The 457546-nt window shown below is 70.6% G+C and carries 417 protein-coding genes and 5 pseudogenes (2 of these 422 running past the window's edge); 177 read left to right on the top strand and 245 right to left on the bottom strand.

Going from position 1 to position 457546, the window contains the following annotated elements:
* Positions 1 to 631: the 5' portion of an alpha/beta fold hydrolase gene (locus OG194_RS43710; protein ID WP_327406272.1), read on the bottom strand. 248 nt of this gene lie to the left of the window's left edge; 631 of the gene's 879 nt are visible here — the first part of the coding sequence; its start codon is at positions 629 to 631; its stop codon lies beyond the left edge, outside the window.
* A gap of 46 nt (positions 632 to 677) precedes the next feature.
* On the bottom strand, positions 678 to 884 hold the full coding sequence (locus OG194_RS43705; protein WP_327406271.1) for a hypothetical protein: 207 nt from the start codon (positions 882 to 884) through the stop codon (positions 678 to 680).
* A gap of 237 nt (positions 885 to 1121) precedes the next feature.
* Between OG194_RS43705 and paaK (OG194_RS43700) the strand changes: the two genes are divergently transcribed.
* Positions 1122 to 2420, top strand: coding sequence for a phenylacetate--CoA ligase PaaK (paaK, locus tag OG194_RS43700; RefSeq protein WP_327406270.1), 1299 nt, complete (start codon positions 1122 to 1124; stop codon positions 2418 to 2420).
* A 10-nt stretch (positions 2421 to 2430) separates the two neighbouring features.
* On the opposite strand, the gene OG194_RS43695 is transcribed toward paaK (OG194_RS43700), so the two are convergent.
* Positions 2431 to 3246 (bottom strand): amidohydrolase family protein, encoded by an 816-nt coding sequence (locus OG194_RS43695; RefSeq protein WP_327406269.1) that lies wholly within the window; start codon positions 3244 to 3246, stop codon positions 2431 to 2433.
* A 102-nt stretch (positions 3247 to 3348) separates the two neighbouring features.
* Here OG194_RS43695 and OG194_RS47785 point away from each other — a divergent pair, with 102 nt between their 5' ends.
* The gene (locus OG194_RS47785; protein ID WP_442811759.1) at positions 3349 to 3753 is read left to right on the top strand and encodes a MerR family transcriptional regulator; all 405 of its coding nucleotides are present in this window, start codon (positions 3349 to 3351) and stop codon (positions 3751 to 3753) included.
* Positions 3645 to 3872, top strand: coding sequence for a hypothetical protein (locus OG194_RS43685; protein ID WP_327407436.1), 228 nt, complete (start codon positions 3645 to 3647; stop codon positions 3870 to 3872). Before OG194_RS47785 ends, OG194_RS43685 begins: the two co-directional genes overlap by 109 nt.
* A gap of 28 nt (positions 3873 to 3900) precedes the next feature.
* Here the strand turns inward: OG194_RS43685 and OG194_RS43680 are convergent, their stop codons facing one another.
* From OG194_RS43680 to OG194_RS43655, 6 genes are all read right to left on the bottom strand, one after another.
* Positions 3901 to 5397, bottom strand: a complete 1497-nt coding sequence (locus OG194_RS43680; RefSeq protein WP_327406268.1) for an acyl-CoA synthetase — start codon at positions 5395 to 5397, stop codon at positions 3901 to 3903.
* 145 nt (positions 5398 to 5542) lie between these two features.
* A complete protein-coding gene (locus tag OG194_RS43675) occupies positions 5543 to 7138 on the bottom strand; it encodes an acyl-CoA synthetase (protein ID WP_327406267.1) in 1596 nt (531 codons plus the stop codon).
* Complete coding sequence (locus OG194_RS43670; RefSeq protein WP_327406266.1) at positions 7135 to 8244, bottom strand: NAD(P)H-dependent flavin oxidoreductase; 1110 nt, start codon at positions 8242 to 8244, stop codon at positions 7135 to 7137. The genes OG194_RS43675 and OG194_RS43670 overlap by 4 nt, the downstream gene beginning before the upstream one ends.
* A 70-nt stretch (positions 8245 to 8314) precedes the next feature.
* Entirely contained in the window at positions 8315 to 9079 is a 765-nt protein-coding gene (locus OG194_RS43665; protein WP_327406265.1) for a class I SAM-dependent methyltransferase, read from the bottom strand.
* Positions 9079 to 10650, bottom strand: coding sequence for a phytoene desaturase family protein (locus OG194_RS43660; protein ID WP_327406264.1), 1572 nt, complete (start codon positions 10648 to 10650; stop codon positions 9079 to 9081). Before OG194_RS43660 ends, OG194_RS43665 begins: the two co-directional genes overlap by 1 nt.
* Positions 10651 to 11495: 845 nt before the next feature.
* A complete protein-coding gene (locus OG194_RS43655) occupies positions 11496 to 13757 on the bottom strand; it encodes a serine/threonine-protein kinase (protein ID WP_327406263.1) in 2262 nt (753 codons plus the stop codon).
* Positions 13758 to 14100: 343 nt separating this feature from the next.
* Between OG194_RS43655 and OG194_RS43650 the strand changes: the two genes are divergently transcribed.
* Entirely contained in the window at positions 14101 to 15123 is a 1023-nt protein-coding gene (locus OG194_RS43650) for a bacteriocin fulvocin C-related protein (RefSeq protein WP_327406262.1), read from the top strand.
* A gap of 72 nt (positions 15124 to 15195) precedes the next feature.
* On the opposite strand, the gene OG194_RS43645 is transcribed toward OG194_RS43650, so the two are convergent.
* On the bottom strand, positions 15196 to 16374 hold the full coding sequence (locus OG194_RS43645) for an acyl-CoA dehydrogenase family protein (protein ID WP_327406261.1): 1179 nt from the start codon (positions 16372 to 16374) through the stop codon (positions 15196 to 15198).
* A gap of 177 nt (positions 16375 to 16551) precedes the next feature.
* Entirely contained in the window at positions 16552 to 16917 is a 366-nt protein-coding gene (locus OG194_RS43640) for a ferredoxin (RefSeq protein WP_327406260.1), read from the bottom strand.
* Positions 16918 to 17086: 169 nt separating this feature from the next.
* On the opposite strand from OG194_RS43640, the gene ppk2 reads away from it, so the two are divergent.
* The 3 genes from ppk2 (at position 17087) to OG194_RS43625 (ending at position 20813) form a co-directional block, all read left to right on the top strand.
* Complete coding sequence (gene ppk2 / locus OG194_RS43635; RefSeq protein WP_327406259.1) at positions 17087 to 17890, top strand: polyphosphate kinase 2; 804 nt, start codon at positions 17087 to 17089, stop codon at positions 17888 to 17890.
* 22 nt (positions 17891 to 17912) lie between these two features.
* Positions 17913 to 19655, top strand: coding sequence for a SulP family inorganic anion transporter (locus tag OG194_RS43630; protein WP_327406258.1), 1743 nt, complete (start codon positions 17913 to 17915; stop codon positions 19653 to 19655).
* A gap of 306 nt (positions 19656 to 19961) precedes the next feature.
* Positions 19962 to 20813 (top strand): alpha/beta hydrolase, encoded by an 852-nt coding sequence (locus OG194_RS43625; protein WP_327406257.1) that lies wholly within the window; start codon positions 19962 to 19964, stop codon positions 20811 to 20813.
* A 141-nt stretch (positions 20814 to 20954) separates the two neighbouring features.
* Here OG194_RS43625 and OG194_RS43620 read toward each other — a convergent pair whose 3' ends face one another.
* Positions 20955 to 21266: a hypothetical protein gene (locus OG194_RS43620; protein ID WP_327406256.1), complete on the bottom strand. Its 312-nt coding sequence runs from the start codon at positions 21264 to 21266 to the stop codon at positions 20955 to 20957.
* Positions 21267 to 21757: 491 nt separating this feature from the next.
* On the bottom strand, positions 21758 to 22897 hold the full coding sequence (locus OG194_RS43615) for a hypothetical protein (RefSeq protein WP_327406255.1): 1140 nt from the start codon (positions 22895 to 22897) through the stop codon (positions 21758 to 21760).
* Between the two features lie 786 nt (positions 22898 to 23683).
* On the opposite strand from OG194_RS43615, the gene OG194_RS43610 reads away from it, so the two are divergent.
* Together OG194_RS43610 and OG194_RS43605 are read left to right on the top strand one after the other, a co-directional pair.
* Positions 23684 to 23812, top strand: a complete 129-nt coding sequence (locus OG194_RS43610) for a hypothetical protein (protein WP_327406254.1) — start codon at positions 23684 to 23686, stop codon at positions 23810 to 23812.
* 10 nt (positions 23813 to 23822) lie between these two features.
* A complete protein-coding gene (locus OG194_RS43605) occupies positions 23823 to 24482 on the top strand; it encodes an MSMEG_1061 family FMN-dependent PPOX-type flavoprotein (RefSeq protein WP_327406253.1) in 660 nt (219 codons plus the stop codon).
* Positions 24483 to 24576: 94 nt separating this feature from the next.
* Here OG194_RS43605 and OG194_RS43600 read toward each other — a convergent pair whose 3' ends face one another.
* The 3 genes from OG194_RS43600 to OG194_RS43590 all read right to left on the bottom strand — a co-directional run bounded on the left by OG194_RS43600 (position 24577) and on the right by OG194_RS43590 (position 28151).
* Complete coding sequence (locus OG194_RS43600; RefSeq protein ID WP_327406252.1) at positions 24577 to 26142, bottom strand: oxidoreductase; 1566 nt, start codon at positions 26140 to 26142, stop codon at positions 24577 to 24579.
* Between the two features lie 294 nt (positions 26143 to 26436).
* On the bottom strand, positions 26437 to 27159 hold the full coding sequence (locus tag OG194_RS43595; RefSeq protein WP_327406251.1) for an alpha/beta hydrolase: 723 nt from the start codon (positions 27157 to 27159) through the stop codon (positions 26437 to 26439).
* 260 nt (positions 27160 to 27419) lie between these two features.
* A complete protein-coding gene (locus tag OG194_RS43590; protein ID WP_327406250.1) occupies positions 27420 to 28151 on the bottom strand; it encodes an MgtC/SapB family protein in 732 nt (243 codons plus the stop codon).
* Positions 28152 to 28363: 212 nt separating this feature from the next.
* Here OG194_RS43590 and OG194_RS43585 point away from each other — a divergent pair, with 212 nt between their 5' ends.
* The 6 genes from OG194_RS43585 to OG194_RS43560 all read left to right on the top strand — a co-directional run bounded on the left by OG194_RS43585 (position 28364) and on the right by OG194_RS43560 (position 34226).
* Entirely contained in the window at positions 28364 to 28936 is a 573-nt protein-coding gene (locus OG194_RS43585; RefSeq protein WP_327406249.1) for a dihydrofolate reductase family protein, read from the top strand.
* Between the two features lie 206 nt (positions 28937 to 29142).
* The gene (locus tag OG194_RS43580; RefSeq protein ID WP_327406248.1) at positions 29143 to 31878 is read left to right on the top strand and encodes a ricin-type beta-trefoil lectin domain protein; all 2736 of its coding nucleotides are present in this window, start codon (positions 29143 to 29145) and stop codon (positions 31876 to 31878) included.
* Between the two features lie 133 nt (positions 31879 to 32011).
* Positions 32012 to 32458: an RpiB/LacA/LacB family sugar-phosphate isomerase gene (locus OG194_RS43575; RefSeq protein WP_327406247.1), complete on the top strand. Its 447-nt coding sequence runs from the start codon at positions 32012 to 32014 to the stop codon at positions 32456 to 32458.
* 92 nt (positions 32459 to 32550) lie between these two features.
* On the top strand, positions 32551 to 32721 hold the full coding sequence (locus tag OG194_RS43570) for a hydrophobic protein (protein WP_078652406.1): 171 nt from the start codon (positions 32551 to 32553) through the stop codon (positions 32719 to 32721).
* A gap of 49 nt (positions 32722 to 32770) precedes the next feature.
* The gene (locus OG194_RS43565; protein WP_327406246.1) at positions 32771 to 33121 is read left to right on the top strand and encodes a PRC-barrel domain containing protein; all 351 of its coding nucleotides are present in this window, start codon (positions 32771 to 32773) and stop codon (positions 33119 to 33121) included.
* 169 nt (positions 33122 to 33290) lie between these two features.
* A complete protein-coding gene (locus OG194_RS43560; protein ID WP_327407395.1) occupies positions 33291 to 34226 on the top strand; it encodes an anti-sigma factor RsbA family regulatory protein in 936 nt (311 codons plus the stop codon).
* Positions 34227 to 34230: 4 nt separating this feature from the next.
* On the opposite strand, the gene OG194_RS43555 is transcribed toward OG194_RS43560, so the two are convergent.
* The 6 genes from OG194_RS43555 to OG194_RS43530 form a co-directional block, all read right to left on the bottom strand.
* The gene (locus OG194_RS43555; protein WP_327406245.1) at positions 34231 to 34593 is read right to left on the bottom strand and encodes an STAS domain-containing protein; all 363 of its coding nucleotides are present in this window, start codon (positions 34591 to 34593) and stop codon (positions 34231 to 34233) included.
* On the bottom strand, positions 34590 to 35873 hold the full coding sequence (locus OG194_RS43550) for a PP2C family protein-serine/threonine phosphatase (RefSeq protein ID WP_327406244.1): 1284 nt from the start codon (positions 35871 to 35873) through the stop codon (positions 34590 to 34592). Before OG194_RS43550 ends, OG194_RS43555 begins: the two co-directional genes overlap by 4 nt.
* A complete protein-coding gene (locus OG194_RS43545) occupies positions 35873 to 36682 on the bottom strand; it encodes an alpha/beta fold hydrolase (protein WP_327406243.1) in 810 nt (269 codons plus the stop codon). Before OG194_RS43545 ends, OG194_RS43550 begins: the two co-directional genes overlap by 1 nt.
* A gap of 70 nt (positions 36683 to 36752) precedes the next feature.
* Positions 36753 to 37199: a hypothetical protein gene (locus OG194_RS43540; RefSeq protein WP_327406242.1), complete on the bottom strand. Its 447-nt coding sequence runs from the start codon at positions 37197 to 37199 to the stop codon at positions 36753 to 36755.
* A 52-nt stretch (positions 37200 to 37251) separates the two neighbouring features.
* On the bottom strand, positions 37252 to 38061 hold the full coding sequence (locus tag OG194_RS43535) for an RNA polymerase sigma factor SigF (RefSeq protein ID WP_442811758.1): 810 nt from the start codon (positions 38059 to 38061) through the stop codon (positions 37252 to 37254).
* Positions 38062 to 38364: 303 nt separating this feature from the next.
* The gene (locus OG194_RS43530; RefSeq protein ID WP_327406241.1) at positions 38365 to 39219 is read right to left on the bottom strand and encodes a DUF1206 domain-containing protein; all 855 of its coding nucleotides are present in this window, start codon (positions 39217 to 39219) and stop codon (positions 38365 to 38367) included.
* A gap of 237 nt (positions 39220 to 39456) precedes the next feature.
* Here OG194_RS43530 and dacB point away from each other — a divergent pair, with 237 nt between their 5' ends.
* From dacB to OG194_RS43515, 3 genes are all read left to right on the top strand, one after another.
* Entirely contained in the window at positions 39457 to 40788 is a 1332-nt protein-coding gene (dacB, locus tag OG194_RS43525) for a D-alanyl-D-alanine carboxypeptidase/D-alanyl-D-alanine endopeptidase (protein WP_327406240.1), read from the top strand.
* 133 nt (positions 40789 to 40921) lie between these two features.
* Positions 40922 to 41866, top strand: coding sequence for a hypothetical protein (locus tag OG194_RS43520; protein ID WP_327406239.1), 945 nt, complete (start codon positions 40922 to 40924; stop codon positions 41864 to 41866).
* A gap of 230 nt (positions 41867 to 42096) precedes the next feature.
* Complete coding sequence (locus OG194_RS43515; protein ID WP_327406238.1) at positions 42097 to 42384, top strand: DUF6355 family natural product biosynthesis protein; 288 nt, start codon at positions 42097 to 42099, stop codon at positions 42382 to 42384.
* Positions 42385 to 42424: 40 nt separating this feature from the next.
* On the opposite strand, the gene OG194_RS43510 is transcribed toward OG194_RS43515, so the two are convergent.
* The gene (locus OG194_RS43510; RefSeq protein WP_327406237.1) at positions 42425 to 43423 is read right to left on the bottom strand and encodes a L,D-transpeptidase; all 999 of its coding nucleotides are present in this window, start codon (positions 43421 to 43423) and stop codon (positions 42425 to 42427) included.
* 684 nt (positions 43424 to 44107) lie between these two features.
* Positions 44108 to 45232 carry an NAD(P)/FAD-dependent oxidoreductase gene (locus OG194_RS43505; RefSeq protein ID WP_327406236.1) on the bottom strand — a complete coding sequence of 375 codons (1125 nt, stop codon included), beginning with the start codon at positions 45230 to 45232 and terminating at the stop codon, positions 44108 to 44110.
* 207 nt (positions 45233 to 45439) lie between these two features.
* On the opposite strand from OG194_RS43505, the gene OG194_RS43500 reads away from it, so the two are divergent.
* Positions 45440 to 46546 carry a hypothetical protein gene (locus OG194_RS43500; RefSeq protein WP_327406235.1) on the top strand — a complete coding sequence of 369 codons (1107 nt, stop codon included), beginning with the start codon at positions 45440 to 45442 and terminating at the stop codon, positions 46544 to 46546.
* A gap of 462 nt (positions 46547 to 47008) precedes the next feature.
* On the top strand, positions 47009 to 47287 hold the full coding sequence (locus OG194_RS43495) for a hypothetical protein (protein WP_327406234.1): 279 nt from the start codon (positions 47009 to 47011) through the stop codon (positions 47285 to 47287).
* A 142-nt stretch (positions 47288 to 47429) separates the two neighbouring features.
* On the opposite strand, the gene OG194_RS43490 is transcribed toward OG194_RS43495, so the two are convergent.
* The 13 genes and pseudogenes from OG194_RS43490 to OG194_RS43430 form a co-directional block, all read right to left on the bottom strand.
* Positions 47430 to 48692 carry a tetratricopeptide repeat protein gene (locus tag OG194_RS43490; protein ID WP_327406233.1) on the bottom strand — a complete coding sequence of 421 codons (1263 nt, stop codon included), beginning with the start codon at positions 48690 to 48692 and terminating at the stop codon, positions 47430 to 47432.
* A gap of 242 nt (positions 48693 to 48934) precedes the next feature.
* Positions 48935 to 50170 (bottom strand): beta-ketoacyl-[acyl-carrier-protein] synthase family protein, encoded by a 1236-nt coding sequence (locus tag OG194_RS43485; RefSeq protein ID WP_327406232.1) that lies wholly within the window; start codon positions 50168 to 50170, stop codon positions 48935 to 48937.
* Positions 50167 to 50409, bottom strand: a complete 243-nt coding sequence (locus OG194_RS43480; protein ID WP_327406231.1) for an acyl carrier protein — start codon at positions 50407 to 50409, stop codon at positions 50167 to 50169. The genes OG194_RS43485 and OG194_RS43480 overlap by 4 nt, the downstream gene beginning before the upstream one ends.
* Positions 50382 to 51452: a beta-ketoacyl-ACP synthase III gene (locus OG194_RS43475; protein ID WP_327406230.1), complete on the bottom strand. Its 1071-nt coding sequence runs from the start codon at positions 51450 to 51452 to the stop codon at positions 50382 to 50384. Before OG194_RS43475 ends, OG194_RS43480 begins: the two co-directional genes overlap by 28 nt.
* Positions 51449 to 53320, bottom strand: coding sequence for an acyl-CoA dehydrogenase (locus OG194_RS43470; protein WP_327406229.1), 1872 nt, complete (start codon positions 53318 to 53320; stop codon positions 51449 to 51451). The genes OG194_RS43475 and OG194_RS43470 overlap by 4 nt, the downstream gene beginning before the upstream one ends.
* On the bottom strand, positions 53317 to 54114 hold the full coding sequence (locus OG194_RS43465) for an AfsA-related hotdog domain-containing protein (protein WP_327406228.1): 798 nt from the start codon (positions 54112 to 54114) through the stop codon (positions 53317 to 53319). Before OG194_RS43465 ends, OG194_RS43470 begins: the two co-directional genes overlap by 4 nt.
* Positions 54115 to 54165: 51 nt before the next feature.
* The gene (locus OG194_RS43460) at positions 54166 to 55077 is read right to left on the bottom strand and encodes an SDR family NAD(P)-dependent oxidoreductase (RefSeq protein ID WP_442811757.1); all 912 of its coding nucleotides are present in this window, start codon (positions 55075 to 55077) and stop codon (positions 54166 to 54168) included.
* A 234-nt stretch (positions 55078 to 55311) separates the two neighbouring features.
* Positions 55312 to 56421 carry a 3-oxoacyl-ACP synthase III family protein gene (locus tag OG194_RS43455; RefSeq protein WP_327406227.1) on the bottom strand — a complete coding sequence of 370 codons (1110 nt, stop codon included), beginning with the start codon at positions 56419 to 56421 and terminating at the stop codon, positions 55312 to 55314.
* Between the two features lie 433 nt (positions 56422 to 56854).
* A complete protein-coding gene (locus tag OG194_RS43450) occupies positions 56855 to 58879 on the bottom strand; it encodes an APC family permease (protein ID WP_327406226.1) in 2025 nt (674 codons plus the stop codon).
* Between the two features lie 256 nt (positions 58880 to 59135).
* Positions 59136 to 59717: a DUF6368 family protein gene (locus tag OG194_RS43445; RefSeq protein WP_327406225.1), complete on the bottom strand. Its 582-nt coding sequence runs from the start codon at positions 59715 to 59717 to the stop codon at positions 59136 to 59138.
* A 777-nt stretch (positions 59718 to 60494) separates the two neighbouring features.
* Positions 60495 to 60719 (bottom strand): aldo/keto reductase, encoded by a 225-nt coding sequence (locus OG194_RS43440; protein ID WP_327407392.1) that lies wholly within the window; start codon positions 60717 to 60719, stop codon positions 60495 to 60497.
* A 73-nt stretch (positions 60720 to 60792) separates the two neighbouring features.
* A pseudogene (locus OG194_RS43435) lies at positions 60793 to 61129 on the bottom strand (LLM class flavin-dependent oxidoreductase); the annotation flags it as partial.
* A gap of 326 nt (positions 61130 to 61455) precedes the next feature.
* Positions 61456 to 62109, bottom strand: a complete 654-nt coding sequence (locus OG194_RS43430) for a nuclear transport factor 2 family protein (protein ID WP_327406224.1) — start codon at positions 62107 to 62109, stop codon at positions 61456 to 61458.
* Positions 62110 to 62341: 232 nt separating this feature from the next.
* Here OG194_RS43430 and OG194_RS43425 point away from each other — a divergent pair, with 232 nt between their 5' ends.
* Positions 62342 to 62974 carry a TetR/AcrR family transcriptional regulator gene (locus tag OG194_RS43425; protein ID WP_327406223.1) on the top strand — a complete coding sequence of 211 codons (633 nt, stop codon included), beginning with the start codon at positions 62342 to 62344 and terminating at the stop codon, positions 62972 to 62974.
* Between the two features lie 441 nt (positions 62975 to 63415).
* Here OG194_RS43425 and OG194_RS43420 read toward each other — a convergent pair whose 3' ends face one another.
* From OG194_RS43420 to OG194_RS43405, 4 genes are all read right to left on the bottom strand, one after another.
* The gene (locus OG194_RS43420) at positions 63416 to 64372 is read right to left on the bottom strand and encodes a DUF4232 domain-containing protein (protein WP_327406222.1); all 957 of its coding nucleotides are present in this window, start codon (positions 64370 to 64372) and stop codon (positions 63416 to 63418) included.
* Between the two features lie 188 nt (positions 64373 to 64560).
* Positions 64561 to 64974 carry a VOC family protein gene (locus OG194_RS43415; protein ID WP_327406221.1) on the bottom strand — a complete coding sequence of 138 codons (414 nt, stop codon included), beginning with the start codon at positions 64972 to 64974 and terminating at the stop codon, positions 64561 to 64563.
* Positions 64971 to 65555: a dihydrofolate reductase family protein gene (locus OG194_RS43410; RefSeq protein ID WP_327406220.1), complete on the bottom strand. Its 585-nt coding sequence runs from the start codon at positions 65553 to 65555 to the stop codon at positions 64971 to 64973. Before OG194_RS43410 ends, OG194_RS43415 begins: the two co-directional genes overlap by 4 nt.
* A gap of 210 nt (positions 65556 to 65765) precedes the next feature.
* Positions 65766 to 66530, bottom strand: coding sequence for a DeoR/GlpR family DNA-binding transcription regulator (locus tag OG194_RS43405; protein WP_327406219.1), 765 nt, complete (start codon positions 66528 to 66530; stop codon positions 65766 to 65768).
* Between the two features lie 89 nt (positions 66531 to 66619).
* On the opposite strand from OG194_RS43405, the gene OG194_RS43400 reads away from it, so the two are divergent.
* Genes OG194_RS43400 through OG194_RS43390 form a run of 3 tightly spaced genes read left to right on the top strand, consistent with a single transcriptional unit; the run spans position 66620 to position 69313 of the window.
* Positions 66620 to 67822: an MFS transporter gene (locus tag OG194_RS43400; protein ID WP_327406218.1), complete on the top strand. Its 1203-nt coding sequence runs from the start codon at positions 66620 to 66622 to the stop codon at positions 67820 to 67822.
* Positions 67823 to 67854: 32 nt separating this feature from the next.
* On the top strand, positions 67855 to 68511 hold the full coding sequence (locus tag OG194_RS43395; protein ID WP_327406217.1) for an HAD-IA family hydrolase: 657 nt from the start codon (positions 67855 to 67857) through the stop codon (positions 68509 to 68511).
* Positions 68512 to 68566: 55 nt separating this feature from the next.
* Entirely contained in the window at positions 68567 to 69313 is a 747-nt protein-coding gene (locus tag OG194_RS43390; protein WP_327406216.1) for a DUF6461 domain-containing protein, read from the top strand.
* Between the two features lie 72 nt (positions 69314 to 69385).
* On the opposite strand, the gene OG194_RS43385 is transcribed toward OG194_RS43390, so the two are convergent.
* The 6 genes from OG194_RS43385 to OG194_RS43360 form a co-directional block, all read right to left on the bottom strand.
* Positions 69386 to 69928 (bottom strand): RNA polymerase sigma factor, encoded by a 543-nt coding sequence (locus tag OG194_RS43385; RefSeq protein WP_327406215.1) that lies wholly within the window; start codon positions 69926 to 69928, stop codon positions 69386 to 69388.
* Positions 69929 to 70052: 124 nt separating this feature from the next.
* Positions 70053 to 71384, bottom strand: coding sequence for a cytochrome P450 (locus OG194_RS43380; protein ID WP_327406214.1), 1332 nt, complete (start codon positions 71382 to 71384; stop codon positions 70053 to 70055).
* Positions 71385 to 71472: 88 nt separating this feature from the next.
* Positions 71473 to 72780: an MFS transporter gene (locus OG194_RS43375; protein ID WP_327406213.1), complete on the bottom strand. Its 1308-nt coding sequence runs from the start codon at positions 72778 to 72780 to the stop codon at positions 71473 to 71475.
* Between the two features lie 11 nt (positions 72781 to 72791).
* On the bottom strand, positions 72792 to 73685 hold the full coding sequence (locus tag OG194_RS43370; protein ID WP_327406212.1) for a dihydrodipicolinate synthase family protein: 894 nt from the start codon (positions 73683 to 73685) through the stop codon (positions 72792 to 72794).
* Between the two features lie 64 nt (positions 73686 to 73749).
* Positions 73750 to 75075: an aminotransferase class I/II-fold pyridoxal phosphate-dependent enzyme gene (locus OG194_RS43365; protein WP_327406211.1), complete on the bottom strand. Its 1326-nt coding sequence runs from the start codon at positions 75073 to 75075 to the stop codon at positions 73750 to 73752.
* A 241-nt stretch (positions 75076 to 75316) separates the two neighbouring features.
* A complete protein-coding gene (locus tag OG194_RS43360) occupies positions 75317 to 75916 on the bottom strand; it encodes a YdcF family protein (RefSeq protein ID WP_327406210.1) in 600 nt (199 codons plus the stop codon).
* Positions 75917 to 75947: 31 nt separating this feature from the next.
* On the opposite strand from OG194_RS43360, the gene OG194_RS43355 reads away from it, so the two are divergent.
* Positions 75948 to 76346, top strand: coding sequence for a YybH family protein (locus OG194_RS43355; RefSeq protein WP_327406209.1), 399 nt, complete (start codon positions 75948 to 75950; stop codon positions 76344 to 76346).
* A 49-nt stretch (positions 76347 to 76395) separates the two neighbouring features.
* Here the strand turns inward: OG194_RS43355 and OG194_RS43350 are convergent, their stop codons facing one another.
* Complete coding sequence (locus OG194_RS43350) at positions 76396 to 77418, bottom strand: LLM class flavin-dependent oxidoreductase (protein ID WP_327406208.1); 1023 nt, start codon at positions 77416 to 77418, stop codon at positions 76396 to 76398.
* A gap of 213 nt (positions 77419 to 77631) precedes the next feature.
* Here OG194_RS43350 and OG194_RS43345 point away from each other — a divergent pair, with 213 nt between their 5' ends.
* Positions 77632 to 77790 carry a twin-arginine translocase TatA/TatE family subunit gene (locus tag OG194_RS43345; RefSeq protein WP_327406207.1) on the top strand — a complete coding sequence of 53 codons (159 nt, stop codon included), beginning with the start codon at positions 77632 to 77634 and terminating at the stop codon, positions 77788 to 77790.
* An 11-nt stretch (positions 77791 to 77801) separates the two neighbouring features.
* On the opposite strand, the gene OG194_RS43340 is transcribed toward OG194_RS43345, so the two are convergent.
* Positions 77802 to 77993, bottom strand: coding sequence for a hypothetical protein (locus OG194_RS43340; RefSeq protein WP_442811829.1), 192 nt, complete (start codon positions 77991 to 77993; stop codon positions 77802 to 77804).
* Between the two features lie 280 nt (positions 77994 to 78273).
* Positions 78274 to 78849 (bottom strand): TerD family protein, encoded by a 576-nt coding sequence (locus OG194_RS43335; RefSeq protein ID WP_327406205.1) that lies wholly within the window; start codon positions 78847 to 78849, stop codon positions 78274 to 78276.
* 201 nt (positions 78850 to 79050) lie between these two features.
* On the opposite strand from OG194_RS43335, the gene OG194_RS43330 reads away from it, so the two are divergent.
* Positions 79051 to 79443, top strand: a complete 393-nt coding sequence (locus tag OG194_RS43330; protein WP_327406204.1) for a BlaI/MecI/CopY family transcriptional regulator — start codon at positions 79051 to 79053, stop codon at positions 79441 to 79443.
* 6 nt (positions 79444 to 79449) lie between these two features.
* Positions 79450 to 80382 (top strand): M56 family metallopeptidase, encoded by a 933-nt coding sequence (locus OG194_RS43325; RefSeq protein WP_327406203.1) that lies wholly within the window; start codon positions 79450 to 79452, stop codon positions 80380 to 80382.
* Between the two features lie 138 nt (positions 80383 to 80520).
* On the opposite strand, the gene OG194_RS43320 is transcribed toward OG194_RS43325, so the two are convergent.
* The 8 genes from OG194_RS43320 to OG194_RS43285 form a co-directional block, all read right to left on the bottom strand.
* Complete coding sequence (locus OG194_RS43320) at positions 80521 to 81756, bottom strand: cation:proton antiporter (RefSeq protein ID WP_327406202.1); 1236 nt, start codon at positions 81754 to 81756, stop codon at positions 80521 to 80523.
* Between the two features lie 4 nt (positions 81757 to 81760).
* Positions 81761 to 82246 (bottom strand): cation:proton antiporter regulatory subunit, encoded by a 486-nt coding sequence (locus OG194_RS43315; protein ID WP_327406201.1) that lies wholly within the window; start codon positions 82244 to 82246, stop codon positions 81761 to 81763.
* Between the two features lie 134 nt (positions 82247 to 82380).
* The gene (locus tag OG194_RS43310; RefSeq protein ID WP_327406200.1) at positions 82381 to 82620 is read right to left on the bottom strand and encodes an acyl-CoA carboxylase subunit epsilon; all 240 of its coding nucleotides are present in this window, start codon (positions 82618 to 82620) and stop codon (positions 82381 to 82383) included.
* A gap of 182 nt (positions 82621 to 82802) precedes the next feature.
* On the bottom strand, positions 82803 to 83042 hold the full coding sequence (locus OG194_RS43305; protein ID WP_327407391.1) for a hypothetical protein: 240 nt from the start codon (positions 83040 to 83042) through the stop codon (positions 82803 to 82805).
* Between the two features lie 181 nt (positions 83043 to 83223).
* Positions 83224 to 83511, bottom strand: coding sequence for a hypothetical protein (locus tag OG194_RS43300; RefSeq protein ID WP_327406199.1), 288 nt, complete (start codon positions 83509 to 83511; stop codon positions 83224 to 83226).
* A complete protein-coding gene (locus OG194_RS43295) occupies positions 83508 to 83657 on the bottom strand; it encodes a hypothetical protein (RefSeq protein ID WP_327406198.1) in 150 nt (49 codons plus the stop codon). The genes OG194_RS43300 and OG194_RS43295 overlap by 4 nt, the downstream gene beginning before the upstream one ends.
* Positions 83658 to 83886: 229 nt before the next feature.
* Positions 83887 to 85353, bottom strand: a complete 1467-nt coding sequence (locus OG194_RS43290) for a WGR domain-containing protein (protein WP_327406197.1) — start codon at positions 85351 to 85353, stop codon at positions 83887 to 83889.
* 123 nt (positions 85354 to 85476) lie between these two features.
* A complete protein-coding gene (locus tag OG194_RS43285) occupies positions 85477 to 85881 on the bottom strand; it encodes a MerR family transcriptional regulator (RefSeq protein WP_327406196.1) in 405 nt (134 codons plus the stop codon).
* Between the two features lie 281 nt (positions 85882 to 86162).
* On the opposite strand from OG194_RS43285, the gene OG194_RS43280 reads away from it, so the two are divergent.
* From OG194_RS43280 to OG194_RS47780, 4 genes and pseudogenes are all read left to right on the top strand, one after another.
* Complete coding sequence (locus tag OG194_RS43280; RefSeq protein WP_327407390.1) at positions 86163 to 87635, top strand: SulP family inorganic anion transporter; 1473 nt, start codon at positions 86163 to 86165, stop codon at positions 87633 to 87635.
* 227 nt (positions 87636 to 87862) lie between these two features.
* On the top strand, positions 87863 to 88018 hold the full coding sequence (locus tag OG194_RS43275; protein WP_327406195.1) for a hypothetical protein: 156 nt from the start codon (positions 87863 to 87865) through the stop codon (positions 88016 to 88018).
* Positions 88019 to 88335: 317 nt separating this feature from the next.
* Positions 88336 to 90330, top strand: coding sequence for an SMI1/KNR4 family protein (locus OG194_RS43270; protein ID WP_327406194.1), 1995 nt, complete (start codon positions 88336 to 88338; stop codon positions 90328 to 90330).
* Positions 90331 to 90457: 127 nt separating this feature from the next.
* Positions 90458 to 90679 (top strand): annotated as a pseudogene (locus OG194_RS47780) (LysR substrate-binding domain-containing protein); the annotation flags it as partial.
* A gap of 189 nt (positions 90680 to 90868) precedes the next feature.
* On the opposite strand, the gene OG194_RS43260 reads toward OG194_RS47780, so the two are convergent.
* Positions 90869 to 91906, bottom strand: a complete 1038-nt coding sequence (locus OG194_RS43260; RefSeq protein WP_327406192.1) for a LacI family DNA-binding transcriptional regulator — start codon at positions 91904 to 91906, stop codon at positions 90869 to 90871.
* A gap of 241 nt (positions 91907 to 92147) precedes the next feature.
* Between OG194_RS43260 and OG194_RS43255 the strand changes: the two genes are divergently transcribed.
* From OG194_RS43255 to hydA, 9 genes are read left to right on the top strand one after another with little or no spacing between them, the layout of a single operon-like run.
* Entirely contained in the window at positions 92148 to 93134 is a 987-nt protein-coding gene (locus OG194_RS43255; protein ID WP_327406191.1) for a dihydrodipicolinate synthase family protein, read from the top strand.
* Positions 93135 to 93141: 7 nt separating this feature from the next.
* Positions 93142 to 94014: an ABC transporter substrate-binding protein gene (locus OG194_RS43250; RefSeq protein ID WP_327406190.1), complete on the top strand. Its 873-nt coding sequence runs from the start codon at positions 93142 to 93144 to the stop codon at positions 94012 to 94014.
* 38 nt (positions 94015 to 94052) lie between these two features.
* Positions 94053 to 94781, top strand: coding sequence for an amino acid ABC transporter permease (locus OG194_RS43245; protein WP_327406189.1), 729 nt, complete (start codon positions 94053 to 94055; stop codon positions 94779 to 94781).
* Positions 94778 to 95533 (top strand): amino acid ABC transporter ATP-binding protein, encoded by a 756-nt coding sequence (locus OG194_RS43240; protein WP_327406188.1) that lies wholly within the window; start codon positions 94778 to 94780, stop codon positions 95531 to 95533. The genes OG194_RS43245 and OG194_RS43240 overlap by 4 nt, the downstream gene beginning before the upstream one ends.
* A gap of 35 nt (positions 95534 to 95568) precedes the next feature.
* A complete protein-coding gene (locus OG194_RS43235) occupies positions 95569 to 95862 on the top strand; it encodes a (2Fe-2S)-binding protein (RefSeq protein WP_327406187.1) in 294 nt (97 codons plus the stop codon).
* A 4-nt stretch (positions 95863 to 95866) separates the two neighbouring features.
* Entirely contained in the window at positions 95867 to 97228 is a 1362-nt protein-coding gene (locus OG194_RS43230) for an FAD-dependent oxidoreductase (protein WP_327406186.1), read from the top strand.
* Positions 97225 to 98388: an NAD(P)/FAD-dependent oxidoreductase gene (locus OG194_RS43225; RefSeq protein WP_327406185.1), complete on the top strand. Its 1164-nt coding sequence runs from the start codon at positions 97225 to 97227 to the stop codon at positions 98386 to 98388. Before OG194_RS43230 ends, OG194_RS43225 begins: the two co-directional genes overlap by 4 nt.
* A gap of 12 nt (positions 98389 to 98400) precedes the next feature.
* Positions 98401 to 98781 carry an allophanate hydrolase-related protein gene (locus OG194_RS43220; RefSeq protein ID WP_327406184.1) on the top strand — a complete coding sequence of 127 codons (381 nt, stop codon included), beginning with the start codon at positions 98401 to 98403 and terminating at the stop codon, positions 98779 to 98781.
* 23 nt (positions 98782 to 98804) lie between these two features.
* The gene (hydA, locus tag OG194_RS43215; protein WP_327406183.1) at positions 98805 to 100226 is read left to right on the top strand and encodes a dihydropyrimidinase; all 1422 of its coding nucleotides are present in this window, start codon (positions 98805 to 98807) and stop codon (positions 100224 to 100226) included.
* 92 nt (positions 100227 to 100318) lie between these two features.
* Here hydA and OG194_RS43210 read toward each other — a convergent pair whose 3' ends face one another.
* From OG194_RS43210 to OG194_RS43170, 9 genes are read right to left on the bottom strand one after another with little or no spacing between them, the layout of a single operon-like run.
* Complete coding sequence (locus tag OG194_RS43210; protein WP_327406182.1) at positions 100319 to 101098, bottom strand: hypothetical protein; 780 nt, start codon at positions 101096 to 101098, stop codon at positions 100319 to 100321.
* 48 nt (positions 101099 to 101146) lie between these two features.
* Positions 101147 to 101809: an L-ribulose-5-phosphate 4-epimerase gene (locus tag OG194_RS43205; RefSeq protein ID WP_327406181.1), complete on the bottom strand. Its 663-nt coding sequence runs from the start codon at positions 101807 to 101809 to the stop codon at positions 101147 to 101149.
* A complete protein-coding gene (gene araB / locus OG194_RS43200; protein WP_327406180.1) occupies positions 101809 to 103446 on the bottom strand; it encodes a ribulokinase in 1638 nt (545 codons plus the stop codon). The genes OG194_RS43205 and araB overlap by 1 nt, the downstream gene beginning before the upstream one ends.
* Entirely contained in the window at positions 103443 to 104306 is an 864-nt protein-coding gene (locus OG194_RS43195; protein ID WP_327406179.1) for a sugar phosphate isomerase/epimerase family protein, read from the bottom strand. The genes araB and OG194_RS43195 overlap by 4 nt, the downstream gene beginning before the upstream one ends.
* Before the next feature lie 25 nt (positions 104307 to 104331).
* Positions 104332 to 105144 carry a sugar phosphate isomerase/epimerase family protein gene (locus OG194_RS43190; protein WP_327406178.1) on the bottom strand — a complete coding sequence of 271 codons (813 nt, stop codon included), beginning with the start codon at positions 105142 to 105144 and terminating at the stop codon, positions 104332 to 104334.
* The gene (locus OG194_RS43185) at positions 105141 to 105890 is read right to left on the bottom strand and encodes an alpha/beta fold hydrolase (protein ID WP_327406177.1); all 750 of its coding nucleotides are present in this window, start codon (positions 105888 to 105890) and stop codon (positions 105141 to 105143) included. Before OG194_RS43185 ends, OG194_RS43190 begins: the two co-directional genes overlap by 4 nt.
* A gap of 37 nt (positions 105891 to 105927) precedes the next feature.
* The gene (locus OG194_RS43180; protein WP_327406176.1) at positions 105928 to 106632 is read right to left on the bottom strand and encodes a ThuA domain-containing protein; all 705 of its coding nucleotides are present in this window, start codon (positions 106630 to 106632) and stop codon (positions 105928 to 105930) included.
* Positions 106629 to 107633, bottom strand: a complete 1005-nt coding sequence (locus tag OG194_RS43175; RefSeq protein WP_327406175.1) for a zinc-dependent alcohol dehydrogenase — start codon at positions 107631 to 107633, stop codon at positions 106629 to 106631. Before OG194_RS43175 ends, OG194_RS43180 begins: the two co-directional genes overlap by 4 nt.
* Positions 107630 to 108541 (bottom strand): sugar phosphate isomerase/epimerase family protein, encoded by a 912-nt coding sequence (locus tag OG194_RS43170; protein WP_327406174.1) that lies wholly within the window; start codon positions 108539 to 108541, stop codon positions 107630 to 107632. The genes OG194_RS43175 and OG194_RS43170 overlap by 4 nt, the downstream gene beginning before the upstream one ends.
* Before the next feature lie 155 nt (positions 108542 to 108696).
* Between OG194_RS43170 and OG194_RS43165 the strand changes: the two genes are divergently transcribed.
* On the top strand, positions 108697 to 109476 hold the full coding sequence (locus OG194_RS43165; RefSeq protein ID WP_327406173.1) for a helix-turn-helix domain-containing protein: 780 nt from the start codon (positions 108697 to 108699) through the stop codon (positions 109474 to 109476).
* Positions 109477 to 109493: 17 nt separating this feature from the next.
* Here OG194_RS43165 and OG194_RS43160 read toward each other — a convergent pair whose 3' ends face one another.
* The 12 genes from OG194_RS43160 to OG194_RS43105 all read right to left on the bottom strand — a co-directional run bounded on the left by OG194_RS43160 (position 109494) and on the right by OG194_RS43105 (position 124323).
* Positions 109494 to 111806 (bottom strand): glycoside hydrolase family 3 N-terminal domain-containing protein, encoded by a 2313-nt coding sequence (locus OG194_RS43160; protein WP_327406172.1) that lies wholly within the window; start codon positions 111804 to 111806, stop codon positions 109494 to 109496.
* Complete coding sequence (locus OG194_RS43155) at positions 111803 to 113014, bottom strand: cellulase-like family protein (protein WP_327406171.1); 1212 nt, start codon at positions 113012 to 113014, stop codon at positions 111803 to 111805. Before OG194_RS43155 ends, OG194_RS43160 begins: the two co-directional genes overlap by 4 nt.
* Positions 113015 to 113016: 2 nt before the next feature.
* Entirely contained in the window at positions 113017 to 113829 is an 813-nt protein-coding gene (locus tag OG194_RS43150; protein WP_327406170.1) for a creatininase family protein, read from the bottom strand.
* A gap of 3 nt (positions 113830 to 113832) precedes the next feature.
* On the bottom strand, positions 113833 to 114822 hold the full coding sequence (locus OG194_RS43145) for an aldo/keto reductase (RefSeq protein WP_327406169.1): 990 nt from the start codon (positions 114820 to 114822) through the stop codon (positions 113833 to 113835).
* 14 nt (positions 114823 to 114836) lie between these two features.
* Positions 114837 to 116069 (bottom strand): NAD(P)/FAD-dependent oxidoreductase, encoded by a 1233-nt coding sequence (locus tag OG194_RS43140; protein WP_327406168.1) that lies wholly within the window; start codon positions 116067 to 116069, stop codon positions 114837 to 114839.
* A gap of 21 nt (positions 116070 to 116090) precedes the next feature.
* The gene (locus tag OG194_RS43135; RefSeq protein WP_327406167.1) at positions 116091 to 116405 is read right to left on the bottom strand and encodes a MocE family 2Fe-2S type ferredoxin; all 315 of its coding nucleotides are present in this window, start codon (positions 116403 to 116405) and stop codon (positions 116091 to 116093) included.
* A 13-nt stretch (positions 116406 to 116418) separates the two neighbouring features.
* Positions 116419 to 117519, bottom strand: coding sequence for a fatty acid desaturase family protein (locus OG194_RS43130; RefSeq protein ID WP_327406166.1), 1101 nt, complete (start codon positions 117517 to 117519; stop codon positions 116419 to 116421).
* Between the two features lie 36 nt (positions 117520 to 117555).
* Positions 117556 to 119883, bottom strand: coding sequence for an alpha-glucuronidase family glycosyl hydrolase (locus tag OG194_RS43125; protein ID WP_327406165.1), 2328 nt, complete (start codon positions 119881 to 119883; stop codon positions 117556 to 117558).
* A 132-nt stretch (positions 119884 to 120015) separates the two neighbouring features.
* Positions 120016 to 120945, bottom strand: coding sequence for a carbohydrate ABC transporter permease (locus OG194_RS43120; RefSeq protein WP_327406164.1), 930 nt, complete (start codon positions 120943 to 120945; stop codon positions 120016 to 120018).
* Positions 120945 to 121826, bottom strand: a complete 882-nt coding sequence (locus OG194_RS43115) for a carbohydrate ABC transporter permease (RefSeq protein ID WP_327406163.1) — start codon at positions 121824 to 121826, stop codon at positions 120945 to 120947. Before OG194_RS43115 ends, OG194_RS43120 begins: the two co-directional genes overlap by 1 nt.
* Before the next feature lie 69 nt (positions 121827 to 121895).
* Positions 121896 to 123140, bottom strand: a complete 1245-nt coding sequence (locus OG194_RS43110; RefSeq protein WP_327406162.1) for an ABC transporter substrate-binding protein — start codon at positions 123138 to 123140, stop codon at positions 121896 to 121898.
* Positions 123141 to 123306: 166 nt separating this feature from the next.
* Complete coding sequence (locus tag OG194_RS43105) at positions 123307 to 124323, bottom strand: LacI family DNA-binding transcriptional regulator (RefSeq protein ID WP_327406161.1); 1017 nt, start codon at positions 124321 to 124323, stop codon at positions 123307 to 123309.
* Positions 124324 to 124869: 546 nt separating this feature from the next.
* Here OG194_RS43105 and OG194_RS43100 point away from each other — a divergent pair.
* Positions 124870 to 125055 carry a hypothetical protein gene (locus tag OG194_RS43100; RefSeq protein ID WP_327406160.1) on the top strand — a complete coding sequence of 62 codons (186 nt, stop codon included), beginning with the start codon at positions 124870 to 124872 and terminating at the stop codon, positions 125053 to 125055.
* 500 nt (positions 125056 to 125555) lie between these two features.
* On the opposite strand, the gene OG194_RS43095 is transcribed toward OG194_RS43100, so the two are convergent.
* Positions 125556 to 127082: a hypothetical protein gene (locus OG194_RS43095; RefSeq protein WP_327406159.1), complete on the bottom strand. Its 1527-nt coding sequence runs from the start codon at positions 127080 to 127082 to the stop codon at positions 125556 to 125558.
* Positions 127083 to 127326: 244 nt separating this feature from the next.
* Here OG194_RS43095 and OG194_RS43090 point away from each other — a divergent pair.
* A pseudogene (locus OG194_RS43090) lies at positions 127327 to 127535 on the top strand (IS5/IS1182 family transposase); the annotation flags it as partial.
* On the opposite strand, the gene OG194_RS43085 reads toward OG194_RS43090, so the two are convergent.
* Positions 127522 to 129330, bottom strand: a complete 1809-nt coding sequence (locus tag OG194_RS43085; RefSeq protein ID WP_327406158.1) for a flavin-containing monooxygenase — start codon at positions 129328 to 129330, stop codon at positions 127522 to 127524. The pseudogene OG194_RS43090 and the gene OG194_RS43085 overlap by 14 nt on opposite strands.
* A gap of 125 nt (positions 129331 to 129455) precedes the next feature.
* Here OG194_RS43085 and OG194_RS43080 point away from each other — a divergent pair, with 125 nt between their 5' ends.
* Positions 129456 to 130478: an SMP-30/gluconolactonase/LRE family protein gene (locus OG194_RS43080; protein WP_327406157.1), complete on the top strand. Its 1023-nt coding sequence runs from the start codon at positions 129456 to 129458 to the stop codon at positions 130476 to 130478.
* Positions 130479 to 130494: 16 nt separating this feature from the next.
* Here OG194_RS43080 and OG194_RS43075 read toward each other — a convergent pair whose 3' ends face one another.
* The 5 genes from OG194_RS43075 to OG194_RS43055 form a co-directional block, all read right to left on the bottom strand.
* On the bottom strand, positions 130495 to 131085 hold the full coding sequence (locus OG194_RS43075; protein WP_327406156.1) for a TetR/AcrR family transcriptional regulator: 591 nt from the start codon (positions 131083 to 131085) through the stop codon (positions 130495 to 130497).
* 66 nt (positions 131086 to 131151) lie between these two features.
* Positions 131152 to 132687 (bottom strand): class I adenylate-forming enzyme family protein, encoded by a 1536-nt coding sequence (locus OG194_RS43070; protein WP_327406155.1) that lies wholly within the window; start codon positions 132685 to 132687, stop codon positions 131152 to 131154.
* A gap of 1 nt (position 132688) precedes the next feature.
* Complete coding sequence (locus OG194_RS43065; protein WP_327406154.1) at positions 132689 to 133231, bottom strand: hypothetical protein; 543 nt, start codon at positions 133229 to 133231, stop codon at positions 132689 to 132691.
* Between the two features lie 113 nt (positions 133232 to 133344).
* On the bottom strand, positions 133345 to 135390 hold the full coding sequence (locus OG194_RS43060; protein ID WP_327406153.1) for an MDR family MFS transporter: 2046 nt from the start codon (positions 135388 to 135390) through the stop codon (positions 133345 to 133347).
* Positions 135391 to 135409: 19 nt separating this feature from the next.
* On the bottom strand, positions 135410 to 136231 hold the full coding sequence (locus OG194_RS43055; RefSeq protein ID WP_327406152.1) for an SDR family oxidoreductase: 822 nt from the start codon (positions 136229 to 136231) through the stop codon (positions 135410 to 135412).
* 78 nt (positions 136232 to 136309) lie between these two features.
* Here OG194_RS43055 and OG194_RS43050 point away from each other — a divergent pair, with 78 nt between their 5' ends.
* Positions 136310 to 136900, top strand: a complete 591-nt coding sequence (locus tag OG194_RS43050; protein ID WP_327406151.1) for a TetR/AcrR family transcriptional regulator — start codon at positions 136310 to 136312, stop codon at positions 136898 to 136900.
* Here the strand turns inward: OG194_RS43050 and OG194_RS43045 are convergent.
* Genes OG194_RS43045 through OG194_RS43025 form a run of 5 tightly spaced genes read right to left on the bottom strand, consistent with a single transcriptional unit; the run spans position 136891 to position 142952 of the window.
* Positions 136891 to 137907: a sugar phosphate isomerase/epimerase family protein gene (locus tag OG194_RS43045; protein ID WP_327406150.1), complete on the bottom strand. Its 1017-nt coding sequence runs from the start codon at positions 137905 to 137907 to the stop codon at positions 136891 to 136893. The two genes, OG194_RS43050 and OG194_RS43045, sit on opposite strands and share 10 nt — an antisense overlap.
* Positions 137904 to 139049: a Gfo/Idh/MocA family protein gene (locus OG194_RS43040; protein ID WP_327406149.1), complete on the bottom strand. Its 1146-nt coding sequence runs from the start codon at positions 139047 to 139049 to the stop codon at positions 137904 to 137906. The genes OG194_RS43045 and OG194_RS43040 overlap by 4 nt, the downstream gene beginning before the upstream one ends.
* A complete protein-coding gene (locus OG194_RS43035) occupies positions 139033 to 140583 on the bottom strand; it encodes a GMC oxidoreductase (protein ID WP_327406148.1) in 1551 nt (516 codons plus the stop codon). The genes OG194_RS43040 and OG194_RS43035 overlap by 17 nt, the downstream gene beginning before the upstream one ends.
* 33 nt (positions 140584 to 140616) lie before the next feature.
* Entirely contained in the window at positions 140617 to 141579 is a 963-nt protein-coding gene (locus OG194_RS43030; RefSeq protein ID WP_327406147.1) for a sugar phosphate isomerase/epimerase family protein, read from the bottom strand.
* Positions 141576 to 142952: an MFS transporter gene (locus OG194_RS43025; protein ID WP_327406146.1), complete on the bottom strand. Its 1377-nt coding sequence runs from the start codon at positions 142950 to 142952 to the stop codon at positions 141576 to 141578. The genes OG194_RS43030 and OG194_RS43025 overlap by 4 nt, the downstream gene beginning before the upstream one ends.
* A gap of 111 nt (positions 142953 to 143063) precedes the next feature.
* Between OG194_RS43025 and OG194_RS43020 the strand changes: the two genes are divergently transcribed.
* The 3 genes from OG194_RS43020 to OG194_RS43010 all read left to right on the top strand — a co-directional run bounded on the left by OG194_RS43020 (position 143064) and on the right by OG194_RS43010 (position 145271).
* The gene (locus OG194_RS43020; RefSeq protein ID WP_327406145.1) at positions 143064 to 143708 is read left to right on the top strand and encodes a TetR/AcrR family transcriptional regulator; all 645 of its coding nucleotides are present in this window, start codon (positions 143064 to 143066) and stop codon (positions 143706 to 143708) included.
* Between the two features lie 228 nt (positions 143709 to 143936).
* Positions 143937 to 144806, top strand: coding sequence for an SGNH/GDSL hydrolase family protein (locus OG194_RS43015; protein ID WP_327406144.1), 870 nt, complete (start codon positions 143937 to 143939; stop codon positions 144804 to 144806).
* A gap of 213 nt (positions 144807 to 145019) precedes the next feature.
* Positions 145020 to 145271: a hypothetical protein gene (locus tag OG194_RS43010; protein ID WP_327406143.1), complete on the top strand. Its 252-nt coding sequence runs from the start codon at positions 145020 to 145022 to the stop codon at positions 145269 to 145271.
* Between the two features lie 72 nt (positions 145272 to 145343).
* On the opposite strand, the gene OG194_RS43005 is transcribed toward OG194_RS43010, so the two are convergent.
* Complete coding sequence (locus tag OG194_RS43005) at positions 145344 to 146336, bottom strand: aldo/keto reductase (protein ID WP_327406142.1); 993 nt, start codon at positions 146334 to 146336, stop codon at positions 145344 to 145346.
* A 266-nt stretch (positions 146337 to 146602) separates the two neighbouring features.
* Entirely contained in the window at positions 146603 to 147541 is a 939-nt protein-coding gene (locus OG194_RS43000; protein ID WP_327406141.1) for an ISAs1 family transposase, read from the bottom strand.
* Between the two features lie 113 nt (positions 147542 to 147654).
* Between OG194_RS43000 and dhaK the strand changes: the two genes are divergently transcribed.
* Genes dhaK through OG194_RS42985 form a run of 3 tightly spaced genes read left to right on the top strand, consistent with a single transcriptional unit; the run spans position 147655 to position 149711 of the window.
* A complete protein-coding gene (dhaK, locus tag OG194_RS42995; protein ID WP_327406140.1) occupies positions 147655 to 148647 on the top strand; it encodes a dihydroxyacetone kinase subunit DhaK in 993 nt (330 codons plus the stop codon).
* A gap of 46 nt (positions 148648 to 148693) precedes the next feature.
* The gene (gene dhaL, locus OG194_RS42990) at positions 148694 to 149308 is read left to right on the top strand and encodes a dihydroxyacetone kinase subunit DhaL (RefSeq protein WP_327406139.1); all 615 of its coding nucleotides are present in this window, start codon (positions 148694 to 148696) and stop codon (positions 149306 to 149308) included.
* Complete coding sequence (locus tag OG194_RS42985; protein WP_327406138.1) at positions 149301 to 149711, top strand: PTS-dependent dihydroxyacetone kinase phosphotransferase subunit DhaM; 411 nt, start codon at positions 149301 to 149303, stop codon at positions 149709 to 149711. The genes dhaL and OG194_RS42985 overlap by 8 nt, the downstream gene beginning before the upstream one ends.
* A 401-nt stretch (positions 149712 to 150112) precedes the next feature.
* Here OG194_RS42985 and OG194_RS42980 read toward each other — a convergent pair whose 3' ends face one another.
* The gene (locus OG194_RS42980; protein WP_327406137.1) at positions 150113 to 150745 is read right to left on the bottom strand and encodes a TetR/AcrR family transcriptional regulator; all 633 of its coding nucleotides are present in this window, start codon (positions 150743 to 150745) and stop codon (positions 150113 to 150115) included.
* Between the two features lie 145 nt (positions 150746 to 150890).
* On the opposite strand from OG194_RS42980, the gene OG194_RS42975 reads away from it, so the two are divergent.
* Positions 150891 to 151652 carry an SDR family NAD(P)-dependent oxidoreductase gene (locus tag OG194_RS42975; RefSeq protein ID WP_327406136.1) on the top strand — a complete coding sequence of 254 codons (762 nt, stop codon included), beginning with the start codon at positions 150891 to 150893 and terminating at the stop codon, positions 151650 to 151652.
* Between the two features lie 33 nt (positions 151653 to 151685).
* Here OG194_RS42975 and OG194_RS42970 read toward each other — a convergent pair whose 3' ends face one another.
* The gene (locus OG194_RS42970) at positions 151686 to 152417 is read right to left on the bottom strand and encodes a glycoside hydrolase family 75 protein (RefSeq protein ID WP_327406135.1); all 732 of its coding nucleotides are present in this window, start codon (positions 152415 to 152417) and stop codon (positions 151686 to 151688) included.
* A 760-nt stretch (positions 152418 to 153177) separates the two neighbouring features.
* Between OG194_RS42970 and OG194_RS42965 the strand changes: the two genes are divergently transcribed.
* The 3 genes from OG194_RS42965 (at position 153178) to OG194_RS42955 (ending at position 155376) form a co-directional block, all read left to right on the top strand.
* Positions 153178 to 154092: a fibronectin type III domain-containing protein gene (locus tag OG194_RS42965; protein ID WP_327407389.1), complete on the top strand. Its 915-nt coding sequence runs from the start codon at positions 153178 to 153180 to the stop codon at positions 154090 to 154092.
* A gap of 218 nt (positions 154093 to 154310) precedes the next feature.
* Positions 154311 to 154634, top strand: coding sequence for a hypothetical protein (locus OG194_RS42960; protein WP_327406134.1), 324 nt, complete (start codon positions 154311 to 154313; stop codon positions 154632 to 154634).
* 196 nt (positions 154635 to 154830) lie between these two features.
* Positions 154831 to 155376, top strand: coding sequence for a hypothetical protein (locus OG194_RS42955; protein ID WP_327406133.1), 546 nt, complete (start codon positions 154831 to 154833; stop codon positions 155374 to 155376).
* Between the two features lie 77 nt (positions 155377 to 155453).
* On the opposite strand, the gene OG194_RS42950 is transcribed toward OG194_RS42955, so the two are convergent.
* A complete protein-coding gene (locus OG194_RS42950; protein WP_327406132.1) occupies positions 155454 to 155990 on the bottom strand; it encodes a PadR family transcriptional regulator in 537 nt (178 codons plus the stop codon).
* Positions 155991 to 156031: 41 nt separating this feature from the next.
* Positions 156032 to 158047: an NADPH-dependent 2,4-dienoyl-CoA reductase gene (locus OG194_RS42945; RefSeq protein WP_327406131.1), complete on the bottom strand. Its 2016-nt coding sequence runs from the start codon at positions 158045 to 158047 to the stop codon at positions 156032 to 156034.
* Between the two features lie 206 nt (positions 158048 to 158253).
* Here OG194_RS42945 and OG194_RS42940 point away from each other — a divergent pair, with 206 nt between their 5' ends.
* Positions 158254 to 158976 carry a hypothetical protein gene (locus tag OG194_RS42940; protein WP_327406130.1) on the top strand — a complete coding sequence of 241 codons (723 nt, stop codon included), beginning with the start codon at positions 158254 to 158256 and terminating at the stop codon, positions 158974 to 158976.
* Between the two features lie 799 nt (positions 158977 to 159775).
* Here OG194_RS42940 and OG194_RS42935 read toward each other — a convergent pair.
* Positions 159776 to 160570: a putative protein N(5)-glutamine methyltransferase gene (locus OG194_RS42935; RefSeq protein WP_327406129.1), complete on the bottom strand. Its 795-nt coding sequence runs from the start codon at positions 160568 to 160570 to the stop codon at positions 159776 to 159778.
* A 288-nt stretch (positions 160571 to 160858) separates the two neighbouring features.
* Between OG194_RS42935 and OG194_RS42930 the strand changes: the two genes are divergently transcribed.
* Positions 160859 to 161260, top strand: coding sequence for a MarR family winged helix-turn-helix transcriptional regulator (locus OG194_RS42930; protein ID WP_442811828.1), 402 nt, complete (start codon positions 160859 to 160861; stop codon positions 161258 to 161260).
* 22 nt (positions 161261 to 161282) lie between these two features.
* Here the strand turns inward: OG194_RS42930 and OG194_RS42925 are convergent, their stop codons facing one another.
* A complete protein-coding gene (locus OG194_RS42925) occupies positions 161283 to 162005 on the bottom strand; it encodes a GNAT family N-acetyltransferase (RefSeq protein ID WP_327406127.1) in 723 nt (240 codons plus the stop codon).
* A complete protein-coding gene (locus OG194_RS42920) occupies positions 162002 to 162928 on the bottom strand; it encodes an NADP-dependent oxidoreductase (RefSeq protein WP_327406126.1) in 927 nt (308 codons plus the stop codon). The genes OG194_RS42925 and OG194_RS42920 overlap by 4 nt, the downstream gene beginning before the upstream one ends.
* Before the next feature lie 291 nt (positions 162929 to 163219).
* Here OG194_RS42920 and OG194_RS42915 point away from each other — a divergent pair, with 291 nt between their 5' ends.
* From OG194_RS42915 to OG194_RS42905, 3 genes are all read left to right on the top strand, one after another.
* Positions 163220 to 163825 carry a sulfite oxidase-like oxidoreductase gene (locus OG194_RS42915; protein ID WP_327406125.1) on the top strand — a complete coding sequence of 202 codons (606 nt, stop codon included), beginning with the start codon at positions 163220 to 163222 and terminating at the stop codon, positions 163823 to 163825.
* On the top strand, positions 163818 to 164573 hold the full coding sequence (locus OG194_RS42910; RefSeq protein ID WP_327406124.1) for a ferredoxin reductase: 756 nt from the start codon (positions 163818 to 163820) through the stop codon (positions 164571 to 164573). The genes OG194_RS42915 and OG194_RS42910 overlap by 8 nt, the downstream gene beginning before the upstream one ends.
* A gap of 191 nt (positions 164574 to 164764) precedes the next feature.
* Entirely contained in the window at positions 164765 to 165349 is a 585-nt protein-coding gene (locus OG194_RS42905; protein ID WP_442811827.1) for an Rv1733c family protein, read from the top strand.
* A 169-nt stretch (positions 165350 to 165518) separates the two neighbouring features.
* On the opposite strand, the gene OG194_RS42900 is transcribed toward OG194_RS42905, so the two are convergent.
* The 3 genes from OG194_RS42900 to OG194_RS42890 all read right to left on the bottom strand — a co-directional run bounded on the left by OG194_RS42900 (position 165519) and on the right by OG194_RS42890 (position 166531).
* On the bottom strand, positions 165519 to 165896 hold the full coding sequence (locus OG194_RS42900; RefSeq protein WP_327406122.1) for an amidohydrolase family protein: 378 nt from the start codon (positions 165894 to 165896) through the stop codon (positions 165519 to 165521).
* Between the two features lie 5 nt (positions 165897 to 165901).
* Complete coding sequence (locus OG194_RS42895) at positions 165902 to 166258, bottom strand: amidohydrolase family protein (protein WP_327406121.1); 357 nt, start codon at positions 166256 to 166258, stop codon at positions 165902 to 165904.
* 69 nt (positions 166259 to 166327) lie between these two features.
* Positions 166328 to 166531 (bottom strand): hypothetical protein, encoded by a 204-nt coding sequence (locus OG194_RS42890; protein WP_327406120.1) that lies wholly within the window; start codon positions 166529 to 166531, stop codon positions 166328 to 166330.
* A 103-nt stretch (positions 166532 to 166634) separates the two neighbouring features.
* Here OG194_RS42890 and OG194_RS42885 point away from each other — a divergent pair, with 103 nt between their 5' ends.
* From OG194_RS42885 to OG194_RS42870, 4 genes are all read left to right on the top strand, one after another.
* Positions 166635 to 167603: an acetylxylan esterase gene (locus tag OG194_RS42885; RefSeq protein ID WP_327406119.1), complete on the top strand. Its 969-nt coding sequence runs from the start codon at positions 166635 to 166637 to the stop codon at positions 167601 to 167603.
* Positions 167604 to 167613: 10 nt separating this feature from the next.
* Positions 167614 to 168018 carry a nuclear transport factor 2 family protein gene (locus tag OG194_RS42880; protein ID WP_327406118.1) on the top strand — a complete coding sequence of 135 codons (405 nt, stop codon included), beginning with the start codon at positions 167614 to 167616 and terminating at the stop codon, positions 168016 to 168018.
* A gap of 98 nt (positions 168019 to 168116) precedes the next feature.
* Complete coding sequence (locus tag OG194_RS42875) at positions 168117 to 169283, top strand: serine hydrolase domain-containing protein (protein ID WP_327406117.1); 1167 nt, start codon at positions 168117 to 168119, stop codon at positions 169281 to 169283.
* Positions 169284 to 169437: 154 nt separating this feature from the next.
* Positions 169438 to 170181 (top strand): GntR family transcriptional regulator, encoded by a 744-nt coding sequence (locus OG194_RS42870; protein WP_327406116.1) that lies wholly within the window; start codon positions 169438 to 169440, stop codon positions 170179 to 170181.
* A gap of 53 nt (positions 170182 to 170234) precedes the next feature.
* Here OG194_RS42870 and helR read toward each other — a convergent pair whose 3' ends face one another.
* Positions 170235 to 172436: an RNA polymerase recycling motor ATPase HelR gene (gene helR, locus OG194_RS42865; RefSeq protein WP_327406115.1), complete on the bottom strand. Its 2202-nt coding sequence runs from the start codon at positions 172434 to 172436 to the stop codon at positions 170235 to 170237.
* Positions 172437 to 172531: 95 nt separating this feature from the next.
* Positions 172532 to 173767 carry a glycosyltransferase gene (locus tag OG194_RS42860; protein ID WP_327406114.1) on the bottom strand — a complete coding sequence of 412 codons (1236 nt, stop codon included), beginning with the start codon at positions 173765 to 173767 and terminating at the stop codon, positions 172532 to 172534.
* Between the two features lie 260 nt (positions 173768 to 174027).
* On the opposite strand from OG194_RS42860, the gene OG194_RS42855 reads away from it, so the two are divergent.
* Together OG194_RS42855 and OG194_RS42850 are read left to right on the top strand one after the other, a co-directional pair.
* Positions 174028 to 174453 (top strand): YciI family protein, encoded by a 426-nt coding sequence (locus OG194_RS42855; RefSeq protein WP_327406113.1) that lies wholly within the window; start codon positions 174028 to 174030, stop codon positions 174451 to 174453.
* Entirely contained in the window at positions 174450 to 175595 is a 1146-nt protein-coding gene (locus OG194_RS42850; RefSeq protein WP_327406112.1) for an RNA polymerase sigma factor, read from the top strand. Before OG194_RS42855 ends, OG194_RS42850 begins: the two co-directional genes overlap by 4 nt.
* 13 nt (positions 175596 to 175608) lie before the next feature.
* Here the strand turns inward: OG194_RS42850 and cynS are convergent, their stop codons facing one another.
* Positions 175609 to 176055, bottom strand: a complete 447-nt coding sequence (gene cynS / locus OG194_RS42845; protein WP_019057970.1) for a cyanase — start codon at positions 176053 to 176055, stop codon at positions 175609 to 175611.
* 141 nt (positions 176056 to 176196) lie between these two features.
* Between cynS and OG194_RS42840 the strand changes: the two genes are divergently transcribed.
* Complete coding sequence (locus OG194_RS42840; protein ID WP_327406111.1) at positions 176197 to 177030, top strand: alpha/beta hydrolase; 834 nt, start codon at positions 176197 to 176199, stop codon at positions 177028 to 177030.
* Positions 177031 to 177108: 78 nt separating this feature from the next.
* Positions 177109 to 177921: an alpha/beta fold hydrolase gene (locus tag OG194_RS42835; protein ID WP_327406110.1), complete on the top strand. Its 813-nt coding sequence runs from the start codon at positions 177109 to 177111 to the stop codon at positions 177919 to 177921.
* Positions 177922 to 177933: 12 nt separating this feature from the next.
* Here the strand turns inward: OG194_RS42835 and OG194_RS42830 are convergent, their stop codons facing one another.
* A complete protein-coding gene (locus tag OG194_RS42830) occupies positions 177934 to 178659 on the bottom strand; it encodes a class I SAM-dependent methyltransferase (protein ID WP_327406109.1) in 726 nt (241 codons plus the stop codon).
* Between the two features lie 5 nt (positions 178660 to 178664).
* Entirely contained in the window at positions 178665 to 179228 is a 564-nt protein-coding gene (locus OG194_RS42825; protein WP_327406108.1) for a PadR family transcriptional regulator, read from the bottom strand.
* Positions 179229 to 179298: 70 nt separating this feature from the next.
* Between OG194_RS42825 and OG194_RS42820 the strand changes: the two genes are divergently transcribed.
* Positions 179299 to 179697: a nuclear transport factor 2 family protein gene (locus OG194_RS42820; RefSeq protein ID WP_327406107.1), complete on the top strand. Its 399-nt coding sequence runs from the start codon at positions 179299 to 179301 to the stop codon at positions 179695 to 179697.
* Between the two features lie 39 nt (positions 179698 to 179736).
* On the opposite strand, the gene OG194_RS42815 is transcribed toward OG194_RS42820, so the two are convergent.
* The 5 genes from OG194_RS42815 to OG194_RS42795 all read right to left on the bottom strand — a co-directional run bounded on the left by OG194_RS42815 (position 179737) and on the right by OG194_RS42795 (position 185970).
* A complete protein-coding gene (locus OG194_RS42815) occupies positions 179737 to 181656 on the bottom strand; it encodes a hypothetical protein (RefSeq protein WP_327406106.1) in 1920 nt (639 codons plus the stop codon).
* Positions 181657 to 181952: 296 nt separating this feature from the next.
* On the bottom strand, positions 181953 to 182723 hold the full coding sequence (locus OG194_RS42810) for an SDR family NAD(P)-dependent oxidoreductase (protein ID WP_327406105.1): 771 nt from the start codon (positions 182721 to 182723) through the stop codon (positions 181953 to 181955).
* Entirely contained in the window at positions 182720 to 184021 is a 1302-nt protein-coding gene (gene hisD / locus OG194_RS42805) for a histidinol dehydrogenase (RefSeq protein WP_327406104.1), read from the bottom strand. Before hisD ends, OG194_RS42810 begins: the two co-directional genes overlap by 4 nt.
* Before the next feature lie 42 nt (positions 184022 to 184063).
* Complete coding sequence (locus OG194_RS42800; protein ID WP_327406103.1) at positions 184064 to 184999, bottom strand: VOC family protein; 936 nt, start codon at positions 184997 to 184999, stop codon at positions 184064 to 184066.
* Positions 184996 to 185970 carry a fumarylacetoacetate hydrolase family protein gene (locus OG194_RS42795; protein ID WP_327406102.1) on the bottom strand — a complete coding sequence of 325 codons (975 nt, stop codon included), beginning with the start codon at positions 185968 to 185970 and terminating at the stop codon, positions 184996 to 184998. The genes OG194_RS42800 and OG194_RS42795 overlap by 4 nt, the downstream gene beginning before the upstream one ends.
* Before the next feature lie 433 nt (positions 185971 to 186403).
* Here OG194_RS42795 and OG194_RS42790 point away from each other — a divergent pair, with 433 nt between their 5' ends.
* From OG194_RS42790 to OG194_RS42755, 8 genes are all read left to right on the top strand, one after another.
* A complete protein-coding gene (locus OG194_RS42790; RefSeq protein ID WP_327406101.1) occupies positions 186404 to 186709 on the top strand; it encodes an antibiotic biosynthesis monooxygenase family protein in 306 nt (101 codons plus the stop codon).
* 37 nt (positions 186710 to 186746) lie between these two features.
* Entirely contained in the window at positions 186747 to 187871 is a 1125-nt protein-coding gene (locus OG194_RS42785) for an FAD-dependent monooxygenase (RefSeq protein WP_327406100.1), read from the top strand.
* Positions 187868 to 188875 (top strand): amidohydrolase family protein, encoded by a 1008-nt coding sequence (locus OG194_RS42780; RefSeq protein ID WP_327406099.1) that lies wholly within the window; start codon positions 187868 to 187870, stop codon positions 188873 to 188875. Before OG194_RS42785 ends, OG194_RS42780 begins: the two co-directional genes overlap by 4 nt.
* Positions 188872 to 189849, top strand: a complete 978-nt coding sequence (locus OG194_RS42775; RefSeq protein WP_327406098.1) for a cyclase family protein — start codon at positions 188872 to 188874, stop codon at positions 189847 to 189849. The genes OG194_RS42780 and OG194_RS42775 overlap by 4 nt, the downstream gene beginning before the upstream one ends.
* An 8-nt stretch (positions 189850 to 189857) precedes the next feature.
* Positions 189858 to 191228, top strand: a complete 1371-nt coding sequence (locus OG194_RS42770; protein WP_327406097.1) for an FAD-binding oxidoreductase — start codon at positions 189858 to 189860, stop codon at positions 191226 to 191228.
* A gap of 3 nt (positions 191229 to 191231) precedes the next feature.
* Positions 191232 to 192188 (top strand): fumarylacetoacetate hydrolase family protein, encoded by a 957-nt coding sequence (locus OG194_RS42765; RefSeq protein WP_327406096.1) that lies wholly within the window; start codon positions 191232 to 191234, stop codon positions 192186 to 192188.
* A 168-nt stretch (positions 192189 to 192356) separates the two neighbouring features.
* The gene (locus OG194_RS42760) at positions 192357 to 193361 is read left to right on the top strand and encodes a LysR family transcriptional regulator (RefSeq protein WP_327406095.1); all 1005 of its coding nucleotides are present in this window, start codon (positions 192357 to 192359) and stop codon (positions 193359 to 193361) included.
* A 37-nt stretch (positions 193362 to 193398) separates the two neighbouring features.
* On the top strand, positions 193399 to 194169 hold the full coding sequence (locus tag OG194_RS42755) for an SDR family NAD(P)-dependent oxidoreductase (protein ID WP_327406094.1): 771 nt from the start codon (positions 193399 to 193401) through the stop codon (positions 194167 to 194169).
* A 14-nt stretch (positions 194170 to 194183) separates the two neighbouring features.
* On the opposite strand, the gene OG194_RS42750 is transcribed toward OG194_RS42755, so the two are convergent.
* Together OG194_RS42750 and OG194_RS42745 are read right to left on the bottom strand one after the other, a co-directional pair.
* Complete coding sequence (locus OG194_RS42750) at positions 194184 to 195956, bottom strand: FAD-dependent oxidoreductase (protein WP_327406093.1); 1773 nt, start codon at positions 195954 to 195956, stop codon at positions 194184 to 194186.
* 54 nt (positions 195957 to 196010) lie between these two features.
* Positions 196011 to 196976, bottom strand: coding sequence for a zinc-binding alcohol dehydrogenase family protein (locus OG194_RS42745; RefSeq protein ID WP_327406092.1), 966 nt, complete (start codon positions 196974 to 196976; stop codon positions 196011 to 196013).
* A 145-nt stretch (positions 196977 to 197121) separates the two neighbouring features.
* Between OG194_RS42745 and OG194_RS42740 the strand changes: the two genes are divergently transcribed.
* Positions 197122 to 197604: a MarR family winged helix-turn-helix transcriptional regulator gene (locus OG194_RS42740; protein WP_327406091.1), complete on the top strand. Its 483-nt coding sequence runs from the start codon at positions 197122 to 197124 to the stop codon at positions 197602 to 197604.
* Between the two features lie 10 nt (positions 197605 to 197614).
* Here OG194_RS42740 and OG194_RS42735 read toward each other — a convergent pair whose 3' ends face one another.
* Entirely contained in the window at positions 197615 to 198574 is a 960-nt protein-coding gene (locus OG194_RS42735; protein ID WP_327406090.1) for an NADP-dependent oxidoreductase, read from the bottom strand.
* Positions 198575 to 198727: 153 nt separating this feature from the next.
* On the opposite strand from OG194_RS42735, the gene OG194_RS42730 reads away from it, so the two are divergent.
* Entirely contained in the window at positions 198728 to 199570 is an 843-nt protein-coding gene (locus tag OG194_RS42730) for a helix-turn-helix transcriptional regulator (protein WP_327407388.1), read from the top strand.
* Positions 199571 to 199641: 71 nt separating this feature from the next.
* Here the strand turns inward: OG194_RS42730 and OG194_RS42725 are convergent, their stop codons facing one another.
* From OG194_RS42725 to OG194_RS42700, 6 genes are all read right to left on the bottom strand, one after another.
* Positions 199642 to 200898: an RNA polymerase sigma factor gene (locus OG194_RS42725; RefSeq protein WP_327406089.1), complete on the bottom strand. Its 1257-nt coding sequence runs from the start codon at positions 200896 to 200898 to the stop codon at positions 199642 to 199644.
* The gene (locus OG194_RS42720) at positions 200895 to 201236 is read right to left on the bottom strand and encodes a YciI family protein (protein WP_327406088.1); all 342 of its coding nucleotides are present in this window, start codon (positions 201234 to 201236) and stop codon (positions 200895 to 200897) included. The genes OG194_RS42725 and OG194_RS42720 overlap by 4 nt, the downstream gene beginning before the upstream one ends.
* Positions 201233 to 201979 (bottom strand): nuclear transport factor 2 family protein, encoded by a 747-nt coding sequence (locus OG194_RS42715; RefSeq protein WP_327406087.1) that lies wholly within the window; start codon positions 201977 to 201979, stop codon positions 201233 to 201235. Before OG194_RS42715 ends, OG194_RS42720 begins: the two co-directional genes overlap by 4 nt.
* A 155-nt stretch (positions 201980 to 202134) precedes the next feature.
* Positions 202135 to 203667 carry an MFS transporter gene (locus OG194_RS42710; protein ID WP_327406086.1) on the bottom strand — a complete coding sequence of 511 codons (1533 nt, stop codon included), beginning with the start codon at positions 203665 to 203667 and terminating at the stop codon, positions 202135 to 202137.
* Positions 203668 to 203678: 11 nt separating this feature from the next.
* Positions 203679 to 204092: a VOC family protein gene (locus tag OG194_RS42705; RefSeq protein WP_327406085.1), complete on the bottom strand. Its 414-nt coding sequence runs from the start codon at positions 204090 to 204092 to the stop codon at positions 203679 to 203681.
* A 6-nt stretch (positions 204093 to 204098) separates the two neighbouring features.
* The gene (locus OG194_RS42700) at positions 204099 to 204869 is read right to left on the bottom strand and encodes an SDR family NAD(P)-dependent oxidoreductase (protein ID WP_327406084.1); all 771 of its coding nucleotides are present in this window, start codon (positions 204867 to 204869) and stop codon (positions 204099 to 204101) included.
* Between the two features lie 167 nt (positions 204870 to 205036).
* Here OG194_RS42700 and OG194_RS42695 point away from each other — a divergent pair, with 167 nt between their 5' ends.
* The 3 genes and pseudogenes from OG194_RS42695 to OG194_RS42685 form a co-directional block, all read left to right on the top strand.
* Complete coding sequence (locus OG194_RS42695) at positions 205037 to 205864, top strand: class I SAM-dependent methyltransferase (RefSeq protein ID WP_327406083.1); 828 nt, start codon at positions 205037 to 205039, stop codon at positions 205862 to 205864.
* 291 nt (positions 205865 to 206155) lie between these two features.
* On the top strand, positions 206156 to 207295 hold the full coding sequence (gene rho, locus OG194_RS42690) for a transcription termination factor Rho (protein WP_327406082.1): 1140 nt from the start codon (positions 206156 to 206158) through the stop codon (positions 207293 to 207295).
* 146 nt (positions 207296 to 207441) lie between these two features.
* Positions 207442 to 208257, top strand: a pseudogene (locus OG194_RS42685) (D-alanyl-D-alanine carboxypeptidase family protein); the annotation flags it as partial.
* Between the two features lie 59 nt (positions 208258 to 208316).
* Here OG194_RS42685 and OG194_RS42680 read toward each other — a convergent pair.
* Both OG194_RS42680 and mptB read right to left on the bottom strand, forming a co-directional pair.
* Entirely contained in the window at positions 208317 to 209693 is a 1377-nt protein-coding gene (locus OG194_RS42680; protein ID WP_327406081.1) for a glycosyltransferase 87 family protein, read from the bottom strand.
* Entirely contained in the window at positions 209690 to 211084 is a 1395-nt protein-coding gene (mptB, locus tag OG194_RS42675; RefSeq protein WP_327406080.1) for a polyprenol phosphomannose-dependent alpha 1,6 mannosyltransferase MptB, read from the bottom strand. The genes OG194_RS42680 and mptB overlap by 4 nt, the downstream gene beginning before the upstream one ends.
* A gap of 137 nt (positions 211085 to 211221) precedes the next feature.
* Between mptB and OG194_RS42670 the strand changes: the two genes are divergently transcribed.
* Positions 211222 to 212016, top strand: a complete 795-nt coding sequence (locus tag OG194_RS42670; RefSeq protein WP_327406079.1) for an alpha/beta fold hydrolase — start codon at positions 211222 to 211224, stop codon at positions 212014 to 212016.
* Positions 212017 to 212022: 6 nt separating this feature from the next.
* On the opposite strand, the gene OG194_RS42665 is transcribed toward OG194_RS42670, so the two are convergent.
* The 10 genes from OG194_RS42665 to OG194_RS42620 form a co-directional block, all read right to left on the bottom strand.
* Positions 212023 to 212955, bottom strand: coding sequence for a glutaminase (locus OG194_RS42665; RefSeq protein WP_327406078.1), 933 nt, complete (start codon positions 212953 to 212955; stop codon positions 212023 to 212025).
* A 36-nt stretch (positions 212956 to 212991) separates the two neighbouring features.
* Positions 212992 to 214401, bottom strand: coding sequence for an aspartate ammonia-lyase (gene aspA / locus OG194_RS42660; protein ID WP_327406077.1), 1410 nt, complete (start codon positions 214399 to 214401; stop codon positions 212992 to 212994).
* A 92-nt stretch (positions 214402 to 214493) separates the two neighbouring features.
* A complete protein-coding gene (locus tag OG194_RS42655; protein WP_327406076.1) occupies positions 214494 to 215513 on the bottom strand; it encodes an asparaginase in 1020 nt (339 codons plus the stop codon).
* Between the two features lie 32 nt (positions 215514 to 215545).
* Positions 215546 to 216988 carry an amino acid permease gene (locus OG194_RS42650; protein ID WP_327406075.1) on the bottom strand — a complete coding sequence of 481 codons (1443 nt, stop codon included), beginning with the start codon at positions 216986 to 216988 and terminating at the stop codon, positions 215546 to 215548.
* On the bottom strand, positions 216985 to 217662 hold the full coding sequence (locus OG194_RS42645) for a FadR/GntR family transcriptional regulator (RefSeq protein ID WP_033278612.1): 678 nt from the start codon (positions 217660 to 217662) through the stop codon (positions 216985 to 216987). The genes OG194_RS42650 and OG194_RS42645 overlap by 4 nt, the downstream gene beginning before the upstream one ends.
* A gap of 182 nt (positions 217663 to 217844) precedes the next feature.
* A complete protein-coding gene (locus OG194_RS42640; RefSeq protein ID WP_327406074.1) occupies positions 217845 to 218681 on the bottom strand; it encodes an undecaprenyl-diphosphate phosphatase in 837 nt (278 codons plus the stop codon).
* 88 nt (positions 218682 to 218769) lie between these two features.
* A complete protein-coding gene (gene crcB / locus OG194_RS42635; RefSeq protein WP_327406073.1) occupies positions 218770 to 219144 on the bottom strand; it encodes a fluoride efflux transporter CrcB in 375 nt (124 codons plus the stop codon).
* Positions 219141 to 219521 carry a DUF190 domain-containing protein gene (locus OG194_RS42630; RefSeq protein WP_327406072.1) on the bottom strand — a complete coding sequence of 127 codons (381 nt, stop codon included), beginning with the start codon at positions 219519 to 219521 and terminating at the stop codon, positions 219141 to 219143. Before OG194_RS42630 ends, crcB (OG194_RS42635) begins: the two co-directional genes overlap by 4 nt.
* The gene (gene crcB, locus OG194_RS42625; RefSeq protein ID WP_327406071.1) at positions 219518 to 219979 is read right to left on the bottom strand and encodes a fluoride efflux transporter CrcB; all 462 of its coding nucleotides are present in this window, start codon (positions 219977 to 219979) and stop codon (positions 219518 to 219520) included. Before crcB (OG194_RS42625) ends, OG194_RS42630 begins: the two co-directional genes overlap by 4 nt.
* 163 nt (positions 219980 to 220142) lie before the next feature.
* On the bottom strand, positions 220143 to 221117 hold the full coding sequence (locus tag OG194_RS42620; RefSeq protein ID WP_327406070.1) for an SMP-30/gluconolactonase/LRE family protein: 975 nt from the start codon (positions 221115 to 221117) through the stop codon (positions 220143 to 220145).
* Between the two features lie 191 nt (positions 221118 to 221308).
* On the opposite strand from OG194_RS42620, the gene OG194_RS42615 reads away from it, so the two are divergent.
* The gene (locus OG194_RS42615) at positions 221309 to 222169 is read left to right on the top strand and encodes a ribonuclease BN (protein ID WP_327406069.1); all 861 of its coding nucleotides are present in this window, start codon (positions 221309 to 221311) and stop codon (positions 222167 to 222169) included.
* A gap of 13 nt (positions 222170 to 222182) precedes the next feature.
* On the opposite strand, the gene OG194_RS42610 is transcribed toward OG194_RS42615, so the two are convergent.
* Both OG194_RS42610 and OG194_RS42605 read right to left on the bottom strand, forming a co-directional pair.
* Positions 222183 to 222464, bottom strand: a complete 282-nt coding sequence (locus tag OG194_RS42610; RefSeq protein ID WP_327406068.1) for an ArsR family transcriptional regulator — start codon at positions 222462 to 222464, stop codon at positions 222183 to 222185.
* Positions 222465 to 222768: 304 nt separating this feature from the next.
* Positions 222769 to 224790 carry a beta-galactosidase gene (locus OG194_RS42605; protein ID WP_327406067.1) on the bottom strand — a complete coding sequence of 674 codons (2022 nt, stop codon included), beginning with the start codon at positions 224788 to 224790 and terminating at the stop codon, positions 222769 to 222771.
* 168 nt (positions 224791 to 224958) lie between these two features.
* Here OG194_RS42605 and OG194_RS42600 point away from each other — a divergent pair, with 168 nt between their 5' ends.
* Positions 224959 to 225990 carry a LacI family DNA-binding transcriptional regulator gene (locus OG194_RS42600; protein ID WP_327406066.1) on the top strand — a complete coding sequence of 344 codons (1032 nt, stop codon included), beginning with the start codon at positions 224959 to 224961 and terminating at the stop codon, positions 225988 to 225990.
* Positions 225991 to 226052: 62 nt separating this feature from the next.
* Here OG194_RS42600 and OG194_RS42595 read toward each other — a convergent pair whose 3' ends face one another.
* Positions 226053 to 227393 carry a hypothetical protein gene (locus tag OG194_RS42595; protein WP_327406065.1) on the bottom strand — a complete coding sequence of 447 codons (1341 nt, stop codon included), beginning with the start codon at positions 227391 to 227393 and terminating at the stop codon, positions 226053 to 226055.
* A gap of 127 nt (positions 227394 to 227520) precedes the next feature.
* The gene (locus tag OG194_RS42590; protein WP_327406064.1) at positions 227521 to 229071 is read right to left on the bottom strand and encodes a nitrilase-related carbon-nitrogen hydrolase; all 1551 of its coding nucleotides are present in this window, start codon (positions 229069 to 229071) and stop codon (positions 227521 to 227523) included.
* Between the two features lie 158 nt (positions 229072 to 229229).
* Between OG194_RS42590 and OG194_RS42585 the strand changes: the two genes are divergently transcribed.
* From OG194_RS42585 to OG194_RS42570, 4 genes are all read left to right on the top strand, one after another.
* A complete protein-coding gene (locus OG194_RS42585) occupies positions 229230 to 230426 on the top strand; it encodes a sensor histidine kinase (protein ID WP_327406063.1) in 1197 nt (398 codons plus the stop codon).
* Positions 230423 to 231139 (top strand): response regulator transcription factor, encoded by a 717-nt coding sequence (locus OG194_RS42580; protein ID WP_327406062.1) that lies wholly within the window; start codon positions 230423 to 230425, stop codon positions 231137 to 231139. The genes OG194_RS42585 and OG194_RS42580 overlap by 4 nt, the downstream gene beginning before the upstream one ends.
* A gap of 454 nt (positions 231140 to 231593) precedes the next feature.
* Positions 231594 to 231944 carry a VOC family protein gene (locus tag OG194_RS42575; protein ID WP_327406061.1) on the top strand — a complete coding sequence of 117 codons (351 nt, stop codon included), beginning with the start codon at positions 231594 to 231596 and terminating at the stop codon, positions 231942 to 231944.
* A gap of 108 nt (positions 231945 to 232052) precedes the next feature.
* Positions 232053 to 232454, top strand: a complete 402-nt coding sequence (locus OG194_RS42570; protein ID WP_327406060.1) for a MarR family winged helix-turn-helix transcriptional regulator — start codon at positions 232053 to 232055, stop codon at positions 232452 to 232454.
* Positions 232455 to 232472: 18 nt separating this feature from the next.
* On the opposite strand, the gene OG194_RS42565 is transcribed toward OG194_RS42570, so the two are convergent.
* Positions 232473 to 233321, bottom strand: a complete 849-nt coding sequence (locus OG194_RS42565; RefSeq protein WP_327406059.1) for a LysR family transcriptional regulator — start codon at positions 233319 to 233321, stop codon at positions 232473 to 232475.
* A 346-nt stretch (positions 233322 to 233667) separates the two neighbouring features.
* On the opposite strand from OG194_RS42565, the gene OG194_RS42560 reads away from it, so the two are divergent.
* From OG194_RS42560 to OG194_RS42515, 10 genes are all read left to right on the top strand, one after another.
* Positions 233668 to 234405 carry an alpha/beta hydrolase gene (locus tag OG194_RS42560; RefSeq protein WP_327406058.1) on the top strand — a complete coding sequence of 246 codons (738 nt, stop codon included), beginning with the start codon at positions 233668 to 233670 and terminating at the stop codon, positions 234403 to 234405.
* Positions 234402 to 235247 (top strand): sulfurtransferase, encoded by an 846-nt coding sequence (locus tag OG194_RS42555; protein ID WP_327406057.1) that lies wholly within the window; start codon positions 234402 to 234404, stop codon positions 235245 to 235247. The genes OG194_RS42560 and OG194_RS42555 overlap by 4 nt, the downstream gene beginning before the upstream one ends.
* Positions 235244 to 236119, top strand: coding sequence for an ABC transporter permease (locus OG194_RS42550; RefSeq protein ID WP_327406056.1), 876 nt, complete (start codon positions 235244 to 235246; stop codon positions 236117 to 236119). Before OG194_RS42555 ends, OG194_RS42550 begins: the two co-directional genes overlap by 4 nt.
* Positions 236120 to 236121: 2 nt before the next feature.
* Entirely contained in the window at positions 236122 to 236838 is a 717-nt protein-coding gene (locus OG194_RS42545) for an ABC transporter ATP-binding protein (RefSeq protein WP_019058026.1), read from the top strand.
* On the top strand, positions 236835 to 237803 hold the full coding sequence (locus OG194_RS42540) for an ABC transporter substrate-binding protein (protein WP_327406055.1): 969 nt from the start codon (positions 236835 to 236837) through the stop codon (positions 237801 to 237803). The genes OG194_RS42545 and OG194_RS42540 overlap by 4 nt, the downstream gene beginning before the upstream one ends.
* A 51-nt stretch (positions 237804 to 237854) precedes the next feature.
* Positions 237855 to 238955 carry an LLM class flavin-dependent oxidoreductase gene (locus tag OG194_RS42535; RefSeq protein ID WP_327406054.1) on the top strand — a complete coding sequence of 367 codons (1101 nt, stop codon included), beginning with the start codon at positions 237855 to 237857 and terminating at the stop codon, positions 238953 to 238955.
* 42 nt (positions 238956 to 238997) lie between these two features.
* Complete coding sequence (locus tag OG194_RS42530; protein ID WP_327406053.1) at positions 238998 to 240005, top strand: ABC transporter substrate-binding protein; 1008 nt, start codon at positions 238998 to 239000, stop codon at positions 240003 to 240005.
* Positions 240002 to 241108 carry an acyl-CoA dehydrogenase family protein gene (locus tag OG194_RS42525; protein ID WP_327406052.1) on the top strand — a complete coding sequence of 369 codons (1107 nt, stop codon included), beginning with the start codon at positions 240002 to 240004 and terminating at the stop codon, positions 241106 to 241108. Before OG194_RS42530 ends, OG194_RS42525 begins: the two co-directional genes overlap by 4 nt.
* On the top strand, positions 241105 to 242487 hold the full coding sequence (locus OG194_RS42520; RefSeq protein ID WP_327406051.1) for an FAD-binding oxidoreductase: 1383 nt from the start codon (positions 241105 to 241107) through the stop codon (positions 242485 to 242487). The genes OG194_RS42525 and OG194_RS42520 overlap by 4 nt, the downstream gene beginning before the upstream one ends.
* A gap of 194 nt (positions 242488 to 242681) precedes the next feature.
* Entirely contained in the window at positions 242682 to 244103 is a 1422-nt protein-coding gene (locus OG194_RS42515; RefSeq protein ID WP_327406050.1) for a family 2B encapsulin nanocompartment shell protein, read from the top strand.
* A gap of 13 nt (positions 244104 to 244116) precedes the next feature.
* On the opposite strand, the gene OG194_RS42510 is transcribed toward OG194_RS42515, so the two are convergent.
* The 6 genes from OG194_RS42510 to OG194_RS42485 all read right to left on the bottom strand — a co-directional run bounded on the left by OG194_RS42510 (position 244117) and on the right by OG194_RS42485 (position 249663).
* Positions 244117 to 245031 (bottom strand): PfkB family carbohydrate kinase, encoded by a 915-nt coding sequence (locus tag OG194_RS42510; protein ID WP_327406049.1) that lies wholly within the window; start codon positions 245029 to 245031, stop codon positions 244117 to 244119.
* Positions 245028 to 246032, bottom strand: a complete 1005-nt coding sequence (locus tag OG194_RS42505) for an ADP-ribosylglycohydrolase family protein (protein WP_327406048.1) — start codon at positions 246030 to 246032, stop codon at positions 245028 to 245030. Before OG194_RS42505 ends, OG194_RS42510 begins: the two co-directional genes overlap by 4 nt.
* Before the next feature lie 30 nt (positions 246033 to 246062).
* Positions 246063 to 246770 (bottom strand): GntR family transcriptional regulator, encoded by a 708-nt coding sequence (locus OG194_RS42500; RefSeq protein WP_327406047.1) that lies wholly within the window; start codon positions 246768 to 246770, stop codon positions 246063 to 246065.
* Positions 246767 to 247321, bottom strand: a complete 555-nt coding sequence (locus tag OG194_RS42495) for a cysteine hydrolase family protein (RefSeq protein WP_327406046.1) — start codon at positions 247319 to 247321, stop codon at positions 246767 to 246769. The genes OG194_RS42500 and OG194_RS42495 overlap by 4 nt, the downstream gene beginning before the upstream one ends.
* Positions 247318 to 248802 (bottom strand): purine-cytosine permease family protein, encoded by a 1485-nt coding sequence (locus OG194_RS42490; RefSeq protein ID WP_327406045.1) that lies wholly within the window; start codon positions 248800 to 248802, stop codon positions 247318 to 247320. Before OG194_RS42490 ends, OG194_RS42495 begins: the two co-directional genes overlap by 4 nt.
* A gap of 78 nt (positions 248803 to 248880) precedes the next feature.
* Complete coding sequence (locus OG194_RS42485; RefSeq protein WP_327406044.1) at positions 248881 to 249663, bottom strand: DUF899 family protein; 783 nt, start codon at positions 249661 to 249663, stop codon at positions 248881 to 248883.
* 249 nt (positions 249664 to 249912) lie between these two features.
* On the opposite strand from OG194_RS42485, the gene OG194_RS42480 reads away from it, so the two are divergent.
* The 4 genes from OG194_RS42480 (at position 249913) to OG194_RS42465 (ending at position 254263) form a co-directional block, all read left to right on the top strand.
* Positions 249913 to 251109, top strand: coding sequence for a cytochrome P450 (locus tag OG194_RS42480; protein WP_327406043.1), 1197 nt, complete (start codon positions 249913 to 249915; stop codon positions 251107 to 251109).
* Positions 251110 to 251265: 156 nt separating this feature from the next.
* A complete protein-coding gene (locus OG194_RS42475; protein ID WP_327406042.1) occupies positions 251266 to 252489 on the top strand; it encodes a cytochrome P450 in 1224 nt (407 codons plus the stop codon).
* Between the two features lie 149 nt (positions 252490 to 252638).
* The gene (locus tag OG194_RS42470; RefSeq protein ID WP_327406041.1) at positions 252639 to 253418 is read left to right on the top strand and encodes a polysaccharide deacetylase family protein; all 780 of its coding nucleotides are present in this window, start codon (positions 252639 to 252641) and stop codon (positions 253416 to 253418) included.
* A gap of 185 nt (positions 253419 to 253603) precedes the next feature.
* Positions 253604 to 254263, top strand: coding sequence for a YceI family protein (locus OG194_RS42465; protein ID WP_327406040.1), 660 nt, complete (start codon positions 253604 to 253606; stop codon positions 254261 to 254263).
* 133 nt (positions 254264 to 254396) lie between these two features.
* On the opposite strand, the gene OG194_RS42460 is transcribed toward OG194_RS42465, so the two are convergent.
* Together OG194_RS42460 and OG194_RS42455 are read right to left on the bottom strand one after the other, a co-directional pair.
* Positions 254397 to 256004, bottom strand: coding sequence for an amidohydrolase (locus OG194_RS42460; RefSeq protein ID WP_327406039.1), 1608 nt, complete (start codon positions 256002 to 256004; stop codon positions 254397 to 254399).
* On the bottom strand, positions 255997 to 256209 hold the full coding sequence (locus tag OG194_RS42455) for a hypothetical protein (protein WP_327406038.1): 213 nt from the start codon (positions 256207 to 256209) through the stop codon (positions 255997 to 255999). Before OG194_RS42455 ends, OG194_RS42460 begins: the two co-directional genes overlap by 8 nt.
* A gap of 82 nt (positions 256210 to 256291) precedes the next feature.
* Here OG194_RS42455 and OG194_RS42450 point away from each other — a divergent pair, with 82 nt between their 5' ends.
* Entirely contained in the window at positions 256292 to 259183 is a 2892-nt protein-coding gene (locus OG194_RS42450; RefSeq protein ID WP_327406037.1) for a helix-turn-helix transcriptional regulator, read from the top strand.
* 141 nt (positions 259184 to 259324) lie between these two features.
* Complete coding sequence (locus OG194_RS42445) at positions 259325 to 260947, top strand: S53 family peptidase (RefSeq protein ID WP_327406036.1); 1623 nt, start codon at positions 259325 to 259327, stop codon at positions 260945 to 260947.
* A gap of 114 nt (positions 260948 to 261061) precedes the next feature.
* Here OG194_RS42445 and OG194_RS42440 read toward each other — a convergent pair whose 3' ends face one another.
* From OG194_RS42440 to paaN, 11 genes are all read right to left on the bottom strand, one after another.
* Entirely contained in the window at positions 261062 to 261829 is a 768-nt protein-coding gene (locus OG194_RS42440) for an enoyl-CoA hydratase/isomerase family protein (protein ID WP_327406035.1), read from the bottom strand.
* Positions 261830 to 261837: 8 nt separating this feature from the next.
* Positions 261838 to 262941: a 1,2-phenylacetyl-CoA epoxidase subunit PaaE gene (gene paaE / locus OG194_RS42435; protein ID WP_327406034.1), complete on the bottom strand. Its 1104-nt coding sequence runs from the start codon at positions 262939 to 262941 to the stop codon at positions 261838 to 261840.
* A gap of 43 nt (positions 262942 to 262984) precedes the next feature.
* A complete protein-coding gene (gene paaD, locus OG194_RS42430; protein ID WP_327406033.1) occupies positions 262985 to 263491 on the bottom strand; it encodes a 1,2-phenylacetyl-CoA epoxidase subunit PaaD in 507 nt (168 codons plus the stop codon).
* Complete coding sequence (gene paaC / locus OG194_RS42425) at positions 263485 to 264321, bottom strand: 1,2-phenylacetyl-CoA epoxidase subunit PaaC (RefSeq protein WP_327406032.1); 837 nt, start codon at positions 264319 to 264321, stop codon at positions 263485 to 263487. Before paaC ends, paaD begins: the two co-directional genes overlap by 7 nt.
* Before the next feature lie 9 nt (positions 264322 to 264330).
* Entirely contained in the window at positions 264331 to 264615 is a 285-nt protein-coding gene (gene paaB, locus OG194_RS42420) for a 1,2-phenylacetyl-CoA epoxidase subunit PaaB (RefSeq protein WP_033278572.1), read from the bottom strand.
* Positions 264612 to 265622: a 1,2-phenylacetyl-CoA epoxidase subunit PaaA gene (paaA, locus tag OG194_RS42415; protein ID WP_327406031.1), complete on the bottom strand. Its 1011-nt coding sequence runs from the start codon at positions 265620 to 265622 to the stop codon at positions 264612 to 264614. The genes paaB and paaA overlap by 4 nt, the downstream gene beginning before the upstream one ends.
* A 103-nt stretch (positions 265623 to 265725) precedes the next feature.
* Positions 265726 to 266514, bottom strand: coding sequence for an enoyl-CoA hydratase/isomerase family protein (locus OG194_RS42410; protein ID WP_327406030.1), 789 nt, complete (start codon positions 266512 to 266514; stop codon positions 265726 to 265728).
* Positions 266511 to 267377, bottom strand: a complete 867-nt coding sequence (locus tag OG194_RS42405; protein ID WP_327406029.1) for a 3-hydroxyacyl-CoA dehydrogenase family protein — start codon at positions 267375 to 267377, stop codon at positions 266511 to 266513. The genes OG194_RS42410 and OG194_RS42405 overlap by 4 nt, the downstream gene beginning before the upstream one ends.
* The gene (locus OG194_RS42400) at positions 267374 to 268141 is read right to left on the bottom strand and encodes an enoyl-CoA hydratase/isomerase family protein (RefSeq protein ID WP_327406028.1); all 768 of its coding nucleotides are present in this window, start codon (positions 268139 to 268141) and stop codon (positions 267374 to 267376) included. Before OG194_RS42400 ends, OG194_RS42405 begins: the two co-directional genes overlap by 4 nt.
* Positions 268138 to 269331, bottom strand: a complete 1194-nt coding sequence (locus OG194_RS42395; protein ID WP_327406027.1) for a thiolase family protein — start codon at positions 269329 to 269331, stop codon at positions 268138 to 268140. Before OG194_RS42395 ends, OG194_RS42400 begins: the two co-directional genes overlap by 4 nt.
* On the bottom strand, positions 269324 to 271036 hold the full coding sequence (gene paaN / locus OG194_RS42390; RefSeq protein ID WP_327406026.1) for a phenylacetic acid degradation protein PaaN: 1713 nt from the start codon (positions 271034 to 271036) through the stop codon (positions 269324 to 269326). The genes OG194_RS42395 and paaN overlap by 8 nt, the downstream gene beginning before the upstream one ends.
* 94 nt (positions 271037 to 271130) lie before the next feature.
* Between paaN and paaI the strand changes: the two genes are divergently transcribed.
* The 4 genes from paaI (at position 271131) to OG194_RS42370 (ending at position 274535) form a co-directional block, all read left to right on the top strand.
* Positions 271131 to 271562, top strand: coding sequence for a hydroxyphenylacetyl-CoA thioesterase PaaI (gene paaI / locus OG194_RS42385; protein WP_327406025.1), 432 nt, complete (start codon positions 271131 to 271133; stop codon positions 271560 to 271562).
* Positions 271559 to 272923 (top strand): phenylacetate--CoA ligase PaaK, encoded by a 1365-nt coding sequence (gene paaK, locus OG194_RS42380; RefSeq protein ID WP_327406024.1) that lies wholly within the window; start codon positions 271559 to 271561, stop codon positions 272921 to 272923. The genes paaI and paaK (OG194_RS42380) overlap by 4 nt, the downstream gene beginning before the upstream one ends.
* A 52-nt stretch (positions 272924 to 272975) precedes the next feature.
* Positions 272976 to 273626 (top strand): TetR/AcrR family transcriptional regulator, encoded by a 651-nt coding sequence (locus tag OG194_RS42375; RefSeq protein ID WP_327406023.1) that lies wholly within the window; start codon positions 272976 to 272978, stop codon positions 273624 to 273626.
* A 120-nt stretch (positions 273627 to 273746) separates the two neighbouring features.
* Complete coding sequence (locus tag OG194_RS42370) at positions 273747 to 274535, top strand: SAM-dependent methyltransferase (protein WP_327406022.1); 789 nt, start codon at positions 273747 to 273749, stop codon at positions 274533 to 274535.
* A gap of 5 nt (positions 274536 to 274540) precedes the next feature.
* Here OG194_RS42370 and OG194_RS42365 read toward each other — a convergent pair whose 3' ends face one another.
* The 10 genes from OG194_RS42365 to OG194_RS42320 form a co-directional block, all read right to left on the bottom strand.
* The gene (locus OG194_RS42365; RefSeq protein WP_327406021.1) at positions 274541 to 275830 is read right to left on the bottom strand and encodes a lanthionine synthetase LanC family protein; all 1290 of its coding nucleotides are present in this window, start codon (positions 275828 to 275830) and stop codon (positions 274541 to 274543) included.
* A 97-nt stretch (positions 275831 to 275927) separates the two neighbouring features.
* Complete coding sequence (locus tag OG194_RS42360) at positions 275928 to 277619, bottom strand: protein kinase domain-containing protein (protein ID WP_327406020.1); 1692 nt, start codon at positions 277617 to 277619, stop codon at positions 275928 to 275930.
* Between the two features lie 204 nt (positions 277620 to 277823).
* The gene (locus OG194_RS42355) at positions 277824 to 278330 is read right to left on the bottom strand and encodes a DUF4440 domain-containing protein (protein WP_327406019.1); all 507 of its coding nucleotides are present in this window, start codon (positions 278328 to 278330) and stop codon (positions 277824 to 277826) included.
* A 46-nt stretch (positions 278331 to 278376) separates the two neighbouring features.
* On the bottom strand, positions 278377 to 278724 hold the full coding sequence (locus OG194_RS42350; RefSeq protein ID WP_327406018.1) for a GNAT family N-acetyltransferase: 348 nt from the start codon (positions 278722 to 278724) through the stop codon (positions 278377 to 278379).
* Complete coding sequence (locus OG194_RS42345) at positions 278721 to 279884, bottom strand: M24 family metallopeptidase (RefSeq protein WP_327406017.1); 1164 nt, start codon at positions 279882 to 279884, stop codon at positions 278721 to 278723. The genes OG194_RS42350 and OG194_RS42345 overlap by 4 nt, the downstream gene beginning before the upstream one ends.
* Positions 279885 to 280105: 221 nt before the next feature.
* Positions 280106 to 281083: an ABC transporter ATP-binding protein gene (locus OG194_RS42340; protein ID WP_327406016.1), complete on the bottom strand. Its 978-nt coding sequence runs from the start codon at positions 281081 to 281083 to the stop codon at positions 280106 to 280108.
* Complete coding sequence (locus OG194_RS42335; protein ID WP_327406015.1) at positions 281080 to 281874, bottom strand: ABC transporter ATP-binding protein; 795 nt, start codon at positions 281872 to 281874, stop codon at positions 281080 to 281082. Before OG194_RS42335 ends, OG194_RS42340 begins: the two co-directional genes overlap by 4 nt.
* Positions 281871 to 282761, bottom strand: coding sequence for an ABC transporter permease (locus OG194_RS42330; RefSeq protein ID WP_327406014.1), 891 nt, complete (start codon positions 282759 to 282761; stop codon positions 281871 to 281873). The genes OG194_RS42335 and OG194_RS42330 overlap by 4 nt, the downstream gene beginning before the upstream one ends.
* Entirely contained in the window at positions 282758 to 283951 is a 1194-nt protein-coding gene (locus OG194_RS42325; RefSeq protein WP_327406013.1) for an ABC transporter permease, read from the bottom strand. The genes OG194_RS42330 and OG194_RS42325 overlap by 4 nt, the downstream gene beginning before the upstream one ends.
* The gene (locus tag OG194_RS42320; protein WP_327406012.1) at positions 283926 to 285512 is read right to left on the bottom strand and encodes an ABC transporter substrate-binding protein; all 1587 of its coding nucleotides are present in this window, start codon (positions 285510 to 285512) and stop codon (positions 283926 to 283928) included. Before OG194_RS42320 ends, OG194_RS42325 begins: the two co-directional genes overlap by 26 nt.
* 171 nt (positions 285513 to 285683) lie before the next feature.
* Between OG194_RS42320 and OG194_RS42315 the strand changes: the two genes are divergently transcribed.
* The 6 genes from OG194_RS42315 to OG194_RS42290 all read left to right on the top strand — a co-directional run bounded on the left by OG194_RS42315 (position 285684) and on the right by OG194_RS42290 (position 294155).
* Entirely contained in the window at positions 285684 to 286331 is a 648-nt protein-coding gene (locus OG194_RS42315; protein ID WP_327406011.1) for an Lrp/AsnC family transcriptional regulator, read from the top strand.
* A 640-nt stretch (positions 286332 to 286971) separates the two neighbouring features.
* Entirely contained in the window at positions 286972 to 289074 is a 2103-nt protein-coding gene (gene ligA, locus OG194_RS42310) for an NAD-dependent DNA ligase LigA (RefSeq protein ID WP_327406010.1), read from the top strand.
* A 327-nt stretch (positions 289075 to 289401) separates the two neighbouring features.
* Positions 289402 to 289950 carry a hypothetical protein gene (locus OG194_RS42305; RefSeq protein WP_327406009.1) on the top strand — a complete coding sequence of 183 codons (549 nt, stop codon included), beginning with the start codon at positions 289402 to 289404 and terminating at the stop codon, positions 289948 to 289950.
* A gap of 107 nt (positions 289951 to 290057) precedes the next feature.
* Positions 290058 to 290918 (top strand): PaaX family transcriptional regulator, encoded by an 861-nt coding sequence (locus tag OG194_RS42300; protein ID WP_442811737.1) that lies wholly within the window; start codon positions 290058 to 290060, stop codon positions 290916 to 290918.
* Between the two features lie 187 nt (positions 290919 to 291105).
* Positions 291106 to 292458, top strand: a complete 1353-nt coding sequence (locus OG194_RS42295) for an alpha/beta hydrolase (protein WP_327406007.1) — start codon at positions 291106 to 291108, stop codon at positions 292456 to 292458.
* 89 nt (positions 292459 to 292547) lie between these two features.
* Positions 292548 to 294155 (top strand): MFS transporter, encoded by a 1608-nt coding sequence (locus tag OG194_RS42290; RefSeq protein WP_327406006.1) that lies wholly within the window; start codon positions 292548 to 292550, stop codon positions 294153 to 294155.
* Positions 294156 to 294181: 26 nt separating this feature from the next.
* On the opposite strand, the gene OG194_RS42285 is transcribed toward OG194_RS42290, so the two are convergent.
* On the bottom strand, positions 294182 to 295504 hold the full coding sequence (locus tag OG194_RS42285) for a DEAD/DEAH box helicase (RefSeq protein ID WP_327406005.1): 1323 nt from the start codon (positions 295502 to 295504) through the stop codon (positions 294182 to 294184).
* A 254-nt stretch (positions 295505 to 295758) separates the two neighbouring features.
* Between OG194_RS42285 and OG194_RS42280 the strand changes: the two genes are divergently transcribed.
* Positions 295759 to 296955 (top strand): serine/threonine-protein kinase, encoded by a 1197-nt coding sequence (locus tag OG194_RS42280; protein WP_327406004.1) that lies wholly within the window; start codon positions 295759 to 295761, stop codon positions 296953 to 296955.
* A gap of 2 nt (positions 296956 to 296957) precedes the next feature.
* On the opposite strand, the gene OG194_RS42275 is transcribed toward OG194_RS42280, so the two are convergent.
* The 6 genes from OG194_RS42275 to OG194_RS42250 form a co-directional block, all read right to left on the bottom strand.
* Positions 296958 to 297617, bottom strand: coding sequence for a hemerythrin domain-containing protein (locus tag OG194_RS42275; protein WP_327406003.1), 660 nt, complete (start codon positions 297615 to 297617; stop codon positions 296958 to 296960).
* A gap of 8 nt (positions 297618 to 297625) precedes the next feature.
* Positions 297626 to 298543, bottom strand: a complete 918-nt coding sequence (locus OG194_RS42270) for a TIGR03619 family F420-dependent LLM class oxidoreductase (protein WP_327406002.1) — start codon at positions 298541 to 298543, stop codon at positions 297626 to 297628.
* 114 nt (positions 298544 to 298657) lie between these two features.
* The gene (locus OG194_RS42265) at positions 298658 to 301306 is read right to left on the bottom strand and encodes an AfsR/SARP family transcriptional regulator (RefSeq protein ID WP_327407387.1); all 2649 of its coding nucleotides are present in this window, start codon (positions 301304 to 301306) and stop codon (positions 298658 to 298660) included.
* A gap of 368 nt (positions 301307 to 301674) precedes the next feature.
* Positions 301675 to 302598, bottom strand: coding sequence for an SGNH/GDSL hydrolase family protein (locus OG194_RS42260; protein WP_442811734.1), 924 nt, complete (start codon positions 302596 to 302598; stop codon positions 301675 to 301677).
* 127 nt (positions 302599 to 302725) lie between these two features.
* Positions 302726 to 303658 (bottom strand): catalase family peroxidase, encoded by a 933-nt coding sequence (locus tag OG194_RS42255; RefSeq protein ID WP_327406001.1) that lies wholly within the window; start codon positions 303656 to 303658, stop codon positions 302726 to 302728.
* Between the two features lie 127 nt (positions 303659 to 303785).
* Positions 303786 to 307049, bottom strand: a complete 3264-nt coding sequence (locus OG194_RS42250) for an AfsR/SARP family transcriptional regulator (RefSeq protein WP_327406000.1) — start codon at positions 307047 to 307049, stop codon at positions 303786 to 303788.
* 135 nt (positions 307050 to 307184) lie between these two features.
* Here OG194_RS42250 and OG194_RS42245 point away from each other — a divergent pair, with 135 nt between their 5' ends.
* Together OG194_RS42245 and OG194_RS42240 are read left to right on the top strand one after the other, a co-directional pair.
* Complete coding sequence (locus OG194_RS42245; protein ID WP_327405999.1) at positions 307185 to 307547, top strand: winged helix-turn-helix transcriptional regulator; 363 nt, start codon at positions 307185 to 307187, stop codon at positions 307545 to 307547.
* A gap of 169 nt (positions 307548 to 307716) precedes the next feature.
* On the top strand, positions 307717 to 308754 hold the full coding sequence (locus tag OG194_RS42240) for a zinc-binding alcohol dehydrogenase family protein (RefSeq protein WP_327405998.1): 1038 nt from the start codon (positions 307717 to 307719) through the stop codon (positions 308752 to 308754).
* A gap of 493 nt (positions 308755 to 309247) precedes the next feature.
* Here OG194_RS42240 and OG194_RS42235 read toward each other — a convergent pair whose 3' ends face one another.
* From OG194_RS42235 to OG194_RS42215, 5 genes are all read right to left on the bottom strand, one after another.
* A complete protein-coding gene (locus OG194_RS42235; protein WP_327405997.1) occupies positions 309248 to 309817 on the bottom strand; it encodes a sigma-70 family RNA polymerase sigma factor in 570 nt (189 codons plus the stop codon).
* A gap of 232 nt (positions 309818 to 310049) precedes the next feature.
* Positions 310050 to 310313: a zf-HC2 domain-containing protein gene (locus tag OG194_RS42230; RefSeq protein WP_327405996.1), complete on the bottom strand. Its 264-nt coding sequence runs from the start codon at positions 310311 to 310313 to the stop codon at positions 310050 to 310052.
* 6 nt (positions 310314 to 310319) lie between these two features.
* Positions 310320 to 311720: an FAD-binding oxidoreductase gene (locus OG194_RS42225; protein WP_327405995.1), complete on the bottom strand. Its 1401-nt coding sequence runs from the start codon at positions 311718 to 311720 to the stop codon at positions 310320 to 310322.
* A 212-nt stretch (positions 311721 to 311932) separates the two neighbouring features.
* Positions 311933 to 315109, bottom strand: a complete 3177-nt coding sequence (locus tag OG194_RS42220) for an AfsR/SARP family transcriptional regulator (RefSeq protein WP_327405994.1) — start codon at positions 315107 to 315109, stop codon at positions 311933 to 311935.
* A gap of 230 nt (positions 315110 to 315339) precedes the next feature.
* Entirely contained in the window at positions 315340 to 316449 is a 1110-nt protein-coding gene (locus OG194_RS42215) for an FAD-dependent oxidoreductase (RefSeq protein ID WP_327405993.1), read from the bottom strand.
* A 129-nt stretch (positions 316450 to 316578) separates the two neighbouring features.
* Between OG194_RS42215 and OG194_RS42210 the strand changes: the two genes are divergently transcribed.
* Complete coding sequence (locus OG194_RS42210) at positions 316579 to 317247, top strand: TetR/AcrR family transcriptional regulator (protein WP_327405992.1); 669 nt, start codon at positions 316579 to 316581, stop codon at positions 317245 to 317247.
* Positions 317248 to 317331: 84 nt separating this feature from the next.
* On the opposite strand, the gene OG194_RS42205 is transcribed toward OG194_RS42210, so the two are convergent.
* The gene (locus OG194_RS42205) at positions 317332 to 318231 is read right to left on the bottom strand and encodes a hypothetical protein (protein ID WP_327405991.1); all 900 of its coding nucleotides are present in this window, start codon (positions 318229 to 318231) and stop codon (positions 317332 to 317334) included.
* A 276-nt stretch (positions 318232 to 318507) separates the two neighbouring features.
* On the opposite strand from OG194_RS42205, the gene OG194_RS42200 reads away from it, so the two are divergent.
* A complete protein-coding gene (locus OG194_RS42200) occupies positions 318508 to 319302 on the top strand; it encodes an SDR family NAD(P)-dependent oxidoreductase (RefSeq protein WP_327405990.1) in 795 nt (264 codons plus the stop codon).
* A gap of 136 nt (positions 319303 to 319438) precedes the next feature.
* Positions 319439 to 320884, top strand: coding sequence for an MFS transporter (locus OG194_RS42195; protein WP_327405989.1), 1446 nt, complete (start codon positions 319439 to 319441; stop codon positions 320882 to 320884).
* Between the two features lie 46 nt (positions 320885 to 320930).
* Here OG194_RS42195 and OG194_RS42190 read toward each other — a convergent pair whose 3' ends face one another.
* From OG194_RS42190 to lnt, 4 genes are all read right to left on the bottom strand, one after another.
* Positions 320931 to 322883 (bottom strand): helix-turn-helix domain-containing protein, encoded by a 1953-nt coding sequence (locus OG194_RS42190; protein ID WP_327405988.1) that lies wholly within the window; start codon positions 322881 to 322883, stop codon positions 320931 to 320933.
* Between the two features lie 77 nt (positions 322884 to 322960).
* Positions 322961 to 323761, bottom strand: coding sequence for a 3-hydroxybutyrate dehydrogenase (locus OG194_RS42185; protein ID WP_327405987.1), 801 nt, complete (start codon positions 323759 to 323761; stop codon positions 322961 to 322963).
* A gap of 54 nt (positions 323762 to 323815) precedes the next feature.
* Positions 323816 to 324295: an NUDIX hydrolase gene (locus OG194_RS42180; protein ID WP_327405986.1), complete on the bottom strand. Its 480-nt coding sequence runs from the start codon at positions 324293 to 324295 to the stop codon at positions 323816 to 323818.
* A 77-nt stretch (positions 324296 to 324372) separates the two neighbouring features.
* Positions 324373 to 325983: an apolipoprotein N-acyltransferase gene (gene lnt / locus OG194_RS42175; RefSeq protein ID WP_327405985.1), complete on the bottom strand. Its 1611-nt coding sequence runs from the start codon at positions 325981 to 325983 to the stop codon at positions 324373 to 324375.
* 219 nt (positions 325984 to 326202) lie between these two features.
* On the opposite strand from lnt, the gene OG194_RS42170 reads away from it, so the two are divergent.
* Positions 326203 to 327285, top strand: a complete 1083-nt coding sequence (locus OG194_RS42170; RefSeq protein ID WP_327405984.1) for an O-antigen ligase family protein — start codon at positions 326203 to 326205, stop codon at positions 327283 to 327285.
* Positions 327286 to 327300: 15 nt separating this feature from the next.
* Here the strand turns inward: OG194_RS42170 and OG194_RS42165 are convergent, their stop codons facing one another.
* Positions 327301 to 327846 (bottom strand): hypothetical protein, encoded by a 546-nt coding sequence (locus OG194_RS42165; RefSeq protein WP_327405983.1) that lies wholly within the window; start codon positions 327844 to 327846, stop codon positions 327301 to 327303.
* A 106-nt stretch (positions 327847 to 327952) separates the two neighbouring features.
* On the bottom strand, positions 327953 to 328738 hold the full coding sequence (locus OG194_RS42160) for a glutamate racemase (protein ID WP_327405982.1): 786 nt from the start codon (positions 328736 to 328738) through the stop codon (positions 327953 to 327955).
* A gap of 69 nt (positions 328739 to 328807) precedes the next feature.
* Between OG194_RS42160 and OG194_RS42155 the strand changes: the two genes are divergently transcribed.
* Positions 328808 to 329974 carry a glycosyltransferase gene (locus OG194_RS42155; protein WP_442811826.1) on the top strand — a complete coding sequence of 389 codons (1167 nt, stop codon included), beginning with the start codon at positions 328808 to 328810 and terminating at the stop codon, positions 329972 to 329974.
* A 4-nt stretch (positions 329975 to 329978) separates the two neighbouring features.
* Here OG194_RS42155 and OG194_RS42150 read toward each other — a convergent pair whose 3' ends face one another.
* Positions 329979 to 331304 (bottom strand): TerD family protein, encoded by a 1326-nt coding sequence (locus tag OG194_RS42150; protein ID WP_327407384.1) that lies wholly within the window; start codon positions 331302 to 331304, stop codon positions 329979 to 329981.
* Positions 331305 to 331603: 299 nt separating this feature from the next.
* Between OG194_RS42150 and OG194_RS42145 the strand changes: the two genes are divergently transcribed.
* From OG194_RS42145 to OG194_RS42130, 4 genes are all read left to right on the top strand, one after another.
* A complete protein-coding gene (locus OG194_RS42145) occupies positions 331604 to 332038 on the top strand; it encodes a DUF6643 family protein (RefSeq protein ID WP_019058096.1) in 435 nt (144 codons plus the stop codon).
* A 42-nt stretch (positions 332039 to 332080) separates the two neighbouring features.
* Positions 332081 to 332905 carry an MOSC domain-containing protein gene (locus OG194_RS42140; protein ID WP_327405980.1) on the top strand — a complete coding sequence of 275 codons (825 nt, stop codon included), beginning with the start codon at positions 332081 to 332083 and terminating at the stop codon, positions 332903 to 332905.
* A 222-nt stretch (positions 332906 to 333127) separates the two neighbouring features.
* Positions 333128 to 333733, top strand: a complete 606-nt coding sequence (locus OG194_RS42135; protein WP_327405979.1) for an Rv1733c family protein — start codon at positions 333128 to 333130, stop codon at positions 333731 to 333733.
* A gap of 106 nt (positions 333734 to 333839) precedes the next feature.
* Positions 333840 to 336275, top strand: a complete 2436-nt coding sequence (locus tag OG194_RS42130) for a right-handed parallel beta-helix repeat-containing protein (RefSeq protein ID WP_327405978.1) — start codon at positions 333840 to 333842, stop codon at positions 336273 to 336275.
* On the opposite strand, the gene OG194_RS42125 is transcribed toward OG194_RS42130, so the two are convergent.
* Complete coding sequence (locus OG194_RS42125; protein WP_327405977.1) at positions 336245 to 338587, bottom strand: hypothetical protein; 2343 nt, start codon at positions 338585 to 338587, stop codon at positions 336245 to 336247. The genes OG194_RS42130 and OG194_RS42125 overlap by 31 nt on opposite strands.
* A gap of 289 nt (positions 338588 to 338876) precedes the next feature.
* Between OG194_RS42125 and OG194_RS42120 the strand changes: the two genes are divergently transcribed.
* Together OG194_RS42120 and OG194_RS42115 are read left to right on the top strand one after the other, a co-directional pair.
* Positions 338877 to 339704 carry a DeoR/GlpR family DNA-binding transcription regulator gene (locus OG194_RS42120; RefSeq protein WP_327405976.1) on the top strand — a complete coding sequence of 276 codons (828 nt, stop codon included), beginning with the start codon at positions 338877 to 338879 and terminating at the stop codon, positions 339702 to 339704.
* A 71-nt stretch (positions 339705 to 339775) separates the two neighbouring features.
* Complete coding sequence (locus OG194_RS42115) at positions 339776 to 340246, top strand: SRPBCC family protein (protein WP_327405975.1); 471 nt, start codon at positions 339776 to 339778, stop codon at positions 340244 to 340246.
* 125 nt (positions 340247 to 340371) lie between these two features.
* On the opposite strand, the gene OG194_RS42110 is transcribed toward OG194_RS42115, so the two are convergent.
* A complete protein-coding gene (locus OG194_RS42110) occupies positions 340372 to 341496 on the bottom strand; it encodes a PLP-dependent cysteine synthase family protein (protein WP_327405974.1) in 1125 nt (374 codons plus the stop codon).
* Between the two features lie 363 nt (positions 341497 to 341859).
* Here OG194_RS42110 and OG194_RS42105 point away from each other — a divergent pair, with 363 nt between their 5' ends.
* Positions 341860 to 342183: a hypothetical protein gene (locus OG194_RS42105; protein ID WP_019058105.1), complete on the top strand. Its 324-nt coding sequence runs from the start codon at positions 341860 to 341862 to the stop codon at positions 342181 to 342183.
* A 318-nt stretch (positions 342184 to 342501) separates the two neighbouring features.
* Positions 342502 to 343047 carry an ATP-binding protein gene (locus OG194_RS42100; protein WP_327405973.1) on the top strand — a complete coding sequence of 182 codons (546 nt, stop codon included), beginning with the start codon at positions 342502 to 342504 and terminating at the stop codon, positions 343045 to 343047.
* Positions 343048 to 343203: 156 nt separating this feature from the next.
* On the opposite strand, the gene OG194_RS42095 is transcribed toward OG194_RS42100, so the two are convergent.
* Genes OG194_RS42095 through OG194_RS42085 form a run of 3 tightly spaced genes read right to left on the bottom strand, consistent with a single transcriptional unit; the run spans position 343204 to position 346819 of the window.
* On the bottom strand, positions 343204 to 345765 hold the full coding sequence (locus OG194_RS42095; protein ID WP_327405972.1) for an ABC transporter permease: 2562 nt from the start codon (positions 345763 to 345765) through the stop codon (positions 343204 to 343206).
* Positions 345762 to 346514, bottom strand: a complete 753-nt coding sequence (locus OG194_RS42090) for an ABC transporter ATP-binding protein (RefSeq protein ID WP_327405971.1) — start codon at positions 346512 to 346514, stop codon at positions 345762 to 345764. Before OG194_RS42090 ends, OG194_RS42095 begins: the two co-directional genes overlap by 4 nt.
* Positions 346511 to 346819, bottom strand: a complete 309-nt coding sequence (locus tag OG194_RS42085) for an SHOCT domain-containing protein (RefSeq protein ID WP_327405970.1) — start codon at positions 346817 to 346819, stop codon at positions 346511 to 346513. Before OG194_RS42085 ends, OG194_RS42090 begins: the two co-directional genes overlap by 4 nt.
* A gap of 223 nt (positions 346820 to 347042) precedes the next feature.
* Here OG194_RS42085 and OG194_RS42080 point away from each other — a divergent pair, with 223 nt between their 5' ends.
* The 7 genes from OG194_RS42080 to OG194_RS42050 are packed head-to-tail and all read left to right on the top strand — an operon-like array spanning position 347043 to position 351736.
* Complete coding sequence (locus OG194_RS42080; protein ID WP_327405969.1) at positions 347043 to 347609, top strand: TetR/AcrR family transcriptional regulator; 567 nt, start codon at positions 347043 to 347045, stop codon at positions 347607 to 347609.
* Between the two features lie 12 nt (positions 347610 to 347621).
* Positions 347622 to 348017, top strand: coding sequence for a (R)-mandelonitrile lyase (locus tag OG194_RS42075; RefSeq protein WP_327405968.1), 396 nt, complete (start codon positions 347622 to 347624; stop codon positions 348015 to 348017).
* Between the two features lie 11 nt (positions 348018 to 348028).
* Positions 348029 to 348613, top strand: a complete 585-nt coding sequence (locus OG194_RS42070) for a DUF4865 family protein (RefSeq protein ID WP_327405967.1) — start codon at positions 348029 to 348031, stop codon at positions 348611 to 348613.
* Entirely contained in the window at positions 348607 to 349521 is a 915-nt protein-coding gene (locus OG194_RS42065) for a phosphotriesterase family protein (protein ID WP_327405966.1), read from the top strand. Before OG194_RS42070 ends, OG194_RS42065 begins: the two co-directional genes overlap by 7 nt.
* A gap of 21 nt (positions 349522 to 349542) precedes the next feature.
* Entirely contained in the window at positions 349543 to 349950 is a 408-nt protein-coding gene (locus OG194_RS42060; RefSeq protein WP_327405965.1) for a tautomerase family protein, read from the top strand.
* Between the two features lie 47 nt (positions 349951 to 349997).
* A complete protein-coding gene (locus OG194_RS42055; RefSeq protein ID WP_327405964.1) occupies positions 349998 to 351011 on the top strand; it encodes a permease in 1014 nt (337 codons plus the stop codon).
* Positions 351008 to 351736 carry a TIGR03943 family putative permease subunit gene (locus OG194_RS42050; RefSeq protein WP_327405963.1) on the top strand — a complete coding sequence of 243 codons (729 nt, stop codon included), beginning with the start codon at positions 351008 to 351010 and terminating at the stop codon, positions 351734 to 351736. The genes OG194_RS42055 and OG194_RS42050 overlap by 4 nt, the downstream gene beginning before the upstream one ends.
* 14 nt (positions 351737 to 351750) lie before the next feature.
* Here the strand turns inward: OG194_RS42050 and OG194_RS42045 are convergent, their stop codons facing one another.
* On the bottom strand, positions 351751 to 353220 hold the full coding sequence (locus tag OG194_RS42045) for a ketol-acid reductoisomerase (protein ID WP_327405962.1): 1470 nt from the start codon (positions 353218 to 353220) through the stop codon (positions 351751 to 351753).
* Between the two features lie 88 nt (positions 353221 to 353308).
* Here OG194_RS42045 and ilvY point away from each other — a divergent pair, with 88 nt between their 5' ends.
* On the top strand, positions 353309 to 354160 hold the full coding sequence (ilvY, locus tag OG194_RS42040; protein ID WP_327405961.1) for an HTH-type transcriptional activator IlvY: 852 nt from the start codon (positions 353309 to 353311) through the stop codon (positions 354158 to 354160).
* A 96-nt stretch (positions 354161 to 354256) separates the two neighbouring features.
* Here ilvY and OG194_RS42035 read toward each other — a convergent pair whose 3' ends face one another.
* The 7 genes from OG194_RS42035 to OG194_RS42005 all read right to left on the bottom strand — a co-directional run bounded on the left by OG194_RS42035 (position 354257) and on the right by OG194_RS42005 (position 360803).
* A complete protein-coding gene (locus OG194_RS42035) occupies positions 354257 to 355438 on the bottom strand; it encodes an SPFH domain-containing protein (protein WP_019058116.1) in 1182 nt (393 codons plus the stop codon).
* Positions 355439 to 355448: 10 nt separating this feature from the next.
* Positions 355449 to 355700 (bottom strand): hypothetical protein, encoded by a 252-nt coding sequence (locus tag OG194_RS42030; RefSeq protein ID WP_033278775.1) that lies wholly within the window; start codon positions 355698 to 355700, stop codon positions 355449 to 355451.
* Positions 355701 to 355830: 130 nt separating this feature from the next.
* On the bottom strand, positions 355831 to 357069 hold the full coding sequence (locus OG194_RS42025) for an ROK family protein (protein WP_327405960.1): 1239 nt from the start codon (positions 357067 to 357069) through the stop codon (positions 355831 to 355833).
* Between the two features lie 114 nt (positions 357070 to 357183).
* On the bottom strand, positions 357184 to 357825 hold the full coding sequence (locus tag OG194_RS42020) for an alpha-ketoglutarate-dependent dioxygenase AlkB family protein (protein WP_327405959.1): 642 nt from the start codon (positions 357823 to 357825) through the stop codon (positions 357184 to 357186).
* Positions 357826 to 357850: 25 nt separating this feature from the next.
* Positions 357851 to 358462, bottom strand: coding sequence for a DUF6879 family protein (locus tag OG194_RS42015; protein ID WP_327405958.1), 612 nt, complete (start codon positions 358460 to 358462; stop codon positions 357851 to 357853).
* A 17-nt stretch (positions 358463 to 358479) separates the two neighbouring features.
* Entirely contained in the window at positions 358480 to 359697 is a 1218-nt protein-coding gene (locus OG194_RS42010) for a hypothetical protein (RefSeq protein ID WP_327405957.1), read from the bottom strand.
* Positions 359694 to 360803, bottom strand: a complete 1110-nt coding sequence (locus OG194_RS42005; RefSeq protein ID WP_442811825.1) for a HesA/MoeB/ThiF family protein — start codon at positions 360801 to 360803, stop codon at positions 359694 to 359696. The genes OG194_RS42010 and OG194_RS42005 overlap by 4 nt, the downstream gene beginning before the upstream one ends.
* Positions 360804 to 361192: 389 nt before the next feature.
* On the opposite strand from OG194_RS42005, the gene OG194_RS42000 reads away from it, so the two are divergent.
* Positions 361193 to 362326 (top strand): methyltransferase, encoded by a 1134-nt coding sequence (locus tag OG194_RS42000; RefSeq protein WP_327407383.1) that lies wholly within the window; start codon positions 361193 to 361195, stop codon positions 362324 to 362326.
* Here the strand turns inward: OG194_RS42000 and OG194_RS41995 are convergent.
* On the bottom strand, positions 362316 to 363185 hold the full coding sequence (locus OG194_RS41995; RefSeq protein ID WP_327407382.1) for a class II fructose-bisphosphate aldolase: 870 nt from the start codon (positions 363183 to 363185) through the stop codon (positions 362316 to 362318). The genes OG194_RS42000 and OG194_RS41995 overlap by 11 nt on opposite strands.
* A gap of 33 nt (positions 363186 to 363218) precedes the next feature.
* A complete protein-coding gene (locus OG194_RS41990) occupies positions 363219 to 364100 on the bottom strand; it encodes an SIS domain-containing protein (protein WP_327405955.1) in 882 nt (293 codons plus the stop codon).
* A gap of 127 nt (positions 364101 to 364227) precedes the next feature.
* On the opposite strand from OG194_RS41990, the gene OG194_RS41985 reads away from it, so the two are divergent.
* A complete protein-coding gene (locus OG194_RS41985; RefSeq protein WP_327405954.1) occupies positions 364228 to 365007 on the top strand; it encodes a DeoR/GlpR family DNA-binding transcription regulator in 780 nt (259 codons plus the stop codon).
* Between the two features lie 35 nt (positions 365008 to 365042).
* Here the strand turns inward: OG194_RS41985 and OG194_RS41980 are convergent, their stop codons facing one another.
* The 4 genes from OG194_RS41980 to OG194_RS41965 all read right to left on the bottom strand — a co-directional run bounded on the left by OG194_RS41980 (position 365043) and on the right by OG194_RS41965 (position 368116).
* The gene (locus tag OG194_RS41980) at positions 365043 to 365633 is read right to left on the bottom strand and encodes a dihydrofolate reductase family protein (RefSeq protein WP_327405953.1); all 591 of its coding nucleotides are present in this window, start codon (positions 365631 to 365633) and stop codon (positions 365043 to 365045) included.
* A 55-nt stretch (positions 365634 to 365688) separates the two neighbouring features.
* Positions 365689 to 366141, bottom strand: a complete 453-nt coding sequence (locus tag OG194_RS41975) for a phospholipase (protein WP_327405952.1) — start codon at positions 366139 to 366141, stop codon at positions 365689 to 365691.
* 215 nt (positions 366142 to 366356) lie between these two features.
* A complete protein-coding gene (locus OG194_RS41970; RefSeq protein ID WP_327405951.1) occupies positions 366357 to 367103 on the bottom strand; it encodes a TIGR03943 family putative permease subunit in 747 nt (248 codons plus the stop codon).
* A complete protein-coding gene (locus OG194_RS41965; protein WP_327405950.1) occupies positions 367100 to 368116 on the bottom strand; it encodes a permease in 1017 nt (338 codons plus the stop codon). The genes OG194_RS41970 and OG194_RS41965 overlap by 4 nt, the downstream gene beginning before the upstream one ends.
* Positions 368117 to 368192: 76 nt before the next feature.
* On the opposite strand from OG194_RS41965, the gene OG194_RS41960 reads away from it, so the two are divergent.
* Positions 368193 to 369035 (top strand): PhzF family phenazine biosynthesis protein, encoded by an 843-nt coding sequence (locus OG194_RS41960; protein ID WP_327405949.1) that lies wholly within the window; start codon positions 368193 to 368195, stop codon positions 369033 to 369035.
* Here OG194_RS41960 and OG194_RS41955 read toward each other — a convergent pair.
* A complete protein-coding gene (locus OG194_RS41955; RefSeq protein ID WP_327405948.1) occupies positions 369032 to 369739 on the bottom strand; it encodes a FadR/GntR family transcriptional regulator in 708 nt (235 codons plus the stop codon). The genes OG194_RS41960 and OG194_RS41955 overlap by 4 nt on opposite strands.
* Before the next feature lie 293 nt (positions 369740 to 370032).
* Between OG194_RS41955 and OG194_RS41950 the strand changes: the two genes are divergently transcribed.
* From OG194_RS41950 to OG194_RS41920, 7 genes are read left to right on the top strand one after another with little or no spacing between them, the layout of a single operon-like run.
* Complete coding sequence (locus OG194_RS41950) at positions 370033 to 370929, top strand: proline iminopeptidase-family hydrolase (protein WP_327405947.1); 897 nt, start codon at positions 370033 to 370035, stop codon at positions 370927 to 370929.
* A 46-nt stretch (positions 370930 to 370975) separates the two neighbouring features.
* Positions 370976 to 372703 (top strand): ABC transporter substrate-binding protein, encoded by a 1728-nt coding sequence (locus OG194_RS41945; RefSeq protein WP_327405946.1) that lies wholly within the window; start codon positions 370976 to 370978, stop codon positions 372701 to 372703.
* Entirely contained in the window at positions 372700 to 373728 is a 1029-nt protein-coding gene (locus OG194_RS41940) for an ABC transporter permease (protein ID WP_327405945.1), read from the top strand. Before OG194_RS41945 ends, OG194_RS41940 begins: the two co-directional genes overlap by 4 nt.
* A gap of 5 nt (positions 373729 to 373733) precedes the next feature.
* Positions 373734 to 374702, top strand: coding sequence for an ABC transporter permease (locus OG194_RS41935; RefSeq protein ID WP_327405943.1), 969 nt, complete (start codon positions 373734 to 373736; stop codon positions 374700 to 374702).
* Positions 374695 to 375768, top strand: a complete 1074-nt coding sequence (locus tag OG194_RS41930; RefSeq protein ID WP_327405942.1) for an ABC transporter ATP-binding protein — start codon at positions 374695 to 374697, stop codon at positions 375766 to 375768. The genes OG194_RS41935 and OG194_RS41930 overlap by 8 nt, the downstream gene beginning before the upstream one ends.
* Complete coding sequence (locus OG194_RS41925; protein ID WP_442811724.1) at positions 375765 to 376772, top strand: ABC transporter ATP-binding protein; 1008 nt, start codon at positions 375765 to 375767, stop codon at positions 376770 to 376772. The genes OG194_RS41930 and OG194_RS41925 overlap by 4 nt, the downstream gene beginning before the upstream one ends.
* A 34-nt stretch (positions 376773 to 376806) precedes the next feature.
* Positions 376807 to 377274, top strand: coding sequence for a DUF5990 family protein (locus OG194_RS41920; protein ID WP_327405941.1), 468 nt, complete (start codon positions 376807 to 376809; stop codon positions 377272 to 377274).
* Between the two features lie 6 nt (positions 377275 to 377280).
* On the opposite strand, the gene OG194_RS41915 is transcribed toward OG194_RS41920, so the two are convergent.
* Positions 377281 to 379014: an LCP family protein gene (locus tag OG194_RS41915; RefSeq protein ID WP_327405940.1), complete on the bottom strand. Its 1734-nt coding sequence runs from the start codon at positions 379012 to 379014 to the stop codon at positions 377281 to 377283.
* Between the two features lie 187 nt (positions 379015 to 379201).
* Positions 379202 to 381154 carry a hypothetical protein gene (locus tag OG194_RS41910; protein ID WP_327405939.1) on the bottom strand — a complete coding sequence of 651 codons (1953 nt, stop codon included), beginning with the start codon at positions 381152 to 381154 and terminating at the stop codon, positions 379202 to 379204.
* A gap of 750 nt (positions 381155 to 381904) precedes the next feature.
* Here OG194_RS41910 and OG194_RS41905 point away from each other — a divergent pair.
* From OG194_RS41905 to OG194_RS41885, 5 genes are read left to right on the top strand one after another with little or no spacing between them, the layout of a single operon-like run.
* A complete protein-coding gene (locus tag OG194_RS41905) occupies positions 381905 to 383569 on the top strand; it encodes a sensor histidine kinase (protein WP_327405938.1) in 1665 nt (554 codons plus the stop codon).
* Between the two features lie 50 nt (positions 383570 to 383619).
* Positions 383620 to 384045, top strand: coding sequence for a roadblock/LC7 domain-containing protein (locus OG194_RS41900; RefSeq protein ID WP_327407380.1), 426 nt, complete (start codon positions 383620 to 383622; stop codon positions 384043 to 384045).
* Positions 384046 to 384047: 2 nt separating this feature from the next.
* Positions 384048 to 384425, top strand: coding sequence for a DUF742 domain-containing protein (locus OG194_RS41895; RefSeq protein ID WP_327405937.1), 378 nt, complete (start codon positions 384048 to 384050; stop codon positions 384423 to 384425).
* Positions 384403 to 385005, top strand: coding sequence for a GTP-binding protein (locus OG194_RS41890; RefSeq protein ID WP_043677399.1), 603 nt, complete (start codon positions 384403 to 384405; stop codon positions 385003 to 385005). The genes OG194_RS41895 and OG194_RS41890 overlap by 23 nt, the downstream gene beginning before the upstream one ends.
* Before the next feature lie 32 nt (positions 385006 to 385037).
* Positions 385038 to 385634: a GAF domain-containing protein gene (locus OG194_RS41885; RefSeq protein WP_327405936.1), complete on the top strand. Its 597-nt coding sequence runs from the start codon at positions 385038 to 385040 to the stop codon at positions 385632 to 385634.
* Between the two features lie 85 nt (positions 385635 to 385719).
* Here the strand turns inward: OG194_RS41885 and OG194_RS41880 are convergent, their stop codons facing one another.
* The 6 genes from OG194_RS41880 to OG194_RS41855 form a co-directional block, all read right to left on the bottom strand.
* Positions 385720 to 386955 (bottom strand): acyl-CoA dehydrogenase family protein, encoded by a 1236-nt coding sequence (locus tag OG194_RS41880; protein WP_327405935.1) that lies wholly within the window; start codon positions 386953 to 386955, stop codon positions 385720 to 385722.
* Positions 386956 to 387591: 636 nt separating this feature from the next.
* Positions 387592 to 388209, bottom strand: a complete 618-nt coding sequence (locus tag OG194_RS41875) for a helix-turn-helix domain-containing protein (RefSeq protein WP_327405934.1) — start codon at positions 388207 to 388209, stop codon at positions 387592 to 387594.
* 57 nt (positions 388210 to 388266) lie between these two features.
* Positions 388267 to 389094: a DUF1963 domain-containing protein gene (locus OG194_RS41870; protein WP_327405933.1), complete on the bottom strand. Its 828-nt coding sequence runs from the start codon at positions 389092 to 389094 to the stop codon at positions 388267 to 388269.
* A 75-nt stretch (positions 389095 to 389169) separates the two neighbouring features.
* On the bottom strand, positions 389170 to 390045 hold the full coding sequence (locus tag OG194_RS41865) for a PhzF family phenazine biosynthesis protein (RefSeq protein ID WP_327405932.1): 876 nt from the start codon (positions 390043 to 390045) through the stop codon (positions 389170 to 389172).
* A 110-nt stretch (positions 390046 to 390155) separates the two neighbouring features.
* Positions 390156 to 391904, bottom strand: coding sequence for an esterase (locus OG194_RS41860; RefSeq protein WP_327405931.1), 1749 nt, complete (start codon positions 391902 to 391904; stop codon positions 390156 to 390158).
* A gap of 182 nt (positions 391905 to 392086) precedes the next feature.
* A complete protein-coding gene (locus OG194_RS41855) occupies positions 392087 to 393775 on the bottom strand; it encodes a serine/threonine-protein kinase (RefSeq protein WP_327405930.1) in 1689 nt (562 codons plus the stop codon).
* A gap of 511 nt (positions 393776 to 394286) precedes the next feature.
* Between OG194_RS41855 and OG194_RS41850 the strand changes: the two genes are divergently transcribed.
* The gene (locus OG194_RS41850; protein ID WP_327405929.1) at positions 394287 to 395393 is read left to right on the top strand and encodes a sugar ABC transporter substrate-binding protein; all 1107 of its coding nucleotides are present in this window, start codon (positions 394287 to 394289) and stop codon (positions 395391 to 395393) included.
* A 427-nt stretch (positions 395394 to 395820) separates the two neighbouring features.
* Here the strand turns inward: OG194_RS41850 and OG194_RS41845 are convergent, their stop codons facing one another.
* Positions 395821 to 396291, bottom strand: a complete 471-nt coding sequence (locus OG194_RS41845; RefSeq protein ID WP_327405928.1) for a hypothetical protein — start codon at positions 396289 to 396291, stop codon at positions 395821 to 395823.
* Between the two features lie 363 nt (positions 396292 to 396654).
* Between OG194_RS41845 and OG194_RS41840 the strand changes: the two genes are divergently transcribed.
* From OG194_RS41840 to OG194_RS41830, 3 genes are all read left to right on the top strand, one after another.
* Positions 396655 to 397011: a DoxX family protein gene (locus OG194_RS41840; RefSeq protein WP_327405927.1), complete on the top strand. Its 357-nt coding sequence runs from the start codon at positions 396655 to 396657 to the stop codon at positions 397009 to 397011.
* A 1030-nt stretch (positions 397012 to 398041) separates the two neighbouring features.
* Positions 398042 to 399223, top strand: a complete 1182-nt coding sequence (locus OG194_RS41835) for an MFS transporter (protein WP_327405926.1) — start codon at positions 398042 to 398044, stop codon at positions 399221 to 399223.
* Positions 399224 to 399384: 161 nt separating this feature from the next.
* Positions 399385 to 400200 (top strand): SAM-dependent methyltransferase, encoded by an 816-nt coding sequence (locus tag OG194_RS41830; RefSeq protein ID WP_327405925.1) that lies wholly within the window; start codon positions 399385 to 399387, stop codon positions 400198 to 400200.
* A 49-nt stretch (positions 400201 to 400249) separates the two neighbouring features.
* On the opposite strand, the gene OG194_RS41825 is transcribed toward OG194_RS41830, so the two are convergent.
* Positions 400250 to 401140, bottom strand: coding sequence for a helix-turn-helix domain-containing protein (locus OG194_RS41825; protein ID WP_327405924.1), 891 nt, complete (start codon positions 401138 to 401140; stop codon positions 400250 to 400252).
* 350 nt (positions 401141 to 401490) lie between these two features.
* On the opposite strand from OG194_RS41825, the gene OG194_RS41820 reads away from it, so the two are divergent.
* The 6 genes from OG194_RS41820 to OG194_RS41795 all read left to right on the top strand — a co-directional run bounded on the left by OG194_RS41820 (position 401491) and on the right by OG194_RS41795 (position 407686).
* The gene (locus tag OG194_RS41820) at positions 401491 to 402582 is read left to right on the top strand and encodes a sugar ABC transporter substrate-binding protein (RefSeq protein WP_327405923.1); all 1092 of its coding nucleotides are present in this window, start codon (positions 401491 to 401493) and stop codon (positions 402580 to 402582) included.
* A gap of 68 nt (positions 402583 to 402650) precedes the next feature.
* Entirely contained in the window at positions 402651 to 403742 is a 1092-nt protein-coding gene (locus OG194_RS41815) for a mandelate racemase/muconate lactonizing enzyme family protein (protein ID WP_327405922.1), read from the top strand.
* The gene (locus OG194_RS41810; protein WP_327405921.1) at positions 403739 to 404803 is read left to right on the top strand and encodes an ABC transporter permease; all 1065 of its coding nucleotides are present in this window, start codon (positions 403739 to 403741) and stop codon (positions 404801 to 404803) included. The genes OG194_RS41815 and OG194_RS41810 overlap by 4 nt, the downstream gene beginning before the upstream one ends.
* Complete coding sequence (locus OG194_RS41805) at positions 404800 to 405843, top strand: ABC transporter permease (RefSeq protein ID WP_327405920.1); 1044 nt, start codon at positions 404800 to 404802, stop codon at positions 405841 to 405843. Before OG194_RS41810 ends, OG194_RS41805 begins: the two co-directional genes overlap by 4 nt.
* Complete coding sequence (locus OG194_RS41800; RefSeq protein ID WP_327405919.1) at positions 405840 to 407366, top strand: sugar ABC transporter ATP-binding protein; 1527 nt, start codon at positions 405840 to 405842, stop codon at positions 407364 to 407366. Before OG194_RS41805 ends, OG194_RS41800 begins: the two co-directional genes overlap by 4 nt.
* Complete coding sequence (locus OG194_RS41795) at positions 407363 to 407686, top strand: L-rhamnose mutarotase (protein WP_327405918.1); 324 nt, start codon at positions 407363 to 407365, stop codon at positions 407684 to 407686. Before OG194_RS41800 ends, OG194_RS41795 begins: the two co-directional genes overlap by 4 nt.
* 40 nt (positions 407687 to 407726) lie before the next feature.
* Here the strand turns inward: OG194_RS41795 and OG194_RS41790 are convergent, their stop codons facing one another.
* Complete coding sequence (locus OG194_RS41790) at positions 407727 to 408455, bottom strand: GntR family transcriptional regulator (protein ID WP_327405917.1); 729 nt, start codon at positions 408453 to 408455, stop codon at positions 407727 to 407729.
* Between the two features lie 418 nt (positions 408456 to 408873).
* Here OG194_RS41790 and OG194_RS41785 point away from each other — a divergent pair, with 418 nt between their 5' ends.
* Entirely contained in the window at positions 408874 to 410124 is a 1251-nt protein-coding gene (locus OG194_RS41785) for an MFS transporter (RefSeq protein ID WP_327405916.1), read from the top strand.
* Between the two features lie 297 nt (positions 410125 to 410421).
* On the opposite strand, the gene OG194_RS41780 is transcribed toward OG194_RS41785, so the two are convergent.
* The 5 genes from OG194_RS41780 to OG194_RS41760 form a co-directional block, all read right to left on the bottom strand.
* Complete coding sequence (locus tag OG194_RS41780; RefSeq protein WP_327405915.1) at positions 410422 to 412812, bottom strand: phosphoketolase family protein; 2391 nt, start codon at positions 412810 to 412812, stop codon at positions 410422 to 410424.
* Between the two features lie 89 nt (positions 412813 to 412901).
* A complete protein-coding gene (locus OG194_RS41775; RefSeq protein WP_327407379.1) occupies positions 412902 to 413810 on the bottom strand; it encodes a universal stress protein in 909 nt (302 codons plus the stop codon).
* A 54-nt stretch (positions 413811 to 413864) separates the two neighbouring features.
* Positions 413865 to 414758, bottom strand: coding sequence for a universal stress protein (locus OG194_RS41770; protein WP_327405914.1), 894 nt, complete (start codon positions 414756 to 414758; stop codon positions 413865 to 413867).
* A gap of 155 nt (positions 414759 to 414913) precedes the next feature.
* On the bottom strand, positions 414914 to 415540 hold the full coding sequence (locus OG194_RS41765) for a hypothetical protein (RefSeq protein ID WP_327405913.1): 627 nt from the start codon (positions 415538 to 415540) through the stop codon (positions 414914 to 414916).
* Between the two features lie 218 nt (positions 415541 to 415758).
* Complete coding sequence (locus OG194_RS41760) at positions 415759 to 416262, bottom strand: hypothetical protein (protein ID WP_327405912.1); 504 nt, start codon at positions 416260 to 416262, stop codon at positions 415759 to 415761.
* A gap of 216 nt (positions 416263 to 416478) precedes the next feature.
* Here OG194_RS41760 and OG194_RS41755 point away from each other — a divergent pair, with 216 nt between their 5' ends.
* A complete protein-coding gene (locus OG194_RS41755; protein ID WP_327405911.1) occupies positions 416479 to 417180 on the top strand; it encodes a response regulator transcription factor in 702 nt (233 codons plus the stop codon).
* A 279-nt stretch (positions 417181 to 417459) separates the two neighbouring features.
* Here OG194_RS41755 and OG194_RS41750 read toward each other — a convergent pair whose 3' ends face one another.
* Positions 417460 to 418311: a universal stress protein gene (locus OG194_RS41750; RefSeq protein WP_327405910.1), complete on the bottom strand. Its 852-nt coding sequence runs from the start codon at positions 418309 to 418311 to the stop codon at positions 417460 to 417462.
* A gap of 226 nt (positions 418312 to 418537) precedes the next feature.
* On the opposite strand from OG194_RS41750, the gene OG194_RS41745 reads away from it, so the two are divergent.
* Positions 418538 to 419104, top strand: a complete 567-nt coding sequence (locus tag OG194_RS41745) for a universal stress protein (protein ID WP_327405909.1) — start codon at positions 418538 to 418540, stop codon at positions 419102 to 419104.
* Here OG194_RS41745 and OG194_RS41740 read toward each other — a convergent pair.
* Positions 419091 to 420818 carry a sensor histidine kinase gene (locus OG194_RS41740; protein WP_327405908.1) on the bottom strand — a complete coding sequence of 576 codons (1728 nt, stop codon included), beginning with the start codon at positions 420816 to 420818 and terminating at the stop codon, positions 419091 to 419093. The two genes, OG194_RS41745 and OG194_RS41740, sit on opposite strands and share 14 nt — an antisense overlap.
* A gap of 218 nt (positions 420819 to 421036) precedes the next feature.
* Here OG194_RS41740 and OG194_RS41735 point away from each other — a divergent pair, with 218 nt between their 5' ends.
* The gene (locus OG194_RS41735; RefSeq protein WP_327405907.1) at positions 421037 to 421645 is read left to right on the top strand and encodes a flavin reductase family protein; all 609 of its coding nucleotides are present in this window, start codon (positions 421037 to 421039) and stop codon (positions 421643 to 421645) included.
* Between the two features lie 9 nt (positions 421646 to 421654).
* Here OG194_RS41735 and OG194_RS41730 read toward each other — a convergent pair whose 3' ends face one another.
* The 10 genes from OG194_RS41730 to OG194_RS41685 form a co-directional block, all read right to left on the bottom strand.
* Positions 421655 to 422881, bottom strand: a complete 1227-nt coding sequence (locus tag OG194_RS41730) for a beta-ketoacyl-[acyl-carrier-protein] synthase family protein (RefSeq protein WP_327405906.1) — start codon at positions 422879 to 422881, stop codon at positions 421655 to 421657.
* Positions 422878 to 423120 carry an acyl carrier protein gene (locus OG194_RS41725; protein WP_327405905.1) on the bottom strand — a complete coding sequence of 81 codons (243 nt, stop codon included), beginning with the start codon at positions 423118 to 423120 and terminating at the stop codon, positions 422878 to 422880. The genes OG194_RS41730 and OG194_RS41725 overlap by 4 nt, the downstream gene beginning before the upstream one ends.
* A 68-nt stretch (positions 423121 to 423188) precedes the next feature.
* Positions 423189 to 424196, bottom strand: a complete 1008-nt coding sequence (locus OG194_RS41720; RefSeq protein ID WP_327405904.1) for a beta-ketoacyl-ACP synthase III — start codon at positions 424194 to 424196, stop codon at positions 423189 to 423191.
* Positions 424193 to 426652 carry a cytochrome P450 gene (locus tag OG194_RS41715; RefSeq protein ID WP_327405903.1) on the bottom strand — a complete coding sequence of 820 codons (2460 nt, stop codon included), beginning with the start codon at positions 426650 to 426652 and terminating at the stop codon, positions 424193 to 424195. Before OG194_RS41715 ends, OG194_RS41720 begins: the two co-directional genes overlap by 4 nt.
* Positions 426649 to 428199 (bottom strand): condensation domain-containing protein, encoded by a 1551-nt coding sequence (locus tag OG194_RS41710; protein ID WP_327405902.1) that lies wholly within the window; start codon positions 428197 to 428199, stop codon positions 426649 to 426651. Before OG194_RS41710 ends, OG194_RS41715 begins: the two co-directional genes overlap by 4 nt.
* The gene (locus OG194_RS41705) at positions 428196 to 434075 is read right to left on the bottom strand and encodes a MupA/Atu3671 family FMN-dependent luciferase-like monooxygenase (protein WP_327405901.1); all 5880 of its coding nucleotides are present in this window, start codon (positions 434073 to 434075) and stop codon (positions 428196 to 428198) included. The genes OG194_RS41710 and OG194_RS41705 overlap by 4 nt, the downstream gene beginning before the upstream one ends.
* Complete coding sequence (locus OG194_RS41700; RefSeq protein ID WP_327405900.1) at positions 434072 to 437326, bottom strand: type I polyketide synthase; 3255 nt, start codon at positions 437324 to 437326, stop codon at positions 434072 to 434074. The genes OG194_RS41705 and OG194_RS41700 overlap by 4 nt, the downstream gene beginning before the upstream one ends.
* Positions 437327 to 437333: 7 nt before the next feature.
* Positions 437334 to 438593: an MFS transporter gene (locus OG194_RS41695; protein ID WP_327405899.1), complete on the bottom strand. Its 1260-nt coding sequence runs from the start codon at positions 438591 to 438593 to the stop codon at positions 437334 to 437336.
* A 141-nt stretch (positions 438594 to 438734) separates the two neighbouring features.
* Positions 438735 to 441056, bottom strand: coding sequence for an ATP-binding protein (locus tag OG194_RS41690; protein WP_327405898.1), 2322 nt, complete (start codon positions 441054 to 441056; stop codon positions 438735 to 438737).
* A 510-nt stretch (positions 441057 to 441566) separates the two neighbouring features.
* On the bottom strand, positions 441567 to 443204 hold the full coding sequence (locus OG194_RS41685; protein WP_327405897.1) for an MFS transporter: 1638 nt from the start codon (positions 443202 to 443204) through the stop codon (positions 441567 to 441569).
* 281 nt (positions 443205 to 443485) lie between these two features.
* Here OG194_RS41685 and OG194_RS41680 point away from each other — a divergent pair.
* A pseudogene (locus OG194_RS41680) lies at positions 443486 to 443917 on the top strand (alpha/beta hydrolase fold domain-containing protein); the annotation flags it as partial.
* Between the two features lie 63 nt (positions 443918 to 443980).
* Positions 443981 to 444721, top strand: a complete 741-nt coding sequence (locus OG194_RS41675) for a maleylpyruvate isomerase family mycothiol-dependent enzyme (RefSeq protein ID WP_327405896.1) — start codon at positions 443981 to 443983, stop codon at positions 444719 to 444721.
* 37 nt (positions 444722 to 444758) lie between these two features.
* On the opposite strand, the gene OG194_RS41670 is transcribed toward OG194_RS41675, so the two are convergent.
* On the bottom strand, positions 444759 to 445136 hold the full coding sequence (locus tag OG194_RS41670) for a MarR family winged helix-turn-helix transcriptional regulator (protein ID WP_327405895.1): 378 nt from the start codon (positions 445134 to 445136) through the stop codon (positions 444759 to 444761).
* Between the two features lie 87 nt (positions 445137 to 445223).
* Here OG194_RS41670 and OG194_RS41665 point away from each other — a divergent pair, with 87 nt between their 5' ends.
* Together OG194_RS41665 and OG194_RS41660 are read left to right on the top strand one after the other, a co-directional pair.
* The gene (locus OG194_RS41665) at positions 445224 to 446708 is read left to right on the top strand and encodes an MFS transporter (protein ID WP_327405894.1); all 1485 of its coding nucleotides are present in this window, start codon (positions 445224 to 445226) and stop codon (positions 446706 to 446708) included.
* Between the two features lie 152 nt (positions 446709 to 446860).
* Entirely contained in the window at positions 446861 to 447148 is a 288-nt protein-coding gene (locus tag OG194_RS41660; protein WP_327405892.1) for a DUF6332 family protein, read from the top strand.
* On the opposite strand, the gene OG194_RS41655 is transcribed toward OG194_RS41660, so the two are convergent.
* The 3 genes from OG194_RS41655 to OG194_RS41645 all read right to left on the bottom strand — a co-directional run bounded on the left by OG194_RS41655 (position 447109) and on the right by OG194_RS41645 (position 449831).
* Positions 447109 to 447774 (bottom strand): response regulator transcription factor, encoded by a 666-nt coding sequence (locus tag OG194_RS41655; RefSeq protein ID WP_327405891.1) that lies wholly within the window; start codon positions 447772 to 447774, stop codon positions 447109 to 447111. The genes OG194_RS41660 and OG194_RS41655 overlap by 40 nt on opposite strands.
* Positions 447771 to 448979, bottom strand: coding sequence for a sensor histidine kinase (locus OG194_RS41650; RefSeq protein WP_327405890.1), 1209 nt, complete (start codon positions 448977 to 448979; stop codon positions 447771 to 447773). Before OG194_RS41650 ends, OG194_RS41655 begins: the two co-directional genes overlap by 4 nt.
* 159 nt (positions 448980 to 449138) lie before the next feature.
* The gene (locus OG194_RS41645) at positions 449139 to 449831 is read right to left on the bottom strand and encodes a TetR/AcrR family transcriptional regulator (RefSeq protein ID WP_327405889.1); all 693 of its coding nucleotides are present in this window, start codon (positions 449829 to 449831) and stop codon (positions 449139 to 449141) included.
* 167 nt (positions 449832 to 449998) lie between these two features.
* Between OG194_RS41645 and OG194_RS41640 the strand changes: the two genes are divergently transcribed.
* Positions 449999 to 450448: a nitroreductase family deazaflavin-dependent oxidoreductase gene (locus OG194_RS41640; RefSeq protein WP_019065153.1), complete on the top strand. Its 450-nt coding sequence runs from the start codon at positions 449999 to 450001 to the stop codon at positions 450446 to 450448.
* Here OG194_RS41640 and OG194_RS41635 read toward each other — a convergent pair.
* A complete protein-coding gene (locus OG194_RS41635; protein ID WP_327405888.1) occupies positions 450438 to 451706 on the bottom strand; it encodes a geranylgeranyl reductase family protein in 1269 nt (422 codons plus the stop codon). The two genes, OG194_RS41640 and OG194_RS41635, sit on opposite strands and share 11 nt — an antisense overlap.
* A 132-nt stretch (positions 451707 to 451838) precedes the next feature.
* On the opposite strand from OG194_RS41635, the gene OG194_RS41630 reads away from it, so the two are divergent.
* The 3 genes from OG194_RS41630 to OG194_RS41620 are packed head-to-tail and all read left to right on the top strand — an operon-like array spanning position 451839 to position 454552.
* Entirely contained in the window at positions 451839 to 453194 is a 1356-nt protein-coding gene (locus OG194_RS41630) for a dipeptidase (protein WP_327405887.1), read from the top strand.
* A gap of 8 nt (positions 453195 to 453202) precedes the next feature.
* Positions 453203 to 453505 (top strand): DUF1905 domain-containing protein, encoded by a 303-nt coding sequence (locus tag OG194_RS41625; RefSeq protein ID WP_327405886.1) that lies wholly within the window; start codon positions 453203 to 453205, stop codon positions 453503 to 453505.
* Positions 453506 to 453520: 15 nt separating this feature from the next.
* Entirely contained in the window at positions 453521 to 454552 is a 1032-nt protein-coding gene (locus OG194_RS41620; RefSeq protein ID WP_327405885.1) for a protein kinase family protein, read from the top strand.
* On the opposite strand, the gene OG194_RS41615 is transcribed toward OG194_RS41620, so the two are convergent.
* The 3 genes in view from OG194_RS41615 to OG194_RS41605 are tightly spaced (at most 32 nt apart) and all read right to left on the bottom strand, a layout consistent with a single transcriptional unit that may run on beyond the window.
* On the bottom strand, positions 454549 to 455619 hold the full coding sequence (locus tag OG194_RS41615; protein ID WP_327405884.1) for an ABC transporter ATP-binding protein: 1071 nt from the start codon (positions 455617 to 455619) through the stop codon (positions 454549 to 454551). The two genes, OG194_RS41620 and OG194_RS41615, sit on opposite strands and share 4 nt — an antisense overlap.
* Positions 455616 to 456698, bottom strand: coding sequence for an ABC transporter ATP-binding protein (locus OG194_RS41610; protein ID WP_327405883.1), 1083 nt, complete (start codon positions 456696 to 456698; stop codon positions 455616 to 455618). Before OG194_RS41610 ends, OG194_RS41615 begins: the two co-directional genes overlap by 4 nt.
* 32 nt (positions 456699 to 456730) lie before the next feature.
* Positions 456731 to 457546, bottom strand: partial view of an ABC transporter permease gene (locus OG194_RS41605; protein ID WP_327405882.1) — the 3' portion only. The gene runs 105 nt beyond the window's last position; the window shows 816 of its 921 coding nt (coding positions 106–921); the start codon falls outside the window, past its right edge; its stop codon occupies positions 456731 to 456733.

The raw sequence follows: 457546 nt of genomic DNA, 5'->3' as shown, positions 1-457546 counted from the left end.
TGGCGGGCGGGTCGAAGGCGCCCTCGGAGAAGTACAGGTCGGCGGCCTCGTCGTTGCACTCCTCGTCGGCGAGCGCGGAGTGCTTCTCGGCTACCGCATCCCAACTGCCGTAGAAGAAGGGCTCGAAGACCGGGTCGAAGTCCCCCGTGCCCGCGAGCCATGCCTCGAACGCCGGGTAGGCCGCCTCGAACCACGGCTCGCCCTTCCGCAACCGTGCGGCGGTTCGCCGGTCCTCCGGCGTGGCCGGCATGTCCAGTGCCCACGGAGTGGCGGTGATGAGCATCAGCCGTGCGACTCGCTCGGGATACCGGGCCGCGTAGACCATCGCGAGGCTGCCGCCCGCCGAGTGGGCGAGCAGATCCATATGGTCCAGCCCCATGTGGGCGCGCAACACTTCCACATCGTCGACGAGTCGGTCGCAGCGGTACGACGTCCGGTCGGCCGGCACCGCGGAGTCGCCGGTGCCCCGGAGATCGAGCAGGATCAGCCGACGGTGTGCGGCCAGTCCGCCCAGGTCGCCGAGGTACGTGGAGGCGCGCATGGGCCCTCCGGGCAGAACGACCAGCGGCTCGCCCTCGCCCCGGACGTGGTAGGCGAGTTCGGTGCCGTCGGTTGCGGTGAAGGTCGGCATGCGGCTGATCCTCACCGCCAACCGGGCCTCGCCGCAAGGCAGTTCCTCAGGTCCGGGCTTCCTCAGGCGTCCGCGAGATCGGACGGCGGATGGAGATCAGGTCCGAGGCCGCCGGACGCGCCACGTTCGTCGTGAAGAGCTGGAGGTAGTACTCGGTGCCCGTAGCCCCGGCCAGGACCCGGCGGACGGCTTCGACGAGTTCGTCGCGGGTGATGTCGGGCACGCGCGGATACGCCGGGCGTGCGGCCTTCAAGGCAGAGGGTCTCGATCCGCTCTGTCGCGCGGCCGAGGTCCTCAACTCGCGCCCTGGACAAGGACGGTGGCTGGAGTTCCGGACGAAGATCCACGTGGCCATTGGGCCGGGCGACGCGTCGAGAAAGTGGGGGCAGACCTCTTGCCTCGGCGGGCGGCGGACTGGATTACTGATCCCACACACATCGACCGAATGATCGGTCGTCCGAAATGGCACGATTGACGGAGAGGTGCGCCGATGGCGGACGCGGCGGAGCTGCTCGACTCGGGGGAACGGCTCGACCAACACGCACTCAGGACACTGCAGTTGGAGCGGCTACGGGCCTCTCTCCGGCACGCCTACGCGAACGTGCCCTTCTACCGTCGGTCCTTCGACTCGGCCGGGATCCACCCGGACGACTGCCGCGCGCTCTCCGACCTCGCTCTCTTCCCGTTCACCACCAAGCTGGACCTGCGCGACAACTACCCGTACGGCATGTTCGCCGTCCCCGAGGACCGCATCCGCCGTATCCACGCGTCGAGCGGCACCACCGGACGCCCCACAGTGGTCGGCTACACAGAGAACGATATTTCCATGTGGGCAGACGTGGTGGCCCGTTCCATCCGCGCCGCGGGCGGACGGCCCGGCGACAAGGTCCATGTGGCATACGGCTATGGGTTGTTCACCGGTGGTCTGGGCGCTCACTATGGTGCCGAACGACTGGGTTGTACGGTCATCCCCGCGTCCGGCGGTATGACGGCGCGCCAGGTGCAGATCATCCAGGACTTCAAGCCCGAGATCATCATGGTGACCCCGTCCTACCTGCTCACGCTCCTCGACGAGTTCGAGCGGCAAGGGGTCGATCCACGCGGGACCTCTCTGCGGGTCGGCATCTTCGGGGCGGAGCCCTGGACCGAGCAGATGCGGCTGGAGATCGAGGAGCGGTTCGCGATCGACGCGGTCGACATCTACGGGCTGTCGGAGGTGATCGGTCCGGGTGTCGCGCAGGAGTGTGTGGAGACGAAGGACGGACTGCACATCTGGGAGGACCACTTCTTCCCGGAGGTCGTCGATCCGATCACGGGTGAAGTCCTACCCGAAGGCCATAAGGGCGAGTTGGTGTTCACCTCGCTCACCAAGGAGGCCATGCCGGTGATCCGTTACCGCACCCGGGACCTCACCCGCCTGCTCCCCGGCACCGCCCGGCCTGCCTTCCGGCGCATGGAGAAGGTCACCGGCCGCAGTGACGACATGGTGATCCTGCGCGGGGTGAACCTGTTCCCCACCCAGATCGAGGAGATCGTCCTGCGTACCCCGGGCGTCGCACCCCACTTCCAGCTCCGACTCACGCGCGAGGGGCGCCTCGACGCCCTCACGGTACGGGCCGAGGCCCGCCCCGGCGCCGACCCCGAGACCCGGGACGCGGCGGCCCGCGCGATCACCACGGCCGTGAAGGACGGCATCGGCGTCTCCGTCGCGGTCGAGATCGTGGAGCCCGAGTCGCTGGAGCGCAGCGTGGGCAAGATCCGGCGGATCGTGGACCTGCGGACGCCCTGAGCCGACTCCGTCAGCCGAACGCCCCTCCCGATACGGGCAGTTGCCCCAGCCCCAGCAGTTCCGCCAGATTCCCGCCCAGCACCCGGTCGCGCACCTCGCCAGGAGACGTGACCCGTTCCACCGTCGTGCGCGCGACGACCGGGTCTCCGTAGGGCGCGTCCGAGCCGAAGAAGGTGCGGGTGGGGAGTTCGTGGATGGCGAGGCGGACGGCGAAGACGATGTTCGCGGTGGAGAGTTCGAGGTGCAGGTTGGGGGTGGCACGGGCCAGCTCGATGGCCAACATCCAGTGGGCTCCGGCCAGTTGGCTGATCACCAGCGGTACCTTCGGGTAGCGGGCGGCCAGGTCGGCGAGTGTGCGCACGTCCGCCGCGGTCGTGGGCGCGGCGCCGTGGACGACCACGGGAAGTCCGGGGTGGTCGTGGGCCGCGCGGAGCACCGGTTCGACGAGGGCCGCCCGGTCCGGGGGCGGGGTGAGTTCTCCGATGCCGTACAGCCCGCGGCCGGTCACGTCGCGCTCCACCCGGGCCGCGATCTCGGCGTCGGGGCGACCGAGGGGGACGGAGCCGAAACCGAGGAAGCGGTCGGGGTGTGCGGCGAGAGCCTCGTCCAACTCCCGCAACGCCAGGGCGAATCCGTCATCCCCGGAACCGCCGGCCAACGCCCGTTCCAGCGCGCCCATTTCGTCGTGGAGGGAGTCGAGATCGGCGGCCCGTTCCGGGTGTGCGCGGGTGGGGAACAGCACCGTACGGTGCACTCCCGCGGCGTCGAGCGCCGACAGATGGGCGTCGAGCGGGTCGTGGACATGGCTGTGGGCGTCGAGAATCATGTGTCTCCCTGAGCGGGCCGGCCACTCGGCGGAATGCCGGTGGCGGACACCAGTGTTGATCCCTGACACCGTTGGAAGGTCAAGCCGGAGAGGGGTGGGCGCGTGCTGATCGGGGAGCTAGCCGAGCAGACGGGAACCAGCGAGCGACTGCTGCGCTACTACGAACGGGCGGGGCTGCTACGACCCGAGCGGCTGCCCAACGGCTATAGGGAGTACGCCGATTCGGACACCGACGCCGTGCTCCGCATCCGCGCGCTCCTTGCCGCCGGGCTGCCCACCCGGGTCATCCGGCACGTACTGCCCTGCACCATGGGCGGGCAAGCGGCTGGACCCGGAGACCGACCTCGCGCTGATGAACCCGGGCGGGGTGCGGGCGGGGCTGACCTACAAGGCCACCGGTGCCGAGGGCGACGTCCGAGACCGCCGCGATCCTGCTGTTCGCGGACCTCACCGAGGCCGCCGTGCAGCCCTGCCCGGGTGTACTCGACGCCCTGCGGGCCCAGTTGAGCGACCTGGACCACCGTGCCGCCGAACTCGCCGCGGCGCGTGCGGTGTTGCGGGACACGATCGCGGGAGCGGAGACCCGCACGGCATCGGCACCCGCCCCGGCCTCGGCTCCCGAATGAGGACGCCCAGGCTCCCGGATGAGGACGCTCAGTCGGCCAACCGCTCCCGCAACTCCCGCTTGAGGATCTTCCCGCTGGCGTTGCGTGGCAACTCTTCCACGAACACGACCCGCTTCGGCGCCTTGAAGTGAGGGAGCTCCTCCCGGGCGTGGTCGATGAGTTGGGCCTCGGTGACCTCGCCGCGCGGGACGACGACCGCGGTGACGGCCTCGATCCAGTGGTCGTCCGGGAGGCCGATCACGGCGACCTCGGCGACGCTCTCGTGGGTGTAGAGCACGTCCTCGACCTGGCGTGAAGCGACCAGTACACCACCGGAGTTGATGACGTCCTTCACCCGGTCGACGATGGTGAAGAAGCCGTGCGCGTCCCGTACCGCGAGGTCTCCGGAGTGGAACCAGCCGTCGCGGAAGGCCGCGGCGGTCTCCTCGGGCTTGTCCCAGTAGCCCTCGCACAACTGCGGTGAGCGGTAGACGACTTCGCCGGACGTTCCGTCGGACACCTCCTTGCCGTCCTCGTCGACCACCCGCGCGTCCACGAACAGGACGGGACGCCCGCAGGAGTCCAGTCGGCCCTTGTGCTCATCGGGGCCCAGGACCATGGACAGCGGGCCGATCTCGCTCTGCCCGAAGCAGTTGTAGAAGGCCAGCTTGGGGAGCCGCTCGCGCAGCCGCTCCAGGACGGGCACCGGCATGATCGACGCGCCGTAGTACGCCTTGCGCAACCCGCTCAGGTCACGGGTCGCGAAGTCGGGCCGGTTCGCCAGGCCGATCCACACCGTCGGCGGGGCGAACAGGCTGTCCACGCGCCCGGCCTCGATCAGGTCGAAGAGCCGGTCGCCGTCGGGCGCGTCGAGGATGGTGTTCGTCGCCCCGACCGCGAGGTACGGCAGGAGGAACACATGCAGCTGCGCCGAGTGGTACAGCGGCAGCGAGTGCACCGGCCGGTCCCCCGCGCTCAGGTCCAGGGCGGTGATCGCGCTCAAGTACTCGTGCACCAGGGCTCGGTGAGTCATCATCGCGCCCTTGGGCAGCGCGGTCGTTCCCGAGGTGTAGAGCAGCTGCACCAGGTCGTCGGTGCGCGGCTCGGGCCCGTCGTACGGCGACGCGGACGCCAGCCGGTCCAGCAGCGAGCCGTCGGCGTTCCGCAGCGGCAACGTCCTTACCCCGTCGGGGAGTTGACCGGCGAGGTCAGGGTCGGTGAGCACCAGCGCGCTTCCGGACTGACCGACGATGTACGCGAGGTCGTCGCCGGTGAGGTTCTGGTTGACCGGCACGTGCACGAGGCCCACGCGGGCACAGGCGAGGAAGCCGATCAGATAGGCGTCGGAGTTGTGGCCGTAGGAGCCGACCCGGTCGCCCGGCGCGAGGCCCTGGTCGAGCAGCACGCTCGCCGCGCGGGAGACGGCGTCGTCGAGTTCCTCGTACGTCCAGGAGCGCTCGCCGTAGTCCACCGCCACGCGTGCGGGAGTGCGCCGGGCACTGCGTCGCAGTACCCCGTCAACCGTGCTGCCCTGTCCGGTCGTCATGACACATGATCCTCGGGCCGCCACCCGGGCAGGTCAAGCGGGCTGGTCGGGGTGGTCGGGTGGGTCCGCCCCACATGGGCCGAGACCACATGAGGCGGGACCACATGGGTCCGGGCCACGCCCTTCCCCCCAAGTGCCTAGGCACTCACACAGGCCGCGTCCGTCCCTCCCAGTACGGGTCCCGCAGCCGCCGCTTGTACAGCTTGCCGTTGGGGTCGCGGGGCATCTCGGTGATGAAGTCGATGCTCTTGGGCCGTTTGTAGCCGGCGAGTTGCTCGGCGCAGTGGTCGAGGAGGGCGGTGGCGAGGGCCGGTCCTGGCTCGTGGCCGGAGGACGGTTCGACGACGGCCTTGACCTCCTCGCCCCACTCGTCGTGCGGGATGCCGAAGGCGGCGGCGTCGGCGACGGCGGGGTGGGCGAGAAGCGCGGACTCGATCTCGGCCGGGTAGATGTTGACGCCGCCCGAGATGATCATGTCGATCTTGCGGTCGCGGAGGAAGAGATAGCCGTCCTCGTCGAGAATGCCGAGGTCGCCGACGGTGAAGAAGTCGCCGATGCGGTTCTTCTTCGTCTTGTCCTCGTCCTTGTGGTAGGCGAAGCCGCCGGTGCTCATCTTCATGTACACGGTGCCGAGTTCACCGGGCGGGAGCCGCTTGCCGTCGTCGTCGAAGACCGCGAGTTCGCTGATGGGCCAGGCCTTGCCGACCGTGCCGGGCTTCTTCAGCCAGTCCTCGGCGGTCGCGAAGGCACCGCCGCCCTCGCTGGCCGCGTAGTACTCCTCCACACACTGGCCCCACCAGTCGATCATCGCCCGCTTCACATGGTCGGGGCACGGCGCGGCGCCATGGATGGCGTGCCGCATGGACGAGACGTCGTAGCGCGCCCGTATGTCCTGCGGGAGGGCGAGGAGGCGGTGGAACTGGGTCGGGACCATATGGGTGTGGGTGCATTTCTCGCGGTCGATCAGGCGGAGCATCTCCTCCGGGGTCCACTTGTCCATCAGGACCAGACGGTGCCCTATGTGCAGGCTCGCGCCCGCGAACTGGAGGACGGCCGTGTGGTAGAGCGGTGAGCAGACCAGGTGGACGTTGTCGTCGAACGGCTTGATGCCGAAGATGCCGAGGAACCCGCCGAGGTACGCCGACTCGGGCGGCCTGCCCGGCAGGGGGCGGCGGATGCCGCGGGGGCGGCCGGTGGTGCCCGAGGTGTAGTTCATGACCCAGCCGAGCGTGCGGTCCGCGGGCGCCGACTCCGGTTGTCCGTCGAGGAGTTCGGCGTACGGCCGGAAGCTCTCGACCGTGCCGACCGCGTACCGGTGGGTGGCGGGCAGGCCTGCCTCGTCGGCGGCCTGGCGGGCTGCCTCGGCGAACCGCTCGTGCGCGATGAGCACCTTGGCGCCGGAGTCCGCGACGATCCAGGCGATCTCCGGTGCGACGAAGTGGTGGTTGACGGGGACGAGGTAGAACCCGGCCTGGGTGGCGGCCAGATGGGCCGTGAAGAACTCGACGCCGTTGGGCAGGACGACCGCGAAGGCGTCGCCGCGTTCGAGTCCGGCGGCGCGCAGACCGTGGACGAGTTGGTTCGCGGCGGCGTGCAGTCGGCCGGCGGTCCACACCTCGCCGTCCGGAGCGACGAGGACCTCACGGTCGGGTTCCTGAGCCGCTTGGGCCCAGAAGCCGGCGGGGGGTGTGCTCGCACCCTGTGTGGTCCCGCCCTGTGTGGTCTCACCCTGGGTGCTCACTGGCCGCTCCTTCCGGCGATGCGGTTGATGCGGTCGACCGCGTGCTCGAAGCCGCGGGTGAGGTCGTCGAAGACGGCCTGGACACTGCGTTCGCTGTTCATGCGGCCGACGATCTGGCCGACGGGGGTACCGAGCAGCGGGTCGATCTCGTACTTCTGGATGCGCGAGACGGCCTCCGCGACCAGCAGCCCCTGGAGGGGCATGGGAAGGGTGCCCGGACCGTCCGTGTCGTCCCAGGCGTCGGTCCACTCGGTGCGCAGTTGGCGGGCCGGTTTCCCGGTCAGGGCGCGGGAGCGGACGGTGTCGCCGGAACCGGCCGCGAGGAGCTTGCGGGTCAGGGCGGGCGAGTGCATATCGGCCTCTGTGGTGGTCAGCCATATGGAGCCCAGCCACACACCCTGCGCACCGAGACTGAGCGCGGCGGCCACCTGCTGTCCGCTGCCGATGCCGCCCGCGGCGAGAACCGGCAACGGGTCGACGGCCTCGACGACCTCGGGCGTGAGCACCATGGAGGCGATCTCGCCGGTGTGGCCGCCCGCCTCGTAGCCCTGGGCCACGACGATGTCGATACCGCCCTCCGCGTGCTTGCGGGCATGCCGGGCGCTGCCCGCGAGCGCGGCGACGAGCACGTTGTGGTCGTGGGCGCGGGCGACGACGTCGGCGGGCGGCGAGCCGAGGGCGTTGGCGAGCAGCTTGATCGGGTAGTCGAAGGCGACGTCGAGCTGGTTGCGGGCGACCTGTTCCATCCACCCGGTGATGCGCCAGCCGGACACCTCGCCCTCGGCGAGTTCGGGCACGCCGTACTTGGCCAGGGTCTCGGTGACGAACTGCCGGTGCCCTTCCGGGATCATCGCCTCGACCTCGGCCTCGGTGACGCCCTCGACCTTCTTCGCCGGCATCACGACGTCGAGGCCGTAGGGCATCCCGTCGACGTGCGCCTCCAGCCAGTCGAGGTCGTGCTTGAGGTCGTCGGGGGCGGTGTAGCGGACCGCGCCGAGCACTCCGAGACCGCCGGCCCGGCTGATGGCCGCGGCGACGGCGGGGAACGGCGTGAAGCCGAAAATGGCGTGCTCGACTCCCAGTTTCTTGCTCAACTCCGTCTGCATGGGCGCAGAATGCCGCAGTCCTCCGGACGACGGAAGGCCTTTTCTGATGCTCCGTCAGATTTCTCGACAGCTAGGTCTGTCGCGCCGTGAGCACGGGCTGGTAGAAGCCACTGCCCTCCGGTTCGTGCCAACTGACGTCCGTGAAGCCCGCGTCGGCCACCGCATCGCTCAACTGGCCGCGGGTCAGGACCCAGGAGGTGACACGGCGCACCCGCACCTCCCAACCGTCGCCCGCGGGCAGGAGCTGGAAGAACTCCTGGTCGTACCGCTCACCGTCCTCGTGCCAGCGCCACAACTGGAAGGTGATCACCCGGCCTTCGGCGGTCGTCGACAGCTGGGGAGGCGTCGACGTGGGCCGGGTGGCCCGGAGTTCGTCGTAGTCCCGGATGCTGATCATCAGGAGCCCGTCGTCGCGCAGGACCCGCCGCATGCCGGCCAGAGCCGTACCGACGTCGTCGGCGGTGAGCAGATGCGCGAGGGAGTTGTCGGCACAGACCACGACGTCGAAGGCGGCTGCCCGGAACGGCAGCGACCGCATGTCCGCCACGGTCACCGGAAGGCGGACACCCCGGGCCGCGGCCTCGACGGCGGCCCGCGCGACCGCGGCCGGGCTCAGATCACTCCCGATCACCCGGTGTCCGACGCCCGCCAGCCCGATCGCCTGTGTGCCGATCCCACATGAACAGTCCAGCACCTGGTGTGGCCCGGAACCCAACCGATCCCGGACGACGCCGTCCAGTGCCGCCGCCTGGCGGGCCATGCTCGCGTCCCAGTCCGGGAAGATCCGGTGGTAGTCGGCGGCGAGCGCGTCGTAGAAATCCCGGACGGAGGACATCACTCCCCCGCCTCCAGCACCGCCATCGCCGCGTTGTGCCCCGGCACCCCGCTCACGCCGCCGCCCCGCACCGCGCCCGCCCCGCACAGCAGGACGTTCGCGTGCCGGGTCTCGACACCCCAACGGCCAGTGTCCTCCTGGGCGTAGGGCCAGGTCAGTTCGCGGTGGAAGATGTTGCCGCCGGGGAGTCGGAGGTCGCGTTCCAGGTCCAGCGGAGTCTTCGCCTCGATGCAGGGGCGGCCGTCCGCGTCGGTGGCCAGGCAGTCCGTGAGGGGTTCGGCGAGGTGGTGGTCCAACTGGGCCAGCGTCGCCTTCAACAGCTCGTCGCGTACGGCGTCGTTGTCCCGCTCGAACAGCCGCGCCGGGGTGTGCAGACCGAAGAGCGTGAGGGTCTGGTAGCCGTCCTCGACGAGGTCGCGCCCGAGGATGCTCGGGTCGGTGAGCGAGTGGCAGTAGATCTCGGAGGGCGGCGCGGCGGGCAGCGAGCCGGACGCGGCCTGGGCGTGTGCGGCGGCCAGTTGGTCGTAGCCCTCGGCGATGTGGAAGGTGCCGGCGAAGGCCTCGCGCGGGTCGACCGAGGTGTCGCGCAGCCGGGGCAGTCGCTTGAGCAGCATGTTGACCTTGAGCTGGGCGCCCTCGGCGGGGGCGGGCGGCTCGTCGCCGGTGAGGGCGGCCAGTTGCTGCGGCGAGGCGCCGACGAGGACGTGCCGGGCGGCTACGGTCCCCTCCCCCTCGGCGGTGCGGTAGGTGATCTCGGCGGCGCGTCCGTCGGTGTCGATCCGTACGGCCTCGTGGCCGGTGGCGAGGACGGCGCCGGCCACGCGCGCGGTGGTGGCGAGGGCGTCGGTCAGTGCGCCCATGCCGCCGACGGGGACGTCCCAGGCGCCGGTTCCGCCGCCGATGACGTGGTAGAGGAAGCAACGGTTCTGCGCGAGGGAGACGTCGTGGGCGTCGGCGAAGGTGCCGATGAGGGCGTCGGTGAGGACGACGCCCCGGACCAGGTCGTCGGTGAAGTTCTCCTCGATGGCGACGCCGATCGGTTCCTCGAAGAGCATCCGCCAGGCGTCCTCGTCGTCCACGCGGCGGCGCAGTTCGTCGCGAGTGGGGAGCGGTTCGGTGAGCGTGGGGAAGACCCGCTGCGCGAGGCGGCCGGTCATGCCGTAGAGCCGCTGCCAGGCCGCGTACTCGCGGTCGCCGCCGGTCAGCCGGGCGAAGGCGTCCCGGGTACGGCGCTCGCCGCCGCCGACGAGGAGGCCGGTGGGGCGTCCGTCGCGTTCCACGGGGGTGTACGACGAGATGGTGCGGCCGCGGATACGGAAGTCGAGGCCGAGGTCCCGCACGATCTTCTTGGGCAACAGGCTGACCAGGTACGAGTACCGCGACAGCCGCGCGTCGACCCCGGCGAACGGGCGCGTCGACACAGCGGCGCCGCCGGTGCCGCCGAGGCGTTCCAGGACCAGCACGGAGCGCCCGGCCCGGGCCAGGTAGGCGGCGGCGACCAGGCCGTTGTGGCCACCGCCGACGATGACGGCGTCGTACGTCCGGTGTCCGGGTCCCTCGTGTGCAGGCATGGTTCTTGGTAACACGAGGTGATCTAGGTCGGCCAGGGGTGGGCGGGTTGTGCTCGGTGACCGCGGGCGTACGTGGACCGGGTCGGGGGCAGGCGTGGGCGGGCTTAGGGGTTGCGGGTGTCCGCGCCCACGGCCGGAGGGGCGGGCGGGTAGTGGGCGCTGACGGGCGGATGCGCACCGGGCCGGGGGCAGGCGCAGCGGTTCCGTCTGTGGCGGGGTGAGGGGCGCGTTGGTTGTGCCTCCTTGGGTTGTTTCGCGGGTGGCGCGCCGTGGGGGCTGGTCGCGGAGTTCCCCGCGCCCCTTTGGGGGCGTTGGTCCACTGGGGCCTCCGGCTGTTGAATTGCGGGCTTGTTGGCTCCGGCCGGTTGGCCCACGGGCGTTGGTCTACGGCTGTGGGCTGCTGCGGTGACGCGGCCGTCCGCGAACACGGACGGAGGAAAGCGGGCAGTACCGGGCGCCTGCCGGCGGACGCAGACAGAGCCGAAGGCAGACGCAGGCGTCCCATGCCCAGGCGGACGCTGGCGCAGCCCTCCGCGAACACGGCCGGAGAGAGGCGGGCGGCACCCGGCGCCCGCGGGCGGACACAGACACGGCCGAAGCCAGACGCGGCCGTCGCCTCTGCGGGCGGACGAGGGGCCCAGCCGTCCGCCGACAGGACCGAAAACAGACGCAAGCGTCCCATCCGCAGGCGGACGCTGGCGCGGCCGTCCGCGAACACGGCCGGAGAGAAGCGGGCGGCACCCGGCGCCCGCGGGCCGACGCAGACACGGCCGAAGGCAGACCCGGCCGTTCCCGTCGGCAGCCCGGGTTGTCCGCGTCCACGGCCGGAGTTGGCAGCGCGGCCCTCAGTGCCCGCCGGCCGCCCGCCCCTGCCTGAGTACCGCCACGCGGCGATACAGCTCGACCGCCTCGGCGTTGCGGCCGAGTTGTTCCAGGCAGTGGGCCTCGTCGTTGCGGCTGGCGAGGGTGTCGGGGTGGTCCGGGCCCAGGACGCGCTCGCGGGCGGCGGCCACCCGGCGGTACTCGGTGAGGGCGTCGGCCCAGCGGCCCAGCCAGCCGAGGCCCACGGCGACCTCGCGGCGGCTGACCAGGGTGTCGGTGTGGTCGGCGCCGAGGACGCGCTCGCGGATGGCGCACACGTCGCGGGACTCGGCGAGGGCCTCCTCCCAGCGGCCGAGGCGCCCGAGGTTGACGCCGAGGCCGTGGCGGGCGCGGAGGGTCTCGGGGTGGGCGGGGCCGTGGACACGGGTGCGGTCGTCGATCAGGTCGCGGTACAGCTTCAGGGCGTCGGCGCTGCGGCCGAGCCGGCCGAGACTGATGCCGATCTCGTAGCGGGCGGCGAGGGTGTCCGCGTGGTCGGGGCCGAGAACTTGCGCGCGGGCTTCGGCGACCTCGCCGTAGGTCTGGAGTGCCTCGGGCCAGCGGCCCAACTGGCCTAGTGCGTAGGCGACTTCGTAGCGGGTGACCAGTGTGTCGGGATGACCAGGGCCCAGCACGCGGGCGCGGGCGGCGGCGACCTCGCAGGCCATGCGGTACGAGTCCTCCAGACGGCCCAACCGGCTGAGGTTGAAGGCGAGGTTGTGGCGGCAGCGCAGGGTGTCCGGGTGGTCGGGGCCCATGGTGCGTTCCCGGGCGGCGAGTACGGACGTGTACACCTGGTGTGCGTCGAAGTGCCGGCCCAACTGCCCCAGGACGTACGCCATTTCCTGCCGGGCGGCGAGCGTGTCGGCATGGTCGGCGCCCAACGCACGTTCCCTGGCGCGGGCGACGTGGGTGTACTCGTGCAGAGCGTCGGCGGCACGGCCGGTACGGCTGAGGGTGAAGCCGAGTTCGTACCGGCTGGCGAGGGTGTCGGGGTGGTCCGGGCCCAGCAGGTGCTGCCGTTCCGCTGCGACCGCGCGGTGCACCTCGCCGGCCTCCGCCCAGCGGCCCAACCTCCCCAGGCTCAGGCCCGCGTTGTGGCGTCCGGTCAGGGCGTTGAGGGTCTCCGTGGGCGGTGCGGACGGTGACTCCGGCGCGGGTTCCTCGGCGTGGCCGGTGGTCGGGCGGGCGATCCACTCGCCGGTGAGTCCGGCTCCGGCGTCCGGCGGGGTGGTGCGCAGTCCGGCGCCGGTCGCCTTGTGCCCGGTGGTCATCCCGCGCGTCCAGGACGGCAGGCGGGCTTCGCGGGAGGCCGGCTCCGACACGGGCTCGGACACGGCTTCGGACGGGCGCAGTTGGGGCTGCGGGGTCACAACGGTCGGCACATACAGGGGTGTCGTACGACCCAAGGTGATCCGGCGGCCCAACTCACGCGCGTCATGCGGACGTTGTTCCGGCAGCTTGGCGAGCAGGTCGAGGATGACCTTCTCCAGGTACTCGGGCACCTCGGCCCGCTCGTCGCGCGGCGGGCGGGGCACGGTGTCGCGGTGCCCGATGAGGATCGCCCAGGCGTCGCCGAGGTCGAACGGCGGTGCCCCGGTGGTGAGTTCGTACAGCACGCAGCCGAAGGAGTAGAGGTCGCTGCGCTGGTCGACCTCGGTGCCGCTGATCTGTTCCGGCGACATGTAGTGCGGGGTGCCCATCGCGATGCCGGTGCCGGTCAGCCGGGAGGTGAACCCGATGTCGGCGCCGAGGCGGGCAATGCCGAAGTCGCAGATCTTCACCGTGCCGTCCGTCAGCCGCATGATGTTCGCGGGCTTCAAGTCCCGGTGCACGATGCCCTGTTGGTGGGTGTAGGCGAGGGCGGAGGCGACCTGCTCGGCGATGTCGACGACGTCCCCGACGGGCAGCGGCCGCTGTTCGTTGTCCTCCAGGAGCTGAGAGAGATTGCGGCCGTCGAGCAGTTCCATCACCAGATAGAGGACCCCGTCCGCCTCACCGAAGTCATGGACGACGGTCACCCCGCGGTGCTGCAACGCGGCGGCCACCCGGGCCTCCCGCCGGAACCGTTCGCGCAGGACCCGGGTGAACGACTGGTCGTGGTGCGGGTTCAGCGGCTTGAGGCACTTCACGGCGACCTGCCGCCCCAGCGACTCGTCCCGCGCACGCCACACCTCGCCCATGCCACCGCGCCCGATCAGATCGAGCAGGCGGTAGCGACCCTGGATCAGTCTGCTGTCCCCCATCTCCCGCGTTCGCCCCCGTCGGTGTTCGTCCCGCCCTCCCCTGGCTCGTCCAGTATGGCGAGCGATCGTCCGACTTTGTACGGGGGCGTGCCCGAGCCGACCTGAGCCGTGACACGGCACACAGGATGCGCCTGGGCGGGTGGTGCCGGAGCACATGTGCGGGTACGCAGTGCAACAGGGTGCCTGTGGCGGGCAGTTGCCGGGGGACGGTGGCGGGCCCGGGGGCGGTCCGCCGTAGAGCTGATGGGCGTACGACGGCGGGGAGGCTTACGGCAAGTGCGTCACGCGCCGTCGGAGCACCTCGCACGCCGGGAAAATGTAAAGCATTTCGATCCCCCTCGAAGTGATTGACGCTTCCGGACGTCTCGGCAAATGGTTTCTCTTCAGGTGGACCCGAAATCGTGGGGAGAATCTTGTGACCGAGTGGATATTGGCATTCGACGCCGACTGTCGATTCTGCGAGGAAGTGGTGGATCGGGTTCGCGTGTCCGTCGACGGCACGTTGACCACCGCGGGCCTCACCGAACCCCGTATTCGCGACCTGCGCGTGCGTGCCCTGGGAGAAGGCGCCGAGTGGGCTCCGACCCTGTTGGCGGTCGACGGCGATCAGGTGCGGGCATGGACGGGAGCCGCGCTGTCCCTCCGCCTGGCACGGCTGTTGGGGCCCTCGGACTCGCTGCGGGTCGTGCGTGCGCTCCGCGACCTCGATGTGCTGCGGCCTCCGAGCCGTCGGGGAATCCTCAAGGCCGTCCCGGGGCTTGCTCTGGGAACGTTTCTGGTCACCGGCGGCCTGGCGGCCTCTCCCGCGCAGGCGGTGACCCGCGCCAAGGGCAGTAAGGCGTCGCGATGGGTGAAGGCAAACCTCGACCAGCTGCCGTCCGGCTACTCCGAGTTCGCCGCTTACCCCGCGGACTATCGCCGCGCCATCTACGGCGCGCTGTCCGCCTCGGCTCGGAGTGATCTGTGGGTGGCGCACTTCGCGAACTACCGGAAGACACACCCCGGTCTGTCGGCCGAGCAGTCCGCCGTGCTGGACGACGCGACGCGGTCGGCACCGCAGATCATCGCGGGGCGCCGGCAAGAAGCAGCCGCCGAAGGGCTGAAGGCGGCGGCTGTGGCGGCGTTCGGCGAGAGCGAGGCGCGGGCGATTCTCATGACGCTGGGCCCTGCCGACACTCAAGGTGCCGACACGCAAGGTGTGGCGCCTCGGAGCGATCAGGGCACCCAGGTCCTCGACTGCAATTCCCAGTGCGCGGGGAGCGGAAGCTGCGACACCGTGTGCTACGCCTCACCGTTCTACTGCAACTGGACCAATCACGGCTGCGGTCCACTGTGGCTGGGACCGTGCAGCGGGTACTGCATTTAAAGCCACCCCTGCTCGGCTAAAGCCACCCCCTGCTCGGCGCTCGTGCCTTCCTACGGCGGTGCACGACCGGGGCTACCGCCGCACCCTGGGCATCCCCAGCCCGATCCACGAGATGATCTCCCGCTGGATCTCGTTGTTGCCGCCGCCGAAGGTGAAGATGACGGCGGAGCGGTAGCCGCGCTCCAACTCGCCGTGCAGGACGACCCCTGCCGAGCCCTCCTTCAGGGCGCCGGCCGCGGCGACGATCTCCATGAGCCAGGCGTACGCGTCGCGGCGCGCCTCCGAGCCGTAGACCTTGACGGCGGAGGCGTCCTGCGGGGTGAGGGTGCCTTCCTGGACGGCGTTCACCATCTGCCAGTTGAGGAGTTTCATCGCGTCGAGCCTGGCGTAGGTGCGGGCGAGGAGGCGGCGGACCCAGGGGAGGTCGACGACGCGGCGGCCGTCGGTGAGTTTGGTCTCCATGGCCCAGTGCTGGACGTCGTGCAGGGCGCGGATCGCCATGGTGCCGTGGGCGGCGAGGGTGACGCGCTCGTGGTTGAGCTGGTTGGTGATCAGGCGCCAGCCCTGGTTCTCCTTGCCGACGCGGCGGGTGACGGGGACACGGATGTTCTCGTAGTAACTCGCGGTGGTGTCGTGCGAGGCGAGGGTGTTGATCACCGTGCAGGAGTAGCCGGGGTCGGCGGTCGGGACCAGGAGCATGGTGATGCCCTTGTGCGGCGGGGCGTCCGGGTCGGTGCGGACAGCGAGCCAGACCCAGTCGGCGGTGTCGCCATTGGTCGTCCAGATCTTCTGGCCGTCGACGACGTACTCGTCGCCGTCCCGTACGGCGCGCGTCTTGAGCGCCGCGAGGTCGGTACCGGCATCGGGCTCGCTGTAGCCGATCGCGAAGTCGATCTCGCCGGCGAGGATCTTCGGGAGGAAGTACGCCTTCTGTTCGTCGGTGCCGAACTGCATGATCGTCGGGCCGACCGTGTTGAGCGCCATCAGCGGCAGCGGTACGCCCGCCTGCGCGGCCTCGTCGAAGAAGATGAACTGCTCCATCGGCGACAGCCCGCGCCCGCCGTACTCCTCGGGCCAACCGACGCCGAGCCAGCCGTCCGTGCCGAGCCGGCGGATCGTCTCGCGGTAGAAGCGCTTCTGGGCGGCCGGGTCGTCGTAGCGCGAGTAGGCGTGGTCGGGCACCAACTCGGCGAAGTAGGCGCGCAGTTCGGTGCGCAGTCGCTGCTGCTCGGGCGTGTATTCGAGATGCACGGCGCCTCCAGGCTCCCCAAGGCCGGTCCTGACGGCGCACACCGTAGAACGTGTTCCAGAAATAGGGAATGGCGAGGCGGCAATGCCCCTGAAGGAAGCGGTGCTGCCCCTGAAGAGGCCGTAGGCGCACGTCAGTTCAGCGTGGCCGTGGGCTTCAGGTCGGCGTCACCGTGTGCTTCAGGTCAGTGTGGCCATGAACTCCGTGCACGCCCGCGCGCACTCCCGGCACTTCTCCGCGTCCGCCTCGGCGCCCGGCTGCGCGTCCAGGACCTGCGCGCACTCCAGGCAGACGAGCAGGCACCACTTGGCCTGGAGGCGCAGGGCGGACTCGTCCTGGCGGTTCTGTTCGGCCAGCATCCGGCAGGTCGCGTCGCACACCTCCGCGCACAGCAGCGCCTTGCGTCGTACGAGTGCCTCGTGGTCGCCGGCGTCCGGGTCGGAGCGGCTGACGCGCAGCACGCAGGCCCGCGCACACTCGGTGCAGGCCTGTGCGCAGGCGAAGCGGTCCTCCAGAAACCGGACGAGCTCCTGTTGCGTGGTCATGGCTGTCACACAGTCCGGGTTGCCGCTGCCGTCCCGCGCAAACCAGGCAGAGCAGGCATCCGGAGCAGCCATCCGGGGTGCGCGCTCCCCCGCCGGTCAGTACGGTGCTGTCCAGGTGTTCGACCTTGGACACGAGGAACCGCGCACGTCATCGAGGGGTTGAGGCGGCATGGCCGGCAAGAAGGCGGCAAAGCTGCCGCGCGCGAAGTACGAGACCGAACTGCTGCGTCTACAGACGGAGTTGGTGAAGCTCCAGGAGTGGGTGCGGGCCGAGGGCACCCGGCTGGTCGTGATCTTCGAGGGGCGGGACGCGGCAGGCAAGGGCGGCACCATCAAGCGCGTCTCCGAGCATCTCAACCCGCGTGTCGCCCGGATCGCCGCCCTGCCCAAGCCGACCGACCGCCAGCGCACCCAGTGGTATTTCCAGCGGTACGTCGAGCATCTGCCGGCCGCCGGTGAGATCGTCCTGTTCGACCGCAGCTGGTACAACCGGGCCGGCGTCGAGCACGTGATGGGCTTCTGCACCAAGGAGGAGTACCAGCTGTTCCTGCGCCAGTGCCCCATCTTCGAGCGGATGCTGGTCGAGGACGGGATCGTGCTGCGCAAGTACTGGTTCTCGGTGAGCGACGACGTCCAGGAGGAACGCTTCCGCCGCCGCCTGGACGATCCGCTGCGCCGCTGGAAACTGTCGCCGATGGACCTGGAGTCCCTCACCCACTGGGAGGCCTACTCCCGGGCGAAGGACGAGATGCTGGTGCACACCGATGTCTCCGAGGCCCCGTGGTACGTCGTCGAGAGCGACGACAAGCGCCGGGCCCGCCTGAACATGATCGCCCACCTGCTCGGCTCCCTCCCCTACCACGAGGTGTCGCCCCCGGTCCTCGAACTCCCGCCCCGCCCGCCGTCCACCGGCTACGAACGCCCCCCGCGCGACCTCCAGACCTTCGTCCCGGACCACGCGGCGAGCCTCTGAGCGGGTCGGGTCGAGGAGCACCATGTCCCCCAGCCCGGGCGGGCGCGTCCTGAACTGGCGACGCCTGGCACCCGGAATCGCCGCGCTGGCCGGATACCGGCGCGCCTGGCTGCGCGGCGATCTCCTCGCCGGAGTCACGGTCGCCGCGTACCTCGTCCCGCAGGTGATGGCGTACGCCGGGGTGGCCGGCCTCCCGCCGGTCGCGGGCCTGTGGGCGATCCTGCCCGCACTCGCGCTCTACGCCGTACTCGGCTCGTCCCGACTCCTCTCGGTCGGCCCCGAGTCGACGACCGCGCTGATGACGGCGACGGTGGTGGGCCCGCTCGCGGCAGGGAACCCCGACCGCTACGCGACGCTGGCCGCCGCCCTCGCGGTGACGGTCGGCCTGCTCTGCCTCGTCGCATGGGCGGTACGGCTCGGCTTCGTCGCCGATCTCCTCTCCCGCCCGGTCCTGATCGGCTACTTGGCGGGCGTGGCCCTGATCATGATCGTGGACCAACTCCCCAAGCTCACCGGGGTGTCGACGACAGGTTCGGCGTTCTTCCCCCAACTCTGGTCGTTCCTACGGCACTTGCGTCAACTCCACGCGCCTACGGTGCTGTTCGCCGCCGTCACGCTCGCGTTCCTGTTCACGGTGGCGCGGCTGTCCCGGATGGTGCCCGGCCCGCTGCTGGCCATGGTGCTGGGCACGGCGGCCGTGGCCGTCCTCGACCTCGACGACCGCTACGGCATCAAGGTGATCGGCCACGTCCCGGCGGGACTTCCCACGCTCGGCCTGCCCGACCTCACCCAACTCCCCCACCTGGTACTGCCCGCACTCGGCGTCCTGCTCGTCGCCTACACCGACTTCATCCTCACCGCACGCGCCTTCACCGGCGGCGACGAGGACGACGGCCCTGGTCTGGACGCCGACCAGGAGTTCCTGGCACTGGGCGCGGCCAACCTCGGCGCCGGCGTACTCCACGGCTTCCCGGTGAGCAGCAGCGCCAGCCGCACGGCGCTGGCCTCCTCGTCCGGCGCCCGCAGCCAGGCGTACTCACTGATCGCCGGAGCGCTCGTCCTCGCGGTCCTCCTCTTCCTGAGCCCCCTGCTCTCCCGCACCCCCTCGGCGGTCCTCGGCGCCCTCGTCGTCTACGCCGCCGTCCGCATGATCGACCTCACCGGCTTCCACCGCCTCGCCACCTTCCGCCGCCGCGAACTCCTGCTCGCCCTGGGCTGTTTGACCGGAGTGCTGGCCCTGGACATCCTCTACGGCGTGATCGTCGCCGTGGGTCTGTCGGTGGCCGAACTCCTCACCCGGGTGGCCCGTCCGCACGACGCCGTCGAGGGCCTGGTCCCCGGTATGGCGGGCATGCACGACGTGGACGACTATCCGCAGGCCCGCACGATCCCCGGCCTGCTCGTCTACCGCTACGACTCACCGCTCTTCTTCGCCAACGCGGAGAACTTCCGCCGCCGCGCCCTGGCCGCCGTAGCCCAACAGGCCGTCCCCGTGCGGTGGTTCGTCCTCAACGCCGAGGCCAACGTGGAGGTCGACATCACCGCCCTGGACGCGGTCGACGAACTCCGCCGCGAACTCGCCCACCGGGACGTCGTGTTCGCCCTCGCCCGGGTCAAACAGGACCTCCTGGCCGACCTGGAGGCGTACGGCCTGGTGGACTCGGTCGGCACGGACCACATCTTCCCGACCCTGCCCACGGCTGTGGCCGCGTACCGGGAGTGGAACGGTGTGCCTGGCGAGGGGGCGGCAGGGACGGTGGCGTAGCGCCCGTTCCCGTCGTGGGCCCGGATTGCCGACCGCACATAGGGAGCAGCCCGGCAGTTGCTGAAGGCGACGACCGGGACGCCGACCCCGGCATCTAGGTCACATTGCCGATGCCACCGCGAAAGCGCTCCCCATAGGGTCCATGACATGCCACACCGATGAAGCCGCCCGTGCGCGGCTGAGCCCGCCGACCGAGCCGAACTCCTATGGCGACCTGTTCAGTTGGTGCCCGCCGCCCTCGCACAGCAGCTAAGCGGCGAGCGCTTCGTCAGCCCCCCTTCCCCATCCCCATGCCTGAGGAGTCCCATGAGTTCCGATGTTTCCCGCCGGCGGGTACTGGCCGCCGGAGCGGCGCTGGCCGGGTCGGCGGCACTGATCGCCGGCGCGGAAGGAACGGCCGGCGCGGCTACGGCCACAACTGGTAACCGTGAGGAGAAGTCCAAGGTGAAGCCCACGATCGTCCTGGTGCATGGCGGGTACGCCGATTCGTCCTGCTGGAACGCCACCATCGGGGAGTTGCAGGACAAGGGCTACACCACGGTCTGCGCGGCGAACCCGCTGCGGGGCATTCCGACCGACGCCCCGTACGTCGCGAGCCTGCTGGACTCCATCAGCGGACCGGTCGTGCTGGTCGCGCACTCCATGGGTGGCACGGTCATCACGAATGCCGCCGCCGGGAAGTCCAACGTCAAGGCGTTGGTCTACATCGCGGCGTTCGTGCCCGACGTGGGCGAGACGCAGGGCGAACTCATCACGAAGTTCCCCGGCAGCGAGGTCGGACCGGTGAGCGTGCCGGTCCCGTACACGAAGGCCGACGGCACGACCGGAACCGACCTGTACCTGAGCAAGGACGGCCAGGCGGCCTTCGCCGCCGACATCTCCACCGCCGACTTCCGGGTCCTCCAGGCCACGCAGCGGCCGTTCGACGCCGATTCCTTCGTCTTCCCGACCACGGCCGCGGCCTGGAAGACGATCCCGTCGTGGGGCCTGGTCGCCGGCCAGGACAAGGCGATCCCGCCGGCGTGCGAGCGCTGGATGTACAGCCGCGCGAACGCGCGCAAGGTCGTCGAAATACCGCGCTCGTCCCACGTCGCGATGATCAGCCACCCGAAGGTCGTCGCCGGCCTCATCACGGACGCGGCCAGGGCGGTCAGCTGACACTCGCGGACAGTGCCCCGGTCCACCACTGCGGACCGGGGCGCTCTTCCGCCCTCCTGCTCCCTTGACCTGTGGGCACGCTCCGAATCGACCCGGACGGGAAACGGCCGTTGGAGTGCCCAGATCTTGCGAGATCGTCTCCTACGGAGCGGAAATTACGCGGTCAGCTCCAATCCGCCCGTCGCGGTATGTCACCGTCCACGTGCGACCCAGCTCTTGAGCCAGCAGAACAGCCAGCTCCTCACCCACCCGGTAAAAGGCCAGCTCGGTTTCCGGTGACGAGAATCCAGACGATGCGGGGTCGTCCACGCAGAGAGTTCCGTCGTACTCGTCGGCCCACTCGCTCAAGCGCTCCACCAATTTCGACGACAGCCCAAGGAGCGGATCGTCGGGCGCAATGTCACCTGTCTGCGGACCGCCCAGCCAGAGGGGATGACACCCGTAGTCCGCCATGAGCCGAATGGTGCGCGACTCGGGCCAGTCATTCATGAAAAACCTCGCATGTTCGCCCCGACGACATAAGCGCGGGAGGGCGGCACACCCCCGTTTGGATCCTGGGATTTATGCGGCTTCGTTTCTCATCCGTTCCGGCTCGGGGAGAATGGTTGGCATTTCGTCGCCATACCATGCATATTCCAGAGCAGACAGAAACCCTCCTTCCGTCCAGACGAGAATCTCCCCCTCAAGCTCACCGGACGCATTCGATACGGACGTTCGCGTCGGGATGGGGCCGGATGCGACAGCCGATTTCGGGGAACCCACGGGAACTCGAAGCTCAACGCTCACGGATTCTGGTGACCACCGCGCAGTCACCTCGCAGAGATCGATCTGCTCCCGAAGCTCTTGCACTCCGTTGAATTCGATGGCGAGAGCCTTGCGCAGGACTGCCTTCTCCGGAGGATTCGCCGGTCGCGGCGTTATCGCTAGCATATGGGTACTCCTCGTTACGGCTTGACGTATTTGTCGGGATTGAATGCAGTGCCGAGCCTTGGAATCCCCTTGACCATGGCACCCCGGATAGTTACCTTCTCTCCTTCAATGATGCGCGTCACTTCGTACAGGCCGCCCTTCGGCATATCGTCAGCATCCTTCAGGCTATCGAGGATCGCACGCAGTGCGTTCTCCCGACCGCCTGTCTTTGTGACAAGATCAGCGAGCCCATGCTTGGCCGGGTCGATGACGTGCCCGAGATTGGCCGACGTGTTCCATCCCATCCATGCCGCGTCGATCGCCTCGTCCGAGAGTCGTCCGGTCGTGTCCGCTGCCTTCGCGATTTTGCCGACGTCTTTGAGCTCCGAGACAGCTTTCAGCTTGCCGACAGGGAGAACCATCATCGCGGCCACAGCGCATTTGCTGAGCTTGGGGTCGTTGTAGCAGTCCTTGATGTCGTTGAGGCCGAAGAGCTCCCAGACGACAGCTGACATCAGTGGGTCGATGGGAGTCGGAGCAACTGTCCCCCCTGCCATCACGCAGGGCAGGAGTCCTGCGGTCTCCTGATTCATGCGAGGGATGCAGCGTGGCTTCGCATCCTGCTTTTGCTTCTGCTCGCGTACGTCAGCGGCCGCCTTACGTGCGGCTGCTTCCTCCTGTGCACGCAGGTTGTACGTGGTCTTCCAGGCTGCGGACGCGTCGGCCTTGGCCTGATCGGCGTTCTTTCCTGCGGCGATCGCGGAGGCGTGGGCGTCATCAGCGGCGCGGTTGGCCACCGTGGCCGAGGTGTAGGCGTATCGCGCCGAGAATTCGGCCTGGGCAGCGGATTCGTTCGCGGCTGCTGCGTCACGGTCGGCAGCATTGGCCGCGTTGCGGGCAGTGGTGGCAGAGGTCGCGGCCTGATTGGCGCTGGTCTGCGCCTTGTTGGCGGATTCCTTGGCGTCGTTGGCGTAACCAGTCGCCTGATCGGCGGACTTCTTGGCCTCGGTCGCGGCCGTCTGGGCTTCGGCGGAGGCCTGGTTGGCTTCGGCTGCGGCCTTGGCGGCCAGCCAGCGATTCTGCTGGGCCTTGGCCGCGGTGGCGTCGGTCTGGCTGATCAGCCCCTGGACCTGAGCGATGTGGGTCGCGGCGAGCTGGTCCTTGCGGTCGGCCATGTACTGGCCCACCCGGATGTCCGCAGGCGAAGCAGTTGCGCATGCCGCAGCACCTCCGACCCGTGAAGGCCGCTGCTGCACACTCCCCATCCCCGCTGTGTGCTGAGATCCGGCTGATGCCTTGTCCGCTGGGCAGGGTGGAACTTCTGGGCGGGAAGCGGCTGGGGTTGCCGGAGTTGCCTTTGGGAGAAATCCGAGCGTCCCCCGTGGCTGTCTGCACCACAACCTGCTGACTCCCCATCAGCCGAACCCTCAGGCCGACCTGCCTGGCCCCAATTGCCCCCAAGTACCTCAGGTGTTGGCGTACTTGACGTAGATCCAGCCGGGGAACCCCGTTGGCTCGGCCGCCTTGTCCGTCGTCGACCCCGGCCTTCACGTCGGGGTGTCGAGGAGACTTCATCCCGTCGACTGTGACTTCATCGCGTCGATCCGCAAGATGCCGACATCGGGCGCGGCATGGCCGAACACCTTCTCCAGGGTCCGCCGCTGGATGCCGGACCGGTCGGGGATGGCGCCTCGACCGGTCCGCCGGCAGCGGGCGGGGCATCCCGGATCACCCGGCGCTTCGTGAAGGACCCCCTCGTAGAACACACCCCAACACCTCACGGCTCAGGCCGGTCCGCAGGTCGACCAGGGTCGCCCCGAGCTGACCGGTTGAGAACGGTTTGCGTTTCGGCCCGGCCTCCGCCTCTGCCTCTGCCTCCCGCCGATGGTTGCCCTCACGTCGCTCATAGCGCCCGGACTCGACAGTGCGTCTCCCAGCGCGGGGCGAGCACCGCGACCGACTTGCCCGACTCGCCCCAGCTCACCCAGCTCACCCAGCTCACCCAGCTGCTGATGCGACAGCTCGCGTGGGCGTCCGTCCACATGTCTCCGCACTCACCGACCAAGGTCAATCGCAGGTCGGCTCGTTAGGCTCGGAGGCATGACGTCATCCCTTGCCGGCAGTGCGTTCGACTCGCTCCGTCTCGACTCCGTGCGCGATCAGGAGGCGCTGCGCCAGGTCTACGGACTCCCGCGTGACACGGCCACACGGAAGCAGATGACCGAACTCACCGAGCAGACCCGGCAGTTGATCGGCTGCTCATCGCTGGTCCTGGTCGCCAGCACGGACGCCGAGGGCCACTGTGACGTCTCCCCGCGCGGCGGCCCCGCCGGGTTCGTGGCCGTCCTGGACGCCCGGACGGTGGCGATTCCGGACGCGACCGGCAACAAGCGTCTGGACACCCTTCAGAACGTCGTCGCCACCGGACGGGCCGGGCTGCTGTTCGTCATCCCGGGACGCACCACGACGCTCAGAGTGAACGGCCGCGCCTGCGTCTCCACCCACCCTGAGCTGCTGTCCCAACTGACCGCCGTGGGCAAACCGCCGGCCAGTGCGCTGGTCCTGGGGATCGAGGAGGTCTACCCGCACTGCCCAAAGGCCCTCCTGCGCAGCGCGGCCTGGAAGCCGGAGCAGTGGTTGCCGGCGGACGCCCAGCCGACCTCCGCCGAGGTGACACTGGCCCAACTGCGGATGCCGGAACTGACGATCGCCGACATCGAGCAGTCGGAGGCGGACTCACTGAGGTACCGGTACGAGTAGCGGGCCGACCCGCGCTCGCCGAACCACCGGCCACCAGCTCGACGCGGCCCTCGGGTCCGAAGCAATCCGCACTGGTCACAACTCCACGCAGCCCCTAGTTTTTCTGCAGAGCGCGGGTGACACCCGCGATGACGGCGGTCGTCAGCACCCAGCCGACGGCGATGAGCAGGTAGGCCAGCCACTGGAGGCTGCCGTTCGACCAGTACCAGGCCGTGCGTTGGCCCAGGCCGCCGATGGGGATCAAGAGGTCGAGCGTGTAGACGAGGGCCTGGAACGGGGCGCCTTCCCCTCGTTGGACCGGAGTGGGGGCCTGTGAGCTGAAGGACAGCGTGCCCAGCAAGGTCAGCGCGAGGAGCCAGACGCCGGCCAGCCAGGGACGGTAGCCGTAGCCGACCGTCACGTCGAGCAGATGCCCCCACACGCGCGCGGCCCGGGGCAGGGTCTGACGCCGGTGGCGTTGCTTGGCCAGCAGTACGCGGCGGGCCTCGTCGTCGTGACCGGCCTGCCGGTACCAGCTCGCCAACTGTTCGTAGGGTTGCGGGTTGTAGCCGGGGCAGCGTCGTATCCACGCCACGCGGGAGGCCACGGAGTTCCGCCGGCCCACTGCCTCCCGGCGCTCGCCCGCCCCGTCCGCCTCGTCCGCCTTGATGGAGCCGTAGACGAAGCCTTCCAACTCCACCACGTCCGGCCAGCTCCGCTCACTGTCGTGGAGGTAGGTCACCTGCGCGCCCCGTAGATCCACCGTGCCGGACGGCGGCCGGGCCAGCGTGAGGTTGACGTCGACGGCCTGCATGAGTCGGCAGGTCAGGGCGGGGCCGTCACCGCCGGGTGGGCCGTTCAGGACGGCTCCTGCGAAGCTCAGGCTGTCCGAGATCTGAGTGCGCCTCAGGTGCACGGTCCCGTTCGCGGTGAATCCGTCGGAGAAGTCGAGCCTTGAGGCCACGACGTTGTTCATCGCGAGCGCCACTCCGCCTGGTCCGGGTTCGTCCAGCCGCGCCCCCTGCATGAACAGCCCGCGCGGCAACTGCGCCCCCATCAGGCGGACTTGTCCTCGCGCGACGAAACCGCCGCCGCAGAACACACCCCCTTCCATGAGCAGTCCACCGGCGGCCACGGCCCATGCTCCGGGCGCGCTGATGTGGGCCCCGTTCAGGAGCATGCCGCCGGTCACGCGGGCGTCGCTCAGCGACAGGGCGGTGCTCACGTGGTTGAAGGGCGAGGAAGCGAGGCTTTCCACGACGGAGCGCCGCAGGTCGAGGTTCCCCTCGATGCGAGCCGAATCGGCTTCGATGCCGGGCACCCGACTGTCCGTGATCGCAAGCGTCTGGGTTGTCGCTCCGAGAAGGTCCACCGACTCCTCGAACGAGCAGTACTCGATCCAGAGGGCGTGAGCGATCTGCGCGCCGGCCAGCTTGAGCTGCCCGGATATCCGAGCCCCGGCGAGCCTCAGACACGCCACGGCGCCCGATTGCACCGTGTTCGCACCCAACAGAAGCGCCACGATCACGCCGGCCCGAACCGTCCGGCCGGGACCCCATTGCCCGCCCTCGGTGACACGGTCGTCCTCGGGCACACCCGTGCGCAGATCCACGCGACGCCCCTCGGGGAACGCGTCCCACAGCTCACGCTCCGGTGGGGTCAACTCGCCGTATGAGAGCACCAGTTCAGAATAGTGATCTTCCTCCGCGCTCGTCTCGCCACATGGAGCACGGTCCGACAGCCAAGGACGACGTCTCCCCCACCCCGTACTGGCCACCGAGCCGGCCCGACCGGCCGCCGACCCGACGATCCGCAAGGTACGGGCCGAATGCCTCACGGCATGGGCCCAGTTGATGGCGTCGCCGGCGACCGAGCGCCGCCCCGACCGCCCGGTACCGCGATGACCGGCACCGCCGCGACCGGGGCGATCGTGCGTCTACGGCTGCTCTGGGCCCGCCGCCCCGTCAGTCCACCCTCACTTCAAGTGCCGCCCGAAGAACCGATCCCCGTCCTCCCGCTCGAACCACGGGGTACCGGTGTGCCCACCCAAATTGGCGTGCAGTGTCTTCGCCTTGCTACCGAAGGCGTCGAACAGGTCCAGCGCCCGCTGCCGAGGATTCCCCTCGTCGTCCCACTGCAACAGGAACAGCAACGGAATGGCGACCTGCCGAGCCTCCTCACGCTGGGCGCGCGGCACATAACCCCCGGCGAAGAACCCGGCGGCCGCGATGCGTGGCTCGACCACCGCCATTCGAATGCCGAGGGCGGTCCACCCCGCGTACCCGACCGGGCCGCCGATCTCGGGCAACGCGAGGAGGGCGTCCAGAGCCAACCGCCATTCCGGGACCGCGTTTTCGACCAGCGGGCCGACGAGGGACTCGAAGATCTCGTCGACCGGCTCGCCCGCCCGCATCGCCCGGCGCAGCTCGGCGCGGGCCTGCTCGGCGGCGGCGGAACGGGGCCGGTCACCGCACCCGGCGGCGTCGATGGTGGCCACCGCGTGGCCGTACGCCGCGGACAGCCGGGCCCGGGCCACCAGTCGGGGTTCCGCCTTGGGCAGGCCGTTGTTGTGGGCCATCAGGATCAGCGGTGCCGGTGCGACGGATTCGGGCGTCCACAGGGTGCCGGGGATCTCGCCGAGGGTGAATTCGCGTTCGAGGACGCCGTCGTCGAGGCGTCGCTCGGAAGTGAAATGCATGGTCGTGCCTTTCGGGAGGGCAGCTTTACGGCGCTCCCGGACGACCTATCGCCCGACCGTGACCCCGGAGGGAAGCACCCATGTCGATACTGCGTTCACGGGTACCACCTCCTCGTTCTCTCGCACGGCCTCCGGGAAAGTAGCAGGGACCTCCGCGGTCCGCCAACGGGTTTTCGCGGAGCCTCCCTCGCCGGACACCGCCTCACCGCACCAGATGCCGCCCCACCACCGGATACCGCCCCACCCCGTACGACCCGGTCCTACTCCTCATCACCGGCGGCCGTCACCTCGACCTCCGTCACACCGTCGTTCTGGAACAGCTCGGACGTCAACTGACCGGCGTCGGCCGTACCTTCCAGCCGCAACAGCACCCGCGCGGCCGGATCAGCCCGCTCCGGCAACCGGTCGACCTTGACCTCCTGGATGCGGAAGCCCCTCCGCGTGCACGTCTCCATCAACTGCGGCAGCAGCGCCGTGCCGGTCCGGTAGGTCAGCCGTACCTCGAACGACCCCGCCTCGGCGCCGGGCATCATGCGCGCGAAGAGCATCGGGTACCCGCGTACGACGAGGAAGTGCACGGCGGTCGTGGCCAGCGCGAGGATCGGCAGGCCGCCACCGCAGGCCATGCCGACCGCGCAGGTGAGCCAGATCGTGGCGGCGGTCGTCAGCCCCCGTACCGCGTCCCGGCGTACGAAGATCAGGCCGCCGCCGATGAAACCGATCCCGGAGACGATCTGGGCCGCCACGCGGGACGGGTCGAAGGAGACGTTGTCCAGGCCGAGGACATTCGTGAAGCCGTGCTGGGAGACCTCCATCATCAGCGCGCTGGCGATGCCGACCAGGGTGTGCGTGCGCAGCCCGGCGCTCTTCTGCTGCGACGCCCGTTCCCAGCCGATCAGGGTCGACAGCAGCAACGCCAGCCCCAGTTCGGCGAGTTGGCGCAGCCCTTGCCCGTTGCTCACGTCCCACAACGGGACCGCCAGTCCGGCCACCCCGCGCCTCCCTTCCCTTCCGGCTCCCTGCTCCCTGCTCCCTGCCCCGACAGAGTCCCTACCCGGATGGGCGGGACCATGCCCACCCGACAGCTTCCGTCTCCGACAACTCCACCCTCCTTGACAAATTTTTTTGTCGGCTGGATCCTGGAGTGGCCCGCACAGGCCCAGACACAGGCCCGCACATACATCGACCATCCGAGGACCCCGCCATGCGCACTCTGATCAGCACCGCGTTCATCTCCCTCGACGGCGTCATGGAGGCCCCGGGCGGCGAACCCGGCTACCGCAACACCGGGTGGACCTTCAAGGAGGTCGAGTTCCTGCCCGAGTCGTTCGACATCAAGGGGCGGGAGCAGCTGGAGTCCGCCGCGATGCTGATGGGCCGGGCCAGCTACGAGGCGTTCAGTCCGGTGTGGCCGGACATGGACGAGTTCGCGCACTACAAGACGCTGCCGAAGTACGTCGTCTCCACCACCCTCACCGACGACAAGCTCGTGTCGAACTGGGGCGAGACCACGATCCTGCGCTCCCTCGACGAGGTCGCCGCCCTGAAAGAGACCGAGGGCGGCCCGATCATCGTGCACGGCAGTGCCGCCCTCAACCACGGCCTCTCGGACGCCGGCCTGGTCGACCGCTACCACCTGCTCGTCTTCCCGCTGCTGCTCGGCGCCGGAAAGCGCCTGTTCCCCGCTTCCGACAAGGACACCCAGAAGCTGAAGCTGGTCGAGCACGCCGTGTACGGCAACGGCCTTCAGCTGAACGTCCTCGACGTCGTGCGCTGACCACGCCTCGGCCGGAGCGCATCCCAACAGGTGTAGACCCTTGACTCCGATTCAACACAACTCCACACTGTCGCCCAAACCTCCACGGACAGTCAGGACGGCGCCCTCCCGCTCCTGAGAGCGCTCTCTGCGGCTGTCCTCACCCCCCTCTGGAGAAGGACGACACCGTGCGAAGAACTCTCAGATGCCTTCTGCCCTTATGGGTCATGGCCCTGGTCGCCGCCCTCTGCTCGGCCGGCGCGCAGCCGGCCCGGGCGGCAGCTGCGGCCACCTCGATCACCGTGGACGGTGGTCAGAGCGGCCGGACGTTCGACGGGATCGGCGCGATCAGCGGCGGTGGGGGCAACTCCCGGCTGCTGCGCGACTATCCGGCCGCCCAGCAGGCGCAGATCCTGGACTACCTGTTCAAGCCGGGCTACGGCGCGAACCTCCAGTTGCTGAAACTGGAGATCGGCGGAGACGCCAACTCCACCGACGGCTCGGAACCGTCCATCGAGCACACCAAGGGACAGATCAACTGCGACGCCGGCTACGAGTTCTGGCTCGCCGAGCAGGCCAAGGCCCGTAACCCGGACATCAAGTTGTACGGTCTGGCGTGGGCCGCCCCCGGCTGGATCAGCGGCGGGTTCTGGTCCACCGACACCATCAACTACCTGATCTCCTGGCTGGGTTGTGCCAAACAGCACGGCCTGCCGATCAGTTACCTCGGCGGCTGGAACGAGCGGGGGCACGACGTCAACTGGTACATCCAGTTGCGGTCGGCCCTCGACAGTGCCGGATACGGCGCCGTGCAGATCGTCGGCGACGACTCGGGCTGGAGCGTCGCGGACGACATGGCGAGCAACTCGGCGTTCAACAACGCCGTGTCGGTCATCGGCGCCCACTACCCCTGCGCGGGCGGTGACGGCGGCAGCGCGGACACCTGCTCCAGCACCACTGCGGCGAAGAACAACGGCAAACCGCTGTGGGCGTCGGAGAACGGCTCACTGGACATGGACGCCGGAGCACCCGCGCTGATCCGCTCCATCGTGCGCGGCTACGTCGACGCCCGCATGACCGCGTACCTCAACTGGCCGCTGGTCGCGGCGATTTACCCCAACCTGCCCTACGGCACGGTCGGCCTGGCCACCGCGAACTCGCCGTGGTCCGGGAACTACTCCATCGGCGAGAACACCTGGGCGACCGCGCAGGTCACCCAATTCGCCCAGCCGGGCTGGAAGTTCATCGACTCCGCGTCGGGCTACCTCGGCGGTGCCGAGTCCAACGGCACGTACGCGACGCTGAAGTCGCCGAACGGCTCCGACTACTCCACGGTCCTGGAGACCACCACCGCGACGGCGGCGCAGACGGTCAACGTCCAAGTACAGGGCGGCCTTTCGACCGGTGCGGTGCACGTGTGGGCGACCCGGGTCAACAGCCCCAGCCCGTCGACCGACTTCACGCACGCGCAGGACATCAGCCCGGCCGCCGGCTCGTACTCACTGACGCTTCAGCCGGGTTGGATCTACACGGTCACCACGACCACCGGCCAAGGCAAGGGCACCGCCACCGCGTCGGCCGCCCACGCCCTCGCACTGCCGTACGGCGACACGTTCGACAACGATGTCTCCGGCACCGAGGCGACGTATCTGTCCGACATGCAGGGCTCGTTCGAGGCGCGCCCGTGCGCGGACGGCCGTAGCGGACAGTGTGTGCAGCAGGTGACTCCGGTCAAGCCGATCGAGTGGCAGGACGACTCCGACGCCTTCTCGCTGCTCGGCGATCCGACGTGGGCGGACTACACCGTCAAGGCCGACGCGAACCTCCAACAGGCCGGTACGGTCGAGCTGTTCGGCCGGGCCAACACCCAGAACCGTCCGCAGAGTCACCAGGCCGCGTACCTGCTGCGGGTGAGCGACACGGGTAGCTGGTCCATCGTCAAGAGTTCGGCGGCGGGCACCCTGACCACGCTGGCCTCCGGAACCCGGGCGGCGCTCGGCACACACGCGTGGCACACGCTCGCCCTCGGCTTCTCCGGTGACCGGATCACCGCCACCGCGGACGGCGTCAACCTCGGCACCACCAACGACAGTTCGTACTCGGCGGGCCAGGTCGGCATCGGTGTGGTGGGTTACCAGACCGACCAGTTCGACAACCTGTCCGTCACCGCCGACCCGCCGGGCAACCACGGAGGCATCCTCAAGGGCCGCCAGTCCGGCCTGTGCGCGGACGTCCCCGGAGCGAGCCGGACCAACGGCGTCCAACTCGCCCTCTGGGACTGCAACGGCGCCGCCAACCAGTCCTGGACCCTGACACCCACCGGCCAACTCACCGTCTACAGCGGCGCGAAGTGCCTGGACGCCAAGGGCAGCGGCACGACGGACGGCACCCCGGTGCAGATCTACGACTGCAACAACTCGGCGGCCCAGAAGTGGACCGTGAACAGCGACGGCACGGTGGTCAACCCCAACTCCGGCAAGTGCCTGGACGCCACGGCCGGAGCCACCACCCCGGGCACCCTGCTGGAGCTATGGACCTGCACCGGCGGCACCAACCAGAGCTGGCTGCGCGGCGCGGTCGCGGCACCCCTCAAGGGCCAGGAGTCGGGCCGTTGCGTCGACGTCCCCGGCGCCAACCAGACCAACGGCACCCAGCCCGCCCTCTGGGACTGCAACGGCGGCACGAACCAGACCTGGACGTCCACGATCACCAACCAGCTGACCGTCTACGACTCCAAGTGCCTTGAGGTCATGGGCGGTGCCACCGCCGACGGCAGCCCGGTGGAGATCTGGGACTGCGGCGGTTCCGCGGCCCAGCAGTGGCGGGTGCGTTCCGACGGCAGCGTCGTCAACGTGGGCTCCGGCAAGTGCCTGGACGCGGTCGGGCACGGCACGGCCAACAGCACGGCACTGGAGATCTGGACCTGCGCGGGCGGCGCCAACCAGATCTGGCGGCAGTCCTAGCGTCGCCGGCTCCCGCCGGGTCGTGGACGGCACGGGCTCAACTGCCCACACCCCGGCGGGAGCCGCTCAACAGGCCCGCTACAGGCCCACTCCGAGCTGGCACCGTGCTGATCCGCTGAGTAGCCTCCGATCCATGCGGATCTCTGTTTCCTCGGACATGGACGAACCCGTCGCGCGTTCCCTCGTCGCGGAGTTGCGCGACCGGGGCCACGAGGTGGTGACGCACGGGGCGTTGCGTCCCGGGGACGACCCGCAGTGGGCGGTCTGCTCGGAGGCGGCGGCCCGCGAGGTCTCCACCGGGAGGTCGGACCAGGCGGTCGTGTGCTGCTGGACCGGCACGGGCGCGTCGATCGCCGCGAACAAGGTGCCGGGCGTACGGGCGGCCCTGTGCACGGACGCGTACACGGCGGAGGGCGCCCGCCGCTGGAACGACGCCAACGTACTCGCCCTCAGCCTGCGACTGACCTCAGAGCCCCTGCTCAAGGAGATCCTCGACGCCTGGTTCACCACGGCGGCCAGCGAGGACGCCGACGACCGGGAGAACGTGTCACGCGTCGGGCAGCTCGACGTGCCCAGGTGACGGTCCGAACGGCGCACCGCGCATTTTTTTGTTTCCTCCGGGCGCATGAATCATTTCCGCAAGGGCACTCGGTTGCCTGGAGGTCGATACATATGTTTCCCCTGATCCTTGTTCTTCTCCTGGCACTGCTGCTTTTCGGTGCGGGATTCGCCATCAAAATTCTTTGGTGGGTCGCAATCGTCGTTCTCGTCCTGTGGCTGCTGGGATTTGTCGCCCGTTCGACGGGTTCCGGCGGTACGCGAGGGCGTTGGTACCGCTGGTAGGAGATAAATCACCGATCTCGAAATTCACTCACCATAAAGCGAGGTTTACATGGCGGACGACATGTGGGACTACCAGGCCGAATCGGGCCACCAGACCGGTACGGATCTGACCGGATTCAAGGTCGAGGCGAGTGACGGCTCGATCGGCAAGGTGGACAAGCACTCCGAGGACGTCGGGGCCATGTACATCGTCGTCGACACCGGCGTGTGGATCTTCGGCAAGCACGTGCTGCTGCCCGTCGGGACCATCGCGTCCATCGACGTCGCGGAGCGGACGATCCACGTCGGCCGTACGAAGGAAGAGATCAAGAACTCCCCGGAGTTCGACAAGGACAAGCACCCCGGTGACGCCGGGTACCACGAGCAGGTCGGCGGCTACTACGGGCACCCCCGCGCCTGATCGGCACTCGCGGCTCGACAGGGTGGTGGGCACCGGCACTTCTGCCGGTGCCCACCACCCTGTCGTGCTACCCCCGTAGACTGCCGGGGCGGTGACCGCCGTCCTCCTTGTCGCCGCGCTCCGTGGACATGTCCTGGCCCGGCCCGACAAGGATCGAGGTGGCGGCGCGATGAGTACGGCCACCGACGGTGCACCCTTCGTACATCCCGCGCTGTTCTACCGGGGCGAGGAGCAGTACACGGTCGGTACGGTGCCGTTCGTGAAGGCGGGGCTGGCCGCCGGAGAGGCCGTCGCGGTCGCCGTTCCCGGCCCGCGTCTCGAACTGATCAAGGCCGGACTTGGATCGAGCGGCGCCGATGTGCGGTTCCTCGACATGACCGAGGTCGGACGCAATCCGGGGCGGATCATCCCCGGCGTGCTGCGGGCCTTCGCCGACGCCCATGCCGGCAGTGGCGGCCGGGTGCGGATCATCGGGGAGCCGATCTGGCCCGGCCGTACCGCCGTCGAGTACCCGGCGTGCGTCCAGCACGAGGCGCTGATCAACTCCGCGTTCCGGGACCGTGAGGTGACGATCCTCTGCCCGTACGACGCGGACCGGCTGGAGCCCGACGTGCTCGCCGACGCCCGCGCCACCCATCCGCTCGTCATCGACGAAGGCGCCCAACTCCCCAGCCCCGCCTACGATCCGCAGCGCGCGATCGCCCGCTACAACGAGCCGCTCCCCCACCCGCCGGGCGCCGCGTCCATCGCGTTCGACGCGGGAGAACTCCCCAAGTCCCGTTATTTCGCGGTCCAGGAGGCAGAGCGGCTGGGGCTTGCGGGTCTACGGCTACAGGATCTGACGCTGGCCGTCGCGGAGTTGACCACCAACAGCGTGCTGCACGGCGGCGGATCGGGGACGCTGCGGATCTGGGCCGAGGACGAGCGGATCGTCTGCGAGGTGCACGACCACGGCCGGCTGACGGACCCGCTGGCCGGCCGGCGCCCGCCGTCACGTGACCAACCCGGCGGACGAGGGCTGCTGTTGGTGCACTACGTCGCCGATCTCGTCCGCGGCCATACGGCCGAGAACGGCACAACCATCCGTTTCTACCTGGCCCGTTGACGCCTCAGGGGCGCGCGGCCGGAGGTGTCCAGGCCGCTTCCGCGTCCTGAGCGGTGGGGTGGGTCGGGAAGACCTGGTCGAGGCCGACCATGTGGAAGATGCGGCTGATGTGACCCGGGACCGCCGCCAGCGCGATGCCCGCCCGGGCGGCGAGGGCGTGGTTGCGGGCCGCGAGCAGGGCGGTGATGCCGCTGGAGTCGCAGAACGTGACGCCGGCCAGGTCGACGACGAGCTGCTGGCCGTCCGACAGCGCCAGCCGGGGCAGGAGTTCACGCACCTGGGGGAAGCTGTCGTAGTCGAGTTCTCCGGTGAGTTCGACGACGGGCCCCGCGGGCGTGGTCCGGGTGCGGATGGCTAGTTGGGTCACGGCTGCTCTTCGCTGGTGGGTCGGGGCACGTTGATGGCGAGGACGGCGGTGTCGTCGTCGACGCCGGTGCCGAAGGTGTCGAGCAGGTCGCGGATCGCGGCGACGGCGTCGGACGCGGTGGTGGGTGCCAGGGCGCGGGCGAAGTCGAGGAGGGCCTCGTCGCCGTAGCGGTCGGCGTCCCTGGTGTGGGCCGGGCGGGCTTCGGTGAGACCGTCCGTGTGGAGCAGCAGGGTGTCGCCCGCCGCCAAGTGGACGGTGGCGGTGGCGATATGGGCGTCGGGCAGCACGCCGATGAGCTGTCCGCCGGGGGTGTGCACATGGTCGGCGCTGCCGTCCGCGCGCAGGAGCAGCGCGGGCGGGTGGCCGCCGCTGGCCAGGGTGATGCGGAAGCCGCCGCGGTCGCCCTCGGGGGTGAGCAGCCCGAACACGACGGTGCAGAACCGCGGGTCGTGGCCGTTGTACTCGTGGTTGAGGACGGTGTTGAGGTTGCTCAGCACGGCGGCCGGGTCGGGGTCGTAGACGGCGGCGGCACGCAGCGTGTAGCGGGCCAGCGAGGTGACGGCGGCCGCTGCGGCGCCTTTGCCGCACACGTCCCCGAGGAACAGCCCCCAGGTGCCGGCGGAGAGCGGGAAGAGGTCGTAGAAGTCGCCGCCGACCATGTCGGTGGAGGCGACGTGGTAGTGCGCGGCGACGTCAAGTCCCGGCACGTTCACGAGAGTTGGGGGCAGCAGGGTCTGCTGGAGGGTGGCGTTGAGGCGCTTGAGCTCGTCCTGTTCGTGTTCCGCCTGCTGTCGGGCGCGCAGCAGTTCCGTCTCGTAGGCGCGGCGGTCGCGGGCGTCGAAGACGGTGGTGCGGATGAGCAGCGGCTGGCCGTCGCCGCCGGTCTTGACGGTGGAGGTCACCAGCACGGGCAGCCGGCTGCCGTCGGTCGCCTTGAGTTCGAGGGCGATCCCGCTGACCTCGCCCTGCATGCGCAGCAGCGGGCCGAAGTGGGTCTCGTGGTAGAGCCGGCCGCCCACGGTCAGCAGGTCGGAGAAGGTCCTGCGGCCCACCAGGTCGCCGTGGTCGTAGCCGAGCCAGTCGAGCAGTGTCGTGTTGATCTTCGCGATGGTGCCGTCGAGCAGTGTGGAGAGGTAGCCGCACGGGGCGTGTTCGTACAGGTCCTCGGCGCTGTCCTCAAGGAGCGCGGAGAACGCCGCGTGGTCGTCACCGGGCTGTTTGCCGGGCGGTTTCCCGGGTTGCCGGTGATCGCCGCCCTCGCTGTCGTCGCTCGCGCCCATCAGCGCGCGGATTCGACGAAGTCGGTGATCGCGGCGGCTGTTTCCTCCGGTGCGGCGAGCTGCGGGCAGTGCCCGGTCGCGTTCAGGGTGACCAGTCGGCTGCCCGGGATCCGGTCCCGTACGAAGGCTCCGACCTCCGGGGGCGCGATCGCGTCGACGGAACACTGGGCGACCAGCGTGGGCACGGCCACCTCGGCGAGGTCGTCGCGATTGTCGGAGAGGAACGTGACGCGGGCGAAGACACGGGCGATGTCGGGGTCGGCGCGGCAGAAGCTGTTGGCCAACTCCTCGCCCAGTTCCGGGCGTTCGGGGTTGCCCATGATCACCGGTGCCATGGCGCCAGACCAGCCGAGGTAGTTGGCGTCCAGCGATTCCAGCAGTTCGTCGATGTCCTCGGCGCTGAACCCGCCGCGATAGCCGGTGGCCGGGTCGTCGATGAAACAGGGCGAGGGGGCCAGGAGCACCAGACCGGCGAACGCCTCCGGCTCGCGTGCGGCGGCCAGGACGCCCATCATCGCGCTCACGGAATGCCCCACGAACGTCACCGGGCCGAGCGCCAGTTCACGGCAGATCTCCAGCACGTCGTCGGTGTAGCCGTCCAGCGTGGAGTAGCGCTCCGGGCTCCAGGCCGACAGATCGGAGCGGCCGGCGCCCACATGGTCGAAGAGCACCACGGTGACGTCGCGTTCCAGGAGCGGTACCACCAGCCGCCACATGTGCTGGTCGCACCCGAAGCCGTGCGCCAGCATCACGACCGGCCCACCGGCCCGGCCCGACACAGTCACATGGTTCCTGCTCCGCATACGCATGCGGCACATCCTCACAGACCGCTTCCTTCTCCACCCACCGCGCTCACCCCGTACCGACGCCTCCGGCGCCTCAGGGCTGCTTCGGCTTGCCCAGGGACCAGCCGGACACGTCCGTGAGCCGGCCGCGCCACAGAGGCATGACGGCGGTCCCGCCCCCGCCGGTGACTCCGGTGGCGTCGCGCAGATGGATCCACTGCGGCAGCCGTTGCGGGCCGGGTCCCCCCTGCCTGTCCTCGACCACCTCGTCCACCTGCTGCGGGAACCGCTCCAGCAACTGCGCGCCGGAGCCGTCCATCCCGTGCAGGCTGCGTGCCCAGTCGGTGGTCCATGCCTCGTGGGAGATCAGGTCGCCGTAGAGGAAGGCGCCTCCGACGGTGAGGGTGATGGGCAGGGCGGCCTCCGCGTCCTGGCCGATCAGCCGTACCAGCAACTGGAGTTGGAGGTCGGGCACGGGCTCGGTCACGATCGGTGCGGCGGGCTGGTGCAGGGGATCGTGGTCGGTGCTCGTGGTGCTCATGCGGGGTGATCCTTTCGGTGCCGCGCGGGGCGAGAACTGTCGGGCGGGCGGATCACGTGGGCAGGAGGCCGGTCCGTAGCTTGGCGAGGGTGCGGTTGAGGAGGCGGGAGATGTGCATCTGCGAGAGGTTCAGGACGCGGCCGATCTCCGCCTGGGTCAGCTCCTGGCCGAAGCGCATCTCGATGATGGTCCGCTCCCGCTCGTCGAGCTGTTGCAGCAGCGGCGCGAGCGTGTGCAGGTCCTCGAACAGCTCCAGCGCCGGATCGTCGTCACCCATCGTGTCCGCGTACTTCGGCGCGCTGTCGGACTCGTCGTCACCGCTCGGGGTGTCGATGGAGCCGGCGACATAGCCGTTCGCGGCGACCAGGCCCTCGATGATCTCGTCCTCGGTCAGCTCCAGGTGAGCGGCGAGTTCCTTCACCGTGGGGGTACGGCCCAGCTCGGTGCCGAGGGTCTCCTTGCTCTTCGCGAGGTCGACCCGGAGTTCCTGGAGGCGGCGCGGGACGTGCACGGCCCAGGTGGTGTCGCGGAAGAACCGCTTGATCTCGCCGAGTATGTAGGGGATCGCGAAGGAGGTGAACTCGACCTCGCGCGACAGGTCGAACCGGTCGATGGCCTTGATCAGACCGATCGTGCCGACCTGGATGACGTCCTCCATGTCACCGCTGCCCCGGTTGCGGAAACGGCGCGCGGCGAAGGACACCAGCGACAGGTTCATCTCGATCAGCGTGTTCCGCGCGTACTGGTACTCCTGGGTGCCCTCCTCCAGCTCCTGGAGCCGGTCGAGGAAGATCCGGGACATCACCCGGGCGTCCTTGGGAGCGACCTTGGCCCCGTCCTCGATCCACGGGAGGTCGTCCACGACATCCGAAACTCCCGCGCGGACAGGAGCAGTTGCTTCGAGAGCCTTCACGGAGGAAGCCACGGTGCCGCCTTAACTGGAGAACAGGACGAACGTCGCGTGCCCCCTTCGGGCACAACCATGTCTCCCCGGACCTCACAATTCCGCAGCCGGCCCAAAAGCATGCCCCGTCGGGCTCGACCGACTCGGGGAACGCACGTGGTTTCACACACTTCGCGGGTTCTTCACACCGCTTCGGAGGTTCTACGACGCCGCTGTGCGCGGGGGCGCGGACGGACGGGCGTACTGCCGTACTGCCAGGGTTCACAGGCGACGCCAGCGTGCCGAGGCGAACGAGAAGCCGCCGAAGAGGACCAGCCCGACGGCGACGGCGACCAACAGCCACGGCCCCGCAGGAGTGTGCGCGAAGGTGCGCAGGGTGGCGTCCATGCCCTTGGCCTGGTGCGGGTCGAAGCGGATGGCGGCCACCAGCGCGAACACACCCACCCCGGCGAACACGACACCGCGTGCGGCACCGCCGCCCACACCCAGGCCGGTGACGACCTGCCGTACCCGGCGGCTCATCTTCCCGGTCTCCAGCCGCCGCAGGAAACGCCGCATCACCGCGCGCACGGCGAGGGTCGCACCGACCCCGATCAGGACGCAGCCGACGAGACCCACCAGCACCTGACCGCCCGGCAGCTTCAACGCCGAGGCCGTCCAGTCCTGCGACTTGGCGTCACTGCCGGACGAGCCGCCACTCCCGGCCGCGAAGGACGCCGTACCCCAACAGACGAAGCCGTAGAACACGGCCCGGCCCCCGTCCAGCAGGCGCGAACCGGCCTTGTTCTTCGGCCCGTTCGCGAGCAGTGCCTGGGAGGCCCGCCAGATCGCCATGCAGCCGAAGCCGACGACGAGCATCCACAGCATCACCTTCCCGAAGGGCTGCGCCGCGACCTGTTGCAACGCGCCCTGCCGGTCCGCCTCCCGGCCCCCGTCGCCGAACGCGATCTGGAGGGCGAGCGCGCCGACGAGGACGTACACGACACCGCGTGCGACGAACCCGGCGCGCCCTGTGACGGACAGCGCCTGCTTGCCCTCGGCCTCTCCCGGTGCGTGGCTCCGGGCGGTCGAACTCGCCCTCCGGAGGCCCCACTTGTGCGTCTGCGACGAGGTCATGATGCCTTTCCTGGAAACACTGGACGAGCCGAAACGCGGACGCACGGTACGCGTCCCGTACTCTCGCGTGCCCCCGGCGGAGCCTTCGATGTGCGTCGCGGGGACGCTTCGCTGTGCGTCACGGGGACGGCATCGGCCGATCGCGCCACAAAGGCCCCTCACAGCTGTTACTTTCCTTTTCAAGATCCCTGGATCTTCTGTCCCCTCCCCCACCCACACACCCGCGGCGAGGCCCCCATGCCCAACTCCCCCTCCGTAGACGGCGCGAGCGGACGTCACCGCAAGAGCAGAGCGATGAGTCCGGCGCTCCGCCGCGCCGCCGTCATAGCGGTGACCGCTCCCGTCGCCGGGACGATCCTGTTCGGCAGCTCCGCCTTCGCCGCCGAGAAGACCGTCTCCACCACCGCCGCCACGCTCGACACCGCCGAGCAGAAGATCGCGGACAACCTCAACACCCGTGTCCAGGACACCCGTCTGGGCAGCACGCTCAGCGGCGTCGTGATCGACGCGGAGACCAAGAAGGCCGTATGGGGCCACGACGCGACCACCGCGCTGATGCCCGCGTCGAACACCAAACTCGCCACGTCGACCGCCGCGTTGACGATCCTCGGCCCCGATCACCGCTTCACCACGAAGGTCGTCTACGGCAACGGCACCCTCACCCTGGTCGGCGGCGGGGACCGCACCCTGACCACGGCCGACCTCACCGCGATGGCCACAACTGCCGTGGCGGGCCTGAAGAACGCGGGCCTGACCACGGTGAAGCTGACGGTGGACGACAGCCTCTTCCCCGCGCCCACCCTCGCGACCGGCTGGAACGACGGCTACTACCCCGACTCCATAGCCCCCGTACGGGCGTTGGTGGTCGACGGCCGCCACGTCACGGACACGTCCCTGGACGCCGGCCAGATCTTCGCGAAGCTCCTCGCCCGGCAGGGCGTCACGGTCACCGGAAGCGTCACCCACGCCACCGCCGGCACCACGGCCGTCCCCGTGGCCCAGCACCAGTCCGGCACGCTGTCGTCCATCGTGGAGCACATGCTCAAGGTGAGTGACAACGATATCGCCGAGACCCTGCTCCGGAGCACCGCGCTGGCCGCCGGCCGCCCGGCCACCTTCGAGGACGGCACGGCTGTGGTCCGCCAAGTCCTCACCCAGTACGGCGTATCGCTGGCCAACTTCGAGATCCACGACGGCAGCGGCCTCTCCCGCTCCAACCGCATCCCGGCCCAGACGATCGCCGACATCCTCGACCTGGCCGACGACCCGGCCAACGCCCCGACCCTGAAGTACATCGTCGACGGCCTCCCCGTCGCGGGCGAGGCGGGCTCGACGCTGGGCCCGGAGTGGGGCCGCTTCGACACGGCGAACTCGCAGTGCGCCGTCGGAAAGGTCAGCGCCAAGACAGGCACGCTCACGGGCGCGATCGCCCTGAGCGGCCTCACTAAGGCCGCGGACGGCCGCTGGAAGATCTTCTCCTTCATCGAGAACAACTCCACGGCCGCCCCGGACGCGACCAAGGATGCGCTCGACGGGCTCGCGGCCACGGTCAACGGGTGCTGGGCGTAGGCACCCGCTCTGAGACCCCGTCCTGTGTGGTGAGGCGGCCGTAGAGCCGTAAACGGGGCGGGGTACGTGGAGTTGGACAGGGCGACCGGTCGGCCCCACGCCGAAGATCCGTTGGGGCGCTAAACTCCGACGCGTGGCTCGATCCCCTCATCCCCTGCGGATCACCACGCGGCTCGTCGACGGACGTGTCTGCGCCTACGACCTGACGGCTGATGCCAGGGGCGTGCTGTCGCCGGTCATGGCCTGCCGGCCGTCTCCCGATGACGACGTCGTCGACCACGCCGCTGCCGCCGACCTTCAGCACGCCTACTACACGACTCTCAACGCGGTCGTGTGCGTGACGGCGGACGGGGCCGAGGTGTGGCGGTCGCAGTTCGAGCCACGGTCGGTTCGGCAATACGGACACCGGCCCGGCTGTGTGCTGTCGTCGGACGAACGTGCGGTGTGGGTCTACCGGCCTGACGCCATGGCCGGCCGTGACCGTCCCGACCAGTGGGTCGCCGTGGACGCCGAGACCGGGGCAGTCATCGCACACGCGGATTTGCGGACCGTCGGCCACGGTGGACAGCAACTGCCGCACCCGTCGGACGGTCAGGTCCTCCTCGATGTCGGCGAGGGACAGGACGGCTCGGTCATCTACCGCGCCTCACTGACCGGAGCCCGGATGAATCTCGTCGGCTATCCGTGGGACGACCGGTGTCTCATCGACCTATCGCCCGACGGCCACCGGTTCATGACCGTTCACCACGAGCAGACCGACATCGCCGTCCACACCTACCCCGACGGCGAGGTGCGGTTCGCTCTCTCCGTCGACGCCTTCGGACACGACCCCGACGAGATCTACGTGGAGTGGAGCGGCGGCTACCTGACCCCGGACACCGTCATCGTCACCCTCGCCGGCGAGACCGAGGACGATCAGGAGTGGTTCCGGCACTACCGCGTGGACGCGCGTTCCGGCCAGGTCCGGACCGAGTTCGACGCGCGCACGGACAACCCCTACGACATCCAGCCCCTCGGAGACGGAACCTGGCTCACCACGGATCCCTCCGGCCACCCGATCCGCTGGACCGACGCATGAAGTCCCCACAAGCGAACCGGGCGAACCCGACCCATGCGTCCCCTCGGCCAGAACCATCCGATTGACGTAGCGACAAATCGATTCGCCGGGTGAACGCCGTGGCATCCGGCCAACCGCGCAGGTCAGTGCGGCAGTCTCGGTACGGCATCCCTGGAGCGGCCGGCCGACCCGATCGACGGGGACGAACAGCCGGTTCCAGGACCGTTCCCTTCACTGCCCAAGGAGTTCCTTTGCGTTTTCGTCGTACGGTGATCAGCGCCCTCGGGTCCGCCGCCCTCGTGCTCGGCTCGCTCGGCGGGGTGGCCGCCGCGAGTCCCGCGGCGGCCGGTCCCTGCGGTTTCTACGAGACCGGGTCCGACGCCTTCTACCGCCACTGCACGACCGACGGTTCGCGGGTCGTCATCAAGGTCGAGGTCGCCCGGGCGCGCGACTACGAGCGGTGCGTCGCGCACGGTACGACCTGGCTGGGCTCCGCCCGCAAGATCCAGGGCGCCCACTACGCCGGGCGCACCTGCTGACACCGATCGTCGTGCTGCCCGGTGACCCCACCGCGGCGCGTCACAGCGCCGCGGTCGTCCCCTCGCCGGAGCCGCTGCCCGCGAGCCACTGGTCCCAGCCGAGGTTGAAGTCGGCGTAGCCGTTGTCGGCGGGGGCCTTGCCGCGGGGCGATCCGGTGATGGTGATGGGGTCGCCCTGCTTGACCTGGCCGTAGAACCACTCGGCGTCGGACAGGGACAGGTGGACGCAGCCGTGCGAGCCGCGGGCGCTGCCGCTGCCCGGGTTCGGGTCGCCGGTCGAGTAGTGCACGTAGGTGCCGGACTGGGTGAGGTGGATGTCCCAGGGCAGCGTCAGGTCGTAGTAGTTGGCGCTGCCCTTGTCGCAGCTGATGCCGACGCTGCAGGAGGTCATGTGGACCTTCTTCTGCTTGTCGATGACGGCCATCGTGCCGTCCCACGTCGGGTACTCGGCGCTGCCCGCGTTGATCGACAGGGTGCGCACCGTCGCGCCGTTCTTGGTCACCTTCATGGTGTGGTTGGTGACGGAGACGTCCGCGCGGACGTCGTCGCCGACCTTGAAGGTGTGCGTGTAACTGTGCACGCCGTACCGGCCGTTGCCGTTGGTGACGCCCTTCATGTCGGCGTCGATCTTCACCGTCGTACCGGAGGGCCAGTACGTCTTCGGGCGCCAGTCGACGCGCTTGTCGCCCATCCAGTGCCAGGCACCGACGACCGACTGCGAGGCGCTGACCTTCATGTGCTTCTCGACCGTGGCCCGCGCCTTGGACGCCACCGGGTTCGTGAAGATCACCGAGATCGGCATGGCCACGCCGACCGTGGTTCCCGTCTGCGGGGTGATCGTGTCCAGCAGCATCGGCGGGCCCAAGGGCTTCGTCGGCGACGGAGAGGCGGTCGCACTCGCCTTGCCCGACGCCTTCGCGTCGTCCCCGCTCGCCTTGTCGCTGCCGCCCCCACCACAGGCAGTCGCACCCACCAGCACCGCACCCGTGACGAGTGCGATCCCTATGCTGCCCTTGCGCCGTCCCACGACTTGCCCCACTCTCTAGCTCCTCGACCTCGACCCTGACGGGCCCGACTCACTGTCAGACAGCGACAGAGGGGGCCTCAGTTGCGTGCGTCGCGTAAAACGTGTCTCAAGACTCGGTACGCACCGAGTGATCTGTGACGACGAGTGCCCGGCGCCTCCGGCTGCCGCACCCCGCCCGATCCCGATCCCGATCGCGACCTCTGCCGCCGCACTGGCGTCTACCACGAAAGGGCCGAGGTATGCCGAACCTGAGCACCGGTTCGAGTTCGCCGGGGTCGTTCCGGTGACGACGGAGGCCGCGGCGGTCCTGGCCTGGCCGCATGACGGAGCCCGCCCGTGATCTGCGCCGGCATCAGCGGGGGCAAGGTCAACGTCGGCGTCCAGTCATGCCCTACGCGTCACATGCGTCCTGGACGACCCGCCGGACCTCCCCAACCTCACATCCCGAGGACCCGGCACCTATCGGGTCCGGGTCCACGCGCGGGGCCGCGACATCGCCCCCGCCGGCGTCGGCTCCGAACCCGTCGGGGACTACCTGCTCATCGTCTGGCCGGCCGAGCCCCGACCGGACACGGTCCACAAACAGACGGATGCCTACGGCGCCGAGCTACGAGGCCAGCCGAGCAGGCCTGCGACCGCGATGCCCGTGGAAGACACCGACGACGACCACCGCACCGGCGGCGCCTGCCCGGACCGTCACTGAGGGAACCGCTCCGGCAGGAAGCCCGCGAGCAACTCGTCCCTCTCCCCGTCGAGGATCTCGGCCGCGAGCAACCGGCCGATCACCGGCCCGAGGGTGATGCCGCTGTGGGAGACGGCCTCGTAGTAGCCCGGCACGGACGGCACCGCTCCCACCGAGGGGAATCCGTCGGCCGGGATCGGCCGGAACGCCACCCGCGCTTGTGCGATGCGGGAGTCGGCGAGGTCCGGAACGACGTGCCGCGCCAACTCGTGGAGCAGCCGCGCGAGTTCCGCCGGTTCCTCGCCCGTGTCGATGAGTGCGTCGATCTCGCGGCTGTGGAGGACCATCGAGGCGTCTCCGTCAGGACGCATCTCGATGTGCGGCGCGTGCATGGCCCGGTGGATCGGCACCGGAGCGCAGTCGATCCGGGTGACGACGCCGGGTTCCCGGCGCATCGGCAACCGCCGTCCGACGAGTCCGGCGACGTGGGAAGCGGCTGGACCCGCCGCGTTCACCACGATGTCCACGTCGAGACGGCTGCCGTCGGACAGGGAGACGGTCCGGACGCTCCCGTCGGCACCGGTCCCGATGTCATGGACCTCGGTGCGGGACCGTAACTCCCCGCCCGCCGCTACGACTTGGCCGACCAGGCGGTCGACGAGATGGCGTCCGTGCACCCAGGCCTCGTCGGGGTAGAGCACGACGGGAACCTCGTCGGGCAGCGCGAGAGCGGGTTCGAGGCGGCGGCGCACCTCGGCCCCCGTGGACACCTCGACCCGGTAGCCCCAACCGCCCAGCAACTCAGCGGTCTTCAGGAACTTCGCCTCCGCCGCGGGATCGTCCGTCCAGCGCAGATGGCCGCTGGGATACCACCACGAGTCCGGCCCGATGATCCCGGCGAGCTCATGATGCGCCGCTATGCCCGCCACGTTCAGGTCGAAGTAGGCCCTGGTCACGGTCTTGTTGCCGGCGTTGACCCATGAGAAGGACCAGTCGGTGACGCCCTCGCCCGGCCGGCCGGCGTCGATGAGGACCACCTCGGCACCGCGCCGGGCCAGATTCCAGCCCACGCAGGCTCCGAGGATGCCCACGCCGACGACAGCGACACGTCGAGACCGCTTCCCGGACTCGCCCCTCACGAACGCCCCCTTCCCGGATCACGGGTGCACTCAACTCCCGCTCCCAGCATGCAAGATGGGGAACGGCGAGCACTACGGACGAGCCGGAGAAAGCCGCGTAGTCGACGGCCGAAACGGCGGAAGATGTCCAAGCCATGCCGCCTACGTACCGATATCGATACCTTCCGTACCTACTGGCGATCACCCGGGCCCGGCACAATCCCCCGTGTGACGATCACCCAGGGCGCGCCGCCGCCCACGCGCAACACTCCCGTCGCCCTCGCCCGAGGGATTCTGACGGGCGGTGTGATCGGCGCGTCGCTGGCCGCCTTCGTGGTCGGCTGCGTCATCGAGAGCGTGCCGCTGTGCGTGACGGGCGTGGGCCTGCCCGCGGTCTACGGCCTGCTCTTCCTCCTCGCCGGTATGCCGAGGCGCGCCCGGGAGGCGGCGATCCCGCCGCGCACGGCTCTCGCGCAGATCGAGAGCCTGGAGGCCGTCGGGGGCGAGGCGACGAGCGACGTGGCGGTCCGCTTCGACGTCACGGTCGCCCCGGACGAGGACATACCAGCGTACCGCGTCCAGTTCACCCAGCACCTCAACCTCGCCGACCTGCCCGACTACCGCCCCGGCGGCGTCGTGGTGGTCCAGTACCCGCCGGACCGGCTGTGGAAGGTCCGGATCGTGAAGCGGCCGACACCGGAGTGGGAGGAGCGGGTGGCCGGCGCCCACCTGGACTCGGCACCGGGCCCGGCCGTGGTGAGCGAGCCCTCCGCGGGCTGTGCCGTCGGCTTCGTCACGCTGCTCGCGCTGCTGCTCGCCGCGGCCGGTGTGATCCTGCTGTTCCGCGCCGACCTGTTCGACAAGGACACCTCCGGGCAGCCGCCCTCCTCCCCCGAGCCCTCCGTCTCCGCCACGTCGTCGACCACGGTCGTGACGTCGGCGTCCGGCACGGTCGCCCTCGGCCCCGGCCAGTCGTTCCTCGACAAGGGTGAACTGCGCCGCGCCGTCGACTCGTTGACCAAGGGCAAGGGCAAGAACACCGGCCAGGCGCTCACCGTCGTCGTACAAGAACGCCTGCTGTCGGTCGTGTTCACCCCCACCGGCTCGCAGGCCCCGCACTTCGACCCGGGTTCCGTCCCCTACGAACGCTTCCCCGACCTGGTCGAGGAGGCCAGGTCCACCCTCGGCATCCGTCCCCCGCAGACCTGGCAGATCACCACCGACCGCCTCACCGGTTCCCTCACCGTCCGGGTCGGCGTGACCGGCTCCGACGGCACGGCCTCGCTTGAGGCGAACGGCAAGGGCGAGGTGGTGCGGCGCACCCTGGCCGGCTGACAGCGCCGAGGCTCGACTCGGCGGCGCGATGGACAGCCAGGAACGGGAGAAAGGCGAGCGAGATGGGCCGGCACGGATATCTGGTGCTGTGGTGCGCGGTGTTCGGCACGTGGGCGCTGCTCGGATACGGTCTGTCGCTGGCCGGGTTGACCCGGGCCCAGCGCACGGTCCGGGTCATGGGCCGGATCGACCGGGTACGGGGACCCCGGCACGGAAGCTCCCAGAAGGACGGGATACCGGTGGTCGTTCTCCTTCCAGGACCCGTCCACCGGACGGGAGTTCACCGTCACGAACGACGCCGAACACGGCGACCGGATCACCGCCGCCTGGACGGGCCGCGAGATCGGCATCCGCTACCGGCGCGGCAGCCCGCACACCTACCGCTTCACCACCGATCTCCGGGCCAACCAACACGGCCGCGCCTGGCCCGACTTCGCGGTCTTCCTCCTCTACGTCGGTCTCGTGGCCCTCGCCGCGAACGTCTGGGGTTGGCCCTGGGCCCTGCTCGGCTTCGGCGCGCCCTGGACCGTCTCCGTCGCCTGCCCCGACGGACTGCCCGACCCGACGAACTCGTACGGCCGCGACGTCACGATCCACTGCACGTCCGAGAACCCGGCCGTCTTCACCTTGGACCTCGCGCCCGAAGACCGTTCCCGCGCGTCCGAGATCGCCTTCAGCATCCTGGCACTTGTCGTGGCGACGACAGCGGTGGCCGTGGGGGCGGTCGCCGTCGCGCTATGAAGCCCGGCAAGCGCAGTGCGCCAGATACGGCAACACGCAGGCGGTCCGCGTCCCGCGCGGCGATGAGCCGTTGCTCCGCGCGTACTTCACCGAAATGGCCAAGCTCCCGCCCCGGTAAGCTGCCTCCTCCAACCAACGCCCGCTATCCAGCCCTCCTGCCCCCACTCAACCGCAGCAACGACCGCCGCAATTCCTGCTTCCGCCGCGTGACCGCCGCCGACCGCAGACCGTCGGCTTCCTCTCTCAACTCCCGCTCCAGAGCACGCGTTTCGTCCACGCGTCCTAGCCGCAGGAGTACGTCTGCCAGGCGTAGTCGCGTCAGCGCCGCACCCCGGCGATCATCCAAAGCGCGGGCCGCCAGCGCGTACTCGAAGGCGGGCACTGCCTCCGCCGGCTCGCGTAACGCCAACAGGGCCTCGCCCCGCTGGAATTCGAGGTCGGCGCGCGCGTAGGACTCGAACGGGTGCCGCCCCGCCTCCTCCGGACCTACGCCGCTCTCGGCCTCGGAGAGTGCGCGCAACGCGTCCGTGCGCTCGCCGCAGCTTGCCGCCGTCACCGCCAACTGGGCCTGGGCGAAGGCCCGTACGGCACGAGGGGCGGCGTGCGCGATTCTGACGGCGGCGCGGGCGACCTCGTCGGCGATCCGCGGATGGCCCAGGCCGTACGCCTGCACGCTCAGGGTCCGCAGGGCGATCACGGTCAACTCCCGGTTCCCGGCCGTGATCGCCAAGTCCCGTGCCGCCAGGTAGCAGTGCTGAGCCTCGCCGTTGCGCAGGTCGTCCGCGTACATCCGGCCCAGGACGAGGGTGAGTTGTGATGCCTCGGCGTATCGCTCCCGCCGCAACTCGCCTCGCACGCTTCGCAGTTGACCGGCCACCGCCTCGGTCAGGTACGTGCGCAGGGTGCCGCGCGCGAATCCGCCCCCCTGTGCTTGGAGGGTCCGGGTGAAGAACAAGGATGCCGAGTTCCTCGCGCACGGCGCCCGCACCACCCCGACCACTGCGGCCGTACCTCTACCCGTACCCGAGGCCCGGCTCACCGGACGGGTCCGTGCGGGCCGGTAAGGAATCGGGCCGGACAGTGCGTGGAGCAGGCCGACGAGACCGTTGGCGTCCGCAGGCGCCAACTGCACGGGGCCAACGGCGACTTGGCCCGCGAAGCCCGCCTCCTCCGCCGTGATGACACGACCGCAGCGCCGGCCGAGCGCCTCGCAGGCGAACGGCTGCACGCGTGGCATGGGACGGCTGCCCGTCAGCCAGTGGGACACCGTGGTGCGGTCGTACCGCAGGACCAGCCCCGCCTCGGCCGCCACCGCGTTCACCGCACGTGCGAGACCGCCCTGGGTCCAGTCCGTCTCCTCGATCAGCGCGCGCAGCCGGGTATTGGGAATGCGCGTTCGCGCCATCCGCGTCTCCTGTCGCGAGCCGGGTCGGGGTCGTACGGACGCATCGGCCGGAGAACGGGACAGCCCGTTCAGCGGCTCCACGTCGCGCCTCGGTCCGGCCACAAGATATTGATCATTATCCTTCGCTCAATTCCCGGCCAACCGTTTCCAGATCATCGACCAGCTCATTGAGGGGCGCGATCACCGTGATTGATCCGTTCGACCTGCACTACGCCGAACCCGCCCACCACTCCGCCCACCACTCAAGCGGGCCGGAAGGCCAGCACCGCGTTCTGCCCGCCGAAGCCGAACGAGTTGCTGAGCGCCAGGGAGACCTTGCCGGTTCTGGCCGTGCCGCTCACCAGGTCCAACTCGGCCTCACCGAGCGGGTTTTGGAGGTTGGCCGTGGGCGGGGTGGTCGCGTGGAAGACCGTCAGGGCGGTGAGCGCGGCCTCTATCGCCCCGGCGGCGCCCATCGCGTGGCCGGTGACGCCCTTCGTGCCGGTCACGGACGGGCGGCCGCTCAACAGCCGTTCGATCAGCGCCCCTTCGACCCGGTCGTTCAACTGGGTGCTGGTCCCATGGGCGTTGACATGGTCGACGTCTGCGGGTGAGGCGTCGGAGTCCAACAGCGCTCGGCGCAGGGCGAGTTCGGCTCCCGCTCCTTGTGGGTGGGGCGCCGTCTGGTGGTGGGCGTCGGCGGACGCGCCGTGGCCCGCGAGCGTTGCGTAGCGGCGGACGCGGCGGGCGGTGGCGTCGGGGGCGCGTTCGAGGACGAGGACGCCCGCGCCTTCGGCCAGGACGAATCCGTCGCGGTCCGTGTCGAAGGGGCGGGAGGCCGTCGCCGGGTCCTCGGCGCGTCGGGAGAGGGCTCCCATCCGGGCGAAGGCCGCCGAACAGAGCCGGGTCACCATGGCGTCGGCGCCGCCCGCCAGCGCGATGTCGCAGGCGTCCGAGCGGAGCAGGTCCATGGCGATGCCGATCGCCGTGGCGCCCGAGGCGCAGGCCGTGCTCGTGTGCATGTTCGGCCCGCGGGTGTGCAGGTCGACGGCTATGTGGCCGGCCGCCATGTTGGGCAGGAACATGGGCAGCGTGAGCGGCGAGACCAGGCCCGGGCCTCGTTCTCGTAGCCGGTCCTGCTGGGTTTCGAGGGTGGCGACACCGCCGGCGGCCGAGCCCATGACCACGGCGACCCGGTCGCCGTCCCAGGTCTCCGGCGCCAGCCCGGCGTCGACGACCGCCTCCCGCGCCGCCGCGAGGGCGAGGAGCGTGTAGCGGTCGACGCGCCAGTGCGGCACTCCCGGCACCAGGGTGGCCGGATCGAAGTCGGGAACCCGGCAGGAGAAACCAACCGGCATGCCTTCCAGTTCCGGGTCGTCCGTGGCCGTGGGGCGGCCCGAGCAGACGCGCTCCCAGGTCCGTTCACGCCCGATGCCCGCCGGGGTAACCAGGCCGATCCCGGTCACCACAACTTCCGGCCGGCCGCCGGTAGTTGTCACGACGCCTCCGCCTTCAGCTTTTCGACGAGGTCGACGGTCTCCTGCACGGTGAGGGTGCCCACGGCGTCGGAGTCCTCCAGCGGTATCACCCACTCCTCCTGGAGGGTCAGGAACAGTTCCATCACGGCGAGGGAGTCGAGGCCGAGGTCGTCGTAGGAGATGTCCGGTCGGACGGTGTCGGCGGGTACCTCGAACTTGCCGCTCAGGGTGGTCACGAGGTGGTCGTAGACGGCAGACATGAGTCGAACTCCTTGTGTGTGGGGCGGGGTTGGGGTGTGTGCCGTACGGGTTTCGCCTCGGGCCACGTCATGGCGATGGAGCCCCAGGTCAGTCCGCCGCCGAAGGCGGTGAGCAGGGTGCGGGCGCCCGGCCGTACGGTGCCTCGGGCGGCGGTGTCGGCCAGGGCGAGGGGAAGGGAGGCCGCCGCCGTGTTGCCGACCTCGCGCAGGTTGCCGTGACGGCGGTCCGGCGGGATGCCCAGCCGGTCGGCGACGGAGTCGAGGATGCGCTGGTTGGCCTGGTGCGCGACGAAGGCGGCGACGGAGTCGGTGGACCAGCCGGCCCGGTCGAGGACCGTGCGCGAGGAGGCCGCCATCTGCCGTACGGCCCGGGCGTACACCTCCCGGCCGCGCATACGGAAGTAGCGCTCCTGGCGCGGCAGTTCGTCGGTGTACGGCGTACTGGAGCCGCCCGCGGGGATCGTGATGAGGTCGCTGCCCGTGCCGTCGCTGCCCAGGTCGAAGTGGACCAGGGCTCCGGGGTCACGCCGTTGTCCTCGCGTGAGGTACGCGGCGCCCGCGCCGTCGCCGAAGATGACGGCGGTCTCCCGGTCGCGCGGGTCCACGATCGTCGAGTACGTCTCGGCCGCGACGAGCAGCACGCTGTCGTACGTACCCGCCACGAGCATCGCCGAGGCGACGGCGGCCGCGTAGACGAAGCCCGAGCAGACGGCCGCGAGGTCGAACGCCGGAATGCCGGTCATGCCGAGTCGGGCGGCCAACTCCGGTGCCGTGGCCGGGCATCGGCGGTCGGGTGTGGTCGTCGCCAGGATCAGCAGACCGGCGTCGCGCGCGTCGGCCGACTCCAGTGCGCCGCGCGCGGCGGCCACCGCCAGATCGCCGGTCGACGTGCCTGGGCGGACGCGATGGCGGCTCTCGATTCCGGTACGGCCGCGGATCCATGCGTCCGAGGTGTCCAGGCCCTCGCGCACGAGTTGTTCGTTGGTGATCCGATCCGATGGCAGGGCCGCCCCCAGCCCGGTGATCACGGCGGTTACGGTCATGTCGTCGGCCCGCCGCTCGCGAACAGGGCCGCCACTACGTCCCGTTCGGCCATCGGAGCCCTCAACCGCGCGTCCGGCGGCGCGCATCCGTCGAGGAGAACGGCGAGATGAGGGTGGACGGCGTCCAGGGCACGCTCGCGTCCCCGGTGCACGCGGAGGGCGTCGGACGAGGTGAGCGATCCGCTCTCCAGGTGCCAACTCAGCGTCTGTTCCAGTGACTTCATGGCGTACAGGGTGTGGAGGGCGTGCAGCGCCGGGAGGTGGGGTGCCTGGTCGGTGCCGGTGTGGGTGGACTCGGCCTCGGCGACCGCCTCCGCGAACGCCTCAAGCAGCAGGCGCTGTTGGTGTGCGTCGGCGAGTGTGACGAGGGCAGGGAGCAGGGGGTTCCAGGTCTCGAAGGCGGTCTTCTCGTCCACGGGGACGTCTTCGACACGGCCGCGCAGTTCGGTGAGGAGGCCGCGTTCACGGAGGAGTGCCAGCGCCAACGCCCCACCCGGGGACACCAGTTCGCCCACGGCAGCCGGGACCGGGACCGTGTGGGTGAGGTCCTCGACGAGTTGCTTCCCCGCGTCCAGGCGGATGAGGAGGTTGTCGCCCGCGGCGGCTTGGTACACCTGGGCCAGGCCCTCGTACTCAAGGAGCCGGTTGACGGTCAACAGGCCCTGGGCGCCTGCTCGTTCCCGGCATACTCCGGCCGCGTTCAGCAGGATGCGGGTCGCTGCCACCTTGGTCAGGGCCTGTTCGCGGCTGACCGAGGCCCAGGGCGCCCACACCGGGCGGTGCGTCTGGAAGAGGTCTGCGGGGGCGCTGCGCTGTCGTACGTACTGTGCCTTGATCCGGGCGACGAGGAAGCTGCACGCGTACACCTCGCCGAGGACGCCGTAGAGGGCGTCTTGCTGGGTGCGGTAGTCCAGGACGGGGAGGTCGGTGCGCAACCGGCCCATGGTCAGGCGGTGTCGGCTGTGGCGGATGCCGATGGTGACGGTGGCCCGGGCTGCCGCGGTGAGGGCTGCCGCGGCGCCGGTGGAGGCGTTGGAGGAGACCGAGAGGGAGCGCACCAGGCGTCGGTCCGGGTCGCCGAGGGGGTCGGAAAACTCGCCGTCGGGCGCGATGGAGGCGTCGTCGCGGAGCCAACCGTCGTAGGGGACACGGGTGTTGTCGAAGGTGACGAGGGCGTAGTTCAGCGGGACCGAGGTGGTCTCGGGGAGTTCGGTGATGTGGATGCCGTCCGTGATCCGGTCGGCGTCGCGGACGCGGACCGCGAAGGGGAACACCCCACACTCCTGGCCGGCGAGGAGGAGGCGGGCGTAGACGATGGCCATGTGGGAGCGGCCCGTGCCGGCGACGTGGGACATGAACTTGGCCGCGGTGGGGTCGGGGGTCCGTAAGGTGAACTCCCTTGTGGCGGGGTCGAATCGGGCCTCGGTGCGGGTGGCGAGGTGGCTGTTGCCTCGGCCGACCTCGGTGATCATGATGGAGCCGAAGGTCTCGTGCCGGTCGACCTCGTCCATCAGCGGGTCCAAGTAGGGGCCGGGCCCGCCGAGTTCGGTCATGGCGGCGACGCACACCGCGTACTGCACGGTGCCTGCGAGGAAGAGGGGTGGGTCGACGGTGGCGGACCATTCCAGTGCGGCGAGGAGTCGGGCCGGGTCGTGCTGGAGCGCGTTCGCTCCGCCCACCCACTCCCCCAGGGCGCGCAGCCGGTCGTAGGTCCGGGTGTGGCGTTCGGGGCCGCAGGGCGGTGCGGACCGTTTGAACGGCGGGGTGTCGAGCAGGCCGTCCAGGGCGTCGACGTCGGCGTGATTGTCGCCGTGGAGGAGTCGCCGGAGCGGGTGCGCGGTCTCGGTGGCCGCGTGGTCGGCGGTCATGCGGCGGGGGCGGCGCGCAGCAGGGTGCGCCGGGCCTGGCCGTCCTCGATGGCGAAGACGAGGGCGGGGCGGAAGGCGTGCAGGTCGATGCGGACCCGGCTGCACTCCTGCCCGGCCTGTCGGACCCGTACTTCCGCGCTCAGCGGGATCTTGTCGTCCTCGGCCGGGCCGGTGCGGGTGAACGTGCCCGTCAGGAGGGTGGGCAGCGGGAACACGAACCGGCTGAACTCGAAGGCGCTGGCGTGCATCACGGCGTAGTAGGGGGGATGGCCGGCGGGTGGGAGCCAGATCTCCGACACCGCCCAGGTGACGAGTTGGATCGACGCCTCGATGAGGAGCATGCCGGGTACGTGCTGCTGGTCGGCGGTGTGGTCCCGGAGCATCTCGGTGTCGTTGACGACGGCCAACTGCGCCTGGAACGCGTCGCCTTCGACGTGTGCGTCGCCGATGAGGACGTTGTCGCGGCTGTGCTTGAGGACGCTGTGCCGGGGCACGGCGTTCGGCGGCCGGCCCTCGGGGAGCACGGAAGCGCCGTACGCCTTGAGGAGTTCGGAGGTGAGGTCGCTCCACTCGGTGTCGTCGACCCCGAGTCCGGGGCGGATGCGCAGCGGGTTGTCCTGGTCGGGGGGCCGGCGGCGCAGTCGGTCGCGGAGTTGGGCCGCCGTGGTGAAGTCCGGCTGGACACTGGCGTGTTGGAAGGACTCCCCCACCACCCACTGGTGGAGGGGCTCGTCGTCCTGATGGAGGGACTCGTCGTCGTTCAGGTCCGACGACTGCGTCTGATCGTCCGTCATCTGTGGTTCCTGCTCTCGCAGTTGAGGGTCTCGGGACGGGCGCTTACGGGGTCAGGCGGCGAAGGGTGAGGCGGGCTTGGGGATGCCGGCGAGGCCGCCGTCCGGGACCGAGACCCCGCCGTCGCAGACCAGGGCGTGTCCGGTGACGGACGAGGCCGCGGGCGCGGCCAGGAAGAGCGCGGCGGCGGCGACCTCCGTGGGCGTCAGCCAACGGCCTTGCGGTACATGGCTCATGAGCCAGTCCGAGAGCGGCGCGTGCCGCTGCATCGGCTCGGTCATGTCCGTGCGCACCCAGCCGGGGCACAGGGCGTTGACCCGGATGCCCTGCCGGGCCCAGCCGACGGACAGCGAGCGCATCAGGGAGAGTTGGGCGGCCTTGGTGACGGCGTACGCCTCCATCGCGGGCGTCGCGATGAGTCCGGCCACGGACGACACCAGGACGACGGCCGCCTTCGGGGAGGCGGCCAGGTGGGGGTGAGCGGCGCGGCACAGATCGACGGTGGCACCGATGTTGACGGCCAGTAGCGGGTCCCACTCGGCGGAGCTGCTCTCGGCGAAGGGGACCAGGTACGAGGTGCCGGTGTCGTCGGCCGGGAAGACGCTCGCGTTGTGGATGAGGATGTCGAGGCCGCCCAGCCCGGCGACCGTCTCGTCGACCAGGCGCGCGGCCGTACCGGAGTCGGCGAGGTCACCGCACGTGATCACGGTCTGCCGCCCGAGCTTGCGCACCTCCTGCTCGGCGTCGTGCAGCGCGTCGTCGCTACGGGCCGCGAGCGCGACATCCGCACCGGCCTCCGCGCAGGCGACCGCGATGGCACGGCCGATACCGCGGGAGGCGCCGGTCACGAGGACGCGGGCGCCGTCTAGGCGGAAGAGGGGGGCGAGGGGGCCGAGAGTGGCGGGGTGGGCGGAGTTGGCCGAGTCGGTGGAGTCGGTGGCGGTGGACGAGAGGGGCTCGGTCACAACTGGGCTCCTTCGGTGCGGGGGTTCGCGGTGCGAGAGGCTTCGGTGCGGGGTGTTTCGGCGAGGGTGCTTCGGTACGAGGCGCTGTGGTACGGGGGCTTCACTACGAGGGCGCTTCGGTACGAGAGGCATCGGTGCAAGCGGTGTCGGTGCGAGGGCATTCCGTACGGGGAACTTCGGCGCGAGGCGCTCCCGTGCGAGGGGCATCGGTGCGAGGGTCTTTCCTGCGAGGCGCTACGGTTCGGGGGCTTCGGCCCGAGGCGCTCCTGTGCGAGGCGCTCCCGTACCGGCAACTTCCTTGCGAGGGGCCTCAGTTCGGGGTGCCGGGACGGCGCCGTGCTGCCGTGCCCTGGTCCAGGTCAGGACCGTACTCCCCCAGGTCAGACCGGCGCCGAACGCCGTGACGAGCACCCGGCTGCCGGTGCGCAGCCGCCCGTCGTGGTCCGCGCTCGCCAGGGCGTACGGGATGGAGGCCGCGCCGATGTTGCCGACCTCGTGGCCGATGATCACCACCCGGTCCTCGGGGACTCCGGCGTCGGCCGCGGCACGCCGTAGAAGGAGGGGGTTGGGCTGGTGGGAGATCAGCAGGTCGACGTCCGACAGACGCAGGCCGTTGCGGTGCAGGGCGTCACCGAGGACCTCCGGGAAGATCCGCAGAATGAAGTCCCGTACGGCCTTCCCGTCCATGTGGACCTTGTGGCGCCGGTCGGCGAGGGTCTTCGGGGAGGCGGGCAGTCGGCTGCCGCCGGCCGGGATGAGGACGTCGCCCGCCGCGGTACCGTCCGACCCCAGCCGGATCGAGGCGAACCCGGTCCCTCCCGGAACCGGCCCGAGGATCGTCGCCGCCGCTCCGTCGGCGAACAGCACCGCCGTGGCCCGGTCGGACGGGTCGACGAAACGGGAGTAGACCTCGACGCCGACCACGGCGGCATACCGTTCGCCGGTGCCGGAACGGAGCCAGTCGTGGGCGACCCGGGCGGCGAACAGCCAGCCGGAGCAGGCCGCCGCCACGTCGAAGGCGACCGCCCGGTCAGCGCCCACCAGTGCCTGGACCCGGCACGCGGTCGACGGTCCCAACTCGTCGGGGGTGGAGGTGGCGAGGACGAGCAGACCGAGCGCGGACGCCGGGAGACCGGCCGCGGTGAGCGCCTTCCGCACGGCCTCGGCGGCGAGATCGGAGGCGGCCTGATCGGGCCCCGCGATGTGCCGACGCAGTACGCCGGTCCGCTGGACGATCCAGTCGGGGTCGACGCCGGCCGCCTCGGCGACCTCGTCGTTGGTCAGGATGCCCTCGGGTAAGCACGTGCCGGTGGCGAGGACGCCGATGCTCGGCGCTGGGGACACCGTGTACCTCCAAATGGCTTGCGCGGTTCGCGAGTTCGCCGGAATCCGTACGCACGGTCGGCTTCCGCCAGATTGCCCGCCGGGCACGATGTCCAGCAGGGCGCGAAGGAAGGGGTCGAAGCACTCGCGGAATTCGGTTTACACCCCCCGCGATTCCGAACACCCCAATTCACGCTGATCCACGCCGATTCACCACGGGATGCCGTGCAACACACGGGAATGTTGAGCGTGTTGAATCCGGCTTGCGCGAACTTCGCAAACCTCTAGGGTCAATTGCGGTGCCGAACTCGCCGCCGGCCAGCGAATTTCTTCACGAGCCCCGGAACGCAGAAATTCCTGAGCCACCCAGCCCGTACGACAACAGCCGGACCACGCCCAACAGTTCATGCCCGGGGACTCACCACCCCCATGGGCCGCTCCGCCGAGGCTTCGATCACCCGTGAGGATCCGGCCGGCGTTCCGGACCGGCGCCGCCGACCACCACGCTGTAGGGCAGGATCGTCACCACCACGGACGGCAGTTCCTCCAGGGCGCGGGCGATGCGTTCGGCGGTGCCGCCGTGCAGGAGGCGGCCGAGCACGGTGGTGTAGGTGCGGCGGGCGATGAGCAGGGTGAGCGCGGTGTGGCCGTCGGCGGTCTCGCGGGCGGCGAGTTCGGTCAGGGCCCGTTCGAGTCGGCGGTCGGGGCAGTCGACGAGTTCCAGCGGAACATCGGTGGTTCCTACGGCCTCCCAGCGCGCCACCAGATGCCGGGCCCGTACCGCGTCGACCGCGACGTGTACGGCCCGCACCTCGTCCGGCCTCAACTCGTGGGCGTAGCGCAGCGCGTGGAAGACGGCCGGGTCGACGGCGTCGACGAGGACGCACACGACATGGCGGCGTCGGCGTGGCCGGTCGCTCTGGCCGGCGGGCGGGAGTGACTCCACCTCGGCGGCCTCCGCGCGGTATTCACGGTTGATGCGGATCAGGGCCCACACCCCGAGCGGGAAGACGACCACGACCAGCCACGCGCCCTCGGTGAACTTGGTGACGGCGAAGATCAGCACCACGAGCGCCGAGACGACCGCCGCCGTCGCGTTCACCGCGATCTTCCAGCGTCGGCCGGGTTCACGACGGCGTGCGTGGTGGACGGTCAGTCCCGCGCCCGCCATGGTGAACGCGGTGAACACGCCGATGGCGTACAGCGCGACGAGCCGGTCCACGTTGGCGTCGGTGACCAGGAGCAGCGCGAGGGCGACCACGGCGAGGGTGATGATGCCGTTGGAGAAGGAGAGTCGGTGCCCGCGCCGGGTCAACTGCCGTGGCAGGAAACGGTCTTCGGCGACGAAGCTGGCCAGGTAGGGGAAGCCCGTGAAGGGCGTGTTCGCGCCGGTGTAGAGGATCAGCGCGGTGGCGAGCTGCACGAACACCAGCCCCGCGGTGCCGAACACCCCGCTGCCGAAGACGAGTCGGGCCTCCTGCGCGATCACGGTCGGCGTGCCGTCGGTGTACGGGACGGCGTGGGTGAGGTGGGCGAGACCGGACACACCGAGCACGAGGACGCCCAGGACACAGCTCATGGTGACGAGCGCGCGGCGGGCGTTGCGGCCCTGCGGTTCGCGGAAGACGGAGATGCCGTTGGAGATCGCCTCCAGGCCGGTGAGCGAGGAGCCGCCGTTCGCGAAGGCGCGCAGCACCATGAACAGCGACGCCCCGTACAGCCACCCGTCCCCCAGCGTGCCGAGCGGCACGACACCTTGCGCGTGGACGTCGGCGTGCGGCAGATCCCCGAACCCCCAGCGGGTCAGGCCCACGGCGAGCATCAGTCCGACCGCGGCCATGAACAGGTACGCGGGCACCGCGAACACCCGCCCCGCCTCGCGCAGGCCGCGCAGGTTGCCGTACACCAGGATCAGCACCACCCCTACGCTGACGGGGAGTTGGAGGTGGTCGAGGCCGGTCCAGCCGTTACCGACGAGGTGGGCGAGCGAGATGAGCGCGTTCGTGCCCGCCGAGACCTGGACGGCGACCGTCACGACGTAGTCGACGAGCAGTGCTACGGCGGCGACCTGGGCGACGTCGGGGCCGAAGTTCTCCCGGGCGACGACGTAGGAGCCGCCGGCCCGGGTGTAGATCGTGACGACGTCGCTGTAGCAGAGCGTCAGCAGCACCAGGATCAGCAGGATCGCGCCCGTCACCGGCATCAGCAGCGTGAAGGCTGCGACCCCGACCACGGGCACCAGGACCCGCAGCATCTCCTCACTGCCGTACGCCGACGAACTGATGCAGTCCGAGGCGAGCACCCCGAGCGCCGTCCGGTTGTCCAGCTTCTCCCGCTGAATGCGCCCGGTGACCAACGGCGGCCCGAGCAGCCGGCGCTTGAGACGGTAGGAGAGCGGCTCGGGGAGGTACTCGGGGGGCGGCTGGGGCGACTGGGAGTGGTCGGACGCGTCCGGGGCGGGTACGGCGGGGTCGGTCATGGGGCCATCACACCCGGACTCGCGACGGCATCTGTCGAGGATCACCCGTGAGGTCCCTGAACTGCACCCGGCCGGGGGGACGGTGATCCTTGGGACAGGCGGGACGGAGGCGGACGGGGCCGCGCACGGTGGGTACGTGATCACGGCGTCCCGTGCCCTGGCGGTCGCGACCGGAGTGTGCCGGACAGGCTTCTTGGCACTGACTTGCCAAGCTTGTCGGATCGACGCCGAGTCACTATTTGTTCAAGCCGAGGCGCTATTTGATCAAGTGGAAGTCGGGATGGCGCAACCAGGCTTCCAGGAACTCCGCGTCTCCGACGTGTCGAAGCCACCGCCCACCGCCGCAGGTGTCGTAGGAAACCTCCGTGACTCTTCCCGGGAGCGCTGATGCCAGCGCTCTCGCCCGGGCCAGGACTGCTTCGTTCCCCGTGCCGTCTCCTCCGATGGGGTGGCCGTTCAGGAGGCCGTCGAAGTCGATCAGCGCGCCGAGTCTGCGGGCGAGAGCCAGCGTCAGGTGGCCGAGCAGTACGTGGTTCGTCGCACCCGAGCAGGCGGCGCCGACCACCAACCCGTGTACCGGTGGACGACAGAAGGCTGAATAGTCCTCGTCCTCCGCGGGCACCCCGTCGTCCTCCGACAGGAAGAGCACGCCCACTCCGGTCGGATCGAAGTCCCGCAGACCCAGGGCGGAACCATCTCGTACCCAGAAGTCCACGTGGCCGTCGGCCCTGGTCTCCACCGGTTCACAGAAGGTCTCCAACCACGGGACCACACCGGCCAGGAGGTCCGCGACATCGCACGGTTCGAAGAGCCACAGCCCAACTACCGGTCCCGACATGCCACCCCCAGAGACTCGTGGCTCAGGCGCCACCAAGCCCTGGTTCTACCAGGTCGTGGTGGCAGACACCCGATCATTTCGGGGACGCGGAATCGCCCAGGATCGATTCCAGGGCTGAGACAACCCTCGCCGAATACAACGGCTGCTGGAGCTCATCCGGGGAACTGTCACTGGTGACTGCGATGATCGCCCTGACTGGCGTGAGCCCACCGGTATCGCAACTCCGGGGTGGTTTCGAATGGATGCGTGGCGGGAGCTTTCCGTGCTGGTGGACTGGTGGAGGAGCGGCTGAAGACGGTGTCGTCCGGCGAACGTGGGGTGTTCGCCGCCGGCGTCGCGGAACGCCTGATGCTCCGACACCAGGCACTGCCCGAGGGCGAGCAGGCGCCGTTCACCGTGAGCCTGCGGCCTCTGCTGAATTCCGTGTGGGAGGGCGTCCTAGGCGACTCGACCGCCTTCGCGGCAGTCCGGCGGCCTATCTGTTCGGCTTCCAGGAACTCGCCGTCTGGACCAGCGGCCGGGCAGTCGAGTCGATCGACCAGCGCCTTGAGTACCTGGCTGAGCAGGATGAGGGCGAACTCCCCGTCGACCCGGACGAGGCGCTCGCCTCCGAACTTCAGCGACCGGCGACTACTGGGCGGCGGCCTCGCGGACTCAGGCGGGCTACGCGTCGTAGGTGCAGCGAGACGCAACGATGGCGCTGGATCTCGCCCTCGCTCTCGCTCTCGTCGCGCTCACACCAGCGAAGCAACTCCCGCGTCCACCGTGGAACTTCCGTCAGAAGAACGTGGGCCGGCGCGTGACGTACGGCTCCTCAAGGGAGTCGATCTCCTCGGCCGTGAGTTCGATGTCGAGCGCCGCGGTGGCGTCGGTGAGGTGGTGTGGCTTGGTCGCGCCCACGATCGGGGCGGAGATCACCGGGTTCTTCAGGACCCAGGCCATGGCGATCTGTGCCATCGAGACGCCGCGGGCCGAGGCGATGCGCTGGACGGTCTCGACGATGGCCCGGTCGCTGTCGAGGAAGATCGGGCGGTTCTGCTGGTCGGCCGTGCGGTTGAGTTCCGCGCGCAGTGTGCGGTTTCGGTCCGACCTCGGCCGAGGCGATCCTCGTGACCCGGCCGCCCGCGTAGACCACCGGGCCCGGTCCCCACACTACCCGGCATACGGCGAACACCTCGTCCATGGCCTTGCCGCGCTCCTCGAACGGGCGCACCCCGGCGGCCGCGTACTCGTCGAGGGACCAGCCGCTGCCCAGTCCCGCGACCACCCGGCCCCCGCTCGCCGCGTCCAACGTGGCCAGCGCTTTGGCGAGTTGGAAGGGGATGTGCAGCGGGGCGACCAGCACGGCGGTGCCCAACCACATCGGGCACGTCCCTGCCGAGGTTGTACTGCCGATTCTGCGGGAGACCGATTCCGAGCCGGGTGGTCGTGCCGGTGCCCTCCTGTGTGGTTGGCCGTGCGATCAAGTCGGCGTTGCCTGGGTTGGGTTGGGCGGCATGCGGGCCGCCGGTGCTACGGCCGCGTTCTGGCGGTTCGGTGAACTCCTCGGCCAGGCACCCGCATTGGTGCGGCGCCCGCGCTCTCCGCGCCGCCAAAGTTGCCCACACGGCTTAACTCGGCCAGTAAGGCGGCAGATTGACGGGCTGTCAGTGGCGGGACAGCGTGGTGCGCAGGTACGTGGCGGCGGGTGATGCGCGGGCGGCGGTACCCGCGCACCACCCGCCGGGAAACGGTTGGCTCAGTGCTTGTTGACAGCCGACGCCCAGTCGAGGTTCACGCCCATGTCGGAGTACATCTTCGAGTAGCCGACGAAGCAGTTGAACGTCGTGACCTTGCCGTTCTTCAGGTACCAGAAGTCGGCGGTCGGCGCGTCGACCTTGTGGCCGTTGCCCTTGACGAAGCCGCCCGTGGGCGCCGGGAGCTGCCCGTCGAACGTGCCCTGGATCGACAGCTCGATGCTGACGGTGTCGCCGTTCACGGTGATGCGCTTGAGGTCACGGTGAACGTCGGAGAAGAGGCCCTTCATGTAGGGCAGCACGCTGCCGAGCGCCTTACCCCGGTAGGCCTGGCCGGCGACCATGTCGTTGAAGACGCCGTCCTTGGTGAAGCTGCTGACGAACGTCGGGACGTCGATGTGGCTGCCCTCCGCCACGTAGTAGTCACGCAGCACGACCGCGAGGTTGGCCTTCTCGTGCTTGGTCAGGTGACGGTCAGTGAGCGGCAGCTTCGCCAACTGGCGTGCCGTCAGGGTCGGAGCCGCCGAACTGTCTTGCACCGCCGCCTTGTTATGGACGGGACTCGCGGCCTGTGACGGCACGGCGGCGATGGAGAGACCGCCCAGGATCGCTATCGCGGTCGCGGCGGTGATCGACTTCCGGCTGATCAGCTTCATGACGTATTCCTCCAGGTTCGCCGACAGGGTCCGAGGTCCGTCGCAACGGCCTCGACTCCCTGCGAGCTCTTAGTAAATCAAACGCTGGCTTGACTTTATGAACGGCGATGCAGACCTGTCAAGCGACTGTTTGAATTGCGTGATTGGGCGACCCCGGAGGCCCGGCGGGACCGCATCCACCCGCGAGGCGGCCGCTTGACAATGTACTCAAGCAACCGCTTGAATACCTGCCATGACCAGGGTGGAAAAGACGGACCTGCGCCGCGAGGCCGGTCAGCGCACGCGGGACGGTCTACAGGCTGCCGCCCTGGAGTTGCTCGCGCAGCGAGGCCAGGACGGCCTGACGCTCCGCGAGATCACCGAGCGCGCCGGAGCCAACGTCGCCGCGGTGAGTTACCACTTCGGGTCACTGAAGGCGCTGTGCGACTCCGCGATCGAGCACGCGCTGGAACGGTATCTGGACGCGCAGATGCAGGCCATCGACTCCCTTGGCTCCGCTCCGACCCTCAGGGAGGTGGCGGCGGCGTTCGCCGGGCCGATGGTGCGCGCGATTTCCGCCGGTGGGCAGGATCTGGCCGTGATGCGGACCGTGGCGCGGGTCGGCATCGAACCGCCTCAGGGGTGGGAGCGGCTGACCGCCAAGTTCGTCCAGAGTCGCCGGGATGTCCTTCGGGTGCTGACGCCTCACGTTCCCGGAGTCGACGAGCAGGAACTGATCTTCCGTACGCGCTGCGCGGCCGGCCTGCTGAACTGGCTCGCCCTCGCACCCATCGGCACCGAGCTGGCCGCCATGTCCGCCGAGCAGATCGAGCGGCAGTTGGTGCCCGTGGTGGCCGGGGCGTTCCGCGGGGACGGCGGCGGCTGAGGCCGACGTGCGGGGCGACGGGTGAGGGGGTCGAGCGCCATGCGCCGGATCCCGCCCGATCCGTCGTCCCGCACGACCTCGAAGTCGGGTACCCGGCAGGGCCGTTGTGGAGCAGCCGTGCGGTTCAGCCCGTCGTGGGGCACCGGGCCGGCCGGGCAGATCGTGGTTCGGATGCCGGGGAACGTGCGGGGGAACCTCGCTACCTCCATCCAGCGGATCCAGGACCAGCTTGATCCGCCGGGTGGAGGTGTGGGACTCCCTACCCTCGGTGCCGAGTTCCGCGGCCCAGAACCGGGCCTTGCCCCCCGGCGTCGCCCTCCTTGCCCACGGAGAGGGCCAACTCCGGCTCGACCGGGCCGAGTTCGAAGCGCGGGCCCGAAGTCAACGTACGACAGTCCGTCGTCAGACACCGGTGGCGATGGTCCCTCTCTCAGGGTCCGCTCAGCCCTCGTCCTTCTGCCACGGTGTGACCTCAAGCTTTCCGGTGGTTCCGAGGTCGAGGTTCGGGGTCACGATCACCGGGTCGGCACCGGCCTTCGCCCGGACCCGTACGTAGGGCACGTTCACCGGCGTTCCGAACTCGGTGGTGTTGTGCCAGACCAGGCTGGCGGTCGCCGACTCGCCGGGCCCGAGTGTGACGGGACCGGACGGCTTGTCGTCCACGCTGCCGGGGGTGACCTCGCCGCCGCTGTCCAGGATCTTGACGCCGTCGACGTGCTTGAGGTCGTCGTCCAGGAGTTCCAGCACCGGGTGGCCGTCGACGCCGTAGTCGCGCTTGCCGCAGTTGTCGAGATGCAGGCCCACCACGCGCAGCCCCATGGCCGCGTCGCCCTGGTCGGCGCTGACCCGGATCCCGGAGGCGGGGCACGTACCCGGTGCGGCCGGCGCCTCGCTCGATGGGACCTTGTGCACTTCGAGCACCTTGGCCTGTGTCACCCGCGGCGTGCTGGGCGGCAGTTCGCCGGCACGGACCGTGCCCCGTACGGTCTTTCCGGGGCCGACGTCGCGGACGGTCGCGGTCTGGTTGGCCATGGCCCCGCCGTCGGCGCTCATGAAGGTGATGATGACCGAGTAGGTCAGGGTCTCGGTGCCCTTGTTGGTGACTTCGTAGGCGGCAACGATCCCCGAGTCCCTGGCGGGGGTGTCGGCGGAGGCGGAGTGGCTGCGGGTGGGCGAGGGGGACGGCGACGGGAGGGTCAGGGAGGTGACCCGTACACCGTCCTTGCCCGGATCGGCGACCTGCGTGCGGGACGGCGACGCGGCCACGCCGGCACCGGTGTTCCCGGAGCCCGCGCGCTCCGTCCCGCAGGCCGTGAGCAGCAGAGCGGTCGCCGCGAGAGCCGACAGGAAGGGGGCGGTGCGGGCGAGGGCCGGGCGGGGTGCGGCAGGTCTGGGCATCCGGTCATCTGATCAGCGTGTGCGCCCCGCGCATGTGATGGAGGCCATAATTCCGGTCACAAGGCTGTCACAAGTTCGGTGAGGGCGGGGGCAGTTGGGTGTGTCCGGCTGCCGTGACATCTTGGCGGACTGCCCGCTCACCCGGAGCAATACGCTCCGCGACACCCTCTCCATGGACCGTGGCCGCCTCAGGCGAAGTCCGCTGCGGTGATGCCGTCGGGATGTCCGGACGGCCATTCCACCAACTCGATCCGGTAACCGTCCGGGTCCGTGAGCCACGACGTCCTCGGGCCGTGCGGGCCGCCCGGGTATTGGAGGGGTTCGGGCTCCAGGCCGGCTTCGGTCAGCGTCTCCAGGGTGGTGGTCAGTGTGTCCACCTGGATCGCGAGGTGGTCGAAACCGCTGCCCACGTCGACCGGTCCGTCGTCGGGGCGGTGGACCAGTTCGAGCGAGGCGGCCGGTTCGCCGGGGAAGCTGAGGATCACGAGGCGAGCCCCGTCGCCGATCTCGACCCTGCCCAACTCGCCGTAGCCCAAGGCAGTGTAGAAGGTGAGCGAGCGGTCCAGGTCGGTGACGCGGTAGGAGACGAAGAGGGTCTTCACGCGGCCTCCCCCGGTCGGCTTACCCGGTAGCGGAGGTGAGTGACGTCTCGGTCCTCAAGCCGTCGGACGAGGTCGAGTTCGATGTGATCGGCACCGAGGTGGTCGAAGAGCCGCCGGCCGTCCCCGAGGAGGACCGGGATCAGGTGGATCTCCATCTCGTCGATCTGCCCGGCTCGGAGAAGCGCTTGGGCCGCGCCCGCGCCATGGACCATGACCGGCCGATCCCCTGCGGCTGCGCGAGCTTGACGGGCGCAGTCGTCGACGTCGGTGACGAATCGCGCGTGGCCGGGTGGCACGTCCCCGTCGTCCACCTGGTGGGTGAGGACGAGGATCGACACGCCGTCGTGGTGGTCGCCCTGCCAGCGCCCGGCGAGTTCGAAGGTCCGCCGGCCGGAGATCACCGCGCCGGTCGCCAGTGCCTCGCGGTAGACCTGGCCGCTGGGACCGTCGGATTTCCGGTCGTCGAGCCAGTTGAAGAGCCGTCCGCCGTCGCGTCCGAGCTCCTGGCCCGGCCGATCGTCCGGACCGGCGATATAGCCGTCGAGCGACATCGACATGTACAGCCGAATCGGATTGCTCATCCTGGCCTCCGTCTCTCCTCCGTGACACCGGGATCCGGTGTCTCCTGATCCGCCGACGAGGCGGTCATGTCACGGGGGAAGACTTCAGGCAACCGGCAAACTCATCGGCCCGACCGGCCGACCCTGCTGCCGGGCCACGCAGGAGGTACGAGTCACCGCGGGAACTCACATCCCATAACCGAATCTCACGACCGACGACCGACGGTCCGGTCAGACGGCCTTGACGACGGTGCCGGTGTCTTCGAGCGCGGTGACCTCGTCGGCGGGCGCCGCGGTGTCGGTGACGAGGGTGTGCAGGAGGGTGGACGGGCCGACGTAGGCGTAGGCGGTGTGGCCAAGTTTGCTGCCGTCGGCGGCGACGATGATGCGACGCGTGGCGGCGATGCCGGCCTTCTTCACGGCCGCGTCGTCGAGGTCGTAGGCGGTCAGGCCCTGCGCCGCGCTGAGACCGCAGCAGCCCATGACGGCCGTGTCGAAGCGCAGTGCGGCGAGGGACGCGAGGGCGAGGGGGCCGGTGAGGGCTCCCTCGGCGCCCCGGGGCTGCCCGCCGGGCACCATCAGCGTGGCCGGGCCAGGACTCTCCCCGAACACGTGGATGGCCTGCAACGACAGGGGCATCACCGTGACCGGTCGCCGGCGCAGCAGGTGGGCGATCTCCAGGCAGGTGGTGCCGCTGTCGAGGAGGACGGTCTCGCCGTCGGCGATGAGCGAGGAGACCTCGGCGGCGATGCGGCGCTTGGCGTCGACGGCCTCGTGGGCGCGCAGCGCGAAGGGCGGCTCCTCGCCCCTGAGCAGCAGGGTGCGCGCGCCGCCGCGGACGCGTTCGAGGACGCCCTGCGCGGAGAGCGCGTCGAGGTCGCGCCGGATGGTCATCTCGGAGGCGCCGGTCAGTTCGACGAGATCCTGGACCGTGACCCTGCCCGATTCCCTGACGGCCTGCGCGATCGTCCCGTGCCGGTCGGTGTTGCTGCTCATACCGCGATTGAACACCAACCAAAACGAACATTCAATGTGTGCGAAGAGACAGTATTCAATCGCCTCAGATGTTCGTTACCGTGGTCGTCATGAACGATTCGCTCCGAGGAGCCCGCATAGCGACCTTTGTCTACTTCAGCCTGTGCGGCACTCTGATGGGCACCTGGGTGGTGAACATCCCCGCCGTCGAGGAGCGCGTGGGCATCACGCACGCGACGCTCGGCGGGCTGCTGGTGCTGCTGGGCCTGGGCGCCTTCATCGGCATGCAGGTGGCCGGGCGGCTGACCGACCGTCTCGGGGCGCGCGTCGTCGTCCCCGCCACCGGCGTGCTGTGCAGCGCGGCCCTGGTGCTGCCCGGCCTCCCCCGGGACCCGTGGACGCTGGCCGGTGCCCTGCTGGTCTTCGGATTCTGCAACGGCTGCCTGGACGTGAGCATGAACGCCCACGCCGTACACGTGGAGAAGGCGTACGGCCGACCCGTCATGTCGGCCTTCCACGCCACGTTCTCCGTCGGCGGCGTCCTCGCCGCGCTCGTCGGGGCGGCTACGGCGAGCGCCGGTCTGAGCCCGGCCGCGGGCATGGCCGCCATGGGAGTCCTGGGGATCGTAGTCGCCCTGGTGTCGGCGCGGGCCCTCCTGCCGGCCGCGCCCACCACCGCCGACACCGACCCGGGTGAGACGGTCCAGCACACACCGGCGATCGACCGCCGCAGCACCCGCAGGCGCATCTGGATCCTCGCCGTCCTCGCCCTGATGGTCATGCTGTGCGAGGGAGCCGCCAACGACTGGAGCGCGCTGCACCTGAAGGACGTCCTCGGCGCACCCGCGAGCACCGCCGCCTTCGCCTACGGCACCTTCGCGGCGACGATGACCATCGGACGGCTCCTCGCCGACCGTCTCGTCACCCGGTTCGGGTCCATGGCGATCCTGCGCCACGGCGCGACGACGGCCGCGGTAGGCATCACGATCGTCACCGTCTCGCCGTGGATATGGGCCGCGTTCGCGGGGTGGGCGCTGTTCGGTCTGGGCCTGTCCGGCTGTGTCCCGCAACTCTTCAGCGCGGCCGGGCACGCCGACCCCGCCGCCGCGGGAGCCAACGTCTCCCGTGTCGCCGGGCTCGGCTACGTCGGCATGCTCGCCGGTCCCGCCGCCATCGGCTGGCTGACCCACGTCGTCGCCCTGAACCACGCCTTCGTCCTGCTGATCCTGCTGTGTGCGATCACCGCCGTGGCCGCCGGGATCCTGCGCACCGGAGCAGACCGCACGCCCGAGTTGGCAGCGAGCGGCAGCTGACACGCCCCTCGGAATCCGGAGGAACCCCGCCCATGTCCACCGACCGCAGCATCGTCCTGTTCGACCTCTTCGGGGTCATCGCCCGCCACCAACGCCCGGACGCCCAGGGCAAGATGGCCGCCCGCTGCCACACACCCACCGACGCCTTCACCATGGCCTACTGGGACTGCCGCCCGCCCTACGACGCTGGTCGGCAGTCGGCGTCCGAGTACTGGACCGCCGTACTACGACGGCTGTCCCTGTCCGCCGACGCCGACGCCGACGCCGACATGATCGAGGAACTGCGCCTCACCGACATCGACAGCTGGTCGCGGGTCGACGACCGGATGGTCGCCTACGTCCAGTCCCTCCGCGATGTCGCCGAGGTCGCCCTGCTGTCCAACATCCCGGCCGACCACGCGGACGCCTTCCTCGCCGCGCAACCCTGGCTGCACCGTCTGGACCACGTCGCCTTCTCCGGAAAGATCGAGGCGGCGAAGCCGGACCCGGCAGCCTTCCGTCACTGCGTCGTCGCCATGCGGGCCGCCCCGAGCGACTTCCTCTTCGTCGACGACCGAGAGGAGAACGTCGGCGCCGCGCGGGCCATGGGCATGAACGGACACGTCTTCACCGGTCGCGACGAGTTGGCGGCGGTCATGGGCACATGGTTGACGACCCGACGGCCCACGGGGAACGTGCGAGGGCTGTGAAAGCGCCCGGCCCGTGCCACGGCCGTTGTCAGTGGCAGCGGCCAGACTGTGCCACATGACTTCGGTGACCGCACATGACTATGCCTGGATACGTTCTTCCAGGTTGTTCCGCTACGCGCTGGAGGCCGGGTACACCCTGACCCTGGTGCGCGGCGTCGCCCCGAGGGAGGTGCTGCGGGTGATGGCGGCGGAGCCCCAGGGCAGTTGCACGGGGGCGGACGCGTTGATCGAGCGGCAGGACGAACTGCGCGCCCCGGAGGACTACTCGGACGGGTCCTTCACGGCGGGGGCGTTCACCGTCCCGGGCGAGGGCGGTGACTGGACGCTCGTCCTGCACGTCGCAGAGGGAGGCACGGGGATGCAGTCGCGCTTCCTGGAAGCCTTGACGGACGACGGGTGCGCCGTGGTGCACTCCAGCAATGGCGGTAAGCCCATGCACTTTTTCCACTGGTACGAGAACGGGGAACTCCGGACCACCTTCGAGTGGCCCACGGCCAGGCACGGCAGCGCCCCCGATGCCCTCAACTCGGCTATGTGCGAGGTCGGTTACGTGCTCTCGGACGATGAGGACGAGACCAGCGAGCGTGTCGACACCACGGCGGCAGCCTTCGCCCTCGCCGAGCGGCTGACCGGGGTCCGGGTGACGGAGGAACTCCTCCAGGGCGCCGAATACCAACTCGGGCATGTACCCGAAGAACCCGTGGAGGAGTGGACCGGCATCGTCATCGACATCACCGACGCCTACGGGAAACGCCTCTACAAGGAATTCACCCGCGCCGAGATCGAGGGCGGGCAGGCCTGAGGCGCTGTGGACTGTCGGACCCCACCCGGTCCGACAGTCCACGCGAGCTGCGAGGCGGCTCGCCCGGCCCGGTCAGCCGAGCAGGGTGCCGCCCTTCACCGTGCGCGTCGAACCGCCGGCCAGGTGCGGGGGGAGGGTGCCGTCGGGGTCGCCGTCGGGCCACCAGGCGGTGAAGCGGCCGCCCTGGATCGTGGCCTCGATCGTGTGCCCGTGGTCCCGTACGGTGATGCCCTCGACGTCCGAACCCGCCCAGCCGACCACGGAGTTGAGCTCCTCGTCGCCGCCGTCCGAACCGGCCAGGCAGTAGGCAGACACGTCGCCGCGCGTGACCACCATCGAGGCGACCTTCCCGCGCAGGTCCGCGTTACTGATCACCGGATCGGCGCCGGTGCCGTTCAGGTCCGTCGCGTCCAGACACTGCCGGCGCATACCCCGGTTCGCGTTCAGCATCAGGTTGCGGGCGGTGCCGAACAGCCACGGCCGCGCGTCCTCGGGCAGCTCGCGCCGTCGGCGCCACGCGGCGAGGAACGTCTCACCGACGACGTCCTCGACGTTCATCGGATGCGCGCGACGGCGGACGAACCGCAGCGCGTCCTCGTAGTGCGCCAGGTACACCTCGGCGAACCGGGCTTCGGTGGCATGGGCATGTGCTTCCTTCCCTGGCGTCTGCCCCTACGTGTCCGGCGCGCACAGGGGTGCAACAGGCGTTCAGGAAGACCGTGTTGGAACTCAGCCGGGGTCACGCGTCCGGGGCGTCTCCCGGGTCCGGCCGGAACGGGCACTCGCCGGTGTGGGCCGTGTCGTCGAGGCCGCTCGGGGAACCGTCGGTCGGCGTCGCGCGCGTGTCGCCGGTCTCGTCCGTCGGCGGGGTGAAGGCGACGTTCAGGCGGGTCAGGCCGCGGAAGTTGAGGCTGCGCTGCCACTTCGGGGGCTCGGCTGTGTCGAGACGCAGGTCGGGGAGGCGGGTGAGGAGGGCCTCCAGGACGATGGTGCCCTCCAGCCGGGCGAGCGCCGCGCCGAGGCAGAAGTGCGGGCCGTGTCCGAACGCCATGTGCCGTCCGCCGGGCCGCTCGAAGTCCAGCACGTGAGGATCGGGGAACACGGCCGGATCCCGGTTGGCGGCACCGCACACCAGGAGCACCGTCTGCCCTTCGGCGATGGTGCGGCCCGCGAGGTCCAGGTCGTGCCGGGCCCGGCGCAGCATGAGCTGGACCGGGGCGTCGTAGCGCAGGAGTTCCTCGACCGCGGCGGGCAACAGGTCCGGCCGTTTGCGCAACTGCTCGGCCGCGTGCGGGTGGTGGAGGAGGGCGAGGGTGGCGTTGCCGATGAAGTGGGTGGTCGTCTCGTGGCCGGCGATCAGCAACAGGGCGCAGTTGGCGAGGAGTTCGTCGGGGTCCTGGTCGGTGCTCTCCGCCTGTGCGGTCACCAGGGCGCGCAGGCTGTCCGGGGCCGGCGGGGTGTCCGGGCCGGTGAGGAGTCCGCGGAAGTAGGCGAGCATGTCGTCCATGCTCTGCGAGGCCTCGCGGTTGCGGTCGGCGTCGAGCCGGGAGTTGCCTATGGCCTCGGCGATCGGCTCGGACCAGGCCGTGAGGGCGGGGCGGTCCTCCTGCGGTACGTCGAGGAGGTCGCAGATGATGGTCAGCGGCAGCGGGCGCGCGAGGTCCGCGACGATGTCCATCCGCCCGGTCGGCGCCGCCTCGTCGATGATCCGGTCGACGGCTTCGGTGATCCGGGCGCGGAGTGTCTCAACTGCCCGTGGGGAGAAGGCTTTACTGATCAGGCCCCGCAGCCGGGAGTGGTCCGGGGCGTCGTTGTAGAGCATCTGCCGGCTCAACACCCGGGCCAGCGGGCGCAGTTCCTCGGACACGGCCTCGATGTCGGGGTAACGCACCGAGGACAGCCCCGGGTTGCCCGTGGCGCTGCTGACCACCCCGTGCCCGGTGGCGATCCAGGCGCTCAGGTGACGGTCCCAGAAGAGCTCGTCGGTGGTGCGCAGCTCCTCGTAGAAGTCGTAGAGGCGCTCCTGGATCTGGGGTCGAAAGGCCGGCAGCAGCGAAGTCGTGGTGCGCATCGCGCCAGGCTAGATCATGTACGGACATGGACGAGTTGCCGTTCCGGAAACAGGCTGTGTCGGTTCGATTCGCTTGTCGCCGGCGCCGTCACGGGAGGCGTTTCTCGTCGGCTCCCCCGAAGCGCGTCTCGACGGTCGCGGCGACGACAGCCGCCGAAACCGCCAAGAGGCCGACGACGAGCGGCAGTTGGACGGTCACGCCCGTCAGGGAACCGGCCAACGCCGTTCCGGCCGAACCGGACGTGATCTTCAGGGCCGCGACCCAGATGAAGACCTGGCCGCGCGCTCCGCTCGGCGCGTACTCCGTGCGGGCCGCGAGGGTGGAGGCGAAGAAGAAGGCGTTGACGATCCCGGTGAGGGCGTAGGCCGAGACGGTCACGGTGAAGGCGGGGCTCGCGGCGACGGTGAGGAGACCGGCGACGACGCCCAGCGCGAGGCGGCGCATCAGCCGGTCCGGGTCGCCGGTGAGCGGGAAGACCATGACGGCTACGGACCCGGTGAGATTGCCGAGGCCGTAGGCGGCGGTCAGTACGGCCGCGGTGGCCGGTTCGACACCGAGGATCTTCATCATGTGGACCGCGGTGATCGGCAGGGCGGCGACGCTCAGGGCGACGATCATCGTCAGGTAGACGGTGCGCCGCAGCGGGCCGGTGCGGGCTATCAGCGCGAGGGTCGCCCCCGGCTTGAGGATCGCCGACCTGTCTCCACCGTGGGTCGGCGCGGTGAACGGCAGCAGCAGAACACCGCCCGCCGCCGCGGCCGCCCCCACCGCGAGGGCGAGAGCCGCCGCGGTGGGCGAGACCCACCCCGACAGCGCGGCCACCAGCGACGGGCCGACCGTGCCGCCGATGCCGTAGGTGGCCACGTCCCAGCCCTGCGCCCGCCGCTGCGCGCGCAGTCGTGGTCGCGGTCCGACGACGGCGGGCAGCCGGCTGCTGATACCTCCGGTCAGCAGCGGCCCGCAGGTGCCGGCCGCGGCCAGCAGCAGCCCGGTCACCACGGCGGGTGCGTGCCCGTATGCCAGTACTCCCGCGGTCAGCGCGGTGGCGTACAGCAGGCAGGCCGCCGCGATGACCTTCCGGCCGTCCCGGGCGAGGTCCAGCGGCCGGGCGACGAAGGGGCCGAGCAGGTGCGGGGCGGTGATGCAGGCGCCCAGGATTCCCGCGAGTGCCCCCGAGCCACCGGACGAGGTGACGAGCAGAACGACGGCGACGACCGCTCCCCCGTCGGCCGTACGGGCGAGGGCCGCGGCGACGACGTAGCGCGCGAGGCCGTTGCCGCGCCCGCCATCCCTGCCGCCCTTTACACCCCTGCCACCCTTTCCGAGCGAAGGCGGAACTTCCCACACCCTCCGCGTGCTTGATATGTGCTGCTCACCCATGTGCTGCTCACCCATGTGGTTCGTGCTCAGGAGGTGAGCCCGAGGGCGTCCAGAGCGGCTACGACCTCCTGGCGGGCGGTCTCGTCCAGGCCTCGCAGGGGAAGCGGCAGGTTCGGCTCTTCGGTCAGGCCGAGGTGGGAGGCAGCGGCGGAGATGACGCGCAGGCTGCCGTGGCGGCGGAAGAGGGCCCACAACGGTTCGAGTCCTGCGGACAGTTGGTCCGCCTGGTCCGCGTGACCGGCCTGGGCTGCGTGGGTGAGGGCGACGGCGGTCAGTGGAAAGGTGCCGCCGGTCACCGAATACCAGGCGTCGCAACCGGAGTTGAGGCCGCGGGCGGCCGTCCAGTCTCCGCTCACCCCGATGGTGACGGTGTCGGGGATCAGCGCGCGCAGCGCGTCGACGCGGAGTCCAGCCTCGTGCGGGTCCTCGGGCACTCCGGGGATCTTGATCGAGCCGACGTTCGGCAACTGTGCGATACGGCCGTGCAGTTCGTCGGTGAAGTGGACGTGCGTGGTGCCCGGGTTGTCGTAGACGCACAAAGGCACGGAGAGTTCGCGCGTGACGTCCTCGTACAGACCGAACACCTCGTCCTCGGTGAGCGGTTGATACGTCATCGGGGCGAGCAGCACTCCGGAGGCGCCCGCCTTCTGCGCGTCCTCGGCCAGTTCCAGCACGTGCGACGTACGCAGCGCGCCGATACCGACGATGACGGGAGTCCCGTCGGCGGCCCCCACCGCGATCTTCGCGGCCTGGGCGCGCTGCTCCCGGGTGAGGTAGGCGTAGCCGCCGGTGGAGCCGAGCGCGCCGATGGAGTCCACGCCTGCGGCGGCGAGGCGGGCGACGAGCGCCGCGTACGCCGCTTCGTCGATGCCCTGCTCGCCGGTGGGTGTGAGAGGGAAGGCGCTCAGACCGCGGAACATGATGGCTCCTTGAGTGAGGGGAGATAGAAATGGGCGGGCGAAGTGGGCAGGCAGATCATGTTGGTCAGGTGTCCGTCGAGCGCAACTCCGCTACGACCGCGGCGAGTTCGGCGGCGAATGCCTCGGCCTGCGCCTCGGTGACCGTGGAGGTGGTGACCCGGATCGCCCCTTGGTGGGCGGCCGGATCCGGTGCGAAGAGGTGACCCGGCCGCACCGCCCAGCCCCGGTGCGCGAGGGCCGCGACCACGGATCGTCCGTCGACGTCGAGTTCGACCCATGCGTTCAACCCGTCGGGCTGGTATGGGACTTCGATGCCCTGGGCGCGCAGCCGCTCGACGAGCAGGCCGCTGCGACGGGCGTAGAACTCGCGGGCGCGTTCGTGGAGTTCGTGGACCCGGGGATCCAACAGGAGTTCACGGGCGGTGTGTTGCAGCAGGCGGCTGACCCAGGTGGTGCCCGCGCTCAACCGCGCCTCCAGGCGTGCGGTGGTCTCGGCGTCGGCGGCGAGGAGGGCGAGACGCAGATCCGGTCCGAGGAACTTGGACACGGACCGGACCAACGCCCAGCGTGTACTGCCGGGTGGCGTGACCCGGTGGTACGGCCGCGCGGAGACCGCCGAGAAGTGGTCGTCCTCGATGACGAGAACCTGGGGGTGCTCGGCAAGGATCGCCCGGAGGTCGGCCGCCCGTTCCTCGGTGAGACTCGCGCCGGTCGGGTTGTGGGCGCGGGGCGTGCAGACGACCGCGCGGGCACCGGCCTCCAGGGCGGCCCGCAGCGCGTCGGGGCGCATACCGGCGCCCTCGACCGCGACGGGCGCGGAGCGGTAACCGCTCAGCCGCAGCGTCCCGATGCTCGCCAGGAAGCAGGGGTCCTCGATCGCCACCAGGTCCCCGCGGGTGAGGTGAGCGTTGAGCAGTCGCTCGGTGGCGTCCACCGCTCCGTGCGTCACCAGCGTGCGGAACGGCTGGTCGATGTCCTCGGCGAAGTCGGCGCGGGCCCAGGCGTCCAGTCCCGGGTCGATGGCGGGCGCGCCGTACAGCGGCGGGCTGTAGTCCCCGCGCCGGGCGGCGGCCAGGAGGTCGGGCAACAGCATCGGATCGGGGTTCCCACTTGCCAGGTCGACGCAGTCACCCCCGACACCGGCGGCAACACCCTCCCGCGCGAGCTGCGGCACCGCCGCGACCACCGTGCCGCCGCGCCCCCGCGTCTCGGCCACGCCCGCCTCGACAAGCCGCCGGTAGGCGAGGGCAACCGTGTTCCGGTTGACCCCCAACTCGGCCGCGAGCACACGTACCGGGGGCAGACCCGCCCGCGGCGCCAGCTCGCCCGAGGCGACCTGATCCCGCACGCTGCCCGCGATCTCGGCCGCGGTGGTGCCCTTGATGCCCACGTGATCAGCTCCGCTCGAACAGAGGATTTAGTCCTATGCCAAAGTTTGTCCTATGTCAAAGATACGTCATGGGTGGGCGCGGCGGTTCATGGGTTGCGGGTTCGGAGTGAGGGGGTGAGCGGATGAACGGGTGCGCGGTGAGTGGGTGAGCGGTGAGTGGGCGACTACGACCCGGCTACGACTCCACGCCCGCAGGGACCGCCCGCAGGCCCCGAACACCCTTGTGGAGCACAGCGGTTGCCTACCGCGCCACCCTCCGCTCGTCGGCCCTGAGCCCGCGCAGTGTCCACAGCCCGTACAGAGCCAACAGCGGCTTGACGACCACCCACTCGCCGGGGCGGTAGTCGTCCGCGCGCACCAGCCTCGCCGCGAGATCGGGGCGCTGCCGCCGCAAGTACGCACGGGCCTTGAGCGCATGCGCTGGTTGGGAGGCGATCTTGATGCGGTCCACGTCTTCAAGGAGTGGGATCACGTTCGTGATGTTCTCCCATCTCGTCGCGCTTTGGTCCTCCAGGAGCACCCTGCCGTCGAACCCCAGCACCGACTTCGCGTAGTCGGCCATCAGTTGGGCCTCCGCAACGCCTCTGCCGGGCGCACCGCCGCTGAAGATCACGCACGTCCCCCGCGCACCGTCGGCGGCGATGGAGCGAATGCCGGCACGGACCCGCCATCGGTTGATCACGTTCGCCGTCGCCTGGGGATTCCGGTATCCCAACACCACTACGGCCTCCGAACCGCCCTCGTTCCTCCCCACCAGAATCCGAGACCAGCGCCAGTTCAACCACTCACCCCAGGCCAGGGCCGCCACCCCGGCCATCGCCAGTCCTGTACTTCGCCGCATACGGCGACTCTAGGAGGAGAAGGCCGTCCCCATGTCAGATCTCACATCAGATCTCACGTCAGAACCTGCCGCCGAGCTCACGGCGTTCATGACGCGGTACGAGCAGGCCGCCAACGCTCACGACATCCATCGTGTGGCGCCGTTGATCGATGCGGATGCCGTCTATTGGTTCTCCGACGGTTCCCATCGGGGCCTGGGCGAGATCTCGGAAGCCATCGAGCAGACCTTCGCGGCCATTCAGGACGAGGTGTACGAAATCCGGGATCTTGAGTGGGTCGTCCTGGCCGCCGACCACGCCGTGTGCCGGTACCGCTTCTCCTGGACAGGGGTGGTCGACGGCCGGCCCCGGTCCGGACAGGGACGGGGCACGAACGTGCTCGTGAAACGGGAGGGTGGGTGGAAGATGCAGCACGAGCACCTGAGCTCCTGATCTGCGGATCCGCTCCCAGCCCGTCGAACGAGATTCTCGCCGAACGAGGTCAGCGCCAGCCCAGCTCCGGTGCCACCTGAGTCAGGATGCTCTCCAGCACATGGGCGTTGTAGTCGACCCCCAGCTGGTTCGGGACGGTCAGCAGGAGGGTGTCGGCAGCCTGGATGGCCTCGTCCTCCTGGAGCTGCTTCACCAACACGTCCGGCTCGGCGGCGTACGAGCGTCCGAAGATCGCCCGGGTCGTGTCGTCGATCATGCCGACCTGGTCCCGCGAGTTGCGGTCGTTGCCGAAGTAGGCCCGGTCCATGTCATCGGTCAGGGCGAAGATGCTGCGGCTGACCGACACCCGCGGCTCGCGCGTGTGGCCCGCCTCCTTGTACGCCTCGCGGTACGCCTCGATCTGCTTGCGCTGCTGGACGTGCAGCGGCTCGCCCGTCTCGTCGTCCTTCAGCGTGGAACTCTGCAGGTTCATCCCCAGCCCCGCGGCCCACACGGCCGTCGCGTTCGCGCTGGAGCCCCACCAGATCCGCTCGCGCAGCCCCTCGGAGTACGGCTCCACGCGCAGCATCCCCGGCGGGTTGGCGAACATCGGCCGCGGGTTCGGCCGCGCGAAACCCTCACCCTCGATGACCTTGAGGAAGGCCTCGGCGTGCTGGCGCGCCATGTCCGCGCCGGTCTCCCCTTCCGCGGGCGCGTAACCGAAGTAACGCCAGCCGTCGATCACCTGCTCCGGTGACCCGCGACTGATGCCGAGTTGCAGTCGGCCGCCGGAGATGAGGTCGGCGGCGCCCGCGTTCTCGGCCATGTACAGCGGGTTCTCATAGCGCATGTCGATCACGCCGGTGCCGATCTCGATCTTCGAGGTCCGTGCACCGATGGCCGAGAGCAGCGGGAACGGGCTGCCCGCCTGCTGCGCGAAGTGGTGCACGCGGAAGTACGCACCGTCCACGCCGAGTTCCTCGGCGGCGACCGCCAGATCGATGGACTGGTGCAGGAAGTCGGCGGCGGACCGGGTCTTGGAGTGCGGACTCGGCGACCAGTGACCAAAGGAGAGAAAACCTATCTTCTTCACACAGCCTGAAGCGTCCGGCGGCCACGATTGATTCCCCTGATTCCCCGCGCCCGAATGGTGTGACCAGGCCATCCGGCCGGTGAGGGGCGAACCGGACCGGAAGGCGGGGTTGTTGAGCGATCACACCTCGGGAGAGACTTCTACAGCACTGTAGATTGAAGCGTGTGGCCGGTACGCCGTAGCGGCCTCGCTCCCCGGGAGAAAGCAGACCTGATGTTCGGCTTGAGCGAACTGGCCGTGATCCTTCTCGTCGTCGTGGTCGTTCTCGGGATCAAGAAGCTGCCGGAACTGACGCGTTCGGCGGGCAAGGCGACCCGGATCTTCAAGAGCGAGGCCAGGGCACTCAGGGAGGACGACTCGCAGCGTCCCTGACGACTTAGTGCCTAGTCCGGCTGGGCGGCGAACAGTTCGAGGTGTGCGCAGGTCGGGCAACGATAGGCGTCGATCTGCCAACGCGGTCGGCCCATCTTCCTGGCGTTGCCGAGCGGGCCTCGCTGAAGCGGGCCCGCGATCCACCGCGCGAACCCGCGGGCGCCCTGTCCGGACTCCTCGACGAAGCCCGGCTCCAGCCCCACCGCACCGCATTGAGTGCACCGTATGTTGTTCATCGGGGGACGGTTCCCCTCTTCGCCCTGTCCGACACCCGGAGTTGGGAGGTCGGACAGGGACACGGCCGAGGTCGACGAAGAGCAGCACCGAAGCGCCCGGGTCGATCTCGCGGCGATCGGTCGGCCCGGCCAGGAAGCCTTGCGCGGTGCGGCCCGCCGGCCGAGCCCCATCCGTACCGAACTCAGGGCGCCGCCACCGGACTTGCCCAGGTCGACCGACCTACGTGAGCCCTCCCCCGACCGGCTCTCAGACACCCACCCCGAAGTCGGAGGCGATCCCCGCCAGTCCGGACGCGTACCCCTGGCCCACCGCCCGGAACTTCCACTCCGCACCGCTGCGGTACAGCTCACCGAAGACCATCGCGGTCTCGGTCGACGCGTCCTCGGACAGGTCGTAGCGGGCGAGTTCGGCGCCGCCGGCCTGGTTGACGACGCGGATGAAGGCGTTGCGGACCTGGCCGAAGCTCTGGCTGCGGGACTCGCCGTCGTGGATCGAGACCGGGAAGACGATCTTGTCGACCTCGGCCGGTACGGCGGCGAGGTCCACCTTGATGGACTCGTCGTCGCCCTCGCCCTCACCGGTGGTGTTGTCGCCGGTGTGCTCCACCGAACCCTCGGGGCTCTTGAGGTTGTTGTAGAAGACGAAGTGCTGGTCGGAGATGACCTTGCCCGAGGCGTTGAGCAGCAGCGCCGAGGCGTCCAGGTCGAAGTCGGTGCCGGTCGTGGTGCGCACGTCCCAGCCCAGGCCGACCAGCACCGCCGTAAGCCCCGGTGCCTCCTTGCTCAGCGAAACGTTGCCACCCTTGGACAGGGAAACACCCATGATTCGTCCCTCCACGCTTGCCGACGGTTCGGGTCCGCGGCACGGACCCGAACCAAAATCTACAACACTGTAGAAATAATCGAGGGGACGGGACGGTGCGGCCGAGTACGGTGCGGCCGAGCAGTACCGCGTCGATACGATGGACGGGACGATCGCGAGCCCGAAACAGCGCAATGGCAGACACACAGGAGGAGGCGGAGCGTGGCGAAGCAGCCGGATCCGCGCCCTCCGCGCCGGGCGCAGGGCGAGTTGGAGACACAGGTGCTCACCGTCCTGCGCACGGCCGACTCGCCGGTGACCGCGGCCTGGGTGCAGGAGCGCCTGGACGCCGAGCTCGCGTACACGACCGTGATGACAGTGCTGAGCCGGCTGCTGGAGAAGCAGGCCGTGACCCGCGTACGGGAGGGCCGCTCGTTCGCCTGGTCGCCGGCCGCGGACGAGGCGGGGCTCGCCGCTCTGAAGATGCGCAAGGTGCTCGACCGCGAGCAGGACCGCCGGGCGGTGCTGGCCAGCTTCATCACCGCCCTTCCGGAGGACGACGAGCGGTTGCTGCGCGACCTGCTGGACCAGGCCACCGACGAGTCGGCGGGCTGACGTCCCGTGGGCGTCTTCGTCTTCCTGCCGCTCGTCCTGCCGTTGACGGCCTGGCCGATCGCCCACCTGGCCACCCAGCACCTGCATCCCCGCACCGCCACGGGCCTGTTGAGCGCCATGGCCGCCGTCATGGCCCTGTGCAGCACGCTGTGCCTGGGCCTCCTGATGGTGGTCGGCACCGCCCAACTGCCGGGCAACCCGCTGCCGGACGGCTGGTCGGACCCCGAGGTGCGCGAGAGCGTGCCCCACGACGAGATCGTGGGGAAGGCCGCGATTCCCGTCCTCCTGGCCGTGGTCATGGGCTGCGGCCGAACTCTCTGGCGCCACTGCCTGGTTCGGCGCCGGGCCCACGCGGCACTCGCCGGACTGCGTGCCACACCGGTCGCGATCCTCCCCGACGACGAGCCGTACGCCTACGCCCTCCCCGCCGGCCCACGCGACCGCATCGTGGTGACCACCGCCCTGCTCGCCTGCCTCGACTCCCGTGAACGCCGAGCCCTGTTCGCCCACGAGCGAGCCCACCTCACCGCCCGGCACCACCGCCACCTGCTGATCGTCCAACTGGCCGCCCGCGCCAACCCGTTCCTGCTGCCGCTGCGTACAGCGGTCTCCTACGTCACGGAGCGCTGGGCGGACGAGGAGGCCGCCCAGTCCGTCGGCAGCCGTAGAGCCGTCGCCCGCGCGATCGGCAAGGCGGCCCTCGTCTCCCGCGGCACGCCGGCACCGACGCTCGCGGCCCTCGCGGCGCCGGGCCCCCTCCCCCGCCGGGTCGCCGCCCTGCTGGCCCCGCCGCCCCCGGCACGCACCTGGCCACCACTCTTCACCGCCGTGAGCCTGGCGCTCTGGAGCGCGGCGGCGGGCGCCGCCCTGTCCGCGACGCTCTCCGCGAACTCGGCCGTGACGCTGCTGCTGCTCCTGCACGCGGCGACCCCGCTCTAGGCAGACGGAAGGTCCGCACCGCCGACGAGCGGTGGCGAAGCGGGACCCGCGTCCGCGGAGTCCGGCACATCCCACCCGTGGCCGACAGGACACACAACTCCCGTCGGCCACAACGCCGTTGCGCTCAGAGAGACCGGATCACTGGCCCACCTCATGCGGCTCCTCGGCCACGCTCTCCAGTCCGCCAGCCGTGTCGGCCGTAGGCGCGGGCTTGCGTAGCCGCCCGGTCAGGAGGGAGGCCAAGGGCTCGGTGTAGCGGGCGGTGAGCGGGCCGACGATGACCAGGATCAGCACGTACGCCGTCGCCAGGGGACCGAGGGAGGGTTCGATGCCGGAGGTGACGGCGAGTCCGGCGATGACGATGGAGAACTCGCCCCGGGCGACCAGTGTGCCGCCCGCGCGCCAGCGGCCCTTCGCGGAGATTCCCGCGCGCCGGGCGGCCCAGTACCCGGTGGCGATCTTCGTGCCGGCGGTGACGACCGCCAGGGCCAGCGCGGGCAGCAGGACCGGCGGGATGCTCGCCGGGTCGGTGTGCAGGCCGAAGAAGACGAAGAACACGGCGGCGAACAGGTCCCGCAGCGGGGACAGCAGACTGTGCGCGCCCTCCGCGGCCTCCCCGGACAGCGCGATGCCGACCAGGAACGCGCCCACGGCCGCGGAGACCTGGAGCTGCTGGGCGAGACCGGCGACCAGCAGGGTCAGACCCAGGACCACCAGCAGCAGCTTCTCCGGGTCGTCACTGGAGACGAAACGCGAGATGTGGCGGCCGTAGCGGACCGCGACGAGCAGGACGAGTGCCGCGGCGCCGAGCGCGACGGCCAGGGTGAGGCTGCCCGCCGCGAGGCCCGTGCCGGCCAGCAGCGCGGTGATGATCGGCAGGTAGACGGCCATGGAGAGGTCTTCCAGGACCAGGACGCTGAGGATGACGGGGGTCTCGCGGTTGCCGAGACGGCCCAGGTCGCCGAGGACCTTGGCGATGACGCCGGAGGAGGAGATCCAGGTGACCCCGGCCAGCACCACCGCGGCGACCGGCCCCCAGCCGAGCAGCAGCGCCATGGCCGCGCCGGGCAGGGCGTTGAGGGCGGCGTCGACGAGACCGGCGGTGTACTGGGTCTTGAGGTTGGAGACGAGATCGCTGGCCGAGTACTCCAGGCCGAGCATCAACAGCAGCAGGATGACACCGATCTCGGCGCCGATGGCGACGAACTCCTCGCTCGTGCCCAGCGGGAGCAGCCCACCCTCGCCGAAGGCCAGCCCGGCCAGCAGATAGAGCGGTATCGGGGAGAACTGGAAGCGCGCGGCGAACCGGCCCAGCAGCCCCAGGGCCAGGATGATCGCGCCGAACTCGATCAGGAACCTCGCGGACGAATGCACCGGTTCACTCCCGCCCGAGTATCGCCGCGGCCGACTCGACGCCCTCGCGTGTGCCGATCACGATCAGGGTGTCCCCGCCGGCCAGCCGGAAGTCCGGCGTGGGAGACGGGACGGCCTCGGCCCGGCGCAGTACGGCCACGATCGAGACGCCGGTCTCGGTGCGCATCCGGGTCTCACCCAGCACGCGGCCGTTCCAGTACGAGAGCGCCGAGAGCTGGACGCGCTCCGCGACCAGTCCGAGTTCGGTGGTGGACAGCAGGTTCGGGCTGTGGTGCGAGGGCAGCAGGGCGTCGATGAGCGCCGTCGTCTCCCCCGCGGTCAGCCGTACCGACAGGGCACAGGCGTCCGGATCGTCCGCACGGTACGCGTTCAGCGTGCGCTCGCCGTCCCGGTGCGCGACCACCGACACACGGCGCCGCTCACGCGTCGTCAGGTCGTACCGGACACCGATCCCTGGCAACGGCGTACTGCTCACGCGTGGAGTACCCATGTGTGTCTCCCTATCCTCTCTGTCGGAATCTGATGCGCTGACTCACTCCGATCGTGTCAGCCGCAGGAGTCGGCGTGATCAGGAGGGGTCCGTCGGTACCCGGTGAGGGAGAGATGACGCCTACGCCATGTCGGTCACGGCGCACCCCGGGACGTGGCGCGCGGAGCGGCCGACCAGTTCACCGCCGACTGCTGGTCCGGCTCCTCCCGACGGCACCAGGGTGTCGGCATCGAGCGGGCCGCGGATGTGTCGGACGTGGCCGTCCGGCGGCTGAGTGCGATCGCCAACACCGCTGTCAGGGCGGCGAGTTCGGTGTCGGTCGGGGTGCCGCGTCGTACGGTCAGGAGTGTGGCGGGCGAGGCGTCGGCGCTCACTGCGGCGGGTTCCCGTGTTTGCGGCTGGGGAGCGGGACGTGCTTGGCGCGGGGCATGGCGAGTGCGCAAGGTCTCCTCGGCTTCTACGTCGGCGGGAGCAGCGGAACGGGCAGGAACGCCGGGAACGGCGGGCGCAGCGGCACCCCGACAGATCCGCCCGCCTCCCCGCGGCCGCCCCGCACTCAAGCCGGGTCCAGCTGCTCCCCCCGGGCCCGCGCGGCCACCCGGGCGCGCAGGGTCTCCTCGGCGGTCTGCTCAATGTGCCGGATGGCGAACCGCAGGATCGGCGGCGCCATCAGCCAGGTGACCACGGCCACCAGGACGACGACGGTGTAGGAGTCGGTCGCCAGCACGCCCAGCCGCAGGCCCACCGAGGCGATCACGATCTCGATGATCCCGCGCGAGTTCATGCCGACGCCGATGGCGAGCGCCTCCCCTTTGGTGAGCCCGCTGATGCGCGCTCCGACGAAGGCCCCCTGAACTTCCCAAGCACGGCGAGGAGCAGCACCAGCAGGGCGAACCCGAGCACGACGGGGTGGCGCAGCGCGGTGAGGTCCACCCGCAGACCCGCCGTGGCGAAGAACAGAGGTGTGAGGACGCTCATCACGAAGGCGCGCACCGGGGCCAGCCGGGCGAGCACGAGACCGCCGCCCGACCGGCCAGCACCGTGGGCGCCGCGACGGCGACGACCACGAGCCACATCAACGACGTGGCCAGTGTCGACGGGTGCACTCCGGTGGTGGCCATCGCGGAGACGACGGACAGCAGGACCCAGCCGACGACGTCGTCGATCGTCCCGGCGGCCAGGGTCAGCTGGCCCGCCTTCGGCAACCGGGCGATCGAAATCCGCCGGGACCTGTTCCAGCCCGCCGTGCGGAGCTGAGCGGTCACTCGCCGGGGCGCTCGGTGCGCAGGAAGGCCAGCGCCTCGAAGGCCTCCGGGATGACGAGGTAGAAGGAACCCAGAGCCACCAGGGAGCGCAGGCCGGAACGGCAGAACGCCCGCCAGACCGTCCTGCTCCGTGAGACACCGTCCATGATTCCGTCTCCCCGTCGTCCGCCGGCCATGTCACGGGCCGGCATGCAGATCGCGCGTCGGAAACGGCTGGACGATCGTCCGTGTCTCGTTAGAGCCCACCGACGGGCACAGCGGAGGAGCGACAGTGAACGAGACCATTCCCCCGGAGAACGGGCCGTCCGCGGAAGAGCAGTCGCGGGGCCCGCCCCTGCTGCTCGCGGACGAGGGACCGCTTCCGCCGCCCACCCGTCACACCAGCCGCCTGATCTCCCCGCGCACCCGGTAGAAGCCGGCCGAGGAGGAATGCAGCGCGTCCACCACATAGCGCGCTCCGGGCTCGCGTATCGCACGCGGGAACTGGACGTTCCACCCCTGCTCATAGCCCTCGGAGACCACATGCACCCGCACGCGGCCGCCTTGCTCGAAGCACTCCACGACGACTCCGCTCCCGTCCGCGGAGACAGCGCTGACCGTGGCAACGGAGGCGGCGGTGGTCAGCGGTGCGTACGTCGGCATGGCGGCCGCCAGCTTGATGTCCGCGGCGACCGGCACGGTGCCCGACTGGGCGGCGGTGATCGCGGCCTCGCTCGCGTCGATGCAGGCGAGCGAGCCGTCCGTGGAGACGATGTACAGCCGTTCGCCGTGGTACTGCATGGACAGCGCCGAACCGCCGCCCGTGCCGAGCTTCCACAGCCGGGTGCCGTCGGCGGTGAAGCAGTAGACGGAGGACGCCGAGTCGCCCGCGAAGACGTACCGGCCGCCAGCCGACGTGGCGCACGAGTACACCGCGGCATCGCACTGGTAGGAGGCCTCGATGACCCCGGAGGACTTCGCGAGCCGCTGCACGACCCGCCGTCCCGTCCCGGCGTAGACCGCGTGCTCCTCCTGCCACCCGAAGAGCACGTTGCCGTTGGTCGCGGTGTGCCAGAGCTGTCTGGCGCCGTCCGCCGCGTACGCCGTCACACCCTGGCTGTGCCCGTGGTAGACGGCGTGGTCGTCGGCCCGCACCATCCACGCGTTGTCCCCGGACGAGTTGCGCGACCACTGGAGCTCGTCCTCGTGGTCGATGACCGTCAGCCCGCCGTTGCGGTCGGAGACGTTCAGCACGCCCGCGTGGATGTCCAGCCAGAAGATGTCGACCTCGGCGGCGATGTCGTAGGCCGCGAACGGCACCTTCGAGGAGAGGTCGTACACCCGGCCGTCGTCACAGCCCGCGTAGATCCAGAAGTCGTCCGCCACCAGGCACTTCACACCGTCGGGCAGGGAGTAGTGGGCCAGCACCTCGCCGTCGTGGCTCAGGTTGTAGACACTGCCGTGCTGGTTGCCGACCCAGCAGCGGTCCTCGTCCACGTGGATGCCGAACGCCGAGGCGCCGGTACGGAACCGCCACAGCACCGGGGCGGTCGCCCGCGCCGTCGACGGGGCGGACGTCACCTGACGGCGCGTCACGGCGCGGGCCGCGCGCTGCCCCTGAACCGCGGGCGCGTACCCCTTCCGTACCTTCTCGGCTATCTTCTTCGCCGCTGCCGCCTGCGCCTTCTCGACGGTCGGAAAGGAGGAGACCTGGCGCTGCCCGTCGACGCCGATCCGTCCGTACCGCACGGAGACGGTGCTCCCCTCGACAGTCACCTCGTAGAACTTGTGGGCGCCACCACTGTCCTGAGACAGCTCCAGGTACGTCGTGTTCCCCGACTGTCGTGTCTGCGCAGCGGACACAGCACACCCCTCCCCAAAGGTCAGTTCGGCCCGTGCGGCCGATCTCCAGTGACTCCAAACTAATGGTGACCACTGACATCGCCGTGCCGGCGAGGGCAGTTGGCGTGCTTCCGCTCGCGCGTGTCAGGGTGCGGGGGTCCGCGCCAGGCGTTCCGCCAGCGTGACCGCGAACTCCTCCGCGCGGGCCAGCTGGGTGCGCAGGTCCGCCACCCGCCGGTGAGCGGCACGCTCGAAGCCGCGTACGCGCTCCAACAACTCCTCGTGCTCACCGGCCGGCAGTTCCTCACCGGAGTCCAGGCGATCCGTGGCCTCCAGCAGGTCGCGCATCTCGTCCAGCGTGAAGCCGAGCGGTTTCATCCGGCGGACGACCATCAGACGGGCGACGTCGGATTCGGTGTAGAGGCGGAAGCCGCCCTGGGAACGGGCGGAGGGGGTGACCAGGCCGGTCTCCTCGTAGTGCCGGATGGTGCGCAGCGACAGTTCGGTCCGCGCGGCGACCTCACCGATCTGCATGTGCTCGCTGCTCACGCGGGGCGCCTTCCTCGTCTCTCGATACGGCCCCCGGAGGACCGCCGCCGAACTCTACTCTAACGTTAGGGTAGAGTTCCCTGGCGTTGGGAGCGGCCTGTGCTGTGCCGTGCCCATCAACCATGTCGGGGCCGACGACGTTATGGATCGTCACCCTCCCCTCTCCTCATGCCTCCCCGCGCGCCCACGGTGACACCGGGCGTGCCCGAGCACGACAGGTTCATCGCGTCTTGGCCCCCTCCGTACCGTCCCCGCTGTCCCACCTGTCCCCGGCCGCGTGGATGCGCGGCTCCCGTCGCCCGTCCTGGCTGTCGCCGAAGGTGTTCCGCACCGAGGTACTGGCCGGTCTGGTGGTCGCCCTCGCGTTGATCCCGGAGGCGATCTCGTTCTCGGTCATCGCCGGGGTCGACCCGGCGATCGGTCTGTTCGCGTCGTTCACGATGGCCGTGACCATCGCGTTCGTCGGCGGCCGGCCCGCCATGATCTCCGCGGCCACGGGTGCCGTGGCCCTGGTCATCGGTCCGCTCAACCGCGAGCACGGCTTCGGTTACCTCGTCGCGGCCGTGATCCTCGCCGGTGTCTTCCAGATCGTCCTCGGGGCGCTCGGCGTCGCGAAACTGATGCGGTTCGTGCCGCGCTCGGTGATGGTCGGCTTCGTGAACTCCCTCGCCATCCTCATCTTCGTGGCGCAGGTACCGGAGATGCACGACGTGCCCTGGGCCGTCTATCCGCTCCTCGCCGCCGGCCTGGCCATGCTGGTGTTTTTCCCGAAGGTCAGCAAGGTGATCCCGGCGCCGCTGGTGTCCGTCGTCGTCCTGACCGTCATCACCGTCGCCGCCGGGATCGCGGTGCCGACCGTGGGCGACAAGGGCGACCTGCCGTCCTCGCTGCCGGTGCCGGGCCTGCCGGACGTGCCGTTCACCCTGGAGACGCTGAAGATCGTCGCGCCGTACGCGCTCGCCGTGGCCCTGGTCGGCCTGATGGAGTCGCTGATGACGGCCAAGCTCGTCGACGACATCACCGACACGCACTCCGACAAGACCCGCGAGTCCATCGGCCAGGGCATCGCGAACATCGTCACCGGCTTCTTCGGTGGGATGGGCGGCTGCGCCATGATCGGCCAGACGATGATCAACGTACGGGTCTCCGGCGCCCGCACCCGGCTGTCGACGTTCCTGGCCGGCGCGTTCCTGTTGGTGCTGTGCGTCGTCTTCGGTCCGGTCGTCTCCGAGATCCCGATGGCCGCCCTGGTCGCCGTCATGGTGATGGTGTGCTTCGCGACCTTCGACTGGCACTCCATCGCGCCCAGGACCCTCAGGCGGATGCCCGCCGGCGAGATCACCGTCATGGCGATCACCGTCGCCTGCGTGGTCACCACGTCCAACCTCGCCGTCGGCGTCGTGGTCGGCAGCATCACCGCCATGGTCATCTTCGCCAAACGCGTCGCCCACCTGGCCGACGTCACCTCGGTCACCGACCCCGACGGCACCCAGGTCGTCTACTCCGTCACCGGCGAACTGTTCTTCGCCGCCTCCAACGACCTCGTCGGCCGCTTCGACTACGCCACCGACCCCGACAAGATCGTCATCGACCTGTCCGCCGCCCACATCTGGGACGCCTCCTCGGTGGCCGCGCTCGACACCATCGAGACGAAGTACGCCCAGCGCGGCAAGACCGTCGAGATCATCAGCCTGAACGAGCCCAGCGCCCGCATCCACAAGACCCTCAGCGGCGAACTCACCGGCGACAACTGACCGGCCCACAGACTCATCCGCTACGACGACTGCCGTCAGGTTCTCCAGGAGGTGCCGACGGTCGACGACTTCCTGAGCCGACGGTGCGGCCCCGCGGGTGCAACCTTGAGCATGTTCAGCAGCCCTGTTCGTCCGCCGTGCAACAGCAGTCTCCGGCACAGGCGTTGGACGGGCCGGCCGCCGAGTTCCCTGGTGACCGTGCGCCTCGCCGATCGCAAAGCTCTGGCTTGGCGAGATGGATGTGGGCGACGAGGATCTGCACATCGCCGAACGGCCGCCTGGTCCGCCGGCACCACCCGGAGACCCTGCTGGCGGTCGGCGCGGCAGTCGGACTGGCCGGCCAACTGGCCCTGCTGGTCCTCACCCGGGCACGGCGTGCGTGAGCAGCCGTCCGGCGTCCAGGGTCCGTAGACGGGCTCGACGGTCCTACGACGACGGCGCGAATCTACACCCAGGACAGCGACGCAACGGTCCTGGCCTAGGACACCGTGGACCACTCGGCGCAGGACGAGACAGTCGCGGACACAGACGCCAACGGTGCGTCCTACGGCGGTAGTTGCAGCTACGACGCGACCTTCCCCCGGCCGAGTTCCGCTTGCCCCGGCTCGTCCCGGCCACCCGTGAACCCCTCACCGCGTTACCCCGCTGCCGAAGCGGAGGCAGCGGGGCGTTGTCAGTGGTGGGTGGCAGCATCGGGCGCATGACGGATTCCACGGCATTCGACTGGCGGTCCTTCCTGCTCACGTGGAGCGGCGAGTGGGCGGATTCCCTGCTGGACGGCGAGACGCGGGGCGAGGGCAACGAGGCCGCGCGGCGGGCGCGCTGGCTGGGGTTCCCGGCTGCGTCGGAGGAGCGGATCGCCGCGATGGAGGAGCGCCTCGGTCGCCAAATGCCCCCGTCGTACCGGGAGTTCCTCAAGGTCAGCGACGGGTGGCGGCACGCGGGCGGGTTCGTGTCGCTGCTGGCGGGGACCGAGGACGCGCACTGGCACAACAACGCGTCGGGGCTCGCGGACATGTTCGAGGAGCACCTGCGCGAGGACGCCGGGCCCGAGGAGCGGCGGGAGGCGGACATCTGGCGACGCGGGCTGCAACTCGACGTCGTCTCCGACATCACGCACGTCCTCCTCGCCCCCGAGGACGTGGACGAGAACGGCGAGTGGGCCGTGTACACCTGGGCGAGCTGGCGGGCCGAGCCGCCCGAACGGCACACGAACTTCGTCGCGTTCATGCGGGACATGCACCGCGAGTTCCACAGCCTTCAGGCGCGCCCGAGCGACGGGAAACCGGTGTTCGCCAACGACACGACGCGAAAGCTGGACGCCCAGGTGGAGGAGGCCCGGCTGGAGGCGCTGCGCGGCGGCTGGGAACAGGCCTTGGAGGCGCTGGACGAGGCCAACGGGTACGGCAGGCCGCGGGCCGCCGGGCTGGGTGACCAGATACGCCGCCTGCTCGGACAGACCTACACGGTGTACTACGACGGTCTCGTGACAGACCCGCGGTATACACCCGAGATGCTGCCGCCGCTGGTCGCCGAGCACGCGGCGCGCTCGTACCGGGACGACTCCACACTGAAGTACCAACTCCGGGTCGCCGACGCCGACTTGATGTCTCTCGCTCACGCGACGCTGGATCAGGTGAGGAACGGCACGTACCGGTACACGGCGGCCGGGCCGTTCGGCGAAGCGGTCGAGCGGGCGCGGGAGTTGGCGCGCTGGGGAGACGCCGACAGGGCATGGCGGACACTGACGGACGCTCTGCCCCTGTGGGAGCCGTTGGGACCGGACCATCTGGCGCCGCTGGGGTGGGTGGCCGACCCCGTGCTCGGCCCGCTGCTGACCCCGGAGCGGGGCCGCGAGCTGCTGTCCACACCGAGGGGCGGGCAGTCCGGTGAGGCACCAGGCCCGACGGCCGACCTCGACCCGGGCGACCTGGCGTGGCTCGCGGAACCGGACCGGGGCAACAACCGCACGTCCTACCGGTTCGTCCTGGTCGAGGGTACGGAGCCGAAGGAGTTGCCCGGACGCCTCACGGACGCTGACACGGATCGGGATGGGGATGGGGATGGGGATGGGGATGGGGACGGCACCGTGCTGAACGAACCCATGACCTTCTGGGAGGCGCGCCAGAGATCGCAGTTCAACCGGAGGGAGTCCTCGTCCTACGACGACAGGCCCCTCGTGGCGGTCGGCCGGGCCGGCACCGGCTGGAGCTTCGCCTTCGACGGCGCTCCCGCCCCGTTCAACCGGCAGCGCTTCGTCTCCCCCGCGTCGACCGCCGGCGCGAACACCCGCGCGGTGGTGGTGTGGAGCGGCTTGCGGACACCCCACGGGAAGCCGTTCTTCCACCTCTCGGTGGCACAGGACGGTGCCGAGCAGTACGCGTTCACGTACGCGGACGGAGAGATCCAGCGGAGCGGGGAAATACCGCCGTCCCTGGATCCGAGCCGGTTCTTCGCCGACCTGGAGGACAGCTCCCGAGCAGAACGACCGCTGCTGGAAGCGGTGGCGGAGGAGTTCGGGGCGTCTCTGCCGCGTCATGCCATCGCGAACGGACGCCTGCACACGTTCACCACCCGCTCCTGGACTCGACCACCACGAAACGGCGAGACGTACACGGTGATCCGCGTGCACCCGGCAGCCACGCGCCCGGTGGCCGGCGAGCGGACGCGAGAAGACGGACCGGGAAGCAGGTGAGCGGCCCGAGGGGATAATGCGTGAAGGTGCCGGGTGGTCATCCCGGCGAAGTGTTGGAGGCGCTGCTTGTGAACACCGCATCGCGGTGCGCCTCGCCCTGCGCGCCAGACGCTGAACACTTCGCCGGGTGCTGGAGTCCGGCCGTACCCGTTTCCTGGCCGCGTGCCGCGACGCCGGGTTCGCGCCCCGGATCGCCGCCACCGCCGACGACCAACTGACCCTGCACAGCCTGGTCGCCAACCGCATCGGCCTCGCGGTCATGAACGAACTCGGCGTGACGGCACACTTCGACCCGCGAGCCGTCGCCCGCCCCCTCATCGACTGGCCGGTCCGCCGCGTCTTCGCCCTGCTCTGGCCGGACACCCTGCGCATCCCCGCGGCCGCCACGCTCCTTCACGCACTGGGCGACACGGCCCGGGCGACGGACAGCTCACCCTTGCCGTCGTCACCGCGAGTCCCCCAACAGCCCGGACGGTGGGGGCCGTTGCAGGGCAGTATCGCGGGAGTCGACAGTGCGCCTGAACCCAGGAGTCAGCCGTCACTCCGGCCAACGCGGCGCCGTGGTCGAGTCACGCACCACCAGCCGCGAGCCGACCCGGATGAGCCGGCCGGCGCCCTCCGGGCCGGGGTCGCCGCCATCGGAGCGACTGTCGATGCGGCGCAGCAGTTGCTCCGCGGCGAGTTCGCCGAGGTCGCGCGCCCCGTTGTCGACGACGGTGATCGGCGGGTGCCAGTACGGGAACCAGGGAGCCTCCTCGTGGCACACGAGAGAGAGCTGTTCCGGCACGCGAACCCCGAGCTGCACCAAGCCCCCGAGCACCCCGAACGTCGCTTCGTGGTTGGCGCTGTACAGCGCGGTCGGCGGGATGTCCGCGGCCATCAGCCGCATGACCGCCTCCGCGCCGAACGGCACGGTGTACGGGCCGCGTGCGCACAGGGCTGGATCGGGTTCGAGTCCGACGGTGGCCAGGGCCGCGGCGAATCCCGCGTAGCGGTCGCGTCCGGAGTCGACGTGGGGCTCGCCGCCGATGAAGGCGATGTTCCGGTGGCCGAGGTCGAGCAGATGGCGGACGGCCAGTTCGGCGCCGTCCCGGTCGCTGGCCATGACGGAGTCGCCGGGGGCGTTGTCGGGTGTGCGCATCAGGTTGACCACCGGGATGCCGGCCGCGCTCACCTCCCGGACCGTCGCGGTGTTGTCGCCCGTGCCCACGATGATCAGGCCGTCGACGCGGTGGTCCAACAGCATGTCCAGGTACCGGCGTTCACGCGCCGGGTCCGAGTCGGTGACGCACAGCAGCACCTGGTAGCCGCGTTCGTCCAGCCGTTGCTGGAGCACCTCGGTGATGCGGTGGAACGAGGCGTTCACCAGGTTGGTTATCACCAGCCCGACGAGGTTGCTGCGCCTGGTGCGCAGTCCGCTGGCGATCCGGTTGGGGCGGTACCCGAGGCGTTCCGCCGCGGACTGCACCGCGCGCTTCGTCTGCGCACTGACCCGGCTGGAGCCGCTGAGCACGCGCGAGGCCGTGCTCTTGGAGACCCCTGCCGCCTCGGCCACCTGGTCCAAGGTGACGGCCACCGGCCCACCCCCGATCATGAAATCGATCCCATACGGCTCTTCTCACGCGCCGAGCCGTGATCGCCATCATGTCAGACGCGGTCGAGTCGGTGGCGTAAACAATACGTTTCGCCAGCAGTTTCCGGCCAGAACGAGGTTGACCGTCCCCTCCGGCCGGTGTCACGGTGCTGTGCAATCGATCCCACAGAGTGGTCCCATCAGGTGACGTCCTGCCGGGGCTGACACTCGATCGGAGCTCACCATGAACACCTCGGTCGCCGCCCCCTGGCGCGGCTACTGGCCGGCCGCACCCACGCCCTTCGCCGCCGACGGCTCCCTCGACGAGGACGCCTGGCGCGCACTGCTCGCGCTGTACGCGGAGCACGGCGTGCACGGAGTCCTGGTGAACGGCACGACCGGCGAGTGGTTCTCCCAGACCCCCGAGGAGCGCCGCCGGGTGGCCGAGATCGCGGTCGCCGAACTCTCCGGCCAGATACCGGTGGTGATCGGCTGCGGCGCCTACACCGCCGCCGAGTCCGCCCGCTACGGCGAGCACGCCCGCGCGATCGGCGCGGACGGCATCCTCACCACCCCGCCGCCGTACGTCCACCCGAGCCAGGACGAGATCCACGCCTTCTACGCCACTCTGGCCGGGGCCGTCGACCTGCCGCTCATGGTCTACAACTGGCCGCGCGGCACCGCCGTGGACATCACGGTCAACACCCTGGTCGAACTGGCCGAGTTGGACACCGTGGTGGCCGTCAAGGACAGCTCCGGCGACGAGTTGAAGGTCGCGGACACCTGCGCCGCCCTGGCCGGCAAGGTCCAGGTCTTCGGCCGCTTCATCCACCGCCGGGGCATGGCCGTCATGGCCGAGTTCGGCGGCGCCGGGAACATCGACGGCGGCGGCCTCGGCGCCCGCTTCGCCGTCCCCTTCTACGAGGCCTACTGGGCCGGTGACCTCGACCGGGCCCGGGACTGGTCGGCACGCTACGAACGGCTTGTGAACCTGCTCGTCAACGACGACTACAGCTCACGGTTCGCCTCACCCACCTCGCAGCTCAAAGCCGCCATGCGGCTGCTCGGGCAGCCCGGAGGGCATGTACGCCCCCCGTTGCTCCCCCTGGAGGACCCGTCCGCGCTGCTCGGCCTGTCCGAGGCGCTCGACGAGGCCGGGCTGCACTCCTGCTCCACCAGCACCGGGAATTCCGCCACCACCGGAACTTCCATCAGCACCGGAAAAAGGTGAACCGACCGTGCGCAGACTTCTCATCGCGGCCTCCTCCGCCGCCGCCCTGCTTCTGACCGTGACGGCCTGCGGCAGCGAGGACTCGTCGTCGTCCGCCGCCGCGGCCCCGACCGGCTGTACGCCCAAGGTGGGCAAGGCGGACCTGGTCAAGGCGGGCACGCTGACGATCTCGACCAACGCGACCCTGCCGCCCATGCAGTACCTGGACGCCTCCGACAAGATCGTCGGCATGCGGGTGGACCTCGGCGACGAGATAGCCAAACTCCTGTGTCTCACACCGAAGTTCGTCAACATCCCCTTCGACGCACAGATCCCCGGTGTGCAGTCCGGTCGCTGGGACATGATCGACACCGGCATGTTCTACACACCGGAGCGCGCCAAGACCGTCAAGCTCGTCCCGTACGAGGTCCAGGGCGTCTCGATCTCCGTCGCCAAGGGCAACCCGAAGAAGATCACCTCCGAGGACGACCTCTCCGGCAAGACCATCGCCGTGGAAGCGCCCGGCTACGAGTTCGACACCCTCACCGCGCTCAACAAGGAACTGAAGACGGCCGGCAAGAAGCAGGTCACCGTCCGCACCTTCACCACGACCGCCGACGCCTATCAGGCCCTGTCCGCGGGCCAGGTCGAGGGCGTGGCCATCGTCGAGGCGGTCACCAGCTACTACCAGAAGGACGGCCGCTTCGAGACGGCGGTCAAGGGCATGAACCCCGCCCCGCTGGCCCTCGGTTTCGGCAAGCAGAAGGCCGCCGACGCGGTCGCGGACGCGCTCAACACCCTTCGTAGCAACGGGTACTTGGCCACGTTGTACAAGAAGTACGGCGTCACCGCCTACACCGGCGATCTCAAAGTGACCACCGGCGCGATCAGCGCGAAGTAACCCGATCAGCGCCAAGCAATCAGCGAAGGGCGAGAGCCATGTGGTCCTGGGATGCCTTCTTCGACTTCCTCACCGATCCCCAGCTCGTTCAGGGAGCCTGGACGACGATCTGGCTGACCGCGGTCAGCATGGCGCTCGCCCTTCCGCTCGCCGTGCTCGTGGCGGTCGGCAGAGCGTCCCGGTTCAGGCCGGTCCGACTGGTCACGGGCTTCTACGTGTGGCTGATGCGCGGCACACCTCTACTGGTCCAACTGGTCATCATCTACACAGGGTTGCCCCAGCTGGGCCTGCGCCTCGGCGTGATCAGCGCGGCCCTGACCGGCCTGGTCCTGAACGAGGCGGCGTACCTCTCGGAGATCGTCCGCTCCGGGGTGCTGTCGGTCCCGCGCGGCCAGTCCGAGGCGGCCCGCGCGCTGGGCATGCCGCCCTGGAAGGTGTTCCGGGTGGTGGTCATGCCGCAGGCGCTGCGGGTGATGGTCCCGCCGCTCGGCAACAGCTTCAACGGACTCCTCAAGACGACCACGCTCGTCTCGGTGATCTCCGTCGAAGAGCTGCTGCGCCGCACCCAGTTCGCCGTCCAGACCAACTTCCGGGTCCTGGAGGGCCTCACGGCAGCCGCCCTGTACTACCTGGCGATGACCACCCTGTGGGGCCTGGTCCAGCGGTGGCTGGAGATCCGGGTCGGCCGCGGCCACCAGACCGGGCCGAGCCAAGGCCGCCGTATCAAGAGTGCCGCCGTACCGGCACTCGAAATGGAGACCCGATGACCACCGAGACGGTCGTTGAAGCGCGCCAAGTACGCAAGTCCTACGGCGGAGTCGAAGTCCTCAAAGGCATCGACCTGACCGTCCGGCAGGGAGAGGTCGTCCTCGTCCTGGGACCTTCGGGCGGCGGCAAGAGCACCTTCCTGCGCACCCTCAACCACCTTGAGACCCCCGACTCGGGCACCGTCAGCATCTGCGGCGAACGGATCGGCTACGGCGAGCGGGGCTCCCTGCGGGAAAGCCGGATCGCCGTCCAACGGCGGCGTACCGGCATGGTGTTCCAGCAGTTCAACCTGTTCCCGAACATGACCGCGCTGGACAACGTGGCGTCCGGTCCGGTGCACGTGAACGGTGTCTCCAAGTCCGAAGCACGCGGCGCGGCAGGTGAGTTGCTGGCCATGGTGGGACTCGCCGACAAGACCGCCTCCTACCCCTCCCAGCTCTCCGGCGGCCAGCAACAGCGGGTGGCCATCGCCCGTGCCCTGGCGATGCGCCCGGAGCTGCTGCTCTTCGACGAACCGACCTCGGCGCTCGACCCGGAGATGGTCGGTGAGGTCCTGGACGTCATGGTCCGGCTCCGCGAGGAGGGGATGACCATGATCGTCGTCAGCCACGAGATGGGCTTCGCCCGGGCGGCGGCCGACCGGGTGGTGTTCATCGCCGACGGCCTGGTGGTGGAGGACAAGTCCCCGGACCTCTTCTTCTCCGCACCGGAACACGAGCGCACCCGCCAGTTCCTGGACCGCATCCTGTGAGCCCTTCGCTTCCCTCGATCCCTGTGAGCACAGCCATGAGCCCCAACTCCCTGCCGGAGACGGTCACCGTGACCATCGACGGCACCCCCGGCGAGGCCTGGGCGGGCCAGTCCGTGACCGCCGTCCTGGTCGCGGCCGGTATCTGGCCGCTGCGCCGCAACCCGGTCAACGGCCAGTTGCGCGGCCCCTTCTGTGGGATGGGTGTCTGCCTGGAGTGCGAGGTGACCATCAACGGCCGCCCCGGCTCCCGCAGTTGCACCGCTCACGTCGCCGAGGGCATGGACATCCGCACCCACACCGAGCCCCTGCCGACGGCCGCCCATGGCTGACGTCATGGCGGAGTCGGAGGCGGACGTCGCGGTCATCGGGGGCGGGCCGGCGGGACTGCACGCGGCGCTGGTCCTGGCCCGGGGCGGGCTGAGCGTCGTGCTGCTCGACGAGTCCGACACCCTGGGCGGCCAGTACTACAAGCGCCGGACCGACCAACTCACGGCCGCTTTCGGGGACTTCCGCCCGCGCGGCACCGAACTGATCCACCGGGTGCGGGCCGCCGGGGTCGTCGTCCGCACCGGCACGCTGGTCTGGGGCGCGGAGGACGCGGGCCGCACACTCTTCACCTCCGACGTCCGCACGGGCGCCCTCGGCCGCATCACCACCCGGGCCACGCTCGCCGCCACCGGAGCGTACGAACGCTCCCTGCCCTTCCCCGGTTGGACGTTGCCCGGCGTGGTCACCCCGGGGTTCGCCCTGCACCTGGCCACCATGGACCGGGTTCCCGTGGGCCAACGGGTCGTGCTGGCCGGGACCGGTCCGTTCCTGCTGCCGGTCGCGTGCGCGCTGCTGGAGGTGGGCGCCCGGATCGAGGCGCTGGTCGAGCTCAACCACCCGTACCGGCCCAGCACTTCGGCGATCGGCGGCGCGCTGCGACAACCCGCACGGCTCGCGGAGGCGGCCCGCTATCTGCTCACCCTCGCCCGGCACGGCGTAGGCGTCGAACAGGGCGCCCGTGTACTGGCCGCACATGGCGACACCCAGGTCACCGCCGTGGACATCGGCCAAGAGGACGGCGGCGTACGGCAGTTGGAGACCGACGCACTGTGCGTGGGCTTCGGCTTCCGCCCCAGCACCGAACTCCCCCGACTCCTGGGCTGCGACACCCGGGCGGACCCCACCGGCACGGAGCAACTCCCGGTCGTGGACGCGGACGGCGCGACCTCGGTGGACGGCCTGTACGTCGCCGGGGACTGTGCCGGTATCGCGGGCGTGCACGCGGCCGGCGTACGAGGGCAGCTCGCCGCTCATGCGATCCTGCGCCGCCTGGCACCCGAACGCGCACCCGTACGGCTGTCCGGCCTTCGCCGCCGGGCCCGCGCCCTGGACCGTTTCGCCGAACTGGCCGACCGCCTCTACCCGTTGCCGACCACAGCGGACATTCCCGACGCCACCCAGGTCTGCCGCTGCGAGGGCGTCAGCGCGGGCGAGATCCGGGAGGCCGCCGCGACCGGCTGGAACGACCTGCACGGCACCAAGGCCGCCACCCGCGCCGGCATGGGCCCCTGCCAGGGACGCGAATGCGGCCACATCGTCGCGGCATTGACCGGGCGGAACGAGAGCTGGGCCGAGTGCTTCGCGGCCCGGATGCCGATACGGCCGCTGCCCATGGCCGCGACGGTCGAAGGGCAGGACGTCCCGTGAACCAGCCCGACGTCATCGTCATCGGCGCCGGCATCCTCGGCGCCAGTGCCGCCTTCCACCTCGCCGAACGCGGTTACCGGGTCGTGGTGTTGGAGCGCGGCGCCCCCAACCGCGAGGGCTCCGGCACCACCGCGGGCAACCTCCACATCCAGGCCATCCACACCCGTCGCCCGGGCCAGGAGGTCCCGGTCGACAGCGCCCGTCTGCTGCCCCTGCAACGCCGGGCGTCCGACCACTGGTCGCAGATCGAGGAACGGCTCGGCGCCGATGTGGAGTTGCGGCGCGGCGGCGGCTTCATGGTCGCCGAAACGGCCGTACAGGAAGAGGAGTTGAGGGAGAAGCACGAGTGGGAGCGGAAGGCCGGCATCCCCACCGAGGTGCTCACCGGCGACGAGGCCCGCAAACAGCTGCCGTTGCTCTCCGACCGTGTACGCGCGGCCAGTTGGTGCCCGCTCGACGGTTACGCCAACCCGCTGCTGATCACCCCCGCCTATCTCACCGCGGCCCGCCGCCTCGGCGTCGAAGTGCACGCCTTCACCCCGGTGACCGGCATCCAGCGGGTCGGCGGCGACTACAAGGTGCTTTCAGGAGAACGGAGTTGGACAGCGCCGGTGGTCGTCAACGTGGCCGGGCCGTGGATCACCGAGATCTCCGCGCTCGCCGGGGTGGGGATCCAGATGTCCCCGGTCGCGATCCAGATGCACGTGACCGTGCGGGTCCCGCCGGTCATGCACCACCTGGTCCAGCACATCGGCGAGGGCATGTCGGTCAAGCAGGTCAGCGCGGGCAACCTGCTGATCGGCGGCGGCTGGCCCGCGGCGAAGCTCGACATGGAGGGCCGCAGCACCGTCAGCGTGCCGAGCATGGCCGGCAACCTCGCCCAGGCCGGGCGCATCCTGCCGTTCCTCGGCGACCTGCGGCTGCTGCGCATGTGGGCCGGACCGCTGGCCGCGACCCCGGACGAGATGCCGGTGATCGGCGAAGTCCCAGGCCACCGCGGGTTCTTCGTCGCGGGCGGCACCTACGCGTTCACCCTCGCCCCGGTGTGGGGCGACACGCTGGCCCGCCAGATCGCCGGCGATCCCCCGGCCGATCCGGTCGACGACCTGGGTCCCGGCCGCCTGCTGCACGACGACGCCACCACTCCCGTATCGCCCTGAAAGGCACTCCCCATGACCCTGAAGATGTTCGTCAACGGCCAGGCGATGTCCGGAGGCACCCTCAACCACGCACTGAGCGAGGCCCGCCTCCTCGGCCCCGCCCGCACGGCACCCGCGTACCAGTTCTTCTCCGTGCGCGACGAGTTCCCCGGCCTGCACCCCGTCACAGAGGGCGGCGCGGCGATCAACGGCGAGGTGTACGAGGTCAGTTACGAGGTGCTGCGCGAGCAACTGCTCCCCAAGGAGCCCGCTGAACTGGAACTGGGCGTGATCGCCCTGGCGGACGGCTCGGGCTCCTTCTCGATGCGGATGCGCGCCTCCGCGCTCACGGCCCCCGGAGTCGTCGACATCACCGCCCACGGCGGCTGGCACGCCTACCTCGCCTCTCTCTGACACCTACTCACCGGAGGTCTGCCATGTCCCACCCCTCATCGATCGAACCCGTCGACCTCGTCGTCCGGGGCGGCACCGTGGTCAACGCCGACTGGCAGGGCGCCGCGGACGTCCTGGTGGGCGGCGGCAAGGTGCTCGGGGTGGTGGAACCGGGCGCGTACCGCACCCAACAGGCCCCCGGCACGACCGAGTTGGACGCCTCCGGACGCCTCGTGCTGCCCGGTGGAGTCGACCCGCACTGCCATGTCGGCTTCACCTCGGGGGACTTCACCTCCCTCGACGACTATCGCCAGGCCACCACAGCGGCCGTCTTCGGCGGTACGACCACGATCGTGGACTTCGCCATCCCGCGCCCCGGCGAGAACCCGGCCGACGTCGCCGCGTCCCAACGTGCCAAGGCTGCGCAGGGGTTGTGCGACAGCGCCCTGCACGGATGCGTGGTCGAGTGGGACGACACCGTGCCGGAGCAGCTGCGGTCGATGGCCTCCGACGGCATCGTCACGGTGAAGATGTTCACCACGTACCGCGGCGAGACGATGGCCGACGAGAAGACCATCCTGAACGTGATGACGACGCTGCGGGACCTGGGCGGGATGGTGGTCATCCACTGCGAGGCCGACCACATCATCGCGGACACCCAGGAGCGCGGCGAGGCGGCCGGGTCGATCAGCGCGTCCCATCACGCGGGTACGCGGCCGGAGTTGGCCGAGAACGCGTCGGTCGCCGAGATCCTCGCCATCGCGGAGTCGGTGTCGGCCCCGGTGTACTTCGTCCACCAGTCGACACCCGAGGCGGTCGACCTGGTGGCCCGTGCCCGCGGCCGTGGCGTGCGGGCGTTCACGGAGACGGTGGCCCACCACCTGGTGCTGGACGACACGGCGTACACGGGCCCGCACCCCGAACGCTTCGTGTGCTGCCCGCCGTTGCGGGACGCCGGCACGGTCGCCGGACTGCGCTCACGGCTGCTCATGGGCCAGGTGGCCACGATCGGCAGCGACCACTGCTGCTACGACACGGCCCAGAAGGAGTCGGTGAGCCACGACGTACGGGCAATGCCCAACGGCCTGCCGGGAGTTGAGACACGCATGCCGGTGATCTTCAGCGAGCTGGTGGTCAGGGGCGGCCTGCCGGTGGGCCGCTTCGTCGAGCTGATGTGTGCCAACCCGGCCCGCCTCAACGGCCTCTACCCCCGCAAGGGAGTCATCGCCCCGGGCTCGGACGCGGACCTGGCGATCTGGAATCCGACGGCCACCCGCACCGTCCGCAGCACCGGCCTGCACATGGCCACGGACTACACGCCGTACGAGGGCATGCCGGTCACCGGCTGGCCCGAGACCGTCGTGGTGGGCGGCCGTCCCGTCGTCGACGCCGGCCGGCTGACGGACCCCGAACCCCGGGGCCGCCACCTGCGCTCGGGCCCGCTGAGCCGGTCCCTGGTCTGCTGACCCCGCGGGCGGACCGTCCGAGGCGGTCCGCCCGGGGCCGTGACCGCCTCCCGGCGGGGAGGACCGGCGACTTCTGAGGTACCGGCTGCCGGCTACTTCAGGTTGAGCGCGTCTCCGGCCGACGCCTTCAGCGAGGTGGTCGTGGTGCCGGGGAAGTACCAGCGCCAGCTTCCCGCCGAGGTGACGGTCACCTTGGTGGTCAGGTTCCCGGTGCTGTTCGTCGTCACGGTCTTGACCGTGACGTAGTGGGCGGCGCCCTTCTTCTTGAACTGGAGCTTGACCTGCTGCCCGGTGAAGCCGTGGTACTTACGGTCTTCCCAGTTGGCCCGCGACAGCTTGCCGGTGACGGTCGTCTTGGAGTCCTTGGCGACCTTCTCGGGTCCGATCACGGTGGTGAGCTGGGCGGCCCGCTTGACCTTGTACTCGGCGATGTGGTCGGAGATCCAGTAGTCGCCGTCCTTCGCCTTGACCGTGGCGTTGACCTGCCAGACTCCCGCGACCTTGTTGGTGTCGATGTCGTCGCTGTCGGCGATCCACGCGGGGTCGATGGTCAGCGTGGCCCGGCACACCGAGGTCGTCGCGCTCTTCTTCGTGCAGGACGAGTCGTCGTTCCACGTCGCGAAGGTGTAGGCGCTCGACTTGTTGAAGGTGCTGACGTCCGTGAGCCCCTTCACCCCCGAGTTGTCCTTGATCGTGATGTCGACCGGGTAGCGGATCGTCTTCGCCGTCCCCACGATGACGTTGCCGCCGCCGTTGACGACGGTCTTCACCACCCGGACATCGCCCCGCCCCTCCGCGTGCGCCCCGGTCGCCGTCGTCAGCACCAGAGCCGCCGCCCCACCGGCCGCGGCCCAGGCCGTTCTGCCTCTCATGGTCCTCCCCTTGTCGTGTGCGTGCCAGGAGAGGCTACGTGATCGCGGTCAGGCGTCCCGCTGGCCGTACTGGTTCTGGTAGCGGGCGTGCAAGGCGTCCACCGTCCGTGCCATCAGGGTCGCGGACTCCCCGAGTTGTCGGGCCAGATGGACGGTGCGTGCCACGTCCTCGCACATGACGGCGGCCTTCACCGCGGCACGCGGACTGTCGCCGATGGTGAAGACCCCGTGACTGCGCATCAGGACGGCGGGCGATCGGTGACCGCGCAGGGTTTCCACGATGCCGCGGCCGATGGCGTCGTCGCCGATCGGGGCCAGCGGGCCGACGGGGATCTCGCCGCCGAACTCGTCGGCCATGGCGGTGAGTACGCACGGGACGGGTTCACCGCGGGCCGCCCAGGCCGTCGCGTAGGTGGAGTGGGTGTGGACGACTCCGCGGACCTCGGGCAGGGCGCGGTAGACGTAGCCGTGCGAGGCGGCGTCGCTGGACGGACGCAGAGTGCCCGTCACGGCGGCGCCGGACAGGTCGCACAGCACCAGGTCCTCCGGTCGCAACTCGTCGTAGGGGACGCCGCTCGGCTTGATGAGCATCAGGTCCGGCGCGATCCGGGCCGAGATGTTGCCGGATGTCCAGGCGACCAGTCCGTTGTCGACGAGGGACCGGTGCAGGGCGTGCAGTTCCTCGCGCGCTTCGGCGATGGCGTCGGGCATCAGGGTGTCCTCGTCTTGAGTGCGTGCAGGCGGTGCAGGACGTCGTTGCCCCCGCGACCGAGGTGGTCGTGCAGCCGCACGTACTCCTGGTACAGCTGCTGATAGACCCGCTGATGCTCCGGGACCGGCAGGTAGGCGGCGCGGCGACGGCGGCCCATGGCGGCGGACGCGGTCCGCACCTCGGGGTGGATCCCGGCGGCGACCGCGGCGTGGATGGCCGAACCGAGCGCGGGCGCCTGCGCGGAGTCCACCACACTGATCGGCAGCCCGGTCACGTCCGCGTAGATCCGCATCAGCAGCGGGTTCCTGACCAGGCCCCCGGCGGCGACGAACTCGGTGACGGGCAGGCCCGCGGTGCCGAAGGCGTCCACGATCACGCGGGTGCCGAACGCGGTGGACTCCAGCAGTGCCCGGTAGACGTCCACCGCCGTGGTCGACAACGTCATGCCGAGCAGTGCTCCGGACAGTTCGTGATCGACCAGCACCGACCGGTTGCCGCCCATCCAGTCCAGGGCGAGCAGCCCGTGCTCGCCCACCCGCTGTCGCGCGGCGAGGTCGCTCAGCACCTCGTGCACGCTGCGGCCGGGTTCGCGATAGCGCTCGGGGACTGCGTTGTCGACCCACCACGCGAAGATGTCGCCGACCCCGCTCTGCCCGGCCTCGTAGCCGAAGGACCCGGCGACGATGCCGCCGTCGACCACCCCGCAGGCGCCGGGGACCTCGCGCGGCACGTCGGCGTTCATCAGGTGGCAGGTGGACGTGCCCATGATGGCCAGCAGTTGGCCGTTCTCGTACGTCTGGGCCGCCGCCGCGGTGACGTGTGCGTCGACGTTGCCCACCGCGACCGGCGTGCCCTCGGGCAGTCCGGTCCATGCGGCGGCCCGCGCGCTCAGTCCGCCCGCGCTGCTGCCGAGCGCCGTGAGCGGATGGGCGACACGCGTGCGGTACACGTCGGCGAACCGCGGGTCCAGGGCGGCGAGATAGTCCTCGTCCGGGTAACTCCCGTCCTGGTAAAGGCCCTTGTATCCGGCGGTGCACGGATTCCGGGTCTCCCGGCCGGTCAGCTGCCATACGATCCAGTCCGCCGCCTCGATCCACCGTTCGGTGGCCGCCCACACCTCGGGGTCCTCATCGAGGATCTGGAGCGCTTTCGCCGGCTGCCACTCGGCGGAGATCCTGCCGCCGTACCTGGACAGCCACGGCTGCCGGGACTCGTGCGCGAGTGCGGTGATCCGTTCGGCCTGTGCCTGGGCCGCGTGGTGCTTCCACAACTTCGGCCAGGCGTGCGGGCGTTCGGCGAATTCGTCCAGGACGCACAGGGGCGTTCCGTCGGCGAGCACGGGCAGCGGGGTGCTGGCGGTGAAGTCGGTGCCCACCCCGGCCACGCTCGCCGGGTCGATCCCGGCCTGCGCGACCGACGCGGGTACCGCCTCCCGTAGGACCGACAGCCAGTCGCGCGGATCCTGCAACGCCCACAGCGGTGGCAGCTCGGACCGTGTGCCGGGCAGGGCGCGGTCGATCACGCCGTTCCGGTACGGATGCTCCACACAGGCCAGTTCGGCGCCGTCGGCCGCGCGTACCACGAGCACCCGGGCGGACAGGGTGCCGAAGTCGATCCCCAGGACATGGGCGGTCATGGCCGGCCGTCCCGCCACTCGCGCAGGAACCGCAGGCCCTCCACGGCGAGCGCGTCCTGGGATTCCGCCAGCGGGCGCCAGATCGAGGCGGCGGTGGCGATCGACGCGTTGTCCGCGGTGAACGACTCGATGCCGAGCATGCCCCGGTAGCCGATCTCGGCGAGACAGTCCCGGATCAGCGGCCAGTCCAGCAGATCGTGGCCCGGCGCACCCCGGTCGTTCCCGCACACCTGGAGGTGCAGGAGGCGGTCGCCGGCCACGCGGAACGCCGCGCGCAGGTCCCGCTCCTCGATGTTCATGTGGTACGTGTCCAGGTTGAGCCCGACGTTGCCGGGCAGGTCCTCGATCAACTCCCGTACCTGCGCGGCCGTGTTGAGCAGGCTCGTCTCGTAGCGGTTGAGCGGTTCCACGGCCAGCGCGATGCCGTGCCGCCCCGCGTACTCGGCGCATTCGGTGAGGCTGTCGCGCAGTTCCCCCAGGGTCGCCGCTCGCTCCTTCGGGGACATGCGCCACGTGCGGCCCACCGACGTGTACATCGGACCGATGACCATCGTCGCGCCGACTCCGGCCGCCGCGTCCACCGCGGCGCGGACATAGCGCTTGGTGGCATCGATCGTGGGCGGGTCGGCCGCCGCCAGTTCGCGGCCGGGTCCGAACACCGCGCCCACCGCACAGTTCAGCCCCAGTTCCGACAGCAGCGCCGATGTCCGGGCGGGGTCCCAGTCGCCGGCGTTCTCCAGGGGCAGCTCCACGGCGTCGAACCCCCAGCCGGCGATCCTGGGCAGGGTGGTGGCCAGCAGTTCATCGGTGAGCGGTGAGTGCCACACGAAGGTGTTCACCGCGATGGGCCAGTCGGTCATGGGCGTCCTTCGAACGGGGAGGAGGTCACCTGGTCACCGGTTCCAGTGCGTCGCGCACGTAGGCCCCGTTGTGGGTCACGGCCCGGTCGGGGTCCGCCTCGGCCTGGGGCGACTCGTCCTCCAGCACGATCCAGCCCGCGAAGTCGGTGTCCGCCAGGAACTTCACGACCGCCGGGATGTCGATGATCCCTTCACCCGTCCGGGCCCAGGACCCGTCCGCGTGCATGTCCTTGACGTGGACGTGGTCGACGCGGTCCCGGTGCCGGCGTACGACCTCCAGCGGGTCCATGCCGCCCTTGGCGAGGTGCCCCAGGTCCGGGGTGAATCCGATCCGTTCCGGCAGGTTCGCCAGCAGATACGCGTAGTCGGCGTCGAGGCGGAACACCGACCCGGCCGGGGAGTTGGGATGGAACGTGCAGTGCACGCCCGCGGCGGCGGCCCTGGCGGAGACGGCGTCCACGCAGGACAGAAGGTTGTCCTGACGGGCGCGCAGATGCGTGCGATCCGGTCCCGGGTACTGGCAGAGGTTGATGATCGCGCCGTCGGTTCCGGCGACCGCCTCGATCACCTTGTCCGCCTCGGCGGCTTCCGCCGCCGTCTCGCGAGGGCCGCTCCATGCCTGGACCAGGCAGAGCGCGGCCAACCGCATGCCGTGGTCGGCCAGCGGCGACCGCAGGCCGGATACGGTCCAGTCGTCGCCGAGCATCACCACCTCGGGTTCGAATCCGGTGAACCCGGCCTCGGCGCTCACCGAGATCATGTGGTCGAGTCGGCCCCGGTAGGCGTCCACGGTGAGCTGCCAGCTGTAGGTCTGGCAGGCGAAGCGCATGTCGGTCATCGCAGCCACTCCTCGACGAGCGCGTTGAAGCGGTCCACCTGTTCCCAGTGGTGTGTGTGGCCGGCACCAGGGAACAGCTCCAGGGTCGCGCCGGGGACGGCCTCGGCGATCTCGCGGGACAGCCGGGGCGGGACGAACAGGTCGGCGTCCCCGGCGGTCACCAGGGTCGGTACCCGGATGCCGCCGAGCCGGTCCAGCGCGTCGTGGCTCACACAGGCGGCGGCCTGGGCGCCGAACGCGGAGCAGGACATCCGGTCGGGCGCGGTCCGCTCGGCGAGCAACTCGTGCCGGTGCGCCGCGAACCATCCCGGCGTCCAGATCAGCCATTGCAGCAGCGCGGTCGCGGCTTCCGGGCGGTCCCAGATCAGCGGGAGTGTCCGGAAGATCTCCGCGGTGTGCGGGTCGCAGCGGGCCCAACTGGCCACCAGGACCAGCCGCGACACCAACTCCGGGTGGCGCAGCGCCAGTTCCTGGGCGATCGCCCCGCCCATGGAAATCCCGGCGACCCGCACCGGTCCCGGACCCAGCCCGTCGATGAGGTCGGCGTAGTCGTCCGCCATCTCGGCCGTGGTGTAAGGACCGGGCGGGGCCGGTGAGTTGCCCGCGCCCCGGTTGTCGGCGGCCAAGCACCGGAAGCTCCGCGACCAGGCCGCGGTGTGCGGCTCCCACGCGGCGCCCGGCGCGCCCAGTCCCATGATCAGGACCAGCGGTTCGCCCTCGCCGTACTCGGTGTACGCCAGTTTCACCTCTTGCCCCCTCTGCATCGCACACCGGCTCGGCGGGTCAACCCAGGCACCAGCGCGTGGCGTTGACGAGCAGCCGGCGGAACGCCTCCAGCGCGAAGTCGTCCGGGTGCCCGAGGCTGGTGTAGAAGACCCGGCCCCGCGGGCGCTCCCGTACCCAGGCGACCGCGCCGGCGGTCGGTGCGTCCTCCGGATCGATCGGCTCACCGAGGAGCAGCGGCCGGCAGTCCGGTTGTGATCGGACGCGGTACAGCCAGGACCGGGAGGTGAACCGGTCCGGAAGGCCTGCCAGCACCGGATGTTCGCCGGGCACGCGGGTGACCTCGGTCCGCGAGGAGTGGCCGTGGTGGCTCACCCAGGGCGAGCCGAGCACGTCACGGCCGAAGCCGTCGTTCCATGGTGCCCAGGGTGAGTCGTCGGGGAAGTGGAAGGCGTGGGTGGAGGTGCGCAGGCCCAGTACGTTCCCGCCGCGCCGTACGTAGTCGGCGAGCCGGGCCATCTGCTCGTCCGGCAGGACGCGGAAGCGGGTGTAGATCACCAGCAGGTCGGCGTCGGCCAGTACGTCGAGATCGCCGAGGTCGCCGAACGTGGAGGCGGGGAAGTCGGGATAGTCGTCGAGCACGTCCGGCACCAGGAAGTGGACCTCGGCGTCGGGCAGTTCGGCCCGCAGATCGTCGGCGTAGATCTTCATGGTGCGGTGGGACGCGTACTCGCCCTCACCCGCGAGGATGACGATCGAGCTCATCGCAGGCCCTCCGGTCCGTGCGGGAGCAGGAACACCTTGCCGCACTCGCCGGTGTCCTGGAGGTCCATCGCGGCGGACACGTCGTCGAGCGGGAACCGCGCGGTGACCACGGTGTCCAGTGCCCCGGCCGCCGCGCGCACGGTCGTCCACATGTGATCGGCGTACCGCTGGTGGTTCCAGTGCCAGCACCCGAAGACATCGGCTCCGATCGGCACCAGCGGCGGCAGCACGACCTCACCTCCCCAGGCCACGACGGACAGGCGGCCACGGGGGCGCAGCGCGCGGGCCGCGAGGCTCGCGGCCCCCGGGGCGCCGCTGGTCTCGACGGCGGCGTCCACGCCGGTCAGTTCGCCGGGGGCGAGGGCGCTCGGGTCGAGGACCTCGACGGCGCCGAGTTCGACCGCCAGCTTCTTGCGGTACTCCTGGGTCTCCAGCGCCAGCACCCGTGCGCCGCGCACCGTCGCGTGGACGATCGCGCCGAGCCCCACCGGTCCGCAGCCCGAGACGAGCACGGTGTCCGGTGCCCCGGTGTTCATCCTGGTGTGCGCGGTGAAACCGGGACCCAGTCCGCACACGGTGAGCGCGGCCCGGTGCAGCGGGATGTCGTCGGGGACCGGGAGCAGCAGCCAGTCCGCCTTGAGCATGTACTCGGCGTACGTGGCGGTGCCGTAGCCGTTCCCGCTCTCGGTGAGCACGTCCCGCTGGTCCGGGCAGTGGATGTGCTCCCCCGCCGTGCACAGGAAGCAGCGGCCGCACCCGTTCTGCGGCATGACCACGACCCGGTCGCCCGCCCGCACCCGGGTGGACGTGCCGGCGTCGACGACGATCCCGGCCGCCTCGTGACCCAGCGTGTCGCTGAGGTTCCCGGCGCGACGGTCCTTGAACTCGGTGCACATCGGCGCGACGAGGATCTTGACGACCACGAGGTCGCGGTGCGCGTGCGGGCGTTCCCGCTCTACGAGTTCGACCCGGCCCGGCGCGGTGATCGCCGCGGCCTTCATCGGGTCGCTCCGCTCACGCGGGCCCGGTCGGCGAGCGCGCGGACGAAGGGCACGGCGGTGGCGGCATCGCGTTCGGTGGTCGGGCAGAAGCAGAAGTCGACCGTCCACCAGTCGAGGTCGAGGGCGGACCGGCCGAGGGCGCCGATGACCTCGTCGAGGTCGATCTCGCCGGTGCCGAACGGCAGATGGGCGCTGGTCTCCCCGTTGTGCAGGGAACCGTCTCCGTCGATCACGTGCAGGTGCCCGACGTACGGTGCGAGCAGGCGTGCGTACTCGGCGGCCCCGCCGGCCAGCAGCTCCGGGTCGGCGCCGTGGCGGGCGCCGGCGACCGCGCCGGCGTAGGCGTGCGAGGTGTCGAACAGGACGGTGAGGTTCGGGTGCGCCACGGTGTGGATCAGTTCCTGTACCTCGCTGGGCCGGTTCAGCCAGAAGCCCGGCTCGAACTCCCACACCATCCGCACTCCGGCGTCCGCGCAGCGGTCGGCGGCCCGGCGCCAGGTGTCGGCCAGGTGCCCGAGGCGGTCCCGGTCCACCGGGCCGGGCGGGGAGACCGAGTCCACCCGGAGCATCGGGATCCCCAGCCGCCCGCAGAAGGCCAGCACCGACTCGATGCGCGCGAGGTAGTCGGCGGCGGGTACGTCGGCGGGCGGGGTGGAACGGAAGTCGGGCGCGTAGGCGGAGACACCCAGCCCCCGTTCGGTGAGCCGGTCCCGCAGGCGTGCGCAGTCCGCCTCGGTGAAGTCCTCGTCGTGCGGATGCGGACGGAATCCGTTGATCTCCACGCCGTCGTAGCCGACCGCGGCGGCATAGCCGCACAGCCGGTCGAAACTCCAGGGATCGGCGGCGAACGGGCCGAAGGCGAACGCCCAACTGCCCAGCGCTATCCGGGGTATTGATTCGTCCGACACAGTTGTCTCCTTGTTGGACCCGACTGCCTGAACTCATTCAAGGTAGTCCCGCGACCTGCGTATTCACTTGGAAGAAAGTGCGCCGCTTTTGGAGAATCCTGCTGTGTGTCTCGACCTCGCTCCGGTCTCCGGCGAGTATGGGGGCGGGGGTGACCATGACCGGTGACGAGAGCACGCAGCAGGAACTCACGGCGCGGTTGGGCGACGCGCTTCTTCAGGCGTTCGACCGGATCGACGACGTCCGTGTCTTCGTCAAGGACGCCGAGCGCCGGTTCGTCGCGTGCAGCGAGCCGTTCGCCCGGCTGCTCGGCTACCGCCACCCGTGGCAACTGTTCGGCCTCCGGGACGAGGACCTCTCGCCGGAGTACCTGGTCGAGCACTACCGCGGCCACGACGAGCAGGTGCTGTCCACCGGGGACGCCCTGATCGACCTCGTCGAGCTGGTGCGCAATCCCAACGGTTCCTACGACTGGTTCCTGACCACCAAGACCCCGATCCGACCGCGGGGCGGCACGCCGATCGGGATCGTGGGAGTCACCCGGGCACTGACCGAACGGGACGCCGTCTCGCGCCGGCTGCTCACTCTGACGCCCGCGGTGGAACTGATCTCGCGCGAGTACACCCGGGCCCTCTCCGTCGAGGAGCTGGCCGCGAGCGTCTCGCTGTCGCCCAGCCACTTCAGCCGGAGCTTCAAGGCGCATTTCGGCGCCACCCCGCACCAGTACCTACGGCGGGTGCGGCTGATGGCGGTGTGCGATCTGCTGGCCGCATCGGACCTCCCTCTGTCGGTGATCGCAGGCCGGACCGGGTTCTACGACCAGAGCCACCTGAGCAACGAGTTCAAGAAGGAGCGGGGCGTCACCCCCGCCGAGTACCGGGCGGCCCACGGGAACACCGCACAGGCACAGCGGTCCCGGATCGCCTTCCGCCCCTGAACACCCGGGGGCCCGCGTTACGCGTCGTCCTCTCGCACCCGCACGGACGTGAGCAGACTCCGCTCCTCGGTCAGCACACGAACGGGACCCCGCAACTCGATCGTCGTCCCCGTCCCGGTCGCCTCGGCCGACGGCGCGACCGAGAACTCGAACTCCCCGGGTTCCACGATCCACGCCAACTCCCGTCCGACGAACCCGAGTCGGTCCGCCGGCACCGTGAACTCGACGACACGCGCTGCACCGGGCGCCAGCTCGACGCGCGCCCAGCCCAGCAGCTGGCGCATCGGCCGGGTGACCGAGGCGACGACATCGCGCACGTAGAGCTGCACCACGTCGGCGCCCTCGCGCTCACCGTCGTTACCGACCCGGCACCGCACCCGCAACGTGCCCGCGGTGTGCCACCGATCGGCCGTCACACGCAACTCGTCGCGGGTGAAGGTGGTGTACGACAGGCCGTGCCCGAAGGCGAACAGCGGGCTGGGGTCCACGTTCGACACCGGGCCGGGACCGCCGAGCCGTGGATGCCGGTACGAGTAGGGCTGGCCGGCGCCGTCCCGGGGGATGCTGACCGGCAGCCGTCCGCTCGGGTTGACGCGCCCGGTCAGTACGCCCGCGATGGCCGGGGCACCCTCCTCGCCCGGGAAGAACGCCTGGACGACCGCGGCCGCCCGGTCCGCGAACTCGCCCATCGGGTAGGGCCGGCCGGTGACCAGCACCACCACGACCGGAGTACCGGTGCCGAGCAGTGCGTCGAGCAACGCCCGCTGCCGTCCCGGCAGTTGCAGCGTCGCGGCGTCGCTTCCCTCGCCGACCGTGCCGCGCCCGAACAGTCCCGCGCGGTCGCCGACGACAGCGACGCACACGTCCGCGTCCTCGGCCGCCGCCACCGCGGCGGCGATCGTGTCGGCGGCCTCCGCCTCGGTCTCCTCGTCGGCACGGACCGCGCAGCCGGGCGCGTGAACGACCTCGGTCCCGTCGGGCAGTTGCTCGCGCAGCGCCGCCAGCACGGTGGGCAGTTCGATGCCGATCGGCGTGCCCGGCGGGGTCTGGATGTGGTTGGTGAAGCTGTAGTTGCCGAGCATGGCCTCCGCGGAGTCGGCGTTGGGACCGACCACCGCCACCCTGCCGACCGGACGCAGCGGCAGGATCCGCTGGGGATTGCTCAGCAGGATCACCGACTCCTCGGCGAGCCGTCGGGCCACCGCACGAGAGGCCGGCGGGTCGAGATCGACCGCCCGGGCATCCTCAACCGCCTCGGCGAACACGCCGAGTTCGAGCTTGTGGCGCAGGACCCGCCGCACCGAACGGTCCACGAGTTCCACCGGGAAGGCGCCCTTGCGGACGAGTTCGGCGAGCGGTTCCAGATAGGCGCGGCCCGCCGGCAACTCGACGTCGATCCCCGCGGACAGCGCGAGCACCGCCGCGTCACCGGGGCCGGCGGCCACGTCGTGCAGGGTGTGCAGGAACGTCACCCCGAAGTAGTCGGCGACCACCACGCCCTCGAATCCCCAGCGCGTGCGCAGCAGTTCGGTGAGCAGCCGTGGGTCGGCGGCGACCGGGATGCCGTCGATCTCGGCGTAGGAGTGCATCACCGCGGACGGGCGGGCGTTCTTGACCACCATTTCGAAAGGCAGCGCGAACACCTCGGCGATCTCGCGAGGCCCCGCGTGCACCGGCGCCAGATTGCGTCCACCGCGTGAGTTCGAGTAGCCGAGGAAGTGCTTGAGGGTCGCGCCGGCCCCGGCGGACTGCAAGCCGTCGACGTAGGCCGTGCCCAGGACGCCGATCAGGTACGGGTCCTCGGAGATGCACTCCTCCACCCGGCCCCAGCGCGGGTCCCGGACGACGTCGAGCACCGGCGCCAGGCCCAGGTGGATGTTCAGCCGCCGCATGGTCGAACCGATCTGTCCGCCCATCTCGCGCACCAGCTCCGCGTCCCAACTGGCGCCCCACGCCAGCGGGGAGGGGTAGGTGGCGGCGCCGTACAGCTGTAGCCCGGTCAGGCATTCCTCGTGCACCAGCGCCGGGATCCCGAACCGGCTGTGCCGCACGACGTCGCGTTGCAGGGCGCGGGCGAACTCCAGCCGTTCCGTCACGGCACCCGCCCGGCTGCCGAGCGGCCGGGTGAACTGGCCCACGCCGTGTTCGAGCGGTGACGTGGCCCCGGCCGGGTCCGTGAGCAACTCGTCCTGCATCGGCGCCACGGTCTCACCGGGCGGGCCGCTGCCCTCCGGCCACAACGAGGTCAGTTGCGCGAGCTTCTCCGGCAGGGTCATCGCGGCCAGGATGGCGTCGATGTCGCATCCCGCGGCCCACTGAGGTGTGGTCACAGTGTCTCCTCTGACGGGCGGCCTACGGCCGTGAAGGTTTCCGGTATCGGGTGAGTGCCCGGGAACGCGCTGCCCCGGATGCGGGCGGTCTGCGCGCGGTGCCATGCGGCGTCCGCCCACATCCCGGTGTGGTGCGGCTGCGAGAAGTTGCTCGTGCAGATCCCCTGCCAGCCGCGGTCCGACGCCATGCCGACGGCCTGCTCGGCGACGTCCTTGACGTAGTCCCACCCGCTCCAGCCGGGAACGAGATCGGGCGACCAGCCCACCGAGGCCCAGCCCTCGGTCGTCCACAGAGGCAACCCGCGCTCGGCCGCCCAGTCCCGCCATACGTCGAGCAGGTCCGCGAGTTCGGCCAGGAACGTGTCCCGCTCGGCCGGGTAGTGCCGCTGGACCAGGTTCTGGTGTTCGGCGAGACCACGGACGTCGTTCTCGAAGTCACCGGTCCATTTCGTCGTGGCGACGAATCGCGGGCATCCCGCGGCGAGCCACAGATGCGGTTCGGCGAGGTCGAAGGCATCCGTCGAAAGCCGCATCAGGTCGGTGCTCAACGGCGGTGTGACGCCTCGGAGGTAGTACGAGAACGTGACGGGAATTTCGGGGAATTCCCCTTTGACCGCGGTCAGCGACTCCTGGTAGCTGTCGATGCGCCGAACCTGGTCGTCGGTGAACAGCTCGGTCAGCGCGAACACCGAATGGATATCTCCGAATACGTGCTTGCCGATACCCGGGGCCCAGGCGGGCCACTCGTTGCACAGATCGACGTAGGCCACGGCGTCGAGCAGGCCGGCTTCCCGGATCACCCCGAGCGTCTCCGACCAGACGCGGGCGAGATCGGCCGGAGTGACCACCTGGGCCGCGCGGCCGGTCGAGTCGGGGGTGAACCAGGTGGAGAGCCCCGCCTGGATTCCCCGGCTGCGCAGCCCGGCCAGGAACTCGATCAATGCCGTACGCGGCCGGACGGTGACGGTCGAATGGTTTCCCCACATGAATCCCGAGGGCTGGGGCAGCGCGGTGATCTCGTCGGCCCGCCGCCCGGAGCTGTCGGCGGCGATCCAGTGCGGAAAGGCGTCGATGCGTACGACGTCGTAGCCGCGCTCGGCGAGTTCGTCGAGGACCCGCTCGACATCCGCGTACTCCGCCTCGTCGCCGGAGCGGCGCAGCAGCCAGGAGTAGTCCCACATCGTGACGGCCCGGGCCGGTGGGGGCATGGTCATTGCTCCTCCCGCAGGGTGCACCACTCGTCGGTGCGGGCGGCGACCCGCCGCCAGACCTGTTCGGCTTCGTCGATGGACATGAAGGGGGCGTCCTCGACGCCGGAGGGCGGGTCGCAGTTCTCGACGATGGTCTTGAGTGCGGCGAGGCTGCTCTCGATGATCGCGCGGCCCTCGCTCGCGGTGGCGAGGTGAGCGTCCTCGCCCTGGGCGAAGCGGCCCAGGGCGCTGCTGTGCCGGTCGTCGAGGCGGTCCAGCTCGACCAGTTCGGGGCGCAGGTACATCAGTTGGGAGATCTCGTAGCGTCCCGCGTGGTCTCCTTCGAACTGTCCGGCCACGAGCTCGGGGTCGCTGACGGCGACGACCGGGACCGGGCGGGCGCGCCGGAACTCCTCGGCGACGAGCCGTAGATCGGCCTGGTTGGCGTTGTGCCCGGTGACGACGACGATGGCGCGGAAGCCCGCGTTGACGAAGGCCCGCAGCTGAAAGACCAGCAGCCGTAGGACGACGTCGGGCGGCAGGCCGCCCAATCGCGGATTCACGTCACCCACGACCTCCCGCAACCACGGCCGGTGATATCCGGTCTCGTGGATGTGATAGGTCTGCGTCGGTGCAACGATGCCGCCGAATCTGCGGGCGGACTCCTCGCAGAGATACACCGCCTTGTGGGTGTCGAGGCCGAAGGCGGCGATGTGTCCGTGCGGCTCGCACAGCCCCATCGGAAGGTAGGCCAGGGGCAGTTGCTCCAGCCGTTGCTCGAACTCCCTTGGCAGCAGCTCTTCCCAGCGGACTGTTTCGGTGTGAGAGGCCATGGTTCACTGCTCCGCGAATATCTTGGTCTCGTTGAAGTTCTTGATGAACCGGTGCTTGAAGCGCAGTTGGTCGAAGACCTCCGCGGGCAGCGGCGGTTCGTCGAGCGCCGCGATGTTCTCCTCGCAGAATTCCCGGACATGCATCGAGGAGATCGCGGTGGTGACGCCAGGCGACTGGACGACGAACTTCAGCGCCAGCGCGGCGAGCGAACTCGCGTAGGCCGGCACGTACCGCCGTAGCGCGTCGACCTTTTCGAGATATACCGGGCGGGGCACGATCGCGTCGAAATACCGGTTCCGGTAGTCGTCCTCCGCGAAGACCGTGTCCTCGGTGAGGGTGCCGGTCAGCCCTCCTTCGTCCAGGACGCATCGGGCGATCACCGCGACGTCGTGCTTCCGGCAGGCGGGCAGGAGGTTGTCCAGGGCGAGGGGGTCGAAGATGTTGATGATGGTCTGGACGGAGTCGATCAGACCGCTCTCCACCAGCGGCAGCGCCATGTCGGAGCGATGGTCGGGGATCGAGATGCCGACGTGCCGCACCAGCCCCTCGTCCTTGAGCTGTCGCAGTTCGTCCATCCAGTACCCGGTGACTCCCCAGGTCGGCCACCAGATGTGCAGCTGCACGAGGTCGATCTGCTCCAGCGCCAGCTCCTGGAGCGAACGCAGGGCGCCGGCCCGGACATGGCCCGGCGGGTAGGCGACTTCGGGTGCCACGGGTGTGCCCCAGCCGCGCGGGCCCGCGAGCGACTCGATCTTCGTCGCGACGAAGGGGCGCTGCCCGGACCACTGCCGCAGGGCCTTTCCGACGATGCGCTCGGAATCGCCGTAGGCGCGAGCGGTGTCGATGAAGGACACCCCGCGGTCCAATGCGTACAGAAGGCTGTCGATCCAGTCGGATTCCTTCTGGTCGCCGAACCAGCCGGCGAATCCCATGGTCCCGAAGCCGAGTTGGCTGATCGGTTCACCGGAGCGCGGAAATGGGGTACTGCGCACGGGAGTTCCTCTCCTTACCGGGGGCACTGCTTGAGCAGTGCCTTGAGGGCGGCGGTCGGATCCGCCAGGGTTTGTGGGGACGGTGTCGCCCGGCGGCCGATGAGCAGTTCGGCGAGCCGGATGTCCTGGGCGACGGCGTTTCCGGTGCCTATCGCGCTCGCCGACAGGAGCCGCCCGTCGGGCCCGAGGCCGAAGCGGATCTCGACGCCGTCGGGGCGACGCCGGACGACCTCGGCCGTGGCGGTGTCGGGCAACCCGGCGATTTGCAGGGTGAGTTCGTACTGGTCGGACCAGAACCACGGCACGGTCGTGAACGGCTCGTCGGCTCCGAGCATGTTCCGTGCGGCCGCGCCGCCCTGGTCCTGGGCGTTGCGCCAGGATTCCAGCCGGATGCGGCGGCCGTCGTAGAGCGGATGCGGCCATGAACAGCAGTCCCCGGCGGCGAAGATGTCGGGGTCGGAGGTCGTCAGCCGGGTGTCGACCCGCACTCCGTTGTCGACGGCGAGGCCGGCCTTACGCGCCAGCGAGGTCTCCGGCTCGGCACCGACGCCCACCACGACCGTGTCGCACACCAGCGTCTCGCCGGTGGTCAGTCCGAGCAGCAACTCCTCGTCGCGGCGCTCCAGTTGGAGCACCCCCGTGCCGCAGCGCACCTCGACGCCGGCCTGTTCGTGGCGCGCGGTGACGACGGCGGCGAGGTGCGGGGTCGCGCCGCGGCTCATCAACCGTGGCGCCAGTTCGATCACGGTCACCGCGCAGCCGCGCACGGTGGCACTCGCCGCCAGCTCCAGACCGATGAATCCGCCGCCGATCACACCGACGCGCGCACCGGGCCGCAACCGGTCCCGCAGCACGAGCGCGTCGCCGTGGCTGCGCAGATGGTGCACGCCGTCGACCGCCGCGCCGGGCAGCGGCAGCCGTCGGGCGGTCGCTCCGGTGGCCACCAACATCCTTTGGTACGCGATGCGTTGACCGTCGGCGAGTACCACCTCGTGGCTGTCGCGATCGATGTCGGTCGCCGCGATCCCGGCGACGAAGTCGATGCCCGCGGTCCGCAGCGTCTCCGTGTCGCAGATCGTCGTCGGAGCCGACGCGTGCGGTTCGGTCAGCAGGGACTTCGACAACGGCGGGCGCTCATACGGTGCTACGGCCTCGGCGCCGACCAGCGTGACCGGTCCGCTCCAGCCCGCCTCGCGCAGTGCGAACGCCGCCCGCGCGCCGCACTCGCCGCCACCGATGACCACCATTCCCGGCACGGCACCCACGGCCTAGCCGATCCCGAGGTAGACGGTGCCGTCCTCGACCTTGACCGGGAAGGTCTTCAGGTCGACGAGCACCGGTGCTCCGGCGGCCCTGCCCGTGGTGTAGTCGAACCGGCCGTTGTGCTTGGGGCATTCGATGGTGTGGTCCATCACCAGGCCGTCGCACAGCAGCATCCGTTCGTGCGTGCAGTGGCCCGCGGTGGCGAAGAACTCGTTGTGCGGCGAGCGGTAGATGGCGTAGTCCACGCCGTCGTGCCGGAAGGGGATCACGTCTTCCGGGTCGACGTCGTCCACGGCGCACGCGGCGATCCACTCAGGCATGGTGAAGGCCTCCTCAGGACTGGGAGCCGGGCTGGAGCGCGAGCGCGCGTCCGTCGGACCGCGGGTGGTACGGAGCGGCGCCGGGCGGCAGTTCGCGGCGGATGTAGTACGTGGGGTCCTTCAGCTGGCGCAGCACCGCGGGGACGATCTCCCGGTAGGCCGCCCACAGCGACGGGTAGGCGGGGGCGAGATCGCCCCTGATCTCCTCGTGCAGCTCGGGCAGCCGGTGGTAGGGGACCATCGGGAACATGTGGTGTTCGACGTGGTAGTTCATGTTCCAGTAGAGGAACCGGTTGATCCTGCACATGTGCACCGTGCGGGTGTTGAGCCGGTGGTCGAGCACGTTCTCGCCCATCCCCGCGTGCTGGGTGAGGCCGTAGACGTTGAGCATGAACGCGCCGTACACGCGCGGTCCGCCGATGAGCATCGCGGGCAGGATCGAGCCGGACAGCACACACGCGGCGATCATGGCCGCGTAGACGACGAGCCAGATCCGTGCCGTGCGGAAGATCCTCGCGCGCTCTGACTCCGGGATGAACGTGGCTTCCTCGGCCGTGAGCCGCCCGACCGCGTGCACGGCCATGGCGCGCAATGCCAGCGGTACGTCGACCAGTCCGAAGAAGTTGGCCAGGATCCTGGCCAGCCGGGCGGGCCGCATCACCACGATCTCCGGATCGCGGCCGAGTATCAGCGTGTCGGTGTGGTGCCGGGCGTGGCTCCACCGCCACACCGTGGGGTCCCGCATCAGCATGAAGGAGGCCAACTGGTAGATGGAGTCGGCCAGTCGGCGGTTCTTGAAGGCGGTGCCGTGGCCGCACTCGTGCCAGCGTGAGTCCGACGAGGACCCGTACAGCACGCCGTACACGAGGAAGAAGGGCACGGCGAGCCAGCCGCCCCAGAAAACGACGCCGAGAGCGGCGCACGCCACCATCACACCCAGCCAGATGACCGTGTCACGGATCGCCGGGTGGTCCGAGCGGCGCATCAGTTCCTTCATCCTCTTACGAGGCATGTCACTGCGGAACCAGTCGGTCCCGCCGGCCAGCCCGGCCGTCACCGCGCGCTCGGCCTCGGGGCCGACCAGGCTGTAGCGTTCGAGTCGTTCCCTACTCATCGGGATCATCCCTTCGTTGCTCGTTCGGCGCGGAGGTCAGCTCCACTGCCCCTCGGGGCGCAGGGCGTCGGGGCCCATGATCGGCGGCCGCAAGGTGCCGTCCGGGAGGATGCGCAGCGTCCACAGGCCGCCCACGGCCGCGTCGCTGAGCCATCGCGTGATGCCGTCGAGCGCACCGCGATAGCGGGTCCACAGTTCGTTGTTGAGGTTGACCAGGGTGCCCAGGTCGCCCCGGTCCTCGACCCGTTCGGCCAGCTTCTGGATCAGCTCCAGGACGGGGGCCGTACGCAGCGCTTCGTAGGCCCGCTTGAGCGCCTGTGTCTCGGACGCGGTGGGACGGTCGCCGCAGGTGGCGTCCCGGTAGGCCAGGGCTGCCTCGCCGACGCGCTCCAGGCAGTCGATGAACAACTGGTAGAACTCGACCCGGTGTTCCCAGAAGCCGGGCCGGTCGCCGTCCCGGAGGACGACCGCCTTGCTCCGCGCGGTCCGCAGCGCCTCGCGCACCTCGGCGAGGCGTTCCCGGATGCGCGGTATCTCGGCGAGTTTCGCCTCCACGTCCGCGACGATCTGCGGCGGTATGGCGCCGTGCGCGCCGATGAACTCAAGGGCCTGGTTGATGAGCGGGGGGTACCAGTCCTGCGCGAAGACCTGCCATCCGAGGTCGTGGCACAGCCACTGCTCGTACCGTTCGAACAGCCGCATCGCCTCCGCCGCGTCGGTGGCGGCCGCCTCACCCCACTCGACGCCGAAGGCGTCCCGGTAGTACGCGTCCGGTGTCAGGTCGGGCTGCCACATCAGCAGGGCGGTGTAGCGGGCGTTGTCGTCGACGGTCCGGGTGCGCCAGTGCTGCCAGATGACGCCGTCGATGCCGTAGGCCCGGACCTTGTCCATGATCGCCGGGTAGGCGCTGACCTTGGGCTGGGGCAGCCACATCCGGAAGTCGATCTCCCACCAGTTGATCAGCCAGCGCTCGCGGTCCACTCCCTGGTAGTGGTCGAGCAGGGGCGGAGCCTCCCAGGGGTCGACCTCCGTCATCGAGGACAGCACGACCTCCTGGGGCAGATAGGGGGCGGCGTCGCGGAAGAGGTGCTCGATGTACCAGCCGGCCAGGGCGACCTGCTTGTCCGGGGCGAGTTCCCGCAGGATGTCGTGTCCCAGCAGCACCCATTGAAGGAAGGTCTGCGCGCTCTCGGTGATGTCCTCCACGTCGTAGACCTGGGCGCTGACCTTCCCCAGCAGATCGTCGATCGTGTAGCGGGGCAGGGGGTGCTCCGCGCGGAACCGTGTGCACCGCTCGCAGGCGCAGCCGGCCGTCCACCGCGAAGGACCGTTCTCGGACTGCCAGAGCGTGTACGTGTCCACGTCGGGAAAGGAGGTGACCAGGCCGGTCAGCCAACCGGTCAGCAGCTCACGGGCGTCCGCGGAGCTCGGGCAGATGCCGAAGCCGTCCTCGCCGAACCGGGAGGCGGGATCGACCAGCGCGCGGAACTCCAGCGGCGGATCGGTCACCTCGATCCCGATGGTCGTGCGCATGCCCCGCTCCTTGGCATGGGTGAACGCGGCCCGGATGTCGGCCTCCGCAAGGCGGAAGCGCTCCTCGGGGGTGGTCGCGTCGATGGCCGAGCGCGCCCCGAAGGTGTCGTCGGCGAGATAGCCGGCGAAGTGTTCCCGGCCGGCCACGAAGTCGGACACCCGGCCGGGGCGCTTGTGCCAGCGGGTGGTGCGCGAGGTGTCCCAGAAGGCCTCCGTCCGCCGCTGCCCCTTGAACGTGAACTGCCCGACCGGCTCGAAGGTGTAGAAGTGCATGGAGAACAGGTTCAGTCGCAGCCGGGCCGCGCTGTCGATCACCTGGAGGTAGTCCTCCTTGTCCCAGGTGGACGGTCCGGTCAGGAAGTCGGTGTACGGCATGAAGCCGCGCAGCCGGACGACGGGAGCCCGGTCGACGGCGGCCGGCGGTACGGCCACCGGGCCGCGGCGGGGAAGGGACTCGCCGCTGAGGTAGAAGCGGACCCCGAGGAGTTCCAGCAGTTCGTAGCAGCCGTAGAGGACTCCCGCGTCATCGGCGCCGACCACCGCGACCAGGTTGCCGTTGCCGCGCAGGGCGTAGGAGTCGGCTTCGACCGGTGATGCCCGGACGCCGAGGTCGGCGAGCGCGGCCCGCACCTGCGGTTGCTCCGGTGTGCCGACCACGATGCGCAGCGCGGCATCGCCTTCCGGCCCGGCCGGTCCGGACGCGGTCGTCTCCGCCTCGGTCGTCTCCACCTCGGCTGTCCACAGCCTGCCGGCGAAGTCGCGCAGTTCTTCGCACGCCCGCCGGGTGAGCGGGCCGGCTTCCGGTGAACTGACAATGGTGACCCTCTGCATGAGGCTTCTCCTTGTGGATCCCCGAGGGATCCGGTCAAGACTTCGGGAACGGTTCGGCTCGCCGGGGTGATGGCACACGTGGCGGGACCTACCGGGGTGAATGTCCGAGGGGCACGGCGCGTCAGGCGCCGGTCATCCCTTGACCGCGCCTTCCATGATTCCGGCGACCAACTGCTTGCCCGCGGCCACGAAGAGCAGCAACAGCGGCAGCGTGGCCAGCACGGAGGCGGTCATGACGGTCGAGTAGTCGATGGTGTACTGGGTGCGCAGCTGCTGGATCGCCACCTGGGAGGTGAACATCTCCGGGGTGTTGAGGACGACCAGGGGCCACAGGAAGTCGTTCCAGGTGGTCATCGCCGCGAAGAGCCCGAACACGGCGGCGGAGCCCCGGATGTTGGGTACGACGATCGAGCGGTAGATGCGGAACGTCGAGCAGCCGTCGGCCTTCGCGGCGTCGATGAGCTCGTCCGGAATGGTCCCGATGATGACCTGCCGCATCCAGAACACACCGAACGCGGAGACCGCCCCGGGGACGATCAGCGCCCAGTAGGTGTCGATCCAGTCCAGCTTCGACATGATCATGTACATGGGCACCAGGCCCAGCTGGCTGGGCAGCGCCATGGTCGCGACCACCATCAGGAACAGCAGGCGACGACCGCGGAACCGGAGCTTGGCGAAGGCGAATCCCGCGAGACTGCAGAAGAACATCTGGAGTACGGCCACGGATCCGGAGACGATGGCGCTGTTGGCGAGCGACCGTCCGAACGGGACCATCGAATTGACCACGTCGAGGTTGTGGCCGAAGTTCCCACCGGGAACGAGGGCCGGAGGGAAGCGGGACACCGCCGAGCTGTCGTTGGAGCCGACGACGAACATCCAGTACAGGGGGATGAGCGCGAGCAGCACCGCGAAGGCCAGCACGACATAGGTGAACCAGGGTGTCCGCCCGCGCCTGCTGCGCCGACTGGCGTCCAGTGCCTGGCGCCGTGACCTCGCGGCGGCCCGCGACACCGGTCGGCCGACGCTCGCGGCCTTCGGCTTTTCCTTGCTCGTCACGGACATCAGGAACTCCTGATCAGGCGGGCCATGGCGTAGTTGACCAGTGCGAGGGCCAGGATGATGAACAGCAGGGCGACCGCGATGGCCGAGGCGTAGCCGAATTTGAAGGAGTTGAACGCCTGCCCGTAGATGAGCAGCGTGACGGTCAGGCCCTGGCCGTTGTTGCCTCCGGTGGGCGAGGTGAACAGCAGCGGCTCGGTGAAGATCTGGAGCCCGCCGACCGTCGAGGTGACCACGGTGAACAGGATGGTCGGGCGGATCATGGGCAGCGTGACCTGGGTGAACGTGGTCCAGCGGCCGGCGCCGTCGATCTCCGCGCAGTCGTACAGGGCGGAGGGGACCGCCTGCATCGCCGCGAGGTAGATCAGGGTGTTGTAGCCGGTCCAGCGCCAGATGACCATGATGGCGATGACGGTCTGCGCGGTCATCGCGCTCGCGCCCCAGTCCACCGTCGGCAGGTGCAGCGACCGGAGGATCCAGGTCACGGGGCCGTAGTCGCGGCCGAAGATGGACGCGAAGACCAGGGTGACGGTGACCAACGGGGTCACGTTGGGCACGAGCAACGCCATCCGCCAGAACGTCTTCGCCCTGAGGCTGCTGTTGTTCAGCATGGAGGCCAGGAGCAGCGCGATCCCCATGCCGGGCACGGTGGACAGGACGAAGATCGCGATGGTGTTGCGCAGCGCCTTCCAGAACCGGGGATCGCTGAGCATGTCCGAGTAGTTCTGCAGCCCGACGAAACGATTCTCCCCGCCGAGCAACTGCCAGTCGTGCAGGGACACCCAGCCGGTGAAGAGCAGCGGCCCGAGTCCGAAAGCGAGGAACAGCAGGAAGAACGGCGCGATGTAGGCGTAGGGCGTGAACCGTTCCCATGCGCTGGACACCCGACCGCTTCGGTCCCTGGTGGTCGGTTCTTTCCAGGCCAGTGAAGTGGTCATGTCGTCCCTCAGCCCCTACCCCTGAAGCTCGCGCTTGACATCGGACATGACCTGGGACCAGGACTTCGCGCCGGACTGGCTGCCCTGATCGACCCTGCCCAGCCCGTTCTCGAACTGGTTCTCGACGATGCGGTCCTGCGGGCCGACCGGATGCGGTTTCATGCCCTGCACGCTCGCGATGTAGATCTTGCCGACCGGCGCGTTGCTGAAGAAGGGGCTGGTGAAGCGGGTGACCGCCGGATCGGTGTACAGCGCGGGAATCGTCGGGAAGGTGTTGCTCTCCTTGAAGAGCGCCAACTGCTGCGCCGGCGCCTCCAGCCACTTGATGAAGTCGTACGCCTGCTGCGCGTGCGGCGCGTTCTTGGGGATGGCCAGGAACGACCCGCCGTCGTTGCCGACCTTGCCGGGCAGCACCGCGATGTTCCACTTGCCCTTCGTCCCGGGCGCCTGCTGTTCGACCTGGGTGAGCATCCAGGCGGGCACGATCAGGGTGGCGACGGTCCCCTTGGCCACCGCGGCGTCCCACTGCGGGGTGTAGGTCGCGACGTTCGCGGAGAGCCCGGCGTCGATGGCCGCGACTCCGTCCTCCCAGGACTTCCTGATCTGCGGATTGGTGGCGTAGACGGGCTTCCCGGCGGCGTCCACGTACTTGAGGTCGCCCTGGTTCGACTCGGCGCGGAAGACCGCCTTGCCGCTGTCGATGAACTTCTTGCCGGTCGCCGCCACGTACTTCTTGCCGGTGGCGACGTAGTCCTCCCACGTCGGCCACAGGGCGCCGACCGCGGCGGGATCGGTGGGCAGCCCGGCCTTCTTGAACAGGTCGGTGCGGTAGGCGATCGCCATCCCGCCCACGTCGGTCGGAATGCCGACGATCGAGCCGTCGGAGGCGACGCCGCCGTTCCAGCGCCAGGCCAGGTACTCGGATTTCAGTGCGGCGGCACCGAACTTCCGCAGATCCGTGAACACCGAGGCGTGGTCCACGAATTCGCCCATGTAGTCGATCGCGATCTGCGCGATGTCCGGGCCTTTGCCGGAGGCCAGGGCGGTGAGGAGCGTCTGGTGCGAGGCGTCGTAGTCACTGATCTTGGTCTGGATCTTGATGCCGGGGTGTGCCTGTTCGTACTGCTTCACGAGCGTCTTGGACAGTTCGGCGAAGCCCCACATGTTCAGCGTCACGTTGGACGAGGACGACGAGCTGCCCGAGCCGGAGGAACAGGCGGCGAGCGCCGTTCCCCCCAGCGCGGTGATCGCCAGGGACATGGCTCGCCGTCGGCTGATGCCGCGGTGCACGGCGGATGGGACTGGTCCGGGAGCTCTGACGAGTCGGGAGACCTTCATCTTGCTGCACCTCCAAAGAAGGGGTACCGCATGGTGACCCACGCCGGAGCGACAGAGCAATAGTTTCTAGAAAGTTTCTTCCTTGTGTTCAGTGATGACCTTGGGAAGGGGCGGCGGTGCTCTCCCGGACGACCAGCTCCGTCGCCAGTTCGACCCCCGGACCGGCGGCCTGGCCCGCTATGAGCCTGCCGAGCAGCTGCACGGCCTGCCTGGCCAGGTCGTCGATGGGCTCCCGGACCGTGGTCAGCGGAGGAGACGCCCAGCTCGCGACGGGTGCGTCGTTGAAGCCGACCACACTCACGTCGTCGGGTACGCGCAGGCCCCTACGCCGAGCCGCCTCGTACACGCCGAGTGCCTGCTCGTCGGAGGCCGCGAAGATCGCGGTCGGCGGGACGGGCAGGGCCAGCAGCTCGGCCGCCGCGTCCCGGCCGGGCGCGTGGCCGAACTCGGTGTGCACGACGTACTCCGGCGGTATGTCCAGACCCGCGGCTGTCGCCGCCGCGCGGAACCCGTCGGCGCGGGCCCGACTGCACAGCAGGCGCAGCGGTCCGCCGATGGTCGCGATCCGCTGGTGACCCAGCGCGATGAGGTGCTCGGTCGCGGCGTGCGCTCCCCGCCAGTGGGTGAGCCCGACGGTGGGGACCTCGGCCTTCTGGTTTCCCTCGGGATCGACGGCCACGAACGCCACCATCAGCTCACGCAGCCGTCTGCGCTGCTCAGCCGTGGTCTCCACCACGCCGAACACCACGCCGTCGGGATTGCGGGACGCTACATGGTCCAGCCATTCCTCCTCCTTGCCCGGGCGCAGCCGGGACAGCACCAGCGCCAGCCCCTCGGCGTACACAGCGGCTTCCATGGCCTGGATCAGGCTCGCCGACCACGGGCTGTCGAGTTCGCTGAGAACAAGTTCGATCACCCCGGTGAGCCGGCCACCCGAACGGCGCGGTGCGTAGCCGTGCTCGCGCAGCAGCTCGGTCACCCGCTCGCGGGTGACCGACGAAACGCCCTGCCGCCCGTTCAGGACCTTGGACACCGTCGGCGACGACACTCCCGCCGCCTGCGCGATGTCCGCGATCGTGGTCCGCGGTGACTCCGTTGCAGCCATCCCAGCTCCCTTCCAGCGCTCCGGCAGCACCCGACTGCCAGGTCCGCGACGACATCCCCGTTGACCGGGCATGCGCCTGGTCCTATCGTGACAGAAAATTTCGCGAAATTAGAAAGTGCTAGGTGGTGGCATACAGCTGGTGGTGCCGTGCGGTGCAGATGCCCTCGCGCGACACCGTGCGGTGGCGGCATACGATCCCGTGGCGCTGTCCGATCCGATGAGACGCCGGGCTCGTAGCGGCCTCGTCTTCCGGTCTCGTCTTCCGGTCTCGTCTTCCGGTCCGAGTCGGGCGACGGCCGGTCCGGTGACTCCGGGTAGTGGCGCCCCGGAAACCTGAGTCTATCCACTTCGAACACCCCCGAGACGGGGCGATGTGCACGGGGGGAGAGATCTCCGCCGGACGAGTCGTCGCGGTGGGGGTGTCCCGGCCGGCGTCGCGGTGATGGGCCTAACAGCCGGGAAGCGGCCGGATGTTGACTTGGTCGGTTGCTTCGGTGCGGGCGAACCTGAGGCACAAAGGCTGGCCGGGAAGCGCTCCGCGATCACGTGCGAAACAGCGACGCGTGGCTGGACACGGTGCCGCGTCGGACGCTGTTGCCGGCCGAGCGTGGCAGGGTGCAGATCGCCGCCGGGCCGCTGGAGCGGGTGGCTGCGGCCGAGGTCGCCAGTGACCGGCGCAGCGGGCCGACGCAGGTGTCCGCGGACGCGGAAGGTGCGGCCCCCGCGCCATGACTGCTTGTCGCACCGGCGAGGCACCCGGCGTTCTGTGCGGACCGCGCTCCGTCTCTCCGAGACACACCGGTCGCTCGTGGTGTCGGCCGGCCTGAGCACCGATGCCGCCGCTGGAAACCCGCGCCGGCAGGAGCTGCCCCCGGCGAGACCGTCCTGGGCTTCACCGACCCGACCCCATGAACGTGAAGTACAAGGAGACGGCGGTACAGCCCCTGACCAGCGCGTTCTTATCATTCAGCGCTGAGTTCCGAGGCTGCGGGAGAGGGCATCCAGCCACGGAACATCGTCCGGCTGCGCGTGCGGGGAGTACTGCACCTGGTCGGCGACCGGCGTGACGTTCCAGGGACCATCCCCGCACCCGCGAGGATGGTCCCGACGCCCAGAACGCCGACGAGAAGTACCTGTTCTGCTCCCCACCCTGGCTACCTTCGAAATGCGGTTCGCGAGGTGACGGAGTATCTCCTCGGGCGCTGACGCCCTGCCACGCCGGGGCGGCGGCGTCAGCGGCTGCCCTGCTGCCGTGACCTCCGCGCCGCCAGGAACACCAGCGCGCCGCCCGTCACCAGCAGGACGGCGGTGCCCGCCCGGAGCAGGACTCCGTCCGCGCCCGTGGCGGCGAGCCCACCGCCGGTCGTCGTCCCGCCGCTGGTTCCGGCCCCGGAGCCGGACGGGCTCGCGGTGGCCGTGGCCGTGGCCGACGGGGACGCGGAGGCGCTGGGCGAGGGGCTGGACGTCGCCGAGCCTGTGGCCTTCACCGTGATCGCCGTGGTGTCGTTCGCCGCGTCGTCGTCACGGTTGGGGTACTCGGGGTTCTCCACCGCCCGTACGCTGCCCTGCGCGTCGGGGACGACCTTGTCGATCCGCACCGTGAACTCCTGGGTCACGGAGTTGCCGGGCCGGAAGTCCGTGCTGGCGATGTCGCAGGTGTAGCTTTTCGCGCCGGCCTTGCCCGGTGTGCAGGTCCACTGTGGCCCGGGGTCGCCCTGCTCGCCGGGGCCGGGGGCGCCGGTGATGGTGGTGCCGGCGGGCGGGGTCACCACGAACGTGCCGGAGTTGTCGGTGTCCATCCACAGGAAGTCCATCCGGCCCGGCCCGTTGTTCCGCACGCCCACGGTGATGCTCACCGTCTGGCCGACCTTGCCCTCGACCGTGTCACCGAGCGCCTGGTAGTCGGCGTGCTGGGTGGTGGCGAAGGTGCCGTACCCGGAGCCGGTGAATCCGGAGCCGGAGACGATGGACTTCAGGCCGAGCGGCGTACCGGTGCCGGTCCCGGGGAAGTCGGACGGGTCGAAGGAATCGGGCGCGGTGCCGCCGACCGGCCACACGACGTAGGTGTTGTAGCCGTACATCGTGTCCTTGGAGGCGGTGTAGCGCAGCGGCGTGTCCGTCTCGTAGGCCGCGCCGGGCGCGACCGGGGTGTCGAACCGGCACCAGGTGCCGACGTCGGACTGGTCCGAGTAGTGGCAGTTGGAGTGGTCACGGGCGAGCGAGACGCCGTCCGAGTCCTGCACCCAGAGCATGACGCCCTTGTCGGCGGGGGCTGTGCCGGTGTTGGCGAAGGCCGGGGTGCGCTCGAAGACGGCGCCGGGTGCGATGCCCTTCAGCGCCGGGTAGGCCCGGGCGACGAGCTTGGGCCCGCCGACCAGGACGTCCGTCTTCCCCGTCACGGTGGCCGCGTCGGAGGCGGTGGCGGTGTAGGTGATGGCACCGGTGTCGCCCGCCTTGGCGGCAGTGGTGGGCTTCAGGAAGAAGGGGTCGATCGACTCCTTGCCCGACAGTGGTCCCACGTCGCACCTCAGCTTCAGGGTGCCGGTGTTCACGCAGTCCCCCGTGACCACCATCGTCGCCTTCCCGGCGAGGGACGACGCGTCGACCGTGACCGAGACGTCATGGGCGTCCCCGCCCGAGGCTGTGATGCCGAGGTTCAGGTTCGGGCCCTCGCCCTCGGTGGGGAGGTAGTAGTTCTCCTGGGTGTCCAGGACGAGTGTCGTTCCGGCGGCGTGGGCGGCCGGGGTCGCAACTGCCATGACGGCGGTCGCGAAAGCGGCGGCCGCCGCTGTCCGCCATGTTCTACGTATCGTCAGCACACAACGTGGACACGCCAAAACACCGGAAGGTTGCGCCCGAGTGTCCGTCAGCTGACAGACGGGTTCCGCTCACGCAGTCCACAGGCGTCCGGCCACCGGGCGGCCACATGAGTTCGGCCGTCGGTGCCGCGTTGCCGGAAGAGACGCGCGGCGTGCAGGAGAACTACCGGTATCCCATCAACCGGCCGAACTCCCGGCGAGGAAAGAGGAACACAACGCCTCGCACCGCAGAGTCCGCGCCCGCGTCGAGCACACCTTCGCCCACCTGAAGAGGTGGAAGTTCCTCCGCGACTGCCCTCCGAAGAGGACTGCGTCCGCCACCCCATGCTCGGCGTCGCCCGCCTGCACACCCTCGCACTCGTCGACCGACGCAGAGGCGTCAGACCTGCGTGAGGGGCCTGGCCTGAAGGATCTCGTCCATCGAATGCTCGCGCCAGTGTTTCAGAAGTTCATGGAAGGCGACCGCGCTGTGGGGGTAGGCGGGTGAGTCGTTCGGCCGGCCGCGTCCTTCACGGTTGTAGTAGCCGGGGGTGCATTCCGCGTGGAACCACTCGTGGTCGGGGGCGTCCTCGGCGAGCGTGGCGATCCAGGCGTCCTCGGCCGCGCGGGACGGTTCGATGAGGGCGCCCTTCGCCTCGGCGGCGGCGACGAGGGCGGCGGTGTGAACGGCCTGCTCGTCCAGGATGTGCGTGAAGTTGACGCTGACGGCGTTGTGCAGGGTGCCCAGCTGGATCAGGTTCGGGAAGCCGTTGCTGGTGAAGCCGTGCAGCGTGCGCGGACCCTGTTGCGCCCATATGTGCAGGAGTTGAGTGCCGCCGCGGCCGTGGACGGGGAGTGTGCCGGAGTGGATGCCGGAGGTTCCGACGGAGAATCCCGTGGCGAAGATCAGGCAGTCAAGTTCGTACGTGGTGTCGCCGACCACGACGCCATGTGGGGTGACGCGCTCGATGCCGTGGGTGTCCGCGGTGTCGACCAGGGTAACGTCGGCCCAGTTGAACGCCGGGTAGTACCGGTCGGAGAAGGTGGGGCGCTTGCAGGCGTACCGGTACCAGGGCTTGAGCTTCTCCGCCGTGTCCGGGTCGATGACGATCTGCTCGACACGGGCGCGGAGCTCGTTCATCTTGGCGGCGTCGGCGGCCTCGTAGGCGGCTTCGAAGTCCTGGCGGTCGCCTTGACGGCGGAAGCTCGTCAGGAGCTTCTCCAGGAGGCCCGCCGACATGGTCCAGCGGTCCGCCACGAGATCCTGGTCGGCGGTCTCGCCGGAGACGATGCGGAGATGGTTCTCGCGTCGCTCGCGTGCCCAGCCGTCGTGGTCGGCACCCACGTCCCTAGCGGTGGTACGGCAGTTGGCGCGCACATCCACGGTGGAGGGTGTGCGCTGGAAGACGTAGACGTGTCCGGCGTCCTCGGCCAGCATCGGGATGACCTGGACGCCGGTGGCGCCGGTGCCGACGATGCCCACCCGTTTCCGGGAGAGGCCGGTCATGCCGCCGTCCGGGCCGCCGCCGGTGTAGGCGTAGTCCCACCGCGAGGTGTGGAAGGTGTGGCCCTCGAAGTCCTCGATGCCCGGTATCCCGGGGAGCTTCGGTTCGGAGAGCGTGCCGGTGGCGGTGACCACATAGGTGGCCCGGAACGCATCGCCCCGATCGGTGGCCACGATCCACGTCCCACCTGCCTCGTCCCAGGTGAGCGAGGTGACCGAGGTGGAGAACAGGGCGTCCGAGCAGAGGCGGAACGTCCGCGCGATCCGCACCGCGTGGCGGCGGATCTCCTCGCCGGGGGCGTACTTCCACTCCGGCACGTATCCGGTCTCGTCGAGCATCGGCAGGTACACGTGGGATTCGATGTCGCAGTGGATACCGGGGTACCGGTTCCAGTACCAGGTGCCCCCGAAGTCGCCCCCCTTCTCCACGATCCGGACGCGCTCCAGGCCCTGCTGCCGCAGCCGCGCCCCGGCGAGGATGCCGCCGAAACCGCCGCCGATCACAGCGACGTCGACGGCGTCGCGCAGCGGCTCGCGCTCGGTCACCTCGTCCACGTAGGGATCCGCGGCGTAGTAGCCGAACTCGGCGTCGGTGGCCCGGTATTGGCGGGCTCCGTCGGGTCGTACCCGTCGCTCTCGTTCGAGGCGGTAACGCTGCCTCAGCGCGGCGAGCTCAGCGGTGGACGGTACTTGAGGGGGTGTCATGTGGGGGACCCCGATCCTGTCGGTCGGCTGACTTGCGCCGCCACCTGTACTGATGGGAGCGGCTATCGACTACCGTAACAAGAACCGGACAACAGTGTCCGGTTGGATGGCTGGAGCACTCCCCCATGCGACGAATTCCGATCCGCCCCCTTGCCTTACTCGCCGTGTTCGGCACGCTGGCCCTCACCGGATGCGGTACGGCCACGGGCGACCCCGGTGACAGCGCCGGCTCCGTCGGAGCGGGCAGGACCATCCGCGCCCAGCAGCTCATGCAGCTGACCAAGGTGCACGCCGAGACCGGGATGACCCTGTTGGAGGGCCCGACCTTCGACGCGGACGGCACCCTGCTCGTCGTCGACGTCACCGCGCCCGCGGGCGAGCCGAAGGTGATCCGGGTCGACGTCGGGAGGAAGACCTCGCGATCGGTCCACACTGACGACCGGGGGGCCTACACCTCCGCGCAGTTCAGCCCGTACGACGGACGGCTCTATCTGACGGACTACGCCCACGGCGAGATCGTGAGCCTGGCCGCGGACGGCGGTGATCCGCGGACCTTCTTCTCCGGAGAGGTGGACGGCGCGCGGATGAACCCCGACGACATCGCCTTCGACAAGGAGGGCAACCTGTACGTCAGCGACTCGGGGGGCGACTCGTCCGGCGGTGCGGCGAAAGGCCGCGCGGTCCGGATCGACCGCGACGGCAAGAAGACCAGCGTGCTGGCCGACGGGCTGGCCGACACCAACGGGATCTCGTTCGACGTGGACTACCGCGGACTGTGGATCAGCGAGCTCACGGAGAACCGGATCTCCTACCTTCGCCTCGACGCAACCGGAAAGGTGACCGCCCGGCACACCGCCATCCGCGTCGACGGCGGTCTCGCCCAGACCGACTCGATCGCCGTGGACGCGGACGGCAACCTCTACCAGGCGCTGTACGGCCGGCCCGCGATGGTCGTGTACGACAAGTACGGTGAGCGCCTCGCGACGGTCGAGGTTCCTCGCGGCGCCACGGGACTCGACTCGGCGACGAACGTGGCGATCACGCCCGGCGGCACCAAGGCCTACATGACCGTCAGCGGGCCCGCCGGAGGCTACCTCTACACGTTCGACGCGCCGGCAAAGGGCATCCGGCAGTCCAACGGCGGCTGATGCCACGCTGCCGCGCTCACCCTTCGTAGGGCCGCACCGGTCCCACCTCGACACCGAGCAGCCGCCAGGCCGCCAGCGCCCGGCGTTCCCGCTCCTCGTGGCCGGGGCCGGTGGCGGCACCCGAGACCATGGCGACGGCGAGCATCAGGTCGTCCGCCGTCTCCAGCCGATGACCGGCCGGCAGGTGCCCTCGTAGCGCCCGCTCGACCCGCTCCGACAACGCCAACGCGTACGGGCGGGTCTCGGAGCCGTCGGTTGTCCCATCGGCGTGCATGAGGCCGATGAAGGCCGCCGATTCCGCCATGTGCCAGGTCAGCACTCCCAGCACAGCGGCGAGAGACGCGCCTTCCGCGGCGGCCGCCTCTTCGACCTGGCACACGTTCTCCTCCAACACCGCGGCGGACAGGGCGGCCCGGTCGGGAAAATGCCGGTACAGAACTCCCTGCCCCACCCCGGCCCGACGCGCGATCGCGAACAACGGGGCGTCCAGGCCGTGTTCCGCGTAGACCTCCCGGGCGGCGGCGACCAGAGCGGCGCGGTTGCGGGCGGCAGCCTTCGGCCCCTGGTTGGGGGGCCGCCGTTCGTCCGGCACCGGGCGCTGCGTCATCCCGGAAGGGTACCCGGGCAGGCCGGAACGCCATGTCCGCTCCCGGGGCAGACGGAGGTCCCGTGGTCATGTCATCGGGGTCCCCGGTGTGTCGGGCGGCGGTGTGAGGTCGCGGCGTCTGATCTTGCCGCTCGACGTGGTGGGCAGGGTCGCTACGACATGGATCGCCTTGGGGAGCTTGTACGGGGCCAGCTGGGTGCGGGCGAACGCGAGGACGGCGTCCGGATCCGGAGTCCGGCCCTGCGCCGGAACGACGTAGGCGTGTGCGACCTCGCCGAGTCTGGGGTCGGGTACCCGGCCCACTCCGACCAGGGCGACGTCCGGATGCCCGGCGAGGACCCGTTCGATCTCGGCCGGATAGATGTTGTATCCGCCGGTGAGGATCATGTCCTTGAGCCGGTCGACGATGTAGAAGTGCGCGCCGTGCCGGTGCGCGATGTCGCCGGTGTGCAGCCAGCCGTCCGGCTCGATGGTCTCGCGGGTCGCCGTCCCGTCGCCGTAGTACCCGAGGGTGACCAGCGGTCCGCGGACCATCAGCTCGCCGTCCTCGCCCTCGGGCGCGTCCGTGGTGACCTGGTCGAGGGAGGCCACCCGGACCTCGGTCCCGGGGAAGGCCACCCCGATGGAGCCCCTGACCGGCGGAGCGTACGCGGCATGCGTCGTCGCCAGGCCGGACAGTTCCGTCATTCCCCACAGCTCCAGCAGAGGTGCGCCGGTCGCCTTCTCCCATGCCTCCACGACCGCGTCCGAGATGGTCTGGCCGCCGACCGTGCAACGGGTCAGCGTCGTGAAATCGGCGACCGTCGTGGCGAGGGCGTCCAGCAGCATCGCGTACATGGCCGGCACGCCCTCGATCATGGTGACGCCGTGCTCGGCCACGAGTCCCAGCATGCGCGTGGCGTCGAAGCGCGGCTCAAGGACCACCGTCGCTCCGGCCAGCAGCGCCGAGTTGACCGCGCAGTTGCCGTAGACGTGCGACAGGGGCAGTGCGGTCAGTACGACGTCCGCGGCGGACCGGCCGTGCATCGCGGCGGTGTAGGCCCAGTTCAGCAGAAGCGCCTCGCGGGCCTGCATGGCGCCCTTCGGGCGGCCGGTCGTGCCGGATGTGTAGGAGATGCCGCACAGGTCCCGGGGGCGGGCGGAGGCGGAGTCCCAGCCTGGCGGGCCGTCGCCGAGCAGTTCGGCGAACCGTACGACCCCTGCCGGGGAGTCGTCGAACGACACCCGGAGCCGGACGCCGTCCGGCAGCGTGGAGTTGATCCGCTCGGTGGAGGGTCCCGAGGCGAGGAGCGCCGCCGAGCCGCAGTCCTCGACGATGGCCGCCAACTCGGGTGCGGTGAGCATCGCGTTGACCGGGTTGACCACGCAGCCGGCCCGCAGGATGCCGTGGTAGGCCGCGACCCACTCCCAACGGTTCTCCGAGAACAGAGTCACCCGCTCGCCGGGCCGGATGCCCTGCCTGGTCAGTCCTGCCGCGACCTGGCCCGCGGTGGCGTCGAGCGCGGCGTAGGTCAAGGTCCGGCCCTGACAGACGAGCGCGATGCGGTCGCCGTGCCGTGCCGCGGCGACTCCGAGCATGTCCGCGGGATCCAGGGCGCGCATGTCAGCCCACCAGTCCGGCGGGATAGTCCGCGGGGATCTCCTCGTCGGCGAGCGGGCGGGCGCCGGTGACCACGGAGTAGCTCTCCTCGCCGACGATCAGACCGGCCTCGTCGAACGGCCAGGAGATGATCGTCCGGATCGTCACCTCGTGGACGGTCTCGGGGCGCGGGGTCGGCAAGCCCATTCCCACCACGGTCGCGCCGGGGAAGAGCGACGTCATCACCCCGTCGGTGACGATGATGTCGTCGGCGACCGTGAGCCGGTCGATGTCGAACTGGAAGTACAGCTGGCCCAGGGCCTGTCGCTCGATGTAGAACGCCCGGATCGCCTCTCGCGAAGCCGGCTGCATGTCCTCCGGGGAGCCCCAACTGCGGTACTGCTGGCGGGACTTGGAGATCGTCGCGAGGAGCGCGTCCACGTCCTGGTTGACCTCGCCCAGCATGTGCGCGCGCAGCATGTTCAGCAGTTCGAGGTGTTTCGGGTCGTCGGTCTTCGCGATACGGGCATCCATGTAGTCGATCATCGCGGTGCGGTTGATGGGCATGTCGATCTCCTCTGTCGGGGTTGCGGGTCCCCGGTCGGTCGACTGCGCGACCGACCGCAGGGGGCTTGGGTCTGTACTCGGCCCGGTTCAGGGCGGAGAGATCGTGGGTGTCGTCAGGTCAGCGCGTGCTGTGCGCGTGTCGGGTCGTCGACGCCCTGGTCGAGCAGGCGTCCGGCCACCCGGCCGATCGCGGCGTCCAGTTCGGGGCCGCTGCCCCAGTCGTCGAGCCGCTCGGCCAGCCAGTCCTTCCACGCGGTGGCGAGCTTCTCGAACTCTGTGCGGCCGCTGTCGGTGAGCGTCCACTGCCCGCTCGTGTGCCGTAGGTGTCCGGTCCGCTCCAGGTGCGTGAACGCCGGTTCGAGCACCTGGGCCGGGACGGAGAACCGCTCGCCGATCGCTGTCAGGGTGGGTGGTTCGTCGCGTCGTTCCTGGAGATAGACCTGGACCAGGCACCACAGGCCGCCGGGATCCAGTTCCGTCCCGGATCTCGCGATGATGGCGGGCGCGGCCTTCTTGCGTTCACGGAAGAAGAGCTTCGCTACGGCGCGTTCCAGCTCACGGTCCTGATCGCGCGCCTCGGGCATGCCGAAGCCGTCACCGATGTCCGCCGCGCCCGCCTTCGACGTGTCGCGCAGCGGGACCTCCTTGAGGAACAACGCGAGCACCAGCGCGACCAGGCCCACGGGTGCGGCGGCGAGGAACACCGTCTGAAGCGAATCGCTGTAGGCGTCGATCACACCCCGGGACACCGAGGCCGGAAGCTTGTGGAGCAGCGCCGGCACCTCCGCGGCCCGGGGGTCGGTCCCCGCCGGCAGCGGATGCGCGGCCAGCGCGTTGCCCAGGTTGATCGACAGCCGGCCGGTGTAGATGGTCCCGAAGATCGCGGCTCCGAAGGCACTGCCGATCGACCGGAAGAAGCTCACCCCGGAGGTCGCCACACCCAGGTCGGAGTAGTCCACCGTGGACTGCACGGCGATGACGAGCACCTGCATGCCGAGCCCGATGCCGAGGCCCAGCACCGCCATGTAGAGCGACGCCTCCCAGAAACCTGTGTCGGCGTCGAGGCGGGAGAGCAGGAACAGCCCGAGGGAGATGAGCACGGCGCCGAGGACCGGGAAGATCTTGTACCGCCCGGTCCTGCCGACGAGGCTGCCGGACACGATCGACGCGATCAGCAGGGTGAGCACCATCGGCAGCAGCCGGATGCCCGAGGACGTCGCCGTCGCCCCCTGCACGTACTGCATGTAGGTCGGCAGATAGGACAGCGCGCCCAGCATGGCGAAGCCGACGGCGAAGCTCAGCAGCCCGCCGATGGTGAAGACCGGGTTGCGGAACAGTCGCATCGGCAGCATGGGTTCCTTCGCCCGCAGCTCCACCCACACGAACAGCCCAAGGAGTACGACCGACCCGACGGCCATCCCGATGATCGTCGGCGAGCCCCAGGCGTACTGCGTGCCGCCCCAACTGGTCACCAGGATCAGGCCCGTTGAGGCGAGGCCGATCAGCAGGATGCCGAGGTAGTCGACCACGGGCTTGAGCGCGGCGCGTGCGCTGGGCATCGCGGACGCGGCCACGGCGAGTACGACGACGACCAGCGGGATGTTGACGTAGAACGACCAGCGCCAGGACAGGTGGTCGACGAACAGGCCGCCGAGCATCGGGCCGGCGACGGTCACCACGCCGAAGACGGAGCCGAGGATGCCCTGGTACTTGCCCCGTTCGCGCAGCGGCACGATGTCGGCGATCAGCGCGGTCGAGGTGACCATCAGCCCGCCGGCGCCGAGCCCTTGCACCGCGCGCCACAGCACGAGCGCGGTCATGCTGTCGGCGAACCCGCAGAAGAACGAGCCGGCGCCGAAGACGACCACGGACAGTTGGAACATCCGCTTGCGGCCGAACAGGTCGCCGAACTTGCCGACGACCACGGTCATGACGGTCTCGGCGAGCAGATAGGACGTGACCACCCAGGACAGGTGGCCCGCGCCGCCGAGGTCGCCCACGATGGTCGGCAGCGCCGTGCCCACGATCGTCTGGTCGAGCGCGGCCATCAGCATGCCGAGCAGCACCGCGCCGAAGACGGCGTTGGTCTTCTTGCGGCTCAGCCGCGCCGGGGCCGCTTCGCCCCGTTCCTTCGTGGCCGTAGCCGTGGCCGTCATCATGCCCAGTTCCTCGTTCGGTTCAGAGTGCGAGCGTGCGGGCCGCGGCGATGACGCCGCCGTCGACGGTCAGGTCGGTACCGGTGATGAAGGTCGCCTCCGGGCCCAGCAGGAAGGCGGTGGCGCCGGCGATGTCGCCGGGGGTGCCGAGCCGCCCGGTCCCGGACATGCCGACCAGCGTGCGCATGAACTCGCCGTCCGGACCGGCGAGTTCGGCCTGACCCATGGCCGTGGAGATGACGCCGGGGCTGACACTGTTGATCCGCGCCCCGCGCCGCCCCCACGCCGTGCTGGCCGCCATGACCCGCAGGTGGTTGGCGCGCTTGGCGATGCCGTACGCCACGCCCGCTTCGGTGACCAAGTCCGGTGCGAGGAAAGGCAGTTGGAGCAGTTCGGCGGAGGGTGTCGTGGCCAGCGCGCGCTCCTGCTCCGGGGTGAGGGGGACGGTCAGGTGGCCGGCCATGCTGGCGATGACGACGCCCGCGCCGCCGGGTGCGATCACCGGCGCGAACGCGTCGAGCACGAGCGCGACGCCGAGCAGGTCGACGGCGAGGATCGCCTCGACCGAAGCCTGCACCGGTGACAGACCCGCCGTGTGCACGACCTGCGCGACTTCCCCCAAGTCGCGGGCCACGACCGCCAGTTCGCCCACCGAGTCGGCCGAGGTCACGTCCACGGCGTGTGTCACGACGGTGAGACCCTCACCGGTCAGCACCGCCTCCGCCCGCTTGAGGGTCTGCTCGCCGATGTCGGCGAGCAGGACGGTCCGACCCTGGCCCAGACGGCGGGCCACGGCCTCGCCCATGCCGCCGGCCCCGATGATGACCAGCACGTGTCCGTCCACGGCACTCACCCGATCCCTAATTCGAGACTTTTTGTCTCGCTGAATGTTCACCATACGCGGCCAGCTACTCTCGTCAACATGTCCGACACGCGACGCGGCCGTACCCGCAGCGAAGCCGTACGCCGGGCCGTCCTCGAAGCGACCCGCGACGAGCTCGCGGCCCACGGCTACGACAAGCTGTCCATCGACCGCATCGCGGCCGCCGCCGGCGCGGGCAAGCAGACCGTCTACCGCTGGTATCCGTCCAAGAGCGCCCTGGTCGCCGAATGCGTTCTCGACGGCTACGGCTTCCCCGCCACGACCCCCATGCCGAACACGGGGTCCATCCGCCGCGATCTGCGCGACTGGCTGGAGGGCTTCGCCGACCACCTCGCCGAGCCGCAGAGCGCGGCGCTGATCCGCGCCTCCACCGCCGCGGCGGCCGAGAGCGACGACGTGGCCCGCAGGTTCTACGACCATGTCACCGCCGCGTCCGAGGACGCCCTCACCGCACGTCTGCGGGACGCGGCGCCCGCGGCACGGCCGGTATCCGCCACCGCTGCCGCCGAGGCCCTCGTCGGAGCGATGCTCTACCGCCTGCTCGTACGGCAGCCCGCCACACCGGAGTTCCTCGACAGCCTCGTCGACACCGTCCTGAGCGGGATACAGGGCATGGAGTCTCAGTCCTGATTGCCGAACGCCGCGTCGAAGGCCGCCTCGGGGAGCTTCCACAGCAGCGAGCGCACGAAGTTCACCGCTTCCGCGGCGCCCTGGAGCCGGTCCATGCCGGCGTCCTCCCACTCGACGGAGATCGGGCCGTCGTAGCCGATGGCACGGAGTGCGCGGAAGCAGTCCTCCCACGGCACGTCGCCGTGCCCGGTCGAGACGAAGTCCCAGCCGCGGTGCACATGACCCCACGGCAGGTGTGAACCGAGGGCGCCGTAACGGCCGTTGACCGGACGGATCCGGGTGTCCTTGCAGTCGACGTGGTAGATGCGATCGGCGAAGTCGGTGATGAAGCCGACCGGGTCGATGTGCTGCCACATCATGTGGCTCGGGTCCCAGTTGAAGCCGAACGCCGTCCGGTGACCGATCGCTTCGAGCGCCCGTACGCTGGTGTAGTAGTCGTAGGCGATCTCGCCGGGGTGGACCTCGTGCGCGAACCTCACGCCCTCCCCGTCGAACACGTCGAGGACGGGATTCCAGCGGTCGGCGAAGTCCTCGTAGCCGGCCTCGATGACGGCGGCCGGTACGGGCGGGAACATGGCGACGTACTGCCAGATCTTCGATCCGGTGAAGCCGACGACGGTGTCCACGCCCATCCTGCGGGCGACCCGCGCCGTGAGCTTCAACTCCTCGGCAGCGCGCCAGCGTACGCCCTCGGCGTCCCCGTCGCCCCACACCCGGCTGCCGACGATCGCCCGGTGCCGGAAGTCGATCGGGTCGTCGCAGACGGCCTGGCCCTTCAGGTGGTTGGAGATCGCCCAGACCTTGAGCCCGTACTTGTCGAGGATGTCGAGCCGGCCGCGCAGGTAGGCGTCGTCCTCGGCGGCACGCCATACGTCCAAGTGCTCGCCGGAACAGGCGACTTCGAGCCCGTCGTAGCCCCACTCGGAGGCGAGCCGGGCCACCTCCTCCAGGGGCAGATCGGCCCATTGACCGGTGAACAGCGTCACCGAGTGCGTGCCGGTGGTCATGGCAGTGTCCTTTCGATGGGGGTCCAGGCCCCGGACGCCGCCGAGTCGAGTACGGCGTCGACGATCCTGGCGGTGCGCAGCCCGTCCTCCAGGGTCGGCAGTCCGGGCGGCTTGTCCCCGGCGATCGCGGCGTAGGTGTCGGCCACGAACGCGTCGAAGCAGTCCTGGTAGCCCTGGGCATGGCCGCCGGGGAGGTACGACAGCCGCTGCTGGTCGGCGGAGACCGTGCCGGTCCCGCGCGCGATGACCGTGGCGCCGTCCGGCGTGCCGAGCCAGGCGGACTCCGGGTTCTCCTGGTCGAAGACGGCGGAACCCGCCGCGCCGTCGAGTTCGAACCAGAGCCGGTTGCGCCGCCCGGCGGAGACCTGCGACACCACCACGTTCGCGGGCACGCCGGTGGCGGTCCGCAAGGTGACGACCGCGGTGTCCTCGGTCGCGACCGGAACGAGCCGGGTGGTGTCGGCGGCCGTGGTGAAGCTCTCCGCCGAGCCCTCGGGCCGCTCCGGGACGGCGATGGACGTCAACGCCGTGAGTACGTCGAAGCGTTCGCCGGAGACGAACTCCACCAGGTCGCACCAGTGCGAGCCGATATCGGCGAAGGCGCGTGAGCGCCCGCCCGCCTCGGCCCGGACGCGCCAGTTCCCGGCGGTGGGCGACAGCATCCAGTCCTGGAGGTAACTGCCGTGCAGAAGATGCCAGTTGCCGAACTCCCCGGCCAGTCCCCGCGCCCGCAGTTCGCGGACGATCGGGTGGTACCGGTAGACGAACGGCACTGTGGCGACGAGCCCGGCCGCCGAGGCGACGGAGGCCAGTTCCGCCGCCTCCGGCACGGAGGTCGCGATCGGCTTCTCGCAGACGAGGTGCCGGCCCGCTCTGAGCGCGGCCAACCCGTAGGAAGAATGGGTCGAGTTGGGCGTGCACACATGGACCACGTCGACGTCCGCGGCCAAGAGCGCGGCGAGGTCGGGGAAGGCGACGACTCCCCAGCCGGCGGCGATCTGGGCGGACCGCTCGGGCCGGGAGCCGAGCACCCCGGCCAGCACGCCGCCCGCCGCGTGGATCGCGCGCCGGTGGATGGCCGCGACCATGCCGCCGCCGACGATCGCCGCCCGCACCCCGGTGCCGCTACCGCGCGGTCGCATGGGCCGACCCCTCCAACTCACCGAGTTCCTGGGCGAGTTGGACGGCCGCGCGCCAGGCGAGCGCGACCATGGTGAGCGTGGGGTTGGCCGCCGTGGCGGTGGGGATGACGCCGTTGCCGCCGACGTACAGGTTGTCGACGTCCCAGACCCGCAGGTACTGGTCGCACACCGACTCGCCGTCGTCGGACTCTCCCATCCGGACCGTGCCCTGGTAGTGCAGGGACGAGCCGCCGACCGCGAACTCGGGCTGGTCGAGGACCGTGCCGATGCGGGAGGCGCTGCGGACGGAGTTCTCCCACATGGCCTCGATCGTCGCGCGGTCCTTGTCCGTGTGGGCGTAGCGGATGGTCATCTTCGGCATGCCGTAGCCGTCGGTCTCGGTCTCGCTGAACTCGACGGCGTCGCGGTACTGGATGTCCTTCGCGCCGTACCAGACGGCGATACCGAGCCGGGAGAGCGACAGTTCGTCGCCGAAGGGCAGCTTGTAGGGCGAGTTGGCCAGGGTCACGATGCCGCCCTGCATCGGTCGGGCGTCGGAGAACGGGATGGAGGCGCCCCCGAGGCTGCCGCCGTCCTGGTCGAAGGTCGCCGGGTCGAACTCGTCGTGCAGGGTGACGAACGTGTTCATCTGGAAGTGCTCGTTGAGGTGGTGGCCGAGCGCGCGCGGCCTGATCCCGGAGGCGAACAGCACCTGCGGCGTGCGCAGCCCGTCGGCGCAGACCACGACACGGGCCGCCCTTACCTGGTATGTCTCCCCCGTGCGGCGGTCCTCCAGCACGGCGCCGACCGCTGTCCCGTCCGCCACGAGCACCCGGCGGGCCAGCGTCTCAGCCCGCAACTCGAAGCCCGGCACGGTCTGTTCCAGATCGCCCAGGATCACACCGGTGCCGGAGAACACCAGGGTGTCGCCCTCCCAGTGGCTGGCGCTCGCTCCGGAGGTGACCGGGGTGAGGCCCGGCCCGTTGAACTCCTCCGCCATCGCCTTCTGGATCGCCGCGCTCAGACCGGCCGGTTCGTACGTGGTCACCCCCAGCAGGTGCTCGGCGTGGTCGAGTGCCGCGTCGAGTTCGTCGCCGGGGACGAAGGGGATGCGTTCGGACTGGTGGGGACGTGGGGTGCTGGTGCCCCAGTGGATGCCCATCCCGCCCACGCCGCTGGCCATGCTCGCCCCCGGCAGGCCGACCTCGCCGTCGGGGAGCCGGGGGCTGGGGTCGAGGGGGAACAGGCCAGGGAGCAGCGCCGTCCGGAATTCCAGGCTGGGGTCGATGCCCGGCGCGATGTCGGCCAGTGCCGTGGCCCGCTTCACGCCCAAGTCCGGTCCCTGGGTGAGCAGTTGCGCGGCGGACCGGGCGGACTCGGTCATGTTCTGGGTGTGCTCGCCGCGGTGGCCGGGGATCGCGGGGCCGACCTCGACCATGAGGATGCGCGCGGACGGCCGTGCGTCGCCGATGGTCCGGGCGTAGGTGGCACCGGCGGGACCGGAGCCGATGATGAGGACGTCGACCTCTTCGGTGGTACGGACCGTGTCGTTCATGGCGGAACTCCTCCTTGGCTACGGGGCGCTTGGCTACGGGGCGGTGTGCGGGGCTGTGCCGGATTCGGCGAGTGCGGACGCGGCGACTTCGAGGACCCGGGCGCTCTTCGCCCAGGGGTCGCCGCCGGTGCCCTCGTACTCGACCGAGAGCGGGCCGGTGTAGCCGTGGGCGGCGAGGATCCCGAGCGCGCGCGGCAGGTCGACGGGTCCTACGGCACCGTCCTCGGTGACGTAGTTCGCCTTGAGGCTGACCAGCTCGGTGTACTCGGCCAGCGCGTCGACGGCGTCGTACACGGGGGTCAGGTCGAGCGACGCGTACAGCTCGGCCGGGTCGGTCGGCTCAGCGCCCTGGGCGTCCCCGAAGCCCGCCATCGCGCGGGACGTGAGGACGTCGAAGTTGCCGAGGTCGAGCAGCAGGCCGCAGGCGTCGCGCCCCGCGGCGTTCAGCAACTGCCCCATCCAGACCGGGTCGGCACTCGGGCCACCGTGGTTCTCCACGAGCAGCCGGGAACCCTGCTGCTGCGCGAACGCGCCGACCTCGCCGAGCCCGTCGATCAACTGGGCAGGGGGCGTGGCCTCGTTGTGCCGGCTGAAGGGCGAGCCGGGGTTGACCCGTACGAACTGCGCCCCCATGGCGGTGAATCGCTCGATCCACCGCTTGGTGAGCTTGATGTCGGCCGCGCGCTTGTCGGCGTCCGGTTCGAGCAGGTCGCCGACGTCGATCGCGACATTGACCAGCCGGACACCGGAGGCGGCGAGCGCGTCGCCGAACAGGTCGATCTCCGGGTCGTCGAGCCCGGCGAACTGGAAGGCGACCGTCTCGATGGTGTCGACGCCGAAGGTGTCCCTGGCGCGGGCCGGGAACTCCGAGAGGTTCAGCAGTTTCGGGTAGGGCAGTTCGATGTGCACGGGATTGCCCTGGGGGTCCACGAAGTCGAAGACCAGCGGGCCGAACTGCTCGCGGAGGCTGTACGAGGACACGGACAGGGTGTTCATGAGATCTCCTTCGACGGGATGGGTTCGAGCACGTCCGGAGCTTCCGGAGCTTCCGGAGCGACGGGCGTGCGGTCACGGGTGAGGGGGGCCCAGCGCGGATCGCCTTCACGGCCGATCTCCGGCAGCCGGAACACCGTGGCTACGCCGGCGACGACGAGGACGGCGAGTGTGAGGTAGAGGACCGGAAATCCGCCGATGAAGAGCAGGAGTGGCGCGATGAACGGCACCACGGACTGCGGGAGCGTGTTGGCCAGGTTGAGGATGCCGAGGTCCTTGCCGACGTCGTCGGCGTTGGGCAGCAGGCGGATGGAGATCGCCGAGTCGACCGAGACGAAGGTGCCGGTGCCCAGGCCGATCACCGATGCCGCCGCATAGGCGACCCCTCGCGTCTGGGCGATCGCCATGAGGACGAGCCCGACGATGATGATGGCGCCCCCGGCGACGATGAACGGCTTCTGCCGCTGGATCCGGTCGGAGAGCGGCCCTGCGACCAGACCCGCGATCGCCATGGGCACGACGCTGGCGACTGCCGCCAGCAGGACGAAAGACTGGGCGGCATCGTCGTCGAGACCGAGCCGGTGCAGGGCGAAGAAGGCGTTGTAGCTGCTGCTCGCGGCACCGCAGATGACCAGGAAGCGCAACGCCCACACCCAGCCGAACGCGGGATGGTCCCGGGGGTCCAGCCAGAAGGACTTCAGGAGTTCCGCCGGGCGCAGAGGCGCTTTCACGGCGGGTTTGTCCCGAGGCCGTTCCCGCAACAGCAGGACGGCGAGGACTCCCAGGAACGCCGAGATTCCGGCGACGACACACCACTTGACCCGCTGATCGGAGAAACCGCTGACCGCGGCGATGCCGATGAGCGGCGCGAGCGCGCCCATCAGCCCGATGAGTCCGGAGAAGGTGCCCCTCCGCTCGGCGGGCACCTGCTCGGCGAACAGCGCGCCCGTGGCCGCCATCTGGAAGTTGAAGACGGTCTGCGTCAGGAACCACAGGACCGCGACCTGCCAGACCGCGGTCGTGAAGCCGAGCGCGACCACCACGAGGGACCCGCAGAGAGAGCCGGTGAGGATCCAGGTGCGTCGACGGCCGAACCGGGCCGCGGTCCGGTCACTGATATGGCCGGCGATCGGGTTGGCCGCGAAAGCGAAAATCGCGCCCGCCCCCGTGATGAGACCGAACGCCGCCTCGGCTCCGGAGTCGGTGAGTGAGTCGAGCTTCAGCGTCAACAGCAGGGTCACCGGAGTGAACAGCGCGACGAGGGCCCCGACTGTCGACGTGACGACGCCGACGCCCAACCGAGGGAGAGAGATGACGGGGCTGTCCGCGCTGTCCAGGGCGGTGGTGTCGGACGCCGGCGAGGTAGCAGGTGGCATCTCCACTCCTTTGTGAGAGGTACCAAACAAAACGGTAGTGACTCCCACCATGTAGTCATACCCGACAAGGTGTCAATACCGATCAGGGGTTAAACCCGCTATGCTGTTGTCATGGGACTGCGTGAACTCAAGGCCGCTCGGACGCGGGCACAGATCATCGACACGGCACTCGACCTGTTCGTCGACCAGGGATACGACGAGACGACGATGGAGCAGATCGCCGCGAAGGCCGAGGTCGGCACCACAACGCTCTATCGCTACTTTCCGAGCAAGGATCTGCTGATCCTGGCGCGTCTTGAACAAGCGATGGATCTTGGCGGCGCCTTGCGTGAGCGACCTGTCGAGGAGCCCTTGGACGCTGCTCTCGGTGCCGCCGTTCGCAAGTGCGCTCAGGGCGTCGCCGGCGACGAGCGCGACGCCGCGTTGCGCCGCATCATCGACAACTCGCCGGTGCCCCGGGCCATGCTCTGGGATCTGGGCGCGCGCTACGCGGGCGATCTCAAGGCGGCGATCGCCGAGCGCATGCACCGCCCCGCCGACGATCTCCGAGTCGTCATGACCGCGCACACCGCATACGCGGTACTACAGGTCGCCGCCGACGCATGGCTGGAGGCCGACGGTGACCACGACGCACGCGCGGGGGCCATCGATGACCTGCTGCACCGCCTGAGCACGCTCGACCTCGTGCTTCCGGGGCCTCCGACCGGTACCGATGCGGACGGTCGCCTTCGCCCGGCGTCCGGAGACGGGGCCTGAGGAACTTCCGGCGGAATCGCCGGCCGTGTCGCCGCACGACACACCCGGCCGGGGGCCGATCACCTCGGCCCGGGTCGGGTGCGGTGGCCCGGCGCGGGCCCATGGCCGCGGACAGCGGTCCCGTGACGCGGGGCACTCGGCCCGGTGTCACGCCCAGGACATGACCAGGACATGGCCAGGCCCCTGGCAGCGGGTCGATCACCGTGCATGAAGGGCGCCCAGCCGATCATGGACGTAAGTACCGACAACCGGACAGAGGACCCGATGACGAACAACGCCCCCGTAGACCCTCAGCACCCCCGCGGAACCGCACGCGACAGGGGATTCCCCAAGCCGATCGGCCCCCGCCGCTACGCCACCCGCCCGAGCGGAAGACCGGTACTCGTCTGTGCGGGCGACAGCATCACCCACGGCGCCATGACCCCCAACTGGGTGACCCGGGTCGCCGACTCCCTGGCTCCCGCGATGGACACCGTCAACGCCGGATTCGCCGGCGACCTCGCCTGGAACCTGCTCTCCCGCCTCGACGACATCATCGCGTGCCGTCCCTCGGTGGTGACCGTCCTCATCGGCACCAACGACGCGCTGGCACAGATCTCCCCCTCCTGGTCCGACGGCTACATGAAGGCACAGCACCTTCCGCAACGGCCCACCGCCCAGTGGTACGAGGACAATCTCCGGCAGATCGTCCACCGGCTGCGGACCGAGACAACCGCCGCCGTCGCCCTCATGTCTCTGCCACCGCTGGGCGGCACGACCAAGGGGCGATGGCACGACCACCTGGCCCCGTACAACGCGATCGTCCAGGCCGTCGCCACGGAGGCCGACGTACCGGTCCTGCCCGTGCACGACCGCATCGCCGAGCTGATCACGGACGAACCGCCGACACCGTGGGACGGAACCAAGAAGCTGTTGGCCGCGACCCTGGCGCAGCGCTTCCTCCTGCGGCGCTCCTGGGAATCCATCACCCGCCGCCACGGCTTCACCACCACCCCGGACGGAGTGCACCTGAACGTCACCGCCGCGGCCCGCATCGCCGCACTGGTCGAACAGTTCGCCACCACGGCGCTGGAAACCGGGAAGGCAGGCACTTCCTGACACATGTGACGCCCCCTCGCGGCGCAGGTGAGAAGGCCCAGGCCGTCGCCCTCACCCTATGAACAGACAACGCCGCTCCCAGGCTTTGGCCGGCCCGAACACGCCTTTGTCCAGCACCCTTCGGGACGCCACAACCCCGCGACCCCAAGCGCACCTGCCACCGCACGGCAGATCGGGCCCCGTCCGCACGACCGCTGCACGCTCGGCCACCAGATGGCCACCGATGACGGGTGCGGTGTCGGCCAGGGCCCGCCGATCGACCGATCGATGGGCATCGGCCGGGTCAAGGGGGCTCTGTCCGTCCTGGCGAGCAAGGCGTTCCTGCCGATCGCGTACCTGATGCAGCAGTCGCCGTTCGAGCGCTACGTCATCCGCCTGATGTGGGGACCCGACACCACGAATCTCATAGAGTCCGCTCGCGCACTCCACAAGGAGGCTCTGGCCGCGCGCGCCAATGTGGCCTGACGGTCGATCGGGCGTACCCAAGAGTCGCGCACGGTTCCCGACCGCAGCAACGCCCAGAAGGTCGGGCGGGGTTCAGCGGCCGAACCGTGACTGCAACTGCTCAGGGAGTCGTTCGCCTTGGATCCGGATGTTGGCCGCGGCCTCTTCGATCCGAAGCAGGTCGCCGGTTGTCAGCTCGACGTCGAGTGCGCCCAGGTTCTCTTCCAGGCGGTGCGGCTTGGTGGTGCCGGGGATCGGCACGAACCACGGCTTCTGCGCCAGCACCCAGGCGAGAGCGATCTGGGCCGGCGTGGCTCCTTTGTCATCGGCAATCTGCCGCAGCAGGTCGACCAGCACCTGGTTGGCTTGCCGTGCTTCCGGGCTGAAGCGCGGAAGCAGGCGGCGGAGGTCGTTGTCGGCCAGCGACGTGCTGGAATCGATTTTGCCGGTCAAGAATCCTTTGCCGAGCGGGCTGTAGGGCACCAGGCCGATGCCCAGTTCCTCCAAGGTCGGAATGATTTCGGTTTCGTGCTCGCGCATCCAGAGCGAGTACTCGCTTTGCACTGCCGTTACCGGCTGCACGGCGTGGGCGCGACGAATCGTCGCGGCACCGGCCTCGGACAAGCCGAAGTGCTTCACCTTGCCTTCGGCGATCAGCTCCTTGACCGTGCCGGCCACGTCTTCAATGGGAACGTTGGGGTCGACGCGGTGTTGGTAGAGCAGGTCGATGCTTTCGGTTTGAAGACGCTTGAGCGAAGCCTCGGTCACTTGGCGGATCTGCTCGGGCCTGCTGTCGACCCCGGACATCGGGGTCGGCCCGTGCTCGCCGTGCTTGATTCCAAACTTGGTGGCGATCACCACCTGGTCGCGGACCGGTGCCAGCGCCCGACCGACCAGGTCCTCATTGGTAAACGGGCCGTAGACTTCGGCGGTGTCGAAGAAAGTCACGCCGTGGTCAACAGCCGCCCGCAGCAGCTTCGTCATCTGGGTTGTGTCCTGTGGCTGACCATAGAAGAAACTCATGCCCATGCAGCCGAGCCCGAGAGCCGAGACTTCGAGGTGTTGTCCTAGTTTGCGTTTTTGCATTAGAGATACTCCTGGGATATCGGTCGCCTGACTCCCGCTTATTTCTCGCTTATCCGGGAGCCGGCGATAGAGGCTCGGCAGCCTTCTAGGACGTCGGCGAGACCCTAGCGATAAAGGCATGCCCTCAACGCTAGGGCCTTGGAGTGCACTCCAAACAAGCGGAACAGGCAAGAAATCGGCAGGGTGCTCCCGCGGAGCGGCGGCCGCACCCCTGGGCAGGGCTTCGGTGTAGTCGTGCGGCGTCCGGTTCGTGGTCATCTTCGTGGTCATCCGAGGCCGAGGAGTGCGAGGGCGCGGCGAGGGTCGCGGATGTTGTGGCGGAGGCCGGCTGCGATGTTCTTCACTCCGGCCGTGCGCAGGGCTCCGATGTCGAGGTTGCGCCAAGTGGCCATCGCGCGGGGTGCGTTGCCGGTCCGTAGCTGGGAGGCGTCCTCGGCGAACGTGGTGTCGCGGACGTGGTGCAGCGCCTCGATCTTCCAGTGGGTGCGGACGCGCTCGGCAAGTTGAGCCGCGATGACGTGCTCGGTGGTCAGGCTGGTGACGGCGTAGATCGTCTTGACGGTGGTCTTGCCGGTCTTGCGGTCAGTGCTCCGGCGCTTGATCCGGACAGCCTGGCGGGCCCCGCGGAAGAGAAGGCCGTTGACGGTGGCGGCCTTGATCCGTCGGATCTCCGAGCGGCCGTGGCCGATGCCCCGGGTGCGTCCCTGAAGCGGGATGTCCTTCCAGGGAAGGGACTTGAGCTGGCGGCACAGCTTCTTCTGGTTGCCCTTGACGATCACGATGTAGTGGGCGCCCCGGCCGAGGAGGTGGTCGGCGTGCTCGCGCTGGGTGAGCAGGGCGTCGCTGGTGACGACGACGCCGGCCAGGTCGGCGACGGTGTCCGGCAGCGGCTGGAAGCAGGTGATCTCGTTCGTCTTCTCGCTGTCGTCCAGCTGGGCCAGGACCAGGCCCGTCGCGTGCTCCAGTGCGGCGAGCAGATGGATCTTGCGGCCGTTCGCTCTGGCGGCTCCGCGCAGGCTCTTGCCGTCAACCGGGAGTCCGCGCAGCCCGGTCTTTTTCGGGCGGCGGTCGGCAAGTCGGCGTCCGACGGCCCGGTCCAGTGCGTCGCCGTAGACACGGGCCGGCAATCGGCGGACCGTGGTCTCGGCGGGCAGGACCCGCCTGGGCAGAAGCGGATCGGGGACTGCACCGACCCAGCCTGGCACGGCCGTGCTCGTCCAGGCCCGTGACCTTCACTCCCGCAAGGTCGATACTTGCCGCAGGGGCGTTCGAGCCGCCCTCGACCGGCCAACAGCATGAGCCCCGCCAGGAGGTACCCATGAAGATGTTGATCAACGTCGCGGAAACCGTGGTCACGGACGCGCTGCGAGGCATGGCGGTCGCCCATCCCGAGTTGACCGTGGACGTCGAGAACCGGGTGATCGTGCGGCGGGACGCTCCCGTGGCCGGGCAGGTGGGGCTTGTTTCCGGTGGGGGGTCGGGGCACGAGCCGTTGCATGGCGGGTTTGTCGGGCCGGGGATGTTGTCGGCGGCCTGTCCTGGTGAGGTGTTCACGTCGCCGGTGCCCGATCAGATGGTGCGGGCCGCGGCCGCTGTGGACAGCGGGGCCGGGGTCCTGTTCATCGTGAAGAACTACACGGGGGACGTCCTCAACTTCGACATGGCGGCCGAGCTCGCCGAGGACGAGGGCATCCAGATCGCCAAGGTGCTGGTCAATGACGATGTCGCCGTCATCGACAGTCTCTATACCGCGGGGCGGCGCGGCACCGGTGCGACGCTGTTCGTGGAGAAGATCGCGGGGGCCGCCGCGGCCGAGGGGCAGCCGTTGGACCGGGTGGCGGCGATCGCCCGGCAGGTCAATGAGAACTCGCGCAGTTTCGGTGTCGCGCTCAGCGCCTGCACCACTCCGGCCAAGGGCTCCCCCACCTTCGATCTGCCGCCGGGCGAGCTGGAGTTGGGCGTAGGTATCCACGGCGAGCCGGGCCGGGAGCGGCGGGCGATGATGACCTCCGGTGAGATCGCCGACTTCTCCGTCCAGGCGATCCTTGACGACATGTCGCCGCGCAATCCGGTCCTGCTCCTCGTCAACGGCATGGGCGCGACCCCGCTCCTGGAGCTCTACGGCTTCAACGCCGAGGTCCACCGCGTCCTCGCCGAGCGCGGGGTCGCCGTCGCCCGCACACTGGTCGGCAACTACGTCACGTCCCTCGACATGGCGGGTGCCTCGGTCACCCTGTGCCAGATCGACGAGGAACTGCTGCGGCTGTGGGACGCGCCGGTGAAGACGCCGGGACTGCGCTGGGGCATGTGACCCGGCGGCACACCCGGTCAACTCGCCCACCACGCAAGGAGATTCCGTGCTCGACGCCGACTTCTTCCGCCGTTGGATGACGGCGACCGCCGCCTCCGTCGCCCGCGAGGCGGGACGGCTCACCGACCTCGACTCACCCATCGGCGACGCCGACCACGGCGCGAACCTGCAACGCGGGTTCACCGCCGTGACGGCCACCCTGGAAAAGGAGGCACCGGACACCCCGGGTGCCGTCCTCATGCTCGCCGGACGCACGCTCATCTCGACGGTCGGCGGTGCGTCGGGTCCGCTCTACGGCACGCTGCTGCGCCGTACCGGCAAGGCGCTCGGGGACGCCGCCGAGGTGAGCGAGGAGGAGTTCGCCCTCGCGCTGCGCACCGGAGTCGACGCGGTCATGACCCTCGGCGGTGCCGCGCCCGGCGACAAGACCATGATCGACGCGCTCGTCCCGGCGGTCGACGCGCTCCCGGACGGCTTCGCCGCGGCACGCGCCGCCGCCGAGGAGGGCGCCGTGGCCACCACGCCCTTGCAGGCCCACAAGGGCCGGGCGAGCTACCTCGGGGAGCGGAGCATCGGGCACCAGGACCCGGGCGCCACGTCCTCGTCGCTGCTGATCGCCGCACTCCAGGAAGCCGCGACCGCGGAGGCCACCGGTGAGTGACGAGAAGCTCGTGGGCATCGTGCTGGTGTCGCACAGCGCTGAAGTCGCCCTCTCCGTGGCCGAGTTGGCGCGGGGGCTGTCCGGCTCGGGCGCCTCGGTACCGCTCGCCGCCGCCGGTGGTACCGAGGGCGGCGGGCTCGGCACCAGTTCCGAACTCATCGCCGCGGCGGCCGCGTCCGTCGACCGCGGCGCCGGAGTCGCCGTCCTCACCGACCTCGGCAGCGCCGTACTCACCGTGAAGGCCCTCCTCGCCGAAGGCGACGAACTCCCGGCCGGCACCCGCCTCGTGGACGCCCCGTTCGTCGAGGGCGCGGTGGCCGCGGTCGTCACGGCGTCAACGGGAGCGGACCTGGACGCGGTGGAGGCGGCGGCCGCGGAGGCGTACAGCTATCGGAAGGTGTGAGGCGAGGTCGGGGTCGGGGCAGGGTCGTAGCGCGGAGGGTGTGAGGCGGGGGTCGTAGCGCAAGGTGCGAGTCGCGGAGCGTAGCGGAAGCCGGAGAGCAGACGGCGCTCGGCGCTCGGCGCTCGGCGCTCGGCGCTCGGCGCTCGGCGCTCGGCGCTCGGCGCTCGGCAGCGGTCATGGGCCGGTCGGCCCCGGCCAAACCCACCAGCCCGGCCCGTCTGACCGGCCCGTCTGACCGAGCCGTCTGACCGAGCCGCTGACCCCAGCCCCCATACCGAGCCGGCCGGCCACGCTCTCCCCCGCCGACGCCGCCCACCCGAGCACGCCGATACCCCGGGCCGAGACACAGTCGCGCCCAGCGCCACCCCCGCCCCACCCCAAGCCGCACTCCCCTACGGCACCTACGAAACCCCCTCCGCCGCGATCGCCAGCGCCGAGCGCAACGTCTCCGCCACCTCGGCCTCCCCCACCCCCGCCACGGCCTCGCCCACGCTCCAAGCGAACCGCTCCACCGCCGCGCGCAGCGCCGCGTTCAGCATCGCCGCCTGGATCATGGGCCGTAGATCGTCGGCCGGTAGACCCGCCCGGTCGGCCAGGGCTCGGGCGAACGCCGGTTCCGCCTCGTCGTAGGTCTGGAGCCAGATCGCGCGGAGGCCCGGTTCCGTGCGGGTGAGGCGGACCAGGGCGGTGCCGGTGGCGCCGTCGGGGCCGGTGGCGGCGAGGAGGCCGGTCGCGAGGGCCGGGTCGAAGAGTTCGGACAGGGGGTGGCCGGGGCGCCACTCGCGCAGGCGGGCGGCGATCACGTCGATACCGGCCGAGAAGAGTGGTCGTACGCAGCTCTCCTTGCTCGGGAAGTAGCGCCACACGGTGCGCGCGGAGACACCGACCGCCTGGCCGATCTGTTCGCCGGTGGTCGCCGCGACGCCCTGGGCGACGAACAACTCCACCGCGGCCCGGGCGATCTCCAGGCGGATCTCCGCCTTGCGTGCCTCGGTGAGAGGCGGGCGTCCCGTGCGTCCGCTGGGTGCGGTCATCAGTTCCCCTCCGGCTGCGGTCGTGACCTCCCGGGATTCTGCCTCATGTCGCCCGCACGACTTTATGTCACTCGAAGACATTAAGTCGTATGGTGAGAGCAACCCGGGCGGCACAGAGCCCTCGCACTACGGACAGGAGCACCTCATGGCCACTGGACTCGACGGACGCAGCGTCATCGTCACCGGAGCGGGTTCGGGCATCGGGCGTGCCGCCGCCCTGGCCTTCGCCGCGGAAGGTGCCAGGGTCGTGGCCGCCGACCTGAACGCGGACGGCGCCGCCGCGGTCGTCAAGGAGATCGAGCAGGCGGGCGGTACCGCCGTCGCGGTCACGGGCGACCTGAGCGAGCAGGCGGTGGTGGACGAGGTGGTGGCGACCGCCGTGGAGCGGTTCGGCGGGGTCGACGTACTGGTGAACAACGCCGGGATCATGGACCGCATGTCGGCGCTGGCGGACGTCGAGGACGCGGAATGGGACCGCGTCATCCGGGTCAACCTGACCGCGCCCTTCCTGCTCACCCGGGCCGCGCTGCCGCACATGCTGGCAGCGGGCCGGGGCGCGATCGTGAACACCGCCTCCGAGGCGGGCCTGCGGGGCAGCGCGGCGGGTGCCGCCTACACGGCCTCGAAGCACGGGGTGGTGGGCCTGACCAAGAACCTCGCCGTGATGTACCGCAAGCAGGGCATCCGGGCCAACGCCATCGCCCCGGGCGGCACGGCGACCAACATCTCCGTGGAGGCCGACCGCACCGCCCACGGTCCGGCGGCGCTCGGCCCGCACTTCGTCAACGTCGGCCGGCTGGCCCAGCCCGAGGAACAGGCCGCCGCCATCGTGTTCCTCGCCTCGGACGCCGCCAGCAACATCAACGGCGTGATCCTGCCCGTCGACGACGGATGGTCGGCGGTCTGACGGCCCCGCCCCGGAGGGTTCGGAGGCTCCGCCCTACGACCCTGGACGCTCGACAGCGCCCTGCACGAACAGCCGCGCCAGCCGCTGCCCCGTCTCCACGGCCGCCGCATGATCCTCGATGGGCTTCACCTGCGAGTCCTTGAACACGATGTAGGTGACCCCGGTGTCCGTCCCGCCGCCACGCGGGTCGGTGCGGATGCCCAGGCCCTTGGCCGTGGCGTACGACGCCTCGCCGATGATGTCGTGCGGACCGACGTCTCCTACGACGGCGTACTGCACCCGGTCCCGGTAGACGACGGCGGCGACCGAACCGCCGCGGATGCCGTGGTCCCGGTGGTTCCAGAGGGGGCTCGCGGCGGGGACCACGATGTACGGGAGCTGTTCGGCGTTCAAGTAGCGGCCGTCGGACTGCTGGAAGGCCGTCATGGAGGAGAAGAGCGGGTCGGTGCGCGCGTTGCAGCGGGCGCCGGCCTGGCCGTCGCAGTCGATGTCCAGGTCGGCCTTCCAGTAGACGGCTTCCTTGGCGCCGCAGACCGGGATCGTCGCGCGCTCCCCGTCGTCGCTGCGGTACCGGCCACGCGAGACCGGGGTGCAGTCGCGCACCTTGGCCAGCAGGTCGGCGGCGCGGACGTCGCCCTCGCGCAGCGCCGCCGGCCCCGCCTGAGGCCGGACGAACGCGACAGGGGCAGCGGCGGTGGCAGGCAGCGTGGTCGGGGCGAGCAGGGCGGCGCCGGCCGCGGCCAGCGTCAGCGACTGGACACGCACGATAGAGGACCCTCTCCTGGGGGATCTGACGGACACTCAGCCCACCCTGGTACCGGTCCGATCGACCGGCCACTGGTAGGGGGCCGGACGGTGCACGCCTGGACTCCCGAAGGGAGCCCGGCCCCTGAGCCCACGTCATTCCCAGCGGAGATCGGGGTCCTGAATCCGCGTCACTCCCGACCGGGGCCGAGACTCCGAGCCCACGTCACTCCTGGCGGGGACCGGGACCCTGAGCTCGTGTGATTCCGGACGGAAACCGGGGCCCTGAACTCGCGTCACGCCCGACCGAAGCCGAGACTCTGCGCTCGTGTCACTCCTGACGAAAACCGGGCCCCTGAGTCCGCCTCACTCCCGACGGGGGCCGGGGACCCGAGCCCGTATCGGCTCCGGCCACCCGGCCGCCCGCGCCGGCGCGGGATCAGCGACGACAGCGGTCCGCGCCACCGGCATGAACTGCCCACTCCCGGGGCCGAGTTCAGCCGTGAGGATTCAGCATACGTAACCCTCGTGACCGGTCGGCAACGGCGCCCCTCTTGATGCGGCCGCATCACCCGGGTCATATTGGTCCGGACCTTTTCCGTCGTGTGGTGCCCGCGCAACGCCGGGAGGCAGAAACGTGCGACGCGTCCGTGCCACTCCCGCTCTCCTCCGTGCCACTCCCGCTCTCCTCCGTGCCACCCCCACCCTCCTCCGTGCCGCCCTCGCTCTCCCCCGTACGGCCCTGGTGTGCGCCGCGCTCCTGCTGCTCGCGTCCTGCGGCATGAACGACGAGGAGGACGGCCACGCCCCCGGCGCCCCGGCGGGAGTAACGGCCGCGGCGGGAAGCGCGACCACCGTGCACGTCATGTGGGACGCGGTGACGGCGGACCCGGGCATCGGCACCTACGAGATATACCGCGGCACCACGAAAGTGAAGGAAGTAGCGGGCTCCGAGCACATGGTGGATGTCACCAGGCTCCGGCCCGCCACCCTGTACTCCTTCACCGTGCGAGCCCGAGACACCGACGGCCGCCTCGGACCGCGCAGCCGGACAGTCCGGGCGCGGACACCGGTCGCCGTCGCGGCCGACCGCTCGGCACCCACCCGTCCGCTCACCCCGCAGGGCCGCGTCATCGGCAGCCGGGCCGTCCAACTGTCCTGGGGCGGCTCCACGGACGACAGGGGTGTGGTGTCGTACGACATCTATCAAGGCGGGGCGAAGATCCACAGTGTGGGCGGAGCACAGACCGCGACCGTGGTCACGGGGCTGCGGCCGAGCACGCGCTACTCCTTCACCGTGCGGGCCCGGGACGCCGCCGACAACCTCTCGCCCGCGAGCACGGCCGTCCCGCTCACCACCGCGCCCGGCAGCGACGACGGAAGCGGCACCGCCCCCACGGACTTCCGCGCGACCACGCACCGGGGCGACGACAGGGCGTACTACATCGACCTGGCCTGGGTGCCGCCGCGCACGGACGGGGTGGTCACGGAGTACCAGATCCAGCTCGACGGACAGCCGGCCACCTCGCTGGTCTGGGGCGGGACCGCACCGCGCGATCACGCGAAGTACAGCTTCTACGCGGGCCGGGATGCCGGGGTCAGCCATCGGGTGCGGCTCAGGGCGCGGTTGCCGGACGGCACGTGGGGCGGGTTCTCGGCGGAGCGGACGGTGACGACGGGCGACGCGGGGGCGTAGGGGAACCGTGGGATCCGGCTCACGGGCCAGGGGAATTCCCATGGCCCGCCGCATCCCGCCCCGGCCGCCGCCGCACCGCTGACCGGTGAGGGTGTGCGGCGGACGGGCGTTGGCCTGGGAGCCGTCGGCGGACGAGGAGTTCGTGCGGGTCGCCTCGCCCGCGTGGGCGGAGCGCGTCGGGGCCGAGGGACTCACCGCGCCACACAGGGCTGCCCCTCGTGTCGTACACGGAGGATCCGCCGATCGCGTGCCGCTACTGGCGGCGCGCCTTCGGTGCCCGGCTCGGCGGGCAGACCTCGATCACCGTGCCCGAGCCGCGCGGGGTACCGGCGACGGTCGTGCCCGGAGCCAGGATCACCGTCCTCCCCCGTCATCTCCGCCTGGCCGAGCCGGCGTCCGGCGCGCTGGTGCCGCTGCCCCTGCCAACGCCCGAGGACCCGCCGATCGCTACCTCACACCTCACCCGGCACCCCGCCTCCCCCGACAACCCGCACGTCACCCTCGTACAGGAGCGGCCGCTCCCCGCCGCACCCACCAGGTGAACCCAGGTGACTCCGCCCGCGCCCCTGACCGCGCATCACCCCTGAGCCGGACGAAGGAATCCGTCACCTGCCCGGTCCCCGTCCGCATGCGGGACGGGCCGGGAACACGTTGGCTTCCTTGGAGGCAGCACGGCCGTTTCCCGATCCCGGCGGCGCAAGGGATGTTCCGCCAACCGTGCCGCCGGAGGGCAGTCCCATGCGCACTTTTCAGCTACTACTCCGCTCCGGCCTGACCGTGACAGCCGCCGCCGCTCTTCCCCTCGCCCTGACCGCCGGAACCGCCGGCGCGGCGTCGGGGATCTCCGTGAGCACGACCGGGACCACGGTCTCGGTCACGACCAGCGCGTGCTCGCAGAACCGCACCACGGGCGTCTGGGGCACCGGTTCGCTCGTCACCAGCAGCCAGGGGAGCTTCGCCGAGGGCCGCAAGGCGACCCTGGCGGGGACGACCGTCAGCCAGTCCACGGCCTGGACGAACGTCACCCCGGGCACCTACACCATCATCGTCATGTGCCAGAGCGCCAGCACGCCCGCGGGCACCCAGTCCGTGATCGTGTCCAGGTCCACGACCCCCGCCGTCTCCGCCACGGCCTCGCCCACGCGCGGTGTCATGGGCGGCCTCGGCGGGGCCACCAAGGACTACGGCCCCCTCACCCTGGCGGCGGGCGGCGGCCTGGTCGGAGTCGGCGTCATCGCGACGGCCTGGTTCCTGCGCAGGCGCGCGAAGCCGTACCGCCTCTGACCGTCCACGACCACGAGGGGCCGCCCGGCGACCGGCGGCCCCTCCCCCATGTCCTACGGCCACCACCCCCCGACGCTCTACGGCAGCTCGGCGAACTCCTCGATCGCGTGCGTGAGCCATTGCGTCCAGAAGGTCTCCAGGTCGATGCCGGCGCGCAGCACGAGGTGCTGGAGCCGGTCCTGGGGGCTGTCCCGGCCGGGCGGGAAGTCCCGGTTCTCGATCTCCTCGTACTCCGTCAACTGCCGCTGGTGCAGGGCTAGATGGTGGCGCAGGTCGGTCTCGATGCCGTCCGTTCCGACGACCGCCGCCGCGCGCAGCCGCAGCAGCATCGTGTCGCGCAGCGGCTTGGGGTCCTGGGAGGTCGCGGTCCAGCGGGCCAGTTCGGCGCGGCCCGCGGGCAGGACCTCGTAGCGCTTCTTCTGGCCGCGGGCCGGCTGCTCGGTCGCGAGCGCCCTGATCTGGCCCTCGGCCTCCAGTTTTCCCAGCTCGCGATAGATCTGCTGGTGCGTCGCCGACCAGAAGTAACCGATCGACCGGTCGAAGCGCCGGGTCAACTCAAGCCCCGAGGACGGCTTCTCCAGAAGGGCGGTGAGGATCGCGTGCGGGAGTGACATGGGGTCATCCTAGGGACGGGCCTCGGTCCTGGGGACGGGCCTCAGAGGGCGGCCGCGACCTCGGTGCCCTGCTTGATGGCGCGCTTGGCGTCCAGTTCGGCGGCCACGTCGGCACCGCCGATGAGGTGCACGCTGCGGCCGGCGGCGGTCAGTTCGTCGTAGAGGTCGCGGCGCGGGTCCTGGCCGGTGCACAGGACGACCGTGTCGACCTCCAGGACGGTGGAGCGGCCGTCGACGGTGACGTGCAGTCCGGCGTCGTCGATCAGGTCGTACTGGACACCCGGGACCATGGTGACGCCCCGGTGCTTGAGTTCGGTGCGGTGGATCCAGCCCGTGGTCTTGCCGAGGCCTGCGCCGACCTTGGTCGCCTTGCGCTGGAAGAGGTGGACGCTGCGCGGCGGGGCGGGCCGCTCGGGTGCGGTGAGGCCGCCGGGTGCCGCGTAGTCCATGTCGACGCCCCAGGCGCGGAAGTACGTCGCCGGGTCCTCGCTCGCCTTGTCGCCGCCGTCGGTGAGGAACTCGGCGACGTCGAAGCCGATGCCGCCCGCGCCGAGGATCGCGACGCGGTCGCCGACGGGGACGCGGTCGCGCAGGACGTCGAGGTAGCCGACGACGCTGGGGTGGTCGACGCCGGGGATGTCGGGGGTGCGCGGGGAGACGCCGGTGGCGACGACGATCTCGTCGTAGTCCGCCAAGTCACCTGACGTAACGGGGGTGTTGAGGCGTACGGCCACTCCGTGCTCGTCGAGCTGTGTGCGGAAGTAGCGCAGCGTCTCGTCGAACTCCTGCTTGCCCGGGACCTGTCGGGCGACGTTGAGCTGTCCGCCGATCTCGCTCGCGGCGTCGTACAACGTCACCTGGTGGCCGCGCTCGGCGGCGGAGACCGCGCACGCGAGTCCCGCCGGACCCGCACCGACCACCGCTACGCGTTTACTCAACCGCGTTGGGGCGAGGACGAGTTCGGTCTCGTGGCAGGCGCGCGGGTTGACCAGGCAGGAGGTGATCTTCCCGCTGAAGGTGTGGTCGAGGCAGGCCTGGTTGCAGCCGATGCAGGTGTTGATGGCGTCGGAACGGTCGGCCGCGGCCTTGGCGACGAAGTCCGGGTCGGCGAGCATCGGGCGGGCCATCGACACCATGTCGGCGTACCCGTCGGCGAGCAACTGCTCTGCCAGCTCAGGGGTGTTGATGCGGTTGGTGGTGACGAGCGGGATCGAGACCGCGCCCATCAGTTTCTTGGTGACCCAGGTGTACGCCCCGCGCGGCACCGAGGTCGCGATGGTCGGGATGCGGGCCTCGTGCCAGCCGATGCCGGTGTTGATGATGGTCGCCCCGGCGGCCTCAACCGCCTTGGCCAGCCTGATGACTTCGTCGAGCGTGGAGCCGCCCGGCACAAGGTCCAGCATCGACAGCCGGTAGACGATGATGAAGTCCTCGCCGACCGCCTCGCGCACCCGGCGCACGATCTCGACGGGGAAGCGCGTCCGGTTCTCGTAGGAGCCGCCCCAGCGGTCGTCGCGGTGGTTGGTCTGCGCGGCGATGAACTCGTTGATGAGGTAGCCCTCGGAGCCCATGATCTCGACGCCGTCGTACCCGGCCTGCCGGGCGAGGCGGGCCGCGCGGGCGTAGTCCTCGACGGTCCGCTCGACCTCGTCGTCGGTGAGCGCGCGGGGCGGGAAGGGGCTGATCGGCGCCTGGACGGCGCTCGGCGCGACGAGGTCCTGGTGGTAGGCGTACCGCCCGAAGTGCAGGATCTGCATCGCGATCCGCCCGCCCTCGCGGTGCACGGCGGCGGTGATCTCGCTGTGCTGCGCGGCCTCGGCGTCGGTGGTCAGCTTGGCGCCGCCGTCGTAGGGCCGGCCGGCCTCGTTGGGCGCGATGCCGCCGGTGACGATCAGGCCGACTCCACCACGCGCGCGTGCCGCGTAGAACTCCGCCATGCGCTCGAACCCGCGCTCGGCTTCCTCCAGGCCTATGTGCATGGAGCCCATGAGGACACGGTTGGGCAGTGTGGTGAAGCCCAGGTCGAGCGGGTTCAGCAGGTGCGGGTAACGGCTCATCGGGGCCTCCGTGCGCGGTGTCGTGCCTCTTTTGTAGAGGACGGGGAGGCCTTTGTGCAACTAGTTGCATAATCGGGAGTGGGTCATGGCGGGTGGTACGGCTCCCGATTCACAGGGATTTATTACCGCTTCTTTATCGCCCGCCCCGGAGAATCACAGGCAGGCGTGCCGGTGGGATGCCGCGCGCGTGGCCTAGGGAGCGAGCCGTGACGCACGATCCTGAGCACGAAGCCGGCGAGAGCGCGGCGGTACCTCCGATGCCCGACCACGCGCCCGAGTGGGAGGTACTCACGGGCCCTGGCGGAGCTGAACGCGATCGAGGTCTCGACCGGTTGTGGCGACAGCGGTCGAGGCGTTCCCGGGCGGTGATCGCCGTGGCCACCGTGGGCGTACTGGCGCTCGGCGGCACGGTCGCCTACGCGGCGACATCGGGGGGTACGGGCAGCGCCGCCGTACCCGCCGCCGCAGGCTCCCCGTCGGGAACACCGTCGCCCGGCGCCCCCGGCTTCCGGCACGGGGGCGGCTTCGGCCTCGGCGGCGCGGCCGTGCACGGCGAGGCGACGGTCAAGGACAACGCCACCGGCAAGTGGGTCGTACGGATCTGGCAGCGCGGAACGGTCACGAAGGTCGACGGCGACCAGGTCACCGTCAAGAGCGACGACGGCACGTCATGGACCTGGACCGTGGGCGCCGACGCCACACCCCAGGGCACCGCCGCCCTCAAGAAGGGCGACACAACCTCCCTGACCGGCACCCGCTCCACCACCGGCACCCGCACAGCCGACCGAGCCTTCACAGGCGCCTTCGACCGCAAGGGCCCGGGCGACGGACGGGGCGGTCCGGACGGCCGGGGCCCCGGCCCCTGGGGACACGGCAACCACGGCCCGAGCGCCACGCCGAGCCCGTCCGGCAGCGGCGCTACAACCTGACCCGTACCCGCACCCGCACCCGCACCCGCACCGCCAGCCGCAGCTTCGCGGACACCTTCCGACCGCAAGGCCTGGGTGAGGGACGAGAGTGGCCGAGCGTTCACGATCCCGGCCCCTGGGGACGCGGCGCCCGCGCCCACCGCCGACCGGGCCTTCACGGACACCTTCGACACCTTCGACCGCAGAACCTGAGCGAGGGACAAAAGTGGCCGAGCGCTCACGACGTCGCCCCTGGGGACGCGGCGCCCGCGCCCCAAGCACCGCGCCGAGCCCGTCCAGCAGCGACGCCGCGACCTGGCGGGCACCCGCTCCGACGCCGGCACCCGCACCCGCACCGGGTGCACGGGCACCTTCGACCACAAGGGCCCGAGCAACAGACGGGGCGGGCCCGGCGGCCGGGGACCCGAGGGACCCGGCGATCGCAGCCCAAGCGCCGTACCCAGCCCGCCCAACTGCGGCCCGAAACCTGCGCCCCGTCTGTTTGGCAGCGCCGCAACGACCTGACAGGCCCCGCCGCCCCGCCGCCGATTACGACGTTCGCGTACAACTCCTCGGAGTAGGCCGACCGCGTCTCCAGCCCAGGACTCGTGAACGCCTCGACCGCTGACAGGAGTTGACGCACACGCGCATCGACGAGGGCACAGCCCCAGGGGGCAAGCCAGTCGGACACCCAGCCCGTCCGGCAACGGCGCCACGACCCAACCGGCACCCCCTCCGACGCGCCCGCACCCAGCCCACCCGACAGCACCCCGAACCCCGCACCCTGCACCCCGCCGAGCCACGTCCAACTGCCCCCGCGCTACGACCTGACCGCCCCCACCGCCCTGACCCCGATCACAACATTCGCGTACAACTCCTCCGAATACGCCGACCGCGTCTCCAGCCCACCACGCGTGAACGCCTCGACCGCCGCCGGGAGTTGACGCTCGCTCGTCTCGACGAGGAGGCAGCCGCCGGGGGCAAGCCAGTCGGGCGCCCCGGTGGCGACCTCGCGGAGTATGGCGAGGCCGTCGGTGCCGCCGTCGAGGGCGACCAGGGGTTCGTGGTCGCGGGCCTCGGCAGGTAGGAGGCCGACCTCGCCCGTGGGGACGTACGGCACGTTGGCCGCGAGGATGTCGACGCGGCCGCGCAATGCGTCGGGCAGTGCCGTGAAGAGGTCGCCCGCGTGGACCTGGCCGCCGTAGGGAACGACATTGCGGCGGGCGCAGCGCACGGCCGCGGGGTCGATGTCGGCGGCGTGCAGTTCGACCCGGCCGAGGACTGCGGCCAGCGCGGCGCCCACCGCGCCGGAACCGCAGCACAGGTCCACGACGACGGACGCGTCCGGGGCGTGCGCGAGGGCCTGTTCGACGAGGAACTCGGTACGGCGGCGGGGCACGAACACGCCGGGTTCCACGGCTATGCGCAGGCCGCTGAACTCGGCCCAGCCGACGACGTGTTCGAGGGGCAGGCCCGCGACCCGGCGGTCCACCATGGCGGCGAGTTCGTCCGGGGTACGCGCGGTGGAGAGGATCAGTCGCGCCTCGTCCTCGGCGAAGACACAGCCCGCGGCGCGGAGCGTGGTGACGACGGAGGCGGGGGAAAGAGGGGGCATGAAAGCCGAGAGCCTTTCGGGAAGCAACCGAAGGGCGCTCTCGCGGTCACCTAGCGGCGGTGATCCGCGTTGTCCTGAGGTGAGAGCACCCGACCTGACACAGCGGTAATGGGTCTCACCTCCCAGGAGTTCAGGGCCGCGACCGTCCGCGACCGGGGAGCAACATTACCCCAACCACCGGGTCCGCGAGGGGCCGAGTCCCACCCTGAGTTGTACTCTGCAACAAGCGGGTGAACGAGGGAGATTCCAGTGCGAGCGAACCAGGCCGTGGAGACCATCCAGCGCGAGATGACGATCTTCGCCCGGCGCGCCCGGGCCTCGGCGGGCCGCCTCCATCCCGAGCTGTCTCTGGTGTCATACACCCTCCTCAGCCACCTGGAGGAGCAGGGCGGCTGCCGCGCCACCGACCTCGCCGCGCACTACGCCCTCGACAAGTCCACCGTCAGCCGCCAGGTCGCCGCGCTGGAACGCGCCGACCTCATCGAGCGCCGCCCCGACCCCGAGGACCACCGCGTCCAGGTCCTGCACCTCACCCCCGCCGGCCGCCGGATCCTCGCCCAGGTCACCGAGAACCGCCAGGCCGCTTTCCGGGAACGGCTCGCGGACTGGCCCGAGGAGGACCTGACCCGGTTCGCCGACTATCTGGAGCGCTACAACGCGTGGCCGGGCGAAACCGAGGGCGGTGACTGAGCGGCCACCGGCCCACTCGGTTCTACGACACCCCCACCGACCGCGTCTGCGTCAGGTGCTCCGGCGCCCGTGCCGCGAGGAACGCGGTGGTCCGGCGCAGCCGGAAGCCCAGGGACTCGTACAGCCGTATGGCGGTGGTGTTGCCCGCGCCGGTGTGCAGGAACGGGGTCTCGCCGCGTTCGCGGATGCCGTGGGCGACGGCCAGGATGAGGCGGCTCGCGAGACCCTCGCCGCGGGCGGAGGGGTCGGTGCAGACGGCGCTGATCTCGGTCCAGCCGGGCGGGTGGAGCCGTTCGCCGGCCATGGCGATGAGGACGCCGCCGCGCCGGATGCCGAGGTAGGGGCCGAGTTCGACGGTGCGGGGCAGGAAGGGGCCGGGCCTGGTCCGTGCCACCAGGTCGAGCATCTCGGGGACGTCGGCGGGGCCGAGGGGGACCGCCTCCGGGTCCGGTGCGGCGGCCAGCCCGTCGTCGAGCATCTGCACACCGTCCATGTCGAGGGTGATCTCCCAGTCGTCCGGGATCTGCCCCCGGCAGCCGAAGAGCGTGATCTCGGCGCCGGGGCCGGCGAGCGTGGCCACGTCCGCCCAGTCGTCGGCGTCGGGCCCGTCGGGCAGGGCCAGCCACGGAGACACGTCCACCGGGTAGCGCAGAACCCGGCCGCGCCGCTCGGCGAAGTGGGCGTGCGGGCCGGTGAGGGCGGCACGGGCCGGGTTGTCGAGGACGCGTTCGTCGGACGTGCTCATGCGGCGACCTCGATCACGATCTTGCCGCGGGCGTGGCCGTCCTCGACGGTGCGCAGCGCCTCGCCGGCCTGGTCGAGCGGGAAGGTCCGCGTCACGTGCGGGTCCAGTTGGCCCTTGATCACGAGCTGCGCGAGCGCTTCGAGAACGGCGGAGTTGCGGGCGCGTTCCACACGGGCACCGCCGAGCTTCTCGACCTCGGGGGCGGGTGCCCCGGCGGTGATCAGCTTCGTGGGGTCGGTGAGGAGCGTGGCCGCCTCGGCGAGCACCTCGCCGCCGACGAGGTCGTAGGCGCCGTCGACGCCGTCCGGGGCGACGGCCCGTACGCGTGCGGCCAGGTCCGGTCCGGAGGGGACGTGGACCGCGCCCAGCGACTCCACGAAGTCTTTCTTGCCCGCGCTCGCCACGCCCACGGCGCGCAGTCCCAGCGCGCGGGCGATCTGCAGGGCCGCGGAGCCGACGCCGCCGCCCGCGCCGGTGATCAGCACGGTGGCGCCGGCGGGCAGGTCGAGCTGGCGGATCCCGTCGTAGGCGGTCGCCGCGGCGACGGGGAGGGTGGCGGCGTCCGTGAAGGACAGCTCGGCGGGTTTGTGCGCGGTGACCGTGGCGGTCAGCAGGGCGTACTCGGCGTATCCGCCGGCCACGGTGCTGCCGAACACCTCGTCGCCGACGGCGAATCCGTCGACTCCGGCGCCGATCTCGCGTACGACTCCGGAGACCTCTTGGCCGAAGACCGCGGGGAACGCGCGTGAGCCGGTCTCGCCGGGGCGCCGGTAGCCGGTGCGCTGCTTCCAGTCGACGGGGTTCACCCCGGCCGCGCGCACCGCGACGAGGACTTCACCGGGGCCGGGACCGGGCTGGTCGATCTCGACGAGTGCCTCGGTCTCGGGTCCCCCGTAACGCGTGAAGACGTACGCCTTCGGCATCTGTTCCCTCACTCTCCTTCGCAGTCACCGGATCGCCTGTGGTCATCACACCAGCACGACCACGGAGTGTCCGCACCCAAGCCGCCGAGCCGCCACTCGGGCCGCACTGAAGACCAAGGTCGATCCCCGGGCGGCTATTCCCTCGCGCGGGGAGAGTTCATACGGCCGCAATGATCGGCGGTCGCCCCCGGACCTGGGCATACCTCGTGGACGCGTACCGTTGAAACGAGAAACCACTGATCACGCTCGCCCGGCGGACCCGCGCCGCAGCGGCCTGGAGGCTCCACCCGTATGCACGTCACCCGAGGCTTCACCGGACGCCCCCGCGTCCCCGACGCCGGTCTGCCGCCCGGCCAGTACGACGCGGGCGACGACTGGCCCGTCCTGTCCGCCGAGGTCACCCCCGACCTGGCACCGGCCGACTGGACGTTCCGCGTCGACGGACTCGTGGAGCAGCCGCGCACCTGGGACTGGACGCAGGCACACGAACTGCCTTCGTCGGCCTACGAGGGTGACATCCACTGTGTGACGAGTTGGTCGAAGTTCGGGGTGCGGTTCGGGGGCGTCTCGCTGGACGCGTTCTTCGATGTGGTGCGGCCCCATGTGTCCGCCACACATGTGGTCGCGTATTCGCACACCGGGTACACCACGAACCTCCCGCTCGAAGACGTGACCGGCGGACGCGCCTGGATCGCCTGGGAGTACGACGGCAAGCCGCTGCCCGCCGAGCACGGCGGCCCCGCCCGGCTGCTGGTGCCGCACCTGTACTTCTGGAAGAGCGCCAAGTGGATCGCGGGCCTGCGTCTCCTCGACCATGACGAGCCGGGCTTCTGGGAGCAGAACGGCTATCACGGCCGGGGCAACCCCTGGGAGGAACAGCGGTACTCCGGTGACTGACACCTTCGCGCCCGCCACCAGGTTCGCGGTGCCGGGACGCATCGCCGTGAGCAACCGCGCCGCCGCCGTGTGGCAGACCGCCACGCTCACCGAGATCCGCCGGGAGACCCCGCACGCCTCGACGTTCCGCTTCGTCGTGCCCGACTGGGCCGGACATCTGCCCGGCCAGCACCTGATGCTGCGGCTGCGCGCCGAGGACGGTTATGTGGCGCAGCGCCACTACTCGATCGCCTCGCACCCGGACGACGCCGGCCATGTGGAGCTGACCCTTGACCATGTCGAGGGCGGCGAGGTGTCGGGCTGGTTCCACACCGTGGCCAGGCCCGGTGACGAGGTCGAGGTGCGCGGCCCGCTGAGCGGCTTCTTCGCCTGGCCCGGCGACCGGCCCGCGCTGCTGCTGGGCGCCGGTTCCGGGGTCGTACCGCTGATGTCGATGCTCCGGCAGCACCGGGCGCGCGGGTTGTCCGTGCCGCTGCGGCTGGTGGTGTCGGCGCGCAGTCCCGAGGAGTTGATCTACACGCGGGAGTACGGCGCCGAGACCACGGCTGTGTTCACGCGCAGCGCGCCAAAAGGTGTGCCGGTGGGACGTATGGCCGCCGCACATGTGGCGCCGCTCTTGGCCGAGCAGCCCGCTGGTGGGTGGGAGGCCTATGTGTGCGGCTCCAACGGCTTCGCCGAGCATGCCTCACGGCTGCTGGTCGAGGCGGGCCAGCCGGTGGACCGCATCCGCATCGAACGGTTCGGCTGAGGATCGGCCGGACGACACGCGGCCTCCCGGCCGATCCACTCGGCTCCGGTTGAGAGAAGTACCTCGGAGGGGGTACGACTTCTGTGTGGACGCTCGCATGCGTGCGCGGTGTCGAGGCGGCGGCGGACCGGCCCTACAGAGGGTTTCCGGCCTTACGGTTCCTCGGCTCCGGTGACGGCGAGGAGACCGACATGCGGACCCGGGTACGGAGTCGACGCCGGCGGCAGAATCCGTTGCGGCGCCGGTCGGATGTCGTGGAGGCGTGGACGGCGCTGGCCGTCACCCTGCTGCTGTTCGTCGGCGCGCCCCTGACCGGCGCCGCCGCTGGGCTGTGGGCCCACGACCAGGCCCGGACCATCGCCGCGACCCAGCGCGCCGACCGCCACCGCGTCCACGCGAAGGTGATCGGCAACCCGCCCGCCCAGCTCCCCTCCGTGGAGGGGAACCGCCCGCGCAGTTTCCCGGTGGCGGTGCGCTGGACCGAGCCGGGCAAGGGCGCGCGTACGGCCACGGTCGCGGTCCCCGCGGACACAGGACGCGGTGACGTGGTGGCCGTATGGCTCGACGCCAAGGGTCACAGTGTCGCCCCGCCACCGGGTGAGGTGGCCGTCTGGCAGCACACGGTGACCGTCGGCGTGTGGTCGGCGGCCGGTGTGATCGGCCTGGCCCTCCTCGCACGGGCGGTGGTCCAACGAGTCTCCCTGCGGCACCGGTTGGCCGAGTGGGAACGGGACTGGGCGCTGACGGAACCGCAGTGGACTCGACGGCGAGCGTGACGAGCCGGAAGGGACGGAGGCGGGCGTGACGTCCGACGGGCCGTGACGGGCGCCGCAGCCGTGGCACACCACCCACGACCACCCCGACCGGCCAGGCACCTCAACACCCCACTCCCACAAGCCAGTTGAGCCACGCCACCGCAACCGACCCACTGCCCACCCGCAGCCCCTACACCCCTCGCTGCATCCGCCGGGCAACCCGCCCATGGTCCCGCAGCACATCCCCCAGCCCCGCCAGCACCGGCTCGCCCCGCTCCACCAGCACCCGCCCGCACACAACCGTCGTCCACGCCCGCGCGGGCCCGCACCGCAGCCACGCCTCGACGGGATCACTGACCGCCCCGGCCAGCGCGACCTCGTGCAGGTCCCACACGACCAGGTCGGCACACGCGCCCGGCCGCAGATGCCCCAGCTCGTCAGCCCGCCCCACACACCGTGCCGAACCCCGGGTGGCGATGTCGAGGGCGTCCCGCGCGGTCATCGCACCGGGCCCGCCCCGATAGCGCTCCAGCTCCAACATTCCCACCGACAGACCCAGCTCGCGCATCTCCTTCACTCTCGCCGTGCCGCCCCCCGATGAGCGTGTTGGAGCTGGGGCAGTCCGGTGTCCTCGAAGTACTCGACGGGCCGACAGCCGTAGGTCTCCAGGCAGTAGGTGTCCTCGTCGCGGTCCTCGGCGAGATGGGTGTGCAGCCGTACGTCGTACCGCTCGGCGAGTTCCGCGGCCGCCGTCATCACTTCCTTCGTCACCGAGAACGGCGAGCAAGGGGCGAGGGCCACACGGATCAACGCGCCCGGTTCCGGATCGTGGTGGGTCTTGATCAGCCGCTCGCTGTCAGCCAGCACCTCGTCGGTGCTCTGTGTGACGCTCCTCGGCGGCAGTCCCCCGTCCTCGACGGAACGAGTCATCGAACCGCGGGTCGCATGGAAGCGGAAGCCGATGTCGCGGGCAGCGCGGATGCACGTATAGGTGCGTGGTCAGCCAGTCGAAGAGGGTGCCGTTGACGGCGGGAGCGTAGGAGCGGGTGAGGTTCTGGTAAGCGCCTCGCGCTCGACTCCTCCCACACCGACGGCGGTGACCCGACCACCCGTGACGGCGACCCAGCCGCCCGGGATCTCCCGCCCGCCGTCCACGACGAGCAGTTCGGCGTCCTTGACCAGCAGATCCACGGCAGACGACATGCCGACATGGTAGGCGCGCGGCGCCCCACGAGCCTGGCGAGTCCTCCGATGTCACACGTACGGTGTGATCATCCGTACTCACACTTCCCAAAGGCGGTCATCGATGGCCCTGTTCGACCTTCCGCTCGACGAACTCCGCGCGTACCGGAGCGATTCCGTCGAGCCCGAGGACTTCGACGCCTTCTGGTCCAAGACCCTCCAGGAGACCCGCGAGCACGATCTGGACGCCCGCTTCGAACCGGTCGACACGGGACTGTCCACGGTGAAGGTGTACGACGTGACGTTCGCCGGGTTCGGCGGTCACCCGGTGAAGGGCTGGTTGCGGCTGCCGGCCGACGCGGCCCAACCCCTGCCGCTGGTCGTGGAGTTCGTCGGCTACGGCGGCGGGCGGGGCCTCCCGCACGAGAACCTGCTGTGGCCGTCGACGGGCCGCGCGCACTTCATCATGGACACGCGCGGGCAGGGCAGCGCGTGGGGCGGTGGCGGTGGCACCCCGGACCCGGTGGGCGGCGCGCCCGCGTATCCCGGCTTCATGACCCGGGGCATCGACGCCCCCGAGAACTACTACTACCGCCGCGTGTTCACGGACGGCGTGCGGGCCGTCGAGGCGGCCCGTTCGCACCCGTTGGTCGATCCGACGCGCACGGTGGCGGTCGGCGCGAGCCAGGGCGGCGGCATCACCATCGCCGTCGGCGGACTGGTCGGCGACCTGGCCGGGATCGCGCCGGACGTGCCGTTCCTGTGCGACTACCCACGCGCCGCGACCCTCACGGACCGCGACCCGTACCGGGAGATCGGCAACTACCTCAAGACCCATCGCGGTCGCACCGGGGATGTCCTGCGCACGCTCTCGTACTTCGACAGCGTCCACTTCGCGTCCCGCGGCCGCGCCCCCGCCCTCTTCTCGACAGCCCTGGAGGACCAGACCTGCCCGCCCTCCACGGTGTTCGCCGTGTTCAACGCCTGGGCGCACGAGGACAAGAAGATCGAGGTGTACGACTTCAACGGCCATGAGGGCGGCGGCCCTTACCAGGAGGCCGTGAAGCTGGACTGGCTGCGGTCGTACGTCTGAGGGGCGCGGAATGAACACCGGCGAGGCCGCCGAGCGGTTCGTGCGGGTCTGGGCGCGCGCCTGGGCCGAGCACGACGTGGACGCGCTGCTGGAGCTGTACGCCGAGGACTGCGTCCACCGCTCGATGCCGTTCCGCGAACCGCACCGGGGGCGGGCCGAGTTGGCCGCCTATCTCCGGTGGTCGTTCGCGGCCGAGCGGGTGGGCGATGCGCGGTTCTCTGCGCCGGTCGTCGGTCAACACGGCGTCGCCGTGGCCGAGTTCAGGGTGCTGGCCGAGGAGGACGGTGAACCGTCCACGCTGGCCGGCTGTGTCTTCGTGCGCTTCGACGGCGCCGGTCTGGCCGTGGAGACCCGCGACTACTGGCACACGGAGGCGGGTCACCGGGAGCCGGCCGGCACCTTGTTCCTGAACTGAGCGTACGGCGCCTTCCGGTCAGTCCGACCAGTCGGTATGTTCAGGTGGTCCGGGCCGCAGCGTCGCGGTCCGGACGTCCGGCACACCACGGAGGCCCCATGTCCGAGCACCAGCCAGCCGTCGACGGCCACTGCGACCCCCGCTTCACCGCGGTGCGCACGGCGTTCGAGGAGAACTTCCGGGACCGCGACGAACTGGGCGCCGCGCTGACCGTCACCGTCGGCGCCGAAACCGTGGTCGACCTGTGGGGCGGCTGGGCCGACGAGGCACGCACCCGCCCCTGGGAGCGGGACACCGTGGTCAACGTGTGGTCGACGACGAAGGGCCCGGTGGCCCTGTGCGCCCACATCCTCGCCGACCGCGGCCTGCTCGACCTCGACGCCCCGGTGGCCACGTACTGGCCGGAATTCGCCGCCGCGGGCAAGGAGAACGTCCTCGTACGACACCTGCTCTCGCACCGCGCCGGACTCGCCGGCCTCCGCGAGCCCCACTCTCTCGCGCAGCTCTACGACTGGGAGTTGACCACCGAGCGGCTCGCGGCCATGGAGCCCTGGTGGGAGCCGGGAACGCGGTCCGGGTACCACGCGATCACCTACGGCTTCCTCGTCGGTGAAGTGGTGCGCCGCGTATCGGGGTTGCTGCCGAGCGCCTTCCTGGAGCGCGAGGTCACCGGCCCGCTCGGGATCGACTTCACCATCGGGCTGCCGGAGAAGGAGGCCGGCCGGGCGGCCGAGCTGGTGCATGCGCCCGCCCCACCGGCGAGTGAACAGGCCGCGGTCTTCAGCCAGTTGGCGCCGGCGGCCATCGCAGCGCTGACCAACCCGCTCGCGGGCGCGGCGGAGGCCAACACCCCGGAGTGGCGCGCCGCGGAGATCCCGGCCGCGAACGGCCACGGCACGGCACGCGCGATCGCCGCGCTCTACGGCGTCTTCGCCGGGCGCGGGTCCTACGCCGGCCACCGCGTCCTGTCCCCCGAGGCGGTCGAGCGGGTGCGCGAGGGGCAGGGCCGCTGCCGTGACCTGGTGATCGGCGCGGGCTTCGCACACGAGACGGAGATCGGGCTCGGCCTGTGGCTCAGCGGCCCGAACGGATCGTACGGCCGCAACCCGAGGGCTTTCGGACACGACGGCTTCGGTGGCTCCTTCGGCCTGGCCGACCCGGAGGCGGGGGTGTCGATGGGCTATGTGATGAACCGGATGGGGCGTCATATCGCGGACGACCCACGGAAGATGGGCCTGATCGACGCCGTGTACGACGCCCTGTGAGGGGTGATCGGCGCGGGTCGGTTTCGGCCTAACTGGCCTGCCGCTCTTCCCTGGTGGTTTAGACCAATGCTAGATCTGGTCGCGCAACGAGCCCGCACGGCTACGAATTGTTACCGGCTCTACCATCAGTCTTGTCACCAACAGGAGGCGCGGCATGGCCCGCACCACCCCCCACGACCACCCGACCGCCGACGACCAGCCCCTCTACGGACGGGTCGCCACCCAACTCCTCGGCGAACTCCACGACGGCACCATCCCGCCCGGTGAACGCCTGCCCGGCGAACGGCAGTTGGCCGAACACTTCCAGGTCAGCCGGGAGACCATAAGACAGGCGCTGGAGGTGCTGCGCAGGGACGGCCTGGTCGCCACCGACCGGCGCGGCAGCCACGCCACCCTGACAGGACAGCCCGTCGAGACCCCTTCCTCCCTCACCTTCCCGGTCGGCGCCCGCAGCACGGACCCGACCGGCTTCGACCGGGCCACCGTGGCCTGGGAGACTCCCCCGCCGGACCACGCCGAGGCCCTGGGTATCGCCCCGCACCGGCCGACCCTCGTGCACCGCTACGCGTCCGCGGCGGCCGACGGCAGCGGACTGCGTACGGCCGTCACGTCCTTCTCGGCGGTGGCGCTGGCCGAGGTGGAGGAACTGGCCCGCTACCGCGACCGCGCGGACGGCTCCGCCGCCGCCCAACTCCGGCGCACCTACGACTGGATGCGCCGGGCCGGTCTGACCCTGCACCACCGGGACGCCATCACCCAGGTCGCGAACGCGCCCTCGGTGCGGGTGACCCGCCGCGTGCACGACCAGTACGCGCGCCCGCTGGAGATCACCGACCTGGTGGTGGAGGCCCAACAGGACGCCCTGATCTACGAGTTCACGCTGCCTGCCGCGGGCTGACCCCAAGGACGTCGGCGCGCGGCGGGTCCTAACTCGCCGCGCGCCCACCGGACTCAGGCGCTCGTGAGCACGACCAACTGCTGCGTCGCCCGGGTCATCGCCACATAGTGGTCGACGGCTCCCTCGATGCCCTCGCCGAATTTCTCCGGGTCGAGAAGGACGACCAGGTCGAACTCAAGTCCCTTGGACAGCACGGGAGTCAGCGCCCGGACGCGCGGCCTCGCCCGGAAGACGTCCTTCTCGATCTCGGCCGTACCGATGACACAGCCGATGCCGTCCGCGTGCTCGGCGAGCCAGGTGTCGAGGATCGACTCCAGGTCGGAGGTGGGTCCGTGGACGACGGGGATGCCGCTGCTGCGGATGGACGTCGGCACGTTGGCGTCCGGGAGCACAGCACGGATGACCGGCTCGGCCTCCGTCATGATCTCTTCCGGGGTGCGGTAGTTGACGGTCAGGGACGCGAGGTTGATCCGGTCGAGGCCGATCCGCTTCAGCCGTTCCTGCCACGACTCGGTGAACCCGTGCCGGGCCTGGGCGCGGTCGCCGACGATGGTGAAGCTCCGGGACGGGCAGCGCAGCAGGAGCATCTGCCATTCCGCGTCGGTGAGTTCTTGTGCCTCGTCCACGACGATGTGCGCGAACGGCCCGGCGAGCAGGTCGGGTTCGACGGCGGACACCTGCGCGGCCTCGTCGATCAGCGCGTCCCGTAGGTCCTTTCCGTGGAGCATGCCCATCGCGCCCTCGCTCTCGTCGATCTCGACGTTCTGCAGCAGGCTGTCGATGACGTCGGTACGACGCGCGTGTTCGGCGACGACGGCGGCTTCCTGCCGACGCTTGCGGCGCGCCGACTCCGGGTCGCCGAGCCGTTGCCGTGCCGCGTCGAGCAGCGGGAGGTCGGACACCGTCCAGGCCTGGGCGTCCGCGCGCTGCAAGCGCTGGACCTCGTCGCGGCTCAGCGCGGGAGCGCACTTGCGCAGGTAGGCCGGTACGGTCCACAGGTCGCCGACGAGGTCGGCCGCTTCGAGCAGGGGCCACGCGCGGTTGAAGGCGGTGAGCAGTTCCCGGTTCTGCCGCAGCGACCGCCGGAGCTGCTCGGGCGTGACGTGTCCGTCCTCGCCGTCCCGCGGCGAGGCGGTGTCGTCGTGCTTGTCGACCAGGATCGTGAGCAGCTCCTGCCAGACCTGCTCGCGTCCCTCGTTGTGCGGGGTGCCGGGTTCGGCCGCCTCGAACGCGACGGCCCAGTCCTCGGGGCTCAGCCAGATGTCGGACCAGTGGGTGGTGACGTTCATGCCCTTGGTGGGCGGCTCCTCGTAGAACCGGACGGCGGGCTCGATCGCCCGCACCAGCCCCACGGAGGACTTCAGCCGGGCCACCTCCGGGTCGGCCTCCGCGACCGCCGCGGCGCCCTCGGCGACGAGGTCCCGCAGGATGCAGGTCTGCACGCCCTCCTCGCCGAGGCTGGGGAGGACGTCGGCGACGTAGTCCAGGTAGGGCCGGTGCGGACCGACGAACAGCACGCCGCCCCTGCGGTGGCCGAGACGCGGGTCGGAGTAGAGGAGGTAGGCGGAGCGGTGCAGGGCGACGACGGTCTTGCCGGTGCCCGGGCCGCCGTCGACGACGAGCGCGCCGCGTGATCCCGCGCGGATGATGGCGTCCTGGTCGGCCTGGATGGTGCCGAGCACATCGCGCATCCGACCCGAGCGGTTGCCGCCGAGGCTGGCGATGAACGCGGACTGGTCGTCGAGCGCGGCATGCCCGACGAAGCCGTCCGCGGTGAACACCTCGTCCCAGTAGTCGCTGATACGGCCGCGCGTCCAGCGGTACCTGCGGCGGCTCGCCAGCCCCATCGGGTTGGCGTGGGTCGCGCCGAAGAACGGCTCCGCCGCGGGCGAGCGCCAGTCGAGCAGCAGCCGTCGGCCCGTGCTGTCGGTGAGACCGAGCCGCCCGATGTACACGGGCTCGGAGGTGTCGGCGTCCACCATGTGGCCAAGACACAGGTCCAGGCCGAAGCGACGTAGGGTGCGCAGCCGTGTGGTGAGCCGGTGGATCTCCGTGTCCCGGTCCATCGCCGCCCGGCCGATGCCGCCGGGTGCCCTGCGCGCGGTGTCGAGGCTCTCGGTCAGTTCCGCGATCGACCGGTCGAGGCTCTCCGCGATCGCCGCGAAGTGCTGCTCGTCGGCGGCGATCAGCGCCGGGTCGGCCTTGGCGGAGAGCCGGTCGGGAAGGTCGAAGGCGCTGGTGGTCAGGGGGTTCACGGCATCAATTCCGATCTGAGGTCGCTCACGGCCCGGCGTGCGGCTGGGCGTGGGGACCGGTGCGTGCGGTTTCTCGTGTGCTCGGTTCGGCCGGTTCACGCGTGCGTGGACCGCCCTTCTTCGCTGACCATGTCCTGGAGCATCTTCGCGGCCACTGTCGTCCCGTCCGTGCGGATCGTGCCGGCCACGGCCCGTGCCCGTTCCCGGATCCCGGGCGCCAGGACGGTGGTGAGCGCGGCCGACAGGGAGTCGTAGGTCGGCGTCGACCCGTCGTGCGCGACGCCGATGCCCAGCTCGGCCACCCCTGCCGCCCAGTATGGCTGGTCGACGATCTGCGGCACGACCAGCTGCGGCACACCGGCCAGCGCGGCGGTCGTCGTGGTGCCCGCGCCGCCGTGGTGCACGACGGCGGCGACCCGCCGGAAGAGCGCCTGCTGGTTGACCTCTCCTACGACGAAGCAGTCGTCGCGGTCGTCGACCGCGGCCAGGCCCGCCCACCCCCGGGCGAGGAGCACCCGGCGGCCCTGTGCGCGGACCGCCTCGACGGCGACCCGGGCGAAGTCCGGCGAGGTGCGCAGGGCCATGCTGCCGAAGCCCACGTACACCGGCTCCTCACCGGCCTCCAGGAACGCCTCCAGATCCGCCGGGAGCGGGCGCTCGTCGAGCAGGATCCACGGGCCGGTCACCACGACGTCGAGGTCCGTGTGGTCCTGCCACGGGAACAGCTCCGGGGCCGCCGCCAGCCACGGCCGCTCGGTGAAGACGTAGTCCCGCACGTTCTCGACCGGTGGCAGGCCGAGCTCCGCCCGGTGCCGGTTCTCCGCCTCGCCGTACAGGGCGTTCACGCGCTGGGCGTCCTGCTCCCACAGCACCTTGATGTCGGTCTCCCCCGGCGAGGACGCATGGCCCGGCCGGGAGAGCGGGCGGTACTTCGACGACGGCAGTCCGGCCGTGTGGAAGCAGGCGAGCACATAGCGGATGCCGAGTTTCTCGGCCACCGAGCGGGCACCGGCCGGCATCAGACCGGTGGCCAGCAGCACGTCACAGCCCTCGGCCGCCGCCGTCAGCGTTTCGTAGCGGGCGGCGACCAGTTCGGGCGCGAGCTGGAACGCCCGCTCCGCCGACGGCGGCTTCGCACCGTTCACCACGGACCGCACCGACGGACCGAGCGGCACCAACGGCACACCGGCCCGGGCCAGCAGCTCCACGAACTCCTCGTCCGGCGGCGCGCACACCCGTACCTCCGCGCCGAGTTCCAGCAGACGCGACGCGAGTCCCGCGAGCGGTTCGACATCCCCGCGCGATCCCCACGTCGTCAACAACACACGCATTCCGCACTCCCGTTTCCGCAGGTCATGGCCTCAGGCCGGACATTCTGCGGCACACCGGGGGCCTTGCCGCAAGCCCCCGGGTGCGCTATACGTTAAGAAGGGAAGAGGAGTGAGTACGCCTCCCTTTCCACCCTCCCCCACAGACCTCGCGAAGCTCGCGGCGAAAAAATCCGCCCGCCGATGTCGAGAACCCGCGCCCGGCTCCGTCCCCGAGGTGAACGCGACCACAATGGGTCGCACGAGCACCGAGGAGAACGACCATGGCCAAGTACCTGCTCCTGAAGCACTACCGCGGTGCCCCCGCCGCCGTGAACGACGTCCCCATGGACCAGTGGGCACCCGAGGAGATCACGGCCCACGTCCAGTACATGAACGACTTCGCGGCCCGCCTGGAGAAGACCGGCGAGTTCGTCGACAGCCAGGCACTCTCCTCCGAGGGAACGTTCGTCCGCTACGACGGTGAAGGGCGCCCGCCGGTCACCGACGGCCCGTTCGCCGAGACCAAGGACGTCATCGCCGGCTGGATGGTGATCGACGTCGACTCCTACGAGCGTGCCGTGGACCTGGCCGGCGAGCTGTCGGCCGCGCCCGGGGCCGGTGGCAGGCCGATCCACGAGTGGCTGGAGCTGCGGCCGTTCCTGGGCGCGCACTCCACCGTCACGGACACGGACTGCACTTTCAAGTGAACGAGGTCCTGCTGAGGAGCCTCACGCCGAGCGTGCTCGGGATCCTCGTCCGCCGCGGAGCGGACTTCGCGGCGGCCGAGGACGCCGTGCAGGACGCGCTCGTCGAGGCGGTCCGGGTGTGGCCGGACGATCCGCCGCGGGACGCGAAGGGCTGGCTGGTCACGGTGGCGTGGCGGCGGTTCCTCGACGCGACGCGGGCGGAGACCGCCCGCCGCAGGCGCGAGGATCTGGTCGACGAGGAGCCGACGCCCGGCCCCACGCCCGCCTCGGACGACACGCTCCAGCTCTACTTCCTGTGCGCCCACCCGAAGTTGACGCCGTCGTCGGCGGTCGCGCTCACTCTGCGCGCCGTCGGCGGGCTCACCACGCGGCAGATCGCGCGGGCCTATCTGGTGCCCGAGGCGACGATGGCGCAGCGGATCAGCCGGGCCAAGCGCACCGTCTCCGATGTGCGCTTCGACCAGCCCGGCGATGTCGCGACCGTGCTGCGCGTCCTCTACCTGGTCTTCAACGAGGGCTACTCCGGCGATGTCGACCTCGCCGCCGAGGCGATCCGACTCACCCGGCAGCTCGCCGCCGCGATCGACCACCCCGAGGTCGCGGGCCTGCTCGCGCTCATGCTGCTGCACCACGCCCGGCGAGCCGCCCGGACCGCACCGGACGGCAGCCTGGTCCCGCTCGCCGAGCAGGACCGCGGCAGCTGGGACACGTCGGCGATCGCCGAGGGCGTCACCATCCTCCAAGTCGCCCTCGCTCGCGACCGGTTGGGCGAGTTCCAGGCGCAGGCGGCGATCGCGGCGCTGCACGCGGACGCGCCCACCGCCGAGGAGACGGACTGGGTACAGATCGTCGAGTGGTACGACGAACTCGCCGGCCTGACCGACAGCCCGATCGTCCGCCTCAACCGCGCGGTGGCCGTGGGTGAGGCGGACGGCCCGCGCGCCGGTCTGGCCGCGCTCGCGGTGCTGGACGACGCCCTCCCCCGGTACACCGCGGTGGCGGCCTACCTCCACGAGCGTGACGGCGACCTGAAGACGGCGGCCAGGCTTTACGCGGAGGCGGCACGCAAGGCCCCCAACCTCGCCGAGCGCGACCACTTGACCCGTCAGGCCGCCCGGCTCAACGCGGGCCGGAGTCGCTGACGGGGCGGCCCGATCACTCCCACTGGTATTGCAGGTACTTGCCGTCGAGGGTGATGACGACCCGGTCACCGGCGGGGTCGGGCACGCGGCTGACGTCGAGGCGGAAGTTGATGGCGCTCATGATGCCGTCGCCGCACTGCTCGTGGATCAGTTCCTTGATGGTGGGGCCGTAGACCTGGATCACCTCGTAGAGGCGGTAGATCGTCGGGTCCACGGGCACGGCCGCGTCCAACGCGCCCCGGGTCGGCTGGAGTTGGAAGGCGAGGGCGGCGTCCTCGCCGAGTTCGAGGAGGGCGGCGGCCGTCGCCGCCTCGTCCTTGGACATGGGGTGCTGGCCCAGCAGGGCCGCGGTGGTCCACGCGAGCGGTCGGCCCACGGCCTCCGCCAACTGGGCCCATGTGACACCGGTCTTCACCTTGGCCTGACGCACCGCTTCGCCGGCTTCACCCTTGCTGAGCATGCACAACTCCGTTCCCGGACAGCACTCTTGCCCCCACACGGTTCAGCGTAGGAGATCGCCCGGGCCGCGACAATGGCGTCCTCCTGAACCAAGTGCGGCCGCACGACAGACTCCAGGAGTCAACGGACACATACTGCGGACATGACCCATATCGACGTACAGCAGATCGAGCGGGCGAACGCCGTCGAACGCACGCCGGTCGTCTTCGTCCACGGTCTGTGGCTGTTGCCGAGCAGTTGGGACCGCTGGGCGGCGCACTTCGAGCAGGCCGGGTACGCGCCGGTCTCCCTGTCCTGGCCCGACGACCCGGAGACGGTCAAGGAGGCGAACGAGCACCCCGAAGTCATGGCGGGCAAGACGGTCGGCCAAGTCGCCGACCACCTCGCGGAGTTGATCGGCACGCTGACCCGCAAGCCGGCGATCGTCGGCCACTCCTTCGGCGGACTGCTCACGCAGATCCTCGCCGGGCGCGGACTCTCCGCCGCGTCCGTGGCGATCGACCCGGCGCCGTTCCGTGGCGTACTGCCCCTGCCGATCTCCGCGCTGCGTTCCTCCGCGCCCGTCCTCAGCAACCCCGCCAACCGCAACCGCGCGGTCCCCCTGACCTACGACCAGTTCCGCTACGGCTTCGCCAACGCCGTCGGCGAGGAGGAGGCACGGGAGCTGTACGAGACGTTCGCCGTGCCCGCGCCCGGTGCCCCGCTGTTCCAGGCGGCCACGGCGAACCTCAACCCGTGGACAGAGGCGAAGGTCGACACGGAGAACCCCGACCGCGGCCCGCTCCTGATCATCTCGGGCGAGAAGGACCACACCGTGCCCTGGTCGATCGCCAACGCCTCCTACAAGAAACAGCAGCACAACAAGGGCGTCACCGAGATCACCGAGATCAAGGACCGGGGCCACGCGCTGACCATCGACCACGGCTGGCAGGAGGTCGCGGACACCGCCCTGTCGTTCGTGCGCCGCTATGTGTGAACTCCCGCACGGCCCGCGCCCGGTACCGATGCGCACGCGTACGACGCCGATCTCCTCGACCTCAACTGGAGCCGACCGATGACGATTTCCCGTAGACCCTTGATTCTGGGGGCGGTTGTGGCGGCCGGCACCCTCGCGGCCACCGCGCTCCCGGCCTCGGCCGCATCCCCCATGGGAGGTTCGCACTCCAAGCCGAAGCCCACCGTGGTCCTCGTGCACGGGGCGTTCGCCGACGCGTCCAGCTGGTCGGCCGTGGCCTCCCGGCTGCAGAAGGCGGCGTACACGGTCGTGGCGCCCGCCAATCCGCTGCGCGGGCTGACCTCGGACGCCGCCTACATCTCCGCGATCCTCAAGACGATCGACGGTCCGAAGGTCGTCGTAGGACACTCCTACGGCGGCGCGGTGATCACTCAGGCGGCCGCGGGCGACGCGAGCGTGAAGGCGCTCGTGTACGTCGCGGCCTTCGTCCCCGACAAGGGCGAGCAACTCGGCGAACTCGGCGCGCGGTTCCCCGGGTCGCAGCTGAGCGACGCCTTGCAGCCGCTGCCCGACGGCGCGGGCGGTACCGATCTGGCCATCCAGACGGCGAAGTTCCACGCGGTGTTCACCGCCGACCTCCCGGCGTCCACATCCGCACTGCTGGGGGCCTCTCAACGCCCCATCAGCGCGGCCGCGTTCACGGACGTCGCCACGGCGGCGGCCTGGCGCGACATCCCCTCGTGGGCGGTCGTGGCGGCCCAGGACCGGGCGATCGCACCCGACCTGGAGCGTTTCGAGGCCAAGCGGGCCGGTTCGCACACGACCGTGGTGGACTCCTCGCACGTCGTGATGATCTCCCACCCCGACCTGGTCACGAAGGTCATCAAGTCGGCGGCGACAGCGACGAGTTGAGAACCCTTCCGGCTACGGCAGCCGTCGCGCCGCGACCATGCGGACGCGGGGGCTGCCGTCGCCACGACTCCCGAACTCGGGTAGCGCGTACAGGTCGACGTCGAATCCGATCCGCTCCAACTCCGGTTGCACGTAACCGAGTTGGAAGTCGCGGTAGTACATGACGAAGGGCGGTCGCCAGACGGCGTTGCGTACCTTCATCACCGCGTCGAAGCCGGACAGCATCCAGTACGCGGGCGATGCGGGACGCGGCGGTGCGACGACGGGGAAGGCGAAGCGGCCGCCGGGGCGCAGCACCGAGTGGACCTGTTCGAACAGACCGGGCAGTTCGCGGGGCAGGAAGTGGCCGAACGCCCCGAAGCTCACCACCAGGTCGAAGGCCGCAGTGAACGGCAGGGCCCGGGCGTCGCCGCGCACCCATGAGACGCGGGGCTCGCCGCTCGTCACCTGCTCCCGTGCGACGTCGAGCATGCCCGCGCTGAAGTCGACGCCGGTGACGCTCTCTTGGCACACCTTCGTCAGGACCTCGGCACCCGCGCCGGTGCCGCAGCACAGGTCGAGGCCGTCGTCGAAGGGGCCGACGCGGCGCAGCATCGTGGCGACCGCGTCGAGCAGCGGGGCCGGTGTGCGGAACGGGGTGTGGTCGAACTTGGGCGCGAGGAGGTCGTAGCCGTGCTCGACGGACGACATGGCCTGGACGGCGAGTTCGCGCAGACTGGGGCCTTCGGGGCTGAACATCCGGGTCAGCCTAGGGCAACGCGCTGCTTCAGGATCGCGAGAACGCGCTCGCACCAGCGCAGGTTCTCCTCCTCGAAGGTGATCCCGGCCATGAGCGTGAGATACGGCCCGATGCGGTCGGCGTCCCGGAGGTACTCCTCCTCGGTCCGGCCGCCGAGGAGCCGGGCCCGTACGCGCTCGTAACGGTCGAGCTTGCCGCGCGACCACGACCTGCGCTCCTCGATCAGCTCGCGGGTCACGGCGGGGTCGGTGCCGTCCATGGCCTGGATCTTGATGAGGAGTTCGTCGCGGATGGCGGTGGGGCGCCGGGGCGGCTCGGCGGCGAAGGTGTCGAGGTCGCGCCGGCCCGCGTCGGTGAGCGTGAACATCCTTTTGTTGGGCCTGCGTTCCTGCTGTACGACCCGTGCCTCGATCAGGCCGTCCTGGGCGAGGCGCTCCAGTTCGCGGTAGAGCTGCTGCGGTGTCGCGGGCCAGAAGTTCGCCAGCGACACGTCGAACACCTTCGCCAGCTCGTAGCCCGAGGCCTCGCCTTCCAGGAGGGCCGCGAGGACCGCGTACTTGAGGGACATGTGGACACGTTAACAGCCGTTGATTAGTCTCATCCACACCTACTCAACAAATTGACTATGAGGTGAACCGATGCGTGCGTTCCGTGAGGCGGTCGAGGCGCAGGACATGGACGCCGTCGAGGCGCTGCTGGCCGAGGACGTGGTCTTCACCAGCCCGGTCGTGTTCAAGCCGTACCCCGGCAAGGCGATCACCGCGGCGATCCTGCACGGGGTGGCGCGGGTCTTCGAGGACTTCCGGTACCTACGGGAGATCGGCGACCCGGACGGCAGCGACAGCGCGCTGATGTTCGCCGCGCGGATCGGCGACCGCGAGCTGACCGGCTGCGACTTCATCCACGTCGACGAGGAGGGCCTGATCGACGAACTGACGGTCATGGTCCGGCCGTTGTCGGGGGCGCAGGCGCTCCAGGCTGCCATGGGTGCGCAGTTCGAGCGGATCGCGAAGGAGGCGGAGGCGCGGCTCGGGTGAGCCCTTCGGCTCGGGTGGGCCCCGCGCCTCCGCCATCGCTCACGCGACGGTCAGCGTGAGCGCGCCCGTGTAGGTCTGGCCCGGCGTGATCGCCGTGGTCGTCCCGTCGACCGTCAGCGTGACCTTCTTGCCGCGGGGCGCCTTGACGGTCGCGTCGGCGGCGAGGGCGAGCCGGGTCAGGTACGAGGTGCCGGTGACCGTCCAGGTCGAGCCGCTGTTCAGCTGCACGATCGCGCCGTTGTTGACGGCGGCCTGGGCGGTGTTGGTGACGATGCCCAGCTCGTAGAAGGTCGACGCGTCGATGCTGGAGACCCGGTGCTTGGCCTTCGTCGCGGAGATCACGCCCTCGACGCTCGCGCCCTCGAAGGTGAGGACCATGTTCTTGCCCGTGCGCATGCCGTTGTAGAAGTCACCCTTCAACGCTATGGAGTTGAAGGTGGCGGCGCCGTCGGTGGCGTGCACGGCGGTCGGGTCGAAGGTCGCGTCCTTGGCCGGGTCGCCGGTGGGCTCGGTGTAGACGCCGATGTTCATCATCTTGCCGTTGACCGGGACCGGGCCCGGGTCGTCCAGCTCGATCATCTGGAGGATGATCCCGTCGCGCGGGTTGAGCCGGGTGCCCTGTGAGCCGTCGACGCTGATCGTGGTCTGCTGGCCCTTGTTGAGGAAGGTGGCCCGGTCGGAGTTGATCACCGTGCCGCCGTCGAGGGTGAGTTGGCCGGCGCCGAAGAACATGTAGCCGAAGTGCCCGGAGTTCACGACGGTGTTGCGCGCCGGGATCGACGCCAACTCTGCTTTGGACAGCCCGAGTTCCAGCTCGGTGTTGAGCGCGGAGACGGCGGCCCTGGTGCTGTCGCCGTAGTGCACGACCGCGGCCGGGCCCGCGATGATGGTCGCGTAGCTGCCGACGTCGAGCCGGGAGCCGAGCACCCGCACGGTCGCGTCGCCGATGGCGTAGGTGCCGTAGCCGTACTCCCCCGTGTTGCCGAAGTGGCTGTTGATCGCGGTCAGTTTGAGCCCGCTGCCGCCCTCGACCGACAGGGCGCCCCACGTCTCGGAGAACACGGTCGAGTTGAGGTAGGTGGCCTTGCTGTTCTTGCCGATGAGGTTGGTGGCGCGGACGTTGCCGTCGAGGCCGAGCATCCAGGGCACGGACTCCATGTACGGCGTCTCGACGGTGGCTTGGTAGTCGGCGGGCAGAACGCCGTTGCGGGCGCGGAGGACGGAGTCCTTGACGATGACGTTGGCACCGTCGTTGGCGATGACGGCGGTGCGGACGACTCCCTTGTTGTCGATGCGGGCGCCGTCGACGACGAGCGTGGTCGCGGAGCCGTCGCCGACGACCGCGGCGCCGTAGCCCGCGAAGTCGCAACGGCCGTTGCCCGTAAGGGAGATGGAGGGGCGGTCGAGCGTGTAGGTGGCGTCCTGGACGTACACGCCGTCGAAGCACTCGCCGGTCGAGGTGATCGACACGTTCTTCGCGTAGGCGTCCGTCAGCTTGCCGCCGAGGACGGCCGCGAGGACGGACTTGTCCGTGACCACGCCGTCGCCGTCGACGTACACCGCCTGCCGGAACGGGAAGGTGAGCGTCTCGTACGTCACCTCGTTGGCGGCGGAGACGGTCAGGACGACGTCTCCCCGGTAGGTGCCGGCCTGGATCAGGGTGGCCGTTCCGCCGGTGGCGGTGAGGAGTTGGCCGGTCTCCACTCCGTCGACGGTAAGGGAGAGGCTGGAGCCGTCCGGGGCGGCGATCGTGCCGCCGGCGGCGATGGACAGCTCGCTCACGCGGGTGGTGGTGGAGACCGTGTACGTCTCACCGGAGGCGACCGAGATCCGCTTGCCCGAAGCCTTCGGGGTCTTGGTGGCCGTCGGCGCGGCGGTGGCGGAGACCGCCGGCACGAGTACGGCTCCGGCCGTGGCGGTACCGGCGATCAGGACCGAGCGTCGGGTGATCAGCGTCATTGCTTGCCTTCCCAGGGATCGATGCGCCGTCGCGCAGTGTGACCGGCAGACCGTCGAACGCGGGGTGCGGACGGCCCGGCGGAGGCACCGAAGGTGCGCACGAGGGAGTGAAGCAGCCATGAGAACCAGGGAATAGGCGGGCGGCACACACATATACGAGCCCGATGCCTCGGATCAGGCGGACCATTTCATGGCGGTCACACAGAGTCGTCATAGCGGGTGTGCTCCCGTACGCACGACGGCGAGGCGGGCGGCTCGTCAGCCGTCCACCTCGCCGTTTTCCGCACCCCGTTCAGCTACGACGGGGCGATCATCCCGGCTGACAGGTCGATGTCGGCCCCGCACAGGCCGGGCATCGCCAGCATCGCCACGAGCGCCTGCGCGACCTCGTGCTCCTCGACGAGCCGGCCGAGGGCGGCCCGGGAGGCGAAGTCGCGCTCGGCCTCGGCGACCGTACAGCCGGTCAGTTCGGCGGTGAGCCGGAAGTTCCGGTCCATGCGCGGGCCCCGAACCGGGCCCGGGGAAAGGGAGTTGACCGCGATCCCCTGCGGGCCGACCTCCCCGGCGAGCGTCCGGGTCAGGCCGAGCAACGCCATCTTGGAGGCGGTGTACGGGGTGCGGTTGAGGAGTGGCCGCTTGCCGCTCACCGAAGCGACGTTGACGATGTCACCGCGCCCGGCCGCGAGCATCGGCGGCAGGAAGGCGCGGCACATCAGATACACGCCCCGGACGTTGGCGGCGAACACGTCGTCCCACTCGTCCGGTTCGATGTCGACCAACGGCCGTACAGGACCGGCGACTCCGGCGTTGTTGACGAGCAACGACACGTTCTCGTCCGCGAGTTGGGCGGCGAGCGCGTCCACGGCCGCCGGATCGGAGACGTCACACACTCCCGTACGGGCCTGTCCGCCTTCCTTCTCCACCTGTGCCGCCGCCTCCGCGAGCGCCGCCCCGTTGCGCCCGACCAGGATTACCCGTGCACCGGTGTCCGCGAGGGCCAGCGCGAAGGAACGCCCCAGCGGCCCGCCGCCACCAGTGACCAACGCTGTACGGCCGACCAGGGTCATGGAGTGTTCCAGGGCAGCTCGTCGCCCGCGGCCCTCGCCGCCCGTACGTCGCCGGAGCGCGCGTGCCCCTCGAACAGCTCGACGCGGGCCGCCCGCCCGCACAGTCGGCCGAGCAGCGCCTGGGAGTCGGTGTCGGTGACCTCCTGGTAGGTGACCGTCTTGAGGTACTTCCCCACCCACAGGCCGCCGGTATAGCGCGCGGCACCACGTGTGGGCAGCACATGGTTCGTGCCGATGACCTTGTCGCCGAACGACACACAGGTTCCCTCGCCGAGGAACAGGGCGCCGTACTGGGTCATTCGCTCCAGCGCGAGGCGCGGTTCGGCGGTCAGGACTTCCACGTGCTCGAAGGCGAACTCGTCGGCGAGGGTGTACAGCTCGTCGAGGGTGTCGACGACGTGGACCTGGCCGTGGTCGCGCCAGGCGGGCTCGGCGAAGTCGCGGGTGGGCATGCCGGGCAGGAGGCGTTCCACCTCGGCGATGGTCTTCTCGGCGACCTCGCGGGAGGTGGTGATGAGGACGGCCGGGGAGTCCGGGCCGTGCTCGGCCTGGGAGAGCAGGTCCACGGCGCACACGAACGGGTCGGCCTCGTCGTCGGCGAGGACCAGGATCTCGGTCGGCCCGGCGAACAGGTCGATGCCGATCTCCCCGAACAACTGCCGCTTGGCCTCGGCGACATAGGCGTTGCCGGGCCCGGCGATCAGGTTGACGGGCCGCATCGTGTCGGTGCCGACGGACATGGCGGCCACGGCCTGCACCCCGCCGAGCAGCCAGATCTCGTCGGCGCCGGCGAGATGCATGGCGGCGACGGTGGCGGCCGGAATCTCCCCGTGGATGGGCGGCGTGCAGGCCACGACCCGGGGCACGCCCGCGACCTTGGCGGTGACGATCGTCATGTGGGCGGAGGCGGTGAGCGGGTAACGGCCACCGGGGATGTACGCGCCCGCCGCCTGCACCGGGATGTGCTTCTGCCCGAGCCGCACTCCCGGCAGGGTCTCCACCTCGAACTCCCGCAAGGAGTCGAGCTGGTGGCGGGCGAAGGTTCGCACCTGGTCCTGGACGAAGCGGATGTCGTCGATGACCTGCTGCGGCACCGACGCGATGATCTTCTCGACCTCCTCGTCGGTCAGCCGGAAGGAGTCGGGGCTCCATTTGTCGAACTTCTCGGAGTAGGCGCGCACCGCCTCGTCACCGCGCGCACGGATGTCCGCGATGACGCCGGTCACGGTCTCGCGCACCTGGGCGAGCGAGGCGGTCACCTCCGACTTGGGCACGGCGTGCTTCAGGATCGTTGCCACAACTGCGGCCTCTCTGCGGGTGGTTCACGACAAAGGGGTGGGTTAGACCGGCGGCGCTTCGAACAGCACGTCGGGGTCGTTGAACTGCTCCTTGGCGACCGACTCGCTCATCGGGTCGGCCGTGCCCCACTGGTCCTGCGTGATCGGGTCGTCGACGTCGTGCCGCCCCGGGTGCCACAAGTCCTCTTCGAGGACGGCGAGTTCGGTCGTGTACTCGACGGTGTTGCCGTGCGGGTCGTGGAAGTAGGAGAAGGTGTTGTCACCGGCGAGATGCCGCCCGGGCCCCCAGGTCAGCCGGGTCCCGGCACGCAGCGCCCGCCCGGTGCCGCGCATGTACTCCTCGACCCCGCGCATCTCGAACGAGGCGTGGTGCAGGGAGACATGGGGTCCCCGGGCGATCGCGAAGGAGTGGTGCAGCGGGCTGCACCGCAGGAAGTACATGAGGTCGCCCATGTGCGTCGAGTACAGAGTGTCCGTGAGCCGGAACCCGAGGTGCTGGACGTAGAAGTCCCGAAGCCCTTCCGGGTCCTGGGAGTTGACCACACAGTGCGAGAGCCGGACCGGGATCGCCTCACGCTCCTCGATCTTCCGGTGAGCGCGCGTCTCGACATCGGCCGAGACCTCGACGACCCGCCCGTCCGGGTCGAAGAACCGGAATCCGTATCCGCCGCCGGGGGTGTCCAACACGCCGGGTTCGGCGAGGAGTTGAATGCCCGCCCGTCCCAGCCGCCCGTGCAACTCGTCCACGGCGGCCGGTGACACGGCCCCGAAGGCGACGAGGTCCATCCGCTTCCGTTCGTCCTCGCGGATGCGGACGATGTACTGCTCCGGGCTGCCCTCGGCGGCGAAGAAGGCGACTCCGCTGTCGTTGGCGACCTCGGTCAGGCCCCAGGTGGTGCCGTAGAAGGCGCGCTGGCGGGCGAAGTCCGGTACGGCCAGGTCGACATGGCGCAGATGGGTGATGGGCTGGAAGCTCATGCGTGGCTCCTGACGGTGTTGCGCTGGTGGCCCAGGCCGGTGATCTCGGACTCGACGACGTCGCCGGGCGTCAGGAAGACGCCCCAGTGCGCGCCGTTGCCGGCCGGGGAGCCGGTGAGCAGGAGGTCGCCGGGGCGCAGGGTGGTGGTCGTGGAGATGTACGCGATGAGGCGCGGGATGTCGAAGATCATGTCCTTGGTGGACTCGTCCTGGCGGACAACTCCGTTGTGGCGCAGGGTGATCCTCAGGTCCCCGGGGTCCCCGACGAAGGCCGCCGGTACCAGGAAGGGTCCGGTCGGCAGGAAGGTGTCGGCGTTCTTCGCGGTGAACCAGTCGGTGCCGATGGCCTTGAGGTCGGGCCGGTAGAGGCGGTCACGGGTCGTGAGGTCGTTGCTGATCGTGTACGCGGCGACGTACTCCATCGCATCCTCGGCCGCGATGTTCTTGCCCGACTTGCCGATGACCAGGGCGAGTTCGAGTTCCCAGTCGTGCTGTTCGCCGAGCGCGGGGAGCACGATGTCGTCGTAGGGACCGGAGATGGCGCGCGGGGAGCCGAGGAAGACGTACGGCACTCCGTTGCGGGCGCGCTCGTCCATCATCGACTCGGCATCGGCGCGGGCCTCTTCGGGGGTGGCGCCGTGCACGCTCTCCTTCTCGGCGGCGACCAGATCGACCACGTGCTTGCGGTAGTTGGCGCCGCTCTGCAGGATCTGGCCGGGCTCGATCGGGGTCAGGACGCGCAGCACGGCCAGCTCGTGCCAGGTCCCCTCGGTGGACCGGGCCAGGCCGTCGAGCCGGGGCAGCCAGCCCGCCCAGTCCTCGACCAGCGCGCGGATCGACGGCACGAGGTCGGAGAGGTCGCGCACGCGGTCGCCGGTGACCAGGCCGGGGAAGCCCGCCTCACCGGAGGCACCGGAGGCGAAGGTGCCGAGCGCGAAGGGTCCGGCATGGGTGGGCAGTGGATCGGGCACGGCGCTCTCCTCGTACGGGTGGGGGCTCGCCGTCGACGCTAGGCAGCCTCGGGGCGCGGCGGAAATGGCGATCCGCGATGCCTGCCATCACCGGCCCGGCGTGCCCAGAACGGCGGCTCCATCGGCTGCCCGCCTGACACGGAACCGCTCCTCCATCGGCGGGCCGCCGGGCACGGATCCGCCGCCCGGTCGGCAGGCCGTCAGGCACACAACCGCTGCCACCGCGTCCTGCCGGGGCGGATAGACGCCGTCCGAGATCCCCGGCCCGCCCGACACCGAAGCCCTGTCCCTTTGGCGCCCCGCCGCACAGCTGAACCGCAGCTCCATCGCCGTACGGGATGCATGACGTCCCCCTTGCCGATGCCTCGATCCGTTGACCGTGCATCGACCGCCCACGCAGGCTCGGAGCACCCACTTTCCCGAGGAGAAGAACGTGATAGTCGAGCATGCCGAGCTGACCGTCGAGGCCGGTCGTGAGCGGGAGTTCGCGGAGGTGTTCGGCAAGGCCCGTGAGGTGCTGGCCGAGGCCGACGGGTTCCGCTGGGCCGAGTTGCTGCGCGGTGCGGAGCGGCCGACGACCTTCCTGCTGCTGGTCGGCTGGGAGTCGGTCGAGGCGCACAACGTCGGCTTCCGGGAGTCCGAGGCCTTCGGGCGCTGGCGGGCTCTCGTCGGGCCGTTCTTCGCCGGGCCGCCGACCGTCGAGCACTTCCACGAACTCGGCGACCGCTTCTCCGGCTGACCCCCCACTCCGCTGTCTACGTTCGCAAGGATCGCCCATGCCCGTACAAAAGGTGCTCGTCGTCGGCGGCGGCATCACCGGAAGCGTGCTGTGTCTCGCGCTCGCCCAACGCGGCGCCGAGGTGGAGCTCGCCGAGATCTCTCCGCAGTGGTTCGGGGTGGGCCATGGCATCACCCTTCAGGGCAACGCGCTCAAGGCGCTGCGTTCCGTGGGTGTGCTGGACCGGGTGCTGGCCCGGGCGGTGCCGTTCGACATCATGCGGCTGCGCCGCGCCGACGGCGGGCTGCTCACCGCGTTGAACACCCCGCACACCGGCGGCCCCGAACTGCCTTCCACAGCCGGGGCGTTGCGCTCGGATCTACAGAACGCGCTGTGCGACGCGGTGCGCGCGCACGGGGTGCGGGTCCGCCTCGGGCTGAGCGTGGAACGGCTCGACCAGACACCCGACCACGTGGACGTGACCTTCACCGACGGTACGACCGGCCGCTACGACCTCGTCGTGGGCGCCGACGGCATCAACTCGGCGATGCGCGAACTGATCGGCATCGACGCCAAGCCCCGCCCCGTCGGCATGTCGATCTTCCGGGTCGTTGCCGACCGCCCGGCCGAGATGGACTGCGCCGAGGTGTACTACGGCGGCCCCCGCTTCAAGGCCGGCTACAGCCCGATCTCCCCCGACCAGTGCTACGCCTACCTCCTCGACGAGAACCTCGACACCACCCTGATCGGCCCCCGCGCCCCGCTCGACCTGCTGCGCGAACGCGGCGCCGGGTACGGCGGCACCTGGGGGCAGATCCTCGCCTCGCTGCCCGACGACACGGCGGTGGACTACCGCTGGATCGAGGCGATCCTCGTCGACGAGCCCTGGCACCGGGGCCGCGCGATGGTCATCGGCGACGCGGCACACGCCTGTCCGCCGCTGATCGCGCAGGGCGCGGCGATGTGCATGGAAGACGCCGTGCTGCTCGCGGAGTTGGTGACGGGCGACGAGCCGACCCAGAAGGCCCTGGACCACTTCATGGCCCGGCGGCTCCCCCGCGTCCGGATGGTCCTGGAGAACTCCCTCCAGCTCGCCGACTGGGAGATCCACCCGGACACTCCCGGCGCGGACCCGGCCCGGATCATGTCGGAGACCCTGGGCAACCTGACGGCGGCGGCGTGAGCGGCTCGCCCGTGGTCGACTTCCACGGCCACCTCGCCGTCCCCGCCGCCGACGCCCTGGTCGCGGGCACCCCGGGTCTCGCCGCCGAGCTGACGGCCGAGCAGCGCGCCCACTCCCCCGCGTCCATGGCCGTCAACCGCGCCCAACTCCAGCGCCTGGCAGTCAAGTTGACGGATGTCACCACCCGCCTCGCGGACCTGGACGCGATGGGCGTCGACATCCAGGTGGTCGGCCCGATGCCGATGCACCACTACTGGGCGAACCCGGACCTCGCGATCCACCTCGCCCGTACCGTGAACGCGGCCGTGGCCGCGCACTGCGCCACCGCACCCGACCGGCTGTACGGATTGGGCACGGTCCCGCTCCAACACCCGGATCTCGCGGTCGCGTTGCTCGACCAGGCGGTCAACGACCATGGCCTGTACGGCGTCAGCGTCTCCACGACGGTCGACGGCCGCGAACTGGCCGACCCGGCGCACGACGTGGTGTGGCAGCGGGCCGAGGAGCTGGGTGTGGTCGTCTTCGTGCACCCGTGGGGCTGCTCCCTCGGCGAGCGCCTGGCCACCAACTACCTGGGAAACACGGTCGGTCAGCCGGTGGAGACGACGGTCGCGCTCTCGCAGCTCATCTTCACCGGAGTCCTGGACCGCTTCCCGCGCCTGAAGCTGGTGGCGGCACACGGCGGGGGCTATCTGCCGACGTACATCGGCCGCTCCGACCACGCCTGGCAGGTACGGGAGGACGCGCGCGGCTGCGCCGAACCACCGAGCGCCTATCTGCGCCGGATGTGGTTCGACGCGCTGGTGTACACCCCGGGCGCGCTACGCCATCTCGTCGAGGCGGTGGGCGCGGACCGGGTGGTCCTCGGTACCGACCACCCCTTCGACATGGGCGTCGACGACCCGGTGGCCCGTCTGGACGCGGCCGGGCTCACCCCGGCCGACCGGGCCGCCGTCGCCGGGGGCAACGCCCTCGACCTGCTCCTGAAAGGACGTACGCGATGACCGCCGGTGCCCTCGGTCCGATCGAGGAAGAACTCGCCAAGGCCCGTTCCGCCTACCGCAATTGGGGCCGCTGGGGCGATGACGACGTGCTCGGCACGCTCAACTTCATCGACGACGCGATCCGCGCCCACGCGGTGGGTCTGGTGCGGCGCGGGCGGTCCTTCTCGCTGGCCCAGGAGTTCAACGAGTCGGGTCCGCAGCGCGGTTTCCGCGGCCGTATCAACCCGGTCCACTACATGAAGGACACCGGCTCCGACGCGGCGGCCGGCACCCAGGGCTTCCCGCACGGATTCGGCGGCGCCGACGACCACATCGTGATGCCGCTGCAGGCCTCCACGCAGTGGGACGGGCTGGGCCACATCTACGACAACAAGCAGGCGTGGAACGGCCGTCCGTGCACCATCGTCAACGGCGACGGCGACTCGGTCACCGGCATCGAGCACATGAAGGAGGCCTTCACCAGCCGTGGGGTCCTCCTCGACGTGGGCCGCGCGGTCGGCGACGAGCACGGTGAACTCCCGGACGGGTTCCCCGTCTTGGAGGAGCATCTGCGGGCGACGATCGAGGCGCAGGGCGCGACCAGTTCCGTACGGCGCGGGGACCTCGTCCTGCTCCGCACCGGGCAACTCGGCCGCGTACGGCGGCTCGGCGCGTGGGGCGGTTACGCCGCCGGAGACGCGCCCGGCCTCTCCTTCACCACCCTCGGCTGGCTGCACCGCACGGAGATCGCGGCGATCGCCTCCGACACCTGGGGACTTGAGGTACGTCCCTACGAGTTCCCGCAACCCGCGATGTCCCCGCTGCACCAGATAGCGATCCCCAACATGGGCCTCCCGTTGGGCGAGATGTGGGACCTGGAGGCGCTGGCCGAGGACTGCGCGGCCGACGGCGTCTACGAGTTCCTGCTGGTCGCCGCGCCGCTGCCGGTGACCGGTGCGGTGGGCGCCCCCGTCAATCCGATCGCGATCAAGTGAGTACCAGCGTGAACCTGAACCGTTTCTCCGGCACCCTCCACCTCCCTGACGACGAGGACTTCGAGACGGCGTGCTTCGGGCGGGTCTTCAACGCCCGCCGCCCGTCGGACCGTTCACCGGCGGCCGTCCTGATGGCCGAGTCCGAGCAGGACGTGGTGGAGGGCGTCCGGCTCGCCCTCGAACGCGGCTGGCAGGTCGCCGTCCGCTCCGGCGGGCACAGTTGGGCCGCGTGGTCGGTGCGCGAGGACGCACTGCTGATCGACCTCGGGGGCTTCCGCGAGATGGCGTACGACCCGGGGACCGGGATCGTGACAGCGACGCCCAGCGTCAAGGGCGGCGACGAACTCAACCCGTACCTCGGCGAGTTCGGCCGTTTCTTCAACGGCGGGCACTGCCCCTCCGTGGGCATCGGCGGCTTTCTGCTCCAGGGCGGGCAGGGCTGGAACGCGCGCGGCTGGGGCTGGGCGGCGGAGAACATCGTGGCCATCGATGTCGTCACCGCCGAGGGCGAGTTGGTGCGCGCCGACGAGACCCAGCACAGCGATCTGTTCTGGGCGGCGCGCGGTGCGGGTCCGGGTTTCTTCGGCATCGTCACACGCTTCCATCTGCGCACCCGCCCGCTGCCGCGGTACCTGGGCCACACCGTGCACGCGTATCCACTCGACCTGTTCGACGAGGTCATGACCTGGCTGCACGGCATGCACCACACGGTCTCGGACCTGGTGGAGATCGTCGCGCTCACCCAGACACCTCCCGGCCTGGACGAGCCGGTGCTGCTGGTCACGGGCGTGTCGATGACCGACACCGCCGAGGAGGCAGCCGAGGCGCTGGCGCCGCTGCACGCCAACCCGTACGCGGACCGGGCACTGTTCCGCGTGGAGGCCCAACAGACCACCCTCGCGGAGCAGTTGGCGGGTCAGCGCATCGCCAACCCCGAAGGCCACCGCTATCTCGTCGACAACGCCTGGCTGACCGGCCCCGCCGACGAGGTCGTCCCGGCGATCCGCAGGGCGTTCACCGAGCAGCCCACCCGGCAGACCTTCACCATCTGGTTCTCCATGGCCCCCCTGCGCCAACTCCCCGACATGGCCTTCTCGTTGCAGTCGGAGATCTACTGCGCCACGTACGTCATCCACGACGACCCGGCACGGGACGCGGAGTTGCGCGCCTGGCTGGACGGGGCGATGGCGGACATGCGGCCGGTGACCGCCGGCCAGTACCTCGGCGACTCGGACTTCACCGTGCGGCAGTTGAGGTTCATGGGCGACGAACAGTGGCGGCGGCTGCGGGAGATCCGGGCCGCGTACGACCCCAAGGGGCTCTTCGCGGGCTACCTCAGCACGGGGACCGTCACCAACACCAACCACTGGGAGCAGTGAGCGATGCGTTTCGCGACATACGAGTACGAGGGCGTGGAGCGCGCCGGGGTCGTCCGGGACGGGACCATCCATCCGCTGCCCGAGGGGATCACCGTACTGACCCTGCTGGAGCAGGACGTGCTGCACGCGGCCGGCACCGAAGCGCTGCGCGCACCAAGCGACTTGACGGTGGATCAGGTGCGGCTGCTGCCTCCCCTCAAGCCGCCGTCCATCCGGGACTTCGTCGGTTTCGAGGCGCACATCGAGGGTGTTTCGAAGTCCCTGGACGGGCTGGAGCACGTGCCCGAGGAGTGGTATCGAGCGCCCAACTTCTACTTCACGAACCCTCATGCGGCGTACGGCGCCCACGACGACGTGCCGGTCCCGGCGGGATGTTCGGTGCTCGACTTCGAGTTGGAGGTCGGGGTGGTCATCGGGCGCGCCGGGCGTGATCTCACGCCGGAGCGGGCGCGCGAGCACATCGTGGGCTACCTCGTCTTCAACGACTGGTCGGCGCGCGATCTGCAGAAGCCGGAGAAGAACCTCGGGCTCGGCTTCTCCAAGGGCAAGGACTTCGCGAACACGCTCGGCCCCTGCCTGGTGACCGCCGACAAGGTCGAGGACCGGCGCGACCCGGACGGCTTCCTGGACCTGGAGATGACGGCCACCCTCAACGGGGAGCTGATCGGCCGCGACACCCTCGCCAACGTCTCCTGGACCTTCGAGGAGATGATCGCCTACGCCTCACGGGACGCCTGGGTGCGCCCCGGGGACATTCTCGGCTCGGGCACCTGCGGGTGGGGCGCGCTGGCGGAGTTCTGGGGCCGGGTCGGCGAGCGCACCCCGCCGCCGCTCCAGCCGGGCGACGAGGTGACGCTCTCCGTGGAGCGCCTCGGCACCCTCTCCAACCGTGTCGTGCCCGGCCGTACGGACGTATACCTGCCGCGCGCCCGCAAGCGCGGCCGGACCCCGCGGCCGTAGTCCTGGCGGCGATCCGGCCGGAATACCGTCCGACCTGCACACATCCAGGGATCCGATGGCAGCTATCGGATCCCTGTGACTTCTCCCCCGGCCCCTTCCTCGGGGGGAGACCGCTCGTTACGCTCCGGTTTCACCGAGCTTCAACGACGCGGCCGGAAGGACACACGCATGGGTCTGGGAGCAATCGACCTGAATCTTCTGGTGGCTCTGGAAGCCCTCCTGGAGGAGAAGAACGTCACCCACGCGGGGGTACGGCTGTCCACCAGCCAGTCCGCGATGAGCGGCTCCCTGGCCCGGTTGCGGCGGCACTTCAACGACGAGCTGCTGGTGCGGGTTGGCCGCGAGTACGAGCTGACCCCGCTCGCGGAGCGGCTGCTTCCGGTCGTCCAGTCCTCCCTGCACAAGGCGGAGGAGGCACTGTCGCTGACCAGGCACTTCGACCCGTCGCGCAGCCGGCAGCGGTTCTCGGTCGTGATGTCCGACTACGTCATGACGGTGTTCATGGAACCGCTGCTGCGGGCCCTCGCGCAGGAGGCCCCCGGCATCCGGATCGACTTCCACCCGATCGTCATCGGGCAGTTGGAGACGGAGACCCATCTGCGCTGCCACGACCTGATGATCGTGCCGCTCGGCTATCAGCTGCCGGGGGTCAGCGAGACCGTGATGCACGACCGGTTCGTGTGTCTCGTCGACCCGGACAACCCGCGTCTGGTGGACGGGCGGCTCTCGCTGCGCGACCTCGCGGAGATGCCCCACGCGGCCTGCGTCATCGGCAAACTCACGCCTGCGGACCGGCAGTTGGAGACCCTCGGCATCACACCCCGGGTGCAGGTCAGCACGCCCGGCTTCAACGTGCTGCCGTTCCTGGTGGGCGGCACCGACCTGGTCGCCGTGGTCCCCGAACGGCTCGCCCGGCGCTACGAGGGCTTCGCGCGCTGCGCCGTCGTACCGACGCCCTTCCCGGACGTACCGCTGGTGGAGGCCATGTACTGGCACCACAACCGGCACGCGGACCCCGCGCACCGCTGGCTGCGGGAGACGGTCCGCAAGGTGGCCGCGTCGCTGGACGACCCGGTGGTGCGGTCGCTCGACGAGCCGGTGGTGCGGGAGATCGCCGGTGCGGATGCCACCCATGCCGATCGTGCGTTTCCGGAGCTGACCCCGGCTTCCTAGCGTGGACGGGAGACAGCCCGCACCCCCTGGAGGAACCGTGAGCCGCACGCGTCTGGCCGGTCGTACCGTCGTCGTCACCGGGGCCGCGCAGGGCCAGGGAGCCGCCGAGGTGGCGGCCGCGGCCCGGGAGGGCGCGACGGTGATCGCGACCGACGTCCTGGACGAGGCGGGCGAGAAGCTCGCCGTGTCGCTGGGCGGCGAGGGGCTGGACGTCCGGTACCGGCATCTGGATGTGTCGTCGGAGGACGACTGGGCGGACCTCGCGGCTTCCCTCACGGAGGTGCACGGCCTGGTCAACAACGCGGGCATCGCCGTGCGCGCCCGCCTCGGTTCGGTCGAACTCGCCGACTGGAACCGGGCGTTCGCGGTCAACACCACGGGTGCACTGCTCGGCATCCAGGCCCTCACCCCGCTGATGCCGGCCGGTTCGTCCATCGTGAACGTCGGTTCGGTCGCGGGCCTCACCGCGCATCACGCGGTCGCGTACACCGCCAGCAAGTGGGCGCTGCGCGGCCTGTCGAAGGTGGCCGCGCTGGAACTCGCCCCGCGCGGCATCCGCACGAACGTGATCCACCCCGGCTACATCGAGACCCCGTTGATGGCCACCGCGAACCCGGTGTTCGTCCAGGCCCACCTGTCGCTGACCCCGCAGGGCCGGGCCGGCACGGTCGACGAGGTGGCGCCGCTGGTCGTCTATCTGCTGTCCGACGAGGCGTCGTACGTCAACGGCGCGGAGATCACCGTCGACGGCGGGTACGCGGCGCACGGCGGGGTGAAGGCGATCACCAACGCGCTCGACGCCTCGTGACGACCGGAGCGGCCCTAACGCTCGGAGCGCAGGCCGGCCGCGAGCCGGGTGATGCCCTGCACCGCCAGCTCGGCGAGGTTCGAGCGGGCCACGATCGCCTTGGTCTCGCCCTGCCGCCGGACGGTCCGCAGGTCGCGCTGGAACTGCCGTGACAGGTCCTGGAGTTCACGTTGCGCGGTGGCGAGCCGCTTCTCGGCGGCCGACCGGACCTGCCGGTGCTCACGACGGGTGCGGGGCGTGACGGTGAGGCTATCCGACATGTTCGACTCCGGGGCGGGCGGTGTCGTCACCGCGAGTGGACGGACACCGACCGTGTCCAAATAGGCTTCCACGGCGCCGAGTTCGGCGGTGTCGACGACGGCCGCGACATAGCCGTCCGGACGGACGAGGACCCACTGGTCGGCCGTCAGCCCATAGGCGCTGTGGACCCAGCCGCCGGGGTCGAGGAGGTCGCCCCGGGCGCCGATGGTGTGAATGTGCAGTCCGGGTCGGGGAGTTGGCACTGATGCGTCATCGACGTCGTGGCCGAGCAGCGTCCAGTGAGGTCCCTGGAAGAGGCCGAACAAGCGGGTGGGGAGGCCACCCGCACCGGTCACAGGTGCGTCCGGCGCGCGGTCGCCGGCGAGCACCCCGTGGTCGCGCCGCGAACTGGGCAGCGACAACGGCGAGTCCACGTAACCGAGATCGAGCTGGTTGACCTCGCGGCCCCGGCGGTTGTCGCGCTGTTTGGCGGCTTCGAGCAGCTTCTCGGAGAGGCCGAGCACGGCCTCGGCTATCGGCCGCCGCTCCAACTCGTATGTCTCCAGCAGGGATTCGGGAGCGCCACCGAGTACGGCGGCCAGCTTCCAACCGAGGTTGTAGGCGTCCTGGACGCTGGTGTTGAGGCCCTGTCCGCCGGTCGGCGGGTGGCAGTGCGCCGCGTCGCCGGTCAGAAACACACGTCCGCGCCGGTACGAGTCGGCGAGCCGGGCGTTCATCTGGAACGCGGACGCCCAGTTCACCGCTCGGATCACGAGGTCGTCGCGGCCGGTGCGTTCGCGGAGGAACGCGGTGAGCCCTTCGGCGGAAAGGTCCAGGTCGACGTCGAAGGGGACAGGGGCCTGGAGTTGGAACATGTCGGTGCCGTAGAGCGGGCACATCGACACCTGCGAGGCGGTGTCCTCGCCCCAGCGGTGCCAGACGTCCCACGAGACGCCCTCCGCCACCACATCCGCGACGATCGCCCGTACGCCGAGGGTCTTGCCGGGGAAGCCGATCCCAAGTGCCTTGCGCACAAAGCTCGATCCGCCGTCGGCACCGATCAAGTAGGCGGCCCGTACGGTCCGTTCACCGTCAGGGGTGGCGATCCGCGCGGAGACCCCTTCGGCGTCCTGCTCGAAGCCGACGAGTTCGTGACCGCAGTGCGGGGCATGGCCCAGCTCCGTAAGCCGCTCGCGAAGTCGGCGCTCCGTGAGGAACTGCGGGACGAGCAGCGGGATTTGGTACGGCTCGGCGGGTGTCGCCTCCGACAGCTCGACGACGGCCTCGTCGACCGGTCCGGCGTCGGTGTAGACGCGCTGCACCGGGTACTCACCGCCGGATGCGACGATCCGGTCGATCACCCCGAGATCCTCGAACACCTCTTGGCTGCGGGGCTGGATGCCCTTGCCGCGAGAGCCGACGAACGGCTGCGGTGCCTTGTCGATCAGCAGGAACTCGATATTCCTGCGGGCGAGGTCGATCGCGAGGGTCAGTCCGGCGGCGCCGGTGCCGCAGATGATGACGTCGGTGTCGGTGGTGTGCGACATGGTTCCGAGCTCCTTCGGTAATTCCAGGACGAGTTGCATGAGGGGCACGTCGGGTCAGGGCACGAGGACGGTGCGTACGCCCGGGACCTCGGGCGCGTTCCAGGCGCTCTCGACGTCGGCGAGAGGTACCGACCGAGCGGTGACCGCGATGCCGCCGCTCTCGATCTCCTCGACCAGGGACGGGAGTTCCTCCAGGTACGTCCTGGTCGACACGGCGCCCTGGCCGTTGCCCTGGAGCCGGAAGTTCGCCGACCGCAGTGCCACTGACGGGAGTTCGACGGTCGGGCCCGCCATGGCGCCGATCTGGATCCAGTTCAGGGCGCGGCTGCGGTCGGCACGGGCGCGCAGCAGCGCCATGATCGCGTCGCCGGCGGGCTTGCCCCACAAGTAGTCGATGACCAGGTCGACTTCGGCGGCCTCCTTCGCCAGCTCGGCCGCGGTGGCATCGGAGTCGTCGGTGAGCGCGACGGTCGCGTCCGCGCCGAGTCCGGCCAGCGTCGCCAGCCGGGCCTGGTCACGCCCGGCACCGACGACCCGCCCGGCGCCGAGCCGCTTGGCGACCTGGACGGCCATCTGCCCGGCGTTGCCGGTGGCGCCGAGGACCAGCACCGACTGCCCGGCCTCGATCGGGACGCGGCGGCGCAGCGCGACCCAGGACGACATGGCGGGGTTCATCGCGGCGGCGATCTTCACGACATCGGCGCCGCCGGGGAGGGGAATGCTGCGGCGGCTGTCGATCACGGTCCGGGTGGCCATCGGGCCGATCAGTTCGTCATCGGCGACGAAGTAGACCAGGCGACCGTCCGCGCGTCGGCCGACCCCGTCGACTCCGGGGACCATCGGCAGCTTCCCGGTGCTGGTGTAGTGGCTGCCCGACGCACCGGTGCGGACCCGGGGGTGCAGGCCCACGGCGAGGACGTCGACGATCTCCTGGTCCTCGTCGGTCGGCGCGGGCAGGTCGAAGGGCTCGTAGCGGGGCGGGGTGCCGTACGACTGGACGACGGCGGCGCGGATGTCCATGGAGGCTCTCCTCGGATCGGATTCAGGGCAGGGCGGGGCACAGGGCACGGAGCGCGCGCGATTTAGTAGGCGCCACGAACGTTTTAGTACGTGACACCAATCAAATTAGTAGGTGCCACGTACCTTTGCAAGTAGAATCCGGGACATGACCTCATCGCACGACACCCCGTCCCCGGCGCCGGAGGACCTAGGCCTGGTCGACGCCCTCGCCCAGCTGTCGTTCCTGGTGCAGAACGCGCTGGCCGAACTCGCCGGGGAGCACGACCTGTCGATCACCCAGACACGGCTGCTCGGGATCCTGCGGGACCGCGAGCCGACGATGAACGAGCTGGGCCGTCACCTGGGCCTCGACAAGTCCTCGATCACGGGACTGGTGGACCGCGCCCAGCGCCGGGGCCTGGTCACCCGCACGCCCAGCACTGTCGACCGCCGCTCGTTCCAGGTGTCGATCACCGACGCAGGCCGCGAGGTCGTGGCCCAGGTCGGCGCGCGCTTCGCGGAGCGGATCAAGGACTGCGCCGCGCCCCTGACCGAGGCGGACCGCAAGCGCCTGTCCCGCCTGGCGACCCGCCTCGTGACCGCCGACGCCCAGTCCCGCGGCGTCGACCTGAGCACCACGCCCCGCTGACCGGACTCCGTCAGGCGGAGCCGCGCGGCACCGTCACCACGTGCTTGCCCACGACACCGCCGCGCTCGAACGCCCGGTGCGCCGCGGCGATGTCCGCGAGCGGGTACACGCTGTCGATCACCGGGCGCAGCGCGCCGGAGGTGACACGGTCGGCCACGTCGCGCAGCACGGGGGTCTCGGGGTTGGCGCTGAAGGTGCGGATGCGGCGGGAGCCGTGCACGCTCGACGCGGCGATCGCGGCAATGGCGGACGGGGACAGTCCGACGGTGACCATCCGGCCGCCCTTGGCCAACCGGCCGCGGTAGCAGTGCAGTTCCGTGCCGACGGTGTCGACGATGACGTCGAACGGCCCGATCATGTCCGAGGTGGTGGAGCCGTAGTCCCGGACTTCGTCGGCGCCGAGATCGGTCAGGAGGCCGGCGTGGCGGTCGCGGGCGAGCGCGGTCACCCGGCCGCCCATCGCGTGCGCCAACTGCACGGCGGCCGTGCCGACTCCGCCGGCCGCGCCCCTGACCAGGACCCTCTCGCCGCGCACCAGGCGCACACTGTCGCGCAGCGCGATCAGCGCCGTGGAACCCGCGACCACGAGGGAGGCGGCCTCGACCGACGAGAGGTCCGCCGGGGCGGGTGAGACGCGCTCCGCGGAGACCACGACGTACTCGGCCGCCCCCGCGACGGAGTGCCGCTGCCGGGGATGCACCATGCCCCACACCCGGTCCCCGACCCGGTAACCCTCGACACCGGCGCCGGTCGCGGCGACGGTGCCCGCGAAGTCCAGCCCCACACCGATCGGGAACCGCCGCCCCGACACCATCTTCAACTCCCCCGCCCGGACGATCACATCGTGCCCGTTCACGCTGGACGCCTCGACCGACACCAGCACCTCGCCGGAGCCGGGAGCGGGACGATCCACTTCATTGACCCGCAGAACGTCCGCGGTACCGAAACTCGTGATCTGAACGGCCTTCATGGCGCTGCCCTTCCATGGCCTGCTGTGTGGTTGATCCGATCGTGGACCCCACACGCGACATCACGGTCGTTCCCCTTTTCCTGGGTCCGGCAGACCCACCCTCGCGGGCCGCGCCGACGGCATACTGACGCGGTGACCGACTCTTCCCACGCCATGAGCGACGATCCCCGCCGCGAACTCGCGGAGTTCCTGCGCACCCGCCGAACTCGCCTGCGCCCGCAGGACGTTGGGCTGGAACCTGGTCCGAGGCGGCGCGTCGCGGGGTTGCGGCGGGAGGAGTTGGCCCTGCTGGCCGGGGTGAGTTCCGACTACTACCAGCGCATGGAGCAGGGCCGCGACGTACGCCCCTCCGAGCAGGTCCTCGACGCCCTCGCGCGCGCCCTCGACTTCTCCGCCGAGGAGACCCGCCACCTGCACAGCCTCGCCGCCGCCGCACGCAACCCGGCCCGCCCGCCGCGTTCGTACGAGCCGGAGGAGGTACCGGACACCACGCTACGACTGCTGCACGGCATGACCGCGCCCGCTCTGGTCGTCGGCCGTTTCCTGGACGTGCTGGCCTGGAACCCGCTCGGCGGCGCCCTGTTGGGCGACTTCACCCGGCAGCCCCAGAAGGAACGGAACATGCTGGCCCTGTTCCTGCACCCCCAGGCCGACCGGACCTGCCCGAACCGGGCGGCCACCGTCGCCGAGCTGATCGGGATGCTGCGGACGCAGGTCGCCGCCGATCCGGGGAACCCGCGCGCCGTCGAGCTGGTAGGTGAACTCGCCGTCCGCAGCGACGAGTTCGCGGCCCTGTGGGCCCTCCACGACGTGGCGGAACCGACCCGCGGCCAGATGCGCCTCGACCACCCCCGGGTCGGTGAACTCAACCTGGACTGGGACGCCTACCCGATACCGGGCAACCCCGGTCCCGCGCTCATGGTCTGCACCGCCGCCGAGGGCAGCCTCGACGCCGAGCGACTCCAACTCCTCGCCGGCCTGCTCGACGTCCGCTGAGGCCGGCCTTCGATCAGCCGCGCAGCCGGAGCCACGCGAGCCAGATGTCGGGCACCACCGACGAACGTCCCCTACGCGGACCGACACTCCGCGAGCCGCCGCTCAAGAAACCTTCGCTCCGCCGCGTTCTCCACCAGCTCCAGCGCCCGTTCGTACGCGGCTGCCGCCTCCGTCGTACGACCGCTGCGGCGCAGCAGATCGGCGCGGGTCGCGGGCAGCAGGTGGTAGTCGGCCAGATCGCCCGACCGCTCCAGTTCGGCCACCAACTCCAGCCCAGCGTCAGGATGTTGGGCCATGCCCACAGCCACGGCCCGGTTCAGGCGCACCACGGCGGAGGGCACGCAGCGCTCCAACTCGCCGTACAGGCCCGCGATATCGGCCCAGTCGGTGTCCTCGGCCGTGGGTGCGGTGGTGTGGCAGGCGGCGATGGCGGCCTGGATCTGGTACGGCCCGGGACGGCCCCGGCGCAGCGCGGTCTCCAACAGGGCGGCGCCCTCGTCGACTTCGGCCCGGTCCCACGCCGTACGGTCCTGGTCGTCCAAGGTCACCAACTCCCCCGCCGCGTCCACGCGCGTGCCGCGCCGGGCATCGTGCAGCAGCAACAGGGCGAGCAGACCGAGGACTTCGGGCTCGTCCGGCATCAGGCGGGCCAGCACGCGGGCCAGGCGGATCGCCTCCGCGCAGAGGTTCGTCCGCACCAACTCGGCGCCGGACGTGGCCGCGTAGCCCTCGTTGAAGAGGAGATAGACGACCCCCAGTACGCCCGTCGTCCGCTCGGGCAGCAGATGCGCGGGCGGTACCCGGTACGGGATGCCGGCGTTGCGGATCTTCTTCTTGGCGCGCACGAGCCGTTGCGCCATGGTGGCCTCGGGGACGAGGAAGGCGCGGGCGATCTCGGGGGTGGTCAGTCCGGCCAGCGTGCGCAGGGTCAGGGCGACCCGGGCCTCGATGGGCAGCGCGGGGTGGCAGCAGGTGAAGACCAGCCGCAGCCGGTCGTCCTCGACACCGCTGTCGTCACCGTCGTACTCCGGGTCGTACGGTCCCTCGTCCCGCCCCAGCACCGCGACCTCCCGCAGTTTCGCCGCCCCGACCGCCTCCCGGCGCAGGACGTCGAGGGCGCGGTTGCGGGCGGTCGTGGTCAGCCAGGCGCCGGGGCGGCGCGGGATGCCGTCGCGCCGCCACCGGTCGAGTGCCTGGGCGAAGGCGTCCTGCGCGCACTCCTCCGCGAGGTCCCAGTCGCCGGTCACCCGGATCAGGGTGGCGACGACCTGGCCCCACTCCTCGCGGAAGGTGGCGGCGACCGCCTCCTCGACGTCCGGCACGTTCACTCCCAGACCGGCCGCACCTCGACCGAGCCGCCGGCCAGCGCGGCGGGGTGCCGGGAGGCCAGCGAGATCGCCTCGTCGAGGTCGGCGACCTCGATGATGTCGATACCGGCGACGTACTCCTTGGACTCGACGAACGGCCCGTCGCTGAGCAGGACTTCGTCGCCCTGGACGCGGACGGTGGTGGCGTCCGTGGCCGGCCGCAGCCGTGCTCCGCCGCGCATCAGGTCACGGCTGCGGACCTCGTCGATGTAGGAGGTGAAGCGGGGGTCGTCGGCGATCTCGGCGGGGCTGAGTTCCTCGCCGTCGACGGGCGTGCAGATCAGCAGGACGTACTTCATGACCGCTCCTCGGCCGTCGTGCTCGTGGTCTTCGTGGCCGAGACGTGTTCGTGGACGATCTGCCAGCGCAGGCCCGCGTTGCGGTAACCGGTGGTCACACGCAGGACGTCATCCAGCGGCCGGCCGCCGGCCAGGGTGCCGCGCAGCCGGACGAGGGCGTTGCCGAAGGCGATGCTCTCGTCGACGCGGACGCGGAACTCCAGAACCTCGCGGGTCACCGGACCGGTCACGCTGGCGAACACGCCCTCCATGGCCTTGCGGAAGGCGTCGATCCCGTGCGCCTCCAGGCCGGTGGTGAAGTGGAATGCCTCCACGTCCGGCGCGTAGCAGGCGACGATGCGATCCACGTCCCCTTCGCGAGCCGCCGCGGTCAGTTCGGCGTCGAGCGCGCGGATCTCCGCCTCGCCCTCCTCCGCACCGTCCATCGGCCAGAACGGGCGCACCTCCATCGCTCCGATGGTGGCCACGGGGTGCTTGGCCGCGGCCTCGACGGCCTCCTCCAGGGTGTCGCACTCCAGGATGTCGAATCCGGCGACGTACTCCTTGGTCTCCGCGAACGGCCCGTCGGTGCGCAGCACCTCCCCGCCCCGCACCCGCACGGTCACGGCATCGGCGGGCTTCGCGAGCCGGTGTCCGTGCAGCCGTACGTTCCGGTCGCCCAGCTCCTCCACCCAAGGTTCTACGGGTGCCATCCCGGAGCCGTCAGCGGTGTCGTCGCCGCACACGAGCAGCATGTATTTCATGGGTCCTCCCGGTCCTCGATGAGCTTCCTACACCCCACCGACGAACGCGACCGAGCCGGATCGACACCCCGCCAAGAAAAAACACGCGTCCAAAAACACGGAGAGGCCGGGGCACCGGCCCCGACCTCTCCCCTACGACCCGTACGACCTACCTGCTACGCGGTGGCAGCCTGTACCGACGGCTCCCCCGCCCCCACCACCGCGCGCTCGGTGTTCTTGCGCACCAGCAGCAGGGTGACCACCGCGCCCAGCAATGAGGCGCAGCCGCAGATCACCACGCCGATGGCCATGCCGTGGCCGAGCGCGGTCTGCGCGGCGGCCTTGGCCTGGGCGCTGCCCGCGTTGACGACCGCAAGGGGACCGGCCGCCTTCTCCATGCCCGCGTCGGCCCCGCTGAGCTTTCCGACGAGCGCGGAGGACGCGAGGCTCATCGCGATGGTGGAGATCACGGCCGGGCCGAGGCCCTGGCCGAACTCGCGGACCAGGCTGGTCGCGCCGCTGGCCATGCCGGTCATGTTGATCGGTACGGCGTTCACGGCGGCGGAGGTCAGCGAGGACACCACGCAGATGAAGCCGATGCCGAGCAGCAGCACCGGGCCGATGAAGGCGGCCAGGGAGGTGGTGGTGATGGGCAGCGCGGCGATCCAGAACTGTCCGGCGGCCATGGGCAGCAGGCCGCCCATCAGCAGCCAGCGGGCGTCGATCCTCGTGAGCATCCGGCTGAGCACCGGCGCCAGCAGCAGCGGGATCAACTGGAGGATCACGAAGGGCATTCCGGCCCGCAGCGGGCTCAGGTGCATCACGGCGCCGAGGCGGATCGAGACGCAGTAGGCGGTGCCGATGAAGCCGAACATGCCGGCCAGGGCGACGACAGCCGCCGCCGCGAACGAGGGGATCTTCAGCAGGCCGAGGTTGAACATCGGGGAGGCCGCGCGGGTCTCCGCGACGACGAACCCGACGAGCGCGACTGCCGCCAGGGTCAGCGAGCCCACGATCGCCGCGCTGCCCCAGCCGCGGTCGCCACCCTCGATGACACCCCAGAGCAGGGCGGTGAGGCCGACGGCGATGGTGATCTGTCCCGGCCAGTCCAGCGCGCGGCCTTCCGGGGCCTTCGAGTCGGTGACGAGCTTCCAGGAGGTGACCGCGACGACGAGACCGAGGACGACCGGCGGGACGAACGCCCAGCGGAAGTCGGCGACCGTGGCGAGGATCCCGGAGGACAGCGGGCCGAGCGCGGAGGCGAGGGAGATCGACAGGGCCCAGGTGGAGACGGCTTTCGCCCGGTCCTTGCCGTCGGGTGTGGCCGCCGCGATGACCGCGAGGGAACTGGGGAACAGGGCGGCGGCGCCGATGCCGGCCAGGGCCTGCCCGGTCCACATCATGGTGATGTTCTGCGAGGTGGAGTTGAGGAGTTCACCGAGCGCCAGGACGAGCCCGCCGAGCACCAACAGCCGCTTGCGTCCGAAGAGATCGCCCACCACACCGAAATTCAGTTCCAGAATCGCGGTGGGGAGAATGAAGGCCGAGGTGACCCAGGCCACTTGGGAACCCGACGCGCCGAATGCGGCCTGAATTTCTCCGTTGATGGGCGAGGGAACGGTAATGCACAACTGTGCCGCCGCGACCGCGAGACAGCACGCTATGAGCGTTCCGGGGTCCAGTCTTTTCAAGGAGGTCGAATCCGTCATCGTGCGTGCCCTCACTCTGCGTTTTTCTCTATGAGTTCGATGAGATTTCCCTCGGGGTCACTGACCCAGGCCATGCGCACTCCGGGTTCGGGGGACGGCCCGGGTGCCATGACCTCACCCGCGCCGTGGGCCACCAACGCGCCGTGGACGGGGTCGAGTTCGGGGGTGGTGACCGCGAAGTGCCCGTATCCGTGGGTGAGTACGGCGGTCATCGGGTCCGGCGCGCGAAGGCCGGGGGCGGAGCCGGGTCTGGCGAGCAGCTCGATGCGCCAGCCCCGCGGATGTTCCAGGACGACACCTCGTAGACCGGGCCCTTCGAGGTGGAACTCGAAGACGGTCTTGAGGCCGAACGCACCTTGGTACCAAGCGGTTTGGGCGGCGAGATCGCGTACGTTGACGCCCACGTGGTCGAGTCGGGTGGTCATGGCGGCTCAGCCCGCCATCGCGCTGTCGCCGCCGTCGACCATGAGGTTGGCGCCGTTGACGAAGGCCGCCTCGTCGGAGCAGAGGAAGGCGGCGGCCCGTGCGATGTCCTCGGGCTGCCCCACCCGCCCGACCGGGATGCGGGCCTCCAACTGGGCCTTGGGGCCTGCCGGATCGTCGAGGAAGGGCGCGGTGGCGGAGGTGCGGGTCATGCCGGGCGCGATGGTGTTGACCCGGATGCGGTGCGGGGCGCCGGCCGCGCACAGGTGCAGGCTCATCGCCAACACCCCGCCTTTGGCCGCCCCGTGGGGCACCATCGGCATGAACGGCGCCCCGCGTACGGCGGCCACGGAGGCGACGTTGAGAACGGCCCCGCCACCGCGTGCGATCAGGTGCGGCCAGGCCGCCTGCGTACAGAAGTAGGGGATGTCCAGCTCGTTCTTGATGGTGAAGTACCAGTCCTCGGCGGGCATCGTCTCGAACGGGCCGTTCCGCAGCGCGGAGGCGTTGTTGTAGAGGATGTCGATCCCGCCGAAGGCCGCGATCCCGGCCTCGATCCACTCCCGGGCACCGCCTTCGGTGGACAGGTCCACGGGTGCGAGGGACCGCATGATTCCGCCGGCCTTTTCGACGAGTTCCACGGTCTCGGCCGCGCTGTCCGCGTCGATGTCACAACCGAAGACTTCAGCACCCTCCGCAGCGAATACCAGCGCCGCGGCCCGCCCTATTCCAGCCCCCGTTCCACTGATGAAAGCGATTTTCCCGGCCAGTCGACCCATGATTGCCAAGTCCCTTGTCCCGTGCCGCCGTGGTGCGGTGGTGGCAGCGTAGGTACGGCCATTGACGAGAACAAGAAATGGGTCACCGAAGGGCCATCGGGGGTTCGTATGGCTGGTATGAGGCGGGAAGCCGGAAACTCCTCACAGGTTCACGGCAGGATGTCCCCATGAGCACCGACGACCAGTCCCGGCTGATGCGCGCCAACCAGGCGAACTGGGACGCCCGCACCCCCGTCCACCTCGCCAGCCGCTTCTACGGCCTCGACGGCGACCCGGACCCGGACCGCTGGTTCGCTTCCTTCGAGTGGGACGACCTGGGCGACCTGACGGGCCGGGACGTCCTCCACCTCCAGTGCCACCTCGGCACCGAGACCCTCGCGTTCGCACAGCGCGGGGCACGTGCCACGGGCCTCGACTTCTCCGAGGCCTCCGTCGCCGCCGCGAACGACATCGCGGCGAAGGCGGGCCTCGACGTCGACTACGTACAGGCGAACGTGTACGACGCCGTGGAGGCCCTGGGGCAACGGCGGTTCGACGTCGTGTACACCGGCAAGGGCGCCCTGTGCTACCTGCCCGACCTGCCGCGCTGGGCGGACACGGTCGCCCAACTCCTGCGCCCCGGCGGCCACTTGTACATCGTCGAATTCCATCCTCTGCTCAACTCACTGGGCCCGAAGCCGGCTCGGGGCGAAGGACCGGAACTGCTCCTCCGCCACGACTACCTGGGCGGCGGGGGCCCGGTGCACCGGGACGCGACGTTCACGTACACCGACGGCCCGGCCGTGGCGGGCGCGACGGACAGCTACGAGTGGATGCACGGAATAGACGAAGTCATCAACGCGTTGACGACAGCGGGACTGAACATCCGGCGCCTTCGCGAGAGCGACGAACTGCCGTGGGCGCGCTGGCCGCAGATGGTCCGGACCGAGACCGGCTGGTGGCGCCTGCCCGAGCCTCGGATCCCGCTCCTGTACGGCCTCTTGGCGAGCCGCTGAGCCCTACGTCACACCCAGAACCGCGCCGGGTGTGCTACGGTGCGGTCAGCACTTGTGCACGCCCCGTTCTGGGCGCCGGTGCAGATCTCATTTCACCTTCGCCGAACAGCCCGTCGACTTCCGACCGGCACACCGGCTTCTCCACACCACTTCGTGACCGACGTCTTTTCGTCGTACCCGAGGTGATGTTCCCCGCCGCCCCGAGGAGCGCTCGTTCGCCCTCCACCTGCGGCTTCTCCCCCCTTCCTTCCGCATGACACATGCATCCCGTCCTTGAAAGGACCACCCATCATGACCACCACACTCGAACCCCCAGTACAGGAACAGCCCCGCGTCCAGACCGCCACCGGTGTCCTCGACATCGACGGCAACGGGAAGGGGTACCTGCGGGCGCTGAACTGCCAGCCCACGCCCACCGACCTCCAGGTCTCCCCCGCGCTGATCCGCCGACACGGCCTGCGCAAGGGCGACCTCGTGGAAGGCGTCCGCGGCGGGCAACGCGCCCTGACCGAGGTCGCGTTCGTCAACGGGCACACGCCCGCAGAACTGCGCGGCCGACGCCACTTCCGTGACCTCACCCCGCTGCACCCGCGTGAGCGGCTGCACCTCGAACACCCGGCGGCCGGCCTGACCGGACGCGTCGCCGACCTGATCGCCCCCGTCGGCAAGGGCCAGCGCGGGCTGATCGTGGCCCCGCCCAAGACCGGCAAGACCGTACTGCTCCAGCAGATCGCGGCCGCCGTCGCAGGCAACCACCCCGAGGCCCGCCTCATGGTCGTCCTGCTCGACGAACGGCCCGAGGAAGTCACCGACATGCGGCGCTCCGTGCGCGGCGAGGTGTACGCCTCCACCTTCGACAAGGCCCCCAAGCAGCACATCGCGCTGGCCGAACTCGTCATCGAGCGGGCCAAGCGCCTCGTCGAGGCGGGCGAGGACGTGGTGATCCTCCTCGACTCACTGACCCGGCTGTGCCGGGCACACAACAACGCGGCGGCCTCCGGTGGCCGTACCCTCAGCGGCGGCGTCGACTCGACCGCGCTGATCGGCCCGAAGAAGTTCTTCGGCGCCGCCCGCCTGGCCGAGGAGGGCGGCTCCCTCACCATCCTCGCCACCGCCCTGGTGGAGACCGGCTCCCTCGCCGACAACGTCTACTTCGAGGAACTCAAGAGCACCGGCAACATGGAACTCCGCCTCAGCCGCGACCTGGCCTCCCGCCGAATCTTCCCGGCCATCGAGATCACCCCGTCCGGCACCCGCCGAGAGGAACTCCTCCTCACCCCGGCCGAGTTGACAGCCGTACGAGGCCTACGCCGAGTCCTCCAGAACAGGGACGCCCAGGGCAGCCTGGAAACCCTGCTGGAGCGCATGCGAGAAACCCCGGACAACGCGACGTTCCTACGCCAGATCCAGCCGACTCTGCCTTCCAACTGATCTGAGCGGCTCCTTTAGGGGCGCGGGGAACTGCCCGACCAGCCCCCACCGGCCGGCAGACAAATCACTAGCGCATCCGGGTGCACACTCACCCCGCCCGGCCCTGCCAGCACCCTCGACAACGACTCCGTTCCTACGTTTGCGGTATGACAATCGGATTCACGCCCCGGATCGCTATGTCGACCTGCGCCCTCTGCCTGACGGGCGTCCTCGCGTTCACCCCCGCCACGGCGACTGCCAACACCGGGTCGGATCCCAGCACAGCAACACCGCCCCCCGCACTCCTGAACCACCCCGACACCCAGGTCAGACCACACCCCGGCGCCCCCAACGTCCCGGACGTCTCCGCCCTCTCCTGGCTCGTCGCGGACGCCCACACCGGCGAAGTCCTCGCCGCCCACGACGCCCACCGAAAGCTCCCACCCGCCAGCACCCTGAAGACACTGTTCGCGCTGGCTGTCCTCCCGGTCCTCCCCGGCGGCATCCAACACCGCGTCAGCGAACAGGACCTGGCCGGCATCGGCGAGGGCAGCAGCCTCGTCGGCGTAGAGGAAGGCCACACGTACCGCGTCGCCGACCTGTGGCGCGGGGTCTTCCTCAACTCCGGGAACGACGCCGTGCACGTCCTGGCCTCCCTCAACGGCGGCTGGCAGACCACTGCCACGCGCATGCAGGCCAAGGCCCGCTCCCTCGGAGCCCTCGACACCCATGTCGTCTCGCCGGACGGCTACGACACCGATGGCCAAGTGTCCTCCGCCTACGACCTCGCGGTGTTCGGCCGGGCCGGTCTGCGCAACGCCGACTTCGCCCGCTACTGCTCCACGGCCGAGGCGCAGTTCCCGGGCGAGGGATCGTCGTACGGCATCCAGAACACCAACCGGCTGCTGACCGGCAACGACGGTGTGGAGCGCTATCCGGGGATCATCGGGGTGAAGAACGGCTACACGACGCACGCCGGCAACACCCTTGTCGCGGCGGCGCGTCGGGGCGGACGCTCGCTCGTCGTCACGGTGATGAACCCTCAGGCCGGCGGTGGTTTCACCGTGTACGAGGAGGCGCGCGAGCTGCTCGACTGGGGCTTCGCGGCGGCCGGGCGGGTCGATCCGGTGGGTTCGCTGGACGCGTTGCGGGCCAGGCCGAGGTCGGGTCCCTCGGCGGTGCCGGTGGCCGCGGCGGTCGTACCGGACGAGGGTCCGGGCTGGGCCGAGACCGCGGTGATCGTAGCTGCGGCCGTGCTGGGCGCGGGCGCTGTGGTGGCCGCGATCCGGCTCAAGATCAGGCGGCTCCCGCCGGTCTGACCCGTCGGCAGCCACAGCAGCAGGCCGAGGGTGATCCAGGTGTACGTGTTGCTGCCGAGGAAGCCGTCGATGCCCGAGGAGTCGTCGAACCACAGCCACACGACACTCGTGCACATCACCGCGTACAGGGCGCCCGCGATCCGCGGATGTCCGGCGCGGACCAGCACGGCGAACGACGGCAGCAGCCACACCAGGTGGTGCACCCAGGTGATCGGGCTGATCAGGCACGCGGTCAGCCCGGTCAGCGCGAACGCGGCGATCCAGTCCCCCAGGACGATCGCACGGCGCACACGCACCGCCCACACGGCCAGCACGAGGACGACGACGGTCGCCCACAGCGGGCGGCCCGTCTCGCCGAGCCGGGCCAGGACGCCTTGCAGGGACTGGTTGGAGACGTAGTCGAGGCGGCCCACCCGGGTCGTGTCCCACAACGCGTCGGTCCAGTAGAACTTCGACGCGTCCGGGACCACCAGGGCCGCGAGCCCGGTCGCCGCGAGCGCCACAGCCGTCGCGACCGCGGCGGCTTTCCAGCGTCTGGCCAGCAGCAACAAGGCGATGAACAGGGCCGGCGTGAGCTTGATGGCCGCCGCGAGGCCGATGCCGACGCCCGCCCAGCGCCCCCGGCCGGTGGACAGGAGCCAGCCGTCGCCAAGAACGAGAGCCAGCAGCAGGAGGTTCACCTGGCCGAAGCTGAAGGTGTCGCGCAAGGGCTCGAACAGCGCCAGCCCGCAGGCCACCAGCGCCCACCCGAACCAGCCGTAGCGCCGCCATCCGGGCCCGGCCAGGATGCGCAGCACCACACCGAGAGCCGCGAGGTTGAGGACGAGTGCGGCGATGATCGCGGTGCCGAGGCCGAGGTACCCCATCGGGGCCATGCTGACGGCGGCGAACGGCGGGTAGGTGAAGCCGTAGGTCGTCCCGGGCACGTGGTAGTCGTAGATCCGGCCGCCTCGGTGGAGCCAGGTGTGGACGGTGCCGTAGTAGACGCGCAGGTCGAACCAGTCGCGGAGCAGCGGGACGGTCGCGGTGAAGACGGTGACGACGGCGGCGAGGGCCAGCACCAGGAGGACGCGGCCGCGGTCGGTGGTGGGTGTTCTCATGCCGTGCGTCCCAGGGCCGGGGCCTCCGCCGCCTGGCGGGCCTGCCAGAGGACGACGATCGCGAGGACGCCGCCGGAGACGGCCAGCACGAGTTGTCCGATGTCGGCGGGGCCGCCGCTCGGGAGGACGGCGAGGGCGAGGACGCCGGTCACGGCGGCCACCCGGTGTCGTACGGACGTGCTGGGCGCGGCGGCGGCGATCAGGAAGAGACCCCACAGGGCGTACCAGGGGCGGATCGCCGGGCCGAAGGCGGCCACGACCGCGAGGCTCAGGCCGAGCGCGTAGACCGGGCTGGGTCGCAGGCGGAACCATATGGCGAGGATCGCCGCGCCGGTGACCGCGAGGCCGAGGGCGTGCCAGGCCGGGACCGCGAGGGGCGCGAGGTCGCTGCCGAGGTGTTTCAGCAGGGCGCCGGTGGCGCGGCCGAGGAGGCTGGTGAGGGCCCAGTTGTGGGCCGAGACGGGTGTGTCGAGGGCGCCTATCCAGCCGTAGCCCGTGCCGGCCAATGCGGTCGCCGCGACCGTGGTGGCCGCGGACGCGACGACGGTCGTCGTGACGGCCTTGGCCGGGCGGTGGCCCGCGCGGATCTGGAGCAGCACGACCGCGGCGAGACCGAGCGCGGCCGGTGCCTTGACCAGGGCGGCGAGCGTGACGAGTACGGCGCCCAGGACCGGCCAGCGGCCGAGGGCGGCGACCAGGCCGACGCCGAGCAGGCCGAGCATGATCGCGTCGTTGTGAGCACCCGCGACGAGGTGCAGCAGGACGAGCGGGTTGAGGGCGCCGAGCCAGAGCGCGGCGGCCGGGTCGGCGCCACTGTGCCGGGCGAGCCGGGGCAGCGCGGCGGCCATCAGACCCACCCCGAGGAGCGCGACGAGCCGCATCCCGAAGAGCCCGGCGGGGAGTTCACCGCGGGTCAGTCCGGACAGCCCCGACGCCACGGCGAGGAACACCGGGCCGTACGGCGCGCCCGTGTGCTGCCACAGCGGGGCGACCTCGTCGGCGAGGGGGCCGCCGAGCGCGGCGGGGCCGTGCGCGTAGACGTCCATGTGGGCGTCGACCATGGCGCCCTGCGCGAGATAGCTGTACACGTCCCGGCTGAACAGCGGCGGCGCGAGCAGCAGCGGGGCCGCCCATACCGCGAGGACCAGGAACAGGGAGCGCGGGGTGGGCGGTTCGGCGCTGCGGATCAGCTTGCCGAGCAACAGCCAGGCCGCTATCAGCAGGACGACACCGAAGTAGACCCCGACCAGGCCGAGCGCCGCCTGCGCGGAGGCCGGGGAGAAGAGGTCCGCGGCCGGCAGCGCCCCGGCCGTCTCACCGCCCAGCGCGAGGACGGCGGTACCGGCGAGACCGAGTACCTGGCAGCGGCGGAGATCGACGGGAAAAGCCATGGCCAACACTCGCCAAGCGTGTCAACGCCGGATGGCGGGAAGGCGACCTGCCGCTCTCGGGGCGGCGGACTGCGCGTGACCTCCGTGTGCTCGGGCCTCGGCACCGATGAGTTCTCGGTCCGCGACCGGTCTTTCTGATGACCGACTTTCCCAGAACGGATGTGATGACCGTGCCGACCAGCTCCGCCCGCACCAAGGTGAACGGCCAGGAGATGTACTACGAGATCCATGGCACCGCACACGAGGGCCGACGCCCGCTGGTGCTGCTGCACGGCGGTGTGCAGACCGTCGGTCTGGCCTTCGGGACGATGCTGCCCGCGCTGTCCGCCGAGCGGTACGTGATCGCCCCCGAACTCCAGGGCCACGGCCACACCGCCGACACCGACCGCCCGCTGACGATCCCGGACCTGGCTTCCGACGTGGTGGCACTGCTCGACGAACTCGGCGTCCGGCAGGCCGACTTCATCGGCTTCAGCCTCGGCGGACTGGTCGCGCTGGAGCTCGCGGTCCGGCACCCTGAGCGGGTCGGACGGCTCGTGCCGGCGGCCGCTCAGTACAGCCAGGACGGCATCCACGAGGAGATCCGCACCCCCGACTTCAGCTCGCCCCGGATGCCCGGCCAGGCGGACTTCGAGGAGATGTCCGCCGCCTACGCGGCCGTCGCACCGCACCCCGAGCACTTCCACGACTTCCTCGCCAAGACCTCGGCGGCGGCGAACGAACCGCTGCCGTGGACCGCCGACGACCTGCGCGCGGTGACCGCGCCCACGCTCCTCGTCATCGGCGACACCGACTTCATGCGCATCGAGCACGCGGCCGAGATGCACCGGCTGATCCCGGACGCGCAACTCGCCGTGCTGCCCGGCACCACGCACATGGGGGTCATGCGGCACAAGGTCCTGCTGCCGCTGCTCACCGAGTTCCTGGGCTGAGGCCGGTCAGAACACCGACACCCCGGTCAGGGTCGTGAAGCGATCGAGCGCGGCGACCCCGGCCACCGAGTTCCCCCGCTCGTCAAGTCCCGGGCTCCACACGGCGAGCGTGCACCGGCCCGGGACGATCGCGATGATCCCGCCGCCCACCCCGCTCTTGCCGGGCAGTCCCACCCGGTAGGCGAACTCGCCGGCCGCGTCGTACGTCCCGCAGGTCAGCATCACCGCGTTGACCTGCTTGGCCTGGGTGAGGGTGAGCAGCCGGGAGCCGTCGGCGCGGCTGCCGTGCCGGGCCAGGAAACCGGCGGCGAGGGCGAGATCGGCACAGGACGCCTCGATCGAGCACTGCCGGAAATACTGGTCCAGGAGGACGGGCACCTCGTTGTCGATGTTGCCGTAGGACTTCATGAAGTGGGCGAGGGCCGCGTTGCGGTCACCGTTCGCGGACTCGGAGGCGGCGACGTCCTTGTCGAAGTCGAGGGACGGATTCCCGCTCTCGGTACGGAGGAAGGCGAGCAGCTCTCCGGCCGCGTCTCCGGTACGGGTCTGGAGGCGGTCGGTGACGACGAGCGCGCCCGCGTTGATGAACGGGTTGCGTGGGATACCGCTCTCGTACTCCAGCTGGACAAGGGAGTTGAAGGGGTTGCCGGAGGGCTCGCGGCCCACGTGCTCCCAGAGTTCGTCGCCCTCGCGGGCCAGGTCGAGGGCGAGGGTGAAGACCTTGGTGATGGACTGCGTGGAGAACGGCTGCCGCCAGTCCCCCACGCCGTACACCGTGCCGTCCAGTTCCGCGACGGCCATGCCGAAGCGGCGCGGGTCGCAGGCCGCGAGCGCCGGGATGTAGTCGGCGGCCAGGCCGCGGCCCGGCATCCGCTCGATCTCACCGGCGATGCGCTCCAGGACCGGCTGGAAGGCCATCGATGGGGACATGATCACCATTGTGCCTCCGGGCGGGTCCTGGTGCGCGTCCGCGGGTCAGACAGCCACGGGGCCGGTGCCGGCCAGAACCTCGGGCCGCAGCAGGGCGGCGAGCGTCTCGGCGGGCAACAGGCCCTTCTCCAGGACGAGTTCGGCCACGCCCCGGCCGGTGGCGAGGGCCTCCTTGGCGATGTCGGTGGCGGCCGTGTACCCGATGTGCGGGTTCAGCGCGGTCACCAGGCCGATGGAGTTCTCCACGCTCGCGCGCAGCGCCTCGGTGTTGGCGGTGATGCCGTCCACACACCGCTCGGCGAGCGTCAGGCAGGCGGCCCGGAGATGCGTAATGCTCTCCGACAGCGAGTGCAGGATGATCGGCTCGAACGCGTTGAGCTGGAGCTGTCCGGCCTCGGCGGCCATCGTGATGGTGACGTCGTTGCCGATCACCTCGAAGGCGACCTGGTTGACGACCTCGGGGATCACCGGGTTGACCTTGCCCGGCATGATGCTCGAACCGGCCTGCACCGGCGGCAGGTTGATCTCCCCGAGCCCCGCACGCGGCCCCGAGGACAGCAGCCGCAGGTCGTTGCAGCTCTTGGAGAGCTTGACCGCAACGCGCTTGAGCACCCCCGACATCTGCACGAACGCCCCGCAGTCCTGCGTGGCCTCGACCAGGTTCGCCGCCGTCACCAACGGCAGCCCGGTGATCTCCGAGAGATGCCGCCGCGCCGACTCCGCATACCCGGCAGGAGCATTGAGCCCGGTCCCGATGGCCGTGGCCCCCAGGTTGATCTCATGGATCAACTGGACAGCCTCGTCAAGACGTTGACGATCCTCGTCAATCATGACCGCATACGCCGAGAACTCTTGACCGAGCGTCATCGGCACCGCGTCCTGCAACTGTGTACGGCCCATCTTGAGCACGTCACGAAACTCAACAGCCTTACGGGCAAAGGCGTCTTGCAGTACAGCCATTGACGCGATCAACCCGTGTACGGCAAAGACCGTCGCTATCTTGACGGCGGTCGGATACACGTCGTTGGTCGACTGCCCAAGGTTGACGTCCTCGTTGGGGTGCAGGTACTGGTACTCCCCCTTGCCATGCCCGAGCAACTCCAACGCCCGGTTCGCGACAACCTCGTTGGCGTTCATGTTGGTGGAGGTACCGGCCCCACCCTGCACCACGTCCACGACGAACTGGTCGTGCAGCTTCCCGTCCCGGATCTCCCGGCAGGCAGCGACAATGGCGCCCGTCTTCTCCGGCGAGAGCAGCCCCAACTCCTCATTGGCGAGAGCAGCGGCCTCCTTGACGGCGGCGAGAGCATTGATCAAGTGCGGGTAGATGGAGATCGGCGTCCCGGTGATAGGGAAGTTCTCGGTGGCCCGCAGGGTGTGAACACCCCAGTAGGCATCGCCGGGTACATCCCGATCCCCGAGCAGATCATGTTCGCGACGGGTAATGGCAGTCATGGGTTCCTCTTCCAACACCGTTCAGGGGTTTTTAGGGGCGCGGGGAACTGCGCGACCAGCCACAACGGACCCGCAGCGACCCAACAACCGATCTAGGCACACGCAGAAAACGGCAACACCGGGTCCAAAGCCCGCACAGGCCGAACACAACCCACCGGCTCCCCACCCCCAAGCAACGCCTCCCCCGCAAACTCACCAAGCAGCCCAGGATCAACCCCGGCCCGCACAAGCCCGGCGGCAGCCACAGGCACCCGCGCCCGATTCGCCCCGTCCGAGACCTTCACGGCAACAGCCCGCCCATCAGGCAACGCGGCAACCTGAACCCCTTCGAACCCGTCCTTGGCCAACAACCCAGGAACGGCCCGCATCAACGCGGCCACATCCCGCCCCGCCCCGGACGCCATCTCCGCATAGTCACGCATCGCATCGGCAACCCGAGCCTCAGGCGTACCGGGCGCCGCACTCACGATCCGCGAGACGCCCCGCGCAAGCCCATGCAGCGAGATGGAGAACAAAGGAGCCCCGCACCCATCGACGCTCACCCGAGCGATCCGCTGCCCGGTGAGATCCTCGACGATCTCCGCGATCGCCTGCTGCAACGGATGCGCGGGATCGAGATAGTCATCGAGCGACCAACCATTGAGCTTCGACACGTACAACATCGCCGCATGCTTCCCGGAACAGTTCTGAGCGAGCCGGGACGGCGCCCGCCCTTCACGCACCCAGACATCCCGCACGACCGGGTCGAACGGCAGATCAGGAACGTTGCGTAGATCGGACTCAGTGAGCCCGGCGAGTTCAAGGATCCGCCGAGCCCCGGCAAGGTGACGTTCCTCGCCGGAGTGACTCGCGGCGGCGAGCGAGAGCAGCTCACCGTCGAGCGGCAACCCGGCCCGCACCATGGCGACGGCCTGCACGGGTTTGATCGCCGAGCGCGGATAGAACGCCGCCTCGATGTCGCCGATCTGGAGCTGGACCTGGCCGTCGCCGTCGAGGACGACGACGGAGCCGTAGTGGATGCCCTCGATCATTCCGCCGCGTATGAGGTGGGCGACGGGTGCGTGGAGGGGTTCACGGATGAGGGGTGGGTCCGCGAGGGAACTGCTGTACATCTCTGCCTGTCGGGGTCAGGACGACGTGGGTCTCACGCGTCGGGTGCGGTGGAGGACGTGCTGGCCACGCGGCGGCGGACGGCGAACCATCCGGCGACGAGCGCGGCGGCGATCAGCGGCAGACAGAGCACGGTGGTGCGTCCGGCGCCGCCGTCGGCGTACATGAGGACCAGGACGGAGGCGAGGAAGGCCAGCGTCACGAGTTCGGTCCAGGGAGAGCCCGGCAACCGGTAGCTGGGGCGGGAGAGTTCCCCCTTCTCTGTCTTCCGCCAGAAGAGGAAGTGACAGAGCATGATCATGCCCCAGGTGGAGAGGATGCCGATCGCGGCGAAGTTGAGGACGATCTCGAACGCGTCCGCCGGGACCACGAAGTTGAGGCCGACGCCGAGGACGCAGATGCCGCTGGTGAGCAGGATGCCGCCGTAGGGGACCTGGCTGCGGCTCATGACCGAGGTGAACTTGGGGGCGGAGCCGGACATCGCCATGGAGCGGAGGATGCGGCCGGTGGAGTACAGGCCGGAGTTGAGCGAGGACATGGCCGCGGTGAGGACGACGAGGTTCATGACGCCGCCGGCCGCCGGGATACCGATGTTCGACAGCACGGTCACGAAGGGACTCTGGCCCGCGCTGTACTTGTTCCACGGCAGCAGCATCGAGAGCAGGACGACCGAGCCGACGTAGAAGAGGCCGACGCGCCACATGATCGAGTTGATCGCCTTGGGCATGATCTTCTCGGGGTTCTCGGTCTCGCCTGCGGCTACGCCGACCAGTTCGACGGAGGCGTAGGCGAAGACGACGCCCTGGATGATCAGGAGCATGGGCAGCAGGCCGTTGGGGAAGATGCCGCCGTTGTCGGTGATCAGGGACGGGCCGGGGGTCGTGCCGTCGACCTGGTGCTGGGTGACCAGCAGGAAGATGCCGATCAGCATGAAGACGACCAGTGCGCTGACCTTGATGATCGCGAACCAGAACTCCAGCTCGCCGAACATCCGCACCGAGATCAGGTTCACCGTGAGGACCACGGCGAGCGCGATGAGGGCGATCACCCACTGGGGGACGTCGGAGAACATGCTCCAGTAGTGAGTGTAGACGGCCACGGCGGTGATGTCGGCGATGCCTGTGGTGGCCCAGTTGAGGAAGTACATCCAGCCCGCTATGTACGCGCCCTTCTCGCCCAGGAATTCGCGGGCGTACGACACGAAGGCGCCGGACGAGGGCCGGTACAGGACGAGTTCGCCGAGGGCGCGGACGACTAGGAAGGCGAAGAGGCCGCAGACCGCGTACGCGATGAACAGCGAGGGGCCGGCGTCGGCGAGGCGGCCGCCCGCGCCGAGGAAGAGGCCGGTGCCGATCGCGCCGCCGATGGCGATCATGTTGACGTGCCGGGACTTCAGGGACTTGCTGTAGCCGGCGTCTCCGGCGTCGACATGGCCGGATCGTTTCTGCACGCCGTCGTGCAGGGACTGCTCGCTCACGCCTCGGGTCCGCCTTCCGTGGGGGTGTTCGTGCGCGCGGGGCGCACGATGTCGGTGAGGGTCGTCTCGACCCGGTCGAGGTGGTGGGACATGGCCTCGACGGCGTCCGGCTCGCTGCCGTCGATCAGCGCCTCGACGATCGCCCGGTGCTCGCGGTTGGACTGCTCGCGCCGGCCGCCGAGTTCGTTGAGGAACGCGGACTGGCGGGCCAGTGCGTCGCGGATCTCCTCGATGACCCGGCGGAACACCGGGTTCTGGGCGGCCTCGGCCACCGCGAGGTGGAAGAGCGTGTCCATCGCGACCCACGCGGTGGTGTCGGTCTCCTGTTCCATGCGGTCCAGGAGGTGGGCCAGGTGGTCCAGGTTCTCCGGGGTGCGGCGCAGTGCCGCGTACCCGGCGACCGGGATCTCGACGTGGCGGCGCACTTCCAGCAGGTCGCTGGCCGCGTAGTCGCCGAAGGTGGGGTCCTCCACGGCGTTGGCCACCACGAAGGTGCCCTTGCCGGTCTTGGAGACGGTCAGCCCCATGGTCTGCAAGGCCCGCAAGGCCTCGCGGAGCACGGGCCTGCTGATCTCCAGGGTGCGGCACAGCTCCGCCTCGGAGGGGAGCTTGTCGCCGATGGCGTAGTCGCCGCGCTCGATGGCGCCGCGGAGGTGGACAAGCACCGCTTCCATGGCACTGACGCGCCGCGGCCCGACTCCACCTGTCTGGCTGTCTGACAGGTTCACGGACGTGATCCTGCGGGTGACGGGACAGTGCTGTCAAGCGATCCGAAAAGAAAAATTCAGCGGGCGCGAAGCCTGAAAATCCGGCTTCACGCCCGCTGCGATGATCGTCCGCGCGATGTCAGTGACTGTCAGCTGTTGAGCACACCCGTGCCGAGCAGCCCGAACAGCAGCAGACCGATGATGATCCGGTAGATCACGAACGCGTTGAAGGAGTGCTTCGCGACGAACTTCAGCAGCCAGGCGATGGAGGCGTACGCCACCACGAAGGACACGATCGTGCCGACGGCCAGTGGGGCGGCGCCCACTCCCGCACCCAGGGCGTCCTTCAGCTCGTAGATGCCGGCGCCGGTCAGCGCGGGGATGCCGAGGAAGAAGGAGAGCCGGGTCGCGGCGACGCGGTCCAGGTCGAGGATGAGACCGGTGGACATGGTGGCGCCGGAGCGCGAGAAGCCGGGGAAGAGCAGCGCCAGGATCTGCGAACTGCCCACCAGCATCGCGTCCTTGAACGTGACGTCGTCCTCACCGCGCTTGTGCCGGCCCATCTGGTCGGCGCACCACATGACACCACTGCCGACGATCAGCGAGGCGGCGACCACCCACAGCGAGCCGAGCGGACCGTCGATGAGCGGCTTGGCGGCCAGGCCCACGATCACGATCGGGATCGTCGCGTAGATCACCCACCAGGCGAACTTGTAGTCGTGGTGATAGCGCTCCTCGCGGTTGCGCAGGCCACGGCCCCACGCGGTCACGATCCGCACGATGTCCTTGAAGAAGTACACGAGCACGGCGGCGATGGCGCCGACCTGGATGACGGCCGAGAACCCGACGACGGAATCGTCGTCGACGGGGATGTTCATCAGCCCCTCGACGATCTTCAGATGGCCGGTCGAGGAGACCGGAAGGAACTCGGTCACCCCCTCGACGACTCCGAGGACGGCGGCCTGACCGACGCTGATGACGCTCATGAGATCCAGTTCTTGGGAGTTGGTCGACAGTGCTGTAGACAATAGCGCCGGGAACGGTCCTGCTCGGGCACGGGATACGCCCGAGCCCTTACGTCCACAGGGCCTCCGCGATCGACACCCCGACAAATGCCGCACCGAGGCCAGCCGTCACGCTGCCGACGACGTTGGCGGCAGCGTAGAGCCCCGCCCCTGTCTCGGTCAGCCGCAGTGTCTCGTACGAGAAGGTCGAGTACGTCGTCAGGGCCCCGCAAAGCCCTGTCCCGACGAGGAGTTGGAGATGTGATCCCGCCGCACCGGCGGACACCGCACCGGTCAGCACACCGAGAATCAGACAGCCGGAGACGTTCACCGCGAAGGTGCCCCAGGGGAACACGGTGTCGTGCCGGGTCTGCACCGCGCGGTCGGTGAGATACCGGAGCGGGGCACCGACCATGGCTCCCGCGACGACCAACACCCAGTTCACAACGACCTCTTACCCTTCCGGTCCGATGCGCCGGAGTCGTCGCCGCGGCCCACGTACCGGATGACCTCGCACTCGTCGAGGATCACGAGCCCTTCGCCGACGAGTTCGTCGAGCCGCGGCAGGAACTCCCGTACACGCTCCTCGGTGTCCACGATCACGATCGCCACCGGCAGGTCCTCGCTGAGCGACAGCAGTCGTGTGGTGTGGATCAGGGAGGAGGCGCCGAAGCCCTCGATGCCCCGGAAGACGCTGGCACCGGCAAGACCGGCCGCGTGCGCACGGTGCACGATCTCCGTGTAGAGGGGCTTGTGGTGCCAGGTGTCGTTCTCGCCGATGAAGATCGTCACCCGCAGGGCGCTGCCGGTCAGTCTGGTCATCGCTGCCTCCGCTTCAGGACCCGTCGGGCCGCCGTCACTCCGAGCCACACCGCCGTGAGCGCAGCGATCAGGGTCGCGGCGAGATAGGCGAGCGCGGTGCGGGGATGGCCCGCGTCGACCAGTTTCTGGATGTCGACGGCGTACGTCGAGAAGGTGGTGAAGCCGCCGAGCACCCCGGTGCCGAAGAACGGCCGCACCAGCCGGTGCGCGGCCCACACATCGGTGACGACCACCATGAACACGCCTATCACGGCGCACCCGACGACATTGATCCCGAAGGTCGTCCAGGGGAAACCGCCGCTCTGCGCGGGCCACCACAGCGAGGCCGCGTACCGGGCCGCGGCCCCGATCGCACCGCCGAGCGCGACCACCGCGACGACGGGCCCCTGCCCGCGCCAGACGGATGGTCGCGGGGCCCGGGACCGGGCGCGGAGGCTGTCGGCTTCGGGGGCTGACATGGCCGTACGTCTCCTACTCGTCGGGGGCCCTGGGGCATTCGCCTCTACAAGTAGGGACCGTTCGCGGCACCGCTGCCGCGGTTCGGGTACGGCGGGCCCCACCGCCGCGCCGCGCGAGGTGATCGCGGCCGGGCATCAGGGTAACGCCGGGGGCGTGCCGGGGTCACTTCGGGGCGGGCGGCTCGCACAGCGCGACACCGCGTTCGCGCAGGCTGCCCAGCACGAGGTGACCGGCCGCCTCGCAGACGCCGGTGACCGTGCGGAACAGCGAGCCGCGTGCGATCAGGTGGTGGACGATCTGTCCCTCGTCGTCGACCGCGAGGGCCCCGATCGTGCCGGTGGGGCGGTAGGGCGCGCGTACGGCGATCCGGGCGGCGGTGTGCCGTACGGCGTCCGGGGCGCGGTGGAGGAGGTCGAGCGGGGGCACGCGGGGTCCGGCCAGGGCGACCCAGAGCGGTCCGTCGGGGCCGACGCGCCAGATGTTGTCGGGCATGCCGGGGAGGTCTTCGACGAAGGGTTCGCCATGGCCCGCCCGCTGTCCGGTGAGCCAGTAGCGGGTGAGGCGGTAGGCACCGGTCTCGGCGATCACCAGGAAGGATTCATCGGCGCTCGCGGCAAGGCCGTTGGCGAACTGGAGCCCCTCCAGGGCGACTTCGGGGGTGTCGCTGTCGGGCGCGAGGCGCAACAGCCGTCCTGTGCCGGTGTGTTCGACGATGTCGCCGAGCCACTGGTGGAGCGGATAGCGGCTGCTGGAGACGGTGAAGTACACACTGCCGTCGGACAGGGCGACCACGTTGCTGCAGAACCGCAGCGGCTCCCCCGCCACCGAGTCGGCGAGGACCCGCACAGAGCCGTCGCCGAGGTCGACGCGCAGCAGTCCGCGTTCGGCGTCACACACCAACAGGCCGTCGTCCGGGAGGAGTTCGAGGCCGAGCGGCCTGCCGCCGGTGTCGGCGAGGGTCTCCACGCGGACCGACTCGGGGTCGGTCAGGCCGTCGAGGCGGAGGATGCGACCGTCCTCGACGCCGGTCAGCACCCGGCCGCGGGCGTCGGCGACCACGTCCTCCGGACCGCGCCCGCCGATCGCGACGTAGCGGCGGGCTAGCAGCGCGTCGGGGCGGACTTCGGGGCGGTCCATGAAAGCCTCCACGGTTCGGTCCGGGGCGCGTAACCTTGCTGCTCTTCCCGGTCATCTGCCGCGCTTCCCGGTCGTCACGGCACCGGGGCACGTTTGCCGAGCGTATTGCTGGTGACCCGATTCCCGCTGCCGGTCGGCGAGAAGGGGGCCCTCATGTCACGGTCGGCCACCCGGTGTGCGGGGCGTCCGCGGTGAGACGGGTGCGCGCGGTGTGGCAGGGGCTGGGGTTCGCCGAACTCAACCGGCGCGGGCGGGAGTTGGAGCTGCTGCACCGGGCGATGGGGTTCGCGACGCTCGCCCTGGTCACCCTCGCGCCCCTGTTGATCGTGGTGGCCGCGGCCGATCCGCTCGGGCACGGCGGGTTCGCGCTGTGGCTGGTGGACGGCATGGATCTGTCCGGCCGGTCCGCCCGCGCGCTCACCGACGTCTTCACCCCGCCCCGCAAGGTCATCGGCGCCACCAGCGCGTGGAGCGTGGCGCTGCTCGCGCTGTTCGGGCTGTCCTTCGCGTCGAGTGTGCAGAGCGGCTACGAGCACGTGTGGCTGCCGACCGGCGCCCCGTGGAACCGCATCTGGCGCCAACTCATCTGGCTGGTCATGCTGATGGGCTACCTGTACGCGCAGGTGCAGACCCGCAACGTCCTGGAGGGCACGCCCCGCATCCTGCTCAGCATGGCGGCCGGCCTGCTGTTCTTCTGGTGGGGCCCGCACTTCCTGCTCAACCACCGGGTCCCCTGGCGCTATCTGCTCCCGGGTGCCCTCGCCACGATGGCGGGCCTGGTCGGCCTGCGCTGGTTCTCGTACCTGGTGTTCACCCCGCTCCTGGTCACCAACGCGGTCAGCTACGGCCCGGTCGGCACGGTCCTGGTCGTGGAGTCCTGGCTGGTCGGCGTCGGCTTCGTGCTCTACGGCGGCGCGCTGGTGGGCAGGCTGCTGTGCGAGCGGTTCGGGGACCCCGACGCGGCGTTCCGCACGGAACCGGAAGCACCGGACGCCCCGGTGTCCGCCGAGCCGGAGGAACCGCCGACGCGCTCCGAACAGGACAAGGTGTGAGCCCTGGGCTCGGCTACCAGCCCTTCTCGAACATCCGGGCCACCTCGGCGATGCGGACCTCGTCGCGCCGGTAGTAGGTGCGCAGCCGGATCCGCCGCGCACGCAACAGGCCCATGCCCGCGAGGAGTTCGAGGTGCGTGTCGGCGACCTGGCGGGGCACCCCGAGTTTGGCCGCCACGGCCTCCGAGGTGACACCGGCCTCGGGGACGCACCGATGGTCCGGGAAGTGGGTGGCCGGATCTCTCAGCCACTCCAGGATGTCCAACCGTCGCTGGCCTGTCGGAGTCCTCAGCATGGCGTGACCCTCCGTTCTGCGCGCCGCTTGCCGCGTGCTCCCACTCTCCCGCAGCACGGTCCGCCACGTCCCGGACTCGGTGACCCTTGTCCGGGACCGAACGGTCCTGTTCGAGCAGGCCGATCGGCCCTGGGGCGTGGCGGGACGGGCGGGGCGCGATCGCACGGGAGCGACCGGACACCGGCTCCCGGGACCGGTGATGGCCGAACTGCACCGCCGTAGCCGAACAGAACCGCACGCCTGACGGAGCGGAGGTCCCCCTCCACCCGCGGCTCGTGGCACGCGCGGGCGGAGGGGAGTCGGGTCAGCCGTCGAGTCGTACGACCCGGACGGCACCTGCGGGCACCGCGAGACCGCCGGCGGCGCGTTCGCCGGTCAGCAGCTCGGTGCCGTCGGTGCCGAGTGGCACCTTGACGTCCGAGGCGCTGTGGTTGATCGCGAAGAGGAAGCTTCCCAACTCGCCTTCCCTGCAGACGACTTCGACGTCGTACGGCAGGTCGGCGCGCGGCGAGATCCGGGCGTCCTCGGTCGCCCAGCCGAGCAGGGCGTCCAGGCCATGGGCGTCGAGGCGGGTCGACACGTACCAGGCGGTGCCCTCGCCGAGGCGGTGCCGGGTGACGGCCGGGTGGTCGGCGGTGAGGCCCTCGGCGTACGTCCAGACGGTCTCGGCGCCGTCCGGGACGACGAACTCGGTCCAGACGTCGCCGGTGAGTTCGGAGCCGTCGGGACCGGTGATGCGCACCCGCTGGTCGGCCAGGAGCGGCGAGAACTCCTCGACGGTCAGGCCGAGTACGTCGCGCAGCGCGCCGGGGTAGGCGCCCTCGTGGACGGCGTCGTGCTCGTCGACGATGCCGGAGAAGTAGGAGACGACGAGGGTGCCGCCGTTCTCGACGTACCGCTGGAGGTTGCGCCCTGCCGCCTCCGTCATCAGGTACAGCGCCGGTACGACGACAAGGGGATAGGCCGACAAGTCGGCTTCCGGGTGGGCGAAGTCGACCGTGAGGTGGCGGTCGTAGAGGGCCTCGTAGAAGGCGTCGGCGCGCTCGCGGGCGTCGTGGTCCTCGCTGGGGCGCCAGGCGAGTTTCTGCGCCCACCACGAGTGCCAGTCCCATACGACGGCCACGTCGGCCTGGGTGCGGGTGCCGCGTATCCGGCCCAACTCATCGACGGACGCGCCGAGTTCGACGACCTCGCGCCAGACACGGGTCTCGGTACCGCCGTGCGGGAGCATCGCGGAGTGGAACTTCTCGGCGCCGCGCCGGGACTGGCGCCACTGGAAGAACATCGCGCCGTCCGAGCCGCGCGCCACGTGGGAGAGGGCGTTGCGGGCCATCTGGCCGGGGGCCTTGGCGGGATTGCGGGGCTGCCAGTTGACGCCCGAGGTGGAGTGTTCGAGGAGCAGCCAGGGGGCGCCGCCCGCGACGGAACGGGTGAGGTCGGCGGCCATCGCGAGGTTGACGTGGGTGCGGCGGCCGTCGGTGATCAGGTAGTGGTCGTTGGTGACGAGGTCGACCTCGCGGCCCCAGGCCCAGTAGTCGACGGACTCGCACTGGCTGAGGGCGGCCATGAAGTTGGTGGTGACCGGGATACCGGGCGCGAGGCGGTGCAGGATGTCCCGTTCGGCGACGAAGTTCTCGCGCATCGTGGCGTCGGCGAACCGCGTGTAGTCCAGCGCCTGGGCCGGGTTGACGGCGGTCGGGGTGAGGCGCGGCGGGTTGATCTGGCCGAGGTCTCCGTAGCGCTGGCCCCAAAAGGCCGTCCCCCAGGCCTCGTTGACCCCGTCGACGGTCTTGTAGGTCGCGGTCAGCCAGCGGCGGAAGTGGGCGGCGCAGGAGTCGCAGTAGCAGGCGGAGACGGGGACGCCGTACTCGTTGAAGACGTGCCAGAGCGCGAGGGCGGGGTGGTCGCCGTAGCGCTCGGCGAGCCGGGTGGTGATGTTCGCGGCGGCGGCGCGGTAGTCGGTGTTGCTGTGGCAGATCGCGCCGCGGGAGCCGAACTCGTAGCGGGTGCCGTCGGCGGTGACGGGCAGGGCCTCGGGGTGGGCGCGGTAGAACCAGGCGGGCGGGGAGACCGTGGGGGTGCCGAGGTCGACGCGGATGCCGTTCTCGTGCAGCAGGCCGATGATCCGGTCCAGCCAGCCGAAGTCGTACACACCCTGCTCGGGTTCCAGCAGCGCCCAGGAGAAGATCCCGACGCTCACCATGGTGACGCCGGCCTCGCGCATCAGCCGGACGTCCTCCTGCCAGACGCTCTCCGGCCACTGCTCGGGGTTGTAGTCCCCACCGAAGGCGAGCCTGGTGAGGCCCTTGGGTGTGGTCTCCGGCATGGATCTCTCCCGTAGTCGATCATTTGGGAACGTGCACACAGCACGCCCTAGGGCGCCGCCCCAACATAACCGCACGCCTGCGACCGCTGACAAGTGTCCCTGACGTTTCTCTGCTGTGAACGCTCCCAGCATGGCGCTTCTGGCTCCGGGTCCGGGAGCCGTAGAGTCTTGACCATGACCAATACGGGGGGTCGGCGCAGACCACCGACGATCCATGACGTGGCGCGCGAGGCCGGTGTCTCGCGGGGCACGGTGTCGCGCGTCCTCAACGGCGGGCACTATGTGAGCCCGGCCGCACAGGAGGCCGTCAACGCGGCCATCCGCAGGACGGGTTACGTCGTCAACCGGCACGCCCGGTCACTGATCACCGGGCGCTCGGACTCCGTCGGCTTCCTCCTGACGGAACCGCAGGAGAAGTTCTTCGAGGACCCGAACTTCAACATCCTGCTGCGCGGCTGCACCCAGGCGCTGGCCGCGCACGACATCCCGCTGCTGCTGATGCTGGCCGGCACCGAGGACGAACGGCGGCGCATCACGCGCTACATCACCTCCGGGCACGTCGACGGGGTGCTGCTGGTCTCCAGCCACTCCGGGAACCCGGTGGCGGAGGAGCTGAGCGAGGCGGGCGTGCCGCTGGTCGCGTGCGGCAAGCCGATCGGGCTCGGCTCCAAGATCAGCTATGTCGCCGCCGACGACCGGGACGGCGCCCGTGACATGACCCGGCACCTGCTCTCCCTCGGCCGTCGCCGCATCGGCACGGTCACCGGCCCGCTGGACACGCCGGGCGGTGTCGAGCGCCTCGCCGGTTACAAGGAGGTGCTCGCGGAGTCGGGCATCGAGGTGGACGACGATCTCATCGTCTCCGGCGACTACAGCCGGCTCAGCGGCGAGCGCGGTGCCGAGCGGCTGCTCGCCCAAGTCCCGGACCTGGACGCCGTGTTCGTCGCCTCCGACCTGATGGCGCGGGGCGTACTGACCACGCTGGAACGGGCCGGGCGCCGAGTGCCCGAGGACGTGGCCGTCGGCGGCTTCGACGACTCCCCCGCCGCACTCGCGTCCAGCCCCGAACTCACCACGATGCGGCAGCCGTTCGACCGGATCAGCGCGGAGATGGTGCGGGTGTTGCTGGCGCAGATCGGGGGCGAGGACACGGCGGCGGTGATACTGCCGACGGAGTTGGTGAAGCGGGAGTCGACGTGAACGGGCGGGTTGTCGCCGTGAGTTGAGGGGGCGAGCTGCGCGCCCGCCCCCCAACGTCACCGTCAGGCGGACGGGTTGACGATCACCTCGGCCGAGTTGTTCTCGGTGTTCGAGTCGAAGGCGAGAGGCGTTCCGTTGTAGGCGAGGGTCGTGACGTGGCCCGTCGCGTCGGGGACGACCCGGTCGATGCGCAACTGGAACGGGAAGCTGACGTCCAGGTCGGGCTTGGCCCAGGTCGGCAGGGTGCACGCGTAGTGGCCGATGGTCGGGTCGTCGCCGGAGGTCCAGGCGTTGTGGCAGGTCTTGGGCACGGACGTGGCGGTGGTGCCCTCCGGGAGGTGGAAGTCGATCGTGGTGATCGGGTCCCCGGCGCTGACGTCGCCCGCCCAGGCGGGTCCGTGGTTGACGAAGCGGAAGCCGGAGGTGACGGTGTCACCGGCCGCGCCGCTCACCGAGGTGCCGTACACCGCGAAGTCGGCGGTGTTGTCGGCGTTGATGTGCCAGGAGCGGCTGTTGTCGGAGCTGTCGAGGTCGGTGGCCTCGGCGGCGGGCTGGACGTCGTAGTCGAACCGGTCGTACAACGCGCGTTCGGTGACGGCGAGTTGCAGCGGCTCCGGAAGTTCGACGGTGGCACCGGGGGCGACATCGGTGTCGAAGGAGCAGGTCACGTACGTCATGCCGCTGCCGTCGACGTCCGGCCCGGTGTAGGTGCACTGCGGGTAGCGGGTGGTGACGTCGAGGCCGTACGTCGCAAACATGTCCACGCTGAAGCCGTGGGCGGTCTCGTTGCCGGTGTTGGTGATCGCGTACGGCACGGTGAGGCTGGTGCCGGGCGCGACGTCGGTGGCGTCCTGCGGGGCGCTGATACCGAGGTCGACTCCGGAGCCGACGGTGACGGTGGTGTCGTCGCTGCGCTGGGCGACGAGCGTGCCGTCGGGGCCGCCGGTGGCCTCGGCGGAGTACGTGATCGTGCCCTGCGCTCCGACGGCGGCGCCGGCGACGGCCCGCACCTTCAGCCGCACCTGTGCGCTGTAGCGGATCGGTACGTCCCCGGTGTCGCACACGGCGACGGTGCCGCTGTCGTCCGGCGTGCAGGTGTCGGGCCAGGCCACCTCGGCGACCCCGGCGAGTCCGGAGGCGTCGACGGTCAGCCGTCCGTCGGTCAGGGTGAAGGCGTCATTGCTGTGCGTCAGCCCCAGCGCCAGCGGTCGGTACCGCGCGGCACCACCGTCGGGAGCGACGGTCGCCGTCACGTCGTAGGGCGACTGGATCGCCAGCGCATCGGTCTGCGGCACGTCGTCGGCGACCGCCGCCCCGCTCCCGAGACCGGCGACGGCCAACGCCCCCACGGCTCCGGCACAGACCCCGCGACGCAGCACGCGTCCGACGGAGACAGAACTCATGAAATCCCCCAGCTGGGCAGAAGAGAGCCCGGCAAGTGACCTGCACCGGGCGGGAGTTGGACGGTGGGCCAGGGTGGAAGGTTGTAGGTGGGGGGCCTGGGGCGGGTGGTTCTTACCGTTTTCTTGATCAGTTCGGTCGGCCCCGGCCGGCGAGGGCCGTGGCGGTGAGCGCGAGGAGGGAGGCCAGGCAGAGCCAGGCGAAGGTGTCGCCGATCCGGTCGTAGACCGTGGTGACGCCGTGGGTGGGCACGGAGGCCACCATGATCTGGCGGCCGGTCGTGAAGTAGTCGGTGGAGGCGAGGACATGACCCTCGTCGTCGTAGGCGGTCGAGACGCCTTCCGCGTCCTGGCGGATCAGTGAGTAGCCGCCCTCGACGGCCCGCAGGCTCGCCTTCTCCGTGTGCGCGCTTCCGTACTCCCTCCAGTCGTGGGAGGGCACGAGCATGATGTCGGCGCGGGTGCGCATCATGGCGGGGAAATCGGCGTCGTAGCAGATGACGTCGGCGATGCGGCCGTACGGGGTGTCGACGACCGGGACGCGGCCGTCACCGGGCGTGAACTGCTCGGAGCCGGGGATGGGGTGGGCCTTCTGATAGGTCCACAACACCTTCCCGTGCGGGTCGATGAGAAGCGCCTCGTCCTTGTCGTGGGTGGGTCCGGCGGAGCTGTAGACGCGGATGCCGATCTCCAGGTAGATGCCCGATCGGCGGGCCTCGTCCCGTGCGGCCGTGATGGCGACCGGTTCGTGGGACTCCTGTGTCCTGACGGCTTCCTCGGGCCAGACCACGATCTTCGCTCCGGCTGCGGCCTCGCGCCGGGTGGCGGTGAGCAGGTCGTTCTCCACGGCGGTCATGGCGGGTTCGACCTGTGCGGCGGGTGCCGTGGCGATGTCCGGGACGCGGGCGAACGCCGCCCGTTGGGCGTCGGTCACCGTGCGGCCGGGGCTGATGCCGGCGATCCGGACGGTCGGGGCCGTGGCGGGGGCGAGGGCGAGGCGGGCGCCTCCGGCGAGTACGACGGTCAGCAGGACGGCCAGGTACACCAGGCCGCTGCGCCAAGTGGGCCGCTCCCAGAGGCGGTTGACGGTACTGGCGAAGTAGGCGATCAGGAAGCCGATCCCCCACGGGCCGGTGACCGAGACGACCTGGAGGAGCGGGAGGTCGCCGTACTGCGTGACCGCGAGCGAGCCGTATGCCGTACCGAACGGGGACACCACGGTGATCAGGAACTCCGTGGCGGCGACCCCGGCGGGGAAGGCGAGTGCCGCCACCGCGGGTCGCAGGCGGCCGACGAGCAGTCTGTCGGCGAGGAACGGCAGCGTCTGGAGTGCGGCGAGCGCGACGGCACCCGCCACGACCACGGGGTCGAGGCCGATCGCCGACTCCTGGACCCAGAAGACGGCGGCCACCGCGTGGGCCGACCAGATCCACAGCGCCCCGGACCAGGCGCGACTGAGCCGGGCGAACCGCAGCAGCAGCACCAGCGAGATCCAGGCGGCGGCCGCGACGTCCCATCGGCCGCCCACCGCGAACAGCATCGCGCCGGTGCCGAGCGACAGCGGCGCCCACCTCGCCGCGGGGCGCGAACGCCCTTTCCTGTCAAGGGACTTGGTCGCCGCCGCCGTTCCGGGAGAAGGGCGGGTCGGCGGTGCGGGCTGTTCGGTGGGGAGGTTCGTCATGGGGAACGACGCTAGGAGGGAGGTGTCCCCCGGCGCCTCCCTCCGTACGGCGATCTCGCGCGGGATCACGCAACCTTCGATGCGCGCCCCGGGGAGGATCCCGTGGCACCGCCGCTGCTCTAGCCTGATGAACCGAAATGGTCATGGAGACAAGGGCCTTGCCACAGGCCGCACAGCGCTGGTTCGCCGCCCGGCCGCATCTGACGGATGTCGCGCTCGGCGGCGGCCTGACGGTGTTCGACATGGTCACGGTGCTGGACCGCAGTCCGGCACCGGGTGGCTGGGGTCCGGCCCTGTGGGGTGCGCAGACCGTGCCGCTGCTGTGGCGGCGCACCCGTCCGCGTGCCGTCCTGGCGGCGATGACCTGCCTCTACGTCGTCTTCCAGCTGCTCGGTCCGATCCCGGGGAAGATCCCCGGCCCGTTCCTGCTCATGCTCGGCGTGTACGCCCTCGCCCGGTACGAGCCGGTCGCGGTCGCCCTGGCGGGGACGCTGCTGTGCTTCGCGGCGGCCATGGCGGCCGACGCCGTGGGCGGGCACTGGCAGACACCGCTCCTCGGGTCGCTGGAGCCGATCAGTGCCACGACGTTCGTCTTCTTCTTCGCCCTGGCCTGGACGCTGGGGCAGGGCAGACGCAGGATCGGTGCCGACGCCGACCGGCTGCGCGATCTCAACCGGCGGCTCCGGGCCGAGCAGGAGATCAACGCGCGACAGGCGGCGGTCGCCGAGCGGGCGCGCATCGCCCGCGACCTGCACGACGTCGTCGCCCACCACGTCAGCGCCATCGCCGTACAGGCACGTGCCGCACAGGACGTCATGGACGACGATCCGCCGCTCGCCGCGGCGGGTGTCGAGGTGATCGCCCGGACCGCCGACACCGCGCTCTTCGAGATGCGGCGGCTCCTCGGGCTGCTGTCGTCCCGGGAACGGGAACTCGCTCCCGAACCGTCCCTGGACCATCTCGACGCGCTCCTCGACACCCCCAGGTCGGCGGGCTGCCGGGTGACGTACGTGCCGAAGATCCCTGCCGGGGCGGCACCGTCCGCCGGGATGCGGGTCTCGGCCCACCGGATCGTCCAGGAGGCGCTGACGAACGTGGTCAAGCACGCCGGGCCAGTCGACGTGCTGGTCAGTGTGCGCGGTGACGACGCCGGCCTCGTCATCGAGGTGCGGAACGACCCGGCCGCTCCGGGCCACCGGCCCGTCACCGGATCGGGCCGGGGACTCATCGGCATGCGGGAACGCGTGGCCGCCTTCGACGGCTCCCTGGCGGCGGGGCCGCGCGAGGACGGCGGCTGGCTGCTGCGCGCCGTCCTGTCCGAGAAGGCGCCACAACCCACCGACGCGGGCGGATGAACGTCCGCGTGCTCGTCGTCGACGACCAGGAGATCGTCCGGACCGCGCTCCGTCTCGTCATCGACCGCCGCGAGGGCCTGTCGGTCGTCGGCGAGGCGGCCGACGGGGAACAGGCCGTCGCCCGGGCGGTCGAACTCCGGCCCGACGTCGTGCTGATGGACGTCCGCATGCCCGGCACGACCGGCGTCGAGGCCACCCGCCGCATCGTCCGCGACTGGCCCGGTCCGGGGCCGGCTCCGCGTGTCGTCGTCCTCACGACGTTCGACCTGGACGAGTACGTGCACGCGGCCCTCCGGGCGGGCGCGGACGGCTTCCTGCTGAAGAACAGCCATCCCGACCAGCTCGCCCGTGCCATCCGTGCGGCGGCCGACGGGGAGGCCGTGCTCGCGCCGAGCGTCACCCGCCGGCTCATCGACACGCTGTCCGCGCTGCCCACCGCACTCCTCCCCGACACTCCCGCCCCGGCACCGGGACCGGACGAGCGCGCGCTGACGGAGCTGCTCACCGAACGTGAGCTCCAGGTTCTCGTCCTGGTCGCCCGTGGCCTGTCCAACTCGCGGATCGCCTCGGCCCTCGGCCTCAGCGAGGCGAACGTGAAGAGCCGCGTCAACCGCGTCCTCACCCGCCTCGGCCTCGACAACCGCGTGCAGGCCGCGCTGATCGCCCACCGGGCAGGTCTCACCGGGACCCCGGGCATGCCGCCCGGAACCTGAGGTCGCGTCACCGGGCGTCCCGGCCGGACACGAACACCGGGCGAGAGAGAAGCGCGGGCGACGTGTACGGCCGGGTGGGATGGGTGCGTGGGTAGGTGGGACATGCAGGAGCGGTGGCCGCCGCCGGACGAACGTTCCGGGTGCTCCCGCGCGGCACGCCGCGCGAAGAAGCCGGCCGACCGACACACAGCCGACGGATCTTCCGGCCCCCGCCCTCGTGACTGTCCAGCCCCTCGCTGTACGCCAGACGCACCGCCCCGCACACGGCATGCCGGAGACCCTCGGAGCGCACGGCGGATCCGTCCGAGCCCGGACCGCGCACGATGCCCGCGTCGCCGACGCCACCTCGCACGGCGCAGCCGATCAGGATTGAAGAAGCCCCCGCCCCCTCCCCCGCCCTAGCCTGAATCCACCGGCGAAATCCGTCGGACCACGCTTCACGGAGGAACCCGCCATGACCGACGGACTGAACACGATCATCTACCCCGTCAAGGACCTGGACGGCGCGAAGGCCCTGTTCGGCGCCCTGCTGGGAGTCGAGCCGTACGCGGACGAGCCGTACTACGTCGGATACAAGGCCGCCGGGCAGGACGTCGGTCTCGACCCGAACGGGCACGCCAAGGGCATGACCGGACCGGTGCCGTACTGGACCGTGGACGACATCCGGACCCGGCTCGCGGCGATGGTGGAGGCGGGCGCGGAGCTGGTCCAGGACGTCCAGGACGTGGGCGGCGGCAAGCTGATCGCGTTCGTGAAGGACGCGGACGGCAACTTCGTCGGGCTCACCCAGAACCCGGCCGCCTGACACGCACCGACAGCCGACCGCCCGACACCTGTGCCGTGCCGCCCCAGTTACTTGCACGCGCACTAGTTGCGCGCTCAATAACTGGCCGGATCGGTGTACCGTGCGGGTATGGCAGTGAAGTCGGCCGGCGCCCGGCAGCTAGAGGAACAGTGGCGGGACATCCTGTCCGTGCACGCGCGCACGATGTGCGAGATCGACCGCGTACTGCACCCGCACGGCCTGGGCGCGAGCGACTTCGAGGTGCTCGACATGCTCGCGTCCGAGGCGCCCGAGGAGGGCGACCAGTGCCGGGTGCAGAACCTGGTCGGCCGGGTCCATCTCAGCCAGAGCGCCCTCTCCCGTCTCATCGGACGACTGGAGAAGGACGGCCTCGTGGAACGCTCCGTGTGCATCGAGGACCGACGCGGGGTGTGGGTCGCGCTTACGCGGAAGGGGCGTGATCTGCACGCGGAGGTGCTGCCTCTCCAACGGGGCGTCCTGGTACGGATGTTGGACGACACCCAGGGTTAGCCGCGCCTCCTCGGCAGCTCACCGCAGCAGATCCCGCACCGCCGCGAACGCCGCCTCCACCGTCGCCGGATCCGCCCCCTGCCGGGCCAGCGCGCTCATGGGAATCGGCGTGACGGAGGGCAGCCCGTCGTACGGAGTCAGCCCGTCCGGCGCCGAACCGACCGCCGCGAGCAGCGCGACGCCCTGTCCCGTGCGGGCGATGTCGAGGACCCCGGCGAGATACCCCGCGTCGCCGACCACCGCGGCCGGCACTCCGTGCGCGGCGAGGGTCGAGATCGCGCGGCGGCGGATCGCGCACGGGTCCTCGATGGCGACCAGCGGGACGGGCGCGGGCGCGGCCGGTCGCTGCCAGCCCGGGGTGGCGTGCCAGGTGAGCGGGAGGCCGCCGACCGGTGTGCCCTCGGTGGCGGCGGCCTCGGTGACGTAGACCGCGACATCGACGCTGCCGCGTTCCACGGCCTCGACGAGGCGGGCCGAGCGGTCGATGCGGAAGCGGACCCGGCAGCCGGGCCGCACCTCCTGGACGGCCGCGGTGAGCCGTGGCAGGAACTGGTCGGCCGCGTGTTCGGTGGAGCCGATCGTGACGGTGTCGCCGTCCACGTCCAGCAGCGTGCGTACGGCCTCGTCGTGCACGGCGAGGATCCGTCGGGCCTGTTCCAGGAGCAGCCGCCCCTCAGGGGTGAACCGGGTGCCGCGCCCCTCCCGCTCGACGATCGGCCGGCCCAGCGTCTTCTCCAGCCTGCGCACATGCTGGCTGACCGCGGACTGGCTCAGGGCGAGGGCCCGGGCCGCCCGGTGGAAGCCGCCGCAGTCGGCTATCGCGGTCAGGCTGCGCAGGGCCACGATGTCGAGGACAGGTTGGGGCATGCCGGTGACGGTAGCTGTTCCACGTCTCGATCCGCATCGATCGCGATAACTGATCGATTTCGATGCGGAATCATCGTTGGACGCGATCGGTCGTGGCCGGTCATGATGGGCGCATGCTGCACACGACCGCTTTCGCTGCCCTTCTGACGCAGCGCCGAGTCATTGACTTCGGCGTGGCGTGCAGCGCGCGCTGTCGTTGACCCACCGCCTCTCCGCGGCACCCTTCCCGAGTTCTCGCTGATCACGTCCGCCCTGCGCACTGACACGTGACGGCGGCTCCGGCCTGCTCACTTCTCCCCTCTCCTCGATTCCCCTCCCCTTTCCCCTCGTTGGGAGCTGTCACCCCATGCCCTCTTCCTCCCTTTCCTCCTGGGACGAACCCGAAGGCCTCGCCGCGCGCGGCACGTTGATCGTGCTGGCCGGGCGGGGCGAACACGGCGGTGTCTACGAGCGGTTCGGCCGCCGGCTCGGCTACGACGCCTACCGCGTCCGCGCCCTCGGCGACCCGACCGCCGACCCCGCCGTCCTGGAGCAGGCCGCCAAGCTGCTCGCCGACGAGTCGCTGCCCGGCCCGAAGGTGCTGGTCGGTTCGGACACGGGCGCGCTCTACGCCCTTCAGCTCGCCGCCGAACAGACCGCGGGCGTCGACGCGCTGATCCTGGCCGGGCTGCCCACCGGCGCCTGGACAGCGGGCAGTTGGGAGGGGGAGGCCGCGGCCCGCACCGCCTGCCCGACCCACCAGGGGCGCCTCACCAACGACCCCGACTTCCGCCGGGGCGCCATCGACGACACCCCCGACCTGCCCGAACCGCGCCTGGACCCGGTACGCGTCCCGGTGCTCGCCCTGCACGGCAAGGACGACACGATCAGCCCGCTCGACCGGGCGCTGAGCGTCTACGACGGTCACCCGGGCGTCCACACCGTCGTCTTCCACGGCGGCCGGCACGACGTCCTCAACGACGCCCTGCACCGCACCGTCGCCGCCACGGTCGTCCTCTTCCTCGAACGGCTCCGGCTGGCCCCCGAGGTCCGCGAGACCGGCGCCGCACGTGAACTGCCCCTGATCGCCGAGGAGTTGACATGAGCAGCCGCGTGACGACCACGGTCGCCGAGCTGGCCGAACTCCTCGGCTCCGAGCAGCCGCCCGTCCTGCTCGACGTCCGCTGGGCCCTCGGCGACCCGCACGGCCGCGACCACTACGCCGACGGTCACATCCCCGGCGCGGTCTACGTCGACCTGGACACGGAGTTGGCCGCACCGGCGAGCCCCGAGGGCGGCCGGCATCCGCTCCCCGACCTCACCCGGCTCCAGGAATCCGCCCGCCGTTGGGGCATCGGCGCCGGCCGAGCCGTCGTCGTCCACGACGACCTGGGCAACACGGCCGCCGCGCGCGCCTGGTGGCTGCTGCGGTACGCGGGCGTCACCGAAGTGACCCTGCTGGACGGGGCGTTGGGCGCCTGGCGGGCGGCGGGGCTGCCGCTGGAGTCCGGGACGCCCGCCGATCCGACGCCGGGTGATGTCGTGCTCCGCGCGGGTGCGCTGCCGATCACCGATGCCGACGGGGCCGCCGAACTCGCCGTATCGGGGCTGCTGTTGGACGCCCGCGCCGGTGAGCGTTACCGGGGTGAGGTCGAGCCCGTGGACCCGCGCGCCGGGCACATCCCGGGGGCCGTGTCCGCGCCGACCGGCGAGAACCTCGCGGCCGACGGGACCTTCCTGGCACCGGAGTCGCTGCGCAAGCGGTTCGAGGAGCGGGGTGCCGGGGACGCGGCGCGCATCGGCGTGTACTGCGGGTCCGGGGTCACCGCCGCCCATCAGATCGCGGCGCTGGAGATCGCCGGGTTTGAGGCGACGCTCTTTCCTGGTTCCTGGTCCGCGTGGTCCGCCGATCCCGCGCGCCCGGCGGCGACGGGAGACCGGCCATGACGACGAAACCACTGGACGCGGCCGTGCTGCCGCAGCAGAAGGAAGTCGTGCCCGCGCCGTCCACCCGGGTCACCATCCGAGGCACCGCGAAGGTCAACCGCCGTTTCACCGTGCCCCGCTCCGTACGCCGGGCCGCCGGACCGGTCGGCCTCGTCCTGCTCTGGTTCCTGACCTCCGCCACCGGAGTGCTCCCCGAGTCCGTGCTGGCCTCCCCCATGGACGTCATCCGCCAGGCGGTGGACCTGACGAAGAACGGCGAACTGCCCAGCGCCATCGCCGCGTCGGGCCGCCGCGCAGCCATCGGGTTCCTCATCGGCGCGACCGTCGCACTGGTCCTGTCGCTGCTGGCGGGGCTGTTCCGGCTCGGTGAGGACGTCATCGACTCCTCGATGGGCATGTTCCGGGCGATCCCCTGGGTGGGTCTGATCCCGCTGTTCATCGTCTGGTTCGGCATCGAGGAGACCCCGAAGATCGCGCTCGTGGCGCTCGGGGTGACGTATCCGCTGTACTTCAACATCTACGGCGGCATCCGCTCCACCGACGCCCAACTCGTCGAGGCCGCACGGATGATGGGGCTCGGCCGGTTCGGGCTGATCAAGTACGTGATCCTGCCGAGCGCACTGCCCGGGGCACTCGTGGGCCTGCGGTACGCGCTGTCCACCGCGTGGCTGGCCCTGGTCTTCGCCGAGCAGGTCAACGCGGACGCGGGGCTCGGCTATCTGATGAGCAACGCCCAGCAGTACTTCCGTACGGACGTCATCGTCCTGTGCCTCGTCGTGTACGCGCTGCTCGGTCTCGCCTGCGACTTCGCCGTACGGATCCTGTCGCGCCGGCTGCTGACCTGGCGGGCCAACTTCGAGGGTGAGGCGTAGACATGGCCAACTCCGTTGAGATTCGGGGGCTTTCGCGGGCCTTCGACGGCAACACCGTGCTGCACGAGCTCGATCTGGACATCCGTGAGGGCGAGTTCGTGGCCCTGCTCGGGCACAGCGGCTGCGGCAAGTCGACGCTGCTGCGGATCCTCGCCGGGCTGGACGACGAGATCGGCGGCGAGGTGACCGTGCCCGCACGGCGCAGCGCGGCCTTCCAATCGCCCCGGCTGCTCCCGTGGTTGAAGGTGTGGCGCAATGTCGTGCTCGGGCTGCCGGGGCGACCCGACCGGGCGCTCGCGCTCAAGGCGCTCGACGAGGTCGGTATCGCGGAGCGCGCGACCGTCTGGCCCAAGACGCTGTCCGGCGGTCAGGCCCAGCGCGTCTCGCTCGCCCGTGCCCTGGTCCGGGAGCCCGAACTCCTGTTGCTGGACGAGCCGTTCGGCGCGCTGGACGCGCTGACCCGGGGCAAGGTGCAGGCGCTGGTCGCCGAGCTGTGGCGGCTGCACGGGTGCGCGATCCTCCTGGTCACCCATGACGTGGAGGAGGCGCTGCTGCTCGCCGACCGGGTCCTGGTGATGGACGAGGGCCGTATCGCCCACGAGGTGACCGTCGACCTGCCCCGCCCGCGTGATCTGACCGCCCCCGAGTTCGTGACCCTGCGCGCCCGCCTCCTGAACTGGCTCGGCGTGACCCGCACTTTGGAAGGAACCCCCTCGTGATCCGCAGAATCGCCGCCGCCGCCCTGAGCCTGACCTCCCTGCTGGCGCTGAGCGCCTGCGGCGCCGACTCCTCGGCGGACACCTCCGCCAGCGGCCAGGTCACCCTCACCATCGGCGACCAGGCCAAGACGCTCCAGACGATCATTGCCGCCTCCGACGCGCTCAAGGGCGCCAAGTACAAGGTGAAGTGGGCCGAGTTCCAGGGTGCGGCCCCGCTCTACCAGGCCGTGCAGGCGGACGCCGCCGACACCGGGTTCTCCGCCGATCTGCCCGCTCTCCAGGCACTCAGCGGCGGGGTCAAGATCAAGAACATCGCCGCTCTCAAGAACGACGGCACGCACGTCGGGATCGTGGTCCGCAAGGACTCCGGGATCGACAGCGTGAAGGACCTCAAGGGCCAGAAGGTCGTGGTGTCCTCGGCGAAGGGCAGCATCTCGGAGTATCTGCTGGCCAACGTGCTGAAGCAGAACGGGCTCAACTACAAGGACGTCAAGGTGCAGTACCTGCTGCCGACGGACGCGCAGGCCGCGTTCGCCTCGGGGAAGGTCAAGATCTGGGCGACGTTCGGTGTCTACCAGGCCGTCGGTCTGGAGCAGGGCGGGAAGCTCCTCGTCGACGGCGGGGACGGCCGGGTCAGCGGCTACGGCTTCATCAACGCCTCCGAGAAGGCACTCGCCAACTCGGCGAAGAAGACGGCCCTTTCGGACTTCCTCCAGCGGCTGAGCACGGCGCTGAAGTGGACCAGCACCCACCAGGACGCGTACGCGAAGGCCATCGAGCAGCGCAACGGCGCCGACGCCACGGTCGCCAAGACCCTCGCCTCGGCCGCCTACAGCCAGGTGTTGCCGATCACTTCGGACGTCGACACGACCGTCCAGCAGGTCGCCGACCTCATGAACAGCATCGGGGTCCTCGACCCGAATGTGGACGTGGCCAAGTCCGCCGACGCCTCGCTGCTCAAGTGACCACTGACGCCTCCCCTGCTCAAGTGACCTTCCCGTCTTAGGAGTTCGCTCATGCCTGTCGAGTTCATCAGCGCCGTCCACACCGACTCCGGGGCCTCGGGTCCCGCAGCGTCGAGCCGTACCGGCTTCGACGTCGGCCATCTGCGCAAGTACGCCCGCGCGTTGGACGACGGCGGCTTCGACCACACCCTGGTCGCCTACCACTCGGCCTCGCCCGACGCCTTCCAGGTCGCCCAGTTCGTCGCCACCCACACCGAGCGCGTCCGCCCGATCCTCGCGCACCGCCCCGGCGTCATCTTCCCGACGCACGCGGCCCGCGCCCTGGCCACGCTTGACCGGATCAGCAATGGCCGGCTGACGCTGCACATCATCTCCGGCGGCAGCGACGAGGAGCAGCGCCGGGAGGGCGACTACCTCAACAAGGCCGAGCGGTACGAGCGTTCGGACGAGTACATCCAGATCCTGCGCAAGGTGTGGCAGGCCGACGGGCCGGTCTCGCACGAGGGCAAGCACTTCCGGTTCGAGGGCTACTACTCCGACGTGAAGCCGGTGAACGGCCTCGTCCCGATCTCCGTCGGCGGCTCCTCCCAGGACGCGTACCGGGTGGGCGGGCAGCAGGGCGACATCTTCGGGCTGTGGGGCGAGCCGCTGAAGGAGACGGCCGAGCAGATCGCCGCCGTCAACGCGGTCGCGGATGCCGCCGGGCGCCCGCACCCCCGTATCTGGGTGTCGTTCCGCCCGATCATCGCGCCCACCGAGGAACTCGCCTGGGAGAAGGCCCACCGCACCCTCGGCGTCCTCAAGGACCAGGCGAAGAACACCGAGTTGCTCCGCCACTACCGCACCACAGGGCGCCCCGCGAACGTCGGCTCGCAGCGCCTCCTCGACATCGCCGAGCGCGGCGAGGTCCAGGACCGCTGCCTGTGGACCGCCCCCGCCGTCGCCACGAATGCCGCGGGCGCGTCAACTGCCCTTGTGGGCACGCCCGAGACGGTCGCGCAGGCGCTGCTCGACTACGTCGACATCGGCTGCGACCTGCTGTCGATCCGCGGCTACGACCCGCTCAACGACGCGATCGACTACGCCCGGCACGTCCTGCCGCTGGTCCGCCAGGAACTCGCCCACCGCGCGACGACCTCGCAAGCCGCCTGACCCGTCCCCCTCCCTGATTGCGAACTCCCCTATGGAGACCCCGTGTTGTTCCGCCGTTCCCTGCGCGCGTCCGCCGCCGCCCTCGCCCTGCTGCTCCCCTTCGCCGCCGCCTGCGGAGGCAGCGCGAAGGCCGAGTCCTCGACCGACGTCTCCTCCGTGACCTTGCGGGTCGGCGACACCGGCTGGAAGGTCGGCGAGGCCGTCCTCAAGTACGCCCACCTCGACGACACCCCGTACAAGGTGAAGTGGAGCCTGTTCCAGGGCGGAGACCTGCAACTCCAGGCGATCCGCGCCGGAGCACTGGACCTGGCCTCCTCCAGCGAGATCCCGCCCATTTTCTCGGCGGCCGACGGCAACCCCAACTTCAAGGTCGTGGCCGTCCAGCGCGGCACCACCCTCAACCAGGAAGTCATCGTCCCCAAGGGCTCCAAGGTGACCGACATCGCCGACCTGAAGGGCAAGAAGGTCGGCTACGTCCAGAACACCACCGCCCACTACTTCCTCTACGAGCTGCTCAAGCGGGCCGGATTGACCTGGTCCGACATCGACGCCAAACCGCTGCTCCCCAACGACGGCCTCGCTGCCCTGAACGGCGGCTCCATCGACGCCTTCGCCTCCTACGGCACGTCGGTCATCACCGCACACCAGCAGGGCGCGACGACGGTCGGCTCCGGCGCGGACATCCTCTCCGGCAACTTCCTCTGGTCCGCCCGCGACAGCGTCCTGAAGAGCCCCGCCCAGCGGGCCGCCGCTGCCGACCTGATCGCCCGGATCTCCAAGGCGTACGCCTACGTCCGCGACGGCCACGAGGACGGCTTCGCGAAGGTCACCGCCGACGCCACCCACCAGCCCGTGGCCCAGGCCAAGTCGGACCTGGTAGCCGCGCAGAAGCAGCGTCCGACGCAGGCCAGGACGGTCGGCGCCGACACCATCGCCTCCCAGCAGAAGGTCGCCGACGCCTTCACCGAACTCGGCGCGCTCAAGAAGCACTTGGACGTGAAGTCCTTCTGGACCACCGCACTCAACTCCGACCTGAAGAAGGCACTGTGACCGCCCGCATCGCCGAACTGGCCGCCGGCTACGACCAGTCGGGCGCCTTCCCCGCCGACTCCCTCCGCATCGCCCACGAGGCCGGGCTCCTCACCGCGACCATCGGCGAGTCCTACGGCGGCCGGGGCGCCCGGGTCGAGGAGAGCGCGCGCATCCTCCACCGGATCGGCCAGGGCGACCCGTCCGTCGCCCTGATCGCCGCGATGACCCTCAACACGCACGCCCGGCAGGCCGTACAGCCGCACTGGCCCGAGGAGTTGTACGCGCGGATCGTCAAGGAGTCCTTCGAACGGCCGGTGCTCGTCAACCACGCGCGCGTGGAACCCGAGTTGGGCTCCCCCGCACGCGGCGGGCTCCCCTCCACCCTCGCCCGGCGCACCCCGGACGGCTGGTCGCTGAGCGGCACCAAGCGCTTCGTGACCGGTGCGGAGGGCCTGGACTGGTTCCTGGTGTGGGCCACCACCGACGAACCGGAGCCGCGCGTCGGCACCTTCCTGGTGCCCGGCGGCTCCCCCGGCATCGACATCACCGGCCGCTGGGACCAGTTGGGGCTGCGGGCCAGCGGCAGCCACGACGTGACGTTCCGGGACGTGGAGATCCCGTACGAGCACGTCATCGGCATCGGCCCGCACGGCGCGTCCGCCGAGCAGGACAACCGGGCCGGCGCCTCCCTCCATCTCCCCCTCGCAGCCCTCTACTTGGGGGTGGCACGAGCGGCACAGTCCTTCTTCCACACGTTCGCCCACGCGCGCGTCCCCGCCAACCTCGGTCATCCGGTGGCCCGTACGGAACGCTTCCGCAGGACCGCCGGGGAGATCGAGGTACTGCTGACCGCCGCCGAGCAGCTGGTGTTCGGCGGGGCCGCCCGGGTGGACTCCGCCGACTCCTCGTACACCCCCGAACAGGCCCTGGGCGCACGCGTGTTGGCGGACCGGCACGGCGTGCGGGCGGTCGAGCTGGCCGTACGGCTGCTCGGCAATCCCGGGCTCGCGCGCGGCAATCCGCTGGAGCGGCACTTCCGGGACATCCAGTGCGCGCCCGTGCACGCGCCCCAGGAGGACATCTCCCTGCTCGCGATCGGAACGAAGGCGTTGAACCCGTGACCACAGCTCCCCCCACCACCCCCACCGCCGCCGCCCGGCTGCTCGGTCTGCTCGCCCGGGATCTGCCGCCCGACCAACTCGCCACGGATCCACGCACGTTGGGCGGGTACACCACGGACCGTTCGGGCACCCGCCCTGACGGTGTCCCGCTCGCCGTGGTGCACGCGCGGCGCACCGAGGACGTGACCGTCACGCTCCGGCACGCGAACGCGCTGGGCGTGCCGGTGGTGCCGCGCGGTGCGGGCACCGGTCTGTCGGGCGGGGCGTCGGCTGGTGAGGGCGTGCTCGTCCTGGACCTTTCCGGGATGAACCGCATCCTCGAACTGTCGGCCGACGACCAGCTCGCGGTGGTCGAACCGGGCGTGATCACCGCCGAGTTGGACCGGGCGGCGGGTGCGCACGGGCTGCGGTACGCGCCCGATCCGGCGAGTGCGGCGATCTCGACGATCGGCGGGAACATCGCGACCAACGCGGGCGGGCTGCGGTGCGCGAAGTACGGGGTGACGCGGGACAGCGTGCTCGGTCTGGAGGCCGTCCTCGCCGACGGGACGGTGGTCACGACCGGTCGCCGTACCGTCAAGGGGGTCACCGGTTACGACCTCACCGCGCTGCTGACCGGCTCGGAGGGCACCCTCGCCGTCATCACCTCGGCGACGCTGCGGCTACGACCGGTGCCGGTGGCGACCGCGACGCTGGCCGCGTACTTCGACTCGTTCGAGGCGGCGGCCGAGGCGTCGTACGCGATCGGGCGGGCCGGGGTCGTGCCGGCGCTCGCGGAGCTGCTGGACGGGCCGGTGCTGCGGGCCGTCGACCCGGCGTTGGGCGAGCGCGGGTCGGCGTTGCTGCTGGTGCAGTGCGACGGGGCGGGGGCGGCCATCGAGGCGGAGCAGGTGGCGCGGGTGCTGGCGCCGACGGCCACGAGCGTGGAGACCACAGCGGACCCGGTCGAGGCGGAGGCCCTGCTCGCGGCCCGGCGGCTCGCCCTGCCCGCGCTGGAGCGGCTGGGCCGGCCGCTGATCGAGGACATCGCCGTGCCCCGGTCGCGGCTCGCGGAGGCGGTCCGTGAGATCCGCGCCATCTCGGCCCGGCACGACGTGCCGGTGTACACGCTCGCGCATGCCGCGGACGGCAACCTCCATCCGATCATCGTGGTCGATCCGGCCCTCGACCGGCTGCCGGACGCGGCCTGGGAGGCGGCCGGCGAGATCTTCGCGCTGGCGTTGCGCCTGGGCGGGACGCTGACCGGCGAGCACGGCGTGGGCGTGCTGAAGCGGCAGTGGGTGGCGGACGAACTCGGGCCCACCGCCCACGCGTTGCAGCGACGGCTGAAGGAGGCGTTCGATCCCCGGGGCATCCTCAACCCCGGCAAGACGCTCTGAGGCGTCCCGGATCGGATACCGCCGAACGGGTGAGGGCGAGTGATCCGGGGGTGGTGCGGGAGCACGTGCTTTTGGCATGTGCCTCGACCGCCGTCCGAAGTCATCACTCGTCGTGACCGACAACGGGTAGCTCTACGCACGGAATGTGACGGACGCAGTCGTCCCGTCACCCGTGCGACAGGAGAGAAGGCACCATGTCGGTCGACACCGGTACCGCGCCCGAGGCGGGCGCCGAGGAGCGGGAACAGCAGAGCCTCGGTACCGCCGCGGCACGCACTCTGGCGACCACGACCAAGTCCGAACCCCAGATGCAGGGCATCAGTTCACGCTGGCTGACCCGCTTGCTGCCCTGGGTGAACGTGCCCGGCGGCACCTATCGCGTCAACCGCCGCCTGTCGTACACGCGGGGCGACGGACGGGTGACGTTCGTCCAGACCGGCGCACAAGTGCGGGTCGTCCCGGCCGAGTTGAGCGAACTGCCGCTGCTGCGTGGCTTCGCGGACTCCGACGCGCTCGGCGCGCTGGCCGAGCGGTTCGAGCAACGGGAGTTCGCACCGGGCCAGTTGATCGTGGACGCGGGCCGCCCCGCCGACCAGGTGTTCCTGATCGCGCACGGCAAGGTGGAGCAACTCGGTGAGGGCCCCTACGGCGACGAGGCGGTCACCGGTCTGCTGGCCGACGGCGACACCTTCGGCGGCCGGGTGCTCGCCGACCCCGACGGCAGCTGGGAGTTCACGGCCCGCGCGGCGACGGCCACCACGGTGCTGGCGCTGCCGCACTCGGCGTACCAGGCCGTCGCGGAACGGCACCCGGAACTGAGCGCGCACGTCGCGTCGGTCGCCTCGGACGAGCACGGCCCGGTCAACCCGTTCGGCGAGGCGGCGATCAACCTCAGCGCCGGACATGTCGGCGAGCCGGACCTGCCGGGCACGTTCGTGGACTACGACCTCGCGCCGCGCGAGTACGAACTCGGCGTCGCCCAGACCGTGTTGAAGGTGCACAGCCGCATCACCGACCTCTACAACCAACCGATGAACCAGACCCAGCAGCAACTCCGGCTCACGATCGAGGCGTTGCGCGAGCGGCAGGAGAACGAGCTGGTCAACAACCGGGACTTCGGCCTGCTGCACAACGCCGACTACGACCAGCGGATCTCCACCCACTCCGGGCCCCCGACCCCCGACGACCTCGACGAACTCCTCAGCATGCGGCGCGACACCCGCTACCTGTTCGCCCATCCGAGGGCCATCGCCGCATTCGGCCGCGAGTGCAACAAGCGGGGCGTCTACTTCAGCGGCATCGACGTCGGCGGCCACCATCTGCCCGCCTGGCGCGGGGTGCCGCTGCTGCCGTGCGGCAAGATCCCGGTCAGCGCGTCCCGCACGTCGTCGATCATCGCGATGCGCACCGGCGAGGACGACCAGGGCGTGATCGGCCTCCACCAGACGGGCATCCCGGACGAGATCGAACCGGGCCTCAACGTACGGTTCATGGGCATCAACGAGCAGGCGATCATCTCCTACCTGGTGAGCACCTACTTCTCGGCTGCCGTCCTGGTGCCGGACGCGATCGGCATCCTGGAGAACGTCGAGGTCTCCCGCCGGGACGGCAACTGACCCCGGTGCAGGGCTAGTTCAGGAACGCGTCCAACCGTGCCGTGTCCGGCGCCGTGGCCGGGCCCGACGCGGTGACGGCCAGGGCGGCGCCCGCGTTGGCCCGGTGAGCGGCGGCCACCGGGTCGACACCCCGAGCCAGGGCGGCCATGAACACCCCGGTGTGCGCGTCGCCGGCGCCGTTGAGATCGACGGCGTCGACGGCGAACCCGGGGACGGCGACGAGGCGTTCGCCGTGGTGCAGGAGACAACCGTCGGGGCCGGTACGGACAAGCACCGAGCCGCGCCCCAGCCGGGATTGGAGGATGCTGGCGGCTTCGGCCGGGTCGTCGGCCCCCGTGAGCAGCGCGGCCTCGCGGGCGTTGCAACTCCACCAGTCGGAGCGGGCGAGCAGCAACTCCACAGCCTCAGCGGGGATTTCGTGGACCAGCGGCCCCGGGTCGGTGACCAGCGTGACGGCCGGGTCCAGTCGGGGCAGGAGGTCGAGCAGGGCGGTGCGGTTGCTGTCGTAGAGCAGGCTGTACCCGGTGATGTACACCAAGTCGCCTGCCCTGGGCCGGAGTTCGGCCAGGTCAGCGGGGGTGAGAGCGGCCTCGGCGCCGGGGCTGGTGACGAAGGTGCGCTCGCCGTCCGCGTCCACCAGGCAGACCACGAAGCCGGTGTCCGGTTGAGGGCGCGGTGCGAGCAGGACGTCGATGCCCTCGGACCGCAGCGCGGCGCGGGCCCGGTCGCCGAAGGGGCCGGTGCCGTGCGCTCCCGCATAGGTCACCGCAAGCCCCTGCCGGGCCGCGGCTGCCATGACGTTGAAGCCGCCGCCCGGGGTGTGCTCGGTGCGGGTGGCGAGGACATCGCCGCCGCGCTCGGGGAGGGCGGGGACTTCGAGGACCAGGTCGACGACGACATTGCCGAGGTGCCACAGCCTGCCGCTCACGGCCGGGCCCGGAGTCCGAGCAACGCGGCGGCCGTCGAGTCCAGTCGGAGCTTCGGGTTGACGCGTACGAGCGTTTCCCGCGCGTCGGCCGGGAACGCGTCGACACCGTGGCAGGCACCGCCGACGGCACCCGCGATCGCGGCGATGGTGTCGCAGTCCCCGCCGACGGACGCGGCCAGCAACACGGCCCGCCAGGGGTCGTCGGGACAGGCCGCCAGCACGGCGAAGGCAGCGGGCACGGACTCCTGTGTGGCGAGACTCGTCCCGACCAACGCGTAGACCCGCTCGCAGAGTTGGGCCTCGGTCAGGCCCCGCACCAACCCCGTCGCCCAGACGATCCGCTCGGCGACGTCGGCGGCGGCTACCCAGTGTCCCCGCCCCGCCGCCAACCGGGCCGCCGACACGGCCACTTCGACCGCCTCCGGAACCGACGCCCCGTCAACTCCCGCGCTCACAGCGGCGGCCACGGCCGCGGCACCGGCGAGCGCGACCCCGGTGTTGTGGGTCAGGCTGCTGGCCTCGACCACCCGGTCCACCAACTCGGCCGGGTCGGCGACCGACACCGCGATACCCACGGGGGCGATCCGCATCGCGGCGCCGTTGGTGGTTCCGTAGCGCCCGACCTCGTCAACCGGGGTGCCCGCGAGGACGAGTTCCACCGCGCGCTTGGTGGACGGCCCGAGGAGGTCGAGCGAGCCGCGGGCCCGCATGTCGTCCTCCCAGGCGACCAGGCGCCGGGCGAGTTCCGACGGGTCGACACGGCCCTTGCCGTCGAGGAGCAACTGGGCGAGGAGCAGGGCCTGTTCGGTGTCGTCGGTGACCGCGCCGGCCGGCATCCCGGCGGCGAGCGGATGGTCGGGGTCGGCCGGTTGGAAGCCGGTCAGGAACGGGCCGTAGCGTGCCGTGATCTGTGGGCGGGACAGCATCTGGGTCGGCATGCCGAGGGCGTCTCCGAGGGCGAGCCCGTGGAGGGCTCCGGTGGCGCGGCTCTGGAGGGTCATGGGTACTTTCCGGGGAGGCGGGGGCGCGGGTCAGCCGAATTCGAGGGTCAGTTGGAAGTGGTCGGGGTCGAGGAGGCTCACGACATGTTCGACGAAGGAGCCGTCGGCCGCCCGGCTGGTCCGCCGCGTGTCGAGGAACCAGTCACCCGGTTCGCGGCGCAGCAGCTCCGCCTCCCGCCCGTCGATCCGCCGCCCGCTCACCCGCTGCTCACCGTGGTCGGCCCGCAGTCCGGCCCGCAGCATGACGTCGGTCAGCGAATCCTGACCGAGCCCGCGGGAAGGCAACTCGCGCACCCCGGGCACAGGCGGCAGAAAGCTGCGTTCGTACGACACGACGACCGCGTCGGCGGCCAGTTCCCGTATCCGTTCGACGCATACGAACTCGGCGGTGTTCAGGGTGAGTTGACGGGCGAGTCGCTCGTCCCGCCGGGCGTCCACGGTGAGGGTCCGGACCCGGGTGTCGATGCCCTGGGTGGCCAGTGCGTGGGCCCAGCCGAGGCGGTCGTCGAGGGGACGTCCGTCGAAGAGGACGTAGGAGCCCTTGCCGGTGCGGGTGGCGATCAGGCCGGCCTCGCTGAGTTCGGCGAGGGCCGCGCGCACGGTCGTACGGCTGACGCCGAAGCGTTGGGCCAGGGCGTGTTCGCCGGGGAGTTGCTCACCGGCGGGGCGGTGGCCGCTGCGGATCTCCTTGGCGAGGACGTCGGTGATGCGCTGGTGTTTGAGCCGGACGCCGGTCACGAGGTCTCCCCGACCGCCTCGGCGACGGTGACCACCCGGATCAGGGGCCGGTAGAGGTCCATGACGTGCAGGGCCTTGGCGTGGGAGTCGTCGTCCACGCCGGCGCAGGCGTCGGCGACGACCAGGACCTCGACTCCTGCGTCGGCGGCGGCGAGTGCCGTGGACAGGACGCAGCAGTCGGTGCTGACTCCGGCGAGGACGAGGCGGCCGGTGGGGGCGACGCGTTCGGCGAGTTCCGGGGTCCACTTGCCGAAGGTGGGCGCGTCCACCAAGTGCCGTGCCCGCGTGGCGAATTCGTCGGTCAGTTCCCAGAGTGGGGCGTCCGGGGGCTGGAGGGCGAAGGGCCACTGGTCGTAGTAGGCGCGCCAGGCGCCCTCGGGTTTGTCGGGAGCCACGAAGCGGGTGAAGGTGACGCGTTCACCGAAGGCCGGCAGCAGTCGTCGTACGCCTGCCGCCGCCTCGGTGAAGCGGGGCGTGGCCCAGGGACTGTCGGGTTCGGCGAAGACGCGTTGCATGTCGATGACGGCGAGGTGGCCGGGTGCGGTGGTCATACGGCGGGCACCGCCTCCGGGCTCGGGGCCTCGGCTTCCTGCCGCTGGACGCGGGCGCGGCCCAGCGCGAGGGTGCCGAGGAAGCCCAGGGCGAGGGCGACCAGCACGCCGAGGTTGGCGTAGGCCCAGGAGCCGGACTTGCCGCCGAGGCCGAACGGGTCGAGCAGATAGCCCTGCCAAGTCAGCCAGCTGGCGGCCGTGTTGGTGACCAGGCCCCAGCCGATCGCGGTGGCGGCGAGGGTGAGGAGGAGCGGGGTGAGTGCCACGTCGCCGTAGCGGCCGGTCGGGCGGAAGAGGTCGCCCTCGTCGTAGTCGCGGCGGCGCAGGGCGAGGTCGGCGAGCATGATGCCGCACCAGGCGGCGATGGGGACGCCGAGGGTGGTGAGGAAGCCCATGAACTGGCCGAGGAAGTCGTCGGCGAAGAACACGATGTAGACGGAGCCCGCGATCATCAGGACGCCGTCGACGAGCGCGGCGAGGTAGCGCGGCACCCGGAGTCCGGCCGACAGCAGGGCCAGTCCGGAGGAGTAGATGTCGAGGACCGCGCCGCCGACCAGGCCCAGGACGGCCACCACGGCGAACGGGACCAGGAACCATGTGGGCAGGATCGTCGTCAGCGCGCCGATCGGGTCGGCGGCGACCGCCTTGTTGAGCGTACTGGAGGAACCGGCGAGCAGCAGGCCGAAGACCAGCAGGAGCAGCGGGGCGACGGAGGCGCCGAAGGTGGTCCAGCCGATCACGCCTCTGCCGGACGAACTCCGGGGCAGATAACGGGAGTAGTCGGCGGCGGCGTTGACCCAGCCGAGGCCGAAGCCGGTCATCATGAACACCAGCGCGCCGATGAACTCCTGGGCGGAGCCCGCCGGTACGGCGCTCACCGTGCTCCAGTGGATGTGGTCGGCGACAAGCGCGATGTAGACGATCGTGAGCACTCCGGTGACCACGGTGATGACCGTCTGGAGCCGCATGATCAGGTCGAAGCCCATGACGCCGCCCACGACGGTCAGCGCGCCGACCAGGATCAGCGCGACCACCTTGGTCTCGGTGCCGCCGCCCCAGCCGAGCCTGCTGAACACGGTCGCGGTGGCCATCGTCGCGAGGGCGGTGAGGACGGTCTCCCAGCCGACGGTGAGGACCCAGGAGATCACCGAGGGCAGCCGGTTGCCGCGCACGCCGTAGGCGGCGCGGCTCAGCACCATCGTCGGCGCGGAGCCGCGCTTGCCGGCGACCGCGATGAAGCCGCAGAGCAGGAACGAGAAGACGATCCCGATGACACCGGCGACGAGCGCCTGCCAGAAGGAGATCCCGAAGCCGAGCGCGAAGGCGCCGTAGCTCAGTCCAAGAATGGAGACATTTGCTCCGAACCATGGCCAGAACAAGGTACTTGGGGTGCCTTTGCGTTCGGCGTCGCCGATCACATCGAGGCCGTGTGTCTCGACCTGGAGCTGCCGGGACTGGGAAGTCTGGGAGGAGTCCGCCATCGTCGACCTACCTGTCTAGACGTGTTCAGTCGAGGCTAGGTGTGAGGGTGACGGGCGTCAAGGGGAGGCGTGGGCGCGTCAGTGGCAGTCGCCGTGGCGGCCGAGGGTCTCCACGGGGGTCGCTCCGGGGCGGATCCACTGCGGGACGGGACGGCTGGTCCCGCCCCAGGTGGCGTTCCCGTCGGCGTCCGAGCGCCAGTACCAGCAGGCGTCGCGGCCGGGCGGGTACCCCTCGGGGTTGTCCTGCCAGGCCTCGCCGCGGCCGTAGGGCGTCATGTCGAGCAGGGCGAGGGAGCCGTTGACGGGCTCGTTGCCGCGGCCTGTCGTGGAGTAGGTGAGGAACACGCGGTCGCCGTCGCGCAGGAAGGCGAGGATGTGGCCCATTCCGCCGCCGATCGGCGCGTCCAGGCCACGTACCGAGTACCAGGGCTCCGTGTAGCCCATGAACTCGACGTACGGAGCCACCTCGTCCCACGCGCCCGTGGTCAGGACGGCGTACGAGACGCCCCGGGCGTTGAGGTAGACGGCGTCCTTCATGTGCCAGGCCGTGGTGGTGCAGCCCTCGCACTGGCCCTGGTGGGGTGCGTGGTCGTGCCACATGTGCTGGTACACCACAAGTTCGTCGCGCCCCTCGAACAGGTCGAGGAACGGGACCGGTCCGTCGGAGCCGACGACCTCGACCTTCCCGTCGAGCTCGACCATCGGCAGCCGCCGCCGGGCCGCGGCGATCGCGTCCCCCTCACGGGTGTGCGCCTTCTCGCGGATCAGCAGTTCGTCGCGCGCCGCGTTCCAGGTGGCGATGTCCACGACGGGCGGCTTGCCGGGAAGGTCGCTGCTCGCGGTGCCGGGTGTGGTCGTCATGGGGTCCTCCGTGGTGTGTCGTTTGGGAGTCGTTCCGGGCAGCGTCGTACGACGTACTACGGCGCTCACCGGATCAGACCCCCGAGCCGACCGAAACTCATCGCGGCATCTTGCCCTGTCCGGCTGTTCCGCTCACCGGCACAGCACGCGACACGGCACCGATCCGTCAGCAGGCTGTTCCCATCGGTCGGGGCGTCACGCGTACCGCACCACGGGTGCCGCGCTTCCGCGATCTCGAAGGGGGCCGCCATGGAGTCGTCCGGGACACGTCAGGGGTACGGCGAGGCCGCCCGCGCTCCCCGCGGAGGCCGCGCCCGCGCCCACGACACGTTGGCCCTGCTGAGCGCGGAGTTCGACGAGGGGCACGACGTGTGGCGCTCGGCCATGGGCACGGTGTGTGTGGCCGGGCCGGAGTCCGCCCGGGCGGTGCTCGGCAACCGGGACGCGGCCGTCGTCGAGGCCTCCGACTTCTACAAGACCCGGCACGGGGACTTCGGGCCCCGTGCGGCGCAGATCCGGATCGGGCGCTCGGCCCGTTCCCTGATACGCCGTCACCTGGACGCTCGGCGCTTGGAGTTGGCAGGTCTGGTCGCCGAAATGCTCGCCCCCAGCGCCGTCTGGCCCGACGCCGGGAACCTGCTCGTCCTCCGCCACCTGCGAGACGTCCTGCTGCACCGGGACGCGCCGCCCCAACTGCACGTCACCGTCGAGCAGATCGTGCGCCGAGCGGTTTTGGCGGGCGCGCGGCGTCGGCACTCGCCGCCGTCCCGACTGCTCTTCCGGCGGCGGGCGTTGAGCGTGCTGCACGCCGAAGTACGTGCCCGGCAGCGGGAGTTGGCCCGCTGCCCCGATCCACGCGACCTGCTGGACGTCGTCGTGGACGAGAGCGAACCCGGGGCGGACCCGAAGGACCTCGCCGAGGTCTATCTCTCCTTCCTGTTCGCCACCGTCGGCTCGGTCGGCTTCGCGCTCGGCTGGTCGGTGTATCTGCTCGGCACTCACCCCGACTCCCTTGCCGCGGAACCGAGTTGGACGGTGCGGGAGGCGCTGCGGCTGTGGCCGGTGGCGTGGTTGTTCGCGCGGACGCCGAGCCATGCGCAGACGCTCGGCGGGGCGGAGGTGACCCCGCGCGACCTCCTCGCCGTCTGCACCTATCTGGTGCACCGGCATCCCGGGTACTGGGAGCGGCCGGACGAGTTCGTGCCGGAGCGCTGGGCGGGGACGGTGCCGGAGGCGGCGTATCTGCCGTTCGGGTACGGGCCGCACACCTGCGCCGGGGCGACCGTCACCATGCGGCTCCTCGAAGACCTCGTCCAACTCCTCACCCGTGACTGGCGGTTGTCGGTCACCCAGGACGGCGCCGGGCCTCAGGTGGGCCCGGCCCTCGCTCCACCGCGTTTCACCGCGGTGCTGAGCGCCCGCACCGACTGTCCCGGAGGGAGGTGAACGCGCATGCACGCCCTGTACCTCAAGGCGAAGTCCGTCCTCAACATCCGAGGCTCGTACGGACAGTTCTGGTACCTGTATCACCACATCTGACCGGCCCGGCGCGGGGAACCACCGAGCGGCCGGCTCCCCGCGCCCCACGAGGGGACGCTCATCATGACCACCCCGCAGCACCCCGAGGACTTCCTGCACTCCATCCGCACGCGCAGCGCCGCCGAGGACGGGATCTTCTGGGTCGACGACACCCGGCTCGGTGTGTTCGAGCCGGAGGCGGCGCGCCGGGTCAGCGCCACGAACTGGCGCCGGTTCGTCCTGCACGACCGGCTGATCGACATGCTGCTGCGGCGGCGCAGTCCCGAGGTGCGGTGGAGCCAAATCCGTTCCGCCTGGCTCACCCAACTGCACACGCTGGCCACGGCGGAGCAGCACGGCGCTCTGATCGACCGCATGGAGCGGATCATCGACGAGCGGCTCGGCGAGGACGTCGACCTGGTGATGCTCACCCAGGACGTGGCGCTGCGGTCCATGCTGCCGGTCGCGCTGTCCGGTCTCACCTCCGGCGAGGCCCAACTGGTCCGCCGTGACCTGGAGATGAAGCTGCTGCGGCTCGTCTCGCCCGAGCCTGCCGGGATTTGGCATCATCTGCGGTTCATCGTCGTACAGCTGCGGTCCGGGCTCGTGGTGCGCCGGGTGCTGCGACAGCGCGCGCACGGGAAGCGGAAGCGCGAGCTGGATCTCGCCGATCCGTTCGTCGACCTGTTGCCCCAACTCGGCATGGACCGCGCGCTGGACGTGGTGACCACCGTCCTCACCGCGATCGGCGGCCCGCCCGGCACCGCCGCCGCGAGTCTGCTGTACGAGTTCGTCCGGCATCCCGAGTGGCAGGAGCGACTCGCCGAAGAACTGGGCGCCGTGGACCCGGTGGCGTTCCGTACGGCTCCGACGCACGCGGCTCCGGTGACGCACCGGTTCGTGAAGGAGGTGCTGCGGCTGTGGAGCCCGCCGCTGCTGCTGGTCCGGCGCAACCAGTTCCCCTTCGACTTCGGCAAGACCCGGCTGGAGCCCGGTGATTGGTATCTGCTGAGCCCTCATCTCATCCACCGTGACGAGCGGGTGTGGAAGCGGCCGGACGTCTTCGACCCGGACCGTTTCCTGCCGGGCGCGCCGCACGGTCCGGCCGACCGTACCTGTTATGTGCCGTTCGGCTGGGCGCCCAAGAAGTGCGTCGGCGCCAATATCGGGACCGTCCAACTGATGGGCCTGTGCCATCTGTTGTGCACCCGGTACCGGTTGACCGTCGACCACCCCGAGAAGCTCACGATGGCGCTCCGCTTCGCGCCGGTCCCGGAGGACTTCCGCGGGCGTCTCACGCTGCGGTAGCGAAACCTCCTGGGCGTCCGCTCGTTGAGGGTGCGTCTCGGAACTCCCGCGAAATTGTCCGTGATCCGTAACAGGCGCATCCTCCCCCGCCTTTACGCCGTCCTGACGAGTGCACGGAGTCGATCAAACAGGACAAGGGCAGGGCTGACATGGCACGGCACGGTGGGCGGGGTTGGTACGGGCGGGTCCTCGCGGCGGCGGTCGGGGTGACCGCGGTGGCGGCGGCGACGTCGGTGTGGACCGCGCAGGCCGGTGTCGTCGACAGGCAGGGTGCCGGGGCCTCGCGTCCCTCCGCCGGGAGTTCGGGTCCCGCCCGGATCACCACCGTGTCCGAGGAGATCGTGCACGCCTCCGACAAGGGCGCCCACGCCGTCAACATCACGATCGACGACGGGCCGGACCCGACCTGGACACCGCAGGTGCTCCACGTGCTCAAGGAGTACGGGGTGAAGGCCACGTTCTGCATGATCGGCCCCGAGGCCGAGGCCCACCCCGACCTGGTCAAGGCGGTCGTGGCGGCCGGGCACCGGCTGTGCGACCACACGGTCTCGCACGACACCACGATGGACAAGAAGTCCGAGGCCTACCAGTCACAGGAGATCCTGAACGCCGCGAGCATGATCACCAAGGCGTCGGGGGGCGTACGACCGGAGTACTACCGCGCGCCGGGCGGCGCCTTCACGCCGTACAGCCGGCACCTCGCCGCCTCGCAGGGGATGCGCCCGCTGGGCTGGAACGTCGACTCCAAGGACTTCGAACTCCCGGGCACGGACGCCATCATCGCCACCGTCAAGTCCGAACTGTCCAATGGGCCGACGATCCTGTTCCACGACGCCGGCGGCGACCGCTCCGAGACCGTGGCCGCGCTGCGCGAGATCCTGCCGTGGCTGAAGCAGCAGGGTTATTCGTTCGGATTCCCGGTGCGCTGAACAGCGGCGTGCCGAACAGTGCGCCGAATTGGCATGCGCTGTTTTTCAGGTGACGAATATGTGTGGGAAATGTGGTAACGGCCCGCGAGGTGGCGGTATTTAACCGTGTCAGTGCCGATTCGCGCTGTCGGCGCCTCACAGCGAAGGCTTGCGGCGATTTCAGGCGTGCAGTAACTACGTGACACATGAACCTGTTCAACCGTGCTGCGCCCCTCCGCCGCTCGGCACCCCCCGCCGCCCCGAAACGCCCCGCCGCCCCACCGGCGTTCACCTCCTCCGGCCTGCCCGATCCCGCCCTGGCGGAGCTGACCGGCGAGTGGATGATCGACCCCGCGCACAGCCGGATCGGCTTCTCCGTCCGGCACGCGATGGTGACGACCGTGCGCGGGTCTTTCGCCGAATACAAAAGCCGGCTCTACTTCGACGGCCGCAACCCCGCCCGTTCGCAAGCCGAGATCGTGGTGTCCACCGGAAGCGTCGACACCGGCGTGGAACAACGCGACGCCCACTTGGTCGGCCGTGACTTCCTGGACACCGCGACCTTCCCGCGGATGCGCTTCGCCAGTACCGCGGTGCAAATGGCGGGCAACGATGTCTACCGCATGCTCGGCGATCTCACCATCAAGGACGTCACCCGGCCCGTCGTCCTGGAACTCACCTATATCGGCCATGTCACCGACCCGTTCGCCGTCGAGCGCGTCGGCTTCGACGGCACCACCACCATCGACCGTTCCGACTGGGGTCTGACCTACAACTCCCGGCTGGCCGAGGGCGGTGCGATGGTGAGCGAGAAGGTGCGGCTCCAGTTCGACATCGCGGCGATCCGGACGATGCCGGCCGCCTGACAAAACGTTTGCTCGCCCGGACGCCGTGCCGCTGCGCGCCGGGCGAGTCATGTGTTCGCAGTCGTTCCTGGTCGCTTCCAGTCGTCTCTTGTCGATTCGGTTGTCTCTTGTCGTTTCCGGTCCTGCGGTCTCCCTACCGGGTGACGAGACGTCCGCCGACGATCGTGTGGAGCGGGTTCAGGTCGCGCAGGGCGTCGCTCGGGCAGTCGGCGGGGTCCCGGTCCCAGACGGTGAGGTCGGCGAGGCGACCCGGGGCGAGGGTGCCGCGCAGATCCTGATCGCCGCACAGGCGGGCCGCGTTGACGGTGTGCAGGGTGAGCGCCTCGTCGTAGGTGATGGCGTGCTCGGGGCCCTTGACGCCGACGACGGTCTGGCGGGTGGTCATGCCGTAGACGGAGCGCATCGCGCCGAACTGGCCGACGGGGAAGTCCGATCCGGCGCTGACCTCGGCGCCCAGGTCGATCCAGCCGCGGGCCGGGAAGAGCCGGGCGACGCGTTCCGGACCCCAGAAGCCCTCCTCCACCTCGGCGGTGTCGTGCAGCAGGGGCTGCTGGATGGTGACGGGGATGCCCAACTCGACGGCGCGGGCCCGCTGTTCGGGACCGGCGAGACCGCCGTGCTCCATCACCAGCGTGCCGGCGGGCAGGCCGGGGTTGCGGGCGAGGACGCGCGCGTAGACGTCGAGGAGGGTGCGGACCGCGCGGTCGCCGTAGGCGTGGGTGCCGACGCGCCAGCCGCGCCGGACCACGGCCTCGACGGCCTCGACCATGGCGTCGGGCTCCCAGATCAGCGTCCCGGAGAAGGCGTGGTCGCAGGCGTACGGCTCCTCGGTGGCGCCGGCTTCGAGGCCGCCGTCGAGCCCGAACTTCACGCCCCACACCCGCAGCCACGGGTCGGAGCCGTCACGCCAGTCCTCCATGACGTCGAGCAGGTCCTCCACCTGGGCCGCGCTGGTCATGCCGAGCGCCGAAATCAGGGCGCGGACACGGATGTTGAGGGCGCCGGCCTCGTGGGCGGCCAGGAGGACGGCGTAGTCCTCGGGGGTGACCGCGCAGTCCCGGACGGTACCGATTCCGGTGGCGGCGTACTGCGCGGACGCCAGGCGCAGCCCGTCGATGCGCTGGGCACGGTCCGGCGCCGGGACCAGGCGGTCCACCAGGCCCAGCGCGTTGTCCACCAGCCGCCCGTTGAGCCGACCCTCGGCGTCGCGGCCGATGACGCCGCCCGGCGGTACGGGGGTGTCCTCGGTGATGCCCGCCAGGCGCAGCGCGTAGCTGTTGACGATGTCGTTGTGGCCGCCGCGCTTGACGAGGACGGGGTGCCGGTCGGTGGCCTGGTCGAGTTCGGCGGCGGTGGGCATCCGGCGCTCGGCGAGGTTGAGTTCCTGCCAGTTGGTGGTGGTGCGGATCCACTCGCCCTCGGGGGTCACCTTCGCCCGTTGCCGGATCAGGTCCAGGAACTCGGGGATGTCGTGGGCCTGGTGGACGGGCACGTCGTGCGCGCCGAGTGCCGCGTAGATGAGGTGGGTGTGCGTGTCGTCGAACGTGGGCAGCACGGTGGCGCCCGGCAGGTCGTGGACTGTCGTGCGCTCGCTCAGGAGGTGGTCGAGTCCGTTCGGGTCGGGCGAGAGGGCCACGACGCGGTCGCCCCGCACGGCCAGCGCCCGCTGCGGCGCCTGGCCGGGCACCCGTGTGTGGATCGCGTTCGCCCGGATCACCAGATCCGCTCCGTGATCAGTCATCGTTCTCTCCCACTTCTTCGCGACATCCGCTGACCAGGCTTTTGTACGGCCGGACTGCTGGTTCGCGCATATTTGGCGACTTCATGCGCAGGAAATACGTCACTGCTGGGATCTGTATAGAGATTGTGCGCCAAACGATCAGCGAGGTGAACCACCGGATCACGGCCGCAGCTCCTTCGTCGACCGGCGACACACCGACCGTCATTGACAAGCCGATTCCGTACCGGTTGTCATGAACACATGCCGAAATATCCGGGGCCCCGACGCGACCCGTCCCTGGACTCACCATGGAAGTACGGTCATTGACCGGGCGCCGCGAGCTGCTCGACACCGCCCGGGCCGAGTTGACGAACCGTCACGGAGTGCTTCTCCACGGCCCCGCGGGGATCGGCAAGTCCGTGCAGGTGGCCGCCCTGGTGGCGACCTCGGCCGCTCAAGTCCAGCCGCTCGGAGCGGTGTTGCACTGCTCCCCCGCCGAGGAGGACACCCGGCTCCCGTTCGCGGGTCTCGTCGACCTGTTCGCACGGGTGCCGGAAAGCTGCCTGGCGGCCTTGGCGCCTGAGCCCCAAGTGGCCTTGCGGGCAGCCCTGTTGCGCGGCGAGACACCGGACGGCGACCGGGACCGGCTCGCGATCCGCGTCGCCGTTCTCGACGTGCTGCGCACCCTCGCCGCGACCGGCCCCGTGCTGCTGGTCCTCGACGGTCTCCAGTGGCTCGACGAACCGACCGCCGAGGTGCTCGCCTTCGCCGTACGACGTGTCGAGGGCCTCGACGTACAGGTGATCGGCGCCGAGCGGGTGGCCGAGGGCGAGCAGCCCGAGCGGCCGCACTGCTGCCCGCCCGGCACCCTCGAACTGCCCGTGCCACCCCTGACGGACGACGAGGTGACACAACTCCTCCCCACCGACCTACCACCGGCGGTGCTGCGGGCCGTCCAGGACACCGCCGCCGGAAACCCTTGGTACGCACGAGAATTGGGGCGGGCGGCCCCGCGCGACGGAGCGGCCGTCGGTCTCGGCCGGACACTTCCCGTACCCCGACGCCTGCGCACCCTGCTCCTGGAACAGGTGCGCACGCTGCCCGATTCCGTGCGCCGCACCCTCCTCGTCGCGAGCGCCGCCGCCCGCCCCACACTCACGCTGCTGCGCGCGGCCGGACTCCACGACCCCGCCGCCGACCTCGCGGAGGCGGAGCGGCTCGGGGTCGCGACGGCCGATGCCGAGGGGACCGTACGCTTCCGGCATCCGCTGATCCGGGCCGCCGTGTACGCCGATGCTCCGGAGCACGACCGCCGGGAGGCGCACGCGCTGCTGGCCCGCCCGATCACCGAACCCGTGGAGCAGGCACGGCACTTGGCGCTCGCCCACCCGTACGAGGACGAGGCCACCGCCCGCACGCTGATGTACGCGGCCGAGTACGCCCGTCGGGACGGCGCGCCCGACGCCGCCTTCGAGTTGGCGGGGCTAGCGGCCCTGCGCACTCCCGGCGACCGTCCGGTGGAGCGTGCCGACCGGCTGTTGGCGGCGGCCGAATACGCCTGTGACGCCGGGCAGTTGGAGGAAGCGGGGCAGGCGGCCGAGACCGTGCTCGCCGGGTCGGGCTCCGCACGGCAGCGGGTGCGGGCACGGCTGGTCCTGCTGCGCAACGCCGGGCAGGCGTTGAAGGGGGCGCATGCCCTGATCGAGGAGGGGCTCCGGGACGCCGACGGCAATCCTGAGGCCGAGGCGTGGTTGCACCATTGGGCCGCCGTACGGGGCCTGCTGTGCGGGGAGTTGGAGGACGCGGCCCGGCATGCCCGGCAGGCGGCCCGGCAGGCGGCCCTGGTCGGTGACACGGAGACCCGGATCGGGGCGCTCGCCACGCTCGCCCGGGTGCGTTCGCTGGGCGGCGAACCGGTCGCCGCCGACGTCGCGTTGGAGGAGGCGCTCGCGCTGGCCGGCGGCGCCGGCGCGGGACCGGAGAGCTGGGGGCTGATCCGGATGCGGGCGATCCTCGCCCTGGACTCCGACAAGGTCACCGAGGCCCGGGAGCGGGTCACCGAACTCCTCGCGGAGATCGGGGAGTTCGCCGGGGTCGAGGAGGTCATGGCGACCCTGGTCGCGCTCACCCGTATCCAAGTACGCGCCGGGCACTGCCGGGAGGCCCTGGACACCGCCGCCCGCTGCACACGTGCCGTGGCCGAGACCGGCGTACAGGCCGCTCCGGCGCTCTACGCGGCGGCGCTCGCGGCGACCGCGGGCGGGACCGCCGACGAGGCGCGGCGGCTCGCCGGGCAGGCGGTGCGGGCCTCGGAGGCGGACGGCGACCGGCTGTTCCTGCTACGCGCGTTGGCGGTGCTGGGGCAGGCCGAGTTGCTCGCCGGTGACCCGCGTGGGGCCGCCGCCGCGGTCGAGGCGCTGCAACGCGTCAAGGAACTCGGCGCGGCCATGTCCGCCGCCGATCCGCCCCTGCTGCACTGGTACAGCGACCTGGCCGAGGCCCTGGTCGTGCTGGGCGAGACGGACGCGGCCGGGGCAGTGATCGACGAGGCCCGGAAGCGGGTGTCCGCCGACGCGCCCGGCAGCGTACTGGCGGCGCTGGAACGGGCGGAGGGGCTGCGCGAGGCGGGGCTCGGCCGGGCGAAGGAAGGGGCGGTGCGACTGCGGGCCGCCGTGGACCTGTTGCGTCAAGTCCCGTTGCCCGTGGACCTGGTGCGCACGCTGATCGCGCTCGGTGCGGTCGAGCGCCGGGCCCGGCACCGGAACGCGGCACGGACCGCGCTCGGCGAGGCGTGGGAGACGGCGACGCGGATCGGTGCCGTTCCGCTGGCGGCGCGGGCCGGGGACGAGTTGGCCCGGCTGGAGGCGGGTGACCGGGACGGTGAGGGCCGTCCCGAACTCACGCCCACGGAGGCGCGGGTGGCCGAACTGGTCGGCGGCGGGGCCACCAACCGGGAGGTCGCCGCGGAGCTGTTCATCAGCGTGAAGACGGTCGAGGGCACCCTGTCGCGGGTCTACCGCAAGGTCGGGGTCCGCTCGCGCACCGCGCTCGCCCACGCCATGGCGGTCGCCGTCATCGCGTCCGGCGCGGCCACCGTGAGCGTCGGCGACGACGACCAACAGCAGCTCACGACACCGGCGGTGACGATCAGTCAGCCCGGCCGGGTCCGTACCTCCCGGACGCTCGACAACCGCCGCTGACCTGTCATCCGCGGTTCACGTGACATCCGCAGTTAACACACAACGCAAGGGTTCCCCCGCTTATGCGGGTGGGGTCGATGTTCCTACGGTGAAGCCGTTCCGCTTCCGGGACAGCAACCCCCCACTCCTCGGAGGACCTCAGTGACGTCACGACTGAAACTGGTCGGTCTGGTCGCCGTACCGGCACTGCTCGCCGCCGCCGTCCCCAGCGCCTACGCCGCCGCCCAGCCGCACACAACTCGCGCCGCCATCGCGGGAGATGTCCTCAAGGGCCTGAACCACGACGCGGCCCGCACCGGCGCCGTCTCCGCCGCCAAACACATATCCGTGGCCATCAGCCTGACCCCGAGAAACAACAAGGGCCTCGACACCTTCATCTCGAACGTCAGTAATCCGCGGTCGAGTTCCTACGGCCACTATCTGACGAAGGCTCAGTTCGCGGCCCGGTTCGGCAGGACCGACGCCGAGGTGAAGCAGGTCAAGGAGTACCTGCGCGCCCAGGGTCTCACCGTCGGCAAGGTCCACTCGGGGAACCTGCTGGTCGATGCCAGCGGCACGGCTGCCCAGTTGGAGAAGGCGTTCGGCACCAAGCTGTCGACGTGGAAGGACGCCAAGTCGGGCCGCGCGTTCTACGCCAACGAGACCGCGCCGACCCTGCCGACCGGCATCGCCGGCCTGGTCAGCGACGTCACCGGCCTCAACAACCGCGCCCAGCTGCACCACCAGGCCACCGACACCGTCGCCCCGCGCAACGGTCCCGGCGGCGGCTACACCCCGGCGCAGCTCAAGGGCGGCTACAACGTCTCCGGTACGTACACCGGCAGCGGCCAGAAGATCGCGCTGCTGGAGTTCGACGGCTTCGCGCAGTCCAACATCACCAAGTACGACACCAACTACAGCCTGGGCTCCCCCACTCCGACCGTCTCGAAGGTGGACGGCGGTTCCGGCGCGCTCGGTGACGGACAGGTCGAGGTCGAGCTGGACATCGAGGTCCTGCACGCCATCGCCCCGAAGGCGAACGTCACCGTCTTCGAGGGCCCCAACTCCGACGCCGGCGAGGTCGACACCTACCAGGCCATCGTCGACAGCGGCATCCCGACCACCTCGATCAGCTGGGGCGCGTCCGAGAGCCAGCGCACCACCTCCAACATCAACGCCGTGGACGCCGTGTTCAAGGCGGGCGCGGCCGAGGGCCTCGGCTTCTACGCCGCGTCGGGTGACGACGGTTCGGACGACGCGGGCGACGGCACGACCACGGTCGACTACCCGGCCTCCGACCCGTACGTCACCGGCGTCGGCGGCACCAAGCTGACCGTCACCTCCGCCAACGCGTTCAGCAAGGAGGTGGCCTGGTCCGGCGGTGGCGGCGGCAAGTCCTCCGTCTTCAAGATCCCGAGCTGGCAGACCGCCGTCCAGAAGAGCGCCGGTGGCGGCTACCGCCAGGTCCCGGACGTCTCGGCGCACGCCAACCCGAGCCCCGGTGTCTCGATCTACTCGCAGGGCACCTGGACCTCGGTCGGCGGCACCAGCGCCGCCGCGCCCGAGTGGGCGGCCTTCGGCGCGCTCTACAACCAGCAGGCCGCGGCGTCCGGCAAGGCCAACCTCGGCTTCGCCAACCCCGCGCTCTACACGGCGAGCGGCACCGGCTTCCACGACATCACCAGTGGCAGCAACGGCGCGTACTCCGCCGCCACGGGCTGGGACTTCACCACCGGCTGGGGCTCGTACAACGCGGCGACCCTGGCGACGAAGCTGCTCGGCTGATCCACGAAGGCTGACTCACGAAGCCTGACGCACGACTGATGTGAAGCGCGGGCCGGGAATCGCTCCCGGCCCGCGCTTCGTCTCACCTGACCTTCGCTTCACCTGAACTTCGTCTCACCTGAACTTGGCTTTGCCGGGGCCCTCTTCGACGAAGCTCCGCATCCCGCGCTCACGGTCCTCGGTCGCGAACAGCCCCGCGAACCAAGTCCGTTCAACGGCCAGCCCGGTCTCGATATCCGTCTCCAACCCGGTGTCGATCGCTTCCTTCGCGGCGCGGAGTGCGATCGCCGGTCCCTGCGCGAGCTTCGCCGCCCACGCGTGCGCCTCGGTGTACACGTCGGCGGCGGGGGCGAGTCGATCGACGAGCCCGAGTGCGAGCGCCTCATCGGCCTTGACCATCCGCCCCGTGAAGATCAGGTCCTTCGCCTTCGAGGGACCGATCAGCCGCGCAAGCCGCTGCGTGCCACCCGCCCCCGGAATCAACCCGAGCAGAATCTCCGGCTGCCCCAACTTCGCGTTGTCGGCGGCGATACGGAAGTCGGCGCACAACGCCAACTCGCACCCCCCGCCCAGCGCATAGCCCGTGATCGCCGCGACCACCGGCTTCGGAATGCGGGCCACCGCCGTGAACGACTCCTGCAACGCCCGCGACCGTACGACCATCGCCGCATGGTCCATCCGCTGCATCTCCTTGATGTCCGCACCCGCCGCGAACACCTTCTCCCCGCCGTAGACCACCACGGCCCGCACATCGTCGCGACGCGAAGCCTCCTCGGCGAGTGCGCGCAGGCCGTCCTGGGTGGCGGCGTCCAGGGCGTTCATCGGCGGCCGGTCGAGGCGGATCGTGCCGACGCCGTCAGCGACTTCGAAGTGAAGTGTCATGGCAGGCCTCAGCTGTCGTAGTCGACGGCGAGGGTGTCGGACACGGGGAAGGTCTGGCAGGTGAGGACGTAACCGGCGTCGACCTCGGCGGGTTCGAGGGCGTAGTTGCGCCGCATGTCCGCCGTGCCGTCGGTGACCAGCGCGCGGCAGGTGCCGCAGACTCCGCCCTTGCAGGCGAAGGGCAGGTCGGGGCGGGTCTTCTGGGCGCCGTCGAGGATCGAAATGTCCTTGTGCAGGGCGGAGTTGGTGGTGCGGCCGTCGAGCGTGATGCTCACCTGGCTGACGGGGCCGTCGTAGGCCTTGTCGATGTGCTCGTTGGTCCGCACGGGCTCGTCGTCGGCGTAGAACAGCTCCTGGTGGACGCGTTCGACGGGGACGCCGAGTCCGGCGAGGACCTGCTGGGCGTCGCGGACCATGCCGTGCGGGCCGCACAGCCACCAGTGATCGGCGGTCTCCACGTCCACGAGGGCGTCGACGAGCGTGCTGAGCCGGTCGGCGTCGAGTCGGCCGGAGAGGATCTCCGCCTCACGCGGTTCGCGGGACAGGATGTGCGCCAGCTGGAAACGGCCGGGGTACAGGTCCTTCAGATCGGCCAGGTCGTCGGCGAACATCACGGTGTCGCTGCGCCGGTTGCCGTAGAAGAGCGTGACGCGGGAGCGGGTGTCGGCGGCGAGGACGGATTCCGCGATGGACAGCATCGGGGTGATGCCGGAGCCGGCGGCGATCAGGACGTGGTGGCCGGGGCTGGTCAGGTCGGGGGTGAAGGCACCGGTGGGGGCCATCACCTCGACGGTGTCGCCGGGCCGTACGTCGTTGACCAGCCAGGACGAGAACAGGCCGCCGGGGACGACCCGCACGCCGATCCGGGGCCGCGCGCCCGCCGGGGAGCAGATGGAGTACGAGCGCCGCTCGTCCCGTCCCTCGACCTCACGCCGCAACGTGAGCGACTGACCGGGCCGGTACGCGAACTCCTCGGCGAGGTCCCCGGGGATCTCGAAACTGATGGCGGCGGCGTCCTCGCACAGCGACTCGACGGCGGCGACCCGCAGAGCATGAAAGGCCGGGCGCCGACGCGCCGGGCGGGCGGGGGTGGTGGGGGCCGGGGCGGTCACTGGTCCACCGTCCTTTCCGCGAGCAGGCGTTGGGGGCTCGCCATCAGATCTCCTTGACGTACTCGAACGGCTCGCGGCAGGCGCGGCACCGCCACAGGGCTTTGCAGGAGGTCGCGGCGAAGTGCGAGGTCTCCTCCGTGTCCGTCGCCCCGCAGCGGGGGCAGGGCACCGTGCGGCGGGTCGGTGACAGGGTGAGCTTGATCGGGCCGCGGGGGGCGGCGCCCGGTGGGGCGATGCCGTGTTCGGCCAGCTTGCGGCGGCCGACCGGCGTGATCCAGTCGGTGGTCCAGGGCGGGTTGAGAACCGTGCGGATCTCCACGCGCGCGTACCCGGCGTCCCGCAGCCGCGCGGCCACCTCGGCGCGCATCTCGGCCATCGCCGGGCAACCGGAGTAGGTGGGTGTCAGGCTCGCGACGACCGTGCCGTCCTCGGTCACCTCGACCTCGCGCAGTACGCCGAGGTCGGCGAGCGTGAGCATGGGCATCTCGGGGTCGGTCACCTGCGCGGCGACGTTCCGGGCGCGCCGTGCGTCGAGCAGGGTGGTCACCATGTCGCCTCCGGGTGGGCGCGGGCCACGCTCTGGAGTTCGGCCAGCAGCGGGGCCAGGTGGTCGGTGTGGTCGCCGTCGCGGCCGTGGCCGGGGACCTGCGTCGCCTCGGGGAGCACGAGGCCGGCGGCGTCGGTGACCTGGCGGAGTACGGCCAGCAACTCGGTCCTCAACTCGCCGTCCCCCGCGAAGAGTTCGTCCACGTACGGGGCGATGCCGGCGAACGCGTCGCGCATCCGCCGCTGCGACTCCTCCGTGCCGTCGCCCAGCCGGACGACCCACTCGGCGGCGTACTGGCGGTGGTACGCGAGTTCCTTGACGCCCTTGGCGGCGATGGCGGCGAGCACCGGGTCCGATGTCGTGGTGGCGAGCCGCTCGAAGAGGGCCAGCCGCCAGGAGGACAGCACCAGCAGCCTGGTGATGGAGAACGCGAAGTCTCCGTTGGGGAGTTCGGCCAGCCGTACGTTGCGGAAGGCGTCCGCGTCGCGGAAGTAGGCATACGCGTCCTCGTCGCGCCCGGAGCCGTCGACCTGACCGGCACGCGCGTAGAGCAGGCGGGTCTGGCCGAGCAGGTCGAGCCCGATGTTGGCCAGGGCCACCTCCTCCTCCAACTCGGGGGCGGCGGTGCACCATTGGGCCAGCCGCTGGGCACTCACCAGCGCGTCGTCGCCAAGTGCCAGGCAGAACGCGGCCAGTTGAGCGGAGTCCGTCCCCTCCGGCACGGTCTCGTCGACGCCGTGCAGCGGGTCCTCGAAACCGGTGCCGAAGGCCCAGCGGGCGTCGCTGTCGTCGTGCCCCTCGGCCAGGGACAGATAGACGTGGTCGTCACTCATTCCCTGCTCCTAGATGTGGGGGACGTCTTCGGGGATGTCGTAGAACGTCGGGTGGCGGTAGACCTTGTCGGCGCTCGGCGCGAAGAACGGGTCCTTCTCGTCGCGGGTCGAGGCGGCGATGTGCTCCGAGCGCACCACCCAGATGGACACGCCCTCGTTGCGCCGCGTGTACAGGTCGCGGGCGTGGGTGAGCGCCATGGCGTCGTCGGCGGCGTGCAGCGAGCCGACGTGGACGTGGTTCAGGCCGCGCTTGCCCCGGACGAACACCTCGTACAGGGGCCAGTCCTGCGTCATGCGGCCGCTCCTTCGGTTTTCTGCGTACGGACGGATTCCTGTGTACGAGCCGCCTGCTTGGCCGCGTGGGCCGTGGCCGCCTCCCGGACCCAGGCGCCCTCCTCGTGGGCGGCGCGGCGGCGGGAGACCCGCTCGGCGTTGCACGGTCCGTCGCCGCTGATCACGCGCTGCAACTCGGACCAGTCCGGGGTGCCGAAGTCATGGTGACCGCGCTCCTCGTTCCAGCTCAACTCCGGGTCGGGCAGGGTGACTCCGAGCTTCTCCGCCTGCGGCACCGTCATATCGACGAAGCGCTGACGCAGTTCGTCGTTGCTGTGCCGCTTGATCTTCCAGGCCATGGAGCGCGCCGAGTTGGGCGAGTCGTCGTCGGGCGGGCCGAACATCATCAGCGACGGCCACCACCAACGGTCCACGGCGTCCTGGACCATGGCCCGCTGACCGTCCGTGCCGCGCATCATGGTCAACAGCAGCTCATAGCCCTGACGCTGGTGGAAGGACTCCTCCTTGCACACCCGCACCATGGCCCGCGCATACGGCCCGTACGAACAGCGGCACAACGGCACCTGGTTGCAGATGGCCGCGCCGTCCACGAACCAGCCGATCACACCGACGTCGGCGAAGGTCGGCGTCGGGTAGTTGAAGATCGACGAGTACTTCTGCCGGCCCTCGATCAGCGCCTCGGTCAGCTCCGCGCGGTCCGCGCCCAGGGTCTCGGCGGCCGAGTAGAGATACAGTCCGTGTCCGGCCTCGTCCTGCACCTTCGCGAAGAGGATCGCCTTGCGGCGCAGGGAGGGCGCGCGGGTGATCCAGTCGCCCTCCGGCTGCATCCCGATGATCTCGGAGTGCGCGTGCTGCGCGATCTGCCGGATCAGGGTCCTGCGATAGCCGTCGGGCATCCAGTCGCGGGGCTCGATCCGCTGGTCCTTCGCGATCGTGGCATCGAACTGCTCCGAGAGCCGCGCTTCGTCCCAGCCGGCGGCTGACGCCTCCGTGCCTGTGCTGGTCATCGACACACCAACTTCCCTACCGACCATTCGTTCGGTACCTAGTCTGATGGGTTTCCCCCGGCGAGGCAAGACCTGCCGCGTGAATGCCTGGTCACCAGCCCTCTCACCGGCCCTCGAACGACGGCTCCGCCCGCGCCAGAAACGCCTCTACGGCGGCCCGGTGGTCCCGCGTCGCGCCGAGCCGCTCCTGCGCCGCCGCCTCCCGCTCCAGCACGGCGGCGAGACCCGCGCCGGGCGCGTCCCGCAGCAGCGCCTTGACCTCCGCGTACGCGACAGTGGGCCCGGCGGCCAGCCGCGTGGCCAGGGCCAGCCCCTCCGCCGTAGCGCCACCGTCCGGTACGACCCGGTGCACCAGCCCCCACCGCAGCGCGTCCTCCGCGCCGAAACGATCCCCGAGCAGCATCAGCGCGGCGGCCCGCGACGGACCCACCGCCTGCGCCAGCGAGCCGCTCAGCCCGCTGTCGGCGGCCAGCCCGATCCCGGTGAACGCGGCAGCGAACCGTGCCCCCTCCGCCGCGACCCGCACATCCGCGCAGAGCGCCAGCCCGAGCCCGGCCCCGACACACGCGCCCTCGACGGCCACGACCACCGGCTGGGTCAGCGCGTGCAGCGCCTCCACCAGGGGGTTGTACTCGTCCCGCACACAGGCGAAGGCCGACTCGGGCCCGTTCTCCAACGCCCGAGCGTGCTCCTTGAGGTCCTGCCCCACGCAGAAGTGCTTGCCCCGCGCGGTGAGCAGCACGGCACGGACCGCCGTCCCATCGCTGCCCACCTGTCGTACGGCGGCCAGCAACTCACCCCGGAGCGGAGCGTCGAGCGCGGACCGGCGCAGCTCGATGGTGGCGACACCGGCGTCCAGGCGATAGCCGACGCCGTCCGCCGATTCGCTCACTTCCACTCGTAGAACCCCTGTCCCGTCTTGCGTCCCAGCTCACCGCGGGCAACCTTGTCGCGAAGCAGCTGCGGCGGGGCGAAGCGCTCGCCGAGGGTGGAGTGCAGGTACTCGGCGATGGCCAGACGTACGTCGAGACCGACCAGGTCGGTGAGGCGCAGCGGTCCCATGGGGTGTTTGTAGCCGAGGCTCATCGCGTCGTCGATCGCCTCCGGCTCGGCGACGCCCTCCTCGACCATCCGGATCGCCTCCAGACCGAGCGCGAGTCCCAGGCGACTGCTGGCGAAGCCGGGCGAGTCCTTGACGGTGACGTCCTTCTTACCGAGGGCGTGCGTCCAGTCGAGGGCGGCGCTGACGACAGCCGCCTCGGTGTGCGGCGCGACGACGATCTCTACGAGCGCCGATGCAGGCACCGGGTTGAAGAAGTGCATGCCGAGGAAGCGGCCAGGCCGGGTGAGCACAGCGGCGAGTTCGGTGACGGACAGAGAGCTGGTGTTGGTGGCCAGCACGGTCGTCTCGCCCACCGCCCGCTCGGCGGCCGCGAGCACGCCAGCCTTGAGCCCGGCGTCCTCGGGGACGGCCTCGACGACCAGATCGGCGTCGGCGGGCAGCCCTTCCACCGATCCCGCCATGGTGACGCGAGCGAGTACCTGCTCGGCGGGCTCGCTGAGCAGGCCCCGCTCGGCGGCCCTCTTCAGCCCGGTGGCGACCCGGTCCAGCGCGGCGGCCGAGGCGGCCTCGCCGCTCTCCACGACGGTCACGGACGAACCGGCGGCCGCGAAGGACTGCGCGATCCCGGCACCCATCCGGCCGCCGCCGATCACACCGACAACTGCGGGCGCGGAGTGGGATGTTGGGCTCATGCTCGACTACTCCTCTGCTCCAAGCCTCTTTTGTTCAAGAAGCGAGTCATACGGTCCTTCTTGTCCTGCCCCTCGAAGAGCACGGCCTGCGCGAGGTCATCGGCGACCGGGTGGGCGCCGGGCGAGTCGACCACGAGCTTGGTGAGCCTCAGGGCCGTAGCCGACGAACGGGCCATGCGGTCCAGCAGCGCGTGCGCCTCGTCCAGCAACTTCTCCGCCGGTACGACGTCGATCACCAGCCCGGCCGCCAGCGCCGCCGCCGCGTCGAGATTCCGTCCGGCGAGCAGCACCTGCTTGGCGACGGACTCGCCGACCAGTTCGGGCAACCGCCAGCAGGCACCGGCGGCGGCGAGGATGCCGAGTCCGGGCTCGGGGTTGCCGAAGACGGCGTCCGGTCCGGCGATACGGAGGTCGCAGGCGTACGACAGTTCGGCGCCGCCGCCCAGCGCCCAGCCGTCCACCGCGGCGAGGGTCGGCATCGGCAGCCGACGTACGCGCTCGAAGAGCCGGCTGTTGATGCCCTGGAGGGCTTCGTCCCGCCCGCGTGCCAGCAGTTCCGAGATGTCGGCGCCGCCCGCGAAGACCCCGCCGTGTCCGGTGAGCAGGAGCAGCTTGGGGTTCTGCTCCAACTGGTCGCAGACGGCGTGCAGTTCGCGGATCATCTGGCCGCTGATGGCGTTGCGGGATTCGGGGCGGTGCAGGGTGACGACGAGCCGGTCCTCGCGCTCCTCGACGAGCAGCGTCTTGTAGTCGTCGGCGCTCATACCCGCTCCACGAGCATCGCCACGCCCTGCCCGACACCGACGCACAGCGTGGCCAGGCCCCGGCTGCCGTTCTCGCGCTCCAACCTGCCCAGCAGGGTGAGCAGGATGCGGGCGCCCGAGCACCCGAGGGGATGGCCGAGGGCGATCGCTCCGCCGTCGGCGTTGACCTTCTCCTCGTCCAACTTGAGGCGGCGCGTGACCGCGAGAGCTTGGGCGGCGAATGCCTCGTTCAGTTCTACGGCGTCCAGGTCACCGGTCTCCCAACCCGCGCGGTCGAGGGCCTTCTCGGTCGCCGGGACCGGGCCGAGCCCCATGATGTGGGGCTGCACCCCGGCCGAGGCCGACGTGACGATCCGCGCCCGGGGAGTGAGCCCGTGGCGTCGGACAGCAGCCCCGCTCGCGACCACCAGGGCGGCGGCGCCGTCGGACAGGGGTGAGGAGGAACCGGCGGTGACGATGCCACCCTCGCGGAAGATGGTGCGCAGGGAGCCGAGCTTCTCCAGCGTGGTGCCGGGTCGCGGGCCCTCGTCGCGGGTCACCTCCCCGTCCTTCACCGCGACCGGCACGATCTCCCGGTCGAAGCGGCCCGACTCCTGGGCGGCGACGGCCCGTTGATGGCTGCGCAGCGCGAACGCGTCGGACTCGGCGCGGGTGATCCCGTCGAGCGCGGCGACCTCCTCGGCCGTCTCCCCCATCGTCAGGGTCTGCTGGGCGGCGAAGCGCGGGTTGGTGAAGCGCCAGCCGAGCGAGGTGTCGTGCACCTCTCCCGGCTTGGCCCACGGGGTGCCGGGCTTGGCCATCACCCAGGGGGCGCGGGTCATCGACTCCACCCCGCCCGCGACGACGAGGTCCGCCTCTCCGGCGCGGATCGCCTGGGCGGCGGAGGCCACGGCGGTCAGGCCGGAGGCGCAGAGCCGGTTGACGGTGTAACCGGGCACGGTGTGCGGCAACCCGGCCAGCAGGACGGCCATCCGCGCCACGTCACGGTTGTCCTCGCCGGCCTGGTTGGCGGCGCCGAGGATCACCTCGTCCACCTCCTCGGCCGGGATTCCGGCGCGCCGGACCGCCTCGCCGACGACCAGTGCCGCGAGGTCGTCGGGTCGTACGGAGGCCAGGGCGCCGCCGTAGCGGCCCTGCGGGGTGCGGGCCCCGTCGATCAGATAGACCTCGTCGGAGGACAGCTCAGGCATCGGTGGTCTCCTCGGCGGGGGCGGGCCGACGCGACTGCAAGGTCGCGAAGCGGCCGGTGACGAACGCGGGGTCGGACAGGGTGGCGCTGGCGGCCGGGTTGGCGGCGCTGCCGTGGAAGTCGCTGAACGCGGCGGACTGGTTGACGAAGACGCCGCCGGTGAGGTTCTCGGAGAGGTGCACGCCGGCGTCGAGGGCGGCCAACTCGGCTGCGTCCAGGACCACTTCGCTGGTGGAGTGGACAGCCGCGGTCAGCGCGCCGTGCGCCCGCACGGTCTCGCGCAGGATCCGCAGACTGTGCCCGGTGGAGTCGGTGCCGATGACGAACGACACCGGCCCGAACCATTCCCGGGTGTACGTCTCCCGGTCGTCCTCGGCGTCGAGGCGTGCGATCAGTGGCGTACGGACGACGGCCTTCGGGTGCTCGGAGTGTTCGACGGGCGAAGAGGCCCGCACCGTACGACCGACCGTCGCGGCCTGTTCCAAACGGTCCCGCACGCCGTCGTTGACGATCGCGCCGAGGGTGCCGGCGGCGCGGGCGGGGTCGCCGAGCAGTTTGTCGAGGGCCGCGCCGAGGTCGGTGGCGAACTCGTCGGCGCTGCGCGGGCCTTGGTCGGTGGTGATGCCGTCGCGCGGGATCAGGAGGTTCTGCGGGCTGGTGCACATCTGGCCGCTGTAGAGGGCCAGCGAGAAGGCGAGGTTGCCGAGCAGGCCGCGGTAGTCGTCGGTGGAGTCGAGGACGACGGTGTTGAGCCCGGCCTTCTCGGTGTACACGAGGGCCTGGCGGGCGTTGGTCTCCAGCCAGTCGCCGAACTCCGTGGAGCCGGTGAAGTCGATGATCCGGACGTCGGGGTGGAGCGCGAGGACGGCGGCGCTACGGCCCCCGGGCTCCTCGGCGGCGAGGATCACGAGGTTCGGGTCGAAGCCCGCCTCGGCCAGGACCTCGCGGGCGATCCGCACGGTGACCGCGAGGGGCAGGACGGCGCCCGGGTGCGGCTTGACCACGACCGGGTTGCCGGTGACGAGGCTGGCGAACAGGCCCGGGTAGCCGTTCCAGGTCGGGAAGGTGTTGCAGGCGATGAGCAGCGAGACCCCGCGGCCGACCGGGGTGAACTTCTTGTCCAGGACCTGCGGGCCGCCCTTGCGCTGCGGCTTGCTCCAGCGGGCTGCGGCCGGGTGGCGCTTCTGCTCGGCCCAGGCGTACGCGACGGCCTCAAGACCGCGGTCCTGGGCGTGCGGGCCGCCCGCCTGGAACGCCATGACGAAGGCCTGCCCGGTGGTGTGCTGCACGGCGTGCGCGATCTCGAAGCTCGCCGCGTTCAGCCGGGCCAGGATCTCGGCGGCCACACCGGCGCGGGTGTCGGGGCCCGCGTCGCGCCAGGGCCCGGTCGCCGCCAGCGCGGCGGCCACCGCCTCGTCCGGCGCGACGTGGGGGTAGGAGATGCCCAGGTCGAAGCCGTACGGGGAGGTCTCGGCGGCTGAGACGCGCCCGTCGCCGGGATGCCCCGCCAGTTCGAAATGGCCGCCGAGCCGCTCCTCGAAGGCGGCTTCGCCGATCTTGGCCGCGTCCTCGCCGTAGACCGACTTGCTGGGCGACTCCGGGTACGGCGTCCAGTGGTCGCGGGTGGCGGTCGCGGCGACCGCCTGTTCCAGCAGGGCGCGATGGCGGGAGAAGAAGTCGGGCAGCTCGGAGCTGGTCTGGGGCATGCGTTCCACCTCTTGACAGGCAGTGGTGTTGCTGGATTACTTGGCCGTGACGCACGCTAACCGAATGTTCGGTCGGTCCACAAGGTGGTGGAAAATGACGCAGGCCGCTGACACGGCCTCCGGTCCGACGGCGAGGATGTTCGCCGCGGACGAGGCGTCCCGGGCTCTCGGGATGGAGCTCGTCGAGCACGGCGAAGGGACCGCCGTGCTCCGTATGACCGTGACCCCTGCCATGGTCAACGGACACAAGACCGCTCACGGCGGCTATCTGTTCCTGTTCGCGGACTCGGCCTTCGCCTGTGCCTGCAACAGCCACGGCCCGGTGACCGTCGCCGCCGCGGCCGACATCGACTTCGTCGCCCCGGCGTACGAGGGCGACGTCCTGGTGGCGACGGCGACGGAGCGCACCCGGTTCGGCCGCAGTGGCATCTACGACGTGAGCGTGATGCGCGGCGACCAGGTGATCGCGGAGTTCCGCGGCCGCAGCCGCACGATCAACAGCGCGAAGACGAAGGAGTCTCCATGAGCAGCGACCTGACAGCCCCGGCGGCCCCACCGGCTTCGCCGCCCGTGAGTCCGCGCCTCGGGGAACCGCTCCCCGACGGGTTGCTGGACGCCGCCGAGCGCCTGAGCCGCGAGGAGCTGCGCGAGCACCAACTCGGCCTGCTCCAGGCCACGTTGAGGCATGCCTACGACAACGTGGAGCTGTACCGCAGGAAGTTCGACGAGGCAGGCGTCAAACCCGACGACTGCCGCACCCTCGACGACCTGGCCCGGTTCCCCTTCACCACCAAGGCCGACCTGCGGGACACGTACCCCTTCGGCATGTTCGCCGTCCCCATGGACCAGGTCCGCCGTATCCACGCCTCCAGCGGCACCACCGGCCGCCCCACGGTCGTCGGCTACACGGAGAACGATCTCTCCATGTGGGCCGACGTCGTCGCCCGCTCGATCCGCGCGGCCGGCGGCCGCCCCGGCCACAAGATCCATGTGTCGTACGGCTATGGGTTGTTCACCGGTGGTCTGGGCGCGCACTACGGCGCCGAGCGCGCGGGCTGCACCGTGATCCCCGCCTCCGGTGGCATGACCGCCCGCCAGGTGCAGATCATCCAGGACTTCAAGCCCGAGATCATCATGGTCACCCCGTCCTACATGCTCACCCTCCTCGACGAGTTCGAGCGCCAGGGCGTCGACCCGCGCACCAGCTCCCTCAAGGTGGGCATCTTCGGTGCCGAGCCGTGGACGGAGGCGATGCGCCGCGAGATCGAGGAGCGCATGGACATCCACGCGGTCGACATCTACGGCCTGTCGGAGGTGATCGGCCCCGGTGTCGCGCAGGAGTGCGTGGAGACCAAGGACGGCCTGCACGTGTGGGAGGACCACTTCTACCCGGAGGTCGTCGACCCGATCTCCGACGAGGTGCTGCCCGACGGCGACAGCGGCGAGCTGACCTTCACCTCCCTCACCAAGGAGGCGCTGCCGATCATCCGCTACCGCACCCGCGACCTGACCCGGCTCCTCCCCGGCACGGCCCGACCGGCCTTCCGGCGCATCGAGAAGATCACCGGCCGCTGCGACGACATGATCATCCTGCGCGGGGTGAACGTCTTCCCCAGCCAGATCGAGGAGATCCTGCTGCGCACCCCTGGGGTCGCGCCGCACTTCACGATCCAGCTCAGCCGACGCGGCCGTATGGACCACATGACGGTCCGCGCCGAGGCCCGCCCCGGTAGCACTCCCGAGCAGCGGGACGCGGCCGCGGCGGCGATCGGCAAGGGCGTCAAGGACGGCGTGGGCGTGAGCGTGGCGGTGGAGATCGTCGATCCGGAGACCCTGGAGCGCTCGGTGGGCAAGATCCGCCGGGTCAAGGATCTGCGGGACCAGTGACCTCCGAGGCCGTTCCGCCCGGCACGGTCGCCGACCTTGTCACAATGGCCCGGTGACCAGGACACCTGTGCAGAGCCCGGCCGGCCGCCACGGCCGGCCCGCCTACGACCGCGACTCGCTGCTGGAGGTCGCCGTCGTGGTCTTCAACGAACGCGGCTACGACGGCACCGGCATGGAGGAACTGGCCCGACGCCTGGGCCTCAGCAAATCGAGCATCTACCACCATGTGTCCGGCAAGGAGGAACTCCTCGAACTCGCGGTCAACCGCGCGCTGGACGCGCTGTTCGCCGTGCTGGACGAGGAGGCCGGGGACCGGGAGGGGGACAGCGGAGCCCCGGACACGGCCGCGACCGCCACGGCCCGGATGAAGCGCATCATCCACCGCAGCGTCGAGGTACTGGCCGCCGAACTGCCGTACGTCACCTTGCTGTTGCGGCTGCACGGCAACAGCGAGGTGGAGCAGCGGGCGCTGGCCCGGCGCCGTGAATTCGACCACCGGGTGGCCGAGTTGATGACCCGGGCGGCGGCCGAGGGCGGCATACGGGCGGACATCGACCCGCACCTCGCCAGCCGGCTGCTGTTCGGCACCGTCAACTCCCTCGTGGAGTGGTACCGCCCCGACCGCGACCTGACCGTGGAGACGCTGGCCGACGCCCTGACGACCATCCTCTTCGACGGCCTGTACGGACGTACTGCGGGTTGACGGGCACGAAGGCCCCAACTCCCCTCCCCCACAAGCCACATGAAGCACCCCGGGTACGATGATCGGGAGCTTGCCCCGCCCCTCCCGCCCACCCTTCTCACCTGCCGCGATGGAGTTGCCATGACGACCGACCCCAAGCCGTCACCGCAGATCGACACCGGCAAGGCACATCCCGCGCGGGTCTACGACTGGCTGCTGGGCGGCAAGGACAACTACCCGGTCGACGAGGCCGTAGGAGAGAAGCTTCCGCCGGAGGCGAAGGACGCGGCGCGGCAGAACCGTGAGTTCATGCACCGCGCGGCGACCTGGCTCGCCGGGCAGGGCATCGACCAGTTCCTGGACATCGGCACGGGTATCCCGACCGCGCCCAACCTGCACCAGATCGTCCAGCGGACCGTGCCGACGGCGAAGGTCGTCTACACCGACTACGACCCGATCGTCCTGCGTCACGCCGAGGCGCTGCTGATCAGCCACGCCGACGGGGTCACCGACTACATCCAGGCCGATGTGCGCGAGCCGGAGCTCATCGTCGAACACGCCCGCCACGTCCTGGACTTCACCCGCCCGATCGCCCTCTCGCTGATCGCGCTGATGCACTTCATCCCGGACGAGCAGGACGCCCACGGCATCGTCCGCAACCTCGTCGCGACCCTGCCGTCCGGCAGCTACCTGGTCCTGTCCCACGCAGCGTCCGACCTGTACCCGGAACTCGCCGCCCAGGTCACCGCGGAGTACGCCAAGGGCGGCATCAAGCTCGGCTTCCGCACCCGCCCGGAGGTGGCCCGCTTCTTCGACGACCTCGAACTGGTGCCGCCCGGCCTGGTGACGGCGACGGAGTGGAACCCACCGGCGTCGGAGAAGGCTCCGGAAGGCAGCGGGATCTACGCGGCGGTGGCGCGGGTCCGCTAGGTCCGCTAGGTCGTGTCCCGGGCGTGCACCGGAGGCTGGTCCGGCCACGCGAACGCGTAGCGCGGATCGCCTCCTCGGCCGAGCCGTACGAAGCGCAGGAGTTCGCGGACGATGCCGGCGTTGCCCATCGCCCAGCCCGTGAACGGTTCGAGGTCGCTCGGGGTGGCCCGGTGTTCGACGTTCGACCAGCGGGCGCCGTCAGCGTCCCGGGTCGCGCGGGCGGCCAGGTCCGCGACGAGCACGTGGGCGAAGTCGTACGGGTCCCGCTGCTCCAGCGGGTCCTTCTGTTCGGCGATCCGGTCGCAGGCCAGGGCGAGGACGCCCGCGGTGCCGCAGCAGCGGCCGTTGTTGTCCCAGAAGCGCGGGCGCAGCCGCTGGGGCAGGCCGGAGTGGGTGACCGTGTGCCAGCAGCGGTCGGCGAGAGCGGACCAGGCGGGGTCGGCCGTGATGTCCCGCAGGAGCCGGAAGGCCTGGGCGTCACCGGCCGGGCCGTGGCACCAGCCGTACGTGACGGGCTCGATCACGTCGGGGCGGAACTGCGGGGTGGAGTGCCGGACCAGGAAGCCTTCCGGTCCCGCCTCGTCGCGGGACACGACGTCCGCGGCACCGGCCAGCGCGAGTTCGACCAGGTCCTGGCGGCCGGTGGCTTCGCCGACCCGGGCGAGTCCCACGACCATGCCGAGTGTGCCGTGCGAGATGTGGTGCAGGCGGGACTCGATGCCCGGGCGGTGGGGCCAGTGGACGCCCGCCGAAGTCCGCTCCGCCGTCCGCAGGTACGGCTCCACGGCGAGGACGGCCAGTTCGGGGTCGCCGGTCAGGAGTGCGCCGAGGCCGATCCCCGCGTTGCCGCCCATCAGCTCGAACAGCTCGCCCCAGCGGGTCCCGTCGAAGCGTGACCGCACGAGGTGCAGCGCGCGGTCGGCGGCGGCACCGGCGGCCGCGTCCCCGAGTTCCTCGTGCAGGGTCCGCAGGACGAGGGCCATTCCGGTGCGGCCGAAATAGAGGGAGTCGCCCTCGACGTCGTCGACGGAGTCCGCGAGACCGATCCCCGCGCGCAGGGCCGCGTCGGCGTAGGAGTCGTCGCCGAAGTGCCGCCACGCTTCCAGGAGCACGGGGACGTTCCCGGCCGTACCGCTGTAGAGGGACGGGTTCGGCTCGTCGTCCGAGGGTTTTCTCGACCAGGCGAGGCCTCCTCCGGAGGTCTCTCGCGCCGCGTCGATCAGCCAGCGCAGCCCGTCCACCGCGAGTTCCTCGACCTCGTCGACCGCCACGACCGTGGCTTCTGGTGCCGTCATGCGCCCACTCTCGCATGATCTTCCGAACCGGCCCAGAGGGCGCCGACTCGGCTGATCCGTCGGCCGAGTTCGCTCCGTCGGCCTCGCGCCCCCGCCCTCAACTCGCGGTATTGGTCTGCCAGACGACCGCGGCGTCCGTCGCGATGACCATGTTGCCGTCCTCCAGGACCTTGAGCACGGCCCCGGTGGCACCTTGCGTTTTGCTGCTCCACAGCGCCTGGTGCTCAGCGTCGTAGACCACGAGGTTGCCATCCGCCTGGAACGTGGCCGTGTTCCCCGCGCCCTGGGTCTGGCTCGCCCAGTGCGCCGTTCCGGACGCGTCGTAGAGCACAAGGTTGCCGTCCGTCTGCATGATCAGTTTCGAGCGTACGGTCTGGATGAACTTCCCGACCTCGAACGTGAAGGGGGACTTCACCACCACGGCGTCGGGCAGCTTGCTCTCACCTGTGCCGGAAGCAGAGGCGGAAGGAGACGCCGTCGCTCCGCTCGCGGACGGGGAGGCCGACACATGGGCGGCACGGCCTGCGCTGGCGGACGGTGTGACATGGGCTGACGACGAGTCCTTGCTCTTGCTGTCGCCCTTGTCGTCAAGGGTGTTGAACAGGAGCAGCCCGGAGCCGGCGACGACGACCAGCGTGGCCGCGCCGATGGCGGTCCAGAGCGTGCGACGCCCGGGTTCACCTCGGGTGCCTCCGCCGTCCGGGGGCGGAGTCGGGCCGGTTCCCACCGGATAGGGGCCGTAGATATCCGCCACGTGCGGCTGCGTGGGGGTGTCCAGGCCCGGGTTCGGCGCGAGGAGAGTGGCCGCGTGGGCTTCCCGCGCGCCGCTGTCCATGGCGACCGCTGTCTGCGGGGCTACGGCCGTCATCGCCTCCGAGGCGATGGGCGACCCACCGCTCCCGTTGTCGGCGACGGTCGCGACACGTTCCCGATCCGTCAACGAGCCCACGGCGAGCGCCCGTTGGTAGGCCGGATGGTGGACGAGGTCGGCCTCGGCCCGGCAGAGTTCGACGATCTGATGCGGGGTGGGACGCAGGGCGGGATCGCTCTGCGCGCAGGCGGCGATCAGCTCGGCGACGCCCGGGTCCACGCCCCGGAGGTCGATCTCGCCGTGCACCGAGCGGTAGGACACGGCCGCGAACGGCCCGTCCCCGTAAGGCGGTCGGCCCGTGACGGCGAACGCCAGCGTGGCCCCGAGGGCGAACACGTCCGCGCCGGGACCGGTCTCGCCGCCCGTGATCGTCTCCGGCGCGATGAACCCGGGGCTGCCCATCGCCCCGCCGACCTGGGTGAGGTTGGACGTGCCGGTGGTCCTGGCGATGCCGAAGTCGATCAGCTGAGGGCCGGTCGCGGAGAGGATGACGTTGTGCGGCTTGAGGTCCCGATGCCACACACCGCGCACGTGGATGGCGTCCAGCCCCTCGGCCAGGGAGGCCAGCATGACCCGGGCCAGATCGGCGGGGAGCGGCCCGTTGGCGACGACCGCGGCGTGCAGCGTGGGCCCCGGCACGTACTCGGTGGCCAGCCAGTACGGCGGTGTGTCCAGCTCCGCGTCGATGAGCGACGCCGTGTACGCGCTGCGGACGGTGCCCAGGGTCTCCACCTCGCGGCGGAACCGGCTGAGGGCGTGTTCGTCATGGCGCAGGTGGTCGTTGATCACCTTGACGGCGGTGGGACGGCCGCCCGGCGAACGCGCGAGGTACACCCTCCCCATCCCGCCCTCGCCGAGTCTGCCGACCAGACGGTAACGACCTATGTGCGACGGGTCGGAGCCATCGAGCGAAAGCACGGGACATGTCCTCCTTGGGTGGAACCGACAGTCACCAGATCCACCGTGAGGTCAACTCGGCTGGGCTCCAACCCTGTTGCCCAGCCGGGGTGCGTGGGTGCGGGGGTGCGACACCAGTCCTCGGACGACGCCCGGACCGGACCCCGACATAGTAGAGGGAACAGACCCCCGTGCCTCACCCGTCCCACTATTCCCAACTCGACGTCAGTGACCCAGAGTTGCCGTTGTCGCACTGTCGGGATCCGCCCTCTCCCCCGGGACGCTCTGGATGTCCTCGTGCAGATGCACGACGAGCCAGCGGCCGTCGGGACGCGCGCGTCGCAGGACCGCGGTGTTGCGGGCCAACTCCGACGGGGCCGCACGGAAGTCGACCCGCAGCCAGTAGCGGGCCACGGCCAAGTCCCCGAAGACGTCGACGACTTGGTCGTACGCCGTGAGGCCGGTCTCGGCGGGACCGCCGTCCGGCGTGGGTCGGGCGTCCCGGACGCGGTTCAACTCCGTTCTGCCACTGATGAGTCCGGGGGTCGCCGAGTCCCAGATGGTGGCCTTCGGGTCGAGGAAGGCGTCGATACGGTCACGGTCGCCCGCGGTGTAGCCCGCGTACATACCCGTGATCACCGTCCACACATCGGCCAGGTCGGCGGGCGCGCCACCCGGGCGGGCACCGCGGTCGGCGGCGGGACGGGCGGAAGGGGGCGGTGGAGCGGGCATGGCGGATCCTTGGGTGAGTGTCTGGTGGGAAGGGGTGCGGTCCGGGTCAGGGGCGGTCGTGCGCCCACGTTGGCAGGGTGAGCGACCGTCCCTTGCCGATCGCGGCGATCGGCGGTTCGTCGACGAGGTGGCAGCCGGCGGCTCGGGCCACCGCGGCGCGGGCGGCGGCCTCGTCGAACGGGGAGGCCGGCGGGGTCCAGTGCGCGATCTCGGGGTCGTCGAACAGCTCCGTCATGGCGGGGAGGTCGTTCCTGGTCCACTCGCGGAGGATCAAGTCCTCGCCGGTCAGGCGTAGTTGCGCGGGTGCGGCGGCGAGGTTCCTGCCGTGGATCGTCGCGTCGCTTCCTGTTCCCCCTGCGTGACGCTCCCGCCCCTCCTGTTCGTTCCGGTTCACGGGAGGACGACCAGGTCCCGGGGGGTGCGGTTGAGGCGCTCGCCGCCCTCCTCCGTACAGATCACGATGTCCTCGATCCGGGCTCCGTACCGGCCGGGCAGATAGATGCCGGGTTCGACGGAGAAGGCCATGCCCGGGGCGAGCGGGAGCGGGTTGCCGGTCACGATGTAGGGCTCCTCGTGGCTCTCCAGGCCGATGCCGTGTCCGGTGCGGTGGATGAAGTGCGGTCCGTATCCGGCGTCGGTGATGATGTCCCGTCCTACGGCGTCGAGTTGACCGGCCGTGATGCCCGGGCGTACGGCATCGGTCTGGGCGCGTTGGGCGCCGAGCAGTACGTCGTGGAGCCGGCGGAACTCCGCGGGCGGCTCGCCCACCGCGTACACCCGGGTGGAGTCGGAGCAGTAACCGTCCAGGGTCGTGCCGCCGACGTCGACCACCACCGGGTCGCCGGGGCGGATCGTCCGGTCGGAGAGTTCGTGGTGCGGGCTGGCGCTGTTCGGGCCGGAGCCGACGATGACGAAGTCGACGCGGATGTGTCCCTCGGCGATGATCGCGTCCGCGATGTCCCGGCCGACCTCGCGTTCGGTACGACCCGCCCGCAGCCACTCCCCCATGCGTGCGTGCACCCGGTCGATGGCCGCACCGGCCCGGCGCAGGGCGGCCGCCTCCTGCGGGGTCTTGCGCATCCGCAGCCCGTTCAGCACACCCCCCGCCAACTCCTGGCTGGTGCCCGGCAGTTGGGTGCGGAAGGCGATGGTCTTCTCCGCCCACATGCGGTTGTCGACGCCGACGCGGGCGGTACGGGCAGGCAGCCGGGCCGCGACGAGGGCGTAGGGGTCGTCGGTCTCACCCCAACCGGTGATCTCGATGCCCAGGTCACCGGCCGGGGATGCCTTGGCGGCGAGTTCCTCCAGGGCCGGCACGAGGAGGAAGGGGTCACTGTCGGCGGGCAGCACCAGGCAGGTCAGCCGTTCCAAGGGCTTGGCGTCGTATCCGGTCAGGTAACGCAGGTCCGCGCCGGGAGAGATCAGCAGGGCGTCCAGACCGGCTCGGGCCGTGGCTTGCCGGACGCGGCGGAGGCGGTCGGCCGGGTACAGGTCCGCGGGCGGCTCGGTGGGATCGTGGGGGTGGTCGTCGTCGGGCGGTGGGGTGGCGGGCATGGGTTCTCCGTGGGGTTCGGCGTGAGGTTCCGTTCGGCGTTCTATGCGTGGGTTTCCGCGTGTGCGGGAGTGCGGGGCGCCGCTGACGCGGGGGCTCTGCGCACACTGGTGACAGGCAGGGCGCGCGGTGGTCACGTCCCGGTAGGTCGACCGTCAACGGGCGCCTCCGTGATCAAACGCTTCCGGCGTTGCCGGGGTGGATCAGGACACCCCACCCCCACTCACGCCGCGTACAACCGACACGCGACACCCCCCGCGATCAACTCCGGCTCCTCCCGGTCGCACCCGTCGAAGGCCAGCGGGCAACGCGGATGGAAGCGGCAGCCGCTCGGCGGGTCGGCGGGGTCGGGTACGTCGCCGGGGAGTTCGGCGGGCAGTACTCCCGCCCCGTCCGGCTTCGGTACGGCGGCCAACAGCGCCCGGGTGTAAGGGTGTCGCGGGTCCGCCCACACCTCGGCGGTGGGACCGGTCTCCACGATCCGCCCGAGGTACATCACGGCGATCCGGTCCGCGATGAGCCGTACGACGGACAGGTCGTGGCTGATGAACAGCAACCCCGCGCCCGACTCGACGGCCAACGACCGCATCAGTGTGGCCACTTGGAGCTGAGCGGAAGCGTCCAGCGCGGAGATCGGTTCGTCGCCGACGAGCAGGCGGGGTCGGGCGGCGAGGGCGCGGGCGATGGCGATGCGCTGGCGTTGGCCGCCGGAGAACTCCTGGGGGTAGCGATCGGCGGCGCTCGCCGGCAGGCCGACCCGGGTCAACAGGTCCTCCGGGGTGGTGAGTTCGGCCGCCGACTCACCCCGCCCGGCCGCCGTACGGATGCCGTCGGCGATCTGTGAGCCCACCCGGCGCCGGGGGTTGAGGGAGCCGTACGGGTCCTGGAAGACCATCTGGACGCCGGTCAGGGCCTGTTCGCGGCGGCGCACCCGCAACGGGCGTACCGGCGTGCCGTCGTAGGTGATCCGGCCTTCCGCCGGTGCGGTGAGGCCGCAGACCGCGCGGGCCAGCGTCGACTTGCCGCAGCCCGACTCCCCTACCAGGCCCACGACTTCACCGGCCCGCACCTGGAGGCTGACCCCGGCGACGGCCCGGGTAGGGGGTGCGCCCGGCCGGTGGTACTGGACCACGAGGTCGTCGACCGAGAGGAGAGGGGCCGTCGAGCGGGGGGTCGTAAGGGGTGGCGGGCTGGTCGTCATACGGTGCTCCTTCCGGGGAGGGCGTCCAAGAGCGTGCGGGTGTAGTCGTGTCGCGGGTCGGTGAGGACCCGGCCGCGCGGACCCGTCTCGACGACCAGGCCGTGGCGCATCACGCTCACCTCGTCGGCGATCGCGGACATCACGCCCAGGTCGTGGGTGACCAGCAGGACGGCGAGCCCGAGGTCGTCGCAGAGACCGCGCAGCAGCCGCAACACACCTGCCTGCACGGTCACATCGAGCGCGGTGGTCGGCTCGTCGGCGATCAGGACCTTCGGTTCGCAGGCCAGCGCGATGGCGATCGCGATGCGCTGGCGCATGCCGCCGGAGAACTGGTGCGGGTAACGACCCAGCGCCTCACGGGGGTTGGGGATGCGGACCTGTGTCAGCAGTTCGGCGGCCCGCTCCTTCGCCGCCTTCCGGTTCAGCTTCAGGTGGTGGCGCAGGTGGTCGGTGAGCTGGTGGCCGATGCTGAGCATGGGGTGCAGGCTGGTGGACGGGTCCTGGAACACCATGCTCACCGACTGCCCGCGCAGCGCGGCCAGTTGGCGGGCCGGCAGGGTCAGCAGGTCGGTGCCCTGGAACTCGATCCGCCCGCCGGTGCGGGCGCCCGGCGGCAGCAGGCCGAGCACGGCCAACCCGGTCATGGTCTTGCCCGAACCGCTCTCCCCCGCGAGCCCGTGGATACGGCCGGGTTGGAGCGCGAGGTCGACACCGCCGAGGATGCGGGCGCCGCCCAGGTCGAGGGTCAGACCACTGATCTTCAGTACGTCGACCGTGTCGCCGTCGGTCATGCCACACGCTCCTTCTCCGCGCCGATCGTGCGGGCGGTACCCGGGTCGAGGGCGTCCCGCAGTGTGTCGCCGAGGAAGTTGAAGGCGAGGACGACCGTGAGGATCGCCAGGCCGGGGAAGACCCCGATCCACCACTTGTCGAACTGCTGGGTCCCGTCCGCCACCATCGCGCCCCACTCCGCGGTCGGCGGTTTCGCGCCGAGCCCGAGGAAGGACAGCCCGGACAGCAGCAGCGTCGCGGTGCCGATGTCCAGGGTGGCCAGGACGAGGAGCGGGCCGAGCACGTTGGGCAGGATGTCGACGCGCAGCGAACGCCAGGCCGAGAAGCCCAACAGTCGTCCGCTGAGCACGAATTCACGGTTCCGCAGGCCCATGACCAGGCCCCGGGTGACGCGTGCGTACGACGGCCAGGAGACGACCAGGACGGCCAGTACCGCGTTCTCCAGGCTGGCGCCGAGCGCGGCGGCGACCACCATCGCCAGGATGACGGTGGGGAAGGCGAACACCAGGTCCGCGATCCGCATCACGGTCTCGTCGACCCAGCGCCCGAAGAACCCGGCGCAGGCCCCGAGCACTCCGCCGACCAGCAGCGACATGGCCACCAGCAGGAGCGCGAGCGGGATGGAGACCCGGGCGCCGTACAGCACGCGGCTCAGGACGTCCCGGCCCAGCTCGTCCGTGCCGAACCAGTGTCCGGCGCCGGGGGCGGCCAGCCGGGGCAGGTTCTGCGCGAGCGGGTCGTGCGGGGCGAGCAGCGGGGCGGCGAGGACGATGACCAGCCAGAACAGCGCGACCAGACCGCCCGTCACCGCGAGCGGTCTGCGCCAGGCGGGCGGCAGCCGTCGTAGCAGACCGCGTTTCACCGCACCCTCATGACTGCGTTTCACTGGACCCTCACCCTCGGGTCGATCACGCCGTAGAGGACGTCCACGGCGAGGTTGACGGTCAGGTACACCAGGCCGACGACCAGGCCTACGCCCATCACGGCGGGGAGGTCGAGGGTGGTCGCACTGCGGTAGGCGTAGGCGCCGAGGCCCGGCCAGGCGAAGATCGACTCGACCAGGACGGTACCGGAGAGCAGGGCGCCGAAGGCCAGTCCGGCGACCGTGATGACGGGGACGAGGGCCGCGCGGAGGATGTACTGGAAGAGGACCGTGCGGGCGGGGAGTCCCTTGGCGCGGGCCGCTCGGACGTAGTCCTGGTTGAGTACTTCGAGGACGGCCGAGCGGGTGAAGCGGGTGAGCAGGCCGACCGTGTAGGCCGTCAACACCAGTGCGGGGAGGGCGAGATGGCCCACCGCGCTCCAGAACACCGGCCACTGGCCCGCGAGTGCCGCGTCGATCGTGTAGAGGCCGGTGACGTGTGGCGGGGCTGTCATGCCGGGGTCGAGGCGGCCGCTGCCCGGGGCCCAGCCGAGGCGGTAGAAGAAGACGTAGAAGGCGAGCAGTGCCAGCCAGAAGGTCGGTACCGAGACGCCCAACAGGCTGACCACGCGCAGGAGTTGGTCGGTGAGGCGGTCCCGGCGCAGTGCCGCGACGACGCCGAACGCCACGCCCACGATCAGGGAGATCACGATCGCGGCGCCGGCGAGTTCGAGGGTGGCGGGGACGGCCGTCGACAGGTCGGTGAGGACGGACTGGTGGCTCTGCTGGGACTCGCCGAGGTCGCCGTGGAGGAGGTTGCCGAGGTAGGTGACGTACTGGACCGGCAGTGGCTTGTCGAGGCCGTAGTGGTGGCGGAACTGGGCGACGATCGCCGGGTCGCCGATCGCCCGCTGGCCGAGGTTCGCGGCGGCCGGGTCGCCCGGGACCAGGTTGGTGAGGACGAACGTCACCAGGGTGACGCCGAGGGCGAGCAGCGCGGCGGTGGCGGTACGGCGGAGGAGGAAACGGGCGAGGGGGTGGCGGGCGAGGAGACGGCGGGGGCGGAGGGCCGTCGGGCGGCCCGCGCGAAGGCGGTCGCCGCCGCCCGAGCCGCCGCCGATGGGGAGGCGGTCGCCCGAGCCCACGCCGTCGGCGTCCTTGGCGCCCGCCTCCTCGCCCCCTGTCCCCTTACTTCGCGCCCAGCGCGGCGACATCGATCGTCCACACGGGGTTGTAGGCCACGCCGGTCACGGACGCGGCGGAGACGGTGTTCCGGCTGGGCTGCATCAGGGGGATGAAGGGGCCGGAGGCGTTCATGCGGGTCTGGATCTGCTCGTACAGGGTCTTGCGGGTGTCGTCGCCGATCGTCGTCGCGGCCTTGTCGCCGAGTGCGGTGAGGGTGGGGTCGGCGCCGGCCTTCCAGCCCGCGCGGAGGCCGACGAGGTCGCCGGGGAGGAAGGTCAGGTAGTCGCTGGGGTCCGGGTAGTCCGGTCCCCAGTACCAGAGGCCCAACTGCTCTTTTCCGTTGCGGTAGTTGTCGAGTTCGGTGGTGGTCGGCGCGGGGGCGAGCGTGACGGTGATGCCGACCTCCTTCAGCTGGGCCTGCACCCGTTCGGCGAGGGTCTGGAGGGACAGGCCGTCGACGGTCAGGTCGCTGGCGTAGCCGAGGGTCACGGACGGCTTGGCGATACCGCTCGCCTTGAGCGCGGCCTTCGCTCCGGCAAGGTCGCGGCCCGCGGCCTCGGAGGCGGGCAGCGCGCCGAGGAAGGTCGACGGGATGATCCCGGCGGGCTGGACGGAACCGGTGCCGGCGAGCGAGAGCAGGCTCTTGTAGTCGATGCCCTTGCGCACCGCCTCCGCGAACTTCGCGTTGGCCGTCGTGCTGCTGACCTTGGTGTTCCGGTTGAGCAGCAGGAAGATCACGTCCGAGGACGCGCCGCTGTCCACCTTGAGTCCGCCGCCGAGCCCGCTGACCTGGTCTGAGGTGAGGTCGAGGGCGATCTGGCTGTCGCCGCGCTGGACGTTCAGCTTCTGGGTGGGGGCCTGGACGTTGCGGATGACGATCTTGTCGTAGGTCGGCTTGTCGGAGCCGGTGTACTTCGGGTTCTTGGTCAGGACGACCTGGGTGTTCGTGTTGAACGAGGTGAGGGTGTACGGCCCGGAGCCCGCCGACGTGGTGTTGAGGTACTTCTCCGCCGCGTCCGTCGCGGTCGCCGAACCGCCGTGCGCCTGGACCGTCTTCGCGCTGAGGATGCCGAGCGCGGGGTTGGGGAGGATGAAGGGCAGCGCCGGGTTCGCCTTCTTCGAGGTCAGGGTGACCGTGGAGGCGTCGGTCTTGGTGACCGTGACGCCGTCGAGCAGGAACGACGGGTTGCCCTTGAGCGCGATCACCCGGTTCAGTGAGAAGACGACGTCGTCGGCGGTGACCGCGCTGCCGTCGGCGAACTTCGCGCCCGCGCGCAGGTGCAGGGTGAGCGTCCTGCCGTCCTTGGACTGCTCGTACGAGGAGGCGAGGCCCGGTACCGGCTTGGTGACGTCGGAGCCCTTGAAGGACAGCAGCGTCTCGTACAGCGCCTTGTCCACGATCTGCCCGGTCGGCTCGAACTCACGGCCCGGGTCGGCGGTCTTCAGGTTGAACGACGTGTCGACGACCAGGGTCTTGCCGGCCGAGGAACCGGAGGCGCTCGTACCGCCGGAGCAGGCGCTCAGGGCGAGCGCCGCGACCGCGACGAGAGGGAGTGCCACCGGGTACGACCCGGCACTGAATCTGGGCATGCGTGCCTCCGTGGGCAAGACAGAGCAGGGCGGAGCGGAAGAAGGCCGTGCGGGTGCGGGCGGATGCCGGGAGGGGACCTGGACGATTCGCCGTTAGGGTTGGCTGAAACTAACCAGGACTCTCGGCGGACGGGACCAGCGCGAGACGTAATGCAACGGAGAGGCGCGAACATGGAAGATCTGTCGACCCCGGAGACCCCGGGCGAGCGCCGCTCTGGACGGATCGGCATCGGTCTTGCCCTGGATTCGGTGCATTTCAAGATCCTCGACGTGCTGCGCACCCAGGGCCGTATCTCCGTCGCCGCCCTCGCGGAACGCGTCGGTGTCTCCCGCGCGAACGCCTACACCCGCCTCGAAGCGCTCCGTGCGGACGGCGTGATCAACGGCTTCAGCGCCCGCGTCGACCACAACCGGGTCGGTCTTGAGATCTGCGCCCTGATCTTCGTCACGGTCCGCCAGGAGCTGTGGAAACAGTTCCGCACGGCGCTCGCCCAGATGCCGGAGGTGGAGTACTGCGCCGTCACCACCGGCGAGCACGACGCCATGATCCAGATCCGGGTGGCCGACGTCACCGCCGTCCACCGCCTGGTCACCGACCGCCTCTCCACCATCCCGGCGGTCCGCGCGACCGAGACCGTGATCATCCTCGACGAGGTGCTCCGCCGCCCGTACGTCCTCCCGACCACGTCCCGCTCCACCGAATCGGCTACCGGCAATCCCCAAGACGCCACCGGAACAAGCCAGTTCGGGATGACCCGCTTCATCCGGGCCGCGGAGGGGCGGGCCGATTTGCAGCGCACTTCCGAGCCGGAGGACTGACTGACGGGGGCGCGCGCTGTTTTCCGTCGGGGATGCGGGTGGCGCGGCGCTTTCCGGGCGGGACAGGTGCCCTGCGGCGCTGTGTGAGTGGGCGGGCGGGGGCGATCTCCGGACTCCGAAGCCCGCCCCGCGCCACCAGCCACCGCGCAGCACGACCTGTCACCGATGCCGGCGTTCCTGCCCGGCTGGGGCTCAGCCCAGCCGGGCAGGAACAAGGTCATCGACGCCGTCGTGGCCTCCGTGAAGGAGAACATCGCCACTGGTCTGGCCGCGAAGGGCACCGACCCGCACTTCGCCGTCCGGGTCCTCAACAGCCGTGACAATCCTGACCCGTTCGGCCAGCCCAACCTACCTGGGACCGCAGAGCGACAAGATCGGCTTCATCGGCCGGGGGCTCGGCATCGGGGCGGACGGGACCGGCGGTACGGCGGACGACGTGGACGTCGGCTTCACCACCGACTCGTACACCCCGCAGGAGCCGTTCACCGGTTTCGAGGACACCCTGAACACGACCGCCTGGGCATACAGTCGCGGGCTCGGCCGAGCACCCGCACGAAGGCCTCCTCGCCCGTCCTCCCGTGGGCGGGCTAGGAGGCCGCGCCGCGTTCGGCCCGGGGCATTGTCAGTGGTGGGAGGCAGGATGGGAGTCATGACAACTCCTGCAGCTGTGATCGTGGACGCCGCCGCCTACGCGCAGGCGGTCGAGGACGCGGTGAAGGCGTCGGCCGCCTATTACGCCGCCGGTACCTCCGCGCTGGACGACGACTCCTACGACCGGCTGGTGCGCGGCATCGCCGCGTGGGAGGCCGAGAATCCCGACCAGGTGCTGCCCGACTCCCCCACCGGGAAGGTGGCCGGCGGCGCGGTGGAGGGCGATGTCCCGCACACGGTGGCGATGCTGAGCCTGGACAACGTGTTCTCCCCGGAGGAGTTCACCACCTGGACCGCGTCGGTGGCCCGAAGGATCGACCACGAGGTCACGCGGTTCAGCGTGGAGCCGAAGCTGGACGGCCTGGCGATCGCGGCCCGGTACACGCGCGGCAGACTCACCCGGCTCGTCACCCGGGGCGACGGCACGGCCGGGGAGGACGTCTCCCACGCGATCGGCACCATCGAGGGCCTGCCGCAGGAGCTGGCCGAGCCGGTCACCGTCGAGGTGCGCGGCGAAGTCCTCATGACCACCGCCCAGTTCGAGCACGGCAACGAGGTCCGCACCGCGCACGGCGGCCAGCCCTTCGCCAACCCGCGCGGCGCCTCCGCGGGCACCCTGCGCGCCAAGGAGCGCGCCTACACGGTGCCGATGACGTTCTTCGGCTACGGCCTGCTGCCCCTCCCGGACACCGAGGCCGACCTCGCGGCACGGCTGCCCGAGCTCGCGCACAGCGAGCTGATGACCCAGGCCGCCGCCTACGGGTTCAACACCACGGCCACCACCGCCGTGCCCGGCATCACCGCCGACACAGTGGAGGGGGTGCTGGCCCGGGTGCAGGAGATCGCCGCGCTGCGGGCCCAACTGCCGTTCGGGATCGACGGGATCGTCATCAAGGCCGACCTCGCCGCCGACCAGCGGGCCGCCGGGTCGGGCACGCGGGCCCCGCGCTGGGCGATCGCCTACAAGCTGCCCGCAGTGGAGAAGATCACTCGGCTGCTGGAGGTGGAGTGGAACGTGGGCCGCACCGGCATCATCGCCCCGCGCGCGGTCCTGGAGCCGGTCGAGATCGACGGCGCCACGATCACCTACGCCACGCTCCACAACCCGGGCGACATCACCCGCCGTGACCTGCGTCTGGGCGACCATGTCATGGTGCACCGCGCCGGTGACGTGATCCCGCGCATCGAGGCCCCGGTCGCGCATCTGCGCACCGGCGAGGAACAGCCGATCGTGTTCCCGGAGGTGTGCCCGCGCTGCGGTTCCGGCATCGACACCAGCGAGCTGCGCTGGCGCTGCGAACAGGGCCGTAACTGCCATCTGGTCGCCGCCCTCTCCTACGCCACGGGCCGCGACCAGCTCGACATCGAGGGCCTGGGCCACACCCGCGTCGTCCAGCTCGTCGACGCCGGTCTGGTCGCCGATCTCGCCGATCTGTTCGCCCTGACCCGGGAGCAGCTCCTGGGCCTGGAGCGGATGGGCGAGACCAGCACCGACAACCTCCTCGCCGCGATCGACACGGCCAAGGGGCAGCCCTTGTCCCGGGTGTTGTGCGCGCTCGGGGTGCGGGGCACCGGCCGCTCCATGTCCCGCCGTATCGCGCGCTACTTCGCGACCATGGACGAGATCCGTGCGGCCGACGCGGAGTCGATGCAGCGGGTCGACGGCATCGGCACCGAGAAGGCCCCGTCGATCGTCGCCGAACTCGTCGAACTCGCCCCGCTCATCGACAAACTGATCGCCGTCGGGGTCAACATGACGGAGCCCGGCGCGACCCCGCCCGCGCCCGTGACGGATGACGCGGTCGCCGACGGCACAGAGGCTGCGGCCACGACCGACGACGGTCCGCTGTCCGGGATGACGGTGGTCGTCACCGGCGCGATGACCGGCCCCCTGGAGAAGCTCAGCCGCAACCAGATGAACGAACTCGTCGAGCGCGCGGGCGGCCGTTCCTCCTCCAGCGTCTCCAAGAAGACCACCCTGGTCGTGGCCGGCGAGAACGCGGGGTCCAAGCGGGCCAAGGCCGAAACCCTCGGCATCCGTCTCGCCACGCCCGACGAGTTCGCGACCCTGATCGCCGACTACCTCAGCTGAAGCCTGCCGCACGGAGTGTTCCGCAGCTCACAGTCGCCGACGGGGTTCGAGCGGGAACAACTGGGCCGGGTCGCCCGTTCATATGTACGTGGCTGCGGAGGGGACAGTGTCCCCGGGCCTCACCTATAGCCCATGGGGACGATCGTCCGGCTGAAGCCCCATGGAGCCCCTCGCCGAGAGGCGACCGCCCTCCGCACGCCACCATGTACGGCCCCGGCTGGTCTCCCCCGTCCAGCCGGGGCCTTCTTTTCACTCCGAGGAGCGACCTCGCGCACTCCGCGACCGGGGCAGAATGGACGCCACACAGCCGCTGCGGATGGGGAGTTCATGGACACGCGTACGTTCGACGCGCTGACCGAGTCGATGAAGAGCGCGTACGTCGCGGGTCTCGGCGAGGGCGCCGTGCCCCGCCCGGTCATCATGCCGCTGGTGCGCGGCGAGCTGGTCGGCCTGATCTGGCTGCGCCCGGTCAAGTCCGGCGAGGACGCGCTCACGGCGATCGCGTCGCTGTCGAACATCGCCGCGGCGGCGAACGCCGACGAGATCGTGCTCGCCTGGGAGACCCAGGACGTGGCCACCACCTGCGAACTCCCCGCCGACGGCCCGTCCCCCTGCCTCAACATGGTGCACGCCACGAAGGACGGCCACACGCTGCACCAGTTCCCCTACACCGAGGACCCGTCCGCCGCCGAACCCCAGTGGCAGCCGGCCCCGGCTCCCCGGCCCGACGCCGAACTGGTACCGCCCGTCCAGGCAGCGGTCGACTACGCCTTCACCCCCCTCGAACTGGACCATCCGTCCCCGTTCGGCGTCACGGTCGTCCTGATGGAAGAGGACGGCTACAACCTGCGCCTGACCGAGGCGTTCGCCTTCTGAGTCGGCTGCTTCCCCGCTCCCGACCTTCGGCTAATCATCGATTGCCGTTAAAGAAACGACACACTTCACGGAACAGAGGCTCTGCACGCCCGCCCCGGGCCTACGCTGTGCCTGTGACCAGTGTTGACGTCGCCCCCGGACCCGCCGCCGAGAGCGGACCCGAGCCGCGCACCCAGTCCCTGATGCTGACCTTCTTCGGTGCTCATGTACTGGGGCGGCCCGTCGCCGTGTCGTCGGGCAGTGTGATCGCCGCTCTCGGGAGGGCGGGGAGCACCGAGGAGGCGGTGCGGACCACCCTGAACCGCATGGTCAAGCGCGATCTGCTGGAGCGGCGCCGCCAGGGCCGGAAGACGTATTTCGCGCTGACGCCGCACGCCGTGCAGGTGCTGACGGACGGCAGGGACCGCATCTGGCAGACCGGCGCGGTGAACCGGGACTGGGACGGGCGCTGGACGATGGTGGGCTTCTCGCTGCCCGAGGCGTGGAGCCGTGAGCGGCACGATCTGCGTTCCCGGCTGATCTGGGCGGGCTTCGGCCTGTTGCAGAACGGCCTGTGGGTGGCCCCGGCGCCGGTCGACGTCCGCGAGATGGTGGCGGGGCTCGGTCTGGAGCCGTATCTGCGGGTGTTCCGGGCGGAGGTGGAGTCGCCGACCGACGTCCGCGAGGTGCTGGAGCAGGCCTTCGACGTGCCGGCGATCGGCGCCCGGTACCGCGCCTTCCTGGACCGCTGGGACCGCACCGACCCCCTTCCCGCAGCGGCCTCCGGCGACGATCTCGCGGGTCAACTCCTGCTGCACACCGACTGGTTGGATCTCGTACGACGGGATCCGCATCTGCCCGCCGAGCACCTCCCCGGAGACTGGCCCGCCGCGCAGGCGGAGACCGTCTTCCGCGGCCTGGCCAGCCGCTGGGAGCGACCGGCGGCGCGCGCGGCCGTCCGGCTGCTCGACACCATGACCCTGGACTGATCCGCCCCAGCGGACCCCCTGGCGTCCGCACCCGGCCCCCGTGCGCCCACACGCGGATTCGCCTGCCTCATTATTGGTCACTCTCTTGACGGCCATGAAAAAAGAGCCCTACATTCGCACCGCTCTCCCAACGCGAACGTCCCGCACGCTCCCCCATCGGTCCGACTCGACTCGCGGAGCCGCCGTCATGTCCCGACCCCGTTTCTCGACCCTCGCCGCCGCCTGCGCGACCGCCCTCGCGACCGCTCTGATCGGTCCGGCGACCGGCGCCCAGGCCGCCACCGCCGGGCACTACACCGGCACGCTGACCGACGGTGCCACCTGGATCGCGGACACGCCCGAGCAGTGGAACGGCACCCTGCTGCTGTTCAGCCACGGCTTCGGCCCGACCACCGCCGCCGACGCGCCCTCGCCCGCCGCGAGCCAGGCCCTGCTGGACGCCGGTTACGCGCTCGCCGGGTCCTCCTACGACCCCAACGGCTCGATGTGGGCGCTCGATTCGGCCGAGCGGGACCAGTTCGCCACGCTCACCGCCTTCCGCCGACAGGTCGGCACACCGAACCGGGTCATCTCGGTGGGCCAGTCGATGGGCGGACTCGTCAACGCCCAGATCGCCCGGGACGGCGCGGGCCGCGTCGACGGTGCGCTCGGCCTGTGCGGCCTGGTCGCGGGCGGGGTCGATCTGGACAACTACCAGCTGGACGCCGAGTACACCCTGGCCACGTTCTTCGACCCCGCCGACGCCGACGACCTGGTGAACCTCGACAGCCTGGCCGACGGTGCCGCCCTCGCCTCCCGGCTCACGACGGCCGTGGAGACGGCGCAGCAGACCCCGGCGGGCCGCGCCCGGATCGCGCTGGCCGCCGCCTATCTCAATCTGGCCGACTGGGCCCCCGGCCAACTGCCGCCCGCACACGGTGACTTCGCGGGCCAGGAGCAGCAGCAGTACGCCTGGCTGGCCCAGGGCCTGCTCTCGTTCATCATCCCCGCGCGCTGGTCCGTGGAGCAGTCCGCCGGCGGCAACACGTCCTGGAACAAGGGTGTCGACTACGCCGGGCTGCTGCGCGGGTCCGCGCACGTCAAGCAGGTCGAGGCGCTCTACCGTGACGCGGGCCTCGACCTGCGTACCGACCTGAACCGGCTCACCCGCGGCGCGGACATCACCGCCGACCCGGCCGCGGTCGCCCACCTGAAGCGGACCTCGACCGCCGGACAGGGACTGGCCGTTCCGCTGCTGGACCTCCACACCACCGCCGACCAACTGGTGCCCGTGGAACAGGAGTCGGCCTTCGCCGGGCGGGTGCGCGCGGCCGGCGACTCCCCACTCCTGCGCCAGGCCTACGTGTCCCGCCAGAGCCACTGCAACTTCACCACCGCCGAAGTGGTCGCCGGTCTGCACGCCGTGGAACACCGGCTCGACACCCGGCACTGGGGCGACGCCACCACGGCCGCCCAACTCCAGCGCAGTGCCGACGAGTTGGGGCTCGACGGCGCCGCCTTCACCGACTACCGGCCGAGCCGTCTGACCGGTACCCGCTGATCCCGCAGCGTTCTCACCCCGGCTCTTCCCAACCCTCCCCGGCCCTCTCCCCGTCCCCAGCCCGCGCGCCCCAGGAGCCCTCCGTGTCAATGACGACCGCACCCTCCACCAGGACCGCAGCCACCGGTCCCGGTCTGACCACCGGCACCCTGGTCGCCGGTCTCCTCGCCGTCTGCCTCGCCCAGATCGGCCTGGCCATACCGGCCACGCTCAACGGGTTGTTCCAGTCCGACCTGCATCCGGTCGGCTCCCAACTCACCTGGATCTCCGACGCGTTCCTGCTCCCGGTCGCCGTGCTGGAGCTGACCTTCGGCCTGCTCGGCGATCTCTTCGGCCGCAAGCGGCTGCTGGTCGGCGGCGCCGCGCTGCTGGCCGTGGGCGAGTTGACCAGTGCCACCGCCTCCGGAGTCCACCAACTCTGGGCCGGGCAGGCCCTGGCGGGCCTCGGCGCCGCCGCCCTGTTCCCGACCTCGCTGGCCATCCTGGCCGCCGGCACCACCTCACCCGCGCAGCGCGCCCGGGTCATCGCGATGTGGGCGGCCCTGCTCTCCACCGGCGGTTTCCTCGCCCCGCTGCTCGGCGGCGTCACCGCCACCTACGGCTCCTGGCGCTGGTCCTTCGTCGTGGTCACCGCCGTCGCCGTGGTGAGCGTCGCGGTCAGCGCCCTGTTCGTCGTCAACTCCAGTGCGCCGGAGGGCCGTTCACTCGACATAGCGGGCCAGGTGACCATCGGTCTGGGCCTGTTCGCTCTGCTCTACGCCATCATCCAGGGCCCGACGGACGGCTGGGCCTCGCCCTCCATCGTCATCGCCTTCGTCCTGGCGGCCGTGTTCCTCGCCGCCTTCGTCCTGGCCGAGAAGCGCGCCAAGTCCCCGCTCCTGCGCCTGGATCTGTTCAGCAACCGTGCCTTCGCGGTGGCCTCGATCGTGGCCGTGGTGGGCATGTTCGCCTTCCTGGGCACCGCCTACTCCGTCAGCATCCGGCTCGGCCCGGTGCAGGACCAGGCCCCGATGCGGACGGGCCTGGCGTTCGTCCTGCTCAACGGCATCACGCTGGCGATGCTGCCCGTGACCGAACGACTGCTGCGAGCGGTCGCACCGGGTCTCCTGCTGGGCTCGGGGCTGCTGCTGATCGCGGCGGGCGACTACCTGGCGGCCACGCTGCCGATCACCGACACCGCCTTCACCTCGCTGATCGTGCCGCTCGGTCTGGTCGGCCTGGGCTTCTCGGTCACCGTCACCTCGATCACCGCGACGGCCGTCAACACCGTGCCGACCCACCTGGCCGGCATGGCCAGCGCCACCACCAACCTGCTCCGGGACTTCGGTTTCACCCTCGGCCCTGCCGTCATCGGCGCCGTCGCCCTCAGCCGCGCGGCCAGCAGCTTCTCCGACTCCCTGCACGGCTCCGCGCTGCCGTCGGCGCTGAAGGGCGCGGGCACGGCCGTACTGGAAGAAGGCGGTCCGCTCGCGGTGAACGGTGCCTCGGCGGCCTCGCCGAAGCTGGCCGACCTGCATCCGCTCGCCCTGGACGCCCTCGGCCACGGCTACTCGATCGGCTTCGTGGTCTGCGGTACGGCGGCGCTGTGCTCGGCGCTGCTGGCTCTGGTCACGCTCCGGGGCCGTGCCACTCCCGATGGCGGCACGGCCTCACAGGGCGATGTCGCCGCACGTGACGTCTCCGCGCAGGAGTCGTAGGCCGGCAGAGGCGAACTCCCCGCGGGTCAGCGGCTCTTGCGGACCCTCGCCGCCGCGCGGGCCTCCGCCGCCTTGCGGGCCTCGGCGGTCTTCCGGGTCTCCTTGCCGGCCCGGCCGGGGCGGGTGCCCATGCCACGGAAAGGAGCGTTGCCGGTGCTGGTCTTCGTCTCGGTCGGCGGGCGCTTGGCGCCGGTGATGGCGGTCAGCTTCTCCTCGCCGGAGCGGACCTGGGTGACGGTCGGGCGGATACCGGCGTCGGACATCATCCGGTTCACGTCGCGCCGCTGGTTGGGGGTGACCAGGGTGACCACGCTCCCGGACTCGCCTGCGCGCGCCGTACGCCCGCTGCGGTGCAGGTAGTCCTTTGCGTCGGCGGGCGGGTCCACGTTGACGACGAGGTCGAGGGCCTCGATGTGGATGCCCCGCGCGGCGACGTTGGTGGCGACCAGCACGGTGATCTCGCCGTCCTTGAACTGGCCGAGGGTGTGCGTGCGTTGGGGCTGCGACTTACCGCTGTGCAGGGCGGACGCGCGTACGCCGCTGGCCCGCAGATGGCGGGTGAACTGGTCGACAGCGGCCTTGGTGTCGAGGAACATCAGCACCCGGCCGTCGCGCGCGGCGATCTCGGTCGCCGTCGCGTACTTGTCGGCGGCGTGGATGTTCAGCACATGGTGTTCCATCGTCGTGACCGAGCCCGACGCCCGGTCGACCGACGCGTGCACCGGGTCGTGCAGGTGGTCCTTGACCAGCTGGTCGACGTCGCGGTCGAGCGTGGCCGAGAAGAGCAGCCGCTGTCCGTCGTCAGGGATCTGCCCCAGGAGCTCCGAGACCTGCGGCAGGAACCCCAGGTCGCACATCTGGTCCGCCTCGTCCAGCACGGTGATCCGTACGTGGTTCAGGACGCAGTCCCGGCGCGACACCAGGTCGGTCAGCCGGCCCGGCGTCGCGACGAGCACCTCGACACCGGTACGCAGCATCGCCTGTTGCCGGTTGATCGACAGCCCGCCGACCACCGTCCCCAGCCGCACGCCCATCGTCCGCGCGTACGGCTCCAGCGCGTCGCCGACCTGCTGCGCGAGCTCCCGGGTCGGCACCAGGACCAGAGCGAGGGGTCGCTTGGATTCCGCGCGGCTTCCTGCGAGCCGCACCAGCAGCGCCAGCCCGAAAGCGAGCGTCTTGCCCGAACCGGTCCGTGCCCGGCCGAGCACATCGCGCCCGGCCAGCGCGTCGGGCAGCGTCGCCGCCTGGATCGGGAACGGCTCCGTCACCCCGAGGCCGGTCATCGTCCCGACCAGTTCGGGCGGCAGTCCGAGCGCGCCGAAGGAAGCGGCCGGCGGCTTCGCGTTCATGGGGAACCTTCCTCAGTCCTGTGCCCGCAACGGCGCCGGGGCCCGTACCCCTCGGTACGGGCCCCGGCGGCGTCGAAGCGTGCCCCCATTTTACCAGCGCGCCTCCGGCCCGCCCGCCGTAGCGAGGCATGTGCGGGATCGCGGTCGGTGACCGTCTCTCCGCCAGTAGGCTGTGACAGCTGCGCCACCCCACCAACACCCCTTCCCTCAAAGGGACATGGCGTGCAGCAGTCGAGTCGTTCCACTGCGTGAGGATGAAGCAACAGGTGCTGATAGCGGGCCGGTACCGGCTGAACACCACCATCGGACGCGGCGCGATGGGCGAGGTCTGGCAGGCGTACGACGAGATGGGCGGCCGCCCGGTGGCCGTCAAGCTCCTGCACTCCCAGAACTCCGAGCCCACCGCCACCGCCCGCTTCCGTCTGGAGGCCCAGACCGCGGGCCGGCTCAGCCACCCCCATGTGGTCGGCGTCCTCGACTTCGGCGAGCAGGAGGGCCGGCTGTACCTGGTGATGGAGCTGGTCGAGGGGGACAGCCTCTCCCATGTGCTCGCCCAGGCGGGATCGCTGCCGGCCGAGCACGTGGCCCACATCGCCGCCCAGTCGGCCGCGGGGCTCAGCGCGGCGCATGACCAGGGCATCGTGCACCGGGACATCAAGCCCGGCAACCTTCTCCTCGGCGCCGACGGGTCCGTGAAGATCGCCGACTTCGGCATCGCGCACTTCATGAACGACCCGAGCGGCGCGCTCACCGCGACCGGCCAGATCGTCGGGACCAGCCTGTACATCGCCCCCGAGCGCGCCCTCGGCCAGTCTGCCGGCCCACCGTCCGACGTCTACTCGCTCGGCTGCGTGCTCTACCAACTCCTCACCGGGCAACCGCCGTTCCGCGCCGGCAGCGCCATCGCCGTCCTGCATCACCACCTCGACACGCCCCCCGTACCCCCACGGGAACTCGGCGTCGGCCTCCCGCCCGCCTTCGAGAACTATTTACTCGGACTCCTGGCCAAGCTCCCCGAGGACCGTCCTACGGCGCGCCAGGTGGCCGAATGGTTCGCCTCCGGTGCCTGGAGAGGGCGTTCCGAGCCCCTCCCGGCAGCCGCGTCGCGCCCCGAGCCGAAGCCGAACGTGACCGCCTGGGAGGCGCCCGCCGCGAAGCCCCGGACGAACGCGGCTCCCGGCTCCGGCTCCGGCCCTGGCTCGGTGACCACGTACGCCTTCCCGTCCGCCACCGGTGGCAGCACCGCTCCGGCCCACCGGACCCGGCGCCGGCAGCGCACGGGAGGCCGCGGCGTCGCCGTACGCCGGTCGAAGACGGCAGGCACGGTCGCCGCCGTGCTGGTCTTCCTCGGGGCGCTGCTGATCGGGTTGGCCTGGTTCTCCCCCGACCACAGCTCGGCGGACACATCACCGACGGACCCGCCCAGCAACACGAGCCCCGCCACGCCGTAGGCTCACGCCCCGTGCAGGCGGGCCTCCCAACGGGCGTGCGAGCGGCGGCCGGTCAGGCGCCACAGGACGCGGGCGGGCAGTGGTGCCTTGGTGAGGATCGCCCGCTGCTCTTCGGGAGTGGCCACCGCCATCAACGCGCTGAAGGCGCGCAGCAGATGCTTCTTCTCCAGCTTCGCCAGGCTGATCTCGCCGAGTTCCTCCCACTCGGCGACGGTCAGATGTTCGGCGGCCAGCGGGAGGACGATGTTCTCCTCCTCGTCCATGTGCGCGATCAACACCGAGCCCAGTTCGGCGAGTTGGGCCGCCACCTGTTCACAGAGGGACGGCCGGGGATCGGCGGCCAGCGTGTCCAGCTCCCCCCTCACCCGCGTGACCAGATCTTCGAGCCGGTGGTGCTGTTCCTCCATGCGCGTGATCGCCTCGGCGTGCGGTGTCGTCCGTTCCGCGAGCCGGGGCCAGAGGAATTCGTCCTCGCTGACGTGGTGGGCTTCCAGACCCATCAGCATGAACCGCACAGCGTCTACGACCAGTTGGGCCCGCGCGGTGTCGCCGGGCCGCAGTCCGCGCACCAACTCCGGCAGTTCCGCGCAGGATTGGCGGAAGGTGCGATGCACCACCACCATGTCGTGGACATCCGGCTTCGAGATGACTACGTCAGACACGGTGCTCCCTAGCCCTTGCTCAGCTGGTCGTGAAAACGGTGTGCCAGGTCCGTCAGCTCGTCCGCGTTCCGCGCGGTCTGCTGGAGGTCGATGAGCACCTCGTCGGCCCCGGCGGCATGGGCCGCGAGCAGGTAGTCCGAGACCTGTACGACCGTTCCGCGGTGCGGGACGGCGTCGCTCGGTGCAGCCTCGGCGGTCACCACGGGGTTCACCCGGACCACGGTGCGCAGGGCGTCGGGGTCACGGCCGTTGGCCTCCGCGATCTGGCGGATCTGGCTGATGACGTAGGCGAGTTGGGGCACCGGGAGTGCCACGCCGGCCCAGCCGTCCGCGCGCCGGCCGATGCGTTCCAGCGTGGCCGGGGTGAAGCCGCCCAGGAGGACCGGCGGCCGGGGGCGCTGTACGGGGAGCGTCCCGATGTGCGCGCTCGGGATCGTCCACAGGGTGCCCTTGTGCTCGGCCGACGCACCGGACCAGACGTGATCCAGGACGTCCAGGATCTCTTCCAGGCGGGCCCCGCGTCCCCGCCACGGGACGCCGATGGCCTCGTACTCGTCGGACGACCAGCCGAGCCCGAACCCGATGTCGAGCCGTCCCCCGCTGAGGATGTCGACGGATGTCAGTGAACGGGCCAGCAGGAGCGGGGAGTAGAAGGGCGCGTTCAGCGTGCTGGTGCCCAGGCGCAGCCGTCGGGTGGCGTGCGCCAGGAAGGACAGGGTGGCGATGGGGTCCAGGAAGGTGCGGTACTCCTCCGGTACGGGACCGCCGCCGGGGTAGGGGTCGCGGGGCTGTGTCGGCACCAGGGCCCGGTCGCCCACCCAGAGGCTGTCGTAGCCGATCGCTTCGACAGCGGAGGCGAACCCGGAGATCGTGGCGGGGTCGGTGAACGACCCGTACTGGGGGGAGCCCAGGCCGATTTTGAGCATGTCTGTCACCTGTTCGAGGAGTTCTGCGGTCGTTCTCGGCTCACCGTGCGGGACACGGATCGACGCTCGATCAACGGCGCGTGAACGCGGGACCGGTTCGGCGGGCGGACAGCCTCAGCGCTTCGCCGCTTCCCGCCGCAGGCGGTCGCTCACCTCGTACACATGCCGGGCGGCGGCGATGTTCACCTCGGCCCGGTCCGAGCTCAGTGCGGTGAACAGGCGGGCCACCTCCTGGAGGAAGTAGGCGGGGCTGTTCGGATCGTCCTCCGCGCCGGCGACCGTCTCCGACTCGGCGAAATACGTGAAGGCCTCCGAGATCCGCCCCCGGTCCACCAGGACGACCGACAGCAGCCGGGCCGCCATGAACAACGTCAGCGGGTCGGCGCCGTCGCGCAGCCGTCGGATCGCCTCGCGCAGATCGGTCTCCGCCGCTGTGAGATCACCGCGGATGAAGGCGAGCCAGGCCCGAACGTGCCGGATCTGCGCCTTCAGCGCCGGGTCGTCGCACCGTTCGGCCGTCGCGACCGCCTGGTCCGTGATGTGCTCCAACTCCCGCTGATGCGCGGGCCCGGCGAAGAGCCCGCTCGACGCGATCACCGACAGCGCGGCGACGACGATCGTCGAGGCGTCGGGGATGTCGCGCAGCACCCGGGCGAACACCGAGACCAGCAGCGCGTGTTCGGCCAGCAGCCAGGTGTGCGCCGCCTCTGCGTCGGCGAACCGCAGCCCGGGCAGCGGCACCGAGAAGAGATGGATGCTGAGCGAACCGGCCCGCTCGGTCGCGCTCATGGCCTGGAGCAGGGTGGCGTGGAGGAACATCGTCAGCCGCACCAGCGCCGCCTCGCGGTCAGCGACGGGGTCCTCGCGATCGGCGCGCCGGGCGGCGAACGCCCGTACCAGATCGTGGAATCGGTAGCGGTCGGCCGAATGCGGTTCGAGCAGCCCGGCCTCCACCAGGTGCTCCAGTTGCTCCTCGGTCTCGTGTTCCGGCCGGTCGAGCAGGACCGCCGCGACGGCGACCGGGAAGTCGGCGGCGTCGAGCAGCGCGCACAGGCGCATCGCCCGGGCCCGGTCGGGGGCGAGTGCCCGGTAGCCGACCTGGAAGGTGGCCTCCACCGACAGGTCTCCGGCCCGCAGCTCGTCGAGCCGGCGTTCCTCGGCGCGCAGGCGTTGCAGCTGCGCGCCGAGCCCGCGTCCGGGACGAGCCGCCGTACGGGCACCGATGATGCGCAGCGCCAACGGCAACTGCCCGCAGGCGTGCACCAGTTCCAGCGCGAGTTCCGGTGCGGCGGCGATCTCGGCATCGCCGGTGAACCGGCCCAGCATGGCCACCGCCTCCCGCTGATCGGGCACCGGTACCTCGAAACGCGTCGCGCCCGGCGGTACGAGCGACCGGTGCCGGGTCGTGATCAGCGCGGCGTTGCCCGGTGTGCCGGGAAGCAGCGGGGTCACCTGGGCGGTGTCGGACGCGTTGTCCAGCAGCACCAGGATCCGACGGTCGGCGGTCAGGGTGCGATAGGCGCCGGCACGCGCGGTGGGCGTCGCGGGGATCCCGGCGGCGGGCACGCCGAGTGCGAGGAGGAAGTCGACCAACACGTCCGCGGGGTCGGCGGGTTGGCCGCCGTCGCCCCGGAGGTCCACATAGAGCTGCCCGTCCGGATAGTCGCCGCGGATGCCGTGGGCGACGCGCAACGCGAGGGCGGTCTTCCCCACGCCGCCGATCCCGCTGAGCACCGCCAGCGCGACGGCTTCCCCGCTGGGCCGCAAGGCGAGCCTGAGCCTCTCCAGCAACCGCTCCCGACCGACGAAGTCGCCGGGTGCCGGGGGGAGTTGCTGCGGGCGGACGCGGGCCGGGGCCTCCTCGATCCGCGCGGTCGCCGACGGCTCCGCTTCGGGGGCGGCGGAGGCTGTGGCATCGGTCGATGCCGTAGGGGCCGTAGGACCGGTGGGGGCAGTGGCACCGAACGACGGCGCTGCGCCGACGAGTTGCTCCTCGGGAAGCGGTTCGATGACGTCGGGCTCGGTGCCGCTGAGGATACGGGTCTGCACCTCACGCAGCTCCGGCCCCGGATCCATGCCCAGTTCGGCCACCAGGGTCTCGCGGGCCGAGGCGTAGACCGCCAGGGCCTCCGCCGTCCGCCCGGCGCGGTACAGCGCGCGCATGCGCAGCGCGTACAGGTCCTCACGGAGCGGATGGTCGGCGATCAGGGAGATCAGTTCGGTCGCGACGCGCGCGTGGTCGCCCAGTTCGCCGGCGCAACTCAGCTGCGCCACCTGGGCGTTGAGCCGTAGGTCGACGAAGCGTCCGCGATGTCGGCGGGCGTAGGGGCCGGGTACGCCGGACAGCGGCTCCCCCGACCACAGCGCGAGCGCGGCGTCGAACGCGCGCAGGGCGGGGGCGATGTGCCGTGCGGCGCGCAGTTCCTCGCCGTCGCGGACCAGCCGCTCGAAGCGCAGGGCGTCAACGGCCTGTTCCGGAATGCCGAGTCGGTATCCGCCCTGAGTGGTTTCGAGTCGCGATCGCTCCTCGCCCAGTGCGAGGCGGATGCGGTAGACGTACGTCTGCACCGAGCGCACCGCGTTGCCGGGCGGCTCTTCCCACAGGGCGTCGATGAGGTGGTCGAGGCCGCACTGGCGGCCTTCGCCGAGCAGCAGCCGGACCAGAACCGCACGCTGCAACGGGCTGCCGAGATCCAGCACCCGCCCGCCGTGCCGACCGCTCAATGGCCCCAGCAGCCCGAATTCGTACCCGTCCAACGCCATTGCCACTTGACGGATTCTAGTGGCCGAACAAAACGGAAGTCGTACCGGCGCCGCTCGTGACCATGCCCGCCCGGGGATCCGGAAAGCCGAATCCAGGGCGGGCTGTGGTTATGGCTGCTCGTGCTGCACGAGGGGCACGGGTCAGCCGCGGCGCAGCATCATGACGACAGCGACGATGACAATGATGACGACGACGGTACCGAGACCTATGTACACGGGTTTCTCTTTCCCTCGGGGAGCGGCACCCCTGGGTGCCGCAGAAAGCCGAGTACCCCCGACAAAGCCTTTCAGCCCACTGCGGCACCATGATGGGGAAAGCCTCGGAAATCGAGCCGGTGCCCCCGTTCCCCTCAGGTCGTCGGCTCAGGTCATCGGCGGTGCGCGGCGCAGCGGAGGGCGCGTTCCACCGTGGCGGCCATGGCCTGCTGGCCCTGGGCGTTGGGGTGGGCGGGCGCGGTCGGAGCCGGGGCGACCAGGGGTTCGATCCAGCGCTCGCCGGCCGGCTCGCACATGTCGTGTCCGACCGTCGGGGTGTAGGTGTCGACGTAGCGCGCGCCGTTCGCCGCCGCCTGGTCCGCGATCATCGCGTTGAGCTTCTTCTCGGTGTCGCGCAGATAGGCGAAGTCACCGGCGGCGAGCGGTACGGCGGAGCTGGTGCAGCCGACCCCGTCGTCCGGGAACAGGTCGGGATAGCCGACCACCAGGACCTTGGCGTGCGGAGCCCGCTGCCGTACGGCGTCCAGCGCGGCGGCGATCTTGGGGGCGATGTCGTCGACGCGCTGGGCCAGCCGGTCGGTGCCGTCGCTCGTGAAGAAGGTCCGGCACGGGTTGCCCGTCGGGTCCTTCGACGTCAGTCCGGCGCAGGTGGCCAGGTTGCCGGAGAAGCCGAGGTCGTTGCCGCCGATGGTCAGGGTGACCACGTCCGTGTCCGCGCCGAGTGCGTCCAGCTGCGGCGGTCGCGAACCCTGGGGTCCGGCCAGGGCGGTTGTGGTCGCGCCCGAGCAACTGACGTCGGTCAACTGCCAGTTCCTCGCTGCCGCGAGGAGGGACGGGTAGTTCTGGTCGGACCGGGCGCATGTGGCGTCGACCTGGGTCGGGATGCCGGGGCCGGAGGCGTAGGAGTCGCCCAGCGCGACGTAGCTGACGGTGGTGCGCGCGGTGGGTATCGAGGCGGCGCTCGCCGCTGTCGCTCCCGCGGCGGAGAGGGCCATCGCGCAACACGCCACCGTGGCGCCTCGGAACAGGCCTCGCCGGCCCGGAGTTCCCTTGGTCTGTTCGCTGTTCAAGTCCATCCATTCGTCGGGCCCCCGGAGCGCTCGTCGAGTCGCTCGGCCAACAGGCTCCAGGTGCGCGGGCGTTGTGCTGGCGTGACGTCAAACGGCCGGCGCACCAAGGAGGTTCACCGTTGGGGGCGGTGCCCTACTGGTTGTGGCTGCGCCGGAGGTGGGACTCGGCGTAGGCGTGGGCCCGGAAGGCGAGGACGGGGTCGTCGGAGAGCTGGATGCCGCTGGTGACGCGGGTGGGGTTGAACGCCTGCGTGTTCCCGGGGTCCTGGTCGTCGGCGGGTGCGGTGATCTCCAGCCGCCCGGCGGTGAACTCCTTGCGGTGCTCGGGCCAGACGGTGCTGGGGTCGTGGGTGGGGTCGTCGGGTTCGGCGAGCTGGATCCGCAGGTCGAACGCCACCGGTGCGTGTTCCAGGCGCTGGTGCAGTTCGTCGGTGAGGTAGTGGGCGGTTCGGGTGGCCGCGTCCGCGGCGGTGAGTTCGGCGCGTCCGGCCTCCGGTTCCCAGCGGTACCGCACGGGCCGCCTCGCGCCGTCCGCGTCGACCCAGATGAAGGCGTGGATGGTCCAGTAGGCGGCGGAGGCATAGCTGACGGGTACGGGCGGCTGCTGCGCCACGGCTTCCGCCAGGTGCGAATGAGCGCCGACGAACGCGTGCACCCGGGCCAGGTCGGGCTGTCGGGTCACGGGGTCGCGGCGCAGGGCCTCGGTCAGCTCCAGGAACTCCCTGGGCGTCGAGGCGACGAACCGGGGGACGCTGAGGGCGACGAGGTCGGTGTCACCGCCGTCGTGCAGGTGGAAGCGGACGGCCATGCCCCGGGTCACCGGGGCGGTGTCGGGCGTGTGCGGATCCCCCTCGGAGTTCGAGAACCGTACGGTCGCCGGAACCGGCCGCGACTGGAGATGCGCGGCCGTGGTCAGCGCGGCCGCGGCCCCACTGGGAGTGAAGGTGGCCCGGAAACCGGCCCCCCGGGCACTGGACCGGCGGTATCCGGGATGCCTCCCGCTCATCCGCTCCATGCTGTCGACGACCCGGACAGCCAGGGTCTGATCTGCGGAACTGCTTGACATGTCATTCCTTAGGAGACGAACCGATCACGGGACCGTTGCGGTCTACGAGCCGTTCCGGGACCAGGTTCACTCGTCGCCGGGATCAGTTGCCACGATCGAGAACAGCAGGGGAGCGGGACGCAGCGGATCAGCGGTGCCGACCGGGGCCGTTCAGCACGCCGGTGAAACCGGCAAGCAGGGAAGGGTTGTTGGAGAGCCAGGCCCGCACATGCTCCATCCCGACCGCGCCGCTCGGACCGGACTTGAAGTAGGCGTCCAGCTTGTCCAGCAGGGCGCCCACCGCCCGGCGCGCCAGCGGCTCACGCACCCGGTCGAGCGCCTCGCCCGCGCGGTCCATCCACAGCCGCGCGTCGCCTGCCGCCGAGGGGGTGGGTGCGCCGAACGTCGTCACCGCCACCAGGCCTACGGCAGCCATCGCCCTGCGGTCGAGCGGTGCCGTAGGGCTGTCCCAGACGCCGGCGAAGATCGTCCGCGCGTCCGAGAAGCGACCGCCGTAGAACGCCAGTGTTCCGCGCAGGATGGCCGCCGCGGATCGGAGGTCGTCCGCGCTGAGTTCGTCGGCGAGGCGAACCACCTCCGAGAGCCGGTTCTCGGCCGTGTCGACCGCGCCCTCCGCGATGTCGAGGCACACGATCCTGAGGGCGGCGTACGCGTACTGACCGCGCGCGCCGATGGAACGGAGGATGCGTGCCGCCTCGGTCCAGTGCGCGCGGGCGCGGTCGCGGAGGCCGGCGCTCTCGTCCGCGTCGCCGCGGAGCGTGAGGGTGCACGCCCTGGCGAAGTCGTCGCCGGAGGCTGTCGCGGCCTCGACGGCGGCCCGGCCGTGGCTGCGGGCGCCGTCGATGTCGCCGGCCTGGAGGCAGTACGTCGTCCAGTTGGTCAGGAGGATCGCCCGGTCCCAGTGGAACTCGGTGCCGGCGACGCCTTGTTCGGCCCGTACGAAGAGTTCCGCCACGTCGTCCTGCCCGGTCAGCATGGCGTGGAGCGGCTCGTAACAGGGGCCCAGGACCGCGAGGTCGGGGTTCTTCGCCCGGCGCCAGGCCGCCTTGAACCGGTCGACGAAGTAGCCGCCCTCCGCGTACCGACCGACGACGTGGTTGAGCCAGACGAGCCACGCGAGGGCGTAGAAGAGTGCCCGCTCGGCCTCCTCCGTGGGCTCCGCGGCAGCCCCGTCATGGGCCCGCACGCTGCGCTGGAGACGGTCGATGCCTTCTTCCTCACGGCCACTGATGATCCAGTAACTGCCGCGCCGTGCTTCCAGCGACAACGCCTGAGCCGTTCTCGACCGGGTCATCATGAGGTCCGAGGCGGCCCTGACGTTGGCGGATTCCGCGGTGTGCCGCCGTATCAACTCCCCTGGGTCGTCGGGCGCGTTGGCGTCGGTGCTGTCGTGGACGAAACGCAGGGCCCAGGCCATGAAGCGCTCCTCCGCCTCGGCGGCCCTTCCTTCGGCCCGGAGCCGGTCCAACGCGTATTCGCGGACCGTCTCCAGCATCCGCAGCCGACTCCCCTCGGGGGTCGAGACGGTGAACAGGAGGGACTTGTCGACCAGTTGGGCCAGCACCTGGAGGATCTCGTGGCGGTCCGCCTCGGGCAGGCAGACCGCCGTCTCCGCCAACTCGACGGAACAGCCGCCGACATACAGGGCGAGTTCGGTCAACACCCGCTGCTCGGTGGTGTCCAGGAGGGCGTAGCTCCAGTCGAGGACGGCACGCAGGGTGCGGTGCCGGGCGGGAGCGGTCCGCTTTCCCTTGGCCAGTAGGGCGAAGCGGTTGTCGAGACGGAGTTCGATCTCGCGTACCGGCAGCAACCGCACGTGCGCGGCGGCGAGTTCGACCGCGAGCGGCAGTCCGTCGAGTCGGCGGCAGAGCGAGCGGATGTCGTGCATCGCGGTCTCGTCCGCGGTGAAGGACGGGTCGATCATGAGGGCGCGGGCGCTGAACAGGTCCGCGGCCTCACCGTCGGGCATCGGTGTCAGGGGATTGAGCGTCTCGCCCGCAACTGCCAACGGGGCTCTGCTGGTTGCGAGGACGGTAAGTGCGGGACACCGGCCGAGCAGGACCGCCACGAGCGGGGCGACCGCGTCGAGCAGGTGCTCACAGTTGTCGAGCACGAGCATCGCCCGACGTCCGGCCAGGAACGACGTGAGCCGGTGCACATAGTCGTGCGGCGGCTGGTCCGGCCGGACCGACGCGTCCGACAGCCCCAGGGCTCCGGCGATCGCCGCGAGGACACCCGCCCCGTCGGCCGCCGCCAGATCGACCCACCACACACCGTCGTGCGACGGCTGCATCAGCACGCACACCTCAAGCGCGAGGCGCGTCTTCCCGACACCGCCGGGTCCTACGACGGTCACCAGCCGTTCGCGGTCGAGGGCCGCGCGCAGCCCGTCGAGTTCCTCGGCGCGGCCGACGAACGGGCCGAGCGGGTGGTCGGGACCGCCTTCGCCGGGCGTCGGGCGCGAAGCCGGACGATCTGCCGGGTGGGAAGCGCGACGATCTGCCGGCTGGGAATCCGGACGATCCGAGGACAGTCGTACAGAATCCGCGGTCACCGTCCCGGGACGCGGCTCGCCCGCCAGTCGCGCGTCGTGCGCGGACAGCCGTACGGAGTCGGCCGTCGGCGTCCCGGGGCGCGGATCGCCTGCCAGCATCGCGTCGTGCAGGGAACGCAGTTCGGGGGAAGGGTCGGCGCCCAGTTCGGACCTCAGGAGTCTGCGGCCCGTTTCGTACACGTCCAGTGCTTCGGCGTGACGCCCGCAGCGGTGGAGCGCGAGCATCAGTCGTGCCCGGGACCGTTCCCGCAGAGGTGCGGCGGACACAAGTGCCGTGAGTTCGGGGACCAGTTCGGCCGCGCGGCCGAGTTCAAGACCCGCGACGCTCGCGTCCTCCTGTGCGCTCAGGCGCAGTTCCTCAAGGCGCAGGCGCTCGGCGTCGAAGACCCGGCCCTTCAGGTCGTCCAGGGCGCGGCCTCGCCACAGGGCAAGTCCCTGCCGTAGAACGTCCTCGGCCTGGCGGTACGCCCCCGCCGCCAGGTGTTCGCGGCCCTCGCGGAGCGTCGCCTCGAAACGGACCGTGTCGAGTTCGTCCTCCGGCGCCGGCACGAACCGGTATCCGCCGTACTGCGACCGCACGCGCCCGTCCCGGCCCCGGGTCGCGAGCGCCGCGCGGAGTTTCGTCACCTGGACCTGGAGGGCGTTGACCGGGTCCTTCGCCTCGCGGTCCTCCCACAGTTCGTCGATGAGGGTGTCGCGGTGGACGACCGCTCCCCCGGCGAGCAGCAGCCGGGCGACGATCGCGCGGGAGAGGGCGCCCGGAAGAGCGACGGCACCGCTCCCGTCGGCCAGCTCCAGGCGGCCGAGCAGTCGGAGGTGCAGGGCGTCGTCGTTCATGTGTCAGCCTTCATCGGCGGTTCCGATGCCCGAAACCTGGATTCCCAACCTGGATTCCGAGCATGCCCATGACCGTACGAGGCAGGCGGTGGTTACCCGCAAGGGATACTAGTACCCATTGGGTACTGTTGGCGCATGACCAAGACATCAGGCCTCTGCGAGGACCCCAAGAGCGTCTACTCCGCGGCCTGCCCCTGCCGCGACATGCTGGACCTGCTCGCCAACAAGTGGAGCGCCCTCGCACTGGGCGCCCTGGAGGACGGACCCCAGCGCTTCGGCGCACTGCGCGGCCGGTTGCAGGGCGTGAGCCCCAAGGTCCTCACCCAGACCCTGCGCCGCCTGGAGGACTACGGCCTGATCGACCGGGAGATCTACGCGGAGGTCCCGCCCCGCGTCGAGTACAGCCTGACCCCGCTCGGCAAGGACGCCTGCGCCCCGCTCTCCCATCTGCGCAGCTGGGTGGAGCAGAACATCGACCGGTTCCCGGAGTCCGCCTGACCTGACGACGCCTGCCCTGACGACACGCGGGGCTCCTCGCAGCCGTTCTACCTGGATGGTTTCTTTTGGGAAGCAGGATCCCTTGATGGTTACTACCTCCCGATAGGTACCTTGCGGGTCGTGGCCGCCGGTCCTCGTCGGCCCACCGCACGAGTCGAGGAGATCCATGATGAGTGAGACCCGGAAGTCGGCGACGATGCCCGCCGTCGCGTATCGCAAGAGCCTGCCGATCGACGACGCCGAGAGCCTGGTGGACGTCGAACTGCCCGTGCCCGAGCCGGGTCCCCACGATCTGCTGGTCCAGGTGGAGGCCGTCGCGGTCAACCCCGTCGACTACAAGGTCCGGCAGAGCAACGACCCGGGCGGAGAACTCAAGGTGCTCGGCTGGGACGCCGCCGGTACGGTCGTCGCGGTCGGTGAGCAGGTGGAGTTGTTCGAGGTCGGCGACGAGGTCTTCTACGCCGGCGCGATCGACCGGCCGGGCACCAACTCCCGTTTCCACACGGTCGACGAGCGCATCGTCGGCCGTAAGCCCAGCACGCTCTCCTTCGCCGAGGCGGCGGCGCTGCCGCTGACCTCCCTCACCGCGTGGGAGGGGTTGTTCGAACGCCTCGGTCTGCGCGAGGGCGCCGCGGAGGAGACCGGCACGCTGCTGGTGACCGCGGCGGCGGGCGGTGTAGGAGCCATGGTGGCTCAACTGGCCCGGGCCCTCACCGGTTTGACCGTGATCGGCACCGCCTCCCGGCCGGAGACCGTCGCGTTCGCACGGCGTATGGGCGTGACACATGTGGTCGACCACCATCGTCCGCTGCCGGCACAGGTGGCCGAGGTGGCACCCGGCGGGGTCGACCACATCTTCGGCACCGCCGGTACGGACCGGAACCTCGCCGCGTACGCCGACATGCTCAAGCCGCTCGGCGGGCTCGTCGCCATCGACGACTTCGGTCCCGTGGAGATCGGCCTGCTGAAGGCGAAGAGCATCTCCTTCCACTGGGAACTCATGTTCACGCGCTCCCTGTTCAAGACTCCGGACCAGGTGACGCAGCACCACATCCTCGACCGGATCTCCCGACTCGTGGACGAGGGCGCCCTGCGGACCACGGCCACGCGGGATCTCGGCACGATCAACGCCGCGAACCTCCGCGAGGCGCATCGCATCCTGGAGTCCGGCAGCGCCATCGGCAAGGTGACGCTCACCGGATTCTGAGTCTGCTGTGAACCTCCTCCTTCGCCGCCCCGTTTACAGAGCGGATCCCCGTTTACGGAGCCGATCCTCGTTTGGAGGGCGGATGAAGACCAGGCCTTCTCGTAGCCACAGAAAGGTGACGGGCATGCAATTGATGAGGTTCACGCAGGAGCAGAGAATAGGCCATCTGCTCAGCTGGGCACATGAATGGAACGGAACCAGGCGAGGGCGAAGTATGTGGGCGTACTCCCTGAGCCTGGGGGGTTCTCACGCCCTTCTGAACGATTGGGTCAACAACGAACGGCTGATGAATCGCCTCACTCCGGAAGAGAGGAGTGCGGTGGAGGAAGCGCGTCGGCGGGCGACTCAACGCGAGACCGCCGCGGATCGAGTGGCTCGGTAGCCAGCGGTACTCGTACGTCATTCACCGCATGAGAAAGGGAGCGCCGAGGCTGTCGGCGCTCCCTCTCCGCATTCAGGGCGGGCGAAACCCTCCTTCAGCGCCGCCGACCGCTCACGCGGTGTACCCCCGCTCGGCCAACGCGGCCCGGAGAGCCCTGAGGGCAAGGTGCGTCCGGGACTTGACCGTGCCCGGCGGTATGCCCAGCGTCTCCGCCGTCCGGGCCACCGACTGGTCCAGGAACTCGACGTGGACGAGGATCTCGCGGTGCTGCAACGTCAGGTCCGCCAAGGCCTCGCGCACGATCTTCCTGGTGAGGGCCGGGTCCATGGGCTCCGGGCCGGGCATGTCGTTCAGGGCGGTGTCGATCGTCTCCGGCGGTCGGGCCTTGCGGGCGCGGTAGCCGTCGATGACGAGGTTGCGGACGACCGTGACGAGCCACGGCCGTATGCCCTCCGCCTCGGGATCGAGGATGTCGGCGTTCTGCCAGGCGCGCAGGACGGCCTCCTGGACCAGGTCCTGGGCCTGATGGCTGTCGCCCCAGAGCAGTCCGGTGGTCACCCTCAGCAGGAACACACCGTGTTTGTCGTAGACGGCGCGGATGAACGCCTCGTCGCGCGCCCGGTCACGGGTGCCGCCGGTTCGGCCGGGCCGTGCGTCCCGGATTCCTGTGTCGTACCTCATTGCCACGTTCCCCCGATGCGCCGTGGGTGGATGCACGGCACGCCAATTCGTTGAAGGCTGAACGGGGCAACCTTCGGGGGGACCTCTTGCCGGCGGCTTGATGTGCGCTTGCCTGGCCCACGTGTGCGAGGACAGGCTCGGGAAAGCTGCGGGAAAGGCGCGGGAAAGGGCGCCGCCACCGAGCACGCGGACGCGCTCTACGGGCGGGCGGGAGCCGGTGTGCCGGGGATGCTCAGGAGCCGGTCACCCCCGGGATCTCCGCCAAGGCCGCGCGGACCGCCGCTTCCCGCAGTTCGGGGAGTTTGCCGGACCAGTTGCCCAGCATCTCCTCTACGGGCAGCGCCCGGGCGGCGGCGAGGGTGGTGCGGAGCCCGTCCACGTCGGCAGCGCACGCCGGGCACTCCCGTACATGGCCGTCGACGCGTACCGCGTCCGCGGGATCGAGGGCCGCCAGGGCGTACGCGGCCAGTTCGGGCATGTCCTGCTCGCAGTTCACCTCAGGTCACCGCTGTTCCGGAGCGACGTTGTGGTTGTTGACCCGGAACAGGTTGCGCGGGTCGTAGTGCCTCTTCAGGACCCGCAGCCGTGCCAGGTCGTCGGCGGTGAACACGTCCTCCGCCCCGTCGTCACGGCCCGCGAAGTTCGTGTACGCGAGCCCCGTGGCCCAGGGGCGCAGTCGCTCGACCATCCCGCCGAGCATGGCCATTCCGGCGTCGACGACCTCCGGCGGTCCGACGGTCGCTCCCCACACGTTGAACTCGGCGTCCCGGGCCGCGATGGGGCTCGCCGCGATCGGCCGATCCGCCAGCGCCCCGCCGAGATGCCTGATCTCCAGGACCGTGAGGAGTCCGCCGGCCGCCAACTGGGCGCTCTCGACAAGGGAGTCGAGTGCCTCGGTCGGCAACTCGGCCAGAAGGGCGCCCTGTTCCTCGTACGGGAAAGGGTCGGCCGGGTCCGTGTGCACGAGGGCGAAAGCGCCGTAGGGATGACGGCCGATCGTGTCGATGACGCCGTCGCCGATGGCCCGGAAGGGCGCGATGAGCTTCTCGGCCTCCTCGTCGGAGCCGAGGTGGGTGACCCGGACGTGAGCGAGGAAGCGGCCGCGCAGCGGTTCCGGAATCTCCGGTACCGACGGGAAGTTGAGCAGCGCCAGCGAGCAGGTGAAGGCGTCGGGGGCGTCGCGGACCACCTCGGGGAAGGCGCGCAGCACGGCCTCGACGTCGTCGGCGGGGAAGTAGATTCCGCCGCCGTAGAAGGAGGTTACGGGGAAGAGCCGGATCTCCAGCTCGGTCACGATCCCGAAGTTGCTGCGTCCGCCGCGCAGGCCCCAGAACAGTTCCGGTTCCAACTCCGGTGAGACGCGGCGCAGTTGACCGTCCGGTGTGACGACCTCGATCGCGACGACGTGGTCGGCGGCCCAGCCGTAGGACCGGCCCAGGAACGGGCTGAGGCCGCCGCCGAGGGTGAAGCCCACGACTCCGACCAGCGGGCTGGACCCGTTCAGCGGCGCCAGCCCCTCCGCCTGGGCGGGCTCCACGACGTCCGACCAGAGCGCGCCCGCACCCACCCGGGCCACACCACGCTCGGTGTCGATCTCGACCGTACGCATCGCCCGCGTCGTGACGAGCAGGAAGTCCTCCGCGGCGGGGAACGGCTGGTGCCCGGTGGCCATGACCCCGACGGGCAGGTCACGCGCCGCCGCGAAACCCACCGCGGCCCGCACATCGTCGGCCCCGGCTGCCGCGACGACCAGGCAAGGCCCCTGCCGCGAGCGCAGGTTGAAGCCCGCGACCGCTCCCGCGTAGCCCGCGTCGTCCGGGGCGAACACGAATCCCTCGATCCGGTCGGCCAGTTCGGCGACGGTGTCCTCTCCGAGAACGATCCGCCCCTGGTACTCGGTCATGGTGCTGTGCCTTTCGTCGGAGAACCGGCCCTGTCCGACGGTCACTTGGCACAGCGAGGGACACGGCTCCACGACGCGACGCAAGGCGACACGGCGGCGGACGCGTCCCGGGAACCAGGTGCCGTCTGGTCGCTGCTACGGCGCGCACCCCGAAGAGGTTCACTGTCCGCGTACGGTTCGTCGCGGGCCCGGCTTGCCGCGATGGGCGTGCCTCAGCTGAAGGCGGCCAACACGGAGGGGCTGTCCGCGAGCCAGTCGCACTCCTGGTCCGTCCCACCCGGCCCGTTCGCCCCGTAGTGGGCGTCCAGCCTGTCGAGCAGTACGCCCACCGCGTGTCGGGCGAGCGGTTCCAGCAGTCCGGCGTGGGTCCGGCGCCCCCGGTCGATCCAGGCTCGCGCGTCGTCCGTGGCGGTGGGGGTCGGCGGACCGAAGGTCGCGATGACCGCGAGGCCGACGGCCGCGACCGCTCTGCGGTCGGGCGGGGCTCCCGGACAGCGCCAGACACCGTGGAAAATCCGCTCCGCCTCCGCGAAACGACCGCCCCGGACCGCCACCACTCCGCGCAGGTTGGCCACGGCGGCCTGGAGGTCGTCCGCACTCAGTTCGTCCGCGAGCCGGCTCACGTCCATGAGCCGCTGCTCGGCCAGGGCGAACTCCTCCTCGGTGACGTCCAGGCAGACCAGCCTGAGCAGCACATACGCCCAGCGGGTACGCGCCCCCACGGCACGCAGGATCCGGGCCGCCTCGGTCCACTGCTCACGGGCCCGGGCGCGCAGGCCGTCGCTCTCGTCCGCGTCGCCGCAGAGGGTGAGGGAGAAGACCCGGGCGAAGTCGTCGTCGGCCGCGCGCGAGGCCGCCACCGCGAGCAGCCCGTGCCGGCGGGCACCCTCGGTGTCCCCGTGCTGGAGGCAGTAGGTCGACCAGTTCGTCTGGAGGACCGCCCGGTCCCAGTGGAACTCCGTGTCCACTACGGCGGCCTCCGCCACGGCGAAGCGCTCCTCCACGTCGTCGTGCCCGTTGAGCATCGCGTGGAGCGCGTCGTAGCAGAGGCCGAGGACGGCGAGGTCGGGGTTCTTCGCGGACTGCCACGCCTCCTTGTGCCTGTCCACATAGGAACTGGCTTCCGTGTGGTGTCCGGCCACGTGATGGAGCCAGGTGAGCCAGGCGATCGTGTAGAAGAGCGCCCACTCGTCCTCCTCCGTGGGCGCCTCGGTCCGCTGTCCGGCTGTCGCGTCGTAGGCCTGGAGACTGCGTTGGAGGCGGTCGATTCCCTCTTCCTCGCGGCCGCTGATGAACCAGAAGTAGCCCAGCCGCGCCTCCAGCAGCAGGGCTCCGGCCTGCCTCGACCTGGCCGTCATCAGGTCCGATGCCGCCCTGATGTTGGCGGACTCCTCGGTGAGGCGCCTGGCCCACTCCCGCTGGTCACGGGAGGAGAGGCCCGCGCTGCCGTCGCGGACGAAGCGTGCGGCCCACGTCATGAGGCGTTCTTCGGCTTCCGGTGCACGGCCCTCCTCCCGGAGTCGGGTGAGCGCGTACTCGCGGACCGTCTCCAGCATCCGCAGCCGGTTCCCGTCGGGCGTGGAGACCGGGACGAGCAGCGACTTGTCGACCAACTGCCCCAGGACGTGGAGCAGTTCGGCACTGTCCGCCCCGGGCAAGGGAGTTGCCGCTTCCACGATGTCGAGGGAGCAACCGCCCACGTACAGGGCGAGTTCCGTCAACAGCCGCTGTTCGGTGGTGTCGAGGAGGGCGTAGCTCCAGTCGAGGACCGCGCGCAGGGTGCGGTGTCTGGCCGGTGCGGTGCGCTCCCCCTTGATCAGCAGGGTGAAGCGGTTGTCGAGGCGGGCCTCGATCTCGCGAACGGTCAGGAGCCGGACGTGCGCGGCGGCAAGTTCCACCGCCAGCGGCAGTCCGTCGAGCCTGCGGCAGAGGCGGCGGATGTCGTGCAGTGCCGCCGCGTCCGGGGCGAAGGACGGGTCGATCATCGCGGCCCGGGTGCCGAACAGGTCCGCGGCCTCCTCGTCCGGCATCGGCGCGAGCGGGTACAGCACCTCGGCCGCGACCTCCAGCGGTGCCCTGCTGGTGGTCAGGACGGTCAGTCCGGGACACCGGCTCAGCAGCGTCGCCACGAGCGGGGCCACGGCGTCGAGCAGGTGCTCGCAGTTGTCGAGGGCGAGGACGGCCGACCGTCCGGCCAGGAACGAGGTGAGCCGGTGGACGTAGTCGTGCGGCGGCTGGTCGGGCCGGACGGAGGTGTCGGACAGGCCGAGCGCGGAGGCGACCACCGCGAGCACGTTCGCGTCGTCGGCCGGGGCCAGGTCGACCCACCAGACGTTGCCGCGGGACGGCTGGACCAGCGCGCACATCTCAAGGGCCAGACGGGTCTTGCCGACGCCTCCCGGTCCCAGCACGGTCACCAGCCGCTCCCGGCCGACGACTTCGCACAGCGCGGTCAGCTCCTTGCGCCGGCCGACGAAGGGGCCCAGCGGGCGGATCGGGTTGGCTTCACCGGACACGGGTGCCGGGCGGATGTCCGTGCGCGGGGAGGCCGGTCGGTCGGACAGGGAGGCCGGACCTCGGAGCGTCGACTCGTGCCCTTGGAGCGACGGATCGCCCCCTTGACGAGACGGGTCGTGCCCCTGGAGAGACGGATCGTGGCGGAGTATCGCGGCGTGCAGGGAGCGCAGTTCCTGCGAGGGAGCGACGCCGAGTTCGGATTTCAGCAGGCGACGGCCCGTGTCGTAGACCTCCAGGGCTTCCGCGAACCGGCCGCAGCGGTAGAGCGCGAGCATGAGACGGGCCCGGGACCGCTCGCGCAGCGGGGCGAGGGACGACAGGGCCTGTAGTTCGGGGATCAGCTCCTTCGCGCGGCCGAGTTCGAGGCCCGCGGTGGCCGCGTCCTCCAGAGCGCCGAGCCGCAGATCCTCAAGGCGGGTCCGCTCGGCCTCGAAGACCCGTCCCTCCAGGCCGTCGAGGGCGCGACCGCGCCACATCGACAGCCCTCGCTGTAGCTCGCATTCGGCCTTCTCGTGCTCCGCCGCCGCGAGATGCTCACGCCCGTCCCGGACCGCGGCTTCGAAGTCGGGCACATCGATCTCGTCCTCGGGTCCCAGGACGATCCGATAACCGCCGTGGTCGAACAGCAGGCGGGCGTCCTCGCCCCGCGCCGCGAAGGCCGCGCGCAGCTTGGCCATCTGGACCTGGAGCGCGCCGACCGGGTTCTTCGTCGTGCGCTCCTCCCACAGTTCGTCGACGAGGGTGTCGCGCTGCACGACGGCCCCGCGGGCGAGCAGCAGCCGCCCCACGATCGCCCGGGACACGGCGCCGGGCGGGACGACCGCGCCGTTGGCGGTCACCAGCTCCAGTCGGCCGAGCAGTCGAAAACGCATGCCCGCCATCCTGCCGTGGCCGACCGAAAGCCCCGAAGGGCTCGTCGGCGCGTCGCGGAGCGAGCGTTCCGGGTCGATGTCCCTCGCGGTCCCTCGTAGTGAACCGAGTCACCGGACGCCCCGTAGCCGTCAACGTTCACCGAGTTCACCGAGTTCACTGAGTTCGACGCGGCACGGCATCAGGAGCTGGCACGTCTGAGGCTTGTGACGGTCGTGGCCCGGTGTCGTCGTCAGGTGGCGACGGCCTGGAGCCTCTTGTTGCGCGCGTCGATCGCCTCCCGCGTGGAGGGCACGATGAGTTCGCCGCCGTCCGTGACGCTGTTCTGGGCGAACTCGGCGTAGGGGCGCTGGCGTTGCTCGTAGCGCTCGAACGCCACCGTGTGGTCGCCGCCCGCGTCGTCGAGTTCCTCGGCGAGGAAGTGCGCGCCGCTGATGGCCAATGAGGTGCCGCGGCCGGAGAGCAGCGCCGCGCAGTGCGCGGCGTCACCGACCAGGGCGATACGGCCGCGGTGCCAGGTGGGCAGGTGGATCTGGCTGACCGAGTCGAAGTAGAACTCGGGATCGGCGCGGACCGCGTCGAGCAGCTGCGGGATCTTCCACTCGGGATGTCCGGCGAAGGCGTCCAGGAGGATCTTCTTCTGGGCATCGAGGTCGCGGTGGTCGTAGTCGAGGAGCCCGGAGCGGAAGAGGAACACCCCGAACGCCTTGTTCCTGTAGCGGGCGATGCTCGCGAGATGGCCGGGATAGTTGTACAGCGGGCTGGTCCGGTCGTCGGTCCGAGCTTCGGCGGGCAGGTCGGTGAGGGCGACATAGAGGCCCAGGTGGCGCAGGTAGTCTCCTTCGGGCCCGAAGACCAGCCTGCGGGTGACCGAGTGCAGGCCGTCGGCGCCCAGGACGAGATCGAAGCGTTCGGCGCGGCCGGAGACGAAGTGGACGTCGACGCCGTCGCCGTCGTCGGCGAGCGCGTCGAGGGAGTCGCCGAAGACGGTGTCCGTCGACGTCGGCAGTGGGTCGGCGAGAGTACGGGCGAGGTCCTCGCGCGCGATCTCGATGTCGTCGCCGGAATCGCTCATCTCCTCGACCGGCAGACGGGCGGCCACGGAACCGTCGGCATGGACGAACACGCCGTGCTCCGCCATCCGGATGCGCTGCTCACGGAGCCTGGGCAGCACCCCCATCCGGTCGGCGAACTCGATGGCGTCGCCGCGGACGTCGATCGGAGCGCCGGTGACGCGCAGGTGTGCGGCGCGTTCGACGAGGGTCACCTGGTGGCCGCGGTTGCCGAGTTCCAGTGCTGTGGCCAGACCGGCGATGCCGCCGCCGGAGACAAGGATGTTCACGGGGAGTCCTGTCCTGTTCGGTCGATTGCGGGGTACTGCGCGAACAGTCCGCCCGCGCCTCTAAAAGCGCCAATCTGTTGCATTAAAGCTAACACATCAATCTGTTGCGTTAAGCCTTAAGGTGAGGGTGTGACGGCGACCCGAGAGCAGGACACAGACGACGCACCTGAGCCGGTGGCGGCGCGGCGGCCGGGGGGCCGCACGGCCCGCACCCGTGCCCGGATCCTGGAGGCCACGTTGCGTCTCGTCGCACGGGACGGCATCGCCGCCCTGCGCTACGAGGAGGTCGCCGAGCTGGCCGGCGTGCACAAGACGAGCGTCTACCGCAACTGGCCCGACCGCGAGGAACTCGTCACCGCGGCGCTGCTCCAGTACTCGGGCACGGTGGAGCTGGAGGACACCGGAGACCTGCGCCACGATCTGGTCGACTACCTGGTGGCGCTGGCCGGCCTGTTGTCCACCACGACTGGCCGTGCCATGCAGCGCGCCATCCAGGACGCGGGGGAGAACCCCGAGGTCGCCCTGCCCGTCGATCGGATCTTCGAGCAGCGTCTGGCCAGACTCCAGCAGGTCGTGGACCGTGCCGTGGCACGCGGTGAACTGCCTCCGGTCGACGGCTACTTCCTCGCCGAGATGCTGACCGGCCCGGTCCACCTGTACGTCAGCCGCGGCCTGCGCCCCTTCACCCGCGCCGAGGCGGAAAGGATCACGGATGTGGTCCTGACGGGACTGCGGCACACGGCGGGACAACCGTCGGGAACGGGTCCACTTGCCGACGTGTCAGGTCGTTTCACCTGAGGCCACGCTCAGGCCACGCGAAAGGGTGCCCGGCAGGCAGAAAACCCGCCGGGCACCCTTCCGAGATCACTGGTGTCTAACGCCTCATCGCGACGTCAGACCGGAGATCCGCCACAGCCCGTCGCCGGCGCCACCGGCCATGTACGCGTCCCCGGACGCCGCCAGCGAGAAGCTGAAGCCGTTGATCCCGACGAGGTTGGTGACGTGGGACTGCACCCCGGTGGCCGGGTTCACCCGCTTCACCTCGTCTCCGACCATGAAGTAGACCAGGCCGTTGCCGTCGACCGAGATCGACGTGGGTTCGTAGGCCTCGCTGGCCAGCACCCGCGTCGCACCCGTGGCCACGTTCGTCTGCAGAACGCGGCCTTGGCCCATGTCCGCGGTGTAGGCGAGTCCCGCCTTGTCGAACGCGAGGCCGTAGGAGAAGCCGAGCCCCGTGGCCACCACGCGCGACGTCCCGCCGTCCGGGACGGCGACGATCTCTCCGTTGCCGTCGGTGACATAGGTCGTGGTGCCGAAGCGGGCCACACCGAAGAGCGAGGGCAGGCCGGCGGCCAGGGTGCGGCGAGCGCCCGTGGCGAGGGTGACCTGCTGGAGCGTGCCGTCGAAGGCGGTGATGTACGCGCTGCCGTCGGCGACGGCCACTCCGCGGAGGTTGCCGAGACCGGTGGTGACCGTGTCGAGCGCTCCGGTGGCCAGGTCGAGCTTGAGCAGATCGCCTCCCGAGTACGCCAGGTACAGTGCGCCGGCGTTGTCGGAGGCGATGGCGACCGGTGAACCGGCCGTCGGCGCGAACCGTACGCAGTCCGTGGACGGGCACTTGATGTCACCCGTCGCGGCAACCGCCGGAGCGGCGAGGGTCATTGTCGCGCCCGACGCCAGCAACGCGCCGAGTGCCAGCGCCACGCCCAGCGCTCGCCCGCGGCTGGTGAGCGAGCGGGCGGGACGGTCGAGCGGGAGTCGCGTCGCGGTCCTAGATCTCATCATTGAGTCCATCCGTTCCTGTCCGTCGACGATGGGTAGGCGCCCACGGGATCGCCGCGGGCACCGCAATGGCTACGCACGCGAGTACGGGGAGGTTCACCAAGGGGGTCGGATTCAGGTCCGGACTTGGAAAGGCTGGCGGCACCCGGCCCCGAGCGTCACCGTGCCCGCCCGCGTCGGCCGAAGTGGCGGCCCGATCGCCCTGCCGCCAGGCTGACAGCAGACGTGCCATCACGCGCAGACACACACATAGACACGCAAGGGGACTGGTTCCACATGCAGATCGATCTGACCGGACGCACCGCCCTGGTGACGGGCTCGACGCAGGGCATCGGCGCGGCGATCGCCGCCGGACTCGCGCGCTCCGGCGCCCGGGTCGGGGTGAACGGCCGGGACGAGCAGCGGGTCGCGGAGGGCGTCGCGCGGCTCGCGGCCGAGGTACCCGGTGCGGACTTCGTCCCCGTGGCCGCCGACGTCGCGAACGAGGAGGGCGCCCAGCGCGTCCTGGAGGCGCTGCCGGAGGTGGACATCCTCGTCAACAACCTGGGCATCTTCGGCTCCGCCGACCCGCTGGAGATCAGCGACGAGGAATGGCGGCGCTACTTCGAGGTGAACGTGCTGGCCGCGGTACGGCTGACCCGCATGTACCTGCCGGGCATGACCGCGCGCGGCTGGGGCCGGATCCAGAACATCGCCAGCGACTCGGCGGTCGTCATCCCGGCCGAGATGATCCACTACGGCATGTCCAAGACCGCGCTCCTCGCCGTCGGCCGGGGCTTCGCGAAGCAGGCGGCGGGCACGGGGGTGACGGTCAACTCGGTCATCGCAGGACCCACCCACACCGGCGGCGTCGAGGACTTCGTCTACGAACTCGTCGACCGCGACCTGCCCTGGGACGAGGCCCAGCGCGAGTTCATGCGGAAGCACCGGCCGCAGTCCCTCCTGCAACGGCTGATCGAGCCCGAGGAGATCGCCCACATGGTGGTCTACCTCAGCTCCGACCAGGCCTCGGCCACGACGGGCGGAGCCCTGCGCGTCGACGGCGGCTACATCGACTCGATCCTGCCCTAACGCCCTCAACTCATAGTCGCCGCACGCACTTCGTCCCCCAGAACTATGGTGTCCCACCACATGTGCCGCTGACGTGCCCCTTCCTACCGTGTGCCATCACGTACCCGTCCCCACGGCACACAAGGAAGTGGCGCACATGGCCTCGGCAACCCCCGCTCCCCCACCCCCTGCCAACCTCAAACGCATCGTCGCCGCCAGCCTCATCGGCACCACCATCGAGTGGTACGACTTCTTCCTCTACGGCTCCGCGGCCGCGCTCGTCTTCAACAGACTCTTCTTCCCCGACTCCGACCCGCTCGTCGGCACCCTGCTCTCCTTCCTGACCTACGCCGTGGGTTTCGCGGCCCGCCCGCTCGGCGCCCTCGTCTTCGGGCACTACGGCGACCGGCTCGGCCGCAAGAAGCTGCTGGTCCTGAGCCTGCTGCTGATGGGCGGTGCGACCTTCGCGATCGGGCTGCTGCCGACCCACGCCACCGTCGGAGCGGCGGCCCCGGTCCTGCTCACCGCGCTGCGCCTGGTGCAGGGCTTCGCGCTCGGCGGCGAGTGGGGCGGAGCCGTCCTACTCGTCTCGGAACACGGGGACGCACGCCGGCGCGGCTTCTGGGCGTCCTGGCCCCAAACCGGCGCCCCCGCAGGGCAGTTGCTCGCGACGGGTGTGCTGTCCCTGCTCACCGCCGTCCTCTCGGACGAGGCCTTCGGCAGCTGGGGCTGGCGCATCCCGTTCCTGCTCTCCGGTGTCCTGGTCGCCGTCGGTCTGTGGATTCGTCTGTCCGTCGATGAATCCCCGGTGTTCCAGGAGGCGTTGGCACAGGCGGAGGCCCGCAAAGCCGCCGCCCGGACAACGGCCCGAAGCACCGCCCCCGAGCAACTCCCGCTCGTCTCCGTACTGCGCCACCACTGGCGCGACATCCTCGTCGCGATGGGCGCCCGCATGGCGGAGAACATCAGCTACTACGTGATCACCGCCTTCATCCTCGTCTACGCCACCACCTCGGCCGGCGTCTCCCGGCAGACGGCGCTGAACTCCGTGCTCATCGCCTCCGCCGTGCACTTCGCCGTCATCCCGGCCTGGGGCGCGCTGTCGGACCGGATCGGACGCCGGCCCGTGTATCTGCTGGGTGCGGTGGGCATCGGGCTGTGGATGTTCCCGTTCTTCTCGCTGATCGACACCGGAGACTTCGGCAACCTGGTCCTCGCCGTGACCGTCGGCCTGATCCTGCACGGCGCGATGTACGCACCCCAGGCCGCCTTCTTCTCCGAGATGTTCGCGACCCGGATGCGGTACTCCGGCGCTTCCATCGGCGCCCAGTTCGCCTCGGTCGCGGCGGGCGCCCCGGCCCCGCTGATCGCCACCGCCCTGCTGGCCGACTACGACAGCTCGACCCCGATCGCCCTGTACGTGATCGCGGCGGTCGTCCTGACCCTGATCGCGGTGGGCATGGCCAAGGAGACCCGCCATCGCGACCTGACCGAGATCGAGACCACCACGGACGACCGGCCCGCGACCACGCCTGCGACGGACACGGCGAGTGCGACAGACACGGCAAGTGCGACGGACGCCGCGGACGCTCGCACCGCCTGATCCCCACGCGCGGCACCGGCCCTCGTACGCCCCGCGCCTACGAGGGTCACCGGCGCACCGGACCCCCCAACCGCCTTAGTCTCAGGGCGAGTTGGATCTCCAGGACGCGTCCCGGTTCCTGCCAGTCCTCGCCGAGGAGTCTTCCCACCCGCTCCAGCCGCTGGGCGACGGTGTTGACATGGACGTGCAGGTCGTCCTTCGTCCGGGCCGGGCTCATCCCGCAGGCGAAGTAGGCATCCAGGGTGTGCAGCAGATCCGTACCGCGCCGCTCGTCGTACCGCACGAGCTGTCCGATGGTCCGCTCGACGAAGCCGCCGATGTCCCGGTCCCCGGCGAGGAGCAACCCGAGGAAGCCGAAGTCCTGGGCGGCGGCGCCGTCGCCGGTGCGGCCCAACAGCCGCAGGGCGTCGAGGCAGCGGCGCCCTTCCTCGTAGGCGGCGACCACGGCGTCGGGCCGGGCGCCTGGTTTCTCGACGGGGGCGGAGGCCCCGACGGTGACCGCTTCGTGGACCGCCGCTCCCAGGTGGGCGGCGGTGCGCCGGGCCAGGTCCGTGGCGGTGTCGCCCGGGTCGAGGGGCAGGAGCAGGACCGTGCCGCCGTCGCGGGCGGCGGCCAGTCCGTGCCGGGTCCCGGCGAGGTGCGAGGCGGCGGACCACAGGCGTCGGCGGGCGGCGGCCTCCTGCTCGGCGTCGGCGGCCGTGCCGTCGAGCCGGGCGGCGAGCACGACATGGGTGGCGTCCAGGTCCGCGTCCAGTCTGGACGCGCGCTCCCGCAGCAGGCGTGGGTCACGGTCCCGGGCGTCGAGCAGGTCGTCCAACAGCTCGCCGCGCACGCGCTGTTCGGCCTCGGCGACCGACCGTCGGGCGAGCAGGAGCAGGGAGGTGACCATGGCGGCGCGCTCCAGGGTGCGCTGGTCGACGGGGTCGAGGCCGGGGTGGCCGCGCAGCACGAGCGCGCCGAGCAGTTCGCCGCCGGCGGCCACGGCGGCGATCCAGTCGTCCCGGTGCCGTACCGCGTGCCCTTCGACGCGGGACGCTTCCAACGCCTTCGTGGGAGCGGCGTCGGTCTCGGTGAACTCGACCGCTCCGTCGAGGACTTGGGACACCGCGGCCGCGACATCATGGACCCCGCCGCCGCGCAGGACGAGTTCGGCGAGCCGGTCGTGGACGTCCGAGGCGCGCTCGATGACTCCGCTGCGGTCCTGGATGATCTCGTTGGCGCGCTCCAGACCGGCGAGGGCCGAGCGGGTCTCGGTGAGCAGGTTCGCTGTGTCGATGGCGGCCGCGGCGAGCGCGGCGAAGGAGCCGAGCAGCGCGATCTGCTCCCGCTCGAAGACACGCGCCCGCCGGTCCGCCGCGAACAGCACCCCGATGACGCGGTGCCCGAGCATCAACGGCACCCCGAGGATCGCCACCAGCCCCTCGTCCTGCACCCCGGAGTCGATGGTGAGGGTGTGCTGGAAACGGTCGTCCTTGAAGTAGTCGTCGGTGACGTACGGCCGTGCCGTCTGGGCCACGAGTCCGCCGAGCCCCTCCCCCATGCCAAGCCGCAGCTGCTGGAAGCGGGCCGCGACCGACCCCTCGGTCACCCGCATGTAAGTGTCACCCCTGGCCGGGTCGTTGAGGCTGAGGTAGGCGATGTCGGTGCCGAGCAGCGACCGGGCGCGCTGGACGATCGCTTGCAGTACGGCGTCCAGGTCGCGCAGTCCGGCGAGGTCGTGGGCCGTCTCGAAGAGCGCGGACAGCTCGGCCTCGCGCCGTCGGCGTCCCTCCAGCTCCGAACGCACGCGCAGCGCGAGGTTCTTGGCGTGTTCGAGCCCGGCGATCGCCTCGGCCGATCTTCCGTCGGCGCGGGCGAGCAGCACCGGCTGTTCATAGGCGTCGGCGGAGGCGCCCCGGGCCAGCAGTTCGAGGAACGGTGCCTCGGCACTGCTCGGTCGCGCTGCGGCACCGGTGGCGGTGGCGGAGCGCTCGGCGGACTGCACGTGATCGCTGGACATGCTCACAGGATTCCCCATCGCCGGGCCGGCCGGTCAGGCCTGTGGATAACTCGAAAATCGCCTGCGCACCCGGTGCTTCAGTGCGCGGTCCACCCGCCGTCCAGCACCAGCGAGGTGCCGGTCACGAACGACGCGTGCGGGCCGCACAGATAGGCGACGGCCTCGGCGACCTCTTCCGGTTCGATGAGCCGTTTGACCGCGCTGTCCTGCAGGAGCACCTCGGTCAGCACCCGCTCCTCGGGGATGCCGTGCGCCTGCGCTTGATCGGTGAGCTGGCGCTCGACCAGGGGGGTGCGCACATAGGCCGGGTTCACACAGTTCGAGGTGACGCCATGGGGTGCGCCTTCGAGGGCGGCGGTCTTGGAGAGCCCCTCCAGTCCGTGTTTGGCGGCCACGTACGCGGACTTGAAGGCGGAGGCTCGCAGTCCATGGACGGAGGACACATTGACGATCCGGCCCCAGCCCTGCCCGTACATGTGGGGCAGGGCGCCGCGGATGAGCCGGAAGGGCGCCTCCAGCATCACGGTGAGCACCGTGTGGAAGACGTCGGGCGGGAACTCCTCGATGGGGCGCACCAGTTGCAGCCCCGCGTTGTTCACCAGGATGTCCGTACCGGCGGCGGCGTGCTCGGCGGCGTCCAGGTCGGTGAGGTCGAGGACGCGCGGTTCGACGGTGCCCCCGAGATCCCGCGCCTGCTCGGCGAGCTCCGCGAGTCCCGGCGCGTCCATGTCGACCGCTCTGACCTTCGCCCCGGCGGCCGCCAGCCGCAGCGTGCAGGCGCGGCCGATACCGCCGGCGGCACCGGTGACGAGGGCGGTACGGCCGCTGAGGTCGAGGTGGCTCGCGTGGGTCCCCGGGAGGGCGTTGGGCACGGTCATGGGGCGAGCCTAGACAGCGTCCCCGCCCCACCGCATATGGGCCGAGCACATACTTCAGTCAGAACTCGTGGTGTCAAACCATGTGGGTGCGTCGGCCAGGGTCTGCTTGATCCGGAACAGCTGGTGATCGCTGATCTCGGGCAGCGCGTCCAGCTCGAACCAGCCGACCTCCAGCGACTCGTCGTCGTTCACGGCCGCCTCACCACCGACGGCCCGGCACTGGAGCGTGATGTCCATGAACTGGCAGGCGTCACCGTTGGGATAGCTGATCGGTCCCCCGGCCTTCACCATGACGACCCGTTCCGCGACGCACTCGACGGCCGTCTCCTCGAACACCTCGCGCACCGCGCAGACCGCGGGCTGCTCACCGGGCTCGGGAATGCCGGAGGGCAACGCCCACTCGTGGTTGTCCGCCCGCTTGCCCAGCAGGACACGACCCGCGTCGTCGAAGACAACGGCGCTGACCCCGGGAAGCCACAGCAGCTGATGCCCCGCGGAGGCCCGGATCGTACGGATGAAATCAGGGGTAGCCATGCTCCGACCCTAACGGGACGATCCATGGCCACTCCACGAACTGCCGTGCGCGCGGCGGGCGTACAGCGGGCGTACGGCTACACGTCGCCCGCGCGCCGCCCGCGCACACCGGCGGCGACCGCCCAGCCGAGGCCGGCCGCGGCGATGAGCACCAGGGCCATCTCGGGCAGGATGCCGAGCTTCGTGGCCGGGGTCTCCGAGGAGCGCAGCGGCACCTTCTGGACCAGGGAGTCGGCCACGAACATGCCGGTCTTCTGGGTGATCTTCCCGTCCGGCATGATGATCGCGCTGACGCCGCTGGTCACCGGGACGGTGACGGTCCGGCTGTGTTCGACCGCGCGGACCCGGGACATGGCGAGCTGCTGGTAGGTCATCTCGCTGCGGTCGAAGGTCGCGTTGTTGCTGGGCACGGAGATCAGCTGGGCGCCGTCGGTGACCTCGGAGCGCACGGCCCAGTCGAAGGCCGCCTCGTAGCAGGTGACCAGGCCGATCTTGGCGCCGTTCATGGTGAACACACCCGGCTTGGTACCCCGGCTGAAGTCCTGGCGGACCATGCTGGTCCAGTTCTTGTTGATCGCCCCGAGCAGCGAGCGCATCGGGAGGTACTCACCGAACGGCTGGATCTGCCGCTTGTCGTAGGTGTCGGTCGGTCCCTTCACCGGGTCCCAGAGGATCTGCTCGTTGTAGAGCTTGCCGCCCCGCTCGACGACACCGCCGACCGAGATGGGCGCACCGATCGCCTTGGCCGCCGCGTCGATGTCGGTGTACGCCTGGGCGTCGGCGAAGGGGTCGACGTCGGAGGAGTTCTCCGGCCACAGGACGACATCGGGCTTGGCGGCCTTGCCCGCCTTGACCTTCGCGGCCAGCCGCAGGGTCTCCTTGACGTGGTAATCGAGCACCGCCCGCCGTTGGGCGTTGAACTCCAGCCCCGCGCGCGGGACGTTGCCCTGGATGACCGCGACCGTCGTGGTGCCGTCCTCGGCCTTGTCGCTGACCAGGGACCGCGCGGCCACCGCGCCGACCACCGGTACGGCCACGCTCAGCAGGGCCACGGCCGCGGCGGCCCGCTGTACGACACGGGTGTTCCGGCTCTCCAGGGCCAGGCGGACGATCTCGTACAGGCCGAAGCCGCACAGGACGACGGCGAAGCCGAGGACCGGGGTGCCGCCCACCGCGGCGAGCGGCAGGAAGACGCCGTCCGCCTGGCCGAACGCGATCTTGCCCCAGGGGAAGCCGTGGAAGGGGACACGCGCGCGTACCGCCTCACCGGCGATCCACAGTGCCGCCGCCCAGAGCGGCCAGGCAGGCAGTTTCGAGACCGCGGTGATGGCCGCGCCGACCAGCGCGACGAAGATCGCCTCGACCACGACCAGGGCGATCCAGGGCCCCGGGCCGACCTCCACGCCGGTCCACACCAGCAGCGGCAACAGGAATCCGAGGCCGAAGAGGTAGCCCAGTCCGAGGCCGGCCTTCCAGCCGCGGCCCCGCAGCACCCACCCGAAACAGGCGAACGCGGGCAGCGCCAGCCACCACAGGGTGCGCGGCGGGAAACTGACGTAGAGCAGCACTCCGGAGAGTGCGGCTACGGCGGCCGGGACCAGACGGACGAGGCGGGCCAGGCGCGATGTGGGCGCGGCCTGCGGCTTCAGCTGGTCCGACTCGTCCACGGAAGTTGCGGTGACGGTCACTCCGGGAGTGTACGGCGGCCGGCCTCGGCGTTCACAGCACGGTCCGGATGGCAGCCCGGGCGCTGAGCAGGGCCGCAGCAGCATCGTTCCTGCGCAACTCGTCCACAAATCGGTCATCAGCCGTTACGGTGTGCCGGAGCCCCTGTCGTGCGGTCGGTCCAGGCCAGGACGGCCGGGGCCGGTCACGGGTCGGGGGCGGCCCGGTTCAGGGGGCGCGGGGTGGGTTCCACGGGGACGGCGTCGGCGACCGGTCCGGACGCCGACGGTGAAAGACGAAACGTTTCGGATGCGGCGGGCATCGCGGTGCTCGGAGCGTGTGCCGCGTGGTCGCTGATCACCGCGGCCATGCACGACGGCCGGCCCGAGGGCGTGCTGCTCGCGGTCCTGGCGGTCGCCGCCGGTTACGCGTCGGGGCGGATCTCCGGAGCGCTCGTACCGGTCGCCGCGCCGTGTGTGGGGGCGCTGGCCGGGCTCGGTATGGCGCTGGCCGAACCGCGTCTCGCGCCGGGCCCCCAGTTCGCCGTCCCGCTCGGCCACGCCGGTGCGACCGCGGCCCTGCTGACCCTGGCCGTGGGCTCCGCGTGCTGCTCGGCCTGGGCCGCCTCGGCTCCGGCGCTGCGGCTCGCGCTGCGGCTGCTGGCGGCCGGGATCACCGTCGCCGCGGCCGTCCTGGGCTCGCTCTCGGGATTCGCCCTGTGCACGGCGGTGCTGCTGTGCTCGCTCGCCGCCGGCCGGATGCGGCACCGCGGTCTCGGTATCGCGGGCCTGGGGCTGGCCACGGCGCTGGTGACCGGCGCGACCTGGGCCGTCGCCGGAAACGTCCTCCCGGACGGGCTGACCGCGTCCCTGGAGGGCCAGTTGACCCCGCACCGGGTCCAGCTGTGGCAGGACGCCCTGCACATGGCTCACCAGGACTCCGCCCTCGGGGTGGGCCCAGGGCGCTTCGGAGAGCTGAGCAGCGCGGCGGCCGAGGCCCTGCTCCCGGACGGCAAACCGCACTCCGCGCCGCTTCAGCTGGCGGCCGAGCAGGGAATCGTCGGCGTGCTCCTGCTGGCGGCGGCCTACGGCTGGATCCTCCACGCACTGTGGCGCACCACGCGCTCCACCCCCATCGCGCTCACCGCGGGCGCCACGCTGACGGGCCTCGCGATCGTCGCCTCGGTCGGCAACGCGCTGAGCTTCACCTCGGTGTCGGTCGGCGCCGGTTTCCTGGCCGGACTCGCCACGGCCCACCCGATCGCCGAGGACGCCTCACGCGCCGCGCCGGACGCACACGCGCGTGGCGATCAATTGGCGCCGTGACGGACGAGGAACGCGTCAGAGCACCGCGCCCGGCTTGGGCGGCGCCAGCCGGTCCGTGATGATCCGTACGGCCACCTCCGCGTTGTCCACGGTGATCGTGAACGTGTGCCCGTCCCACAGCCGCAGGACGATGCCCTCACCACGCCGTACGACGACTGCGGTGCCCTTCTCGGGCCGCCAGCGGTAGCCCCAGCCGCCCCACTGGCGCGGGGTGACGTGCGGTGCGAACTCGGCGCCCGCGACGCTCGCGAGGGGGATGCGGCGGCGCGGCAGACCGATGTGGCCGCAGCGCACTTCGAGGCACTCCGTGTCCACCTTCAGGCCGACGTGCACGAAGGCGAGCGTGCCGAACAGCATGAGCAGTCCGGCCGCGATGCACCCGACGACGGACATGACGAGCGGGGCGATGCCGGACGTCCAGGTGGAGTCCACGGCCAGCTCGATGCCGAGCGCCATGCAGGCGGCACCGGCGAGCGCCAGCAGCCACTGGAACCGGTTGGTGGCGCGTCCGGTCCAGATCTCGCTCTGCGGGAAGGTTTCGTCGCGGGGGTGGTCCCTCATGCCTACGAGACTACTCAGGTTTCGCTGCGCGGGTACGCCGTTGCGGAGGGTGACCGTTTTGTGCGGCGACACGGTGGACGCACAGAATCCGGTCCCCCGCCGGTACTCAGTGGGCGGGTGTGACGGCCCGCAGGAGTCGGCCCTCGGCGTAGACCGAGGCGGCGGCGGGCAGCGCGCCCTCACGGCCGTTGAGGAGCACCGTCACGGTGCCGTCGGGCAGTGCTTCAGGGGCGGGCTTTTCACCGATCCGGCGCAGTGCCTGGGCGGCCACCGCGTCGGCGGAGCCGTGCAGGACGAGCGGCGGGCGGTCGGGGCGCTGCACGGCGGCGCGGATGCGTTCGGCGACCAACTCGTAATGGGTGCAGCCCAGGACGACGGTCGTTACATCGTCGGGGGTCAGCTCGGCGGCAGCGGCGACGGCGGCGTCGATGGCCGCCTCGTCCCCGTGCTCCACGGCCTCGGCCAGTCCCCAGCACGGGACCTCGGTCACTGGTACACCGTCGGCGAAGTCCTTGATCAGGCCGCGCTGATAGGGGCTGCCTGTGGTGGCGGGCGTCGCCCAGATCGCGAAGGGCGTGCCACCGGCCGCGGCCGGCTTGATCGCCGGGACGGTGCCGATGACCGGGATACCGGGCTCCAGGTGGTCGCGCAGGACCGTCAGGGCATGCACGGTCGCGGTGTTGCAGCCGATGATCAGGGCGTCGGGCCGGTGCGCTGCGGCGGCCTCGGCGACGGCCAGCGCGCGCTGGGCGACGTCTTCCGGTGTCCGCGGCCCGTAGGGCATGCCCTCGGGGTCCAGGGAGAGCACGAGATCCGCGTCGGGGCGCACCCGCCGTACCGCCGCGGTGGCCGCCAGAAGGCCGATTCCGGAGTCCATCAGCGCGATCTTCACCCGGCCACGATAGACGATGGCCTCTGTGGATCCGCTGCCGTGGGGCAGACTGCGCCCGTGAGCGCCATCGTGTGGATCGCCGCCGGATCATTCGCCGCCTGGCTGTGGCTGCTGTTCTGTCAGGGCTTCTTCTGGCGCACGGACATCAGACTCCCGGCCCGTACCGACCCCGACGACTGGCCGACCGTGTGCGTAGTGGTCCCGGCCCGCGACGAGGCGGCCGTACTCCCCGAGAGCCTGCCGTCGCTCCTCGCCCAGGACTATCCCGGGCGGGCGGAGATCTTCCTTGTCGACGACGGCAGTTCGGACGGCACCGGGGAGCTGGCCCGCGAGCTGTCCTCCCGGCTCGGCGGGCTGCCGCTGACCGTGGACTCCCCGGGCGAACCGCCCGCGGGCTGGACGGGCAAGCTGTGGGCCGTGCGGCACGGCATCGGTCTGGCACGCGCGCGTGGCCCCGAGTACCTGCTGCTGACGGACGCGGACATCGCGCATGCCCCGGACAGCTTGCGGGAGTTGGTGGCTGCGGCCCGTACCGGCGGCTTCGACGCCGTGTCGCTCATGGCCCGGCTGCGCGTGGAGAGCCTGTGGGAGCGGCTCGTGGTGCCGGCGTTCGTCTACTTCTTCGCGCAGTTGTATCCGTTCCGCCGGATCGGCAAGCGGTCGGTGCGGACGGCGGCCGCTGCGGGCGGTTGCGTCCTGCTGCGCACCGACGCAGCCGAGCGGGCGAGGATCCCGGACGCCATCCGGCAGGCGGTGATCGACGACGTGGCCCTCGCGCGGGCCGTCAAGGGCGGCGGCGGTCACATCTGGCTGGGGCTCGCCGAGCGGGTGGACAGCGTGCGCCCGTATCCGCGGCTGCACGACCTGTGGCGGATGGTCTCGCGCAGCGCGTACGCGCAACTGCGACACAACCCGCTGCTCCTCCTGGGTACCGTCCTCGGGCTGGCACTGGTGTATCTCGTACCGCCGGTGGCCCTGTTCACCGGTCTGGCCGTCGGGAGTACGGCGACCGCGGTTCTCGGCGGTCTCGCGTGGCTGGTGATGACGGGGACGTACATCCCGATGCTCCGCTACTACGGGCAGCCGTTGTGGCTCGCTCCCCTGCTGCCGTTCACCGCGTTTCTGTACCTCCTGATGACCGTCGATTCCGCGGTGCAGCACTACAGGGGACGCGGTGCGGCCTGGAAGGGCCGCACCTACGCGCGTCCTGACGCCGTCGTCGGCGACGAGAGCTGAAGGCTCACTTGCGACCTGGGGTCCAGTTCATGCCCCACCCGTAGACGCGGTCCACGGTCCGTTGCGGGCTCACCCCGCGGTCGGGGACGAGGTAGCGGACCTCGCGCTGGACGACGAGATCGCCCCCGGTGTTGGTGATCAGGGCGAGCGCGCACACCGTGGAGGGCACCGTGCACTCGTCGAGCGAGAAGTCGATCGCGGCGCCGTGCTGCGGCTGGAGGGTGACCGTGGCGTGCAGGTCGGCGAAGGAACGGGCGCCTTCGTAGATGGTCACGAAGACCAGGATGCGGCGGAAGTCCTTGATGTGGTCCAGGTTGACGGTGAGGTTCTCGCCGCTCGTCGACGCGCCGGTGCGGTCGTCGCCGTCGAGGTGGATGTACGGGGGCCGTTGCAGGGAGCCGTACGCGTTGCCGAGGGCCTGGACGACGCCCTTGCGGCCGTCGGCGAGTTCGTACAGGGCACACAGGTCGAGGTCGAGGTCCGCGTGCATGGCGACCGCCCGGCCGCGCTTGTTTCCCCAGCCCGAGAACTGCTTGCGCACCTCCCAGTTGAGGTTCACGCGCATGGCGCCCGAGGTGCCGCCCTGCTTGGTCAGGGAGACCGAGGGTGCCGCCTTGGTCAGCGTCACCTTGGAGAGCCGCACGGGGGCCGCCGACGGGGGTGGGTTCACCGGGGGCGCGACCGGAGGAGGAGGCATGGTCACGGGCGGCTGGACCGGCGGCGGCAGATTCACGGGCGGCCCTGAGGGCGGTGCCATGTTCACGGGTGGCCCGGCCGGCGGCGGCATGGTCGCGGCCGGTGTCGCCTGTTGCGGCTCGTCCACGGTGATGCCGAAGTCGGTCGCCAGGCCTTCGAGTCCGCTGTCGTAGCCCTGGCCGACGGCCCGGAACTTCCAGGCGCCCTGGCGGCGGTAGAACTCACCGAGCACGAAGGCGGTCTCGACCGTCGCGCCCGTGCTGTCGAAGTGGGCGACCGCGGTGTTCTGTGCGGCGTCCCGGACCTCGATGTACAGGTCGGGGACCCGGCCGAACGTTCCGCCGTCGGCGGAGGCGGCGAGGACGATGCGGTCGACGGTGGGCTCCACGCGCGCGAGGTCGACGAGCAGGCTGTCGGTCACCTTCCCGCCGGCGTTGCCCTTGCCCTCGTGGCGGACCGCGCCGGAGGAGTGCGCCGGCTGGTTGTAGAAGACGAAGTCGCCGTCGGAACGGACCTTCCCGTCGACCAGCAGCAGCGCCGAGGCGTCCGCGTCCGGGACGCCGGGTCCGGACCGCCAGCCCAATTCGACGCGCAGTGCCGTCGTCGGCACCGGAACATTCGATCCCTTCGGCATCGACATGTCTGCCCCCATATCACGTGTCACCGTGCCAGGACACGCCCCGGCAGCCCATCGGGTGTCTACCCGCACAACCTATTCCCCGGGGCGGCGAACGCCCATGAGGGGCGCGTCGACATCGTCGGCCAACCGCTGGTAACCGGCCGGGAACTTGGCTTTTACCCGATCCGAACACGGGGCGATGCCCTTTTTTGGCAAGTTCGCTCGCATTGGGGATCCCGTGCCACCCCCGACACGGAAAACAACCCTCTAATCGGTCTCCCCAACCAGCACATCGTGGGCTTAACTTATGTGCCATGACCTCCCCCCGCTCCACTTATGGCGGCGGCTACTACTCCGCCTCCTTCCCGGACACCCCGATCTACGACTCCCTCGTGGCCGAGCGGGGTACCCCGCAGATCGCCCCGATCCGGGTCCCCGCCGCCTACGACATGCCGGGGAGCAACCTGCCGGCGTTGCCGTCGGCGCTGCCGGCTCTGCCGGCGGGTCCCTCGCAGAACTACGGCTATCCGCAGGCTCAGCAGCCCGCCCCGCTGCAGCAGGCGCCCGCCGCCTACATCCCGCAGCAGGCCCCGCCGCGCGGTTACCCCGGGCAGCAGCAACAGCAGCCGCGTCCGATGGCGGCTCCGGCCGGCTACGAGGCGATGCGTCCGGCGGCTCCCCGCCCGGCCCCGGCTCCGTACCAGCAGGACCCGTACAACAACCAGCAGCAGTACCGCGGCGGTTACTGATCCGCACCCTGCGTTGTCGGTGCCACCTGGCACGATGGAGCGATGGGGAATGCGGAGCTGCGGTCGATCCACGTTCATCCGGTCAAGGCGCTCCGGGGCTTCTCGCCCCGGGAGGCTCTCGTGGAGCCTTGGGGACTGGCCGGGGACCGACGCTGGGCGCTGATCGACGACGGGGGAAAGGTCGTCACGCAACGCGAGCACCCGCGTCTCGCACTGGCCGCCGCCGAGCTTCTGCCCGGCGGCGGTGTCCGTCTGTCCGCGCCCGGCCGTGACCCGCTGACCGTGCCCGTTCCGGAGCCGGCCAGCACCGTGGCGATGGAGATCTTCGGTACCAAGGTCGACGCGGTGCCGGGTCCGGGCGCCGCGCACATCTGGTGCGGCGACTATCTGGGCTTCGGCGTACGTCTCGTCCACATGGACGATCCCGCCACCCGCAGACCCGTCGACCCGGACTACGCGCTTCCCGGTGAGACCGTCGGTTTCGCCGACGGCTACCCGCTGCTGCTGACCTCCGAGGCCTCCCTCGACGCCCTCAACTCCCTTGTCGCGCAAGGGGATCACCCGGCCGAGGGGCCGCTGCCCATGAACCGGTTCCGGCCCAATGTGGTCGTCGCGGGCACCGCCGCCTGGGCCGAGGACGACTGGTCGGGCGTGGAGATCGGCGAGGCCGCCTTCCGGGTCGCGAAGAAGTGCGGGCGCTGCGTCGTGACCACCACCGACCAGGGCACCGCCGAGCGCGGCAAGGAGCCGCTGCGCACTCTGGCCCGGCACCGCCGTATCGGCGGCAGGCTCGTCTTCGGGCAGAACCTGGTGCCCCTCTCGACCGGCACGATCCGCGTCGGTGATCCGGTCCGGATTCTCGTGTAGGCGGAGTTCCGCCCAGCGCGCACGAGGTTCCGCCGAAGAGCGCGCGAGGTTCCGCCGAAGAGCGCGCGAGGCGGGAACCCTCCCCGTGGGCCCGGTCGTTGAGATCCCGTGAGAAGTTCATGAGAGGCCCGGGGAGAGGTGATTTCGCTCTCTCTTTGCCGGGGCTCTTGGGTGAACGGCCACGCCTGGAGTTATCACGGAGTGGGAAGGGGGTGCGGGACGGTGGGAGCAATCAGGGGTGTGTGGCGTTGGCGGCGCAATCCGCTGCGTCGCGCGACCGATCTGGTCGAGGCCTGGCTGGCCCTCGTGGTCCTGCTGCTGGTCCTGGTCGCCGCACCCGTGATCGGTTCGCTCGTCGGCGCGGTCGCGCAGGACAGTCTGCAGCGGTCGGTGCGGGAGCAGCGCGCGGGCCGGCACGTCGTGACGGCGACGGTGGTCAAGAAGCTGAAGGGGGCCGAGCTGGACCCCGACCCCGACTCGTCCACCGCGCGGGACATCCGCAGCAAGGTTCTCGCCGACTGGACCGCCCCGGACGGCACCGCCCACCACGGCGCGGTCATGGCGAGCCTCAACACCCCGCACACGGGCGACCACTTCAGGCTCTGGACGGACCGGCAGGGACACATAGTGGCCCGTCCGCTGGACTCGGCCACGGCGACGACGCACGCCGTGCTCGCCGGGCTCGGCGCGGCACTGCTGACCGCCGGGCTCGTCGACAGCGGCAGACGGTTCGTGCTGTGGCGCATGGTCCGCCGCAGGTACGCCCGTTGGGACCGGGCGTGGGAGCGGGCGGGCCCGGACTGGGGCCGGACCGGCACCGGCAGCTGACAGCCTTCCGGCTCTGGTCAACCCACCGCCCGCCCGCACGCTACGGTGGACCGGCGAAGGCTTCGGCATCAACCCGCGTACCACGAGGTGGGAGCACAGCAGCGCCATGGCACAGGGCACGGTCCAGGTGACGCACACCGGTACATCGAGGTGGCGGCGCCGCACAGGTGAGTACGTGTCGCTCGCCGCCGCCCTGGAGGCCGCGGCCGAGGGCGACGTACTGACCGTCGCTCCCGGCACCTACCGGGAGAACCTCGTCGTGCAGCGGTCGGTGACCCTGCGCGGCCCCGAGGGTTCGCCCGGCTCGGTGCGCATCGCGCCCCTGGACGGCGTGCCGTTGACCGTCCGCGCCTCCGCGATCGTCCAGGACCTGCATGTCGAGGGCCAGGACTCGGCCGCGCCCGCGCTCCTTGTCGAGGACGGCGCCCCGGAGTTGACGGACCTTCGGATCGTCACGCGCTCCGCGTCCGGCATCGAGGTCCGCGGCGGCGCCCGCCCCACCGTGCGGCGCTGCACGGTCGACAACCCGGCCGGCATCGGGATCGCCGTACTCGACGGCGGTGGCGGGGTGTTCGAGGAGTGCGAGGTCGTCTCCGCCGGCCAGGCGGGCGTCGCGGTCCGCGGCGGCGGCCACCCGCGACTGGAGCGCTGCCGTATCCACCACGCGTCGGGGGTGGGCCTGTCGGCGACGGGCGAGAACTCCGCGCTGGAGGCGGTGGGTTGCGAGGTCTACGAGACGCGGGGCAGCGGCGTCCAGATCACCGGCCGGGCCACCGCACACCTCACCGACTGCGATGTGCACCGTACGACCGCGGACGGCGTCACGCTCGACACCGACGCGGTTCTGACGCTGGCCGACTGCCGCATCCACGACATCCCGGAGAACGCGGTGGACCTGCGCTCCCGTTCGGTCCTGACGCTGACCCGGACGACGGTGCGTCAGTTCGGGCGCAACGGACTCTCGGTGTGGGACCCGGGCACGCGCGTGGACGCCAACCAGTGCGAGATCTTCGACAGCACCGGCGACTACCCGGCGGTGTGGGTCAGCGACGGCGCGACCGCGGTCCTCGACTCGTGCCGCGTGCACGACGTACCGGACGCGCTGTTCGTGCTGGACCGCGGCTCGCGCGCGGATGTCGTCGACAGCGACATCTCCCAGGTGCGCAACACGGCCGTGTCGGTGAGCGACGGCGCGACCGCGCAGCTCGACGACTGCCGGATCAGGGACGCGGCCACGGGCGCGTGGTTCCGCGACCACGGCAGCGGCGGCACGCTCAACAACTGCACCGTGGACGCCACCCAGACCGGCGTGATCGTCACCAAGGGCGCCGACCCCACCATCGAGCGCTGCACGGTCGACTCCCCCGCCGAGGCGGGCTTCTACGTCTCCGCGGGCGGCCGGGGCACCTTCCTGGGCTGCCGCGTGACGGGCAGCGGCGGCTACGGCTTCCACGTGATCGACGGCTGTCGTACGACGCTCAAGAAGTGCCGTACGGAGCGGTGTGCGCGCGGCGGTTACGAGTTCGCGGACGCCGGCCCTGACGCGGCGCCCGGCACGGGACCCGTCGTAGAGGACTGCACCAGCGACGAGAGCGGCCTGAAGCCGCCCACCACGCACGAGACGGCCGTGGAGACGGCGAGCCAGTCGACCAGCGTGCTGGGCGCGATCCCGCCTCAGCGCACGGCCGAGCAGGACCCGCTGATCCCCGCGACGGACCCGGAGAAGGAGTCCCGCTCCTCCAAGGACGTCCTCGGTGAACTCGACGCGCTGGTCGGCCTGGACAGCGTCAAGCGCGAGGTGCGCGCCCTCACCGACATGATCGAGGTGGGCCGCCGCCGCCAGCAGGCCGGCCTCAAGGCGGCCTCCGTCAAACGGCACTTGGTCTTCACCGGCTCCCCCGGCACCGGCAAGACGACAGTGGCTCGGCTCTACGGCGAGATCCTCGCCTCCCTCGGAGTCCTGGAGAAGGGCCACCTCGTCGAGGTGTCCCGCGTCGACCTGGTCGGCGAGCACATCGGCTCCACCGCGATCCGCACCCAGGAGGCCTTCGACAAGGCGCGCGGCGGAGTCCTGTTCATCGACGAGGCGTACGCCCTCTCTCCGGAGGACTCGGGACGCGACTTCGGTAAAGAAGCCATCGACACGCTCGTGAAGCTGATGGAGGACCACCGGGACGCGGTGGTGGTGATCGTCGCGGGCTACACGGCGGAGATGGAGCGGTTCCTGTCGATCAACCCCGGTGTGGCGTCCCGTTTCTCACGGACCATCACCTTCAGCGACTACAACCCCGAGGAGCTGCTCAGGATCGTCGAGCAGCAGGCCGAGGAGCACGAGTACCGGCTGGCCGAGGGCGCGTCCGAGGGGCTGACGAAGTACTTCACGGCGATCCCCAAGGGCGCCGCGTTCGGTAACGGCCGTACCGCGCGGCAGACCTTCGAGGCGATGGTGGAGCGGCACGCGAGCCGGGTCGCCCAGTTCGAGGAGCCGAGCACTGACGACCTGACCCTGCTCTACGCGGAGGACCTGCCCGAGCTGCCCTGAGGCGGCACCTCGGGCCGTAGCCGGGCCAGCAGCCACTCGCGTTCCTCCGCGAACGCCGGGTCGGCCTGGTAGTCGGAGTGTCCGAGGATCGGCGCGGGCAGCGGATGCCGTGCCGTACGGCCGTACTCCAGCGGGTCCTTGAGGGGTGGTTCGTGGTCGACCTCGGGGCCGCAGTCGCCGGACACGCGCACCGGGCCGCCGATGGGGTCGGTGAGCCGGTACAGATTGCGCCAGCAGTCGACCTCGCGGTGCAGCCGGGTCAGCGCGGCCGGTCCGAAGTGGGCCGGGAACCAGCGGCCGTAGAGGCGCTCCAGGGGTGAGCCGTAGGTGAGCAGGGCTACGCGTCTGCGCTGGGCGGGCTTGAGCTGCCAGGCCGCCGCGGCCGCGAGGACGCTGCCCTGGGAGTGGCCGGAGATGACGAGGCGGCCGCCGGTGGCGCGGGTCCAGGTGGCCATCCGCCAGGTCAGGTCGGGGACCGCGCGCTCGGCGTAGCAGGGCGGGGCGAAGGGGTGGGCGGCGCGCGGCCAGAAGGTGCCGACGTCCCACAGGATGCCGATCGTGCGCCGCGCGGAGGCGTCCTTGTAGGCGCGCCTGCCCCAGGTGACGAAGAGTATGAAGCCGAGCCCGATCAGCCAGGAGCCGAGTCCCTGCGAGGTCTGTGCGGCACCGTGCACGAAGGCGTGGCCCTCCTCCCCGGCCCGTTCCGGTGTCCTGTCGGTGGTGAAGGCACCCACCAGCGCTCCGGCGCCCAGGAGCAGGGTCGCGGTGGAGATGACGGCGACAAGGAGAGGGCCGCGGTCGGTGAGCGCGGCCATCGCGCGCGTGCTCGCGATCCGGGCGGTGCGCGGCCGGTCCTTCCGCGCGTCCGGATAGTCGAGCGCCACAGCGGCCAGTTCGCTACGGCGCAGCCGCCAGGTCCGGTGGCCGATTCCGGCGCAGAGGGCGAGGACGACGACGAGCAGCGTCGGGATCACCGAGGCCTGCCAGGTGAGCAGAACGGGCGGGCCCGCGATGGACGTCCCGGTGCCGTCCAGCCAGTCGGAGACCCGCTGGGAGACCCCGCCGGACATCACGCCGCCCAGGGCGCAGGCCAGCATCGCGACGGCCGGTCCGCCGAGGCCCCGCATCGCGGAGCGCGGGTCGGGGTGGGTGCGGTGCAGGAGGTGGGCGACCACCGCGAGGGCGATCACCAACAGGCCCTGGACGAGGGCGATTCCACCGAAGGCGGTGTCTCCGGGCAACCGCCCCGACGACTGCCACCCCGGGCGCGCCCAGCCGGCGTAGAGGAGGGCGAGGGCGAGCAGCAGGAGCGCGCCGAGCGGCAGACGTCGGACGAGACGGCGGTCGAGGGCCTGGTCTAGGCGGTTCTCGCTGCGGCCCCGGCGGCACACTACGTAGACCACGACAAACGCGAGGCCGGCGAGTGCGGTCTCCAGGAGTGCGCCGAGGCGGGCCAGTGGGTCGGAGCCGTCGGGTCCGCGGTCGAAGCGGGCCGCCGAGACGGTGACGGCCGCGGCGACCGTGAGCAGGCCGGCCGCCGTGTGGGCGGCGCGCAGGCGGGCGACCAGGCGGCGGCCGTACCAGAAGCCGGGGCGGCTCAGGGAACTACGGTCGGTCTCGTCGTCCGGCTCGGGTCGGCGGTTCATCGGCTGCTGGGACTCGTACTCGCTCCAGGTGCGACGGGAGAGGTACCAGAGGAGGACTGTGAGCGCGGTCGGCACCAGGGCGGCGAGCGCGAGGCGGCGGCCGGGGCGGCTCCACCAGCTGTCGTGCGACATCGGGGGCGACAGGAAGCCCAGCCAGGTGTGCCGTTCGGCGCACGCGCGCGTGCCGGCGCACTGCCAGGCGGCGAGGTCGAGGGCGACCTCGCAGGCGGCCGCGACGAGCAGCACGGTCAGGGTCAGTCCCGCGAGCCGCACGAGGAGGCCGTAGAAACGGACCGTCCGTTTCCGGTCGCGGGCGGTGGGGCGCATCCAGTGGGCGAGGTTGACGACCATGAACGGCAGGAGCAGCAGCCACAGGGCGCGGGTGCCGTTGCCCGAGGTGAGGTTGCACCAGACGTAGGCCTCACGGATCGGTCCGGTGCGCTGGTCGGCGGGCCGGGATTCGGCGTCCACGTCGGCGGCGCGCCGGAAGACGGCGGCCGTGTCGTCGCCGGTGATCCGTACCGTGCGTGGATCGCCGAGCATCTCCTCGGGTGTGGTGCCGCCGACTCCGTGGACCAGGAGTTCCAGGGCGGGTTCGGTCTGATCGGGCCGTCCGGCGAGGCTCTTCGGCTCGCTCGTGACGGCGTGTTCCTGTACACGCTCCACTGTTCGCACATCCCCCGTGACGCACTGTCTGTCTGTGTCCGTGTGCACTCCAGGATCGTCCTTTCCGGCGCGTCGCACACGTCCCGTCACCGAATCTCCCCGATCCGCGTGACACGCGAGCGACGGATGATGACCGAATGACATGTGCGCGTCGGGACAGGCGGTGGCGCGGTGCTTGCGGGGGCGTGCGAGGATTGGGGCGTCAGCGCACCGCCGCCGGGGAAAATGTCCTGGTCGGGACGGGCGCGCGGGCAGTCTGACGGGTTGCGGCGAAAGGACCGGGGCGTACGTGAGTGAGAATCAGAACCTCCTCGCGGAGCAGCGGCGCGCCCTGATCCTCGACGAGGTCCGGCGCCGCGGTGGCGTCCGCGTCAACGAACTGACCCGCAAGCTCGGCGTGTCGGACATGACCGTCCGCCGCGATCTCGACGCGCTGGCTCGCCAGGGCGTCCTGGAGAAGGTGCACGGCGGAGCGGTCCCGGTCGTCGAGGCGAGCACGCACGAGCCGGGCTTCGAGGCGAAGTCGGGCCTGGAGCTGACCGCCAAGGAGGACATCGCGCGGGCGGCGGCGGAGTTGGTGGCTCCGGGTACGGCGATCGCGCTCTCGGGCGGTACGACGACGTACGCGCTCGCGCATCACCTCCTTGAGGTCCCCGACCTCACCGTGGTCACCAACTCGGTGCGGGTGGCTGACGTGTTCCACGCGGCGCAGCGGACGTCGGGGCAGCGGCAGGGCGCGGCGACGGTCGTGCTGACCGGTGGAGTGCGCACTCCCTCCGACTCGTTGGTGGGGCCGGTGGCCGATCAGGCGATCGCGGCGCTCCACTTCGACATGCTGTTCCTCGGTGTGCACGGCATATCGATCGAGGCCGGCCTGTCGACGCCGAACCTCGCGGAGGCCGAGACCAACCGGCGGCTCGTGCAGTCTGCGCGGCGGGTCGTGGTCGTCGCCGACCACACCAAGTGGGGGACGGTGGGGCTGAGTTCGTTCGCCGCGCTGGAGCAGGTCGACACGTTGGTGACGGACGCGGGGTTGCCTGTCGAGGCGCGCGCCGACATCTCTGAGCATCTGCGGCTCGTGGTCGCGGGCGAAGGCGTTGACGGGGCAGACATCTGACAGGGTGTCAGCTATCGTAACATCGCCCCAATCCGGTCAACTTCCCTTACCTGTCAAGGGGGTTCGCGAACATGGCCAACCAACTGCGGCCCGTCGGGCTCGACTTCATCGACACCGCTCCCGTGCGGCTGGTCTTCGCGCAGGAGATGGCGGCAGCGCCGGAAGCGGTCTTTCATGCCCTGAACGACGATGTGCCGGGGTGGGCGGAATGGTTCTCGGCCGTCACGAGTGCGCGGTCCGTCGACGACGGGGCGGGGCGGGATGTTCGGCTCAGGGGTGGCGGGTACTTTCGCGAGACGGTGATCGCGGCGAAGTCCGCGGAGGTGTACGCGTATCGGGTTGACGTCACCAACGCGGTGGGTGCCCGTGCGATGGCTGAGGAGTGGCGGCTGAGTCCTGCGGGGAGTGGGACTCGCGTTCAGTGGACGTTCGCTGTGGAGGGGACGGCGGTGTTCAAGGGAGCCGTGCGAGTGGCCAAGCCTGGGTTGGGGCGGGCGTTCAGAGGTGCGGTGACGGAGTTGGACCGGCGGTTGGCCCGCTAGGGGTTGCTCGGGAGTATGTCGTCCGCGGCGGCGTGGGGGCTGGTCGCGCAGTTCCCCGCGCCCCTAAAAAAGGGCGCTGACCAACCGGCGCTCATCCAGCGCAAGTTGGCCGTACTCCCGTCAACTCAGCTTGGCCATACTCCCGTTGCCAGGAGCGAGGTGATCGCCTTGCTGTATGGGGTGATGTCCAGGCCCTGTTCCGACAGCCACGCGTCCGAGTAGTACTTGTCCAGGTAGCGGTCGCCCGGGTCGCACAACAGGGTTACCACGCTGCCCTGTTGGCCGGTCGCGACCATCTCGGCGATGATTTTGAGGGCGCTCCACAGGCCGGTGCCGGTGGAGCCGCCCGCCTTGCGGCCGATGGCTTGTTCCAGGGCTCTCACGGCGGCGACGCTGGCCGCGTCCGGGACCTTCATCATGCGGTCGATGGCGCCGGGGACGAAGCTCGGTTCCATACGGGGGCGGCCGATGCCCTCGATGCGGGAGCCGCAGTCGCGGGTGACGTCCGGATCGCCGGTGGTCCAGCCCTCGAAGAAACAGGAGTTCTCCGGGTCGGCGACACAGACGCGGGTGTCGTGCTGCATGTAGTGGACGTAGCGCGCGAGGGTCGCCGAGGTACCACCCGTGCCGGCCGTCGCGACGATCCACGCGGGCTCCGGAAAACGCTCCAACTCCAGCTGGCGGAAGATGGATTCGGCGATGTTGTTGTTGCCGCGCCAGTCCGTGGCCCGCTCCGCGTAGGTGAACTGGTCCATGTAGTGGCCGCCGGTCTCCACCGCGAGGGTGGCCGACTCCTCGTACATCTTGCGCGGGTCGTCCACGAAGTGGCACTGCCCGCCGTGGAATTCGATCAGGCGGATCTTCTCGGCACTGGTCGTGCGCGGCATGACCGCGATGAAGGGGACCCCGACCAGTTTGGCGAAGTACGCCTCGGAGACGGCCGTGGAACCGCTGGACGCCTCGATCACCGGGCGGGCGGGCCGGATCCAGCCGTTGCAGAGGCCGTAGAGGAAGAGGGAGCGGGCGAGGCGGTGTTTGAGGCTGCCTGTGGGGTGGGTCGACTCGTCCTTCAGGTACAGGTCGATGCCCCAGCGCTCCGGGAGCGGGAAGCGGAGGAGGTGGGTGTCCGCCGAGCGGTTGGCGTCGGCCTGGACCTTGCGAACGGCTTCTTTCAGCCAGCTCCGGTAGGCGGCGTCGCTGCGGTCGACGTCGAGGGTGGCACCGGTCAGGGCCTGTGGGGTGGTGCTCACGGCGGGGCTCCTTACGCATTGCGCCGACGGCGCCTCGCGCGGCCGACACCTCGATCATAAGCACCTTCCGCACGCTTCTCACCTGCATAAACATGCCTTTGGGCGACTCAAAGGCGGCCCTGGGGACAGGGCTTCGGCGGGCTTGAGACGCGCTTGCGACGGGTTTGCCACGACTTTGCGACGGGCTGCCGACGGGGCTCGGGGGCGCACTCGCGCGAGTGCTCCGGATACTCACCGTGACCGCACCGTGCGTACTGGTGCTCGACGGCCGAGGCGGGCAGACTGCACCGGAGCGGGACGAACGTCCTGAACGGGGGCGCACACTGGATCACCAGATGTCCTGGACCAAGGGGGCGGGGAAGCATGGCGGAGCCGGAGTTCACGGCCACGGGCGTGCGGATCGGGAAGCGGCTGCGTTCGCTCACCCGGGCCGGACAGGTCCGGATCAATGACGGCAGGCTTGAGTTGCTGACCAGTTACGGCAGCGAGATCGACAGCGCGCCGGTGCAGGCGGTGCGTGCGTCGAAGCCCTGGTTCGCTCCTGAGGATCGGGCGCTGGCCGACCTCAACGGCAACAGGTATCTGTTGACCCTCGGCGAACACGACCCCGCGCCCGGGCAGCCGGGCCCGCCCGCGGCACGCCGGTTCATCGAGGCCGTGCGCAAGGCGGCGGGGCGGGGCGGCTGAACCGCGCGGCGGATTCTCCGTGCGGCCGACCATCCGTGCGGTGGAGTGGCCGGTGCGCGTGATGGAGCGACCGGTCCGTGCCGTGGAGTGGCTCATCCGGGTCGTGGAGCGGCTGTTCCGCGCCATTGAAGAGGAGTTGCCGGCCGCGAGTTGCGGGACCGCGGCCCCTGAGTCACTCTGGTCTCACGTCACTCTGGGTTTACCGGCGATAACGCTGCGAACCAGCCCGCCGGACACAACAGCAGGCGGCCGTTCTCCGACCACCTCGCTGGATCCGAACTCCGTGTTCTTCCGGACCTCAGTCGGGGAGTCGCAGCCGTGATCAGTCACCCAAGCAGGCACTGCGCGGTGGAGCTCCAAGCCCTGCCGTCGCGGATCGGCCAGGTCCGCAGAATCGTATCTGCGCAATTGCGCTACTGGCATCTGGATCCTCTGATAGACCGGGCCGCGCTCGGTGTCACAGAGCTCCTCACCAACGTCCACCGGCACGCCCAGCCCGACAAGACGTGCATCGTCGAGATCGAGCTGCTGCTGGACCAGCTCATGGTCTCGGTGCGCGACCACGATCCCCGGCTTCCGGTGGTCGGGGACATCGACGAGGTCTCTCCTACGGCCACTTGTGGGCGCGGGCTCGCGATGGTCGCGGCGGTGAGCGAGAACTGGGGTGTGCGGCCGGACGGTGAGTCCGGGAAGGTCGTGTGGTTCACGCTGACCGCACCGACGCCCGCGACCGCTACGCCGGCTCGTCCCCCGCGCCGTGCGGCCGCGGAGAAGTCCGCGCACCGGTTCGTCACCGAGGTCGAGCATCCGGTCGACGCCCACCGGCCCCAACACGCTCCCGCCCGGTCCGCCGTTGCCGGTTGATCGGGCGGTGATTCGTTACGGGTTGAGGGGGGCGGCTGTCGGTGGCTGGGAGCCCGTGTCGAGAGCCCCACCGCGCTCGGCACTTCGTGCCTCCGCGCGCCGGGGCTCTCACCGTTTGTGCGGGTGGACGCCGTGAGCTGCTCCACCGATGTCGGATCACTCGGTGGCGATCGCCCGGAGTACGTCCAACCGGGCTGCCCGGCGTGCCGGGCGCAGGCCCGCGAGGGCACCCGCTGCTACGCCCACCAGGGCCACCACCACGAGTTGGACCGGTGGGAGCGCGAAGGCGAACGCGCTGTCGCTCGCGCCGTCCGAGGCCTTGACCAGGACCCAGCCCAGGAAGGCGCCCAGGGCGAGGCCGCCCAGCGTGCCGAAAGCGGCGACCAGGACCGACTCCCAGCGGACCATCGCCCGGAGTTGGGAACGGGTCTGGCCCACTGCCCTCAACAGGCCCAGTTCGCGGGTGCGTTCGTGGATCGCCAGGGTCAGGGTGTTGGCGATGCCCAGCAGCGCGATCAGGACCGCCAGGGCGAGCAGCGCGTAGACGAGGGTCAGCATCATGTCGATGCCGCCCGCCGAGGACTGCGCGTATTCGTGGCGGGTCTGGACCTGCGGGTTGCCGTAGTGGGACGCGACCTTCTCGACCGCCGCCTTGCCCTCGGCCGTGCTCACGCCGTTCTTGAAGGAGACGGCGAGCAACGTGTCGGCGTCCTGGGTGCGGTGCGGGGCCCAGGCGGCGCGGGTGATGACGTAGTCGCCGGCGAGTTCGGACTCGCCGTAGACCGCGCGGACCGTGAAGGTCTCCTTCTTGCCGTCGGTGAAGGCGAGTCGGGCCTTGCTGCCGGTGGTCAGGTGTTGGCGGTCGGCCTCCGTCCTGGTGATGGCGATGCCGTCGGTGCCGAGGGTGCTCAGGGAGCCGTGGACCGTGCCCAGGTCGAAGGTGCGGGCCAGGGCGGTGGGGTCCGTGACGGTCAACGCCCGTCCCTTGCCGTCCACTTCGGCCACTCCTCGGCCCAGTCCCACGGCCGTGTCCACCTCGGGCAGCTTGCCGACGGCTCCGGCGAGTCGGGGGCTCAGGCCGCTGCCGCCCGCGCCGAAGGAGGGGGTGCTGACGGCCACGTCACCGGCGAAGGACCGGGACACCGTCTGGTCCATCGTCGCCTTCAACGAGGCGCCGAACACGGTGAACAGGGACACCACGGCCACCCCGATCATCAGTGCGCTCGCGGTGGCGGCCGTACGGCGGGGGCTGCGCAGGGCGTTGCGTCGGGCCAGTCCTCCGGTGACGCCGCGCAGGCGGTCGAGGGGGCTGCCCAGGACGCGTACCGCCGTGGAGGACGCGACCGGGCCGAGGACCACGAAGGCGACCAGGGCCAGTACCGCCCCAAGTCCCGCCAGCAGCAAGGACGGTGAGATCAGCACTCCGGTGAGGGTGGCCCCCATCGCGAAGGCGGCGAGGGCCGTTCCGGTCACCGCTCGGACGCGGGACGCGCCCGACTGGTCCACGGCCGTCTCGCGCAGCGCCGCGAGAGGTGCGGTGCGGCCCGCTCGTACCGCCGGCATGAGTGCCGAGCCGAGACAGACGACGATGCCGACCGCGAGGGGCAGGACCATGGAGAGCGTTCGGATCACCAAGTCGCCCTCGGGGAACGGGAATCCGATCGCCGGGAACAGCATCTTCAGTCCGGCCGCGATGCCGATGCCGCCCGCGAGTCCCGCGGCCGACGCGGTCACGGCGACGACGCTCGCCTCGGTCACGGTGGCTGCGGTGACCTGGCGGCGGGAGGCTCCGAGGGCCCTCAACAGGGCGTTCTCGCGGGTGCGTTGGGCGATGACGATCGCGAACGTGTTGTGGATGGAGAAGGTCGCGACCAGGAGGGCGATGCCGGAGAACACCAGGAGGAACGTGGTGAAGATGGTGAGGAACTGGGACGAGACCATGTCCGTGTTCTCCTGCGCCGACTTCTGACCCGTGATCGCCTCAACCCCTTTGGGGAGTACGGGAGTCAGGCGGTCGACCAGTGCCTGCTGGCTGACGCCCGGGCCGGCTCGTACCTGGATGGTCGCCGCCTCGCCCGGCTTCGCGGTGAGGTACTTCTCGGCGTCGGACTGGGTCATGCCGGTGAACGTCACCTGCGCCATGCCGTCCTCGCCGCCGAAGGTCGCGAGGCCGACGATCGTCACCTTGACGGGGTCGGGCGTGCGCAGGGTCGTCGTGTCGCCGATCTTCAGGTGGCCCTTGTCGGCGGCACCCCGGTTGACGACAACCTCGCCCGGCCTGGCCGGAGTTCGGCCATCCGCGAGGCGGTAGGGGTTGAGTTCCGGGTCGGTGATCCAGTTGCCTGCGAGGGTGGGCGGGCCCTTGCCGCCGATGGCCTCGCCGTTGGCGCCGACGAGTTGGCCCGCGCCCTGGATGCTGGGGGCGGCGGCCGCGACGCCGGGGACTCGGTCGATGGTCTTCACCAGGGCCGTGCTCACCGGTTGCCGAACACCCTGGCTCTCGCCGGGTGTTGTGATGGCGTCGGCGCTGCGGACCACCGCGTCCGTGCCGCTGGTCGCGTCGCCGAACATGGTGTCGAAGTTGGCGCGCAGGGTGTCGCCCATGACGAGGGTCCCGGCGAGGAAGGCGACCCCGAGGAACACGGCGAGGAACGTACCGGCGAAGCGCCTTTTGTGGGCCCTCAGGGAGGACATGCTCAGGCGTACGGACGCGTTCATGACCTCACGTCCTCGAAGGCCTTCAGGCGGTCCAGCACCTTCTCCGCCGTGGGGTCCTGCATCCGGTCCACGAGGCGGCCGTCCGCGAGGAAGACGACCTCGTCCGCGTGGGCGGCGGCCACCGGGTCGTGGGTCACCATCACGACCGTGCGGTCCGTCTGCTGCACCGCGCGGCGGAGCAGGCCGAGGACCTCGCCGCCGGAGCGCGAGTCGAGGTTGCCGGTCGGCTCGTCGGCGAAGACGACCTCCGGCCGGCCCGCGAACGCCCGTGCCACGGCGACGCGTTGCTGCTGGCCGCCGGAGAGTTCCGAGGGGCGGTGGTGGAGCCGGTCGCGCAGGCCGACGACATCGACGAGCGCGTCGATCCACTCCTGGTCACCCCTGGTTCCGGAGAGGTCCAGGGGGAGGGTGATGTTCTCGGCGACGGTCAGTGTCGGGATCAGGTTGAAGGCCTGGAAGACGAAGCCGACGCGGTCGCGGCGGAGGAGGGTCAGGCGCCGGTCGTCGAGGGAGCCGAGTTCCGTGTCGCCGATGTACGCGGCGCCCGAGCTGAGCGTGTCGAGTCCGGCCGCGCAGTGCATCAGGGTGGACTTGCCGGAGCCCGAGGGGCCCATGATCGCGGTGAAGCGGCCGGCCGGGAAGTCGACGCTCACCCCGTCCAGGGCGCGTACGGCGGTGTCGCCGACGCCGTACACCTTGACGGCGTCGACGACCCGCGCGGCCGTACGGGTGGTGGTCGCGGTGCTCATGCCGCGCCGCCTCCCTTGCCGGTGCGGCCGAACTGCTCGTCCAGGACGGACAGGCGGCGCCAGTACTCGTCCTCGTCGATCTCGCCGGAGGCGAAGCGGCGGCCGAGGACGGCGAGCGGGGAGTCGCCGGTGGGACGGGTGTCGGCCATCGCGCGCCACGGACCACCGCGCCCGATCCCCCGACCGCGCCAGACGGTGCGGCGCAGGACGGTCACCACGCCGACCACCACGGCCGCCCAGATCAGCGGGAGGAACAGGATCCACGGGCCGGGGCCGCCGCCGTTCCAGTTCGCCAGAGTCTGCATGTCGATTCATCTCCAAGAGGTCCGGAGCCCCGGAGGGGGCTTCCTGTGAATCCGGTGATGTCCGGTGATGTATCGAGACTGGCTCCGGAAGGGGGTCCGGGTCGTCGTACGGCCAGCGGCACTGTGCGTACCTCCCGGGGAGTACACGGGGTCGTTCCGGCTGCTCCCGGCGCCCGTCGATCACCTCTCGACTTCTGTACCTACTAGTATGTACAGTCCAGTCATGAGCACTCCGGAGCGACTGATCGAGTCCACCCGCGAACTGTTGTGGGAGCGCGGCTACGTCGGCACCAGCCCCAAGGCGATCCTGGAGCGCGCGGGCGCCGGGCAGGGCAGCATGTACCACCACTTCAAGGGCAAGCCGGAGCTGGCGCTGGCCGCGATCCGGCGGACTGCCGAGGAGTTGCTGGCCACCGCCGAGGGAGTACTCGACGGGCCCGGCACGCCGTACGAGCGGATCGAGGCGTATCTGCGGCGCGAGCGCGATGTGTTGCGCGGGTGTCCGGTCGGGCGGCTGACGATGGATCCTGATGTGATCGCCAGCGCCGAGCTGCGGGAACCGGTCGACGCGACGCTCGACGCGATCCGTGAGCGGCTCGCCGGAATCGTCGAAGAGGGCAAGGAGCAGGGGCAGTTCGGGCCGGAGCTGGACGGCGAGGAGATCGCCTCCACCGTCCTCGCGACCGTGCAGGGCGGGTATGTGCTCGCCCGCGCCTCCGGGTCGCCGGCCGCCTTCGACGCCGGTGTCCGGGGACTGCTCTCCCTTCTCTCGCCCATGTCCTCCCGATAGGAGTCCAGGTACGTGCGGATCACCAGGAAGCGCCCCGACACGCGGCGGGGCCCGGCGGAGAACTTCACCGGCGAGGTGTGGCTCGACGAAATCGCCTCGCCCCAACAGCCGTTCCGGACAAGGATGTTCAGCGTGCACTTCGCTCCGGGCGCGCACACGGCGTGGCACACGCACCCGCACGGCCAGGTGCTGCATGTGACGGAGGGCGAGGGGCTGGTGCAGCGCAAGGGCGGTGCCGTCGAGCCGATCCGCGCGGGCGACACCGTGTGGATCGAACCGGACGAGTGGCACTGGCACGGCGCCGCACCCCGCACGTTCATGACGCACCTCGCGGTCGTCGAAGCCGCCGAGGACGGCACCACCGCCTGCTGGTACGAGCACGTCGACCCGGCCGATTACCCGGCCTGAGGGGGCACTTGATGCACGCGATGCAGTACGGACTCACCCTGCCCGCGGACTACGACACGGGCACCATCCGGAGCCGGGTCGCGCGGGTCGGGCATCTGCTCGACGACTGGGACGGGCTCGGCCTCAAGGCGTATCTCCTGCGTGAGCGCGGGGTGCACGGTTCGCCGGTCAACCAGTACGCGCCGTTCTATCTGTGGAACACGGTCGAGGGCATGAACCGCTTCCTCTGGGGCGGCGCCTTCCAGGGGCTCGTCAACGACTTCGGGCGACCTGAGGTGTCGCAGTGGACGGGCCTCGCCTACGAGGAGAGCGGCGCCGCGGGCTCACCGGCGGCCGTCGCCGTACGGCAGCGTCAACGGATAGCGGGGAGTGGGGAGTTGGCAGCCGTGATGGAGGACGCGGTGGCTGAGACCCGGCGGCTGGCCGGTGAGGACGGCGCGGTGCTCGCGGCAGCTGCCGTCGACCCGCACAGCTGGGAGCTCGTCCACTTCTCGCTCTGGGAACACGACACACCGAAAGCGGAGGGGGACGTGTTCCAAGTGCTGCACCTCTCGGCGCCGGGACGGGGCGGGTTACCCCGGGGGCGACAGTGGTAAATACCCTGGTCCGTACGGTACTCGGGGATGTGGACCCACGGCTGTTGGGTCTGTGCGACGCGCACGACCATCTCTTCCTCCGCAGCCCGCGACTCCCCGGCCGGGAACTGGGCGACACCTCGGCCGCACAGTCCGAGTTGAACGTGTTCCGTTCCGTCGGCGGGGGCAGCGTCGTGCAGTGGACGCCGTACGGGATGGGGCGGCGGGTCGCCGATCTGCCGCTGCTGTCCCGGACGACGGGGGTGCACGTGGTCTGCGCGACCGGGTTGCACCAAGCGGCGCACTACAGCCCGGAGTTGCTGGAAAGTCTGCGCGGCGGGCTGGCCGAGGTCTTCGTCTCCGAACTGACGGAAGGCGTCGGTTCGTCCGGGGTCCGCGCCGGCATCATCAAGGTCGCGGGTGGCTTCCACGGCCTCGACGCGCACGCCCGCTGGACGATGACCGCCGCGGCCGAGGCACACCGCGCGACGGGCGCGCCGATCGCCGTCCATCTGGAGCTGGGCACGGGCGCTCTCGACGTACTCGACCTGCTGTGCGGCAAGTTGGGGGTCGAGCCGCACCGGGTGATCCTCGGCCACCTCAACCGCTCCCCCGACCTCGTGGTCCATCGCCAGGCTGCCTACGTGGGCGCCTATCTGGCGTTCGACGGCCCGTCCCGCGCCCACCACGCCACGGACTGGCGGATGCCGGACGCGGTCCGGGCGCTGGCCGAGGCCGGGTTCGGCGACCGGCTGCTGCTCGGCGGAGACACGGTCGTCGCCGGGGCACGCTCGGTGGACGGCGGTCCGGGGATGCCGTATCTGCTGCGGCGGGTGGGGCCACGGCTCGCGGTGGAACTGGGTGAGGAGTTGGTGGGGCGCGTGTTCACGGAGAACCCCGCGCGTGCGTTTGCCGTGAACTGGTCCTGAGAGAACGGGAGTACAGCCGACATGCCCTTCATCCGTATCGACGCACTGCGTGCCGACCCCGCACGCCTCGACGCGCTCGGCCGTGCCGTGCACGACGCCCTCGTGGAGACGATCGGGATTCCGGACGACGACCGGTTCCAGGTCCTGGTCGGTCACGACGGCACGCACGGCACACTCCGCTACGGCGGCTATCTCGGCGTCGACCGCGACGACGGGATCGTCTTCGTCGCGATCACGATGCGCTCCGGACGCGGCCCCGCGCAGAAACGGGCGCTGTACCGGCGCATCGCCGAACTCGCCCACGCGTACGCGGGGACCGAGCCCCGGAACGTGTTCGTCACGGTGACCGAGAACGAGTCGATCGACTGGTCGCTCGGTGACGGCGTCGCGCAGTACGCGCTCTCCCCGGAGCCGGTCACCGACGGCTGACGAGCGACCGCTATGTTCGACGCGAACATCGAACATGTGGAGCTCGTGTGCAGACGACGACGGTGGAGCCGCCGAGAGCGGCGGAGGCGGATGTCGCGGCGTCCGGGTGGCCCCGGTCCTGGCCGCTCATGTTGCTCGGGGCGGCCGTCGTTCCGGGGCTGCTGCTGTTCGTCGTCGGACGGTGGCTGGACGCGCCGGCCGTGCAGGCCTGGCGGACCGTGTGTCTCGCCATCACCACACAGGCGCTGCCCTTCCTGCTGCTCGGTACGGCTCTGTCGGGGGCGATCAACGCGTTCGTGCCGGCGCGGGTGTTCACGAAGATCCTGCCCAAGCGGCCCGCGTTCGCCGTGCCGGTCGCCGGGATGGCGGGGGTCGTGCTGCCGGGCTGCGAGTGCGCGTCGGTGCCGGTCGCGAACAGCCTGATCGGGCGCGGGGTCACTCCGGCCGCCGCGTTCGCGTTCCTGCTCTCGGCGCCGGCGATCAACCCGGTCGTACTCACGGCCACCGCGATCGCGTTTCCCGCCAGCCCGGTCATGGTGCTGGCCCGGCTGCTCGCCTCGCTCGCGACCGCCGTGGTGATGGGCTGGCTGTGGCTCTGGCTAGGGCGTGAGGAGTGGCTGCGCCCGGTCGCGCGGCACACCGGGCACCGGCCGGGGCACAGCCGCTTCACCGAGTTCCGCACCGGCTTCCAGCACGACTTCCTGCACGCGGGCGGCTTCCTGGTCATCGGCGCGATGGCGGCGGCGACCTTCAACGTGGCCGTACCGCGCTCCGTGCTCGACACCTTCGCCGGTTCGCCCTGGCTGTCGGTGCTGTTCCTGGCCGCGCTCGCGATCATCCTGGCGGTCTGCTCCGAGGCCGACGCGTTCGTCGCGTCCTCCCTCACGGGCTTCTCCCCCACAGCACGGCTCGCTTTCATGGTCGTAGGCCCCATGGTCGACCTGAAGCTGATCGCCCTCCAGGCGGGCACGTTCGGCCGGGCCTTCGCCGCTCGCTTCTCCGCCGCCACGACGGTCGTCGCGGTGCTGTCCAGCGCGCTGATCGGAGCCGTACTGCTGTGAGACGCCCCCTCCAGGTGACCCTGCTCGTCCTCAGCGGCCTGGGCCTGCTGCACGCCTCGCTCTTCACCGACCTGTGCCTGCGCTACGTCAAGCCGAGCATGCGCCCGATGCTCGTCGTGTCCGGGTTCCTGCTGATCCTGCTCGGCATCGCGGAGGCGTGGTCACGGCGGAAACCGGACGAGGGTGACGACCACGAGGGCCACAACCACTCCACGGTGCCCCGCGTCGCCTGGCTGCTCTTCCTCCCCGCGCTCAGCCTCCTCTTCTACGCCCCACCCGCCCTCGGCGCCTACACCGCCTCCCGCGCGGCCCCCAAGGCCGTCCCCGTGCAGGACGCCTTCGATCCGCTGCCCGCGACCTCGCCGCTGCCGATGACCCTCACGGATTTCACGACCCGCGTGCAGCAGGACCGTAAGCGGGCCATCAAGGGCCGCACCGTCCAGATGACCGGGTTCGTCACGCCCGACAAGGGGTCCGCCTACTGGGACCTGACCCGCATCATGATCTCGTGCTGCGCGGCCGACGCCCAGTCCATCAAGGTGCGGGTCTACGGCATACCGGCCCTGTCCGCCAACACCTGGGTGACGATCACCGGGACCTGGCACGCGAGCGGAACCCTGGGGACGAGCACCGCCGTGGCCGCGCTCGACGGCGTCACCGTCCAGAAGGTCGCCAAGCCGGTGAACGCCTACCAGGACGCCCTGCCGTTCGGGTCCCCACGCTGAGCCGGACCGCTGGGCTAGGCGACCGAGATGTCCACGGAGGGACGCAGTTTCGCCGCGGCGGCCAGGGCCTCATGCACGGGGTGGCCGTCGAAGGCCTCCAACAGGGCTCCGTCCGCCGGGAGTTCGGACGCCGGATAAGCGATCTGCTCGTAGGCCGCCTGGAAGCGCGGACCCCAACGCCGGGCGCCCAGGCGGGCCGTGCGGGAGCAGTTGTCGACCATGTGGGCCACGTCCCGTGCGTGCATGTACGGCAGCAGGGAGTCGACCGCCTCGATGACGGACTCGTTGACGATCTCGGACCAGGGGTGACCGCGCTCGGCGAACTCGTCGACCTGGGCGGTCATCGTCGCCACGAACACCCCGGCGGTGAACGGCTCGACGGGCAGGGCCCGTTCGGCCCGGCGCGCCCGCACCTCCGCTCCGACGGCCCACATCGGGGAACCGCCGATCCCGCTCATCTCCCGTGCCCCGAGCCGCCGTTCGGCCAGCACGACGCTGCGCAGCTCGGTGCCGTCGGCGACCTCGTCGTAGATCTCGGCGACGATCTCACGGGCGGGACCGTAGGTCGCCGAGTACGCGCGGTCGAAGACCTCCCGCCCGGCCGGGTCCAACTCCTCGCGGACGGCGCGGAGTCCGGCCTGGGAGATGGTGCGGGCGATGGGTCCGGTGACGTTCTCGCAGGAGCGTTCGTACGCGGTCACCGCGTCGTCGCCGGTCAGGCGGTAGCGCGTGAAGAGGCTCTCGACGATGCCGTGGACGGCGCCGAGGAGGATGGCGCGTTCGCCGACGATGTCGGAGCGGTACTCGCTCTCCAGGGTGGTGCGGAAGGTGTACGGCGAGCCGAGCGCGACCGACCAGCCGAGCGCGCGGTCGCCGGCCCTGCCGTCGGGGTCGGCGTGGACGGCGTAACTGCTGTTGATTCCGGCGCCGTTGATCTCGGCGCCCTGCTCGTAGAGCCGGCGCACGGAGTCGCCCATGCCCTTGGGGCAGACGGCGATGACTCCGTGTCCGGGCGGGAACTCCCCACCGGTGGCCCGGAGATGACCGAGCAGGAAGCCGTGCGAGAGGCCGATGGTGGCGCCTGGCTTGAGGGCGGCGAAGATCTCCTCGTGGTGGGCGGCGAGGGCCGCGTCCGCGATGAGCAGGATCACCAGGTCGCTCTCGGCGCTGACCGCGAGCCAGTCGCCGAGCGTGCCGTCCTCCTCGGTGAAGCCGTGCGCGCGGGCGTCGGCCGCGGATGCCGAGCCGGGGCGCAGCCCGACGCTCACCCGGATGTCCGTACCGGCGAGGGAGTCGCGCAGGTTGCGGGCCTGGGCGCGACCCTGCGGACCCCAGCCGATGACGCCGATGCGGCGAACGCCGGCGAAGGCCTGTGGCAGCAGTGGGAAGAGGTGCCGGCCGCCGCGCAGGATGGTCTCCGTGGAGCCGGGCACGTCCATCGTTTCGAGGGTGAAGACGGCGGAGGTGTACGTGGTCGAGGTCATGGTGGAGTTGTAGGCTCCGGGCGAGTGTTGCGGCAAGCGCAACTTACGCATCGGACTGTTGCGCGAAATGAAATGGCAAGGTCACAGCATGCGGGACGACCATCGGGAGCTACGGCTTTTCCTGCATCTGGCGCAGACGCTGAACTTCGGGCGGACGAGTCTCGACTGCCATGTCAGTCCGGCGACGCTCACGCGGACCGTGCAGCGGCTGGAGGCCGACCTCGGACACCGGCTCTTCGACCGCGGGGCGCGCGGTGTCTCGTTGACGGCGGAGGGCCACCGATTCCGTGAATACGCCGTCCAGGCACTGGAGTTGTGGCGCGCCTACCGCGAGGAGCATCCCGACCCGGCCGAACTCACCGGCAGACTCGCCCTGTTCGCCACGGTGACCGCCTGCCAGGCCCTGCTGCCCGACCTGTTGGCGCCCTTCCGAGCCGCGCATCCTCAGATACGGCTCGATCTGCGCACCGGCGACGCGGCGGCCGCGCTGGCCCGCCTCGACGAGGGCGAGGTCGACGTGGCGGTGGCGGGCATCCCGGCACGGCTGCCGGAGCCACTGGTGAGCCGGACGGTCGCGGTGACCGAACTGGTCCTGGTCACCGCGCTCGACCGCCCCGACCCGCATCTCGACGGCCCGTTCGTCCTCCCGCACCGGGGCCTGGTCCGCGAGGCGGCCGACCGCTGGTTCCGCACCCGGGGCACGACACCCGACGTGGCCTGCGAACCGGACGGCCACGAAGGCCTGTTGACCCTGGTCGCCCTGGGCTGCGGAACGGGCGTGGTACCCCGCCTCGTCCTGGAGAACAGCGCCGTACGGGAACGGCTGGCGGTGATCCCGGCGGACCCACCACCGGAACCGTTCCCGATCGGGCTGTGCGTACGAAGGGCGGACCTGCGCCGCCCACTGGTGGCAGCCCTATGGAGCCTCACCGCACCGTAGGTGCCCCGAAAGGGGCGCGGGGAACTGCGCGACCAGCCACAACGGCGCCGCAGCCAACAGACAACGCACGCCGCCCCGATACTCCCAGCGGAGCACCTAGTCCAGGTCAACCGGCCCGTCGTTCTTCTTCTCGTCCTTCTTCGCCTGCAACTGGAGCAGATTCTTGACCTCGTCACCGGGCCGACGCCCGTCGGGGTCCGCCCCGCTCAGGTTCCCCCGCACCGAGTCCAGAATCGTCAGCCCCTGCGAGACCAGGCCCGCGGCGATCTCGCCGAGGCCGTCCGCGCCATTGAGGACGTTGACATTCGCCCCCGCAAGACCCCCCGCCGCTTCCTTCACGATCTGCGGAAGCTGGTCGATCAGCATCCGGTCGAGCGCGACGCGGTCGTACGACGCCGCCGCCTCGGCCTGGATCTTCATCCGGTCCGCCTCGGCGATGGCGAGCAGCTTGATCCGCTGGGCCTCGGCCTCGGCCGGCTTGACGATCTCGGCGACCAGCTGCTGCTGCCGCAACTCGGCCTGACGCTGCGCCAGTTCGGTCTGCGCGGCGAGCACCTCCTGCTGGGCGTGGGCCTGCGCGAGCGGTCCGGCCTGCGCGGCCTGCGCCTGGGCGCGGTCGACCTCGGCCGAGTACTCGGCCTTGACCACCGCGGTCTGCCGCGCGTACTCGGCCTGGTTGCGGGCCGCGACCTGCTCCGCCTCGACGGAGGCCTGCGTGGCCTGGGCCTGGGCGATCTGGGCCTGCCGCTGGATGGCCGCCTTGTGCGGCGCGGACATGGCCTCGATGTAGCCGACCTCGCCGTCGTCGATCGACTGGATCTGAAGCGAGTCCACGATCAGACCGATCTTCGCCATCTCGACCTTTGACGTGTCCAGAACCTCGGCGGCGAGCTTCTGCCGCTCCGTGACGATCTCCTCGACCGTCATCGAGCCGATGATGGATCGCAGGTGACCGGCGAAGATCCGGCCGGTCAGCACCGACATCTGGTCCTGGTCGGAGAGGAAGCGCTGGCCCGCGTTGATGATGCTCTCGGTGTCGTTGCCGACCTTGAACGCGATCACGGCGCGGACGTGCAGCGCGATGCCCTGGCGGGTCACACAGGTCTCGGTGACCTCGGCCTCGCACATAGACAGCGTGAGAAAACGGGTCTTGCGGAAAACCGGCAGCACGAACTTTCCGTGCCCCGTCACCACTCGGAACGGCGCGCCCCCCAGTCCCCGCCTGCCACCCGAGATCAGCATCGCCTCATCGGGGGCGGGAACGCGGTAACCGAACATGTCTTGCTCCTCACTCTGCGCCGGCGGGTTCGCCGTCCAGCGCGTCCAATGGATCCGCCCACTCGATGACGTGCACGGCACGTCGTCCACGGGACTCGATCACGAGCACCCTGGCCCCCGTGGGCAGGGGATCATCCGACCAGGCCAGGAATGTCTCGGAGCCGCCCCGGACCCGCACGAGGATCTCGCCGGGACCCGCGCTTCCCCGGGTCTCGATGATCACCTCTCCCGTGCATCCGATCACGGGCTCGTCCTGCGGCATCACCGGCCGCCTCCATCCTCTGGCCTTAGGTTTCCGACGATAGACCCACTCGGGTCACGGACCCAACGGGCCCACCACACACCTTTTCCACGGCGCCTTCCGGGCGACAGCCGGACGGCACCGTCCACGGTCAGGACAGTGCCGCCAGCGGGTCGTCGAGGACCGGCTGCCACGCCAACTCGGCAGCCCCGACCAGGCTGTTGTGGTCCAGGGTGCAGGCGAGGATCGGCACGCCCCCGCTCTGCCCCCACAGGCTCCGTTCGGCGACTACGGCGCGCAGCCGGTCCGGGTCGGCGTCGAGGAGGGTGCGGTGCAGTCCGCCGAGGATGATCCGGTCGGGGTTGAGGATGTTCACCAGGCCCGCGAGCCCCAGTCCGAGCCGGTCGATCAGGGTCTCGGCGGCCTGCCGGACGGACGGATCGTCGTAGTGGCGACGGATCAGTTCGTTGGACTCCTGGAGCAGGGACACCTCGGGGCCGGGCTCACGGCCGGCGGCCGTGAGGAAGGCGAGCGGGTCGGCCTCGACGTCGAGACAGCCCCGGCTGCCGCAGTAGCAGGGGCGCCCTTCGGGGTTGACGGTGAGGTGCCCGACCTCCAGCGCGAGGCCCGAACTCCCGGTGTGCAGACGCCCGTCGAGCACCAGCGCGCCGCCGACACCCCGGTGTCCGGTCGCCACGCACAGCAGGTCGCGGGCGCCGCGGCCCGCGCCGTGCCGGTGCTCGGCGAGCGCGGCGAGATTGACGTCGTTGCCCGCGAACGCGGGTCCGGTGAGGCCGGCCGCGCGCACGCACTCGGCGAAGATCCGCCGCACGGGCGCGCCCGCCGGCCAGGCCAGGTGGAGGGGGTTGAGCGCCAGTCCTTCGGGCTCGGCCACGGCGGACGGTACGGCGAGCCCGGCGCCGACACAGCGCCGGCCGGTCTCGCGCAGCAGATCGGCACCGGCCTCGACGACCGACCCCAGTACCTTCGCGGGGTCGGCGTCCACGGCCTCGCAGCCGGGCGCGGTCGCGACGATCTGGCCGCCGAGGCCGACCAGCGCGGCGCGGAAGCCGTCGGCGTGGACCTGGGCGGCGAGGACGACGGGGCCGTCCTCCGCGAGCGCGAGGCGGTGTGAGGGGCGGCCCTGCGAACCGGCCGCCGCGCCGGGCCTGGCGTCGACCCTGATCAGGCCGAGCGCCTCCAGCTCGGCGGCTACCGCGCCGGCCGTCGCGCGGGTCACCCCCAGCTCGGCGGTGAGTACGGCTCGGGTGGGGGCGCGGCCGGTGTGCACGAGCTCCAGCGCGGGGCCGAGCGCTCCGCGGCCCCGGTCCAGTCGTGCCCTTGAGGTGGTTCCATCCCCCGCCGGCCGGGGGTCCGCCTTGCCGCTCATGAGGGCGAGTCTCCCATGATCCGTAGAGGTGGTGACCCTGAGTGCCATACGGTCCGCTCGGGTCGCGTTCACAGTGCCGGCCGGTGGGAGCTGGTCGCACAGTTCCCCGCGCCCCTAAAAGCCGCTCACCCTGAGCGTGACATTCAACCTGCCCCTCAGTCCCAACTCCCCTGGTGCTGTGCCCTCGTAGACCCTCGGCACCCCGTGATACGCCATCCTCGACGCGCCCCCGAACACGAACAGGTCTCCGCTCCTCAACTCGACATCCGTGTACGGCTTCGTGCGGGTCTCGGTGTTGCCGAAGCGGAAGACGCAGGTGTCGCCCAGGCTCAGCGAGACGACCGGTGCCTCCGACTTCTCGTCGCTGTCACGGTGCATGCCCATGCGGGCGTCGGTGTCGTAGAAGTTGATCAGGGCGATGTCGTACGACGCTGTCGGCGTCCCCAGTGCGTCGGTGACCGCTCGCTGCGCGAGGTCGTCGAGCCAGGTCGGGAAGGGTTTCACCGGGGTGCCGTCGCCGTCGGTCGTCGTGCGGGAGTAGGCGTACGGGTACCAGTGCCAGCCGAGGCACACCTGTCGGGCGGTCATCGTGCCGCCGCCGGGGGTGTGGACCGTGCGCAGGCCGGCGGGTGGGCGGGCCCATGTGCGGCAGGCCTCCAGCAGTTCGCGCTGGTGCTCGGTGTCGAGCCAGTCCGGGAGGTGTACGGCGCCGGGAGCGACCTCCGTCCGGAGCCTCGGGAAGAGTTCGGCGTCCATGCCCGCCATTCTGCCCGGGCCGGCGTCACAGACCGCGGGGAGCCGGCAGTCCGGCCACCTCGCGCGGGAAGTAGGTGTCCAGGGCCTCGCCGGCCGCGTAGAGGCGCTGGATGAGAGTGCGGGCCCGGGTCACGGTGGCGGGGTCGGTGTGGCGGACGGCGCCGTTGGGCTCGTTCGCCAGGGTGTAGTCGAGGACGTACACCGCGTCGGTGCCCATCAGGCACAGCTCCGGCAGCGGACCCTCGGTCTCCTCCCCCGCCACCTCCGTGGCGTCCAGTACGTTGACGCGCTCCCCGTACGCGAACTTGGTGTGGAGGATGGTCAACTCCCACTGGATGTAAGGGATGAGCGGGGTGTCGACGACACGGACCCGGTGCATCGCGAAGCCCGCCGCCGCGATCTTGCCGTAGTGCTCCTCGTACTCGGGGCGCAACTCCTCGATCAGGCGCAGGGACCGGTCCCAGTCGCCGTGGCGCAGCGCCTGCCAACTGGGGAAGTCCCCCTCGTCGTAGCTCTGCATCCGCTCCAGTTTCCAGAAGCCCTCGGCGTCGGTGCGCCAGAAGCGGCGGTCGAAGTCGGCGATGTACGCGTCCTGGTCGAGGTATGTGCCCCCGGTGGCCGGGAACAGGTCTGACATGCGGGGACACCTTTCGGTCAACTTCCGCGACGGGACCGGCGGTTGCGCCAGCGCGTGGTGAGCCACAGCACGTGGATAGTGGCCAGCGAAGCAAGGGTCAAGAGCGCGTCGGCGAGGTCGGCGCCCGTGTGCGCCGCGCGGAGGTGGGCCACCGCGTGGACGACGAGCCGGACGTCCGCGGGAGCGGTGTAGAACGCGAGTCCGGCCAGGCAGAGGGCGGTTCCGACGACCAGGACCGCGCTGTAGACCCGTACGGCACGCCGTTCCGCCGGCGGCAGCGGGCGGCTGGGGTCGGCTGCGGGGCCCTCCCGGCGCAGCAGGCGCCTCGTCAGGTGACGGGCGTAGGCGCGGCCGTCCCCGTACAGGTCCCGGCAGCCGGTCAGGTCCTGCAGGACGAAGTAGACGTCCGTGCGCATGAACATCATCAACTGGAAGGTGAGCGGCAGCAGCGCCCACAGCACCGTCGCCGCGAGCAGCCGTCGCACGGCCGAGCCGGGCGCTGTCACGGTGAGGAGCAGGAACGCCGTGGCGGCCACGCCGAGGTTGACCGCGATACCGGCGAGATAGGCCGTCAACCGGTGGCGCCTGGGGGCGAGTTCGATGCCGCTGATGTCCGTCTGGACGACCAGGAACTGGAGTCTGGTCCCGAATCCGATCCGGCCGGGGACGCCTGCGGCCCGGGCCACGGCGAGGTGCGCCAGTTCGTGCAGCAGGACGATCGACCAGCCCACGACGGCACCGGAGAGGATCACGATGCTTCCCCGGTCGCTCCACAACAGGTCGTGGTAGGTGGGCATGAGTTCGGGATGCCGCACGAAGGCGATCAGGGCGGCGAGAATCAGGGCGGCCGGTAGCAGCGGGAGCCATGGGTTCAGCAGGAAGCGCACGTGTTCGGGGCGCAGTCCGGCGAGGGACGCCGGGCGTACCGGGTCCGTGGCCGGCGAGCGGCCCTCCGCCTCGGCCACGAAGCCCAGGGCGATGAGGTCGCGGACGAAGTCGGCCACGTCGACCTCCTCGCCGGTCTCCGCGAGCAGCCGCTCCTGGGACTCCTCGACGCTCAGGCCCCGCTCCAGCAGCCGGATCACGCGGATACCGGCTTCGGGGACGGCCACGAACGTCCGGGTCTCGCGGCGTCCGACGATCCACTCCTCGCCGTCCGGCCGCCAGGTCAGGTCGTGCAGCCGCACCCGGGAGGCCGGTCCCACCGCGATCGCCGTTGCCGCGCTGTCGCTCACGACGTGCTCCCGCCGCAGGCCGGACAGGCGGGGCGTCGGGGATAGCGGTTCAGCTCCGCCTCGCCCGGCCGCATCAGGTTGATGCCGTGCCGGTAGCCCGGTTCGACCGCGGGCACGCCGGTGAGGGTGCTGAGCGCGGCGTGGACGAGCAGGCCGGCCGAGAGGGTGGCGGTCACCGCGTTGACGGGGCCCCAGTCCATCCGCGGCGACACCGACTCCGGGTCCTGGCCGGGCGCGAGCCGTAGATCGCGGGAGTCGGCGTCCTGGTCGCGGTGGCACTCGAAGCAGGCGCCGCGGCCGGGCGCGAACACTCCGACCGTGACGTACGGTCCCCGGTAGCCGCCCTCGATCCACGGTGTGCCGGTCCGCAGACAGGCGCGGTTGGCCCAGTGGCGGATCTCGGGCGGGTGGTCGGCGCTCAGCACGAGCAGGTCCTGGCCGCCGCCGCTCGGTCCCGGGCGCAGGAGTGCCTCCAGATCGTCGGGGCCGTCGATCCGCTGCCGGGCGCCGGTGATCTCGATGTCGGAGTTCAGGGCGCGCAGGGACTCCAGGGCCGCGTCCACCTTGGGGCGGCCGATGTCCCGTTCCCGGTAGAGGACCTGCCGGTTGAGGTTGGAGAGCTCCACGACGTCGGGGTCCAGGCAGTGCAGGTGACCGATGCCGGAGGCGACGAGCCCCTGGGCGGCGCCGCCGCCGGCACCGCCGAGTCCGACGAGCAGCACACGCGCGCGTGCCAGCCTGCGCTGCGCCTCCCAACTCCCGGTGCGGGGTGAGGTGTCCATCCAGCGCAGCAGGGCGACCCCGCGGCCGTAGCGCTCCCGGTCGCGTTCGGAGAACTCCGGGGGCAGTGGGGCGGACGCGTCCTCCAGGAACCCGGCCTCGGCGAGATCGGCGATGGCCCCCAGGACGTCGTCGGTGGTGAGGCCGGGGTGGGCCGCGGCGACGGCGGCAGCGATCTCGGGCGCGGTGCGGGTGCCGTCCAGAGCCTGGGTCAGCCGCCACACCCAGCCGTCCGGGTCCTCGATCTCGGCGCCGATCCCGTGGACGACGCTTCCGATGCGGACATGGCCGTCGCGAGTGACGTAGGGACGGTGCTCCGGCTTCACCCGGGGTCGCCAGGGCGATGTCGCGCTCCGCTCCCACAGGACAGATTCCGTCACCCGAACAACCCTCTCGCCACTTCTGACGCGGACATGACATAATGATCCGCCCATGAACCCGTGCCAAGGTTCTGCCCATCCTTCGTTGGAGGCACCCATGATCAAGAAGATCACGATTAGGCCGCTCGACAAGAAGGAGACCACCGACCTGAGTCAGGGCGGCAGCAACTGACTGACTGAGCGACGACACGAACGCGGTGGCTCCGGGACTCCCGCGCGACGGACGGGCGGGAGTCCGGGGCCGCCGGGCCAGGACGGCCGCCCCGGGCGGCCCGACCGGCCATGAGCCGGCACTCGGTTAGCCTTGGCGCACGATGGACGACCATATCGACCGAATGACGACTCCGTGGGGCGACCGCGCCCTGGCCCGCTACCCCGAGGACCCGCGCGACCGGCTGCGCGCCTGGGACGCCTCCGACGAATACCTTCTGCGGCAGCTCGCGGAACAGGACACACCGCTGTCCGGCACGGTCGTGATCGTGGGCGACCGCTGGGGCGCCCTGGCCACGGCGCTCGCGGAGCACGGTCCGGTGCAGATCACGGACTCGTTCCTCACCCAGGAGGCGACCAGGGCGAACCTCGCCCGCAACGAGGTCGACGCGGATTCCGTACGGCTGCTCACCACTCAGGATCCGCCGCCCGAGCGCGTCGACGTGCTGCTCGTGAGGGTGCCGAAGAGCCTCGCGCTGCTGGAGGACCAGTTGCTGCGGCTGGCGCCCGCGGTGCACGCCGAGACGGTCGTCGTGGGCACGGGCATGGTGAAGGACATCCACACCTCGACGCTGAAGCTGTTCGAGCGGATCCTCGGCCCGACCCGGACCTCACTGGCCGAGAAGAAGGCCCGGCTGATCCACTGCACGCCCCGGTCGTCGGCGGCACGTGGCACCAACCCCTGGCCGCACAGTTACGCCCTGCCCGACGACATCGGTGTGGTCTCGGGGCGGACCGTGGTCAATCACGCGGGTGTGTTCTGCGCCGAGCGCCTCGACATCGGTACGCGTTTCCTCCTCCAGCATCTGCCCTCAAGTCCGGGGCTCGGCACGGTCGTTGACCTCGGGTGCGGGAACGGTGTCGTCGGTACGGCGGTGTCGCTGGCCGATCCGGAGGCCGAAGTCCTGTTCGTGGACGAGTCGTTCCAGGCCGTGGCCTCGGCGGAGGCGACGTACAAGGCCAACGGCGCCCCCGGGCATGCCGAGTTCAGGGTCGGGGACGGGCTGGTCGGGTTCCCGGCCGACAGTGTGGACCTCGTGCTCAACAATCCGCCGTTCCACTCCCACCAGGCGACGACCGACGCGACGGCCTGGCGGATGTTCTCCGGGGCGCGGCGCGCGCTGCGGCCGGGCGGCGAGCTGTGGGTGATCGGCAACCGGCATCTCGCCTACCACGTGAAGCTGAAGCGGCTGTTCGGCAACAGTCAACTGGTGGCCAGCGACGCCAAGTTCGTGGTCCTGAAGGCCGTCAAGCGGTAACCCCACCGCCTCCCGCGAGCACGCCGATGATCCGGGCCACCGCCCCCGTCATCGCCTCCCGCCCCACGCTGAGGTACTTGCGGGAGTCGACCGCCTCGGGGTGTTCGGCGAGGAAGGCGCGGATCGCGCCGGTCATCGCCTGGTTGAGGGCCGTGCCCACGTTGACCTTGGTGATGCCGCCGGCGACGGCCGCGGTCAGTTCGTCGTCGGGGACTCCCGATGAGCCGTGCAGGACGAGGGGGACGTCCAGGGTCGCGGTGAGCCGCTTGAGGAGGTCGTGGTCGAGGGTGGCCGTACGGGTGGTCATGGCGTGCGAGCTGCCGATGGCCACGGCCAGCGCGTCCACGCCGGAGTCGGCGACGAAGGCGCGGGCCTGGGCGGGGTCGGTGCGGGCGCCGGGTGCGTGGGCGTCGAGGGGCGGCTCGCCGTTCTTGCCGCCGACCTCTCCCAACTCGGCCTCGATCCACAGCCCTTGGGCGTGCGCCCAGTCGGCGGCGGCACGGGTCGCGGCGAGGTTCTCGGCGTAGGGCAGACAGGCCGCGTCGTACATGACGGAGCTGAACCCGGCGCTGTGCGCCTGCCGCAGCAGGTCGTCGCTCTGGACGTGGTCGAGGTGCAACGCGACGGGTACGGCGGCCCGTTCGGCGGCGGCGACAGCGGCGCGGGCGAGCGGAAGGAGCCGGCCGTAGCGGAACTTGACGGCGTTCTCGCTGACTTGGAGGACGACGGGGGCGCCGGTGGACTCGGCGCCGGCGATGACGGCCTCGACGTGTTCCAGCGTGATGATGTTGAAGGCCGCGACCGCGGAGCGGGCCTCGGCGGCGCTGGTGACGAGCTCGCCGGTGGTGACGAGGGGCACGGTCATTCCTTTCCTGGCCTGGAGTTCCGGACTTCAGGGGGCGAGGATCACCGAGCGGGTGAGGTGGCGCGGGCGGTCGGGGTCCAGGTCGCGGTAGGCGGCGACGGCGACCGCGAGACGCTGGGCGCGGACGAGTTCGGCGAGCGGGTCGAGGCCGCCCTCGATCCACAACCCGCCGGTGGCGCCCACCTGTTGGGCGAGTCCCTCGGGTGCCTCGCCGAGCATCCAGGTGGCGGTGCCGTGGGTGGTGATGCTGATCGGGCCGTGTCGGTACTCCATCGCCGGGTAGGCCTCGGTCCAGGACAGTGAGGCCTCGCGCATCTTCAGCCCGGCCTCGTTGGCGAGCCCGACGGTCCAGCCGCGGCCGAGGAAGGTGAACTGAGTGCAGGCGACGAGTTGTTGGGGCAGTTCGGCGGCGAGCGCGGTGCGGGCGTCGGCGACCACGGCGTCGGTGTGCAGGCCGAGGTGGGCGCGGAGCAGGGTGACGGCGGTGGTCGCGAACCGGGTCTGCACGACGGACCGTTCGTCGGCGAAGTCGAGCACGACCAGCTCGTCGGCGGCCGTCATGACGGGCGTGTGCGGGTCGGCGGTGATCGCCGTGGTGCGGGTGCGCCCCCTCAACTCCCGCAGGAGTTCAAGCACTTCGGTGGTGGTGCCGGAGCGGGTGAGGGCGAGGACCCGGTCGTACGTCCGCCCGTGCGGGAACTCCGAGGCGGCGAAGGCGTCGGTCTCGCCCTGGCCCGCCCCCTCGCGCAGGGCGGCGATCGCCTGGGCCATGAAGTACGAGGTGCCGCAGCCGACGATCGCGACCCGCTCCCCCGGCGCCGGCAGCGCGTCCCGGTATCGGGGCGCCTCCGCCGCGGCCCGTATCCAGCACTCGGGCTGACTGTTCAGCTCGTCCTCGACATAGGTCATGCCGTACCTCTCCCCGTTGATGCTTGTTCCTGCAAGATATAGCGAGGTTTCGAGCACAATCAAGCATGGGGACCAAGGGAACGTGCGCTAGGGTCGCGGGGAATCGAGGAACGGAGAGTGAGTGCGGATGTCGCGCGACGCCCGCTGGAAGGCGCTGCTGGACCTGCTCGTCGAGCGCGGCCGGCTCGACGTCGAGGAGGCCGCGGCCGACCTCGCGGTGTCGGCCGCCACGATCCGCCGTGACTTCGACCAGCTCGCCGAGCAGCAGATGCTGGTGCGCACCCGGGGCGGCGCCGTCGTGCACGGGGTGTCGTACGAACTGCCGTTGCGCTACAAGACCGCCCGGCACGCCTCCGAGAAGCAGCGCATCGCGAAGGCGGTCGCCGAACTCGTCGCGCCCGGCGAGGCGGTGGGCCTGACCGGCGGTACGACCACCACGGAGGTGGCCCGCGCCCTGGCCGTGCGCAGCGACCTCACCTCCGGAACGCCCGCGCTGACCATCGTGACCAACGCGCTCAACATCGCCAACGAGCTTGCCGTGCGACCCCAGTTCAAGATCGTGCTGACCGGCGGGGTCGCGCGCCCGCAGTCGTACGAACTCGTCGGGCCGCTCGCCGACGGGGTGCTCTCGCAGATCACCGTCGATGTGGCGGTGCTCGGCGTGGTCGCCTTCGACGTGACGCACGGCGCGGCGGCCCACGACGAGGCGGAGGCCGCCATCAACCGGCTGTTGTGCGAGCGCGCCGAGCGTGTGGTCGTCGCGGCCGACTCCAGCAAACTCGGGCAGCGGGCGTTCGCCCGGATCTGCTCGGCGCAGGCGGTGAACACGCTGGTGACGGACGCGGGGGTGGGGGCGGACATGGTGCGGCGGTTCGAGGAGATAGGGGTCGAGGTCGTCGCCGTGTGACGGCTGAGCCGCGCCGGGCCGCCCCCGACTCCCGCTCAGTGCTTGGTCAGGACCTCGAAGCGCAGGTGGGTGATGTCCGGCGACTCGCGCGTCCATAGCCTGCGGAGTTCGACGGGACCGCCGAGGTGGTCGAAGAGCCGCTTGCCCGCGCCCAGCAGCACGGGGACCAGCATGATGTGTACCTCGTCCAACAGACCGGCGTTCAGGGCCTGTTGGGCAGCCGTCGCACCATGGACCCCGACGTCCCCGTCACCGGCGATCTCCTTGGCGCGGGCCACCGCGGACTCGATACCGTCGGTGACGAAGGTGAACACGTCGGGGGCGACGACGTCCGCCGGGTCGGGGGCGCGGTGGGTGAGCACCACACAGGGAACCTTCCCCACCGGCCCTCCGTCGCCCCAGCCCCCCTCGCCTTCGCACAGGTCGTAGGAGTGCCGGCCCATGAGGACGGCGCCGACGCCGTCGGCCATCTCGGCGAGGACCTGGGCGTCGGCGTCGTCCATTTCCTGGACCCATCGGTGCAGGCGTTCACCGCCGACGCCGAGCGGGTTGGCACGGGTGTCGTCCGGGGCGGTGATGAAGCCGTCCAGGGACATGGACATTCCTGAGATCACTTTGTCAGTCATGTCAGGTGGACCGTCCGCGCCGCCCGAACTCATCGCCCGAGCGGTATGCGATCCGTCAGCCGAAGACCTTGACGGCCTGGTAGTACGTCCACGCCGTGCTGTTGCAGGTGGTCGCGACGGCGCTGGTGTAGCCGGCGCAGACGCGCTTGAGGTCGTCGTAGAAGGCGCTGTCGAGCCGCGACTTGTTGGCGCTGAAGGCGTTCGCGGCCTTGTAGTTGCGGTAGCCGAAGTCGTGGCGGGCGCAGGAGGTGGCGAAGGGGAAGCCGAAGGGGTTGTCGGGCGAGTCGGAACAGTAGTCGGTGGACCAGTCGAACTCGTAGGCGGACCAGGCTGTTTGATCGGCGCGGGCCGCGGCCCAGAGGTTGTAGCTCGACGCGCTGGTCTGGGTCCAACCGGAGAGGATCTGGGGCTTGTCGGCGGGGGTGGCGGTGGCGGCTGTCGCGGTGGCGACGACGGCTACCAGAGCCAGAGTCGAGGCGGCGAGACCGGTGGCGAGTCTGCGGTGCATCCAACACCTCCATGAGACCGCGATCCGCCCGTCGGATCACAGGTTCATGACAAGATGATTTACACGTTGACCCCGCCTTCACACCGCATGTGTCCCAATGACCCGTTAACTCTCGGACATGCCAGGCGTTCGGGACATGAACCTCATGGGGAGACCGGCAGAGGGGACGCGCAACACCCCTGCTGCCGGCCGGAGTTCACCTACTCAGGACGTTCTCAGGACGACGGCGTCAGGGGCAGGTCGTCCGTGAAGGCGTTGACCGGTTGGGCGATGTTCCGGGTGCCGTGGACGTCGAGGGCCGCCGCCGCGGTCCGCGTGCCGAGCGCGCCCTGCGTGTGCCAGGTTCCGGTGACGGCCAGCCAGGTGTTGGCGGGCGGGGCGGGGGTGCCGTACATGTGCACCTTGACGGTCTGGGCGTCCGCCGCGCAGCAGGTGAAGATGATCCGGGTCAGGTCCCAGCCGCCACCCCGGACCGGCGTCGCGAAGCCGGTCATCTCGACGCTGCGCCCCTTGATGGCCAGCTCCTTGTCCTGCTGGACCCGGGTGGTGAAGTCCGTGAGGGTCATCGGCAGGGGTGAGGTCGCGGGCAGCGCGGCGAACCCCTTCTGCTTCTTGACGGCCTCGCTGCCCGCGTGGGAGGCGGTGTAGGCGCCGAGGGCGGGTGGGGCGTAGAAGAGGAGGCTGAGCGCGGGGAGGAAGAGCAGCCAGGCGATGCGGGGGGCGGTGGAGTGGTCGTGCCCATGGCCGTGGTCGTGCTCGTGGTCGTGGGCCTCCGCGTCGCCGGAGCCGCGGTCGAACATCGCGTGCGCCAGGCCCAGGAGCAGCAGGAGGGCGCCGGAGATGATCAGGAGCGGGCGCAGGCCCTCCTTGACGTAGCGCAGGTAGAGGTCGGTGAAGAGGGCGGTGTGCAGGAGGCCCAGGCCGGTCAGGACCAGGAGCAGTACTTGGGCGGTGCGCTTCACAGCAGGGCGCCTCCGATCAGGACGCTGGCGGCCACGGCCACGACGGTGGTCGCGGTGGAGAAGCGCACCGCGAACGCCCGGCCGAAGGTGCCCGCCTGAAGGGCGATCAGCTTCAGGTCCACCATGGGGCCGACCACCATGAAAGCCAGCCGGGCTGTGGGCGAGAAGCCTGTGAGTGAGGCCGCCACAAAAGCGTCGGCTTCGGAGCAGACCGCGAGGACGACGGCGAGCCCGGCCAGGAACAGCACGGACAGCCAGGGCGATCCCGAGAAGGTGTCCAGGACCGAGCGCGGGACGGTCACGTTGAAGGTGGCCGCGGCCATGGCGCCCAGCACGAGGAAGCCGCCCGCGTGCAGGAAGTCGTGCTGGAAGCCGAGCCGGAACTCGGTGAAGCGGCTGTGGCCGGACTGATGGCCGGTGTGCCGTACGACGGGCCGCAGCCACTCCTCGCGCCCCAGCCAGAGCCACAGCCAGCCCATGACGGCGGCCGTGGCGAGCGAGGCGAGGAGCCGGGCCAGCACCATGGCGGGGCTGCCCGGGAAGGCGACGGCGGTGGCGGTCAGCACGATCGGGTTGATCGCGGGCGCCGAGAGCAGGAATGCGAAGGCGGCGGCCGGGGTGACGCCCCGGCGGATCAGGCTGTTCGCGACGGGCACGGACGCGCATTCGCAGCCCGGCAGGACCACGCCCGCGATGCCCGCGACGGGTACGGCGAGCGCGGCCCGCTTGGGCAGCACCTTGGTGAACAGGTCAGCCGGGACAAAGGCGTTGATGGCCCCGGACAGGGCGGTGCCCAGGAGGAGGAAGGGCAGCGCCTGCACGGTGATGGCCAGGCAGACGGTCCGCCAGGCCGCCACGGCGGGGTCGTTCAGCCATGGCGTGCCCGACAGGGCGAGGACGGTCGCGGCCAGGCCGAGCGCGAGGGCGAACGCTGTCGCGGGCGGGGGTCTGCGAAGAGCACGGCGCCGTCGCTCGGGTGGATGGACGACGGCCGGGATCGCTGCCTCCGTCACATCAAGCAGCTCATCCGTTTTTGGCATATTTGCTCCGAATGTCTGATGTTGTGACAGAAGATAGTACGGTTCTCCTGTGATCAGCCGACTGTCCGTCAGCATCGTCCGCGCGTGTCTGCGCGAGGGCGCCGGCGGGAGTCCCACCGCGGTGCTGGACGAGGTCCCGTTGAGCGACGACGAGCGGTGTCGGGTGCCGGTGCTGGCGGGGACGTCGCACGCCGTCTTCGTCTCGTCGCGCGGGTCCGAGGTGTCGCTCCGCTTCTTCACCGCCGGGGGCGAACTGCCCGCGTGCGGTCACGGCACGGTCGCCGCCCTGGCCTTCCTCGCGGCACGCGCCGGAGGCTCGGAGTACCAAGGCGTCCTGCGCGCTGCCGGGCGTTCGTTCGCGGGCCGGGCCGTACGGGAGGGGGCGCGGTTCCGTGCCGTCTTCGAGCCGGGTCCCGTCGAGCTGCGCGAGCCGACCGCCGACGAGTGCGCGCTCGTCCTGCCCACGCTGGGCGTCACCCCGGGCGCGCTCGCCGCGGGCGCCCGCGTGGCCTCGGTCGGGCGGGCGCGTCTACTCGTCCCGGTCTCCTCGCGTTCCGAACTCGCCGCGCTGGTCCCGGACTTCGAGACTCTGCGCGCGGCCTGCGACCGGCTCGGACTCCTCGGCTGCTACGTCTACTCGGTGCCGACGCCCGCCGGGCGGATCGCGGCGCGCATGTTCGCGCCGTCGATCGGCGTCCCGGAGGACATCGCGAACGCCAACAGCACCGCGTGTCTCGCCGCCGGCCTCGCGGGGCGGGGCGTCACCGAGATCGCCGTCGACATGGGCGACTCGCTCGGCAGCCCGGCCACGATCACGGCGAGCGCGCGGCCCGTGGTGCGGGTGGGTGGTGTCGCCGAAGTCGGCGATGCCGTAAGGGAGTTGACCGGCTAGCGGGCCCGGACCCGTTCCAACACCTCGCGGATCAGGTCCGCGCTGATCGTGAAGTGGCCCCGGGCGATCTCCTCGGCGCGCTCGGGTTCGCCCGCGGCGATGGCCTCGTACAGGGCCTTGTGGTCCTCGCCGCCCTGGTGGAAGTGGGCCTGTTCGCCCTTGCCCCAGGGTTCGACCGGGAAGCCGAGGCTGATCCGGGCCAGCAGGTCCTGGCTGAGCATGACGATCTGCGGGTTGCCGGTGGCGGCGCGGACGGCTTGGTGGAAGGCGCTGTCCGCGGTGTGCGCGTCGCGCTGGGTGCTCGCGGAGAGGTAGGCGGACAGGGCGTCCCGCATGGGTTCGAGGTCCTTGGTGCTACGGCGCCGGGCTGCCGTCGCGGCCACCATGCCCTCGACCAGGCCGCGCAGGTCGAAGAGTTGCTCGAACTCCTCCCAGCGGGGCAGCAGGGTGTGCCGGACGGCGGCGGCCGTCGACTCGGTCCAGCTGTCGCGGACGTAGGTCCCGCCGTTGCGGCCGCGCCGGATCTCGACCACGCCCACGGCCTGGAGGCGGGCGACCGCCTCGCGGACGGTGGGGCGGCTGACCCGGAGCAGGCCGGTGAGTTCGCGTTCGGCCGGCAGCCGTTCGCCCGGCAGGAAGTCGCCGACGGCGATCGCGGTGAGCAGCCGGTCGGACACCTCGTCGACCGCCGACGCGACCCGCACCGGGCGCAGCGCGGAGGTCGGGGAACCGCCGAGGAGGACGCGGTCGAGGACGCGCGAGAACTCGTCCCCCGCTCCGGATGCCTCAGGTACGGATGTCAGCTGTCCTCCCCCTTCGGTGCCGCTTCTGTAAACGCGGGCGGGCCACGTGAACTCGCCGTTACGTCTTGCCCAGCCCCCGCTAAAAGGTCTTGTGCGCTGACCTTTTACCCAATCACCATCACAGCCATCCGTCACTTCCTTTTCCGTTTCCACCAGAGGCCGGTTCGCGTCCGGCCCGTCTGGGAGGCCCTCGCGTGGCGATTCCCGAACCGAATCACACCGGCACCGTCGACTTCAACGGCCATTCGACCTGGTACCGGATCACCGGCGAACCCGGCAGGACCCCCCTGGTCGTCCTGCACGGCGGACCCGGCGCCGGTCACAACTACACACTCAGCATCGCGGGCATCGCCGAGCAGGGTCGCCAGGTGGTGCACTACGACCAGCTCGGCATCGGCCTGTCCACCCATCTGCCCGACAAGGACGCCGACTTCTGGACCGTCCAGCTCTTCCTCGACGAACTCGACAACCTGCTCAAGGAGTTGGGCATCGCCGATGCCTACCATCTCCTCGGCCAGTCCTGGGGTGGCATGCTCGCCGCCGAGCACGCGGTACGCCGGCCGGCCGGGCTGCGCGGGCTGGTCATCGCCAACTCCCCCGCGTCCATGGAGCTGTGGCTCGCGGCGGCGGCCGAACTGCGCGCCCAGCTCCCGCCCGGGGTCCAGCGGACCCTGCTCGCCCACGAGGCGGCCGGGACCACCGACCACCCCGACTACCTCGCCGCCGAGCAGGTCTTCAACGAACGCCATGTGTGCCGACTGAACCCCAACCCGCCCGAGGTGCAGGCGACTTGGGAGAACATCGCGGCCGATCCGACCGTGTACCACACGATGAACGGGCCGAACGAGTTCCATGTCGTCGGCACCATGAAGGACTGGTCCGTGATCGACCGGCTGCATCTGGTCGAGGCACCGACCCTGCTGGTGTCCGGCCGGTACGACGAGGCGACTCCCGAGACCCTGCGCCCGTTCGCCGACCACATCCCCGACGTGCGCTGGCACATGTTCGAGCACTCCAGCCACATGCCGCACGTCGAGGAGGAGGAGCTCTACCTCCAAGTCGTGGGCACCTTTCTCGACTCCACCGACTGATCACCCGGTCGCCCCAACGCCCCTTCCCCCGACGGGAGTTCCCTGGATGTCCCGCAGCACGAGACGAGGCGCGTTCGCCGCCGCCACCGTCGCCCTGGTCCTGACCACCGCCGCCTGTTCGTCCTCCGACAGCGGCTCCTCCGATCCGACCACGTCGACGTCCTCGTCGGCGGTCGGCTCCTCCGCGTTCCAGTCGCAGCACAAGGGCGGCACCCTGAAGCTGGTCGCCCACGCGGCCGGCGGCAGCTTCGACCCGCAGGTCAACTACACGCTCCAGTACTGGCAGTTGTACCAGTCGATGTACGACGGGCTGCTGTCGTTCAAGAAGGTCGGCGGCCAGCAGTCGTTCACGGTCGTCCCGGACCTGGCCGTGGCGATGCCCAAGGTCAGCAACGGCGGCAAGACGTACACCTTCACGCTCCGCAAGGGCATCACCTTCTCCAACGGCCAGGCGCTGACCACCGACGACGTGGTGGCGTCCTTCCAGCGCATCTTCAAGGTCTCCAGTCCCACCGCCGGCACCTTCTACAACGGCATCGTCGGCGCCACCGCCTGCCTGAAGACGCCCGCGTCCTGCACGCTCAAGGGCGGGGTGACCGGCGACGCGAAGGCGAACACCGTCACCATCAACCTGACGGCGGCGGACTCGGAGTTCCCGTACAAGCTCGCCGTCCCGCACGCCAGCATCGTGCCGAAGGACTCACCGACGAAGGACGCGGGCACGAAGCCGCTGCCGACGACCGGGCCGTACATGGCGGCCTCCTACGACCCGAACCGTGCGCTGAAGCTGGTGCGCAACCCGCACTTCAAGGAGTGGTCGCGGGAGGCCGAGCCGCAGGGCTATCCGGACCAGATCGACTACACCTTCGGGCAGACCGTCGAGTCCGAGGTGACCGCCGTCGAGAACGGCGAGGCGGACTGGATGTTCGACCCGCCGCCCGCCGACCGGCTGAACGAGATCGGCACCAAGTACACGTCCCAGGCGCACGTGAACCCGCTGACCGCGTTCTGGTACGCGACGCTGAACGTCAACTCGGCCCCGTTCAACAACAAGCTGGCGCGCCAGGCCATCAACTACGCCGTGGACAGGTCGGCCGTGGTGCGGCTCTACGGCGGCACCAACCTCGCCTCCCCCGCGTGCACGATCCTGCCGCCGGGCTTCCCCGGGCACGTCGACTCGTGCGACTACACCAAGGGCGGCGGAAAGACCTGGACGGCCGCGGACCTGGCCAAGGCCAAGGCGCTGGTGAAGAAGTCGGGTACGGCGGGGCAGGAGGTCGGCATCGTCGTGCAGGACGACGACGTCAACAAGTCGATCGGGCAGTACCTACAGAGCCTGCTCACCCAGCTCGGCTACAAGGCGACGCTCAAGCCGCTGTCGGCGAACATCCAGTTCACCTACATCCAGAACACCAAGAACAAGGTCCAACTCGCCCTGACCTCTTGGTACCAGGACTATCCGGCGGCCTCGGACTTCCTCAACGTGCTGCTGTCCTGCGCCGCGTTCCACCCGGGAAGCGACTCCAGCATCAACATCTCGGGCTTCTGCGACAAGGGCATCGACGCGAAGATGCAGACCGCGCTGAAGACGGCCCAGACCGACCCGACGGCGGCGAACAAGCAGTGGGGCGCGATCGACCAGTCGATCATGCAGCAGTCGCCGGTCGTCCCGCTGATCAACCCGAAGATCATCGACTTCACGTCGAAGCGGCTGGGCAACTACCAGTTCAGCAAGCAGTTCTACATGCTCGTCGGCCAGACGTGGGTCAAGTGAGCAGCGCCGCACCCGAGTTGGCCGTCCCGGAGGCCCGGCGCTCGCCGGGCCCCTGGCGGACGGCCGGCGCCGACCTGCTGCACAACAGGTCGGCGCTGGCCGCGGCCGTCGTCCTCTTCCTCGTCGTCCTGGCGACCCTGTGCGCACCGCTGTACGCGCACCACATCGCCCACACCGACCCCTTCCAGTCCCATGTCTCCGGCACCACGGTCGTCGACGGGAAGACCGTGCCGGTGCTCACCCCGAGCAGCACCGGCCTCGGCCTCGGCGTCACCCCGATCGGCCCGACCTGGGACCCCTCCCACTACTTCCTCGGCGCCGACAACCAGGGCCGCGACGTCATGGCCCGCCTGCTCTACGGCGGCCGCACGAGCCTGTTCATCGGGTTCACCGCGGCGCTGCTCACCTGCGCCCTCGGCACGGTCGTCGGAGTCGTCGCCGGATACGCGGGCGGTGTCGTGGACGCCCTCATCTCCCGTGTCCTGGACGTCATTTGGGCGTTCCCGGTGTACCTGCTGGCGATCTGCCTCTCGGTCGTCCTGCTCACCGACGGACTGCACCTCGGCCCGCTCACCGTCGAGGCGGGAAGTCTCTGGCTGCCCGTCGCGATCATCGCGGCGATCTATGTGCCGTACATCGCGAGGCCGTTGCGCGGTCAGGTGCTGGTGCTGCGGAACAAGGAGTACATCCAGGCGGCCATCGGCTCCGGGGCGCCGACCGTGCGCATCCTGCGCCGCGAGGTACTGCCCAACGTCCTGCCGACGGCGATCGTCTTCGTGCCCCTGATGACCGCGCTCGCGATGCTCACCGAGTCGGCGCTGTCCTTCCTGTCCGTCGGAGTCCAGCCGCCGGACGCCAGTTGGGGCACGATCATCGAGGACGGACTCGGGCTGCTCTACACCCGGCCCGCCGTGACGATCGCCCCCGGCCTGCTGATCGCGCTGACCACGGCGGCGCTCAACGTCCTCGGCGACGGCGTGCGCGACGCGCTCGACCCGGGCGCCCGGCTGCGCGGAGGGGTGTGAGAGTCATGCTCCGGTTCATCGTCAAACGCTTCGCGTCCGCCCTGCTGGTGATGTTCGCGATCAGTGTGCTGGTCTTCCTGATCTTCTTCGCCACACCGGGAGTCGACCCCGCCGCCCGCATCGCGGGCCGCAACGCCGACCCGGCCACCCTCGCCCAGGTCCGGCACTCCTTCGGCCTCGACCGCCCCATGCCCATCCGCTACTTGCTGATGATGCGGCACCTGCTCATCGACCGTGACCTGGAGTCGTTCGTCAACCGCGGCTCCCGCGTGATCCCGCAGATCGTGCAGGCCACCCCGGTGACCCTGTCGCTCGTCATCGGCGCGGCACTGATCTGGATGACGGCCGGCATCGTCATGGGCACCGCCGCGGCGGCCCTGCGCGGCAAGGCGGCCGACCCCATCATCATGCTCGTCGGCGTGGTCGGCGTCTCGCTGCCGGCCTACTGGCTCGGCGAGGTCGTCAACCTCATCACCCAGAAGCAGCTGCACAGTTCGGTCTTCTCCTGGGTACCGCCACCGGGCTACGTCGACCTCAGCCACGACCCCGGCCAGTGGGCCCTGCACCTCCTCTTCCCCTGGCTCACCCTCGCGTTGCTGTACGCCGGGATCTACGCCCGGCTGCTGCGCGGCGAGGTCGTCAGCGCCCTGAACGAGGACTACGTCCGCACCGCGCGCGCCAAGGGCCTCTCCGAGCGGCGCATCCTGATCCGCCACGCCCTGCGCTGCTCACTCATCCCGATCGTGTCGCTGTTCGGCCTGGACTTCGGCGCGCTCGTGGGCGGCGCCGCGCTGCTCACCGAGGTCGTCTTCGGCCTCCCCGGCATCGGCAAGCTGACCTTCGACGCCCTCCAGAACCTGGACCTGCCCGTGATCATGGGCACCGTCCTGTACGCGGCGTTCTTCGTGGTCCTCGCCAACGCCCTGGTGGACATCCTGTACGCCCGACTCGACCCGAGGGCCCGCCATGCCTGACCAACCCCTGCTGGACGTACGCGACTTGAGGGTGTCGTTCCGCACCCGCCGAGGCTCCGTCACCGTCGTCGACGGCCTGTCCTTCTCGGTGTCACCCGGCGAAATCCTCGGCGTGGTGGGCGAGTCGGGCTCCGGCAAGAGCGTCTCGATGCTCGCCGTACTGCGTCTGCTGACCAGTCCGAACGTGACCGTCGAGGGCGAAGTCCGGTTCCGTGGCCGGGACTTGCTCACCCTCCCCGACAAGGAGATGCGGGCGGTACGGGGCCGGGAGATCGCCATGGTCTTCCAGGACCCGATGACCGCGCTCACCCCCGTGTACACCGTGGGCTGGCAGATCGCCGAGCAGATCCGGGCGCACGAGAAGGTCTCCCGCAAGGAGGCTCACGCCCGTGCCGTCGGTCTCCTCTCCGACGTCGGCATCCCCGACGCGGCCTCCCGCGCGAACGCCTACCCGCACGAGTTCTCCGGCGGTATGCGACAGCGCGCGGTCATCGCGATGGCTCTGTCCTGCGGCCCGGCACTGCTGATCGCCGACGAGCCGACCACGGCGCTGGACGTGACGGTCCAGGCCCAAATACTCGACCTGATGCGGGAGTTGAACACCCAGGGCTCGGCCGTCGTCCTCATCACGCACGACATGGGCGTCATCTCGCAGATCGCCGACCGGGTGCTGGTCATGTACGGCGGCCGGGCGGCCGAGGAGGGTCCGCGCCGGGCGGTGTTCCACGGACCGCGGCACCCTTACACGTGGGGGCTGCTCGACTCGGTGCCCCGGGTGGGCGGTCCCCGGTTGCGGCGGCTGCCCACCATCGCCGGGATGCCGGTGGCGCCGGGGAGCCTGCCGGAGGGGTGTGCGTTCGCGCCCCGGTGCCGGTTGCGGCACGAACGGTGCGAGGAGCGGCCGGAGTTGGGGGCGGGCTCGGACTTCACCTCCGGCGCCGACCTCGGTGACACCGCGCACCGCGACGCCTGCTGGCTGCCCGGCGACGACCGCGCCTCGCTGCGCCTGACCTCACGCGCGGCGGCGACGGACGTACCGGACCTGGAACGAGAGGCGACACCGTGAGCGCGTCAACACCGTCGGCCGAGGTGCTGCTCCGCGTCTCGGACGTCACCAAGCACTACCCCCTGCGTGCGGACGGGCTGTCCCGGCACCGCAAAGTACTCCGTGCCGTGGACGGTGTGTCACTGGAGGTGCGGGCCGGTGAGACGCTCGGCATCGTCGGCGAGTCGGGCTGCGGCAAGTCCACGCTGGGCCGCTGTCTGGTCCGGCTCACCGAACTCACCGGCGGCCGGGTCGAGTTCGACGGACGGGACATCAGCACCCTGTCCACGCGCAGGCTGCGTCCCGTGCGGCCGGGCATGCAGCTGGTGTTCCAGGACCCGCAGGCCTCCCTCAACCCCCGCCGTCGTGCCGGGGACATCGTGGCGGAGCCGCTGCTCGTGCACCGCTACGGCGACGGGGCCGCCGTGCGCCGTCGGGTCGCCGAGCTCTTCGACGTCGTAGGGCTGGCGGCGGCCCATCTGGACCGGTATCCGCACGAGTTCTCCGGCGGGCAGCGGCAACGCATCGGGATCGCGCGGGCGTTGGCGACCAACCCGAAGCTGATCGTCGCCGACGAGCCGGTGTCGGCGCTCGATGTGTCCATCCAGGCGCAGGTGTTGAACCTGTTCGCCGATCTACAGGAGGAGTTCGCGCTCACCTACGTGTTCATCGCGCACGACCTCGGGGTGGTCCGGCATGTGTCGGACCGGATCGCGGTCATGTATCTCGGGGAGATCGTCGAACTCGCCGAGACCGAGGCCCTGTACAAGGAGCCCGCGCATCCGTACACACAGGCACTGTTGTCGGCCGTACCAGACATCGACGACGGCACGCTCACCGATGAGGCTCCCCGGGAGCGGATCGTGCTCAGCGGTGAGGTGCCCAACCCGGTGGACAAGCCGACGGGGTGCCCGTTCCGGACCCGGTGCCCGTACGCGCGTGAGCGCTGTGCGGTGGAGCGGCCCCGGCTGACGACGACGGCCTCCGGGCGCCGGACCGCCTGCCACTTCCCCTTGATCGACTGAGGGTGGGGAGGGCCGACCCGGCATGATGGCCCGTATGCACATTCGTATCGACGCCGTCGATCTGCCCGGCCGCACCTTCCCCGCCCCCGCCGACAAGCCCATCCAGGCGTACGACAACGTCCATGTCGCCGTGCAGCGCCGGGACCGTCCGGCCGAGCTGCTCGATCCGCAGCCTGGCGACGCCGTGTCCGCGAACTGGAACCTGGAGTGCGTGGCGGAGGTCTCGCCGGACGGCGTCGTGGTGACGGGCCCCTATGTGCAGCACCGGATGGGTCTGCGGTTCGTCTATCTGTCGTGGGGGACGGTCGACGCGGCCGGTCTCTTCACCATGTTCCGGCGCGCCAAGCTCATGCTCGACTCGGTGCCGGACGACGTCCTGGCCGCCGCCGCGCCCGACGGTCTGCTGGTCGGCCGGCTCGGTCTGACCGACGCGAACGGCGGCCCGCTGTGCGCGCGGGTGGATCCCCCGCACATCACCTGGACCGCCGAGAGCGTCGTATAGCGCCCGTCAGGACGCCGAGTCCTTCTTGTTCGTCGCCTGTCGGTAGGCCTGGGTCGGGGTCATCGGGACGCCGTTCAGGCTGACCGTCTTGTAGGTGCTGACCTTGGCGCAGGACTTCGACTGGTCGGCGGTCGAGGCCTGGGCGTTGGACGTGGCCGCCTTGGTGTCGGCGGGGGCCGGGGACGAGGTGGCGCCGGGGTACGTCGTACCGCTGGGCCAGTCCGTGCCGATCACCAGGGTCAGGCCGGTACCGGTGCCCTGCTTGAGGTGCGAGGAGGAGAGGCCGATCGCGCTCGCCACCGTCTGGGCCTCGGCCTTCTGGTCGGTGCCGTAGGTGAGCGTGGTCGTGGTCGCGCTGACGCCGGCGTTGCCGGTCGTGGTGTCGGAGCTGAAGCCGCCGTCTATCAAGGACGTGGCGACCGTCGAGGCGCGCCCGCTGATGCTGGTGCCGTTCTCCACCGTCACGGCGATCTGCGCGGCGGGCACGGCCACCGCCGTGGCGGTCGCGGTGGCCGCCGAGGACTTCTTCCCGGAGGAGGTGGTCAGCGACTGATCGTTGGCGATGGTCCCGAACAGGCTCTTCGCCGCCGTCGCGGGCACGACCCGGTCGGCGTTGTTCGGGTCGGCGCCGGTCTGCATCGTGGTGAACGTCATGCGCTTCGTGGGGACCTTGTCCAGGTCCGCGGCGAGCCCGATGAGCTTCTTGACGGTGCCGAGGCCGGTGTCCACGGTGAGCGCCTTGGTGGCGGCGTCGGCCAGGTTGTAGACCGCCTGGGGGTCGGTGAGCGTGCCGGCGCTCTTGAACTTGCGGATCATCGCGCTCAGGAACAGGTGCTGGGAGACGGTACGGCCGAGGTCGCTGCCGTCGCCGAAGCCGTGCCGGGAGCGGACGAACTCCAGCGCCGCGTTGCCCTTGAGGGTGTGGGTGCCCTTGGACAGCTTCAGGTGCGAGTAGGTGTCGTAGACGTCGGCGTCGACGCACACCGAGACACCGCCGACCGCGTCGGACATCTTCACCACACCGGAGAAGTCCATCTGCACGAAGTGGTCGATGGTGATGCCGGTGAGCGCGTGCACGGTCTTGACCTGGCACTCCTGGCCGTACTGCAACGCGCTGTTGATCTGGCCGTAGTAACCGGCCGTCGACTGGCTGCTGTCCGGGTCCTTGCAAGCGGGGACCTGGGTCATGGTGTCGCGCGGGATGCTCATCACGGTGGCGTTCGAGCGGTCGGCGGAGATGTGCACCACCATCTCGACGTCCGCGTTGCCGTTCCCGGTCTGCACGCCGGTCGACGAACAGCCGCCGCCGAGCTTGCAGTCGGTCGCGCTGCTCCGGGCGTCGCTGCCCATCACGAGGAGGTTGATCGGTGTACGGCCGAAGGCGTCGGCCTTCTCCTTGCCGCCCGCGCCGTCGTCGATCGCGATGCTGTTGATGTTGCCGTTCAGGTGCTCGTAGAACCACCAGCCGGCACCCGCGGTCACCATGATCAGCACCGACAGGGATATCGCGCTGATCTTCAACACCCGCTTGCCGCCCGGGCCTTGCTTGACGCGGCGCCGCGAGGCGGCGCGGCCGCGTGCGCGGGATCCGCCGCGCGGGGCCTGGCGGGCAGCGGCGCGGGCGGCGGCCCGGCCGCCGGTGGGCAGCGGTTCGTCGGCCTCACCCGCACGCGGCCTGGGCACGCCTCGTGTGCGGCTGCGCGTGGCATGTCCCACGGGGCCGTCCCCGAGGTCGGTCATCTGGCACTCCCACGTACGGTCGGGCCGTTCAGGCCGTTCGATGCTGCGGCCAGGGGCGCGCGGCCGTGTCGGGTCGGGCGAGGCAGGGGGTCTGCCTCTCTTGCGTGGTTGCGCAATATAACAATCTCAGATGAGAACCCTGTAGGGCCTTTCTCATTTACGGGATATCCTTTTACGTCAAACTCGGTCAACTGATCGGAATCCGTGCGCTGGTGATGGTCATCGGGGTACCGGTCACGGCGATGAGATAGAAGCGCGGATGCGACCCGCCCGGCGCCCGCCGCACACCGCCGGGCGGCTTCACGAGATACGTCGCGGAGGCGTGCGGGGCGAGGGTCGCGGGGCCGCCCGAGGCGGTCCACCAGTCGGAGGCGCCCTGTCCGAGGCGGCTGGCGAAGTGGGGGGTGAGCCGGGTGCCGGTGATGTTGACGACCCGGACCGCGAGTCCGGTGATGTCCAGGTGGCCGGCCCGCTCCGCGAAGCTCGGTGTGACGTTCATCCGCAGCGGCGGCGCGCTGACCGCCGCGACCGTCGCGCACACGACGGCGGGCGTGACGAGCGCCACCGCGAGGACGGCCTTGGCCCGGTGCCCGGTCAGGTGCGGGATGCGGGGCTGCCAGGCCGAGGCGAACGCGGAGGCCGGGACCGTGGCGGCCGCCGCGAGCCACAGCGGGGTCATCATCAGGAAGTAGCCGTCCTGGGACCGGGTGGCCAGGTAGAAGCTCAGCCAGGGCAGCACGGTGATCGCCGGGCCGAGCCGCCGCACGAAGAGCAGCGTGGCGGCGAGCAGGCCGAACAGGAGCAGCTGGCTGCCGTAGGAGTAGTAGTCGAGGTGCCTGCTGCCCGCGGTGAAGTAGTACGAGATCCCCATCAGGCCCTGGCCGTGCAGGATCGCCTTCTGGGTGAGCGGGAGCAGCAGGCCGTGCAGCCAGGTGTGGAAATCCTGGGTGGCGAAGTAGGCGTTGATCGCGGCCCAGGTGAGGGCGGCGGTGCCGGTGTAGCGGGCGACGACGCCGAGGGCGGGCCGGGGTCGTGTCCGCAAAGTCCCGTCGTCCGCCCGAAGGGCGGGCCCCGCGGCGTCCGGTGCGTGCTCTGGGGCCCCCGGCCGGAGGCTGGGGAGTGCCGGGCGGAAGCCCTCGTACTGGTTGTACGTGGGCTTTCGTCCGGTGCGGCGAGAGGGCGTGCCGGGCGTCTCGGGGCAGGCGGGACTTTGCGGACACGGCCCAGGGCCGAGGTCGCCGCGGCGGACGGCGTAGAGGCCGATGAGGAGGAACGGCGTGAGGAACCAGGCGAGTTGCTGGGTGGCGCAGGCCGCGCCGAGGCAGAGGGCCTGGACCACTCCGGGCAGTCCGAGACGGCCGCCGGCTCCGGTGTCGGGCCAGCGGACCACCACCGGGATGAGGAGGACCAGGGCGAGGACGGCGGGGTAGCCGGCGTAGGCGTACCCGGGCAGGAAGCCGAAGCCGAGGCACACGGCGGTGGCGCCGGACCGCCACGGGGCCGGGAGCAGCCACCACAGCAGGACGGCGCCCGCGAGCAGCGCGCCGGTGGTGACGAGGGTGGCGGCGGCCGTCGAGTGGACCACGGCGTGGACGGGGGCGGCGAGCAGCGCGGTCAGGGGCGGATAGCCGTAGGTGTAGTCGGCGCCGCCCGACATGGTCTTCGTGATGCCGACCGCCGAACGGTCGAACAGCCACGGCCAGGGCTGCCCGTAGATGGGGTGTCCGTGCAGGATCTCGTGGGCGGCCTGCGCGGTGAGCACGCCCTCGTCGGTGCCGGCGTGGTTGAGCCAGTACCCGCACAGCACCAGCACGACGGCGAGCACCAGGACGCCCGCGTCCACCCGGGTCAGGGCGCGCCGGGTGCGCGCGGTGAGGGCGAGGACGCCCGCGACCAGGATCCCGGCGTAACAGACGGAGATGATCCCGGCGACGTCCGGACGGGACGTCATCGCCCTCGTCCAGGCGTCACGGGTGCCGATGAACAGGCTGATCGCGGCGATCAGCGTCATCCCCCGGTGCAGCTGCTGGGGCGCCGCGGGCTCGGTCGCGAGCGGCCGGGACCACAGCGGCCCGGGCATGGCGGGCGCGTCGCGCCGCCTCAGCCGGAGACCAGCGCCGGCACGGGGACCGTCATCCATGGCGTCCTTCTCCTCGCTCCGTCCCCGTCGGTCGGCAGTTCACTCCGGGGCAACCTCCACTACACGTCGTAGAGGTGAAAGGAGCCGACGAGGTTCACCGGCGGAAGGAAAGAGCTGGGGAAGAAAGTGTTGACATCCGGGGCGGGTCGACGCGTCGGCCGCCGTGAAGCGGAAGGCGCTCGTCAAGTGCCGGGCCCGCACGCCTCGTTGTTCGCGGGCGGGTGATGTGGTGGCCGCCGGTGTCGCCGCACCGGACGGGCGCATCGGCCTCGGCGAGCAGCGCACCCCCGCGATCGACCCGTCGGACAGGGGCGTGAATCCAGCCACCGCGGGCGCACCGTAACTCCCCGACCTCTTCACACGGTTGGGGGCACAGACGCGCCAACTCCCCTGCCCGTACGCCGTCTTGCAGGGCGAACTTTGCGGCTCCCGCAGGCGACAGTCGTGCCAACTCTGGATTTCCGGTGCGTTGCGACATGCGGCAAATAGGTCCTATGCCGCGTAATCAGAGCCCGTTCTCTTCATAGGAACCACCAGAGAACCGTTTCAGCAGGCCAGGTTGGGCGTCAGACGTGACGTGATTACACCGCATTAAGGATGGTGGCGTAGGGTGGCTGACCGTTAACTGTCGCATTCCTTACCGGACTTGACGGTTAGTGAGCGCTGCGCGCCGTGTGTCCCACCCGGTTGATCGAGAGGACTCCGATGCCCGAAATCCCCTCCTATGCTGTGCCCTCGGAGCCGGATCGAATGACTGGATCGAGCTCCGCGCGAAACAGACACGCCCGGTCCTCCGTCCAGGACGGACCGTCGGATTCGGCCACTCGGTCGCGCACGGTCCGGCTCGCCGTACTGCCCGCCGCCGCGATGGCGATCCTCGCCACCGCCGTCGTCCTGATCGTGCTGCGCACGCAGAGCGGCTTCGCCGACGGGACGACCTGGACGGTGCTCGCCGTCGCCGCCGTGCTCGGTTGCGGAATCCTGTTCACGGGCGTTCGGCTCGGGCGTTCCGAGGCCGCGGGGATCTCGCAGCAGTACGCGTCGCTGCGCCGTACGGTCGCCACCGGGCAGGCCGATCTGCAGGACGTGCTCCAGCGGCTGGAGCGGGGCGAGCCGGTGGAGCAGGTGCCGTTCACGCACCAGCCGCCGTCGCAGACGGACCCGCTCGGCAGGCTGACGTACGATGTAGGTGTGGGCCTGTGGCAGGCCCGTACCGTCGTCGCGCAGACCGCGCAGCTCGCCCGGGCCTCCGCGCCGGACAGCGAGGAGCGCGTCGAGGTCTTCGTCAACCTCGCCCGGCGTCTGCAGTCCCTGGTGCACCGCGCGATCAACATGCTCGACCAGCTGGAGAACGAGGTCGAGGACCCGGAGCTGCTCAAGGGCCTCTTCCACGTCGACCACCTCGCCACCCGTATCCGCCGCCACGCGGAGAACGTCGCCGTGCTCGGCGGCTCGGTGTCCCGCCGGCAGTGGACCCGCCCGGTGACGCTGACCGAGGTGCTGCGTTCCTCGATCGCCGAGGTCGAGCACTACTCCCGGGTCAAGCTGGTCCCCCCGATCGAGGGCACCCTGCGCGGCCACGCCGTCGCCGACGTCATCCACCTGCTGGCCGAACTCGTCGAGAACGCCACGACGTTCTCCGAGCCGCAGACCCAGGTGCTGATGCGCGCCCAGCGCGTGACCGCCGGACTCGCCGTCGAGGTCGAGGACCGCGGACTGGGCATGCCCACGCAGGAGCAGGCCCGCATCAACACCCTGCTCGCCGAGCCCGACCGCATCGACATCAGCAAGCTCCTCGCGGACGGCCGTATCGGCCTGTACGTGGTGTCCGCGCTGGCCCGCCGGCACGGCATCGCGGTCCGGTTGCAGAGCAACATCTACGGCGGCATCCAGGCCATCCTGGTCATCCCGCGCGGCCTGATGGGTGACGAGCCCGGCGAGATAACCGCCCAGGCCCAGTACCAGGAGATCGCCGACATGTCCCGGCCGGCCCAGGCCGCCCCGGCCCACCACCAGGCCGTACAGGCGCCCCCGTCCCAGGCCGCCGCCCCGCCGCCCACGTTCCGCCAGCCGCTGCCCCCGGCCCGCTCCGGGAACGCGCCGATGCCCGTCGTGCACCAGCACCCGCAGCACACGCAGCAGCCCCAGCAACAGCACCCCAGGACGGTGGAGCCGTCGGCGCCGCGCGAGCGCGGGTCCGTGCCGTATGTCAGGGAGTCCCGGGACGAGCGGCCGCGGCTGCCCCAGCGGCACGCGCAGGAGCACCTGGTACCCGAGCTGCGTGAGGGTCCCGCCCCGCGCAAGACCGAGGAACAAGAGGTCGAGCACGATCCGGGACTGATGGCCATGTTCCGGCGCGGAGTCAGCCTCGCCGACAACGAACCCGACGAGCCTCCCACTGACAGCGCTCGCTGACCGCAGGCTCCGTTACTCGCAACAAGGAGAAGAACGCCACCGTGAGCGACATGCACGCCGGCCAGCAGAACCTCGACTGGCTCCTGGCGGGACTCGTCCAGAGGGTCCCCTATACCCGCAGCGCAGTGCTGCTGAGCACGGACGGCCTCGCGAAGGCCGCCGACGGGCTGGATACGGCGGCCGAGGCCGAGCATCTGGCCGCCCTGGCGTCCGGTCTGCACTCGCTGGCCCGTAGCGCGGGCGCGCAGTTCGCCCAGGGCGCCGATGTGCGGCAGGTGGTCGTGGAGCTGGACAGCGCCCTGCTGTTCGTGTGCGCCGCGGGCTCCGGCGCCTGTCTGGCCGTGCTGGCCGACCGGGAGGCCGACGCGGCCGTCCTCGGTTACGAGATGGCCATGCTGGTCAAGAGCGTCCGTCCCTATCTCGCCACGCCGGTCCGACAGCAGGGGGCCGGCTCGTCGATGGATCCGAGGCGCTGACCATGTCGGACGCGGAGGACGGGTCGTGGCTCGACGACGACGCAGGGCGGTTAATACGGCCGTACACCGTCACCAACGGTCGTACCCGCCCCTCGGCGCACTTCGACCTGCTCACCCTGGTGATGGCCACCGGCACCAGGCCACAGAGCTATCTGGGACCCGACTACGACCAGGTCCTCACCCTGTGCGGCACTCCCATCTCGGTCGCCGAGGTGGCCGCGCATCTGCGGCTGCCCGCGGTGACCACCAAAGTTCTTCTCTCCGACCTCGTGACGCACCAGGCGCTCACCCTGCGCTCGCCGCGTGCCGTCGAGGCGGCCTCCCCGACCGACCGAAACCTCCTGGAGGCGGTGCTGCATGGACTACGTAAGCGGCTCTGACCCCTTCCCCACCGCCCTGAAGATCCTCATCGCCGGGGGCTTCGGGGTCGGCAAGACCACGTTCGTCGGTGCGGTCAGTGAGATCGAGCCGCTGAGCACCGAAGAACTGCTGACCTCCGTGAGCGCCCGCACCGACAGCCTGGTGGGCATCGAGGACAAGTCGACCACCACCGTGGCGATGGACTTCGGCCGGATGTCCCTGGACAAGGAGCACGTCCTCTATCTGTTCGGTACGCCCGGGCAGGAGCGGTTCTGGTTCATGTGGGACGAGTTGTCGAACGGCGCGCTGGGCGCCGTGGTGCTCGCGGACACCCGAAGACTGGACCACTGCTTCGCCGCCGTCGACTTCTTCGAGCGGCGCGGCATCGGCTTCATCGTGGCCGTCAACGAGTTCGACGGCTCCTATCACTACGAGTCCGACGAGATCCGCGCGGCCCTCGACCTCAAGCCCGACGTACCCGTCGTGATGTGCGACGCGCGGCAGTGCAACTCCGGTACCCGCGTGTTGATCGCACTCGTACAGCACCTGCTCGCCTCGACTCCCGGCACCCCGCCCGCGGAGCTTTACCCGTCACGCTGAGCCCACGCTCGACGCGACCGAATGGAGCCTGCATGTCAGCCCCGGTTCCCTACTCCACCCAGAATTCGTACGACCCGACCAGCCATCTGCTGCTGACGCCCGAGGACCGGGAGGCGTCCGCCCGGGTGGCGCGACTGCGTGAACTCGGCCTCGGGAACGCGCCGATCGCGGAGTTCGACGAGTTCGCCCGCAACCTGGCGCAGGTCACGGGCGCGCCGTTCTCGATGGTCAACTTCATCGACGAGAACCGCCAGTACTTCGCCGGCCTCTACGCCGGTGGCCGTCCGGGCGTCCAGTTGGCGCCGGAGGAGCAGCCGGAGGTCGGCCGGACGATGACGCGTGATCAGGGGTACTGCCCGCACGTCGTCGTGCGGAAGAAGGCCCTGGTCCTGGAGGACGTCTGCGACTACCCGCGGTTCGCGGGGAACAGCGTCGTGGACGAGATAGGCATCCGCTCGTACATGGGCGCGCCACTGATCGACTGGAAGACGGGCATGGCCCTGGGCACGATCTGCGTGGTCGACACGGACACCCATCCGTGGGGACGCGAGGGTCTGGCGACGATCAAGTCGCTGGCGCAGCAACTGGTCGACCGGCTCCACGCGATGGAGACCCGGGGCGGGATCTGAGCCCGCTGCGCAACGGCCGCCGGGACGAGGAGAGTTCAAGTACGGGAGCCGCGGGCACGACGCTGTGTCCGTGGCTCCCCGGTGTTCAGCCCGCGTGCCCGGCCGTCTCCAACTGGCCCAGGCGGCGCGGGGGTTGGACGGTCCGCACGAGGTCGGCCAGTCGCTCGGACCACTGGCCCTTGGCGGTGCCGAGCGCGACCTCGCCCAGCCTCAGCAGCTGGATGTCGGAGGTGCCGGCGGGGGCGTAGATGTGGTGGGCGTCGCGCAGATAGCGCTCCACGGGGCGGTCGGTGAACAGACCGCTGGCGGCGTGGATCTCCATGCTGTCACGGGCGGAGTCGACGGCCGCCTCGACGTTGAGGAGTTTGGCGTTCATCAACTCCGCGTCGCAGGACAGCCCTTGGTCGAGGAGGTGGACGGCGTGGTAGGCGGCCAGCCGGGCCGTCATCAGCCGGGACTTCATCCGGCCGAGCTTGAGTTTGATGTTGGTGAGGTCGCCGAGCGGTGCCCCGAAGCGCTCGCGCTCGATGCACAGGGCCGTCGTCTCCTCGAAGGCGGCCTGGTGGATGCCGAGGGAGACGGCCGTGAGGTTGGGGCGGCCGTAGAGGATGCTGGAGGAGTAGGCGACGGCCAGGCCCTGACCCTCTGTGCCGAGCCGATTGGCCGCCGGTACACGGCAGTTCTCGTAGATGATCTCGCCGAAGCTGAAGCCGTGCAGGCCCATCGAGGGCACCTGCTCACCGAGTGAGAAGCCGGGGCGGTCGGACTCGACGAGGAAGGCCGACAGTCCCTTCGAACCCTCGCCGGTGCGTACGACCACGCCGTGCACGTCGCCGACATGGCTGTTGCCGACGAAGACCTTGCGGCCGTTGAGGATGTAGTCGTCACCGTCCCGGACGGCGGTACTGCTCATCCCCAACACGTGGCCGCCCGACTCCGGTTCGGTCACGGCGATGGTCGGGAGGCAGTCGCCGGCGGCGATGCGCGGCAGCCACTTCCGCTTCTGCTCCGCGTTCCCGAAGTGGATGATCTTTGCCACACCGAGCTGGGAGGCCTGAACCATGGCTCCCATAGCACCGCATACCCGGGCGAGTTCTTCGATGGTGATGGTCTTGGCCAGGTGCCCGGCACCCATTCCGCCGTACTCTTTCCCAATGGTCACGCCGATCCAGCCCTGCCGGGCGATGAGACTGGACAGCTCGCGCGCCACCGTGCGCGACTTCTCCATCTCCGCTATCCGCGGACGTACCTCGCGTTCGGCGAACTCGCGCACGCGTTGGCGCAGGTCCTCGTGCCACCCGCTGGTGAAATAGCGTTCCACAACCCCTCCTGCACGCTTCCTCCGTGTCCGGCTCGATCCGGAGGTCGTTCGTCGGGCAGTGGTTCGTCGCCCTTGGGCGCCTGCCCGAAATATTGTCTACTTGTCGACCCATCTCAGCCAAGATCACCTCACGAGGTTGACTGAAACCCGGCGCCTTGCCGGGACTCCCAACTGTGCGATATGGGCCACGACATGGTCTCATCCGGCCATGTAACGAAGAGAAACCGCCCAAGGGCGATCAGGTCACACCCAATTCGGACAGAGGCCTGCCCACCAGGCACATGCCGGACGGACGTCGCGCGGCTCACATCGACAATCAGTCACGTTCCGGCTGACCGATAAGGGAGCCCGGCCAGTTCACTGACCTACGTTCAACAGGCGAACATCAGCCACTTCCACGGGGAGGAGGCGACGGTTCCGTCGCACCAACCTGCACTTATGTCACTCCAGCCCCACCGTTCACACCCGGGGACTCACCGATCACTCGATGCCGGCGGCGAACCGGTCGGTGCCGAGCACGGTGAGGAGGGCGGGTTTCTCGTGGCTTTCCGTACCGGGGGTGGCGGTGAGGACGAGCGGCGACCGGCCCTGGTCCGGGTCCAGCGGGAGTTGGCGGTGGAGGTCCAGCCGGGCGAACTAGTCGCTGGTGCGTAGCAGGGCGACGTCGGTCCGGCTGGTGACGTCGTGCCGATCGGGGTCGTAGCACTCCCGCTCGGCCGGGTCGGTGAACCAACGGAACGTCGCGCTACGGAAGTTGCCGGTGTGGGTCCGCTCACCGAGCAGCGCCACGGCGGACGGCGTCTGGAGCAACGTCTCCCCAGCGGGCCCATGACCTGCGCGGTGGTGCCGGCCAGGCCGTCCATGACCCGCATCGGCCCGGAGCTCACATGCCTCAAGTCGCAGGGGGCGGCGGGCGGTTCGGTACCCGGCGAGCAGGAACAGGTGATCGCGTTCGTCCGGGGTCAGCCGCAGGCCGCGGGCGATGGCCGCGAGCATCTGCTCCGAGGGCTGCGGCCCGTCGCCGCGTTCCAGCCGCGCGAAGTAGTCGGCGGACATCGTGCACAGCTCCGCCACCTCGTCGCGGCGCAGACCCGGAGCGCGCCGGCGCTGCCCGCGCCGCAGGAGGAGATGGCGCCGGCCGGCACCGAAGGCGCCCCTACGGCTGTGCCGCAGGGCCTGCGGGAGTACGACCCCGAGTGGGGCGACGCCCGCGGCCATCGCCGTCCTGAGCGCCGCGATCTCGGTCGGAGCCACGGCGGGCGACCGCTACTCCCCCACTGGGCGTGGCCTCCGTCCAGCAGTGACCGGCGATCAGCACTGCTGCTCGTACTGGAGCCCGGCATACTCCCGGGCGGCGATGTCCTCCCGTGTGCCCACGATCAGGTTCATGGTGAACACGTTGTGGTCGATCGCCTGCCCGGCCAGCTGTGCGAGCAGCACGAGTTCGCCGGTGTCCGGGGCCATGTCCCACGGGTCGGAGAACCCGCCGATCTGGACGCAGACGCCGGGGCGATGCCCGCCGAAGGCCAGGTCGCCGACGGCCTCCTCGAAACTGTCCAGCGCGTCCGGGGCGCCGTCGCCGTCGCCGTTTCCGTTGCCATCGAGGAACGCGCTGATCTGCGGGCCCCCTTCCCACTCACCGTCGAAGGTCAGGCCGGGCACGGGGTACAGGGTGCGTGGCTCATAGACCCTGATCTCCCCGGCCTCACCGTCGAGTTCGTACGACGCGGGGCGCTCCGCGGTGCGTACACCGGCAGGTATGTGGAGCACCGCGGACGACTCCGGCGGGTACTCGATCTCGGTGAAGAACAACAGGTGCCCATCGGCGGGCAGTTCGATGTCCAGGACACCGTGAGGCAGGGCAGCGCAGTCGACACTCAGCACCAACGGCTCCCTCCCGTCAGGCCAGTTCACCCCGTCCGGCAGGGCGGGAAGCCCGCCTGTCCGTGCGGCGGGGCGGGCGGTCTCCCGACGGGACTCGGGCACGTCGTCGTACGGCACCAGGTAGAGGCACGGCCGCGCCCGGGCCATCAACTCCCGTACGACGGGGGCGGGTACGCCGTATTTGGCGGCCGTCTCAAGGAGGAGAGTCTCGTCGATCGATGTCATGACCGGGATGGTGCCATGGGTCACTGACATGTCGCGGATCGTCGCAGTACGCCGACATGGACTGGCTGGGCGAGCGGCACGGGAGCCTTCTGCGTTGCCGGCGCTTCAGCCGATGCGTGTTCCCGCGCCGCCGACGCGGACCCGCGGGTCGCCCGCGCGGAGCGTGACCGTGAGTTCGCCGGGGCGGCCGAGGTCCTCGCCCTGGTGCAGGGTGAGGACGGCGGCTTCGGGGACCAGGCCGAGTTCACGGACGTACGCCCCGAACGCGGCCGCCGCGGCGCCGGTCGCCGGGTCCTCGACGACGCCGCCGACGGGGAACGGGTCGCGGACGTGGAAGACGGTGGCCGACTCGCGCCACACCAACTGGACGGTGGTCAGGTCGAGTCGGTGCATCAGGGTTTCGAGGCGGGCGAAGTCGTAGGCGAGGTCCGCGAGTCGGGCGCGGGTCGCCGCCGCGAGAACGAGGTGGCGGGCGCCCGCGAAGGCGATCCGAGGCGGGAAGGCGGGGTCGAGATCGGCCTCCGGCCAGCCGAGCGCGGCGAGTGCCTCCGTGAGGTCGGTGGCGGTGATGTCCTCGATGTGGGGTTCGACGCTGGTGAGCGTGGCCCGGAGTGTCCCGCCCTCCTCGACCACCTGTACCGGCACGGTTCCGGCGCGTGTCGCGAACACCAACTCCCCGGGGCCCACCCGTTCGGCGAGCGCCACGGCGGTCGCGACGGTGGCGTGCCCGCAGAACGGCACCTCGGCCTTGGGGCTGAAGTACCGGATGGTGTACGCCCTCCTCTCCTCACCGCCGAGGTCCTCCGGGGGCGCGGTCAGGAACGCGGACTCCGAGTACCCGAGGTCGGCGGCGATGGCCAGCATGGCGCTGTCGTCCAGAGCGGTGGCGTCCAGGACGACGCCCGCGGGGTTCCCGCCGGCCGGGTCGCTGGAGAAGGCGGTGTATCGCAGGATCTCGGGGCGTGGCGCGCTCGTCGTCATGACCGTGGCAACCGGGGTGGGGCCGCGGCCATTCCCGCACGTGAGCGGAGACGGAACCGGGCGCCCGACCAAGCCTGGCGGTCGGGCGCCCGGGGTGTCCTGGCCGCCGGTCACTTCTTGACGACGGACTCCACCCAGCTGATGAAGTTCGTCGTGGAGTCACCGGTGCGCTCGGCCATGGTGTGTCCTTCGGCCCACACGGTGGCGAAGTCGACGTCGCGGATGCCGTAGTTCAGCAGGGCCAACTGGACGTTGATCTCGGTCGTGTTGGCCGTGTCGCCCTGCATGATGCCGGTGCGGATGCGCCAGTGCCGCGCCACCTGCGACCGCCGGTAGCCGTCGAAGGCGGGCGAGAGGAAGTACAGCGGGTTGTACGCGTCGCCCCGCCAGGCCATGTCCTTGCCGACGCTGTCCTTCTTCGCGAAGTCGCTGTCGTAGGCCGCGGAGCCGTAGGCGGAGTCCCAGTCGGAGTACGTGGCGTACGTCGCCTCGTTCGCCTTGATGACGTCACGCGTGAGCGGCGCGAAGTGCGACGGGACGTTGAGTCCCATCGCGAAGACGCTGTTCTCGCCCTGCCCTCGGGAGTATCCGTCGAACGCGCCGACCGGCTTGTTCGCGACCTTCTGGTTGTTCACGAAGCCTTCGAGGCCGGACACCGTGGCGGTGTTGGTCGTGGCGTCGTAGGTGACCCAGGTGCTGTCGGTGTTGAGGTAGGCGACGTAGTCGGCGACCGTCTCGTACGTGGTCGAGGTCCCCGTCTGGCCCGATCCGGGCGGGCCGCCCTGGGTCGTGATCGTGTACGGGAAGGTGTTGTCCGACAGGAAGTTGTTCAGCGAGGTGGTGATCACCCCGATCAGGTGGTCGTGGTAACTGCCGGACAGGTACGTGCCGTTGCCGGACTCGGTCAGCTCCAGGCGCCTGCCGTGCTCGTCGCGCAGGCCCAGGCGGTTGAGGTATTTGGGCCAGGCCTTCGCGAGGTCCGCCGAGTAGGCGCTGGTCCACGTGCCGGACGCGCGCGTGCTCGTGGAGGCGAACTGACCCATGTTCCACTCGTAGGACAGGTTGGCCTCGGCGAGATTGGTGATCGGGCACCAGGCCATGACGCCGGCGACCGCGTCGCTGAGGGGCCGGCCCTGGGCGTCCTCCATCGCCGCGCCGATCGTGCGCAGGTACGGGTCGAACAGGGGGCTGTCGCCGGACGCGCCCGCCACGGTGTCCTGGGCGCCGCCGCCGCTCATGCCGAACAGGACGATGTCGTCCGTGCTGCCGGGCAGGACGCTCCGGTTGTAGCGGAGGAAGCGGACCGCGGCCTTGAGGTCGGTCACGCCCCAGGGGGCCGCGTCGGAGCGGGTGCTGGTCGAGCTGTCCCGGCCGCGCAGGCCCGGCCACACGTAGACGAGCCCGGCCTCCAGGTACGCCGACACGCTGGTGTAGCTGTACGACGTGGCCGGCGCCTGCTGGGCGTAGCCGGGGGTGTTGACCGGGATCACGATCGGCGCCGTGCGTCCCGAGTACTGGCCGACGGTGCCCTTCGGGTTGGCCTTCGCGGTGTACGTGGTCCCGTCGCTGTTCGCGGTGGCCGTCAGATAGGCGCCGGGCACATAGATCGACAGGTTCTCGTAGTCCGTCGCCGCCGGGTTCGCGACGTACACCTTGCCGATCTGGTAGTACACGTCGTTGGTCGAGTCGTACGACCAGGCGGTGGGGTCGAGCTCCAGCGAGTACGCCGAGGACGTGCTCGACGAACTGCCCGACGACGAGGTGGCGGCGAACGCCGTGCCCGCCGTGCCCTCGGCGACTCCGAACGTGGCCAGGGCTGCGACGCCCGTGGCACTGCGGATGACCGTTCTGCGGTTCATGTCCACCCGTGGACCTCCTTGTACAGCGAGTTGCGTGGTCACAGCCGTACTTGGGCACCACCCCGGCGACGCCGCGGGCAAGTCTGGCTGTGCGGCTCATACGAGTCCCAGACTGTAGGCCGGGACCCTGAGCCGGAGCCGGGAATTGTTAACAATTTCGATGATAATTTTGTTAGAAGACGTCAGCGCGCCGACAATTCGGTCGCGGTGAAGCGCTCGAAACCCGCGTGATAGGCCGTGCCCCGCGGGTCGGTGGCGCTGTAGTGGAAGGCGGCCACACCGCAGCCCCGCGCGTCGAAGGCGTTTCCGGTGTACGCGGCGACCCGGGTGCCGTTGACGGCTAGCTCGACCTTGATCCGACCCTCACCGGCGGAGGAACAGGTCATCGACATGTCGATCTGTCGCCGGCTCTCCACCTTCAGGCCCAGGTCAGCGAGGTTCACCTCGACGACCCGGTCGTGCTGGAACTTCCCCTTGAACCTGAACTCCCGGACGATCAGGGCTTCCTGATCCGTCGTCAGGTAGGTCGCCCAGCGGGAGCCCTTCCAGTAGTTCCCCGAGCCGTCGCACCACAGTCCGACCCCGCCCTCGCCTCCGTACCACTCCGTCTGGGTGCTCAGCCGTACGGCGAACGAGGACGGCTCGAAGGGCGCCTGCGGCCACACCTCCAGCTCGGGCCTGGGATCCACCAGCATGGTCCCGCCCTGGTGCGTGATCTTCGCCAGGGTCGGGTCCTTGTACGACCAGTCGCCCGAGTCGGTCAAGTCGTCGGTGTACGAGAGGAGTTGGGAGCCGGCGGGTGCCGTCGATCTCCCGGACGACGAGGACGCCGAAGCCGAGGAAGTCGAGTGGGTCGAGGGGGTCGAACCGTGAGCCTGTGGGCCGCCCTCCGTCGCCGATCCTCCCGAGGTGGTGCTGAGCACGATGGCGAGCAGCAGGGCCACCGCGGCGCTGCCGGCCGCGAACCCCCATAACCGCAGTTGCTTGGCGCTCAGGCCGGAGCCCGCGCCGCCGTTCCCGGGGCCGGGCGGAGGTGGCGAGGGCGTACGCGACTCCGTCCGGGCGCCGTCCACCTCCGTCGCCTCCGCGAGCCGGGTGACGAGCTGGGCGGCGGTGGGGCGTGCCGCCGGGTCCTTGCGCAGGCAGTCGGCGATGACCGAACGGACCGGCTGCGGTACGGCGGTGAGGTCCGCGTCGCGGGTGCACACGGCAACGAGGACCTCGTAGTCGCTCTCCCCGGCGAAGGGGTGCCGCCCCGTGGCGGCGAAGTACAGCGTGCCGCCGAGGGAGAACACGTCGGAGGCGGCGGTGACCGGGAACGACTTGACCTGCTCGGGCGACATGTACGCGGGCGAGCCGAGCACGCTGCCCGGTGTGGTGAGCGCCGACTCCAGCGAGCGGTCGTCGCGGGCGATACCGAAGTCGATGATCCGCGGTCCGTCCGGGGAGAGCAGGATGTTGGACGGTTTGATGTCCCGGTGCACGACGCCCACCCGGTGCACCTGCGCCAACGCGTGTGCCACGGCCAGCCCGAGGGACTGGAGCCGGCCGGAGGGCAGCGGACCGCCGGCGGCCACATGCTGCTGGATCGTGGGTCCTTGGACGAACTCGCTGACGATGTAAGGGTGTTGTCCGGACAGATCGGCGTCGAGGACACGCGCCGTGGCGAGTTCGCCGACCCGGCTCGCCGCGCCGAACTCCCGGCGTACACGGGCGAGCGCGACCTCGTCGTACTCCATGCCGGGCAACAGGAACTTCACCACGACCTGCCGCCCCATCCCGTCCCGGGCGAGCCACACCACTCCCTGTCCGCCCCGGCCGAGTTCGCGCTCACAGACGTATCCACCCGACAACCGCTTCCGCGGATCCATGCCCCCGCCCCCAGCCCCGCCCCCGGTTCATGGCCGCCTTTCAGCGTATCGGCAACACCCGGCCCCGACAGGCCTCTTGGCCAGTCACGGGTGCCCCGCTTCGACCAACTCCCCGTTACCGCAGGTCACTTCTCGCAGCTGTACCCAACACCCGCCACAACGGGCGCGGTCAGGACGTCCGAGAGACAGCGCTTCCTCCCTGCGCCCCGCGAACGTGGCCGGATCAAACCGGGTCACCGAAGCCGTCACAACCTCTCCCCGTGATCACCACCCCGTCCACATCAAGGAAGTGCGACGGTGACGACCGGAGACAGGAATCGCACAGGCGAAGGAGTAACTCGCGGTCGCGCAGGCCGAATCGAAGCCGTCCTGCCCCCGCGGACACAAGGGCCAAGCCCCCCTCGCCCGGCAGCCACCTCTCACCGGACATCAACGCCCCCGAATGCCACCCCGCTCCCCTCACACTCGAAAGGCGCCTCACGTGAGCGCTCCCGCCCTTTGCGGAATCCCCGTGCGTCATCTCGCGACAGCCCTGACCGCCTCCGCGTCAGCGCTGGCACTCACCGCGTGCGGCGTCGTCGACGGAATCGGCGGAAGCGAGGGCTCCGCATCTCCGAAGAAGGGCGACGACATCACGGTGGGACTGCTCCTGCCCGACAAGGACACCGCGCGCTTCGAGGCCTTCGACCACCCCGTCATCACGAAGGAGGTCGCCGCGCTCACCAACGGCAAGGGCAAGGTCGTCTACGCCAACGCCGAGGCGAGCCAGGACAAGCAGAGCCGGCAGTTCCAGCAGATGGTGGACCAGAAGGTCGACGTCATCCTGGTGGACGCGCTGAACTCCAAGGCCATCGCGCCGGAGGTCCAGAAGGCGAAGGACGCCGGCATCCCCGTCATCGCCTACGACCGCTTGGCGGAGGGCCCGATCGACGCGTACGTCTCCCACGACAACGAACTCGTCGGCGAGATCCAGGCCCGCGCCATCATGACGGCTCTCGGCAGCAAGGCGGCGTCCAGCGAGATCGTCATGATGAACGGCGACCCCGCGGACACGAACTACGCGAAGTTCAAGGACGGTGCCCTCGGCGAACTCAAGAACAACGTCAAGATCGCCAAGGAGTACAACACCGACAAGTGGTCGCCGGCTGTAGCCGAGGCGAACATGAAGAACGCGATCAAGGCCGTCGGCCTCGACAACATCGCCGCGGTCTACGCCGCCAACGACGGCCTGGCGGGCGCCGTCATCAAGGCCCTGAAGGACGCGGGCGCCACCAAGATCCCACCGGTGACCGGCCAGGACGCGAACCTGGACGCGGTCCAGCGGATCGTCGCGGGCGAGCAGTACATGACCGCGTACAAGCCGTTCCCGGAGGAGGCCACCCGCGCCGCGGAGATGGCTGTGTACAAGGTCCAGGGCCGCGACATCCAGTTCGACTCCCTGACCCGCGACACGGTCGACAGCCCCACGGAGAAGAAGATCCCCACGATGCTGGTCCCGGTGGTCGCGCTCACGAAGGACAACATCAAGGACACCGTGATCGCGGACGGCATCTACACCGTCAAGGACATCTGCACCCCGGAGTACGCGGCGGCCTGCGCGGCGATCGGGCTGAAGTAGCGGCCACGCTCGCAACGGCTCCAGGCCTACGGCGGGATCAACAACCCCCAGGCACAAAGACACTGACACCCGGGGACCGAGTAGCGGCAGGGCGACGGCCGACGGCACGGCAGCGCCGGGGACTTCGTGGTCGCGCGCGGAATGGAGGCACGAGAGGCTCCCCGCGTGCGGGTGGAAGGGCTGCGGGAGGAAGTCGCCCCGTTGGCCGGGGTGTTGGAGGCCGCCGACACCACCGCCGCGACCGAGGCTGAACAGGAAACCGCGCCCGCGCCGCTGCCGAGATCCATCACGCCACCTGGGCGCCAAGGATTGCACCGCCTCGCAGCCGACGGGCAACGTCTCGTAGCCCCGGGCATGACTGGTCCCGGCCGCGGTCCACGGACAGCTGCCTCTCGCGAGGCAGCTGTCCGTGGACCGCGGCTATGCCCTACTGCAAGAGCCAGTGCGTAGCCTCGTACCCGATGTTGGGTGAGTTCGTGCATGTGCTGGAAGTGGAGACCTCATACCAGCCACCCCAGGTGTTGGTTGCATAGTCAAGATAGCTGCAATAAGAACTACTCGTCGTGACGACCTTGACGGCTTTTCCAATGTTCTGAGCGTTCTGGGAAATGCCGTCGTAGATGTCATAAGCATTTGCGACATACGAGGCACGGCCGTTGCCCGGCATCTCGTACCACGTGTCGGCGGTCTGCCATGTGTGCCAAATACTGCCGGACGGCGCGACGCCAAAGCATTCGCTTTCGCCTCGGTCCCAGTCCACCAGGAGAAGCCAGTTGGCGTTGAAGTTTCCTGTTTTCCCGTAGCAGGTGCGCTCCACAGCCGAAGCGGGCGATGCGAGTGTGCCCAACAGGGCCGCCAGTGCAACGGCGAGGACGAACGGCAGGCGAAGTACCTTCACGTGTTTCTCCCGTATTCGGAAACCACGGAAACTGGCTCTTGTCGTCTTATGGTCGTCGATCTGAGTGCACGCCAGACAGTAGCGGCAGACGCCCCAACAAATATCGAACGACAAGTGAACAGCCTCACCCCAAGTCGCCCACGTGGCCCTGCACGACGTCGAACTCGCCTAGTCCACAGGTAATGGCCCCACGTGTCCCAGTTCCAAAGGGCAGGGTGTCACCGGTCAGCGCGCCCGTTCCCGACCAACGGCGCGCCGGACTGGCGACTCATGTCACAAATCGAGTCGTTGGACCCCTCCAAGAGAACGGCATCCTCCGATGGAGTGCCCGGCCACACAACTCCCCACAGAAACGGAGAAAGCGTGTTCACCGCCTACGTCACGGTCACCGTCATCGGCGCGGTCTTCAACGGTGCCGCCGCCGTCACCTACCTGATCGGCCACGAATACCCCAAGGCCCAGGCGGACATGAAGGGCATACCCCGGAAGTGGGTCCCCGTGCTGGGCGTACTGCTGGCTGCGGGCACCACGGGCCTGCTGGCCGGGCTCGCCGTGCCGCTCCTGGGCACCCTCGCCGCCTCCGGCCTCGTGCTGTACTTCATCGGCGCGATCATCGCCCACCTGCGAGTGGGCTCACGCGACATCGTGGGCGGAATCGTCTTCCTCGCCACCGCTGCCGCCGCTCTGGCCCTCGGCCTGGCCGACCACGGCCCCTGGTAACCCTCGGGCCCAGAAGTTCCGCGTCCGTACACCGCGACTGCCGTCGCCCGTCCTGACGGCACCGGATGGTCGCTGCTTGAAGCGTGTCCGCCAACAGGCAGGGCCACGTGATCCGGCTGGCGAACTCCGGTGCCCTGGCGGGCCACTGGTGGTGACTGCGGAGAGGGAAAACCCGGTGCCCAGCGACGACTTCACCTCGATCACCGTGTTCCGCGCCCTGGAGGTGGGCAGGTGCCGCGGGTGAACCTCCGGAACCAGCAGGTGAGTTACTCGCTTCCTGGTGTCCGGACCGGGACTACCGGACCGCGTTCGCCGGACACCGGGTGAGGTGGACCGAGCGGGCGAGGGTGTCATCGAGGACGAACAGACGGGGGCCGTGCTGTCGTCGCCTCCGGCCCTGTTCCGGATGCGCAGTGCGGATCATGGAGGGCCCCGGAGGCGACGCGATGGCATACCCGAGGCTGACGAAACCGGCTCTCGCATCAGACCCAGATGGTCGGCAATGCGGCTGATCCGCAGCGGCCGTCACCAACCGGACGACGGAGGGGATCCCAGCCAGGTCGGGCCCGCATCCCCGTCCTGGCGCCGCCTGTGCCTGGATCGGAGCAATACCCCGTGGCCACCATCACGACGCCCACCAACCCTCACCCCCTCACCGGCGTGGCTGCCCGGGCCACCGAACTCGACCCCGCCGGCGGAGGCGGTGCGCGCGGCGGCCGGTGACTCGCCGGCCTCTCCCCCGGTAACCGTCCGCCTGCTCAAGCACGGCCAGGTGTGGCCGGATTCCTGAGCCGTGCGGCGACTACATCAGAGGCAGGGGCAGGGGCAACGCACAGGGCGACTTGAGAGAAGGTGTCTGCGGGAAGAGCCCTAATACCCCTCGAAGAGAGCTGCACAACGAAAACCCGAGCCCCATCGCAACCCCTGAGGGCCGGCGACCTACGCCCGCCGACTCCCCCTTGTCCCTGTAGGAGGATCCCCCTAGCCTGAATTTGTGCCGCAAATAAACAAACCCCGAACGCACAACGCCGTGCCGGGCACCCCCACCGACCTGACCCGCCTCCGGATCACCCTCACCGCGTTCTTCGCCCTCGACGGCTTCATCTTCGCCGGCTGGGTCGTCCGCATCCCCGCCATCAAGGAACAGACCGGCGCATCGGCCAGCACCCTCGGACTGGCGCTTCTCGGCGTCTCCGCCGGCGCCGTCATCACCATGATGCTCACCGGCCGCCTCTGCCACCGCTACGGCAACCACCAAGTCACCGTCGCCTGCGCCGTGTTGCTGTCGCTCAGCGTCTCCCTCCCACCGCTCACCCACTCACCCCTCACCCTCGGCCTCGTCCTCCTGGTCTTCGGCGCGGCCTACGGCGGGATCAACGTCGCGTTCAACAGCGCGGCGGTCGACCTGGTCAGGGCGATGCGGCGGCCCATCATGCCCAGCTTCCACGCCGCGTTCAGTCTCGGCGGCATGGTCGGCGCCGGGCTGGGCGGACTGGTCGCCGGGTTCCTGACCCCGACCCAGCACCTGTTCGGCCTCACCCTGATCGGCCTGCTCGTCACCGCCGTCGTAGGCCGCAATCTGCTGCGCCTGAAGCCCCCGGCACTCCCCGAGGACACGGCCAAGGACTCCCCGAAGCAGGAGACCGCCCCCCGCCGCCTCAACCCCCGTACCCGCGGCCTCGTCTTCACCTTCGGTCTGATCGCCCTCTGCACCGCCTTCGGCGAAGGCGCCCTGGCCGACTGGAGCGCTCTGCACCTGGAGCAGGACCTCGACGCCACCGCAGGCGCCGCCGCCATCGGCTACTCCTGCTTCGCGCTCGCCATGACCGCCGGCCGGCTCACCGGCACCCGGCTGCTCGAACGGCTCGGCCGCACCCGCACCCTCGTCTCCGGCGGCACGACCGCCGCCCTCGGCATGCTGCTCGGCGCGCTCGCGCCCACCCTGTGGGCTGCCGTCCTCGGATTCGTGATCACCGGGCTCGGTCTCGCCAACCTCTTCCCCGTCGCCGTCGAACGCGCCGGCACCCTCGCCGGCCCCGACGGCGTCGCCATCGCCTCCACCCTCGGCTACGGCGGCATGCTCCTGGGACCGCCCGCCATCGGCTTCATGGCCGACTGGTACTCCCTCCCCGCCGCCCTCACCAGCGTGGCCGTGCTCGCCACCGTCGCGGCCCTCATCGGTTTCCTCACCCGGCACGCGGCAGAGGGCTGATTCCACGTCACCGGGCGCAGCGAACAAGCCAACGAGCAGGCCGGTACGTGCAGTTGGGGCCGACGAGGCACACGAGTCGCGCCATGGGGGAATAACGTGGGTGTCCACGGCCGATCTTCGACGGTTCCGTGGTTCTCACCGCCGTACGCACAGGAGCTTCCATGACCGACGCGGCAGACAACTCCGAGCAGGATCCGCTCGCCAGGTTCGACACCACCGTGCCGCAGTCGGCCCGGATCTGGAACTACTGGCTGGGCGGCAAGGACAACTACGAGGTGGACCGTGTCGCCGGTGACGCGTTCCGCGAGATCTTCCCCGGCATAGAGACCGGCGCCCGTGCCGCCCGGTACTTCCTCGCCCGCGCCGTCCGTCATCTGGCCGCCGAGGAGGGCATCCGGCAGTTCCTGGACATCGGCACCGGGCTGCCCAGCGTGGACAACACCCACGAGATAGCCCAGCGGGTGGTCCCCGAGTGCCGCATCGTCTACGTCGACAACGACCCGCTGGTGCTGGCCCACGCCCGCGCGCTGCTCACCAGTTCCCCGGAAGGCGTCACCAACTACGTCGACGCCGACCTGCGCGACCCGGTCACCATCGTCCGTGAGGCCGGCAAGACGCTGGACTTCGACAAGCCCGTCGCCCTCATGCTGATGGGCATCCTGGGCCACATCGAGGACTACGACGAGGCACGCGCGATCGTACGGCGCCTGGTGGACGCCCTGCCTTCGGGCAGCTACCTCGTCCACTACGACAGCACCGACACCAGCGAGGCCTACGTCGACGCCATCCGCCAGTACAACGAGGGCGGTTCGATCCCGTACATCCTGCGCAGCCCCGAGCAGATCGCGGGCTTCTTCGAGGGCCTGGAACTGCTCGAACCGGGCGTGGCCTCCTGCTCGCGGTGGCGCCCCGACGACAGCGCCTGGGGTCTCCCCGCGGAGGTGCACCAGTACGGCGGTGTCGCCCTCAAGCGCTAGAGCCCGCCCGGCAGTTCAAGTCCTTTGAAGGATCACTTCTCCTGAAGGATCACGTCTCCTGAAGGATGCGATGCAGGATCGTCGGAGTCTCCTCCGGCGATTCCGCCTCCACCACCAGGCGGTTCATGACGTCCCAGTAGCACTCGATCTCGGTCGGCCGGTCGGGGTAGAGGGCGGTGACCCGCTGCTCCAGGTAGACCATGTCGGGCAGCCGGCCCCCGGGCAGCCGCAGGATGGTGACCGGCCCGGCCTCCCCCGCGTGCCCGCCCGCGAGGAACGGCATCACCTGGACGGTGACCTGCGGCAGTCGGCAGATCTCGATCAGATGCCTCAACTGGGCCCGCATCGTGCCGATTCCGCCCACCGGGCGACGCAGCGCCGCCTCGTCGATCACGGCCCAGAGCTGTGCCGCGGGCCGCCGCCGCAGAATCCGCTGCCGGGTCATCCGCAGCTTGACCCGCCGGTCGAGTTCCGCACCGCCGGCGCCCGCGTGGGCGAGTCGGAGCGAGGCGCGCGCGTAGTCGGCGGTCTGCAACAGGTGGGGAACGCGCTGGACCTCGAAGCAGCGGACGAGACTCGCCGCCTGTTCGGCCCCGAGGTAGGCCCGCGCCCATGTGGGGACCACGTCGTTGAAGTGCTGCCACCAGGCAGGGGAGTTGGCCTCCTCGGCGAGGGCCAGCAGGGTGGCTCGCTCGGCCTCGTCCGTGACGCCGTAGAGCGTGAGCAGGTCGGCCACGTCGCGCGGCTTGAAGCGGTGGCGGCCTGCCTCCAGGCGGCTGATCTTGGAGCGGGAGGCGCGGATGGCCTCACCGGCGACCACGCGGGCGATGTCCCGGTCCTCCCGCAGTTCGCGCAACCGCGCGCCCAGCACCAGCCGCGGCACCACGGGGCCGGCCGACAGCCCGTCCAGCGGCGTGGTTAAGACCTCATCGGAACCCATGCGCAAACTCCCTGCGGTGAACTACCCCTGCACGCCCATGAGTTGTACGTCTGTGACGTGCACGCCCGCGAACGCTGAAGCCAGTCATCCTAGAGGGCTTCGGGGCACGCGATCTTCGAGTTGCCGGAATGATCTATACCTTTACGGCCAGGCCGACACGTAGGTATTTCCTATACGATTTAACGCAGGGCCAGGTCACAAGAACGGCACAGGAGCGGGCCGCTGGAGTCATAAACTCCCTGCCTACCCGACCAGTTCGTGCCGCAGACCTTGACGCGCCCGGCTTCCTCCTTCACGATCGCCGCATCGATTTCCTATCTGATTCCTATCTGAATCCGCAGGGGTGGGTCATGCGCTTCCCAACCAGATCTGTCCTGCCCGGAGTTGTCGCGGTCGCGCTGCTGGCGACGGGGACAGCGGCCTGTACCTACAAGAACTCGGGTGCGCAGTCAGGCAGTCAGGCCGCACCGGCCGCGCGTACGGGCGCCGGCGCCGACCTCGTGGACGGCTCCAAGACCAAGGTCGCCCTCGTGCCCGGCGGCGCCCACCCGTACTTCCAGCCTTGGAAGACCACGGGCGTCGCCGCGAAGAAGACGTACGGTCTCGGAGCCGTGGCCTTCGACGAGACGGCCGAGTGGGACCAGCAGAAGCAGAACAACCTGCTGTCGACGCTCGCGGCGCGCGGCTACAACGCGTTCGGTGTGTTCGGCGTCTCCCCCACCGACATCAACTCGACCTTCGCCGACCTCAAGTCGCAGGGTTTCCCGGTGGCTTCACTGGGTTCGTGTCCCGCGGGCACCAAGGACGAGGCCGACTTCTGTCTCTCCACGGACGTCCAACTCGCCGCCTACAAAGCCGCGAAGGCGGCGATCGCGGCCATGGGCGGCAAGGGCACCCTGGTCCACCTCACCGGCAACAACGTTGACGCGAACACCCAGTTGAGGATCAAGGGCGTCGCCCAGGCCGTGAAGGAGTCGGGCGGCAAGGTGAAGCTCCTGCAGACCATCACCGACATCGACACGGACCTGCAGACCGCGCAGAAGGCGGTGTCCGACCTGATGGCCGCAAAGGGCAGTCAGATCACGGGAATTGTCGCGACCGCCTACAACCCGGCCGTCGCAGCGGCCGACGTCGTCAAGTCGTCCGGGTCGAAGGCGAAGGTCATCGCGATCGACGACGACGCCAAGATCCTCAGCGGCATCAAACAGGGCACGGTCACCGCCACTGTGGTGCAGAACCCGGTCGGCCAGGCCGAGATAGGGATCTGGGCGCTGGCGCTGCTCCAGACGAAGCAGTGCACGGTCCGTTCGCCCGGGGTCGAGGTGGACTCGGGTTCGTTCGTCGTCACCAAGGCGAACGTCGCCGGCTACGACAAGGCGCGGCAGGCGAAGACCGCCGACCTGAAGACGCGGTTCGCCGACAAGATCCTCTCCTGCGGCTGAGGCCGACCACCCCTGACGGCCAAGCACCGCTGACGGCCAACTCCCCCGACAGAAACCGGAATTACCGAATGAGCAGCATCATCACGGCCGCGACCGCCAGGCTGGCCGACATCGCCGTCGAGCAGAACCGCACCGACGCGGTGCAGTCGTTCGTCAAACAGGAGACGGTCCTGGTCGACCTGGAGACGGCGGACGGCCTCGCGGGAACCGGCTACTCCTACACGATCGGCACCGGCGGCAGCTCCGTACTCGCCCTGCTGCGCGACCACTTGCTGCCCGCACTCGTCGGACAGGACGCCCGCAACATCGAGGCGCTGTGGCAGCGGCTGTTCGCGCTGACCCGCTCCACCACCACCGGAGCCATCACCTCGCTCGCCCTCGCCGCCGTCGACACCGCCCTGTGGGACGTACGGTGCAAGCGCGCGGGCGAACCGCTGTGGCGGCTGGCCGGCGGTCACCGCCAGGAGGTGCCGGTCTACGACACCGAGGGCGGCTGGCTCCATCTGAGCGCCGAGGAACTGGTCAAAAGCGCCCTGCGCGCCCAGGAGTTGGGCTGGGCGGGCGTCAAGATCAAGGTGGGGCGGCCGCACCCCGCCGAGGACGCGGAACGGCTGCGCGCGGTCCGCGAGGCCGTCGGCCCCTCGCTGCACATCATGACCGACGCCAACCAGTCCCAGACGGCGTCCTCCGTGCTCCGGCTCGCGGCGGCGCTGGAGCCGTACGACCCGTACTGGCTGGAAGAGCCGCTGCCCGCCGACGACATCAGCGGGCACGCACGGCTCGCGGCGGCGACCCGCATCCCCGTCGCCGTAGGCGAGTCCATGTACTCGCTGATGCAGTTCCGCAGCTATCTGGAGGCCGGTGCCGCGTCCGTCGTGCAGGTCGACGCCGCGCGGATCGGTGGCATCACCCCGTGGCTGAAGGTCGCGCACCTCGCGGAGAGTCACAACGTCGCGGTCTGCCCGCACTTCCTGATGGAGCTGCACGTCAGCCTCGCCGCCGCCGTACCGAACGGCCAATACGTCGAGTACATCCCGCAGTTGAGGGCGGTGACCCGCACCGAACTGACCATCCGCGACGGCATGGCCGTAGCCCCGGACGTACCCGGCATCGGCATCGACTGGGACCCGGACGCGCTGGACGACCGGAGGGTGGCATGACGACGTCGGTCAGCCCGCCGGACACCGTCCCGGAGGAGAGGACGGCCACGCACCGCATGCCGTTCTGGGTCAACCAACGACTCGGCCTCCTGGTCCTCGTCATCGCGCTCAGCGTCCTGTTCGGCGTGCTCCGACCGGCCTTCCTGGACCAGCAGTTGGTGCTCTTCCCACTCCTCCGCGACATCGCCACACTCACCGTGGTCGCACTCGCGCAGATGGTCGCCCTGTCCGTCGGCCACATGAACCTCGCGGTCGGCCGCATGGCCGCCTTCGGCGCCATGTTCGCGGGTCTCGGCTACGACCGTCTCGGCGTCCCCATGCAGGTGGGGCTGCTGATGTGCCTGGCCGCCGGGGCGGCGATCGGCGCGGTCACCGGCTGGCTCATCGCCCGTACCGGAGTAAGTTCCTTCGTCGTCACGCTGGCCATGGACTTCGCCCTCCTGGGCCTGGTCTCCCTCATGTACTCGTCCCTCACCGACGACGCCGCCTTCACCACCCACCCCGCCGGCATCGACGCCCTGCGCTCCTACTCCCTCGCCGACATCTGCGCGGGCCCCATCTGCGGCTCCCCGGCCGTCCCGCAGATCGCCCAGTTCACGGTCCTCGCGATGCTCGCCCTCGGTTTCCTCTACGGCTGTACGCGCATCGGCCGGGAACTCCTGCTCACCGGCGCCAATCCGGCCGCCGCGGAGCTGTCCGGCATCCCCACCGGGCGCCGGGTCCTGCTCGCGCACACGCTGTCGGGGCTGCTCGCCGCGCTGGCCGGGTTCATGGCGGCGGCCGGCACCGGCACGTTCCGCGCCTCCATCGGCGACGACTTCATGCTGCCGTCCTTCCTGGGCGCGGTACTCGGCGGCACCCTGCTCACCGGCGGGGTGGTGTCGGTGCTGGGCACGCTGCTCGGCACCGCGCTGGTCGGTGTGATCCGCAAGGGGCTCGACCTGCTCGGCGTCGGTCTGGAGAGCCTGAACATCTATCTCGGCTGTGTCCTCCTGCTGGCCCTGTCGGCCGACCGGATCCGCGCCGTGGTGTCCTATCGCAAGGTGGTGCGTTCGACATGAGCCGCTTGAACGTGACGCTGGGGCAAGGGAGTTGGGGCGGCGAGGTGCTGCGCCGGTTCTCCCGTTCCACGGCGGCGCTGCTGCTGTGCGTGGTCGTGGTGGGCTATGTGGCGCTGGGCATCGCCTCGTCGGGCGCGTTCTTCGAGGGCCCCTCGGTGCGGGTCTTCCTCCAGTACCTGGCCACTCCCATTCTCATCGGGCTGGCCCAGATGGTGGCGCTGTGCGTGGGGCAACTCAACCTCGCCGTCGGCGCGTTGGGCGGCTTCACGGCATGCCTGATGGGCGTCCTCATGGCCGACCACGGGGTGCCCGCCGGAGTCGCCGTGATCGTGGGCCTGTTGACGGCGACGGCCATCGGGCTGGCCACCGGTGTCGCCATTGTGGGCACCCGGATCAACGGGTTCATCGTCACCCTCGCGACGATGACGATCCTCCTGGGGGCGCAGTACCGGCTCACCGGCACCCGTACCGTCGACGGCTATTCGCGCACCCTGCGCGACTTCGGCACGGCGGCGCCGCTGAACATCCCGCTCGTCTTCGTCACCGCGCTCGTCGCGGCGGCGCTGCTGGCGGCGTTCATGTACCGCACGGTCGCGGGCCGACGGCTCCTCGCCGCTGGCGGCAACCCCCTCGCGGCCCGGCTGTCCGGCATCTCCACCGACCGGCAGATCGTGGTCGCGCACACCCTGTCCGGGCTGCTGATCGGAGTGGCCGCCGTGACCGCCACAGCTTCGTTGCCCGGCGTCAACCGCAGCGTCGGCGGCGACTGGCTGCTGCCGAGCTTCGCCGCGCCGATCATCGGAGGTGTGGCGCTGACCGGCGGTTCAATCGCCGTACTGGGCACGGTACTTGCGGCCTTCGTGACGCGGCTGATCGACGCCACGCGCGCCCAGTTCTCGCTGGACCCGAGCTGGGTGAACCTCCTCATCGGCCTGGTCGTGCTCGGCACGGTCGCCGGTGGCCGGCTGCATCAGACGCGCCTGGAGAAGTCCGCGACGACCGACGGCGCCGTCCTGCCGCAGACCGGAGGTGCCCAGTGAGCGGCACGGTTCTTCTCGAATGCCAGGACCTGGTCAAGGTCTTCCCCGGTGTGCGGGCGCTGGACGGCGTGGGGCTACGGCTGAGCGCCGGCAGCGTGCACGCGCTCCTCGGCGAGAACGGTGCCGGCAAGTCGACCCTCATCAAGGTCCTCACCGGCGTCCACTCCCCCGACGGCGGCCGACTCACCTGGAACGGCCAACAGGTCCATCTGCGCTCGCCGTTGGAGGCGACCCGCACCGGCATCGGAGTCGTCCACCAGGAACGCAACCTGATCCCGGGCTTCTCGGTGGCGGAGAACATCACCCTTCAGAACCCGCCCTCCCGCCGCGGCCTGGTCGACCGCGAGGCGATGACCGCACCCGCCGTCGCCTGCCTCGCCGAACTCGGCGTCGACCTCGACCCGCAGCGGCCGGTACGTGAACTCTCCGTAGCGCAACAGCAGTTGGTGGAGATAGCCAAGGCCCTCTACACCGAGAGCCGGGTCCTGCTGCTGGACGAGCCGACCGCGTCCCTCTCCCCGCAGGAGACGGAGCGCCTCTTCGAGGTGATCCGGCGACTGGCCGCCCGCGGCGCCTGTGTCGTCTTCGTCAGCCACAAGCTGGAGGAGGTCTTCGCGGTCTGCGACACCGTCACCGTGCTGCGCGACGGCAAATCGGTCCTGGAGTCGTCTCCCCTGTCGGACCACACCCACGACGACATCGTCCGCCTCATGGTGGGCCGCGCCCACGCGGCGACGGAGATGCGCCCCCGTACGGTCGACCGCTCCGCCACCCCAACTCTCGTACTGGACAAGGTCTCCACGGCCGGCGGACACCGTGACATCAGCCTGGAGGTCCGGCCCGGCGAGATCGTCGGCCTGTACGGACTGGTCGGCGCCGGACGCAGCGAGTTGGTCAAGGCGGTGCTGGGCCTGGACCGGATCACGGGCGGCGAGGTCCGGGTGCACGACAGCCCGGTCCGCATCACCTCACCCCGCCAGGCCCTGCACGAGTTCGGCATCGGCTACGTGACCGAGAACCGCAAGGAGGAGGGCGTCTTCCTTGAGCAGCCCATCGTCCGCAACATCACGGTGACGGTGTGGAAGAGACTCGCCAAGGCACTCGGGTTCGTGTCGGCACGCGAGGAACGGGACGTCGCGCAGGACCTCGTCGACCGGCTCGGCATCCGCGTCTCGGGGCTCGGGCAGAACGCCGGTGAACTCTCGGGCGGGAACCAACAGAAGGTCAGCCTCGCCAAGTGGCTTGCCGCGGACACCAAGTTGCTGGTCATCGACGAGCCGACGGTGGGCGTCGACGTCCGCACCAAGCGCGCCTTCCACGAACTGATCTGGGACCTGGCCCGCGACGGCCTGCCCATCCTCCTCATCAGCAGCGACCTCGCGGAGATGGTCACCTTCGCCGACCGCATCGTCGTCATGACGGACCACCGCATCCGCGGCGAACTCGACAACGACCGCGACTACGACCGCATGAGCGGCCGGGTCATCCGCCTGATCCACGACCGCGACGCGGTGCGCTCGTGAAGCGCGTGGCCCAGGTCATCGCCGTACACCCCGAAAAGCTCGACGAATACCGGGAGTTGCACCGAAACGTGCCCCAACCGGTGCTCGACCGCATCCGGCGCAGCCACATCTCCAACTACTCGATCCATCTGCTGGGCGACCGCCTGTTCAGCTATTTCGAGTACCACGGCGACGATCTCGCGGCGGACCTGGCCCTGATGGCCGAGGACGAGGCCACCCGGCGGTGGTGGGAACTCACCGCCCCCTGCCAGGTGCCCGTGCCGGAGGCGGCGCCCGGCGAATGGTGGGCCACGGCGGAACAGGTGTTCTTGATGGAGTGAGCGGGGGCAGACTCCCAACTCCGTTGTCTACGGCGTCCGTTCAGGACCCGGACCCCTCGCCGTCCTCGATCTGCCGCTCCAGGCTGCGTGTGAGGTGCTCCGTCATCGCCTCGGCCGCCCGTTCCGGGTTGCGGCGCAGAACGGCACGGACGATCCGCTCGTGCTCGGCGACGGTCGGCCCCCAGGCGCCGACCACCTTGCTGAGCCGGAAGATGTGCAGATGCGCGTGGAGCCGTTCCACCGCGTCCGCCAGCAGCGGTCGGTGCGCGGCCTGTCCGATCGCCTCGTGGAAGCGCTGGTCGAGGGCGGCGAAGTCGCGGTAGGACGCGTACCGTTCGTTCGGGCTCGGGTGGGCCTGCATCTGCTCGACGATCCGCTCAAGGCCGTCGAGTTGTGTCTCGGTGGCGTTCACGGCGGCGAGTGCGGCTGTCCTGGGCTCCAACAGCAGGCGCATTTCGAAGAGTTCGTCGAGACCCTGACGGGTGAGCAACTGTGTGGCCCGGTATCCGGAGAGCGCCCGCTTCACCACCAGACCGTCGGACTCCAGCCGGGCGAGCGCCTCGCGTACGGGAGTTGGCGAGACCTTCAGGGTGCGGGCGAGGGCTTCGATGCCGACGCGGGCGCCGGGGGCGATCTCGTGGTCCATGACCATCGCCTTGATGCGCTCGTACACACTGTCCGACAGCGCCTGCCGGACGGGCGGCACACTCCGCTCGTCACCCTCGCCCTCGTCCGGGGCCCCGGCCGCGGAAGGACTGTGCGGCGGCATCCCGACTCCTTCTCAAGGCACTTGGCGTTTTCCTCAGTTTACCCAGGTAGACGGGGTGAGCGGCCCGCGCGCGGAACATCGCCGGTTGCGCGGCGAACTGTCCCTCGTGCTGGCGGGAGTTCCGCCCCTGAGCCTGCCGTGCCGGACGGAGGGCGCAGGCATGCCGCTGGGGTCTTGGCGTGCGTGAGGTGTTGATCCGGCCCGTCTGGACGCGGCCCGTGTGCAGAGCCTAGGCTCGCTTCTTCTGTACACCCGAGACCACTTGAGAGACCTCTGCCCGGTGACGGAGTCGGCGTGGGGCACGCGTCCCTGTTCCACGCCAGCACTGGACGGTTCCAGGCGTTGACCACGGGTCGGCACATCAGGACGCCGACGACCCCGTGTGGTCCGCCCCGCCGGGCAGCGAAAGGGACGCGCCGTGTCGTCGGCGACCTATCGCACCCTGCTCCGCACCCCCGGTGCCGCAGCCTTCTACCTCACCGCCACCACAGGCCGCCTCGGCATCGCCATGACCGGCCTCGGCATCGTCTGGCTGGTCCACGGCCAGACCGGCTCCTACGCCGTGGGCGGCCTGGTGACCGGCGGTTTCGCCGTCGCCGAGGCACTGGCCGGGCCCCAACTCGCCCGGCTGATCGACCACTTCGGCCAGACCCGCGTGCTGCCACCGGTCCTCCTCGCCCACGCCACCGCCGTGGTCTCGCTGCTGGCCCTGGTCGAAAACGGCAGTCCCCCTTGGCTGATGACGGCGGCCGCAGCGCTGGTGGGCGCCACGATCCCGCAGCTCGGCGCGCTGTCGGCCGCCCGCTGGTCGGCGCTGCTGCACGGCGAGCGGACCGCGGCTCTGCCCACCGCCTTCGCCCTGGAATCGCTGGGCAACGGGCTGTGCTACCTGGCCGGACCGGCCCTGATCAGCACGGTCGGGGCGAACAGCGGCCCGGCCCATGGCATGGCGCTGGCCACGACCTTGGTGGTCGGCGGCGGGCTGGCCTTCGCCACGCAGCGCCGCACAGCACCGGCGACAGCGACAGCGACAGCGACAGCCGACGCTGCCGGGCGCCGACGCGCGGGCCGCTCGCTGCTGCGGTCGGGTTTCGCGGCGCAGGTCGGCGTCAACCTCACCCTGGGCCTGTACTTCGGCGCCGTACAGGTCTCGGTGACGGCCTTCGCCGTGGAGCACGGCGCGGCGGGCACGGCCGCGCCGCTGTACGCGGTGTCGAACTGCGCCGGCCTGCTGGCCGGGGGGATTTACGGTCTGCGCCGGTGGCGCGCCGCGCCGCAGGCACAACTCGCCCTCGTGGCCGCCGGGTTGGCACTGAGCTGCCTGCCACTGCTCGTAGCCGACTCTTTTCCGGGGCTGGGGCTCACGCTCGCCGTCACCGGCCTGACCGTCCCCCCGATCCTGGTGCTCTCCTCGGTGCTCACCGCGGCATCCGTCCACCGGGCCGCTCTCACCCAGGCGTTCACCTGGCTGAACTCGGCAAGCGCCGCCGGCTCCGCCGCGGCGGCGGCGCTGTCCGGACGCGCGGTGGACGCGTACGGCGCACACGGCGGCTTCGCGATCGCCGCGGCGGCCGCCTCCGCGATGGCAGTCCTGGCCGCGACCCATGCGCGCGCCGCGTGGAGGCGCCGGACCGGCTCCGAGACCCCGCCTCACCTTCCGACGACTTGATCGGCTCACCCGCCAGGGCAGGGGCCGCGGTATGTCGCCGACCAGTGGCACCGAACGGGGCGGCGGCGGGCCCCTGTCACACCGCCAAAGCCTGGTCTGCCAATCGTAATCGGAACGAGGTCATCCGCAACGCCCACATCGGCAGGCAGCTCCCCCCGGCTCGCGACAGAGGTCGGACTCGCGGCGGTGACCCTCTACGTCGTCGTGGCCGAGTCATAACGCGCCGTGGGGCCACGCTCAGGGAGCACTGCCGCGCTCTCGGCAACTCCTTTGCGGCGCAGGGGATCTACGGGCGCGTCAGGCGTTCCAGGTCCAGTCGGCGACCTCCGGCAGGTCGGTTCCGTGCTCACGGATCCAGGCGTGGTGGCGGGTGCGGGCGTCGGCCATCTGCTGGCGTAGGGCGGCGGCACGCACGGCGAGGCCGGGGACGCGGTCGATGACGTCCATGACCAGGCGGTAGCGGTCGAGGTCGTTGCGGACGACCATGTCGAAGGGTGTGGTCGTGGTGCCGGACTCCTTGTAGCCGCGCACGTGCAGGTTGGCGTGACCGGCACGGCGGTAGGCGAGGCGGTGGATGAGCCACGGGTAGCCGTGGTAGGCGAAGATGACCGGCCTGTCGGTGGTGAACAGGCCGTCGTACTCGAAGTCGCTCATCCCGTGCGGGTGTTCGTCGCGGGGCATGAGCCTCGTCATGTCGACCACGTTGACGACACGCACGGCGAGGTCGGGCAGGTGGCGGCGGAGCAACTGGGCGGCGGCCAGCACCTCCAGGGTGGGGACGTCGCCGGCGCAGGCGAGGACGACGTCGGGTTCGCCGCCGTTCTCGGTGCCGGCCCACTCCCAGATCCCGGCGCCGCGCGCGCAGTGGGCGCGGGCCTGGTCCATGGAGAGCCAGTCGAAGCAGGGCTGTTTGCCGGCGACGACCACGTTGACGTAGTCGCGGCTGCGCAGGACGTGATCGGCCACGGAGAGAAGGGTGTTGGCGTCCGGCGGAAGGTAGACCCGCACGACCTCGGGGCTCTTGTTGAGGACGTGGTCGACGAAGCCGGGGTCCTGGTGCGAGAAACCGTTGTGGTCCTGGCGCCATACATGGGACGTCAGAAGGTAGTTGAGGGAGGCGATCGGTGCCCGCCACGTCAACTCCCTCGATGTCTTCAGCCACTTGATGTGCTGGTTGACCATCGAGTCGACGATGTGCACGAACGCCTCGTAGCAGGAGAACAGTCCGTGCCGGCCGGTGAGGAGGTAGCCCTCCAGCCAGCCCTGGCAGGTGTGTTCGGAGAGGATCTCCATCACCCGGCCGTGTCGGTCCAAGTGCTCGTCGACCGGCAGGAGTTGGGCCTGCCAGGCCTTGCCGCTGGCGTTGAAGACGGCCTGGAGACGGTTGGAGGCGGTCTCGTCGGGGCCTACGAGGCGGAAGTCGCGGCTGGCCGCGGTGTCGTGCATGACCTGTTCGAGGAGGTCGCCCAGGATGCGCGTGGGCTCGTGGAGGGTCGTGCCCGGCTTGTCGACGGGGACGGCGAAGCGGTCGAGGGACGGGATGGGCAGATCGCGGACGAGGAGACCGCCGTTGGCGTACGGGCTGGAGCCGAGGCGCTTGGCGCCCTCGGGTACGCAGGCGAGGACGTCCTCGACGGGCCGGCCGTCCGGGCCGAAGACCTTCTCCGGGTGGTAGGAGCGCAGCCAGGCCTCCAACTGCCTTAGGTGCTCCGGGTTTTCGCGTACCTCGGACAGCGGGACCTGGTGTGCGCGCCAGGTCCCCTCGACGGGGACGCCGTCGACCTCGGCGGGTCCGGTCCAGCCCTTCGGGGTACGCAGCACGATCATCGGCCAGTGCACCCGCTCACTCACGCCGTCCTCGCGGGCCGTGCGCTGCATCACGGCGATGCGGTCCAGCGCGTCGTCGAACGCGGCGGCCATCGCACGGTGCACCTGGAGCGGGTCGTCGCCGGTCACATGGATCGGGTCGTGGCCGTAGCCGCGCAGCAGTTCGTCGAGTTCGGACTCGGGGAGGCGGGAGAGGATCGTCGGGTTGGCGATCTTGTAGCCGTTGAGGTGCAGGATCGGCAGGACGGCGCCGTCGTGGACCGGGTCGAGGAACTTGTTGGAGTGCCAGGCGGCGGCGAGAGGGCCGGTCTCCGCCTCCCCGTCGCCGATGACGCAGGTGACCAGGAGGTCCGGGTTGTCGAAGGCGGCACCGTAGGCGTGCGCGAGAGAGTAGCCGAGTTCGCCGCCCTCGTGGATGGAACCGGGCGTCTCGGGTGCCACATGGCTGGGGACGCCGCCGGGGAAGGAGAACTGTCGGAACAGCCGTTCCATACCGGCCCCGTCGCGCGAGACGTTCGGATAGGTCTCGCTGTAGCTGCCCTCCAGCCAGGAGTTGGCGACCACGGACGGACCGCCGTGCCCCGGTCCCCACACGCACAACGCGTCCAGGCCGCGCGCCTTGATCACGCGGTTGAGGTGGGTGTACACGAGGTTGAGGCCGGGCGAGGTACCCCAGTGGCCCAGCAGCCTCGGCTTGATGTGCTCCGGCTTCAGGGGCTCGGTCAGGAGCGGGTTCGCCATGAGGTAGATCTGGCCTACGGCAAGGTAGTTGGCGGCGCGCCAGTGGGCGTCCAGGGTGCGCAGTTCATCGTCGGACAGGTCGGAAGGTGCAGTCGGGTCGAGGTGTTCGGCCTTGGGCATCGGGGGCTCCGGAAGTCATCGGCATGGTTCAACGGGGACGTTGGAGGCGGAACTACTGCGTCAGCAGGCGGAGTTGGGGACGATCGTGCTCATGCGTGCTCGGGCACGATGACCACCGGGCAGGGCGAGTGGTGCAGCACTCCGTGTGCCACCCGGCCCAGTTGGAGGCCGTAGTGCCCGGGTCGGCGCTTGGCTCCGACGACCAGGAGGTCGGCGCCGCGCGAGGCGTCCACCAGCACCGTCCGGGTGTGGCCCTCGACCGCACGGCGGAGTGACGCGACATCGGCGGGGGCGTCCTGGAGCGCCGCTTCCAGCGCCTCCACCGCCTGCTGCTCGTGCAGTCGGGCGGGTTCGCCGGCCATCAGCGCATGGTCGGTGGACTCGCGGGCGGGCCAACGCCAGGCCCGTACGGCCTCCACCTGCACTCGACGCCGTCGCGCCTCCTCGAAGGCGAAGCGCACCGCCGCCGAGCCCGCCGGCTTCTCTCCGACCCCCACGACGACGCGGCCGGGCGTGCCGGTCCGGGCCTGGTTGTCGTGGTCGCCGCGCACGACGACCATCGGGCACTGGGCGTGCCCGGCGAGGGTCAGGCTCACGGAGCCCAGCAGTGCCTCGGCGAGACCGCTGCGGCCGCGGGTGCCCGTCACCAGCACGGAGGCGCTGCGGCTCTCCCGCACCAGCGCGTACTCGGGTTCCTCGGCCAGGACGTCGGTGGAGATCTTCACGTCGGGTCGGCGGTTGTGGGCGCGTCGGGCGGCCGTGTCGACGATGTCCTCGGCCCGCACCTGTTCGGACGGCTTGTCGTGGTCGTCGGCGAGGGAGGTGCCCTCGTACCGTTCCCAGAGCGAGGCGTACACCAGTCGTAGCGGCACCCCGCGCAGTACGGCCTCGTCGGCCGCCCAGTCGACGGCCCGCAGGCTCGGCTCGGAGCCGTCGACGCCGACGACGATCGGGAGGTCCGTCCCGGGGCCGGACCCGGGATCGGGGCGGTCGTCCATGACGAGGGGCTCACCGGACGCTCCTACAACGGCTTCCTTCATGACGGCTGCTCCTCAGTCGTGTGCGACGACGGCCACGGGGGCGGTGGAGTGGTGCAGGACGCCGTGCGCGACCGGGCCGATGTGGGCGCCGAACGCACCGTGGCGGATCCGGCGGCCGATGACGACGAGGGAGGCCGCACGGGAGGCGTCCACCAGGTGATCGGCCGCGCTGCCGGCGCGGGGCTCCAGGACGACCTCGATGTCGGGGTGCTTCTGGCGCCACGGGCGCAGGGCCTCGGTGAGGGAGTCGGTCTCCTCACGGGAGAGTTCCTCGTTCAGGCCCGCGTCCAGCGCGAGGCCGTAGGCGTAGCACGGCGGGAGGTTCCAGCCGTAGACGACGCGCAGGGCGGTGTCGCGTCGGGCGGCCTCGGCGAACGCGAACTCGATCACCGCGTCGGCCGGGCCGTCGGCGTCGAGGCCGAGCACCACGGGCCGGGGCGGAGTGGCGGACGCCGGGTCGGTCTCGTCCTCGTCGGCGGCCTGTTCGCCGGCCCGGACCAGGACCACGGGCAGTTCGGCGCGCGCCACGACGGAGAGGCCGACGGAACCGACGAGGAATCCGCCGACGCCGCTCAGCCCGCGGGAGCCGAGGACCAGCAGGTCGTCGTCCTTCGACGCGTCCACCAGAGCGTCCGCGGGCGTGCCGGTCACCCGCTGCACGGTCACGTCCACGCCGGGGTGACGCAGCCGCAGGCCCTCGGCCGCCTCACGCGGAATCCGCTCGCTCCAGTCCTGCTGGGTCTCGGCACCCAGCAGCGGGGCCTGGGCCAACGGGTCCGGGGCGGGCTCCCGGACGTGGACGACCTTCAACGGCAGACCGCGCAGTTCCGCCTCGCCGGCCGCCCATTCGACGGCGGCACGGCTCTCGGGGGAACCGTCGAGACCTGCGACAACACTGCGGACCATGGCTCTGCCTCCTGAACGGATGTCTGATTCCAGCTTCGTGCCGTAGGGGTTCCCGCGGCAGGGCCGCAGGTCCCCGAAGGGGGCCGATCGGCCCAATGGGCAGCCGGAGGGTGGGCCCCCTCGCCAGGGGGCCCACCGCCTCTTCCGCGGTCAGGTCAGCGCAGCCAGGTGTGGTCGCGGACGATCGGCAGGGTGGACCAGAGCTTGCCGAGACCCCAGGTGGCACCGGCGCCCGCGACCGCGAGGGCGATGAGGACCACGGCATAGACGAGGTGGTAGTCGACGAACGGGTTCGACGACATGCTCGGCGAGCCGTCCGACAGGTGCTTCGCCGGCGGCCACTCGGCCAGCCACATCAGCGCCATCATCGCGGTCCCCGCCACGGCCGCGAGCCGCAGCGCGACACCTGCCGTCAGCGCGACCCCGACGGCGAGCAGACCGAGCATGAACAGCCAGTCCGCCCAGCCGGCACCGGCCCAGTCGTGGAACGTCGACTCCATCGGGCCCGCCGCCACCGAACTCAGAAAGCCTTTCGTGGGCGAGCCGCCGTCGAGCCAGGCCTTGCCGGACGGAGTCGCGTAACCAAGGCCGAACGTCTTGTCGAGGAAGGCCCACAGGAAGACGAACCCGGTCAGTAGACGCAGGGACGCGAAGGCGTGGGCACGCGTCGTGGTGGTCGCCGGGGCGGCTGCCGTCACGGCGCCGTCGGACGCGGATCCGTTCCTGGCGAACGTCGGCAGATGGAAGCCGGAGCTGCGGTGCGGGGGCTCGTGCACGGCCATGATCGGGGTCCTTTCGAGGTGTCGGGTCGTTCGTCGCACCCTCACTCTTGTGCGCCGGGCCGCCGGCCACCTGATGCCGTTGGTCCGCCGCTGCCCGGCCGAACGGCCCCTTCCGCAGGGCCGGTTGGGCCCCGGGCGACGGAGTGTGCCGCTGGACGTCGTCCCGCCCGACGGGCCCCGCGCCGGCGTCGGGAGCGCAGTCCCTTCCGCACCGGGTGCTACGCCGGGGCCTCCGCGGGCGGCCGCCGGGAGTTCTTCCTCCGGCGGTAAGCGGCGACGGGCACCTTGGCGAACAAGCCCGCGAAGGCGAGCGGAATAAGTGGGGAGAGCGCGCGGCCCAGCCGGTTCCAGTCGCCCTGATCCACCGGCACCCAGGATCCCCACGGCTCCTCGGCCACTTTGACCGGCGCGCCGAAGACGGGTTCGGAGGAGAAGCCGGTCGCCGTGATCCGGCGTGTGCCGCCGCCGGAGTCCTGCGCCGGATCGACGAACCCCTTGCAGTCGAGGTCGGGATGACCGCCGCCCCGCGATGTCGTGGCCGGCGCGGACGCCTCGCAGTCCGTGACCCGCATGGTCAGCTCGTTGCCGACAAGCCCCAGGCGCCCGACGGCCGAAACGGCCAGGTAGCCGGCGACACCGAAGAGGGAAAGGGCGATCACACCGCAGAGCACGATCCCGAAGACCTGCTTCCGCCCCGTGCGCGCCGTGGTCCGCTTGATCACGGTCCGATCGTACGAACCCACCGCCGGGCCACCGACAGCACCCCCTGCCTCCCGGTGCGGCAAACCCGCGGTTCGTCGCACCGGGAGGGGCCGACGGGGACACGGCACGAGGGACGGTTGGGCCGGTCGGCCCTAGTGCTCCCGGGCCGGGCGCGTGATGATCGAGGGCACGGGCGGCCCGCGGTCCGTGCTCACTCCGGGGAACGAGGCGTCGAGATGGCCGAGGCACACACCTTCACCGCGCAGGACCCGATCCGCGTCTTCCTGCTGGACGACCACGAGGTCGTCCGTCGCGGTCTGTCCGACCTCCTGGAAGCCGAGGACGACATCTCGGTGGTCGGCGACGCCGAGAACGTCGAGCACGCCCTCGTACGAGCCCCCGCGGTACGCCCGCACGTCGCCGTCCTGGACGTACGCCTCCCCGACGGCGACGGCATCACCGTCTGCCGCGAACTCCGCGACCGCATGCCGGAGTTGGCCGTGCTGATGCTCACCTCGTTCGACGACGAGGACGCCTTGCTCGACGCCATCATGGCCGGCGCGTCCGGCTACGTACTCAAGCAGATCAAGGGTTCCGACCTGGTCTCGGCGGTACGGACGGTCGCCTCCGGCCAGTCGATGCTCGACCCCGCGACAACCGCCCGCCTGATGCGCTCACTGCGGGCCGAACCCACCCAAACCCCGGCGATCTCACCCGAGTTGGCGAGCCTGTCACCGCGCGAGCGGGAGATCCTCGCACTGATCGGGGACGGTCTGACCAACCGCGAGATCGGCAAGAGCCTCTACCTGTCGGAGAAGACCGTCAAGAACCACATCTCCCGACTGCTCGCCAAGCTGGGCGTCCAGCGCCGGGTACAGGCCGCCGTCCTCGCCTCGCACCTGGAACAGCCCGAGCCCGGCAACCGTTCCGGCGGCTGAGCCGCGCGCCGGGCCGTCGGGACGCGCCCCGCACATCCCGGTCGGCTGTGGGCTGTTCAACCTGCGCCACCCCGTTCTCGGTGGCACCACAGTTGCAGGACGCCCGCAGAAAGCCGCCGCTGGGTCCACGCGCCCAACAGCGAATCCCTCGGCATGCCACCGGAGGCGGAGGTACCGGCGGACGACGCGCGGCTCGCACCGCACACCTGAGACCGCGGGCGACCGGTGGAACGCCAGATCCGTTCCACCGGTCACTCGTTCCCTCGGCGTACGCGAGGCCTAGCAGCGGACGAGGGCGACAGGGCAGTCCGCCTCGTGCAGTGCCGTCCGGCAGACCGGGTCCAGCGGCAGGCGCGCGAACCGGTACCGGTCGCGCACCCCGACCACCAGGAGTTGGCTGTTCGCGCCGGCCTCGACGAGGGCCCGGTGGGATCCGCCGCGGGGCCTGCGGCAGCGCAGGGTGACGTCCGGGTACCGTTCGCGCAGTTCGGACAGTGCCCCGGCGACCGCGAGGTCCTCCTCGTCCTGGGGCGTGGCCTGTGCGGAGCCGCCGTAGGGACGTGCGGCGGAGATGTTCCGCAGCCGTACCGACACCAGGTCCGCGCCGCGTGCCGAGGCCTCGGCGAAGGCGAATTCGGCGGCTCCTCGCAGCGTCGACGCGCCGTGGACCACGAGCAGCACCGGGCCGACCGGGTTCGGCCTGCCGCGCACCACCAGCAGGGGACCGGACACACACGCGGACAGGCGCCCGGCGAGCGTGCCGTCGCCCCGGGTGCCGTGGCCGTATGCGCCGTCGCTTCCGACGACGGTCAGCGAGGCGGTGCGCGACTCGCCCTCCAGCACGGTCCCGGGCTCGCCCACGAGGACTCCGCGCGAGATCCGCACACGCGGTGCGGCGCCACGGGCGTACCGCTCGGCCTCGGCCAGTACGCCACGCGTCGACGCGTGCCCGCAGGTCCCGTCCGCCTCCCACGAGGGAATCGCGAACCGCCCCGCCCCGGACGGCCAGCCGACCGCCTGCGTCAGCTCCAGACCGACCCCCAACCGCTCGGCCTCCCGCGCGGCGACCTCGACCACCGCCGTGTTCGACGGCGAACCGTCCACTCCCACGACCACCGGGCCTTTCAGCACAGTCCACCCCTCTCAGGCACCCTCCCCGGACGGAAGAAGCGCTCCACCGGACCCCAGACTCGTGCCGCCCACCGCGCAGTCACAGGGGCCGGACGGACCCGTTCGTCCCACCGACCGGCCCTCTTCCTCCGCACCCCTCCGGCCGGCCGCAAGGGACCTTCGGCCCACGGCACGGCCGCCGCGTCCGGGCCACTGTGGGGACAGGAGACCGAGCAGGGAGGCTGCCATGACCGAACACCCCGACGGCACCGGCATCGTGGTGGGTGTCGACGGCTCCGAGCCGTCGATGGCGGCCCTGCGCTGGGCGGCCGAGCAGGCGACCGTCCTGCACACGGACCTCGTCGCCGTGCACGCCTGGCAACCGGCCGCGAGCGGACACGCGCCCTACGCCGCGGTGCCCGCCGGCCCGACGGTCGACCAGGAGCGCGAGCAGGCCGCCCAGGTCCTCGCCGACACCGTGCGCAAGGCCCTGGGGTCCCGGATCGACGGTGCCGTGCGCCGCGTCGTGGTGGAGGGACCGCCCGCCCGCATGCTGCTCCAACAGGCGCGCGGCGCCGTGCTGTTGGCCCTGGGCCGCAAGGCGCACGGGAACTTCGGACTCCCCTCGGTCGGCCCGGTGGGCCGCGAGTGCGTGCGGCACGCGACGGTTCCGGTGGTGACCGTGCCGGTCGCGGACCGGCCCCGGGAGCCGTTGAAAGCCGTCAACTCGCCTTCGCCGGCGAGGAATAGCGCTTCGTCGTCCGGCGATGGGCGGGCCGCGCCGGAGGCGAGGCGGGCGCCTACTTCCGGGTGACCGGTACGCGCCACACCAGCCTGGTGCCGCCGTCCCGCGGAGTCGTCCAGTTCAGTTCGCCGCCGAGTTGTCGAGCCCGCTCCTCCATGTTCAGGAGCCCACTGCGTCGGCCCTCGGCCGGGATGCCCACACCGTTGTCGGTGACCGCCAGGCGCACTTCGCGGCCGTCGGTCTCCAGGGCGACGTCGGCACGGCCTGCCCGAGCGTGGCGGGCGATGTTGGTCAGCGCCTCGGACAGCACGGCGATCACCTGGTCGGCGATCTCCCGCGGCACGTCGGTGTCGACCAGGCCCTCCATCCGGACGCTGGGCGCGAAGCCGAGCACGGGAGCTGCTTCGGCGGCGGCGTGCACGACACGGGCCCGTAGTCCCGTACCGGCGCCGCCGTCACGCGCCCGCAGGCCGAAGATGGTCGACCTGATGATCTTGATCGTCTCGTCCAGGTCGTCCACCGCCCGCTCCACGCGTTCGGCGGCCTCCTCGTGCTCGATGAATCGGACGGCGCTCTGCAAGGTCATGCCGGTGGCGAACAGCCGTTGGATGGCCAGGTCGTGCAGGTCGCGGGCGATGCGGTCGCGGTCCTGGAGCACGGCGATCTTCTCGGCGTCCCGGCGGCGGTCGGCGAGTTCCATCGCTACGGCCGCCTGGGCGGCGAAGGCCTGAAGGGTCTCGGTCTCCGGCGCCGAGAAGGGCTGCCGCCCGGCCTCCCGCGCCAGCAGGACCACGCCTCGCACACCCGCCTCGCCCGTGCCGATGGGCACGGCCACGGCGGGGCCGAGTCCCCCGAAGCGCGGTGGATCCAGCGAGATGCGGCCGTCGTTGCCGACGTCCGCACTGGTGACGGGAGCGGCTCGGGCGAACGCCAGCCCCATCAGGCTGCGGTCCATGGACAGGACGAGCCCCTGGTGCGCCTCCGCGTCCATCCCGACGGCGATCTCCACGGCGAGCGATCCGGTGCCCTCCATCGGCAGCGCCACCGCCGCGAGGGCCGATCCCGTGATCTCGCCGGCCCGCTCGGCGATCAGGGCGAGGACGTCGGTCCGCGCACCGCTGGACATCAGGCTGTGGGTGATCTCCGCGTTGGCCTGTAGCCAGCGCTCGCGCAGCCGGGACTCCTCGTACAGACGGGCGTTGTCGATGGCGACACCGGCCGCCACGGCCAGGGTCGACAGGACCGACTCGTCCTCCTCGTCGAACTGCGCACCGCCACGTTTCTCGGTCAGGTACAGATTGCCGAAGACCTGGTCGCGCACCCGGATCGGGACCCCGAGGAAGCTGTTCATCGGCGGGTGGTGGGCCGGGAAGCCGTACGAGGCCGAGTGCTGGGAGATCTTCACGAGCCGCAACGGCTCGGGGTGCCGGATCAGTTCGCCCAGGATCCCGTGGCCCTCCGGGTAGGGGCCGATCTCGGCGATCCGCTCCTCGGTGACGCCGATCGTGTGGAAGGCCGACAGGGCCTTGCCGTCCGGGGTGATCACGCCGAGCGCGGCGTACTCCGCGTCGACCAGGACCGCCGCCGCCTCCACGATGCCGTGCAGGACCTGCTCCAGGTCCAGCTCCCGGCCGACCGAGAGGACCGCCTCCAGCAGGCTGTGCACCCGGTCACGCGTACCCCGGGCCGCGTCCAGCCGGGCCTGCAACTCCTCCAGCAGTTCGTCCAGCTTCAGCTGCGGCAGCAGTATGCGGGCCACCCGGGACTCCTCGGGGCTTCCCACCTGCGGTCCTCCGGATCCCTCGAACACGCCCGGAGCCGACCGCTCCCGTCCCGTGCCACGGTAACCGCCCCGGGCCGGTGGGCATATGGGATGCCGCCCGGAAGAAGCACCGCGGGACCGGGACCCACCGCCACCCGTCGCCGTAGCCGGTCGTAGCCGTGCAGCAGAGCGACAGGGCGGCAGCGCGACGCCTCGTGGGTATCTGATATATCGCTGGTATGCGCACTGAATTCAACCCGGCCCAGCTGGACCCGGTCGTGGTCTATCGGCTCCTCACCGCGACCGTCGTTCCGCGCCCGATCGCCTGGGTGTCGACGGTCTCCGCCGACGGCGTCGACAATCTCGCCCCGCACTCCTTCTTCACCGTCTCGTGCGTCGCGCCGCCCATCGTGCAGTTCACCTCGGTCGGCCGTAAGGACTCGCTGCGCAATGTCGAGGCCACCGGGCAGTTCGTGGTCAACCTCGCCCCGGAGTCGCTCATCGACGAGGTGAACAAGACCGCCACGGACTTCCCGGAAGGCGTGAGCGAGTTCGACGCCGTGGGGGTGGAGCGCGAGGCCAGCGCTCGGGTGAAGGCACCGCGCGTCGCCCGCTCCCCCGTGGCGCTGGAGTGCGAACTGCACAGCACGCTACGGCTGGGCAACTCCACCGTGGTCTTCGGACGCGTGGTCCACCTCGCGGTCGACGAGTCCGTCCTGCACGACGGTCATCCCGAGGTCACCCGGCTGCGCCCCCTGGCCCGGCTGGGCAAGGACGAGTGGGGCACCCTCGGCGAGGTTGTCGACCTGCGCCGTATCCGGTACGCCGACTGGCCCGCGTCGAGCTGAGCCGGGAGGTCATGCGGGGCTCACCGCCAGCACGGTGTTCTGGCCGCCGAATCCCATGGAGTTGCTGAGAGCCAGGCCGATCGTGCGGGGCGTCTCGGTCGTGGTCAGGGTGATGTCGATCTCCGGGTCGGGCGTGGTGAGGTTGGCCGTGGGCGGGACGACGCCGTGCTGGACGGCGAGCACGGTGTAGGCGGCCTCGACGGCTCCGGCGGCGCCGAGGAGGTGCCCGGTGACGCCCTTGGTGGAGCTGACGTGCGGCCCGTCGGGCAGGACCCGGCGCAGGGTGCGGGCCTCGACGAGGTCGTTCATCGGCGTGGAGGTGCCGTGCGCGTTGACGTGGGCCACGTCCCGGGGCGCGGCGCCCGTCTCGGCGAGGGCCTGGCGGATCGCCTGTTCCAGGCCGTGTCCCTCGGGGTGCGGGGAGGTGATGTGGTGGGCGTCGGCGCTGCTGCCGTGCCCGGTGATCCGGGCCCGGACGCGCGCACCGCGGGCCCGTGCGTCGGCGGTCCGCTCCAGGACGAGGAGACCGGCGCCCTCGCCGGCGACGAAGCCGTCGCGGTCGGCGTCGAAGGGCCGGGAGGCGCCCCGCGGGTCGTCGTCGCGCCTGGAGAGCGCGCCCATTCTGGCGAACCCCGCCATGATCAGCGGGGTGACGAGCGCTTCGCTGCCGCCGGTGAGGACGATGTCGCAGCGGTCCAGCGCCAGCAGGTCGCGGGCGGTGGCGATCGCCGTGGCACCGGAGGCGCAGGCGGTGGCGACGACCAGGTTGGGGCCTCGCGCGCCGAACTCCATCGCGACCTGCCCGGCCAGCATGTTGGGCAGGTACATCGCGAGCAGCAGCGGTGTCACCCGCTGCGGTTTCTCTGTCAGCAGTACCTGGTGCTGGCTTTCGAAGGTCTGGGTGCCGCCTCCGGCGTTGCCCAGCACCACGCCCACCCGTGCCCCGTCCCAGGTGCCGGGGTCGAGCCCGGCGTCCGACACCGCCTCGTGGGCGGCGACGAGGGCGAACTGGACGAAGCGGTCGAGGCGGTGGGCCCGCCGCCCGCCGAGCAGGGCCTCGGCGTCGAAGCCCGGTACCCGGCAGGAGATCCGGACCGGCAGGTCGGCCAGGGCGGGGTCGGGGGCGGCCGCGGTGGCCCGGGCGGCCCGGATCGCGGCCCAGTTCCGCTCGGCCCCGATGCCCGCCGGGGTCACCAGCCCGAGGCCGGTGACCGCCGTGTCGGTGCCGGGTGTCATGCCCGCGCCTGGGTGACCCGCTCGTCCACCAGCCGGGCCATGTCGGCCAGGGTGGCGAGGTCCTTGAGCTCGTCCTCGTGGATGTCGATGCCGAGGTCGCGCTCCAGGATGACGGTGAGTTCGACCAGCGCGAGGGAGTCGAACTCGATGTCCTTCAGGGTGGCGTCCGGGGCCACCAGGTCGGCGGGAACCTTGAGGTCCTCGACGAAGATCTTCTTGAGGGTGTCGTAACCGGTCATGCCAAACTCCTTGAGCGGGAGGGGAGTTCGTAGGGCGGGTGCCGTACGAGGGGGTGTGCGGGCGGCTGTCACTCCGCGGTGGTCAGCGCCGGCCAGACGAGCGTGGCCGCGCCCCAGGCGAGTCCGCCGCCGAAGGCGGTGAGCAGGACGCGCTGTCCCGCGACCAGGCCGCCGGACGCGTTCTCCTCGGCGAGGAGCACGGGCACGGAGGCACCGGCCGTGTTGCCCACGCGCTCGATGTTGGAGGCCCGGCGCTCGGGCGGGATGCCGAGTCCGTCGGCCACCGCCGTGACGATCCGGATGTTGGCCTGGTGGGCCACCAGCCGTTCCACGTCGGCGAGTTGCCAGCCCGCGGCCTCGGTCGCGGTGCGGCAGGCGGCGGTCATCCGGCGTACCGCGTGGCGGAAGATCTCCCGGCCCTGCATCCGCAGATAGGGCGCGGCCTCGGAGGTGGAGACCCGGCGGCGGGCGCCTCCGGCGGGCACCTCGGCGAGTTCGCTGTGGCTGCCGTCGCTGCCGAGCACCACGGGTCCGATCGCCCCGGGTTCGCCGGGGTCTCCGGCGCGCAGGACGACGGCTCCGGCGCCGTCGCCGAAGATGGCGGCGGTGGAGCGGTCCCCGGGGTCGATGAGGGTGGTGAAGGCCTCGGCGCCGATGAGCAGGACCCGGTCGGCCGCGCCGGTCGCGATGAGACCGGCGGCGGTGGTCAGGCCGTAGAGGAAACCGGCGCAGACGGCGGAGACGTCGAAGGCCGGCACGGTCCCCAGGCCCAGCCTGGCGGCCACTTGGGGTGCGGTGGCGGGACACAGTTCGTCGGGCGTCGTCGTGGCGAGCACCACGGCGTCGACGGAGTCCTGGCCGGAGGACTTCAGGGCCCGGAGCCCGGCCTCGACGGCGAGGTCGGAGGTCGACACGCCGGGTGAGACCCTGCGGCGGCTCGCGATGCCGGTGCGGCTGCGGATCCACTCGTCGGTGGTGTCGAACCTGGATTCCAGTTCGGCGTTGGTGAGTTCGTCGGGCGGCAGCCAGGAGCCGATGCCGGTGAGGACGGCGGCGCGGGGGGATCGGTACGTCATACGAGGTGGCTCCGTTGACCTGGGGAAGGGGCGGCGGGCACGGCGGTGGGCCGGTGCCAGTCGCGGTGGAAGTGGATCAGCGGCGGTACGTCGGACAGCGCGACGCGTTCCGGACGGCCGATGAGGATGCTGTGGTCGCCGCCGGGCAGCACCTGCCGTCGGGTGCAGGCGAACCGGGCCGACGCGTCCGGCAGTCCGGGCAGGCCGAGTTCCAGGGGGACGAGGACAGCCTCGGCCTCGGCGCGGTCGTGGCTGGCGAAGTCCCGGGCGAGGTGCGCCTGTTGGTGGTCGAGGACGTTGACGAGGAAGCGGTCTGCGGTGGCGAACACGTCGTGCGCGCTGCCGTTCCGGTTGAGGCACACGAGCAGCAGCGGCGGGTCCGCGGACAGGCTGCACACCGCGCTCGCGGTGAACGCCCGCGGCCGGCCGTCACGGTCGACGGTGGTCACGACCGTGACGGGTGCGGCGAGCCGGGCCATGGCCTCCCGGAACACCTCCTGCGGCAGCGGCTCCGTCGCCCGGTCCTCGGCGGCCGCCAGCAGCGCGGAACGGATCCGGTCCACGACGGGCCCGGTGTGGCTGTCCAGGAAGAAGTGACCCGCGCCGGGCAGCTCCAGGTGCGTGACCGGTCCGGTGGTGAGGTCGCCCCACAGCCCGACGTCGTGGGACGAGGTGACGGGGTCGTCGGCTCCGGTGACGACCGTGACCGGGCAGGTGAGCCGGGGCTCGGCGCCGTCGTGCCGGTACTGGCCGTACAGCTCGTAGTCCCCGCGGATGCGTGCGGTGAAGTAGGCCACCGCGTCGTCCTCGGTCAGGAACTCCCGCGGCACTCCCCCGGTGGCGGCGAGTGCGCCCAGGAAGGCCAGGTCGGGGAAGGTGTGGATGGCGGGCCCGCCGTCCTCGCCGTAGCGGCGCTGCGGGGGTCTGCTGGCGGACACGAACACATGCCGGGGCGGGCGCCCCTGCCCGCTCAGGCGGCGGGCGGTCTCGTATCCGAGGAGCCCGCCCAGGCTGTGCCCGTAGATCGCGTACGGCCCGTCGCCCGCCTCCCGTTCGATCAGCGCCGCGATGTCGTCGACGGCCGCGCCGAACGTGTCGTACGGCTGCTCGCGGTGGCGGGTGTCGCGGCCGGCCGGCTGGAACGGGACGACGTCGGTCTCTTCGCCGAGTGCGTCGGCCAGGGGTTGGAAGGCGCGGGCGGAGCCGCCCGCGTGCGGGATACAGAACAGCTTCACGCGGCGGCGCGGGGCGGGCCTCCGTGAGGAGGGCCGGGCGGCGAAGGAGACGGGCAGGCTGCTGTGGCCGTTGAGGAATGTGGAGTAGACGCGGCGGCCGGGACCGTCGAGCCGGATGTCCGGCACGTGGTCGCGGAGGGCGGCCAGGACCGCGCTGATCTCCATGCGTCCGAGTTGTGCGCCGACGCAGAAGTGCGGGCCGAAGCCGAAGGCCACATGGCGGTTGGGCGAGCGGCTCAGGTCGAGGGTGTCGGGGTCGGCGAAGATCTCCTCGTCGCGGTTGGCGGAGGACAGCCACAGGGTGACGATGTCGCCGGCCTTGATGTGCCGGCCGTGCAGGGTGGTGTCGCGGGTGGCGTACCGGCCGGCGTGCATGGCCGGGGTGGCCCAGCGCAGTACCTCTTCGGTGGCGGTGGCCAGTTCCACGTCGCCGCTCTTGAGTGCGCGCCATTGTGCGGGGTGTTCGGCGAGGGCGCGGACGGCCTCGATCATCGTGAGGCGGGCGGTCTCGTCGCCGCCGAGGAGCAGGCTGTAGCAGTTGAGGGCGATGTCCTCGTCGGAGAGCGGCTCGCCGTGGACCTCGCCCACGACCAGTGCGCTGACGGCGTCCTCACCGGGGCGGTCGCGGCGGGTGTGGGCCAGGTCCTGGAAGTAGCGGACGATCTCGCTCCGGGCGAGCCGGGCCCGCAGGTCGGACTCCTGCGGTTCCTCGAAGCCCAGCGACCGCTTCGCCACGTCGAGGAGGAACGGCCGGTCGGCGGCGGGGACGTCGAGGAGGTCGCAGATGGTGTGCAGGGGTATCCGCTCGGCCACCTCGGTGGCGAAGTCGCACTCCCCGAGGGCGGCGGCCTTGCGCACGAGGTCGTGGGCCGTGTCCTCGATGCGGGAGCGGACCCGGCGCAGGGCGCGCGGTGCGAACGAGGCGCTCATGACGGCGCGCAGCGCGGGGTGCCGGGGCGGGTCCGTGACGGGCAGCATCCGGCCGGAGCCGGTGTCGCCGCCCGCGAGGAGGGCGGCGAGCACATTGCCCCGGCCGGAGGCGAAGCCTTCGGTGTCCCGGTGCAGTCGCTGGACGTCGGTGTAGCGGGAGACCACCCAGAACCCGGGGCGGCCGTCCGCCGCGGGCTGCCGGTGCACGGGGTCCTCGTGGCGCAGGCGGCGCCAGAAGGCGGTCATGTCGTGGTCGACGTAGGTCGCCGGGTCGGCGAGGTCGAGGGTCATCGCGCGCCTCCCGGGGCGTTCGTGGTGGGACGCGGGGCCGGTATCGGGGCGTTCGCGGCGAGGCGCGGGACAGGTATCGGGGCGTCCATGTCCTGGGCCGCCTCGACCAGCAGCCGGGTGAACCGGTCGAGCCACAGCTGTCGGGTCCGCGGTCCGGCAAGAGAGCCGGCGATCTCGAATCCGCCACTGATCCGCCCGGAGTCCTTGCGCATGACCATGGCGATGCCGGCGCGGGCACCCGGCAGCGGGCACTCCGCCCACAGCACCGGACCACCGCCCAGGTCGACGCCCAGCCGCATCTCGGGGAGATGGGTCACGACCAACTGGGGGAATTCCTCCGGGACTTCGGGAGCCCACCGGTCGCGCACCGCGTCCAACGAGAGCAGCGGGTACTCAAGGGCCTGCCCCAGGGCGTCCAGGGCACGGCGCGCCAAGTCCGTCCAGCTGTCGCCCTGTTGGGCACGCAGGCGTACCGGCAGGTGCCGGCGGACCAGGCCCACGGTCTCGGCGTACTCCGGCACCCGGCAGGCCGCCGAGACCGCCAGGACGAAGTCGTGCTCGCCGGTGATGTCGGCGACCAGGACGTTCAGGGCCGCCAGCATGACCGAGAACTCGCTGACCCGGGCCCGCCGGACCGCGTCGGTGAAGAGCGCGCTCTCCTGATCGTCCAGGTCGGCGAAGCTGACGTTGTCGATGCTGTCGGGGTCCGCCTCCTGGTCGGGCGGGAAGGCCAACAGTGCGGCCGAGCCCGCGAGTTGGGCCGCGCGGGCGTCGAGGGCGGCGGGCAACTCGGCCCGCGTCCACTGCCGTTCGTGCTCCAGGAAGCCCACGAAGGGCTGTGGCTCGGGGAGTTGGGGTGTCTCGCCGCGTGAGCGGGCCCGGTAGCAGGCGCCCAGTTCGTCGCCGAGGATCTCCAGCGTGACGCCGTCGGCGATCAGGTGGTGGACGGCCAGTGCGAGGACGTCGTCGGGTCCGGTGTCGCCGTCGTGGCGTGCGACGCCGAGGCGCAGCAGTGGTGGGGCGGCGAGGTTCAGCGGCTCGGCGGCGAAGCGCAGGCAGCGGTCGTACAGCCGTCGCGGGTCGGAGGTCTCCCCGGGTTCGACGGCGAGGATCTCGACGCGGCCGGGTGCTTCGGCGTGGATGCTCAACTCCAGCCGCCCGTCGGCGTCTTCGGCGAATCCGGCGCGCAGCGACTCGTGCCGGGCCACGACGTCGTCGACGGCCTGCCGCAGCGCCGGCACGTCGAGGCGGGTCCGGGTGTGCGTGTAGAAGGAGTTCGTCCACACCTCGGGGTGGGCCACGGTCCGTACGGACCGCCACATGCGGGCGTGTTCGGTTCCCGCGGGCACCCTGCGCACCTCGGCGGCCGAAGGGGACGCGAGCCGGCGCAGGATCTCCTCCCGGTGACGGCGGAGTTCACCGAGCACCGGGGCGGGCAGGGCGTCCGCCGGGCCGTCGTAGTGGATGCTGCCGTTGTGCTCCCAGAGGTGTACCCGGGATGCCTCCAGCGTCTCCAGCAGTCGGCCGATGCCGTCGGGCGGGTTCACAGCCGCCCCCTGACCCGGGCCTCGGGGGCGCTCGCGCGCGCTGCCAGCACGGCTGCGGTGTTGCCCTCAAGGGTCGGCGCGTCGAAGAACTCGGACAGGGCGAGCTTGACGCCGAGGCGCCGCTCGATCCTGCCGAGGAGTTTGATCACGCTCAGGGAGTGGCCGCCGAGGTCGAAGAAGGAGGCGTCCTCGGGGATGTCGTCGGTTCCGAGGACTCCGCTCCACTCGGCGCGCACGGCGTCGGCGACCGGGTCCGCCACGGCGGGGGGCGCCGGTTCGGGTGTCGTCTCCTCGGTGTCGGGACGGCGCAGCCGCTTGCCGTTGATGTCGGTGGGCAGCCGGTCGGTGACGGTCCACTCCTCGGGGACCATGGGCCTCGGCAGGGCCCGGGCGAGCTGCTGCCGCCAGCGGCGGACGGCGGCGTTCTCGTCGGTGACGGGTTCCTCGGGGCGGATCCAGGCGACGAGCCTGCCCTGGCCGCTGCCGGGGTCCACGACTCCGGTCACGAGGGCTTCGCGGACGCCGGGCAGCGCGGCTACGGCCCGCGAGACCTCCGCGGGTTCGACGCGGACGCCGCGGATCTGGACCTGGTCGTCGCTCCGGCCGACGAACTCCAGCTGTCCGTCGTGGTTCCAGCGCACGAGGTCGCCGGTGCGGTACCAGCGCCGGCCGTCCGCGTCGGTGCTGAAGCGTTCCGCGGTCAGGGTGGCGGAGCCGTGGTAGCCGCGGGCCACCTGCTCGCCGCCGAGGTGGAGTTCACCGGTGACGCCGGGCGGCAGCAGGCGTCCCCTCGCGTCGAGGACCCGGGTGTGCACGCCGGGCACGGGGTGTCCGATGGGCGGGGTCCCGGGACCTTCCGGTGCCATGGCGCCCCAGGTGCAGAACACGGTGGCCTCGGTCGGGCCGTAGACGTTGAACGCCGTGAACGGTGCCTCCGGGCGCGGCCGGGCGACCACCTGTTCCCCGCCGATGTGCAGGACGCGCAGCGCCGCGTCCTCGGGCCAGGGTTCGGCGAGGACGGCCTCGCCGATCGGTGTCGGGAGGTTGGCGACGGTGATCCCCCGCTCCACGAACCAGCGGGTGAGGGCGGCCGGGTCGAGCCGGGCCTCGTCCGGTACGGCGTACAACCGGGCGCCCGAGGCCAGTGCCGGCCAGATCTCCACGTGCCCGAAGTCGAAGCCGGGGCTGGAGTACCAGGACAGGCGGTCCCGGTCGGTGACGGGCACGTCGGACAGATACCAGGACAGGGTGGCGGCCATGTTGCCGTGCTCCACGGCCACGCCCTTGGGCCTCCCCGTGGAACCGGAGGTGTAGAGGACGTACAGCAGGTCGTCGGCGGCGGGCGTGGGCAGCTCGCCGGGCGGGGTGGCGGGTGCGTCGAGGTCGACGTGGACGCGGGGTACGTCGGGTATCTCGTCGGCGACCGGGTGCGCGGGGTCCTGGCAGACGAGGGCGCGGGGGCGGGCGTCGGCGAGCATGGCCGTCAGCCGGGGGACGGGCTGGGCCGGGTCGAGCGGGAGATAGGCGGCGCCGCTGGTGACGATCCCGACCAGGGCGGCGACGAACTCCGCGCCTTTGGGCAGCGCGACCGCCACGATGTCCCCGGCTCCGATGCCGGCCGCCGTCAGTCGCGCGGTGACCGCGTCGGCCGCGCGGCGCAGTCGCGACCTGGTCCATTCGGTGCCGTCGGCGTCGACGAGGGCGACCTCGTCCACGTCGTCGGGCCGTACGTTCGTCAGGGCTTCGGGGTGCCTGTCCGCCGGGCGGCTCACCTCCCAGGTACGGAGCAGGTCCGTGTCTCCGGCCGTGAGGAGGGGGAGGTCGCCGATGGTCGTCGCCGTGTCGTCGGCGATCGCGGTGAGGACGAGGTGCAGCTGGTCCACGAGACGCTGTGCGGTGGTCCCGTCGTACAGCTCGGTGTCGTACTTGACGCGCAGGTTGAGGCCGTCGCGGTCCTTGGTGACCAGCAGCATGAGTTCGAGCGGTGCGGAGTCTCCGGCGCCGGAGATCGGCTCGGCGCGCAGGCCGGGCAGGTCGATGCCGGGCAGGGCCTCGTTGTCGAAGTCGATGGAGACCGGGGTGAGCGGGCGCGGTGCGCCGGGTTCGGGGTTGATCTCGGCGATGAGTCCGTCGAGGCGTACGTCGGCCCGTTCGCCGGCGTCCAGCAGACAGTCGCGGGCGGCGCGGACCGCGTCGGAGAGGCTGGTGTCGTCGGTGAGGGCGCAGCGCAGCGGCAGCAGCGAGACGAAGAAGCCGACGACGTCCTGGGCCTGTGGGTCGCGCTGCCCGAAGGTCGTGGCGAGGACGAACTCGTCCTGTCCGGAGAAGCGGCGCAGCACGGTCTGCCAGCCGGTGAAGAGGGTGGCGAAGAGGGTGACGCGGTGCCGGCTGCTCCAGGACTGGAGCCGTGCCGTGGTCGCGGTGTCGAAGCGGGCGGTGACGGAGGCGCCCTGTCCCTTGGGGAAGCGGGGGCGCGGCCGGTCGGTGGGCATCCGCAGGACGGGCGGTGTCTCCCCCAGGTGGGCCCGCCACCACGCGAGGTCGTCGGGCCGGTCGACGGCGGACGGCAGGGTGAGGCCGGTGCCCGCCGGTCCGCCGAAGTCGGGGGCGCGGCCGTCGAGTTGGGCCCGGTAGGCCTCCTGGAGATCCCGGGTGACCAGGTCGGCCGAGTGGCTGTCGATGACGATGTGGTGCATCCCGAGGACGAGCAGATGGTCGTCCTCGGCGAGCCGCACGAGTCCGGCGTGGAACAGCGGCCCGTCCGCGAGGTCGTAGCGGTGTTCGTTCTCGGCGCGCAGCGCGGTGCGGATCGCCGCCTCGGGCGACTGGCCGCGGGCGTCGGTGACGGCGAAGTCGACGGGCGCCGGCGCCTTCACCACCTGGCGGAGTGTCTCGCCGGTCTCGTCGTCCGCGTCGACGCGGAAGACCGTGCGCAGTCCGTCGTGCCGGTCGACGGCCCTCTGTACGGCGGCTCGCAGGGCCGTGCGGTCCAGCCGGCCGTGCAGCCGTACGGCCTGGAGTTCGTTGTAGGCGACGTCCCCCGCGAGCCGGGCGGCGAGCCACAGCCGGCGCTGGGCGGCGGTGGCCGGCGCGGTCCGCTCCGCCGCGCTGTCGTCCCACGGCTCCTCGTGGACGGCGTCGTGGACGGCGTCGATGAGGGAGTTCAACCGGTCCGAGGGGCTCTCGGGGGTCGGGGGAACTGTGCCAGACGGGACGTCACCGTGGTAGCGACGACGGAGCGCGTCCAACTGGCCCATTCCTGCGTGCAGTTGGTCGGAGGTCACCCCGAAGTCCACCAGCGCGGCGATCTCGTCGACGCCCGCGGCGCGTACGGCGTCGACGATCGCGGCGCAGCTGTCGGGGGAGCCGATCAGCGCGCGCTCGTCGCAGTACCTCCGGTAGGCGCGGCGGAAGATGTAGTCGAGGTCGTCCTCGCTGGTGGCGGAGACGTCGATGCCGAGCCCGAGGCTGTTGGCGACCTGGCCGGACAGGGCGAGGGAGGACCGCATGTAGCGGGAGAGGGGGTCGAGTGCCTCGTCGCGTGCGGCGGCCGGATCGCTGCCCAGGTAGGTGTGCATCAGCACCACGACCCGGCCGGCGTCGGGGTCGAGGCCGTGTTTCTCGCGGGTCGCGCGGTAGTGCGCCACGTTGTCCGCGAGCTGTTCCACCGACTGGGCCATGAGGTTGGTGAGGATGCCGAGATCTGCCCGGGCCGCCTCCTCGTACGACTCCCGGCGGCCGACGACGGCCATGTACATCGGCGGCTCCGCCTGCACGGGACGCGGGAACAGCCGTACGTCGACCTCCCCGTCACCCGCGGTGCGCCGTACCGTCTCGCCCCGCCACAGCGCCCGGATCTGTTCCAGGTGGGTCCGGGTCACCTCCTTGTGGCGGCCGAAGGTGTCCGGGTAGAAGACGAAGTCCCGCGAGTTCCAGCCGCTCGCACAGCCCAGGCCGACGCGTCCGCCGGACAGGTTGTCGACCATGGACCATTCCTCGGCGACCCGGACCGGATCGTGCAACGGCAGCACGACGGAACCCGAGTTGATCCGGATCCGGTCGGTCTCGCGGGCGATGGCCGCGGCCAGCACGGCGGGGTTCGGGAAGAGGCCGCCGAAGGAGTGGAAGTGCCTTTCGGGCAGCCACACACCGTGGAATCCGTGCTCGTCGGCGTACTTGGCGCTGTCGATGAGGGTCCCGTACCGGTCCTTCTGCCCGGCGCCGTCCTCGGGGTAGTCGCCGAAGAAGGAGAGGCTGAAGGCGGGAGCGGGACGCGTGACGGGCGGGGCTGCCTTGGGTGCGGCAGAAGCCGTCGGTGCCGTCCGCCGGGGGAAGAAGCCGCCCTGCCGCAGCTCGCGCAGCGAGTCCCGGACCGTGTCGGTGATGAACTCGACGTCCGTGTCGGTGTGCGCGGTGGACAGGAAGAAGCTGCGCCACTCCCAGACGTACAGCCCCTTGAGGACCATGTGGTGGTAAAGGAGGTCCATGTCGGCCCGGTGGTCGAACTTGAACATCGACCCGAAGTGCTTGAGCCGGAGCGGGAACTCCTCCTCATCGAAGAACCCGTTGAGCGTGCCGGCCAGGTGGTCGGTGCGGGCGTTGAGCCGGTCCTGGAGCGTGGGGCTGTGTTCCTTCAGGTGGGTGAGCACCGCCTTGGCGGCGGTCATCGCGAGGGGGTGCTGGATGTACGTCCCGCCGAAGAAGGTGGTGTCGTGGCCCGGGCCGCTGTCGTCGCCGTAGCTCCAGAACCCGCCGTCGATGCCGTCCATGATGTCCGCGCGGCCCGCGATCGCGCCGATCGGGTAGCCGCCGCCAATGGCCTTGCCGTACGTGGCCAGGTCGGGCTGGACGCCGTAGAGGCCCTGGGCTCCTCGTACGTGCGGGCGGAAGCCGGTGAGCATCTCGTCGAAGAACAGGACGATGCCGTGCCGGCGGGTGACCTCGCGCAGCTTGCGGACGAACTCGGCCGGTCGCAGGCTCGGGTTGCGGCTCTGGACCGGTTCGACGACGACCGCGGCGATGGTGTCGCCCAGGGCGTCGATGGCGTCGAGGCTCGCGGGGTCGCCGTACGGCAGGACGGTGAGGTCGTCGACCGCGCCCTGCGGGATGCCGTGGGAGACGGGCACGGTCCGGTGTCCGTCACCGCCCATGGCCCGGCCGAGGACGTTGTCGGCGTGGCCGTGGTAGGCGCCCGTGAAGGAGACGATGCGGTTGCGGCCGGTCGCGGCGCGGGCGAGCCGGATGGCCGCGGAGTTCGCCTCGGTGCCGGAGTTGGCGAACGCGACCCGCTCGAAGCCCGTCAACTCGCTGAGGAGTTCGGCCGCTTCGCCGGTCTCGGGACTGCGCGGGCCGAGCCGGAGGCCACGGCCGAGGTGTTCGCGGACGGCCTCGGTGACGAACTCGGGCTCGTGGCCGAAGAGCAGGACACCGAAGCCCATGGTGATGTCGACGTACCGGTTGCCGTCGATGTCCTCCAGCCACGAACCGGAGGCCCGTCGGGCGGCGAGCGGGTACTGCATCTCCTTGCTGCCCTTGCGGAACCCGACCGCCGCACGGCTGTCGGCCAGCACCTTCCGGTGGCGCTGGGTCAGTTCCTTCGAGGACCGGGTCCTACGGGTGTAGCGCTCGACGAGGTCCGCCACATGCGCCCGCTGCGCCTCGCTGGTCGATCCCGCGGCCATCCCGGACGCGGCGGAGACGGCCACGCGGGGGCCGTGCACGGCGGGTGCGGGCGAGGTCGGTGGAGCAGGCCGCGCGGACGCCGGCGGCGCCGGCACCCCTGATCCCCCGGCGATCAGGGCGAGTTGGTGGGCGAGGCGGTCCACCGCGGAGGGCGGCTCGGCGGACGGTGACACCGGCCCGCTCCCCGCGCTCACGCCTCCGCTCCCTTCCGGCCGGCCAGCGCGGTGAGCTGCGCCAGGATCTGGAGCTGCCCTTCCGCGATCACCTGAACCTGCCGGGCGAGCAGAGCCACGGTCTCCCGACTGGCGTATCCGGGCTCCGCGTCGACGGGCTCGGGCGTATCAACGGGTGCTTCCGGCAAGGGGGTTGGAGCAAGTGTCGGTGCCGCGGGTGTCTCGGTCGCGCCGGACGCGGGGCCCATCCGCTCCGCCACCAGCGCCGCCAGCGACTCCGGCGTCGACGCCTCCTCGAACAGCTCCCGCATCGACACCCGAACCCCCAGCCCCTCCTCCAACTCCCGCAGCAGACTCACCATCTGGAAGGAATCCGCGCCCAGATCCACGAACGCCCGGTCCCCCACCACCTCCGGCACCGCACACCCCAGATGCCGCGCGGCCAATTCCGTCACACGGGCCAGCACCGACTCGGTCATGTCGTTCTCCTTGCTCGGCGGGCTGTCGCCCGAGGTGTTCGATGAGTGGGCCGACGGGATGTCGTCCGTCGGGTTGCGCGGCGCCGGGTCCCGCGCGAGCGGCACCACGAGGGCGGGTCCCGACCAGTGCCGGGCCCGTTGGAAGGGGTAGCGGGGCAGGGGGATCCGTCGGCCGCCCGTGCCCTCCAGGACGTGGTTCCAGTCGACGGGCAGGCCGTGGCAGTACAGGTCTGCCAACGCGGCCCACAGCGACGGCAGTTCGGTGCCGCGCCGGTGAGCCGCCACGGCGACGATGCCGGGCCGCGAGCGCCGCACCATGCCGGTGAGACCACTGCCGGGGCCCACCTCCAGTACTGCGGTGTGGGCGTCTGCGGCCAGGCGCTCAAGTACCGCGTCGAAGCGGACGGGTTCACGGGCCTGCCGTACGAGGTAGTCCGCGTCCGGCACCCAGCCCTCGGCCCGCAGGATGCCGTCGACGCTGCTGACGAACGGGGTGGTGAGCGGAGTGAAGGTCACCGTGCCCAGCGCGTCGCGCAGTTCGTCGAGGACCGGGTCGAGCGCGGTGGTGTGGAAGGCGCGGTCCACCGGGAGCCGGCGCACGCCGACACCGTTGGCTTCGAGGAGACGGCAGCCCTCCTCGACGGCCGGCGTCGGCCCGGCGAGCACGTGGTTGCCGGTGCCGTTGACGGCCGCGAGTTCGAGGCCCGGCACCTTGGTGAGGAGCTCGTCGATCTGCTCGCGGTCCGCCAGTGCCGCCAACATCCCACCGGGGCTGGTGCGTTGCCGCATCATGCGGCCGCGCAAGGTGGTCAGCCGTATGCCGTCGGCGAGCGAGAACGCTCCGGCGGCGCACAGGGCCGCGTACTCGCCGACGCTGTGTCCCGCGGTCACGGCCGGGACGACGCCGAAGTGCTCCCACAGCCGGGTCAGCCCCAACTGGAAGGCGAACAGGGCCGGTTGGGCTGTCTCCGTCTCCCAGAGGTGACCCGGCGCGACAGGGCCCGGATCGAGCAGCGGCCCCAACAGGCCCGCGCCGCCTGCCTCCTTGTGGAGGTGCTCGCACTCGTCGAGCACCTCTCGTACGACGCGGAAGCGGTCGTAGAGATGCCGTGCCATGCCGGGGTACGGGCTGCCCTGGCCGCTGAAGAGCATCGCGAGGGTGGCCGTTCCCCGGGAGATCTCACCGGTGGCGTAGGGCACCGGCGGGGCCGTGGTGTCCGTACGGGTGAGGAAGGCGTCCAGTGAATCGGCCAGTTCCCGTGGGGTGTTGCCGAGGGCGACGAGGCGGTGGCGCAGATGGCGCCTGCCGGTGAGGGCGGTCGTGAGGACGTTCTCGACGGGGGCGGGCGGGGTGCCGCGCAGCCTGTCGCGCCATGAACGGGCGTACTCCTCCAGCGCGTTGCCGTCGCGGGCGGACACCGCGAGCAGGCCCGGTGGCGGGACCGACGAGGTTCTGGGGCGGGGGTCCGGTGCCTCCTCCAGCACGATGTGGACGTTGGTGCCGCCGACGGCGAGCGAGTGGACACCGGCGCGGCGGGGTTCGGGGCCCCGGGGCCACGGCCGGGGGCTGTCGGGCAGGTGGAAGGGGCTGCCGTCGATGTCCAGGAGAGGGTTGGGCCGGGTGAAGCCGGCGAGCGGCGGGATCTCTCCGTGCTTGAGGACCAGCACGGCCTTGACGAGACCGCCGAGCCCGGCGCAGACGTCCAGGTGGCCGATGCTGGACTTGACCGCGCCCAGTGCGCAGAACCCCACCTCGTCGGTGGACCGGCGGAACGCGGCGGAGAGGCCGGCGAACTCGATCGGGTCGCCCTTGTAGGTGCCGGTGCCGTGGGCTTCCAGATAGCCGATGCTGTCCGCCGTGACGCCGGCCGTCTCCAGCGCACGGAGCACCGCGTCCCGCTGGCCGGCGGCACTGGGGGCGAGGTAACTGTCCTTCTGGGCGCCGTCGTTGGTGATCCCGATGCCACGGATGACCGCGTGGACGGTGTCGCCGTCGGCGAGGGCGCGGTCCAGGGGCTTGAGCAGGACGGCGGCCACTCCGCTGCCGCCCACGGTGCCGTCGGCGTCGGCGTCGAAGGCCCGGCACCGGCCACTGGCCGAGAGCACCGAGCCGTTGATCCTGCGGTAGCCGGAGACCTGGGGCAGGTGCACGGCCGAGGCACCGGCCAGCGCCAGGTCCGCGTCACCGGCCCGCAGCGCCTGGCAGGCCTGGTGCACGGCGACCAGCGCGCTGGAGCAGGCCGTCTGGACGGAGACCGCCGGGCCGGTCAGGTCGAGCAGATAGGCGACCCGGGTGGCGAGGAAGTCCGCCGAGGTGCCGAGCGCCGGCCGGGCCGCGGTGGCCCAGTCGCGCACGTCCCATCCGACCTCGGCGAGGTTGTTCAGCAGGTAGGTGTTGAGGGGGTGGAGCTGGTATCCGGCGCTGGCGAAGACCCCGACCCGCAGGTCCGGGGCCGCTGCCGCGTATCCCCCGTCCTCCAGGGCGTGGTAGGCGCATTCGAGGAACAGGCGCTGCTGGGGGTCCATCGACGCGGCCTCACGGCCGTTGACGCCGAAGAAGGGGGCGTCGAAGGCGCTGACGTCGCCCAAGGTGCCGGCGGCCGCCACGAACTCCTTGGCCGTGCGCTCCTGTTGGGGGATCCCGGCGGCGTCGAGTTCCTCGTCGGTGAATCCGCGGACGGCCGTTCGCCCCGACTTCACCAGGTCCCAGAAGGTCTCCTCGGAGTCCGCTCCCGGGAACCGGAACGACATGCCGATGACGGCGATGTGCCCTTCGGTGGATCGTGCGGTCACGACCGGATCACCTGACTTCTTCGACGGGAGGGATTGCGGAGGCGCGGGATCGTCGTAGGGACGCGGAGTCGGGACGTCTCCCGGCGCGGACCAGCCGGGCGAGGAAGGCCAGCGCCATGACGATCGCGGTCCCGTGTGCCGCGGCGACGACGTCGAGCGGCGGGAGGAATTCGAGCGCGGCCGAGGTGAGCACCATGCCGACGCCGACCCCGAGGTTCTCGACGGTCGCCGAGAAGCCGAAGACGTAGCCCCGCCGGTCGTCGGGCACGCTCTGGAGCCGCGAGATGTACGACACCTCGGTGAAGCCGTCGGCCGCGCCGGCCACGAGGGCGGTCACCGCGGTGACCGCCGGGGGAAACCCGCAGAAGGCCAGGATGAAGGCCGCCGACATGAGGCAGGTCCCGAGCGCGAAGGCCCGCTCCTCGAACGTCCGGCCCGTCCGCCGGCTGTATCGGGAGAGGAACTGCTGGAAGGCGATGTTGCCGATGGCCCACAGCACCCAGAACCCGCTCATGAAGGCGGCGGGGTGGTGCGGGTCGAGCATGCTCGAATAGACGGGGAGCGCCACGTTGTGCGACGACGAGCCGAGGCCGTCGATCGCCCTGATGGCGATCATGGGCAGCAGGACCGGCGCGGCCCACAGGAAACGCACTGCGGTGCGCTGGGCGGCGACGAACGACTCGGGGGCGTCCTCCTCCGCCTGCGCGTCCGTCTTCGGTCCGGTGATCGGGAGGGCCGTGAGGATCGCCGCCGAGACGACGAACGAGGCCGCGTCGACGATGAACGCCGTACGGTACCCGGCCCAGCCCAGGACGACTCCGGCGGACGCGAAGCCGAGCACCATGGCCAGTGAACGGCCCGTGACGAGAAGGCTGTTGGCGCGGGCCCGGAGATCCTGTCCGACGATGTCCGGGACGATCGCCCGGAGGAACACCTGGGAGATCGTGCCGCCCACGCCGGTGACGACGGCCAGGCCGTAGAGGATCTCCTTCCGCGCACCCGACGGAGCGGCGATCAGAACGGCCAGGGCGACGGCCTGGCTCACCTCGGCGGTGACCATGACGAGCTTTCGCCGGCGGTGGTGCACGAGGCGTCCCGCCATGAATCCCGTGAGGAATCCGGCGGCGAGCCGGACCGCGAGAAGAAGTCCGGAGAACAGCGCGCTCTTGGTGAGCTCGTACGCGAACAGGTTCAGCGCGAGCATATTGAGATAGCTGCCGTAAGCCGATATCGCGTTCCCGAAGACCAGGAAGCGGAAATACTTCACGCGTCAACCCCGTTCCCATAAACGGACCGGATCACCCCCGACCACCTGGAACGATCATGGAAGGTCGAGGCAACGCGTTGTATCCGTAGTAATACCCACGGCCGATTTTCGTAACGTAACGAGGTCCGTCGGCGGCCCGGGTCAGGCCGTCCTCTCCTGCGCCCAGACCCCGATCTGCACCCTGGTGTACAGCCCGGTCTTCTTGCGGATGTTGTCCAGGTGGGTTTCCACGGTCCGGATCGACACCCCCATCCGCCGGGCCATCTGATAGTTCGTCATGCCGTCCGCGAGCATGGCGACGGCCTGGCGCTCCCGCTCGGTCAGCCTCGCCGACGCCCCCGCGCCAGGCCCCGAGGTGAGTCGGTCCTCGTCGCCCTGGAACCACGAGCTCAGTCCCTGCACGGTGAGTTCCGACGCCAGCCGGCGCGCGCGGAGCACCTGCGCCGCGGTGCACTCGGGGAGGGATGCGGCGAGGGCGGCCTCGAACCTGTTCCGCCACCATCGCTCGGCGCGCGGTTCCGTCGTCGCGCACCAGCTCTTCAGCAGCTCCGCCAGCAGCACCGTCCGGAAGTGCCGCCCCCGCATCGTCGACACGATGGCGAGCCCGTGCACCAGCCACACCCTGCGCAGATGGTCCGCGTTCCTGGTCAGCGCGTCGAGGAGAAGGCGCTCGGCCCGGGCCGCGTCGTCGCGCGCGATGGCTATCTGGGCGGTGAGCAGGTCCGCTCGCTCCCTGTTGTACGCCGGAATGTCGAAGGGAATTCCACCGGCCCGCGCCCGGTATTCCTGAAGAAGCCCTTCGGCCTCGGTGTCGTCGCCCAGATATATGTGGATCTCGACGAGGCAGAGAGCGGCCTGGTTCCACACCGCGGGGTCTTCGACGGCGGACAGCGCGCGGAGCGCCTCGGCGCACAGGGCCGCACCCGGTGCCCGCTCCTCCAGTTCGAGATGGCAGGCGGCCGCCAGGGCCAGCGCGAGGATGAGCCGGGCCGGACGGTGAAGCGGCCTTTCCATCCTGGCCGCCTCCGACGACCGCTCCAGGGCGGTCCGGTAGTCGCCCTCGCCGAACGCGTGCCATGCCGCGAACCATTCGAGGGAGGCCCGATGCCCGTTCTCCGGGCCCGGTACGGCCAGCGCGCGGCACAGGACACGACGGGCCCCGACCGGATCGCCCTGTTCCAGCAGCGACCGGGCCAGTGCGGGCGCGAGGGCATGCCCCCGGCTGTCGCCGCGTTCCGACGTCCACTCCAGCGCCCGGTGGAGCGCTTCCACCTCACGGCAGACCGGGGCCACTTCAGCGGCGGGGGGAACACTCGGGCCGTGGAACGGCTCCGTGATCTCCGTCAGCCACTCCACGAGCCTGTCGTGCGTCCGGTCGAACTCCCCGGCCCGCATGAGGCGTTGAAGCTCGTACTTCCTGAGGGGCGCGGCCTGCCGGAACCGCCTCCCCTGTCCCGGTCCCTGGTCGACGCCTCTCAGCAGACAGCGGGACTCCAGCCGCAGCAAGGTCTCCAGCACGGCAGCGGGCCCTTCCCCCTCGTCCGCGCACACCGCGGTCGCCGCCTCGATGCCGAACTCCCCTGGAAACACGGCCAGTCGACGGCTGAAACGGCGGTCGCGGTCACCGAGGAGGGAGTGGCTCCCCCCGATGACGGAGGAGAAGGTCCGTCCGTCCGCCAGACCCGCCTCGCCGAGCAGGAACGTCAGCGGATCCGCCAGCGCCACCCGGATGTCCTCGATGCACAGCAGCCGTACCCAGCGCGCCGCCATCTCCAGACCGAGCGGAATCCCTTCCAGGCTGCGGCAGACGTCGACCACGCCGGCGAGGTTGTCCTGCCCGAGCCTGAAGTGCCGGTCCACGGCGCGGGCCCGCTCGACGAAGAGCAGCACCGCGTCCGACCGCAGCAGCACGGACGCGATGTGCGGCGCCCCGTCCTCCGGAAGGGGCAGCGCGTCGACCCGGAGCACGGACTCCTCCGGAACGGAGAGCGACTCCCGGGAGGTGACGAGGAAGGACAGTCCCGGGAACTCGGGAAGGAGCTTCTCGATCAGCCGGGAGCAGACGTCGATCCGGTGGTCGCAACCGTCCAGATGGGCCAGGACCCGCCGCCGCGGCTCCGGCGGAGTTCCGTCGCCGACGGCCCGCACGCGTCCCGACCGTCCCGGTGCGAAGGCGGCATGGAGAGCGGACAGGAAGGCGGACCCCGGAGCGAGGTCCTCGTCGCCCGCCGTCTCCACGTCGAGACTGTGCACCTCCGTGAACCGCGCCCCCGCGCCCTTGACGTACTCAAGGGCGAGCCTGGTCTTCCCGATTCCTGCCTGGCCGGTCAGCGTGACCACCTTGGCCCGGGCGAACAGTTCGTCGATCTCCGACAGTTCTCGCCGACGCCCCACGAAGGCATCGGTACGGCGTTGGAGGGGCCCGGCCGTCGCGACCGCCCGGCCCGGACGTGGTTGCCCCACGCCCAGCGCCTTACGACGACGGTACGCCCGCTGTCGGCACGCATTCGAGCAGTACCGCGTCGGCCGCCCTTTGGAATACCCAGCGGCGCCCATATACGCGCCGCATTCGAGGCATTCGCAGACGCTCTTCATGGTGCAACCCCTCGCAGGCTCCGTCATCTGCAGTGATCATGCACACCGCCCGACAGAGCCATGCACGGGAAAATCACGCGCACGATCAAAACAACGACAAAGAATCACGGAAAGCTGTCAACTCCCTGTCCCCCGGCTTTGCTTGAACGAAATTCCATTTCTGCAAAAAGGGGCCTGCGGAAACACACCCGTCACTTCGCGGCGAGTTCGCCGTCCCCAGTTTTCGCCGTCACCAGTTTTCGAAGGCACCCCGCGCAAGACACCGGGCGGATGGGGCCGACACGGCCGTACCGTCGGCCAACGGGACCTACGGCAAGGGCAGTCGCCCCTCGGCGTCCCGCACCGAAAGACAACTGCCCCTCATACAGCAGCCGTTTCTCAGCCGCCCTCACCAACACCCGCCGCCCCGGCGGCAGGATGCGTGGCCGCGACAGCCTCCCCCTCGCCGTGCGGCGCGCGGGCACGGATGCCGATCGTGAGGAAGGCGACGGCCGCGGCGATCAGCATGCCGATGCCGCCGACCAGGGCGCAGGTGTGCAGCGCGTCCGTGAAGCTCGCCCCGTAGGCGGCCAGGGCCCGGCCCGTCGCCTCGCCGGTGTTCAGGTGCAGGAACGCGCCCGCCTGGATGCCGGCGCCGTCGACCATGCCGATGACCTGGCCCTGGTCGGCAGGGTCGAGGCCGGACGCGGCGACGTGGGCGGGCAGGGTGCCGAGGGTGCGGTGGGTGAGGACGACGCCGAAGATGGCGGGGCCCAGGGCGCTGCCGATCTGCCGGAGGGCGCTGTTGGCGGCACCGGCGGTGCTGCCCAGCCGGCGCGGCAGACTGTTCATGGCGATGGTGGTGATGGGGGCCATCGCCAGCGCGATGCCGATGCCCAACACCGCGATGACGAGGGCCGCTTCGCCGGTTCCGGTGGTGGCGTCGAAGAGGCTGACCAGGAGCGCCCCGATGCCGCCGACGAGCAGTCCGGTCACCAGCACGAGGCCGGGCGAGAACCGGTGCATGAGCCGGCCGACCACCGGGCCGAGGACGACGGTGAAGCCGTTGAGCGCGATCAGGCGCACCCCGATGTCCCACGTCGAGGCGTGATGGACGAGCCCGAAGTACTCGCTGAGCGAGAAGACCAGCCCGACCTGGGCGAACAGGGTGAGCGCCATGACGAACGCGGCCCCGGAGAACGCCGGGGACGTGAAGAGCCGCATGTCCAACATCGGGCAGCGCGACCGCAGTTCGACCAGGACGAAGGCCGGCAGGGCGAGCGCCGCCACGACGAACGCGGTGACGACCTCGGCCGAACCCCAGCCCGGGGCGCCGCCGCCCTCGATGACGCCGTAGACGATGGCGGTGACGGCGACGACGGCCAGGAGTTGGCCGGGGATGTCGAGGTGGCGTTCGCGGTCCGAGCGGGAGTCGGTCAGGGCGAAGGCGCCGACCAGGACCGTGACGGCGCCGACGGCCAGGGTGGGCAGGAAGATCCAGCGCCAGCTCGCGTGCTCCACGATCAGGCCGTTGAAGAGGGGGCCGAGGGTCAGGCCGAGGCCGAGGGCGGCCGTCCACAGGGCTATCGCGGCGCCCCGTTTGCGGTGGTCGGGGCAGACGTGGCTGATCAGGCCGAGGGTCGCGGGAAGCAGGGCGGCGGTGCCGACGCCGGTGAGCGCCTGGCCGACGCAGACCTGGACGACGCCGTGCGCGGTGAGGGCGACGAGACAGCCGAGACAGGACAGCGTCAGGCCGATCAGGTACATCTTCTTGCGGCCGTAGAGGTCGCCGACGACACCGCAGGTCAGGAGCAGGGCGGCGGTCGGCAGGATGAACGCGTCGGTGATCCACTGGAGCCCGGTGGTGGACGCGTCGAGCGCCTGCTGGATCACCGGGAGCGCGACCGACACCCCGACGACCGGCAGGTAGGAGACGAAGACCCCCACGCAGGCCAGGGCGATGGTGGCGGTGACGTTCCGGGACGGGGCCTCCGGCTGGGGGGCCGGCGGTGAGACTTCGGACACCTGGGTCGGCATGGCACCTCGCGCTTGATCGGCTCGAATCTCCATTGACGTAAGCCATTTCTTCTCGGGAAATCGCTTCGGACCGTATACGGGGACCCGGTCCAGGAGATGCCGTTGGACCTGCAAGCTAAGGTGAACAGCCGCGACGACAGGACGTCTCGTCGAGCGGGAACGCGCAGCTGGCGGGCGGTTCAGCCCGCGGCGACGTTGGCGGTGATCAGCCGGAGAAGCCGCTTGGCCAGGGCGTCCTGATCGGGCGTCAGGCCCATGGCGTCACCGATGGCGAGGGGCACGGCGGCGGCCCGCTGCTCCAGCAGGTGTTGTTCTACCCGGTCACCGACGCGAACTTCGACACCGGTTCCTACGACCGGTTCGCCACCGGCTACTTCCTGCGCCGCGACGGCATGCAGTGGTTCTGGGACCAGTACACGACCGACGAGGCCGAGCGCGCCCAGATCACGGCCTCCCCGCTGCGGGCAACCACCGAGCAGCTCACCGGGCTGCCCCCGGCCCTCGTCATCACCGGCGAGGCCGACGTCCTGCGCGACGAGGGCGAGGCGTACGCCGACAGGCTCCGCGAGGCCGGAGTCCCCGTCACCGCCGTCCGTTTCCAGGGGGTCATCCACGACTTCGTGATGCTCAATGCCCTGCGCGAGACGCACGCCGCCGAGGCCGCGATCACGATGGCCGTCACCGTCCTGCGCAAGGCGCTCGCCTCCGCCTGACGCACGCGCCGCCCTCTCTCGCTGACGCGCGCACCATCCTTGCGATACGGCACACTCGGCCGCATGGACACCGATGCGTTCGTACGGACCCTGGACCGGGAGGGCGGCCTGCTGGCCTCGGCCGCGGAGGCGGCGGGCGTCGACGCCGAGGTGCCGCCCTGTCCGGGGTGGCAGGTGCGGGATCTGCTGCGGCACACGGGGGTGGTGCATCGCTGGGCGACCGCGTTCGTCGCCGATGGGCACACCGCGTACCACCCCGACGGCGGCCTCCCGGACCTGGACGGCGCCGAGTTGGTGGCCTGGTTCCGGGCGGGGCACCGCTCCCTCGTGGACACCCTCTCCGCCGCCCCGCCCGACGTGGAGTGCTGGCAGTTCTTCGCGGCGCCGTCACCGCTCGCGTTCTGGGCACGGCGGCAGGCGCACGAGACGACCGTGCACCGGATGGACGCCGAGGCGGCGCGCGGCGGAACGGCCGGCGAGATCGCCCCGGACTTCGCGGCCGACGGCATCGACGAGTTGCTGCGCGGCTTCCATGGCCGCAGCAAGAGCAGGGTCCGCAGCGAGAAGCCCCGGGTGCTGCGGGTGCGCGCGACGGACGCGGACGACGCCGTGTGGACCGTACGGCTGTCCCAGGAACCGCCCGCCGCCGAGCGGGACGGCACCGGGGTCGCCGACTGCGAACTGGCCGGTCCTGCCGGGCAGTTGTACCGGGCGCTGTGGAACCGGGGGCCGTTCCCGAGCGTGACCGGTGACGTGTCGGTCGCAGGGCTGTGGCGGGAGAAGTCCGCCGTAACGTGGAGCTAGAGGATCCGGAGCTGACGGATCTGGAGCTGACGATGCGTCAGCTGGTCAGCATCTTCGTCAACACCGCGCGCTGCAACGGGAGTACCTCACCGTGCAGCGTCCGCCCCTTGTCCGTGAGGGTCACACGGACGCCCCGCCGGTCCTCCGCGCACATGCCGCGCTCGACGAGGCCGTCCTTCTCCAGCCGGGCGATCAGGCGGGACAGGGCGCTCTGACTGAGGTGGACACGCTCGGAGATCTCCTGGACGCGAAACGCGTCGCAGTCGCCGGACAGTACGTCCAACACCTCGAAGTCGCTGCCGCACAGGCCGTGTTGATGCAGAGCCCGGTCGAGTTCGCACTGCGTGCGGGCATGCAGCGCCAGCATCTCCCGCCATTGGTCCACGAGCGCCTGTTCGGCCTTCTTCGCCGCCATGACAGCGCACCGTAGCAGAGAAACGAGTTTGTTGCATCGGAATTAAATGCGTTCGCATTCAATGCATGCGCATGTATTGTCTGCGGCATGACCTCTCCGCTCTCCCCTCCCGCGGCCCCGTCCTCGGCGGTCCGCTGGACCCCACGGCTGTGGGGCACCCTGCTGGTGCTCTGCGCCGCGATGTTCCTGGACGCGCTCGACGTGTCGATGGTCGGCGTCGCCCTGCCCTCCATCGGCTCCGAACTCGACCTCTCCACCTCGACGCTCCAATGGATCGTCAGCGGCTACATCCTGGGATACGGCGGCCTGCTCCTCCTCGGCGGCCGCACCGCCGACCTGCTCGGCCGACGCCAGGTCTTCCTGGTCGCCCTGGGTGTCTTCGCGGTGGCCTCGCTGCTCGGCGGGCTCGTCGACTCGGGCCCGCTGCTGATCGCCAGCCGTTTCATCAAGGGCCTCAGCGCGGCCTTCACCGCACCGGCCGGCCTGTCGATCATCACGACGACGTTCCCCGAGGGCCCGCTGCGCAACCGCGCCCTGTCCATCTACACCACCTGCGCGGCCACCGGTTTCTCGATGGGCCTGGTCCTCTCCGGCCTGCTCACGGAGGCCAGTTGGCGCCTCACCATGCTGCTCCCCGCGCCGATCGCCCTGCTCGCCCTCCTCGCCGGTCTCAAGCTGCTGCCGCGCAGCGAACGCGAGAAGGACCACAACGGCTACGACATCCCGGGCGCCGTCCTCGGCACCGCCTCGATGCTGCTGCTGGTGTTCACCGTCGTACAGGCACCGGAAGTCGGCTGGACGTCGGCCCGAACTCTCCTGTCTTTCCTGGCAGTTGCCGTCATGCTGACCGTCTTCGTGTACGTCGAGCGGCGCTCCGCGGGGCCGTTGATCCGGCTCGGGGTGCTGCGCTCTGGCAACCAGATCCGCGCCCAGCTCGGCGCGATGGCCCTCTTCGGGTCGTACGTCGGCTTCCAGTTCCTGGTCACGTTGTACATGCAACAGCTGCTCGGCTGGTCGGCGTTGCACACGGCTCTCGCCTTCCTGCCGGCCGGGGCGCTGGTGGCGGCGTCCTCGACGAAGATGGGGGCGATCGTCGACCGGTTCGGCACCCAGCGGCTGATCGTGGTGGGCTTCGCGCTGATGGTCGTGGGGTACGCCCTGTTCCTGCGGGTCAGCGTCGACCCCGTGTACGCGTCTGTCATCCTGCCGTCGATGCTGCTGATCGGAGCGTCCTTCGCGCTGGTCTTCCCCTCGCTCAACATCCAGGCCACCAACGGGGTCGACGACCATGAACAGGGCATGGTCTCCGGGCTGTTGAACACCTCGGTGCAGGTGGGCGGCGCGATCTTCCTGGCCGTCGTCACGGCCGTGGTCACCGCGCACGCGCCCGCGCATGCCACTCCGCAGGCGGTGCTGGACAGCTACCGGCCGGGGTTGGTGGTGGTGACGTTCATCGCGCTGGCCGGGTTGCTGATCACGCTGCCGGGGTTGCGTACCCGGCGTGCCCAACAGTCCATCGTCGTGGCCAAGTCCACAGTGACGGAGGCGGAGCGCGTGGCGGTCAACGACTAGGCGCGTCGGATTTCGTCCGCGGGTCCGTCGTGGCTGGTCGCGCAGTTCCCCGCGCCCCTTCAGGGTGCGATCGACACCAGGCCGACTTACAAGGACCGTGCGCCCGGCGGAGCCGATTGCTCCGTCGGGCGCACCCGTGTGAGACTTTCGGGATGACTATGTACGGGGGACGGCGGACTCAGGCCGAGCGGGATGCGATGACCGTGGAGATCGGGTACGCGCTGGTCAGCGCGGCGTTCGTGGCGGCGGTGTTGTTCGGGGCGGTCGCCGGGCCGGCGCTGCTGTTCGAACTGCCGGGTGTCGTCGAGACGTTGCTCGTGCGCGGGGCGCTCGTGCTCGTACCGGTCGTCTTCCTCGTCCGGGTGGCGACCGTGCTGTACCGGTATCGGCAGGAGTCGGGTCAGCCCAGCCAGCCGGGGCGTACCAACCCCGACTCGTAGGCCAGCACGACCAGTTGGGCCCTGTCCCGGGCACCCAGTTTCACCATCGTGCGGCTGACGTGGGTCTTCGCGGTGAGGGGGCTGACGACGAGGCGGCGGGCGATCTCGTCGTTGGAGAGGCCGATGCCGACCAGGGCCATCACCTCCCGTTCCCGTTCGGTGAGCCGGGTGAGGGCGTCGGCGGTCGCGGGTTCCTTGGAGCGGGCGGCGAACTCGGCGATCAGGCGGCGCGTCACGCCCGGCGAGAGCAACGCGTCGCCCTCGACCACCGCCCTTACGGCGCGCAGGAGTTCGTCCGGTTCGGTGTCCTTGACCAGGAAGCCGGAGGCGCCGGAGCGGATCGCCTCGAAGACGTACTCGTCGAGTTCGAAGGTCGTCAGCATGACCACCTTCACGTCCTTCAGGTCGCCGTCCCCGGTGATCCGGCGGGTCGCGGCCAGGCCGTCGAGCAGCGGCATGCGGATGTCCATCAGGACGACATCGGGGCGCAGTTCGCCCACCGTGCGCACGGCCTCCTCGCCGTCGGACGCCTCACCGGCCACCTCGATGTCCGGCTGCGCGTCCAGCAGCGCCTTGAAGCCGGCCCGGACCAGGGCCTGGTCGTCGGCGAGCAGTACCCGGATCACCGGTCGTCCTCCTTCGGCGTGACCTTCAACGGCAGTACGGCGAGCACCCGGAAGCCGCCGTCCGGGCGCGCGCCCGCCTCGATCGTGCCACCGAGCGCGGCGGCCCGCTCCCGCATCCCGGCGAGCCCATTGCCGCTGCCCCCGGCGTCCTCTCCGGTCGCGGGCCCGTCGTCGTCGATGCGCAGCCGTAGTTCCCGGGGGTCGTGCTCGACGTGCACGCGCGCGTGCCGCGAACCGGAATGGCGTACGACATTGGTGAGCGCCTCCTGGACGATACGGAAGGCGGCGAGGTCGGTGTTGGGCGGTAGGCGGGGCGGCGTTCCGTCGACCGCGACGGTCAGGCCGGCGCTCGCCGCCTGCTGCACCAGTTCGGGCAGCCGATCGAGGCCGGGGGCCGGAGCGCGCGGGGCGTCGCCCGGGGTGCGCAGGGTGTCGAGGACCTGGCGGACCTCGCCGAGCGCTTCCTTGCTGGCGGCCTTGATGGTGGTGAGGGCCGTACGGGCCTGCTCGGGGTCGGAGTCGAGAAGGGCGAGGCCGACGCCCGCCTGGACGTTGATGACGGAGATGCTGTGCGCGAGGACGTCGTGCAGTTCACGGGCCATCCGCAGCCGTTCCTCGTCGGCGCGGCGCCGGGCCGCCTGGGCGCGCTCGGCTCGTTCCCGGGCCCACTGGTCGCGGCGGGTGCGGGCCAGTTCGGAGATCGCGGCGATGGCCACCACCCAAGCGGCGACGGCCACTTCACCGCCCCACGGCATCGCATGGTCGTGCTGCGGGGGCAACCACCGGTAGAGCCAGTGCGAGATCACAAGGTGCGCCGCCCACAACACACCGAGCGCGGCCCAGGCCGCCCAGCGCCGACCGGCGACGACCGCGCTGAAGCAGCTGAGGGCGACGGTCACGAACACCGGGCCGTACGGGTATCCGGCCCCGAGGTACAGCACGGCGGCACCCACGGTGCCGAAGGCCACCCACACGGGGTACCGGTGCCGCCACAGGAGCAGCGCCGACCCGGCGATGAGCAGCACGCGCGCGTAGAGGTCGAGCGGGACACGGCCGGGCTGGCTGTGCGAGGCGAAGTTGCTGCCGCCCAACACGAACACGGTGACCAACAAGGTGGAGCGCCACGGCCACCGCGCCGAGCTACCCCACGGCGGTCCATGCCGCCACCAGGGCGGTCCCCCACCGCCAACCCGCTGCTCATCCATGCACGTCACGCTAGACGCCGAGCGGCACCGGGGTCGTCAGCTGAACGGGGTGATCACGCGTACTCCCCGGGGAGTACAGCGCCCCTTCAGGGGCGCGGGGAACTGCGCGACCAGCCCCCACCGGCTCGCAGACAAAAAACGGCACACCCACCTGAGCACTCACACATCCGCAAGCCCCACCCCAAACGCAAGCCGCCGTACCGCATGCCGAAAGAACGCCTCCCGATCCTCCACCACACGACGGAACTGACCGAACAGCTCGAAGCTGACCAGCCCGTACAGCTCGGCCCACGCACCGACAAGAGCCACGGCTACCGCGGGCGGAAGATCACCCGCGAAGTCCACGACCATGCGCTCCCCCTCTGGGCGAAGGTCGGCCGGCAGCGGGGGTTCACTCAAGGTGCCGGCCTCGTACGCATCCCGCGCGACCCCGATAAGCAGCAGCGCAACCCGCGCGGCAGACGGAACGGTGGTCTCCGGAGCGACATACCCCGGCACCGGCGACCCGTAGATCAACGCGTACTCATGCGGATGCGCCAGCGCCCACCCCCGCACCGCCTCACACACAGCGACCCACCGCCGCAACGGACCCGCATCCACAACCCCGGAGTGCGCGACCTCCGCGGCCTCCCCGACGGAGTCGTACGCGTCGATGATGAGAGCGGTCAGCAACTCGTCACGGCTGGGAAAGTACCGGTACAGCGCGGAGGAGACCATGCCCAGTTCACGCGCCACGGCACGCAGCGAGAGCTTCGAGGCCCCCTCCGCGGCGAGCTGTCTGCGCGCCTCGTCCTTGATGGCCGCGGTGACCTCGATCCTGGCTCGGGCGCGGGCGCCTCGTGTGGTGCTCATACGAGCCAGTGTGGCACGGAATCAGAGCACCGCACACAAACAAGAGCAGCGAACAAAAAAGAGAGCACCGCTCTTGCATCGGAAAGCCAAGCCGATGCACACTGTTCCCGAGAACGAGAGCGGTGCTCACAAAAGTGAGCCAGGCTCTCCGAAACCCAGGAGTCGTCATGAGCACGCACGTCCAGAAACCCGGCTGGTTCACCGTGAACGTCTTCAACCGCGCCGTCGCCTGGTTCACCCGCCGGGGCCTCAGTGTCTGGGGTTCACGCGTGCTGGCGGTCCGCGGCCGTAAGAGCGGCGAGTGGCGGACCACCCCGGTGAACCTGCTGACGGTGGACGGACAGCAGTACCTCGTCGCCCCGCGCGGCCACGTCCAGTGGACGCACAACATGCGGGCGGCCGGCGGCGGCGAGCTGCGGCTCGGCAAGAAGGTCGACGCGTTCACGGCGACCGAGGTCACCGGCGACGACAAGGTGCCGCTGCTGCGCGCCTACCTCAAGCGGTGGAAGGCCGAGGTCGGGGTGTTCTTCGGAGGAGTCGGCCCGGACTCCTCCGACGACGAGCTGCGCCGGATCGCCCCCGACCACCCGGTGTTCCACGTCACGGTCAGGAGCTGAGCTCGTCCTCCACGGGCTCCGCGGGCGCCACGGGCGCCACCGGTTCCGCGTTCCTGCGGTCGATCGCGGTCAGCGCACGCTGCGCCATCGGATGGCTGCGCACGAGTTCGCCCAGCGTCGTCGAGCCCCGGGTGATGTCCATGAACGACTTCCAGGCCGGCCGGAAGCCGGTGAGAGCGGCGTGGAACAAGCCGGGGCGCTTCTCGAAGATCGCCAGCATGCTCTTGCCGACGCTCATCTCGACACCGAGCCCCGCCTTGATCGCGAACGCGTAGTTCAGCGCCTGACGGCGGGTGTCCACCGCGTCGTGCGCCTCGGCGATCCGGACCGCCCACTCCCCCGCGAGCCGCCCCGACCGCAGCGCGAACGAGATGCCCTCACGGGTCCATGGTTCGAGCAGTCCCGCCGCGTCACCACACACCAGCACCCGCCCGCGCGACAACGGCGAGTCGTCCGCCCGGCACCGGGTCAAGTGCCCTGAGGAGATGCTCGGTTCGAAGCCGGCGAGGCCGAGCCGGGCAATGAAGTCCTCCAAGTACCGCTTCGTGGCGGCGCCTTCACCGCGCGCGGAGATCACCCCGACCGTGAGCGTGTCGCCCTTGGGGAAGACCCAGCCGTAACTCCCGGGCATCGGGCCCCAGTCGATGAGCACCCGGCCCTTCCAGTCCTCGGCGACCGTCTCCGGCACCGGGATCTCCGCCTCCAGGCCCAGGTCCACCTGGTCGGTCTTGACCCCGACGTGCGCCCCTATGCGGCTGGCACTGCCGTCGGCGCCGACGACGGCCCGCGCGAGCACCGTCTCGCCGCCCTGGAGGACGACCGCGACCGTACGCCGGTCCGGGACCGCCGAGCCGTGCTGCTCGACTCGTGTCACCGTGACGCCCGTCCGCAGCTCGGCGCCCGCCTTCTGCGCGTGCTCGACGAGCTGCTGGTCGAACTCGGGCCGGTTGATCAGCCCGAACAGCATCTGCCGGGACCGGCGGGTGCGCGTGAAGCGCCCGTTGTTCGAGAACGTTATGGCGAACACCCGGTCCTTCAACGGCAGTTCGAAGCCGGGCGGGAGGGAGTCGCGGGAGGGTCCGATGATGCCGCCGCCGCATGTCTTGTAGCGGGGCAGCTCGGCTTTCTCCAGCAACAGCACGCGCCGTCCCGCGACCGCCGCCGCATAGGCGGCCGAAGCCCCTGCGGGTCCCGCGCCCACCACGACGACGTCCCACACCCGCTGTTCGTCGTCCGCCGAAGAGTTCTCGCTGCTCACGATGGTCTACTGCTCCCGATCAAGCCGCTGCCGCACCTGTCCCCCGCATCCTACGGCGGACATCGCCACAGACCGCTGTGGGAGGATCGACGGCATCATTCGTACAACGTCGCACCCACAAGGAGCGTGCCCATGTCGTCGCATCCGGTCGCCGAGACCGTCGCCTCGCTGATGCCCACGGCGAGGACGGAGCTCACCGAGCTGGTGGCCTTCCGATCGGTGGCGGACTTCGACCAGTTCCCGAAGAGCGAGAGCGAGGGCGCCGCGAACTGGGTCGCCGACGCGCTGCGCACCGAGGGTTTCCAGGACGTGGCCCTGCTCGACACCCCGGACGGCACCCAGTCGGTCTACGGCTTCCTGCCCGGCCCGGAGGGCGCCAAGACGGTGCTCCTGTACGCCCACTACGACGTGCAGCCTCCGCTGGACGAGGCCGGCTGGACGAGCCCGCCCTTCGAACTGACCGAGCGCGACGGCCGTTGGTACGGGCGCGGTGCCGCCGACTGCAAGGGCGGCGTGATCATGCACCTGCTCGCGCTGCGCGCCCTGAAGGCCAACGGCGGTGTCCCGGTGCACGTCAAGGTGATCGCCGAGGGCTCGGAGGAACAGGGCACCGGCGGACTTGAGCGGTACGCGGAAGCCCGCCCCGACCTCCTCGCCGCCGACACGATCGTGATCGGCGACACAGGCAACTTCCGGGTCGGTCTGCCCACGGTCACCTCGACCCTGCGCGGCATGACCATGGTGCGCGTGCAGGTCGACACCCTCGAAGGCAACCTGCACTCGGGCCAGTTCGGCGGCGCGGCGCCCGACGCGCTGGCCGCGCTGATCCGCGTCCTGGACTCGCTGCGCGGCAAAGATGGCTCCACGACGGTCGACGGACTCGCGGCCCACGCGACCTGGGAGGGGCTGGCCTACGACGAGGAGCAGTTCCGCGAGGACGCCAAGGTGCTGGACGGCGTCGAGCTGATCGGTTCCGACGCGGTGGCCGACCGCATCTGGGCGCGTCCGGCGGTCACGGTCCTCGGCATCGACTGCCCGCCGGTCGTCGGCGCCACCCCGTCCGTGCAGGCCGGCGCCCGCGCGCTGGTCAGCCTCCGCGTCCCGCCGGGCGTCGACGCGGCCGAGGCGACCAAGCTGCTCCAGGCCCACCTTGAGGCCCACACCCCGTGGGGCGCCCGCGTACGCACCGAACAGATCGGCCAGGGCCAGCCGTTCAGCGCCGACACGACCAGCCCGGCGTACACGGCGATGGCCGACGCGATGGCCGTCGCCTACCCCGGCGAGGAGATGCAGTACGCCGGCCAGGGCGGCTCCATCCCGCTGTGCAACACCCTCGCGGCCCTCTACCCGCGGGCGGAGATCCTCCTCATCGGCCTCAGCGAGCCGGAGGCCCAGATCCACGCGCTCAACGAGAGCGTGTCTCCTGAGGAGTTGGAGCGGTTGTCGGTGGCGGAGGCGCTGTTCCTGCAGAACTACGCGGCCAACTGAGCGCGTCCATGCGGTTCGTCTTCACCGGCCGGGTGATCGAGTGGCGCGGGCCGTCCCCGTACTACTTCGTCCCCGTGCCGGACGAGGAGTCGGCGGACATCCGCGAGATCGCCGCCCTGGCCTCGTACGGGTGGGGTGTCATCCCGGTCGAGGCCAGGATCGGAGACGTGGTGTTCACCACGTCGCTCTTCCCCAAGGACGGCGGCTATCTGCTGCCGCTCAAGACCGCCGTGCGCAAGCCGCAGGGGCTCGGGGCGGACGACGAGGTGACGGTGGAGATGACCATCGACCTCCAACTCCCGGTCGGCTGACCGAGGATGGGAGACATGGCTCCCACCTCACGCCTCGTCGCCCACAGCGACATCGCCACGTCCCTCGCCCTGCTCTCCGACCACGAACTCGCCGAACTGGTCGAGGCCGGCACGCCGTTGGGCACCAGCGTCGGCGGTCGCTCGGCACTGATCGAGGTCGACGGCAGAAAGGTGTTCGTGAAGCGGATGCCGCTCACCGATGTCGAGCGGCGGCCGGAGAACGTGCGGTCCACGGCCAACGTGTTCGGGGCGCCCGCCTACTGCCACTACGGCATCGGCGCGGTCCCCAACCCCGGTTTCGGCGTCTGGCGCGAGCTGGCCGTCCACGAGATGACGACCAACTTGGTGGTGTCCGGCCGCTTCCCGGGCTTCCCACTCCTCCACCACTGGCGCATGCTGCCCGACGCGGGACAGCCGCTGCCCGACGAACTCGCCGACGTGGAGCGGAACGTGGCCTACTGGGGCGGCGGCCGTGAACACATCGAAGCCCTGCGCACGGCATCCGCGAGCCTGAACCTGTTCATGGAACACCAGCCGCACACCCTCCACGACTGGCTCTCCGCCCAGCTGCGCAGCGACGACCCCGACACCGCCTGCACCCTCGTGGAACAGGGCCTGAAAGCCGTCACCGGCTTCCTCCACGAGCACCAACTCACGCACTTCGACGTCCACTTCAGGAACATCCTCACCGACGGACGACAGCTCTACCTCGCCGACTACGGCCTCGCCCTCTCCCCGCGTTTCCGACTCGCGCCGGACGAACGCGACTTCTACGACCGCCACCGGCACTACGACCGCGCGTACGCCTTCTCCTACCTGGTGCACTGGCTCGTCGTGGACCTGTACGGCTACGGGCTGGACGAGCGCCAGGAGTTCATCCGCGCGTGCGCCGAAGGCAAGCAGCCGGAGGGCATCCCCCGGGCCGCCGCCGGGATCATCTCCCGGCACGCACAACTCGCCGCCACCGTCGGCGACTTCAACCGCCTCCTCAAGGACGAGAGCAGGCTGACCCCGTACCCGTCCGCCGAGGAACTCGGCCTCGACTAGAGCAACTCCACGCTCTCCGCATAGTGACAAGCGACCGGATTGCCCCCACCCCGATCCACCAGCGCCGGTATCTCCTCGACGCACGACGTCCGTTCGCTGTCGGTGAGTTGGTTCGCGAACTTGGGACAGCGGGTGCGGAAACGGCAGCCGCTGGGCGGGCGGACCGGGCTCGGGACGTCGCCCTGGATGGTGATCCGCTTCCGGGCGCGTTCCTTGCGCGGGTCGGGCAGCGGGATGGCGGAGACCAGCGCCTGGGTGTACGGGTGGGCCGGGCGGGCGAACAGCTGCCGGGCCGAGGCGATCTCGACCAGTCGCCCCAGGTACATGACGGCCACCCGGCCTGCCACGTGCCGCATCACCGACAGGTCGTGGGCGACGAAGAGGAAGGACAGGCTGAGTTCGCTCTGTAGGTCCATCAGCAGGTTGAGAACGCCCGCCTGGATCGACACGTCGAGCGCCGACACCGGCTCGTCGAGGATGATCACCTTCGGGTGCAGGGCCAACGCCCGTGCGATACCGATGCGTTGGCGCTGTCCGCCGGAGAACTCGTGGGCGAAGCGGTTGCCGTGCTCGGGGTTGAGTCCGACCAGACGCAGGAGTTCGCTCACCTCACCGGCCGCCCCGGACCCGTACCGGCCGTGGATGCGCAGGGGTTCGGCGACGATCTCGTGGACGGTCATCCGCGGGTCGAGGGAGGCGTACGGGTCCTGGAAGACGATCTGCAACTCGCGCCGCAGCGGCCGCATCTGACGTCTGCTCAGTTCGGTGAGTTCGTGTTCCCCGTAGCGGACCTGGCCCGAGGTGGCGCGTTCCAGGCCGAGGACGGTGCGGGAGATCGTCGTCTTGCCGGAGCCCGACTCCCCCACCAGGCCCAGGGTCTCGTTCTCATGCAGGTCGAAGGAGACCCCGCACACCGCGTGCACATCGCCGACGCGGCGGCGGATGACGCCCTTGGACATCACCGGGAAGTGTTTGACCAAGTCCCTTACCTGGAGGACCGGTTCGCCGGTGCCACCGTGGCCGGGCAGCGGCGGCAGGGGGGTGGCGGCCTGCGCGGGCGCGGTCATACGGCGTCCTCCTCGGGGTTCGTGGCGGTGGCCGCGTCGGCGAAGCGGGCCAGGGCCTCGCTGTCCGCGCCGACGGCGTCGAAGACCTGCCCTGCGCCGGTGTCGACGAGTTCGTCGGCGAAGTGGCAGGCGCTGAGGTGGAGGTCGCCGCCGGCCCGGCGCAGGGCGGGTTCGTCGGTGTCGCACACGTCCCGGCTCATGGGGCAGCGGGGTGAGAAGGCGCAGCCCGGTGGCAGGTTGAGCAGGCTCGGCGGTGAGCCGGTGATGGGGGTGAGCCGTGCCTCCTCGCGGTCGAGGCGGGGCAGGGAGCCGAGCAGGCCCAACGTGTAGGGCATGCGCGGGGTGTAGAAGATGTCCTCGACGGAGCCGGTCTCCACGATCCGGCCGGCGTACATGACCGCGACGCGGTCGGTGTGGCCGGCCACCACACCGAGGTCGTGGGTGATGAGGACGAGGGCCGCCCCGGTCTCGGCGCGGGCGGTCTCCAAGGCTTCGAGGATCTGGGCCTGCACGGTGACGTCGAGGGCGGTGGTCGGCTCGTCGGCGATGATCACGTCCGGGTCGTTGGCCATCGCGATGGCGATGACGACGCGCTGGCGCATACCGCCGGACATCTCGTGCGGGTAGCTGTCGACGCGCCGTTCGGGGCTGGGGATACCGACCGTGCCGAGCAGTTCGACCGCGCGCTTGCGGGCGTCCTTGTGCTTCATCCCGGGGTTGTGGCGGAGCAGGGTCTCGGCGATCTGATAGCCCACGTTGTAGACGGGGTTGAGCGAGGTCATCGGGTCCTGGAAGATCATCGCGATGCCGCTGCCGCGCAGGTCGGACAGGCGCGCGTCGGACAGCCCGAGCAGCTCCGTGCCCTCGAAGCGGACCGATCCGCGCACCTTGGCGCCGGTCGGCAGCAACCCCATCACGGCGAGGGCGGTGACCGACTTCCCGGACCCGGACTCGCCGACGATGCCCAACGATTCGCCCCGGTCGAGCCGGTAGCCGACGCCGCGTACGGCCCGTACCAGACCATCCTCGGTGGCGAACTCCACGCTGAGGTCCTCGACTTCGAGCACGGCGGACGTCACGGGGACCTCCCGCACTCCATGACTCGTGGTCGTCACTGTCGCACCCTTTGCTGCCGGGGGTCGAAGGCGTCGCGCAGTCCGTCGCCGATGAAGTTGATGGTCAGCGCGATGGCGATGATGAACGCGCCGGGGATGTAGAAGAGCCAGGGCCGGGTGTCGACCGCCGTCTGTGCCTGGGAGACCAGCAACCCCAGTGAGGTGTCCGGGGGTTGGACGCCGAAGCCCAGGAAGGACAGCGCGGTCTCGGTGAGGATGCCGGTCGCCACCAGGATCGTCGCGTTCACGATGATCGGGCCGAGCGCGTTCGGCAGCAGATGCCGGAAGATGATCCGGGTGTCCGAGGCCCCGAGCGCCCGCGCCGCCTCGATGAACTCCTTCTCGCGCAGCGACAGTACGGCCGAGCGCACCACCCGGGCCACGTACGCCCAGGTGAGTCCGGCGATCACGATGGCGATCCAGTACCAGGAGCCGCCGGTGCGCGAGGAGATGACCAGGGCGATGGCGAACAGGGGCAGCGTCAGCACCAGGTCGGCGATGCGCATCATGACCGCGTCGACGATGCCCCGGTAGAAGCCGGCGACGGCTCCCCAGATCGCGCCGAGCAGCGTGGAGCCGAGCGCGATCATGATGGCGATCTTGAGCGAGGTCTGGGTGCCGCGCATGACCTGGGCGTAGCCGTCGTAGCCCGAGGAGTCGGTGCCGAACGGGTGCTTCAGGGAAGGGGGTTTGGAGTTGTCCTCGGTGTACTTCTGGTACGAGTAGTGCCACAGGTGCGGGCCGATGAACGCCCACAGGATGATCAGCACGAACACGACCAGGCTGACCATCGCGGCCCGGTGCCGCACGAA

Source organism: Streptomyces sp. NBC_01288 (genome assembly GCF_035982055.1).
Classification (GTDB): Bacteria; Actinomycetota; Actinomycetes; order Streptomycetales; family Streptomycetaceae; genus Streptomyces.
Note: the sequence above shows the minus strand (reverse complement) of the source record. Positions and strands in the feature narration are given on the sequence as shown.

Excerpts from the sequence above, each read along its gene's own strand:
- paaK (WP_327406270.1), top strand. The coding sequence starts at position 1,122 with ATGGCGGACGCGGCGGAGCTGCTCGACTCGGGGGAACGGCTCGACCAA.
- OG194_RS43695 (WP_327406269.1), bottom strand. The coding sequence starts at position 3,246 with ATGATTCTCGACGCCCACAGCCATGTCCACGACCCGCTCGACGCCCAT.
- OG194_RS43680 (WP_327406268.1), bottom strand. The coding sequence starts at position 5,397 with ATGACGACCGGACAGGGCAGCACGGTTGACGGGGTACTGCGACGCAGT.
- OG194_RS43670 (WP_327406266.1), bottom strand. The coding sequence starts at position 8,244 with ATGCAGACGGAGTTGAGCAAGAAACTGGGAGTCGAGCACGCCATTTTC.
- OG194_RS43665 (WP_327406265.1), bottom strand. The coding sequence starts at position 9,079 with ATGTCCTCCGTCCGGGATTTCTACGACGCGCTCGCCGCCGACTACCAC.
- OG194_RS43660 (WP_327406264.1), bottom strand. The coding sequence starts at position 10,650 with ATGCCTGCACACGAGGGACCCGGACACCGGACGTACGACGCCGTCATC.
- OG194_RS43655 (WP_327406263.1), bottom strand. The coding sequence starts at position 13,757 with ATGGGGGACAGCAGACTGATCCAGGGTCGCTACCGCCTGCTCGATCTG.
- OG194_RS43640 (WP_327406260.1), bottom strand. The coding sequence starts at position 16,917 with ATGACCACGCAACAGGAGCTCGTCCGGTTTCTGGAGGACCGCTTCGCC.
- ppk2 (WP_327406259.1), top strand. The coding sequence starts at position 17,087 with ATGGCCGGCAAGAAGGCGGCAAAGCTGCCGCGCGCGAAGTACGAGACC.
- OG194_RS43630 (WP_327406258.1), top strand. The coding sequence starts at position 17,913 with ATGTCCCCCAGCCCGGGCGGGCGCGTCCTGAACTGGCGACGCCTGGCA.
- OG194_RS43625 (WP_327406257.1), top strand. The coding sequence starts at position 19,962 with ATGAGTTCCGATGTTTCCCGCCGGCGGGTACTGGCCGCCGGAGCGGCG.
- OG194_RS43620 (WP_327406256.1), bottom strand. The coding sequence starts at position 21,266 with ATGGCGGACTACGGGTGTCATCCCCTCTGGCTGGGCGGTCCGCAGACA.
- OG194_RS43615 (WP_327406255.1), bottom strand. The coding sequence starts at position 22,897 with ATGGCCGACCGCAAGGACCAGCTCGCCGCGACCCACATCGCTCAGGTC.
- OG194_RS43605 (WP_327406253.1), top strand. The coding sequence starts at position 23,823 with ATGACGTCATCCCTTGCCGGCAGTGCGTTCGACTCGCTCCGTCTCGAC.
- OG194_RS43595 (WP_327406251.1), bottom strand. The coding sequence starts at position 27,159 with ATGCATTTCACTTCCGAGCGACGCCTCGACGACGGCGTCCTCGAACGC.
- OG194_RS43585 (WP_327406249.1), top strand. The coding sequence starts at position 28,364 with ATGCGCACTCTGATCAGCACCGCGTTCATCTCCCTCGACGGCGTCATG.
- OG194_RS43580 (WP_327406248.1), top strand. The coding sequence starts at position 29,143 with ATGGCCCTGGTCGCCGCCCTCTGCTCGGCCGGCGCGCAGCCGGCCCGG.
- OG194_RS43575 (WP_327406247.1), top strand. The coding sequence starts at position 32,012 with ATGCGGATCTCTGTTTCCTCGGACATGGACGAACCCGTCGCGCGTTCC.
- OG194_RS43570 (WP_078652406.1), top strand. The coding sequence starts at position 32,551 with ATGTTTCCCCTGATCCTTGTTCTTCTCCTGGCACTGCTGCTTTTCGGT.
- OG194_RS43565 (WP_327406246.1), top strand. The coding sequence starts at position 32,771 with ATGGCGGACGACATGTGGGACTACCAGGCCGAATCGGGCCACCAGACC.
- OG194_RS43560 (WP_327407395.1), top strand. The coding sequence starts at position 33,291 with ATGAGTACGGCCACCGACGGTGCACCCTTCGTACATCCCGCGCTGTTC.
- OG194_RS43550 (WP_327406244.1), bottom strand. The coding sequence starts at position 35,873 with ATGGGCGCGAGCGACGACAGCGAGGGCGGCGATCACCGGCAACCCGGG.
- OG194_RS43545 (WP_327406243.1), bottom strand. The coding sequence starts at position 36,682 with ATGCGTATGCGGAGCAGGAACCATGTGACTGTGTCGGGCCGGGCCGGT.
- OG194_RS43540 (WP_327406242.1), bottom strand. The coding sequence starts at position 37,199 with ATGAGCACCACGAGCACCGACCACGATCCCCTGCACCAGCCCGCCGCA.
- OG194_RS43530 (WP_327406241.1), bottom strand. The coding sequence starts at position 39,219 with ATGACCTCGTCGCAGACGCACAAGTGGGGCCTCCGGAGGGCGAGTTCG.
- dacB (WP_327406240.1), top strand. The coding sequence starts at position 39,457 with ATGCCCAACTCCCCCTCCGTAGACGGCGCGAGCGGACGTCACCGCAAG.
- OG194_RS43490 (WP_327406233.1), bottom strand. The coding sequence starts at position 48,692 with ATGGCGCGAACGCGCATTCCCAATACCCGGCTGCGCGCGCTGATCGAG.
- OG194_RS43480 (WP_327406231.1), bottom strand. The coding sequence starts at position 50,409 with ATGTCTGCCGTCTACGACCACCTCGTGACCACCCTGAGCGGCAAGTTC.
- OG194_RS43475 (WP_327406230.1), bottom strand. The coding sequence starts at position 51,452 with ATGACCGTAACCGCCGTGATCACCGGGCTGGGGGCGGCCCTGCCATCG.
- OG194_RS43470 (WP_327406229.1), bottom strand. The coding sequence starts at position 53,320 with ATGACCGCCGACCACGCGGCCACCGAGACCGCGCACCCGCTCCGGCGA.
- OG194_RS43465 (WP_327406228.1), bottom strand. The coding sequence starts at position 54,114 with ATGACGGACGATCAGACGCAGTCGTCGGACCTGAACGACGACGAGTCC.
- OG194_RS43450 (WP_327406226.1), bottom strand. The coding sequence starts at position 58,879 with ATGACCGACCCCGCCGTACCCGCCCCGGACGCGTCCGACCACTCCCAG.
- OG194_RS43445 (WP_327406225.1), bottom strand. The coding sequence starts at position 59,717 with ATGTCGGGACCGGTAGTTGGGCTGTGGCTCTTCGAACCGTGCGATGTC.
- OG194_RS43430 (WP_327406224.1), bottom strand. The coding sequence starts at position 62,109 with ATGAAGCTGATCAGCCGGAAGTCGATCACCGCCGCGACCGCGATAGCG.
- OG194_RS43425 (WP_327406223.1), top strand. The coding sequence starts at position 62,342 with ATGACCAGGGTGGAAAAGACGGACCTGCGCCGCGAGGCCGGTCAGCGC.
- OG194_RS43420 (WP_327406222.1), bottom strand. The coding sequence starts at position 64,372 with ATGCCCAGACCTGCCGCACCCCGCCCGGCCCTCGCCCGCACCGCCCCC.
- OG194_RS43410 (WP_327406220.1), bottom strand. The coding sequence starts at position 65,555 with ATGAGCAATCCGATTCGGCTGTACATGTCGATGTCGCTCGACGGCTAT.
- OG194_RS43405 (WP_327406219.1), bottom strand. The coding sequence starts at position 66,530 with ATGAGCAGCAACACCGACCGGCACGGGACGATCGCGCAGGCCGTCAGG.
- OG194_RS43400 (WP_327406218.1), top strand. The coding sequence starts at position 66,620 with ATGAACGATTCGCTCCGAGGAGCCCGCATAGCGACCTTTGTCTACTTC.
- OG194_RS43395 (WP_327406217.1), top strand. The coding sequence starts at position 67,855 with ATGTCCACCGACCGCAGCATCGTCCTGTTCGACCTCTTCGGGGTCATC.
- OG194_RS43390 (WP_327406216.1), top strand. The coding sequence starts at position 68,567 with ATGACTTCGGTGACCGCACATGACTATGCCTGGATACGTTCTTCCAGG.
- OG194_RS43380 (WP_327406214.1), bottom strand. The coding sequence starts at position 71,384 with ATGCGCACCACGACTTCGCTGCTGCCGGCCTTTCGACCCCAGATCCAG.
- OG194_RS43375 (WP_327406213.1), bottom strand. The coding sequence starts at position 72,780 with ATGGGTGAGCAGCACATGGGTGAGCAGCACATATCAAGCACGCGGAGG.
- OG194_RS43370 (WP_327406212.1), bottom strand. The coding sequence starts at position 73,685 with ATGTTCCGCGGTCTGAGCGCCTTCCCTCTCACACCCACCGGCGAGCAG.
- OG194_RS43360 (WP_327406210.1), bottom strand. The coding sequence starts at position 75,916 with ATGCGGCGAAGTACAGGACTGGCGATGGCCGGGGTGGCGGCCCTGGCC.
- OG194_RS43355 (WP_327406209.1), top strand. The coding sequence starts at position 75,948 with ATGTCAGATCTCACATCAGATCTCACGTCAGAACCTGCCGCCGAGCTC.
- OG194_RS43345 (WP_327406207.1), top strand. The coding sequence starts at position 77,632 with ATGTTCGGCTTGAGCGAACTGGCCGTGATCCTTCTCGTCGTCGTGGTC.
- OG194_RS43335 (WP_327406205.1), bottom strand. The coding sequence starts at position 78,849 with ATGGGTGTTTCCCTGTCCAAGGGTGGCAACGTTTCGCTGAGCAAGGAG.
- OG194_RS43315 (WP_327406201.1), bottom strand. The coding sequence starts at position 82,246 with ATGGGTACTCCACGCGTGAGCAGTACGCCGTTGCCAGGGATCGGTGTC.
- OG194_RS43295 (WP_327406198.1), bottom strand. The coding sequence starts at position 83,657 with ATGGACGGTGTCTCACGGAGCAGGACGGTCTGGCGGGCGTTCTGCCGT.
- OG194_RS43280 (WP_327407390.1), top strand. The coding sequence starts at position 86,163 with ATGCGCGGCTCCCGTCGCCCGTCCTGGCTGTCGCCGAAGGTGTTCCGC.
- OG194_RS43270 (WP_327406194.1), top strand. The coding sequence starts at position 88,336 with ATGACGGATTCCACGGCATTCGACTGGCGGTCCTTCCTGCTCACGTGG.
- OG194_RS43255 (WP_327406191.1), top strand. The coding sequence starts at position 92,148 with ATGAACACCTCGGTCGCCGCCCCCTGGCGCGGCTACTGGCCGGCCGCA.
- OG194_RS43245 (WP_327406189.1), top strand. The coding sequence starts at position 94,053 with ATGTGGTCCTGGGATGCCTTCTTCGACTTCCTCACCGATCCCCAGCTC.
- OG194_RS43240 (WP_327406188.1), top strand. The coding sequence starts at position 94,778 with ATGACCACCGAGACGGTCGTTGAAGCGCGCCAAGTACGCAAGTCCTAC.
- OG194_RS43235 (WP_327406187.1), top strand. The coding sequence starts at position 95,569 with ATGAGCCCCAACTCCCTGCCGGAGACGGTCACCGTGACCATCGACGGC.
- OG194_RS43230 (WP_327406186.1), top strand. The coding sequence starts at position 95,867 with ATGGCGGAGTCGGAGGCGGACGTCGCGGTCATCGGGGGCGGGCCGGCG.
- OG194_RS43220 (WP_327406184.1), top strand. The coding sequence starts at position 98,401 with ATGACCCTGAAGATGTTCGTCAACGGCCAGGCGATGTCCGGAGGCACC.
- hydA (WP_327406183.1), top strand. The coding sequence starts at position 98,805 with ATGTCCCACCCCTCATCGATCGAACCCGTCGACCTCGTCGTCCGGGGC.
- OG194_RS43210 (WP_327406182.1), bottom strand. The coding sequence starts at position 101,098 with ATGAGAGGCAGAACGGCCTGGGCCGCGGCCGGTGGGGCGGCGGCTCTG.
- OG194_RS43205 (WP_327406181.1), bottom strand. The coding sequence starts at position 101,809 with ATGCCCGACGCCATCGCCGAAGCGCGCGAGGAACTGCACGCCCTGCAC.
- araB (WP_327406180.1), bottom strand. The coding sequence starts at position 103,446 with ATGACCGCCCATGTCCTGGGGATCGACTTCGGCACCCTGTCCGCCCGG.
- OG194_RS43195 (WP_327406179.1), bottom strand. The coding sequence starts at position 104,306 with ATGACCGACTGGCCCATCGCGGTGAACACCTTCGTGTGGCACTCACCG.
- OG194_RS43190 (WP_327406178.1), bottom strand. The coding sequence starts at position 105,144 with ATGACCGACATGCGCTTCGCCTGCCAGACCTACAGCTGGCAGCTCACC.
- OG194_RS43180 (WP_327406176.1), bottom strand. The coding sequence starts at position 106,632 with ATGAGCTCGATCGTCATCCTCGCGGGTGAGGGCGAGTACGCGTCCCAC.
- OG194_RS43175 (WP_327406175.1), bottom strand. The coding sequence starts at position 107,633 with ATGAAGGCCGCGGCGATCACCGCGCCGGGCCGGGTCGAACTCGTAGAG.
- OG194_RS43165 (WP_327406173.1), top strand. The coding sequence starts at position 108,697 with ATGACCGGTGACGAGAGCACGCAGCAGGAACTCACGGCGCGGTTGGGC.
- OG194_RS43155 (WP_327406171.1), bottom strand. The coding sequence starts at position 113,014 with ATGCCCCCACCGGCCCGGGCCGTCACGATGTGGGACTACTCCTGGCTG.
- OG194_RS43150 (WP_327406170.1), bottom strand. The coding sequence starts at position 113,829 with ATGGCCTCTCACACCGAAACAGTCCGCTGGGAAGAGCTGCTGCCAAGG.
- OG194_RS43140 (WP_327406168.1), bottom strand. The coding sequence starts at position 116,069 with ATGGTGGTCATCGGTGGCGGCGAGTGCGGCGCGCGGGCGGCGTTCGCA.
- OG194_RS43135 (WP_327406167.1), bottom strand. The coding sequence starts at position 116,405 with ATGCCTGAGTGGATCGCCGCGTGCGCCGTGGACGACGTCGACCCGGAA.
- OG194_RS43130 (WP_327406166.1), bottom strand. The coding sequence starts at position 117,519 with ATGAGTAGGGAACGACTCGAACGCTACAGCCTGGTCGGCCCCGAGGCC.
- OG194_RS43125 (WP_327406165.1), bottom strand. The coding sequence starts at position 119,883 with ATGCAGAGGGTCACCATTGTCAGTTCACCGGAAGCCGGCCCGCTCACC.
- OG194_RS43120 (WP_327406164.1), bottom strand. The coding sequence starts at position 120,945 with ATGTCCGTGACGAGCAAGGAAAAGCCGAAGGCCGCGAGCGTCGGCCGA.
- OG194_RS43110 (WP_327406162.1), bottom strand. The coding sequence starts at position 123,140 with ATGTCCCTGGCGATCACCGCGCTGGGGGGAACGGCGCTCGCCGCCTGT.
- OG194_RS43105 (WP_327406161.1), bottom strand. The coding sequence starts at position 124,323 with ATGGCTGCAACGGAGTCACCGCGGACCACGATCGCGGACATCGCGCAG.
- OG194_RS43095 (WP_327406159.1), bottom strand. The coding sequence starts at position 127,082 with ATGGCAGTTGCGACCCCGGCCGCCCACGCCGCCGGAACGACACTCGTC.
- OG194_RS43085 (WP_327406158.1), bottom strand. The coding sequence starts at position 129,330 with ATGACACCCCCTCAAGTACCGTCCACCGCTGAGCTCGCCGCGCTGAGG.
- OG194_RS43080 (WP_327406157.1), top strand. The coding sequence starts at position 129,456 with ATGCGACGAATTCCGATCCGCCCCCTTGCCTTACTCGCCGTGTTCGGC.
- OG194_RS43075 (WP_327406156.1), bottom strand. The coding sequence starts at position 131,085 with ATGACGCAGCGCCCGGTGCCGGACGAACGGCGGCCCCCCAACCAGGGG.
- OG194_RS43070 (WP_327406155.1), bottom strand. The coding sequence starts at position 132,687 with ATGCGCGCCCTGGATCCCGCGGACATGCTCGGAGTCGCCGCGGCACGG.
- OG194_RS43065 (WP_327406154.1), bottom strand. The coding sequence starts at position 133,231 with ATGCCCATCAACCGCACCGCGATGATCGACTACATGGATGCCCGTATC.
- OG194_RS43060 (WP_327406153.1), bottom strand. The coding sequence starts at position 135,390 with ATGATGACGGCCACGGCTACGGCCACGAAGGAACGGGGCGAAGCGGCC.
- OG194_RS43050 (WP_327406151.1), top strand. The coding sequence starts at position 136,310 with ATGTCCGACACGCGACGCGGCCGTACCCGCAGCGAAGCCGTACGCCGG.
- OG194_RS43045 (WP_327406150.1), bottom strand. The coding sequence starts at position 137,907 with ATGACCACCGGCACGCACTCGGTGACGCTGTTCACCGGTCAATGGGCC.
- OG194_RS43040 (WP_327406149.1), bottom strand. The coding sequence starts at position 139,049 with ATGCGACCGCGCGGTAGCGGCACCGGGGTGCGGGCGGCGATCGTCGGC.
- OG194_RS43035 (WP_327406148.1), bottom strand. The coding sequence starts at position 140,583 with ATGAACGACACGGTCCGTACCACCGAAGAGGTCGACGTCCTCATCATC.
- OG194_RS43030 (WP_327406147.1), bottom strand. The coding sequence starts at position 141,579 with ATGAACACCCTGTCCGTGTCCTCGTACAGCCTCCGCGAGCAGTTCGGC.
- OG194_RS43025 (WP_327406146.1), bottom strand. The coding sequence starts at position 142,952 with ATGCCACCTGCTACCTCGCCGGCGTCCGACACCACCGCCCTGGACAGC.
- OG194_RS43020 (WP_327406145.1), top strand. The coding sequence starts at position 143,064 with ATGGGACTGCGTGAACTCAAGGCCGCTCGGACGCGGGCACAGATCATC.
- OG194_RS43015 (WP_327406144.1), top strand. The coding sequence starts at position 143,937 with ATGGACGTAAGTACCGACAACCGGACAGAGGACCCGATGACGAACAAC.
- OG194_RS43010 (WP_327406143.1), top strand. The coding sequence starts at position 145,020 with ATGGCCACCGATGACGGGTGCGGTGTCGGCCAGGGCCCGCCGATCGAC.
- OG194_RS43005 (WP_327406142.1), bottom strand. The coding sequence starts at position 146,336 with ATGCAAAAACGCAAACTAGGACAACACCTCGAAGTCTCGGCTCTCGGG.
- dhaK (WP_327406140.1), top strand. The coding sequence starts at position 147,655 with ATGAAGATGTTGATCAACGTCGCGGAAACCGTGGTCACGGACGCGCTG.
- OG194_RS42980 (WP_327406137.1), bottom strand. The coding sequence starts at position 150,745 with ATGACCGCACCCAGCGGACGCACGGGACGCCCGCCTCTCACCGAGGCA.
- OG194_RS42975 (WP_327406136.1), top strand. The coding sequence starts at position 150,891 with ATGGCCACTGGACTCGACGGACGCAGCGTCATCGTCACCGGAGCGGGT.
- OG194_RS42965 (WP_327407389.1), top strand. The coding sequence starts at position 153,178 with ATGAACGACGAGGAGGACGGCCACGCCCCCGGCGCCCCGGCGGGAGTA.
- OG194_RS42955 (WP_327406133.1), top strand. The coding sequence starts at position 154,831 with ATGCGCACTTTTCAGCTACTACTCCGCTCCGGCCTGACCGTGACAGCC.
- OG194_RS42950 (WP_327406132.1), bottom strand. The coding sequence starts at position 155,990 with ATGTCACTCCCGCACGCGATCCTCACCGCCCTTCTGGAGAAGCCGTCC.
- OG194_RS42945 (WP_327406131.1), bottom strand. The coding sequence starts at position 158,047 with ATGAGCCGTTACCCGCACCTGCTGAACCCGCTCGACCTGGGCTTCACC.
- OG194_RS42935 (WP_327406129.1), bottom strand. The coding sequence starts at position 160,570 with ATGCCCCCTCTTTCCCCCGCCTCCGTCGTCACCACGCTCCGCGCCGCG.
- OG194_RS42930 (WP_442811828.1), top strand. The coding sequence starts at position 160,859 with ATGACGATCTTCGCCCGGCGCGCCCGGGCCTCGGCGGGCCGCCTCCAT.
- OG194_RS42925 (WP_327406127.1), bottom strand. The coding sequence starts at position 162,005 with ATGAGCACGTCCGACGAACGCGTCCTCGACAACCCGGCCCGTGCCGCC.
- OG194_RS42920 (WP_327406126.1), bottom strand. The coding sequence starts at position 162,928 with ATGCCGAAGGCGTACGTCTTCACGCGTTACGGGGGACCCGAGACCGAG.
- OG194_RS42915 (WP_327406125.1), top strand. The coding sequence starts at position 163,220 with ATGCACGTCACCCGAGGCTTCACCGGACGCCCCCGCGTCCCCGACGCC.
- OG194_RS42905 (WP_442811827.1), top strand. The coding sequence starts at position 164,765 with ATGCGGACCCGGGTACGGAGTCGACGCCGGCGGCAGAATCCGTTGCGG.
- OG194_RS42900 (WP_327406122.1), bottom strand. The coding sequence starts at position 165,896 with ATGCGCGAGCTGGGTCTGTCGGTGGGAATGTTGGAGCTGGAGCGCTAT.
- OG194_RS42895 (WP_327406121.1), bottom strand. The coding sequence starts at position 166,258 with ATGACTCGTTCCGTCGAGGACGGGGGACTGCCGCCGAGGAGCGTCACA.
- OG194_RS42890 (WP_327406120.1), bottom strand. The coding sequence starts at position 166,531 with ATGTCGTCTGCCGTGGATCTGCTGGTCAAGGACGCCGAACTGCTCGTC.
- OG194_RS42885 (WP_327406119.1), top strand. The coding sequence starts at position 166,635 with ATGGCCCTGTTCGACCTTCCGCTCGACGAACTCCGCGCGTACCGGAGC.
- OG194_RS42880 (WP_327406118.1), top strand. The coding sequence starts at position 167,614 with ATGAACACCGGCGAGGCCGCCGAGCGGTTCGTGCGGGTCTGGGCGCGC.
- OG194_RS42875 (WP_327406117.1), top strand. The coding sequence starts at position 168,117 with ATGTCCGAGCACCAGCCAGCCGTCGACGGCCACTGCGACCCCCGCTTC.
- OG194_RS42870 (WP_327406116.1), top strand. The coding sequence starts at position 169,438 with ATGGCCCGCACCACCCCCCACGACCACCCGACCGCCGACGACCAGCCC.
- OG194_RS42860 (WP_327406114.1), bottom strand. The coding sequence starts at position 173,767 with ATGCGTGTGTTGTTGACGACGTGGGGATCGCGCGGGGATGTCGAACCG.
- OG194_RS42855 (WP_327406113.1), top strand. The coding sequence starts at position 174,028 with ATGGCCAAGTACCTGCTCCTGAAGCACTACCGCGGTGCCCCCGCCGCC.
- cynS (WP_019057970.1), bottom strand. The coding sequence starts at position 176,055 with ATGCTCAGCAAGGGTGAAGCCGGCGAAGCGGTGCGTCAGGCCAAGGTG.
- OG194_RS42840 (WP_327406111.1), top strand. The coding sequence starts at position 176,197 with ATGACCCATATCGACGTACAGCAGATCGAGCGGGCGAACGCCGTCGAA.
- OG194_RS42835 (WP_327406110.1), top strand. The coding sequence starts at position 177,109 with ATGACGATTTCCCGTAGACCCTTGATTCTGGGGGCGGTTGTGGCGGCC.
- OG194_RS42830 (WP_327406109.1), bottom strand. The coding sequence starts at position 178,659 with ATGTTCAGCCCCGAAGGCCCCAGTCTGCGCGAACTCGCCGTCCAGGCC.
- OG194_RS42825 (WP_327406108.1), bottom strand. The coding sequence starts at position 179,228 with ATGTCCCTCAAGTACGCGGTCCTCGCGGCCCTCCTGGAAGGCGAGGCC.
- OG194_RS42820 (WP_327406107.1), top strand. The coding sequence starts at position 179,299 with ATGCGTGCGTTCCGTGAGGCGGTCGAGGCGCAGGACATGGACGCCGTC.
- OG194_RS42815 (WP_327406106.1), bottom strand. The coding sequence starts at position 181,656 with ATGACGCTGATCACCCGACGCTCGGTCCTGATCGCCGGTACCGCCACG.
- OG194_RS42810 (WP_327406105.1), bottom strand. The coding sequence starts at position 182,723 with ATGACCCTGGTCGGCCGTACAGCGTTGGTCACTGGTGGCGGCGGGCCG.
- OG194_RS42800 (WP_327406103.1), bottom strand. The coding sequence starts at position 184,999 with ATGAGCTTCCAGCCCATCACCCATCTGCGCCATGTCGACCTGGCCGTA.
- OG194_RS42785 (WP_327406100.1), top strand. The coding sequence starts at position 186,747 with ATGCCCGTACAAAAGGTGCTCGTCGTCGGCGGCGGCATCACCGGAAGC.
- OG194_RS42775 (WP_327406098.1), top strand. The coding sequence starts at position 188,872 with ATGACCGCCGGTGCCCTCGGTCCGATCGAGGAAGAACTCGCCAAGGCC.
- OG194_RS42765 (WP_327406096.1), top strand. The coding sequence starts at position 191,232 with ATGCGTTTCGCGACATACGAGTACGAGGGCGTGGAGCGCGCCGGGGTC.
- OG194_RS42760 (WP_327406095.1), top strand. The coding sequence starts at position 192,357 with ATGGGTCTGGGAGCAATCGACCTGAATCTTCTGGTGGCTCTGGAAGCC.
- OG194_RS42750 (WP_327406093.1), bottom strand. The coding sequence starts at position 195,956 with ATGTCGCACACCACCGACACCGACGTCATCATCTGCGGCACCGGCGCC.
- OG194_RS42745 (WP_327406092.1), bottom strand. The coding sequence starts at position 196,976 with ATGGACATCCGCGCCGCCGTCGTCCAGTCGTACGGCACCCCGCCCCGC.
- OG194_RS42740 (WP_327406091.1), top strand. The coding sequence starts at position 197,122 with ATGACCTCATCGCACGACACCCCGTCCCCGGCGCCGGAGGACCTAGGC.
- OG194_RS42735 (WP_327406090.1), bottom strand. The coding sequence starts at position 198,574 with ATGAAGGCCGTTCAGATCACGAGTTTCGGTACCGCGGACGTTCTGCGG.
- OG194_RS42730 (WP_327407388.1), top strand. The coding sequence starts at position 198,728 with ATGAGCGACGATCCCCGCCGCGAACTCGCGGAGTTCCTGCGCACCCGC.
- OG194_RS42720 (WP_327406088.1), bottom strand. The coding sequence starts at position 201,236 with ATGAAGTACGTCCTGCTGATCTGCACGCCCGTCGACGGCGAGGAACTC.
- OG194_RS42715 (WP_327406087.1), bottom strand. The coding sequence starts at position 201,979 with ATGAAATACATGCTGCTCGTGTGCGGCGACGACACCGCTGACGGCTCC.
- OG194_RS42710 (WP_327406086.1), bottom strand. The coding sequence starts at position 203,667 with ATGACGGATTCGACCTCCTTGAAAAGACTGGACCCCGGAACGCTCATA.
- OG194_RS42705 (WP_327406085.1), bottom strand. The coding sequence starts at position 204,092 with ATGACCACCCGACTCGACCACGTGGGCGTCAACGTACGCGATCTCGCC.
- OG194_RS42700 (WP_327406084.1), bottom strand. The coding sequence starts at position 204,869 with ATGGGTCGACTGGCCGGGAAAATCGCTTTCATCAGTGGAACGGGGGCT.
- OG194_RS42695 (WP_327406083.1), top strand. The coding sequence starts at position 205,037 with ATGAGCACCGACGACCAGTCCCGGCTGATGCGCGCCAACCAGGCGAAC.
- rho (WP_327406082.1), top strand. The coding sequence starts at position 206,156 with ATGACCACCACACTCGAACCCCCAGTACAGGAACAGCCCCGCGTCCAG.
- OG194_RS42680 (WP_327406081.1), bottom strand. The coding sequence starts at position 209,693 with ATGAGAACACCCACCACCGACCGCGGCCGCGTCCTCCTGGTGCTGGCC.
- mptB (WP_327406080.1), bottom strand. The coding sequence starts at position 211,084 with ATGGCTTTTCCCGTCGATCTCCGCCGCTGCCAGGTACTCGGTCTCGCC.
- OG194_RS42670 (WP_327406079.1), top strand. The coding sequence starts at position 211,222 with ATGACCGACTTTCCCAGAACGGATGTGATGACCGTGCCGACCAGCTCC.
- OG194_RS42665 (WP_327406078.1), bottom strand. The coding sequence starts at position 212,955 with ATGGTGATCATGTCCCCATCGATGGCCTTCCAGCCGGTCCTGGAGCGC.
- aspA (WP_327406077.1), bottom strand. The coding sequence starts at position 214,401 with ATGACTGCCATTACCCGTCGCGAACATGATCTGCTCGGGGATCGGGAT.
- OG194_RS42655 (WP_327406076.1), bottom strand. The coding sequence starts at position 215,513 with ATGTACAGCAGTTCCCTCGCGGACCCACCCCTCATCCGTGAACCCCTC.
- OG194_RS42645 (WP_033278612.1), bottom strand. The coding sequence starts at position 217,662 with ATGGAAGCGGTGCTTGTCCACCTCCGCGGCGCCATCGAGCGCGGCGAC.
- OG194_RS42640 (WP_327406074.1), bottom strand. The coding sequence starts at position 218,681 with ATGAGCGTCATCAGCGTCGGTCAGGCCGCCGTCCTCGGAGTCGTCGAG.
- OG194_RS42630 (WP_327406072.1), bottom strand. The coding sequence starts at position 219,521 with ATGACCAGACTGACCGGCAGCGCCCTGCGGGTGACGATCTTCATCGGC.
- crcB (WP_327406071.1), bottom strand. The coding sequence starts at position 219,979 with ATGTCAGCCCCCGAAGCCGACAGCCTCCGCGCCCGGTCCCGGGCCCCG.
- OG194_RS42620 (WP_327406070.1), bottom strand. The coding sequence starts at position 221,117 with ATGGACCGCCCCGAAGTCCGCCCCGACGCGCTGCTAGCCCGCCGCTAC.
- OG194_RS42610 (WP_327406068.1), bottom strand. The coding sequence starts at position 222,464 with ATGCTGAGGACTCCGACAGGCCAGCGACGGTTGGACATCCTGGAGTGG.
- OG194_RS42605 (WP_327406067.1), bottom strand. The coding sequence starts at position 224,790 with ATGCCGGAGACCACACCCAAGGGCCTCACCAGGCTCGCCTTCGGTGGG.
- OG194_RS42595 (WP_327406065.1), bottom strand. The coding sequence starts at position 227,393 with ATGAGTTCTGTCTCCGTCGGACGCGTGCTGCGTCGCGGGGTCTGTGCC.
- OG194_RS42590 (WP_327406064.1), bottom strand. The coding sequence starts at position 229,071 with ATGACGAACCTCCCCACCGAACAGCCCGCACCGCCGACCCGCCCTTCT.
- OG194_RS42580 (WP_327406062.1), top strand. The coding sequence starts at position 230,423 with ATGAACGTCCGCGTGCTCGTCGTCGACGACCAGGAGATCGTCCGGACC.
- OG194_RS42575 (WP_327406061.1), top strand. The coding sequence starts at position 231,594 with ATGACCGACGGACTGAACACGATCATCTACCCCGTCAAGGACCTGGAC.
- OG194_RS42570 (WP_327406060.1), top strand. The coding sequence starts at position 232,053 with ATGGCAGTGAAGTCGGCCGGCGCCCGGCAGCTAGAGGAACAGTGGCGG.
- OG194_RS42565 (WP_327406059.1), bottom strand. The coding sequence starts at position 233,321 with ATGCCCCAACCTGTCCTCGACATCGTGGCCCTGCGCAGCCTGACCGCG.
- OG194_RS42560 (WP_327406058.1), top strand. The coding sequence starts at position 233,668 with ATGCCCTCTTCCTCCCTTTCCTCCTGGGACGAACCCGAAGGCCTCGCC.
- OG194_RS42555 (WP_327406057.1), top strand. The coding sequence starts at position 234,402 with ATGAGCAGCCGCGTGACGACCACGGTCGCCGAGCTGGCCGAACTCCTC.
- OG194_RS42550 (WP_327406056.1), top strand. The coding sequence starts at position 235,244 with ATGACGACGAAACCACTGGACGCGGCCGTGCTGCCGCAGCAGAAGGAA.
- OG194_RS42545 (WP_019058026.1), top strand. The coding sequence starts at position 236,122 with ATGGCCAACTCCGTTGAGATTCGGGGGCTTTCGCGGGCCTTCGACGGC.
- OG194_RS42535 (WP_327406054.1), top strand. The coding sequence starts at position 237,855 with ATGCCTGTCGAGTTCATCAGCGCCGTCCACACCGACTCCGGGGCCTCG.
- OG194_RS42515 (WP_327406050.1), top strand. The coding sequence starts at position 242,682 with ATGTCGGTCGACACCGGTACCGCGCCCGAGGCGGGCGCCGAGGAGCGG.
- OG194_RS42505 (WP_327406048.1), bottom strand. The coding sequence starts at position 246,032 with ATGACCCTCCAGAGCCGCGCCACCGGAGCCCTCCACGGGCTCGCCCTC.
- OG194_RS42495 (WP_327406046.1), bottom strand. The coding sequence starts at position 247,321 with ATGACCACCGCACCCGGCCACCTCGCCGTCATCGACATGCAACGCGTC.
- OG194_RS42490 (WP_327406045.1), bottom strand. The coding sequence starts at position 248,802 with ATGGCGGACTCCTCCCAGACTTCCCAGTCCCGGCAGCTCCAGGTCGAG.
- OG194_RS42485 (WP_327406044.1), bottom strand. The coding sequence starts at position 249,663 with ATGACGACCACACCCGGCACCGCGAGCAGCGACCTTCCCGGCAAGCCG.
- OG194_RS42480 (WP_327406043.1), top strand. The coding sequence starts at position 249,913 with ATGGAGTCGTCCGGGACACGTCAGGGGTACGGCGAGGCCGCCCGCGCT.
- OG194_RS42475 (WP_327406042.1), top strand. The coding sequence starts at position 251,266 with ATGACCACCCCGCAGCACCCCGAGGACTTCCTGCACTCCATCCGCACG.
- OG194_RS42470 (WP_327406041.1), top strand. The coding sequence starts at position 252,639 with ATGGCACGGCACGGTGGGCGGGGTTGGTACGGGCGGGTCCTCGCGGCG.
- OG194_RS42465 (WP_327406040.1), top strand. The coding sequence starts at position 253,604 with ATGAACCTGTTCAACCGTGCTGCGCCCCTCCGCCGCTCGGCACCCCCC.
- OG194_RS42460 (WP_327406039.1), bottom strand. The coding sequence starts at position 256,004 with ATGACTGATCACGGAGCGGATCTGGTGATCCGGGCGAACGCGATCCAC.
- OG194_RS42455 (WP_327406038.1), bottom strand. The coding sequence starts at position 256,209 with ATGACGGTCGGTGTGTCGCCGGTCGACGAAGGAGCTGCGGCCGTGATC.
- OG194_RS42450 (WP_327406037.1), top strand. The coding sequence starts at position 256,292 with ATGGAAGTACGGTCATTGACCGGGCGCCGCGAGCTGCTCGACACCGCC.
- OG194_RS42440 (WP_327406035.1), bottom strand. The coding sequence starts at position 261,829 with ATGACACTTCACTTCGAAGTCGCTGACGGCGTCGGCACGATCCGCCTC.
- paaD (WP_327406033.1), bottom strand. The coding sequence starts at position 263,491 with ATGGTGACCACCCTGCTCGACGCACGGCGCGCCCGGAACGTCGCCGCG.
- paaC (WP_327406032.1), bottom strand. The coding sequence starts at position 264,321 with ATGAGTGACGACCACGTCTATCTGTCCCTGGCCGAGGGGCACGACGAC.
- paaB (WP_033278572.1), bottom strand. The coding sequence starts at position 264,615 with ATGACGCAGGACTGGCCCCTGTACGAGGTGTTCGTCCGGGGCAAGCGC.
- paaA (WP_327406031.1), bottom strand. The coding sequence starts at position 265,622 with ATGACCAGCACAGGCACGGAGGCGTCAGCCGCCGGCTGGGACGAAGCG.
- OG194_RS42405 (WP_327406029.1), bottom strand. The coding sequence starts at position 267,377 with ATGAGCCCAACATCCCACTCCGCGCCCGCAGTTGTCGGTGTGATCGGC.
- OG194_RS42400 (WP_327406028.1), bottom strand. The coding sequence starts at position 268,141 with ATGAGCGCCGACGACTACAAGACGCTGCTCGTCGAGGAGCGCGAGGAC.
- OG194_RS42395 (WP_327406027.1), bottom strand. The coding sequence starts at position 269,331 with ATGCCTGAGCTGTCCTCCGACGAGGTCTATCTGATCGACGGGGCCCGC.
- paaN (WP_327406026.1), bottom strand. The coding sequence starts at position 271,036 with ATGCCCCAGACCAGCTCCGAGCTGCCCGACTTCTTCTCCCGCCATCGC.
- paaI (WP_327406025.1), top strand. The coding sequence starts at position 271,131 with ATGACGCAGGCCGCTGACACGGCCTCCGGTCCGACGGCGAGGATGTTC.
- paaK (WP_327406024.1), top strand. The coding sequence starts at position 271,559 with ATGAGCAGCGACCTGACAGCCCCGGCGGCCCCACCGGCTTCGCCGCCC.
- OG194_RS42370 (WP_327406022.1), top strand. The coding sequence starts at position 273,747 with ATGACGACCGACCCCAAGCCGTCACCGCAGATCGACACCGGCAAGGCA.
- OG194_RS42365 (WP_327406021.1), bottom strand. The coding sequence starts at position 275,830 with ATGACGGCACCAGAAGCCACGGTCGTGGCGGTCGACGAGGTCGAGGAA.
- OG194_RS42355 (WP_327406019.1), bottom strand. The coding sequence starts at position 278,330 with ATGCCCGCTCCACCGCCCCCTTCCGCCCGTCCCGCCGCCGACCGCGGT.
- OG194_RS42345 (WP_327406017.1), bottom strand. The coding sequence starts at position 279,884 with ATGCCCGCCACCCCACCGCCCGACGACGACCACCCCCACGATCCCACC.
- OG194_RS42340 (WP_327406016.1), bottom strand. The coding sequence starts at position 281,083 with ATGACGACCAGCCCGCCACCCCTTACGACCCCCCGCTCGACGGCCCCT.
- OG194_RS42335 (WP_327406015.1), bottom strand. The coding sequence starts at position 281,874 with ATGACCGACGGCGACACGGTCGACGTACTGAAGATCAGTGGTCTGACC.
- OG194_RS42325 (WP_327406013.1), bottom strand. The coding sequence starts at position 283,951 with ATGTCGCCGCGCTGGGCGCGAAGTAAGGGGACAGGGGGCGAGGAGGCG.
- OG194_RS42320 (WP_327406012.1), bottom strand. The coding sequence starts at position 285,512 with ATGCCCAGATTCAGTGCCGGGTCGTACCCGGTGGCACTCCCTCTCGTC.
- OG194_RS42315 (WP_327406011.1), top strand. The coding sequence starts at position 285,684 with ATGGAAGATCTGTCGACCCCGGAGACCCCGGGCGAGCGCCGCTCTGGA.
- ligA (WP_327406010.1), top strand. The coding sequence starts at position 286,972 with ATGGGAGTCATGACAACTCCTGCAGCTGTGATCGTGGACGCCGCCGCC.
- OG194_RS42305 (WP_327406009.1), top strand. The coding sequence starts at position 289,402 with ATGGACACGCGTACGTTCGACGCGCTGACCGAGTCGATGAAGAGCGCG.
- OG194_RS42295 (WP_327406007.1), top strand. The coding sequence starts at position 291,106 with ATGTCCCGACCCCGTTTCTCGACCCTCGCCGCCGCCTGCGCGACCGCC.
- OG194_RS42290 (WP_327406006.1), top strand. The coding sequence starts at position 292,548 with ATGACGACCGCACCCTCCACCAGGACCGCAGCCACCGGTCCCGGTCTG.
- OG194_RS42285 (WP_327406005.1), bottom strand. The coding sequence starts at position 295,504 with ATGAACGCGAAGCCGCCGGCCGCTTCCTTCGGCGCGCTCGGACTGCCG.
- OG194_RS42280 (WP_327406004.1), top strand. The coding sequence starts at position 295,759 with ATGAAGCAACAGGTGCTGATAGCGGGCCGGTACCGGCTGAACACCACC.
- OG194_RS42270 (WP_327406002.1), bottom strand. The coding sequence starts at position 298,543 with ATGCTCAAAATCGGCCTGGGCTCCCCCCAGTACGGGTCGTTCACCGAC.
- OG194_RS42265 (WP_327407387.1), bottom strand. The coding sequence starts at position 301,306 with ATGGCGTTGGACGGGTACGAATTCGGGCTGCTGGGGCCATTGAGCGGT.
- OG194_RS42260 (WP_442811734.1), bottom strand. The coding sequence starts at position 302,598 with ATGGACTTGAACAGCGAACAGACCAAGGGAACTCCGGGCCGGCGAGGC.
- OG194_RS42255 (WP_327406001.1), bottom strand. The coding sequence starts at position 303,658 with ATGTCAAGCAGTTCCGCAGATCAGACCCTGGCTGTCCGGGTCGTCGAC.
- OG194_RS42250 (WP_327406000.1), bottom strand. The coding sequence starts at position 307,049 with ATGAACGACGACGCCCTGCACCTCCGACTGCTCGGCCGCCTGGAGCTG.
- OG194_RS42245 (WP_327405999.1), top strand. The coding sequence starts at position 307,185 with ATGACCAAGACATCAGGCCTCTGCGAGGACCCCAAGAGCGTCTACTCC.
- OG194_RS42240 (WP_327405998.1), top strand. The coding sequence starts at position 307,717 with ATGAGTGAGACCCGGAAGTCGGCGACGATGCCCGCCGTCGCGTATCGC.
- OG194_RS42235 (WP_327405997.1), bottom strand. The coding sequence starts at position 309,817 with ATGAGGTACGACACAGGAATCCGGGACGCACGGCCCGGCCGAACCGGC.
- OG194_RS42225 (WP_327405995.1), bottom strand. The coding sequence starts at position 311,720 with ATGACCGAGTACCAGGGGCGGATCGTTCTCGGAGAGGACACCGTCGCC.
- OG194_RS42220 (WP_327405994.1), bottom strand. The coding sequence starts at position 315,109 with ATGCGTTTTCGACTGCTCGGCCGACTGGAGCTGGTGACCGCCAACGGC.
- OG194_RS42205 (WP_327405991.1), bottom strand. The coding sequence starts at position 318,231 with ATGAGATCTAGGACCGCGACGCGACTCCCGCTCGACCGTCCCGCCCGC.
- OG194_RS42200 (WP_327405990.1), top strand. The coding sequence starts at position 318,508 with ATGCAGATCGATCTGACCGGACGCACCGCCCTGGTGACGGGCTCGACG.
- OG194_RS42195 (WP_327405989.1), top strand. The coding sequence starts at position 319,439 with ATGGCCTCGGCAACCCCCGCTCCCCCACCCCCTGCCAACCTCAAACGC.
- OG194_RS42190 (WP_327405988.1), bottom strand. The coding sequence starts at position 322,883 with ATGTCCAGCGATCACGTGCAGTCCGCCGAGCGCTCCGCCACCGCCACC.
- OG194_RS42185 (WP_327405987.1), bottom strand. The coding sequence starts at position 323,761 with ATGACCGTGCCCAACGCCCTCCCGGGGACCCACGCGAGCCACCTCGAC.
- OG194_RS42180 (WP_327405986.1), bottom strand. The coding sequence starts at position 324,295 with ATGGCTACCCCTGATTTCATCCGTACGATCCGGGCCTCCGCGGGGCAT.
- OG194_RS42165 (WP_327405983.1), bottom strand. The coding sequence starts at position 327,846 with ATGAGGGACCACCCCCGCGACGAAACCTTCCCGCAGAGCGAGATCTGG.
- OG194_RS42150 (WP_327407384.1), bottom strand. The coding sequence starts at position 331,304 with ATGCCGAAGGGATCGAATGTTCCGGTGCCGACGACGGCACTGCGCGTC.
- OG194_RS42145 (WP_019058096.1), top strand. The coding sequence starts at position 331,604 with ATGACCTCCCCCCGCTCCACTTATGGCGGCGGCTACTACTCCGCCTCC.
- OG194_RS42140 (WP_327405980.1), top strand. The coding sequence starts at position 332,081 with ATGGGGAATGCGGAGCTGCGGTCGATCCACGTTCATCCGGTCAAGGCG.
- OG194_RS42130 (WP_327405978.1), top strand. The coding sequence starts at position 333,840 with ATGGCACAGGGCACGGTCCAGGTGACGCACACCGGTACATCGAGGTGG.
- OG194_RS42115 (WP_327405975.1), top strand. The coding sequence starts at position 339,776 with ATGGCCAACCAACTGCGGCCCGTCGGGCTCGACTTCATCGACACCGCT.
- OG194_RS42105 (WP_019058105.1), top strand. The coding sequence starts at position 341,860 with ATGGCGGAGCCGGAGTTCACGGCCACGGGCGTGCGGATCGGGAAGCGG.
- OG194_RS42095 (WP_327405972.1), bottom strand. The coding sequence starts at position 345,765 with ATGAACGCGTCCGTACGCCTGAGCATGTCCTCCCTGAGGGCCCACAAA.
- OG194_RS42090 (WP_327405971.1), bottom strand. The coding sequence starts at position 346,514 with ATGAGCACCGCGACCACCACCCGTACGGCCGCGCGGGTCGTCGACGCC.
- OG194_RS42085 (WP_327405970.1), bottom strand. The coding sequence starts at position 346,819 with ATGCAGACTCTGGCGAACTGGAACGGCGGCGGCCCCGGCCCGTGGATC.
- OG194_RS42080 (WP_327405969.1), top strand. The coding sequence starts at position 347,043 with ATGAGCACTCCGGAGCGACTGATCGAGTCCACCCGCGAACTGTTGTGG.
- OG194_RS42070 (WP_327405967.1), top strand. The coding sequence starts at position 348,029 with ATGCACGCGATGCAGTACGGACTCACCCTGCCCGCGGACTACGACACG.
- OG194_RS42060 (WP_327405965.1), top strand. The coding sequence starts at position 349,543 with ATGCCCTTCATCCGTATCGACGCACTGCGTGCCGACCCCGCACGCCTC.
- OG194_RS42045 (WP_327405962.1), bottom strand. The coding sequence starts at position 353,220 with ATGACCTCGACCACGTACACCTCCGCCGTCTTCACCCTCGAAACGATG.
- ilvY (WP_327405961.1), top strand. The coding sequence starts at position 353,309 with ATGCGGGACGACCATCGGGAGCTACGGCTTTTCCTGCATCTGGCGCAG.
- OG194_RS42035 (WP_019058116.1), bottom strand. The coding sequence starts at position 355,438 with ATGTTCGGTTACCGCGTTCCCGCCCCCGATGAGGCGATGCTGATCTCG.
- OG194_RS42030 (WP_033278775.1), bottom strand. The coding sequence starts at position 355,700 with ATGCCGCAGGACGAGCCCGTGATCGGATGCACGGGAGAGGTGATCATC.
- OG194_RS42025 (WP_327405960.1), bottom strand. The coding sequence starts at position 357,069 with ATGAGCGGCAAGGCGGACCCCCGGCCGGCGGGGGATGGAACCACCTCA.
- OG194_RS42020 (WP_327405959.1), bottom strand. The coding sequence starts at position 357,825 with ATGGACGCCGAACTCTTCCCGAGGCTCCGGACGGAGGTCGCTCCCGGC.
- OG194_RS42015 (WP_327405958.1), bottom strand. The coding sequence starts at position 358,462 with ATGTCAGACCTGTTCCCGGCCACCGGGGGCACATACCTCGACCAGGAC.
- OG194_RS42000 (WP_327407383.1), top strand. The coding sequence starts at position 361,193 with ATGACGACTCCGTGGGGCGACCGCGCCCTGGCCCGCTACCCCGAGGAC.
- OG194_RS41990 (WP_327405955.1), bottom strand. The coding sequence starts at position 364,100 with ATGACCTATGTCGAGGACGAGCTGAACAGTCAGCCCGAGTGCTGGATA.
- OG194_RS41985 (WP_327405954.1), top strand. The coding sequence starts at position 364,228 with ATGTCGCGCGACGCCCGCTGGAAGGCGCTGCTGGACCTGCTCGTCGAG.
- OG194_RS41980 (WP_327405953.1), bottom strand. The coding sequence starts at position 365,633 with ATGACTGACAAAGTGATCTCAGGAATGTCCATGTCCCTGGACGGCTTC.
- OG194_RS41975 (WP_327405952.1), bottom strand. The coding sequence starts at position 366,141 with ATGCACCGCAGACTCGCCACCGGTCTCGCCGCCTCGACTCTGGCTCTG.
- OG194_RS41945 (WP_327405946.1), top strand. The coding sequence starts at position 370,976 with ATGTCCCGCAGCACGAGACGAGGCGCGTTCGCCGCCGCCACCGTCGCC.
- OG194_RS41935 (WP_327405943.1), top strand. The coding sequence starts at position 373,734 with ATGCTCCGGTTCATCGTCAAACGCTTCGCGTCCGCCCTGCTGGTGATG.
- OG194_RS41930 (WP_327405942.1), top strand. The coding sequence starts at position 374,695 with ATGCCTGACCAACCCCTGCTGGACGTACGCGACTTGAGGGTGTCGTTC.
- OG194_RS41920 (WP_327405941.1), top strand. The coding sequence starts at position 376,807 with ATGCACATTCGTATCGACGCCGTCGATCTGCCCGGCCGCACCTTCCCC.
- OG194_RS41915 (WP_327405940.1), bottom strand. The coding sequence starts at position 379,014 with ATGACCGACCTCGGGGACGGCCCCGTGGGACATGCCACGCGCAGCCGC.
- OG194_RS41910 (WP_327405939.1), bottom strand. The coding sequence starts at position 381,154 with ATGGATGACGGTCCCCGTGCCGGCGCTGGTCTCCGGCTGAGGCGGCGC.
- OG194_RS41905 (WP_327405938.1), top strand. The coding sequence starts at position 381,905 with ATGACTGGATCGAGCTCCGCGCGAAACAGACACGCCCGGTCCTCCGTC.
- OG194_RS41900 (WP_327407380.1), top strand. The coding sequence starts at position 383,620 with ATGCACGCCGGCCAGCAGAACCTCGACTGGCTCCTGGCGGGACTCGTC.
- OG194_RS41895 (WP_327405937.1), top strand. The coding sequence starts at position 384,048 with ATGTCGGACGCGGAGGACGGGTCGTGGCTCGACGACGACGCAGGGCGG.
- OG194_RS41890 (WP_043677399.1), top strand. The coding sequence starts at position 384,403 with ATGGACTACGTAAGCGGCTCTGACCCCTTCCCCACCGCCCTGAAGATC.
- OG194_RS41885 (WP_327405936.1), top strand. The coding sequence starts at position 385,038 with ATGTCAGCCCCGGTTCCCTACTCCACCCAGAATTCGTACGACCCGACC.
- OG194_RS41870 (WP_327405933.1), bottom strand. The coding sequence starts at position 389,094 with ATGTCAGTGACCCATGGCACCATCCCGGTCATGACATCGATCGACGAG.
- OG194_RS41865 (WP_327405932.1), bottom strand. The coding sequence starts at position 390,045 with ATGACGACGAGCGCGCCACGCCCCGAGATCCTGCGATACACCGCCTTC.
- OG194_RS41860 (WP_327405931.1), bottom strand. The coding sequence starts at position 391,904 with ATGAACCGCAGAACGGTCATCCGCAGTGCCACGGGCGTCGCAGCCCTG.
- OG194_RS41855 (WP_327405930.1), bottom strand. The coding sequence starts at position 393,775 with ATGGATCCGCGGAAGCGGTTGTCGGGTGGATACGTCTGTGAGCGCGAA.
- OG194_RS41830 (WP_327405925.1), top strand. The coding sequence starts at position 399,385 with ATGACCGACGCGGCAGACAACTCCGAGCAGGATCCGCTCGCCAGGTTC.
- OG194_RS41825 (WP_327405924.1), bottom strand. The coding sequence starts at position 401,140 with ATGGGTTCCGATGAGGTCTTAACCACGCCGCTGGACGGGCTGTCGGCC.
- OG194_RS41820 (WP_327405923.1), top strand. The coding sequence starts at position 401,491 with ATGCGCTTCCCAACCAGATCTGTCCTGCCCGGAGTTGTCGCGGTCGCG.
- OG194_RS41815 (WP_327405922.1), top strand. The coding sequence starts at position 402,651 with ATGAGCAGCATCATCACGGCCGCGACCGCCAGGCTGGCCGACATCGCC.
- OG194_RS41810 (WP_327405921.1), top strand. The coding sequence starts at position 403,739 with ATGACGACGTCGGTCAGCCCGCCGGACACCGTCCCGGAGGAGAGGACG.
- OG194_RS41805 (WP_327405920.1), top strand. The coding sequence starts at position 404,800 with ATGAGCCGCTTGAACGTGACGCTGGGGCAAGGGAGTTGGGGCGGCGAG.
- OG194_RS41790 (WP_327405917.1), bottom strand. The coding sequence starts at position 408,455 with ATGCCGCCGCACAGTCCTTCCGCGGCCGGGGCCCCGGACGAGGGCGAG.
- OG194_RS41780 (WP_327405915.1), bottom strand. The coding sequence starts at position 412,812 with ATGCCCAAGGCCGAACACCTCGACCCGACTGCACCTTCCGACCTGTCC.
- OG194_RS41775 (WP_327407379.1), bottom strand. The coding sequence starts at position 413,810 with ATGGACGACCGCCCCGATCCCGGGTCCGGCCCCGGGACGGACCTCCCG.
- OG194_RS41770 (WP_327405914.1), bottom strand. The coding sequence starts at position 414,758 with ATGGTCCGCAGTGTTGTCGCAGGTCTCGACGGTTCCCCCGAGAGCCGT.
- OG194_RS41765 (WP_327405913.1), bottom strand. The coding sequence starts at position 415,540 with ATGGCCGTGCACGAGCCCCCGCACCGCAGCTCCGGCTTCCATCTGCCG.
- OG194_RS41755 (WP_327405911.1), top strand. The coding sequence starts at position 416,479 with ATGGCCGAGGCACACACCTTCACCGCGCAGGACCCGATCCGCGTCTTC.
- OG194_RS41745 (WP_327405909.1), top strand. The coding sequence starts at position 418,538 with ATGACCGAACACCCCGACGGCACCGGCATCGTGGTGGGTGTCGACGGC.
- OG194_RS41735 (WP_327405907.1), top strand. The coding sequence starts at position 421,037 with ATGCGCACTGAATTCAACCCGGCCCAGCTGGACCCGGTCGTGGTCTAT.
- OG194_RS41730 (WP_327405906.1), bottom strand. The coding sequence starts at position 422,881 with ATGACACCCGGCACCGACACGGCGGTCACCGGCCTCGGGCTGGTGACC.
- OG194_RS41725 (WP_327405905.1), bottom strand. The coding sequence starts at position 423,120 with ATGACCGGTTACGACACCCTCAAGAAGATCTTCGTCGAGGACCTCAAG.
- OG194_RS41720 (WP_327405904.1), bottom strand. The coding sequence starts at position 424,196 with ATGACGTACCGATCCCCCCGCGCCGCCGTCCTCACCGGCATCGGCTCC.
- OG194_RS41715 (WP_327405903.1), bottom strand. The coding sequence starts at position 426,652 with ATGACCCTCGACCTCGCCGACCCGGCGACCTACGTCGACCACGACATG.
- OG194_RS41685 (WP_327405897.1), bottom strand. The coding sequence starts at position 443,204 with ATGCCGACCCAGGTGTCCGAAGTCTCACCGCCGGCCCCCCAGCCGGAG.
- OG194_RS41675 (WP_327405896.1), top strand. The coding sequence starts at position 443,981 with ATGGACACCGATGCGTTCGTACGGACCCTGGACCGGGAGGGCGGCCTG.
- OG194_RS41670 (WP_327405895.1), bottom strand. The coding sequence starts at position 445,136 with ATGGCGGCGAAGAAGGCCGAACAGGCGCTCGTGGACCAATGGCGGGAG.
- OG194_RS41665 (WP_327405894.1), top strand. The coding sequence starts at position 445,224 with ATGACCTCTCCGCTCTCCCCTCCCGCGGCCCCGTCCTCGGCGGTCCGC.
- OG194_RS41660 (WP_327405892.1), top strand. The coding sequence starts at position 446,861 with ATGACTATGTACGGGGGACGGCGGACTCAGGCCGAGCGGGATGCGATG.
- OG194_RS41650 (WP_327405890.1), bottom strand. The coding sequence starts at position 448,979 with ATGGATGAGCAGCGGGTTGGCGGTGGGGGACCGCCCTGGTGGCGGCAT.
- OG194_RS41645 (WP_327405889.1), bottom strand. The coding sequence starts at position 449,831 with ATGAGCACCACACGAGGCGCCCGCGCCCGAGCCAGGATCGAGGTCACC.
- OG194_RS41640 (WP_019065153.1), top strand. The coding sequence starts at position 449,999 with ATGAGCACGCACGTCCAGAAACCCGGCTGGTTCACCGTGAACGTCTTC.
- OG194_RS41630 (WP_327405887.1), top strand. The coding sequence starts at position 451,839 with ATGTCGTCGCATCCGGTCGCCGAGACCGTCGCCTCGCTGATGCCCACG.
- OG194_RS41625 (WP_327405886.1), top strand. The coding sequence starts at position 453,203 with ATGCGGTTCGTCTTCACCGGCCGGGTGATCGAGTGGCGCGGGCCGTCC.
- OG194_RS41620 (WP_327405885.1), top strand. The coding sequence starts at position 453,521 with ATGGCTCCCACCTCACGCCTCGTCGCCCACAGCGACATCGCCACGTCC.
- OG194_RS41615 (WP_327405884.1), bottom strand. The coding sequence starts at position 455,619 with ATGACCGCGCCCGCGCAGGCCGCCACCCCCCTGCCGCCGCTGCCCGGC.